The following is a 428,924-nucleotide window of genomic DNA, read 5'->3' as shown; positions in this document are numbered from 1 at the left end:
CGCGGATGTGGTCGGCGGTGATGTCCGCGCCGTCCTCGGTGCGCAGCAGGTTCTCCAGGAGGACCTTCAGGCTGAAGGGCAGCTTGTCGGAGCCCTCCACCGCGTCGAGTCGGTAGATGTCGTAGTCGGTGCCCTCGACGCTGAGCGTCGACCGTGCTCCGAAGCTGTCCTTGCTGGCTGCCACTGCTCTCGCCACCTCTCGCTCGACCGCTGTGTGCTCATCAAACTTGGGCATGCCCGGCCTCACCGGTGGTTGTTGGCACGAACTCGGAATGGCAACCCTCGGCAATCGTTACCTGTTCTGACACTGCCGTCGGCCGGGTCGCGCGAGTACTTTCGAGGCGGTTCATCAGGCTGGCACGGAGCCCGGCGGGGGCGAGCCTTTCATGCGCTGCGCTGAAGGTGTTGCGTGGATTGTCCTCCCGGCGAGCTAGCGCGACGTCGAGATCACACCTGCCGCACGTGTAGTGCGGAGGTGCGACAGGGACATCTGCGAGTGCCGCACGGACCGCGTAAGCCGCTAGCGCAGGGGGTCAAACGGCATGAGCTCCGGCGGCACTTCACCCTTGAGTACCGTCTGAGCAAGCAACTGGCCGGTAATCGGGCCGAGCGCGATGCCCCACATGCCGTGCCCGCCGCCGATGAAGACGCGCGGTGAGGCGGTAGCACCGATCAAGGGCAGCCCGTCGGCGGTGCACGGCCGGGAGCCGACCCACTCGTTGCGCCGGTCCTCCAGGTCCACGCCGTTGAGGAACGGGCGGACGGCGTCGACGATCGCCGTGATGCGGCGGGGGTCCAGCGGGTCGCCGTGGCGACGGAACTCCATCATTCCGGCGACCCGCAGCCGCCCGCCCAGCGGCGTGCACGCCACCCGCTGTTGCGGGAAGTACAGCGGTCCGCCGGGGAGCTGCTCGGCCGGCACGCTGAAGGAGTAGCCACGGCCGGCCTGCACCGGCTGTCGCACACCGTAGCGACCGGCCAGCTGGGGCAGCTCCGCTCCGTTGGCGAGGACGACGGCGTCGTGCCGCCGGCGTTCGCCGGTCGTGCACACCACGGTCACCCCGCCGGACTGGTGCTGCAGGTCGGTTACGCCTGCGCCTTCGACGATCTGGCCTCCGCGGGCGCGCACCGCCTGGGCCAGCGACCGCACGTACTCCGGTGGATGCAGGTAGCGCTGCCCGTAGATGGCGACCGCAGCCCCCACCTGGTCGGTCAGCGCCGGCTCCATCGCGCGGGCCTTCCAGCCGGTCATCGGGGCGAAGGTGGCGTTCTGCCCGGCGTCGCGGATGGCTTCCAGTTCGGCGAGCAGGCCCTCGGCGTCCCGCTCGCGGCGAAAGCAGGCCAGGAAGGTGCCCGCCGAGTGCGTCTGGCCGCCTACCCCACCGGCGGCGAGGACGTCGAAGGCCTCTAGGGCGCGGTCGTTGAGTGGCACGTAGGCGGCCATGCCGCGCCGCCAGCGCCGCGGGGTGCTGTGCGCGACGAAGCCGGTGAGGAATCGGAGCAGCTGTCGGTCGGCGCGCAGCGGCAGGTACACCGGGGAGCGGGGACTGAGCACGGCGCGCAAGCCATACCGCAGCACCGCCGGTTCGGGCAGCGGGGCGGTCAGGTCCGGCGTCAGCCAGCCCGCGTTCCCCCAGGACGCGCCCGCGGCGACCTGGTCCCGCTCGTACACGGTGACCTGCACGCCGGCCTCCTGCAGGAACCAGGCGGTGGACAGGCCGACCATGCCGGCGCCGACGACGGCCACGCTGCGGGGCGACCCGGCGCCGAGCGCCGGAAGGGGCTTCGAGACAGACATGGTTGCTCCTTGTCGCGGACGGTGCCGCGAGGTCAGTAGGGCTGCGGCACCCACCCGTGGTGGCGTGCCGATAGCCGGTCAGGGCGCACACCCGTGCGGGGCAGCCGGCCCCGGCGGCGGGAACTGGGCCGGGCGGGGGTGGCCCGCCGTGGCGGGGTCAGCGGACCGGTTGGGGGCAGGCGACGCAGTTGCCCGCGTACGGGCGCAGCTGCAGCCGTTCGATCGGGATGGCCCGCCCGCACTGCCCGCAGCTGCCGTAGGTGCCCTCGGCGATGCGGTCCAGCGCCGCGTCGATCTCCTCGAGGCGGCTCAGCAGAACGCCGGCGCGGGTGACCGCCACCAGGTCGGGCTGAGAGCTGACGGTTTCGGCCAGAGCCACCTCGCGCTGGTGGAGGCACTCGTCACGCTGGGTCTGAAGCAGCACGCGGAACGGCTCCCACGTCACCGGTGCGGCCGTGGGTGCGGTGGTCGTGGGCGTGGGGGTCGAGGGGATGGTGGTCGTAGGGGTGGACATGGTGGAACTCCTCGGAATGCGACGAGAACGCGTCCCGCAGCGGTGGGACGCGTGATGACGTGGCGCTGGACCGACCTAGGTCAGAGCGGCGCCGGCGCCGCCCGGCCCCGGTCGCGCCGCAGCAGGTGCAGCCCGTGGACGGCGCGCGCCCGCAAGCTCAGTGCTAGGACTGGCGGCACTGCGCTGCCCAGGGGAGACGCGGTGCGGCCAGCGCTCGTTGGCGTCGGCGGCAGGAGGCGCGCGGCGGTGTCAGCTGAGGTCACCGGGTCACCTCCTGTTCGCGGAGCGCAGTGGTCGCGTCCGGCAGTGTGCGGGCCTGAAGCCAGCATGCCCGCGGGACGGGGACTGGGTAAGGTTCGTCGTCGGCCAGCTGCAGGGCCGTATTCTTGCCGGTCGCCGGAAGTTCCGGGCTAGGGGCCCTCGGGGTGACCCGGCTGTGCGGCGCCAGCCGCCGCTGGACTTCTCACGGCTGGGCTTCGGGGCAGGCGCGGTCAGCGCGTCATGTACGTGATGAAGTCGCCGTAGGAGGAAATGACGTTCTTGAGCTCGCCGATGTCCGGGAAGTCCGCCACGCTCTGACGCGCCACGAGGTACCTGGTCCAGGACGGAGGGAGTGAGGTGGAACCAGCTCTTGCAGCTCTCCTCACCATCTCGCAGACGGACCACGAACTGATGTTCCCCTGCGTCTCGATGTCGATGGTGGTGCTCATGGCGCCGTTCCTGTCCGAGAGGGCGTGCGGGCTGCCGGAGTGCGTGTCACCGGTGCCTGCCGCCCCAGACGTGGTGTGGCCTACGCCGGTGACGCCAGCCGTCAGGAAGGCCGAGATGGCACCGGCGCAGCGGATGACGGCACCACCGTGCGGCGCGGTCGGGTGCGGCCACCGTGCACGCCGGCGGACCACTGGATGAGCAGCTGACCATCGAGGCCGGTGAGCCACTCGGCGACCTCGATGAGGACCTCGTTGGCGAAGGCGTCGATGGTGTCGGGGTGCTCGAAGGTCACCGTGACGTTCTGGTGACCGCGCCAGGTCATGCTCGGCGCCGGTGCCGACGCGGTGCTCGTCGTCGACCGGCAGGGCCGGTTGTTCGGGCTCGTGACCCTGTGGCACTACGCCCAGCTCGTTGCCGATCCGAACGCACCTACCGTAGAGACCTGACCGTGTCGCGCCAGAACGCTTCCTGCGGCTGCCGGTCTCGTCGGCCGCCGCACTCGGCGAAACCATGGCGTCAGAGCCGGCATGGCGTCACTCCGTCGGTCGTCCCCCAGACCGGTGCGCCGGCAGATGAACCAGGTCCTCACGGCGTGTCAGGTGTCGTTCGGCAGGGGATCGGCCGGCCAGCCGAACAGCCGCGCACCGAGCACGGCGGTGTGTAGCGTGAACCGCTGCTCAGGCTGCGACACGCTGTACCCGGTCAGCTCCGCCACTCTGCTCAGCCGGTAGGTGACGGTGCGGACCGACACGTGCAACCGTCGAGCTGCCTCGGTGGCGATGTCGCCGGCGGTGAAGTACCCGTGCAACGTGTCGAGCAGGACCGCCGGCCCACCGCGCACCTGCTCCAGGGGGCCGAGAACGTCCCGGATGAGGTCCACGATCGCCGCCTGGTCCCGGCCCAGGACGCGGTAAAGCAAGAGGTCGCTGGCCTGCACCACGTCAGCATCGAGGCCGAGCCGGTCGGCGAAGACGAACGCTTCACGGGCCTCCTCATACGACCGCGCCACCCCGTACGCGCCGGGGAACGCGCGGCCGGCGGTGACGCGCCAGCGCCTGCTGCCGGGAAGCTGCCGGAGTGCGCGCTCGATGACCGCGCCGATGTCTGCCGCGCCACCGGACCCCGAGGACGGACCCGGCTGGGCGGGGACGACGGCGACCAGCCGACCGTCCTTGAGGGCCACCAGCACCTCACGGTCGCCGAAGTGGGCGACCACGGCCCGCTCCAGGTCGGTGGCCGCCCGGTCCATGCCGTGGGTGCCCTTGCGGAGCGCGGCCAGAGCGACATGGTGTGACTTCCCCAGGTCGATGCCGAATGGCTCGGCGCGCTCCACCAGCTGCGCGACGTCGGCGTCACCGCGCAGCAGGTCGTCGACGAACTCCGCCCGCAGGGCCTCTTCGTGCCGGATCATGTCGCGCCGCTCAGAGGTGTGGCCGTCGACGAGCGCCCCGACCGCGTCGTCCAGGACCCGCAGCACCGCCTCCGCCGCCGACCGGACCGCCTCCGGGTCCTGGGAGCGGGCGATGAGGGGAAGTTGCCGCCACATCCGCCAGGCCGCTGACAGGTACAGGTCCACCGCGGCTGAGGCGCCGACGCCGCCTCGGGCCGCCTGACGCCCGGACTCCTGCACGGCCTCCAGCTCCCAGGGCTGCGGACGTCGCCCGTTCCGGGCGGCGCGGGCCAGCATCGGCAGGTATCCCCCAAGCAGCTCCGCGGGAGCCCCCGACGCCGACGCCGCAGACGCCGCGACGGTGTCCAGCCATGCGTCGCTGTCTGGCGAGAGCTGCCCTCCGCCGCCAGATCCGCCTACCGCTGCCACCGTGACCTCCTCGTCCCTGAGCCGGTCGGGTCGCGAGGCAGCACCGACCAGCAAACTTACCGGGACCGTACGAGCAACCCAGGACAGCCATGCTCATACCGCCCGCGGCGGGCCCGTGACCACTGCATGTCGATGATCTCTACGGCAGCGGCGGAGGCAGTCACCGGAAGGTTCCACGCCTTTCCAAGGGGTACACCACCGGAACTGACGTTGCGGCCGCGTCAGCCTTGAGGGCCTCGGTGGGGGAACGGCCGGCGGGCGGGCAGGAGCGGTCATGGCATGCGGCACCAGGCAGCTGACACTTATCGCGCTGTGGTGCCTCATGGCTCTGGGCTCGACGAGTCTGGCCGCCTGCAGCGAGGAAGAACAGACCCAAGGGGCGGACATTCAGGCGTCCATCGGAGACATCGAGATGCGTGGCATCAAGCTCGACACCCCGGTCGGCGGGTTCTACGAGGCCGGGAGCGCAGCGCGGCTGGAGTTCGCAGCGGTCAACACCGGCCGGGAGCAAGAAGAGCTGATCGGTGTGTCCGGGCCGCATTTCACCGGCGTGGTAGTCGACGGAGCGCCCAGCAGCCCACCTCTGGCGGTTCCTATCCCGCCCGGGGAGACTGTGTTCTCCGGCGGCGACGGGCCGGTGCTCATTCTGACTGGCATCAACCAGACTTTGAGCACCGCCAAGCGCACCCCGGTCACCTTCTCCTTCAGGAACGCCGGCGACGTCACCGTCGACGTGGTGGTGAGCTCTCCACTTCGAACGACGATCGACCGTGCTGAGCGAGCAAGAGGGCCCCTCGCCGACTGAGTTCCGGGTTGCCCCCAGGCCCAGGCCAGCAGGCGACGGGCACGGCGTGCTGTGCGGGAGCGCGTGAGCTACTTCCCATGGGTCTGCCCAGACACCACCACAGCCAGCAGAGGCCGGTCGCGGCGCCCAGCATGGCGGCGACGACCAGGTGGCCGGCCATCGCGCTAGCAAGGCCGACCCACGCCGCGCAGATCAGTGCGGCCGAGGCTCGCCGATGCCGTGCTCGCCGCTGCGCGGAGCGACCATGCCCACGGCGACCATGCCTACGTCGGTGCGGTCCGGCTCCCGCCTGCGCCGCTGGTCGTACTGTCCGCGTCGAAGGCTCGGGCGCCGGGGCGTGTGGCAGTCGTAAGGCCGGCTCAGGCGGCCGCGACGGGCGTCGGCGGGTGGGGCGCGTCGCGGTTCGTGCCCGCCACGCGCGTGGTGGTGAGGCGGTCGAGTGCTGCGTCGAGACTTCGGCGCAGCGCCTGCGCGTCGCTGCCCAGGGCAGAGACCAGTGCGGCGGGCCCCTGCAAGGGGAGAACAGCCGTGTCGTCGCCGAGCAGCGCGGCCGTCGGCGCGTCCGCCCACGCCGGGTCCACGACGACCAAGGAGCCGATGGCCCGCCGTCCGCCGGTCACCGCCGGGCCGTCCCAGCCGACCGCGCGCGGTCCGACCGCCAGCTGCTGGTCCAGCAGCGGCCAGCCCGCCCGTCGGATCCGCAGCCGCTGCACCACGTCGCCGGGCTGTTCACGGTGCCGGCCCAACAGCAGCTCCTCGCGGACGACCAGACGGGCATCGGCGTCGAGTTCCAGGTGGACGTCAGTGCGGTGGTGGCAGTCGTGGGCGGCGATGACCGGCTCGGGCAGCCACACGAGGGTCGCGCCGGCACCCACCCGCACGGTGGTCCGCAGACGCGACTGCGCGCCGTGTGGTCCCGGCAGTAGCAGGGTCGCGGAGACGTCTCGCAGAACCAGGGTGCTTCCGGCGCCGACGTCGACGGTCAGTTCGTACTCGTCCCCGCCGATCGGGCCCGCCGCACCCGCGGCGAGGCAGACGCGCGCCAGCCTGGTGTCCCCGGTGGTCCATGGTTCGGGGCCTTTCGCATGTGTCGGCCGAAGCATCAACGGGGCCTGCGAGCGCAGTGTCCTGACTCGGATGCGGCCGTCGGCGCCCAGGTCGGTGGAGAGAGCCGCAGTCGCCTGCATCAGTCCGTGGCCAGACTGGGGTGCGCCCAGGGTGGCCGGGCCGCGTTCATTTCGCGCACGAGGTGCCGGCGGCGCCACCGGGCCCCGAGCGCGGCGGTGCTGCGGGCGGTCATCAGAACAGGAAGTAGCGCTGGGTCATCGGCAGCGTGGTTGGTGGTTCGTGTTCGACGGTCTGCCCGTCGATGCGCACCTCGAAGGTGTCGGGGTTGACTTCGATGTGGGGGAGGGCGGTGTTGAGTGGCAGGTCAGCCTTTGTGCGGCCGCGGACGTTCTCGATCGGGAGGAGTTGGCGGTGCACCGCGAGCCGGTCGGCCAGGCCGTCTTCGAGTGCGGCCGGCGCGACGAAGGCCAGGCTGGTGGCCTGCGCGGCGCGGGTGTGCACGTTGTACCCACGCCGGGGCAGCACAGGCTGAGGGGTTGGCACGGACGCGTTGGGATCTCCGAGCATCGCGACGGCGGACATGCCGCCTTTGAACACGTTGGTCGGCTTGACCCCGAACAGGGGTGGCTCCCATAGGACGAAGTCGGCGAGCTTGCCGACCTCGATGGAGCCGATTTCCCGGTCCAGGCCGTGTATGACGGCGGGGACAATGGTGTACTTGGCGACGTAGCGGCGGATGCGGTTGTTGTCGTTGCGTCCGTCGCCGGGCAGGGCGCCACGTAGCTCCTTCATGACGTGCGCGGTTTGCCAGGTGCGTTGAATGGTCTCGCCGAGCCGCCCCATGGCTTGAGCGTCGGACTGCATGCCGGAGATGGCGCCGATGTCTTGCAGGATGTCCTCGGCCGCGATCGTGCTGGCCCGGACCCGGCTCTCGGCGAACATGAGCTCGGCCGGGACTTTCGGGTTGAGATGGTGGGCGACGAGGATCATGTCCAGCTGCTCGTCGGCGGTGTTCACCGTGAACGGCCGGGTCGGCGTGGTGGATGACGGCAGGACGTTGGCCTCGGCGGCGATGCGGATGATGTCGGGGGCGTGCCCGCCGCCGGCGCCCTCGGTGTGGTAGCTGTGGAATGTCCGGCCGGCCACGGTGCGCATCAGGTCCTCGGTGAACCCGCCCTCGTTGAGGGTGTCGGAGTGGATGGCCACCTGGACGCCGGTGGCGTCGGCCACGGTGAGCGCGGCGTCGATGACCGCCGGGGTGGCGCCCCAGTCCTCGTGGCACTTGAATCCGGCGGCGCCGGCGCGCAGCTGCTCGTGCAGCGCTTCCTCCGAGACGGTGGTGCCGCGGCCGAGGAAAGCGACGTTGACCGGCCAAGGGTCGAACGCCTCGAACATGCGCTCCAGCCACCACGCGCCGGGGGTGGCCAGAGTGGCTTGGGAGCCGCTGGTCGGGCCGGTGCCGCCGCCCACCAGCGTCGTCGTGCCGGCCTCCAGAGCCACGGTGCACATGTCGGGGGACACCATGTGCACGTGGGTGTCGATGGCACCGGCGGTCATGATCAGCCCGGTGCCATTCATGATCTCCGTCGACGGTCCAACCACGAGGGCGGAGTCGATGCCGTCCATGATGTCGGGGTTGCCGGACTTGCCGATCCCGACGAAGCGGCCGTCGCGGATGCCGACGTCGGCTTTCACGATGCCCCAGTAGTCCACGACGATCACGTTGGTGACCACCAGATCCGGGGTGCCCTGGGTGCGCGGCGTGTGCGACTGGCCCTGAGACTCTCGGCCGGACTTTCCGCCGCCGAACATGGTCTCGTCGCCGCCGACGCAGCGGTCCTCGGTGATCTCCAGCAGCAGGTTGGTGTCGGCGAGCCGTAGCCGGTCACCGGTCGTCGGCCCGAGCATCGACACGTACAGTTGGCGCTCGATTTCAGCCATCGGAGCGGCCTCGGGACTCGCCGCGGAAGCCGGGCATCACCTGGCGCCCGGCGTATGGGACGAGTTCGACGTCTTGGGCGGCCCCGGGGTCGAAGCGGGTCATGCCCCCGGCGACGATGTTTTGCCGGTGACCCCATGCGACCTCGCGGTCGAACTGCAGCGCCGGATTCGCCTCGGCGAAGTGGTAGTGCGAGCCCACGGTGATAGCCCGGTCGGCGGTGTTGAGCACCCGCACGGTGCGCGTCGGGCGGCCCACGTTGATGTGCACCGGTCCCTCCCCGTAGAGCACCTCGCCGGGCGTGCCCGGAATGGCGGAGGAGTCCGCCCCGGGGTGGGTGATGCCGATCGCCCCGCCCCGGCCCGCGCCCATGACGACGTGCTGTGCACTGCCGGGTCGCTTTCGGGTCATCGGCGGTGGGGTGAGGGCCTCGGCGACCTTGCCCAAGCCGGGCGTCCGCTGTGCCAGCCGCTGCATCCGCGAGACCGCGTTGCTGACCGCCCCGAACGGTCCCGGCTTCGCCGCCTGATTGGCGAGCGTGTCTTTGATCGTCCGCCCGATGCCGGTCATTGGATGGGCTCGGGAACGGTGATGAGCTTCGTGCCGTCGGGGAACGTGGCCTCCACGTGCACCTGGGCCAGCATCTCCGGCACGCCGTCCATTACATCGTCTCGGCTGAGCACGTTGCGGCCGTCGTTTTGCAGGTCGGCCTTGGACCGGCCATCGCGAGCGCCTTCGAGGAGGTATGCGGTGATGATGGCGGTGGCCTCGGGCAGGTTCAGCTTCAGGCCCCGGTCCTTGCGTCGCTGTGCCACTTCGGCGGCGGTGAAGATCATGAGCCGCTCACGCTCCCGGAAGGTCAGCAACATGGCGGTCTCCTGGTCAGCCGATGCGCAGGGCGCAGAGTCGCTCAACGGCGGGCTGCCGGCTGCTCCGGTCGTCGCCGAGAGGTGGATGTGTGCCAGGTCACTGTCCCTCTCCATGATGGCGACTGCCACCTGAGCTGCAGGTCGGCGCCGCGTCCGGCTGCGCGCCGGGGGGGGGCGGAGAGGAGGCGTCGCATCGGCTCACGGCCGGGTCTGGAGCTGCGCCGGTCGGGCTAGGCTCCGGCCGATCCGACACTTGCTGCCGTCCGCGACCGAGGAGTGAACGATGCCTTCGACGGACAACGCCCCCGACGCCGATGTGCGCGCGAACGAAGAGATGGTGCAGGACGCCATCCGGGTCATCTGGAACGACGGTGACCTCGACCGCATCCCCGAGTCCTACACCGAGGATTTCGTGAGCCACCAGCCCAAGGAGGGGTTCCGGTGGGAGCCTGGCCGTGACGGGTTGCGCCAGCTCCTCACCGGCACCAGGAAGCTGTTCCCCGACTATCACGAGCACATCGAGGACTGCGTCGCCTCAGGCGACCGGGTCGTCCTGCGCCTGCGGAACACCGGCACGCTGAGCGAGGCGATGGCCGGCGGCCCCGGGAAGAGCTTCGAGGTCGCCGACTTCATGCTGGCCCGGGTCGACGGCGGCAAGATCGCCGAGCAGTGGGGCCGGTTCGATCTGTTCGGCATGTACGCGTAGTTGGGCGTCCTCGAGCCGCCGCGCCTCGGTCCGGCCCGACCGGCGCCGGCCCAGGAGTCGCCGGCCCGCGACGACCAGGACACCGGCGAGGTGCCCGACAAGCACTTCTACCGGTGAAAGGACGACGGCGGCGCCATCCATCCCGACGCGTAGCCGGCGCTCACGCGTTGGGGGAGCTATCCGGAGGTTGCGAGCGCGGCCACTCGTGCTGGCAAGTTCATCCCGTCCCCGTCCGGCGCGCCCGCCGGCTCCAGCGGCGGGGGACCGAGGGCGCATAGGCCGAGGTCGAGCCGCCGCCGGAGGGCCAGCGCGTCGACGGCCAGCGCAGTGACTAGCCGACCGGAGTGCCCGACGGGGAGCGTGGCGGAATCCGCGTCGACGTCCACGAGGTGTGCGGCGGCGGGAACGTCCAGGGTCGGGTCGACGAAGAGCAGTGAGCCCACGGCGGCGCAGCCGGCGGTGACGGCCGGGCCGGTCCAGCCCGGCGCCCCGGCGCCCAGATGCAGTTCCTGATCGTGCAGCGGCACGCCCGCGACGGTCACCCGCAACCGCTGCCGGACGGTGCCCGGCTGCTCGCCGGTCCGCCCCAGTACGAGCTCTTCCCGGACGAGGAGGCGCGCGTCGGGAGCCAGGTCGATCCGCGTGGTTCCGTGGTGGTCACAGCCGCGGGCGGCGATCGTCGGCCCCGGCAGCCACACCAGCGTGCCGCCGGCAGCCACCCGGGCGGTGACGTGCGCGTAAGAGCGCTGACCGTGCGGGCCGGGGAGCACCAGCGTTGCGGCGACGGCGCGAAGCACCAGCACTGCGCCCGGCCCGACGTCAATGTCCAGGCTCAGCCGGTCCCCACCCAACGGGCCGCCCGCCCCGGCGACCAACGCCACCCGCGCCGGCGCCTGGCCCACCAGACGCCAGCACGGCACGGGTTCGGCAGCGACGGGATGAGTGGGCCGCAGCAGGTAGGGGGCCTCGGAGTGCAGCCGGCTGATCCGGGTGCGCCCCGCGGGACCGGGAGCTCGTTCGACGCCCAGTTCGGCGGCGGCTTCCATCAACCCACCGGAACGGCTAGCCGGGCACGCACCCAGTCGGCGACGTCGGCGGCGGACGGGTCCTGGGTCAGCGAGGTGAACAGCACCGGCAGGTCACCTCGCTTGGCCGCGGCGTCGCGCCGCATCACCTCCAGATCCGCACCGACCAGGGGCGCGAGGTCGGTCTTGTTGATGACCAGCAGATCCGCCCGCGTGACGCCCGGCCCGCCCTTGCGCGGCACCTTGTCCCCACCGGCGACGTCAATGACGAAGATCTGGTGGTGCACCAGTCCCTGGCTGAACGTGGCCGTCAAGTTGTCCCCGCCGCTCTCGACGAGGATCAGGTCGAGCGGCGGCAGGCTTTCTTCGAGCTCGTCGACCGCTTCAAGGTTGGCCGAGATGTCGTCACGGATGGCGGTGTGCGGGCAGGCGCCGGTCTCCACCGCCCGGACGCGTTCGGCGGGCAGCACCCCGTTGCGCAGCAGGAAGTCGGCGTCCTCGGTGGTGTAGATGTCGTTGGTCACCACCGCCAGCGCCAGCTGGGTGCTCAGTGTGCGACACAGCGCGGCGACCAGTGCGGTCTTGCCAGATCCGACTGGCCCGCCGATGCCGATCCGCAGGGCGCGGTCGGTGGTGCGGGGGAGTGCCCCGGACCGATCGGCGTGAACATGCGGGCGGTCGTGCGTGTGGGGCTCGTCGGCGTGGTCGTGCGTGTGGGACTCGTTGGCGTGGTCATGAGGCAAAGAGACGCACCTCCCAGGTGGCGTGGTGTTCGGCAAGGACATCGAGCAGTGGAGCGGTAGTTGCCGGCAGGTCGGCGGGATCACTCGTGGCGTAGTCGGCGCCGTCGCCGGCGATGCGGGTGACCTCCGGCCCGAACCGGGCGAGGGCCGCGTGGACGGACACGGGGTCCAACCCGAGCAGTCGCACCGCCGCCGTCGCGGGTCCGGCGATGGACTCCTGCGCGGCGAGCAGCGCCGCATCGGCCGGGGCAAGCCCGGCGGCCGCGGCGACGACGCCCAGTGCGACCGGCTGATGCGGTCCGCGGCCGACCGCGCCGGACAGCTCGTCCAGCAGCGGGTGCGGCCAGATCGTCCGCCCGGCCCGCACGAGCTGCCGGCCCAGCCGCCGCGAGGCAACGCGCAGGGCGGGGGAGGCGGTGCGAGCCTCGAGTTCCTGGTCCAGCACCGCAATGGCCGGCCCCGCCACTTCGGGATCCTTCGCCACCTGACAGGTGGCCGCGGCGAAGGCGGCGGCGACCAAGCCGACGGTGGTGAGCCGCCCGGCGAGGAACTGCACGAGGCCCGGAACGTCGTGCACGCCCTTCAGCTCGACGGCCGGCTCGAGTCCCCCTGAGTGTGCGTGGCCGCCGGCGGGCAGCCGACCGTCGGCCAGCAGGAGCAGCGCCGGCATCGCACCTGGGCCGGAAACGAGGGGGGCAATCATTCAGAACAGGAAATAGCGCTGGGCCATGGGCAGTTCCCTGGCGGGTTCGTGTTCGATCAGTTCTCCATCGACACGGACGGCATAGGTGTCGGGATCGACTTCGATGCGGGGGAGCGTGGTGTTCTCCGGCAGGTCTTCTTTGCCGCGGCCGCGGACGCTTTGGATGGCGACCAGCGGACGGCGGGTGGCCAGCCGGTCGGGCAGGCCGTCATCGAGTGCGGCCTGCGCGACGAACGCGACGCTGGTGTCCGCGGTCGCCGGCGTCTTGGCGTTGAACCCGAGGCGGGGTAGTACCGGTTGCGGCGTCGGGATCGAGGCGTTCGGATCGCCGAGCTGAGCCACGGCCACCATCCCGCCCTTGATGACCATGGTCGGCCGGATGCCGAACAGCGCGGGCTGCCACAGCACCAGGTCGGCCATCTTGCCCGGCTCCACCGAACCAACCTCGTGCTCGAGCCCGTGAGCGACGGCCGGACAGATCGTGTACTTCGCGACGTAGCGCCGCGCCCGATGGTTGTCCGCGCGGCCGTCACCGGGCAGGGACCCGCGCAGCAGCTTCATCTGGTGGGCGGTCTGCCAGGTGCGGATGATGACCTCGCCGATACGCCCCATCGCCTGGGCGTCGGAGGACATGATCGACAGCGCGCCAAGGTCTTGCAGTACGTCCTCGGCCGCGATGGTCCCGGCCCGGACCCGGCTTTCGGCGAACGCGAGGTCGTTGGGCACCTGCGGGTTGAGGTGGTGGGCGACCATGACCATGTCGAGGTGTTCGGCGATGGTGTTGTGCGTGAACGGCCGGGTCGGGTTGGTGGAAGCCGGGAGCACGTACCGCTCGCCGGCAATCCGGATGATGTCGGGTGCGTGGCCTCCGCCGGCGCCTTCGGTGTGGTAGGCGTGGAATGTCCGGCCTTTGACCGCGGCGAGCAGGTCTTCGACGAACCCGGCCTCGTTGAGGGTGTCGCTGTGGATGGCTACCTGAACGCCTGACTCCTCGGCGACGGTGAGAGCGGCGTCGACAGCGGCGGGGGTTGCGCCCCAGTCCTCATGCACCTTGAATTCGCCGGCGCCGCCGCGCAGCTGCTCCCACAGCGCCTCGGGGGACACGGTGTTGCCCCGGGCCAGGAAGAGCACGTTGACCGGCCACGGGTCGAAGGCGTCGAGCATGCGTTGCAACCACCAGGCACCGGGGGTGGCCAGAGTCGCCTTGGAGCCCTCGGTGGGGCCCGTTCCGCCGCCGACGACGGTGGTGGTGCCGGCACCGAGCGCCACCTCCATGGAGGCGGGGTCGACGAAGTGCACGTGGGTGTCGATGGCGCCGGCGGTCAGGATGAGGCCGTTGCCCGAGGTGACCTCGGTGGATGGGCCGATGACCAGGTCGGGGTGGATGCCGTCCATCGTCTCGGGGTTGCCGGCCTTGCCGAGGGCGGTGATCCGCCCGTCACGGATGCCGACGTCGGCCTTGATGACGCCCCAGTGGTCCAGGACCACCGCGCCGGTGATGACGAGGTCAGGGGTGCCCTCAGCTCGGGTGGCGCGGGACTGCCCCATCGACTCTCGGATGGACTTGCCTCCACCGAACACGGCTTCATCGCCGCCGACGCAGCGGTCTTCCTCGACCTCGATGAACAGGCACGTGTCGGCCAGCCGGATGCGGTCACCGGTCGTAGGGCCGAAGGAGGCGTCGTACTCCTGGCGACTGATCTCAGCCATCGAGCTTTCCTCCGCATTCTCCGCGGAGTCCCGCGACGATTCGTTGACCAGCGATCGGGATGAGTTCGACCTGCTCGGCCGCTCCCGGCTCGAAGCGCATGGACCCCCCGGAGACGACGTTTAGCCGCCGGCCCCAGGCGGCCTTCCGGTCGAACTCCAGAGCAGGGTTGACCTCGGCGAAGTGGTAGTGCGAGCCGACCTGGACGGGCCGGTCGGCGGTGTTCTCCACGCGCAGGGTGACCACGTCCTTGCCGACGTTGATGACGACCGGGTCGTCGCCGTAGAGCACCTCGCCGGGGATGAGCGGCTCATCCGCGTGGGGCTGGTCGCCGGTGTAGTGCCGGCGCTCGGCCTGCCGTTCCCCGGTTCCCGGCCGTCGGGGCATGCTCGGAGAGTTCGACCCGCTCGACTGGTGCCGGTCGGCGCCGCCGCGGGCGGCCCGACCGGGGTGGTCGCTGGGGTGCTCGCCGCGGCTCATGAGATCGGCGCCGTAACGGTGACGAGCTTCGTGCCGTCGGGGAAGGTCGCTTCGACCTGCACCTGTGCCAGCATTTCCGGCACGCCCTCCATGACGTCGTCCCGGGTGAGCACGTCACGGCCGGCGCTCATCAGGTCGGTGACCGTCCTGCCGTCGCGGGCGCCCTCCAGCAGGAAGGAGGTGAGCAGCGCGGTGGCCTCGGGCAGGTTGAGCTTCAGGCCCCGCTCCCGGCGCTCGGCGGCGAGCTTGGCAGCGGTGTAAATCATCAACCGCTCGCGCTCGTGCAGGCTCAGCAGCATGGACTACTCCCTGATCAGTGCGGTGGTTCAGTCACACTGTCAGTGTTTCTGGGCGTCCGCCAGGCGATCCGTTCTCGGGCCGCCGGTCTTCCTCGGCTGAGCGAAGGCGTTGCGCGACCAGTCCCGGAGGCGACGCCCGAGGCTCCACTCGCCGGTCCGCACTTGGGAGCCACCGCCGGACCGGGTCTCACAGCATGAGCCGAGCGATCCCGAAGTAGATGAGAAGGCCGGTGCCGTCCACGAGGGTTGTGATGAACGGAGCGGACACGACCGCTGGGTCGATGCGCAGCCGGCGAAGGACCGGCGGGAGGATTGCGCCAACCAGGGACGCCCACAGGACGATGGCCACGATGGTCAACGTGACGACGATTGCAAGGTCGTAGCCGACGTCGAGAAGGAGGGCCCGGACGAACGCGACGGCGGCGAGGACTACGCCCAGCATCGCTCCGGTCGCGGTCTCCTTGCGGATGACGCGCCCGACGTCGGACAGGCGGACGTCGTCCACCGCCATCGCGCGGACGAGTGTGGTGACGATCTGGGAGCCGACGTTACCTCCGGTGCCGATCAGCAGCGGGATGAAGAATGCCAGCGCGACCACGGCCTCTAGATCGGCTTCGAAGTGGCGCAGCACGGTGCCGGTGTAGGCCTCGGCGACGAACAGCGCCAGCAGCCACAGCACGCGCTTGCGCCAGAGCTGGATGGGTGACGCCTGTAGGTAGGGCACTTCAAGGGGCTGGGAGCCGCCGAGGCGGGAGAAGTCCTTGGTGGTCTCTTCCTCGATGATGTCGGCAACGTCATCGGCCGTGATGATGCCGACGAGACGACCGGTGTCCACAACGGGAAGGGCGATGAGGTCGTGTTCGGTGAGCAGCCGCGCCGCCTCTTCCTGGTCGGTCAGCGGGGCCACGGTGATGACGTCGGCGTCCATCAGCTTGGCGACCGGCGTGTGCGAGTCGCTGAGCACTAGGTTGCGCAGCGAGAGCACACCGCGGAGCTGTGAGTCCTCGTTGATGACGTAGACGTAGGAGATGGTTTCGGCCTCGGCGGCGACGCGCCGCAGGCCAGCGATGGCGTCGTCGGCCTTCACGTCGGCAGTGACCGCGACGAACGCTGGGGTCATCCGTCCGCCGGCGGAGTTCGGCGGCCAACGGGTGAGGCCTTCCAGCTCGGCGGCCCGCGCCGGCGGCATCGCGACGAGCACGCCTGGGAGCTTTTCGGTGCCGACGGCCTGGAGAAGATCTGTCGCCCGGTCCGGAGGAAGTGCGGCGAGTACCCGGCCTGCCTTGGTCGGGTTCAGGTGCACCAGGAGGTGGGCGGCGTCCCGGGCGCGCAGCGATCGGATCAAGGCGGCGAGTGTCCCGTCATCGACCGTGTCGGTCAGCGCCGCCGTTTCGGTCGGGGACAGGGAGTGGAGCTGTTCTGCTCGGTCCCGGGGGCCGATGCGCGCCCGAACCCACCGGCCGGCCGCCTCCTGGTCTCTCTCGAGCACAGCGCTGCGCAGCGTCGTCGACGTCCCGTTCACATCAGCACCTCGAGTTGGTTGTCGCGTCCCACCCGGGAAACCTGCGCCTTGACCTTGGCAGCCCGCGGCCGACGGAGCGAACCAGGCTGGTGTCCGTAGAGGGACGCAGGTCAGCGGAGGACGGCGACGGGGCAGTGGGCAGCACGGACCACGCTGTGGCTGACCGAACCCATGACGAGCCCACCGAGAGCTCCCCGTCCGCGGGAGCCCACCACCAGCAGCTGGGCGTCTTGGGACGCATCAACTAGTCCCTGTACGGGCTGGTCGGCGAGGGTCTGCCCGGTGAACTGCACGTGAGGGAACTCGGTACGCACGCGGGTCAGCTCGTCATCCAGCAGGTCGGTCGCGTGTTGGGCGAGGGAGGACCAGTCCAGGCCGCTGGCGGCACGGAGGGCGTCGAGCCCGGGGTGAGGTGCGGGTTCCCAGGCGTATACGGCGGTGACCGTGGTGCCGCGCAGCGTGGCTTCGTTGGCGGCGAACCGAAGCGCTCGTTGGGAGCCCGCTGAGCCGTCCACACCGACGACGACGGGACCGGACTCGGCGGTTTCGTCGCGCGCGGCCATCGGCCCGACGACGACCACCGGTGCGGCGAGGGTCTCCAGCACCTGGACGGCGGTGGAGCCCAGCAACAGCGTCGCGAAGCCGCCGCGGCCGCGGGAGCCGATGACGAGCAGCTCGGCGAACTCCGCTTCGCTGTTCAGCGCTGCGGCGGTGGGCCGACCGACCAGGACCCCGCTGCGTACCTCCAGTGCGGGATGCAGCTGGTGGAGGAAGTCGGTGGTCGCGTCCAGGAGTGGCTGGGAGCGGGCCTGCCAGTCGATCGCGGCCCACGCCAGGTCGGTGGGAAATGCGCCCGGGGGTGGCGGTACGACGTGGATGACGTGCAGCGGTACGTGCCGTCGGGTGGCCTCGGCCGCGGCCCAGCGGGCGGCGGCGCTGCTGCTGTCGGACCCGTCGATGCCTACGACGACGGGTCCAGTTCCGCGTGGCACTGGTCCCAGCCGCTCGGGTGACTCGTCGGCGTCACGATCGGTCATGGCGGCCGCCTCCCGTGCTCCGGTGGAGTTCGCCCACCCTGGCACAGAACTGCCACCGGGGCGGTCGTTCCCGAGTGGTCAGGCGTCGCCGCTGCGGTCGGCCGGATCCTGGCCGAAGGCGACCGCCCGGATCCGCTCCAGCTCCTCGGGTTCCAGCCCCGGCTGCTTGTCCATGGCGCTCATCAGCAGCTGCATCTGCTGTTCCAGGGCCGGTACGTGCTGAGGGCGGTCGGCTTCCCGGACCAGGGTGATCAGCATCCGCAGCACCCGCAGAAGTGCGGTGACGACGTGCGGCTGGGTCACCGATGTTTGGCGCAGCTGATCGAAGCTGTGCGCGATGTAGTCGTCGTGGGACAGATCCCACGGGCGCAGGAGAACACGCCCGGCGGGCCCGGCGGTGGCGACAGGCGGAAGGTCGGACAGCAGGAGGCGGCGCAGCAGGCCACCGATCCGCAGGGTGACCTCCACGGCCGTGGTGGGGTCGTTGATCGCTGAGCTCAGCGCCCGCAAGCCGATGTCGACCAGCTGCCGGATGGCGAAGTCGACGTCGTACTGCATGGTGCGGTTGTCGGCGACGGTGACGGTGGACGCCAGCCGGCGCGTGGTGGCGCCGGCGTCGGCCGGAGCGGGCCACACGGTCACCAGCGGCTCACCTTCGTGGATGTAGGCACCGATCCGGGTCTCCAGCCGCGCGGTCGTGTGCGGTGGGAGGGCGGCGAGCATCCGGTCACCCGGAGCCTGGGTGACCCAGCCGTCACGGGGAGCGTGCACAGTGAGAGTGGCCCCCGCCTCGGCCGCCGACCCCTCGGGCGCCTTCTCGGCGCTCAGGCCGACACGCTGCTTCTCGGCGATCACCGCCTGGCCTTCGGTGGCGATGGAGTGCACCACGTGACCGACCTGGAGGCCGCGGGCCAGATGGTCCAGGTGGGCGACGATGAGCAACACCGTGGCGACGGTCAGCGCGACCGCGACCGTGAGCGTCACGCGCGGTGCCGGCGCGTCCGGGTCGGCGCTGATAGACCGCAGCGTCAGCACGCAGTAAACGAAGGTGGCGATGAGCAGCCCGATCACGACCTGGCTGAGCCGGTCGCGGACGAAGGACCGCATGACGCGAGGCGAGAACTGGCTGCTGGCCAGCTGCAGGCTCACCACCGTCAGCGAGAAGACCACGCCGGCGGTAGTGATCATCGCGCCGGCGACCGTGCTCAGCAGCCAGGTTGCGGTGTTGCTGCTCATCGCCAACGTGCCCGGAACGGTTCCGTCGTGGCCGAGAACGTGATCGATGGCTCTACTGAGCTCGGCCATGACCACGCCTCCCCGACGACGATCAGCGCCGGCAGCAGGAACAGGCTCTCCCGGGACCGGTAGATGGCTGCCGCGACCCGCAGTCGCAGCAAAGGTTCAGGCTGGGAGCTCATCCCCACATCCCACCAGGCAGGGCCGGCGTCGCGCTCCGGCAGCTACCCACCTGACGCCCTGCCGCCGGGAGTGGTTGGCCCTGGTACTCCGTTTGCAAGGCGTCGGGCATCGTCAACGACCCCAACAACTGGTCCCGCGAGGTAGGCGATCCGCGCTACATCGTCGACCTGCTGGCACGCATCGTCCCAGTCTCCTTGGAGACGATCAAGGTGGTGGACTTTCTGCCCCCGCTTGATGTCCGCCGCGACGGGTGTACGACACGGCACGGCCAGGCCGCAATCACGGTGCGCCGGTCGCCCCCGCGAGACGACACCTGGCCGTCCGTACCTGGCGTCGCTCGTGGGCCGGCGGCCCGTGCCCGCAGCTTCACGACGTCGGGGTCATTTAAGGCCCGGGCGTGCCCTATCCGTGTCTTAAGCACCGGCCAAAGGCGGTGGTCATCGGTCAGCAGGGGTCAGTCCCGGATGCTCGTTTATGCAGCTCAGCGTGGCCTTGACGCTGGTGAGTGCGTGGAGCGGCTAACCGGGATCGAACCGGCATGGCCAGCTTGGCCGGCTAGGGATCGTCGCCGCTGCCTGCTTCGCTCTTAGACAATCGGTCGTCAAGGGAAAGGTCGACCGTGCCCGCATCCACGAGGTCATGCTGCGCCGCGGGATGCGCGACGGCGGGAGACGGTGCGCTTCGTGGTGCCGAGCTGGGCAGCAATGTCTCGGATAGAGCTGCCGCGGGTCGTGAGACGGCGGATGACCTCCTGTTGTTCGACCGTGGTGAGGTCCTCGTAGGTGATGTGATCGCCGGCAAGCGCACGTTCCACGGCGATCTCGTCCATGTCGTTTCCAGGGGAGGTGCCGACGATCGCCGGCGGCGGTACGGAATCGGTGTCGATGTCGTCCCAGGCCAGCGGCGGCAGCCACCTTCGTGCCGCAGCGTGGGCTCTGGCGGCGTCGGCGGCCGCACGCTGCTCGCTGGTCGTCCGTGGTGGTCGGTCGTTCCACAGCCGCTCGTAGAGCGTTGCGATGTCTTGGGCGGTGCGGGCGGTGACGAAGTCGCCGGTCATGCTGCGGCGCAAGCTGCTCGGGCGACGGTCGAGCTGGGCGGCCAATAGCTCGGCCGGCCAGCCGATCGCGATGAGCGCTTGCAGGCGACGGCGGGTGCCGGTGGCGTCGACACGGCTGTTCGGCGCACGGTTGGCGTCGTCGATACGGATGCCCAGCACGCGCGTGGCCGTGCTCGGGCGGACCCTCTGTGTCCTTGGGGTGTCGCCGCGGCCATGCTGTGCGAGCTCGCGGATGTGGCTGACGGAGAAGCCGGCGAGCTGCGCGATGCGCTCGACGCCGATCCCGGCTGCGCGCAGAGCAGCGATGTGCTCGCGGACGGGGCCGGCGTCGACGTAGGGGTGCCAGCGGCCGTAGATCCGCTCTCGGGTGACGCAGCGGCTGGCGGCGGTGTTGGCGGCGGTGCATTCGGTGCAGCGGCAACGGTCCTTGACGTAGGCAGCACGGGTTCCGTGCCGATGGCGGGCCTGCGGATGGGTGCAGTCGCGTGGCACTCGCCCCTGGAGTCGCGCGGCTCGGCGAGCGGCTTGCTCGAGGCCGCGCCGATGCTTGGCGCAGGAGTGCTGCCGATGACGAGCGTCGGCGAGTGCGGCGCTGGCGTAGTCGGCGGTGTAGCCGCAGGACGGGCAGGTGCGGCTGACCCTCATAGCCGCCTCGGCTGCCGGGAGGGCTCCGACCTCCCGGTGGCGCGGAGGTGGCGGCCGAGGACGCCGGCTCGGTGAAGTCTGTCCTCGATCCAGTCGGTGCGGACGGTGCCGGCGTCACCGACGTGCTCGTCGAAGGCCATCGCGGTGAACTGGGCGGCGACCGACGACCATTCGTCGTCGGAGAGCGACCGCTCCAGATGGGCCTCGACGGTGGGCCGGTCGACGTAGGCGACGCTCGCTTCGAGGAGATCGCCCAGATCGGTCAGCAGCCGGTAGGCGTCGCCGCCGTAGGCGGTGACGGCGGCCTCCAGAGCCCAGGGGCGAACGGACTCCCGAATCAGCGCAATGCCGTCGTCGCCGCCGGTGACCTGGGGGCCAGAGGCGCCCACAACGGGACGGGGGCCCGTGTCGACCCCGCGCGCTTTCCGGGCTTGCTCCTCCATCGGCGCTCCACTCCTGCGGCCGTTGCTCTCAGCCGGAGAAGGCGCCATTTCGGCCCGTTTGGTGACATGGTCAGCGAAAGTCTTCGCGACTGCGCCGAGGACGTGGTGCGCGCTGGACCTGGTACTGGAGGCCGTGGGCAGACGTGACGGCGACCGCGCATGTCAGCACTGGTCGGCAGGCTGACCGGCACCTGCTGCATGGGGGAGGTCCGAAGATGACGATGAGCGAGCGTCGACCGCGCGATGATGCGCGTCGCCACGCCGTCGGGGATGGCCTCTGGCGGATAGTCGCCGCAGCCCCCGCCGTGCTCGGCAGCTCGCTGCTGATGCTGGCGTCCGTCCCGCTGGGCCCGTGGGCGGCGCTGTTCCCGTTGCTCTGGGTAGCAAGTGCGGCGGTGCTGATGACGCGGATCGGCGAACGGATAGCCGTCCGCTGCGCCTACAGGTTCCGTCGGCCCAGCCCGGCGCAGGCTGTAGCGCTGCAGCCCGCATGGGCGACTGCCCTACGAGTGACCGCCGCCGGTGACGTCGAGCTGTACGTCCAGGCCGCTCGGGCGCCCAACGCGTACGCCGCCGGTGGACGCAGCGTCGCGGTCACCAGCTGGGCCGTGGAGGACTACAAGTCCGGACGACTGTCGGAGAACCAGCTGGTGGCTGTGCTGGTTCACGAGCTCGGCCATCACGCCTCCGGAGGGACTCGTCCGATGCTGCTGGTGTCGTGGCTGGCCGCGCCCTGGCGCGTGGCGAGGAACCTGCTGATCGCTCTGACGAGCGTTCTGTCCGGGCGTCAGAGCCAGCGAGGAGTCATGGTCGCCGTGGTCGTCGGACTGGCCGTCGCCGTGACCCGGACACTGCACCAGGGGCAGTGGATGGTCGGGGGAGTGCTGGTCTTCCTCGGGCTGGCGGTGGTTCTCTGTCCCCTTGCTGACGCCGCGATCAGCCGGCGGGTCGAGTTCGCCGCCGACAGCTTCGCTGCCGACCACGGCCTCGCGCTGGAGCTTGCCGCCGCCCTTCGCGCGCTGGATGACGGACCGGCGGCCCGCGGATGGTGGCAGCGGTGTCTGGCATCCCATCCGATTTCCGACCAGCGCATCCGCGCGCTCCTCGCGGCGACTGCCGCTTCGCCGAGCGACGGAGACAGCGGGACGTCAGGGGTGCCTGACCGCGCCGACGAGGGAGTGGGGGAGCGGTCGACCGCCCGCTGCGGCGAGACCAGGCACTCTTTAAGCACCCAATACTCCCGCACCCAGTCGTCCCCAACCGCCGTAACCAACGCTCCGCACCTGCTCTGACCAGCATGGTCAGCGTCAGTCTGCACTTACCAACGGTCCAAGATCAAATCGCAGGGTTACTGGTTCAAGTCCAGTCGGGGGAGCTCTCGCAAGGCCTCGACCGCTGGTCGGGGCCTTCGTCGGTTCCGGGGAGCGACGATCTGCGCGGAGGCCGCGACCCCGTCGATGACGCTCTGGTCTCGATTGATGGTGCGGTTCGCTCGTCGCAGGATTCGCGACCCCGGCGGGCGCTAGTTTCCGGTGATGCCGACCGTCGACGCCGCTTCGTGCCCGGTGTGCGGCCGACCGTGGTCGGACGTCGATGGCGGTAGGAACTGGCTGCACCTGGAAGTGACGCGGCACGACGAACTCGACCGCCTGGACTTCCTGGACGTCGACTTCTGCTCCCAGGAACACGCCGCCGAGTGGTTGCGCCGGCCGCTGCCTGCCCTGTCCTCGGAGCCGGTGTACACGGTGAGCGCGCGTGACCGGCTCGTCGACGCGGGGCTGGCCCTGTTCTTCGGGTTGCTGATCGCCCTCGCTGTCCTAGGGGTCTGGACGGCGGGGCGGTTCGTCGTCGGTCTGTTCTGAGGCGCCCGGTCTGCGCGAACGTGCAGCTCGGAGCCCGAAAACTGTCGTACCCCCGGCCTAGCGTGATCGCATGGCAGTCGGAGGCGGGTACGCGGTCGGTGTGACCGTCGTGCCGCTCGATGCCGCGCCGTCGCGGTGGCCGCAGGCCGATCCTGAGCCGCCGTCGCTGGAGCAGCGGTTGAGCGCGTGGCTGCCGCGGCGGCGGTCGTCGGCTGAGTCCGCGGCGCTGATGCAGCAGACCCAGGCCGCCGAGGCGAAGCTGATGGCGCTCAAGCTCGAACTGGCTCTCGACATCGCCGCCCAGCGCCCCGCGGGTGGCGATCTTCGTCCTGGACGGGGGCGAGCGCTCGACGACGGGCCGCTCGACACCAGCGAGTTCGTGCTCGACGAGCTGGCGCTGATCCTGAACACGAGCCGGACGGCGGCCGTGATCCTGCTCGACCAGGCCCACATCTTCGCGACCCGGTTGCCCGCGACCTGGGCGGCGCTGGCCGCCGGCCGGCTCGACTGGTCGCGCGCTCGAGCGATCGCCGCGGAGCTCGGACGGCCGGCGGACGACAGGGATCCTGCCGTCGTCGCCGCTGTGGAACGGGCCGTCCTGCCCATCGCGACCGAGCTGTCGGTGCGGCGGCTGCGGGAGCGCATCCAGCGCGAACTGGTCGCCCTCGACGAGACGGCCGAGGACCGGCGCCGCGAGGAGGCCCGGAAGGCTGCGGACGTGACGGTCCGGCGGGTCGGGAACGGGATGAGCGAACTCGTCCTGCGCATGCCGCACCAGGACGCCGTGGCCTGTCGGAGCACGCTCGACACCCACGCCCACAGTGCCCGGGACGCCGGCGACCGTCGGCCCATCGGAATGCTGCGCGTCGGGGCCGGCATCGACCTGATGCTCCGGCCCTGGCAGGAGCGGCCGCCGGTCACGGCGCACGTCACGGTCGTCGCGCCGCTCGGTGCGCTCACCGTCGGCGCCTTCCTCGACTCCGGCGCGCCGGTGCCGCCCGCCTTCGTCCGTGGTGGCGCCGCGGCGCCGGTGGGCGAGGTCGAAGGAGAAGCGGTCACCGCCGCGCACCTGCGTGAGCTGCTCGTGCAGGTGGATGCCCTGTGCCCGGGCGGGCTGCAGGCGCCGACCGGTGGCACGCTCGACTTCGCGGTCACCGACGCCTGCGGGCGGCTCCTGGCCGTCACCGACCGCCGGGAGCTGGAGCGCCTCGCCCGACGCGGCTGCCCGGCCCACCCGGACGGGACGTGCGGGTGCCCAGTGCTCTCCGCGCCTCCGTGGACCGGTACACGCCGTCGGGAGGGCAGCGTCGCTTCCTGACGACACGCGACCGCACCTGCCGCCACCCCGGGTGCCATGTCAGCGCCGGCTGGGCCGACCTCGATCACGTCATCCCGCACGGAGCCGGCGGCGCCACCGACTGCGCGAACCTGTGCTGCCTGTGCCGCCGGCACCACCGGCTGAAGACCCACGCGGACGGCTGGACCCACACCCTGAGCGACGACGGCGTGCTGACGGTGATCACGCCGTCCGGGGTCACCCGGGTCACCCGACCGCCGGGCTGGCGGGTGCTCACCGAATCACCCGACCCGCCGGTGGAATCGGCACCGGTGATCGAGGACCCACCACCCTTCTAGTTCCGCGGGCTTGCCTCCCCATCAGACGGTCCAGCCCGGCTGCGCTCCCAGTTCGCCGACGGGGACCGACAGCTCCGGCGCGTCCGGGCACGTCCACGCCGGACGACCGTCGTCGGTGTCACCGAGGGAGAGCGGGTGCGCGTGGCGTGGGCACGGCGGCCACGCTCCGTGGACCTCCTCGATGATGTCGTCCTGCACCTCCTCGGCGAGGTGGACGATGGCTTCGTCCTCGTCGGTCAGGTTCGGTAACTCCCGATGGGAGTGCGGGGTCTCGAGCCACATCTGCGGGAACGCGAGCATGCACCACCACCGTCCAGCTCGGAAGCAGGTCGGTGGTCGCCTCCACGTCCCGGAACACCCGACGGGCGACGTCCTCCCAGAACCGGCGGAGCGCCGGCAGGCGGTCGCGCCACTCGGCCATGGCCCGCCGGTCCCGGTCCAGCACCCGACCCGGGCCGGCGCGCCGGTCCCAGGCGACCCACCTGTCGATCTCGTCGAACAGCTCGTTGGTGCCGGTCAGGTCCGCGTCCTCGCCGGCGACCCGCAGGCTCAGCTCGCCGTATTCGACCCACAGCACGTCCCATCCGACGGAGAGCCGCCACGGGTCGTCCACGTCCCGCTCGGCCCGGATGCGCGCAGCCACCTCGCTCAGGGCCTGCTGCACCGGTCCCACTCCTCCTGGTCGGGCCAGCTCGTCGGGAAGCCGTCGTCGTCCGAGCTCATGCCGGCAGGCGCGAGGCAGCGGTGACCATGCCGAAGAGATCCTTGGGGTCGTCGGGCTCGGGGACCAGGTCGATCTCCTTCACCCACGGGGTTCCCCGCACGGCGTCGCGCAGGTAGCGCAGTGCCGAGAAGTCCTCGACGGCGCAGCCGACCGAGTCGAAGACGGTGACCTGCTCCGCCGTCGTGCGGCCGGGGCGCCGCCCGGTGAGCATCTCCCAGAGCTCCGTCACGGGGAAGTCAGGACCGAGCGCCTGGATCTCGCCCTCGATCCGGGTCTGCGGGGCGAACTCGACGAACACCGCCGCGTCGCGCAGCACCGCCGGGTCCAGCTCCGTCTTGCCCGGGCAGTCGCCGCCGATGGCGTTGACGTGCATGCCGGGCTCGACCCAGCCGGCCGGCAGCACGGTGGCCACCGCTTTGTCGGCCGTGCAGGTGGTCACGACGTCCGCCCCTCGGACCGCTGCCCGCGCAGAGGTCGAGACGGTCACGGTGAACCCGAGCGGCTCGAGGTTGCGCTGCACCTTGGCAGCGGCGGCCGGGTCGGTGTCCCACACCACGACGTCCCCGATGCCCAGGGCGGCGCTGCGCAACGCCAGAGCCTGGAACTCGGCCTGGCTACCGGCGCCGATCAGGGCCAGTCGGCGGCAGTCCGGGCGGGCGAGAGCCGCCGCTGCGACGGCCGAGGTCGCGGCCGTCCTCAGGGCGGTCAGGAGGGTCATCTCCGCGAGGAGGACCGGGTAGCCGGTCGACACGTCGGCCAGCACGCCGAAGGCCGTGACCGTCAGCAGGCCGCGGGCCGGGTTGGCCGGGTGCCCGTTGACGTACTTGACGGCGTACGTCTCGGAGTCGCTGACGGGCATGAGCTCGATGACGCCGAGCGGCGAGTAGTCGGCGACCCGAGGGGCCAGATCGAGAGTCGGCCAGCGCCGCAGGTCTGCTTCCAGAAAGCCGGCGATGCCGGCGATCGCCTGCTCCACCCCCGTCGCGGCCAGCCACCCGACCATGTCGCTGACGCCGACGAACTCCATCTCCCGGCCCTCGTCTCCGCGCGGAGCGCTCCTGCCCGGGCCGGCACCGGTCCGGTGCCTGCCCTGGCAGGAGCATGCCCCGCAGCGTCGCCCAGGAGTAGCGACAGCGACGTCAGCTCACCGTGGCCGCGTACTCGTCGCGGAGCTTGCCCTTCACCATCTTGCCGGTGGGCGTGCGCGGCAGGCTGTCCCGGAAGTGAAACTCGCGCGGGACCTTGTAGCCGGCCAGCTGCTCCCGGGCGAAGGCCGCCAGCTCCGCGGCCAGGTCGTCGGCGACCTCCACGCCCGGCGCGGGCTCGACGAAGGCGACCACGCGCTCGCCCATCTCCGCGTCGGGGACGCCGATGACGCCGATGTCGCCCACCTTCGGGTGCAGCGTGAAGGCGTTCTCGATCTCCTGCGGGTAGATGTTGACCCCACCCGAGATGATCATGAACGACGAGCGGTCGGTCAGGTACAGGAACCCGTCCTCGTCCAGGTAGCCGAGGTCGCCCACGGTGGTCCAGCCGGGGTTCTCCGGATGCTCCGCACCCCGGGACTTCTGCTCGTCCCCGTGGTAGCTGAACGGCCGCGTGCCCGTCGCCGAGGCGAAGTAGATGGTCCCGACCTCGCCCGGCCCCAGCTCTCGGCCCTCGGCGTCGCAGACGTGCAGGCTGCCCGGCGTGGTGGGCCGGCCGACCGACCCCGGGTGCTCCAGCCAGGTCGCCGAGTCGATGAACGTGGATCCGGCGGCCTCGGTGGAGGCGTAGTACTCCATGATGATCGGCCCCAGCCAGTCGATCATCGCCCGCTTGACGTCCGGCGGGCACGGTGCGGCCGCGTGGATCACCATCCGCAACGAGGACAGGTCGTAGCCGCTGCGCACGCTCTCCGGCAGCTTGAGCAGCCGCACGAAGTGGGTCGGCACCATCTGCATCTCGGTCACGCGGAACCGCTGGATCGCCTCGAGCACGCCCTCGGGGTCGAACTTCTCCATCATCACCACGGTGCCGCCCAGCGACTGCACCGCGGTCATGAACGCCATCGGTGCCGCGTGGTACGCGGGAGCCGGCGACAGGTAGATCGACTCGGCCGACATCCCGTAGAGCAGCTGCAGGGTCGCCGACATCGCGCTCTGCTCGTCCACCTGCGCCCCGGTGAGCGGGCGCTTGATGCCCTTCGGCCGGCCGGTGGTGCCGGACGAGTAGAGCATCGTGTCGCCGCGCGGCTGGTCCCCGAGCGGCTCGTCCGAGGCCGCGTCCCGCACCGCCTCGTAGCTCTCGTAGCCCGGCACCGGGCCGCCGAAGGCGAGGCGGTGCGTCACCGACGGCGCCTGCAGCTTGGTGGCGAGCTCGGCCAGGTTCGCCGAGACGAGCAGCACCCGCGCGCCGGAGTTCTCGATGATGTAGTCGGCCTCCGGCGCGGCCAGGTGGCTGTTCGCGAAGGTCACGTACAGCCCGATGCGCACGCCGGCCCAGTACAGCTCCAGCGTCTCGGGCACGTTGTCGCTCAACACCACGACGGAGTCACCCGGCACGAGCCCCACGGTGTCGCGCAGGAAGTGCGCGGTCCGGCGGCTGTTGTCGTCGAGCTCCCGGTAGGTCAGCGACCGGCCCGAGCCGGCCATCACCAGGGCGAGCTTGTCCGGCGTCGTCTCCGCCCACGTCCCCGGGTACACGCCTCAGATCCCCAGCTTCTCGGCGATGCGGTCCTGCTGGAACGCCGGACCGCCGAGCAGCACGTTGCCGGTGATCGCGTTGCGGTAGTACAGGTGCGCGTCGTGCTCCCAGGTGAAGCCGATACCGCCGTGCAGCAGCATCGTCTGCTTGGCCGCCTCGACGTACCCGCTGGAGGCGAGGTGCCGGGCCGCGGCCGCGTCGAGCGAGGCCGTCGCGGCGCCCTCGGCCAGTGACTCCGACGCCCTGCGGACGGCGGCGTCGGTCAGGGCCCAGTCGGTGTAGATGTTCGCGAGCGGGTGCTTGACGCCCTGGTAGATGCCGATCGGCTGGCCGAAGCTGTAGCGGATCTTCGCGTACTCGGTCGTCATGTCCAGGCACGCCTTGGTGGCGGCGGCCTGCTCGGCGGCCAGCACCAGGTTGGCCACGTCGAGCACCGTGTCCAGGGCCGCCGCGGCGTCCCCGGCGAGCAGGCGGCCGGGCGTGTTCTCCAGGGCGACGGTCGCGACGCCCTGGGTCAGGTCCAGGCCCTCGACCGGCGTCACGGTGAGGCCCGGGGCGTCCTTCTCCACCAGGAAGATCCCGTCGGCGGTGCTGACGAGCAGGACGTCGGCCTCGGCGGCGTTCAGCACGCCGGTCTTCGTGCCGGTGAGCGCCCCGTCGGCGACGGAGACCGACGAGCCGCCGGACGCCCAGCCCCGGCTGCCCTCGCTGACCGCGAGCGTGCCGATGGCCGTGCCCTCGGCGAAGCGGGGCAGCCACTCGCGCCGCGCGTCCTTGTCGTCCAGCGCCAGCAGCGTGCCGGCGGCCAGGACGCTGGTCGCCAGCAGCGGCGTCGGCACCAGTCCCGCGCCGAGCGCGCGCACGGCCACCACGAGGTCGGACCACGACGCGCCGGCGCCGCCGTACTCCTCGGGGATGGCCAGCCCGGCGACGCCGATCTCCTGGCTCAGCCGCCGCCAGACGGCCGGGTCGAAGGAGGCCTCCGACCTGATCGTCTCGCGGACGGCGGACATCGGCGCCTGGCCGGCCACGAAGCGCGCCACGCTGCTCGCCAGGTCGCGCTGGTCGTCGGTGTCGATGAGGGTCACGTCGCTTGCTCCTCGGGCGGGCGCGGCGGTCACTTGGACAGCTTCAGCTGGTTGAAGGGGATGTTCTTGTCCACGCCGGCGTCCTTGGGTAGACCCAGGACGCGCTCGGCGATGATGTTGCGCTGGATCTCGTTGGAGCCACCGGCCGTCGCGTAGCCCGGAGCGGCCAGGATCGCCCGGGTGAGGGGGAGGGTGTCCGGGGTCTGCAGCGCCAGCTCCTCGGCGAAGACCTCCTGGACGAGGTCGGAGACCCACAGCGGGAAGACCGCGCCGGCGAGCTTGGCGGCCGAGCCGCGGGCACCGATGGGCAGGCCGGCCTTGGCCTCCTGGTGCAGCACCGCGCTGTAGGAGCGCATGGCGCTCTCCTTGGCGTAGACCCGGGCGAGCGTCCGGCGCGCCGAGGGGTCGGAGTCCAGGCCCCGTGCGCGGACCAGCTCGACCAGCGCGTCGTAGCCCAGCGGGTTGGCCCGCGCGCGGACGCCGGTGCCGATCGTGACCCGCTCGTAGCGCAGCATCGCCACGGCGACGGCCCAGCCGTTGTTGACCTCGCCGATCACCGCGTCGTCGGGCACGTGGACGTCGTCGAAGAACACCTCGTTGAACGGGGCGTCGCCGGTGGCCACGACCAGCGGGCGCACCGTGACGCCGGGGTGGTGCAGGTCGACGATGAACATCGTGATGCCCTGGTGCTTGGGTCGCGTCGGGTCGGTGCGGACCAGCACGGCGCCGAAGTTGCTGAACTGCGCGCCCGACGTCCACACCTTCTGGCCGTTGATCAGCCAGCCGTCCTCGACCTTCACCGCGGAGGTCTGCAGGCTCGCCACGTCCGACCCGCCGCTGGGCTCGGAGAACAGCTGGCTCCAGATCTCGTCGCCGCGCAGCATCGGCGGGATGTAGCGCTTCTTCTGCTCCTCGGTGCCGAACTCGAGCAGCGTCGGCGCGGGCATGCCCAGCCCGATGACGAACGGGCCGACCGGCATCCGGAAGTCGGCGGCCACCTCGTTGAACGCGAGCTGCTCGGCGGTGCCCAGGCCCTGGCCGCCGTACTCCGTCGGCCAGGTGATGCCGGCGAGGCCCGCCTCCCACAGCCCCTTCTGGAACGCCTTGGACTCCTCGAGCGTCGCGGAGCTGCCCTGCGAGTTCTCGTCGAACGGCTTGGCGTTCTGCTGGAGCCAGGCCAGCGCCTTGGCCCGGAACTCTTCGGTCGACATGCGGTGGGGCCTTCCTGCCGGAACGGGAGCACTGATAGAACGCGTTCTACCTGCGAGTGTGGCCATCGTCATACCGGGCTCCGAGGACTGTCAAGGAGTCCGCGGCGGCGGTCAGGTGAGCAGCTTCTCGGCGGCCAGCCGGATGCGCTGGACGGCGGCGTCGGCGGTCAGCCGGCCGTTGAGCCAGTCGATCGTGCCGCCGATCCAGAGCGACTCGACCATCTGCAGCGCGAGCCGCTGAGCCTCCGTCGGCTCGTGGTCCCGGCCCCACGCGGCGCGGGCGGCGATGTCGACGAGCGTGTAGTCGGTGCCGATGGGGGCCTGCGCCGACTCGTGCGCGCCGAACGGGGCGGGGGACTGGCGGACCGACAGGGCGGCGTGCGCGAACCCGGGGTCGTTGCGCATCGCCTGCAGCGCGCGGGCGAACACCTCGCCGGCACGCCGTTCCGGCGTCGTCGCCCGGGGCGGCCGGGTGCGGACGTCGTCGTCGAGCTTGCCCATCTCGGACCGGACGGCCGCGAGGAGGAGCTCGTTCTTCGAGGGGTAGTAGCGGTACAGCGTCGCGAGGGCGACCCCGGCGATCCGGGCCACCTCGCGCATCTGGACCGCCTCGTACCCGCCCTGGCCGGCCAGCTCGATCGCCGCCCGGACGATCCGGTCCGTGCGCGCGGCCTGGGCCTCCGAGGTGCGCCCCGCGAGGCGGTCCTCGACCAGCTCGGCGTCCGGGGCCGTCATGGCCTGCGGTTGGACAGCACGAGGCTCCCCGCGGCGGCGAAGAACATGCCGACGCCCTGCACGAAGCTGATCCCGACGTCGGGCACCTGCGCGAACGCCTCGCCGCGCAGCTGGCGCACCGCCTCCTGGATGGCGAACATGCCGTACATCCCGGTGTGCGTGTACGACAGCCCGCCGCCGTTGGTGTTCATGGGCAGCCGGCCGCCCTTCCCGGTGTGGCCCTCGGCGACGAAGTCGCGCGACTCGCCCCGCCCGACGAACCCGATGTCCTCGAGCATGTACAGCGGCAGGTGGGCGAACGCGTCGTAGGCCATGAGGTGGTCGACGTCGGCGTGCCCGATGCCGGCGGTGGCCAGGGCCTCGGCACTGGCCAGCTGGAAGGCCCGGAACGACCCGGGGTCGGCCATCTGCGACACCATCGGCGCCCCGGCGGACTCGCCCGAGCCCAGCAGGTAGACGGCGCGGTCGCCCGCGGGGAGGTCGGCGGCCCGCTCGGCGCTGGTGAGCACCAGTGCCCCGCCGCCGTCGGTGACGACGCAGCACATGTCCTTGGAGAACGGCCAGGCCACGGGGGGCTGCTCCAGCACCGCCTCGACCGTGGTCGGGGTGCGCCGGGACGCCCGCGGGTTGCCGACCGCCCACTCGCGCTGGGCGACGACGACCTGCGCCAGCGCCTCGCGCTCGAAGCCGCGCTCCTGCAGGAAGTGCAGGGCCGGGACGGTGAACGTCGAGTACGGGGCCTGCGCGCCGTAGACGGCCTCGAACTGGCCCTGCGGCGACGAGGGGTTCGGCCCGCGGCCGGCCATGCCCACCCGCGACCGTCCCGACTCGCCGTGCGTCACCAGCACGACGTCGGCGGCTCCCGCGGCGATGGCGGCCGCGGCGTGGCGGACGTGCAGCAGGAAGCTGCAGCCGCCGACCATCGTGCCGTCGAGCCAGCGGGGCGTGATGCCGAGGTGGTGGGACACCTCCATCGCGAGCGGCCCGGCGGTGGCGATGCCGTCGACGTCCTTGACGGTCAGGCCGGCGTCGGCGAGCGCGTTGCGCGCGGCGTCGGCGTGCAGGTTGAGCATGGAGACGCCGGGCAGGCTGCCGATCTCCGTGGTCTCGGCGGCGCCGACGACGGCGATGTCGCCACCGTGCATGGAGGTCATCGCGGCGCCTCCGCCGGGGTGAAGACCGGGATCGCGAACTCGCCGCGCTGCTCGAAGGTCACCTGCAGCTGCAGGCCGAGGGGCAGGTTATCGGGCAGCGGCTCGACCCCGACGACGTTGGTCATCATCCGCGGGCCCTCCTCGAGCTGGACGAGGGCGACCACCTGCGGCTCCTCGACCGGCGGGAACGGCCGGTGGTTGATCACGTAGGAGACGAGCGTCGCCCGGCCGCCGGCCACCCTCCACTCCACCGCGTCCGAGCCGCACCGGGGGCAGAAGGGGCGCGGGTAGAAGTAGTGCTCGCCGCAGCTGGTGCACTGCTGGACGCGCAGCTCGCCGGCCGCCGCACCCTCCCAGTACGGGGCGGTATCCGGCGTGGGGACGGGTGTTGGCCCGGGCATCGGCCGTCCTTTCGGCGAGCGCAACGAGAACAGGTTCTCGCGAAGCATCCGGGCTGCCGTCGGCGCCTGTCAATCGCCCTTGTAGTCGTCGTCACCACGCCGTAGAACCTGTTCTCATGCGCATCGGTTACGGGCTGCGCGGCGCGGCCGGGGAGATCGCGGCCGAGGCGGCGCGGGCCAGGGAGCTGGGCTTCGACGCGCTCTCCACCTCGGAGGTCGCGAACGATCCGTTCCTGCCGCTGGCCGTCGCCGCCGGGTCGGCGGGGGAGATGCGGCTGGAGACCCACATCGCCGTGGCGTTCGCCCGCAGCCCCATGGTCACCGCGAACGCCGCGCACTACCTGCACCTGCTCTCCGGCGGGCGGGCGGTGCTCGGGCTGGGGACGCAGATCAAGCCGCACATCACGCGGCGGTTCGACATGCCGTGGAGCAGCCGGCCGGCGGCGCAGATGCGCGACTACCTGGGCGCCCTGCACGCCATCTGGGCGGACTGGAACGACGGTGTGCAGCTCGCCTTCCGCAGCGAGCACTACACCCACGCCCTGATGGCCGACATGTTCCGGCCGGAGCCGTCGCCGAGCGCACCGGAGGTGCACCTGGCCGCCGTCGGTCCGGTCATGACGCGGCTGGCCGGTGAGCTCGCCGACGGGTTGATCCCGCACGCGTTCAGCACGCCGGAGTGGTTCTCCGAGGTCACCCTCCCGGCGCTGCACGAGGGCCTGGAGAGGTCGGGCAGGGAGCGCGCCGACGTCGTCGTGCACTGCCCGGGCTTCGTCGTCGTCACCGGGGAGGAGGGGGCCGGCGAGCAGGAGACGCTGGCCGTGCGGAGGCAGATCGCGTTCTACGGGTCCACGCCCGCGTACGCCGACGTGCTGCGCCGGGCCGGGCGGGGCGAGCTGCACGACCGGCTGCACGCGCTGTCCATCGGCAGCGACCCCGACCGCTGGGCGCGGATGGGCGACCTCGTCGACGACGAGCTGCTGGGTGCCTTCGCCGTCATCGGGCCCCTCGGGCAGGTCGCCGAGGAGCTCGGCCGGCGCTACGGCGACACGATCGACCAGGTGCACGTCGTCCCACCCGAGGGCACCACGCGCGAGGCGCTCGCCGGGTTCCGCGACCGGCTCAGCCCCAGGCGCTCGGGTCCTGAGACGCCGGGGGCGCCATCCGGGGCTTGAGCCGGGCGGTGGGCAGCGGAGGCGCGGGCAGCCGCTGCACCTGCCCGCCGTACCCCTCGACCTGCCCGAAGCGGGACGAGCCGGACTCCCAGTCCGCGCGGTAGCCGGCGATCTCGTCGTGGGTGCGCCCGATGAAGTTCCACCACATCACCACCGGCTCGCGGAACGGCTCCCCGCCCAGCAGCACGACCCGTGCGGCCTGCTCCCCGGGGTTGGTGAGCGCCAGCTGCCGGCGCCCGGGCGCGGTGTAGCCGAGCTCCGCACGGCCCAGCTCCACGCCGTCGAGCACGACCGGCCCCAGGTCCACCAGCACCCCGTGCTCGAACCCGGGCGAGACGTCGAGCACCAGCTCGGCCCCGGGGTCGAGCACCACCTCGGCCCCCAGCAGGGGAGTGTGGGTGGGCACGGGGGACGTCGATCCGGCCAGCGTGCCCAGCAGCACGCGGACGGTCGCGCCGTCGAGCGCCACCACCTCGGGCACGTGGTGCACGAAGGACCGCGGCAGGTGGCGGGCGGCGTCGGGCAGCGCCGTCCACAGCTGGACGCCGTGCAGCGTGCCGGTGTCCGGCGTGGACACCTCCGAGTGCGCGACGCCCGAGCCCCCGGTCATGAGGTTCAGCTCGCCCGGCCGGACGATCGCGTGCGCGCCGGTGGTGTCGCGGTGCTCGATCTCGCCGCTGAACAGCCAGCTGACCGTCTGCAGGCCGGTGTGCGGGTGCGGCGGGACGTCCATGCCGCCGGTGGTGGCGACGTCGTCGGGGCCGTAGTGGTCGGCGAAGCACCAGGCCCCGACCAGGGACCGGGTCCGCTGCGGCAGCGTGCGGCGCACCGTCATCGCCCGCGGCCCGCCCAGGGGGACCTCCCGGCTGGTGACCACCTGGACGTCGCTCACGCGGACCAGCCTGGCACAACCCGGCGACGGATCAGCCCGCGAACTCCCGCACCGGCCGGCCGCGCACGCCGACGTCGGCCCGGAACAGCGAGCCGGCCAGCGGGTCCTCGCCCGGCGGCGCCTTCTCCCGCGACGTGGTGATGAACAGCTGGTCGAGGTCCGGGCCGCCGAACGTGCAGGCGGTGACCATGCCGACGGGCACCTCCACCACCTCGTCGTGCACGCCGTCGGGCGTCAGGTGCCACACCTCGCCCCGGTCGGCCAGGGCCACCCACAGCCCGCCGTCGGCGTCGACGGTGAGCCCGTCGGGCAGGCCGCCGTCCGGGATGGTGGCGAACGGGCGCCGCCCGTGCAGCCCGCGGTCCGGGTCCCAGTCGAAGACGTCGACGCGGTGCGTGGCGGTGTCGTCGTAGTAGGCGCGGGAGCCGTCGGGACTCCACTCCAGGCCGTTGGAGACGGTCACTCCCTCGAGCACCGTGGTGGTGCTGCCGTCGGGGGTCAGGCGGTACAGGGCCGCGGCGCCGGGGCGCTGGTCGTAGGCCATCGAGCCGCAGAGGAAGTTCCCGTCAGGGTCGCAGCCGCCCTCGTTCATCCGCACGCCCTCGTCGTCCCACAGCGGGGGCAGGCGGGTGAGCCTGCCGTCGGGGTCCTCCAGCGCGAAGCCGCGCTCGATCCCGAGGACGGCGCCACCGCCCCGCCGGGGCCGCACCGCCGCGACGACCGCGCTGACCGACCGACGCCGCACCGAGCCGTCCGGGGCGAGCGAGAGGACGTCGCCGGCGAGCATGTCCACCCAGCGCAGCCCGCCCCACGACGGCGACCAGACCGGCCCCTCGCCGTGGTACGCCACCGGGTCGGTCACCTGCTGCGCACGCATCCGCCGTCCATGCCCCCGGCGGAAACCCGGCGAACCCGCGCGGCACACTCGGCGCGTGCTGCTCCGCCGTCCCCGCCGCGTCCTGGTCCTCGGGGGAGCGCGCTCGGGCAAGTCCTCCTACGCCGAGCGCCTGCTGGCCCGCGAGCGGGTCGTCGAGTACCTGGCCTGCGGTCGTCCGCCCACCGCGGACGACCCCGAGTGGGCCGACCGGGTCGCGCTGCACCGCGCCCGCCGGCCTGCGTCCTGGCGAACCGTGGAGACCCTCGACCTGGCCGGTGTGCTGGGCCGCCCGGGCCCGCCGGTGCTCGTCGACTGCCTGACCACGTGGCTCGCCGGCACGATGGACGCCTACGGGGTGTGGGAGGACCGTCCCGGCGCCGACGACCGGCTGGCCGCCGCCGTCGACGACCTGCTGGCGGCCTGGTCGTCCACCCGGCGGCGGGTGGTCGCGGTCAGCAACGAGGTGGGCGGCGGCATCGTGCCGGCCACCGCGTCGGGACGGCGGTTCCGCGACGAGATGGGGATGCTCAACACCCGCGTGGCGGCCGCCGCGCAGCGGGTGGAGCTGGTGACGGCGGGACTGCCCCAGCGGCTGCGCTGAGGCCGGCCCGCTCAGTCCTCCGTCGGGAACAGGGCGCCGAGGCCGAAGCGCGTGGGCCGCTGGAAGGGCTGCCAGTCGTGCCGCGGCTGGGCGAGCCGGTCGGCGATCACCCAGAGGACGGCCGGGTCGTGGCCCATGCCCAGGTGGCTGGCGTGCACGGCGACGTTCTCGCTGTGCGGACCCGGCTGCTGGCGGCAGGCGCGCCAGTCGACGACGCCGTCCCACCGCGAGTAGACGGCGGTGCTCGGTACCGGCAGAGGAGCGGCCGGCGAGCGGGTCGCGGAGAGCCGCCGGGTGCTGTGCGAGGCGGAGTAGCGGCGGTAGACCCGTCCGGCGGGGGAGTCGTCGGGACCGCCCGCGGCGAACGGGGATCCGAGCGAGATGACCTGCCGCACCTGGCGGGGTGCCTTCCGCGCGAGGCTCCGGGCGAAGATCCCGCCGAGGCTCTGGCCGACGATGCTCACCGCCGTCCCGTGCTCCGCGGCCAGGCGGTCGAGCGACCGGGGCAGCGCGTCGAGGACCTCCGCCGTCGGCCCGCGGTTGCGGCCCAGCTCCCACCCGACGACCGGGTAGCCCAGCCGCCGGAGCCATCCGCGCAGCACCCGGGTGGAGACGTCGGAGGCCATCAGGCCGGGCAGCACCAGCACCGGGTGCCCGTCGCCGCGCGGAGCCAGCTGCAGCAGCGGCAGGCCGGCGGCGAAGGCCCCGGCGCTGGCCAGGGCGCGGACCGGTTCGGTGACCCCCAGCAGGCCGGTGCGCCGGAGCCGGGGTGGCCGGGCGGGGAGATCGGCCATCGCGTCAGTCGGCCGTCGGGGGCAGGAGACGCGGGGCGAAGACCTCGTCGATCGGGCGGGGCCCGATGTACTGCCGGCAGGTGCAGGGCACCCAGCTGTGGCCCGACCACCGGCCGCGCTTGTCGTAGGTGTCGCGCCTGAGCTCGGCGTAGCAGGTGGCCGTGTCCCGGTCGTGCTGGCTGAGCGCGTGACCGCACCCGCACACCGGGGTGACCGGCGGGGGCGCGACGGACCGCCGGCGGCCGAGGCAGCCGGCGAGGAACCCGGACGCGAGGAGGGCGCCGCCCACCAGCAGGCTCACCGGATCCATGCGGCCACCCCCTCGTCTCGGCCCTCTCGACGGTAACGCGGCCCCGCCCCACCTCGCCTCCGGCAACACCCCGAGGACCACCCGGAGAACGATGCGGAACGGGTCTGTCGCACAACCCCGGCCGGTCGGGGTTGACCGGCTGTGGAACCGGGCACACCCGAACCCGTGGACACGTACGCCGTAGGGTTCGCCCGCCCGGATCGATGGTCCAGCGGTGCACCCACCGAACAAGCACATCCCTGGCACGCAGTCGAGGCGCACCGCGTACCCGCCGAGCTCGACGGGGAGATCGAGCTGGCCGTCTGCGGCGCGATCGTCCAGATCTGGGGCTCGCAGAGGTGGTCGCGGGTCGGTGCCGGGCGTACCGCCTGCCCCGAGTGCGCCCGGGTGACCGCGAAGGCGCTCGCCTCCGCACGCTGAGCGCCCCCGCCGCGGTCAGCGCTGCGGCTTGCGCCCGCTGATCGCCGACAGGCCGGTGATCTCCCGACCCACGATGAGGGCCTGCACCGAGTCGGTGCCCTCGAAGGTGAAGATCGCCTCCATGTCGGCGTGGTGCCGCGCGACGTGGTGGTCGAGCAGGATGCCGTCGCCGCCGAGGATGTCGCGGGCGTCGGCCACGATTGCGCGAGCCTTGGCCGCGCAGTTCATCTTGGCCAGCGAGGCCATCGCCGCCGTCATCCGGCCGGTGTCGGCGAGCGTCGACAGCCGCCAGCACATCAGCTGCATCGTGGTGATCTCGGCCAGCATCCGGGCCAGCTTGTCCTGCACGAGCTGGAACCCGGCGATCGGCTGGCCGAACTGCTCCCGCTGCAGGGCGTGGGCCAGCGCCAGCTCGTAGGAGGCCATCGCCACCCCGAGCGCCCGCCACGCGACGGTGTACCGGGTGCGGTCCAGCATCCGGGAGACGTCCTTGAACGAGTGGCACTCGGCGAGCTTGTTCTCCGCCGGCACCCGGACGTCGGTCAGCGTGATCTCGGCCTGCCAGACCGCTCGCAGCGCCGTCTTCCCGGTCATGACGGTCGCGTCGTAGCCGGCCAGCTCGCCGTCGCGGCCGCCGGTCTCGACGACGTAGCCGCCGACGGCGCCGTCCTCACCGCGCGCCCAGATGATCACGTAGTCGGCGATCGAGCCGTTGCCGATCCACTTCTTCCGGCCGTTCAGCACGAAGGAGTCACCGTCCCGCCGGGCGGAGGTCTCCAGGCCGACGGCGTCGGACCCGTGCTCGGGCTCGGTGAGGCCGAAGGCGCCGATCTTCTCCAGCCGGGCCATCTCCGGCAGCCAGCGCTCCCGCTGCTCCTCCGAGCCGAGGACGGCGATCGACTGCATGGCGAGGTAGCTGTGCACGCCGTTGAAGGTCCCGACGCTGCCGTCGGCGCGGGCGAACTCGGCGGCGACGAGGCCGGCGGCGACGTTGCTCATGCCCGGGCAGCCGTAGCCCTCGATCGTGCCGCCGACGACGCCGAGTCCGGCCAGCTTGGGCACGAGGTCGAACGGGAACTCCGCGCGGTCCCAGAACTCGTTGATGGTGGGGGTGACCTCCTCGGCGCAGAAGGCGCGGACCCGGTCGCGGATCGCGATGTCCTCCGGGTCCAGGAACTCGTCGACAAGGTAGAAGTCCGGGCTGGGAGCAGTCACCCGCGGGACGCTACGACGAGTGGGGGCATGCTGCTCGTCGTGCGCATGGTCGTGGCCCCCGACTCCTTCAAGGGCACCCTGCCCGCCGACGCCGCGGCCCAGGCGATCGCGGACGGCCTGGCCCGGGCGCTCCCGGACGCCGAGGCGGTGCTGCGCCCGCTCGCCGACGGGGGAGAGGGCACCGTCGCCGCCGCGCTCCGCGCCGGCTACCGGCGGCGGACGGCGCGGGTGACGGGGCCGGACGGTCGGCCCGTCGAGGCCGTGCGGGCGGTCCTCGGGACGACGACGGTGGTGGAGCTGGCCACCGCCGCGGGCCTGGGGCTGCTCGACCGGCCCGCGCCGCTGACCGCGACCACCCGGGGCGTCGGCGAGCTGGTGCGGCACGCCCTGGACGACGGCGCCCGGCGCGTGGTGCTGGGCATCGGCGGCAGCGCGACCACCGACGGCGGAGCCGGGATGCTGCAGGCACTGGGGCTGCGCCTGCTGGACGCGGACGGGCGTCACATCTCGCCCGGAGGAGGAGGGCTGCAGCAGCTCGACCGGGTCGACGCGACCGGCCTGGACCCGCGGCTGGCGCAGGTGGAGTTCGTCGTGGCCTCCGACGTCGACAACCCGCTGACCGGCCCGGCGGGGGCGGCGCACGTCTTCGCTCCGCAGAAAGGCGCCTCGGCCGACGACGTGGCGCTGCTCGACGCGGCACTCGCCCGCTGGGCCGCCGTCCTCACCCGGGACCTGGCCGTCGACGTGGCGACGACGCCCGGCGCCGGAGGAGCGGGCGGGACGGCGGCTGGCGCCCTCGCCGTGGGCGCGCGGATCGTCTCCGGTGCGGGGCTGGTGTGCGACCTGATCGGGCTCGACGACGCGCTGGCCGGGGCGGCGCTGGTGATCACCGGTGAGGGCTCGATGGACGAGCAGACGCTGCGGGGCAAGGCGCCGGTCGAGGTCGCGCGGCGGGCCGCCCGGGCGGGTGTGCCGTGCCTGGGCGTCGCGGGACGGGTGGCCCTCGGGCCGGACGCCCTGGCAGCGGCGGGCTTCGTCACCGCGCACGCGCTCACCGAGGTGGAGCCCGACGTCGGCCGCTGCCTCGCCGAGCCGGCGACGGTGCTGACGCGGCTGACCGAGCTCGTGCTGCGGAACGGCGGCTACCGTGCGCTGACCGTCCAGACCTAGCGGGGCCACCGGTGTACTTCCTGATCCAGCGCCTGTCGCGCTTCGCGCGGCTGCGGCTGCACGGGTGGCGGCTGCCGCTGAGCGTCGCCGCGCTGGTCTTCGTCACCAGCTGGCTGGCCATGGCGCTGGTCGAGCCTCCCGGCAGCGAGATCGTCCGGCCGGACACCTACTGGTGGTACTTCGTCATCACGTCGGCGACGGTCGGCTACGGCGACGTCTTCCCCGTCTCGACCGGCGGACGGATCGTCGGCTCGCTGGTCGTCGTCGGCGGGATCGTCACCCTCACGCTGCTGTTCACCCAGTTGGCCGACGCCCTGCAGTCAGTCCGCGGGCGTCGCACGAGAGGAGTGGTCGCGCTGGACCTGTCCGAGCACGTGGTGCTGATTGGCTACTGGCCCGGCCGCACCCAGCGGATCATCGCGGAGCTGACCGCCGAGGGCCGCAACCAGGTGGTCCTCTGCGCCTGGGACGACGTCGCCGAGAACCCGGTGCCCGACGAGCCGGCCGTGCACTACGTCCGCGGTGACCTGACCCGGGAGGACGTGATGGTCCGCGCCTGCGTCGACCGCGCGCGGACGGTCGTGATCGACGGCCGGGACGACAACGAGACCCTGGCGATCGCGGTGGCCGTCGACCACGCCCATCCCGCCGTCCACCTGGTCGCCGCCGTCCGGGACCTCGGCCGCCAGGAGAGCCTGCGCTACGTCAACCCCGGCGTGCAGGTGGTGCAGTGGCACATGCCCTTCCTGCTCACCGAGGAGGCGACCGACCCGGGGATCACCCAGGTCTACAACGACCTGATGAGCAGCAGCGGGCACGGCAACACCTACTCGGTGCGGGTGCCGGCGGGGTTCGGCCACGCCACCTTCGGCGAGTGCCAGACGTTCTTCGGCCGCACGTTCGGGGCGACCGTGCTGGCGTTGCGCGGCGAGGCGGGCCTGCGGGTCAGCCCGCCGTGGGACGAGCCGGTGCCGGCCGGCAGCACGCTGTACTACGTGGCTGCCGGCCGGATCGACGGGGCGCGGCTGGGCGCCTGACCTCAGGAGGGGTGGGCGCCGCCGACGGCCTCGTCCGTGGTGCCCTCCGGCTCGCTCTGCGCCTCGAGGTCGGCGGCCTGCTCCGGGGTCTCCTGCTCGAGGGCGATGTCGCGGGGCTGGGGCTCGGGAGTCGTCATGACCTCACCTTGACCCAGGACAGCGTCGTCAGCACGGCGAACGCCGGCCGGTCAGCTGCGCCGGGCGACCACCGCGAAGGCTGCGGCACCGACCCCGAGCTCGGCGAACAGCAGCAGGGCCAGGCTCATCTCGACGGAGGCGCCGAAGGCCACCGCGATCGCCGCGGCGGCGGTGAGCGGGAACGAGGCCAGGCCGAGCACGGCCAGCGCCCGGGTGAGGACGGCGTCGTCGCGCTCGTCGCCGGTCTGGCTCCACGCCCGCTCGAACGTCGTGACCCGGTCGGGCCGCCGGACCAGGCGCCAGCCCATGACCGCGGCGAGCACCAGGCCGACGGCGGCGCCCTGGAGGAGCCCGTTGCCCATGTTGCCCGGTCCGTGCTCACGCAGCAGCAGCCCGAGGGTGAGCACGACCGCGAGGGTGCCGCCGAGGACCAGCAGGGAGGTGGCGACCTGCGTGGCGGAGGGTCGGTCAGTCGACATGGAAGATCTCCTCGACGGGGCGGGCGAAGTGCCGGGCGATGGCGATGGCCAGGGGCAGCGAGGGGTCGTAGCGGCCGGTCTCGATGGAGTTCACCGTCTGCCGGGAGACCGCGAGCGTCTCGGCGAGCTCGCGCTGCGAGAGGCCGGCGGCGGTGCGCAGCGCCCTGACGTCGTTGTCCATCGTGTCAAGCGTGCTTAACTGCTGACCCCCGTGTCAAGCGTGCTTGTCATCCTCTTCCATAGCGCCGGTAGTCGTGGCTATCATCGCCGCATGACGATGAATGGTCTGAGCGCGCCCGAGGTGCGGGTGGACGAGCCGGCGGCGATGTCCGCGGCCGCGTGCATGTTCCGCAGCCTCGGTGATCCGACCCGGCTGGCGATCCTGCGGCACCTGGCGGCGGGTGAGCACAAGGTCGTCGACCTCACCGCGCACCTGGGGCTGGCGCAGTCCACGGTGTCCGCCCACCTCGCCTGCCTGCGCGACTGCGGCCTGGTCTCCTCGCGGCCGCAGGGCCGGGCCTCGATGTGGTCGCTGGCGCACTCCGCGGAGCTCATGGAGCTCCTGGCGTCCGCGGAGCGGCTGCTGGCCGCCACCGGCGACGCGGTGGCGCTGTGCCCGACCTACGGCGAGGCGGCGGCCCGATGACCGTCGCCGCCCTGGTCCTGTACGTCGGCGCGCTGGTCGTCCTGTTCGGCGTCCGCTCGTGGCTGCAGCTGCGCCGCACCGGCTCGGCGGGCTTCCGCGGCATCTCCGGGACGCCGGCCGACGCGGGGTGGTGGGGTGGCGTGCTGTTCGTCGTCGCGATCGTCCTGGGCCTCGCCGGGCCGCTGCTCGCGGTGGCCGACGTCGTGCCGGCGGACCCGCCCCTCGGGGTCCAGGTAGCCGGCCTCGTGCTGGCGCTGGTCGGGTTCGCCGCGACGCTCGCGGCCCAGACCGGGATGGGCGAGTCCTGGCGGATCGGCGTCGACACCGGCGAGCGCACCGACCTGGTGACCTCCGGGGTGTTCGCCCACGTCCGCAACCCGATCTTCACCACGATGGTGGTCGCCCAGCTCGGGATCGTGCTGATGGTCCCGACCTGGGTGAGCGCGGTCGCCCTGGTGGCGCTCGTCGTCGCGGTGCAGCTCCAGGTGCGCGCCGTGGAGGAGCCGTACCTGCGCGCTGTCCACGGGGACGCCTACCGCGACTACTCCGCCTCGACGGGCCGGTTCGTGCCGGGGATCGGCTGACTTAGGCGAGCAGGGCGCCGAGGGCGAGCACCACGCCGATGACCAGGAGCAGCAGCACCAGCACGGTGGTCACGACCGGGACGACGACCCAGCGGCGCTTGAACCGGAACCGGGGCTTCCTGCGGGTCGGGGGAGCGGGCGGGGCTTTCTGCACCGCGGGACGGGGCTCCCTGCGCTCGCGCCGGCTGCCGCGGAGGTGCCGGGCGTGGTCGCGGGCGTCGCGGGCCACCGAGCCCAGGAGCGCGCGGGACGCCGACGCCAGGGCCAGCAGGTCGGCCGCGTCGATCCGCTCCACCCGGTCGCCGGCGATGGGACCGGGTGCCGACGGCGGGGGAGGAGCGGCCGGCGCGTTCCCGGCCGCCACCGTGGCGAGCTGGGACCGGGCGACGGCCGCGGTGCTGCGCTGGCCGGGATCCTTCGTCAGCAGGCCGCGCAGCACCGGCTCGAGCGGTCCGGCGCGCAGCATCGGCGCCGGTGGCTCGGAGACGACACTCATCAACGTGGCCATCGAGTCGCCGCCGTCGAAGGGTGGGCGGCCCTCCACCGCCGCGTAGAGGGTGGCGCCCAGCGACCACAGGTCGGCCGCCGGGTGCGGCTCGTCACCGTGCGCCCGCTCGGGGGCCATGTAGGACGGCGAGCCGATCAGGGCGCCGCCGGACGTCAGACCGCGATCGCCGGTGGTGGTGGCGATCCCGAAGTCGGTGAGGCAGCCGGATCCGTCCGGTCCGACCAGGACGTTGGCCGGCTTCACGTCCCGGTGCACGATCCCGAGCGCGTGCGCGGCGACGAGCGCCTCGAGCACGTGCAGCCCGATGCGGGCCACCTCGGCCGGCGGCAGCGGTCCCTCCGCCTCGATGACCTGCTGGAGGCTGCGGGCGGCGACGTGCTTCATCACCAGCCAGGGCATGCCGCCTTCCTCGACGACGTCGTAGACGGTCGTGACGTGCGGGTGCTCGAGCCGTCCGGCCGCGCGCGCCTCGCGCATCGTGCGCTCGCGCAGGACGGCGCGCTCCTCCTCGGTGACGTGCAGCGGGAAGGTGACCTCCTTGACCGCCACCTGGCGTTCGAGGACGCGGTCGGTCGCCAGCCACACGGTGCCCATGCCGCCCCGGCCGAGCACCTCCCCGAGCGCGTACCGGCCGGCGACGACCCGTGTCTGGGGTCCTGTGTCAGCGCTCATGGGCGCGTCCGTACCCGGTGACGTCGGTCAGGATTCGCCGCTCTCAGGTTCGCGCTGCGCCTTCAGATATGTCTTCACCTCGCGGCGGTCTCCTGCTCCACGGCGATGTCGCCGGGCAGCAAGTGCTCCGGTGCGGCGGCGGTCATGGCGGGGAGCCTGTCGTGCATCTCGCCGACGAGGTGCGTTGTGACGCATGGGGGGCATCGGAGGGCTACTTCCAATCCGGATGGCGGACCCACTCCTCGCTGGAGAGCTCGTGGAACACGTCGACAGCGGCCTGCGCGTCTCCGACGGGTGTGCGATGCAGAAGGGCGAGGCCTGGCCCGTCAGGCCTGCGGGCAAAGCCTCGGGCGGCGAGTACCAGGCCCCAGACGCCGAGGTTCATCGGCAGGTACCACTCGCCGAAGCCGGGCGGCCCTGCGCCAGGGCGAAAGGGATCCAGCTCCGTGGCGCCCATGGTCGTTCCGTGCACCCATTGGGAGGAGACCATGTAACCCCAGTACAGCCGTTCCAGGTCGAGGTCTCGGAGCACGGAGACGACGCTGGGCGGACGAGGCAACCGCTCGTCCTGGTCTCCCCGGCCATAGGCCTTCCGGACGCGGGTGAGCCGGTCCCACCGTTCCTGCGCGAGGGAGCTCCACCGCCCAGCGCGTAGCTCCCACGTCCGTAGCCGGTCGGTGAGGCCGTCAGCCCAGCGCGCGTCGGACTCGAGCAGTTGCAGGTGCCGGATTTCTGTTTCTCCCCGTACGGCCAGGTGGCCCGGGGCGGCCTGGCCGACCAGCAGCCAATGGGTCATGAGCCCCGTCTCGAAGGCGCTGCGGCCCGCCGCGAATGCGGGCGGCAGGACATGTGGGTTCGCGCGGGCCATGGTCACGAGTCCATCCACGTGATCGGCGAGCACCCACATCCGCCGCAGTGCATCCGCCTCGTACTGCGTCACCACCTGCTGGCGCCACTCGTCGAGAGAACTGCGGAGCCAGAGGAGGCCGTGGGCGACGTCCTGGACCGCGGCCGTGAACCGGGTGAACTCGTCGGGTGCTTCCCTGGTCACCCCCTGAGCTCGCGGCGGAGGATCTTGCCGGTGACCGTCTTCGGCAGCTCCTCGAGCAGGACGACCGAGCGCGGGTACTTGTAGGCGGCCATCCGCTCCTTGCAGTGCGCGATGAGCTCCTCCTCGGTGGCCGAGGCGCCGGGCCTCAGGCTGACGAAGGCCTTGACCGTCTCACCGCGCTTCTCGTCAGGGACGCCGACCACCGCGGACTCCCGGACGGCGGGGTGCTCGGCGAGGACGTCCTCCACCTCGCGCGGCCAGACCTTGTAGCCCGACGCGTTGATCATGTCCTTCTTGCGGTCGACGATGAACACCCAGCCGTCGGGGTTCATGAAGCCCACGTCGCCGCTCTTGAGCGCCCCGCCGGGCAGGTTGGCCGCGGTCTCCTCGGGCTTGCCCCAGTAGCCGGCGACCACCTGCGGTCCGTCGGCGACGATCTCGCCGATCTCGCCCTGCGGCAGGTCCGTCCCGTCGTCGTCCTGGATCCGGACGATCGTGTTCGGCGCCGGCACCCCAACCGACAGCGCCCCGGACGTCGGGTCGACGGGGGAGGGCGAGCCGAACGGCGTGACGGTCATGGGCGACGTCGTCTCGGTCAGGCCGTAGGCGTTGTGCACCTGCTTGCCGGTGGCCTGCAGGAACCCCTTCTCGGCCGTCGGCGAGATCGCCGCCCCGCCGGAGTAGACCGACGTGAACGAGGCGAAGTGGTCCTTGGTGAAGCCCGGCGCGTTGAGCAGCGCGCTGAACGCGGTGATCGCGCCGATGGTGAACGCGGGCCGGTGCTCGAGGAAGGCGTCGAGCACCACCTGCGGCTCGAACCGGTAGGCGAGCACCAGCGGCGCCGGCACGAGCATGCTGACCGCGATGTGCCCGATCAGCCCGGTGATGTGGAACAGCGGCGCGATCCCGAAGATCGCGCCGTCCCGCCCGGCGTGCGTCCAGTCCCGGTAGACCTGTGCGGTGAAGACGACGTTCCGGTGGGTGTTCATTGCGCCCTTGGGCACCCCCGTCGTCCCCGACGTGTAGGTCAGGAAGGCGACGTCGTCCGGGCCCAGGTCGACCGGGGGCGGCGTCTGGCCGCGGTGCTCGGCGACGAACTCGGTGAAGTCCGTCGTCCCCTCGTGGCGCCGTCGCTCCATGCCGGCGAAGAGCCGCTCGTCGTTCCGCGTCTGGAACTCCAGCTCGCTGGTGGTGAGCACCAGCTTCACGTCGGTGTCGGGGACGACGTCCCTCGCGATCTCCTCGTAGAGCGTCTCCAGCGACACCAGCACCGTCGCCCCGGAGTCCTTGAGGAGGTAGGACAGCTCGCGCACCCGGCTCATCGGGTTGATCGACACCATGACGCCGCCGGCCTTCCAGGCGGCCACCATGGAGATGACGAACTGCGGCACGTTCTGCAGGTAGACCGCCAGCCGGTCGCCCGGGGAGAACCCGTTGGCGAGCAGCCCGGCGGCCAGCCCGTCGCTGAGCTCGTCCAGCTCCTGCCGGGTGATCACGCCGTCGAAGTAGCGCAGGGCGACCGCGGACGGGTCCTTCGCCACCCCGGCCCGGAACATGTCCAGGGCGTCGTCGAACTCGATGTCGTAGTCGGACGGCTGGTCCCCGTAGCGCGCCAGCCAGGGACGCTGGTCGTAGTCGCTCACCGGGCGCCTACTTGATGACGACGGGGTTGACCGGGGTGCCAGCGGCCTTGGCCACGTTGAGCGGGGCGGCGACGTAGAGGAACTCGTACTTCCCGTCCTCCGCGCAGTCGGCGGCCAGCCGCTCGAGGTCGGCGATCTCGGTCAGCGTGACGCCGAGGTTGCGCATCAGGGCGCAGTGCAGCACCAGCGCGACGCCGTTGTTGGGGTCGTAGGTGACCTCGTTGGCGATGGTGTCGGTGACCAGGTTGGGGACCTCCATGTCCTGGAACCACTGCACGAGCTCGGGGCTGTACACCAGGCCCGGCTCGTTGAAGCCCTCGTAGAACGCCTCGCCCTGCTCGTGGAACAGCTGCAGGAAGTTGGTGCGGATGATCAGGATGTCCCGCGCCTGGATCTCGACGCCCTGGGCCCGCGCGCACTCCTGCAGGTCCTCGTGGGTGAACGTCTCGCCCTTGTCGAGGGTCTCCTGGCCGCGGAAGCGTGCCATGTCCAGGAGCACCCCGCGGCCGACGATGCCGCGCTCGGCGATCGGCTGGACGCTCGCCTTCTCCAGGCCGCCGACGGTGGTGCGCGCGTCGTACCCGTTCCAGATCTTGCCGTCGTACCAGAGGTGGCCCAGGGCGTCGTACTGCGTGGAGCCCTGGAGATAGGCATCGATCTTGTCGTCGGCGTAGTGCAGCCCGCCCGGGAACGCCGCGCCCTTGCCGCCCTCGTCCCAGTCGCTCTCGTCGAGGACCTGGGTGCGGACGGCGGGTGTGCGCCCGGGCCACACCGGGTCGCCCTTCGGGTCGCCGATGAGCCGCTGCAGGGTGAAGACCTTGCCCGCGCTGACCAGCCGGACCGCCGCGAGGACCTGTTCGGGGCCCAGGTAGTTGAGCGAGCCGACCTCGTCGTCGGCACCCCACTTGCCCCAGTTCGTGGGGGCGTCCTTCAGCAGCTCGCCGAGGGCGGGGGCGGTGGTGGTCGAGTCGGTCACAGGGGGCCTCCGGAGGTCTGAGAGGGGACCCCCGAACTATGACGCCGGTGTGGTGCCGATCACAACCATCTGCGAGATTCGGTGCAGCGCTCCGCACCCCGCCGACCGCCGAGAGGTTCCCCATGACCACGCTCCAGCCCGCCGATCCCGAGTCCGTCTTCACCTACGGCGCTCCCCAGCTGAAGTTCGGGAAGGGAGCCTCCGACGAGATCGGCTTCGACCTCAGCCGCTACGGGGTGCACCGCGTGCTGGTGGTCACCGACCCGGGCCTGTCCGCGACCGGGATCCCGCAGCGGGTCGCCGAGCAGATGGCGCAGTTCGACATCGAGGCGCAGGTCTACGACGGCGTCCACGTCGAGCCGACCGACCAGAGCCTGATCGCCGCCATCGAGGAGGCCCGGTCGACCGGGCCGTGGGACGCGTTCGTCGCGGTCGGCGGTGGCTCGAGCATCGACACCGCCAAGGCGATCAACCTGCTCACCACCAACCCCGGCGAGCTCATGGACTACGTCAACGTCCCGGTCGGGAAGGGGCAGGCGCCGCCGAACCAGCTCAAGCCGCTGGTCGCCGTCCCGACCACCACGGGCACCGGCGCGGAGAGCACGACGATCTGCGTGATGGACGTGATCTCGGCGCGGGTGAAGACCGGGATCAGCCACGCGCGGCTGCGGCCGACGCTGGCGGTGATCGACCCGGCCCTCACGCTCACCCAGCCGCCGGGGGTGACGGCCGCCTCGGGCATGGACATCCTCTGCCACGCGCTGGAGAGCTACACCGCCCGCTGGTACACGACCTACGAGCACAAGACACCCGACCAGCGGGTGCCGTACTGCGGCTCCAACCCCATCTCGGACATGTGGTCGGAGAAGGCGCTGTCGCTGCTCGCCGGCTCGTTCCGCCGGGCGGTCCGGCACGGGGACGACGAGAAAGCGCGGGCGGACATGGCCATGGCCGCGACGTTCGCCGGCATGGGCTTCGGCAACGCGGGGGTGCACATCCCGCACGCCAACGCCTACCCGATCGCCGGGCAGGTGAAGGACTTCCACCCGAAGGACTACCCGGCCGACGAGGCGATGGTGCCGCACGGGATGTCGGTCGCCCTGACCGCGCCGGAGGCCTTCCGGTTCACGTTCGACGCGTCGCCGGAGCGGCACGTACGGGTGGCCCAGCTGCTCGCACCGAACGCCGGCCAGCCGACGGACGCCGCGGAGTTCCTGCCCACCGTGCTGGCCGACCTGATGCGCGACATCGACATCCCGAACGGGGTCGGCGCGGTCGGATTCGGCGAGGCGGACATCCCCGACCTGGTCGAGGGCACGATGAAGCAGCAGCGGCTGCTCGCCACGTGCCCGAAGGAGGTCACCGAGGACGACATCGCCGGCATCTTCCGCCGGTCCCTGTCGCTGTGGTGACCAGATGACGCGACCGTGGGGCGGGTGGGGCTCGAACCCACGACCCAGGGATTATGAGTCCCATGCTCTGACCGGCTGAGCTACCGCCCCGGTGCGGACAGCCTGCCAGAGCGACACGGATCACAGGCGGGCGACGCGGGCGCGAGAGCGCTGGTCGCATCGGTGAGTCCAGTCGGCGGCCATCGAAAGGCCGTTATCACCCTGTGACATTCCAAGGTTCCACTTGTACCGTCTCCTCCGGTCCAACGAGCTCCGCCTTCGAACCCGAGGGCCTCGGCGGACCCCGCCGAACCCGCCGGCCTGATGGTCGGGGGGACCGGGGACCCACCGCAGTCCTGGGGTGAGTCCTGCCCGCGTACGGGGACGCCGGGCAGGTAAAGCACTCATGAGCCCGAACCCGTCAGCTAACTCGGTAGGCGGACGTGAGGAACGGAGAACCGTCGCCTTGGCGACCTCGCACCACCTGCGCAGCATGATGTCCCGCCGCGGCCGACGGCTCCGGACGCCCCTGATCGCCGCCACGCTGATGGCCGCTGCGCTGGTCGGCGCGCCCGCCGCCGTCGCGGCGCCCGCCGACGACGCCCGCGTCGAGGAGGCCCGCTCCCAGCACGACGCCGTCGCCGCGGAGATCGCCGCGCTCAGCGGACGGGTGACCGAAGCCGAGCAGAAGCTGCAGCGGATGACGCACGAGGCCGAGGTGGCCAGCGGTGAGGCGCTCGCCGCGCAGGCGGCACTCGACGCCGCCACCCGGGAGGCCGAGGCCGCCGAGCTCGCCCTCTTCGCAGCGAAGCAGGCCGTCGCGGAGGCCCAGGACGAGGTCTCCGAGGTCGGGCGTCAGGCGTACATGGGCGGTGGCCAGGAGACCTTCGGCGACCTGCACCTGCTCCTGAACGCCGACGGCCCCGCCGAGCTCCTGGAGCAGGCCGCCACGCTCGACACCCTCGGCGAGCAGCGGGCCGAGACGCTGGACGCGATGGAGATCGTCGAGGTGGCGCAGGCGCGCGCCGAGGAGGCCGCGCAGGCGACCGTCGCCGAGCGGGACCGCGCCGCCGGCGCCGCCGCGGAGGCGCACGCCGCCGCAGCGCGGCAGCTGTCCGGTGCGCAGGCCGAGTTCGACGCCCTGTCGCTGCAGAAGCTGGACCTGGCCCAGCAGCTGCGGGACGCCGAGATCCGGCTGCTGCAGATGGAGGGCGCCCGCGACGCCGCCCGGGCGTGGGAGGCCCAGCAGGCCGCCCGCGAGGCGGCCGCCGCGGCCGCCAGCGCCGTCACCACGACCGCGCCGACCGCGACCCGGGCCCTGGCCGCGGGCGGCAGCACCGCCGCGCTGACGACCGGCCGGGTCACCTCCTGCTACGGCCAGCGCTGGGGGACGCTGCACGCCGGCGTCGACATCGCCGCCCCGATCGGCACGCCGATCTTCGTGCCGGAGGGCGGTGTCGTGCTCCAGGCCGGCCCGGCCAGCGGCTTCGGGCTCGCGGTCGCGATCCAGCACGGCGACGGCACCATCACCCTCTACGGCCACGTGAACCAGTTCTTCGTGAGCGCCGGTCAGGCCGTGACTGCGGGGCAGCAGATCGCCGAGGTGGGCAACCGCGGCCAGTCCACCGGCCCGCACCTGCACTTCGAGGTGCACGAGGGCGGCCTGTACGCCAACCGCGTCAACCCGGTGCCGTGGCTGACGGGGCACGGCATCTCCCTCGGCGGCTGCTGACCGGGGACCGCCCGTCCGTGCCGGATCATGGTCCGGTGCGGATGGGCAGCAGTGACACCACCTGGCTGCGGGCGGCGCTGCTGGTGCTCCTGCTCGTGGCGGGGCTCGTCGTCGCACTGACCGTCGAGCTGCCCGACGTCGACGTCGTCCGGCGGTGGCTGGACGACGCCGGGGCCGCCGGCTGGGCGGGGCTGGTGGCCGGCGTGGGTCTGCTGCTGATGGCGCCCGTGCCCCGCACCGCCGTCTCCGTGCTGCTCGGGCTGGTCGCGGGGTTCGTCCCCGGTCTGCTCGTCGCCCTGACCGGCGCGATGCTCGCCGCGCTCGGCAGCTTCGTGCTGGCCCGCCGGCTGGGCCGGGCCGCGGTCGCCCGGTTGGCAGGGCCGCGGCTGGACCGGCTCGACCGGCTGCTGGTCGACCGCGGCTTCGTCCCGCTCCTGGTCGGCCGGCTGCTCCCCGTCGTCCCCTTCGTGGTGCTCAGCTACGGGAGCGGGCTGACCGCCATGCGGCTGCTGCCCTACCTGGCCGCCACCGGGCTGGGCATCCTGCCGAGCACCGTGGTCCAGGTGGGTGTCGGCGCCTCGGCGCCCGCGCTGGCCTCGGGCGTCACGGCGGCGGTCGCGCTGCCGCTGGCCGCCCTCGTCGTCGCCGTCCTCGTCTGGTTCCGACGTCGCCGCGCGCGGGTCAGCCCTTCCTGAACAGCCGGCCGAGCACGCCGCCGGCCCCACCCATCGTGCGCGCGGCGAGCTGCAGGATCGGGCCGCCCGGGATGCCCGGAACCTTCTGCACGATCGGCGCCAGCGCGAGCAGGCCCGTGACCTCGTGCACCTTGAGCTGGCGCTTGGCGACGGCCGGCACCGGGTTGATCCGCCCCGACGCCGCCTCGAGCAGCAGCTGCGCGGACGCCTCGACCGCGGGCCCCTCGTGGGCGCCGCCGGGCACCGCGTGCACCCGCCAGCCCTCGGGATCGGCGTCGAAGGACCAGCCGCCGTCCGGCGTGGCCAGCGTGACCCCGCCGGTGATGCCGCAGGAGGTGGCCAGCGCGCCGGTCACGTCGGTGAGCGCGGCCAGGCCCGACTGCAGCACCTCCGCCGGAGGCGGCTCCGCGCCGCAGGAGACCAGGTCCAGGCCGTGCACGGCCAGCTCGTACGCCTGCCCCAGCACGACGCTGAGCAGCGGCACGCGGCCGACCACGGAGACCGTCGGCGCGGTGTCGAGCTCGACGGGCTCCTCGGCGAGGTACCGCGCGGTGGCCTCGCGGTTGCGGCGGAGCGCATCGAGCACCTCGGCGCGGGAGGCCCCGGCGTGCGCGGCGGTGACGCGGGCGTTCACTGCGTCGGGGTCGGGCGGGGAGCCGGTGGCCCCCGTGCGCGCGGACGCGATCAGGTCAGCCATCGCGGTGTGGTCGTCCCAGCAGCCCAGGTGCACGCAGATCTCGTGCGCCCGCCACCCCGGCAGGCGCGAGGGGCGATCGAGGTCGACGCGCTCGGCCTGGGCGAGGAAGGCGTCCCATGCCCCCAGCACGCGTGTGCGCACCTCGTCGCGTCCGGCGTCGGCCATGCCCTGGTGTCGTCCCATGCCCGCCGCGTACCCGGACGGGCGCCGGGCAGGCATGAGGTGCGGCTCAAGCTGTTCCGCAACCCTGCCTCACCCTCCGGGGTGAGTGCGGATCAAGCGGCACCGGCGTGGCGACGATCACACCGCCGTGACCAGCGCATTCCCGGGCGACCGCCGCGAGGGCGGCGCACCGGCGGGCGCCCGCGACGCGGGCATGCTCCGCCGGCGGCTCGGGATGCTCCGGGACGGGCTGTTCCGGACGCTGGCGGAGGACGACGACCGCGCCGCCTACTGGATCCGGCACGTGCGCTACGGCGTGCTGCTCAGCCAGCTCAGCGCCGCGGCCGTCCTGGTCTACGCGCTGTTCACCGAGACCCCGGGGCGGCACCACCCGGGGCTGCTGCTCATGGCCGTGGCGGTCATCCTCGGCTGCCCGGCGCTCCTGCTGCTGCCGCTGAGAGCGATCCTGCGCGACCGCCGCGGGCCCGCGATGTTCTACCTCTGGACCATCGCGACGACGGCGCTGATCCTGCTCGCCACCTGGCTGGACGGCGGGGCCTCGAGCCCGGTGGACGCGCTGCTCTTCCTGACCCTGACCTACATGGCCGTGGCCTATCCGCCGCACGGGGTGGTGGCCATGGGCGTCCTCATGATGAGCGGCTACGTCCTGGTCTTCGGGACGTCGGGCATGACCACCTCGGCGGCCTTCTTCGTCGCCGTCCTGGGCGCCTTCACCCTCATCTGCACGATGTCCTCGGCCAACGCATGGGCGGCCCACGACCGCCAGGTCCAGCTCATCGCCACCCAGCGCACGCTGGCCGCCACCGACCCGCTCACCGGCATCCCCAACCGGCGGACCCTGATCGAGCGGTTGCCGCTGGCCGTGGCCGCCGCTGCGAGCGGGCGCCGGACGGTGGTCTGCGCCGTCGACCTGGACGGGTTCAAGGGGGTCAACGACCGGGACGGGCACGCCGCCGGCGACGCGCTGCTCAAGGCCGTCGCCTCGGTCCTGGGCGCCGCCGTCCGCGAGACCGACACGGTGGCCCGGCTGGGGGGCGACGAGTTCGCCGTCCTGGCCGACATCTCGGACACGTTCTCCGGGGAGATGCTGGCCCAGCGCCTGTGCCAGGCGATCGCCGTGGTGGGCGCCCGCGGAGGGGTCACCGCCAGCATCGGTGTCGCCGAGGTGGTGCCGGGGGAGGACGTCGCCGACCTGCTGCACCGGGCCGACGCCGCCATGTACCGGGCGAAGGCCGCCGGCGGCGACCGCTTCGCCGTACCGTCCGCGTGAGGGCCCGGCCGGCACGGGCGACACGCCGCTCTGGACGGGGCTTACCACTGTCCGTGGCGAACGCCCGTTACGGTGCGTCACCAGGCGGCACCGCCCTACGCAATCGGCGCGCCGGTCGCACGGAGGGCTCGCGCTGGATCCCGGCGAAAGAGCCACAAAGCGTCGCCGGTCCGGTGGACGGGGACCTAGGACCCGTGGTAGGGGCTTGACCAGCGGTAAAGCGGCCGATCCGGTCTCTTCCGTCACAACGGGCACAACCGCACCACCCGGGCTGGCGCGATCGGGTCACCATCATGCAGACTGTTCCCGGGAGCCCTGCTCCGCCACTGCCGAACACAGCCAGTCACCGAATCGATGGGTCCGTAGGGGAAGACGAGACCGATCGAGTCGATGGAGGTGCCCCGTGCAGCGACGGTCAACCCAGGGTGTCGTTTTCGTGCACGCGTGCCCGAAAGCGCTCTGCCAGCATGTCGAGTGGGCGCTCGAGCGCGTCGTCGGCACGCCGGTCTCCCTGTCGTGGGACGGCCAGCCCGCGGCGCACGGTTCCTACCGTGCCGAGGTGGCCTGGACCGGTTCGCCGGGGACGGGTGCCCGGCTGGTGGCTGCCCTGCGCCAGTGGCCGATGCTGCGCTTCGAGGTCACCGAGGAAGCCAGCCACGGCAACGACGGCGAGCGGATGTCCTACGTGCCCGGCCACGGTGTCTTCCGTGCGCCGACCAGCGCCAACGGCGACATCATGATCAGCGAGCAGCAGCTGCGGCACCTTGCGGCGACGACGTCGTCCATCGAGGCGTTCCGGCACGGTGTCGACGAGCTGCTGGGGGCGGCCTGGGACGCCGACCTCGAGGTGTACCGGCATGCCGGCGACGGCAGCCCGGTCACCTGGCTCCACCAGGTCGTCTAGCCACCGACCAGCTGGTCCACCAGGCCGTCCGGTCGTAGCCTGGTCCCGGTCGTTCGGGCGCCGTCGGGGAAGCGGCGCCCGAACTGACCGTCGACCGCCTACAGCGGGATGTTGCCGTGCGCGCCGCGGCCGTGCGGGGCGGCCGTCAGCGCCGTCACCAGCCGCCGCTTGGTCTGCGCCGGGTCGACCACCTCGTCGACGACGCCGATCTGCACGGCCCGGTTCACCCCGCCGGCGATGCGCTCGTGCTCCTCGGCCAGCTGCGCGTGCAGCGCCTCGCGCTCGCCGGGCTGGGCGGCGGCCAGCTTCTTGCGGTGCAGGATGCCGACGGCAGCCTTGGCGCCCATGACGGCGACCTCGGCCCCGGGCCAGGCGAAGACCGCGGTTGCGCCCAGCGAGCGGGAGTTCATCGCGATGTAGGCGCCGCCGTAGGACTTGCGGGTCACCAGCGTCACCCGCGGGACCACGGCCTCGGCGAAGGCGTGCAGCAGCTTCGCGCCGCGCCGTACGACGCCGTCCCACTCCTGGCCGACGCCGGGCAGGTACCCGGGCACGTCCACGAGCACCACCAGCGGCACCCCGAAGGCGTCGCACATGCGCACGAAGCGGGCCGCCTTCTCCGCCGACGCGGAGTCCAGGCAGCCGCCCAGGCGGATCGGGTTGTTGGCGATGACCCCGACGGTGCGCCCGGCCAGCCGGCCCAGCGTGGTGACGACGTTCGGCGCGAACCGGGGGTGCAGCTCCAGCCCCGGCTCGTCGAGCAGGGCGGTGACCAGCGGCTTGACGTCGTACGCGCGCTGGGGCTGCTCGGGCAGCAGGGCCTTGAGGTCGACCTCGGGCTCGTCCGCGGCCGGCGCGAGAGCGCCCTGGGCGGCGAGCAGGTCGACGGCCTGGCGTGCGGTCTGGAGCGCGGCCGGCTCGGAGTCGGTGACCACGTGCACCACGCCGGAGCGCCGGCCGTGGGTGTCCGGGCCGCCGAGCGTCTCCTGGTCGACGTTCTCGCCGGTGACCGACCGGACGACGTCGGGACCGGTGACGAAGACCCGACCGGCCGGGCCCATGATCACGATGTCGGTGAGGGCCGGACCGTAGGCGGCGCCGCCGGCCGCTGCGCCGAGGACGACCGAGATCTGCGGGATGCGGCCGGAGGCCCGGACCATCGCCGCGAACACCTCGCCCACGGCGTGCAGAGCGGTCACGCCCTCGGCCAGCCGGGCGCCGCCGGAGTGCCAGATGCCGATGACCGGCACCCGCTCGCGCAGCGCGGTGTCGATCGCGTCCACGATGTGCCGGCACCCGTCGACGCCCATGGCGCCGCCCATGACGGTCGCGTCGGTGCAGAAGGCGACGGCGGGGCTGCCCTCCACGGTGCCGCGGGCGGCGAGGACGCCCGACGTGTCGCGGGAGGCCAGCAGCTCCAGCGAGCCGGGGTCGAAGAAGCGCGCGAGGCGGTCCTCGGGATCACGCGGGTCCGGAGTGGACACGAGCGGAGCAGCGGGCGCAGTCGTCACAGGACCTCCACGGAGAGGGACGGGCTGGATGGCGCGGCCGTCAGGCGGTCGCGAAGACCAGCGCCATGTTGTGGCCGCCGAAGCCGAACGAGTCGTTGACCGCGGCGGTGAGGGTGGCGCGGCGGGGTTCGCCGCGGACGATGTCGAGGGCCTGGACGTTGGCGTCGTCGTCGGGGTCGTCGAGGTTGGCCGTCGCCGGGACCACCTGCTCGCGCAGGGCGAGGACGGTGAACACGGCTTCCAGCGCCCCGGCGGCGCCGAGCAGGTGACCGGTCTGGCTCTTGGTGGCGCTCACCAGCACGTGGTCGCCGATCGAGGACCGGATGGCGGCGGCCTCGGCGGTGTCACCGACGGGCGTCGAGGTGGCGTGGGCGTTGACGTGGCCGACGTCGGCCGGCGTGAGGTCGGCGTCGCGCAGCGCGGCGGTGATCGCGCGGGCCGCCCCCTCGCCCTCGGGGTGCGGGGCGACCAGGTCGTAGCCGTCGGCGGTCCCGGCGGCGCCGGCGAGGCGGGCGTGGATCCGGGCGCCGCGTGCCCGGGCCGAGTCGCCGCGCTCGAGCACCAGGGCGGCGGCCCCCTCGCCGAGGACGAAGCCGTCGCGGCCCTTGTCGAACGGCCGCGAGGCGCGCTCGGGCTCGTCGTTGCGGGTGGACATGGCCCGCATCGCGGCGAAGCCGGCCATGGGCAGGGGGTGCACGCACGCCTCGGTGCCGCCGACGAGGACGACGTCGGCTCGGTCGAAGCGGAGCAGGTCCAGGCCCCAGCGGATGGCCTCGGCGCCCGAGGCGCAGGCGCTGACCGGCGCGTGCACGCCGCCCTTCGCGCCGATGGCCAGTCCGACGGCGGCGGCCGGGCCGTTGGGCATCAGCATCGGGATGGTGAAGGGGGAGACCCGCTTCGGGCCCTTCTCCTCCAGGACGTCGTCCTGACCCAGGAGGGTCAGCGCCCCGCCGATGCCGGTGCCGAAGACGACCGCGACGCGCTCGGGGGCGACCCCGGAGTCGGCGGCGCCGGACTCGGCCCACGCCTGCTCGGCGGCGACGACGGCGACCTGCTGGCTGCGGTCGAGGCGCCGCGCCCGCACCCGGTCGAGCTGCTCGGCCGGGTCGGTGGCGAGGCGGGCGACGAGCTGGGCGGGGTACTCCTTGATCCAGTCGTCGGTGATGCGGCTGACCCCCGACCGCCCGGCGAGCAGCGCCTCCCAGGTGGTGGGCACGTCGCCGCCCAGGGGCGTGGTGGCCCCGAGGCCGGTGACGACGACGTCGGACGTGCTCATGACTGTTCCTCCTGGGACTGCGACCGGGCGGTCGGGGGTCGGCTGCGTCAGGCCTGGTTCTTCTCGATGTAGCTGATCGCGTCGCCGACGGTCTTGATGCTGCCGAGCTCGTCGTCGGGGATGGCGACGCCGAACTTGTCCTCGACGGCGGTGGCGATCTCGACCATCGACAGCGAGTCGACGTCGAGGTCCTCGGTGAACGACTTCTCGGGAGTGGCGTCGGCGGGGGTGACCCCGGCGACCTCCTCCAGGATCTCGGCCAGACCGGACTGGATCTCCTGGGTGCTGCTCACGCGGGGTCCTCTCTCTCGGATGGGACGGCGCCCCGGTGCGGGGCGGACGTCGTCGTCCGGGACGCGGTGTCCCGGGGCTCTGGGGTGGGCGGCGTCATGGCGCCGGCCTCGGTGCGGCCGTCATGGCAGCCGCAGGACCTGACCGGCGTAGGTGAGGCCCGCGCCGTAGCCGAGGACCAGGGCGAGGTCGCCGGACTTCGCCTCGCCGGACTCGAGCAGGGCGCCCAGGGCCAGCGGGATGGAGGCGGCCGAGGTGTTGCCCGACCGCACGATGTCGCGGGCGATCACGGTCTTCTCGCCGAAGCCCAGCCGCTTGGTCATCGACTCGATAATCCGGAGGTTGGCCTGGTGCGGCGCGAAGACGTCGATATCGGCGGCGGTGACCCCGGCCCGGTCCATCGCCTGGGTCAGCGCCTCGGTGAGCCGGGTGGTGGCCCAGCGGTAGACCGCCTGCCCGGCCATGGCCATGTAGCCGCTGTCGACGATCTCGATCGCGGTGTGCTGGTCGCCGTCGCTGCCCCAGGCGACCGGGCCGATGCCGGGCTCGTCGGTGGGCCCGACCACGGCCGCACCCGCGCCGTCGGCGAAGATCACCGCCGTCGAGCGGTCGGTCCTGTCCGTGACGTCGGTGAGCCGCTCGACGCCGATGACGATGGCGTTGCGCGCGGAGCCGGCGCGGATGGCGTCGGACACCAGGCCGAGCGCGTAGCAGAAGCCCGCGCAGCCGGCGTTGAGGTCCAGCGCGCCCGGGCGGGGGATGCCCAGGCGGTGGGCGACCTGCGGCCCGATGCCCGGGATGGGCCGGCGGAGGCTGGCGCTGGCGAGGACGACGAGGTCGATCTCGTCGGGCGCCAGGCCGCTGGCCGCGATGGCCTTGCCCCCGGCGGCGACGGCCATCTCCACGAGCGTCTCGTCGTCGTCGGCCCAGCGGCGTTCGGCGATGCCCACCCGGCTCTGGATCCACTCGTCGCTGGTCTCCATGACCTGGGCCAGCTCGTCGTTGGTCACCCGGCGCCTCGGGCGGTAGTCGCCGAGCCCGAGGATGCGGGTGCCGGGCGCGCCGGTCGCCAGCTGGATGGAGCTCATGCGGAGACCTCCGGGTAGAGACGGGCGATCGGGTCGCCGGCGTCGACGAGGTCGCCCTCGTGCACCAGCCACTCGGCCAGCACGCCGTCGTAGCTGGCGGAGACGTTGACCTCCTCCCGCCGGCCGCGGATGCAGCCCAGCGGGGTCCCGGCCGGCAGCCGCGTGCCCTCGGCGACCTCGGCCGGGCTCACCGTGCCGCGGGCGGGGGCCACGACCATCCGCCAGTCGGGGAAGTGCTCGGCCTCGGCGCGACCACGCTCGGCGGCGATCAGCTCGCGGGCCCGGTCGAGGTCGGCGGGGCTGCTCACCGCGAGCAGCTCGATGCCGGCGCCCTTCCACTCGCGCTTGGCCAGCCCGGTGAGCGCGCCGGCCGGGGGCAGCTCGAGGACGGCGGTGACGCCGAGGTCGCGCAGAGTGGCGAGGCACGCGTCGAACCGGACCGGGCTGGTCACCTGGCTGACCAGCCGGCGCAGCGCCTCGGCGCCGGAGTCGACCGCGGCGCCGTCGGCGTTGGAGAGCAGCAGCCGGCTCGGGTTCTCGGGACGGAGCCCGCCGACCAGCCCCTCCAGCTCCTCACGGGCCGGGGCCATGTACGGGGTGTGGAAGGCGCCGGCCACCGGCAACGGCATGACCCGCGCCTTCGCCGGCGGCTCGGCCTTGAGCGCGGCCAGCCCCTCGAGGGGGCCGGCGGCGACGATCTGGCCGGCGCCGTTGAGGTTCGCCGGCGCCAGGCCGTGCCGCTCGATGGCGGCCAGCACCTCCTCGGGGTCACCCCCGAGGACGGCGGACATGCCGGTGGGGGTCTGCGCGCACGCGGCGGCCATGGCCCGGCCGCGAACGGCGGTCAGCGCGATCGCCGCCTCGACGGAGAGGACTCCGGCCAGCGCGGCGGCGGTCAGCTCGCCGACGCTGTGCCCGGCGATGACGACGTCCCGGCCGGCCGAGGGGCTGTGCGCGACCGGTCCCGGCATGCCGCCCAGCTCGCGGGCGACGAACAGGCTCATCGCCACCACGAGGGGCTGGGTGACGGCGGTGTCGGCGATCGCCTCGGCGTCGCCCTCGGTGCCGAGCGTCAGCAGGTCGGCGTCGGCGATGGCGCCCGCCCAGCGGAAGAACGACTCGGCCCCGGGGAGCCCGAGCCAGTCGGTGAGCATTCCGGGCTTCTGAGCACCCTGACCGGGGGCGAGGACGGCGAGCACCTCCTCACCGTGCCAAAGAAACGGCGTCCTCCGCGGTGCGGAGCGGCACGAAAGGATACCGGTGATCTTTGGAGGATTCCTCCAACTCCAGCGTGGTTCCGCGGCCGTATCGCGGGTTCCAGTGGTGGGGACCACTGCACACCTAGCTCCAGAGGGAGCGCTCCCGGTCGAGGTGGGCCAGGGCCAGGGCCACCTGCAGGGTCCAGCTGCCCCGGGGATCGGTGGCCGACAGGCCGGTGAGCTCCGCGGCGCGCTTGAGCCGGTACCGCACGGTGTTGGGGTGCACGAAGATCGCCCGTGCGCTGGCCTCCAGGTTGCCGCCGCTGGCCAGCACGGCGCGCACCGTCTCGAGGACCCCGCCCCCGGCGGCGGCCAGCGGACCGGCGACCTCGTCGCGCAGGGCGGCCCGCGCCAGCGGGTCCCCGTCGAGCGCCCGCTCGGGGAGCAGGGCGTCGGCGGTCACCGGGCGGGGCGCCCCCGGCCACGCCCGGGCCGCCCGCCGGCCCGCGAGTGCCGCGGCCGCCGAGTCGCCCGCCCGGCCCAGGCCGTCGACGACGGGGCCGGACACGACCGGGCCGGGGCCGAACTCCTCGGCCACCCGCGCCACGACCGCGGTCAGGTCCTCGTGCCCGCCGAGGACGACGACCAGCTCGTCGGCGTGCACGCCGACCAGCACCTCGCTGTGCAGCCCGCGCGCGGCCCGGCGGACGGCGGAGTGCGGGTCCTCGACCCGATCCGGCGTGGGGCCCACCACCACGGTCACCGGGCTCATCGCCGACCAGCCCAGAGCCGCCGCCCGGCCGGCCAGCTCCTCGGACCGCTCACCGCGGACCAGCGCGTCGACCAGGAGCGCCTCGAGCCGGGCGTCCCACGCTCCGCGGCTCTCCGCGAAGCTCGCGTACACGTGCGCGGTGGCGAAGGCGACCTCGCGGCTGAACTGGAGGACCGCCAGTCGCAGCATCTCCTCGTCCCCGGGCTCGGCCACGGTGGCGACGTGGTCCTCCAGCGTCTCCACGGTGATCTTGATGAGGTCGACGGTCTGCTTGAGGGCGACCACCCGGACCAGCTCGCGCGGCGCGGCACCGAAGACCTCGCCGGTCAGCCGCGGCGGCCGGCCGGGGTTGCGGCACCACTCGACGAGCGAGGCCAGCCCCGCCTGCGCGACGAGCGTGACCCACGAGCGCTGGTCGGCCGGCATGGTGCGGAACCAGGGCAGTTCCTCGTCCATGCGGGCCACCGCCTGGGTGGCCAGCGCCCCCGACGAGCGCTCGAGCCGCCGGAGCGTGGTCAGGCTGGGGCGGTCTCCGGCCCGGCTCCTCACGCCGTCAGCGTGTCACGTGCGACCGCGATCGGGGAGAGTGGAGCGGTGAGCGCACCCCCGGACGTCGACCGCGGCGCGCCTCCGACCGGCCGCTACGGCCCCCCGCTGGCGGTGGTCGCCCTCTGCGCGGCGGTGTTCGCGCTGCTGGCCCTCGGGCTGCGGACGGGCGCCGACGTGCTGCTCGACGTCGACACCCGGGTGAGCGAGGCGCTCTACGCCGGGGACGACCGGCCCGCCGCCCTGACCGCGCTGCTGGAGGTCCTCACCGCCCCCGGGCTCTCCGCTGTCCGGTACCTGCTGGCCGTGCCCGTCCTGGTCTGGCTGGCGCGCCGCCGGGCCTGGCGGACCGCGCTCTGGGTAGTCGTCGCCGCGATCTCCGTGCGGCACCTGACGTCGGCGCTCAAGGAGTTCTTCGGCCGCGTCCGGCCGGCGTTCGAGGACGGCGGGGCGGACTACGGCTCGCTGAGCTTCCCGAGCGGTCACTCCTCGGGCATCGCCACCCTCGTCACCATCGGCCTGGTGCTGGCCTGGCCGCTGCTCGCCCCGCGGGCCCGCCGGATCTGGGCGACGGCGGGGGTGCTGCTCGTGCTCGTGGTCGGGCTGACCCGCATGTGGCTCGGGGTGCACTACCTCTCCGACGTCCTCGCCGGCTGGGCGCTCGGGGTGGGGTGGACCGTGCTCACCGCCCTCCTGCTCGGCGTGCTGCCCTTCCGCGGCAGGGAGCTGCGGTGACCGGCGCACCCCGCCAGCGGACCGTGCTGGCCCCGGACGACGGCTCCCTGGGCCCGCTGCTGCGGGTCTCCGACGACCGGCTGGCGCCCGGGCAGGGCTACGGCGCGCACGAGCACGCGGCGGTCGACGTCGTCGCCGTGGTGCTCGACGGCTCGCTGCGACACGCCTGGGGCGACGGCGCGTCGATGGCGGCCGGGGACGTCGGCGTGCTGAGGGCCGGCACCGGCCTGGTGCACGACGAGTCCGCTGGGGATAGGGGCGCGCGGGTGCTGCAGTGCTACCTCCGGCCCGCCGACCCCTCCGCGTCGCCGTCCCACGAGGTGCTCCGGGAGGTCGCCGGCGAGGTGGACCTCCGCCGTCCGGACGCCGGGTTGTGGATGGCCAGGGGAACCGCCGGCGAGCCGGTCGCCGTCCCCGCCGGGCTGCTGCTCCGGGCCGGGACCGAGACCTCCGCCGCCCGGCACGACGGAGGCGACGTCGTGCCGGAGGAGGACGGTGTTCTGCTGCTCTGGCGGCTGGAGACGGGCCGGCCGGCCTGGGCCGAGGCCTGGTGAGGGGCGCCCTGCGGGCTGCCGGGCCCGTGTGACAGTGAGCCCATGGCGACCATGCCCTCCGAGCTGCTCTCCGCCGCCTACGACGACGCCGACCGCACCATCGACCTGAGGCGTCGGCTGCACCGGCACCCGGAGATCGGCCTCCACCTCCCGCGCACCCAGGCGACGGTCGTCGAGGCGCTGGCGGAGCTGCCGCTGGCGATCACCACGGGGAAGCGCACCAGCTCGGTGGTCGCCGTCCTGCGCGGCGCCCGGCCCGGCCCCACCTACCTGCTCCGCGGCGACATGGACGCCCTGCCCGTGCAGGAGGACACCGGGCTGCCCTTCGCCTCCGAGGTGCCCGGTGTCATGCACGCCTGCGGGCACGACACCCACGTCGCGATGCTGGTCGGGGCGGCGCGGCTGCTGGCGGAGCGCCGCGACGAGCTGGCCGGGCAGGTCGTGTTCATGGTGCAGCCGGGGGAGGAGGGCTTCCACGGCGCGCGGTACATGCTCGAGGAGGGGCTGCTCGACGTCGTCCCCGAGGCCCCGGTGACCGGCGCGTTCGCGCTGCACATCTCCTCGACCATGGCCAGCGGCAGCGTCAACGTGCGGCCGGGCCCGGTCATGGCCGCGGCGGACCAGTGGGCGATCACGCTGCGCGGCCGGGGTGGGCACGCCTCCGAGCCCGCCGCCGCGGCCGACCCCATCCCGGCGGCGGCGGAGATCGTGCTGGCCCTCCAGTCGATGGTCACCCGGCGGGTGGACGTGTTCGATCCCGCCGTCGTCACCGTCGCGCACCTGCAGGCCGGGTCCACGAACAACGTGATCCCGGAGTCGGCGTTCCTCGAGGGCACGATCCGCACGCTGTCGGCGGAGCGGCGGGCCGACGTCGTCGCCGCGGTCCGGCGGGTGGCCACCCACGTCGCCGCCGCCCACGAGCTCGGCGTCGAGTTCGACCACCAGCAGGGCTACCCGGTGACCGTCAACGACGCCGACGCCGCGGCACGCGTGCTGGCGACCACGCGGGAACTGCTCGGCGAGCAGGCCGCCGTCCTGCTCGCGGCACCCCTCATGGGCGCGGAGGACTTCTCCTACGTGCTGCAGGAGGTGCCCGGGGCGCTGGCGTGGCTGGGTGCGCGCCCGCCGGGTGTGGACCCGGCGGACGCGCCGCCCAACCACTCCAACCTGGTCGTCTTCGACGAGGAGCCGCTGCCCGCCGGCGCCGCCCTCTACGCCCGGATGGCCCTGGACGCGCTCAGGTAGCCGGCGACGGGTCGCTCCGCTCCTCCGCCGGGGCGGCCTGCACGTCGCGGACCCGGTACTTCTCCACGGCCTCCCGCACCGTCGAACGCTCGACCTGCCCCTCGTCGGCCAGCGACGCCAGCGTGCGGACGACGATCGACTCGGCGTCCACGTGGAAGTGCCGGCGCAGCGCGGGCCGGGTGTCGGAGAGCCCGAACCCGTCGGTGCCCAGCGAGGTCAGCCCGCCGGGGACGTAGGGCGCGATGAGGTCGGGGACGGCGCGCATCCAGTCCGACACCGCGACCACCGGCCCGAAGGTCTCCTGCAGCCGCTGGGTGACGTAGGGGGTCTGCGGCTCCTCCTCGGGGTGCAGCAGGTTGTGCTCGGTCACCGCGTCGGCCTGGCGCCGCAGCTCACCCCACGAGGTCACCGACCACACGTCGGCCGAGACGCCCCAGTCCTGGGCCAGCAGCTCCTGCGCCCGCAGCGCCCACGGCACCGCGACGCCGGACGCCAGCACCTGCGCCTTGGGGCCCTCGGTCAGGGGCCCCTCCGCGTACCGGTACATGCCGGCCAGCACCCCCTGGACGTCGAGCCCCTCGGGCTCGGCCGGCTGGCTGAACGGCTCGTTGTAGACCGTCAGGTAGTACATGACGTCGGGGGAGCGGTGCCCGCCCAGCGGGCCACCCGGGTCGTCGGCGTACATGCGGACGAGCGCGTCGCGGGTGATGTGGGCGAGCTCGAAGGAGAACGCCGGGTCGTAGGACACCACCGCGGGGTTGGTGTGCGCGAGCAGCAGCGAGTGGCCGTCCTCGTGCTGCAGGCCCTCGCCGTTGAGCGTCGTCCGGCCGGCGGTGGCGCCGAGGACGAAGCCGCGCGTGAGCTGGTCGGCCGCCGCCCAGAAGCCGTCGCCGGTCCGCTGGAACCCGAACATCGAGTAGAAGATGTAGATCGGGATCATCGGCTCGCCGTGCGTCGAGTACGACGTCCCGACGGCGGTGAACGAGGCGGTCGAGCCGGCCTCGTTGATCCCCTCGTGCAGGATCACCCCGGACTCGGACTCCTTGTACGCCAGCATCAGCTCGCGGTCGACCGAGGTGTACCGCTGGCCGCCCGGGTTGTAGATCTTGTGCGAGGAGAACAACGAGTCCAGGCCGAAGGTGCGCGCCTCGTCCGGGATGATCGGCACCAGGCGGGGCCCGATCTCGTCGTCCTTGAGTAGCTCCTTGAGCAGGCGGACGAAGGCCATCGTCGTCGCCACCTCCTGCTTGCCCGACCCGCGGCGCAGCACGTCGAGGGCCTTGTCCTCGGGCGCCTTGAGCGTCTTGAACTCCGCGCGCCGGCGCGGCACCGCGCCCCCCAGGGCCCGCCGCCGCTCGAGCATGTACTGCATCTCGTCGGAGCCCGGGGCGGGGCGGTAGTAGGGCGGCAGGGTCTTGTCCAGCGCCGAGTCGGGGATGTCCAGGTAGAGCCGGTCGCGGAAGGCGGCGAGGTCCTCGGCGGTCAGCTTCTTCATCTGGTGGGTGGAGTTGCGGCCCTCGAAGTGGCTGCCCAGCGTCCAGCCCTTGATGGTCTTGGCGAGGATGACCGTTGGCTGGCCCTTGTGCTCCACGGCCGCCTTGAACGCCGCGTACACCTTGCGGTAGTCGTGCCCGCCGCGGGAGAGGTTCCAGATCTCCTTGTCGCTCATGCCCTCGACGAGCTTGCGGGTGCGGGGGTCGCGGCCGAAGAAGTGCTCGCGGACGAAGGCGCCGTCCTCGGCCTTGTAGGTCTGGTAGTCGCCGTCGGGCGTGGAGTTCATCAGGTTGACCAGGGCGCCGTCGCGGTCGCCGGCCAGCAGCGGGTCCCACTCCCGGCCCCAGATCACCTTGATGACGTTCCAGCCGGCGCCGCGGAAGAAGGACTCCAGCTCCTGGATGACCTTGCCGTTGCCGCGCACCGGGCCGTCGAGGCGCTGCAGGTTGCAGTTGACGACGAAGGTGAGGTTGTCCAGCTCCTCGCGGGCGGCCAGACCGATGACGCCGAGCGACTCGGGCTCGTCCATCTCGCCGTCGCCGAGGAACGCCCACACGTGCTGGTCGGAGGTGTCCTTGATGCCGCGGGCGTGCAGGTAGCGGTTGAACCGCGCCTGGTAGATCGCGTTCATCGGGCCCAGGCCCATGGAGACGCTGGGGAACTCCCAGAAGTCGGGCATCAGCCGCGGGTGCGGGTAGGAGGACAGCCCGCCGCCGGGGTGGCTGACCTCCTGCCGGAAGCCGTCGAGCTGGTCCTCCGACAGGCGGCCCTCCAGGAAGGCGCGGGCGTAGATGCCGGGGGAGGCGTGCCCCTGGAACCAGATCTGGTCGCCGCCGCCGGGGTGGTCCTTGCCGCGGAAGAAGTGGTTGAAGCCGACCTCGTACAGCGACGCGGACGACGCGTAGGAGGAGATGTGCCCGCCGACGCCGATCCCGGGCCGCTGGGCGCGGTGCACCATGATCGCGGCGTTCCATCGGATGTAGGCGCGGATGCGGCGCTCGGCGTGCTCGTCGCCGGGGAACCACGGCTCGCGCTCGGGCGGGATCGTGTTGATGTAGTCGGTGCTGCGCAGCGCGGGGACGCCCACCTGCTGCTCCCGGCTGCGCTGCAGCAGCCGGAGCATGAGGTACCGGGCGCGCTCGCGGCCGGCATGGCCGACGACGGCGTCGAGGGAGTCGATCCACTCCTGCGTCTCGTCCGGATCGATGTCCGGCAGCTGGCTGGGCAGCCCGTCGGTGATGACCGCGCGGGGTGCGCCTGGGTCGCGGGCGGGGTCTCCGTCCGACTGCTGTGCGCTCATGCCTCCATGGTCTCCCCTCGGCAAGCCGCGCGTCACGTTCCGGGCGCTCCTCCGCGCGCCAGTCGCGCCGGACCGGGGGTCCCTCCGGCCGCGCAGGCTTGCGTCGTGGCGGTCATGCCCTACGCTTCCGCCCACGTGGCCCGGAACGACGGGCCCGCACGGGGAGCCCGGAACAGCGGGGGCGAGGGGGGTGACATGACCAGGCAGCGGGGAGTTCTCCCGCCGGTCGTGTCCGTGCTCGTCCGCAGTTCCCCGGCGCTCGCCGACGGTCCGCGCCCGCAGCGGAGCGCACGCCCGTGACGCGCCCGCGCGCGGTCGGCCCGCAGACAGGGCACCATCACGATCGATCACCAGCAGGTCCACCCATGGAGGAGCAGTACGGATGAGCGTCGACAGCGCCGGCATGGCGGCCCGGCTGGGCATCAAGCCGGGCATGGTCGTGCAGGAGCTCGGCTGGGACGAGGACGCCGACGAGGACCTGCGCGACGCGATCATCGAGCTCTCGGGCGGTGAGATGGTCGACGAGGACACCGACGAGGTGGCCGACGTCGTCCTCCTGTGGTGGCGCGAGGACGACGGCGACCTGTTCGACGCCCTGACCGACGCGATCACCTCGCTCGGCGAGGACGGCGTCGTCTGGCTGCTCGTGCCCAAGTCGGGCCGGCCCGGCCACGTGGAGCCCGGTGACGTCACCGAGGTCGCCCCCACGGCGGGTCTGCAGCAGACCAGCAGCGTGTCCGCGGCCAAGGACTGGTCGGGCATCCGCCTGGTCAGCCCGAAGACCGCGCGCAGCCGCCGCTGATCCAGCACGGCACTATGGGGGGCATGAGCCTCTCCGTCGGCGACGCCGCTCCCGAGTTCAGCCTTCCCGACCAGGACAGGCAGGTCGTCAGCCTCGCCGAGCTGCGGGGCACCCCTGTGCTGCTGGTCTTCTACCCCTTCGCCTTCTCCGGCATCTGCACCGGTGAGCTGTGCCAGCTCCGCGACGAGCTGGCGGAGTACACCGACGCCGGTGTGCGCGTGTTGGCCGTGAGCACCGACCCGGTGTTCAGCCTCAAGGCGTTCAAGGCGCAGGAGGGCCTGGAGTTCCCGCTGCTGTCGGACTTCTGGCCGCACGGCGCCACCGCTCAGGCCTACGGCGTGTTCAACGACACGGTCGGCATGGCCCTGCGCGGCACCTTCCTCATCGACGCCGAGGGCACGATTGCCTTCGCCGAGGTCAACCAGCCCGGCGACGCCCGCGAGCAGTCCGGCTGGAAGGACGCGGTCGGCAGGCTCGCCGCCTGATCCGTCCCGGGGTCCGGGGTCCCTAAGCTGGGCGGGCGGGGCGTGTAGCTCAGCGGTAGAGCTCTCGGCTTACAACCGAGCGGTCGCAGGTTCGAACCCTGTCGCGCCCACTCCGACACGCGAGAGGCCCGGGACCACACGGTCCCGGGCCTCTCCCGTCACGGTCAGGCGGCGGAGCCGGCCACCGCGCCCACGGGCGCGCAGGGGGTGGACCGGGCCGGCTTCGGGAAGGCCGGGCGGAGGAAGCGGGGTGCCCGGAACGGCTCCCAGGTGCCTTCCGGCTGGGCCAGCCGGTCGGCCACGGCCCAGATCGCCGCCGGGTGGTGCCCCAGGCCCAGGTGGCTGGCGGTCACGGCGATGTTCTCGCAGCGCTCGCCCGGGGCGTTCAGGCAGGCCTGCCAGTGCACGATGCCGTCGTAGTGCGAGTAGATCGAGGTGGCCGGCACCGGCAGCGGGACGCCCTCGGGCTCCAGCGGGAGGGTGCGCTGCTCCACGTGCAGGTGCGCGTAGCGGTCGAACACCTTCGCCGCTCGCGTCTGGTCGTAGCTGGTGAGCCCGAACGGGCTGCCCAGCGTGATGACCTGACGGACGCGGTCGGGCGAGGTGCGGGCGAGGTCCCGGGCGAAGATGCCGCCCAGGCTCCAGCCGATGAGCGTGACGGGCCGGCGGTAGCGGCCGTGCAGGTAGTCCAGCTTGTCGCGCAGGCCGTTCACGCACAGGGCGGTCGGGCCGATGTTGCGCCCCAGGCCCCAGCCGTGGACGCGGTAGTCCAGCCGGCGCAGGGTCCGCCGCAGGGCGTTGGTCGACACGTCGTCGGCCAGCAGGCCCGGGAGGACGAGGACGGGGTGCCCGTCCCCCTTGGGCAGGCGCTGGGCGAGCGGCCTCGTCGCCAGGTACAGCCCGTAGTCGGCCACGGCGCGGCCGGGCTCGCTCAGGTACAGCGGCAGCGCCGGTCCCGAGCTGGTCTGTCCTGCCACGTCGACCTCCCGTTGATTTGCTGTGAACGGCCAGTACCAATCTGGGGTCTAGCTCACACCCAGCTCAGCTGCCTCGCGGGCGAATGTTGCCGAAATGTGTCCCGCGTCACTGTTGTTCCCTCGGAGGGCCGGGAGGGGGCGCCTGCTCGCGCCGGTCGACGGCGTGCCACGGTGTACGCCGATCACGGGGGCGACGAGGGGACGGACGGCATGGCAGCGGAGCAGCAGACGCCGGGGGAGAGCCGCACGGTCGACCTCGGGGGCCCCGTGCACTACGTCGACTTCGGCGGGCCGTCGGACGCGCCGCGGGTGGTCCTGGTGCACGGCCTGGGCGGTTCGCACCTCAACTGGGACACCTTCGCGCCGCTGCTCAGCCCGCACGCCCGGGTGCTGGCGATCGACCTGCCGGGCTTCGGCCGCAGCGAGCCGGGCACCCGCCGGGCGACTGTGCACGCCAACGTCGAGGTGCTGCACCGCTTCCTGGTCGAGGTGGCCGGGGAGCCGGCGGTGCTGGTGGGCAACTCGATGGGCGGGATGATCTCGATCCTGGAGAAGGCCCAGCACCCCGAGGCGGTGCGCGGCCTCGTGCTGCTCGACCCGGCCGTCCCGGGCCCCCGCCGCTCGCTCGACCCGCTGGTCGCCGCGATGTTCGCGCTCTACGCCATGCCGGTGCTGGGCGAGCGCTTCCTGTGGTTGCGCCGCGCCCGGCAGACGCCGTTGCAGCGGGTCCGCGAGGTGCTGCGGCTGGTGGGCGTCGACCCCGACACGCTCCCGTCGTCGGTCATCGACCGGTCCGTGACGCTGCTCGAGGAGCGCGAGGACCACGCCGGCATGGACAAGGCCTACCTCGCCGCCGCCCGCTCGCTGCTGCGCCAGCTGGCCGACCCGCGCCGCTACCGCGCCGCGATGGAGCGGGTGTCCGGGCCGGTGCTGCTGGTCCACGGGGACGTCGACCGGCTCATCCCCGTGCAGGCCGCCCGGGACGTCGCCCGCCGTCACCCGTCCTGGCGGTACGTCGAGCTCGAGGGCATCGGGCACGTGCCGCAGCTGCAGTGCCCCGAGCGGCTGGCCGAGGAGGTCCTGCCCTGGCTGGCCGAGATCGGCGCCGTCCCCACCGCGCCGTGACCTGCGCGACCGGTCAGGACCGGTCGCGCAGCGTGTCCTGCAACGCCTCGAGAGCGGTGTAGCGCGGGCGCCAGCCCAGCTGCTCGCGGGCGCGGGTGGTGTCCATGATGGCCGGCCGGCTCGCGGCCTCGATCCACTCGGCCACCGGCGGCAGGAAGGGCAACCGCGACATCGCGCGGGCCGCGGCCTGGCCCGGGCCGGCGGGCACCCGGATGGGCAGGAAACCGAACTCGCGGGCGACGTCGGCGGCGGTCACGACGCCGTCGCCGGCGATGTTGTAGGCCCCCGGCGGACCGGCGCCGTCGACGCAGAGCTGCAGGGCCCGGCCGACGTCCGCCTCGTGGATCAGCTGGAGCGGGTGCTCCGGCACGACCAGCGGCAGCGGCACGGGCAGCCGACGGGGCCGGCCGAACAGCCGTCTCCCCAGCGGCGCCAGCGGGCCGGGCAGCACCTCCTTGGCGCCGACCGCGTTCGGGCCCAGCACCACCGGCGGGCGCAGCAGGTACAGCGCCAGGTCCGGTGCGCGCCGTGCCTCGCGGTGGAGGAGGTCCTCCAGTTCGGCCTTCTCCTGCGCGTAGAACAGCCGCGAGGCCGGGCGCACCGGCCAGTCCTCGCCGATCAGCTCGGGGTTGTCGGCGTGGAAGCCGTAGGCGGCCACCGACGAGGCGTAGACGAACCGGCGGGCACCGGCGGCCGCCGCGGCGCGGAACACGTTGAGCGTCCCGTCGACGTTGATCGCCCGGATCGTCTCCCGCGAGGCGTTGCCCGAGATGAGGAAGGCCAGGTGGACGACGACGTCGGCCCCGGCGAACGCCTCGCGCAGCGCGTCGGGGTCGCGCACGTCGCCCTGCCGGTACTCCATCTTGGTCCAGCCGCGCTCGGCCGGGTCGAAGGGCCGGCGGGCGATGCCGATCACCCGGGAGACGCGCTCGTCCTCCTGCAGCAGCGGCATCAGGCCGGCGCCGAAGGTGCCGGTGGGGCCGGTGACCGCGACGGTCAGGTCGCGGTCACCCGCCCGGCGGCGTCCTCCGGAACGCGTCGTGCCAGGGCTCACCGGGCGGCCGCCGCCGGACGCTTCCGCGGCTTCCCACCGGTCGCGGGCGGCGCCGGCTTCTCCGCCTGCGGCGTGGCCTGCCGCGAGCGGGCGTGCTCGAGCAGCTCCTCGATGCCGCGCCGGATGCCCGCCGAGAGGACGTCGACGTCGGCGAAGGCGTCGAAGTCGGCGTTGATCCCGAAGGTCATCGTCTTCTGGTAGCTGAAGATCCCGATGGAGCACCGGGTGCCACCGGCGATGGGCACGTAGGCGTAGGCCGAGCACATCTTCCGGCCCAGCACGTACAGCGGGATCGGCGGGCCGGGGACGTTGGTCGTGACGGCCTGGCACCAGACCTGCCCGGCGGACAGCGCGGCGCGCACGCCCAGGGAGAGCAGCGTCGGCGCCACGTAGTCGCCCATGCCGATGATCGAGGGCACGTCGACGGCCTGCATCGCCTTCTTGTACTCGTCCATCTGGCCGCGGATGGCCTCCAGCCGGGCGAGGGGATCCGGCTCGCCGACGGGCAGGTCGACGAACACGCAGGACACCGCGTTGTTCAGCGTGCCGCGCTGGCTGTCCGACCGCACCGACACCGGGACCATCGTCCGCACGACCAGCTTGTCGGAGGAGAGCTCGCCCCGGCCCTGCAGCAGGTCGCGGAAGCCGGTGGAGATGGCGGCCAGGACGACGTCGTTGACGGTGCCGCCCAGGGCGGTGCGGACCTCCTTGAGCTCAGCGAAGTCACCCGAGGTCCACGCCCAGCGGCGGTGCGGCCCGATCGGCCCGTTGAGCGAGCGCGCGGTGGGCGTCAGGGCCTGCTTGGCCAGCGACGGGAGGGTGGAGGCCACGGTCTTGCCGGAGTCGACGAGCTGCTTGACCACGCGCGCCGCGCCGCCGCCGGACGGCAACGACGAGATCTGCCGCAGCGGGTGCGCGACGGCCTCGGCCAGGGCGCCGGCGACCATCCCGGCGCTCGTCGGGCCCCGCTGCGGCGACCAGTCGCGCGGAGCCTCGTGGGTGGCGTCGGGGGAGAGGTCGAACATCAGCTGCATGAGGTCGGTGCCGGCGACGCCGTCGACCATGCAGTGGTGGACCTTGGAGATAATCGCCCAGCGGTCGTCCTGCAGGCCCTCGACGAGGTAGAGCTCCCACAGCGGCTTGGACATGTCCAGGCGCTGGCCGAGCACGCGGCCGGCCAGGTTGCGGAGCTGCTCGTCGCTGCCCGGCCGCGGGACCGCGGTGTGCCGCACGTGGTACAGGATCTGGAAGTGCGGGTCGTCGACCCACATCGGCCGGCCGACCTGCATCGGCACCTCGCGCACCCGCTGGCGGTAGCGCGGGACGAGCGGCAGCTTGCTGAGCAGCAAGCGCACCACGTCGCCGTACGTGGGGGCCGGGCCGTCGAAGACGGCCACCGACCCGACGTGCATGGGTGTGTTCTCGCTCTCGGCAAAGTAGAAGCTGCTGTCGAGTGCACTCATCCGGTCCACGTTCTGCTCCTCGCCGCCCCTCGGTACCGCTGCTCGGGCGAGGGGTCGTTCCACGTCGTCGGGTGGCCGCTGAAACTAGGGGTGTCGCCCAGGTCCTGCAAGGTGAACTTGGTGACGGCCGCCACACTCGCATGCCCCACCTCGTCGTGGTTCAACCGGCCCTCTCCGCGGCCCCCTCCACCCGGTCGAGCAGGTCCAGGAAGGCGCGGTCGACGACCGGGGTGCGGGTGAGGTTCACGCTGTGCCCGGCCCCTGGCACGACCACCAGCTCGGCGCCCACCGCCTCGGCGATGCGCCGCCCGTGGGCGGCGGGGGTGAGGCGGTCGTGCGTGGCGGCGACGACGGTCACCGGCACCCGGGCCAGCACCTCCAGCGCCGCGGTCTCGTCGTGGTCGAGGAAGGTCGCGTAGAACGCCGCGACCACCGGGTAGGGCGTCTCCTCCAGCAGCCGCTGGACCAGGCGCACGCGGGCGGGATCGGCGTCGTCCCGGCCGAAGAGCAGCCGGCGGGTGAACCAGCGGCCGAACGGGCTGCCGCGCCACCGCAGGCGCTCGAGCGCCGGTGCGGCCAGCTGCACCCCGCGCAGGTACAGCGGCAGGAGCCCCGCCCGCCGGACCAGCTTCACCAGCCGCCCCAGGACGCCGGTCTCGACCAGACCACCGGCCGAGGTGGCCAGCAGGAACACCCCGACGACGCGGCTGCCGAAGAGCTCGGGCCGCTGCCGCGCCAGCGCCAGCACGCTCATGCCGCCCATGGAGTGGCCGGCGAGCACCACCGGGCCGGTCGGGACGACGGCGTCGAGCACCTGGCCCAGGTCGCGGCCGGTGCGGTCGATCGTCGCCCTCGTCAGCGGTGTCCAGCCCGAGCGGCCGTGCCCCCGCTGGTCCCAGAGCACCAGCCGGGCGCGGTCCCGCAGCGCCGTGCGCTGCAGCTCCCACTCCGCGAGGCGGGCGGTGAAGCCGTGCGACAGGATGACGGTGAGGGGCGCGTCCTCGGCGCCGTCCACCTCGACGTGCAGGTCGACGCCGTCGTCGGTGCGCACGGTTCGTGAGCCCGGCGGGGGAGGACCGGTCAGCGGCGGCAGGACGGGAACGCGATCACTCGGCACCCGGACATCCCAGGGCCTCCCGGCGACGGCGCGCAACCGGAGCGGTCAGCGGCGGCCCCGCCGGCCCGGGGCGGTGGCGCGGAGCAGGCGGCGGGCGGTGTCCACCTCGCGGGCCACGGGCGCCAGCACGCCGTCGGCCAGGAGCTCGGCGTCGTCGTCGGTGCCGGTGGTCCGGGCGTCGTCCTCGAGGTGCCGGATCGCGCGGCGCAGCACCGCGACCTGGGCCGGGTCGGGGGCCGGTTCACCCGCGCGGGTGGCGATGACCGCCTCGGTGACCGCGTCCGCGGTCCGCTCCAGCGCCACGATGACCGGCCACCAGGCCGCGGCCCGGGTGCTGATGGGCGGCGGCTCGGCCAGCCGCCGCTGCAGCTGGGCCTGCAGCTCGGTGAGCGCCCGGTAGGTGCGCCGCCGGGCCCGGCGCCGGTCGGCGGCCTCGCCGGTGAAGGCGGCGTCCACGAAGCCGTCCAGCGCGACCGCGGTCTCGTGCAAGGCCCGGTCCAGCTGCGCCCGCCAGGTCTGGGGCCAGAGCAGGTAGCCGAAGACGAGGACGATGCCGCAGCCCACGAGGGTGTCGACCAACCGCTCGCCGACCAGCCCGGCGTCGTGGGGCAGCGTCAGGTCGAGCATCAGCAGGATGACCGGCGTCTGGAACACCGAGAACAGGCCGAAGTTGGCCGCCCGTGCCCACGGCAGCACCGCGGCCGACGCCGCCATCGCCAGCAGCAGCCACGGGCTGCCGCTGAGCACCGCCAGCACCGCCGAGCCGATCAGCACGCCCAGGAGCGTTCCGGCGCCCCGCTGCACCGCCCGGCCGAACACCGACCCGAAGTCCGGCTTGAGCACGATCGCCACGGTGAGCAGCACCCAGTAGGGCCGCTCGGCGGGCAGCAGCTGCCGGGCCACCTCCGCGATCGACATGCACAGCGCCAGGCGGACGGCGAAGGCCCGGCTGTCGGGGCTGACCAGGGTGCGGTCGGCGAGGTCCCGCAGCCGGGTGCGCAGATCGGTGCCCGTGGGGCGGGCGGCCGCCCCGGCGCGCTCCTCGGGGTCGCCGACGACGTCCCACACCAAGCGGACGCCGTGCCGCACCGCCCGGCGGACGTGGTGGCCCTCCTCCAGCGGGGGCGGGCGCTCGCCGGGCAGTTCCTGGCCGCCGCCGAGGGCCGCGGCGAGGGCGCGCACCGCGGCGACGTCGTCGTCGTCGACGGGCACGCGGGCTCGGGCGGCCGCCACGGACGCCTCGACCAGCGGCGCGGCGGAGTTGAGCACCCCGGCCAGCTCGGAGAGCTCGCGCACCCGGCCGGCGTGGTGGCTGCGGCTGCGGATCACCCGGTCGTAGGCGGCGTTGAGCGCGGTGGTGAGCTCCCGGCGCGCCGCCTCCGCCTGCTCGGGGTCCGCGGCCTCGAGGAGGTCGGCGATGCGGGTGAACACCGCGGCCACGGCGGCGCGGTCGGGGTCGCCCGCCTCGGTGCCGGCCTGCACGAGGGTGACCAGGGTGGCCCAGCCGGCCCCGAGCAGGAAGCAGGCGATCTCGGCCTGCCACGGCAGCGAGGTGGCGAAGCCGGACGCGAGCGCGGTGTAGACCAGCAGCTGCAGGGAGCCCAGGGACATCGTGGCGTTGATGGCGCTGATCCCGGCGGCGACCACGGAGATGAGCGCGATCACCACGACCGGCGCCCAGCCCCCGCCCGTGGCGAAGCCGCCGGCCAGCAGCCCGACGGCTCCGAACGCCGTGGCGGTGGCGGTCCGGCGCAGCTTCTCGCGCAGAGGTCCCGCCTGGGGGGCGAGCGTGGCCACCAGGGCGCCCATCGTGCCGAAGGTGCCGGCGCTCAGCGTCGTCCCCGGTTCGATGCCGCCCTCGACGGCGACGGCCAGGGCCAGCGGGGCGGGGATGGCCACGGCGAAGCGGACGACGTCCCGCCACGGCACCGCGGGACGCCCGGTGCGGACCAGCTCCTCCAGCCACGCGGGTGCGTGCAGGCCCCGGTTCCTGACCGCCTCGGCACCCACCTCGACAGCTTGGCACCGACGGTCCGGGCGTCCCCGTCGGGCCGGGGGGATCCGGCCGCCCGCCTACAGTCCCCGGCGTGACGGTGCTGCTGGGGAACGTGATCGAGGCCCTCGAGGCGCGCTACGACCCCGCCCTGGCCGAGGGCTGGGACGCCGTCGGGCTGGTCTGCGGGGACCGCGACGAGCCGGTGCGCCGGGTGCTGTTCGCCGTCGACCCGACCGCCGCGGTGGTCGACGAGGTGGTCGAGGGCGGTGCGGACCTGCTCGTCACCCACCACCCGCTGTTCCTGTCGCCCGTGCACGGGGTGCCCGCCGGCGACCCCAAGGGCCGGCTGGTGCACCGGCTCGTCCGCGCCGGCGCCGGGCTGTTCGTCGCGCACACCAACGCCGACCGCGCACCGGGCACCGGCGTCAACGCCGCGCTCGCCGACGTCCTGGGGCTCTCCGGCGCCGTGCCGCTGGAGCCGGTGCCCGGCCGGCCGGATGCGGGCCTGGGCCGGGTGGGGGAGCTGCCCGGGCCGCTCACCCTGCGCGAGTTCGCCGCGCGGGCGGCCGAGGTGCTGCCGGCCACCGCCGGGGGCGTGCGGGTGGCCGGGGACCTCGACCGCACGGTGCGCCGGGTGGCGGTGTGCGGGGGGAGCGGCGGCTCGCTGCTGCCGGCCGCGGCCGCCGCCGGGGCCGACGTGCTGCTGACGAGTGACCTCAAGCACCACCCGGCCTCCGACGCGCTGGAGGTCGCCGGGCCCGCGCTCTGCGACGTCGCCCACTTCGCCAGCGAGTGGCCCTGGCTGCCGGTGGCCGCGGCAGCGCTGCGCGACGACCTCGCCGGGGCGGTGGAGGTGGCCGTGTCCCGGCGGCGCACCGATCCGTGGAGCCTCTCGGTAGGTTCCTCGTCGTGAAGGTCGACCATTTCGAGCAGCAGAAGCTCCTGGATCTCGCGGCCGAGGACGTCGCGCTGACCCAGCTGGCGCACCGCAGGCGGACGCTGCCGGAGGTCGCCGCGGTGGAGGCCGCCGAGGAGTCCGAGCGGGAGCGCTCCGCCGACGTCGTCCGCGCCGAGACCGAGGCGAAGGACCTGACCCGCGAGGTCCGCCGGCTGGAGTCCGACGTCGACACCGTGCGGCAGCGCGCCGCCCGCGACCAGCAGCGGCTGGACTCCGGCAGCGCGACGCCCAAGGAGATGACCGGCCTCCAGCACGAGATGGAGTCCCTCGCCCGCCGCCAGGCCGACCTGGAGGACCAGGAGCTCGAGCTCATGGAGCGGCTGGAGACGGCGGAGTCCGCGCTCGCCTCGGCCCAGCAGGCGGTGCAGGAGGCGCGGGAGGCGCGGGAGCGGGCCGAGCAGCGGCGCGACGACGCGCTGGCCGACATCGCCGACGGGACCGCCCGGCACGAGACCGCCCGGGCCGCGATCGCCGAGGGCATCTCCGCGCCGTTGCTGTCGCTGTACGACCGGATCCGGGCGCAGACCGGGAGCACCGGCGCGGCGATGCTGCAGGCCCGCGCCTGCCAGGGGTGCCGCATCGAGCTCAACGGGCGCGAGCTTGCCGCCGTCCGCAACGCCGACCCCCACGAGGTCGTGCGGTGCGAGAACTGCGGCCGGATCCTGGTGCGGACCGCCGAGTCCGGGCTGTGACCCGCCGGTTCATCGTCGAGGCAGACGGGGGCTCGCGGGGCAACCCGGGTCCGGCCGGTTACGGCGCGCTGGTGCGGGACGCCGAAACCGGCACGGTGCTGGCCGAGCGGGCCGCGTCCGTGGGCCGGGCCACCAACAACGTCGCGGAGTACGGCGGGCTGGTCGCCGGGCTGCAGGCAGCGCTCGACCTCGACGCCTCGGCCGAGGTCGAGGTCCGGATGGACTCCAAGCTCGTCGTCGAGCAGATGTCGGGCCGGTGGCAGATCAAGCACCCGGACATGCGGCAGCTCGCGCTGCAGGCCCGCGCCATCGCGGGCCGGCTGGGCGGGGTCCGCTACACCTGGGTGCCCCGGGCGCAGAACGGTGCGGCCGACGCCCTGGCCAACAGCGCGATGGACGGCAAGCCGGTCCACCGGGACGCCGCCGCCGAGCCCTCGGTCACCGAGTCCGACGTGCAGCCGGAGGAGCCGGCGCCCGTCGTCACCACCGTGACCCACCTGCTCCGGCACGGGCAGACCGAGCACACCCCCGAGCGTCGTTACAGCGGCCGTAACGACCTGCCGTTGTCGCTGACCGGCCGGGCCGAGGCCGAGGCCGCCGCCTCCCGCGTCGCGGAGCTGGGCATCGAGGTGATCGTGGCCTCGCCGCTGCGGCGCACCCGTGAGACCGCGGAGATCGTCGGCGGCGTGCTGGGGCTGCCCGTCGAGCTGGACGACGACCTGGTCGAGCTGGACTTCGGCGACCTGGAGGGGCTGACCGGCGCGGAGGCGCTCGAGCGGTATCCGCTCGCCGTCCGCCGGTTCATGACCGACCCGACGGTGGCGGCCCCCGGTGGCGAGTCGATCGCGGACGTCAGCGCCCGGGTCGCCCGCGCGCGCCGGCGCATCCTCGACCGCTGCGCCGGGCGGTCGGTGCTGCTGGTGAGCCACGTGACGCCGATCAAGCTGATGCTCGCCGCCGGCCTGGGCGCGGGCGACGACGTCGTCCACCGCGTGTACCTGCAGGCGGCCTCGCTGTGCACCGTCGCGTGGTCCTCCGACGGCCGGACGTCGGTGCGGCTGGTCAACGACACCGCACACCTGCGTTAGCTCACCCGGCCGCGGGCGCTGCCTCCCGCTCGAGGAGCCAGCGCTCGAGGACCGGTGCGGGCAGGGCGGGGGAGTGCAGGAACCCCTGGCTGGTGTCGCAGCCGAGCGTGCGGAGGTGGGCGAGGGTCTCGTCGTCCTCCACCCCCTCGGCGACGACGCCGAGGCCCAGTCGGTGTGCCAGGTCGATGGTGCTGGCGATGATCGCCTCGGTGCGCCGGTCGGTGCACAGGTCGGTGGTGAACGACCGGTCGAGCTTCAGCTCGGTGACCGGCAGGTCGCGCAGGTACGCCAGCGACGAGTAGCCGGTGCCAAAGTCGTCGATGCTCACCGAGACGCCGAGCGCGGCGAGGTCGGCGACGACGGCGAGGCTGCGCTCGGGGTCGGTCAGCAGCACGGTCTCGGTCACTTCGAGGACGACCGAGCGCGGCGGCACCTCGTGCCGGGTCAGCAGCTCGGCCAGCCGCGCGGGCAGGCCGGTGTCCAGCAGATTGCTGGCCGAGAGGTTGACCGAGACGCGAAGGTCCAACCCGCGTCCGCGCCAGTCGGCCGCCTGGGCTATCGCCGACTCCAGCACGCGTTCGGTGAGCGGCCCCATCAGCCCGTGCACCTCGGCCAGGGGCAGGAACTGGGCCGGCGGGATCAGCCCGCGCTCCGGGTGCGTCCACCGGACGAGGCACTCCACGCCGACGACCCGACCGTCGGTGATGTCGAGCTGCGGCTGGTGGTGCAGCACGAGCTGATCGGTGGTCAGCGCGGTACGCAGCTGCTCGACCAGGGCCAGGTGCCCGCTGCTGTCGGAGTGGACGGCGGGGTCGTAGAGGGCGACGCCCGAGCCGGAGCGCTTGGCGTCGTACATCGTGACGTCGGCGCGGCGCAGCAGCACGCTGGGGCGCCGGCCGTCCTCGGTGCTGGTGGTCACGCCGATGCTCGCGGAGCAGTGCACGGACATGCCGTCGAGCGGGAACGGCTGCGCGAGCCGGTCGTGCAGGCGCCGGCCCAGGGCGAGACCGGCCTCGTCCGCGGGGACGTCGCCATCGAGCACGGCGACGACGGCGAACTCGTCCCCACCGAGGCGGCCCAGCAGGTCACCGGCCCGCAGCGCCGTCTCCAGGCGCTGGGCCACCAGGCGCAGCAGGTGGTCTCCTGAGCTGTGGCCCAAGGCGTCGTTGACCTCCTTGAACTTGTCGAGGTCGAGCAACGCCAGGGCCACCGGCGCACCCTCGGCCGAGAGCGCCTCGATGCGGCGCAGCACGGCGCGGCGGTTGGGCAGCCCGGTCAGCTCGTCGGTGAGCGCCTCGCGCCTGCTGACCGCCAGTTGCGACAGCTCGCGGACGTTGGCCAGCATCCGGACGCTGGCACCCAGCGCCGCCAGCGCGGCGCACGCGGTCGCGGCACCTGCCCCGTCCACCAGCATGGCGAGCAGGAGGATGGACGTGGAGGCGGCGACCACGGTGAACGAGCCGATGGTCGAGGCCTTCGCATCGGCCGGCTGCGGCACGGTGCGGGCCGGCTGCAGCACAGCGGCGACGGCCAGGCACATCGGCCCGGCCGGACCGATGAGTGCGGTCCAGCCGGTGGGTGGCTCGTCGCTGAACAGGGCCAGGGCACTCGCTGCCAGCCCGGTGCCGAGCGCGACGACGACCAACCAGGTGCGCGGGTCGCGGCCCATCGCCCCGATGAACGGCAGGGTCAGGGCTGTTCCGACGAGGACGAAGCCGGCCGCGACCTGGGCGACCAGCGGCTGGATCTGCCACCACGGGCTCGAGTCGAGGACATCGCCATGGGCCAGCACCAGGTTGAGGGCCGCGACGACCGCGAGGACGCCGGACATGCCGTTCATCAGGTCGTTGGGGTCGCCGAGGCTGGTGCTGTACCGGTTCCAGCGCACCAGCCCGCCGTACATGATCGGGAAGGCGAGCACCGGGGCCCACATCGCCGTCGCGAAGGCGAAGGTCCGGGTTGCCGGGATCAGGGAGAGCACGATGGCGACGACGATCCCGGATGCGGACACAATCGTGCCCAGGGCGATGCGACTCCACACGGTGCGCTCGTGGTGCACCTGGCGCGCCCGCCAGACCAGAACGGTGGCGAGGGCTGCGCACAGCAGGACGCCGAACAGCCCGGCGAGCGGACGGGGGCCGCTGCCCGCGCCGGGCGGTGCGATGCCGACCGCGACGGAGCCGGCCGCGGCCAGGCCGACGCACGCCAGCGCGGTCCGCGGCGATCCGGGCAGGAGGCGGGCTCGCGCGTCGGGCATGGACCGTTCATCGACCGTTCGGTGCCGCCCATGGATCCCGCCACGCGACCCCACCCCCATCGGGGTAGGTCTCACGCGCGGGCGAAGAGGTAGACCGAGACGGCCACGCCGAAGGCGACGATGAGGATGCGCAGCGCCGTCGCCGGGATGCGGGTGGCGATGCGCGCGCCGAGGAAGCCCCCCAGCAGGCTGGCCGGCGCCGCGACCGTGACCACGCCCCAGTGGACGTCGCCGAAGAGCCCGAAGATGACGACGGTGACCGTTGCGGTGACCGCCGAGATCGCGGACTTGAGCGCGTTGGCCAGCGGCAGCCGGTTCAGCGCCAGGCCCAGCACGCCGACGAGGATGACGCCGAGCGCGCCCCCGAAGTAGCCGCCGTAGACGGTGGCCAGGAACAGCGCCACGTACAGCCAGCGGGGATCGCGGACGTCGGCGTCGTCCCGCTGGGTGCGCCGGAGCCGGCGGTTGAGCAGCGGCTGGACCGCCAGCAGGGAGCTGGCCAGCAGCACCAGCACCGGGACGACGACGTCGAAGGCCTCGGACGGCGTGGTCAGCAGGAGGACGCTGCCCGTCGTCCCGCCGAGGACGGCGACGGCGCCCAGACGCAGCAGCCGGCGGCGCTGGCCGGCGTACTCGGCGCGGAAGCCGGCCACCCCGCCCAGGTAGCCCGGCCACTGCGCGACGGAGTTGGTGACGTTGGCCGCGACGGTGCCCAGGCCGAGCGCCACCAGGGTCGGGAAGAGGATCAGCGAGCCGCCGCCGGCGATGGAGTTGACCCCGCCGGCGAGCAGCGCCACCGCCGCGGCGATGACCAGGTCGAGGGCGGACACGGCGGTCAACCTACGGTGGGCCGATGAGGCTCCCGAGCACCCACACCTGGCTGGCCGCGATGCTCGGCGGTGCCGGGGCGCTGCACCTGGTCCGGCCGCGCATCTACGAGTGGCTGGTGCCCCCGGAGCTGGGGGACGCCCGGACCTGGGTGCTGGCCAGCGGCGCGGCCGAGCTGGGCGCCGCGGCGCTGCTCGCCGCCCCGGCCACCCGGCGGGCCGGCGGATGGGCCGCCGCCGGGCTGTTCGCCGCGTTCGTGCCGGCCCACCTGCACACCTTCCGCGCCGTGCCGAACGAGCCGGTGCCCCTGGCCGTCGCGACCGTGCGCCTGCCGTTGCAGCTGCCGCTCATCGGTGCCGCGCTCCGGGTGGCCCGCGGGCGCTGAGGGGTCGTCTGGCAGCGCCGGCCGGGCGAGACTCGCGCCATGGCTTCTGCACCCATGCCCGACGACTGGCAGCGCGCCCTCGTCGTGGCCGCGCACCCCGACGACATCGAGTACGGCCTCGCCGCCGCCGTCGCGGTGTGGACCGCGGCCGGCAAGGAGGTGCACTACCTGCTGGCGACCCGCGGTGAGGCCGGCATGGAGGGCGTGCCCCCGGCCGAGGCGGGCTCGGTGCGCGAGGAGGAGGAGCGGCGCTCGGCCGCCGTCGTCGGGGTGACCGAGGTGGAGTTCCTCGACCACCGGGACGGCACGCTGGTGGCCGGACCGGAGCTGCGGCGCGACCTGGCCGCGGCGATCCGCCGGCACCGCCCGGAGCTCGTCGTCACCGGCTACTTCGGCGCGACGTGGACCCCGCCGGGCGTCTCGCCGGCGTACGTGAACTCCGCCGACCACCGGGCGCTGGGCCAGTCGGTGATCGACGCGGTGGCCGACGCCGCCAACGAGTGGATCTTCCCGGACCTCGCCGAGGAGCGCTGGACCGGCGTGCAGTACATCGCGGTGGGGGAGATGACCGACCCGCCGCACGAGGTCGACGTCAGCGCCACGGTGGAGCTGGCGGTCGCGTCGCTGTCGGAGCACGGGCGCTACCTGGAGCTGCTGTCCGACGAGCCGGTCGCGGAGCAGGCGCGCCAGGTCGTGGACATGTCCACCCTCGAGGAGGACGGCGGCCGCCGGGTCGGGTTTCGCCTCTTCTGGGGCTGAGCAAAGCATGAACGCACTCGGAAGTCACACGATGGATGATTTACAAACCGATTCACACATGATGTGATTTACCTCGTGAATCAGACGATGGCTGATCATCAGGGCGTCGTCCTCATTGGTGACGTCGTCGCCTCCCGCTCACATCCCGACCGGCGAGCACTGCAGGAACGAGTGTTCCGGGTCCTGGAGGACACCGCTGCCGACGTGCCGGGGCTGCAGCGTCTCGCCGTCACAGTGGGCGACGAATTCCAAGGCGTCTTCGCCGAACTCGCGACCGCCGTGCGTGCCGCCTTGCTGGTACGGCTGAGCCTGCTGCCGGAGGTCGACACTCGTTACGGCCTCGGCTCCGGTCCGTTCATGGTCTTCGACGACAGCCGCCAGCCAATCTCACAGGATGGCCCCGCATGGTGGGCTGCGCGCGAAGCGATCACGACGGCGAAGCAGCGGTCGGACCGACCGCGCTCCCGCAGCACCCGCCTCTGGTATGTCGCAGCGACGCCCAACGGGGCGCCCGCCGACCTGGGTGCCGGTCCGGTCAATGCCTACCTGTCGTGCTGCGACGAGCTGCTCGGTCGGATGAGTCCGCGAGAACTCCGACTTACCCGCGGGGTGGTGCAGGGAGTAGAGCAAGCGGAGCTCGCAGAGCGGGAGGGGGTTGTTCCGTCGGCCGTATCGCAGGCCCTTAGCCGTAGCGGCGCGCACACGGTCGCCGCCTCTCTTCACCTTCTGGCAACGGGCGGGCGACCGTGAGCCTCGTCGTGACCCTGTTGGCGACGCTCGCCCTCGTCGACCTCGTTCGGTGGTCGGTCGACGAGGCGTCCTCGTCTCGAACGGTCGCCGCAGTGCTGGCCGGTGCGCTGAGCAGCCTGGGCCTGGCCTGGTGCTGCGGTCCGGACGCCTGGCCGACGGTCGTCGTCGTCGGTGTGGTGGCAGCTGCCGTATGGGGTGTGACCGGCAGCCAGCGCTTGTACCGGGACGGGCGGACCGGGCTCGTCGCGGCGGTCGTGATGGCCGGCTCCACGCTGGTCCTGCTGCCGTTGGCCCCGGCCATCGACGGACCTGTGGCGAGCTGGTACGACGCCCTGGACTTCTCCGGCCTGACTTCGGTGTCAGTCGAGCGCGGCGCCGTCGTGCTGGTCGGCGCGCTCTTCCTGCTCACAACGGGCAATCGTCTCGTGCGGGGCGTACTCGCCGCGGCGGGTACGTCACCGACCGCCGGCGAAGCGAGTCTCAAGGGTGGCAGATGGCTCGGTCCGCTCGAACGAACTTTCATCCTCGCCTTGGCGATGGCCGGGGACCTGACGGCAGCAGCCGTGGTCATCGCCGCCAAGGGGATCCTCCGGCTCCCAGAGATCCGCGCACCCCGGCCGCCGGGATCCCCCGGCATGCCCGACGGGGAGGCGACGGGTGCTCCAGAAGGCCGTGCACGGGTAGCTGCCGACGACCCGCAGGCAGTGGGCGCTCCCGACACGGTTGCCGAGTACTTCCTCGTCGGCACGTTCACGAGCTGGATCCTGGCCCTATTGGTGGCGGGGCTCGCCCAGCTGGGGGCCTAGACTGCCGACCACGACGGACGAGTCGGCTGGGCGGTCGCGTCGGCGGGGGAGACCCCGCCGCCGAGGAACGTCCGGGCTCCACAGGGCAGGGTGGTCGTTAACAGCGACCCGGGGCGACCCGCGGGACAGTGCCACAGAGAACAGACCGCCAGTGCTCGCACTGGTAAGGGTGAAACGGCGGTGTAAGAGACCACCGCACACCGGGTGACCGGTGTGGCTCGGTAAACCCCACCCGGAGCAAGGTCAAGAAGGGACGACGGTTCGCCGCCGTCCTGCGCAGGCGTTCGAGGGCGGCCCGCCCGAGCCTGCGGGTAGACCGCTCGAGCCTGCCGGCAACGACAGGCCTAGATGGATGACCGCCCATCGGGAGGCCGTGAGGCACCCGGGGACAGAACCCGGCGTACAGGCTGACTCGTCCGTCGCCCGACCTCGGGCTGCGCCTCCGTGTCCCGTTGGGATGATCCGGGGGAGCTCCGCTTCAGTGGCCCGATTCGGTGGCCGACAACATGGTCGTGGCCGATCTGAAGCCGAAGGTTGCTGTCCAGGCCCGCTGGCGCGCGCTGGTGGACCTGGCGGCCAGTGCGGGCTGGGCGCTGGCGTACGCGGTCACGGTGTTCCTCGGGCGGATGACCCGGGTGGACGGTTCGGCGCTGGCGCTGGTGTGGCCGGCGGCCGCGGTGGGTGTGCTGTGGCTGGCCTGTCGGTGGCAGCGGCGGCGCTGGCTGGTCACCGACGCGGTGCTGCTGGCGGTGGTGGCCGGCGCGGTCAACGTGGTCACCGGCACGTCGGCGCTCATGGGTGCGTTCTTCGGTCTGGCCAACGTCGTGCAGTCGTTGATCGCGTGCGTGCTGCTGCGGGGCCTGCAGCAGCGCTGGGGCTCGGTGCCGTGGCGGCTGCGCCGGTCGGCCGACCTGGGGGCGCTGGTGATCGCGTCGTCGGGAGCCTCGCTGGCGGCCGCGGGCATCGGGCCCGTGGCGCTGTGGTGGCTGCAGGACGTCCCGCTGATGCCCACGATGGGCGCGTGGACGCTGCGCAACGCCGCCGGCACGTTCGTGTTCGTGGCGCTGGCGCTGCGGGTGGCCGACCGGCAGCTGGGTCGGGTGGTGCGCGACCGTCGCCAGGCAGCCGAGCTGGGGTTCGCCGCCGCGGTGGTGGTGGCCGGCTACACCGCCGTGTTCGGGATGACCGCTCACCTGCCGGTCGGCTTCCTGCTGGTTCCGCTGTCGATGTGGCTCGCGCTGCGCTTCCACACCACCGTCGCCGCCGCGCACGTGATGCTGACCGGCTTCCTGGTGGTGACCCTCACGCTGGCCGACCGCGGCCCGTTCGCCATCGGCGATCCGCTGGTGCAGGTGCTGCTGGCGCAGGCGTTCGTGACGGTCACCGGGCTCGTCGCTCTGGTGCTCGCGTTGCACCGCGACGAGCGGGCGCAACTGATCGGCGGGCTGGAGGAGGCGCGCCGGCGGGCCGATGAGCAGGCGGCGCTGGTCGAACGGGCCGGCGCGGCGAGGACCGCGTTCCTCGCGACGATGAGCCACGAGATCCGCACCCCGCTCAACGCCGTCCTCGGGCTCACCGACGTGCTGCTCACCACCGACCTGGGTGCCGAGCAGCGCGATCACCTCGAGACGATCGCCGGCAGCGGGGACGCCCTGCTCTCGCTGATCAACGACATCTTGGACTTCTCCAAGATCGAGGCCGGTGAGCTCGCCCTCGAGCGGGCGCCGTTCGAGCTCGACGACGTGGTCTACGACGTCGCCCAGCTGATGTCGCCGCAGGCTGCGGCGAAGGGCCTGAACCTGATCGTCGACGTGCCGCCGGACGGCGGCTGGCACGTGCTCGGCGACGCCCCTCGGCTGCGCCAGGTGCTGCTCAACCTGGTCGGCAACGCGATCAAGTTCACCGCGCACGGCGTGGTCCTGGTCAAGGTGACCGCCACGGTCGAGGGCTGCCGGATGGTGTGCCGGCTCGCGGTCTCCGACACCGGCATCGGCATCCCCGCCGACCAGCACGACCGGCTGTTCCGCTCCTTCAGCCAGGTCGATGCCTCCACCACCCGCTCCTACGGTGGCACCGGCCTGGGCCTGGCCATCAGCCAGCGCATCGCCGAGGCCATGGGCGGCGGCATCACCGTCGACAGCGAACCCGACGTCGGCTCGACGTTCACCGTCTCCGTGCGTCTGCAGGTGCCGGCGACCGCCCCGGTGCGCACCGACGGCGACGCGCTCGCCGGGTGCCGCGTCCTGGTGGTCGACGACAACCCGGACTACGTGACCCTGCTGGGGCGCAAGCTGGCGCGTTTCGGCGCGACGTGTGTGCCGGCAACCAGCGGGGCGGAGGCGCTGGCGGTGGCCGAGCGGGAGGGCGCCTCCCTCGACGCCGCGTTGCTCGGCACGGACATGCCCGGTATGCCCGCCGACGAGCTGGCCGAGCGGCTGCGCGCGCAGCCCACCACCGCGGAGCTGCCCCTCGTGCTCCTCAGCACCTCCTCGCTGCTGCCACCGGAGCGCGCGCACCTGTTCGTGGCCCGCCTGACCAAGCCGGTGCGCCCGGAACGCCTGCTGCACGCGTTGCAGGCGGCTCTGCGGCGCGAGCCCACCGCTGCCCCTCCGGCACCCCGCGCGCGCCCGGGCACCCCGGCCGACCGCCGACGGCTGCGCGTCCTCGTCGCCGAGGACAACCCGGTCAACGCCCGCCTCATGGCCATGTACCTGCGCCAGCTCGGGCACGACGGCGACCACGTGCCCAACGGCGAGGAGGCAGTCCGCGCCGTCCTGTCCGGCGCCTACGACGTCGTGCTCATGGACGCCCAGATGCCGGTGCTCGGCGGCGTGGACGCGACCGCGGCGATCCGGGCGATGCCCGGACCGCAGCCGCGGATCGTCGCGGTGACCGCGAGCGCGCTCGCCACCGACCGCACGGCCTTCCTCGAGGCCGGCGCCGATGACTTCGTCACCAAGCCGGTCCGGATGGCCACCCTGGCCGCAGCGCTGGAGGCACCGTGGGACGGCACCGAGCGGCGCGCCCTCAGCGGCGGCTCAGCCACAGCCACGGTCCCGACGCCCCGGGCAGAGGACGACGCCCCGACCCTCCACGCGGTGCTGGACGCCGCGACCGTGGCGGAGCTGCGCGACCTCGGGGACGAGGGCTTCGCGCACCTCTACCGCGAGTACCTGACCGGCATGGACGCGATGGTGGCGGCGATCCTCGCGGCGCCCGTGCCGCCGGTCGACGAGGACGCCTCGATGGCCCGGCTCGCGCACAAGCTCAAGGGCAGCAGCGCCGCCATGGGCGCCACCGGCCTGGCCGAGATCTGCGGCCGGCTGGAGGACGTCGGCGTCCCCGACACCGCCCTGGCCGCTGTGCTGCAGGCGCAGAGCGACCGCGTTCGCGCCGCCGTCGGCGCCCTGCTCGCCGACATCGAGACGTAACAGCGTCGAGCAGGAAATGCTGCCTAGGACCAGTGCGTGGTGAGTCGGACGCTGTTGCCGCGCTCCCCGGCCCGCAGAGCCACGTGGTCGCAGAGCTGACGGGCCAGCCACAGCCCCATGCCGCCCGCCGACAGGTCCTCGCCGTGCGCCGGTCCGTATCCGGCGAACGGGTCGCTCGGTCCGGCTCCGGCGTCGCGAATGGTGCACACGACCGTCCCCGGGGCGGTCCACAGTCGCAGGCTGACCGGTCGACGACCGTGCCGGATGCCGTTGGAGGTCATCTCGTCCACGGCCAGCTGGAAGTCCTCGAGAAGGTCGGGAGGGCCGTCGACGGCGGCCAGGTGGGCGCGGACGGCCCGGCGGAGCGCGATGAAGTCGGTGACGTCGTCGGCGGCCAGCGCCGGCGGGGTGCGTTCCAGCGGCTCGTCGGGTACCGGAAGGCCGGCCAGATAGGTCACCGGATCGACGTAGTCGGCGTTGGTGGCGCGCCCGTCGTCGTCGACCAGGTGTGGGTGGGTGTGCCGGGCGGTGGCCAGCAGCGGTTCGGGCAGGTCGGTGCTGAACGCGCACAGGCCCCACAGCGGCGACGACGCGAACGCGGCGTTGATGACCGCCTCGTACCGCTGCCACTCGACCCGGTCGGCGGTGGTGGTGCCGAAGTCGACCTCGCCCACGACGCGGACCCGTCGCCCGGGGCTGGCCTGCTCACCCAGCCCGCGGAACGCCTTGATCGCCGTCGGGGTCCGCGCCCGGTACAGCGCCTGCCTCTCGAGTGACAGCACCAGCGGGTGGTCGCCGACGGCTGCCCGGATCGCGGCGGTGGTGGCCGGACCAGCGGCGATCACCGCACCGTCCCCGGCGGCCAACCCCTCGAGGAGGAACGGGGCGGCGATGGCGGCCAGCTCGTCGAGAGAGTCGTAGAGCACCGCGTCGTGCCGGAATCCCGGCCCCGCACAGCCGTCCGGCTCCGTGCCGGGCGGTCGGCCGCGGTCGTCAGTGGTCCGAGTGGTCTCGAGGCCCAACGGTCCAACCCCCATCATCGCCGCGCGTGTCCGGGTGAGGCGGCCCCGTCCACGGTAGGCGCCGTCGCACAATCGGCCACCCGAGCGGCGCCCGGCCGGTCGGGTGCCCACGCCTGCGATCTGCGCGGGGACACCGGTCGGGCACAATGCAACGGGGCCGCCTGGCCCCGACGGCGATGGACGAGGCGGGTGCAGGTGGCCGGGGGACGGGCGGACGCCGACGAGGGCGCTGCGGTGGCTGGGGCCGCCGACGTCCGTGATGTCGAGGTCTCCCCGGAGTCGGTGGAGCTGCTGGACCTGGCCCGCGCCGCAGCCGGGATCGGCACCTTCGACTGGGATCTGAGCACCGGCCGGCTGGCGTGGGACGACCGGCTGCTGGAGCTGTTCGACCTGACACCGGCGACCTTCGACCAGACGATCGAGGGATTCAACGCACGCATCCATCCCGACGACGTGGGCCAGGTCGGAGAACTGCTCCACTCCGCGATCGCCGAGTGCGGCGACTACCAGGCCGAGTACCGGGTGGTGCGCGCCGACGGGTCGCTGCGGTGGATCGCCGCGCGGGGTCGGGCTCTGTGCGACGAGGCCGGGGTCGCCGTCCGGCTGCTGGGCGCCGCCTGGGACGTCACCGACCGCCGGCTGTCCCAGGACCGCGTTGCCGGCGCCCTGGAGGGCATGGCCGTCGGCTATCTGGCCATGGACGCGGACTGGCGGATCACCTACGTGAACGCGCAGGCCGAGAAGGCGCTGGGGCGACCGCGCGCCGAGCTGATCGGGGGGATCATCTGGGAGCTGTTCCCCTCGACCGTCGGCACCGACTTCGAAGCCGGCTACCGCCGGGCCAAGGACACCGGTCAGCCGGCCACCTTCGACGCCTACTACCCCGAACCGCTCAACGCCTGGTACGAGGTGCGAGCAACGCCCGAGGGCGGCGGAGTGGCGCTCTACTTCCTGGACATCACCGAGCGGTACCGGGTCCAGCAACGCAACGAACTGCTCGCCCAGGTCACCCGCCAGCTCACCGACACCCTGGACGCCGAGGAGGCTGTCGCCCGTCTCGCTCAGCTGGTGGTCCCGATGCTGGCCGACTGGTGCCTGGTCAGCCTGGTCAGCGACGAGCAGCACACCAACGTCCGACGTGCGCTGCGCGACGTCGGGCACTGGCATGCCGATCCGGACCAACGGCCACTGGTCGAGGCCTACGCCCGTGTCCGGGTGACCGCGGCGACCGACAAGTCGTTGCTGGCCCGCGCCCTGACGACAGGGAAGCCCGTGATCGTCGAGCGGGACGCGACCGAGCAGATCCGCGCGGTGCTGACCGCCGGCGAGGCCACCGAGCTGATCGAGCAACTGGCCCCGGAGAGCGTGGCCGTGCTGCCGCTGAGGGGCCGCGGCCGGACCGGCGGCCTGCTGACGCTGTTCAACGGCCCCGCTCGCGGCGCGGTGTCCGCCGAGGACCTCGACACGGCCGCGGACATCGCCGGGCGCGCGGGCCTGGCCCTCGACAACGCCCGGCTCTACCGCGAGCAGCGCAGCCTGGCCGAGGGTCTGCAGCGGTCGCTGCTCACCGCACCACCGCAACCCGACCACGGGCAGATCGTCGTCCGCTACGTACCCGCAGCCCAGGCAGCGCAGGTCGGCGGCGACTGGTACGACGCGTTCCTGCAGCCCGGGGGCGCCACCGTGCTGGCCATCGGCGACGTCATCGGCCACGACACCCAGGCCGCCGCCGCGATGGGTCAGATCCGCACCATCGTCCGGTCGATCGGCGCCTTGGACGACCAGCACCCCGCAGCGATCCTCCGCCAGGCCGACGAGGTGATGGAGCGGCTGATGGTCGGCACCGCGGCCACCGTCGCACTCGCCCGGCTGGAGCAGACCCCCGACGAGCTGGCGCGGGGGATCACCCGCCTGCGCTATTCGAACGCCGGCCATCCGCCGCCGTTCGTGATCAACCCCGACGGCACCGTGCACCCGCTGATCGGCGCCAGGGCGGATCTGCTGCTCGGAGTGCGACCCGACAGTGCACGGCACGAGTCCGAGGTCGTGCTGGATCGGGACGCGGTGGTGCTCCTCTACACCGACGGGCTCGTCGAGCGCCGCGACCAGGACCTCGACCAGGGCACTCAGCGCCTGCAGGACACCTTGGAGGACCTCGCCGGCCGGGACCTCGACGAGCTGTGCGACGAGCTGCTGGCCCGGATGCTGCCGGCCGAGCCGGACGACGACGTCGCCCTCATCGCCATCCGGCTGTTCCGGCAGGACCGACCACGGCCAGCCCAGGCCGGCCCCAACGTCGTCCCACCGAACGTGCCACCTCCCCGGGACGTCGAGGGTCAGCCGGGGTAGCACCTCGGCGGCGCCCGGCCGGCACACGGTCTCCCCGCCCGTCGGTGCGGTGGACGACCCGAAAGGAGTGACCGGCCGGCCGGCCGGTTCAGCGCGCTCGCAGTCCTGTCGATGCCTCCCGCGTGACGAACGAGACGACGGTGGCCCGGACTCGGTGGCTCCGCCGGATGTCGCTGACGACCCGCTTCCGGCTGGGCGTCGCCATCATGCTGCTGCCGCTGCTGAATCTCGCCGCCTTGGCGTACTTCTCCCTCAGTCAGATCAACGAGTCGGCGCACCGGCTGGTCACCGGGCCCCGCAGCGAGTGGGATGCGCACCTGGCGGCGATCACCGCGGCTCGCGAGGAGGCGCTGATGGCCTTCGCCGGCGTCTGCGTCGGCGGGCTCCTGGTGGCCACCGTCGTCGGATCACGGCTGGCCCGCTCGGTGCTGCGTCCGCTGATGGCCCTCCGGGCGGCGGCGGAGAAGCTGGGGCGCGGAGAGCTCTCCTCCCGCGTGGGTGCGGTCCGGCCCGACGAGCTCGGACAGGTGGCCGTGGCGTTCGACGCGATGGCGGATCGGCTCGAGCGCACCCAGTCGCAGTTGGCCCACAGCGCGGACCACGATCCGCTGACCGGGTTGCCGAACCGCCGGCTGCTGCTGCGGCGGATCGGGCAGCTCGGCGCCGACAGCGGCCACTGGGCGCTGCTCCTGGTCGATCTCGACGACTTCAAGTCCGTCAACGACTCCTTCGGCCACCTCGTCGGCGACGAGGTGCTGATCGAGATGGCCGGCCGGCTCCGGCAGGTGGTCCGGGACACCGACATGTGCGCCCGGCTCGGTGGGGACGAGTTCGCCGTGCTCGTCGCCGACCCGGCCGGGTCCTCGGGTGCGCTGGATGCCGCTCACCGGCTCCGGGAGGCCATCCGCCGTCCGGTGCAGGTCTCCGGCCGGAGCCTCGTGCTGGACGCCAGCATCGGCGTGGTCGGCGTGGGTGACCGGGACGCCGGCACGCTGCTGCGCGACGCCGACCTGGCGATGTACGCGGGCAAGCGGGCCGGCGGCGGCCGGGCCGAGGTTTTCGAGCCCGCCATGCACCAGCAGGCGCTGGAGCGGTTGGAGCTCGAGGCGGAGCTGCGGCTGGCAGTGGACCGCGGGGAGATCCGGCCGTGGTACCAGCCGGTGGTGGAACTCGGTACCGGCCGGCTCACCGGACTCGAGGCGCTCGCCCGCTGGCAGCACCCGACGCGCGGGCTCGTCCCGCCCGACGTCTTCATCCCTCTGGCCGAGTCGACCGATCTGATCCTGCCCATCGGTCGACAGATCCTGGAGCGCGCCTGCACCGAGGTCGCTGCCTGGCGGCGCGCCCACCCCACCGTGGACCCGCTGACGCTGAGCGTGAACCTCTCCGCCCGGCAGCTGGGTCACCCCGACCTCGCCGAGGATCTGCGTGCGGCGCTGGCCGGCAGTGGGTTGTCGCCGGCTCAGCTGACCCTGGAGATCACCGAGACGGTCGTGATGAGCGACCCGGGAACCGCCGCGCACCGCATGCAGGCACTGGCCGCGCAGGGCGTCCACCTGGCCATCGACGACTTCGGCACCGGCTACTCGTCGTTGGCCTACCTGCAGCGCTTCCCGCTGCGCACCCTCAAGATCGACCGGAGCTTCGTCGACCCGCTCGACACCGACGCCGACGCGGTCGTGCTCGCCGGCGCCATCCTGCAGCTCGCCGAGACCCTCGGCCTGCGAGTGATCGCCGAGGGCGTCGAGCGGCCGGCGCACGTGCAGATCCTGGAGCGCCTCGGCTGCCGCCTCGCCCAGGGGTATCTCTTCGGCCGGCCTGCCCCGCTCCCGGACCTGGAGGACCTCATCGCCGACGTGTCCATGGCCGGGGTCGCCGGCTCTCCCTGATCACCGAGCCGCCACCCGGCTGCACACCGGACGGCTCGCCGCGGGATCCCGAGGATCAGGGCAGCTGATCCCTGGGGGGCTCGGCGGGTTCCAGGTCGAGCACTCGTGGTCCTGGTCCGTTCGCGCCGAGCTGGTCGTCGGGGTTGACCAGGAGGCAGCGGTCGATGGACAGGCAGCCGCAGCCGATGCAGTCGGTGAACTCGTTGCGGAGTTGCTGGAGACGACGGATGCGCTGGTCGAGGCGCGCCTGCCAGCTCTGGGACAGCTGCGCCCAGTCCTCGCGGGTCGGGGTCCGTTGCTGCGGCAGCACAGCCAGGACCTCGGCGACCTCCTTCAGCGGGATGCCGGTCCGCTGGGCGACGCGGATGAGCGCGATCCGGCGCAGTGTGTCCCGGCGGTAGCGGCGCTGGTTGCCGGCCGTGCGTGTGCTGGTGAGCAGGCCGACCCGTTCGAAGAAGTGCAGTGCCGAGACCGTCACGCCGCCGCGGGCGGCGAGCTGCCCGACGGTCAGCTCGCGCGCGATCGGCCGCCGATCGCGCCCCCCGGGCGGTGAGCCGTCGGCTTCCTGCGTCGGGTCCACGAGTTGACCTTAACAATTGTTGAGGTCCTAGCGTGCGGCGCGCCGGGTCGGACCCCCTCCCGGCACGTACACGCCGTTGAGGAGATCTCCCGCATGGACCACGCCCCCCTCCGACTCGCCGTCCTGGTGGCCAGCACACGACCCGGACGCTTCGGGCCCACCGTGGCCTCCTGGTTCACCGGCGAGGCCGCATGCCGGGCGGACCTGGCGGTGGACGTGGTCGACCTGGCGGCGCTCGACGTGCCCGGTGAGGACTTCGCCACCGCGATCGCCGGAGCGGACGCCGTCGTGGTGGTAACGCCGGAGTACAACCACTCCTTCCCGGGACCGCTGAAGGCGGCGGTCGACAGCCTGCGGGCCGAGTGGTTCGCCAAGCCCATCGGCTTCGTCTCCTACGGCGGCATCTCCGGTGGGTTGCGGGCGGTCGAGGCCCTGCGGTTGGTGTTCGCCGAGCTCCACGCCGTCACGGTCCGCGAGACGGTGAGCTTTCCGCTGGCCTGGGAGTGCTTCGACGGCGACGGGGCGGTGAAGGACCCGGACGCGGTCACGGTCGCCGCGGCCCGGCTGCTGGACCAGCTCACCTGGTGGGCCGTCGCACTGCGCGCCGGGCGGGCGAACCGTGCCTACCCGGCCTGAGCCCCGGCACGTGGACGCGCCCTCGACCGCACCGCTCGCGGGTGCCGAGGAGCCGGAGGGGCGGGGCGGCTCCGGCGCACTGGTGGTGCTGCTGCTCGGCTCGACGCTGACGGTGATGGCCGGCGCGGTGCTGTCCCCGGTGCTGCTCTTGATCCGTGCAGAGCTCTCGCTGAGCAGCACCGCGGCCGGCCTGGTGCTGACCAGCCACGCCCTGAGCCTGGCGCTGGCCAGTCCGCTCGTGGGCTGGGCTATCGACCGGTACGGGTCGCGCGCCCCGCTGGCGGCCGGACTGCTGGTGTACGGAGGCGCCGGTGGCGCCGGGCTGGTGGTCGACTCCTACGCCGCGCTGATCGCCACCCGGATCGTCTTCGGCATCGGCGCCGCCGCCGTCTTCACCGGCACCACCGTGGTCCTCCTGGAGCTGCACCGGGGCGCGCGCCGGGACCAGGTCATGGGGTGGCGCACGACGGCGACCAGTCTGGGCGGGGTCGCCTGGCCGCTGCTCGGCGGCGCCCTCGGCGGTCTCTCGTGGCAGGCCCCGTTCGCGCTGTACCTGGTGGGCATCCCCCTGGGCGTGGCGACGTGGCTGGCTCTGCCGCCGCGGACCGATGAGACGGCGCAGAGCGGAGGCGCCGGGGCCGCGGCGGACGACGGACACGACGCTGAGCGCGTCGGGCAACTGCTGCGCCGCCGTCCGCGGATCGTGGGCCTCTGCGGTCTGCTCGCGACCGGGACCGTCCTGCTGTACGGGCTGCTCGTCCTGGTCCCGCTGCGGCAGGCCGAGCTCGGTGTCCGCGCGCCGTTCGCCGTCGCCGCGCTGAGCACGTCCATGTCCGTCGCGATGAGCGTGGCCGGGCTCGGCTACGCCGCCGCCGTCGCCCGCGTCGGGCACGCCGGCCTGCTGCGCGGCACCTACCTGACCTGGACGGCCGCCTTCGTCGCCCTCGCCACCACCGACGTCCTCGGCATCGTCGTGCTCGCGCAGGCCGCCTTCGGCGTCGGGATGGCCCTGGCCCTCCCGTCGCTGACGATCGTGCTCGAGGATGCCTCGCCGCAGCGGCTGCGCGGCCGCGTCATGGCGCTGTCCGGGACGGCGATCTTCCTGGGGCAGTTCCTGTCCCCGCTGCTGCTCGGCCCGGTGGCGGACGCCGTCGCCGTCACCACCGGGTTCCTCGCCGCAGCTGTCCTGGCAGGCGCGGTCCTGGTCGTGCTGCTCGCCACCGACCTGACCGGAGGCCGCGATGTTGCGAGCCCTAGCGGGACGAGCCGTCCTGAGCGGGTGGGGCAGGGGCGAGCACGCGGCGGACCACGTCGCGCAGGGTGGCGCGCTGGTGCTCGGCCGTGAACTCCGGATCGGCGGCGAGCCGGGAGAGGGAGCCGTCGAGCACGACGAGCAGCCACGAGGTCAGGTCCCGTGAGGACAGCCGTCAGTGGTCTCGGGCGCTACCGGCTCGCTCCGTCCAGCGGTGCGGGACATCGCCGCCGCCGTACGACACGCAGCGTCGAGGGGTCCGGACACCGCCACCGGCCTGGACCGAGCAAACCCGATTACGCCCTGAGAGCCGGGGAACAACAGCCGTGTCCGCCCAGCCCCGGCGGTCCGCCCGGCTGCCGCATCATCGCGCGGCCCATCGTCAGGAGAACCGTCGAGGGGCCGGTGAGACCCTCGTGCGTTCCACGACCCGCACCCCGAGGACCTCCGCCATGACCGCACCCACGATCCGCACCGTGTCCCTCCCCGGCGGGGCCACCGTCCCGGCACTGGGCCTGGGCACCTGGTACCTGGGTGAGCAGCCCGCCCGGCGCGCCACCGAGCTGGCCGCCCTGCGCACGGGCATCGACAGCGGCCTGACGCTGATCGACACCGCCGAGATGTACGGCAACGGCGCCGCCGAGGAGCTCGTCGGCGAGGCCATTGCCGGTCGGCGGGACGGGGTCTACCTCGTCAGCAAGGTGCTGCCCAGCCACGCCACCCGCCGCGGGACGGTGGAGGCCTGCCGGGCCAGCCTCCAGCGGCTGGGCACCGACCACCTCGACCTGTACCTGCTGCACTGGCGCGGACGCGTGCCGCTGGCCGAGACGGTGGCGGGGTTCGAGGAGCTGGTGCAGGCGGGCCTGATCGGCGGCTGGGGGGTGAGCAACCTCGACGCCCCGGACGTCGACGAGCTGGCCTCGGTGCCCGCCGGAACGCGCGTGCAGACCGACCAGGTGCTCTACAACCTCGCCCGCCGCGGACCCGAGTTCGACCTCCTCCCGCGGTGCCGCGAGGCCGGCATGCCGCTCATGGCGTACTCGCCGGTCGACCACGGCCGGTTGCTCAGGCACCCCGCGGTCCGCGACATGGCCGGCGCGAAGGGGGTGACGCCGGCCCAGCTGGCCCTCGCCTGGGTGCTGCGGGTCCCCGAGATCTTCGCCGTCGTGAAGGCCCCCACCCCGGAGCGGGTGGCGGAGAACCGCGCCGCGATGGAGATCGCCTTCAGCCCGGAGGAGCTCGACGAGCTCGACCGGACGTTCCCACCGCCGTCCCGCAAGGTGCCGCTCGAGATGCTCTGATCCCCGCCGACATCGGCAGTTCTCCGGATGGACACCGTGGCGATCAGCGCGGCAGTGTCGTCGGGACCGGCCCACCCGATGAGAGGGAGCTCCGATGGCAACGCAGGTGAGCAAAGCCCTTCTGGTACGCCTCGAGGCACTGCCCGGCAAGGAGGACGACGTCCGCGCCTTCCTGGACCAGGGCCTGTCGATCGTCGAAGGGGAGCCCAAGACCGTCCGGTGGTTCGGCGTCCAGTTCGGACCCTCGTCCTTCGGGATCTTCGACGCCTTCCCCGACGACGACGGGCGCCAGGCGCACCTCTCGGGTGAGGTCGCCAAGGCGCTCGGGGAGAACACGGGGGTGCTGTTCTCGGAGCCCACGATCGAGCAGCTCGACGTCGTCGCGGAGAAGCAGCCCGCGTAGCGCAGGTCGTCGGCACGTGCGCCGCGCAGCCCCGGACCAGCGTGTCCTAGCGTTCCCTGCCATGGCGACGGACACGGCGATCGCACGGCTGCTGCTCGAGCGGGGAGCCGGAGACATCCAGCATCCCGGCGGCACGCTGTCCGACCACCTGTCCCGGGTGCAGCAGCGTCTCGCGCAGCTGGGGGCGCCTGAGGCCGTCCAGCTCGCCGCCCGTGCGCACGCCGTCTACGGCACCGACGGCTTCGACGTCACCTTGCTGGGTCTCGAGGAACGGCCGCTGCTCGCCGGGATCATCGGCGACGACGCCGAGCAGCTCGTCTACCGCTACGGCGCCTGCGACCGGGACCGTACCTGGGACGCCCTCGCCGACACCGGGCGGGTCTGGAACCGGTTCACCAGCGACAGCGAGGTCCTCGACCAGGACCAGCTCCGGGCCTTCACCGACCTGAGCATCGTCAACGAGCTCGACATCGCCGAGCAGTCCGCCGAGTTCCTCGACCGGCACGGCGACTACTTCCGACGGCTGACCAGCAGCTGGGCCCCCGTGCTCAGCGAGGCGGTGCTCGCCGACGCACGGCGCGTCCTCGATCGACCGTGACCCGGGCCGTCGTCACTGCTCCCGCGGGCGGGCGCTCTGGGGCTGTCGTCACTGGTTGGCACGCCGGCCCGCGGCGGCCTCGGAGGCCGTCGTCGCTGTCCGGGTGGCGCGGGTGTCCGGCCTCCTGACGCCGCACAGCCAGATCCCTCGGCTGGTCGCTCCGTGCGCCGCCAGCCAGGTCCGCCAGGCCGCGCGGTCCGCCAGGTGGACGCGCGGTGCCTCACTGCCAGGCCTGCCCGGGGGCATAGCTGCCGAAGCTCCACTCGTGCCCCTCGGGGTCGAGGACCCGCGCCCGGCGGGTGCCCCACTCCGTCGACTCGGGGTCGATGACCACCTGCGCGCCGGCGGAGACCGCCCGGTCGAACATGTCGTCGACGTCGTCCACGCGCAGGTACAGACCGTTGCCGGTGGACCGACCGTGCAGGCCCGGGACGTCGTAGTCGGCGTCCGCGCTGGCCACCATGAGCACGACATCGCCCAGCCGGACCTCGCTGTGGACCACCGATCCGTCCGGCCCGTCCTGGCGGGCGGACACGGTGAACCCGAGGGCGCCGAGCCAGTCCAGCGCGGCCGGGGCGTCCTGGTAGCTGAGGTAGGCGTGCAGGCGCGGCTCGCTCACCTCGTCAGCCTGCACGCCGTCCCGCGGGTGGACCAGACCTTCCCGCCCGCCGAGCGGCCTCAGCCGAGGACGGCGCGGACCAGGTCGCGCAGGTGCTCGTCGGGGATCCGCGCGGCGTCGGCGTGCGGGATCTTCAGCGTTCCCCTGGCCCCGCACAGCTGCGGGTAGCGGTCGCAGAACCCGCCGCTGCGTTCCGCACTCCAGCCGTACAGCGAGAGCCCGTGCTTCCACACCCCGACGTGCAGGCTCCGTCCGCCGACGTCGTAGGTGGGCATCTTGTACGCGGAGCGGACCGTCGCCCCGGGGTGCTCGGCCAGGATCACGGCGTGCAGCCGGTCGAACAGCGCCCGGCCGTCGGGGTCGAGGGCGTCGACGTAGGCGCGCGCGGCGTCGTCCACGGTCGCCAGGGGGCAGGTCAGCAGGGCTAGCGCGGCTGGGACGGGTTGGTCGGGTCGCCCTGCGACGGCGGGTTCACCGGGGGACCGGAGGTCGCCTCGGACGCCTTGGAACCGCCCGCGGGAGCCGGTGGAGCGTCCGCGCCCGTGGCCGCCGGGTCCCCGCCCGACGGCTGGGCCCCGCTCCGGAGGCCGGCCAGCCGGCTCTCCATCACGGTGACGACCTGGAAGCGGTTGCCGTGCGCCCGCTCGTAGTCCAGGAGCGTCGTCAGGTCCTCGGCGTCCAGCGTGCGGATGCGGGAGGTCAACGAGCCCACGGGCAGGTGGTCGTAGTCCTTCAGCGGCAGATCGCGCTCGGGCACGTCACGTCCTCTCGGCGGGTGGTCGTTTCTGCCCGGCGCCTACCCCCGCCCGGCGGATCCGACACCGGGTGTGAGGCAGCGGCCGGTGGGTAGGCGGCGACCACGACGTCGTCGCTGCTCAGACCCGGCCGCCGCGTCCTCCGCCGATCGAGGAGTTGTCGCCCCGCCATGAACGTGTCCTTCCTGGAGCCGGTGTTCGCGGCCGCCGGCCCCCTCGCCACGGTCTGCGCCGATGTCACCCACACCACCGAGAACGCCGACACCGAGCTGGACCTCCGGGTCCGCGCGATCGCCGAGGAGCTGAGCGGGAAAGGCGCCCCGGAGCCGGTCGTCGACGCCGTGCGCGGCCGGCTGCTCGAGGGCAACGAGGGCGGCGAGGTCGGCACCCTGCGTGGCCGGGCGCTGATCGTCGACTCCACGGGCTCGGTGGTGCTCGACCAGCCGCTGGTGGACGCACCCGCCCGCGAGATCGCCGACTGGGCGCCGCAGCCCGACGTGCTGCCCGTGCTGCGCCAGCTGGCCGGCCGCGTGCCGCACGTCGTGGTGCTCATCGACCGCGTCGGCGCCGACATCACCTTCGCCAACCTGCCCGAGCGGGACGACGAGCAGGCCTCGGTCGAGGGGGACACCCTGCACATCCGCAAGTTCCAGGGCGGCGGCTGGGCCCACCACCGCTACCAGCACAACACCGAGAACCTCTGGATCCACAACGTCGACGGCGTCGCGAAGCAGATCGACGCGATGGTCCGCCGCCACTCGGTGCGGTTCGTCCTCGTCGCCGGTGACGTGCGCGCCCGGCAGATCCTCACCGACCGCGCCGGGTCGTGGTCGCACCTGATCGTCTCGATGGACGAGGGCGGGCGGGCGGCGGGGGCCAGTCGTGAGCCCGTCGACACCCGCGAGGCCGAGCTCGTCGCCGAGCACGAGGCGCGCGAGATCGCCGAGACCGTGGAGAAGGTGCAGGCCGCGGCCGCACACGGCCTGTCGGTGACCGGCCGCGACCGCGTCGTCGAGGCCCTGCGCAAGGGGCAGGTCGAGACGCTGGTGCTCGCCGACGACCCCGACGACGAGACGCTCCTGGTCGGCGGCTCGCCGCTCGAGCTGGGCGTGAAGCAGCAGGACATGGAGGCCCTCGGCACCGACGGCACCGCGGTACCCGCGGACCGGGCGTTCGTCCAGGCGGCCGTCGCCGGCTCCTCGGGGGTCGTCGTCGTCCCGCAGGCGGCGATGCCCGACCAGGTGCCCGTGGCCGCCGTCCTCAGGTACACCGACGACTCGACGTCGTCGGGTCAGTGACCCCGCACCACCCCCAGGAGGAGAACCCGTGACCGACCCGCACCAGCCCGCCACCCCGCCCGGCACCGACGAGGGCGACATCGAGCGCCGCGCGGCGCTCGCCGAGGCCCTGGGCAAGGAGGTGTGGCCGGCCGATCGCGACCAGCTCGTCGCGAAGGCGCAGGAGGGCACCGCGCCCGACCGGGTGCTCGCCGACCTGCGGCGGCTCCCTGCCGGGCAGCAGTTCGAGAACGTCCAGGACGTGGCCCGCGCCCTGGGCATCGGCACCGAGCAGGAGAGGTTCTGACATGACCACGCACAAGGAGCCGAGCCGCGAGGCCCTGGAGAACGTCACCGAGCGCAACGTCGCGAGCCGGGCCGAGCTCCTGCCCGAGGAGAAGGGCATGAAGGGCAGCGGCATGGAGGAGGTCGCCGCCGAGGTCATCCTCGCCGAGTCGGAGGAGCGGACCATCCACCCCGACCCCGACGACGCCCAGGGCGGGCACCGGCAGTCCTCGGACACCGCCGACCTGCCCTGAGCCGGTTCTTCGAGGGGTTCCAGGAGTCGCGGGTCGACGTCGGCCACGGCGTCGTCCTGCGGGTCCGGACCGGTGGCGCGGGGCCGCCGGTCGTGCTGCTGCACGGGCACCCGCGCACGCACACGACCTGGCACCGCGTCGCCCCGCTGCTCGTCGCGGCCGGGCACACCGTCGTCTGCCCCGACCTGCGGGGTTACGGAGGCTCGTCGAAGCCCGCGACCACGCCGGACCACGCGCCGTACTCCAAGCGGGCCATGGCCGGGGACGTCGTCGCGCTGATGCGCTCGCTGGGGCACGACCGGTTCGCCGTCGTCGGGCACGACCGTGGCAGCTACGTGGCGCTGCGGACGGCGCTGGACCACCCGGACGCCGTCACCCACCTGGCCGTGTTCGACTGCATCCCGATCGTGGAGCACCTCGAGCGCGCCGACGCGCGGTTCGCCACCGCCTGGTGGCACTGGTTCTTCTTCGCCCAGCCGGAGAAGCCCGAGCGCGCCATCTCCGCCGACCCCGAGGGCTGGTACGGCTCGCTGGCGCCGGGGAAGGCGGAGGCGATGGGGGAGGAGAACCACGCCGACCACCTCGCCGCGATCCGGGACCCGGCGACCGTGCACGCCATGATCGAGGACTACCGGGCCGGCCTCGGCGTCGACCGGACCGCCGAGGAGGCCGACCGGGCGGCCGGGCGGCGCGTCGGCTGCCCCACCCTGGTGCTCTGGTCGGCGCGGGACGACCTCGAGCAGCTGCACGGTGACCCGCGCCGGATCTGGGCGGACTGGACGACCGACTTGCGTGGCGGCGGGCCCGTGGACAGCCGCCACCACATGGCCGAGGAGGCCCCGCAGGAGCTCGTCGACGCGCTGGCCCCGTTCCTCTCCGCCTGATCGGGGGACGCCGAGGTGATCACGCGGTGCGCCGCGGGTAGGGCGCTGACCAGCACACCGACAAGGAGAGGTCATGCCGAAGACCACCACGAAGGGCGACGCCAAGCAGTCGGAGCTGCCCAGCACGCTGCAGCGGTCGCCGAAGAAGGCCCAGCGCACGTTCGCCAAGGCGTACGACTCGGCCGCCGGCGAGTACGGCGACGAGCGGCGCGCCCACCAGGTGGCCTGGGCGGCGGTGAAGCACTCCTTCGAGAAGGTCGGCGACCACTGGGAGCGCAAGGAGGGCGGCCGCAAGGGCCCGTCCGACGAGCAGGCGAAGGGTGGACGCGGCACGAACCGGGAGACCAAGGGCGGGGTGGACGCCAACGCCACCAAGGACCACCTGCTGTCGCTGGCGAAGAAGCTAGGTGTCTCGGGTCGCTCGAAGATGAAGAAGAAGGAACTGGTCGACGCGATCCAGAAGGCCAGCAACAGGAAGACCGCCGAGGCCCGCGAGAAGAAGAAGCAGAAGAAGAAGTAGCGGCCCGGCCGGCCGACGCTCAGCCGGCCGGTACCAGCACCAGGCCGGCCCGGCGGACGTCGAGGTACTCGACCCCCGCAGCGGTCAGCGCGATGCCCTGCTCGAGGCCCAGCCGCACGCACTGCCCGCCCCACTCCGGCACCGCCCGGCGGACGGCGAGCTCGAGGGCGAAGACGGTGTCCACGTGCACGCGGTGGTCACCCGCGCCCGGCACGCCGTCCTGCTCGTCCCACCGCCCGATGGCCGGGCCGGCGCCGTGCCCGTGGACGCCGACGGGGTGCGAGTAGACGTCGGCGTCGATACCCGCCCGGGCGGCGGCCGCCCGCGCCGCCGCCAGCACCTCGTTCCCCGTCCGGCCGGGGATCAGCTCCGCCGTGGTGAGGTCCTGCATGTGCCGGCCCTCGGCCACCAGCAGGTCGAGTCCCTCGGGGGCCGCCGTCTCCCCGGGACGCAGGACGTAGGCGTTGCCCTGGCTGTCCGTGCGCAGGCCGAGGCTGGTCAGCCCGACGTCGCAGTGCACCAGGTCGCCGGACTCGATCACCGCGTCGTAGGGGACCGCGGGCAGCAGCGCGCCGTTCTGCTCCACCAGCGGGACGCCGGCCCGCTGCAGCGCCACCGACGGCTGGAACCACGGTTCGACCCCCAGGTCGTGCAGCCGCTGGCGCAGCCACCAGGCGAGGTCGATCGCCGTCGTGCTGCCCGGGACGACCGCGGTGGTGAAGGCCTCCGCCATCACCTCGTGGGTCAGCCGGTTGAGCGCGTGCAGCGCCGCGATCTCCTCGGGCAGGCGGGTCTCCAGCCAGCCGACCGCCAGCTGCTCGGCCGGCACCAGGCGGTCGGCGTAGGGGCCCAGCGCCACGACGAGTGCGCAGTGCTCGGTGTGCGAGAGCCCGTCGGCGAGGGCGACGTCGGTCGAGACGTCGATGCCGATGCGCGCCGGCTGGGCCTGCTCGACGAAGCGGCGCACGACCTCCCAGTCGCCGGCCGGGCCCGCGCCGTCCTCCGCCGTCGCCGGCAGGAACTGGCCCACCGGGTAGCGGGAGACGGCCACCGGCGTGACGCCGTCGTCGCTGCGGTGCAGCAGCAGGACGGTGCGCCGCCGCGCGGACAGCCAGGCACCCGGCAGCAGCGTGCCCAGCACCGGGTCCTCGTTGCCCTCGCGGCCGGCGACGATCCACAGGTCGATGCCGGTCCGGTCCATGAGCACCGGCAGCAGGTCCAGCAGCCGCTGGCTCAGCCACCGGTCGCGGACCGCGGCCTGCTCGCGCAGCGGCAGGGGCACCGTGCGCGTCGCGTCCGGCTCGGCGGGGGGCACGCCCCCAGAGAATCAGAGTTCGGCCGAACCCACCGCTCGGGGCGAGGGCGCCGATGCGGGTGCGTGCCCGCGCTGCCAGGTCGAGGACTCGGCGTGCCCGGTGCGCGACCGCGGCCGGTCGGCCAGGGCCACCCGGTCCCGGCCGCCGCGCTTGGCCACGTACATCGCCGCATCGGCCCGGTCGATCAGCCGCCACAGTGCCGCGACCGGGTCCTCGCCCTCGACCGGCCGGGCCACGGCGAGGCCGACGGAGGCGGTCACGGCGTGGCCGTCGTCGCTGCGGGCCTGGGCGACCGCGACGCGGAGCCGCTCGGCCAGCCGGCGCCCCTCGGCGACGACGCCCACCGAGCCGAGCACGACGAGCTCCTCGCCCCCGGTGCGGGCCAGCAGGTCCGCGGGGCGGACCGCCCCGGTCAGCGACGTGGCGACGGCGCGCAGCACGGAGTCGCCGACGGCGTGCCCGAACTCGTCGTTGAGCCGCTTGAAGTGGTCCAGGTCCAGCACCATGGCGCTGAGCTGGACGCCGTCGCGCCGGGCCTGGCGCCACATCCGGGGCGCCTGCTCGACGAGGTACCGGCGGTTGTACAGCCCGGTCAGCGAGTCCTGGTGGCTGAGCGTCTCGGTCGCCTCCAGCAGGCGCTGCACCCGCTGCCGCAGCAGGTAGACGCCCATCGCCGCGGCATTCAGCGTCCCGGCGCTGACCCCGGCCTGCACGACCAGCCCGACGGCGTTGTCGTAGCTGGGCCACAGGGCCGCCAGGCAGATCCCGGTCGTGGCGAGCATGTGCACGCACAGCGGCCGCAGGGGCAGGAACCAGGCGCCGGCGAGCGCGGGGAACAGCAGCATGAGCGGCGTGGCGTAGCGCAGCGGGTCCTCGATGCAGAGGACGACGACGAGGTAGATCACGTCGCCCAGGAGCACCAGGACGAAGGTGTGCGCCTGCCCGACCCGCCCCCGGATGGCCAGGTGCGCCGCGAGCGCGAACAGCAGCACCATGGTGACGGCGTAGGCCCACCGGGGGGCGCCCTCCCGCAGCACGCCGTCCACCAGCAGGTTCAGCGATCCCATCAGCGCGCCGATGAGCAGCAGCGCCGCGAGGGAGTGCGCCGCGACGCGGGAGTCCAGCCCCGTGGGCAGACGTCGCTCCTCGGCTCGATCGCCGCGGGCGACGTCGGGTGCGTGCGAGCGCCGGCCGATCACGCGTGCAGGATGCCGTACCGCTCCGCGTTTCGGGGCTTTCGCTGCGTCACTGTCCCCCACCCGTGACCGGCGCTCCGGTGGCACAGTGGGGCTCCGCCCGCACCGAGGAGGCACACATGGCCACCGGACCCTGGTTCTACTGCCTGAAGCACCACACCGTCGAGGGGCGGGACGGCTGCGCCGAACGGCACCGCCTCGGCCCGTACGAGACCCCGCAGGACGCCGAGCGGGCCCTCAGCTCGGTGGCCGAGCGGGAGAAGCAGATCACCGCGGAGGACCGCGCCTGGGAGGGCGACTGACAGCCGCCGGGCCGCCCCCTGGATGATCGGTCCAGGCGCCGGGCCGTCCGGTGCCGGAGAAGGGGCTGACGTGACCGAGGGTCGTGCGGTGGAGGAACTGGTCGTCGGGATCCTCGGGGGGACCGGGCCACAGGGCCGCGGGCTCGCCGTGCGCCTGGCCGCAGCCGGTCAGCGGATCCTGCTCGGTTCCCGGGACGCCGACCGCGCCGCGGAGGTGGCCGCCGAGGTCGCCACCCGCGCGGCGACGGCGTCGGCCGGCACGGAGGTCTCCGTGCAGGGCGGCTCCAACGCCGACGTCGCGGGCGCCGCCGACCTGGTCATCATCGCCGTCCCGTTCGCCGGGCACGCCGCGACCGTCGCCGAGCTGGCGGCCCCGCTGGCCGGCAAGATCGTCGTCGACTGCGTCGTCCCCATGGGGTTCGACGAGCTCGGCGCCTACGTGCTCGACGTCGAGGAGGGCAGCGTGGCGCAGCAGGCCGCCGCCCTGCTCCCGGACTCGCACGTGGTGGGCGCCTTCCACCACCTCTCGGCCCGGCTGCTCGAGGACCTCTCCCAGCCCACCATCGACGGCGACGTCATGGTCGTGGGCGACGACCGCGCCTCGATGGACACCGTGCAGGCGCTGGCCGGCCGGCTGCCCGGGATGCGCGGCATCTACGCCGGGCGGCTCCGCAACGCCCGCCAGGTCGAGGCGCTGACGATCAACCTGGTGTCGGTCAACCGCCGCTACAAGGTGCACGCCGGCATCCGCGTCACCGACGTCTGAGTTCCGGGCCGGGCCGCCTCCCCGCGGGCGAGTTGCCGACTCTGCGGGCGTGATCCCGCCCGCAGCGTGCGGAAGTCGCCCGGAATGTGCGCGCCGTCCACACCTCCGCTCGTCGTCCACCGGTCGCCGGACGGGGTCCCGCCAGAGCCAGTGGGTGGGCCACCGTCGACGGATGCACCCCTGGGAACCGCCTGACCTGGTCCTCCGCCGCACCGCCCTGCAGGAGGGGTGGTCCGACGAAGAGCTCACCCGCCGGCAGCGGCGCGGAGAGCTGACGAGGGTCCGCCCGGGGGCCTACGCTCCGGCGGACGCGCTCCGTGATCCTGCCCGGCGGCACCGCCGGATGGTCACCGCCACCCTCGCAGCGCTGCGCCGGCCGGGGGTGGTGAGCCACGCGTCGGCGGCGGTCCTCCACGGTCTGCCGCTGTGGGGCATCCCGCTCGGCCGCGTCCACATCACCCGGACCCCTCCTGCCTACGGCGAGGTGGGTCGGCATCTCCACGTGCACGTCGCGCGGCTCGGGGCGGACGACGTCGTCACCGTGGAGGGCGTGGCCGTCACCAGCCTGCTCCGCACCACGCTCGACCTGGCGCGGACACTGCCGTTCGAGCCCGCGGTCGTCGCCCTCGACTCCGTGCTGCACCGCCGTCGGCTCGCCCCGGATCACCTCGCCGAGGGCGTGATGGCACTGGGTCGGATGCCGGGAGCGCGTGCGGCCGCCCGTGCCGTGCACTTCGCGGACGGCAGGAGCGTGAGCGTCGGTGAGAGTCGCAGCCGGGTGCTGCTCCACCACGTCGGCCTCGCCCCGTCGACGCTCCAACTCGACCTGCGGACGTCGGGCGGGACGTTCGTCGGCAGGACGGACTTCGCCTGGGAGGCGGAGCAGGTGGTCGGCGAGTTCGACGGGCGGATCAAGTACGGCCGGTTGCTCCTGCCGGGCCAGGACCCGGGTGACGTGGTGTGGGAGGAGAAGCGCCGCGAGGACGTCATCAGGGACGAGGACTGGGGCGTGGTCCGGTGGATCTGGTCCGATCTGACCCCAGGGGTCCTGGGGCCGCGGGTGCACCGGGCCCTGGAGAGGGGACGCCGCCGATGGGCCTGACCCACGCTGCTGGCGGTTTCCGGACGGCGCGGGCGGGATCGAACCCGCAACGTTCGCGAAGAACCCGCAACTCGAGCGGATGCACCGGCGGCGCTGGTGCAGCACGGCGCCGCCGGGGCACACTCGGGCGGTGGTGCTCGCCTCCGGGGTGGCCGTGGTGCACGGGCTCGCCGTGCTGTTCATGCTCACCGGTGCGCTGCTCGCCGTCCGGTGGCCCCGGCTGGTCCTCCTGCACGCCCCGGTGGCCCTCGCGATCCTCGCGGTGAACCTGGCCGGCGCGGACTGCCCGCTGACCGACCTGGAGCTGGCACTGCGCGGGGACGCCGGATACGACGGCGGCTTCCTCGGGCACTACCTGTTCGGGCCGCTCGGCCTGGACGAGCACGCTCCCGACACGCAGTTGGGTGTCTACGCGACCGCGTTCGGGCTCAACGCGCTGGGCTACGGGCTGCTGCTCAGCCGGCGTCGAGGACGGCCTCGTCCAGCCGGCGCAACGACTCCGGCATCGTGAGCGCCATGCGCGCCGGATACCCGGGCAACCGGATCGTCAGCACGGGGAACCGGGCGCGGCCCCATTCGTAGGAGTGGCGCACGAGCGTTCCCCCGTCGCGCGGGACGAGCTCGTAGCGCCACCACTGACCACCGACGACGGTGTGCCCGCGCCATTCCCCGGTGGTCCGCCACGCGATCTCCCGATCGGGATGGAAGACCGTGACCTCGTTGACGCTCCGGTAGCGGAACGGACCCTGCCGCATCGCCATGGTGAAACGGGCGCCGAGATGAAGGGGGTCCGGGCCGGAGGGCGCACCGTCCACCGTCCCACCGCCGTCGAGGGCGCTGTGTCGAGCGGGGGAGGCCAGCACGGCGAAGACGTCCCCGGCCGGCGCCCGGATCAACCGCTCCACGGTAACGGTGCGGTCCTGTGTGCTGCTCACCGGTTTACTCGAAGGAGTGCTCGGGGCCGGGGAAGACGCCGCCACGGACCTCGTCGGCGAACTCCTGGGCCGCCCGCAGCAGCTCGCCCCGCAGGTCGGCGTACTTCTTCACGAACTTCGGAACCCGGCCGGAGTTGAGCCCGGCCATGTCCGGCCACACGAGCACCTGGGCGTCGCAGTCGACTCCGGCGCCGATGCCGATCGTCGGGATGGCCAGCTCCTTGGTCACCTCGCCGGCGATCGCCGCCGGCACCATCTCCAGGACGACGGCGAAGGCGCCGGCCTCCTGCACCGCGCGGGCGTCGGCGAGCAGCTGCTCGGCACCGGCGCCGCGGCCCTGCACGCGGAACCCACCGAGGGCGTGCTCGCTCTGCGGCGTGAAGCCGATGTGCGCCATCACCGGGATGCCGGCGTCGTGCAGCAGCCGGATCTGCGGGGCCACGCGGACGCCGCCCTCGAGCTTGACCGCCTGCGCGCCGCCCTCCTTCATCATGCGGACGGCGGTCTCGAAGGCCTGCTGGGGGCCTGACTCGTAGGAGCCGAAGGGCAGGTCGGCCACGATCAGCGCCCGCTTGGTCGAGCGGGTGACGGCCTTGGTCATGAGCAGCAGGTCCTCGACGGTCACCGGCACGGTGCTGCTGTGCCCCAGGACGACGTTGCCCGAGGAGTCGCCGACCAGCATCACCGGGATGCCGGCCTCCTCGAAGATGGCCGCGCTGTAGGTGTCGTAGGCGGTGAGCATCGCCCACTTCTCGCCGCGCTCCTTGGCCTGCTGCAGGTGGTGGATGCGCACCCGCGCGCTCGATGTCCCGCCGTACAGGACCGACTCGCTCATTCCGAAGCTCCTTCGCGCACGGTGGGCAGGGTCTCCCGCCACCGGTTGGTCACGGGCAGCCGGCGGTCGCGGCCGAATGCCTTGAGGCTGATCTTGGTGCCGGGTGCGGACTGCCGGCGCTTGAACTCCGCGGTGTCGACCAGGCGCAGCACCCGGGCGACGATCTCCGGGTCGTGGCCGCGCTCGAGCAGCTCGGCCATGCCGAGGTCGCGGTCGACGTAGTCGGCGATGACCGCGTCCAGGACCTCGTAGGAGGGCAGCGAGTCGCTGTCCTGCTGGCCGGGTGCGAGCTCGGCCGACGGCGGCTTGTCGATCGAGTTCTGCGGGATCGGCTCGGTCTCGCCGCGGTCGCGGGCATGGGCGTTGCGCCAGCGCGCGAGGTCCCACACCAGCGTCTTGGGCACGTCCTTGATCGGGGCGAACCCGCCGGCGGCGTCGCCGTAGAGGGTCGAGTAGCCGACGGCCACCTCGCTCTTGTTCGACGTCGCCAGCAGCAGGTGCCCGTGCTGGTTGGACAGGGCCATGAGCAGCGTGCCGCGGACCCGGGCCTGCAGGTTCTCCGCCGCCACCCCGGAGAGCTCCACCGCGGCCTCGAACGCGTCGACCATCGGTGCGATGGGGACGACGGAGTAGTGCAGGCCCAGCCGGCGGGCGGAGTCCTCGGCGTCGGCCAGGGAGTGCTCGCTGGACCACTTCGACGGCAGGCCCACCCCGTGCACCCGGTCGGCACCCAGCGCGTCGACCGCGAGGGCCGCCACCAGCGCGGAGTCGATGCCCCCCGACATGCCGAGGACGACCGAGGGCATGCCGTTCTTGTCGATGAAGTCCCGGAGGCCCAGGACGAGTGCCCGCCAGACCTCCTCGCAGTCGCTCAGCGGCTCGGCGACGGTCGAGGGACGGCGGTCGAACGCCGGCACCGGCTCCTCGGACACGACGTGCCGGGTGACCGTCATCGGCCCGATCCGGCCCTCGCGCCGCTCGGGCACCGAGGAGGGGTCGAGGTCCAGATCCACGGTGGCCAGGTGCTCGACGAACTGGGGGGAGCGGGCCAGCAGCGTCCCGTCGGCGGCGACGGCCATCGAGTCGCCGTCGAAGACCAGCTCGTCCTGCCCGCCCACTTGGTTGCAGTACAGGATCGTCGCGCCCGCCTCGGCCGCCCGGCGGCGGACCAGCGGCAGCCGCAGGTCGTCCTTGGCCCGCTCGTAGGGGGAGGCGTTGGGGGAGACGACGAGGTCGACCCCGGCCTGCCCGGCGACCCCGCACGGGCCGCCCTCCACCCACAGGTCCTCGCAGATCGTCAGCGCGACGTCGACGCCGTGCAGCCGCACCACGGGCAGCTCGGTGCCGGGCACGAAGTAGCGGGCCTCGTCGAAGACGCCGTAGTTGGGCAGGTGCCGCTTGTAGTAGCGGACGACGACCTCGCCGCCGAACAGCAGCGCCGCGGCGTTGCGGGGTGCGCCCCGGCGGGGGTTGGCGTCGCCCGGGCGGTCGTCGTCGGTGGGCGTCGAGTCCACCGGCGCGGGACCGGCGCCCTCGGTGTGCGCCAGGTACCCGACGACGACGGCGGTGCCGCCCAGCCCCTGGTCGGCGAGGGTGGCCGCGAGCTCGACCAGCGAGCGCTCGCTGGCGCGGGCGAAGGACTCCCGCAGCACGAGGTCCTCGGGCGGGTAGCCGGTCAGGGTCATCTCGGGGAAGACGACGAGGTGCGCGTCCTCCTGCGCCGCCCGCGCGGTCCACTGCACGACGAGCCCGCTGTTGCCCTCGAGGTCACCGACCCGGGTGTCCACCTGGGCCATCGCCACCCGCAGCTGCACAGGTCCTTGATCGCTCACGCCGCACAGTCTGGTCTCGGGCCGGCGGCTGCGGCCAGGCGGGCACCCGGGGCGGTGTCCCGAGCGTGACGGCGGCGCTACGGTCCGGTCATGAGCGACCTCAGCGGACCGGAACTGCTGCTCGCGGGTGCGTACGCCGCCATCGGCGTCGGGGCGGCGGTGCGTCCGAGCATCGTCCCGGCCCTGTTCGGGGGTTCCGCAGGGACCCCGGAGGCGCGAACCGAGGTCCGGGCCGTCTACGCGGGGATCCCGCTGGCGCTGTCCGCCGCGGTGGTGCGCGCCTCGACCGCGGCGCCGCCCCGCCGCGAGGGCGTCCTGTCCGTGGTCCGGGACGCGAGCGCCGGCATGGCGCTCGCCCGGCTCGGCGGCGCGGTGCTCGAGCGGCGGCTGCGGCCGTGGCCGACCGGTGCGTTCCTGGTGCTCGAGGCGGCCCTCGCGGTCGCCGCCTCCCGGGCGCGGGGCAGCTGATCGCCGACCGGCAGGGAGAGAAGCTGCCCGGTTCCGTGACGAGCCCACCCGGACGGGGCAGGGTAAGGACCGAACAGCAGGGCTGTCACCTCACGGAAACGAGCGGACGCGATCATGGCCAGCATGGACCGACAGCAGGAGTTCGTCCTGCGCACCCTGGAAGAGCGCGACATCCGGTTCGTCCGGCTGTGGTTCACCGACGTCTCGGGCTACCTCAAGGCCGTGGCGGTCGCACCGGCCGAAATCGAGGCCGCCTTCGCCGAGGGCATCGGCTTCGACGGCTCGGCCATCGAGGGGTTCGCCCGCGTCTACGAGTCCGACATGCTCGCCAAGCCCGACCCCGGCACCTTCCAGGTGATGCCCGGCCGGGACGGGCGCGCCAGCGACACCGCGCGGATGTTCTGCGACATCACGCTGCCCGACGGGTCGCCGTCGTGGGCCGACCCCCGGCACGTGCTGCGGCGCACCCTGGCCAAGGCCGCCGACATGGGGTTCACCTTCTACACCCACCCCGAGATCGAGTTCTTCCTGCTCGAGGACCTGCCGACCGACGGCAGCGCGCCGCAGCCCGCCGACACCGGCGGCTACTTCGACCTGTCCACGCACAACGTGGCGCACGACTTCCGCCGGGAGGCGGTCTTCGCGCTCGAGGCGATGGGCATCTCGGTGGAGTTCAGCCACCACGAGGTCGCGCCCGGCCAGCAGGAGATCGACCTGCGCTACGCCGACGCCCTGTCGATGGCCGACAACATCATGACGCTGCGGCACGTCGTCCGGGAGGTGGCGCTGGCCCAGGGCGTGCACGCCACGTTCATGCCCAAGCCCTTCACCGAGCTGGCCGGCTCCGCGATGCACACGCACCTGTCGCTGTTCGAGGGCGACCGCAACGCCTTCCACGACGGCGCGGACCCGATGCGGCTGTCCACCACCGGCAAGCAGTTCATCGCCGGGCTGCTCACCCACGCCCGCGAGTACACGGCGGTCACCAACCAGACGGTGAACTCCTACCGCCGGCTGCTGGCCGGCACCGAGGCGCCGACGGCGGCCACCTGGGGCCGGGCCAACCGGTCGGCCCTGGTGCGGCTGCCCTCCTACAAGCCCAGCAAGGCGCAGTCGGCCCGCGTCGAGGTGCGCTCGCCGGACTCCGCCTGCAACCCCTACCTCACTTACGCGGTGCTGCTGGCCGCCGGCCTGCGGGGGATCGAGAAGGGCTACGAGCTGCCGCCGGAGGCCGAGGACGACGTCTGGTCGCTCACCGACACCGAGCGCCGCGCGGCCGGCTACGAGGACCTGCCGGTCTCCCTCGGCGAGGCGCTGACGGCGATGCAAGGCAGCGAGCTGGTGGCCGAGACGCTCGGCGAGCACGTCTTCGAGTTCTTCCTCCGCAACAAGTGGGAGGAGTTCAACTCCTACCGCCGCAACGTGACGCCCTTCGAGCTGCAGCGTTACCTGCCGGGCCTGTGAGGGGGCCTCAGCGCGGACCGGGGATCCCCACGACGCCGTCGCCGACGCAGAGGCCGGGTGCGCTCACGCTGAGCGCGGACCCCCCACCGGTCACGCGGAGGTAGAGCGTGTGCGCGCCCGCGACCACCGGGGCGCGCACGGCGGCACCGTCGTCGAGAGCCACCTCGACGACGCCGTCGCCGTCGGCGACGTAGTCCAGCCGCACGGTCCACTCCCGCGAGGACAGCGGGGCGGCCAGCTCCACGGCCGTCCGATCGCCGATCGACCAGCCGCAGCCCGGGAGCGGACCGGGCGCCAGCGGCGTCGGGAAGTCGAGCTGGGCCGGCCGGAGGTTCCCGGCGTCGTCGAGCATCCGCAGGTCGGTGGTCCACGCCTCGATCGGCGGCCGGTCGGGCAGCGACGCGAACACCCGCGAGATCAGGTTAGCCGGGTAGGCCATCGGCCAGAAGACGTCCGACGGCACCGCCTGGTCCAGCAGCGGTACCGCACCCGCGGCAGCGAGCGAGGCCGGGGCGTTGTCGAAGTACTCGGCGGCCGGATCGCTCTCCCACGCGTGCCGGTGGCTGATCGTGGACAGCACCGAGCTGATGACGAAGCCGACGCTCAGCACTGCCACGACCGGGACGAGCCACCGCCGGCGGCGGGCTGCCGGTGCAGCGGCGTCGCCACGGGTGCCGCGCCGCGCGGGCAGGGAGAGGAGCAGTGCGCCGGCCAGGGGCAGGACGACCGACTCGACGGCGTAGTACCGGTAGGCCAGCGGGATGGTGTCCCCCCATCCGGCGCCGGACCGGCCGAGCGCGGCCACGAGCAGCCCCAGACCGGCGGTCGTGACCACCAGTGCCCAGACCGCCGCCGCCCCCCGCAGCCGGACGGACGTCCACAGGCAGGCGAGGAGCAGGAGGAGCCCACCGCCGATCACCGCTTGCTGCGGCAGGGCCGCCAGGGGAGCGCCTCCGTCGGGCAGCGCCCACCGGAAGGGTCCGCCGAGCACCGACGGCGCGATCGCCTTGAACCCCGTGGTGATGGTGAGCAGCACGTCGCCCACGTCGCCGTCGTCCACCGGGTCGGACCGGCGGGTGGAGAAGTAGGTGACCGCCCAGATGCCGAGGACGACGACCGTGCCGATCCACAGGGTCCGGTTGCGCCGCAGCGCTGCGACGACGGGGGAGGGGACGCCGTCCCGGAGCAGGACGACGGCCACCGCGACGACGGCGATCGGCGGCAGCAGCACGGCCTTGAGGTAGAAGGCGAGCCCGAACGCGAGGGCCGCCGTCCCGCTGATCGCGTAGCGCCGGTGGCCGGTCTGCGCGAGCCGCACGGCCGCGGCCACGTACCAGGCCAGGCCGATCTGCAGCGGGATCGAGTTCAGCGCCGCGGCCCACCAGGTGGTCGACCCGAGCGTCAGCGGGGTGAACAGCCCGAAGACGAGGGGCAGGAGGACGGCGGGGCGGTCGCCGAGCACCACGCGCAGCATCCACACCAGCGCCAGGGACGCCAGCGCCTGCAGGAGGAGCACCGACATCGCGGCCGGCCACCACTCCAGCGGCGCTGCCCGCTGGACGAGCCCGGCCACGACGAGGCTCCCGGGCATGAGGTGACCGTCGAAGTCGTACAGGAGGTAGGACGGCGAGAGCAGCGGGAACCGGTCGGCCAGCTGCAGCAGGCGTAGGTCGTCGGCGTAGAACTGCCGTCCCCAGACCAGCCAGCCGCGCACGCCCAGCTGGGCGACGACCAGCAGTGCCGCGAGGGGCAGCACCCACCGCGCGCCCTCCCGGGAGGTGTCGCGCGGCGAGGGCTCGGGGTCGGCCACCGGGGGATGCCCGGTCCGCAGCGAGGTGGTCGAGGCGCCGGTCACCTCGGCACCGCCTCACCCAGCACGCCGGACCGGACGCACAGGGCGGCCCCGGCCGTCTCCGAGGTCAGCTGCAGCACCGCACCCTCGCCCGACAGCCGCAGGAAGACGGTGTCCTGACCCGGCGCGACCTCGGCACGGACGGCGTTCCCCGAGCCGAGGGCGGCCGTGACGGTGCCGGCGCGGTCGGTGGCGTAGTCCAGGGCGAGCGTCCACTCGCCCGGGGGCATCGGCGCGGTCAGGGTCACGGCGGTTTTCGCACCGATCGACCACCCGCACCCGGGCGCCGGGCCTCCGGCGAGCGACACCCCGGGGACCACCTGAGCCGGCTGCAGCTCGCCGTCCTCGTCCAGCATGCGCAGGTCCGGCGTCCACGACGAGAAGGCCGGCCGGTCGGTCACGGTCCCGAACAGCTGCGACACCCGGTGCGCCCCGGTGTCGGAGGGCCACAGCACGTACGGCGGCACCGACTGGTCCAGCAGCGGGGTCGTGCCGGCCTCGGCCAGGGAGTCCTGCACGTTCTCCAGGTATCCCGCGGTGGGATCGGCCTCCCACGCCCGGCGGTGGTCGACGGTCGACGACACCCCGCTCAGCACGTAGCCCACGGTCAGGACGGCGACCGGGACGAGCCACCAGCGGCTCGGCCGCCCGGGCGAGCGGCGGGAGCGGGAGGTCCACCAGGACCGGACGGGGAGCGAGATCAGGAGTGCGCCGGCGGTGGGCAGCAGCACGGACTCGGCCGGGAAGTACCGGTAGGCCAGGGGCAGGATGCTGCCCCACCCGGCCCCCGAGCGCCCGAGCGCGGCCAGGAGCAGGCCGGCTGCGGTGGCCACGACGACCAGCAGCCAGACGGTGGGCGCACCGCGCAGCCGCAGCGAGGTCCACGCGCACGCCACAGCCAGCAGCACCGCGCCGGCGGCGATGAGCCAGGTCGGGAGGTCCGCCAGCGGCGCACCGCCGCCGAGGATCGCCCATCGGTACGGCGCTCCGAGGACAGCGGGCGCCAGCGCCTTGAAGCCGGTGGTAACGGTGACGAGCACGTCGCTCGTGCTGCCGTCGTCCACCGGGGCCTCCTCCCGGGTGGAGAAGTAGGTGAGGGCCCAGACCGCGAGCAAGACGACCGTGCCGAGCCACAGCGTCCATGCCCGGCGCACTGCCGCGACCAGCGGCCAGCGCGTGCCCTCCCGGATGAGGACGACGGTCACCACGACGAACGCGATCGGCGGCAGCAGCACCGCCTTGATGTAGAACGCGAGCCCGAAGGCCAGCGCCGCCGTGCCGCTGACCGCATGGCGGAGGCGGCCGGTCTCCGCCAGCCGCACGGCGTCGGCCAGGAACCACGCCAGCGCGATCTGCAGCGGGATCGAGTTCAGCGCGGCGGCCCACCAGGTGAGGGACCCCATGATCACCGGGGTGAACAGGCCGAAGGCGAGCGGCACGAGCATCACGGGCCGGTCGCCGAGGAGCACGCGCATCAACCGCCACAGGGCCAGCGCCGCCAGCGCCTGCAGCACCATCAGCGAGACGGCGGCGGCCTGCCAGTCCAGCGGCCCGGCCCGCTCGACCAGGTCGGCCACGAGGAACGCGCCGGGCATGAGGTGCCCGTCGAAGTCGTACAGCAGGTACGACGACGAGAACAGCGGGAGCTGCTCCGCGAGCTGCAGCAGGCGGAAGTCGTCGGCGTAGAAGTCGCGGCCCGCCACCAGCCACGCGCGCAGCCCTAGGTGCACGGCGACGAGCAGGGCCGCGGCTCCCAGGACCCAGCGACGGCGCGCGGGGCGGTCGGCACGGGTCTCGGACGGCTGAGGTGGATCCATCACCGGTAGCTCCCGGACCGGGGTCGTGTCCACGTGCACCTCTCCGCCGACGGCGGGGCGAGTGTAGACGCACGTGGTCGCCCCCACGGCGCGAAACGGCCGAGCGACCGTCCGGGTCGTCGGGTGCGCGCGGCTAACCTCGACGGCGTGCCCGACCGCCCCGCACGTCTGCTCGTCGTCGTCCCGAGCGAGACCGACCCGCCCGCCCGGCTGGGTGCGTGGCTGGCCGATGCGGGGCTGACCCTCGACGAGCGGCACCTGCGCCGCGGTGACCGCCTGCCGGACTCGCTGGTCGAGCACGACGGGCTGCTCGTCCTGGGCGGACCGCAGTCGGCCACGGACGACGACGCCACCAGCCCCGAGCTGGTCGGCGTCCGGGCGCTGTTGCGGGAGGCCGTCGCAGCCGACCTGCCCACGCTGGCGGTGTGCCTGGGCGCCCAGCTGCTCGCCGCGGCCGGGGGAGGAGCGGTCCGGGTCGGCGCCGAGGGCCCGGAGGTCGGCGCCACGCTCGTGGCCAAGCGGGACGCCGCGTACGCCGACCCGGTCTTCGGCCCGCTGCCGCTGGCGCCCGACGTGATCCAGTGGCACCACGACGAGATCGCCGCGCTGCCGCCCGGTGCGACGCTGCTGGCCAGCAACCCGCACTACGCCCACCAGGCCTTCCGCGTGGGCGAGGCGGTCTACGGCATCCAGTTCCACATCGAGACGACGCCGGAGCTGGTGCGCTCCTGGGCCGCCGGCGACCCGGTCGGGGTGGCGGCCGCGCCGGTCGACGTCGAAACGCTGTGCGCCCGGTCCGACGCCGTGCACGACGACCTCGCCGAGACGTGGGCCCCGTTCGCGGCCCGCTTCGCCGAGCTGGTGCGGGCGCGCGCCGCCGCCGGAGCGGCCCGATGACCTCCGAGGTGGAGATCCCGCGCCGCGCCGTCGTCCGGCTGGTCCGGTTCGGCTTCGAGGACGGCGAGCGCGCGGCCCGGCTGCTGTCCGACCCGGACCTCGGGCTGTGGGACCTCGAGCGGAACGAGCCGGCCGATCCCGAGGCCGGGCCGGTGGTCGCGGCGCTGGCCCGGGCGGGGGACCCCGACCTCGCCGTCCGCTCGCTGCACCGCCTGGTCGAGGCGCTGGACGCGGCCGACGACAGCGGTGGGTCGGCGGCCTCGCTGCTGGCCCGGCTGCGCGGGTCGGCGCCGCTGCGCAGCCGGCTGCTCGCGGTGCTGGGCGCGAGCTCCGGCCTGGCCGACCACCTCGCCGTCCACCCCGACGACTGGACCGTCCTGGACGACGGCGACGACGGCACGGTTCGGCCGACGTCCCAGGCGCTAGAGCGGATGATGCTCACCGCCGTGGGCGCCGATCCGGACGACCCGCCCTGGGGCGTCCGCCTGGGCAAGGGCGCGCCCGACGCGTCTCCCGCCCGCGTCTCGGCGCTCCGGCTGGCCTACCGCCGCGCGATCCTCTCCCTGGCCGGGCGCGACCTCGGGGACTCGCTGCCCGCGGAGGACGTCGCGGCCGAGCTCGCCGACATCGCCGCCGCCGTCCTCACCGCCGGGCTCGCGCTGGCCGTGGCGGAGCAGCCGGCCGACGCCGCCGCCTGCCGGCTGGCGGTCATCGCGCTCGGCAAGACCGGCGGGCGGGAGCTCAACTACGTCAGCGACGTCGACGTCGTCTTCGTCGGCGAGCCGGTGGACCCCTCGGACTCCGACAGCGCCGCCCTGGGCAGCGCCACCCGGGTGGCCGCCGCGCTCATGCGGATCTGCCGCGAGGCGGCGTGGGAGGTCGACGCGGCGCTGCGGCCCGAGGGCAAGGCCGGCGTCCTGGTGCGCACCCTCGCCGGCCACACCGCCTACTACGAGCAGTGGGCCAGCACCTGGGAGTTCCAGGCGCTGCTCAAGATGCGCCCGGTCGCCGGCGACCCCGACCTGGGCCGGGAGTACGTCGAGGCCCTGTGGCCGATGGTGTGGCGCGCCGGCGACCGGCCCGGCTTCGTCGGCGAGGTGCAGGCGATGCGCCGCCGGGTCGAGGACAACATCCCGCCCGCGCAGGCCGAGCGGGAGCTCAAGCTGGGCCGCGGCGGCCTCCGCGACGTCGAGTTCGCCGTCCAGCTGCTGCAGCTCGTGCACGGCCGCGTCGACCCCGCGCTCCGCGTGGGCGGCACCCTGCCGGCCCTGATGGCGCTGTCGTCCGGCGGCTACATCGGCCGGGACGACGCCGCGACGCTCATCGCCTCCTACCGGTTCCTGCGCACCGTCGAGCACCGGCTCCAGCTGCTGCGGCTACGGCGCACCCACCTGCTGCCCACGGACGAGCAGCAGCTGCGCTGGCTGGCCCGGTCGATGGGCTACAAGCCCGACGCCCGGGGCGGCGCGACCGAGGTGCTGAAGGCCGAGCTGGCCCTGCACACCCGCGAGGTGCGCCGGCTGCACGAGAAGCTCTTCTACCGGCCGCTGCTGTCGGCGGTCGCCCGGGTGCCCGGCGAGCACCTGCACCTGGGCTCGAAGGCGGCCGGCGACTGGCTCCGAGCGCTGGGCTTCGGCGACCCGGACGCCGCGCTGCGGCACCTCGCGGCCCTGACCGGTGGCGTCTCGCGGTCGGCGTCGATGCAGAAGTACCTGCTCCCGGTGCTGCTGCAGACCTTCGCGTCCTGCCCGAACCCCGACGCGGGGCTGCTGGCCTACCGGCAGGTCAGCGAGGCGCTCGGCGGCAACCAGTGGTACCTGCGGCTGCTGCGCGACGAGGGGCAGGTGGCCGAGCGGCTCGCCCAGCTGCTGGGGTCCAGCCAGTACGTCGCCGGGCTGCTGACCCGCACGCCCGAGGCGCTGCGGCTGCTCGCCGACGACGACGAGCTGGAGCCGCGCGGGGTGGCGGCGCTGACCAAGGCGTGGCGGCAGGCCGCCGGCCGGGCCGGTGACCCGCAGGCGAGCATGCGGGTGCTGCGCGGGCTGCGCCGCCAGGAGCTGCTGCGGATCGCCTGCGCCGACCTGCTCGGGCGCCTGGACGTGCTGCGGGTCGGCGAGGCGCTGACCGACGTCGCCGTCGCCACGCTGCAGGCCGGCCTGGACGTCGCCCTGCGCGCGCAGGCGCTGGACACCGGCACCGACGTCGCGGACCTGCCGATGGACATGGCGGTCATCGGCATGGGCCGGCTCGGGGGCGGGGAGATGGGCTACGGCTCCGACGCCGACGTCCTCTTCGTGCACCGCCCGCGGGCCGGGGCCGACGACGCCGCGGCGACGGCGGCGGCCAACGCCGTGGCCCACACGCTGCGGCGGCTGCTCGCCGAGCCCGCGCCCGACCCGGCGTTCGAGATCGACGCCGACCTGCGGCCGGAGGGCCGCCAGGGGGCGATGGTCCGCAGCCTGTCGGCGTACCGGGAGTACTACGACCGCTGGATGTCGGTGTGGGAGGTGCAGGCGCTGCTCCGGGCGACACCGGTGGCCGGCGACGAGCAGCTCGGCGCCGACTTCGTCGCGCTGATCGATCCCATCCGCTATCCCGAGGGCGGCCTTGGTGCCGAGCAGGTCGCCGAGATCCGGCGGATCAAGGCCCGGGTGGAGCGGGAGCGGCTGCCGCGCGGGGCCGACCCCGCTACCCACACCAAGCTCGGCCGCGGCGGGCTGGCCGACGTCGAGTGGACCGTCCAGCTGCTGCAGCTGCAGCACGGCGCCGAGGTCGAGGGGCTCCGGGTGCGCTCGACCGTCCAGGCGCTCGCCGCAGCCGGCGACGCCGAGCTGATCACCGCCGAGGACGCCGCCGCCCTGCGCGCGGCGTGGGAGCTGGCCACCCGGGCGCGCAACGCGATCTTCCTGGTGCGCGGGCGACCGAGCGACCAGCTGCCCCGGCCGGGGCTGGAGCTGGAAGGGGTGGCGCGGGCCTGCGGCTACGGCCCCGACGCGGAGCCGGGCCAGTTCCTGGACGACTACCACCGGACCACGCGGCACGCACGCAGGGTCGTCGAGCGCGTCTTCTACGGGCGACCCGCGGAGGGCTGAGCCGCCCGTTCACCCGGCGGGGTCGCACCGGGTGTGCGCTCCGGGACGGCGGGGCAGTGTGTGCCCGTGCAGCCATCGCCGTCCGCAGAGCCCGAGCAGCCCGACGACGCCGTCCCCGGTGCCGCCGAGGAGGGCGCGACCATCACGCCCTACCGCGACGGCCCGCTGATCGTCCGCGGGGACTTCCGGCTGGTGGACCAGGACGGCGCCGAGATCGACCCCGGCCGCCGGACCGTCGCGCTGTGCCGCTGCGGGAAGTCGGGCATCAAGCCCTTCTGCGACGGGACGCACAAGCGCGCCGGGTTCTCCGCGCCCAGCGCACCGAGCCGTCCCCGGCCCGCCGCCCAGCTGCGGGACGTCGCCGGGGACTGACCCGCGTCAGGCGGCCAGCGAGGGCTGGGCGCGCAGCGCGCTGCGGCCGGCCTCCCAGGCGCCGAGCAGGTGCCGTGCGGCCAGGCCGTCCATCGCCAGGGAGCTCCGCGCACCGAACAGGACGTCGGCGGCCAGCTCGGGGTTCTCGGCGACGAACGCCCCGCACATGTCCACCGAGGCGATCTGCTCGTGCACGGCGTCGGCCTCCACGTGCTCGTCGTAGAACACCGTGGTGGACTCGGTGAACCCCAGCCGGCGCAGCCCCGAGGAGTACCGCCGGCTCGGCTCGGACGAGGTCATCTCCACCGTGGCCAGGTGGCCGAGGGCCGCGCCCCGCCACCGCCGGTGCAGGCCGAACAGCGACATGGTGTTGACGTTGGCGAAGGCGACCGCCGGGGCGTCGTCCCACAGCGCGCCGTAGCCGGAGTCCAGCCCGAGGTCGCGCATCAGGCCGCCGAACAGCTCGCTGTGCATGCGCGCCGCCGACCCGCCGCCGTACTCGTCGGCCTGGATCTCCACCATGGCCGCCTTGGTCCGGCCGCTCAGGCGGGGGATCGCGAAGGTGTGCGGGTCGGCCTCCTTGAGGTGGTAGACCGACCGCACGGTCAGGTACTCCCGCCACTGCTCGAGGTCGCCGTGCCGGGCCAGGAACCTCGACAGCGAGGGGCCGTCGTCGGCCGCGATGGCGGCGGTGAGCTGCACGTCGATCGGCTCGTCGGTGGCGGCGACGGGTCCCACGAGCTCCAGCAGCGCGGCCAGGTGCCGCTGCTCGAGGGTGCCACGCACCCGCAGGAGCTCCGGGTCCCACTCCCAGGCGTCGTCGACGTCGTCGAACCCGCGGTAGTGCAGCTCGTAGCAGATCGCCAGCGACAGCTGCAGGTCCTCATCGGTCAGGGCGTCGGTCGTGTCCTCGGCCAGGCGGGCGGCGCTGTCCAGCGTGGACGTCGAGAGCGGCGGCGGGGAGGCCAGGTCACGGACGAGGGACTCGCTGAGCTGACCACGGGGAGCAGGCAGGTGCATGACGGTCCGCATGCCCAGGACCACCCGGTTCGATACCTGGCCGCCTGTGATGTCCCCCGTGCGGGCCGGGGCCGGCGGCCTAGGCTCCGCACCGTGCGGCCCTTCCTCCTGCTCTCCACCCGCGCCGAGGACGTCGCCGCCGACGACGAGTACGCCGGGTTCCTGCGGGCCACGGGGCTCGCGGAGCGGGAGCTGCGTCGCATCCGGGTGGAGGCCGGGCCGCTGCCGGACGTCGACCTGGACGCCTACGCGGGCATCCTGCTGGGCGGCAGCCCCTTCACCACCAGCGACCCGGTCGAGGCGAAGTCCGCCGTGCAGCGACGGGTCGAGCGCGAGCTGGGACTGCTGCTGGATCGCGTCGTCGCCCGCGACTTCCCCTTCCTCGGCGCCTGCTACGGCATCGGGACGCTGGGCACCCACCAGGGCGGGGTGGTCGACCGGACGTACGGGGAGCCGATCTCGGCGGTGCGGGTGGAGCTCACGCCGGATGGCCGGGACGACCCGCTGCTCGCGGGGATGCCGCCGGCGTTCGACGCCTTCGTCGGGCACAAGGAGGCGTGCCGGGTGCTGCCGCCGTCCGCGGTGCTGCTGGCCGGGTCGGCGGGGTGCCCGGTTCAGATGTTCCGCGTCGGCAGCAACGTCTACGCCACCCAGTTCCACCCGGAGCTCGACGTCGCCGGCCTGGTCACCCGCATCCACGTCTACCGCGACGCCGGCTACTTCCCCCCGTCCGAGCTCGAGGCGCTCGTCGCGCGGGTCACGCCGTCCGTGGTGACCGAGCCGGCCAGGCTGCTGGCCTCCTTCGTCGCCCGCTTCGGGTGACCCGCCGGTCCGTCTTGCCTACGGCGACGGGCTTGTCCGGCGGCGCGCCGCGAAAACCGGCGGACCGGGGGCCGGGGCCCCGTTACAGTCTCGCCTGCCCGTGATCAGCAGCCGGGCGGCATCGCCGCCGCAGGTCCTGCGTGTCGATCACGGGCTGCCATGTAGGGCAAGCGTCTCAGGAACGCGCGGGTTCGACTCCCGATGCCGTTCGGCGGGCGGTCATCCCGGCTCCGGCGGTCTGCAGCGCTGCGCGCGCTCCCCGTCGGCGCCCGACCGCCCGCCGTCCGGTCCGTGCTCCGGAGGACAGGAGAGGAGGGCAGGAGACGTGAAGATCGTGGTCCAGGAGTGGGAGCGGGTCCTGCTCTACCGGGACGGTCACTTCGAGGAGGCGCTCGGGGCCGGCCGTCACCGCCGGTCACGGCGCAGGCGTTCGTGGATCCGGGTGGTGGTCCGGCCGCGGCCGCTGGTCGTGTCGAGCCAGGAGGTGCTCACCGCCGATGGGCTGTCGGTGAAGGTGAGCCTCACGGCTGTGGTGCGGACGTCGGATCCCCGGCGCTGGCACGAGACCGTCGAGGACGCCGATTCCTTCGTCTACGGGGCCCTGCAGATCGCGCTCCGCGAGGCGGTCGCCGCCCGGACGCTGGACGAGCTGCTCGCCGCCCGCGGGTCGCTTCCCGACGACGTGCTCGCCGGGGCGGGGCAGCGGCGGACGACGTCGGCGTGGTCCTCGAGCGCCTTTCGCTCCGCGACGTGATGGTGCCGGCCGAGCTGCGGCGGGCCGCAGCGGACGTCGCCGTGGCGCGCGCGCAGGGTCAGGCGGTGCTCGAACGCGCTCGGTCGGAGGTGGCCGCGACGAGGGCGCTGGCGAACGCGGCCCGCATGGTCGCCGAGCAGCCGGCACTCCTCCAGCTGCGCACGCTGCAGGCGGTGGAGGCCGGGGGAGCGACGGTCGTCCTCACGACGGGCGCAGCCACGGTGGACCCGGCCAGCGTGGTCGGCCGAGACGGCTGACCACGTCCGGACGCACCGCGGCCCCCGTCCTGACGGGCAGGACGGGGGCCGCGGCGGCGGTACGACTCAGATGTCGTAGTACATCGCGAACTCGTGCGGGTGCGGGCGCAGGCGGATCGGGTCGATCTCGTTGGCCCGCTTGTAGTCGATCCACGTCTCGATCAGGTCGGGGGTGAACACCCCGCCGTCGATCAGGTACTCGTGGTCGGCCTCGAGGTTGTCCAGCGCGGCGTCCAGCGACGCGGGGACCTTCTCGATGCCCAGGGCCTCCTCGGGCGGCAGCTCGTAGAGGTCCTTGTCCACCGGCGCCGGCGGCTCGATCTTGTTCTTCACGCCGTCCAGGCCGGCCATGAGCATCGCCGAGAAGGCGAGGTAGGGGTTGGCCGACGGGTCGGGCACGCGGAACTCGATGCGCTTGGCCTTCGGGCTGTCACCGGAGATCGGGATGCGGAGGCAGGCCGAGCGGTTGCGGGCCGAGTAGACCAGGTTGATCGGGGCCTCGTAGCCGGGCACCAGGCGGTGGTAGCTGTTCACCGTCGGGTTGGTGAAGGCCAGCAGCGACGGGGCGTGGGCTAGCAGGCCGCCGATGTAGTGGCGGGCCGTGTCGGACAGGCCCGCGTAGCCGGTCTCGGCGTGGAAGAGCGGCTGACCGTCCTTCCAGAGGCTCTGGTGGCAGTGCATGCCGGAGCCGTTGTCCCCGAACAGCGGCTTGGGCATGAAGGTGGCGGTCTTGCCGGCGGCCCAGGCGGTGTTCTTGATGACGTACTTGAACAGCATCAGGCTGTCGGCCGAGCGCAGCAGGGTGTCGAACTTGTAGTTGATCTCCGCCTGCCCGCCGGTGCCCACCTCGTGGTGCCCGCGCTCGAGCTCCAGCCCCGCGCTGATGAGGTTCTTCATCATGTCGGCGCGCAGGTCGCTCTGCTGGTCGTAGGGCTCGACGGGGAAGTAGCCACCCTTGGGGCGGGCCTTGTACCCACGGTTGGGGCTGCCGTCGAACTCGGTGGCAGCGCCGCTGCGCCAGGAGCCCTCGCCGGAGTCGACGTGGTAGTAGCCCTCGTTGATCGTGGTGTCGTAGCGCACCGAGTCGAAGACGTAGAACTCCGCCTCGGGACCGAAGTAGGCGGTGTCGGCGATGCCGGACGACGCCAGGTACGCCTCGGCCTTCTTCGCCACGTTGCGCGGGTCGCGGCTGTAGGCCTCGCGCGTGATCGGGTCGTGGATGAAGAAGTTGACGTTCAGCGTCTTGTGCTTGCGGAACGGGTCCACGAAGGCGCTGTTGGCGTCGGGGAGCAGGAGCATGTCCGACTCGTTGATCGCCTGGAAGCCGCGGATCGACGAACCGTCGAAGCCCAGGCCCTCGGAGAACGTGTCCTCGCCGAACGTCGACGCCGGGATGGTGAAGTGCTGCATGACGCCGGGCAGGTCGCAGAAGCGCACGTCGACGAACTCGACGTCGTTGTCGCGGATGTAGCTGGCGACCTCGTCGGGACTGGTGAACATCGATCCTCCGGGATTCGTGGGCGGCCGAACGGAAAGCTACGAGGCCGGAGTTGCCCCCGGGTGTCCCGAGTGTTTCGGCGGCGTAACAACGGTTGTCGGCGTGTCGGGTGTCGGTCGGCCCCCTGCGCGGTCCCGCCCCGCACGGACGCGGGGTGGGAGGCAGGGGGCCTTCTCACTACCCTGGCGGTCATGATCAGGGACGGGTCCTCACCCTCTCAGCAGCGCCCGCGGGGCGCCTCCCTGGGGTTGCCGGCCGAGGGGCCCGGGTCGTTGGCGGCCTTCACCACGCGCGTCGGGGCCTTCCTGGTCGACTCGCTCGCCGCCGCCCTGGTCGCCGGCCTGTTCACCGCGCCGGAGCTGCCCGGCAACTGGAGCCTGGTCTCCTTCGCCGTCCTCACCGTCGTCTCGCTGGTGGCGGCCGGCCAGACCCCGGGCATGCGGCTGCTCGGCCTCCGGCTGGCCCATCCGCAGCCCGGCGCGCGGCTGGCGCTCTGGCGGGCCGTCGTGCGCACCGGACTGCTGGTGCTGCTCGTGCCGGCGCTGCTGGTCGACGCCGACGGCCGCGGTCTGCACGACCGGCTCACCGGCACCGCCGTCGTCCGTGACCGCTGATGATCGTCCGTCGTGAGCGCCCCGGCGACCACGACGCCGTGCACGCCCTGCACCGGGCGGCGTTCGCCCGCGATCCGGCGACGGGGCGGGAACGGCCCCCGGAGGACGTCGTCGAGGAGCGGCTGGTCGACGCGCTGCGCGAGGACCCCGGCTTCCTGCCGCACCTCTCGCTGGTCGCCGAGCGGGACGACGTCGTCACCGGGCACGTGCTCGTCACGCGCGGGTGGCTCGAGCCGGCCGGCACCCCGGTGCTGGGCCTGGGGCCGCTCGGTGTGCTGCCGGAGGCACAGGGCCGCGGCGTCGGGACGGCGCTGGTCCACTCCGTGCTCGCGGTGGCCGAGGCGGCCGGCGAGACGCTCGTGGCGCTGCTCGGGGACCCGGCCTACTACGGCCGCTTCGGCTTCCGGGCCGCCGAGGACCTCGGCATCAGCGCTCCCGAGCCGCGGTGGGGCCGGCACTTCCAGGCGCGGTGGCTGGCCGGGCCGCGGACCGGTGGCACCTTCCGGTACGCCGACCCCTTCCAGCGGCTCTAGCGGCGGCGCACCTGGCGCTGGCTGATCGACATCTGCCGGCCGCCGGGCAGCGGGCCGCCCGGGACCGGCATCCGCGGGCCGCCCAGGGCGCTCATCCGGCGGCCGAGGCTGTTGAGCTCGGCGGCGCTGAGGTTGCGGGGGAGCTTCATGATGTGGGCGCTGAGCCTGGGCAGCGGTACCTGGCCCTCGCCGTCGCCGACCAGGATGTCGTAGATCGGGGTGTCGCCGACGACCCGCGCGACCTTCTTCTTCTCCTGAGCCAGCAGGCTGCGCACCCGGGAGGGCGCGCCCTCGGCGACCAGGATGACGCCGGGGCGGCCCAGCACGCGGTGGACGGCGTCGAGCTGCGTGGTGCCGGCGACACCGGAGGTCACCCGCCAGTCGCCCCGCATGCCCTCGAGCACCCAGGCGGCCGCACCGGGCTGCCCCTCCACCTGCCGGTAGGCCGAGCCCTGCGCGCGCCGCCCGAAGACGATCAGCGTGGCCAGCACGGCGAACACCAGCGCGATGGGGAGGAAGACCAGCGGCAGGCTGAGCAGGATGCCGATCAGCTCGACGACGGTGAAGACGGCCACGAAGGTGATCAGCAGCAGCCAGGGGAGCTTCGGGTCGTTCTTGGCCGTCAGCGTGTACGCCTGCTTGATCATGCGCACGTTGGCGCCGAGCTTCTTGAGCCGCCCGACCTTGGGGTTGCCCTTCTTGTCCAGCTTCACCGCGGGCGCGGAGGCGGCGGTGGAGCCGGACGAGGGCTTGCTGCGTGCCATGCCTGCAGGATACGGCCGGACCGGGTCACACCTGCGGGGCGAGTCCCCGGGCGCTGACGGCCTGCTGGTAGAGCCGGCCGGCGCGGTAGGAGCTGCGCACCAGCGGCCCGGCGAGGACACCGGGGAACCCGATCGCCTCGGCGTCGGCCTGGAACTCGACGAACTCCTCGGGCTTGACCCACCGCACGACGGGGTGGTGCCGCGGCGAGGGGCGCAGGTACTGGGTGATGGTGAGCAGGTCGCAGCCGGCGTCGTGCAGCGCCTGCATGGTCTCCCGGACCTCCTCGGGCTCCTCGCCCATGCCGAGGATGAGGTTGGACTTGGTCACCAGGCCGGCCTCGCGGGCGGCGGTGATGACGGCGAGAGAGCGGTCGAACCGGAACCCGGGGCGGATGCGCTTGAAGATCCGCGGCACGGTCTCGACGTTGTGCGCGAGCACCTCGGGGCGGGAGGAGAAGACCTCCGCCAGCTGCGCGGGGTCGGCGTTGAAGTCCGGGATGAGCAGCTCGACCCCGCAGCCGGGGAGCTGGGCGTGGATCTGCCGGACGGTCTCGGCGTAGAGCCACGCGCCGCCGTCGGGCAGGTCGTCACGGGCGACGCCGGTGACGGTCGCGTACTTCAGGCCCATGGTCGCGACGCTCTCGGCGACCCGGCGCGGCTCGTCGGCGTCGAAGTCGGCGGGCTTGCCGGTGTCGATCTGGCAGAAGTCGCAGCGCCGGGTGCACTGGTCGCCGCCGATGAGGAAGGTGGCCTCGCGGTCCTCCCAGCACTCGTAGATGTTGGGGCAGCCGGCCTCCTCGCAGACCGTGTGCAGCCCCTCGCGGCGGACCAGCGACTTCAGCTCGGTGTACTCCGGCCCGGTCTTCAGCCGGGTCTTGATCCACTCCGGCTTGCGCTCGATCGGGACCTGGCTGTTGCGCACCTCGAGGCGGAGCAGTTTGCGGCCGGCCGGCTCCAGCGGGGAGTCCTGGGCAGGGACCGGGGACACCGACGAGCTCATGATCCTCACGGTACCCGCGCCGGACGCCGCAGCCCCCGTCGCGCGGGCAACGGGGGCTGCGGCGTGGAGCACAGGGAGACGGATCAGACCTCGCGGTCCGTCGGCCCGGCGGTGGGGCCCGCCTCCTCGGCGCCGCCCGAGGTGAAGGGCCGCGGGGTGTTCTTGATGTCCTCGTCGGCGGACGTCGGACCGTCGCCCTCGACGAACTGGGCGTCGCGGACGCCCATGTCCGACTCGTCGGGCGCGGAGTCACCGGTCGTGTCGGCGGTGGAGACGGTCTTGCCGCCGAAGTCGTTCGAACTGGGCACGGGGTCCTCTCGGTAGCTCGGGACCGGGCCGTCGCTCGCGGGCGCGGGGGTCCAGTCGTCTTGCGGCCTGCGCCGCAGGAACACGAAGGCGGCCGTACCCAGCGCGAGGGCGGCGAACACCCACGGCCACCGACGGCGCGGCTCGGGCTCGGCGCCGATCGTCCGCTTGACCGTCGCGGCGGTGGCCAGCGCGGCCTTCTCGAAGTCGCGGTGCTTCTTGCCCGCCTTCTTGCGCGCCTTCTTGGCCGCCTTGCGGGCCTTGCGGCCGGACTCGGCGGCAGCCGCGGCGAACTCGGCGCGGCGGGCGTCGATCTCGCTGCGGGCGCTGTCCACGCCGGCGAGCAGCGTGTCACGCGCGCTGTCCAGGGCCGGGGTGACCGCGTCGCGGGCGGCGGTCACCTTGGGGGCGGCGTAAGCCAGGGCGGCGACCTGGGCGGCCTCGAGCCGCGGCGCGACGTCGTCCTTCAGCGTCTTCTGGGCGGCCTTCTGCGCCGCCTCGACGCGGGGCGCGAGGTCCGCGGCGGCCTTCGCCGCTGCGGCCCGGGAGGCGGCCACCGCGGCCGCGGCCCGGGGGCCGGCGGCGTCCAGGTGCGGAGCCAGCGCGTCGCGGGCCGCCTCCACCCGGGGCGCGACGGCGTCACGCGCCGCCTCCACCCGGGGGGCGACGGCGTCACGGGCGCCGGCGACGGCCGGAGCCGCGGCGGCGACCGCGGCCGCGACCTTGGGGACGACGGCGACCTTGGCCGCCTCGTATGCGGGTGCGGCTGCCTCGCGGGCGGCCGCCACGCGGGGGCCCACCTGCTCTGCTGCGAGACGGCCGGCCTGGGTGGCTGCCACCCCGAGGTGGGTGAGACCCTCCTGCAGTTCGGCGCCGATGACCTGACCGCGCGTCTTCTTGCGGAACACGAGCTGCACCTCCGAGTTGATCGCTTGGCGATCATCCTGCCCGGTCCGGACGGTGAGCACACCCCCGGACCCCAGGTCGGTGCGCGCAGGGGCAGTTGTGTGGCTAGCGTCTCACCGTGCTGCTCCGCATCTTCACCGAACCGCAGATGGGCGCCACCTACGACGACCTGCTCGCCGTGGCACGTCGCACCGAGGAGACCGGCTTCGACGCCTTCTTCCGGTCCGACCACTACCTGACCATGGGCGGCGACGGCCTGCCGGGGCCGACCGACGCCTGGGTGACCCTCGCCGGGCTGGCGCGCGAGACCAGCCGCATCCGGCTGGGCACGCTCATGACGGCGGGTACCTTCCGGCTGCCCGGGCCCCTGGCCATCTCTGTCGCCCAGGTGGACCAGATGAGCGGTGGCCGGGTGGAGCTGGGCATCGGCTCGGGCTGGTTCGAGAAGGAGCACGCCGCCTACGGCATCCCCTTCCCCTCGCTGGGGGAGCGGTTCGACCGGTACGAGGAGCAGCTGGCGATCATCAGCGGGCTGTGGAGCACGCCGCCGGGCGCGACCTTCGACTTCACCGGGCAGCACTACCGGCTCACGGACTCGCCGGCGCTGCCCAAGCCGGTGCAGGCCGGGGGCATCCCGATCCTCGTCGGGGGTGGCGGCAGGAAGCGCACCCCGCGGCTGGCCGCCCGGTACGCCGCCGAGTTCAACGTCCCGTTCATGTCGGCCGAGGACAACGGGCGGCTGTTCGCCGGCGTGCGGGAGGCCTGCGACGAGGCGGGGCGCGATCCGTCGTCCCTGGTGTACAGCTCCGCGCTGGTGCTGTGCGTGGGCAAGGACGAGGCCGAGCTCGCCCGCCGCGCCGCCGCGATCGGCCGTGACGTGGACGACCTGCGTGCCCACGGCGTCGCCGGGACGCCGGCCGAGGCCGTCGACGTCCTCGGCCGGTACGCCGAGGCGGGCGCCGAGCGGGTGTACCTGCAAGTGCTCGACCTGTCCAACCTCGACCACCTGGACCTGGTGGCCTCGGAGGTCGCGCCGCAGCTCTGAGACCACCGGGTCCCGGGATCACCGACGGCGGCCCCAGGTCAGCGCGTGCATGGGGGTGAGCGACGCCGTCCCCAGGTCGGTGAAGCCGTGCCGGGAGAGCAGCTCGTCGTAGGCCGCGCGGGGGAGCAGCTGGTCGTCGATCTGCGCCTCGAAGAACTGGATGCCGCTCATGATCCGCCCGGGCGTGCTGCGCAGCCCCTCGTCGGTGTCCGGGAACGGGAAGTCCGAGATCACGAACCAGCCACCGGGCTCGAGTGCGTCCCGCACGTTCCCCGTCACCCGGTCGATGTCGCGGCACTCGTGCATCGAGATGTTGTTGACGACGAGCGTGGCCGGCTCCTCCAGCGCCATGTCCTCGAGCGCGCTGTGCACCAGCGTGACGCGGTCGGCGACACCGGCGGCGGCGACGCGCTCGCGCGCCAGCTCGATCGAGTGGGCGTCGCCGTCGACACCGGTCACCTGGCACCGCGGGTAGGTGGTCGCCAGCCGGACCGCGCCCACCCCGGAGCCGCACGCGGTGTCGACGACGGTGCAGCCCGTGGTGAGCCGCTCGGCCAGGCCGGGCACCTGCTCGAGGCCCGCGGGCACCAGCCGGGTGTAGAACGGCGTGCCGGTTCCGGTGACGGCGGCGATCCACTCCGGGCTGGTGTCCTCCCACCACATGCGCTCTCCGGAGGTCAGCGACGCCTCGAAGCGACCGAACATCTCCGGCGCCTCCGCCACGGTGAAGACCCCGCCGACGTAGGCGGGGGACGAGGTGTCCAGCAGCAGCGTGGCCATGTGGTCGCCCAGCCGGAAGCCGGCGCCCTGACGCTCCAGCACCCCGGCGCCGAGCGCTGCCCGGCACCAGACGGCGACGTAGAAGGGGTCCATGCCCAGGGCGTCGGCGAGGTCGTCGGCGGTCGCGGGGGAGTCGGCCAGCTGCCGGAGCAGGCCGCTGCGCAACCCCATGGAGACGGTGCGCGCACCCATGTAGCCGGCGATCAGCGACAGCACCTTCGGGGCGGTGTCGGCGAGCGTCGCCGGGCCCTCGGTGGTGGTCGCCGGTGCGGGGATGGACGACGGGGTGCTGGTGCGGCTGGTGGTCATCGCGGGACTCCGGGAGGAGGGGGAGGGACGTCCCGACCGTCCCGCCGCGCACCGGCACCGCTCCAGTGCTGGATCTGTACCGCCGGGACGCGGGCCCCTTCCCGCCCGGGAGGCGCGGTCCTACGGTCGGACGACCGGTGGACGGAGGCGCCATGCCCTCGCAGTACGGCCAGTTCTGCCCGGTCGCCAAGGCGATGGAGCTGCTCGACGAGCGGTGGACGATGCTCGTGGTCCGGGAGCTGATGCTGGGCAGCCGGCACTTCAACGCGCTGCGTCGGGGCGTGCCGCGGATGTCCCCGGCGCTGCTGTCCAAGCGGCTGCAGACCCTGACCCGGGCCGGCGTCGTGGAGCGGCGGCTGGAGGGCAACCGGGTCACCTACCGGCTCACCGAGGCCGGCCGGGAGCTCGAGCCGATCGTCGAGGCCGTCGGCCGGTGGGGCGTGCGGTGGGTGCCGCAGCTCGGCGACGAGGACCTGGACCCGCACCTGCTGCTGTGGGACATGCACCGCAATGTCGACACCGAGGCGGTTCCCGACGGGCGCACGGTCATCGCCTTCGTGCTGACCGACGTGGAGCCTGCGGCCCGGCGGTGGTGGATCGTCGTCACCGGCGAGGGGGTGGACGTCTGCGACGTCGACCCGGGGGATCCGCCACGGGTCACCGTCGAGGCCGGTCTGCGCACCCTCACCCGCGTGTGGCGCGGCGACGTCGACTGGGCCACCGTGCTGCGCTCGGGGGAGCTGGTGCTGCGCGGCGAGCGCCCGGCCTGCCGGGCGCTGCCCCGCTGGCTGGCGCTGACCGACCTCGCCCGCACGCCGCGGCCGGCCCGTCGGGACCTCGACCGGGTCTGAGCGCCGCGGTCAGCCGACGCGGGAGCCGCGGGCCTCGGCCAGCCAGGAGCGGAAGTCCGCCACCGGCATGGGATGGGCGATCCCGAAGCCCTGCGCGACGTCGCAGCCCAGGTCCGCCAGCACCGCCGCGGTCTGGTCGTCCTCGACGCCCTCCGCGACCAGGGAGAGGCCGAGCTCGTGGGCGAGCGCGACCGTGTGGCGCACGATCGCGGCGGCCCGGGGCTCGGCGGCGACGTCGTGGGTGAGGCTGCGGTCCAGCTTCAGCTCGTCGGCCGGCAGGTGCCGGAGGTAGGTCAGGCTGCTGTAGCCGGTGCCGTAGTCGTCGATGGACGTGCGCACGCCGAGGCGCCGCAGCTCGCCGAGCACCTGCTGCCCCCGCTCGGGGTCGGTCATCAGGGTGTCCTCGACCAGCTCGAGGGTGAGCGCGCGAGCTGGCAGCCCGTGGCGGACCAGCGCCTGGGCCACCTTGCCGGGCAGGTCCAGGTCGGTGACGTTGGCCGCCGAGAGGTTGACCGACACCGGCACCTCCTGCGACGGCCACCAGCTGGCGGCGGCGGACAGGGACAGCGCCAGCACGGTGTCGGCCAGCGGGCGCAGCAGCCCGGCCTGCTCGGCGGCGGGCAGCAGGTCGGCGGGGGAGAGGAGGCCGCGGACCGGGTGTCGCCAGCGCACCAGGGCCTCGGCGCCCACCACGCCGCCGTTCCGCAGGTCGACCTGCGGCTGCAGGTGGACCTCGATCTGGTCGTCGCGCCCGAGGGCCGTGCGCAGCTGCTCCATGGTGCGGAGCCGGTCGCCGGTGCCGCCGCGGGGATCGGGCACGTAGACGTGCACGCCCGCGCGGCTGGTCTTGGCGGAGTACATGGCGACGTCGGCGCAGCGCAGCAGTTCCTCGACGGTGGCGGCCGGCACGGGGGTGCTGGCCACGCCGATGCTCACGCCGACGTGCAGTCGGATGCCCTCGACGGTGACCGGCTGGAGCACCAGGTCGCGGAGCCGGTGGGCCAGGCCCTCGGCGGCGTCCAGGGTCGCATCCGGCATCACGACGGCGAACTCGTCGCCGCCCAGCCGGGCGAGCAGGTCACCGCCGCGCAGGGCGGGCACCAGCCGCGGCCCGATCTGGCGCAGCAGGGAGTCGCCGGCGTGGTGGCCGAGGCTGTCGTTGACCTCCTTGAAACCGTCCAGGTCCAGCAGCAGGAGGGCGGCGGGCCGGTCGGGCGAGGCCTCGGCGACGACCGACGTCGCCCGCTCGAGCAGGGCCCGGCGGTTGGGTAGGCCGGTGAGCTCGTCGGTGCGGGCCTCCGCCTTGACCGCGTTGTAGGCCCGGACCTCCCGGAAGGTGATCGCCACCCGCGCCAGGGCGGCGAGCGCACACCCGACGGCCAGCCAGGCTGCCGCGGAGTTGAACCGGTTGCCCCCGTCCAGCGCCAGGACGACCAGGCTGGCGACGTTGCAGGCGAGCGGTACGGCGACCACCCGCCAGCCGACCCGGCTGGTGGCCGAGCCGCCGGCCGGGGCCGCGGTCCGGTCGGCGCTCGCGGCCGTCGCCATCAGCGTGACCGCGATCAGCCAGGTGAGGTCGAGGGGCCCGCCCTCCACGTAGATGCCCTGGGTGGCCAGGTCGAGGAAGACGATGTCGCCGCCCAGGTTGGCGATGATGGCCGCGGCGAGCAGCAGGAGGGTGCGGTCGCCCCGCAGACCCAGGATGGCGCCCGCCGCGACGAGCAGGCCCAGCAGGACGACGTCGGCCACCGGGTAGGCCAGGCTGGTGAGCACCGCGGCGGTGTGGCCGTCGGTGAGCTCCAGGGCCGGGCCGAGCATGACGGCCACGGCCACGGCACCCGCGCCGAGCGCCCCGACGACGCCGTCCAGCCACATGCTCGTGTGGAAGCGGGTCACCCGGGCTCGGATGAGGGCGACCAGCGCGACGTACAGGGGCAGGTAGTAGCCGAGGTAGAACAGGTCCGCGACCGACGGGTAGGGCTCCACGTCCATCCGCGTGATCACCAGCGTGTACACCAGGTTGCCGACGAGGCCGAGGGTGATGGCGGTGGCCAGCGCGGCCCAGGCACGCCGGTCGCGGCCGGCCCGGCGGGCGGCCAGGACGCAGACGCAGGCCGCGCCGACGTACACGGCGTTGTAGAGGACCAGGTCGTAGGCGGTGGTCCAGAACGCGCCGTCCGGGCGCGGGCCGACGCCGGTGGCGAACAGCGCGAGCGCCGTCACGGTGACGGCGAGGGCAGCCCGCGAACCCCGGGTCGACGGATTCTGTTGCACACGACCATGTCGGCTCCCGTCCGCCCTGACTGGACGACATCCGGGGTCCCCCACCCGTCGGGGTGAGGGCTCGTCCCGACGTCACCGGGACCGCCCCGACGAGCAGTCCTCGGGTCGCCGTGCAGCGCGGTAGCATCGGAGGCGTGACCGGCGGGTTCCTGCTTCCCCTGCCGTGCTGATCTGACTCCAGCAGACAGCACGGCGGCCCCTCCTGCGTGAGGGGTTTTTTCATGCCCGCCGTCGGACGAGACCAGGAGCACGACGATGAGCCAGACCGCCGACCAGACCGGCGTCGAGCAGCCGACGGCGAACGGATCGGGTGGGGACGTCCCGCGCCACCGCTACACGCCCGCGCTCGCCCAGCAGATCGAGCTGTTCTGGCAGGACCGCTGGGAGGCCGAGGGGACGTTCCACACGCCAAACCCGACCGGGCGGCTGAGCGAGGGCTTCGAGCGGGTCGCCGACCGGCCGAAGTTCTTCGCGATGGACATGTTCCCGTACCCCTCCGGCGCGGGGCTGCACGTCGGCCACCCCCTGGGCTACCTGGGCACCGACGTCACCAGCCGCTTCCGCCGGATGGACGGCGACAACGTGCTGCACCCGATGGGCTTCGACGCCTTCGGCCTGCCCGCGGAGCAGTTCGCCGTGCAGACCGGGCAGCACCCGCGCATCACCACCGAGGCCAACATCGCCGCCATCAGCGCCCAGCTGCGGCGGCTGGGCGTCGACCACGACCAGCGGCGGACCTTCGCCACGATCGACCCGGGCTACTACAAGTGGACCCAGTGGATCTTCCTGCAGATCTTCGGGTCCTGGTTCGACGAGGACGCGAACCGGGCGCGCCCGATCGAGGAGCTGGTCGCCGAGCTGGACGCCGGCACCCGCGAGCCGGCCCCCGGCACCAACCCGTCGGGCCGCCCGTGGTCCGAGCTGGACGAGCGGGAGAAGAAGGCCGTCGTCGACGCCCACCGGCTGGCCTACCTGAACGAGGCGCCGGTGAACTGGTGCCCGGGTCTGGGCACTGTGCTGTCCAACGAGGAGGTGACCGCCGACGGCCGCTCCGAGCGGGGCAACTTCCCGGTGTTCCGGCGCCCGCTCAAGCAGTGGATGATGCGGATCACCGCCTACGCCGACCGGCTGCTGGCCGACCTGGACCGGCTGGACTGGCCCGAGTCGCTGAAGCTGATGCAGCGCAACTGGATCGGCCGCTCGACGGGCGCCCGGATCCGTTTCGCCGCCGCCGGGGAGACGATCGAGGTCTTCACCACCCGCCCGGACACCCTGTTCGGCGCGACCTACGTGGTGCTGGCGCCCGAGCACCCGCTGGTCGGCGCGCTGACCGCCGACGCGTGGCCCGACGGCACCGACCCCCGCTGGACCGGCGGCGCGGCGACCCCGGCCGAGGCGGTGCGGGAGTACCAGCGCCAGGCGTCCCGGCGCTCGGAGCTGGACCGCCAGGACGCCGGCCGCGAGAAGACCGGCGTCTGGCTGGGCGTCACCGCCGTCAACCCCGTGAACGGCCGCGAGCTGCCGGTGTTCATCGCCGACTACGTGCTCACCGGTTACGGCACCGGCGCGATCATGGCGGTGCCGGGCGAGGACACCCGCGACTTCGAGTTCGCCGAGGCGTTCGGGCTGCCCGTCGTCCGCACCGTGCAGCCGCCGGCGGACTTCGCGGGCGGGGCCTTCACCGGTGTCGGCCCGATGATCAACTCGTCGAACGACGAGGTCTCGCTGGACGGCCTGGAGAAGTCCGAGGCGATCGAGCGGATCACCGCGTGGCTGGTCGCGCACGGCGCCGGCGAGGCGACCACCACCTACAAGCTGCGCGACTGGCTGTTCAGCCGGCAGCGCTACTGGGGCGAGCCGTTCCCGATCGTGTACGACGAGGACGACCGCCCCGTCGCCGTCCCCACCTCGATGCTGCCGGTGCTGCTGCCCGAGGTCGACGACTACTCGCCGCGGACGTTCGACGACGACGACGCCGACTCCGCGCCCGAGCCGCCGCTGTCGCGGGCCACCGACTGGACGACGGTGGAGCTGGACCTGGGCGACGGGCCGAAGCGGTACCGCCGCGAGACCAACACGATGCCCAACTGGGCCGGGTCGTGCTGGTACTACCTGCGCTACCTGGACCCCGGCGACGACGACCAGATGGTCGACCCGGAGCTGGAGCGGTACTGGATGGGGCCGCGGGAGCCGGGTGACACCGGTGGCGTGGACCTGTACGTGGGCGGGGTCGAGCACGCGGTGCTGCACCTGCTGTACGCCCGGTTCTGGCACAAGGTCCTGCACGACCTGGGCCACGTCTCCAGCGAGGAGCCGTTCCGCCGGCTGGTCAACCAGGGCTACATCTCCGCCTACGCCTACACCGACGAGCGCGGCTTCTACGTGCCCGCCGCCGACGTGGTCGAGAGGGACGGGCAGTTCTTCTACGAGGGCAAGCCGGTCAACCGCGAGTACGGGAAGATCGGCAAGAGCCTCAAGAACATGGTCACGCCGGACGAGATGATCGGCGCGTACGGGGCCGACACGTTCCGCGTGTACGAGATGTCCACCGGCCCGCTGGAGCAGTCGCGGCCGTGGGAGACCAAGGCCGTCGTCGGTTCGCAGCGGCTGCTGCAGCGGATCTGGCGCGTGGTGGTCGACGAGGTCTCCGGCGACGTGCGCGCCGCCGACGACGTCGAGCCCGCCGAGGCGACGCTGCGTGCCCTGCACCAGGCCATCGACGGCGTCCGCGACGGCTACAGCACGCTCCGGTTCAACATCGCGATCGCCCGCATCACCGAGCTGACCAACCACCTGACCCAGGCCTACGGGGCGACGTCCCCGGTGCCGCGGTCGGTGGTGGAGCCGCTGGTGCTGCTGGTCGCCCCGCTGGCCCCGCACCTGGCCGAGGAGCTGTGGTCGCGGCTGGGCGGCGAGGGATCGGTGGCATGGGCGCCGTTCCCGGTCGCCGAGCAGCGCTGGCTGGTCGAGGACACGGTGCAGGTCGCGGTGCAGGTCAACGGCAAGGTGCGCGCGCAGGTGAGCGTGCCGGCCGACGCCGACGCCGCGGCGCTCGAGGCCGCGGCGCGTGCCGACGACAAGATCGCCGCCCACCTCGACGGCGCGACCGTCCGCCGCGTCGTCGCCGTCCCCGGCCGGCTGGTCAACTTCGTCCTCGGCTGAAAAGCGGTTGCCGCCGGGCGTAGAACCGACGGGTGAGCACTCCCACCCTCCGCCTGGTCGAGCTCGGTCCGGACGACGACGCGTTCGCCGCCTGGTGCGCCGTCTGGGCGGCCACCGAGCAGGCCGACCGGCCGGGCGACGCCCCCCGCACCGTCGACGACCACGCCGCCCTCGGCCGGCAGCTGGTCGCGTCCGGCGGCTCCCGGGACGGCACGCACCGGGCGGCGCTGCTCGGCGACGACGTCGTCGGTGCGCTGCGGCTGCTCTACCCGCTGCGGGACAACACGTCGGTCGCCTTCGTCGACGTCGCGGTGTACCCGGCGCACCGGCGGCGGGGGATCGGCGGGGCCCTGGTGGCCGAGGCGCTGCGCCTGGCCGCGGCGGCGGGGCGCACCGAGCTGATCGCGGAGATCGACGAGCCGGGACCGGACACCCCGGGCCGGTTGTTCGCCCTGCGGCACGGCTGGTCGTGCGACCTGCTGGAGACCCGCCGCGACCTCGCCCTCCCGGTCGACGAGGCGCGGCTCGCGGCTGTCGAGGCGGACGCGCGGCGGGCGTCGGGCGGCTACGAGGTGGTGACCTGGCGGGACCACGTCCCGGACGAGCTGCTCGACGACCGGGCGGTGCTGGAGGAGCGGATGAGCACCGACGCGCCGCACGGCGACATGCCCGTGGAGGCGGAGCGGTGGGACGGCGAGCGGATCCGCGAGATCGAGGACCTCAACGTCGCCCGCGGCCGGACCGTGCTCTCCGCGGGTGCGCTGCACGACGGCCGGCTGGTGGCCTTCACCGATCTGCACGTCCCGCTGGCCACCAGCGAGCACGCCCGCCAGGGCGCCACGCTGGTGCTCCGCGAGCACCGGGGCCACCGGCTGGGAGCGCTGGTCAAAGCGGCGGTGCTGCGCGACCTGGCGACGGCCTTCCCGCGGACGCGGCTCATCACGACCTACAACCTGGAGGGCAACGCCCCGATGGTGGCGGTCAACGCCGCGCTCGGGTTCGAGCCGGCCGGGCAGACCTCCATGTGGTCGCTGCGGCCGGGCTCCGCTCCGGGATGACCCCGCCGGTCAGCCGGCGGACGCGGGCACGCCGGCCAGCACGGCCCGCATCGCCTGCTCGACCGGGCCGATCGCCTCGGCCACCGGGACGTCGCGGCCGAGCTCGGCCGCGAGCGACGTGACGTCCGCGTCCGGGATGCCGCACGGCACGATCGCCCCGAAGGCGCCGAGGTCGGGGTCGCAGTTCAGGGCGAAGCCGTGCATGGTCACCCCGCGCGCGACGCGGATGCCGATGGCGGCGATCTTGCGCTCGGCACGGGTGCCCCGCCCGGGCTCGTCGGCGGGCAGCCAGACGCCGCTGCGGCCCTCGACGCGGCCCGCGGCCACCCCGAGCCGGGCGCAGACGTCGATGAGCGCGCCCTCGAGCCGGCGCACGTAGGCGACGACGTCGACGGGGTCCGGCAGAGCGACGATCGGGTAGCCGACCAGCTGCCCGGGGCCGTGCCAGGTGATCTTCCCGCCGCGGTCGACGTCGACCACGGGGGTGCCGTCGGCCGGCCGCTCGTGGGCCTCGGTGCGCTTGCCCGCGGTGTAGACCGACGGGTGCTCCAGCAGCAGCAGCGTGTCCGGCCCCTCGCCGGCCACCCGGCGGGCGTGCACCTCGCGCTGCAGCTCCCAGGCCTGCTCGTACGGGACGACGCCTGCCCGGATCACCTGCAGCTCGCTCACGGACCCAGCCTAGGCCCGCCGGGGCGCGGGTGGGCGGTGCGTCAGGCGCTGGCCGCGGAGCCCGGCCGCAGGTGGCGCAGCACCGCCCGGGCGGTGCGAGCGCCGCTGGCCAGGGCACCCTGGATGGAGGGGGTGTCGCGGTGGTCGCCGCAGACGAACACCCCGTCGCCGAGGTCCACCGGTCGGCGCAGCTCCAGCGGCGGGAGGGCGGCGGGCTGGGCGGCCGGGACGGTGACGCTGGTCAGGTGCGCCAGGTCCCCGGTGGCGACACCGTGGGCGCGGGCGACCTCCTCGCGGACGTCGGCCTCCCGGCTGGGCGCCAGCGTGGAGCTCGCGACCAGCGCCCGTCCGTCCGGGCTGTAGCGGGGCTGGGCGTCGGTGAGCACCACGCTGTTGACCAGCTGCCCGCCCGGCCGGCCCAGCACCAGCAATGCGTCGTCCCAGGGCGAGGCCGGCAGCACGTGCAAGTGCGTGGTGACCTGCCGCGGGGCCGACGCGGTCACCGACGGCAGCAGGCCGGCAGCGGTGTCCGGGTCGGTAGCGACGACGACGGCGTCGGCCGCGATGGAACCGTCGGTCGTGCGGACCAACCCGCTCGCCACGCCGGTGACCCGGCAGCCCAGGTGCAGGGCGCCCTCGGGCAGCCGGTCGGCGAGCTGCTGGCCGATCGACTGCATGCCGCGGGCGGGCAGGCCGATGCGGCCGCGCACGAAGCTGCGCCACAGGAGGTCGAGGTAGTGGCCGGAGGTCTCGAGCCGGTCCTCGAGCAGCACCCCGGCGAGGAACGGGCGCAGGAAGCGCTCCTGCACGAGGCCGCCGAGGCCCGCCTGCTGCAGCGCCTCCGCCGCGGTGCGGTCCGGCGCCTGCCGGAGCCGCTCGACGGGGAGGAAGCCGGCGCGCACCGAGAAGGCCGCGAGCGCCGCCTTCTCGGGGAGGGTGCCGATCGGTGCGGTCGCGGTGGCGGCGATCGACGTGGGCCGGCTCCGCGGGTCCAGCACGCGGTGCGCCCGGCCGTCGACCCACACGCGGGCGCCGGTGAGGAACCAGCCCAGCTCGAGGGCGTCCAGGTCCAGGTCGGCCGCCCGCGGGTAGCCGGTGTTGAGCACCTGGAAGCCGCGGTCGACGAGAAAGCCGTCGACCCGGTCGGTCGTCAGCCGCCCCCCGGCGTGCCCGGCGGCCTCCAGCACGAGGACGTCGCGGCCCGCCGCGGCGAGCCGGGTCGCCACCGACAGCCCGGCCAGGCCGGCACCGATCACCACGACCTCTGCGCGCGCGGGCATCGTCACCACCCCAACGTAGCCAGCGGGGCGGCCGGCTACCTGTGGACAACCGGAACGGGCGCTGCACGTTCTGCCTAGGGTCCCCGCATGCCTGCAGCCGAGCCGGTCGCCGCGCCTCCCGTCGTCCCCGGGTACACCGTGCAGGAGCTGCTCGGCCGCGGCGGCTCGGGCGAGGTGTGGCGCGCGGTGCCCCGCCGCAGCGGTCCGCCGGTGGCCGTCAAGGTCCTGGTCGAGGGCGAGCCGCAGCGGCAGGCCCGGGAGGCCGCGCTGCTGGGCGAGCTCGACCACCCGCACCTGGTCCGGCTCGTCGAGGTCGTGCACCAGCCGCGCCGCGGTGGGGTGCCCCGCGTGGCCCTGGTGCTGGACCTGCTGGAGGGCGGGAGCCTCGGCGCGCTGCTGGCGGTCCGCGGGCGGTTGAGCCCCGGCGAGGTGGTCACGGTGTGCGCCCCGGTCGCCGCGGCGCTGGCCCACGTGCACGCGCACGGCGTCGTCCACGGCGACCTCTCACCGGGCAACATCGTCTTCACCGCCGAGGGCCGCCCGGTGCTCACCGACCTCGGCGTCGGGCGCATCATCGGCGAGACGGCGGCCGCCGAGGTCACCCCCGCCTACGTCGACCCGGCGGTGGCCCGGGGGAGCGCGCCGGGGCCGGCCTCCGACGTCTTCGGGGTCGCGGCCGCGGCTTTCCACGCGCTCACCGGCATCGCGCCCTGGAACGCGGCCACCCCCGCGGACACGCTGGTCGTGGCGGCGCACGGGCACCTGCCCGATCTCGCCGAGCTCGCTCCCGACGCCCCGCCCGCACTGCTCGAGGTCATCGGCCGGGGGCTGTCGGCCGATCCGCACGACCGCGGGTCCGCCGCCGCCTTCGCCCTCGACCTGCGGCACGCCTGCCGCCCGGAGCCGGTGGCCCTGACACCGGGGGCGGTGCCGGGTCGCGGCGCCGATCCGCGCACCGAGCTCACCCACGTCGTGCCGGGACGACGCCCGCGCCCCGCTCCGGTCGTGGTGGAGCCGCCCGGCCGGCTGGACCGCTGGCGCGCCGTCCTGGCCGACCACCGGCCGGCGGTGCCGTTGCGCGTCCTTGTCGGCACCGCGACGGCGCTCGTGGTCGTGGCGCTCACCGCGTGGCTCGCCGTCTCCTGGGGGAGCGGGGACGAGCCGGGCACCGCCGTCGCGGCGGTCACCGCGCCCGCTCCGACCGCACCGGGCACGGCCACGGCCCCGGCCGATGCCGCACCGACGCCGGCGGAGCCGGGCTCCGCGGAGGAGTGGGCGGCCGTCGTCACCGGGTTGTACGGCACCCGGGCGCAGGCGTTCGCCACCGCCTCGGCGGAGCTGCTCGACGCCGTGTGGGCCGACGGCAGCCCGCAGCGGGCCGCCGACGAGGCACACGCCCGCAGCCTGGCCGCGGCGGGGGAGCGGCTGCGCGGGTTCGCGCCCACGGTGGCCGACGTCGTCGTGGTGTCCCGGTCGGCCGACCGCGTGGAGCTCCGGCTCTCCGATGGCTGGGCCGCCTACGAGGTGGTGGCCGCCGACCGGCCCGACGGACCGGCCGTGCGGACGGAGCCCGCGCGTCCGGTCACCCCGGTGCAGGTGGTGCTGGTGCGGGACCCGGCCGGCTGGCGGCTGGAGAGCGCGCAGCGGCTGGGCTGAGGCGGCCCGCTCAGCCGCGGTCCAGCGCCTTCCGCAGGGTGGCCTCGAGGTCGGTGTCGGTGAAGACGTAGCCCGACTCGAGCAGCTTCGCCGGGAGCGCCCGCTGCCCACCGATGACGCTGGACCGGCCGAACTCGCCCAGCCCCACGGAGACCGCGACGGCGGGCACCGGCAGCGGGGTGGGCCGGTGCAGCACCCGGCCGAGGACGCGGGTGAACTCGGCGTTGGTCACCGGGTCGGGGGCGGTCAGGTTCACCGGGCCGGAGACGTCGGCGGTGAGCAGGTGCCGCATGGCCCCGATCTCGTCGTCCAGACCGATCCAGGGCCAGTACTGGCGGCCCGAGCCGAGCCGGCCACCCAGCCCGAGCCGGAAGACCAGCCCGAGCACCTTCACCAGCATCGCGCCGGGGCCCAGCACCAGGCCGGTGCGCAGCAGGACCACGCGGACGCCGGCGTCGGCGGCCGCGGCGGTGGCCTCCTCCCACCGGACGCACAGCCGGGCGAGGAAGTCATCGCCGGGAGGGGCGCCCTCGCGGATCTCCGCCGGGCCGGTGTCGCCGTAGTAGCCGATGCCCGAGGCGTTGAGCAGCACCCGCGGCCGCGAGGGGTCCGCCGTCGCCGCGGCGGCGAGCGCCTGGCTGATCGTCGCCGTCGCATCCAGCCGGCTGGTGACCAGCTCGTGCCGGTAGCCGCGGGTCCAGGGGCGCGGCCGGATCGGGGCGCCGGCGAGGTTGATCACCGCGTCGACGTCGCCCAGCACGGCGGGGTCGATCCTGCGGTGCTGGGGGTCCCAGCGGTGCTCCTCCGCGGTCCGCGGGGTGCGGCGCACGAGCTGGAGCACCTCGTGCCCGTCAGCGCGCAGGGCGGGTACCAGCGCGCCCCCGATGAGGCCGGAGGCTCCGGCCACGGCGATCTTCACGAACTACCTCCTTCGGTCCCCCCGGACGCGGTCAGGGCCCCGGCGTGGCAGCCGGGGCCCTGATCGAGGTGTTCCCTCAGGCGAGGCCGAGCTCGCCGTGGAACTGGCCGGCCTCCAGCCGCTCCTTCACCGTGGTGAGGAACCGGGCGGCGTCGGCGCCGTCGACGATGCGGTGGTCGTAGGTCAGCGCCAGGTAGGCCATCGAGCGGACGGCGATGACCTCGCCGAGCTCGTCGTCCTCCATGACCACCGGACGCTTGACGACCGAGCCCACGCCGAGGATCGCCACCTGCGGCTGGTTGATGATCGGCGTGTCGAACAGCGCGCCCCGGCTGCCGGTGTTGGTCAGCGTGAAGGTGCCGCCACCGAGCTCGTCCGGCGTGATCTTGTTCGACCGCGTGCGCTGCGCGAGATCCGCGATCTTGCGCGCGAACCCGCCGAGGCTCAGGTCGCCGGCGTCGTGGATGACCGGCACCAGCAGACCGCGCTCGGTGTCCACCGCCACCCCGAGGTTCTCGGTGTCGTGGTAGGTGACGGTGCCCGCCTCCTGGTCGACCGAGGAGTTCACCGAGGGGTGCGCCTTGAGCGCCTCGACGGCGGCCTTGGCGAAGAACGGCAGGAAGGACAGCTTGACGCCCTCGCGGGCCTCGAAGTCGCCCTTGGCCTGCTGCCGCAGGTGTGCGATGCGGGTGACGTCCACCTCGACGACGGTCGTCAGCTGGGCGCTGACCTGCAGCGACTCGACCATCCGCTTCGCGATGACCGTCCGCAGCCGCGACATCTTCTCCGTGCGGCCCCGCAGCGTGGTGTCCGGCGTGGCGGCCGGCGACGGGGTCGTGGCGCCACCGGCGGCGGGCGCCGCAGCAGCCGGGGCCGGGGCGGAGGCCTTCTCCGCGGCGGCGAGGACGTCCTGCTTGCGGATCCGGCCACCGACACCGCTGCCGGTGACCGAGGAGAGGTCCACGCCGCGCTCGGCCGCGAGCCGGCGCACCAGCGGGGTGACGTAGGTGCCGCCGTCGCCACCGGAAGCCTGCTGGCCGCCCGAGGACTGACTGGCCGGGGCCTGCGGCGCCACCTGCGGTGCGGGCGCGGAGGTCGGGGAGGCGGCGGGCTGGGCACCGCTGGCGCCGTAGTCGCCGCCGGGCTGGGCGGTCGCCGTCGTGGCCGGCTTCGCCGCGGGTGCGGCCTGCGGCTTCTCCTCGGCGGGTGCCTGCTGCGGTGCCTCCTGGGCCGGCGCCTCCTGAGCAGGGGCCGCCGGCGCGGAGGCGGCCGGTGCGGGGGCGGAACCGCCGCCGGAGCCCGAGCCGATGACGGCCAGCTGCGCGCCGACGTCGACGGTCTCGTCCTCGTTCACGGTGATCTCGAGCAGCGTGCCGCTGACCGGTGCGGGGATCTCGGTGTCGACCTTGTCGGTCGAGACCTCCAGCAGCGGCTCGTCGGCGGTGACCTCGTCGCCCACGGCCTTGAGCCAGCGGGTGACGGTGCCCTCGGTGACGCTCTCGCCGAGCGCCGGCATGGTCACCGGGGTGCCCTCGCCGCCGCCCCCACCGGAACCGCCGTCCGCCGGTGCGGCCGGGGGCTCCTGCTGCTGCGGTGCGGACGGCTCGGGTGCGGCGTCCTCGACCTGCTGGTCGGGGGTCTGCGGCGTGCTGTCGGCGTCCTCGGCGGAGGCCGGGGGAGCGGCCTGGCCGCCGCCGTCCCCGGTCCCGTCGCCGTCCCCACCGATGACGGCGAGCTCGGCGCCGACGTCGACGGTCTCGTCCTCGGCGACCAGTATCTTGGTCAGCACGCCGGCGGCGGGCGACGGGATCTCGGTGTCGACCTTGTCGGTCGACACCTCCAGGAGGGGCTCGTCGACCTCGACCTGCTCACCCTCCTGCTTGAGCCAGCGGGTGACCGTGCCCTCGGTGACGCTCTCGCCCAGGGCGGGCATGGTGACGGACGTCGGCATCGGGGCAGTGCTCCTTCTGGCGCTGTGCGGGATGGGGTGGTGGTCGATCAGCCGTGCACGTGCAGCGGCTTGCCGGCGAGGGCCAGGTGGGCCTCGCCGAGCGCCTCGCTCTGGGTCGGGTGCGGGTGGATGAGGCTGGCGACGTCGTCGGCCTCGGCCTCCCAGTTGTAGATGAGCTGCGCCTCGGCGATGAGCTCGCCGACCCGGCTGCCGACCATGTGGATGCCCACGACGGGACCGTCGGGTGCCTGGATCAGCTTCACCGCGCCGGTGGTCTTGAGGATCTGGCTGCGGCCGTTGCCGGCGAGGTCGTAGGTGAGGGTCGTGACGTCGCCGTAGCGCTCCTTGGCCTGCGCCTCGGTGAGGCCGACCGAGGCGACCTCGGGGTCGGAGTAGGTGATGCGGGGGACGCCGGCGTAGTCGATCGGGGCGGGCTCCAGCCCGGCGACCCGCTCGGCCACGAGGATGCCCTCGCCGAAGCCGACGTGCGCCAGCTGCAGGGTGGGGATGAGGTCGCCGACCGCGGAGATCGTCGGGACGTTGGTGCGGCAGTACTCGTCGACGAGGACGTAGCCGCGGTCCATGGCGACCCCGGCCTCCTCGTAGCCCAGGCCCGAGCTGACCGGCCCGCGACCGACGGCCACGAGCAGCAGCTCGGCCTCGATCTCCTTGCCGTTCTCCAGGGAGACCTTGACGCCGTTCTCGGTGTGCTGGACGCCGGAGAAACGGCTGCCCAGCTCGAAGGCGATCTTGCGACGGCGGAACGCCCGCTCCAGCAGCTTGGACGCCGACTCGTCCTCGAGCGGCACCAGGTGCGGCAGCGCCTCGACGATGGTGACGTCGACGCCGAAGGACTTCCACGCGCTGGCGAACTCGCACCCGATGACGCCGCCGCCCAGGATGATCGCCGAGCTCGGCACCCGGTCGAGGTTCAGGGCGTGGTCGCTGGTGATGACCTTGGTGCCGTCGATGTCCAGGCCGGGCAGGCTGCGGGCGTAGGAGCCGGTGGCCAGCAGGATGTGCTTGCCCTCGTAGGTCTGGCCGTTCACCTCGACGGTGGTGGGGGAGGTGAGCCGGCCCTCGCCCTCGACGTAGGTGATCTTGCGGGCCTTCACCAGACCCTGCAGGCCCTTGTAGAGCTTGGCGATGACGCCGTTCTTGTAGTTGTTGACGCCGTCCATGTCGATGCCGGCCAGCGAGGTCTTCACGCCGAACTGCTCGCCCTCGCGGGCGAGGTCGGCCACCTCGCCGGCGTGCAGCAGGGCCTTGGTCGGGATGCAGCCTCGGTGCAGGCAGGTGCCGCCGACCTTGTCCTTCTCGATGAGGACGACGTTCAGGCCGAGCTCCGAGGCGCGGAACGCTGCGGCGTAGCCACCCGAGCCACCGCCGAGGATGACCAGGTCGGCGGGGGAGGTGGGTGCGCTCACGTGGACTGCTCCTCAGGTGCGATGGCTGGCCTCGCTCGAGCGGGCGGGGCCTCGGGTCCATCCTGCCACTCCGGGAACGACGCGGCCGGGAGCGCCGTTGCCTTCCCGAGCGTGCCGATGATCACGGGACCGACGACGGGAGATGCGCCATGGGGCTGTTCGACCGGCTGCGCGGCCGGGGGCGCCCACGCCCGGGCCGCTCCAGGGGCGCCGGACGCGGCGGAACCTTGGACCGCGGCTCGCAGCGCAACGACCTCGCACACCTGGAGCAGTTCGTCGCGTCGCGCCGCGGCGTCGAGGGCTACGTCGAGCCCCGCACCGCGGTCACCGAGACAACGATCGTGCTGGTGGCGGCCGACGGCGAGTGGACCCGACGGCGCATCGCCGGCCCCGACGTCGCCCGCAAGCTCTCCCGCGACCTGTCGATCCCGGTCTACGACGCCCAGGTCACCGGCTACCCCCAACGCATGCGCGACTGGTCGTCGCGCAACAAGGGGTCGTAGGCCGGCGCCGTCCTCCCTCACCGCGCGGCGTCCTCCCTCACCGTGTGCCGTGAGGGAGGACGCGCTGGGATCAGGTCACCTGATCCCAGCGGGGGTCACTCCGCGATGAGGGCCTCGATGGTGGCGAGCAGGGTGCGCACGGGGACGCCGGTGCCGCCCTTGAGCGTGTAGCCCCACGGCCCGCCGGTGTTGTAGCTCGGGCCCGCGATGTCGATGTGCGCCCACGGCAGGTCCGCCGGCACGAACTCCTTGAGGAAGTGCCCACCGACCAGCATGCCGCCCATCCGGTCGGCGTTGGCGTTGACGAAGTCGGCCACGGGGCTGTCCAGCCCGCGACGGAGCTCCGGCGGGAGCGGCATCGGCCACATCGACTCACCCGCCCGCTGCGACGCGGCGATGACGGCGTCGCGTAGGTCGTCCGAGCCCATGACGCCGGCGGTGCGGGCGCCCAGCGCGACCATCTGGGCGCCGGTGAGCGTCGAGGTCTCCAGCAGGGCGTCCGGACGGTCCTCGGCGGCCCGCGCGATGGCGTCGGCCAGCACGACGCGGCCCTCGGCGTCGGTGTTGGTGATCTCGGCCTTCTTGCCGTTGCGGAAGGTGATGACATCGGCCGGCCGGTAGGCGCTCCCGCTGGGCAGGTTCTCGGCCATGGGCACGGTGGCGGTGACCTCGACGGGCAGCCCGAGCTGGGCGACCAGGCAGACGGTGGCGATCACGGCCGCGGCTCCGGCCATGTCGCTCTTCATGTCCTCCATCTTCGCGGCGGGCTTGATCGAGATGCCGCCGCTGTCGAAGGTGATGCCCTTGCCGACCAGCGCGACCTTCTTGCGGGCGCCGGTGCCGGTGTAGGTCAGGCGCAGCAGCCGGGGCTTGCGGGTGGAGCCCGAGCCGACGGCGAGGATGCCGCCGTAGCCGCCGGTGGCCAGCGCCTCCTCGTCGAGGATCTCCGCGGTCAGCCCGAGCTTCTCGCCGGCGGCCGCGCCGCGGGCGGCCATCTCCGCCGGGTAGAGGTCGTTGGGCGGGGTGTTCACCAGGTCGCGCACGAGGGCGACGGCGTCGGCGACGGCGCGGGCCCGGCGCAGCGCCGTCTCGGCCTCGCTGGTGCCGGGGACGACGACGGTGATCTGCTGCGGCGGCAGCGGCCGGTTCGCAGGCAGGTCGGACTTGTAGGCGGTGAACTCGTAGGCGCCCAGCAGCGAGCCCTCGCCGACGGCGTGCAGCCGCTCGGCGTCGGGCGCGCCACCGACGGCGGCCAGCAGGGTCACCAGCGAACCCCGTCCCTTGAGCGCGCGGCTGGCCGCACCGGCCGCCCGGCGGACCGCCTCGGGGGTGTAGCCGCCGTCGGCACCGGGTGCGCCGAGGCCGGTCACGGCGACGACCGGGAAAGGGCCCTGGCCGAAGGACGCCAGCCGGGTGACCTCGTCCTCGCCCCCGCGGGCGCCGAGGTCGGCCAGCGCGGCGAACAGCCGGCCACCGAGCAGCCGGTCGACGGCCTCGGCCCCGGGAGTCGGCAGCGGACCGTCGGGGCCCTTGCCCACCGCGACGACGACGGCGTCGGCGCTGAGCTTCTCGAGGGGCTGGTCGGTGGCGGTGATCGTCGGCGGCACGGCCCCAGCCTAGGGCTCCCGATAGCGTGCCTCTCGTGAGCCCGCTGACCTCGCCCCTCCACGACCGGCACGTCGCCGCCGGTGCCAAGCTCGCCGACTTCGGGGGCTGGTCCATGCCGATCGAGTACGCCGGCGGAGGAGTGCTCGCCGAGCACGCCGCCGTCCGGGAGGGCGTCGGGCTCTTCGACGTCTCGCACCTCGGTACCGGCACCGTGCGCGGCCCGGGTGCGGCCGCGTTCGTCGACTCCTGCCTGACCAACGACCTCGGCCGCATCGGCCCCGGCCAGGCGCAGTACACGCTGTGCTGCCTGCCCGACGGCGACCCGAAGGCAGGGGGAGTGGTCGACGACCTGATCGTCTACCTGCACGGGCCCGACGACGTCCTGCTGGTGCCCAACGCCGCCAACGCCGCCGACGTCCTGGGCCGGCTGGCCGACGAGGCGCCCGCGGGCGTCGTGGTGGAGGACCGGCACACCCAGGTCGCCGTCCTCGCCGTCCAGGGGCCCCGCGCCCTGCAGGTGCTCGAGCTGCTCGGCCTGCCGGGCGAGCTGTCCTACATGTCCTTCGTGACCGGGTCCGGGGCCGGCGGCGCGGAGGTCACCGTCTGCCGCACCGGCTACACCGGGGAGCACGGCTACGAGCTGCTGGTCGGCGCCGACCGGGCCGGCGAGCTCTGGGACGCCCTGCTGGAGGCGGGCCAGGACCTGGGCATCCGGCCCTGCGGGCTAGGGGCGCGGGACACGTTGCGCACCGAGATGGGCTACCCGTTGCACGGCCACGAGCTGTCGCACGACATCACGCCGGTGCAGGCGCGCGCCGGCTGGGCGGTCGGCTGGAAGAAACCGGCGTTCTGGGGCCGCGAGGCCCTGCTGGCCGAGCGCGAGGCCGGTCCGCGGCGGCTGCTGTGGGGCCTGCGGGCCACCGGGCGCGGCATCCCGCGTACGGGCATGGCGGTGCTGGACGCCGCCGGCGAGCGGGTGGGCGAGACCACCAGCGGCACCTTCTCGCCCACCCTGAAGACCGGCATCGGCCTGGCGCTGATCGACTCCTCCGCCGGAGTGGCCGAGGGCACCGAGCTCGCCGTCGACGTCCGCGGCCGCCCGCAGGCCGTCGTGGTGGTCAAGCCGCCGTTCGTGCCCTCGCACGTCCGCTGACGACCTCCTGGCTCAGGACGCGTTCCTGGCGGTGGGGTTGCCGTCGCCCTTCTCCGGCTCGGGCTTGACGGGCAGGGTGTCCGCGACCAGGGCGCCGCGGCTCCCCATCGGTGCCGGGTCGCCCTCGGTGGTGTCGACGGCGGTCTGGTGCTCGGTCTCGGCGTTGATCTCCGCACCCAGCAGCACCAGGTAGCAGGTCAGGTACAGCCACAGCATCAGCACGATCACACCGGCGATGGCGCCGTAGGTCTTGTCGTAGGACCCGAAGTTGTTGACGTAGAGGCTGAAGCCGACACTGACCGCGGCCCACACCAGGGTGACCACCAGCGAGCCGAGGCTGACCCAGCGCATCTTGGGCGCGTCGCGGTCGGGGGCCACCCGGTAGAGAACCGCCAGCGAGCCGGCGAACACCACCAGCAGCAGGCCCCAGCGGGCGATCTGCGCGAGCACCGTGCCGACCACGCCGAGCGGCAGCGCCTCGATCACCGAGGGGACCACCGCGACCAGGCCGAACGTGATCATGACGAAGGCGATCGCGCCCAGCGTCAGGCCGAGCGAGAGCAGCCTGAGCTTGACGAAGCCGCGCGCCTCGACCTCGTCGTAGGCGATGTTCACCGCGGTCACCACGTTGCCCACGCCGCCGGAGGCGCTCCACAGCGCGGCGAGGATCGACACCACCAGGCTGATGCTCAGCGCGCTGCTGCTGTTCCGGACGATCTCGGTCAGCTGCTCGCCGATCAGGCTGGCGGCGTCGTCGGGCAGCTGGGCGGAGAGCTCCTCGACCTGCCGGGCGACCGTCTCCGGGGACGCGACCAGGCCGTAGATCGAGATGAGCGCGATCAGCGCCGGGAAGATCGACAGGAACCCGAAGAACGCCACGCCGCCGGCGATGATCGGCATGTTGTCGGCCTTGTTCTCGGCCCACGCGCGCTTGAGGATCTGCTTCCACCCCGCCCACGGGATCTGGGTGGGGCTGTGCGCCGTGACGCCGGGCAGCTGCTCGAGCGCGGGTGCACCGGCGGGCCGGCGGTCGGCGTCGCCCGAGGGCGGGCGGGTCGCCGCTTCCCGGGCCGCCGCCCGCCGCGCCGCCTTCTCCTCGACCCGCTCGCGGATGCGGTCGACGGCGCTCTCGCGCGATCGCGTGCCGGTCATGAGGGCTCCTTCTCTGCTCTCCGGGATGGACGACGGCCTTGTTCAGTCGCCGGGCCAGGCGCCGGTGACCTGCTTGAACCCGCGGGCCCCGGCGCGGTCCACCGCTGCCTTGGTCGCGGCGAAGATGGCGCCCTGGATGGCGGCGGCCAGGACGACCTCCCGCATTCGGTACTCGCTCTGCAGGGCGGAGGGGGCCTCCTCCTCCTTGGCGACGAGCTTCCAGACCTGCTTGAACACAATGCCGCTCAGCGAACCGGCCACCAGTCCGCTGACGAGGCCGATGGGCCGGTAGGCGAGCTTGGCGCCGGTGTTCTTCTTGGCCTCGCCCTTGTTCCGCTTGCTCAACGCTTCCTCCTCGCGGTGGCGCGCCGACGGCGCAGCACGATCAGTCCGACGACCAGCCCGGCGAGGGCCAGCCCTGCGCCGATGACCGCCGGGGGGCTCTCCCGGTAGGTCTCGACGGCCGTGTCCTTGGTCCGGGCCGCGCGCTCCCGGGCGCGGGCCGGCACATCCAGCCGGTTGCTCAGCTCGTCCACCGTCCGCCCCAGCTGCGCCCGGGTGGCCTCGATGTCGGCCTTGATCGCGTCGGGGTCGGTGGGGTCGGGGGTGCCGGCGGCCGCTGCCGTCGTCTCCCCGGGGCCGCTGTGGCTCGGGGTGCTCATCGGCGCGCACTCTCCTTCACGGTCGCGATGTCGGCCTTGACGCTGGAGATGGTGTCGGTGGGCACCGGCGGGGAGCCCTGGGAGACGTCCTTCTTGCCGATCAGGGCCAGCACGCCCGCGATCACGAAGAGGACCACGGCGACGATCAGCGCCGCCAGCCACGCCGGCAGCACGAGGTCCAGCGCCAGGACCGCGGTGGCGACCAGGACGGCCAGCCCGAGGAAGGCGAACAGGCCGGCGCCGCCGAACAACCCGGCACCGACGCCGAGCCGCTTGGCCTTCTGCGTCACCTCGGCCTGCGCCAGGCGGGCCTCGTCGCGGACCAGCCGGCTGATCTGCTCGGTGAGCTGCCCGATCAGCTGCCCGGTCGAGGCGTTCTCGGGCTCCGGCGGCTGGTCGGCGCGGCTCGCGCCGACGGCGTTCGGGGTGTGCGGTGCGGTCATCGGTCCTCCGGGTGCGACGTGTCGGTGCAGTGCCATGCCCGGCCGACGACGGAGGTAACCCGGATGATGATCACGTTCCGGCACCGGGCATTAACCTGCGTACATGAGCTGGCACTGGCGCCTGGCCGACGCCTCCGGGGCGACCGTCGAACCGTCGTCCGTCGGGGTGGAGATCCCGCCCTCGGACAACCAGGGAGATGCCGAGTCCTGGCTGGGGGAGAACTGGCGGGAGCTGCTCACCCGCGGCGTCGCCACCGTCACCCTGCTCGAGGACGACCGCACGGTCTACGGCCCGATGGGCCTGGCGGCCCCGTAGGCCGCCAGGCCCGCCCGTTCAGGCGCCGCGCTGGACCTTGGACGGGTCGCGCTCGACGACGTCGCCGAGGACCTCGTCGATGCGGGCCAGGACGTCGGCGTCCAGCGTCACGCCGGCGGCCTTGACGTTGTCCTGCACCTGCTCGGGCCGGCTGGCGCCGATGATCGCGGCGGCGACGTTCGGGTTCTGCAGCACCCACGCGACGGCCAGCTGCGCCATCGACAGGCCGAGGTCGGCGGCGATCGGCTGCAGGCCCTGGACGCGGGTGAGCAGCTGCTCGTTCCGGAGGAACCGCTGCATCGACCCGCCGGCCTCGGCGTGGCCGCCCCGGGAGTCCGCCGGCGGCTGTTGGCCCGGCAGGTACTTGCCGGTGAGGATGCCCTGCGCCAGCGGCGACCAGACGATCTGCGACAGGCCGTGCTTCTCGGACGTGGGCACGACCTCGTCCTCGATCACCCGCCAGAGCATCGAGTACTGCGGCTGGTTGCTGATCAGCTGGATGCCCAGCTCGCGGGCGAGCTCGGCGCCCGCGGCGATCTCCTGGGCGTTCCACTCCGAGACGCCGATGTAGAGCACCTTGCCCTGCCGGACGAGGTCGGCGAAGGCGGTCATCGTCTCCTCCAGCGGCACCGTGGAGTCGTACCGGTGCGCCTGGTAGAGGTCGACGTAGTCGGTCTGCAGCCGTTCCAGCGAGGCGGTGCAGCTCTCCATGATGTGCTTGCGGGACAGGCCGCGGTCGTTGCGGCCGGGGCCGGTGGGCCAGTAGACCTTCGTGAAGATCTCCAGGCCCTCCCGCCGCTGGCCGGCCAGGGCCCGGCCGAGCACGGCCTCGGCCTTGGTGCCGGCGTAGACGTCGGCGGTGTCGAAGGTCGTGATGCCCTCGTCGAGAGCGGCGCGCACGCAGGCGTGCGCGGCGTCCTCCTCGACCTGGCTGCCGTGTGTCAGCCAGTTGCCGTAGGCGATCTCGGAGATGGTCAGGCCGGAGCGGCCGAGGCGTCGGAATTCCACGGACGCCGACGGTAGGCCCCTGTCCGCAGTTCCGCGCCGTCGGGCAGCAGGCGGGCGCCGGCGGCGGCCAGCCGGGCGGTGAGCACCGCTTCCGGCGGGTTGTGGTGCCCCAGGTGCACGGCGACGACGTCGGTGCCGGCGGTGACCGCGCCCACCGCCCGCAGCCGCTCGAGCTGGGCGGGGAAGGTGGCCAGGTCGAGGTGGCCGGTGCCGTGGTCGAGCCGGTCGCCGAAGGTCTCCTCGAGCAGGACGACGTCGAACTCGGCCCCGGCGACCGCTGCGACGGCGGGCGCGGGCAGCGGTCCGGTGTCGGTGGCGTACAGCAGCCGTCCGCCGTCGGGACCGGTGAGGTCGTAGAGGACGGTCGGGACCTCGTGGTCGGCCGGCAGGACGCGCACCTCGTACCCGGAGCAGCGCAGGGTCGCGCCCGGTACCGCCTCGACCAGGTCGACCGGGGACCCCGGTGCCAGCCAGGGCCGGCACTCCTCGAGGACGGCGGCGGGGCCCGCGATCGTCAGCCGCTCGTGGGGCAGCGCCCAGTGCCGCCACAGCAGCGCGGCCGGCGCGCAGTGGTCGGGGTGCGCGTGGGTGACCAGCACCGTGCGGACGCCGGCGAGCGAGACGCCGTCGGGCGGCAGGGCGGGGGAGAGCTCGAGCAGGACGGCGCTGTCGACCAGCACCGACGTCTGCCGGCGCGACGAACCCCGGGCACGGGCGTCCGCGCACGACGCGCACGCGCACCAGGGGTTGGGCCAGCCGTCGGCCGCGCCGGTGCCCAGGAGGCGGACGTGCACGGCGGCGGCGTCAGCCGCGGGTGCTGAGCGGGACCTCGGGCTTGGGGAAGCGCCAACGCCGGATCATCGTCGCCCGGCTGATGCCGTACCAGGCGGAGCCGCGCACCTTCTCGGTGCCGGCGGGGAATCGCTGGGCCAGCATCCGCTTGATCTTCCGGTTCAGGATGACGGAGTCGACGATGAGCAGGAGGAAGAAGCCGAACAGCAGGAAGCTCGCGTAGCCCCGCAGCGTGGCGCTCGGGACGAAGGTGCCGATCAGCGCGATGCCGGCGACGGCCAGGAACCAGCTGCCCACGTTGCGCCGGCTGTCGACGAGGTCGCGCACGGCCCGGCGGACCGGCCCCCGGTCGCGGGCGGGGAGGAAGGCGTCGTCACCGCGGGCGGCCGCCTGCCGGGCGTCCCCCCGGCGGGCGGCCTGCTGCTCGCGCACACGGCGGTAGGCCTCGCGGCGGGTGGTGGGCGGTGGCGGGGGCGGCCCCGGCCGGCGGCCCTGCGCCTCGCTGCGCCGGGGGGTGGGCCGGCCCTTGCCCCCGGACCGCGCGACGTGACCGGTCAGCTCGCCCTGGTCGTCCGGGGCGGCGGGCGCGGTCGTGTCGGCGGGGTTCCGGCGGCCGGGCAGGCGGAGCTTCACGGGTCAGGAGTCTACGTGGACCCCCTGCACGGGTCCGGAATCGCGGATCGGCGCCGTACAGTGGAAGAAGCTCCGCCACGGCGGCGTTGGTCCGCCGCAGATGGTGCGCAGCGGACACCTCGGATGCAGGAGGACTCAGACATGTCGGTGCAGGACACCACGACTCTCGACGGTGGCACGACCGGATCCACGGGCGTGCTGCTCAGCGACCCCGCGGCCGCCAAGGTCAAGGCGCTGCTGGACCAGGAGGGCCGCGACGACCTGCGTCTGCGCATCGCCGTCCAGCCCGGCGGCTGCTCGGGCCTCCGGTACCAGCTGTTCTTCGACGAGCGGTTCCTCGACGGCGACCAGACCTACGAGTTCGGTGGCGTCGAGGTCATCGTCGACCGGATGAGTGGCCCCTACCTGGGCGGCGCGACGATCGACTTCGTCGACTCGATCGAGAAGCAGGGCTTCACGATCGACAACCCCAACGCCGGCAGCTCCTGCGCCTGCGGGGACTCGTTCAGCTGACAAAGGACCCCGTTCTCCTCACCGCTGGCACGCTCGTGGTGAGCCTCTGAACGGGGCCGAACACGACGAAGGCCCGGTCTCCGCGAGGGGACCGGGCCTTCGTCGTCACAGCCGGACGGGGTAGACCGTCTGCGGGATCTCCGGGCGGATCCGTCCCTCGACGAAGATGCCGTGCCAGATCATGAAGACCAGCAGCGTCCAGAGCTTGCGCGAGTAGTCGACCGCGGAGCCGTTGCGCTGGTTCTGCCGGTGGGCCGCCAGCATCGCGAGCACCTGGGACCTGTCCAGCCACTCGTCGGTGCCGCTGGCCTCGATGATCGACCGGGCCCAGTCGTGCAGGTCCTCGGCCAGCCAGTGCCGGGTGGGCACGGGGAACCCGAGCTTGCGCCGGTTGAGCACGTGGGCGGGCACGATCTGCTCCAGCGCCCGCCGCAGGGCGTACTTCGTCGTCTCCTTGGTCACCCGCTGGTCCACCGGCAGCGTGGAGGCGACCCTGAACACCTCGGGGTCGAGGAACGGCACTCGCAGCTCGAGCGAGTTGGCCATCGTCATCTTGTCGGCCTTGACCAGGATGTCGCCGCGCAGCCAGGTGAACAGGTCGACGTACTGCATCGCGGTGACGTCGTCGTAGCCGGCCGCGCGGGTGCGCTCGTACAGCTCGGCGGTGACCGCGACGTGCGACAGGTCGGGGTCCCGGCGCTCGAGGAAGCCCAGCTCGTCGTCCCGGAAGATGCGGGCGTTGCCGTAGTAGCGCTGCTCGAGCGGGATGGAGCCGCGGCGCAGCAAATCCTTGCCCCGCATCCCGTCAGGGAGCCGGGTGGACAGCGCGCCGAGGGCCCGGCGGATGCCGGTGGGCAGCTTGTCGAACGCGGCCAGCGACAGCGGCTCGCGGTAGATGTTGTAGCCGCCGAAGAGCTCGTCGGCGCCCTCGCCGGAGAGCACGACCTTCACGTGCTTGCGGGCCTCGCGAGCGATGAAGTACAGCGGCACGAGCGCCGGGTCGGCGACCGGGTCGTCCAGGTACCAGACGACCAGCGGGATCGCGTCCGCGAACTCCTGCGGCGTCACCACCTTGGTGATGTGCTCCACGCCGATCGCGGCCGCCGACTCCGCCGCGACGTCGATCTCGGAGAAGCCCTGGCGCTCGAACCCGGTGGTGAAGGTGAGCAGCTTCGGGTTGTACCGCTTGGCCAGCGCGGCGATCGCGGTGGAGTCGATGCCCCCAGAGAGGAACGAGCCCACCGTCACGTCGGCACGCATGTGCACCCGGACGGAGTCGTCGAGCACGTCGGCGATCCGGTCGTACAGCGCCTGCTGCTCGTCCTTGGCCACGGGCCGGACCGGGAAGGTGGGGTGGAAGTAGCGCGTCGTCGTCAGCTCGCCGCCGGCGACGGTGAAGGAGGTGCCGCTCTCGATGCGCCGGATGCCGCGGTGCAGGGTCGCGGGCTCCGGCACGTACTGCAGCGTCAGGTAGTGCTGGAGCGAGGCGCCGTCCACCCCGCCGGCTGCGTCGCTGCCGCCGAGCAGCTCGAGCAGCGCTTTCTTCTCCGAGGAGAAGGCGATGGCGCCGTCGGCCAGGCGGGTGACGAACAGCGGCTTGATGCCGAAGGGGTCCCGCGCGCCGAAGACTGTCTTCTCCTGGGTGTCCCAGATGAGGAAGGCGAACATGCCGCGCAGCCGGTGGACGACGTCCTCGCCCCACAGGTGGTAGCCCGCGACGATCGTCTCGGTGTCGCCCTCGGTCGCGAAGGTGGCCCCGGCGGCCGTCAGCTCCGCGCGGAGCTCCACGTAGTTGTAGATCTCACCGTTGAAGACGATCCGGTAGCGGCCGTCGGCGTAGGGCATCGGCTGGTGGCTGTGCTCGATGTCGATGAACGACAGCCGGTTGAACCCGAAGACGGCGCGGTCGTCGGACCACTGCTCGGTCTCGTCGGGACCGCGGTGGCGCAGGCAGTGCTGGGCCGACCGCACCGCGGACACGGTGCCGTCGTCGACGCGGTCGGCGTCGGTGGAGAAGTAGGCGAGCAGGCCACACATCAGGCGCAGGTCTCCCGGGGATCGCAGGGGTGGGCGGAGCCTGAGGAGGTCAGACCCGCTGGCCGGCGCGCGTCTTCGCCGTGGCGCGGCGCTCGGCGAAGAAGGAGAGCACCGGCACCGTGCCGGCGATCACCGTGAGCAGGAAGCCCTTGGGGGTCCACCGGGCGCGCAGGGCGAGGTCGACCGCGGACAGGAAGAACAAGCCGTACAGCCAGCCGTGCGCGGTGCCCAGGACGGTGGAGGGCTCGGGGATGTCCGCCAGGTGGTTCAGCGGCACCGCCACGAAGATCAGCGCGATGAGCAGGACGCCGACGACGGTCGCCATCACCCGGTAGCGCAGCAGGGCCTGGCCGATGGCCTCGTCGGTGTTCCGCGACGAGGCGGTGCGCTCACTGGCCATGACCGGCTCTCTGGCCCAGGGCCCGTTCGTTCAGCTCCGCCAGGTAGGCGTTGTAGGCGGCGAGCTCGGGGTCGCCGGTCGTGTCGATCCTCGGCCGCTGGTACAGGACGACGGCGTTGCCCGGCTGGTCGGCGTCCGGGGCCCGGCGCAGCTCGTCACGCACCATGCGGAGGTAGAACCACAGGCCCATCCCGCCGTAGAGCGGCCACTGCAGCGCGTAGCTCCAGTTGACCGCCCCGCCGCCGGCCTCGGCCTTGGACAGCTGCCAGTAACCGAGGAAGAACGTGGCGACGAAGAGGGCGGCCACCACGAGGTGCAGGAGCACCCACTTCGGGGTCAGCAGCCGGTACCACACACCACGACTCTAACCGCCCGGCCGACAGCTCCCCGCCGTCGCGCGGGCGTCGTCGGCCACAGTCGGCGCGACCCGCCGCGCCAGGGATCTCCGGTGATCGGCCGCCGAGCGGGGTCGGCTAGTCTCGGCCCACACTGGGAACGGCGTGGACGCCGCCTGCCGATACCGGCCTGCGGACCCGCTGGAAGGACCGTCCGGGTGCACCGGACGGAGGACGAGGAGGCAACGAGCAGTGGCTCGAGGCAGCAGGCTCGCGCGGCTGGCCGCGCTCGGTCTCCTGGGGGTGACCACCCTCACCGGGTGCGACATCCCCAACAACGAGTTCTGGCGGTTCGGCTGGCCCGAGGGCGTCACCGACCAGGCCGAATCGATGCGCGAGCTGTGGACCGGCTCGGTCATCGCGGCGCTCATCGTCGGCATCCTGGTGTGGGCGCTGATCCTCTACTCGGTGGTCGCCCACCGGAAGCGCAGCGACGAGCTGCCGCGGCAGACGGCCTACAACCTGCCGCTGGAGATCGCCTACACGATCGCGCCCTTCCTGATCATCGCGGCGCTGTTCTTCTTCACCGTGGTGACGCAAAACGAGGTGCAGGAGCGCAGCGACAACCCCGACGAGACGATCGCGGTCAACGCCTTCAAGTGGAACTGGCAGTTCGTCTACCCGGAGACCACCGGTACCGACGGCGAGCCGGTGAACACGATCGGGAGCAGCACCGAGATCCCGGTCCTGGTCCTCCCGACCGACCGGACGATCCGCTTCGAGGTGGCCTCCGCCGACGTCATCCACTCCTTCTGGGTGCCGGAGTTCCTCTTCAAGCTCGACGTCATCCCCGGTAACGAGAACGGCCGCGACAACGTCTTCGAGGTGACCGTCCGCGAGGAGGGTGCCTACGTGGGCCGCTGCGCCGAGCTGTGCGGGACCTACCACGCGTACATGAACTTCGAGGTCCGTGCGGTCTCCGGCGACGACTACGACGCCTACCTGGCTGCTCGCGAGGAGGGCCTGGACACCTTCGAGGCCCTCGAGGAGATCGGGCAGCCCGGTGCGGCGACGTCCACCACGCCGCTGGAGCTCTTCCAGGCCAAGCAGGACAACCAGCAGCAGTCGAGCGATGGCTGAGCAGCGGATGCTCTCGTTCGGCATCGACACGACGCCTGAGGAGGAACGGCCGTGAAGGTCGAGTCGATCATCTTCAACATCATCGCGATCTTCTGCGTCGCGGCGGCCGTGGTGTACGGCGTGTGGGCGAAGGAGCCGGTCGGCGCCACGGCGCTGGTCCTCTCCGCCGGCCTGACCGGCATGATCGGGGCCTTCTTCTGGTTCGTCTCCCGGCGCATCGACGCCCGTCCGGAGGACCGCAAGGACGCCGAGATGGCCGACGGCGCCGGTGAGCTGGGCTTCTTCAGCCCGGCGAGCTACTGGCCCTTCGCGCTCGCGCTGTCGGTCGGCATCACGGGCCTGGGCCTGGCCTACTGGTACTTCTGGCTCATCGCGATCGGTGCGGTCGCGGTGCTGTGCACCGTGGGCGGGCTGCTGTTCGAGTACTACGTGGGGCAGAACGCCACCCAGAGCTGAGCTCCCCGGCAGAAGTGACGCAGCGTGGCCCCGGTCCGATCGGACCGGGGCCACGCTCGTCTCCACGGTGGTGGCCCGCCGGCGCGCAGGGGCGGCCGCGTGCGCAGCGGGGCCGGAGTGCGCGCGCTGCCTGCCCGACCGTACGGGCTAGGCGTCTTCCTCGTGCTTGTCGGCCGACTCTTCCTCGCTGTCGGCGAATTCCCGGGCCTCGTGCGCCTGGCGACGGAGCCTGGCCTCCGATTCCGGACGCGTGTCGGCGAGCTTGTCCAGCGTGTCGGCGACCCGTCGCTCCGTGGCGACGAGATGGCTGCTGGTCTCGGCGAGGGAGGCGCTCACGTCCTTCTGGCGCTCCCGCAGGTCCTCGGCCTGCCGCGTCAGCTCACTGCTGTGCCGCGCCAGCTCCTCGCCGCGGTCGTCGCGGTCCGAGCCGGCCTGCTGATCCGGTGAACGGCTCATGCGAGAAAGCATGGCCTGCTGCACCGGCCGCGGCCAGCCGATCCGGGCCGCCCGTCCCGCGGCGCGCCGCACCCGCCCAGTGCCAGAGACCCGTCCTCAGCGTCGGTGCAGGAGCTGCAGGACCCCGCGTCGGTACGTCCGAGAGGCGGAAAGACCCGCGTGCGTCACCGGGCAGCGTGGGGGAGGGGCAGGGCGTCCCTACAGGCAGCCCGACGGCGCGGCATGCGGCCCCCCCCGACATGCAGCAGGGCCCCGGTGGACGGATCCACCGGGGCCCTGCTGTCGGACGGGGTCCTCGCTCAGTCGCGGGGCTCCTGGGGACGACCACCCTCGGACGGGCGGCCACCCTCGGAGGGCCGGCCGGAGGAGGTGAGCTCCCGGCTCTCCTCGGCTGCGAGCCCACGCCCTTCGGCGCGCTGCTCGAGCTCCACCTGCGCCGGCTCCTCGATCGGCTTGAAGAAGCCGCGGATCGCGCGACGGGCGCCGCCGATCTGGTTCATCTTCTTCGGCACCGGAGCGCCGCCGTAGGCGAGGATGCCGTGGCCGTGCTCGTCCACCGGGCCGAGGGGCTGGTGGACCTCGATGAACTCACCGTGCGGCAGGCGCCGGATGACGCCGGTCTCGATGCCGTGCTCGAGCACCTCGCGGTCGTGCTTCTGCAGACCCAGGCAGATGCGGTACGTCAGCACGTACGCGATGGGCGGCAGCACGATGACGCCGAGACGACCGAACCAGATCATCGCGTTCAGGCTGACGTCGAACTTGTCCGCGAAGACGTCGTTGCCACCGGAGAGCATGAGCACGCCGTAGAAGGTCAGGCCCATCATGCCGAGCGAGGTGCGCACGGGGACGTCGCGCGGACGCTGCAGCAGGTGGTGCGACGCGGTGTCGCCGGTGAGCTTGCGCTCGATCATCGGGTACAGCGCGAGCACGGTGAACATCGCGCCGGCGACCACGACCGTCGGCCAGAACAGCGCCGGGATCGTGTAGTCGCCCGGCAGGTTGATGTCCCAGGCCGGGAAGATTCGCGTCGAGCCGTCCAGGAAGAGGATGTACCAGTCCGGCTGCGACGCGGCCGAGACCTGCGCCGGGTTGTACGGGCCCCACAGCCACACCGGGTTGATCTGGACCAGACCACCCAGGGCGGCGATGACGCCGAACACGATGAACAGCAGGCCGGTCGCCTTCGCCGCGAAGGTGGGGAAGAGCCGGTTGCCGACCACGTTGTGCTCGGTGCGGCCCGGGCCGGGGAACTGCGTGTGCTTCTGCTTGACCAGGATCAGCAGGTGCACGGCGATGAGGGCCAGCAGGATCGCCGGGATGATCAGCACATGCGCGATGTAGAAGCGCCCGATGATCAGCTCGCCGACGAACTCCCCGCCGAAGACCGCCCAGTGCGCCCACGTCCCGATGACTGGGACCGACAGGATGATCGCGCTGATGATGCGGAGGCCGGTGCCCGAGAGCAGGTCGTCGGGGAGGGTGTAGCCGGTGACGCCCATGAGCAGGGCGAGGACCAGCATGACCACACCGATGAGCCAGTTGGTCTCGCGCGGCCGGCGGAAGGCGCCGGTGAAGAAGATGCGGAGCAGGTGCACCACGATCGAGGCGACGAACATCAGCGCCGCCCAGTGGTGGACCTGACGCATGAACAGGCCGCCGCGGACGTCGAACGAGAGGTTCAGCGCGGAGTCGTAGGCCGCGGACATCTCGACGCCGCGCAGGGGCGCGTAGCTGCCCTCGTAGACGACCTCGCGCAGCGAGGGGTCGAAGAAGAAGGTCAGGTACGTGCCCGAGAGCAGCGCGATGATGAACGAGTAGAGCGCGATCTCCCCGAGCAGGAACGACCAGTGGTCGGGGAAGACCTTGTTCAGGGTCCGACGCAGCGGGCCGGCGACGATCAGGCGGTCGTCGATCTCGACGGCCTGCTTGCCCAGCCGGGTGGTCGGAGCCCCTGGGGCCGTGGCCGTTGCTGCCATCAGATGCGCTCCCGGTTCCAGTACGTGGGGCCGACGGCCTCAGGGTAGTCCCCGCGTGCGACGAAGAAGCCCTCGTCGTCGACCGTGATCGGCAGCTGCGGCAGGGAACGCGTGGCCGGACCGAAGACCGGCTTGGCGCCCTGGGTCACGTCGAACTGCGACTGGTGGCACGGGCAGAGGATCCGGCTGGTCTCCTGCTCGTACAGCGACACCGGGCAGCCGGCGTGCGTGCAGATCTTCGAGTAGGCGACGTAGTCGCCGTAGCCGAAGTCGTCCTGACCCTCGCGGGGCCGCGCCTCGGCGAGCTGCGAGGGGCGCAGGCGGATGAGCATGGTCGCCGCGTCGGACTGGCGGTTGCCGCCGGGGACGGCCGGGAAGACCGTCTCCAGGGAGCCGGGCTCCTGGTCGCCGGGGCGAATCGGGCTGCCGTCGTTGCGGACCAGCCGCACGCCCTCGGCCCACGACGTGCGGCCGAGCGGGTTGCCGGTGTTCGGGTTGTTGATCAGGCCGCCCAGCGGCATGAGCAGCATGAGCCCGAGGCCACCGCCCATGAAGCCCAGCGAGCGGGTGATCAGCTTGCGCCGGGCCAGGCCGCTGTTGTGCAGGCCGCCGACCAGCGTCGCCCCGGTGGTCACCCGGTCGAAGTGCGAGCCGTCGTGCTTGTCCTGCACCGCGGTCTCGTGCGGCAGGAGCTTCTTCGTGTAGAGGACCAGGCCGACACCGACCAGGGCCAGGGCCAGGCCCATGGTGAGGCCGAGGAGCGGCGTGAAGAACGCGCTCCAGCCGGTCTCGGTGACGTCCCACTGCCAGTCGGGGAAGAACCAGCCGGAGCCGACGTACACGACGACGAACGCGAAGGCCGAGAGGCCGGCGAGGGTGAAGACGAGGCCGACCTGGCGGACGGCCCGCTTCTCCAGCCGCGAGCCCGGCTCCGGGCCGGGGTCGACGTGCAGGACCTCGACGCCGTCGTACCGCGCACCGAGGCGGTCGAGGTCCTCCCGCGGCATCGCCGCGAGCTGCTCCGGCGTGTAGTCGTCGTCCGGGCCGCCGTGCAGCGGGCCGGGGGTGTCCGCGCCGCCGGACGAACCGGGGCGGGTGTCGTGCGTGCTCACGCCTTGCTCCCCATCCAGAAGATCCCGAACATCAGCACGCCGATGCCGACCACCCAGATGACCAGGCCCTCGGCGACCGGACCCATGCGGCCCACCCCGGCACCGCCCGGGTCGGCCTGCGAGTTCATCGTCTGGACGTAGGCGATGATCGAGCGCTTCTCCTCGGGGGTGAGCTGGTTGTCACCGAAGACCGGCATGTTCTCCGGGCCGCTCAGCATCGCGGTGTAGATCTCGAGGTCGTTGGAGTCGTTGAGGCTCGGCGCGGCCTTGCCCCCGGACAGCGCCCCGCCCTCGCCGACGAAGTTGTGGCACGAGGCGCAGTTGAGCCGGAAGAGCTCGCCGCCCTCGGCGACGTCGCCGTCGCGCAGGTCACCCGACGGGAGGCGCGGGCCGCCGCCGTTGGCCTGGATGTAGGCCATCAGCTGGTCGATCTCCTCGTCGGAGAAGACCGCGGGCTTGTCGACGGCGTCGGCCTCCTGGCGGGCGAGCGGCATGCGCCCGGTGTGCACCTGGAAGTAGACGGCCGCCTCGCCGACGCCGATGAGCGACGGGCCGCGGTTGGGGACGCCCTCGAGGTTCTCGCCGTGGCAGGAGATGCAGCTGCGCTCGTAGAGCTCACGGCCGGCCGCCTCGGCGGCGGACTCGTTCCCGCTCTCGGCCGGTGCGGCCTGCGCGGGGCTGAAGACCGAGTACAGCGCGCCGGTGAGCACGAGGCCCAGCATCAGCGCGGCGACGTTGGTGACCCGGCGGCGGTGCTTGCTGCGCCGCCGGGCGCGGGCCCGGGCGGCCGGGCCGGTGGTCGCGGTGTCGACGTCGGGCGAGACGGCGTCGGACTGCGGGTGCGTGGTGGACACCGTTCCCCTAGCGGATCAGGTAGATCGTGGCGAAGAGCCCGACCCACACGACGTCGACGAAGTGCCAGTAGTAGGAGACCACGATCGCCGCGGTCGCCTGGGCAGGCGTGAAACGGCCCATGGTGGACCGGATGAGGACGTAGACGAAGGCGACGAGGCCTCCGATGACGTGCAGCGCGTGGAACCCGGTGGTCAGGTAGAAGACCGAGCCGTAGGTGGACGACGAGATCGACGTCCCGTGCTCGGTCACCAGCACGTGGTACTCGTTCATCTGGGCCACGACGAAGATGAAGCCCATCACGAACGTGATGGTGAACCAGCGCCGGAGTCCGTAGACGTTGCCGCTCTCCGCCGCGAACACCCCGAACTGGCAGGTGAACGACGAGGCCACCAGGATCAGCGTGAAGACGGTGGCGTACGGGAGATTCAGCTCCGTCGGCTCCGGGGGCCAGCCATCGACTGCCCGGGCTCGCGCGGTGAAGTACATGGCGAACAGGCCGGCGAAGAACATCAGCTCGCTGGAGAGCCAGATGATCGTGCCGACGCTGACCATGTTCGGTCGGGTCAGGGAGTGCACCCGCGAGGTGTCGAAGGTGCTGCTCGCCACGGGGGCCGTTGTCACCCGGCCATCATGGCATCGGCCCCCCGCCGCCACGACCTCGGGTCGGCCCGGCGTGGCGAGCCGTGGAACAGCCCCTCGTCCAGCGGGCGCCGCCCTCCCCGGGCAGCGGCTCGGCAACCACTAGGCTCGCCCGCGTGAGCCCAGCCGGAACCCCCGACGCACCGGCCACCGTGCTGGTCTACAGCTCCCGCGCCGCGACCCGTGAGGCCGTGCGCACCGCCGTCGGCCGCCGTCCCGCGCCGGACGTCGGCCCGCTCACCTGGGTGGAGTGCGCCACCGGTGACGAGGTCGTCGCGGCCGTCGACGGCGGCGGCATCGCGCTGTGCATCCTCGACGGCGAGGCGCAGCCGACCGGCGGTCTGGCGCTGGCCCGCCAGCTCGAGCAGGAGGTGCCGGACCGTCCCGCGGTGTGCGTGCTCATCGCGCGGCAGCCCGATCGCTGGCTGGCCCACTGGTCTCGGGCCGAGGGCACGCTGCCGCTGCCCGTCGACCCGCTGACCACTCCCGGGCTGGTCGCGGACCTGCTGCGCAGCTCGGCCCGGCGCCCCGTGGTCCGGTGACCGCCGCGTTACCGTCCCGCCCGTCCTGGTCGGGGCTGCTCAACCGGCTGCTCGCCGGCCAGGACCTCGCCGCCGCCGACACCTCCTGGGCGATGCGCGAGGTGATGACCGGCGAGGCCACACCCGCCCAGATCGCCGGGTTCGCGGTCGCGCTGCGCGCCAAGGGCGCCTCGGCGCAGGAGGTGTCCGGCCTGGCCGCCGAGATGCTGGACCAGGCGACGCCGGTCAGCCTTCCGCTCGCGTGCGTCGACATCGTGGGCACCGGGGGCGACGGAGCGCACACCGTCAACATCTCGACGATGGCCGCGGTCGTCACCGCGGCGGCGGGCGTGCCGGTCGCCAAGCACGGCGGCCGGGCGGCGTCGTCGTCCTCCGGGGCCGCCGACGTGCTGGAGGAGCTGGGCGTGGTCATCGACCTGCCGGCCGCCGGTGTCGCGCGCTGCGTGCAGGAGGCGGGCATCGGCTTCTTCTTCGCGCCGGTCTTCCACCCGGGCATGCGGTACGCCGGTGCCCCGCGGCGGGAGCTAGGCATCGCCACCGTCTTCAACTTCCTCGGTCCGCTGACGAACCCGGCCCGGCCGGTCGCCGCGGCCATCGGCTGCGCCGACCGCGACATGGCGCCGGTCCTCGCGGAGGTGCTGGCGGCTCGCGGTGGCCGGGCGGTGGTGTTCCGCGGCGACGACGGCCTCGACGAGCTGACGACGGCGACGACGTCGTCGGCCTGGGTGGTCCGCGACGGCCAGGTCGTCCCCGACCGCGTGGACCCGGCCGAGCTCGGCATCCCGGCATCGGGGCCCGATGCGCTGCGCGGCGGCCCACCCGCCCACAACGCCGACGTCTTCCGGCGGGTCCTGGCGGGGGAGCGGGGGCCGGTGCGTGACGCCGTCCTGCTCAACGCCGCCGCCGCCCTCGCCGCCTTCGACGAGCACTCCACCGGCCTGCACGAGGGGCTCGCGGCGGGGCTGGAGCGAGCGGCCGCGGCGGTGGACGACGGCCGGGCCGACGCCCTGCTCGCGCGCTGGGTGACGGTCAGCCGCGCGGTGAAGGACAGCGTCGCCCGCTAGGCCCCCCCGGCCGGGGGTCCTCTTTCAGTCGGCGGTCTCAAATCCGATCGAGAAGGCCGCGTCGAGGTCGTGGCGGGAGTAGGCGCGGAAGGCGATGTGCGTCTCGGTCTCCAGCACCCCCGGCACCTTGTTGATGCGGCCGGCGATGACCTCGGCGATCTGCTCGAACTCGCGCACGCGGACGACGGCGATCAGGTCGACCTCGCCCGCGGTGGAGTAGACCTCGCTGACCCCGTCGAGGTCGGCGATCGCGGCGGCCACCTCGGGGATGGAGTCGGTGGCGGCGTCGATCATCACGATGGCGGTGATCACGCCGGCGATGCTATCGGGGACCGGGTCCCGCCGCCCACGCCCACGGTGATCCGGTCCGGGCGCGCCCGGGTGCCCAGCGACCGCCCGTCGGCGAAGGGGTCGCGCCGGGCGCCGGTGCCGTCGGCCAGCGCGAGGAACCGGCTGAACGGTCCGGTGCCGGGCGCCGGGCTGGCGAGGGTGCCGTCCAGCTCGACCAGCCGACTGCCCGGCTTCTCCATCCAGCGGAGCACGAGCTCGGTCTCATCGACCGACGCGGCGATCTCGCCGTCGGGACCCAGCAGCGTCTCCGCGGTGCTGAGCAGGCCCGCCAGCGTCGCGCGGACCGAGGCGCCACGGACGGCCACCCCGGCGGACACCAGCCGCCCCCGCCGGACGACGGACAGCTCCCAGCCGCCCGCGCCGTCGGGCCGGGCCAGGACGAGCTCGGGGACGGCGGCCAGCGACTCCAGCCGTTGCCGCCGGCGAACGGCCCGCAGCAGCACGGCGACGCGGTCGCGCAGGACCGCGGCGTCCTCGTACCGCTCCTCGGCGGACAGCCGCTCGACGCGGCGCAGCAGCGGGGCGACCAGATCGGTGGGATCGCAGGCCACCGCAGCGCGCAGCACCGCGGCGACGTCGGCGTACTCGGTCACCGACTGGGCGCCCGTGCACGGCGCACCGCACCGGCCCATGTCGGCCAGGGCGCAGGCCGACCCGGAGGGGGCGCGCGCCGGGATGCGCGCGGTGCACTGCCGCAGGGGCAGTGACTCGTGCACGGCCGCGACGGCGGCATCGGCGGCCCGCCGGTCGGGGAAGGGACCGAGGAAGACCCCGGCGCCGGGCCCCACGCGGCGCACCACGGACAGCCGGGGGAACGGTTCGTCGGTGAGCCGGACCCACAGGGCGCGCTCGGGGAAGCGGGACCGCCGGTTGTACCGCGGCTTGTGCTCGGCGATCAGCCGCAGCTCGCGCACCGCCGCCTCCAGGGCGTGGGCGCACGGGATCGCGTCGACCCGCTGGGACAGCGCGACCATCTCGGTGATCCGGCTGCGCTGCTCACCCGAGGTGAAGTAGCTGCGCACCCGCGTCCGGAGGTCGGTCGACGTCCCCACGTACAGCGGCTCGTCGCGGGGGCCGCGGAACAGGTAGACGCCGGGGCCGTGCGGGACGGAGTCGGCCAGGTGGCGCTTGCGGCGGCGCTCGGGGTCGACCTGCCGGGTGAGCCCGGTCAGCTCCTCCAGCGAGGAGACGCCGAGGGGGCCGAGCCGCTCGAACAGGCCGTGCAGCACGTCGACGGTGGCGCGGGCGTCGTCCAGGGCGCGGTGCGTGGGGGAGGTGGTGGCCCGGAAGAACGGCGCGAGGGTGCCGAGCTTGCAGTTGGGCACCTCGTCGCGGGTGAGCAGGCGCCGGGCCAGCACCGCGGTGTCGACCGAGGCGGCGGCCGGCCAGAGGATGCCGTTCTGGGCGCACGCCGCCTTGAGGAAGCCGAGGTCGAAGGGTGCGTTGTGGGCGACGAGCACCGCGCCGCGGGCGAACTCCAGGAACGACGGCAGCACCGTGCCGATCCGGGGCGCCGCGGCGACCATCGACGTCGTGATGCCGGTGAGCACGCTGATGTAGGGCGGGATCTCCTGTCCCGGGTCGACCAGGGTCTGGAACTCGCCCAGCACCACGCCGCCACGCACCTTGACCGCGCCGATCTCGGTGATCGCGCAGTCCTTCGGCGACCCACCGGTCGTCTCGAGGTCGACGACCACGAACGTGACCTCGGCCAGCGGCGTGCCGAGATCCTCGATCGTTCCCTGCACGTACCGGGGAAGGGGTGGAGAGGAGCTCACGGGCCGGACGGTAGGTCGGGGTGCCGACAGTCCCGGGGACGCCGCGCCGGGACCGATCGGCCGCCGGGCGCCGACGGGAGTAGCCCGGCCGGGCGGAAACGCGCCCCTCACCTGGCGCTTTCCCCGTGATGCGGACAACATTCCAGCGGTGGGCGACGCCGCCCAGATCCGTGAAGGTGGTCCGATGTCCCCGCGCTCCCCACGGTGCTCCCCACGGCCGGGGGCGACCCGCCGCTCGGCGTCGCTGCTCGTCGTGCCGCTGGCGCTGCTGGCCCTGACGGCTGCTCCCGCGGCCGCGGCGCCTAGCGACCAGCCCGGGGGCACCTCCGGCGTCCTGGACAGCCGCGCCCTCGACGAGCTGCAGCAGCGCGCGGCGGAGGTGCAGCGGGGCCTGCAGTCGCAGCAGGGCGAGGTCGAGGAGGCCCGCGCGGCGCTCGGCGAGGCCGAACGCGCCGTGGCCGAGGCCGAGGCGGTGCTGGGCGAGGCCGAGGGCGAGCTGGCCGGCCACCGGGCGCTCGTCGCCCGGTACGCCGCGGCGGTCTACCGGGACGGCGGGGCCGTCACCCCGCTGTCGGTGCTGCTCAGCGGCGGCGACCCCGGGGACGTGGTCTCCGCCCTGGGCTTCCTCGAGGTCGTCGACGGGCACGCCGCCGCGGTGATCGGGGCGGCGGAGGCGCAGCGGCAGGCCGCTCTGGAGGAGCAGCAGCGCGCGACGGCGGCGCTGGACCAGGCACGGGCCCGCGCCGACGAGGTGGGTGCCCGCGCGGCCGAGCTCGAGGCCGCGGCCGCGGCGGTGACCGACGAGCTGGATGCCGCGCTCGGAGCCGTGGACCGCCAGCTGGCCCAGCTCCAGCGCGAGCAGGTCGAGGTCAACCAGCAGACGGCGGCCAGCTGGCGGGCCTACCTGGACCAGCTGACCGCGGCGGGGGTGACCCCGCCGCCGGCGGCGGCGCTGCGGGACCCGGCCGCGGGCCTCCCCGAGCGGCTGGTGCCGGTCGGCGCCGCCGGTGGGGACGCCCAGCGCGGTGCCGCGCAGCTGCCGGCCCAGCCGGCGTCGCTGCTCGTGCTCCCCGCTGAGACGCTCGCCGCGGTGACCGCGGCGATGGACGCCCTGGGGTCGCCCTACGCGCCGGGCACGGCGGGGCCGGAGTCGTGGGACTGCGGCTCGCTGGTGCAGTCGGTCTACGGCCGGGCCGGCATCCCGCTGCCCGGGGAGCAGGCCGAGCTCTTCGCCGTCTCCGAGCCGGTCGCCCCCGCCGACGTGCTGCCGGGTGACCTGGTGTTCCTAGGGACCTAGGAGTCCGGGCTCGGCCACGTCGGCATCGCCCTGGACCCGCAGACCATGCTCGCGGCCGACGCCCGGGCCGGCGCCGTCGTCGTGCGCTCCCTCCCGACCGACCAGGTGCTCGGCGTCGGTCGGCCCAGCCTGGGCGGGCGGGCACCCGTGGCCGCCCCCGGTCCGGCCGCCGGGGCGCTGCGCACCGAGTGCGGGAACACCGTCTACCCGCCGAGCTACGACGGCGCCCGGCAGTGGGGCGGGTACCCGAACGGCCTCATCCCGCCGAGCGCGATGTGCCCGCTCGGCGCGGCGGGCCACTCCCTGCGCTGCGACGCCGCCGCGGCCTACCGGGCCATGTCCGCCGCGTACGCGGGCGCGTTCGGCGGACCGCTGTGCCTCACCGACTCCTACCGCACCTACGCCGGGCAGGTGCGGCTCTACGGGGAGAAGCCCGCGCTCGCCGCCGTCCCGGGTACGAGCAACCACGGCTGGGGGCTGGCCGTGGACCTCTGCGGGGGAGTCGAGACCTTCGGGACGCCGCAGTACGCCTGGATGGTCGCCAACGCCGGCCGCTTCGGGTTCCTGCACCCCTCGTGGGCCGACCCGGGCAACGGCCGCGAGGAGCCGTGGCACTGGGAGTACGCCGGGAGCTGACGTCCGCCGCCCCGGATTGTCGGTGGCCGCTCCTACCGTGCGGACGACTCACGGAGGAGAGACATGCTCATCGACTGCGACACCTGCACCGTCCGCGGCACCGGCTGCACCGACTGCGTCGTCACCGTCCTGCTGGGGGCTCCGCCGGGCTGGGAGGGCGTCGACCCGGTCGTGGTGCCGATGACCGGCCGCGCCCGCGCCGCCGCCCCCGGGCCCGCCGCGGAGGACGTCGTCGTGCCACCGCCCGGCGTGGTCGTGGAGTTCGACGACGTCGAGCGGCGTGCCGTGCGCGCGCTCGCCGAGTTCGGGCTGGTCCCACCCCTGCGGCACCGCGGCGGGTCCGCTGCGGGCGACGGCGGCGTCCCGCACGACCAGCAGACCGGCTGACGTACGGTCGATGCGACGGCTTGTCCGGATGCGGACTGTGCGTGTACCCCTACGCAGCGCTGATCTGGGGGAGGCGCGCGGCGCCGGTCGAGATTCTCGTCACAGGGGTATCTCCTGTGCCGGTTTGTCACGGCCACATCACGAACGTAGGGTCGCTGCGTCCGACCGGGTGGTCGTCACCCGCAGACGGGTGGCCTCGGCCGGACACCGCCGAATCACCGCACGACGTCCGTCAGGTCGTCCGAGGTGAACCGGGGACCCACCGCATGTTCTGGGGTGAGTTCCCCTGTAGAGCCGGTCCGCCGGTCCAGCAGGGGATAGGGCCGATCTTCCCCGCCCGAACCCGTCAGCTAACTCGGTAGGCGGATCGAGGAAGAAACGGAGAGCCGCCGCTCGTGGCGACCCCTCACGCCCTGCCCCCGCACGTCCTCGCACCCTTCCGCCCCGATCCGGCCGGCCCTGCCCGCCGCCTGGGCCGCCTCCGCGCCGGCCTGCTGATCGGCGCCACGACCGCCCTGACCTTCACGGTCCTCCCGGGCACCGCCTCCGCCGTCCCCGGGGACCCCACCACCACCGCCGAGGCCGCGCAGCTGGTCGCCGACGCCAGCCGCGAGCTCGAGATCGTCAGCGAGAAGCTGAACGAGGCGAAGGTGGACCTGGAGCGCCAGCAGTCCGCCGTGGACAGCGCGGAGAAGGCCGCCTTCGAGGCGCAGCAGCAGCGCGCCGCACTCGACGGGCGCATCCGCGAGCTGGCCCGCACGGCCTACACCGGCGGCAACAGCACGATGAACCAGCTCGACGTGCTGCTCTCCAGCACGTCGGCCGACGAGCTCGTCTCCCAGATGGGCACGCTCGAGGCCATCGCCGGGCACACGACCGCGGCCGTCAGCGAGGTCGCCGAGGCCTCCGACCGGGCCGAGGACTCCCACGACGAGGCCCGCGCGGCCCGGGAGAAGGCCGAGCGCAGCGTTGCGGACATCGAGGCGCAGCAGCAGGGCCTCGAGGCCAAGATCGCCGACTACCAGCGGCAGTACGCGGCCCTCGATGCCGCGCAGCGGGCCGTGGTCGAGCGCGCCCAGGGCGACTCCCAGCCGGTGCGTGCCTCGCGCAGCGCAGAGCGCACCGCCCCCGCCTCCGCTCCCGCTCCGGTCGCCGCGGCCAGCGGCGCGGCGGCGGTCGCCGTCCAGACCGCGCTGGCCCAGGTGGGCGACCGCTACGTGTGGGGTGCCAGCGGCCCGGACGCCTTCGACTGCTCGGGTCTGACGTCCTACGCCTACGCCGCCGCCGGCATCTCCCTGCCGCACTCCAGCAGCAGCCAGTCGCGGATGGGCCGGGCGGTCTCCCGCAGCGAGCTGCAGCCGGGCGACCTGCTGTTCTTCTACAGCCCGGTCAGCCACGTCGGCATGTACATCGGCAACGGCCAGATGGTGCACGCCTCGACGTCCAGCCAGCCGGTGAAGGTGGCCAGCGTCGACTCGATGCCCAACTACAACAGCGCCCGCCGCATCGCCTGAGACGGGACCGACGAGGGCCGGTGATCTCCCGAGGGAGGTCGCCGGCCCTCGTCGTCGGTGCACCACGCGCCGCTGCGGGAGCCGGGCACGCCCCGCTCAGTAGCATCGTCGGCGTGCGTGCCGGTGCCCCTTGCCCGTGACGGTGCCGGGCCGGGCGACCCCCGTGGCGGGCCGTCGATGACCGCCCGCCGTGCGGCGCTGTTGACCGCCGCCGTCCTGCTCGCTGCCTTCGCCGTCGTCGTCGCCGTCGCCACTCCCTGGGACGTGCTGCCGGAGCCGCCCGGCGGCGCCACGCCCCTCGACCCGACGGCGGGGCTGCCGGCGGAGCAGGTCGACCGCGCGGAGGTCTTCGCCGCCGCGCTCCGGCCGGCGTCGCTGGCCTCCCTCCTGCTCGGGCTCGCCGTCGCCGCCCTCCTCGGGCTGACCGGGCTCGGCGCCCGGCTGGTCCGTGGGCTGCCCGCCCCCCGCCGCGGGCGCTGGGCCTGGCAGACGCTGCTCGGTGTCCTCGCCCTGGCGGTGATCGGCCGGCTGGTCACGCTCCCGCTGTCGGCCTACGGCGAGGTGGTGCGGCACCGCTACGGCCTGTCCACGCGGAGCTGGGGGCTGTGGGTGCGGGACGTGGCGGTGTCGACGGCGATCGACGCCGCCCTCACCGCCCTCGGGGTGGTCGCCCTCGTCTGGCTGGCCCGGCGGGCCTCGCGCGCCTGGTGGGCGCTCGCGAGCGCCGGTGCGGCCGTGCTGGTGGTCATCGGCTCCTTCCTCTGGCCGGTGCTCGTCGAGCCGGCCTTCAACAGCTTCGAGTCGATGCCGGCCGGGGAGCTGCGCAGCGACCTGCTCGCCCTGGCCGACGAGAACGGCACCCCCGTCCAGGACGTGCTGCTCTCCGACGCCTCCCGCCGCACCACGGCGCTCAACGCCTACGTGTCGGGCTTCGGCTCCACCCGCCGCATCGTCGTGTACGACACGGTGCTCGACCGGCTGCCCGACGACCAGATCGAGTCGATCGCCGCCCACGAGCTCGGGCACGTGGCCGCCGACGACGTCCTCACCGGCACCCTGCTCGGGGCGTTCGGGGCGGCCGGCGGGGTGGCGCTCCTCGGCTGGGTGCTGACCTCGCCGCGACTGCTGCGCCGGGCCGGCGCCGACGGACCGGGCGACCCGGCGGTGGTGCCGATGCTCCTGCTGCTGGTCGCGGTGGGCACGCTGGTGGCGACGCCGGTGCAGAACCTGGTCTCCCGGCACATCGAGGCGCGGGCCGACGTCGCGGCGCTGGACCTCACCCGCGATCCGGAGGCCTTCGTCGCCATGCAGCGCGGCTTGGCCGCGACCAACCTGTCCGACCCCGAGCCCCCGGCCGCCTGGCGCTGGTTCTTCGGTTCGCACCCGACCACGGCCGAGCGAATCGCGATGGCGGAGGACTGGGCCCGGCTGGAGGGCCGGCCATGACCCGGACGCTGGTCGTCACCAACGACTTCCCGCCGCGCCAGGGCGGCATCCAGACCTTCGTCGCCGCCCTGCTCGAGCGGCGTCCACCGGACTCGCTGGTCGTGCTCGCCTCGGACCACCTCGGCTCGGCCGAGCACGACGCCGCGCTGCCCTACCCGGTGGTGCGCCGGCCCACCGGCATGCTGCTGCCGACGCGGGGCACCGCCCGGGCGGCGGTCGAGCTGGTCGACCGCTACGGGTGCGACAGCGCGTTCTTCGGTGCCGCCGCGCCCCTGGGCCTGCTGGCGCCCACGCTGCGCGCGGCCGGTGTGCGGCACGTCGTGGGCGCCACCCACGGGCACGAGACCGGCTGGGTGACGCTGCCGGGGAGCCGCCAGGTCATGCAGCGCATCGCCGGCGGGCTCGACGTCCTCACCTACATCACGGAGTACACCCGCGCGCGGCTGGCGCCGGCGCTGGGGGAGCGCACCCGGCTGGCGCAGCTGTCCCCGGGCGTGGACGTCGACCGGTTCACCCCGGACGCCGACGGCGCGGAGGTCCGGCGCCGGCACGGCCTGGGGGATGCGCCGGTGGTGGTCTGCGTGTCCCGGCTGGTGGCCCGCAAGGGGCAGGACGTGCTGGTCCGGGGATGGCCGCAGGTGCTGGCCCGGCACCCCGCGGCCCGCCTGCTCCTGGTCGGCGGCGGACCCGACGAGGCGGCGCTGCGCCGGGCCGTCGCCGCGCGGGGTCTGGAGAGCTCCGTCGTCCTCACCGGCGGGGTGCCCTCCGAGGAGCTCCCGGCCCACTACGCGGCCGGTGACGTGTTCGCCATGCCGTGCCGCACCCGCCGCGCCGGGCTCGACGTCGAGGGCCTGGGCATGGTGTTCCTCGAAGCCGCCGCCTGTGGCCTGCCGGTCGTCGCGGGCACGTCCGGGGGCGCGCCGGAGGCCGTCCAGGAGGGCGTCACCGGGCACGTCGTCGACCCGCGGTCACCGGAGGCCGTGGCGGGCACGCTGGCCGACCTGCTGGACGACCCCGCCCGGGCCCGGGCTATGGGCAAGGCCGGGCGGGCGTGGGTGGAGCAGAGCTGGTCGTGGACGACGATCGCGCGGACCTTCGCCGACCTGCTGGAGAAGCACTGAGCCCCCACCCCGCTGTGCGGGGTGGGGGCTCAGCGCCGGCGAGGCCGGCTCAGCGCGTGTAGAGCGCCTCGACCTCGTCGCCGAACTCCTTCATGACCACCGAGCGCTTCAGCTTCAGGCTCGGGGTCAGCATCCCGTTGTCCTCGGTGAAGTCGGTGCCCAGGATGGAGAACTTCTTGATCGCCTCGGCCTGCGACACGGCCTTGTTGGCGTCCTTCACCGCGGCGTCGATCTCCGCCTTCAGGTCGGGGTCCTCACGAATCTGCTCGACGGTCGTGCCGGCGGGCTTGCCCTTGGACTCCAGCCACTGGGGCAGCGCCTCCTCGTCGAGGGTGACGAGCGCGGCGATGAAGGGCCGCTGGTCGCCGACGACGATGCACTGGCTGACCAGCCGGTGCGAGCGCAGCCGGTCCTCGAGGACGGCGGGGGCGACGTTCTTGCCGCCCGCGGTCACCAGGATCTCCTTCTTGCGGCCGGTGATCTTGAGGAAGCCGTCCGCGTCGAGCTCGCCGAGGTCGCCGGTGTGGAAGAAGCCCTCGCCGTCGATGGCCTCCTTCGTCGCGTCCTCGTTGTTCCAGTAGCCGCGCATGACGATGCCGCCCTTGATGAGCACCTCGCCGTCGTCACCGATCCGGAACGTGACGCCGGGCAGCGGCTGGCCCACGGTGCCGATCCGCAGGGCCTTGTCGTGGTTGACCGACGCGGCGGCAGTCGTCTCGGTGAGGCCGTAGCCCTCGAAGACGGTGACGCCGATGCCGCGGAAGAAGTGGCCGAGCCGCTCGCCCAGGGGCGCACCGCCGGAGATGGCGCCCAGGCAGTTGCCACCGAGGGCCGCGCGCAGCTTGCCGTAGACCAGCTTGTCGAACAGCGCGTGCTGGGCGCGCAGGCCGAGGCCGGGGCCGCCGGTGTCCTGGGCTCGCGACCAGTCGATGGCGACCTGGGCGGCGCGGTCGAAGATCTTGCCCTTGCCGTCGCCCTCGGCCTTCGCCTTGGCCGAGTTGAAGACCTTCTCGAACACGCGGGGCACGGCCAGCACGAAGGAGGGCTTGAACTCGCCGAGGTCCTCGAGCAGGTTCTTCACGTCCGGGGTGTGCCCGATGACCGTGCGGTTCTTGATGGCGCCGACCTGCAGCACGCGGGCCAGCACGTGCGCCAGCGGGATGAACAGCAGCAGCGAGCCCTGCACGCTCATGAAGCGGTCGAGCAGCGTGATGCCGTTGTCGATCTCGAACAGGAAGTTGCCGTGGGTGAGCTCGCAGCCCTTCGGCCGGCCCGTGGTGCCGCTGGTGTAGATCAGCGTCGCCAGGCTGTCGGCGGAGAGGGTCGCCCGGCGCGCGTCCAGCTCGGAGTCGGGGACGTCCTTGCCGGCGGCGATCAGGGTGCCGACGGCGTCGTCGTCGATGACGTGGACGGACCCGAGGCTCGGCGCCTGGTCCCGCACGGACTCGACGGCAGCGGCGTGCTCGGTGCTCTCCACCACGATCGCGGTGGCGCCGGAGTCCGAGAGGATCCAGGCGACCTGGTCGGCGCTGCTGGTCTCGTAGACCGGCACCACGACCCCGCCGGCGGTCCAGATGGCGAAGTCGAAGACGGTCCACTCGTACCGGGTCTTGGCCTGCAGGGCGACGCGGTCGCCGGCGGCGACGCCGGAGGCGATGAGCCCCTTGGCGACCCCGCGCACCTCCTCGCCGAACTGCTGCCAGGTGACGTCCCGCCACTGGCCGTCACGGCGCCGCCGCAGGCCGACCTCCGAACCGTGCTCGGCCATGTTGCTGGCGAGCATGTCGGTCAGGGCCGCGTCGGGCTGCACCTCGGTGGTCACAGGAACGCTGAACTCGCGCACGCCTGGTCCTCTCCTCCCTGGCCGCCGGCCGGGCACCGTCGCCCGCCGGTCCTGACCAGGATCGTTCCGGACAATCTAGCGGTCGAGTCCTACCCGTGAGTAGCGGAACGGGTGACTGAACGGTTCCTGCCCCTCGACGAACCGTTAGCCTGCTCCCATGGCCGACCAGTCCACCCAGTCCATCGTCGTCGACGCACCCGCAGCCGACGTGATGGCGGTCATCGCCGACTTCCCCGCGTACCCCCAGTGGGTGGCCGCGGCCAAGCAGGTCGAGGTGCTGGAGGCCGGGCCCGACGGACGCGCCCGCCGGGTCCACTTCGTGCTCGACGCCGGTGCGGTGAAGGACGACTACGTCCTCGACTACACCTGGGACGGCGACCGCGCGGTCACCTGGACGCTGGTCAAGGGCCAGATGCAGAAGCGCCAGGACGGCTCCTACACGCTGGTGGAGAAGGACGGCCGCACCGAGGTCACCTACTCGATCACCATCGACCTGTCGATCCCGATGCTCGGGATGATCAAGCGCAAGGCCGAGAAGGTCATCCTCGACACGGCTCTCAAGGAGCTCAAGAAGCGCGTCGAGGGCTGAGCCGCGTGCGCACCCTCGTCCTCACCGGCCCCGGCGGGGGCGGCTCCAGCACGCTGGCCGCGGCCGTCGCGACGCGCGCGGCCGGCGCGGGGCGCTCGACGGTCCTGCTGACCCGGCGGGCACCCGCGGTCGCGGGGCTCGCCGACGTGCCCGGCCTCGAGGTGCGTGTCGTGGACACCGGCGCGGCGGTGGAGCGCTTCTGGAGCGCGACGGTGGTCCCTGCGGCCGCGTCGGTGCCGCAGGTCGCGCTGCCGCCGGCGTCCTCGGTGACGCCGCTGCCCGGTGCGGCCGACCTCGCGCTCCTCGCCGAGCTGGCCGGCGCCCGGGCAGACCTGGTGGTGGTGGACGCCGGGACGCCCGAGCAGACCGTCGCCCTGCTCTCCCTCCCCGCGACCCTGCGCTGGTGGCTGGACCGGCTGATGCCGCCGGGTGCGCGCGCGCTCGGGGCGCTCCGGTCGGCCGCGGTCAGCACCGGTGCCGCCCGGCGCGGGCCGGTCGACGCGGCGCTGGCGCTCGTGCCGCAGCTGGAGGCCCTGCTGGCCGCCGACCGGCTGGCCGACCCGGCCGCCACCACGGTGTACCTGGCCGCCGTGCCCCGCGCGGGGACGGCGGCGTCGCTCCGCTCCCTGACGACGGCGCTGGGCCTGCACGGCGTGCGCCCGGCCGCCGTCCTGGCGCGGGTGCTGCCGGAGGACGGCGTCGGGGAGTGGTGGCGGGCGCGCCTCGCCGAGCAGGCCGCCGAGTTGGCCGCGCTGGCCGAGCTGGCCCCGGTGCACCGCGTCCCGGAGGCGGCCACCGGACCCTCGGACGCCGCGGCGGCCGGCGCGCTGCTGGCCGGCCTGGAGCTGCCCGAGGGTGGCGGGCTGCCCGGACCGGTGACCGAGCGCGGGGAGGGCACCTGGGAGCTGGCGGTGCCGCTGCCCTTCGCCGAGCGCGGCGCCGTCGGCGTGACCCGCTGGGAGGACGACCTGGTGGTCACCGTCGCCGGGGGCCGCCGGTCGCTGCGGCTGGACCCGCTGCTGCGCCGCTGCGAGGTCACCGGTGGCCGGATGGTGGACCCGGGCAGCGCGGACGCCCGCCTCGTGGTCTCCTTCCGACCCGACGAACAGCTCTGGCCGGCCGACCTGCTGGCCGCGGTGAGGAGAACGCCATGACCACCCCCGCCGACTGGGCCGAGTCCGCCCGCAGGCTGTTCGACGTGCTCCGGCCTCCCTCCGGGGGTGCGGCCGCTCCCGGGGCCGGCGGCGAGGACCGGACGGCGCACGGTGCCGACTGCCGCTGGTGCCCCGTGTGCCAGACCGCAGCGGTCGTGCGCGGGGAGCGCCCCGAGGTCACCGCCGCGCTGGCCGACGTCCTCACCACCACCGCGTCGGTGCTGCGCGATCTGGCGGGGGAGCCGGCCCGGCCGGGCACCCCCGACGCCGGCACGCAGCGGGACGCCCCGATGAGCGACGGCGGTCCCGCGCCGGTGCAGCAGATCGACATCGCGTGAGCGCGGCACCGTCCTCCCTCGCCGCCCTGGGCATCGACATCGGCGGCACCAAGGTCGCCGGTGGCGTCGTGGCGCCCGACGGCACGATCCTGGCCACCGCCCGGCGGGCCACCCCCGGCGCCTCGGTGTCCGACACCGAGGACGCGATCGCGGCGGTCGTCGAGGAGCTGGCCGCCGGCCACGACGGCGAGCTGGTGGGCGCCGGCATCGGCGCGGCCGGCTGGTTCGACCGCACCGGGGACACCGTGCTGTTCAGCCCCCACCTGGCCTGGCGGCACACCTCGCTGCGCAAGGACCTCGCCGCCCGGCTGCAGCGCCCGCTGTGGGTGGGCAACGACGCCGACGCCGCCGCCTGGGCCGAGTACCGCTACGGCGCCGCCCGCGGTGCGGACCTCGCGCTGATGATCACGCTGGGCACCGGCATCGGCGGCGGGATCGTCATGGACGGCCGGCTGCGGCGCGGCGCGCACGGCGTCGCGGGGGAGTGGGGCCACATGCGCGTCGTCCCCGACGGTCGGCTGTGCGCATGCGGCAACCGCGGCTGCTGGGAGCAGTACGCCAGCGGCTCGGCGCTGGGGCAGACCGCCCGCGAGGTCGCGAGCACTTCACCGGCCGCCGCCGCGCTGCTGCTGGAGCGGGTGGAGGGCCAGGCGTCCCGGCTGACCGGCGAGGACGTCGCCCGCGCCGCCCACGACGGGGACCCGCTGGCCCTCGAGCTGGTCACCGAGGTCGGGGTGTGGCTCGGTCAGGGGATCGCCGACCTCGCCGCCGTCCTGGACCCCGAGGTCGTCGTCATCGGCGGGGGCGTGAGCGTGCTCGGCGAGATGGTCCTCGGGCCGGCGCGGTCCCGGCTCGAGCGGGCGCTGCCCGGGCGCGGGTTCCGCCCCGGCCCCCGGATCGTGGCCGCCGAGCTCGGGGCGCAGGCGGGCATGGTCGGCGCCGCCGACCTCGTCCGGCGGGCGGTCAGCGAGGGCGAGGCCTGAGTCAGACGACGGCGCCGTCGTCCCCGTCGTGGTCGGAGCGGTCGCGCATCCGGGACACCAGCATCGCCGCGCCGCCGGCGATCGCGGCGACCCCGAGCACCAGGCCCAGGTCCGCCGACAGGCGCAGCGCCCCGGGGACGGCGATGAGCACCAGGCCCAGCACGACGAGCAGCCCCGCGTACAGGGCGTGCGGGGCCGGGACCGGCACCGGCGGGGGCGCCGGCGGCTCGTAGTGCTCCTCGGGGAGGTCGAGCACCGAGACCTCGTGCGGCGGGGGCGGCGGTGCGTCGGACGGCTGCTCGTCGACCGCCGTCCTGCCGTGCTCGGCCTCGTAGGCGGCGACGATGCGCGACCACTCGGCGTCCTCGTCCAGGTCGGCGCGCACGGGAGCGGGCTCCGCGGCCCGGCGCGGGTGCTCGTCGGCGTGCTCGTCGACGAGCACGCGCGCCTCGGACCGCCGGGCGCGGTCGACGAAGAGCCGGTCCGACGGCGGGCTCGGCAGCGAGACCTCGCGGGTGTAGGGGCCGACGTCGGCCGACGGGTCCAGGTAGGCGGCGATGCCCGCCGCCTCGAGGACGTCCAGCAGGTGCTCGCCGACCCGCGGGTCGACGTCGCGCAGCGGGCTCCACGAGGTGGCCGGCAGCCCGTTGTCCCGCCGCCCCCGGCGACCGGTCACGGCGTGGTCCTCTCGCGCTCGGGGGCCGGGGTGCGCTCGCGGATCCAGGCCGCGGACCGCTCGAAGATCTCCGGGGCGTCGTTGTCCAGGGTGGCCACGTGGTAGCTGTCGCGGAGGACGACCTCGGTGGTGTCGCTGCTGCTCACCGACGCCAGCAGCACCTCGCTGTTGGCCGGCTCGACCACGTGGTCCTCGACGCTGCGGAAGACGATCACCGGGACGGTGATGCGCTGCAGGTCGGCGCGGGTGAGCGCCCAGAGCGCGCGCAGCTGGAGCATCGCCCGGGTGGGCAGCTTCGGATAGGCCAGCTCGGCGACGCCGGTCTTCTTGATGTCGCTGGCGATCGGGGCCCAGCTGCCGGTCAGCCGGGCGATCAACGGCAGCAGCTTCGCGTCCAGGCGCCGGGTGAACAGCGCCGGGTTGACCAGCAGCAGCCCGGCGACGTCGCCGGAGCGCACCTCGGCCAGCCGGGTGGCGAGCGTGCCGCCCATCGACAGCCCCGCGACGAAGACCCGGTCGCACGTGGCGGCCAGCTCGTCGAAGGCGCGCTCCACCGCGGTCGTCCACTGCTCGTGGGTGCTGGTGTTGCAGTCCTGCCAGCTGGTGCCGTGCCCCGGCAGCAGCAGACCGCGCACGGTGAAGCCCTCGGCGGCCAGGTGCTCACCCCACGGACGCATGCTCATCGGGGTGCCCGTGAAGCCGTGCACCAGCAGCACGCCGGTGCGCCCGTGCTCGCCGCTGCCCGGGAAGTCGAAGGGCTCGGCCCCCGGGAGCACCGTGGGTGTCGGCTCGGACGTTGCGGGCACGGGCTGCTCCTGGGAGTGCGGCGGCGGGGCCGAGGTCGGGCGAGTGATCCCTCGCACTGGACGGCCGATTGTCCTCCGGCCCCCCGGCTCCCTAGTCTGGCAGTCCACGAGGGAGGCGTGTTGTTCTACTGGTTCCTCAAGTTCGTCGCGATCGGCCCCGCGGTGCGGGTGCTCTTCCGTCCCCGTGCCGAGGGCGTCGAGCACGTTCCCGCCAGCGGTGCGGCCATCCTGTCGAGCAACCACCTGTCGGCGGCCGACTGGATCTTCATGCCGTTGTCGATCCGGCGGCGGGTCACCTTCCTCGCCAAGGCCGAGTACTTCACCGGCACCGGCGTGAAGGGGTTCTTCCAGCGGGCCTTCTTCGCCGGCGCCGGGCAGGTGCCCATCGACCGCACCAGCGCCTCCGCGGCCGAGGACGCCATCCAGACCGGTCTGGGCATCCTGCGGGACGGCAAGCTCCTGGGCATCTACCCGGAGGGCACGCGCTCGCCCGACGGCCGACTCTTTCGCGGGAAGATCGGCGTCGCGCGCATGGCGCTGCAGACCGGTGTGCCGGTCGTCCCGGTGGCCATGTGCTACTCGCACCGGAGGCTGCCGTTCGGCAGGAAGATCATGCGGGTGACGGTCCGCTTCGGGGAGCCGCTGGACTTCTCCCGCTATGAGGGGCTCGCCGGTGACCGGTTCGTCGAGCGCTCGATCACCGACGAGATCATGTACGAGATCATGACCTTGTCGGGCCAGGAGTACGTCGACGTCTACGGGGCGACGGTCAAGAAGTCGATGACCGCCGGTGCCAGCGCCGCGGACGCCGTCGCCACCCTGCAGCCCCCGGTGACCGAGGCGGCCGACCGGGCACCCACGACGCTCGCCGGGTAGCGGTCCGCCTAGGTGCGGACGTCGAGGCGGTCCAGCACGTCGCGCAGCAGGGCGAGCAGCTCGGGCCGGCCCATGGTCGGCTGGTCGGCCCAGGAGCCCACGAGGTCCTCGGTGAAGGCGAACCAGGCGAGCACGAGCTGACGGCGGCGGGCGTCGTCCGGCAGCTCGAGGGCGGTCAGCGCCACCTGCACCAGCCGCTCCCGGGTCTCCTCGTAGACCTCCGCCACCCAGGGGTCGCCGCCGCCCGCGCCGCGGACGAACGCCAGGTGGCTCTCCCGGAAGGTCTCCACCCAGCCCACGTAGCGGTCCAGCATCCCGGCGACCTGCTCCTCCCGGGACGTGCCGGGAGGCGGCAGCAGGTGCTCGAGCATGAGGTCCGCCGCCGCCCGGGTGACCGCGGTGTAGTACTCGCGCTTGGTGGCGAAGTAGTGGAACAGCAGGCTGCGGCTGATGCCGGCCCGGCGCGCCACCTCGTCGATGGTGAGCTCCTGCACCGGGGTGGTCGGCAGCAGCTCGAGGCCGATCCGCACCAGCTGCGCCCGGCGGTCGCCCGCGGTGCGGCGCAGCCGGGGTGGGTCGGGCGGGGAGGACGCCGCCATCAGCGGGGTCAGGCGGCGTGCCGGCCGGCGGTCGCGGCGGCGAGCAGCCGCTCGATCGCGTCGGCCACCAGCCGCGGCCGCTCCTGGACGAGCATGTGCCCGGTGCGGTCGGCCACGTGGAGGGCGGCGTCCGGCAGCGCCTCGGCCAGATGGCGGCTGTGCCGCTGCGGGGTGAGCTTGTCGCTGTCGCCGACGAGGATCTCCACCGGCACCCCGGTCAGCGCCTCGAGCTGGGTTCGCTTGTCGTGCTCGCCGAGCGCGGGGTAGAAGGCGGCGAAGGCGCGCACGGTCGAGGCGTGCATGATCTCGGCCCCGGCGATCACCATCTCGTCGGTGGCGTCGGCGCCGTAGAGCAGCTCGCGGACCATCGTGCGGTGGCGGGGGTGCGCCGGCGGCATCAGCTGGCGCACCCGTTCGAGGAAGCGCGCCCCGCCGATGGCGGCGGTGACCATGCCCGGGGCCAGCTTCAGCTGCAGCCGCTCGGAGAGCTTCTCGCCCGAGGGCGCGAGGTCGCCGGCCGACGTCGACACCAGGGCGACGCCGCGGACGCGGTCGCCGAACAGCTCGGGTCGGGCCGCCGCCAGGCACATGATCGTCATGCCGCCCATGGAGTGGCCGCCCAGCACCACCGGGCCGGTCGGTACTAGCTGGTCGAGCAGGTCACCGAGGTCGGCGCCGAGCTGGTCGATGGAGAGCCCGGCGACGTCGTCGGCGTAGCGGCCCCAGGTGGAGCGGCCGTGCCCGCGCTGGTCGTAGCGGATCAGCCGCAGCTCGCCCGCGGCCACCCGCGGGGTGAGCAGCTCGGCGACGTCGTCCCACGAGGCCTGGGCCAGCGTCCAGCCGTGGGCCAGGACGAGGGTGACCGGGGCGTCGTCGGACCCGTCGACGACGGCGTGGATCAGGGCGCCGTCGTCGGTGCGGACGGCGGCGACGCGGCGGAGGACGGTGCCCGCGCTCATGCCGCCACCTCCGGGGTGCTCACCGGCGCGGAGGCCGGGACGCCGACGTAGTTCTCGCGGTCGAGCTTCTTCGTGAGCTTGCGGAACCGGAAGGTGAAGTCCGGCCACAGCGTGGTGTTGTGCCCGTGCTCGTCCAGATACCAGCTGGCGCAGCCGCCGCCGAGCCACACGGTGCCCTTCGACTTCTCCGCGATCAGCGCGCGGTAGGCCTCCTGTGCCTCGCGGGTGGTCTCCAGGACCTCCAGCGCCTCGGCGTCCATGGTGCGCAGGGCGTCGTCGACGTAGTTCACCTGCGACTCGATCATGTAGACCATCGACGTGTGGCCGACGCCCACGTTTGGTCCCACCAGCAGGAACAGGTTCGGGAAACCGGCGACGGTGGCGCTGCGGTTGCTCACCATGCCGTCGGCCCACACCTCGGCCAGGCTGCGGCCGTCGCGGCCACGGATCCTCTCCGCGATCGGCAGGTCGGTCACGTGGAAGCCGGTGGCCAGCACGATCGTGTCGGTGGGCCGCTCGACGCCGTCCCGGCTGACGACGGAGTGCGGCCGGACCTCGGCGATGCCGGCGGTGACCAGCTCGGCGTTGGGGGCGGACACGGCCGGGAAGTAGTCGTTGCTGATCAGGATCCGCTTGCAGCCGATGGTGTAGTCCGGCGTCAGCGCTGCGCGGAGCTTCGGGTCGCGCACCTGGCGCTCGAGGTGGGCCTTGGCGAGCTTGCCCACCGGCTTGAGGAAGCGGCGGCGCTTGGCCAGGCCGATGACCAGGAACTCGCGGAAGAGGTAGAGACCGCCGCGCACGGCCTTCTGGAAGCCGGGCACCCGCCGGTAGAGCCGGCGCATCAGCGGCTTGACCGGGTGGTCGGTGCGCGGGACCACCCAGGCGGGCGTGCGCTGGTAGACGGTGATGCTGTCGACGACCGGCTGGATCGCGGGCACCACCTGGATGGCCGACGCCCCGGTGCCGATGACGGCGACCTTCTCGCCCGCGAGGTCGTGCGAGGCGTCCCAGCGCGCGGAGTGCATGACGGTGCCGGCAAAGGTGTCCAGGCCGGGGATGTCGGGATAGGTGGGGTCGGCCAGCGCGCCGGCGGCCGAGACGAGGACGCGGGCCCGGAAGTCGCCGGCCGCCGTCGAGACCAGCCAGCGCCGCGCCACGTCGTCCCACCGCGCGCCGGTCACCTCGGCGCCGAAGACGCAGTGCCGGCGGACGTCGAAGTCCGTCGCGACCCGCTGCAGGTAGGCCTGGATCTCCGGCTGCTCGGAGTAGGAGCGGCCCCAGTCGGGGTTCGGCGCGAAGGAGAACGAGTAGAGGTTGGACTGCACGTCGCAGGCCGCGCCGGGATAGGTGTTGTCCCGCCAGGTGCCGCCGACGTCCTGCGCCCGCTCCAGGAGGACGAAGTCGGTCTCGCCCCGCCGCTTCAGGGCGATCGCCATGCAGAGGCCGGCGAAGCCGGATCCGATGATCGCCACGCCCACCTCGCGGACGGCCCCCTCCCGGGGGGAGATGGTCGGGCTCTCGAGCGTGCTGGTCACCGATGGGCTCCTCGTCGTCTGCTGTCCGACTCCCGGCTTGCTGAGCAACGCTCAACAAGCTACAACGGCTGCTCAGCAGGCGCTCGATGCGAGTGCCCGGAGCCCGAGGAGCCGACGATGGCCTTCCGCACGACGCGCACCCGCACGCCGCTCGCCGGGAAGTCGGTGCTGATCACCGGCGCGGCACGGGGCATCGGCGCCGCGCTCGCCCGCAAGGCCGCCGCCCGGGGCGCCCGGGTGGCCCTGGTCGGGCTGGAGCCCGAGGAGCTGGCCCGGGTGGCCGACGAGCTGGGCCCCGAGCACCTGTGGGTGGAGGCCGACGTCACCGACCCCGAGGCGCTGGAGGCCGCCGTCTCGCGGACCGTGGACACCTTCGGCGGGCTGGACGTCGTCGTCGCCAACGCCGGCATCGCGCCGCTGACCACGGTGATGACGTCGTCGGCGCACGCGCTGGCCCGCACCATCGAGGTCAACCTGATCGGCGCGATGCTCACCGTGCACGCCGCCCTGCCCTTCGTCGCGAAGCGGCGCGGGCACGTGCAGATCGTCGCCTCGGCCGCGTCGTTCACCGTGCTGCCGGGCATGAGCGCCTACTGCGCCTCCAAGGCCGGCGTCGAGCGGTTCGGCGACGCGCTGCGGCTGGAGGTGGCGCACCGCGGGGTGACCGTGGCGAGCGCCCACCCGACGTGGATCGACACCGACCTGGTGCGCGACACCGAGGCGGCGCTGCCGACGTTCGCCGAGACCCGCAAGGACCTCCCGGGCCCGCTGGGCAGGTACACGTCGGCGGAGGAGTGCGCGGAGGCGCTCGTGGAGAACCTGGAGACCCGCGGCCGCCGGGTGTACGTGCCGCGGAGCCTCGGCGCGGTGTCCGCACTCCGCCAGCTGGTCACCGGGGTGCTCGCCGAGCGGGCGGTGCTCAAGGTGTCCCGCGAGCGGGTGCCCCAGCTCGAGCGGGACATCGCCGCGCTGGACGGCCGCGAGTTCGGCACCCACTCCGTCGGCGGCCGCCGCCGGGGCGCCTAGCGGGTCCAGGAGCCGGCGCGGGTCACGGCGTCCTTCCAGCGGTCGTGCCGGCCGTCGTCGCGGAGGCCGTGGGTCGGCTCGAACCGGCGGTCCAGCGCCCAGGTCTGCGCCAGCTCGTCGGTCGAGCCCCAGACGCCGGTGCCCAGCCCGGCCAGGAACGCCGCGCCCAGCGCCGTCGTCTCGGTGACCACCGGCCGGCGCACCGGGACGCCGAGCTGGTCGGCCTGCAGCTGGAGCAGCAGGTCGTTCGCGCTGGCCCCGCCGTCGGCGGAGAGCTCCGGCACCGACAGCCCGGCCTCGTCGACCATCACGTCGACGACGTCGCGCACCTCGAAGGCCAGCGCCTCCAGGGTGGCCCGGGCGATGTGCGCCCGGGTGGTCCCGCGGGTGATGCCGAGGATGGCGCCGCGGGCGTGCGGGTCCCAGTGCGGGGCGCCCATGCCGGTGAGCGCGGGCACGAAGACGACGTCGCCGGAGTCGGCCACGGTGCGCGCCAGCCCCTCGATCTCGGCGGCGGAGTCGATGAGGCCCAGCCCGTCGCGCAGCCACTGCACGGCGGCGCCGGTGACGAAGATGGCCCCCTCGAGCGCGTAGACCAGCCCGTCGCCGAGGTCCCACGCGACCGTGGTCAGCAGGCCGGCGTCCGAGCGCACCGGGCTCGACCCGGTGTTGGTGAGCACGAACGAGCCGGTGCCGTAGGTGCACTTGCTCATGCCGGGGGAGAAGCACGCCTGGCCGAAGAGCGCGGCCTGCTGGTCGCCGGCCATGCCCGCGATCGGCAGCGAGAGCCCCAGGAAGGAGTCGGGGTCGGTGGTGCCGACGACGCCGGAGTTCGGGACCAGCTCGGGCAGCGCGGACCGCGGCACGTCGAACAGGTCGCACAGCTCGTCCGACCACGCACCCTTCTCCAGGTCGAACAGCAGGGTGCGGCTGGCGTTGCTGGGATCGGTGACGTGCACGGCGCCGCCGGTGAGCCGGGCGATCAGGTAGGAGTCGACGGTGCCCAGGGCCAGGGAGCCGTCGCGCACCCCGGCCCACGTCCGGGGCTCGTGCTCGGCGAGCCAGGCGAACTTGGTGCCGGTGAAGTACGGGTCCAGCCGCAGGCCGGTGAGCCCCGCGAGGCGGTCCTCGACACCGTCGGCGCGCAGCCGGTCGCAGATGCCCGTGGTGCGCCGGTCCTGCCAGACGATCGCCGGGCGGGGGGAGTGCAGGGTGCGGCGCTCCCAGACGACCGCGGTCTCCCGCTGGTCGGTGATCCCGATGCACGTCGGCTGGTCCTCGGTGCCGGCCAGGGCCTCGCGGCAGGCGGCGACCGTCGCCGTCCAGATGTCGTCGGGCTCGTGCTCCACCCACCCGGGGCGCGGGAAGAGCTGGGCGAACTCGCGGTAGCCGCGGGACAGCACGTCGCCCTGCTCGCCGACGACCAGCGCCGTCACCCCGGTGGTACCTGCATCGATGGCCAGGACAGGCATGACCGCGAACCTATCGCCCGACGCCGTCGGTGCACCTCAGCAGCGCGCGCTCCGGGCGACACCGGCGCCCGGGTGCCCGATGATCGCGGGGTGACCTCAGGCATCGAGCTCGTGCGCCCGTCGGCGTTGTGCCCCACCGTCCCGTACGCCTACGCCGCCGTCACCGATCCCGGCCGGATGGTGTTCACGGCGGGTGCCTGCCCGCTGGACGCCGACGGCGCGACGGTCGCCGTGGGGGACGTGGCCGGGCAGGCCCGGCAGGTGATGGAGAACCTGGCGACGGCGCTGGAAGCGGCCGGCGCCGGGCTCGAGCACGTCCTCAAGACGACGGTGTACGTCGCGACGAGCGAACGCGCGGACCTGCTCGCCGCCTGGCAGGTCGTGCGGGACGCCTTCGGTCGGCACGACGCCCCGAGCACGCTCGTCGGCGTGACCGTGCTCGGCCACGCCGACCAGCTCGTCGAGGTGGAGGCCGTCGCCGTGCGGGACAGCTGGCAGGAGCCGGGCCCGCCGCGCGACGGGGACACGGTGGCCGAGTGACCGTGCGGCGCTTCTTCTACGACACCGAGTTCATCGAGGACGGCACCACGATCGACCTGGTCTCCATCGGCGTGGTGGACGAGACCGGCCGGGAGTTCTACGCGGTCAGCACCCAGTTCGACGAGCGGAAGGCCATCCCATGGGTGCGCCGCAACGTCCTGGACCAGCTGCCCCCGCCGGCGGACAAGGCGTGGCGCCCCCGCGAGCGGATCCGCGACGACCTGCTCGCCTTCCTCACCGGCCCGGGGGAGGAGATCGAGCTGTGGGCCTGGTTCGCCGCCTACGACCACGTCGCGCTGGCGCAGCTGTGGGGCCCGATGACCGCGCTGCCGCGGCCCATCCCGCGCTTCACCCGCGAGCTGCGCCAGCGCTGGGACGACCGCGGGCAGCCGCCGCTGCCGCCCAAGCCGCAGGGCACCCACGACGCACTCGTCGACGCCCGCTACAACCTGGCGCGCTGGCGGGTGTTGGAGGAGCACGGCTGAGCTGGCGCCTCTCCGGCGTCTCCGGGACGCTGCACGGCGTGGCAGAGATCAGCGTCGCCCGGGCGCGCACCGTGCTGGCCCGCGCCTTCTTCGGGGACCCGCTGATGGTCTGGTTCTTCCCCGACCCCGCCGTGCGGCCGCACGCCTGCGCGGCCATGTTCGGGCTGTTCGCCGAGCGCTACCTGGCCGACGGGCGGGTCGACGTCGCCGCGCGGTCGGAGCCGGTGGGGGTGGCGATGTGGCGGTGGCCGTCCCCGCAGGCCGCCGCGCCGGACGGGCCGGAGGAGCTGCCCTCGATCGGTGGTCTGCTGACCGGGTTCCTCGGCGCTGCCCGGGCCCGCGAGATCGGCGACGCGATGTCCGTGCTCGACGCGCTGCGGCCGCCGGCGCCGCACGCCTACCTGCACCTGCTCGGCGTCGATCCGGACGCCGGCCGCCAGGGCGTGGGCGGCGAGCTGCTCGAGCGCGGGCTCGCCGCGGCGCGGGACGCCGGGCTGGTCGCGTGCCTGGACACGATGAACCCGGCGAACGTGCCGTTCTACGAGGCGCACGGGATGTCGGTCCGGCACGAGGTGCGGCTCGGCCAGGACGGCCCGACGAGCTGGGCGATGGCTACCGGCTGACGCTCAGCCCCGCAGGCGCGCCCAGTCCTCGGGGTGGGCCCGCAGGTGGTCGGCCACGCTGCGCGCGGGGTGCCCGGTGAGCCGGGGGACTGTGTCGGTGACTGCGGCCAGCTCGCCGGCGGCGATGGCCAGGTAGCTGCTCACCCAGCCCTCGATCTCCCAGTCCGGGTGCCCGGATGGCCGGCGGGTCTCCCACGCCTGCTCGACGGTCTGCTCCCGGTACTCCGCGGGCCGGCCGGTGAGCTCGGCCAGCACGGCGGCGGCCTCGGTCATGGGAAGCGCCTCCGGCCCGGTGACGTCGAGGGTGCGCCCGGCGAGCTCGTCGTCGTCGCGGAGGAGGACGGCGGCCCCGACGTCGGCCAGGTCGTCCCGGGAGACGAAGCCGGTCCGGCCCTCCCCGGCGGGCGCGGCGATGACCGCGACGCCGTCCTCGAGCGTGGCGAAGAACGGCACGAAGTCGGCGTACATGCTGTGCCGCAGGACGGTGGCGCGCAGGCCGGTCGCGGCGATGGCCTGTGACTCGGGTGGCCGCCCTTCAGGGGCCCGCGCCGAGCTGGCGAGGCGTGGGGGGAAGGGGGGTCCTTCAGGAGACGATCCGCCGCACACCTGCGGCCGCCGCGGCCGCGACCGCGGTCCGGTGCTGCTCGAGGCGGTCGGGCGCCTCGGCGGCGGACACGAGGTAGACGGTGTCGACGCCGGTGAGCGCCGCCCGCAGCCCGGCGCCGTCGGCGTACCCGCCGGGCGCCGCGACCACCTCCGCGCCGGGCAGCGACGGTGCGCGCGCGGGGTCGCGGACCACCAGACGCAGCGGGGCACCGGCTGCGGACAGCCGGTCGGCCACCCGCCCGCCGAGGGTGCCGGACGCGCCGGTCACCGCGATGGTGCGGAAAGGGTCCGGTGCGGGTCCGACCTGCGGCATCATGACCCGGGACAACTCCTCGGCCAGCCCGCTCCTTCCCCGGAGGAACGCATGCGCATCGGCATCCTGACCGGCGGCGGTGACTGCCCCGGACTCAACGCGGTGATCCGCGCGATCGTCCGCAAGGGCATCGGCGAGCACGGTGACGAGCTGGTGGGCTTCCGGGACGGGTGGCGCGGGGTGCTCGAGGGCGACACCGTGCGGCTGGACCTGGCCGCCGTGCGCGGGCTGCTGCCCCGCGGGGGCACGGTGCTCGGCACGTCCCGCACGAACCCCTACGCCCTGGACGGCGGCCCCGAGCGGGTGCTCGCGACGCTCGAGAGGCTCGGCATCGACGCGCTGATCCCCATCGGCGGCGAGGACACCCTCGGCGTCGCCACCCGGCTGGCCGAGGCGGGGGTGCGCGTCGTCGGGGTGCCGAAGACGATCGACAACGACCTGGACGCGACCGACTACACCTTCGGCTTCGACACCGCCGTCGGGGTCGCCACCGAGGCCATCGACCGGCTGCACACCACCGGCGACAGCCACCACCGCACGCTGGTGGTCGAGGTGATGGGGCGGCACGCGGGCTGGATCGCGCTGCACGCGGGCATGGCCGGCGGCGCCAACGTGGTGCTCATCCCGGAGAAGCCGTTCGACATGGACGCCGTGGTCGCCCACTGCCTGCACCGGTTCGAGTCGGGGTTCTCGCCCATCGTCGTCGTCTCCGAGGGCGCGACGCCCACGGACGGCGGCATGGTGCTCAGCGACGGGGAGAAGGACGCGTTCGGGCACGTGCGGCTCGGCGGCATCGGGGCGGCGCTGGCCGCGGTCCTCGAGGAGCGCACCAACCGGGAGGCGCGGGCGGTCGTGCTGGGGCACATCCAGCGCGGCGGGACGCCGTCGCCGTTCGACCGGGTGCTGGCCACCCGGTTCGGGCTCGGTGCGATCGACGCCGTCCACGACGGGGAGTCGGGGATCATGGTGGCCCTGCGCGGCACCGACATCGTGCGGGTGCGGCTGAGCGAGGCGACCGCTCAGCTCAAGCTGGTGCCCCCGGAGCGCTACGCCGAGGCGGAGGTCTTCTTCGGCTGAGCCGCGCGCGCCGTACCCTCGGGGGGTGAGTTCCCCCGTCTCTGCCGAGCACGTCCCCGGTCTCGACCGGTGGCGGGAGCTGCCCGCCGCCCAGCAGCCGACGTGGCCCGACCGCGCCGCGCTCGACGCCGTCCTCGGCACGCTCTCGACCGTGCCGCCGATCGTCGCGCCCAGCGAGGTGGACGCCCTGCGCGCCCAGCTCGCCGACGTGGCCCGCGGCAAGGCGTTCCTGCTCCAGGGCGGCGACTGCGCGGAGACCTTCGACCTCAACACCGAGCCGCACCTGCAGGCCACCACGCGCACGCTGCTGCAGATGGCCGTCGTCCTCACCTACGGGGCCAGCGTGCCGGTGGTGAAGGTGGGCCGGGTCGCCGGCCAGTACGCCAAGCCGCGCTCGTCGGACACCGACGCGCTCGGGCTGCCCTCCTACCGCGGCGACATGGTCAACAGCCTCGAGCCGGTGCTGGAGAAGCGGATCCCCGACCCGTACCGGCTGGTGCGGGCCTACGCGAACTCCGCCGCGGCGATGAACATGATCCGCGCCTACGCGCGCGGTGGCCTCGCCGACCTGCACGCGGTGCACAACTGGAACCAGGACTTCGTCGCCAACTCCCCGGCCGGGGTGCGCTACGAGGTCATCGCCCGCGAGATCGACCGGGCGCTGGCGTTCATGCGCGCCTGCGGCATCGACTCCGAGGCGATGCGCGGGGTGAAGCTCTACAACTCGCACGAGGCGCTGATCCTCGACTACGAGCGCGCCCTGCTGCGGATGCACGAGGGCCGCCCGTACGCGCTCTCCGCTCACTTCGTGTGGGTGGGGGAACGCACCCGGCAGATGGACGGCGCGCACATCGAGTTCGCTTCGAAGCTGGCCAACCCGGTCGGCGTCAAGATCGGCCCGACGACGACGCCGGAGCAGGCCACCGAGCTCGTCGAGCGCCTGGACCCTGACGGCGTCCCCGGAAAGCTGACGCTGATCAGCCGGATGGGCAACGGGAAGATCCGCGACGTGCTGCCGGCGATCGTCGAGAAGGTCACCGCCAGCGGCCACGAGGTCGTCTGGCAGTGCGACCCCATGCACGGCAACACCCACGAGTCGCCCAGCGGCTACAAGACCCGCCACTTCGACCGCGTCGTCGACGAGGTGCTCGGCTTCTTCGACGTGCACCGCGGGCTGGGCACCTGGCCCGGCGGCATCCACGTCGAGCTCACCGGCGAGGACGTCACCGAGTGCCTCGGCGGCGCCATGGAGATCAGCGACGAGGACCTCAACAGCCGGTACGAGACGGCCTGCGACCCGCGGCTGAACACCGGGCAGTCGCTCGAGCTGGCCTTCCTCGTCGCCGAGATGCTCCGGGGATGACGTTCGTCGACCTCCGTTCGGACACCGTCACCCGCCCGACCGAGGGCATGCGTCGCGCCATGGCCGATGCCGAGACCGGCGACGACGTCTACGCCGAGGACCCGACCGTCCGCGCGCTCGAGGAGCGGGTGGCGGCGCTGTTCGGTCACGAGGCGGCGCTGTTCGTGCCCAGCGGGACCATGGGCAACCAGATCGGGATGAGGCTGGTCGCCGAGCCCGGGCAGGAGGTGCTCTGCGACGCCGACGCGCACGTGGTCACCTACGAGATGGGTGCCGCCGCGGCGATCTTCGGCCTGTCCACGCGCACCGTCGTCTCCGACCGGGGGCTGCTGGACGCCGACGCGCTGATCGCCCAGGTGCGGCCGACGACCGACTGGCACCTGACCGGCACCGCCGCCATCGCCGTGGAGAACACGCACAACCGGGGCTTCGGGCGGGTGCAGCCGCTGAACGAGCTGCAGAAGCTGTGGAACTGGTCGCGCGGTGCCGGCGTCGCCGTCCACCTCGACGGGGCGCGCATCTGGAACGCGCACGTCGCCTCCGGGGTGCCGTTGGAGACCTACGGGAGGCTCGCCGACACCGCGTCGGTCTGCTTCTCCAAGGGCCTGGGGACGCCGGTCGGCTCGGTGCTGGTGGGCTCGGCGCAGCGGATGGCGACCGCCCGGCTGTGGCGCAAGCGGCTCGGCGGCGGCATGCGCCAGGTCGGCGTGCTGGCCGCGGCGTGCCTGTACGCGCTGGACCACCACCTGCCGCGGATGCACGAGGACCACGAGAACGCCCGGCTGCTGGCGAAGCGGCTCGGCGTCGACTCGGCGTCGGTGGAGACCAACATGGTCGTGCTGGACGACGTCGACGCACCGGTGCTGGCCGAGGCGGCCAAGGCGCAGGGCGTGCTGGTGTCGCAGGTGAGCCCCACTCGCGTCCGGCTGGTCACCCACCTCGACGTCGACCGCGCCGCCATCGACCGCGCCGCCGACGTCCTCACCGCCCTCCTCGCCCGCTAGGGGCGCCCGGCCGCGTTGTCCCTGGAGCGGCCATTCCTGCCGTCGGAATGGCCGCCTCAGGGACATCGTCGTGCGGTTAGAAGCCGTGGGTGACGACGGGCTGCAGCGTTCCGGCCCGCAGCCCCTCGATGACCTGCAGCTCGTGCGGCACAACCGGGTCGGGCAGGTCAGCGAGGTCGAACCACCGGAGGTCGGCGGACTTGTCCACCTCCTGCGTCGCCGGGACACCGGTCCACCGGCGGCACTCGAAGAAGAAGTCGACCCGCTCGTCGATCGGGGTGTGCGGGGCGACGGTCCGGTGCATCGCGCAGAGAGGGACGAGGTCGGCCGGATGGAGGGCCACGCCCAGCTCCTCGGCCACCTCTCGCGCCGCGGCCTCGAGCACTGACTCACCCGCCTCCACGTGCCCGGCAGCAGCGGCAGTCCAGTGGCCGTCCATGTAGCCGGTGCCCCGGCGCAGCTGGAGGAGGAGCTGCTCGACGCCACTCTGCCGACGCCGGAACAGGACGTAGGCGGCGGGCACCACCTGGAACCGCATCTGGGCCTCCTCGTGGCGCGAACCATGCGAAGTCGTGGTGATCAGCGCCCGATGGCCACGAGTTCGCATGGTTCGCGCGGCGCGGGCGGGGTCAGGCGCCGTCGGGGATCAGCGAGTTGAGCAGCTTGATGTCGGCGGCGTGGCCACCGCAGGGGTCGCCGTCCTTGAGGCTGGGCGTCTCCACCACCACGGGGACGCCGGCCATCGAGGGGTGAGCCAGCAGCTCGGCGAACGGCGCGACGCCGATCGAGCCCTCGCCGATCGTCGTGTGCCGGTCGCGCTTGGAGCCGCGCGCGTCCAGGGAGTCGTTGGCGTGCACCAGCCCGAGCCGGCCCGGCCCGAGCGTCGCCTCGACCAGGTCCAGCGTCGCCGTCATCCCGCCCGGCGTCACCAGGTCGTGCCCGGCCGCCCAGATGTGGCAGGTGTCGAAGCAGACGCCCAGCAGCGGGTGGTCCTCCAGCGCGGCGAAGTAGGGGCCGAGGTCCTCGACGGTGGCCGCCAGCGCCTTGCCCCCGCCCGCGGTGGGCTCGATCAGCAGCCGCGGCCCGGACGGGTCGGCCGCCTCGAGCACCGGCAGCAGCCGCTCGTGCAGCTGCCGCAGCGCGTCGGCGTAGCGGTCCTCGCCGACGGCCGAGCCCGCGTGGACGACGACGCCGTCGCAGCCGAGCTGGGCGCCGCGGGCGAGGTTGTGCGCGATCGAGGCGACCGACTGCTCGACGGTGGCCTCGGTCGGGGAGCCGACGTTGACCAGGAACGGCGTGTGGATGAACGAGGGGACGCCGCGCTCGGTGCACCCCGCCGTGAACAGCGCATCCTGGGCCGGGTCGCCCGGGGTGAGCTTCCAGCCCCGCGGGTTGCCGACGAACACCTGCACGGCAGCGGCGCCGACGGCGTCGGTGTAGGGGAGGCCGCCCTTGGCCAGGCCGCCCTTGATCTGGATGTGCGCGCCGATCGGCGGCACGCGACGGGGAGAGCTCACGGCGGGCGCGCGCCTATCCGAACGTCAGGAGGATCGTGACCTTGGTGCCCTGCTCGACGGTCTCGCCGGGGCTCACGCTCTGCCGGAAGACGCGGTCGCCGAAGAAGCGGGTCGACTCGACCTCCAGGCCCACCGACCGCAGCTTGGCGATCGCGTCGGCCTCGTTCAGGCCGACCACGTCGGGCACCTCCACCAGCGGGACGCCGACCGAGACCCGGATCGTCACCGTGCTGCGGTAGGGCGCCTTCTCGCCGGGAGCGGGGGCGACGGCCATGACCTCGCCCTTGTCGACGTCGGCGCTGCGGCCGTCCTCGCCGCGGACCACCTCGAAGCCGAGCTCCTCGAGGTTCGCGGTCGCCTGCTCGGGCGTCTGGCCGGTCACGTCGGGCACGGCCACCGGCGCGTGCCCCTTGCTGACCAGCATCGTGACGACCTGCTCGCGGGTCAGCTTCGTGCCGGCGGGCGGGTCGAAGGCGGTCACCATCCCGACCGGGACGGTGTTGTCGAAGACCTCGGTGCGGGTGATCTGCACCGGGGTGCTCTCCTGCAGCGTCGCCTCGACCTCGTCGGCCGGGCGGCCGACCAGCTCGGGTGCGATGACGTAGCGCTCGGGGCCCTTGGACACCACGACCTCGACGTCGGTGCCGCGGATGGCCTCGCCACCGGCCGCGGGGTCGATGGAGATCACGGTGCCGGCGGGGACGTCCTCGCTCCACTGCTCGGTGACCGGCTCCGGGTCCAGGCCGGCCTCCTGCAGCAGGTCCACGGCCGCCTCGCGCGACTTGCCGACCAGGTTCGGGACGTCGGTCCACCGGCCGCTGCCCAGCCACCAGCCGACGGCGCCGATGGTGATCGCCAGCAGCAGCACGAGGGCGACGGCGAAGCGAGCGCGGCGGCGGCGGATGTGCTCCGGCACGCCGGGGCGCGCGCGGTCGACCCCGGGCCGCCGGCCGCCGACGTCGGTGGTCGGGCCGGCGCCCATGCCCGGCATCGTGCTGGTGCGGCCGTTGCGCTGGGCGCCCAGGACGGCGGTGCCCGGGTTGCTGGGGTGCCGCGGCCGGGTCGGGCGGTTGGTGGGGCGCAGCGTCGCGGGGCCGGCCGTGCTGCGCCCGGTGGGCACCGGCACGGGCTCGATGCCGAGGTCCTTGCGCACGTCGTTCATCTCGGCGAGGAAGGCGCCGGCGTCGATCGGCCGGCCGGCGGGGTCCCGGCGGGTGCCGCGGGCGACCAGCTCGTCGACCTGCCACGGCAGCCCGGGCACCTCGCTCGACGGGGCGGGGACGTCGTTGTGCACGTGCTGGTAGGCGACCGCCAGCGGGGTGTCGCCGCCGTAGGGCGGGTGCCCGGTGAGCATCTCGTACAGCACGATGCCGGCGGCGTAGATGTCGCTGCGGGCGTCGGCGCGGCCGCGCTCGAGCTGCTCGGGGGAGAGGTAGGCGACGGTGCCGATGAGGACGCCGCCGGTCTGGCTGGTCTGCCCGGTGCCGACGACGGCGCGCGCCAGCCCGAAGTCGGCGACCTTCACCACGCCGTCGATGCCGATGAGGACGTTCTCCGGCTTGATGTCGCGGTGCACGATGCCGGCCCGGTGGGCAGCGGTCAGCCCGGAGAGGACGGGCTCCAGCACGGCGAACGCCTCGGCCACGGTCAGCCGGCCGCGGGCGGTGAGCAGGTCGCGCAGCGTGCGGCCGCGCACCAGCTCCATGACCAGGAACACCAGCCCCTGGTCGCTCCCCTGGTCGCTGACGCCGACGACGTTCGGGTGGCTGAGCATCGCCGCCGCCCGGGCCTCGCGGGTGAAGCGGTCGACGAAGGTGGGGTCGTGGGCCAGGTGCTCGGCCATGACCTTCACCGCGACCGTCTTGTGCAGCCGCAGGTCGGTGGCCGAGTAGACGGTGGACATGCCGCCGCGCGCCACCCGTTCCTCGAGGCGGTAGCGGCCCTCGAGAACGAGCCCGACCACGGGGTCGCTCACGACGGTGTCCACCCGGACGAGTGTAGGAGCGCTCCCCGGCGACGGGTGCCCACACGCGGGCGCGGGGCCGGTGGGATGGGTTCTCCTGTCACACCGGCCCCACGGGCAGTCGCCGCGGGATCAGGCGAGGTCCAGGCCCGGGTAGAGCGGGTGGGCGGCGAGCAGCTCGGCGGTGGCGGCACGGGTCCGGTCGGCGAGGCCGTCGGTGAGCACGTACTTGGCCTTGGAGACGCCGCCGTCCCGCGTCGCGGTCGGGGTGGCGCCGGTCAGGACGTCGACGATCAGCTCCGCCGTCCGGTCGAACTCGGCCGCGCCGAACCCGCGGGTGGTGAGCGCCGGGGTGCCCAGCCGGACGCCGGAGGTGTACCAGGCGCCGTTCGGGTCGGCCGGGATGGCGTTGCGGTTGGTGACGATGCCGGCGTCCAGCAGCGCGGACTCCGCCTGCCGCCCGGTGAGGCCGAAGGCGGTGACGTCGAGCAGCACCAGGTGGTTGTCGGTGCCGCCGGTGACCAGCCGGGCGCCGCGGCTGGTCAGGCCCTCGGCCAGGCTCTGCGCGTTGTCGGCGACGGCCTGCGCGTAGCCGGCGAAGGCGGGCTGGCGGGCCTCGGCGAAGGCGACGGCCTTGGAAGCCATGACGTGCGGCAGCGGCCCGCCGAGCACCATGGGGCAGCCGCGGTCGACGGCGTCGGCGAACTCGGGCTGGGCCAGCACGAACCCGCCCCGCGGGCCGCGCAGCGACTTGTGGCTGGTGCTGGTGACGACGTGGGCGTGCGGCACCGGGTCGAAGTCGCCGGTGAGCACCTTGCCCGCCACGAGGCCGGCGAAGTGCGCCATGTCGACCACGAGGGTGGCGCCGACCTCGTCGGCGATCTCGCGCATCGTCGCGAAGTTCACCCGGCGCGGGTAGGCGGAGTAGCCGGCCATCATGATCAGCGGCTTGAACTCGCGGGCGCGGGCGCGGACGGCGTCGTAGTCCAGCAGCTCGGTGGAGGGGTCGGTCCCGTAGGAGGACTGCTCGAACATCTTGCCGCTGATGTTGGGCCGGAAGCCGTGGGTGAGGTGCCCGCCGGCGTCCAGGGACATGCCGAGCATCCGCTGGTCGCCCAGGGCGCGGCGCAGCGTGGCCCAGTCGGCGTCGGTGAGGTCGTTGACGTGCTTCGCGCCGGCCTTCTCCAGCGCCGGCAGCTCCACCCGCTGGGCGAGGACGGCCCAGAAGGCGACCAGGTTGGCGTCGATGCCCGAGTGCGGCTGGACGTAGGCGTAGGGGGCGCCGAACAGCTCGCGGGCGTGCTCGGCGGCGACCGACTCGACGGTGTCCACGTTCTGGCAGCCCGCGTAGAAGCGGTGGCCCACGGTGCCCTCGGCGTACTTGTCGCTGAACCAGTTGCCCATGGTGAGCAGCACCGCCGGGCTGGCGTAGTTCTCGCTCGCGATCAGCTTGAGCGACTCGCGCTGGTCGGTCAGCTCCTGGCCGATCGCGGCGGCGACCCGCGGCTCGACGGCGCCGATCACCGCCAGGGCGCTGCGGTAGGCGTCCGAGGCCGTCGCGGCGTCGAAGGGCGTGGTGGAGGTGGAGGGCGCAGTGGTCATGGGGGTCTCCTGGCCGGCGTCGTCAACAGGGTCGCCCAGGCGCGCGGCAGGGAAGTCGCGGACCGCTCCCCGGTGGTTGCCCACCTCTTCGCGCCAGTCACGGCCCGGCACGAGGTTATCGCGCGCGGACCACGGTGTCGCGGGGCACCGACCGGACGTCGTCCACGCCACACAGCGCCATGGTGTGCGCCAGCTCCTCGCCGAGCGCGGTGAGGACGCCGGCCACGCCGTCGGCACCGCCGGTGGCCAGCCCCCAGATCGTGGGCCGGCCGACGAACACCGCCCGGGCGCCCAGGGCGAGGGCGGTGAGGACGTCGGAGCCGGTGCGGACCCCGCCGTCGGCGTAGACCTCCACCTCCTCGCCCACGGCCTCGACCACCTCCGGCAGGGCGTGCGCGCTGGCCACCGCCGGGTCGACCTGCCGGCCGCCGTGCGTGGACACCCAGACGGCCGAGGCGCCGGCCTGCACGCAGCGGACGGCGTCGTCGCCCCGGAGCACGCCCTTGACCACGACCGGCAGGCCGGAGAGGTCGCCGAAGCGGGCGATGTCGTCGAAGGTCCAGGTCGCGGTCGCCAGGTCCTGCAGCGAGGGCCGGTCGCCGTCGTCCGGATGGTTGGCCATCCGGAGGCCGGCCGGCAGGGCGAACCGGTGCACCAGGTCGCGCCGCCGGCGGCCCAGCAGCGGCAGGTCGACGGTCAGGACCAGCGCGGTGTAGCCGGCCGCACCCGCCCGGCGGGCGAGGTCGTCGGTGTGCGCGGAGGAGTGCAGGCGGTAGAGCTGGAACCACTTCGGCGCGCCGGGGGCTCGGCCGCCACCTCCTCGAGCGCGTGCGTGGCGCTGGTCGAGACGGTCATGAGCGACCCGGCCGCAGCGGCGCCGCGTGCGGTGGCGAGCTCGCCGTCGGGGTGTGCCATGCCCTGGTAGGCCCAGGGGGCGACGCCGATGGGGGAGCCGACCGGGGTGCCCAGCAGGTCGGTGGCGAGCGGAACGGCGGTGATGCCGGTCAGCACGCGGGGGCGCAGCCGCCAGGCCTGCCAGGAGCCGGGGGCCTCGCGCAGCGTCGTCTCGGTCTCCGCGCCCCCGGCGTAGTAGTCGTAGACGTCGGCGGGGAGCAACTCGCGGGCCCGCTCCTCGAGCGCGGGCAGGTCGAGGAACGGGGGCTCGTGCCCGGCGTCCTCGGGGGTCGGCTCGCCGACGGCGCGGCGTCGCTGGCCCGGCACCGGGCTGTCCGCGGGGAGTGGGGGCGCCATAGGGTCGCACCCTATGGACACGTTGACGCTCACGGAGGTCGCCCAGCTCCTCGGCACCTCCCCGAACCGCGTCCGGCAGCTGCTGCGCGACGGGAAGCTGATGGCCGTCCCGGGCAGCGGCAACGGCAAGATCCCAGCCGCGTTCGTGCAGGACGGCGTGATCCTCAAGCACCTGCCCGGGCTGCTCACCGTGCTCAGGGACGGCGGCTACTCCGACGAGGACGCCTTCGCCTGGCTGTTCCGGGAGGACGAGACGCTGCCCGGCACGCCGGTGCAGGCGCTGCGCGACGACCGGCACACCGAGGTCACCCGCCGGGCGCAGGCCCTGGCGTTCTGACGTCGCCGGCCGGGGAGGAACCGCCGTGGAGCAGCTGACCTACCTCGGGCTGCTCGCCGGGTGCCTGGTCGTGACCGCGCCCCTGGAGCTGGTGCTCCGCGTGCGGGTCTACGCGCGGTGGCGGCGCTTCCTGCTCGCGATCGTGCCGGAGCTCGCGGTCTTCATCGGCTGGGTGCTCTACGCGATCAGCCAGGGCCACTGGGACTACTCCCCGGTGCGCACCCTCGACGTCCGGCTGCCCGGCGGCATCCCGGTGGAGGAGGTGCTGTTCTTCCTCGTCGTCCCGCTGTGCTCGGTGCTGGCGCTGGAGGCGGTGCGCCGCGTCACCGGCTGGGACCCCGGCTATCCGCGCGAGGAGGCCGACGCGTGAGCTACAGCGCCCTGGCGGTGGTCTCGGTGGTCGCCGTCCTGGTGGTGGACCTGGCCGTCTACCGGACCCGCATGGTCACCCGGAAGGTCTTCTGGACCGCCTACGCGATCATCGTGACCTTCCAGCTGCTGATGAACGGCGTGCTCACCGGCCTGGACGTCGTGGTCTACGACGAGCAGGCGATCTGGGGGCCGCGGATCGCCTACGCCCCCGTCGAGGACCTGCTCTTCGGCTTCGCCATGGTCACCCTCACCCTGGCCAGCTGGGCGGCGGTCAACCGGCGGGCGAACACCGCCAGGCGCCGGGGCCGGGAGACCGACACCCGCCCGTCGAGCACCCGGTAGTCCGCCCGCTCGATCTCGCGGAGGATGCCGCCGTACAGGTCGGTCGCGGCCCGCACGCAGTCGCGGGACTCCGCCGCGAGCATCGGCGTGCCGGGCGCGGCGTCGTCGTACCGGCGGCGGGTGATCGCCACCATCTCCCGCATCAGCGCCGCGAAGCCGGGGGAGTGCCGCTTCTCGGCGAGCTGCTCCCGGGTGACGCCGTGCGCGGCCATGAGGTCGGCGGGGAGGTACACCCGCCCGCGGTCGACGTCCTCGGCGACGTCGCGCAGGAAGTTGGTGAGCTGGAAGGCCTCGCCCAGGGCGATGGCGTGCGGCGCGGCCTCCTCGCGGGTCACGCCGGGCGCGGTGCCGAGGACGGGCAGCACCTGCAGCCCGATCACCGACGCCGAGCCCCACATGTATCGGTCGAGCGCGGCCAGGTCGGCGTAGGAGTCGACGTCGAGGTCGCTGGTCATCGCGGCGAGGAAGTCGACGAGGTGGTCGACGCCGATGCCGTAGCGGCGGTAGGTGTGCACCAGGGCCAGCCGGACCGGGTCCTCCGACCAGCCGGTGGCCAGCTCCGCGAGCACCGCGCGCGACCACTCGGTGAGGTCGCCCACCGGATCGGCGCCGGGCAGGTCGACGAGGTCGTCGGCGGTGCGGGCGGCCGCGTACAGCGCGTGCACCGCTGGACGCCGGTCCGGGGTGAGCAGCCGGGTGGCCAGGAAGTAGCTCTTGCCGTGCTCGGCCGCGATCGCCGCGCAGTGCGCGTAGGCCGCGGCGAGCTGCTGCTGCCGGGCCGCCTGCGTGCCCGGGGGGTGCACCAGCGTCATCGCGCCACCGGTCCGGTGATGCGCTCGGCGGCCAGCCGGCCGCTGATCAGCACCATCGGCACGCCGACCCCGGGCTGCACGGAGGACCCGGCGAGCACCACGTTCTCCGGCCCGCGCCGCGGCAGGGTCGAGGGCCGGAAGGGGCCGGTCTGGCCGAAGGTGTGCGCCAGGGCGAACGGCGTGCCCGCGGCCATGCCCTGCTCGGCCCAGGTCAGCGGGGTGTCCATGTGCTCGACCTCGATCGCGTCGGCGATCCCGGTCCAGCCGCGCGCGTCCAGCGTGGCCAGCAGCTCCTCGCGGTAGCGCGGGCCGAGGGTCGCCCAGTCCAGGGTGGGATTGCCGCCGCTGCGCGGGTCGAGGTTCGGGGTGGGGGCCACGACGCTGACCACCTGGCCGCCCTCGGGTGCCAGCGTGCGGTCGGTGACCGACGGCATGCTGATCAGCAGGCTGGGGTCGCTCATCGGGCGGCCGTCGCGGGTGAGCTCGTCGAACACCTGCTGCCACGACGCACCGAAGCTGATGGTGTGGTGCGCCTGGCCGGGCAGCTCGTCGCGCACCCCGACGTGCAGCGCCACGCACGACGGTGACCACACCGGCCGGCGGGGAGCGGGCACGCCGGGCACCAGCCGCCAGGGCGCGTCGCTGGTGACGACGACGGCGTCGGCGGGCAGCACCTCGCCGTCGGCCAGCTGCACCCCGCTCACCCGCCGTCCCGAGGTGGGCAGCGCGGTCACGCTCGCCCCGTAGCGGAACTCGACGCCGGCGTCGGCGGCCGCGGCGGCCAGCGCCCGGGGCACCGCCCCGATCCCGCCCTCGGGGTGCCAGACGCCGGCGCCGATGTCGAGCTGGGCGATGACGGCGTAGGCCGCGATGGCCCGGAACGGGGAGACCCCGGCGTAGAGCGCCTGGAAGCTGAACAGCCGGCGCAGCCGGTCGTCGGCGAAGTACTTCCCGACGTGGGTGGACAGCCGGCCGAATCCGCCGCGGCGGGCCAGCTGCACCAGCTCCGGTCCGAGCAGGTCGAGCGGGGAGTCCAGGTTGCGGTCGATGAAGGTGGCCAGCTGCAGCCGGTAGAGCTCGGCGAGGTCGGCGAGGTAGCGGCGCAGCGCCTCGGCCTCGGCGGGACCGCACAGCCGCGCGACCTCCGCGGCGAAGGCGTCCGGCGCGGCGTGCACGTCGAGCGAGCTGCCGTCGGCGAACTGCGCCCGGTAGCTGGTCTCCAGCGGGGTGAGGATCAGCCGGTCGGCGGTCTTCGCGCCGACCGCGGCGAAGGTGTCGTCGAGCACCTCGGGCGCGGTGAACACCGACGGCCCGGTGTCCAGGGCGTAGCCGTGCGACTCGATCCGCCCGGCGCGGCCGCCGGGGTGCATGCCCCGCTCGACGACGGTGACCTCGCGGCCGGCGCCGCGCAGCCGCAGCGCCGTCGCGAGCCCTGCCAGGCCGGCGCCGACGACGACGACGCGGTCGGTGGGTCCGGGAACGGTCCGCACGTCAGGCGGTGCGGCTGGTCGCGGCGACGGCGAGCGCGTCGAGGGCGGCCTTGGCGTCGTCGGCCAGCGGGGCGTCGGCGATGGCGGCGCGTGCCCGGGCGGTGCTCTGGGCGATGCGCTCCTCGACCCGGTCGCGGGCGCCGGTGTCCTCGATCAGCCCGCGGAGGGCGTCGAAGTCCTCCTCGCGCGCTGCGGCGTTGCCGAGCAGCTCGTCGAGCAGCCGGCGGCCGGCGGCGTCCGCTTCCTCCTCGGCCAGGGCGATGAGCAGGGTCTGCTTGCCCTCGCGCAGGTCGTCGTCGGCGGACTTGCCGGTGACGGCGGGGTCGCCGAAGACCCCGAGGACGTCGTCGCGCAGCTGGAACGCCTCGCCCAGCGGCAAGCCGATGGCGGTAGTGGCCTCGACGACGCGGGGGCCCGCGCCGGCGATGGCGACGCCGAGCTGCAGGGGCCGCTGGACGGTGTAGCCGGCGCTCTTGTAGCGGGCGACGGTGAGCGCCCCCTCGGGGCCGGGCAGGCCGCCGGCCGCCCGGAGCAGGTCGAGGTACTGGCCGGCGGTGACCTCGGTGCGCATGGTGTCCCAGACCGCCCGCGCCCGGCTCAGCGCGCCCTCGGAGATGCCGGAGCAGCGGAGCAACTCGTCGGACCAGACCAGGGCCAGGTCGCCGACCAGGATCGCCGCGCCCGTGCCGAACAGGTCGCCGTCGCCGCTGAGGGCGTCGGCGGCGTGCCGGGCGGCGAAGCCGATGTGGGTGGCCGGGCGGCCGCGGCGGGTCGCGGCGCCGTCCATGACGTCGTCGTGCACGAGCGCGCTGGCGTGCACGAACTCCAGGGCGGAGACCGCGCGCAGCACCGCGGCGTCGTCCTCGCCGGTCCCCGGGCCGGTGTCGCGGGCACCCCGCCAGCCCCAGTAGGCGAAGGAGGGGCGCAGCCGCTTGCCGCCGGCGGCCAGCGCGGCGACCTCGTCGACGACCGGGGCCAGGCCCGCGGCCATCCCCGCCAGCGTGGTGCGCTGCCGCTCGAGGAACTCGGTCAACGACGCCGACACCGCGGCGCGCAGGCGGTCGAGATCGGCCGCGGCGAGCGCGGGGGCCGGGAGGGCGGTCGTCCCCTGCGGCGTCATCGGACCAGTATCGCCCCATCCAGCAGTGCGCGGCCGACCGGCCAGGGGAGAGCGGGTGCTGCCGTTCACGAAGGCTCCTTCCGGGTGCTCGGCTCCTCCTCTTCGCCGCCACGCCCCCGCGTGGATGCGGTCGGCCGGGACGTGGTGGCCGGCCGTCCGTACTCTCGATGACCGTGACCCAGACCGTGCGTGAGCTGCTGGCCTCGGAGCGGCCGACCTGGTCCTTCGAGTTCTTTCCGCCGAAGACCCCGGAGGGCGAGCAGCAGCTGTGGAGCGCCCTGCGCGAGCTCGAGCGGCTGCAGCCCTCGTTCGTGTCGGTGACCTACGGTGCCGGCGGCAGCACCCGCGAGGGCACGGTCTCGGTGACCGAGCGGATCGCGACCGAGACGACGATGACGCCCCTGGCGCACCTGACCGCCGTCGACCACAGCATCGCCGAGCTGCGGCACGTGGTCAGCCGGCTGGCCGCGGCCGGGGTGCGCAACATCATCGCCCTGCGCGGGGACCCGCCGGGTGCGGACCCGCAGGCCGAGTGGGTCGCCCACCCGGAGGGGCTGTCCTACGCCGCCGAGCTCGTCGCGCTGATCAAGTCCATGGGCGACTTCTCCGTGGGCGTTGCGGCCTTTCCGGAGCGGCACCCGCGGTCACCGGACTTCGACAGCGACGCCGACATGTTCGTGGCCAAGTGCCGGGCGGGCGCGGACTTCGCGATCACCCAGATGTTCTTCCGGGCCGACGACTACCTGCGCATGCGCGACCGGGTGACCGAGCGGGGCTGCGACGTCCCGATCATCGCCGGGGTCATGCCGGTGACCAACGCGCGGCAGATCAAGCGCATCGTGCAGCTGTCGGGTCAGGCGTTCCCCGCCGAGCTGGCCGAACGGTTCGAGGCCCTCGACGGCGATCGGCCCGAGGACAAGGCGGCCGTGCGCGCCTACGGGGTGGAGGTGGCCACCGAGCTGTGCCGCACCCTGCTGGACGAGGGCGTGCCCGGCATCCACTTCATCACCATGAACCGGTCGACGGCGACGCGCGAGGTGCACGCCAACCTGGTCGGCACCCCGTCGGTCACGACCGCGGGCTGACCCGGCCGGTCGGTCACGACCGCGGGGTGACCCGGCCGGCGAGGACCGCCGCGGCCTCCGCGGCTGCCTTCCGCAGACCTTCGCGCTCGGCCGCGTAGCCGCCGGCCACACCGACCACCGGGATGTTCGACAGCGCCCGGTGGCGCAGCTTGCCCTTGGGCCGGGAGTCGAGGACGTCGTCGATCCGGGCCAGCAGCCGGGCGACCCGCCACACGGTCCGCACCGGGCCGAGCACGCCCCGGCGCTCCCCGGGGGCGCCGAACGCCTCGCCGCGGTAGGTGCCGCGGGTCCGGGTGAGCAGGGGGCCAACCGTCGCGGGTGACAGGTCGCGGTCGAGCAGGACGCGGGCGAGCAGGGACACCCGCTCGGCGGGGTCGGTGACGTCGTGCTCACCGGCAACGCCGAGGACGACGATCGACTGCACCGCGGTGCCCACCGTGTTCTGCAGGGGGAGCAGGTCGGCGACCTTGCCGGCGAAGCGGGGCGCGGCGGACACGACCGCGGCGACGCGGGTCACCCGGTCGGCCCACCACCGGTCCCGCTCGGCCTGCGGTAGCTCCGGCGGGCGGCCGAGCCGCTCGGCCAGCGGGGTGGCGAGCCGGTCGACCCGGCGGAGGACGTCCACGACGACGGCGTCACTGATCGGGGCAGCCATGGGCCGGGGATAGCCAGCAGCGCCCCGGTGCACGCGTGAGCTGCGTCCCGAGCCGGGCACCCGACGCCGTCCCCGGGTCAGTACGGCCGGGCGGGGGTGAGTCCGGTGTCTCGGGGGTCAGTAGGGCGGGGGAGTGGTGACGGCGACCAACCCGGTCGGGGTGGTGACGGTCAACGTGCCGTCCGCATCGAGCCGGTGCACCCACCCCGGCGCCTGATGCTTGCCGCGGTGGTGGGTGGTGCAGTAGCCGACGAGGTTGGCGGCGCCGGTCGCGCCCATCGGGTGGGCGACGCTGTGGTCGAGCTCTCCGCCCCGGGGCACGCGTCGACCGCAGCCCGGGAACCTGCAGCGCCTGTCGCGGGCGCGTACGAAGCGGTCGAGTTCTGCCGCGGGCCGGTAGCCATTCGTGGGGCCGGGCGGGCCGAGCCCCGGGCGGTCGCCGAGATCGTGGCTGCAGCCCGCTCCGGGCCGACGGCACGCTGCCCGGCCGCAGCTGCCCGCCCGTCGCAGGCCCGGGAGGTCGCTGAGCGCGACCAGTGCCCCGGAGAGCGCATCGACGAGGGCGATGCGCGGACGGTCGGCCAGTCCGCCTCCGCCGGCCGTCGCCAGCAGGTCGGCAAGCAGCCCCCGTTGTGCGTCGGTGGCCGCCTCGAGTGCCGCGACGGCGTCCTCGGCCCGCGTCACGCGTCCTGCCGGGCCGGCCGTCCAGGCGTCCTCGTCCGCCGCGTCGGCTGCGGCTGCGGCGTGGACGGCGCGTTCGGCGCGGGCCACGGTGCGGCGAGCGTCCTCCACGGCGTGCCCGGCGTCGTCCAGCGCTCGGTCCGCCGTCGCCCACGACCGGGCATCGGCGGATGGTGCGGGCTCCGGGGCCTGCGCTCGCCTTCCCGGTGGCCCGGGCGGGTCCGCGTCGTCCCATCCGCCCACGTCCGGCATCTCGGAGCTGAGGTGGTCCGGGGAGGGCGGGCCGGCGTCGGGGTCCGGATCGCCCAGTTCGCCAGAGAGGACCCGCCGCTCCATCTCGGCCCACCAGCTCGCCAGTTCCTGCTGCTCGCGCTCTTCCCAGCTCGGACCGGCCGCTGGGCACGCCTCCGGCGCAGCACCGGGGCCGTTCGCATCGGGGCCGTCCGGGTGCGTGCCGTCAGGATCGGTGCCGTCCGGGTAGAGGCCGTCCGCGTCGGTGCCGTCCAGGCGAGCGCCGGCCGGATCGGTGCCGTCATCGGTGGTGCCTGCCGCACCGGTGTCGAGAGAGTCGGTGCCGTCCGGGTGGGTGCCGTCGGGGTCGGCGCCGTCCGCATCGGTCGTGGTTCCGGCGGGGCGGCCCAGGCCCATGCCCGTCAGGGCGGCGAGCAGCTGGCGCACCATCTCGGCGGGAACCACCTGGCCGTCGACCTCGCCGGGCTCGTCACCACCGGTCAGCGTGGCGATCGAGGCCACCACGGTCAGCAGCACCTGCACCGGAGGCAGATCGGTCTCGCCGGGACGCAGCACCAGCTCGAGGAGGCAGTCGAGCATCTTCTGCCCACGCGTCCGGGGATCGTCGTCCTGGGTGAGCGCCTCGGCGCAGGCGACCAGCGCCCGGTGCAGCGCCTGCGCCTCGGGCATCGTCGCGACGACCGTCAGCGTGGCCATGCCGTCGGTTCCGTCGGCCCGGAGGTAGATGCCGCGCTGCAGCAGTGCCTTCTCCAGTCGCCGGGCGGCCGCACGGACATCGCGGCGGGTCACCTCGCGCAGCGCCTTGCGGTTCAGCTGCGGCGGGGCCACGACCCGGCCTGCGGACCACCGCAGCAGCGTGGCCTCGACCTCCGCACGGATGACGGCGTCCTCGATCGGGGCGACCTTGTCCAGCATCGTCCAGAGGTGTCCGGGGTGGAGCGCTCCGGCCTCGAGCGCGGCCAGCGTCCCGGGCAGCCGGTGCACGAGGTCGAGCGACCGGCTCAGCAGCGTCTCGGCGGCCGGTGAGCTCAGCGAGAGCGCTACCACGAGTTCCTGCGCCGCCCACTCGCTGACCTGGCGCAGCGCCTCCGGCCGGGCGGCCCAGCGCTCGGCGCTCATGGCGCCCGGCTCGCCCTGTGCCCGGTCAACCGTGGCCGGACGGGCGGCGGCGAACCGGGACACCGCCCGTGCCCGCACCGCCGTCAGCCGGGCGATCTCGCGGTCCGCCGCCTGGATCTCGCCGAGCGGCCCGTCGGAGAGAGGGACCGGTGGTGCGAGCTCCGGCCATGCGTCGGAGTCCGTGTGCGCGCGGCGTCGCCGGTCCGCCGCACGGGCGCGGCGGCAGGCCTCCGTGTACCAGGCCGTCGGCGGGTTCCCCGTGCGCATGTGTTCGATCATATGTTCGAATGCATGCGTTGGCAAGAGGACAGCGGACCCGTGCGCAGGCTCGGGACGGCGGGGGAGGCGCTGGTGAGGAGTTCCGGAAGCCGCCGCGGTGGACCGCGGCGGACGTACCGTGGCGCCCATGTCGGACCGGGGGCGCGCCGCCGCGCCGCGATGGGCCGCGGTCGGGGCCCTCGTCGCGCTCCTGGTGTCCCTCCCGGCGGTCGTCGGCGCGCTGCCCGCCTCGGACACCGACATCTCCGCGCCCGACCTGCGCGCCGCCGTCCTGACCAGTGGGTCGGTCGGGTACTCCGGGTACGCGGAGTCCGCGGGCGGGCTGTCCCTGCCCGTGACCGACCAGCTGACCTCGGTGGCCGACCTGTTCAGCGATCGGACGACGATGCGCGTCTGGTGGCGCGGCCCCACCGACCACCGGGTGGACGTCGTCACCACCGCCGGCGAGACGGGCGTGCACCGCGACCGGCGGGGCACCTGGACCTGGGAGTACGAACGGGCGACGGCGACCCGCACGGCGGCCTCACCCCTGGAGCTGCCCGCAGCGCCGGACCTGCTGCCCCCTGCACTGGGCCGGCGGCTGCTCTCCGAGGCGGCCGACGCCGAGCTGTCCCGGATCGGCGCGCGGCGGGTGGCCGGCCGCGACGCGCTCGGGCTCCGGCTCACCCCCGCCGAGCCCGCCGCCTCCGTCCGCCGGGTCGACGTGTGGGTCGACGGCGACAGCGGGCTCCCGCTGCAGGTCGAGGTGGTGGCGAAGGGCGCGGACCGGCCGACGCTGGACACCCGGTTCCTGGACCTCGAGCTCGCCGTCCCACCCGCGGAGGTGACCGCGTTCCGGCCGCCGCCGGGTGCGACGGTGCGGGAGGGGCGGCAGGCGGAGGTGCTGCGCGAGGCCGGCGACCGCGTGCGCCTCGTGTCGCTGCCGGCCGAGCTCGCCGGCCTGCCGCGGCGGGTGATCGAGGGAGCACCGGCCGGGATCGGGCTCTACGGGTCCGGTGTCACGCTGCTCGCCGTCGCGCCGGTCCCGAGGGAGCTGGCGAACGCCCTGGACGACACGTTGGCGCAGAGCCCGGACGTCGTCGTCGACGAGGCGGGCGCACGGATCGCCGCCGGTCCGGTCGGCCTGATGCTGGTGGATCCGCCCGGCCGCGGCCGCTACGTGCTCACCGGCACGGTGACCCTCGACGCGCTGGTCACCGCCGCCGGCCAGCTGCCCGTGGCGGCCGATCGGTGAGCGTCGTCATCAGCACCCGCGGTCTGGTCAAGCGGTACGGGCGGGTGCGGGCCGTGGACGGCATCGACCTCGACGTGCAGCAGGGGGACGTCTACGGCTTCCTCGGCGCCAACGGGTCGGGCAAGACCACCACCGTGCGCATGCTGCTCGGCCTGGTGCTGCCCACGAGCGGGGAGATCGAGCTGCTGGGCGGCCGGATGCCGCGCGCCGGGCGCCGGGTGCTGCCGCGGGTGGGTGCGCTGATCGAGGGGCCGGCCGCCTACGGGCACCTGTCCGGGCGGGAGAACCTGCGGCTGCTCGACGCCTCGGGCCGCGGCGGGCCGTGGCGCACCCGCAGCGCCCGGGTCGACGCCGCGCTGGACCAGGTGGGGCTGGGCGGTGCCGGGCGCAAGCCGGTGAAGGCCTACTCGCTCGGCATGCGGCAGCGGCTCGGGCTGGCCGGTGCGCTGCTCCGCCGTCCCGAGCTGCTCGTGCTCGACGAGCCGACCAACGGCCTGGACCCGCAGGGCATCTCCGAGATCCGCGAGCTGCTGCTGGACCTGCACCGCGGCGGGACGACGATCTTCCTGTCCAGCCACCTGCTCGCCGAGGTGGAGCAGCTGTGCTCGCGGGTCGGCGTGCTGGACCGCGGCCGGCTGGTGCTGCAGGACCGGATCGCCACCTTGGTCGCCCCCACCGGCTCGACCGTCGTGCACAGCCCCGCCCCCGAGCGGGTGCGCGCCCTGCTGGACGGTCGGGTCACAGCCATGGAGGGGGACCGGCTCGTCGTGCGGGGCGCCGACCCCGCCGAGGTCAACGCCCTGCTCGTGGGCGCCGGCATCCCGGTGACCGGGCTGGCCCTCGACCGCCCGACGCTCGAGCAGGTGGTGCTGGCCGCTGCGGGCACGAGCTCCGACCGGCTGGAGGCGCGGCGGTGATCACCGTGGAGCTGCGCAAGATGTTCCGGCGCCCGCGGACGTGGGGCACCATCGCCGTCCTCAACGCCCTGCCGGTGCTGGTGGCGGTGCTGCTGGTCGTCACCGACCTGGCGCCGCGCCCCGGCGAGGGGCCGCCATTCCTGTCCGCCGTCCTGCGCAACGGGTCGCTCTACCCGCTGGCCGCCCTGGCGATCGTGCTGCCGCTGTTCCTGCCGATCGCGGTGGCGGTCATCGCCGGGGACGCGGTCGCCGGGGAGGCGCAGGCCGGGACGTTGCGCTACCTGCTCGCCCGGCCGGTCGGGCGCACCCGGCTGCTGGTGGCCAAGCTGGTCGCCGTCCTGGCGTTCGTCGCGGTCACGGTGGTCGTCGTCGCCGCCGTCGGCTACCTCGTGGGGACGACGCTGTTCGAGGCCCAGCCCACCGGGGGGACGTCGGTGTCCGGCACCTCGCTGACGTCGGAGCAGATCGCCGGGCGCACGGTCCTCGCCATCGGGTACGTCGCGGTGTCGATGCTGGGGGTCGCGGCGTTCGGCCTGTTCTTCTCCACGCTCACCGACTCGCCGCTGACGGCCACCATGGGCGCGCTCGCGGTCCTGGTCACGTCATCGCTGCTGTTCACCCTGGACGCCGCCTCGCCGATCGCGCCCTACCTGCCCACCCGGTTACTGGCTGGCCTTCGTCGACCTCTTCCGCGACCCGATCCAGTGGCGGGACCTCACCCGCGGCCTGGCGCTGCAGGGTGTCTACGTCGGGGTGCTGCTGGCCGCGGCGTGGGCGAACTTCACCACCAAGGACGTCACCAGCTAGCTCAAGCGGGCGCAGTCGGCCGGGCCGAGCTCCACGGGTGCACCGGCCGCGAGCTCGGCGAGCACCATCTGCTGCACCAGCCGGTCGCGCGGGAGCTCGCCGTGCCCCACCCTCGAATCGGCGCAGACGGACTGGACCGGCAGCTCGAGCGCGCCGTCGAGCCGGGCGCTGTCCGGCGGGGTCACCGTCCGGTCGAGGGTCGTCCAGATGGACACCCAGCTGGGCCCCGCCGGCGTCTCGTCACCGTCGTTCAGCGCCGCGAGCAGCTCGCTGCCCGGAGCCAGCTGGCGGCAGGCGACCGGGCACTGGGAGGGCGCCAGGGACGCGGCCAGCCCGGCGAGTTCGGTCCCGTGGTGCGGGGAGCCCAGCGTGACGACTCGGCGGACCACGTCGGCGCCGCCGTCGGCGATCCAGAGCCGGGCCACGACCCCGCCGGCCGAGTAGCCGACGACGTCCACGGCGGGGTCCCCGGTGCGCGCCAGCACCGCGGTCGCCGCGGCGTCCAGGACGTCGGCCGCCGCGGCGAGGTCGACGGTGCCGTCGCCGGGGAGGTCGACCACGGTGGCGTCGCGCCCGGACGCCGCGAGCCGGTCGGCGAGGGTCTGCAGCGCCCCGGTGGCGCCGCCGTAGCCGGGCACGAGCAGCACCGGGCCGAGCCGGTCCTGCGCGGCCGGCTCCGCCTCGCCGGCCGACGTCCGCTGCACCAGCACGACGCCCAGGACCACCGCGCCGGCGAGCACCAGGGCAATCACGACGAGAACGACGCGTCGGCGCGCAGGGGAGAGGCCGGCCAGCATCCCCCTACTGTCCCTCCTCGGGAGCCCGGCGCCAGTGCCCGGATCCACGGCGCGGGGGAGGGGACGCGGTGCTGAACCGGGACGAGTACCTGGCGGCGTGGTCGCGCTGGCACGGCGACGCCGACACGTCGTCGCCCCTCGTGCGGGGGTGGCTGACCCTCGCGCACACCCTCGCCCGGCCGCTGGCGGGGCTGCCGCCCATCGTCGCGACCGCGGGTGGCCTCGTCGTCGCCGGGGCTGCCGTCGCCCCGGCCGCCGCCGGGGGCGCCTGGCTGATCGCCGCCGCGCTCCTGGTGGGCCTGTCGGGACTGTTCGACAGCCTCGACGGTGCCCTGGCCATCGGCGCCGGGCGGGCCTCGCAGCGCGGGTTCGTGCTCGACTCGGTGGTCGACCGGCTCACCGAGGTCGCCTACGCCGGTGCGCTGTGGGCCGCCGGCGCTCCCGGCTGGCTGGTGGTCGTGTTCGGTGCGCTGTGCTGGCTGCCGGACTACGTGCGGGCCCGGGCCGGGCAGGCCGGCGTGGACCGCACCGGCCCCATCTCGCTGTGGGAGCGCCCCACCCGCGTGGTCATGACCGCCCTCACGCTCGGCGGCGCCGCCGTGGTCTCCGGTCTGGAGGTGCGCGGGGTCGACGGCGACGTGCTGACGGTGACCAGCGGGTCCGCGGTCGGTGCGCTCCTCGGCGCCGCGGCAACGGTGCAGCTGGGGTGGTGGCTGCGCTCGGAGCTGGCCGGGCCGGAGGCACCCGGAACGCGCTGACCGGGCACCGTGCGGGTGCAGCGGGGCACCTCGGGGCCTCCTGCGGTCGGGGCGGCGCCTACTCTGTCCGGTGCTCGACCCCCTCCGTTCACCCCTCCGTCACCCAGGCCCGCCCGCGAGCCGGGGGCCCGTGCCCCTCCGGAGCCATCCCCCCAGGAGCAGCCCGTGCCCGTCGTCGTCACCGGGTCCATCGCCACCGACCACCTCATGACCTTCCCCGGGAAGTTCACCGAGCAGTTCGTCGAGGGGCAGATGGAGAACGTCTCGCTCTCCTTCCTGGTCGACGACCTGGTCCAGCACCGGGGCGGGGCCGGCGCCAACATGGCCTACGGCCTGGGCCTGCTGGGCCTGGGGCCGGTGCTCGTCGGCGCCGTCGGCAACGACTTCGCTGACTACGAGGCATGGCTCAGCCGGCACGGCGTGGACACCGCGAGCGTGCACTGGTCGGAGCTCAAGCACACGGCCCGCTTCGTCTGCACGACCGACATGGCCAACAACCAGATCGCGTCGTTCTACTCGGGCGCCATGAGCGAGGCCTCGCAGATCGAGCTGGCGCCGGTCGCCGCCCGCATCGGGGACCTCGACCTCGTCGTCATCGGCCCCAATGACCCGACTGCGATGGTGCGGCACACCCACGAGTGCCGGGAGCGCGGCTACCCCTTCGCCGCCGACCCGAGCCAGCAGCTGGCCTGGGCCGACGGCGAGATGATCCGCGACCTCGTCGACGGCGCCGAGCTCCTGTTCACCAACGAGTACGAGGCCGCGCTGCTGCTGCAGAAGACCGGCTGGACCGACGCCGAGGTGCTGGCCCGGGTGGGCACCTGGGTGACCACGCGTGCCGCCGACGGCATTCTGGTGCGCCGCGCGGGCGAGGAGCCCATCTCGGTCATCGCCGTCCCGGAGACCAAGCCGGTCGAGCCCACCGGCGGCGGCGACGCGCTGCGGGCCGGGTTCATCGCCGGCCGCACGTGGGGCCTGAGCCTGGAGCGCGCCACCCAGCTGGGCTCCGCCGTCGCCACCGCCGCCGTGGAGGTCATCGGCACGCAGGAGTACGACCTGCCGCGGGAGAGCTTCCTGAGCCGGTTCGCCGAGGCCTTCGGGGACGAGGCCGCCGCCGAGGTGGCCGCGCACCTGCCCGCCTAGCAGGCCGGCGCCCAGGCGGCGTACGTGACGCCGTTGCCGAAGGCCTTCGCGTCCAGCCGGCGCAGCCGCGGCACCTCGACGCCGTCGGGGAACAGCCGACGGCCGCGCCCCTGCACGACGGGATGGGTGAACAGGCGGTACTCGTCGACCAGGCCGGCCGCGATCAGCGCGTGGGTGAGCGTGATGCTGCCGGTGACGACGACGTCCTGACCCGGCTGCTCCGTGAGCTCGCGCACCGCCGCGACGACGTCCCCGCCCAGCACCGTCGTCGGCTCCCAGCCCGGATCGGGCAGGGTCGAGGACACGACGTACTTCTGCACCTGGTCCAGGTAGGCCGAGATGCCGGTCGGGTCGTCGGTCTGCAGCGGCCAGTAGCCGCGGAAGTCCTCGAAGGTCTGCCGGCCCAGCAGCAGCGCGTCGGCGGTCTCGTCCTGGCGGCGCACCTCCGCGAGCTGGTCGGAGGCGTCGGCCTGCGGGTCGAACCAGTCGCCGATCATCTCGATCGAGCCGTCGAGCGTGATGTTCTGCGTGACGACCAACCTGCGCATGGTGGGCTTCCCTCCGTCGAACGGTGACGGAGGTAGGACACCTGCCCGCTGGGGAACTGAGCGGGTCACCGACCGCGGAGGCGCTCGCCGATGCCGGGGTCGTCGGTCCAGGTGCGGTACGGGATGCGGCGGATCTCGCGGACCTCGCCGATGGTCGACCACTCGTTCCCGCCCAGCCGGGCCAGCGGCCGCAGGTGCTCGATGCGCGGCCGGCCGTCCTGCACCGCCTCGGCCCACACGCTGATGTGCCGGACCCGGCCGAAGACGACCGTGCTGTCGCCGAAGCTGACCGTGCCGTGCAGGACGCACTCGATGGACACCGGCGACTCCGCCACGCGCATCGCGTCCACGGTCTCGGCCGGCTCCAGCCGCACCCCGGTGTGCTCGGCCTCGCTGTGGTCGGGCGGGAAGTCGGTGGCCGTGGCGTTGACCTGCTCGAACAGGGCCTCGGGGGTGAGGTTGACGGTGAACTGGCCGGTCGCCTCGGCGTTGCGCAGCGAGTCCTTGCGGCCCACGGAGGTGAACTGCACGACCGGCGGGGTCACGCACGCCACCGTGTAGAAGGAGTGCGGCGCGAGGTTGTGCACGCCCTCGGCGGAGCGGGTGCAGACCCAGGCGATCGGCCGGGGGACGACGACGGAGTTCAGCACCCGGTAGAAGGCGCCGGAGTCCATCGCGTCGGGGTCGAAGGAGACGCGGTCGCGGGCTGCCGGGGAGGTCACCGGCCCATCCTCGCCGCAGCGGCACCGGGCTGCGCGGTCACCCCTCGGCCGCGCCAGCGCAGCGTTCCGCGCCGGTGCCCGGCGACCGAGCGGACCATCAGGAGGTCCAGGGCCAGCACGGACAGCGGATGGGCCAGCGCGTCCGGCCACACCCGGCCGCCGGTGGCCGCGGCGGTGACTGCCCGGCCGGCCACCCCGCCCGCGTACCCGACCAGCCCGGCCCGCGAGCCCCGCAGCGCCGCGGCCGCGGGCAGCACCCACACCGCGGTGAGCGCGCCGGCGGTGAGCAGCCCCGCGGCCGGTGAGCCGCCGACGGCGGACCAGAGCGACTTCGCGTAGCCGTCCCGGACGCCGGGCCAGCCCTCGTACATGCGGCACACGGCCAGCCGCGACCCGTCGATCACGACCCCGCGCCCACCGGCCGCCTTCACCGCGCGCAGCAGGGCGACGTCCTCGATGACCTCGCCGCGGACGGCGGCGTGCCCGCCGGCCCGCTCGTAGGCCTCCCGGCGCACGACCAGGAACTGGCCGTTCGCCGCGGCCAGCGCCGGCCGGGGCGAGCGCTCCGCCGCCCGGAGCGGCAGGAAGGTCGCCCACAGCCAATGCTGCAGCGGCTGGACCAGCCGCTCGGCGGCGCTGCCGGCGAGCTGCCGCGGCCAGGGCGAGACCAGGTCCAGCCCGGCCTCGTCCAGGACCGACACGGCCGCGGCGACGGCGTCGGGCATCAGCCGCACGTCCGCGTCCAGGAACACCAGGACGTCGGCGTCGCCCGCCACCTCCGCGCCGCGCGCGCACGCGTGGGGCTTGCCCAGCCAGCCCGGCCCCGGCGGCGGCGCCGTCACCAGCTGCACCCGCGGGTCGGGGTGGGCGGCCACGAGCGCCGCGGTGCCGTCGGTCGAGCCGTCGTCCACGACGACGACGCGCAGCCCGGGAACCCCCCGCTGGTCGAGGGCCGCGGCCAGGCAGTCCAGGACGTGCGCCGCCTCGTCGCGCACCGGGACGACGACGGTGACCGACCTCTGGACCGGCGCCGGCGCGGCGGGTGGGCGGCGCAGCAGCGCGGCGTTGAGGGCCGCGTGCGCCGCGCCCGCGACCGAGATCCCGGCCAGCGTGCGCAGGAACCGGCCGCTCACGGCTGACGGGCGTGCTGGACGGCGAGCACGGTGAGGACGGCGGCGCCCAGGCCGGCGCCCCACGCGGCGGAGCCGGGCAGCCCCAGCCAGCCGGCGTGGGCGAGGGCGCCGCCGAGGGTCATCCAGGCCAGCGCCAGCAGCGGCGCGGCGTCGCCGACGGCGGGGGGAGTGGCGGTGCGCTCGACGAGGAGGTCGAGCAGCGTCATGAGGACCGCGCCGGCCACCAGCCAGCCGGCCAGGTTGGTCAGGGGGACGGTGTCGATGCCCGGGAGCCCGGGCGACGGGTGCGCCCACGTCCAATAGCCGGCGTCGACCATCTGCGGATCCAGGACGACGTCCCAGCCGGCGAAGACGGCCGCCGACCACGCGATGCGCGCCGCCCGCCGTCGCCCGGGGCGCACCGGGCGGGCCAGCCGGCCGCCCAGCAGCCAGCTCGGCCAGGCCATCATCAGCCAGGCCAGGGGCACGAGGAACGGGACGCCGAGCAGCGTCGGGCCCAGGACGTCGCTGTAGGTGTAGCTGCCGTAGGGGAAGCCCGTGGCCAGCCCGACGCTCTCGAACCCCACGGCGACCGCGCCGACGAGCACCAGGACCCCGACGCCGGTGCGCGCTCCTCGGCTGAGCCAGGCGTGCACCACCGACAGCGCCGCGCCGAGCAGGACGATGGCCCAGCTGACCGCGTTCCGGTTGGTGTCGGCGAGGGGGTAGGCGATCGCGGTCAGCACCAGGGCGCTGGCCAGCGCCCACGGCAGCGCCCGTCGGAGGACCGGCGCCGGCGGGGCGGCCGTCGTCGTCACCGGCCGGTCCGGACCCGGCGCAGGGACCGGGCCGCGGCCGCGCGGGCGCGCGCGGGGCGCGACCGGTCGCCGAGCACCACGCGGGCGGCGCTGCGGCCGGAGTTGCCCGAGACCCCGCCGCCGGGGTGGGTGGAGGCGCCGGCGAGGTACAGGCCGGCCAGGCCGGGGACGCGGTAGCCGGACAGCGCGGGTGTGGGCCGGAAGCCGAACATGCTGGCCAGGCCCATCTCCACGTGCATGACGTTGCCGCGAGGCAGGGCCAGCTCGCGCTCCAGGGCCACCGGGGTCTGGACGTACAGCCGCTGTACCGAGTCGGCGAACCCGGGGGCGAACCGGTCGACGGCGTCGACGAGCCGCCGCGCCTCGGTGTCGGCGAGGGCGTCCCAGTCGGCGCCGTCGGCGAGCGCGTAGGGGTACCACTGGCCCCAGATCGTGACGACGTGCGACCCGTCCGGAGCGAGGGTGTCGTCGCTCGCGGAGAAGGACATCGCCAGGGGCACCGGCTCGCGCGGCACCCGGCCAGCGCCCCAGTCGCCGTGGGCGGCGGCGAGCTGAGCGCGGTCGGTGCACAGCAGCTGGAGTCCCTGGAGCGACTCCTCCGGGGTAGCGCCGGGATAGGCCGGCAGGGCGTCGGTGAGCGCGCGCACGACCAGCCCGAAGCCGTTGCCGACCGGGGGGTCCGTCTCGGCCAGGGCGGGCGGGGCGTCCGCGCCGGCCAGGCGCCGAGTCACCCCGATGTGGCACGCGGCGACGACGGCTCCGGTGCCCAGACGCCGTCCCGACGCGGTCTCGACGCCGGTGACCCGGCCCTCCTCCACCAGCAGCCGCGCGGCGCCGTCGCCGAGGGTCACCCGCCCGCCGTCGGCCTCCAGCCGACGGCGCAGCGCGGCGGTCAGTTCGCCCGAGCCGCCGACGGGGTGGCCGGGCGGCACGTCGTGCAGCAGCGCCACCCAGCCGACCATGGCGGCGGTGCCGGGCTCGGACATGGGCGGGCCGGACTGCGCACCGAACCAGGCCAGCGCCGCCTTGAGCCGCTCGCTGCCGAACCAGCGGTCCAGCAGCGCGTCGCCCGAGCCGAGGAAGTCGATGGCCAGCTCGGCGCCGGGGGTGCGGGCGCGGTCCTCGCCGGGAGCGCCCAGCGGCCAGAAGGAGCGGACCAGCCCGCCGGCGCTGGGCCGGCGGCCGAAGGAGGCGACGACGGCGCGGCTGCGCGGACCCCACACCGCCACGAACCGGCGGTAGGCCTCGGCGTCCTCCGGCCCGCAGGCCGCGGCGATGGACGCGCAGGTGGCGTCGAGGTCGACGGAGAAGACCAGCGGCCGGCCGTCGGGACCGGGGTCGCCGGGGGACGGCGCGGGCGCGAACCCCCACGGGTCGCAGTCCAGGTAGCGCAGGCCGTGGGCGGCGAGGTCCAGCTCCTCGACGATGCCGCTGTGCCGGATGATCACGTGTGCGCTCGAGCCGCGGTCGACCCGCACCCCGGGCCACCGCTCGACGGTGGAGACCGCGCCGCCGAGGACCGTGTCGGACTCCAGGACCTCGACCGACAGGCCGGCGCGCGCCAGGTAGCAGGCCGCGACCAGCCCGTTGTGGCCGGAACCGATCACGACGACGTCGACGGGTGGCGGCACGCTCAGGTGTTCGCCGGCCGCGGCTCGCGCGGATGCATCGGGAGCTCGACCCCGAGGATGGCGAACGGCCGCGGATCGCCCGGGAAGTGGTAGCCGCGGGCCAGGTCGACGAAGCCGTCGGCGTGGTAGAGCCGGAACGCCTTCGTGTCGGCGTCGGGGGTGGAGAGCAGGGCCACCGGGGCGGTGGTGCCGGCCACCAGGGCGTGCAGCAGCCGGCGGCCCAGCCCCTGGCTCTGGTGGTCGGGGTGCACGTGCAGCTCGCAGACCTCGAAGGCGCCGGGCAGCCACTTCTTCGCCGTCCGCCGGTCCAGGGCCGCGCGCACCTGGTCGTGCCACCACTGGCCGGGCGCGATCAGGTAGCCGTAGCCGAAGCCGACGAGGCGCTCGCCGTCCTCGGTGGCGGCGAAGGCCCCGACCGCCCGGAAGCCGGGACGGTCGGTGTGCTGGATGGCGTAGCCGTAGCGGCCGGCCACCACCCCGGGGTCGTAGCCCATGGCCAGGCCGTAGATGGCCAGCGCCTCGTGCATGTGGTCGCGCAGCCAGGCGACCGGGAGGTCGACGATCCTGGTGCCGGGGCGGGTGTCGGTCACGAGCCGACCGCCTCGGCGCCGTCGAGCACGTCCTCGCCCACCTCGGCGGCGGTTCCGTCGGTGAGCCGGAGCAGCTCGTCGTAGGTGGTCGGGAAGACCGTCGCGGGGTGCCCGGCCGCCGCCCAGACCTGCGGGTGGCGGGCGAGCTCGACGTCGACGAGGGTGCCGATCGGCTCGGGGTGGCCGACGGGGGCGACGCCGCCGATCGGCTGGCCGGTGACCGCGCGGACCAGCTCGGCCGGTGCGCGGGAGACGGAGTCCACGCCCAGCAGGGCGGCGACCTTCGACTCGTCCACCCGGTGCGCGCCGCTGGTCATGACCAGCAGCGGCTGGCCGGCGGCGACGAAGACGAGGCTGTTGGCGATGGCGCCCACCGGCACGCCGAGCTCGGCGGCGGCCGCGGCGGCGGTGCGGACCTCGGCGGGGAGCACGCGTACCTGACCGGCCGCGCCGGCCTCCTGCAGCAGGCGGCTGACCGCGGCGACCCGGGGGTGCGCGGGCGAGGACATGGGTCGATCCTGCCACCGCCCCGGCGACCTCGGCCGGTCGGGCGGCGCCACCGTCAGCCGCCGGCCCTCCCGCCCGTGTCTCGCACGTCGTCGAGCTGTTGTGCGAGGGCTTGCATCGTGTCGGCGAAGGCGGTCTCCAGGTCGACGCCGTAGGTGTCGGCGAGGGTGAGGACGGCCCAAAGGCAGTCCGCCAGTTCATGGGCCAACGCGTCATCGAGGTCGTCGCGTGGCCGCACGCCGGCTTTGCCCTGCACGAGCTTCGCGAGGTCGCCGACGTCCCCGAGGAATCCCAGCATGATCTCTTCGGCCGTCCAAGAGCGTCCGTACTGCTCGCTCTCCACCTGCGCGTACTTCGCTCGCACTGCGCGTGCCGTGGCCTGCATCTCGCTGAAGTGCATGCCTCATCGTGAGCCACGCGGACGGTGGTGGTCGGGTTCGCCTTGCTCGTTCAGCCGGGTGCGAACCCAGGTGAGGACGGCACCGCGGTGATGGACCCCCGGCGCGAGGGAATCCAGTGGGATCACTCCGGCCGTCGTCCCGCTGACCAGCGGAAACTGTCGTACCCGGGGCCTAGCGTGCAGGCATGGAGGAAGGAGGAACGGTCGGACCGCCGGTCGACGGCGAGCCGATGCCGTTCGTTCCCTCGGAGCTCGGGTCGGCGTACGACACCGACCTCGAGCTCGTCGCCGACATCTGGTCCTCCGACGCGCACATGGCCCGTGAGTACGCGCGGCAGGCCGCCGCGGTCGCCGAGCTCGCCCGGCGTAGGACCGTCGAGTGGGACGCGGACTTCGGTTCGCGCGGGGCTCCGGGCGTCGACTCGCGGGCGATGCGTCCGCCCGCACTCGCCGACGTCTCCGACGACTTCGTCTCCGAGCTGGCCGTCATCCGACACTGCTCCGAAGACGAGGCGTCCCGGCTGGCGGCCGAGTCGGTGCTGCTCACCACCACGCTGGCGCCGACCTGGTCGGAGCTGTTCGCGGGGCGGCTGACGATCCGCAAGGCGCGCATCCTGCTCGACCTCCTCGGCGATGCCTCCGACGCCGTGGCCGCCGCGGTGCAGGCCCGGGTGCTCCCCGGCGCCGAGGACTGCCCGCCGTCGCGGTTGGGCGACCGGGTCCGCTACCACCTCTACCGGGTCGATGCCGCAGCCAAGGAGCGCCGGCGCCGGGAGGCGGAGCGGAGGGCCGACGTGCACGTCGAGCGCACCGCCGACGGTCTCGGCCGCCTGGTGATCGAGGGACCGCTGCCCGTCGTGCACGCAGCTCGCGACGCGGTCGCTCAGTACGCGCGCTGGCTGCGGGCCGAGGGGGACGACCGGCCGATGGGGGTGCTGCGCTCGACCACCGCGCTCGATCTGCTCCTCCGGCCGTGGGACACCAGCCGCCCGGCCGTCACCGCCCACCTGACCATCCACGCGGCGCTGCCGGCACTGCGAGCCGACGCGCCGTCCGGTGCGGCTCCGGCGGAGGTGGACGGGCAACTGGTCTCCGCCATGCAGTGCCGGGAGCTGCTCGCCTCCCTCGATCTGCTCGGCCTAGGCACTCCGCCGGCCGGCGGCTCGGTGTCGATCGCGATCGACGACCCGGCGAGCGGTGAGACCGTCGCCGTCGCGACCCGCACGGAGCTCCGCCGGGCCGCCGGTCCCGGCGGATCGGGGCTCGGGCGCCCGCCGCCCACCGGGAGCTACGAGCCCTCCGCTGCGCAGCGGCGCCTGGTGACGGTCCGCGATCGGCGCTGCCGGATGCCGGGGTGCGGCCGGCGCGCCGGCACCTGCGACATCGACCACGGGCACCCGTACGCCGACGGCGGTCCGACGGCGTGCGAGAACCTCTGCTGCCTGTGCCGGCGGCACCACCGGATCAAGACCTTCGCCCGGGGATGGTCGTTCGCCCTGGGCGTCGATGGCCGGCTCACGGTCCACACTCCGTCGGGCGTCTCGCGGACGACGAGGCCGCCGGGTTGGTACCACGACCCCGAGCCGGATCCTCCCGAGCTCGAGGAGCTCGCCCCGCCCGATCCACTGCGCCCGTGACGACCCGCCGCGTCGTCTTGACGACGCATCCGCGCTCCGGTCTACTGGACATCGCTCGAACAAGCGTTCGAACACAGATCAGCCGCCATCCGCACCCGTCCCCGACCTTCCCCACGGGGTGGTGCGGACGGCGGAGTGCTGCAGACGTTGGGGAGGTCCGTCATGAGCCGGGTGCTCGGTGAGGCCGTCGACCGGATCGGCGAAGAGGTGCAGGTGGAGCGGGGTGCGCTCGGTCCGCTGCAGTTCTGGCGCGGGCAGTCCCGCTACCTCGTGGGGGAGCTGCTCGACTCGTGGATGGAGACCTCGCCCTGGTGGCAGCGCGACGCCGGGAGCGGAGGAGCGTCGGCCGACCTGGTCGCCCCGCGCGAGGTGTGGCGGGTGGAGGCGGTGCGCGCGGGGCGCTCGCGCACCGACTTCGCCGGTGTCTTCGACCTGTCCTGGGACGCCGCGGCGAACCGCTGGTGGCTCGTCCGGGTGCACGACTGATGGGCGCCCGACCCCTCATGGCCGATCAGCTGCCCCTGCCCCCGGCGCTGCCCGCCGCCGCGGTGACCCTGCTGGAGCAGGCCCACCGCGGGCTGTCCGAAGCCACCGGCTGCACCGACGCCCGCCAGCGCTACGCCACCGCGCACCTCGGTGCGCTGCGGGCCGCGGCCGCCGTGCTGGCCGCCCGCACCCGGCCCGAGGGCGGCCGCCGCCGGCCGCGCAGCGCCTGGGTGCTGCTCGGCCAGATCGCGCCCGAGCTGGGGGAGTGGGCCACCTTCTTCGCTGCCGGTGCCGCCAAGCGGGCCGCCGCCGAGGCGGGCCTGTCCTCCGCCGTCACCGACCGCGAGGCCGACGACCTCGTCCGCGACGTCGGCGCCTTCCTGATCGTGGTGGAGAACTACCTCGGCGCTGTTCCCACCTACCCGCGGCCGCGGGTCGTCGGCGGCACCTCGTCCGAGCCGCGGCGGTGAACGACCCTTTCGTCCACCTGCACGTCGCGTCGGGCTACTCCATGCGGTTCGGGGCCAACCACCCCGCCGACCTCGTGGCGCGCGCCGCCGAGCACGGGATGAGGGCGCTGGCCCTCACCGACCGCGACGGGTTGTACGGGGCGGTCAAGTTCGCCCTGGCCTGCCGGTCGGCGGGGATCCGCCCGATCTTCGGGGTCGACCTCGCCGTCGCCCCCGCGCCGGACACCACCGTGCCCCCGGCGCTCGCGCACGCCCTCGGCGGCGCGGCGTCCGGCGCCCGGGCGCCACGCCGGCACCCGTCCTCCCCGCCGGGCACCCGCCGGGCGCCGGCCCGGGGCGGGGCGGCGGTCGACCTCCGGCTGCCGCGCACCACCTTCCTGGCCCGCGACGGCGCCGGCTGGGCGTCGCTGTGCCGGCTCACCAGCAGCACCCACCTGCGCGGCACCCGCGGCGAACCGGTCAGCTCGCTGGCCATGGCCGCCGAGCACGCCACCGGCCTGACCGCGCTGCTGGGGCCCGACTCCCCGGTGGGCCGGGCGCTGGCCACCGGCCGCACCGAGCTCGCCGCGGCGCAGCTCGACACCTGGCGGGCGGTCTTCGGGCCGCACGTGGTCCTCGAGGTGGTGCACCACCGGGGCCGGGGTGACCGGCAGCGGGCGCAGGCCATGCTCCGGTTCGCCGCCGAGCAGGGTGTGCCGGCGGTGCTCAGCAACGCGGTCCGCTACGTCGACGCCCTCGACGCGCCGACCGCCGACGTCCTCGACGCCGCCCGCCGGCTCGTCCCGCTGGACCTGCGGCACGTCGACCGGCGCACCGCCGAGGGCTACCTGAAGTCGGGCAAGGAGATGGCGCAGGTCGCCGAGGACCTCGTCGGCCCCGATCGGGACGCAGCAACGAGGCTGCTCGAGCGCACCGCCCGGCTGGCCGAGCAGTGCGCCGTCGACATCCGGGACGACCTCGGTGTCGGCAGCGTCCGCTACCCGGAGCTCGACGTCGTCACCACGGCCGCCGAGCGGGGGATGACCTCGTCGGAGGTGCTGCGGGCCCGCTGCGAGGCGGGGCTCGGCCGGCGCGGGATGCCGCTGTCGGAGCGGGTGCGCGTCCGGCTCGATCAGGAGCTGGCGGTGATCGACCAGCTCGGCTACCCCTCCTACTTCCTCACCGTCGCCGACGTGGTCGACCTCATCAAGAGCTTGAGGGTTCGGGCGGCGGCGCGTGGCTCCGGTGCCGGCAGCCTCGTCACCTACCTGCTCGGCATCTCCGACGTCGACCCGATCCGCTACGGCCTGCTGATGGAGCGGTTCCTCTCGCCGCTGCGCCACCAGCTGCCCGACATCGACATCGACGTGGAGTCCGCCCGGCGGATGGAGGTCTACGACGCCGTCCTCGACCGGTTCGGCGCCGACCGGGTCAGCTGCATCTCGATGATGGACACCTACCGGGTGCGGCACGCCATCCGCGACGTCGGCGCCGCGCTGAGCCTGCCGCAGGCCGAGATCGACGCCGTCGCCAAGGCGTTCCCGCACATCCGGGCCAACCAGGTGCACGCCGCGCTGCGCGATCTGCCCGAGCTGCGCGCCAGCCGGTACGGGTCGCGACGATCCGGTGGCAGCGGTGACCTGGACCTGCTGTTCGACCTGGTCGCCCGGCTCGACGGGCTGCCGCGGCACATCGCGCTGCACCCGTGCGGAGTGCTGCTCTCCGACACCACCCTGCTCGACCGCACCCCCGTCGAGAACAGCTACCTGGGCTACCCGATGAGCCAGTTCGACAAGGACGACGTCGAGGAGCTCGGGCTGCTCAAGCTCGACCTGCTCGGCATCCGGATGCAGTCGGCGATCGCGCACGCCATGGACGAGGTGGCGCGGGTCGACGGCGAGACCCTCGACATCGACGCCGTCCCGCGGGACGACCCGACGACCTTCGAGCTGATCCGCAGCACCCGCACGCTGGGCATGTTCCAGATCGAGTCGCCCGGCCAGCGCGAGCTGGTGGGCAAGTTCGGCCCGCAGACGTTCGAGGACCTCATCATCGACATCTCGCTGTTCCGGCCCGGGCCGGTGAAGAGCGACATGGTCACCCCGTTCCTCCTGGCCCGGAACGGCTGGCGGGACGCCGAGTACCCGCACCCCGACCTGGAGTTCGCGCTGGCGGAGACCGCGGGGGTCGTGGTCTTCCACGAGCAGGTGCTGCACGTCGTCTCCCGGATGACCGGCTGCACGCTGGCCGAGGCCGACGAGGTGCGCCGGGCGCTGGGGGAGAAGGACGCCCATCCCGAGGTGCGCGCGTGGTTCATGCCCCGCGTGCTGGACGCCGGGTACCCGGAGGAGGTCGCCGAGCAGGTCTGGCAGGTGCTGGTGGCCTTCGGGTCGTTCGGCTTCTGCAAGGCGCACGCGGCGGCGTTCGCGCTGCCCACCTACCAGTCGGCCTGGCTCAAGACCCACCACACGGCGGCGTTCCTCGCCGGGGTGCTCACCCACGATCCCGGCATGTACCCGAAGCGGCTGATCCTCGACGACGCCCGCAACTTCGGCATCGCGGTGCTCGGGCTCGACGTGAACGCCTCGGGGGAGACCTACCGGGTCGAGCGGTGTGACGAAACCTCGGCGGAGAGTCAGGAGGGCCGGCGGCTGCCGGAGTGGATGCCGGCGGCGATGCCCGACCCCTCCCGCTACGGCGTCCGGCTGTCGCTGGCCGACGTGAAGGGCATCTCCGACGACGAGGTCGCCCGCATCGTCGCCGGGCAGCCCTACCGGTCGCTGAGCGACTTCTGGTCCCGGGCGTCGGTGTCCCGCCCGGTGGTCGAGCGGCTGGTGCTCGCCGGCGGCTTCGACTCCCTCTACGGGTTCGGCATGCGCGACCGCGAGTCGCGGCGACCCGCGCACCGCCGCCGGCAGCTCACCCGCCGCGACCTCCTGCTGCAGATCGGCGAGCTGGACCGGTGGAGTCGCAGCGGCGCCCGGGCGAGCTCGGCCGGGCAGCTGAGCCTCGATCTGCTCGGGATCGAGCAGGACGGCGCCGGCCAGGAGGCGCTGTTCCCGCTCGACGACGTCGCCGGACCGGAGGAGCGCGCCGACGGGCCGGGGGTGGGCCCCGGCTGGGCGGAGGGCAGCGGGCTGCCGGAGTTCACCGACGCCGAGCTGGTGCGCGCCGAGCTGGAGGTCCTCGGTCTGGACGCCAGCCGGCACGTCGTCGACTTCTACAAGCCGTTCCTGGCGGCACTGGGGGCGGTGCCGGCCGCCGACCTGCTCGGCTGCCGGAGCGGCTCGGAGCTGCTGGTCGCCGGGGTGAAGGTGGCGACGCAGACCCCGCCGATCCGGTCGGGACGGCGGGTGGTGTTCGTGACCCTGGATGACGGGACCGGCTGTACCGACTCGACCTTCTTCGAGGACGCCCAGGGGCCCTACGCCGCCACCGTCTTCCACTCGTGGCTGCTGGTGGTCCGCGGGGTGCTGCGCCGCACCGGCGCGCGCGGGGTCTCGCTGCGGGCGACGGGGGCGTGGGAGCTACCGGCGCTGCACGAGGCATGGGAGACCGGCGGCCTGGACGCGGTCCGCGAGCTGATGGCCGCACCGGGGGAGTACACCGAGCAGGCGATCGCCGGGGCGGCGGCCTCGCACGGGCCGCGGCCGGTGATCGTCAAGCCGGTGCTGGTGCACCCCACCGGCTTCCGGATGTCGCCCTACGCGGACATCAAGCCGGCCGGCGACGACGCCGGGACCGCAGCCCGGCGCGCCGCTGCCGGCCCGCCGCGCAAGCTCTGGCACTCCAGCCCGGGCAGCTCCGGTCACTAGCAGGATGGGGAGGTGACCCGGGACCTGCGCGTCTGCTTCGTCGGCGACTCCTTCGTGGCCGGCGTCGGCGACCCCGAGCACCTCGGCTGGGCGGGCCGGCTCTGCGTCGCCAGCGCGCGAGCCGGCCTGCCGGTCACCCGTTACGTCCTCGGCGTGCGCCGGCAGACCACCGCCGAGGTCGCCGAGCGGTGGGCCGCCGAGTGCCGGGTCCGCCTGGCGGGTGGCGAGTGGGAGCCGCGGGTGGTCCTCTCCACCGGCGTCAACGACACCACGGAGGAGGACGGCGCCTCGCGGCTCGAGCCGGAGCAGTCGGTTGCGGCCCTCGCCGGGATGCTGGCCGGCGCGGCGGACGCGGGGTGGCCGGTGCTCGTCGTCGGCCCGCCCGCCGTCGCCGACGACCGCCAGAACCAGCGGATCGCGCACCTCGACGACCGCTTCGCCCGCGCCTGCGCCGACCACGGCGTGCCCTACGTCCCGGTCGCCGCCGCGCTGGCCGCCGACCCGGTCTGGCGCTCCGAGGTGGCCGCCGGCGACGGTGCGCACCCCGGAGCCGCCGGCTACGCACGCCTCGCCGACCTCGTCCGCCCCGCCTGGGAGCGCTGGCTCGGCGGCTGATCACCTCGGGCACCCTCGATGAGTTCCAGGGGGCACCCGGGTCCTCACTCCCGACAGCCGACAGCGCGTCGAGGAGGGACCCACCATGCCGAAGCAGATCCCGTGCCTGTGGTTCGACGGCCAGGCGGAGGAGGCCGCGAGGCTCTACACCTCGGTCTTCCCGAACTCGAGCATCGACGAGGTCACCCGCTACGGCCCCGACATGCCCCCGCCGATGAAGGAGGGCGACGTCCTCACGGTCGACTTCACCCTCGACGGCACCCGGTACACCGGCCTCAACGGCGGCCCGCAGTTCCCCTTCACCGAGGCGATCTCCTTCCAGATCGTCTGCGCCGACCAGGAGGAGGCCGACCACTACTGGTTCGGGCTCATGGCCGACGGCGGCGAGGAGAGCCAGTGCGGCTGGCTCAAGGATCGCTTCGGCGTCTCGTGGCAGGTCTACCCGGCCGAGCTGCTCGCGCTGACCAACGACCCCGATCCGGACCGGGCCCGGCGCGCCACGCAGTCGATGCTGCAGATGCGCCGCATCGACATCGCCGAGGTCCGTCGGGCGGCGGACGACGCCGAGGGCTGACGCGGGCGCTGCGCCACCCGGCGCGGACACCGTGCGGCCGGAGAGCCGCCACTAGGCTCCGACAGGTGCCGACACCGCCCGCGCCGTCCTCCGCCGAGCAGCTCCCCCCGCGCAGCGCGGCCGTCTGGGCGGCGCTGGACCCGGTCATCGGCGACGGCACCCCGCTGCGCGTGCTGGACGTCGGCGGCGGCAGCGGCATGTTCGCCGTCCCGCTCGCCCGGCTCGGGCACGCGGTCACGGTCGTCGACCCCAGCGCCGACGCCCTGGCCACCCTCGCCCGGCGCGCCGCCACGGCCGGCGTGGGGGACCGGGTGGAGGGCGTGCAGGGCGACGGCGACCTGCTCGGCGAGGTCTTCTCCGCGCCCACGTACGACCTGGTCCTCTGCCACTACGTGCTGGAGGTGGTCGACGACCCCGCGGTCACGCTGCGGGAGATCGCCGGCGCGCTCCGCCCCGGCGGGCAGGTGAGCGTGGCCGCGGCCAACCGCGCCGGTGCCGTCCTGGCCCGCGCCGTCGCCGGCCACCCGGTCGAGGCCCTGGCCCTGGCCGAGGACCGCGACCCGGCGACGGCCCGCACCCGGCCGACGGCGCGGCGCCGGTTCACGCCCGACGCGCTGCTCGCCCTCGTCGAGGGCGCCGGGCTGCGGCCCGGTCCGTGGCGGGGCGTCTCGGTCGTCGCCGACCTGCTCGACGCCGCCTCGGGTGCCGATCCCGACGCCGTCCGTGCCCTCGAGCTGGCGCTGGCCGGGTCCTCGCCGTACCGCGACGTCGCCACCGGCCTGCACCTCCTCGCCGCGCGCCCCTGATGCACCCGCTGCCCGGAGACCTGCACCGCCCGGCCTACGGCACCGGCACCCTCGCCGACGTGCTGCCCGGAGCGGCCGCGGCGCTCGGCGTGCCCCTGGACCGCGGCGACGTGCCGGCCGACCCGCTGGGGCTGACCGCCTTGGTCGCCGGTGCCCGGCGGGTGGCCGTGCTGCTCGTCGACGGCCTGGGCGCCGACCTCGTCCGGCAGCACGTCGACCTCGCGCCCACCCTCGCCGCGCTCGCCTCCCCGGCCGGGGATCTCTCCGCGCCGTGCCCGAGCACCACACCGGTCAGCCTCACCACCTTCGGCACCGGCCTGCCGCCGGGGAGCCACGGCGTCCTCGGCTTCGTCACCGACGTCCCGGGGGAGGACCGCGCCCTCAACCACACGCAGTGGCGGGACGACCCCGACCCCGACACCTGGGCGCCGCAGCCCACGGTCTTCGCGCGGGCCGCGGCGGCCGGGGTGCCGGCCACGGTGGTCGCGCCGTACCCCTACCAGGCCAGCGGCCTGAGCCTGGCGGCCTACCGCGGTGCCGCGTACGCCGGCTCCGTCGGCGCCGGCGACCTGGCCGCCCTGGTGCTGCAGGCGCTACACGCCACGCCGCGGGCCCTGGTCTACGGCTACTTCCCCGACCTCGACCTCACCGGTCACGTGCGCGGCGTCGACTCCGCCAGCTGGCGGGCGCAGCTCCAGCTGGTCGACCGCATGGTCGAGCAGGTCGTCGACGGGTTGCCCGACGACGCCGCGCTGCTGGTCACCGCCGACCACGGGATGCTCGACGTGCCGGCCGGCACCCGGCTGGACCTGGACGCGGTGCCCGAGCTCGGCGACGGCGTCCGGCTGCTCGCCGGGGAGCCGCGGGCGCGGTACGTGCACGCCGTGCCGGGTGCGGCCGACGACGTGCTGGACCGCTGGCGGGGCGTGCTGGGCGAGCGCGCCTGGGTCGTGTCCCGCGACGAGGCGGTGGCCAGCGGCGTCTTCGGTGCCGTCGACCCGGGGATGGCCGCCCGCATCGGCGACGTCGTCGCGCTCGCCCGCGGCACCTGGGCGCTGACCGCCCCCGCCCAGGAACCCGGACCCAGCCGGCTGGCGGCCTACCACGGCTCGCTCACCGCCACCGAGCTGGCGATCCCGCTGCTCGTGGCCCACGGCTCGTCACTGACCTGACCGCGGCTCCTGCGCCCGGCGGGCCGACTCCTGCTGCCACTCCCGGGGCGAGAGGCCGAAGGCCTGCCGGAACCTGCGGGCGAAGTGGCTGGGGTCGGCGAACCCGCAGCTGCGCGCCACCGCCGCCACCGAGCGGTGCTGCCCGGTCCGCGAGACCAGCTGGGCGCGGGCGAGCTCGAGCCGCTCGGTGATGAGCCACTGCTCCAGGTGCAGCCCGGCCGCCGCGAACTCCTGGTAGAGCCGTCGCAGCGAGACGTTGTGCGCGGCCGCCAGCCGACGCGGGCCGAGGTCGGCCTCGGTGAGGTGGGCGCGGGCGTAGGCCAGCAGCCGGGTCAGCAGCGTCTCCTCGCGGACGGCTCCGGCGTAGCGGTCGTCCGCGGCGGCCGACACCACCAGCGCCCGGACCAGCTCGACCGTGGCCGTGCCCAGGGAGGTGGCTGCCGGGTCCGCTGCCAGCTGCCCGGCGTCCGCGGACAGCCGCACGAGGTGGTCGCGGACGAGGTCGTGCAGCGGGCTGCCGCCCAGTCGGGGCGCGGCCCGGCGGACCACGTCCGGCGGCAGGCCCAGCGCGCCGTAGGGCACCTGGAAGGCCCGCGATCCGCCGGTGTCCTCCCAGGCGAACTCGTAGGGCCCGGTCAGGTCGCTGAGCATCAGGGACCGGGCCGGCACGAGCGACTGCTCCCCGAACTGGCCGAAGCGGCCCACGCCCGCAGCCTGCACGGCCAGGGCGACCACCGGCGGGCTCTCCGTGCGCAGGTGCCGTGGTGTGCGCACGAGCCGGAAGCCGGACGCGTCGGTGGTGAAGAGGTTCGCGGCGCCGAAGTGCCACAGGTGCATGCGCGCGTGCACGCGGTCGTCGGGCCCGAGGTGCTCGATGGAGCAGGGCACCGACGCCTGGTCGAAGGCGGCCCGGAAGGCGTCCACGCGGTGCTCGGCCGGGAGCGTGGCGGTGTCCAGCAGCTGCATGCGGCGTTCCCGTCCGTGGGTGGGCGACCCGGCCCCGTCACGGTCCCGCCCTCGATGTGCCCCGCGCCGCCGAGTCTGGCAGCGCCCGGCGCCGCGGGCCAGGGCCTGCGCGCTGGGGGAGCCGTGCGGCCACAGCACAGAGGTGTGCACGCACAGCCGATCGGGGCGGTCGCCGCGCTGCCAGGGTCGGACCCGGACGGCCCACCCACCGACTTCCCGAGGAGCGAGCATGGGCGACGTCACGACCACCGACGGCACGAGGATCTTCTACAAGGACTGGGGCGCCGGTCAGCCGGTCGTGTTCAGCCACGGCTGGCCGCTGAACTCCGACGCCTGGGACGCCCAGCTGCTCGCGATGGCGGCCAACGGGTTCCGGGCGATCGCGCACGACCGGCGCGGGCACGGCCGGTCCGACCAGCCGTCGGACGGCAACGACATGGACACCTACGCCGACGACCTGGCGAGCGTCATCGAGCAGCTCGACCTGCGCGACGTGATCCTCGTCGGCCACTCCACCGGGGGCGGCGAGGTCACCCGGTACATGGGGCGGCACGGCACCGAGCGGGTCGCGCGGGCGGTGCTCCTGGGCGCCATCCCACCGATCATGCTGCGCACGGAGGCCAATCCGGAGGGGCTGCCGATCGAGGCCTTCGACCAGATCCGGGCCGGCGTGCTCGGCGGCGCCTCGGAGTTCTACCGGCAGCTCGCCGAGACCTTCTACGGCGCCAACCGTGCGGGCAGCGAGGTGACGCAGGGCCAGAAGGACGACTTCTGGCGGATGGGCATGATGGCCGGCCTCAAGGGTGCCTACGAGTGCATCGCGCAGTTCAGCGAGACCGACTTCACCGCGGACCTGGAGCGGATCGACGTGCCGGTCCTGGTCGCGCACGGCGACGACGACCAGATCGTCCCGTTCCACGACTCGGCGCCGAAGTCGGTGGCGCTGCTGAAGCACGGAGAACTCAAGGTCTACCCCGGTGCGCCCCACGGCCTCACCGGGGCGCACTCCGCGGAGTTCACCGCCGACCTGCTCGCGTTCGCGCGCGGCTGACCCAGGGCGAGAGGAGCCCGTCATGTCCGAGATCCCCGCCCCCCGACCGGCCGCGCCCAGCGGTCCGGACACCGTCGTCCTCGTGCACGGCTTCTGGGTGACCCCCCGCAGCTGGGAGCACTGGAAGACCCGCTACGAGGCCCAGGGGTACCGCGTCCTCACACCGGCCTACCCGGGCTTCGAGGTGGAGGTCGAGGCGCTCATCGCCGATCCGACGGTGATCGCCGAGGCGACCCTGCCCGGCATCATGGCTCACCTCGAGGCGGTGGTGGGCGGGCTGGAGAAACCGCCGATCCTCATCGGCCACTCCGCGGGCGGCACGCTGGTGCAGCTGCTCCTCGACCGCGGCTACGGCGCGGTCGGGGTGGTGCTGAACTCGGCGCCGACGGAGGGCGTCCGGGTGCTGCCGCTCTCGCAGCTCCGGTCCACTTTCGCCGCCTTCCGGAACCCGGCCAACCGCCACCGCGCCGTCCCGCTCACCGAGAAGCAGTGGCACTACGCGTTCACGAACACGTTCGGCGAGGAGGAGTCGCGGGCCCTCTACGAGCGGTACGCGATCCCGGCGTCCGGCCGGATCCTCTGGAACTCGGTGCTGGCGAACGTCATGCCCGGACCCCAGGACGCCGCCGTCGACTACCGGAACGAGGCGCGGCCGCCGTTGCTGTTCATCTCCGGCAGCGAGGACCACATCATGCCGCCCAGCGTGCAGCGGTCCAACGTGAAGCACTACACCGCCGCTACTCCTCACCGAGCACGAGGAGTACCCCGGCTACGCCCACCTGCTGCCCGCGCAGGAGGGCTGGGAGGCGATCGCGGACCACGTGCTGCAGTGGGCGGTGGACCACGCGGTCATGTCACGGCAGGTGAGCACGCCGCGGTGAAGGGGGTCCGGCTCACCCACATCGGCGGCCCGACCGTGCTCGTCGAGGTGCTGGGCCGGCGGCTGCTCGTGGACCCGACCTTCGATCCCCCCGGCCGGACGTACGACTTCGGCTGGGGGACGTCGTCGCGCAAGCTCGCGGGGCCGGCGCTGCCGGCCGACGACGTCCTGCCGGTCGACGCGGTGCTGCTCAGCCACGACCACCACGCCGACAACCTGGACGACGCCGGCCGCGGGCTGCTGCCCTCGGCCGGCGCCGTGCTCACCACCCGCGCGGCGGCACGCCGGCTCGGCGGGAACGCGCGCGGCCTCCGGGCCTGGGAGGCCACCGAGCTCACCGCACCCGGGCTGCCCACCCTCACCGTGACCGCCACGCCCGCCCGGCACGGCCCGCCGCTCAGCCGCCCGTTCGCCGGCCCGGTCGTCGGCTTCGCGCTGCAGTGGGCCGGCCAGGACGACGGCGTGCTCTGGATCTCCGGGGACACCCTGCTGTTCAGCGGGGTGCGGGCGGTGGCCGCCCGGCTGCGGATCGACACCGCGCTGCTGCACATGGGCGGCGTCCGCTTCCCGGTCACCGGCCCGCTGCGCTACTCCATGACCGCCCGGGAGGCGATCCGGCTGTGCCGCCTGAGCGACGTGCGGACGGTGGTCCCGGTGCACTACGAGGGCTGGTCGCACTTCCGCCAGGGCCGGGCAGCCGTGGAGGCGGAGCTCGACGGCGCCCCGGCCGACGTGCGGGCCCGGTTCCGCTGGCTGCCGCTCGGGCAGCCCGTCGAGCTCGCTACCGGCTGACCGACAGCCGGTGCCAGGTGCGCACCCGGCCGGGGCGCACCGCGGAGCAGGTCAGCTGCGCGGCCTCGGGGGAGGGCCGGCTCTCGACGACGACGGTGACCGTGCCCGCGGGGCCGGCCAGCGCCACCTCCCACCGCTCCACGTCCGGCTCCGGATCCGGCAGCTGGGTCGCGCCCAGGGGAGCGAGGTCGTCGACGCCGAGCAGGCCGAGCTCCTCGCGGGCGCCGTGCTGCGCGGCCTGCACGTGCGCCGGCAGCCCGGCACGGCCGCGCAGCCACGCCAGCGCCACCTGCCCCTGCTCGTGGGCGGCCACCAGCAGCCCGCCGTCGCCGGGCACCTGCCCGTAGTAGAAGCCGTGGGGGAGGACGACGACGTTGGCCGCGAACCGGTCACCGCCGAGGTGGCTGCACTCCCACACGTCGGCCGGTCCGGGTGCGGGCATGGCGCGGGCCAGGGGCCGGCCGCGCAGCGCGCAGCAGGCGTCGTGCCCGCCGTGCGTGCACACCAGGTAGGTCGGGCGCTGCGACCGCTCGCCGACCGACCCGTCCCAGGGCGCGGTGAGCAGCTCCTCGTCCGAGGCCCGCACCGACCACCACAGGCCCTCGCGGCCCCGGCGGCTGTCGGCGTAGGCCCAGCGCCCGCCCGCGTCGGCGAGCCGGTCGCCGGGACGGCGGACGAGCAGCACCCGCACGTCCTCGCGGCGGGCCCGCTCGGCCAGCAGCGGCGCCACCCGCGCGTCGAACCGCGACTGGAGCAGCGCGTCGCGCCCCCACGGGCCGGGCTGCTCCACCAGCAGCCAGCGCTGCACGGGGGACGCGGTGGCGATGCCGGAGTCGCCGCGGGCCAGCGCCTGCACCGAGCAGCGCGCCGTGTCCAGCCGGCCGGTGGGGCGGGCCGGGAGGTCGGTCCGGCAGAAGTCGTCCGCGGGTGGGAGGTCCGCGGTGGTCACGGCCCGGGGGGTGCGGCGTCGGGGACGAGCGCGACGGACTCGGTGACCAGCCGCCGGGCGAGGGTCAGCCGGTCGCCGGGCTCCAGGCCGGGCAGGTCGCCCACCTTGAGCTCGCCGACGGCCAGGAGCTCGGCCAGCGCCGGGCGGGCCGACCCTGGGAACGAGTGCGTCCGGCGGCCACCGATGAGGGTCACCCGCCCATCGTCCTCGTCGCGGAGCACGCACCGCAGCCGCGGTCGCAGGCGGAGCACGGTCTCGGGGGAGAGGGTCGCGGCCGCGGTCGCCTGGGCCAGCGGTGCGACGGGCTCGGGGCGCACCTGGGCCCAGGTGCGGGCGCGCAGCCGCTCGGCCACCTCGGCGGGGTCGACCCGCGCCAGCCACTCCCGCAGGCCCTCGACGACGGCGGTGACGTCGTCGCGCAGGCCGTCGGGGTCGGCGAGGTCGACACCCAGGGGGAGCGAGCCGCGCAGCGCGGGGTCCTCGGCGGCCAGGGTGCGCACCAGGTCCAGGGCAGCCTCGGCCGCGCCCCAGCGGGTGACGGAGTGGATGCCGATGGTCAGGTGGGCGCTGATCTCGCCGAGCGCGGTGGCCGAGTGCAGGAACCCGCGGGGGAGGTACAGGACGTCGCCGGGCTCGAGGACGGCGTCGATCACCGGCTCGCGGGTCGCGGCGGCGGCGACCTCCTCGCGGCGGTCGGTCCACACCTGGGTGCGCAGCGGATCGCGCAGCACCGGCTCGTGGATGGTCCAGTGCTTCTGGCCGGCGACCTGCAGCACGAAGACGTCGTGCACGTCGTAGTGGGCGTCGAACCCGCGCGAGGACGGCGGGGTGACGTAGGCGTTGACCTGGGTCGGGTGGCCGAGGTCGGCGGCCAGCTGGTCGGCGAACTCGATCAGCGGCGGCCACAGCCGGTGCAGGCCCTGCAGCACCACGGTGCTGCCGTCGGCGAACAGCCGCAGCACCGCGTCCGAGCTGACCTGGTCGGCGATCTCGGCCCCGGCGCCACCGGAGGAGGTGAACCGCGAGGCGTCGACGACCTGGCCGTCCTTGGCGATGCGCAGGAACGGGGTGCGCAGCCCCCGGCGGGAGAGCAGCTCGTCGATCGCGGCGAGGTCGAGCAGGTCGGTGAAGGAGTTGCCGGTGTCAGCGGCGCGGGTCAGCAGCGGGCGCCGGCCCCAGTGGTCCCGTGCGAAGACCTCGGGGTCGGTGTTCGTGCACCGCCGCAGGGCCGGGCGGAGCAGCTGCTCCGCCCGGCCCAGGGGTGCGGGGTTCTCGGTCAGGCCGAACCGTCCGCGCCGCCGTCGGCACCACCGTCGGCGCTACCGTCGGCACCGCCGTCCGCGCCGCCATCGGCGCCACCGTCCGCGCCGCCATCGGCACCGCCGTCCGCGCCGCCATCGGCACCACCGTCAGCGCCACCGTCCGCGCCGCCGTCGTGGCCGCCGGGCGTACCCGCGGCGCCGTGGTCGGCTGCGCCGGCGCTGCTGTCGGCCGGGCCGTGAGCGCCGCTGTCCGCGCCGCCGTCGGCACCGCCGTCGCCGCTGGTCATCTCGTCGTCCAGAGCCATGGGCTCCTCCGCTCGGTCTCGATTCCGGCCGCCGGTCGGCGGCTGCCGACGCCTGCTTACCGCACTCCGGAGGGTCCGACACATGCGGGTCGCGCGCCGGTTGCCGGCAGGGCCGGTCACGACTGCGTCACGGCGGCCGGGGCAGCGGACCGCCCGGCTCGGCGGCGGCTAGTGTCGGGTCCGGATGCGAACACGTGTTCGAACGGAGGTGGGCGAGTGGGCGGGCGGGCGCAGGGCTGCACCGTACTGCACGTCGACATGGACGCGTTCTTCGCCAGCGTCGAGGTGCGCCGCCGCCCCGAGCTGGCCGGCACCCCGGTGATCGTGGGCGGGGCGGGCAACCGGGGGGTGGTCACCTCGGCCACCTACGAGGCGCGGCGCTACGGCGTGCACGCGGCCATGCCCACCGCCCGGGCGCTGCGGCTGTGCCCGACGGCGACGGTGCTCCCCGGTGACCTGTCGCTCTACGCCGAGGTCTCCCGCTCGGTGATGGCCCTGTTCCGCTCGATCACCCCGCTGGTGGAGCCGCTGAGCCTGGACGAGGCGTTCCTCGACGTCTCCGGCGCCGGCCGGCGGCTGGGGGATCCCGCCGAGATCGGCGAGTACCTCCGCGCCCGCGTCTTCGACGAGCAGGGGATCACCTGCTCGGTCGGCGTGGCGGGCAGCAAGTTCGTCGCCAAGCTGGCCTCCACCTCCGCCAAGCCCGACGGGATGCGGATCGTCCGGCCGGCCGAGGTCATGGACTTCCTGCACCCCCTGCCGGTCGGCGCGCTGTGGGGCGTGGGGCCCAAGACCGAGGAGCAGCTGCTGCGGCTCGGGATGCGGACCGTGGGCGACCTCGCGCACGTGCCGGCCCGGACGCTGCAGCGGGCCCTCGGCCCCGCCGCCGGCGCACACCTGCACGAGCTGGCCTGGGGCCGCGACCCGCGCCGGGTGGTGCCCGACGAGCCGGAGAAGTCGACCGGCCACGAGGAGACCTTCGGCACCGACGTCGACGACCCGGCGGTCATCCACCGCGAGCTCCTGCTGCTCGCCGAGCGGACGGCGGGCCGGCTGCGCTCGGGCGGGTGGCTGGCCCGCACGGTGAGCATCAAGGTGCGGTTCGCCGACTTCGCCACGATCACCCGCAGCCGCACCCTCGACGTCCCCACCGACGTCGGGCAGGAGCTCTACGACACCGCCCGGGCCCTGTTCGACGCGCTCGGGCTCGACCGGGCCCGCATCCGGCTGGTCGGCGTCCGCGCGGAACGGCTGGTGGAGGCCGGGTCGGCGCCCCAGCAGCTGGAGCTCGGCGCCCGCGAGCACGGCCGTCGCGACGCCGAGCTGGCGGCCGACCGCGCCGCCCGCCGGTTCGGCGCCGGCGCGGTGCGCCCGGCCACCCTGCTGCACCGCGACGGCCGGCCGGGGCGCTCCGGGAGGGCCCGCGGCACCACCGGTCGGCCGGCTGCCGGAAACCCGGAGGGGTGATCAGCGGCGGTTCGCCCACGGCTCGCCGTATCGTCACCTTTCGCGCCCCGCAAAGGGCTCGTATCCTCGAAGTCACCGTCGGCGGGAGCCTCCGACGGCCCTGGCTCCGCCCACCTGGAGGTCGACGTGCCGCTCTCCGAGCACGAACAACGGCTGCTGGAGCAGATCGAGCGCGCCCTCGTCGATGACGATCCCAAGTTCGCGTCCTCCGTCCGCACCGGTGACCGCCGGCTGCGGTCGCGTCGGCGCCTGCAGCTCGGCGCCGTGCTCGTCGTCGTCGGGTTCGCGATCCTCGTCGGCGGCGCTGTCGCGCAGGAGTGGCTCATCGGGGCCCTCGGGTCCCTCGTCGCCTTCGGCGGGCTCGCCCTCGCCGTCCTGAACTACAAGGTCGCCACCGGCGCCGTCGAGCCCGGCCCCGCGCCGGCGAACGGGCGGGGACCGTCCGGCCCCGCCCGTGGGAGCCGCGGCAGCCGCGGAGGACGCCAGCCGCTGAAGACCCGGCTCGAGGAGCGGTTCCGCCGCCGCTACGACCAGTAGCCGACGACTCGTACCCCACGGCCGTGGCGCACCCGCTCAAGTACGCCGTGGTGGAGCGGGAGCGCCGGTACCTGCTCGCGAGCCTGCCGGAGAGCGTCACCGCCACCCGGGAGATCGTCGACCGGTACCTGATCGGCACCCGGTTGCGGCTGCGCGAGGTGCACGGGCCCGACGGCACAGTGGTCCGCAAGCTCGGCCACAAGGTCCGGCTCTCCGACGGGCCCGGCGAGATCGCCTGCACCTCGCTCTACCTGGACGACGCGGAGTGGGAGGTCCTGGCCGCGCTGCCCGCCCGCACGCTCCGCAAGAAGCGGCACACGGTCGCGCGGGACGGGTGGCTGGTCGCCGTCGACGAGCACGAGGACGGCGCGCTCGTCGCGGAGATCGACGACGGCGGCGAGCCCTCCGACCGCGTCCCCGGCTGGCTCGACGTCGTGCGCGAGGTGACCTCCGACGAGGCGTGGACCGGTGGAGGGCTGGCGCGCTAGCCCGCGCGGCGGCGGCCCGTCACACCCGCCGCCAGGCGCGGGGGAGCTCGGGCAGCCGGCGCGCCCACGCCGGCAGCCCGGCCCGCACCGCCGCGGGCAGGGACGCCGGCCAGCACGCCGCCCGCACCCTGGCCCGCCGGCCCGCGGCCCGGACCAGCTCCCGCCGGGCGGTGCGCAGCGTCGCGGGCAGGTCGTCGTCCCGGGCCCCGGCGCCCGGCCCGTAGCTGGCCAGCTCCTCGGCCTGCGCCAGCCGGGTGATCGCCTCGGCCCCGGTGGTGCCGGCCGTCCGCCCGGCGAGGGCGCGGCCGGCCTCGCGCGGCGTCCAGGCCGGGTCCCGGTCGATGCCGAGGTCGTCGGCGGTGGCGGTGAGCTCGTCCCACAGCGTGCGCGGCGTCCCCGCGGCCAGCCGCCGGCGCCGCTGCAGCAACCGCACCCCGGCCGGCAGCGCGAGCACGGCCGCGGCCAGGGCCCCCAGCCCCGCACGGGCCGGCCAGGTCCGGTCCCCGGCGTCCGCGGAGACTTCACCGACCGCGTCCGAGGGGTCCAGCTCGGAGCCCAGCGGCACCACCGGGTCGGCCAGCGACAGCTGCTCCGGCGGGATCTCCGGCAGCACCGGTTCCTGCTCCGGGAAGTCCTCGACCGCCACCCGGGGAGCCCACGGCAGGTCGGCCCGCCGGTCGACGTCGATCGGCGTGGGGTCGAAGGGCACCCAGCCCAGGTCGTAGAAGTACACCTCGACCCAGGCGTGCGCGTCGTCGCTGGTGATCACCCGGGTGCCGTTCTCCTGCACCGTCCCGGGGGTGTAGCCGAGCGCGACCCGGGCCGGCATCCCGGCGGCCCGCACCATGACCGCCATCGCCCCCGCGTACTGCTCGCAGTACCCCCGCCGCTCGGTCAGGAAGTCCAGGAGGTCGTTCCCGCTCGTGCCCGGATCGGTGGAGAGGGCGTAGTCGAAGCCGTTGGCGGGGTCGGTGAAGAAGTCCATGATCCGCCGGACGCGGTCGTAGCCGCCCTCCACGCCGTCCACCAGGGCGTCCACCTGCTCCTGCACCCGCGGGTCGAGCGGGGGCAGGGCGGTGAAGCGGTCACGGACGGGGTGCCCCGGGCGCAGCGCCGGGGCGGCCTGCAGCTGCTCCGCCGTCGGGCGCACCTCGGAGGCGGCCACCTCGTAGCTCCGGTCGGCGCTGCTCTCGTCCTCGCCCACGACGCTGCCCAGGGTCGGGTCCAGCCGCCAGCCCTCCTGGTCCCCCTCCAGCCGCACCGACAGCGGTGCGACGGGCACCGGCAGGTACCGGTCGTCGTGCCAGATCACGTCGATGGTGGCGTTCACCGGCCGCCCGGCGGCCCGCGGGTGCGGCCTCGGCAGCTGGGCGTCCAAGGGCAGCAGCGCGCCGGGGTCGCCCTCGATCCAGCCCGCCTCCTCGTCGTACCGGTCCACCGTCACCGAGCGCAGGTAGCCGGGGTCGGGCACGTCGGTCCGCAGCCGCAGGAGGTCGACGGGCTCGTTGCGCGTCAGCTGCCCGCGCATGGCCGCGACCGGGTCCAGCGACGTCCCGGTGCCGCCCGAGCCTCCCGTGCCGCCGCCCAGCGACCCCTCGGCCAGGGTGGGCAGCATGCCGCCGCCGAGCACCCCCACGAGCACCGCCACGACGCCGATGCGGACGGCGGTGGCGCCGCCCGCGCCGCGGGTGCCGCTGCTGCGAGCGCCGGGGTCCAGCTGCCGGGACTGATCGGCCCACAGCAGCAGGGCCAGCCCGGCGGCGGGCGCCACGACCGGCACCAGGCCGATGTCGCCGCCGAGGGTGAACACCGGCACGCCGACGAGGACCAGCAGGGCCAGCCCGGCGACGGCGGCCTGCCGCCCCGCCACGGCCAGCAGGTCGACGAAGACCGCCACCAGGCCCACGAACACCGCGACCAGGGCGGCGAGCGCGGCCACGGGGGTGGCGGGTGCCACCTGCTCCCGGATCTCGTCGGCCCCGTCGCGCAGCACCGCCAGCAGCGCGCCGACGCCGTCCGGCGTCGGGAGGACACCCCACGCCGCGTCGGCGGAGGTGAAGCGGGCGGTCAGGTACGCGGTCAGGGCGGTCAGCTGACCCACCGGCACCAGCACCGTGCCGAGCGCGGCCCATAGCGGCGGGACCGCGCGCCCGGCGAAGGCCCGGGCGGCGATCGCCTCGCCGGCGTAGCGCAGCGCCAGCCCGGAGAAGAGGACCACGAGCACGGCGCTGAGGACCGGGCGCACCCAGTCGCCGGCCGAGAAGACGGGGGAGAGCGCCAGCGCGCCCAGCGCCGTCGCGGCGGCGGCGGCCACGGAGGTGCGGACGTCGGGATGCCTCACCGGAGCGCCTCCGCGGCCGGCCGGCCGGCGAGCGCGGCCCACACCGCGGCGACGGGCTCCCCGGCGCGGGCGACGGCCACCCGCCAGCCGGCCGCCCGCAGCACGCCGGCGACCTCCTCGCGCTGGTCGGCAAGCGTCGTGCCGGCTGCCGACGTCCCGGGGCGGGAGCCGCGGACCCCCGGCAGGAAGCTCCCGAGGTCGAGCAGCACCGCGAGCCCCGCCGAGGGGCCGGACCGGACGCGGACGAGGTCGGCGACGTCCTCGGGCCCCAGGGCGCCCAGCACGCAGACGACCTGCCCGTCACCGGCGATGCGGCGCACCACCTCGATGCCGGGGGCGAGGTCCGTGCGGGACGACGGCACGAGCGTGGCCAGCCGGTCCAGCAGCTCCTCCGGTGCGCCGCCCAGGGGGCCGGCCGGCACCCGGCCGGAGCCGGCGAGCTCGCCGGCCTCGGTGACGAGCCGGACCTCGTGGCCGCGCCCGCCGAGCGCGACCGCGATGCTGGCGGCGGCCTCCACCGCCCACTCCAGGCTGTCGGCCGGGTCGGGGTCGTGCTGGGGGGCGACCAGGTGCGCGGGACGGCGGGCGTCGAGCAGCACGGTCGTCCGCGCCCGCCACGGGCGCTCCTCGAGGCGGACCTTGAGCTCGCCGGTGCGCGCGGTCGCCCGCCAGTGCACCTTGCGCAGGTCGTCCCCCCGGCGGTACTCGCGGATGCTCACGTCGTCCTCGCCGTGCACGGCGATCGACCGCCGCGACCCCTCGCCGCCGTGCCCGTCCAGCGGGCCCGCGGCGCCCAGCGGCTGCACCCGGGGGACGACGAGCAGCGGGGTGGTGCCCGCCCCCGGGTTGCTGCGCTCCACCAGCCCGAAGGGGTCCACCACCCGCGACCGCAGCGGGCCCAGGGCGTACCGGCCGCGGCGGCAGGGCTGCAGCCGGTAGCGCAGGACGGTGCGCCGGCCCACGGGCAACCGGGCCAGGGTGAACCGCCGGTCCGTGCCGAGCGCGGGGGGCAGCTGCTCGGCGAGCAGCCAGGTCGCGCCGGGGCCGCGGCCGGCGCTGGCGATCTCGAGCGACACCTCGGCGTCCTCACCCCGCCGGGCCCGCGCCGGGTCCACGCTGCGCGCCACCACCGGGCGGAACCGCTCGCGGGTCACCACCAGCGCGGAGACCAGCGGGAGGGCGAGCACGAAGACGGCCAGCTGGACCACCGACCGCTCGCCCAGCAGCGCGCCGGCCCCCAGCAGCGCCGCACCACCGGCCAGCAGCCACCGGCCACGGCGGGTCAGCGCGGTCCGCGTCGCTCCCGGTCCCGGCACCGGCGTCAGCGCCCGCGGGGTACCGGCAGCGTCGCCACCAGCTCGGCGACCACGTGCTCGGCGGTGCGACCGCCGCCGGCCGCCGCCGGGGCCATCAGCAGCCGGTGGGCCAGCACCGGACCGGCCAGCTCCTTGACGTCGTCGGGCAGCACCATGTCCCGGCCGGCCAGCGCCGCGGACGCACGGGCGGCGCGCAGCAGCTGGAGACCGGCGCGCGGGGAGGCGCCCAGGCGCAGGTGGGGGGAGCGGCGGGTGCTGCCGACCAGGTCGACGACGTAGCGGCGCACGGCCTCGGAGACGTGCAGCCGGCCGATGGCGGCGATCAGCTCGCTCACGGAGGCCGCGTCGGCGACCGGGAGCAGCCCGGCCAGCGGATCGGTGGTGGACCGGTCGTCGAGCATCGCCAGCTCGGCGTCCTGGTCGGGGTAGCCCATCGACACCCGGGTGGTGAAGCGGTCCCGCTGCGCCTCGGGCAGGGGATAGGTCCCCTCCATCTCCAGCGGGTTCTGCGTCGCCATCACGAGGAACGGGCGGGCCAGCTCGTAGCTGACGCCGTCGACGGTGACCTGGCGCTCCTCCATGCACTCCAGCAGGGCCGACTGCGTCTTGGGCGAGGCGCGGTTGATCTCGTCGGCCACCACCACGTTGGCGAAGATCGCGCCGGGCTTGAACTCGAACTCCCGCGACTCCTGGTCGTACACCGCGACGCCGGTGACGTCGCTGGGGAGCAGGTCGGGGGTGAACTGGATGCGGCGGACCGTCGCATCGATCGAGGCGGCCAGCGCCTTGGCCAGCGTGGTCTTGCCGACCCCGGGCACGTCCTCGACGAGCAGGTGACCCTCGGCCAGCAGCGTCACCAGGGCCAGCCGGACGACGCGGTCCTTGCCCTGCACCACGCGGCCGACGTTCTCCGCGATCCGGCCGGCGGTGGCCGCCACGTCGACGCCCTCGCCGGTGGCTCCGCCGGTCGTCCGCGTGGCCTCGGTCACCTCTCCCACGGTACGTGGCGTCGGCGGTCGCGCGGGGGCGATCGGCCCCGCTCCGTGCCCGGGTGCGACCCGGTGCGGGGCCCGGGTGGGGCGCCTAGCCACGACACGGTGCGAAGTGGTGTCCAGTGGGGGCCAGTGGGTTACTGTGTCGCTCGGTGGGGAGGCAGGGACCGCTCAGGGGTCGCTGCGGAGCCGATGGAGGACAGATGCGGGGGGTGATCCGGTGTTCGTCGGCAGCTACCCCCTGCGGCTCGACGAGAAGGGCCGGCTCGCCCTCCCGGTCCGCTTCCGCGACCAGGTGGCCGACGGCATGGTGATCAAGAAGGGCCAGGAGCGCTGCGTCTACGGCCTGACCATGGCCCGGGTCGCCGAGCAGAGCGCCGCGATGGCCGCCATGGCCCCCTCCGACACCGCCCGCGCCCGCATGGCCGCCCGCATGAGCTTCGGGTCGATGGTCGAGATCGAGCCGGACAAGACCGGCCGCATCACGATCCCCGCGAGCCTGCGCGACTACGCGGGCCTGGACCGCGACGTCGTCGTCGTCGGTGTGGACACCCGCTTCGAGATCTGGGACGCCACCAACTGGGAGGCCTACGTGGCCGAGCTGGAGGCGGCGTACGCCGACCTGGAGAGCGAGGGGATGCCGACGTTGTCGTGATCCCGGTCGCCTCCACCGGCCCCCACCCGGGTCCCCGAGAGCCCCGAACGAGCCGCCTTCCCCGCGGCTCGACCGGGTCGGAGCCCCAGCCGCCTTCCCCGCTGCTGGGTCCCCGCTCCTCGTCGATCCGCACCGGACCGCGTGCGACACCGGACCGCCCTCCCCGGCGAGCCGGTCCCGGCGACCTCCCGGCCCCGCGGGGCACCACCTGACGCTCTTCCCCGACGCCAGGCGGGCGCCCCGCGGGCCGGCTCCCCACTCCGCTCCACGGTCCCCACCGCGCCCCACCCCGCCCGCTCCCGCCCCATCCACCCGACGCGTCCCATCCGTCCGGCCCCCCTCAGCAGCGGCGGCACCTCCTGCCGCCGCGCCCCGGGGCGCGGCACCATCGCAGGCGCTCCACCGGAACCCGAGAGGCAGTCGACGATGAGCAGCACCGGACCGACCGAGGCGCCCGGCGCGCCCGGGGCCCCGGTGCACGTGCCCGTCCTGCTGGAGCGGGTGACCGAGCTCCTCGGCCCCGCCTGCGCCGCGCCCGGCGCCGTCCTCGTCGACGCCACCCTCGGCCTGGCCGGCCACTCGCTGGCGCTGCTCGACGCCCACCCCGGCCTCCGCCTCGTCGGCCTGGACCGCGATCCCGACGCCCGCGCCGAGGCCGCCCGCCGCATCGAGGCCGCCGGCCACACCGACCGCGTCACCCTGGTCCCCGCCGTCTTCGACGAGCTGCCCGACGTCCTCGACCGCCTCGGCATCGCCGAGGTGCAGGCGGTGCTGTTCGACCTGGGCGTCTCCTCGCTGCAGCTGGACCGGCCCGACCGCGGCTTCAGCTACTCCGCCGACGCCCCGCTGGACATGCGGATGGACCCGCACACCGGGCGCACCGCCGCGGAGATCGTGAACACCTACCCGGCCAAGGAGCTGGCGCGGGTGCTCCGGGTCTACGGCGAGGAGCGCTTCGCCTCCCGCATCGCCGCGGCCATCGACCGCGAGCGCGCCCGCGAGCCCTTCACCTCCACCGGGCGGCTCGCGGACCTGGTGCGCGAGTCCATCCCGGCCGCCACCCGCCGCACCGGCGGCCACCCGGCCAAGCGGACCTTCCAGGCGCTGCGCATCGAGGTCAACGACGAGCTGGGTGTGCTGGAGCGCGCGCTGCCCGCGGCGATCGAGGCGCTCGCGGTCGGCGGGCGCATCGCCGTCATCACCTTCCACTCCCTCGAGGACCGCATCGTCAAGCAGACGCTGGCCGAGGGCGCGACCGACTCCACGCCCCAGGGCATGCCCGTGCCCCTGCCGGAGCACGGCCCCGTGCTCCGGCTCCTCACCCGGGGCGGCGAGGCCGCGTCCGACGCCGAGCTGACCGTCAACCCCCGCGCGGCCTCGGCCCGCGTCCGCGCGGCCGAGCGCATCCGGAGGGCCGCATGAGCAGCCGTGCCACCGCCCGCGTCCCCCTCGGCCAGCGGACGTCGTCCGCCCGGGCCGTCCCCACGCGGACGGCCCCGCGGTCCCCGCGGCCGCAGCTGAGCGTGGTCGCCGCCCCCGCGCCCCGTCCCCGCCGCAGCGCCCGTACCGCCCTGCGCTCCCGCCGGGCGCCGTTCGTGCTGCTCGTCGTCGCACTGCTGGCCGGCACCACCCTCGGCCTGCTCGTGCTCAACACCGCGATCGCGGTCGACTCGCTGGAGGCCACGCGGCTGCGCGCGGAGAACGCCCAGCGGGCGCAGGACGTGCAGCGCCTCGAGCGCCAGGTGGTCGACGGCAACACCCCCGCCGCGATCGCGCAGGCCGCCGTCGCCGCCGGGCTGGTGCCCTCGGGCGCGGCCGCCTACCTGGTCCTCGACCCCGAGGGCGCCCCCGTGCTCCGCGGCGAGCCGGCGCCCGCCGAGGCGCCTCCGGCACCGGCGGAGCATCCCGCGGGAGGCAACTGACCGTGGCGGGAACCGTCCGCGGCCCCGGCGGGAGTTCCCGCAGCGGAGGCCGGCCGCTGCCGCGCTCCGGTCCGGGTCCCTTCACCTCGCGCCGGCCCCCGGGCGGCCGGCGCAGCGGGGGAGCGGGGCTGACCCTGGCCCAGCGGACCCGGCGCAACCGGGTCGGCCTGATCCTGCTGATCACCCTGCTCGTGGTCGTCATCGGCCGGCTGGCCGTGGTGCAGGGCGTGGACGGCGCGGCGTACGCCAACGCAGCCTCGCAGGACCGGCTGCGCACCTTCCCGATCGAGGCGATCCGCGGCGAGGTGCAGGACCGGGAGGGCCGGCCGTTCGCCTACACCGTGGACGCCTCCCGCGTCACCGCGGACCCGACCGTGGTCGGCGACCCGGCGCGGACCGCCCTGGCGCTGACCACGGTGCTGGACGTGCCGGTCCGCGAGCTCACCGAGAAGCTGTCGGCCGACGGCCGCTACGTCGTGCTGGCGAGCCAGGTGCCGCCGGAGACCGCCGACGCCGTCGAGGAGCTCGAGCTGCCGGGCATCGTCCTCGTCGACGACCCCGTGCGGCTCTACCCGACCGGAGCGGTCGGCGGCCAGGTCGTCGGCTTCGTGGGCCGCGAGGGGGAGGGGCTGGCCGGGATCGAGCAGACCTTCGAGGACGTGCTCGCCGGCACGCCCGGCACCCGCCGGGTCGAGGTGGGCAGCGGGGGCAACCCGATCCCCTCCCGCGGCATCGACGAGGCCGTGCCGGCCACCGACGGCAGCGACGTCACCCTCACCGTCGACCAGGACCTGCAGTACGTGACCGAGCAGCGCCTCGGCCAGGCGTGCACCGACGGGGCGACGACGCGGGCGTCGGCCGTCGTGCTGGACGTGAAGACCAGCGAGGTCGTGGCCATGGGCTCCTGCCCGGGGTACGACCCCGGCCGGTACTCCGAGACCGACCCGGACCTCCTCGGCAACCCCATCGTCTCCAGCGTCTTCGAGCCCGGCTCGGTGATGAAGGCGATCACCCTGGCCGCCGCCGTCGAGGAGGGCAAGGCGACGCCGGACCGCGTGCTGGAGGTCAACGGGCACATCCAGGCCGGCGACCGGGTCGTCACCGACGCCCACGACCACGCGCCGATCGACTGGACGGTCACCGGCATCCTCGCCAAGTCCAGCAACGTCGGCACGATCATGCTGGCCCGCGAGGTCGGTGACGAGAAGCTCGAGGAGTACCTGCGCGCCTTCGGCATCGGCAGCGAGACCGGCATCGAGCTGCCCGGCGAGAGCGCCGGCATCCTCCAGGACTCGGCGGACTGGAGCCGCATCCGGGCCGCGAACATCGCCATCGGCCAGGGCGTCTCGGTGACGACCCTCCAGATGGCCTCGGTCTTCCAGACCATCGCCAACGGCGGGGTGCGCGTCGAGCCCCGCATCGTCCGCTCGGTCACCTCCCCGGACGGGACGGTGCGCCCGACGGACGAGCCGGCGTCCACGCGGGTGATCAGCGAGGACACCGCCGACTCGCTGGCCTACATGCTCGAGGCCGTCGTCGGCCCCGGCGGCACCGCGCCGCTGGGGGAGATCGACGGGTTCCGCGTCGCGGGCAAGACCGGGACCGCCCAGCGCGCCAACCCCGAGACCGGCCGTTACGACGGCGGGGGCTACGTGACCACCTTCGTGGGCTTCGCGCCCGCCGACGACCCGCAGTACGTCGTCGCCGTCGACCTGGAGCGCCCCACCAGCTCCGCCGAGGGCGGCCAGGTGGCCGCACCGGTGTTCGCCGACATCCTCCGGTACGCGCTCACCGCCGACGGCATCGTCCCCTCGGGCACCCCCCGACCCGACTTCCGCCTCGGCGGATAAGGACCCTCCCGCCCGCGAGCCCGTGGCCGGACCCTGCCACGGGCCGGTACCGGCCGCGCCCATGATCGTGGCGTCCCGCGGGCCGGGGGGGTGCCGCCGGTAGATTGGAGCCCCGTGACCCCGACCGACGCCGGGTCCGCCCCCCGGCCCTCGGGGAGCCGGCCACGCGACCCGCGCCCCGTGCCGCTGTCCGCGCTCGCCGATCTCGTCGGCCGGCCGGCCGAGGGCACCCCCGAGGTCCTCGTCACCGGGCTCACCCTGGCCTCGGGCGAGGTCCGCCCGGGTGACCTCTACGCCGCGCTGCCCGGCGCCCGCACCCACGGTGTCCGGTACGTCGGCGAGGCGGTCGAGCGCGGCGCCGTCGCCGTCCTCACCGATCCCACCGGGGCCGCGGACGCCGCCGCGACCGGGCTGTCGGTCTGCGTGGTGGACGACCCCCGCGCGGTGCTGGGCGAGGTCGCCGACCGCGTGTACGGCCGGCCCAGCGAGCGGCTCCGGGTCATCGGGATCACCGGCACCAACGGCAAGACCACGACCAGCTACCTCGTCGAGGCGGGCCTCGCCGCCGCCGGGCAGGCCTCCGGCCTCATCGGCACCGTGCAGACGCGGACCCGGGCCACCGACGGCACGGTGACCGCCATCCCCAGCGAGCGGACCACGCCCGAGGCGCCCGCGGTGCACGCCCTCCTCGCCGCCATGGCCGAGACCGGCGTGACCACCGTGGTCATGGAGGTCTCCAGCCACGCGCTGGTGCTGGGCCGGGTGGGCGCCGTCCGCTTCGCCGCCGCCGGCTTCACCAACCTGGGCCGGGACCACCTGGACTTCCACGGTGACCTGGAGGAGTACTTCCAGGCCAAGGCGCTGCTGTTCGACGGGCGCGCGGCCGCCGAGGTCGTCGTCGCCGACGACGAGCACGGCCGGCGACTGGTCGACCGGCCCGGGCGGCCGCGGCCGGCCACGGTGTCCATCGACGGGGCCGAGGCGGACTGGTGGGCGACCGACATCGCCGCGGGCCCCGACGGCGGCTCCACCTTCGTGCTGCACGGCCCGGGGGGGCTGCGCCGGCAGGGGAGCGTGCGGCTGCCGGGCCGGTTCAACGTGGCCAACGCGGTGCTCGCCGTCGCCCTGCTCGACGCCGTCGGCGTACCGGTGGACGCCGCGCTCGAGGGCGTGGCCACGACGGTGGTCCCCGGGCGGATGGAGCCGGTCGAGGTCGGCCAGCCGTTCGTCGCCGCGGTCGACTACGCGCACACGCCCGACGCGGTCGCCACCGCGCTCGGCGCGCTGCGGACGACGTCGTCCGGGCGGCTGATCACGGTGCTGGGCTGCGGAGGCGACCGCGACCCCGGCAAGCGGGCCGCCATGGGCGCGGCGGCGGCCGCGGGCAGCGACGTGCTCGTGGTCACCGACGACAACCCGCGGTCGGAGGACCCGGCCACGATCCGCGCGGCCATGCTCGCCGGCGTGCTCGACGTGCCCGAGGGCCGGCGGGCCGAGGTGCTGGAGATCGGCGACCGGCGCGCGGCGATCGAGGCGGCCGTGCGGCTGGCCCGGCCCGGCGACACCGTCCTGGTCGCCGGCAAGGGGCACGAGACCGGCCAGGACGTCGCCGGCACGGTGCACCCCTTCGACGACCGCGCGGTCCTCCGCGAGGTCCTGAGCTCGACGGAGCGGCCCGCATGATCGGTCTGACGCTGGCCGAGGTGGCCGAGCTGACCGGGGGGACGCTCACCGGCGGCAACCCCGGCACCACCGTCTCCGGCGCGGTCACCCTCGACTCGCGCGCCGTCGGCCCCGGCGACCTGTTCGTCGCCGTCGCGGGGGAGCGGGTGGACGGGCACGACTTCCTCGCCGCCGCGGCCGCCGCCGGCGCGGTCGGCGCGCTCTGCGCGCGCCCCGACGCCGCGCTGCCCTGCGTGGTCGTAGACGACCCCGTGACGGCCCTGGGCCGGCTCGCCGCCGGCGTGCACGCCCGGCTCACCGCCGGCGGCCTGCGCACCCTGGCCCTCACCGGCTCGTCGGGCAAGACCTCCACCAAGGACCTCCTCGGTCAGGTGCTCGCCGCCGCCGGGCCCACGGTGAGCCCGCCCGGGTCCCACAACAACGACATCGGCCTCCCGCTGACCGTGCTCTCCGCCGACGAGGACACCGAGCACCTGGTGCTGGAGATGGGCGCCCGGGGCATCGGCCACATCGCCCGGCTCTGCGCCGTCGCCCGCCCGCAGATCGGCATCGTGCTCAACGTCGGCTCCGCGCACCTGGGCGAATTCGGCAGCGCCGAGGTCATCGCGCAGGCCAAGGGCGAGCTCGTCGAGGCCCTCCCGGAGGACGGCACCGCCGTGCTCAACGCCGACGACCCGCGCGTGCTGGGCATGGCCCCGCGCACCCGGGCCCGCGTCGTGACCACCGGCCGGGGTGCGGACGCCGACGTGCGGGCCACCGACGTCGTGCTCGACGAGTCCGCCCGCGCCCGGTTCACCCTGGTCGCCGCCGGCGAGGAGCACCCCGTCGCGCTGCGCGTGGTCGGCGAGCACCAGGTGGCCAACGCGCTGTCGGCCGCCGCGGCCGCGATCGCCGCAGGCATGGCGCCGGCCGACGTCGCCGCCGCCCTGTCGGAGGCCGGCGCGCTCAGCCGCTGGCGCATGGAGGTCACCCGGCGCGCCGACGGCGTCACCGTGGTCAACGACGCCTACAACGCCAACCCGGAGTCCATGCGCGCCGCCCTGGCCGCGCTCGCCGGCATGCCCGCCGAGCGCCGGATCGCGGTGCTCGGCGCCATGGCCGAGCTGGGGCCCGACGCGGACGCCGAGCACGAACGGCTGGGCCGCGACGCGGCGGCGGCCGGGATCGACCTCGTCGTGGCCGTGGGGTCCGATGCGGTAGGCATAGCCGACGGAGCGGCCGCAGCCGGGCGTCGTCGAGGAGAGGAGTCGGTGCTCGTGCCGGACCGGGCCGCTGCCCGCCAGCTGATGTCGGAGGTGCTGCGCCCCGGGGACGTCGTCCTCGTGAAGGCCAGCCGGGCCTACGCCCTGGAGCTGCTCGCCGCCGACCTGCTCGACGAGGGGACCCAGCGGTGAGGAGCGTCCTCATCGCGGTGGCCGTCGGCCTGATCGTGTCGATCCTGCTCACCCCGCTGGCCATCCGCCTGTTCCGGCGGCAGGGCATGGGCCAGGAGATCCGGGACGACGGACCCGAGAGCCACCTGTCCAAGAAGGGCACGCCCACGATGGGCGGCACGGTGATCGTCGGCGCCACCGTCGTCGGGTACCTCGTGGCCCACCTGGCGTTCATCGGCAACGAGGGCTGGGGCTTCAGCGCCACCGGCCTGCTGCTGCTGTTCCTCATGGTCGGCATGGGCACCGTCGGCTTCCTGGACGACTACCTCAAGATCCGCCACCGCCGCAGCCTGGGCCTGAACAAGACGGCCAAGCTCGTCGGCCAGCTGCTCGTGGGCGTCACCTTCGCCGTCCTGGCCGTCAACTTCCCGAGCAACGGGCTCACCCCGGCGTCCACGGTCGTCTCCTACGTGCGCGACATCGAACCGCTGACGCTCGGCTCGATCGGCTTCGTGATCCTGGCCTACCTGTTCATCGCCGGGTTCTCCAACGCCGTGAACCTCACCGACGGGCTCGACGGGCTGGCGGCCGGCAGCTCGGCCATGGTGCTGGCGTCCTACATCGTCATCTCGTTCTGGCAGTTCACCCACGACTGCGCGACCGAGCTGATCGACGGCTGCTACCAGGTGCGCGACCCGCTGGACATCACGCTGGTCGCCGCGGCGGGCATGGGTGCCTGCCTGGGCTTCCTGTGGTGGAACACCAGCCCGGCGCGGATCTTCATGGGCGACACCGGCTCGCTGGCCCTCGGCGGCCTCATCTCCGGGCTGGCCATCGTGACCCGCACCGAGCTGCTGCTCATCGTGCTCGGGGGGTTGTTCGTCGCCGTCACGCTCTCGGTGGTCATCCAGGTGGCGTTCTTCCGCGCCACCCGCCGCCGGGTGTTCCGGATGGCCCCGCTGCACCACCACTTCGAGCTGGCCGGCTGGACCGAGAACACCGTGATCGTCCGTTTCTGGCTGGTCACCGGCATGGCCGTGGCCTTCGGGCTGGGGCTGTTCTACGCCGACTGGCTCTCCTTCGCGGGGCTCTGACGATGGCCGACCTGCGCGACGCGACCGTCCTGGTCGCCGGGCTGGGCGTGTCCGGCGTCGCCGCGGCCCGGGTGCTGCTCGACCACGGCAGTTCCGTGCTGCTCACCGACGCGGCCGAGCGCCCCGCGGTCGCCGAGCTGACCGCCGCGGGGGCGACGTGGCTGGGCGAGCTGTCGGCGGTGCCCGAGGGCACCGGCCTGGTGGTCACCTCGCCGGGCTGGCGCCCGGACTCCCCGCTGCTGGCCGACGCCGCGCGCCGCGGCATCGAGGTGGTGGGGGAGCCGGAGCTGGCCTGGCGGCTGCGCATCGCCGGGCCCGACGGCGTCCCGGCGCCCTGGCTCGCGGTCACCGGCACCAACGGCAAGACGACGACGGTGACGATGCTGGAGGCCATCCTGCAGGCCGACGGCCGGCGCGCGGTGGCCGCGGGCAACGTCGGCCGGCCGCTGGTCGAGGTCGTCACCGCCCGCGACCCCGACGGCACGCCCACCTTCGACACGGTCGCCGTCGAGCTCTCGAGCTTCCAGCTGCACTGGTCCTCGACGCTGGCGCCGGCCGCCGCGGCGGTGCTCAACGTCGCCGACGACCACACCGACTGGCACGGCTCCTTCGCCGCCTACCGCGACGCCAAGGCGCGGATCCTCGAGCGCGCCCCGGTCGCCGTCGCCGACGCAGGTGACCCGGTGGCCTCCGCGCTGGTCGCCGCGCACGCCCGCCCGGTCACGGTCACGCTCGGCGAGCCCGGGCCCGGCCAGCTGGGGGTGCGGTCCGGCGCCCTGGTGGACCGGGCGTTCGCCGCGGCCCCCGCCGGGGAGGTGCTGCTCGAGGCCGGGCTGCTGCAGGTGCCCGGCCCGCACAACACCGTCAACGCGCTGGCCGCCGCCGCCCTGGCGCGGGCGGCCGGCGTGCCCGCCGCGTCGGTGGCCCGCGGGCTGGCCGGCTTCCGCGGGGGCGCCCACCGCAACGTGCTGGTGGCCACCGTCGACGGCGTGGACTGGGTCGACGACAGCAAGGCCACCAACCCGCACGCCGCCGGGGCGTCGCTGGCGTCCTACCCGCGCGTGGTGTGGATCGCCGGCGGCCTGCTCAAGGGCGCCGACGTCGACCCGCTGGTCGCGGCCGTGGCGCCGCGGCTGGCCGGAGTGGTGCTGCTCGGGCGGGACCGGGAGCAGATCGCCGCGGCTGTGGCGCGACACGCCCCGACGGTCCCCGTCGTGACGGTGCCCAGCGGCGACGATGAGGGGATGGATGGGACGGGTGTGACGGCCGAGGCGACGACGGCGCGCGTGGTGGCCGCCGCGCGCGAGCTCGCGCGCCCGGGCGACACGGTCCTGCTGGCGCCCGCCGCGGCGTCCATGGACGTGTACCGCGACTACGGCCACCGCGGCACCGCCTTCGCCGCCGCGGTGCGGGCGCTGGGCTGAGGCGGCCATGACGACGACGCAGACGCGCCCTCGTCCGGTCCGGGGCCCGCGGGAGGAGCGGGAACCCGCTCCGCCGGTGCGCTGGTCGGGCCCGGCCTGGCTCGACGGCCCGATGACCAGCTGCCACCTGGTGCTCGGCGCGGCCGGCCTGCTCCTGCTCATCGGCCTGGTGATGGTCTTCTCGGCCTCCTCGATCGAGGCCGCGCTCGCCGACCAGCCCGCCTGGGCCCCCGGCGTGCAGCAGCTGGTCTGGGCCGCCCTGGGGCTGAGCGCGATGCTGGTGACGATGCGGCTGCCGATCGGGCTGATCCGGCGGTGGGCCCCGATCGGGCTGGTGGTCGTCGCCGCCCTGCTGCTGCTGGTGCTGGTGCCCGGCATCGGCGTGCGGCTCAACGGCGCGCGGCAGTGGATCGACCTGGGCGTCACGCTGTTCCAGCCCTCGGAGCTGGCGAAGATCGTGTTCGCGCTCTGGGGCGCCCACGTCCTCGCCCTGCGCGAGCGCTACCTCACGACGTCGTCGCTGCTGGTCCCGGTGCTGCCGGTGTTCGGCATCCTCTCGCTGCTGATCATCGCCGAGCCCGACTTCGGCGGGGTCGTGAGCCTCGGGCTGGTGCTGGCCGGGCTGCTCTGGGCCGGCGGGATGCCGCTGCGCTGGTTCGGCGCGGCGATCGGCGGCGGTGCCGGGCTGCTGGCGATCGTGGTGACCTTCTCCGCCGAGCGGCGCGACCGGCTCACCTCGTTCATGGACCCGTTCGCCGACCCCACCGACAGCGGGTTCCAGGCCATCCGCGGCATGTACGCCCTGGCCAGCGGCGGGCTGTGGGGCGTCGGTCTGGGCAACAGCGCGATGAAGTGGAACATCCTCCCGGAGGCGGAGTCGGACTACATCTTCGCGATCATCGGCGAGGAGCTGGGCTTCCTGGGCTGCCTGGTCGTGGTGACGCTCTACGGCGTGCTGGCCTACGCCGGCTTCCGGATCGCCCGCCGGGCCGCCGACCGGTTCGTGCAGCTGGCCTGCGTGGCCATCACCGTGTGGCTGGTCGGGCAGGCCACCATGAACATGGGCTACGTGGTGGGGCTGCTCCCGGTGACCGGTGTGACGCTGCCGCTCATCTCCGCGGGCGGTACCTCGCTCATCCTCACCCTGGCCGTCGTCGGCCTGCTCGCCCGCTTTGCGTGCACCGAGCCCGCCGCGGTGGAGGCGCTGCGCTCGCGGGACCGCGGGCGCATCGCCCGGTTGCTGCTGCCGGCCCCCTCGTCGGCGGTCGAGCAGGTCCGCCCGCGGCGCCGTCCCGAGGACCGGGAGGTCGGGCGGCCCGCGCTCACCGGGGGGCGCACTGTCGTCTCCGCCCGGGGCGGAGCGCCCCGCCGGGCGGAGCGCCAGGTCGAGCGACCGGCCCGTCCGCAGCGGCCGGCACGGGCCGAGCGGCCCGCGGAGCGCGCTCCCCGCGTCGCACCCGCCGAGCGCCCGGGGCCGCGGCAGGGCCGGCGGCCCGGGGGACCGCGATGAGCGCCGCGAGCCCCCGGCCGCTGTCGATCGTCCTGGCCGGTGGGGGCACCGGCGGCCACATCGAGCCGATGCTGGCCCTCGCCGACGCCCTGCGCCGCCGTCCCGGCGTCGACCTCCGGATCACCTGCCTCGGGACCGAGCGCGGCATGGAGACCCGGCTGGTGCCGGCCCGCGGGTACGACCTGCGGCTGATCCCGCCGGTGCCGCTGCCGCGGAAGCCCACCGTCGACCTGCTCCGCGTGCCCGGCCGGGTCCGGCGGGCGGTCGCGCAGACGCGGGCCCTGCTCGACGAGCTCTCCGCCGACGTCGTCGTCGGGTTCGGCGGGTACGTCGCGCTGCCGGCCTACCTGGCCGCGCGGCGCGCCGGCGTCCCGATCGTGGTGCACGAGCAGAACGCCCTGCCGGGGCTGGCCAACCGCATCGGCGCCCGGCTGGCCGCGCGGGTCGCGGTGACGACGCCGGGGACGCCGCTGCACGGGGGCGTCCACGTCGGGATGCCGCTGCGCACCGCGATCGGCTCGCTGGACCGGCCGGCGATGCGGGCCGAGGCGCGCGCCGCCTTCGGCCTCCAGCCCGACCGCCCCACGCTGCTGGTGTTCGGCGGCTCGCAGGGTGCCGCGACCCTCAACCGGGCCGCGGTGGGTGCCGCCGGGGCGCTGGCGTCCGCCGGCATCCAGGTGCTGCACGCGCGCGGCCCGAAGAACACCGACGTCCAGGTGCCCGCTGCCGCGACCGCCGGGGTGCCCTACGTGGTCGTCGACTACCTCGAGCGCATGGACCTCGCCTACGCCGCCGCCGACCTGGCGCTGTGCCGCTCCGGAGCGGTGACCGTGGCGGAGCTGTCCGCCGTGGGCCTGCCGGGCGTCTTCGTGCCGCTGCCCATCGGCAACGGCGAGCAGCGGCGCAACGCCCTGCCGGTCGTCGAGGCCGGGGGAGGGCTGCTGGTCGAGGACGCCGACCTCACGCCGGAATGGATCGCCGAGCACGTCGTGCCGCTGCTGACCGACCCCGAGGCGCTGGCCGGCTACGCCCGGCACGCCGCCGCGGCGGGGGCGCCCGACGCCGACGAACGCCTGGCTGACATGGTCCTCGACGTGGCCACGGGGACCGGAGTCGAACGATGAGCGCAGCAGACGTCGCCGCCTGGAGGGGGCCGGTGCCCTCGCCCGCGGAGCTGGGCGCGGTGCACTTCGTCGGCATCGGCGGCGCCGGGATGAGCGGCATCGCCCGCATCCTGCTGGCGCGCGGGGTGCCGGTCTCGGGCAGCGACCGGCGGGACACCCCGACGCTGCTGGCGCTGCGCGCGCTGGGGGCGCGGGTCGAGGTCGGCCACGCCGAGGAGCACCTCGGCAGCGCCGACACCGTCGTCGTCTCCACCGCGATCCGGGACGACAACCCCGAGCTCAGGGCGGCGCGGGCGCGCGGCCTGCGGGTGCTGCCGCGGGCGGTCGCGCTCGCGTCGGTGATGGCCGGACGGCGCAGCATCGCGGTGGCCGGGACGCACGGCAAGACCTCGACGACCTCGATGCTCACCGTCGCCGTCCAGGCCTGCGGGGTCGACCCATCCTTCGCCATCGGCGGCGACCTCAACGAGTCGGGCAGCAACGCGCATTCGGGCGAGGGCGACGTCTTCGTCGCCGAGGCCGACGAGAGCGACCGCTCCTTCCTGCTGCTGGCCCCGTTCGGCGCGATCGTCACCAACGTCGAGGCCGACCACCTGGACAACTACGGCGACCTGGCCGCGGTCGAGGCGGCCTTCGACCGGTTCCTGCAGACGGTCTCCCCGGACGGCTTCGTGGTGGTGTGCGCCGACGACCCCGGCTCCGCCCGGCTGCGCGGCGTGCCGACCCCGGCCCGGCTGCGCACCTACGGGCGGGCCGCCGACGCCGACCTGCGCCTGGAGGACCTGCGCGTCGAGGGCGACGCCACCAGCTACACCGCCGTCCTCGACGGTGCGGAGCTGGGCCGGGTGCGCATCCTGGTGCCCGGTGAGCACATGGCCCTCAACAGCGCCGCGGCGCTGCTCACCGGCCTGGAGCTGGGCCTGCCGGCCGACTGCCTGATCGAGGGCCTGGGCCGCTTCGGCGGGGTGCACCGCCGGTTCGAGCTCAAGGGCGTCGTCGACGGCGTCCGCGTCTACGACGACTACGCCCACCACCCGACCGAGGTGCGCGCCCAGCTGCGCGCGGCCCGCGCGGTGGTGGGGGACGGGCGCCTGGTCGTGGCCTTCCAGCCGCACCTCTACAGCCGGACGCGGGAGTTCGCCGCCGGCTTCGGGGAGGCCCTGGGCCTGGCCGACGACGTCGTGGTGATGGACATCTACGGCGCCCGCGAGGACCCCGTCCCCGGCGTGACCGGCGCGCTGGTGGCCGACGCGGTCCCGCTGCCGGCCGACCGGGTGCTGTTCGAGCCGTCGTGGTCGGCCGCCGCCCCGGCGCTGGCCGGCCGGGCGCGCGCCGGTGACCTGGTGATGACGATGGGGGCCGGCGACGTCTCGATGGTCGGCCCCGAGGTGCTCGAGGCGCTGACGGCCCGCGCGGCCGGACGCGACGAGCGGGACGGGGAGCGGAAGACGGGCGCGGGCGCGTGAGCCGGACGGGGACGACGACGCGTGACCGCGGGTCGTCCCGGCGGCCGGTACCCCGGCACCCCGGCAGCCGGGTCACTCCGCTGCCCAACCGCCGGCACCACGCGCGCCGCCGTCGCGCGGTGCTGCTGGCCGCCGGCGTCGTCGTGGTCGCGCTGCTCGGCTGGGCGCTGTGGTCCGGGCCGCTGCTCGCCGTCCGCACGGTCCAGGTCGACGGCGCCACGACGCTGCCCGCCGAGCTGGTGCGCGAGGCGGCCGGCATCCCGGACGGCCGCTCGCTGCTGCGGGTGGACGTCGACGCGGCCCGCGAGGCGGTGGCCGTGCTGCCGCAGGTGGAGTCGGTGACCGTCACCCGCGGCTGGCCCAGCCGGGTGGTCATCACGCTCGTCGAGCGCACGCCGCTGGCGGTCGTCGGCGAGTCCGGGCGGCGCTCGCTCGTCGACGAGCGGGGCGTGCTCTTCGACACCGTGACCGGCGAGGCGCCGGCCGGGGTCGTCCCGCTCGCGGTGCGCGACCCCGGTCCCGACGACGCGGCCACCCGCGCCGCGCTCACCGCCATCGCCGCGCTGCCCGGTGCCGTCCGCGAGCAGGTGGCGCAGGTGAGCGCGGAGGACGCCGACGCGATCGTGCTCACCCTGGGCGACGGGACCGTGGTGCGCTGGGGCGGCGCGGACGAATCGGCGACGAAGGCGGAGATCCTCGCGGCGCTGCTCGACCAGCTGGACGCCGAGACCCTCGACCCGGCCGACGAGCTCGACCTCACCGTCCCGTCGGCCGTCGTCCTCCGTTAACGGAGGCTCTCGACAGGAACCCCGTTGCGCTGCGTCGCGGGGTGCCTCCGCACGGCGCGGACCGGCCCGGAGGGGCGACACGCCGGGAGTCGCGACACGCCCGGAGGCAGAAACAAATGTCGCGCGTGTGATTCCTGGGGAGGTCGGGAGTCTGCACCCCGACCTGAGACGAATCCAGCGCGGGTCGTCACGATCAGTGGTGCAGTTGTGATCGATGCGTCGCGAGTGATCGGTCGGATTCCGCCCTACCGACACGCCGAGCCCGACGGGGTGCTTGTAGCGCCTCTCGGGCCGCACCTAACTTCATCCACGTCGAGCAAGTTGACATAACTGTAAGGCTGAACTTGAGGATGAGGGTCCAGTTGGGGAGCGCCGCATGACACCTCCGCACAACTATCTAGCGGTCATCAAGGTCGTCGGCATCGGCGGCGGCGGGGTGAACGCGGTCAATCGGATGATCGAGGTCGGCCTCAAGGGGGTCGAGTTCATCGCGATCAACACCGACGCCCAGGCCCTCCTGATGAGCGACGCCGACGTCAAGCTCGACGTCGGCCGCGAGCTCACCCGGGGGCTGGGCGCCGGCGCCCAGCCCGACGTGGGCCGCCAGGCCGCCGAGGACCACCGCGAGGAGATCGAGGAGGTCCTCAAGGGGGCCGACATGGTCTTCGTGACGGCGGGCGAGGGCGGTGGCACCGGCACCGGTGGCGCGCCCGTGGTCGCCTCCATCGCGCGCAAGCTCGGTGCGCTGACCATCGGCGTGGTCACCCGCCCGTTCGCCTTCGAGGGCAAGCGGCGCGCGGTGCAGGCCGAGTCGGGCATCGAGGAGCTGCGCAACGAGTGCGACACGCTCATCGTCATCCCGAACGACCGGCTGCTGCAGCTGGGCGACCGGAACGTCAGCGTCATGGACGCCTTCCGCACCGCCGACCAGGTGCTGCTCTCCGGTGTCCAGGGCATCACGGACCTGATCACCACGCCCGGCCTGATCAACCTGGACTTCGCCGACGTCAAGTCGGTCATGTCCGGGGCCGGGTCGGCGCTCATGGGCATCGGCAGCGCGCGCGGCGACAACCGCGCACTGCTGGCCGCCGAGCAGGCGATCGCCAGCCCGCTGCTGGAGGCCTCGATGGAGGGCGCCCACGGTGTCCTGCTGTCGATCTCCGGCGGGTCGGACCTGGGACTGTTCGAGATCAACGAGGCCGCCTCGCTGGTCTCCGACGCCGCGCACCCGGACGCCAACATCATCTTCGGCGCCGTCATCGACGACGCCCTGGGTGACGAGGTGCGGGTGACCGTCATCGCCGCCGGCTTCGACAGCGGCAAGCCCAACGTGCGCAAGGACGGCGCGGCCGCGGCGGTACCCGGGAGCCCGTCGGCCGGCGCGGTGCCCAGCGGCCTCTCGCCGCACCGTCGTCCCGCGGTGGCGCCGATGAACCCCGTGGCCGCTCCGGCGCCGCAGGGCACCGGTGAGCGCCTCGCGCCGGCGCCGCAGGGGCAGGCGACCCCCGCGGCTCGCCCGGCACCGGCGCCCGCACCGGCACCGGCACCCGCACCGGCGTCCCAGGGCGGTGGCATCACGGTTCCGCCGCTGCCGCCGATCCCGAGCGCCATCAACGGCCGTCGGCCGCTGTCCAACGAGGACTTCGAGGAAGAGCTCGACATCCCGGAGTTCCTCAAGCAGTAAGAGGACCCCCTCGCCCCCCGGCCCTCGCAGGCTCGGGCCGGGACCCTGCGAGGGGGCCGACCTGACGTCCCACGCATCCGAGGCCGGGTGCGGTCCGGCATAGGGTCGGGACATGACTCACCCACCGGCCGCCCCGTCGTCGGTACGACCTCGAAGGGTCGTGACCGATCGGCGGGGCGGCCGGTCTCGTGCGCCGTACGACTCCTTCAACCTCGGCGACCACGTGGGCGACGACCCGGGGGACGTCGCCGCCAACCGGGCGCGGGTGGCCCGCGAGCTCGGGGTGGGGGAGGACCGGCTCGTCTGGATGAACCAGGTGCACGGGTCCACGGTCGCCGTGGTCGACGGTCCGCAGGACGGGCCGGTGGCCGGGACCGACGCCCTCGTCACCGCCACCCCCGGGCTGGTCCTCGCCGTCCTGGCCGCCGACTGCGTGCCCGTGCTGCTCACCGATCCGGTCGCCGGGGTGGTCGCCGCCGTCCACGCGGGGCGGGAGGGGGTGCGCCGCGGCGTGCTGCCCGCGACGCTGTCGGCCATGGCGAGCCTCGGCGCCCGGGCCCGGCACGTCACCGCGCTGCTCGGGCCGGCCGTGTGCGGCGCCTGCTACGAGGTGCCGCAGGCGATGCAGGCCGAGGTGGCCGCCGTCGCCCCGGCCGCCGCCGTCCGCATCCGCCGCGGCACCCCCGGTCTGGACCTGCGCGCCGGGCTGGCCGAGATCCTCGGGCGCGCCGGGGTGACCGAGGTGGTCCACGACCCGCGCTGCACCGTCGAGGACCCGCAGCTGTTCTCCCACCGCCGCGACGGCGTCACCGGGCGCCAGGCCGGCCTGGTCTGGCTCGGCTGACCGTGCCCGCGCTCGAGGAGAGCCTGCACGCGGTGCGGGCGCGCATCGACGCCGCCGCCCGGGCCGCCGGACGGGACCCGGCGACGGTCGCGCTGCTCGCGGTCAGCAAGACCTGGCCGGCCGACGACGTCCGCGCGCTGACCGGGCTGGGCCAGGTCGACTTCGGCGAGAACCGTGCGCAGGAGCTGATCGGCAAGGCCGCCGAGCTCGCCGACCTGCCCGTCCGGTGGCACTTCATCGGCCAGCTCCAGCGCAACAAGGCCGCCGCGGTCGCCCGGCTCGGCGCGGTCGTGCACTCGGTCGACCGGACGTCGCTCGCCCAGGCCCTCGGTCGCGCCGGGGAGGCCGCGGAGCGCCCGGTCGACGTCCTGCTCCAGGTGGACCTCGGCGGCCTCGAGGGCGAGCTGGGCGCGCGCGGGGGAGCGGACCCCGCCGAGGTGCCGGCGCTGGCCGACGCGGTCGCCGAGCTCCCCGGTCTGCGGCTACGCGGACTCATGGCGGTCGCCCCTCGCGGGGAGGAGCCCGGCCCGGCCTTCGCCCGGCTCGCCGCGCTCGCCGAACGGGTCCGTGCCGACCACCCGAAGGCCGGAGAGCTCTCCGCCGGCATGAGCGGGGACCTGGAGGAGGCCGTCGCGGCCGGCGCGACGATCGTGCGTGTCGGAACCGCGTTGTTCGGCCGGCGGCCCCTAACCTCGCCTCCAGACACACGGGTCACACCAGTCACACGGGCCTCCGGAGCCCCGGGGTGACCCGGTCGACGCTCGTCGAACGTGGACGCTGAGCACGCCAGCAGAGGGGGAGGTCCGATGGCAGGAGCCATGCGGAGGATGGGGATCTACCTGGGGCTCGTCGAGGACGACGACGCCCGCGGGTACGGCCGGTACGACGCCCGGCAGTCCGACCATCCCGATGCCGACCGCCGGTACGGGCGGTACGACGAGGACCGCTACGACGACTACGCCGAGGCCGACTACCCGGCCGGCTACGCCGACGAGGAGGTTCCCGAGCCCGCGCCGGTGCGTGCTCCCGAGCCGCTGAGCGTGCGCCGCGTCGCGCCGGCGCGGCCGCTGGGCCTGGCGCCGTCGGGCGGGACCGGTGGCGGTGCCTCCCGCGTGAGCGCCATGAGCAGCGGCCCGGTCGGAGCCGCCGGCCTGGCGGTCCGCGAGCCGGTCGCCGCCGTCGTGCCCGACCCGGCCCCGGCTCCCGCGCCGGCGCCGCAGCCCTACCGGATCACCACGCTGCACCCGCGCACGTACAACGAGGCGCGCGTGATCGGCGAGCGGTTCCGCGACGGGATGCCCGTCATCATGAACCTGACGGAGATGGACGACGCGGACGCCAAGCGGCTCGTCGACTTCGCCGCGGGACTGTCATTCGGGCTGCGCGGTAGCATCGAGCGCGTCACGGCGAAGGTGTTCCTGCTCAGTCCGCAGAACGTCGACGTGACGGCTGAGGACAAGGCGCGGATCCGCGAAGGCGGGTTCTTCAACCAGTCCTGAGCCCGGCGTGAGCGCCCGCCCGCGCCCGATGACGGCGGCACGGCAGGTGCCCTGGACGAACGAGGACCGTGGAACTCTTCTGGGCGATCATCTCGGCGGTGCTGCTCGTCTTCTTGATCCTGCTCTTCGCGCGGTTCGTCGTCGACTGGGTGATGGTGCTCGCGCGCAGCTGGCGCCCCACCGGGCTCGTGGCGGCCGGGCTCGAGGTCGTCTACAGCACCACCGACCCGCCGCTCAAGGCCGTCCGCCGGGTCATCCCGCCGCTGAACCTCGGCGCCATCCGGCTGGACCTGGGCTTCATGGTGCTGCTGATCGCCGTGGTCATCCTCCGTGGCATCACCACGTCGCTCGCGCGCTAACGTGACCAGTGATGCCGCAGTGCCGGAACGCGACAGGGACCTCGTCCCGCGCCCCGCGCTGCATCCCCAGTCCCGCCGTAACACTAAGGTGACCTGATGCCACTGACGCCTGCCGACGTGCACAACGTCGTCTTCAAGAAGCCGCCCATCGGCAAGCGGGGCTACGACGAGGACGAGGTCGACGCCTTCCTCGACGTGGTGGAGGCCGAGCTGGCCCGCCTGATCGAGGAGAACAACGAGCTGCGCTCGGGCGCCGGCAACCGGGTCCAGGCCCGCGCCGAGGAGCGTCCCGAGCCGGCTCCCGCGCCCGCCCCGGTCGCGGCCGCGCCGCCGGTCCAGCAGCCGCGCGAGGACGACAGCGCGCGCGCCTCGCGGATGCTGGCGCTGGCCACCGAGACGGCCGACCGCTACGTCAACGAGGCCAAGACGCAGGCCGAGCAGATGCTCAGCGGCGCCAAGACCAACAGCGAGCGGCTGATGACCGACGCGCGGACCAAGAGCGAGCAGATGGTCGCCGAGGCCAAGCACCGCGCCGACGCGATGATCGGCGACGCGCGCACCCGCGCCGAGACCGTCGAGCGCGACGCCCGCGCGAAGGCCGCGGCCCTCCAGCAGGACGCCGAGCGCCGGCAGGTCGAGATCATGGGTCCCCTCGAGGAGAAGCGGGCCGGCCTCGAGCGGAAGATCGACGAGCTGCGCACCTTCGAGCGCGAGTACCGCACCCGCCTGCGGTCCTACCTCGAGTCCCACCTGCGCGACCTCGACGCCCGCGGCTCGGCCGAGCCCGCCTCCAACGCGCGCCAGAACCAGCACGCCCCCGCCTGATCACGGGGCACGGAGGGGCTCCCGGACCACGGTCTGGGAGCCCCTCTGGCGTTCCCGGGCGCGCCGTCCGGCGCTGACGGCGGCGGCGCGGGGGTGCTGGCCCTAAGGTCCTGACCGTGATCGTTGCGGCCGGGCTTCTGGTACTGGTGGGTCTGGGACTGTTCGTGGCCGGTCTGCTGACCGAGGTCACGGCGTTCTACTGGGCGTGCGTCGCCGTCTGCGTGGTCGCGGCCGTGCTGCTGTACCTGGTCCGGCGCCGGATGACGAGCCCGCCGGCCGCAGCCGCGCCCACGGGTGCCGGCGGCGGAGCGACCGCCGCATCGGCGACGACGGCGACCCCGGCGCCCGCGGAGCAGGTGGCCCCCGTCGCCGCGGCGGCCGCCGAGTCCTCCGCAACGGTGAGCGGCCCACCCGCAGCGGTTCCCGAGCCCGCGCCGGCCGCCGCCGCACCCACCGTCGCCACGCCGGCCGCGGCCGACCAGGCCGACGGGGGCGAGCCGCCCGTCGAGGAGGTCGAGGTCACCGACCTGCTGCTGGTGGTCGACCTCAAGGACGAGGTGCTCGTCGTCGACGAGCACCCCCGCTACCACGTCGAGGGCTGCCGCCACCTGACCGGCCGGGACACCATCCCGATCCCGTTGGACGAGGCGCGGACCGACGGCTTCACGCCGTGTGGCACGTGCCGCCCGGACGCCATGCTCGCCGCGCGGGTCCGGTCCCGCCGGTAGCTCCCGCTAGGCGCGGACCACCCAGAACCGGGAGCCGTCCGGGCCCTCGACGCCTGCTCCCTCACCGGTACCGGGCTGCACCCGCACGGCGAGGACCTCGGCGGCCAGCGCCTCGGCGTGCTCCTCGAGGGCCTGCGCCACCGTGCCCTCGGCCGACCAGGTCAGCTCGATCCGGTCGCTGACCTCCAGGCCGGCGTTCTTCCGGGCCTCCTGCACCAGCCGGACGACCTCGCGGAACACCCCGGCCCGCTCCAGCTCCGGGGTGAGCGTCAGGTCCAGCGCCACGGTCAGCCCGCCGCCGCTGGCCACCGTCCAGCCCTCGCGCGGGGTCTCGGTGACGATCAGGTCGCCGTCGGCCAGCGGCACGGGGGCGCCGTCGACCTCGACGGTCGCCGTCCCGCCGCGGTAGGCGGCCACCAGCGCCGCCGCGTCCGTGGCGGCCACCGCCTGTGCCACCGCCTGCACCTGCTTGCCCAGGCGACGGCCGACGGCGCGGAAGTCGATCTTCACGCTGACGTCGACCAGGTCGCCGCCGGTCGCCGAGATGTCAGCGAGCTCCACGACGTTGAGCTCGTCGGCCACCTCGGCGATCAGGTCGCGCGGGAAGGTCGCCCAGGACGGGGCGGCGACCAGGGCGCGGGCCAGCGGCTGGCGGGTGCGCACCTTGGCCGAGGTGCGCGCCGAGCGGCCGAGCTCGACCAGCCGGCGGACCAGGTCGACCTGGGCGACCAGCGCGTCGTCGCGGGCCTCCTCGTCGACCAGCGGCCAGCTGGAGAGGTGCACCGAGTCGACGGCGCGGTCGGCCGCCGGGCCGACCAGACCCGGGACGACGGCGCGGCTCCACACCTCGTCGGTGACGAACGGCGTGAACGGCGCCATCAGGCGGGTCAGCCCGTCGAGCACCTCGTGCAGCGTGGCCAGGGCGGCCGGGTCGCCGTCCCAGAACCGCCGCCGCGAGCGCCGCACGTACCAGTTGCTCAGGTCGTCGACGAACTCGGCGAGCAGCCGGCCGGCGCCCTGGGTGTCGAAGTCCTCGAGCGCCTCGGTGACCTCGCCGGTGACCGACGCCAGCCGGGCCAGCGCCCAGCGGTCCAGCAGCGGACGGTCGGTGCGCGGGGGAGCGGGGGTGGTCGCCGGGTCCCACCCGTTGGCCTCGGCGTAGAGGGTGAAGAAGCTGGCGGTGTTCCAGTAGGTGAGCAGGACCTTCCGCACCACCTCGGACAGCGTCTCGTGACCCACGCGCCGGGCCGACCACGGCGAGCCGCCGGCCAGCATGAACCAGCGGACGGCGTCGGCGCCGTGCCGGTCCATCAGCGGGATCGGCTCGAGGATGTTGCCGAGGTGCTTGCTCATCTTGCGGCCGTCCTCGGCGAGGATGTGGCCCAGGACCAGCACGTTCTCGTAGGAGTTCTGCTCGAAGACCAGGGTGCCGACAGCCATCAGCGAGTAGAACCAGCCGCGCGTCTGGTCGATCGCCTCGCAGATGAACTGCGCGGGGTAGGCCGCCTCGAACTCCTCCTGGTTGCGGTACGGCGCGCCCCACTGGGCGAACGGCATCGACCCGGAGTCGTACCAGGCGTCGATCACCTGGGGCACCCGGCGGTAGGTGCCCTCCTCGCCGGGGAGGGTGAAGGTGACGTCGTCGATGAAGGGCCGGTGCGGGTCGAGGTCGGACAGGTCGCGGCCGGTCAGCTCAGAGAGCTCGGCCAGCGAGCCGACGGCGACCATCCGCGACGGGTCGGCGTCGTTGCGCCAGATGGGCAGCGGCGTGCCCCAGTACCGGTCGCGGGACAGCGCCCAGTCGACGTTGTTGTTCAGCCAGTCGCCGTAGCGCCCGGTCTTGATGTTCTCGGGGTACCAGTTGGTCTTCTCGTTCTCGGCGAGCAGCTGGTCCTTGATCTGGCTGGTCCGGATGTACCAGGACGGCTGCGCGTAGTACATCAGCGGCGTGTGGCAGCGCCAGCAGTGCGGATAGCTGTGCTCGTACCGCTGCTCGCGCCAGAGGACCCCGCGGGACTGCAGGTCCTCCACCAGGGCGGCGTCGGCGGCCTTGAAGAAGTGCCCGCCCACCAGCGGGACGTCGGGCAGGAAGTGGCCGGTGGCGTCGATGGGGACCACCACGGGCAGGCCGTAGCGGCGGCACACCGCGAGGTCGTCGGCGCCGAACGCGGGGGACTGGTGCACCAGGCCGGTGCCGTCCTCGGTCGTCACGTAGTCGGCCAGGACGACGAAGTTGACGCCCTGCTCGGGGAGTTCCGCCTCCGGGAACCCGACCAGCTCGAAGGGCCGCTGGTAGTGCACGTACTCCCAGTCGCGGCCGGTGGTGCGGGCGAGGACCTCGACGTCGTCGGTGTCGCCGAAGACGGCGGCCAGCAGCGGCTCGGCGACGACCAGCGTGGCCGGGTGGGCCGGGTCCTTGGTCGATCGCGCCACCACGTAGGTCACGTCGGGGTGCACGGCGATTGCGGTGTTGGACGGCAGCGTCCACGGCGTCGTCGTCCAGATCAGCAGGTCGGCCTTGCCGGCCCACTCGCCGCTGGTCACCGGCATGCGCACGTAGACCGACGGGTCGGTCAGCGTCTCGTAGCCCTGGGCGACCTCGTGGTCGGACAGACCCGTGCCGCAGCGCGGGCAGTACGGGGCGACGCGGTGGTCCTCGACCAGGAGTCCCTTGTCGAAGATCTGCTTGAGCGACCACCAGACGCTCTGGATGTAGCCGGGGTCCATCGTCCAGTAGGCCGTGGACATGTCGACCCAGTAGCCCATGCGGCGGGTGAGCTCGGAGAACGAGTCGACGTGCCGCTCGACGGACTCGCGGCACTTGGCGTTGAACTCGGCGATGCCGTAGCGCTCGATGTCGGGCTTGCCCGCGAAGCCGAGCTCCTGCTCGACGGCGATCTCGACCGGGAGGCCGTGGCAGTCCCAGCCGGCGCGGCGGGGGACGTGCCACCCCTGCATGGTCTTGAAGCGGGGGAAGACGTCCTTGAACGCGCGGGCCTCGATGTGGTGGGTGCCCGGGCGGCCGTTCGCGGTGGGCGGCCCCTCGTAGACGTTCCACTGCGGCCGGCCGGCGCTGCCCTCGAGGGTCCGGGCGAAGACCTTGTCGGCCTCCCACCGCTGGAGGATCTGCTGCTCGAGGGCGGGCAGGTCGACCTGTGGGGGGAGTGCGGCGAACGGGCCGGTGGCCGAGGGGGAACTCACGCCTCCCATTCTCCCCGAACCGGCAAACGGGTTCCGCGCGGCGTCCACCGCGGCAGGCGAACCGCCGTCGCGGCGCGACACGGTGCCGACACGCCGATGCGGAAGACTGCCCGCATGGGGGTGGGCGGCCGGTGAGCACGACCGTGACGCTCGCGCTCGGCATCGGTGCCGTCGTCGTGCTCGTGGCCGCCGTCGCGCTGCGGCTGGCCGACCGCCTGGGGCTGCCCAGCCTGCTCCTCTACCTGGCCCTGGGCGTGGCCCTCGGGGAGAACGGGCTCGGCGTCCAGTTCGAGGACTACGAGCTCACCCACACCCTGGGCTACGCCGCCCTGGTCGTGATCCTGGCCGAGGGCGGACTGACGACGAGGTGGTCCGACGTCCGGCGGGCGATCGGGCCGGGGATCGCGCTGTCCACCGTCGGTGTCGCGGTGAGCGTGCTCGTCACCGGGGCGGTCGCCGCGGTCGTGCTCGGCTACAGCTGGGGCTTCGCGTTCCTGCTGGCCGCGGTGATCAGCTCCACCGACGCCGCGGCCGTCTTCGCCACGCTGCGCCGGCTGCCCCTCCCGCGCCGGCTCGCCGCCTCGCTGGAGGCCGAGAGCGGCCTCAACGACGCCCCGGTCATCCTGCTGGTGATCGCGCTGGCCGAGTTCCTCACGGGGGAGTCGGCCGGCCCGTGGTGGCTGGTCGGCGTCGTCGTGGTCGCCGAGCTGATCGGCGGGGCGGTGATCGGGGTGGGCATCGGCTTCGCGGGGGCCGCCCTGCTGCGCCGGGTCGCCCTGCCCGTCGCCGGCTTCTACCCCCTGGCCACCCTCGCCCTCTGCGTGCTGGCGTACTCGGCGGCCACGCTGGCGCACACCTCCGGGTTCGTCGCGGTCTACCTGGCCGGGGTGGTGCTCGGCAACGTGACGCTGCCGCACCGCTCGGCCAGCATCGGCTTCGCCGAGGGCATGGCCTCGCTGGCGCAGATCGGTCTGTTCGTCATGCTGGGGCTGCTCGTCTCGCCGGGCCGGCTGCCGGAGGCGGTGTGGCCGGCGCTGCTGGTGGGCGGCGCGCTCCTCCTGCTCGCCCGGCCGCTGTCGGTGGTCGCCAGCCTGGTCTGGTTCCGCTTCCCCTGGCCGCAGCAGGCGTTCATCTCGTGGGCGGGGCTGCGCGGGGCCGTGCCGATCGTCGCGGCCACCATCCCGCTGACCGAGGACGTGCCCGGGGCGACGACGATCTTCGACACCGTCTTCGTGCTGGTCGTCGTCTTCACCGTCGTCCAGGGCGGATCGCTGCCCTGGGTGGCCCGCCGGCTGCGCATCGCCACCCCCGTGGCGCCCCGCGACGTGCAGGTGGAGGCCGCCCCGCTCGGCGAGCTGGACGCCGACCTCATGCAGGTGACGGTGCCCCCGGGGTCGCGGCTGCACGGCGTCTACCTGCCCGAGCTGCGGCTGCCCGAGGACGCCGCCGTCGTGCTCCTCGTCCGCGACGGCCGGTCGTTCGTCCCCGACGACCAGACCCGCCTGATGCGCGGCGACCAGGCGCTCATCGTCACCGCGCGGCGCTCCCGGGACGAGGCCGAGCGCCGGCTCCGCGCGGTGAGCCGGGCGGGCCGCCTGGCGTCCTGGCGCGGGGAGACCGGCGCGGCGACCGACGCCGACTGAAGAAGGACCTCGGTGCCCCCCTCGACTCGCTCCGCTCGCCGCGGGACCCTGCACCGAGGCCGTTCCGCCCCCTCATCCAGGAGTTCGCATGCGGTTCCTGTTCCGACCTCCCGCCGCCGAGGCGACGGGGCTGCTCAGCCTGCCCTGGAGCGAGCCGCTGGCCCAGTGGGACCCGGCGCTCCTGCTGGAGGTGCCCCAGCGCGGCATCTCCCGGCACGTCGTCCGGTTCGTCGCCTCCGGGGGACAGGTGTTCGCGCTCAAGGAGATCAACGAGCGTCTCGCGCGGCACGAGTACCGGCTCCTCGCCGAGTTCGAGGAGGAGGGGCTGCCCACGGTCTCCGTGCTCGGCATCTGCGTGGACCGGCCCCGGGACCAGGAGGCCATCCTGGTCACCCGGTACCTCGAGTACTCGATGTCCTACCGGTGGCTGTTCTCGCGGCCGCGGGGCGCGCACTCGGCCGACCAGCTGCTCGACACGATGGTGGAGCTGCTGGTCCGGCTGCACCTGGCCGGCGTCTTCTGGGGGGACTGCTCCCTGTCCAACACGCTCTTCCGGCTCGACGCCGGCGCGCTGACCGCCTACCTGGTCGACGCCGAGACCGTGGACCGCCACGCGACGCTGTCACCCGGGCGGCGGGCCTACGACGTCGACCTCGCCCGCGAGCGGGTGGGCGCCGAGCTGCTGGACCTCCAGTTCGGCGAGCTCCTGCCCGACAGCATCGACCCGATCGAGCTGGCCGAGAGCCTGGCGCCGCGGTACGAGGCGCTGTGGAACGAGGTGACCCACGAGGAGGTCTTCAGCAGCGACGAGCAGCACTGGCGCGTCGCCGAACGGCTCCAGCGGCTCAACGACCTCGGGTTCGACGTGGGCGAGGTCGAGCTGGTCACCGACGGGGACGGCGTGAAGCTCCGGGTGGAGACGCGTGTCTCCGAGCCGGGGCAGCACCGCCGGGAGCTGTTCCGGCTCACCGGCCTGGAGGTGCAGGAGCGGCAGGCCCGCCGGCTGCTCAACGACATCCGGGCCTTCCGCGCCCACCTGGAGCAGAAGAGCGGCGGGCAGGTGCCGGAGACGTTCGCGGCGCACCGCTGGCTGGCCGAGGTCTACCAGCTCGTCGTGGACGCCATCCCCGCGGACCTGGCGGGCCGGCTCGCCCCGGCCGAGGTGTTCCACGAGGTGCTCGAGCACCGCTGGTTCCTCTCCGAGAAGGCCAAGCGCGACGTCGGGACCGCCGAGGCGGCGCAGTCCTACTTCCGGAACGTGCTGCCCCGGACGCCGGAGGAGGTCACCACCCCGTCGGTGATCGCCGTCCGCTCCCGGGCCCGCTGACCTCCCAGGTCTCGCCGAGGTCACGGCCGCACGAACCGTTCCGGTTCGAATTGACACCGCGTGTGACCTGCACCACGCTCCGAGCAGCGCTCGTCGATCACTTCGTAACGCGCTCATGGAGGCGATGCCCGATGCCCGAGGCCCCTGGACTTCCACGAGCCGGCGCGAGCCGGGCCGCCCGGCCACGCCCCGGTCGGCCGCGCCGCCGGGGAGTCGCCGGAGCAGCCGCCGCGCTGGTCGCCGCGGGGACGCTGGCCGCCTGCGGGAGCGACGGCGGGACCCAGACGCTCACCTGGTACATCAACCCCGACTCCGGGGGCCAGGCCGAGATCGCCTCCCGGTGCACCGACGCGGCCGACGGCAGGTACCGCATCACGGTGTCCCAGCTGCCGCGCGACTCGCCCTCCCAGCGCGAGCAGCTGGTCCGGCGCCTCGCGGCCGAGGACGACTCGATCGACATCATGAGCCTCGACCCGCCCTACATCCCCGAGTTCGCCCAGGCCGGATTCCTGGCCCCCGTCCCGGACGACGTCGCCGACCGGGTGACCGAGGACGTGGTGCAGAGCGCGATCGAGGGGTCGACCTGGGACGACCAGCTCGTCGCCGTCCCCTTCTGGGCCAACACCCAGCTGCTCTGGTACCGCAAGTCGGTGGTGGAGGAGGCCGGGCTGGACATGTCGCAGCCGGTCACCTGGGAGCAGGTCGTGGAGGCCGCGCGCTCGACCGGCACGACCGTGAGCGTCCAGGGCATCCGGTCGGAGTCGCTGACGGTGTGGGTCAACGCCCTGATCGAGTCCGCCGGGGGATCGGTCATCGAGGAGGAGGCCGAGGCGCCGGAGGACTACCAGTTCGGGCTCACCTCGGAGGCCGGCGTGCGGGCGGCCGAGGTGCTCCAGATGATCTCCGACTCGGGCACCGTGGGCCCGGCGTTCACCACGGCGAACGAGGACTCCAACGCCACCCAGTTCGAGGGTGAGACCGGCGGGTTCATGGTCAACTGGCCCTTCGTCTGGCCCCGCGCCCAGAGCGGGGTGGAGGCGGGCACGCTCGACCAGTCGGTGCCCGACGACTACGGCTGGGCCCTCTACCCGCGGGTCGACGCCGACCAGGAGAGCGCACCGCCCTACGGCGGCATCAACCTCGGCATCGGCGCCTTCAGCAGGAACGTCGACTTCGCCTTCGAGGCCGCCGAGTGCATCGTCTCCGAGGAGAACCAGGCCTACTACTTCACGACCAACGGCAACCCGGCGGCCAAGTCGACGGTCTTCGACGATCCCGACGTGGTCGACGTGTTCCCGCAGGCCCCGGTGATCCGGCAGTCGCTGGAGCAGGCGGCGCCGCGGCCCCTGACGCCGTACTACAGCGAGGTCTCCGGCTCGATCCAGCGGGACTACCACCCGACGACGGCGGTCGACCCGGAGGCGACACCCGAGCGGGCCACCGACCTGATCACGGCCGTACTGTCAGGGGAGGAACTGCTGTGAGCCAGACGACGCTCCCACCGGTCGAGAAGACCCGGCCGGTCTCGGCCCCGCCCTCGGGGCTGTCCGACAAGTCGAAGGCCGAGCGGAAGCTGGGCTGGATGCTCGCCGGCCCGGCGTTCGCCGTGATGCTGCTCGTCACGGCCTACCCGATCGCGCAGGCGATCTACGACTCGCTGTTCTCCTACCGGCTCACCGACCCGGAGAACAAGTCGTTCAACGGCCTGGAGAACTACTGGGTCGTCCTGTCCGACGGCCTGTGGTGGCAGGCCATCCTGGTGACGGTCTTCATCACCGTGGTGACCGTCGCGGTGGAGCTCGTCCTGGGCTTCGCGCTGGCGTACGTCATGGCCAAGGCGCTCCGGACGCTGCGGCCGGTGCTGCGTGCGGCGATCCTCATCCCGTACGCGGTCATCACCGTCGTGTCGGCGTACGCCTGGCAGTTCGCCTTCGACGTCAACACCGGGTTCGTCAACAGCTGGTTCGCCTGGTTGCCGGGCGTCGGCACCGACACCGACTGGTTCGGCGACCGGTGGACCTCGCTGCTGGTGATCTGCCTGGCCGAGATCTGGAAGACCACGCCGTTCATCTCGCTGCTGCTCCTGGCCGGCCTCGCCCAGGTGCCGGAGGTGCTGCAGGAGGCGGCCAAGGTCGACGGGGCGACCGCGTGGCAGCGGTTGTGGCGGGTGACCATCCCGAACATGAAGGCCGCCATCATGGTGGCGCTGCTGTTCCGCACCCTCGACGCGTTCCGGATCTTCGACAGCATCTTCATCATGACCGCGGGGGCGAACCAGACGGAGTCCGTCTCGTTCCTCGCCTATCGCCAGACGATCACACGGGTCGAGATCGGTCTCGGCTCGGCGGTCTCGGTGCTGCTGTTCCTCTCCGTGGTGCTCATAGCGTTCGGCTTCATTAAGGCGTTCCGGGTTGATCTCGCCCAGACGAGGGGAGAGGGCTGATGTCCACGAGGTCGAAGGTCTGGTGGTGGATCGGCGGGGTGCTGATCGTCATCTACTGCCTGTTCCCGATCGCCTGGATCGTCTCGCTGTCGCTCAAGGCGCCGGCCGACGTCTCCAACTCCTCCTTCCTGCCCACGAGCGCGACGTGGAGCAACTACGAGGAGATCTTCACCGGCACGGCGAGCGACCTGTTCCTGCCGGCGCTGCGCAACTCGTTCGGCATCTGCCTCATCGCGACGTTCATCTCGTGCCTGCTGTCGATGTTCGCCGCCTACGCGATCGCGCGGCTGGACTTCCCCGGGAAGCGGCTGATCCTCAGCACGGCGCTCGCGGTCGCGATCTTCCCGGTCATCTCGATCGTGACGCCGCTGTTCAATGTCTGGCGGCAGATCGGCCTGTACGACACCTGGCTCGGGCTGATCATCCCGTACCTGTCGCTCACCCTGCCGATCTCGATCTGGACGATGTCGGCGTTCTTCCGCGAGATCCCGTGGGAGATGGAGCAGGCGGCCCAGGTCGACGGCGCCACCACCTGGCAGGCCTTCCGCAAGGTGATCGTGCCGCTGGCCGCGCCCGGCGTCTTCACCACGGCGATCATCGCGTTCTTCATCGCGTGGAACGACTTCGCCTACGGCATCTCGCTGACCTCCACCGATGCCTCACGGCCGGTCCCCGCCGCGCTCGGTCTGTTCTCCGGCGCCTCGCAGTTCGAGGACCCCACCACGGTGATCGCCGCGGCCGCGGTGATCGTCACCATCCCCGTCGTCGTCCTGGTCCTGCTCTTCCAGCGGCGCATCGTCGCCGGCCTCACCAACGGCGCGGTCAAGGGCTGACCGCCGTGACGCGACTCCCGATCCCGACCTCACGACCCACGACCCACCGAGGGGACGAGCACTGATGGCCTCCATCGAGATGAAGAACATCGTCAAGAAGTACGGCGACGGGTTCCCCGCGGTCAACGACGTCAGCCTGGACATCGCCGACGGCGAGTTCATGATCCTGGTCGGCCCGTCCGGCTGCGGGAAGTCGACGCTGCTGCGGATGATCGTCGGCCTGGAGGACATCACCAACGGCGACATGGTCATCGGCGGGACCCGGGTGAACGAGAAGGCGCCGCGCGACCGCAACCTGTCCATGGTGTTCCAGAACTACGCGCTCTACCCGCACATGACGGTGTTCGAGAACATCGCCTTCCCGCTGCGGCTGTCGAAGACCCCCGACGACGAGGTCCGCCGCCGGGTCACCGAGGCGGCCGACGTCCTGGAGCTGCGCGAGCACCTCGAGCGCAAGCCGGCGAACCTCTCCGGTGGCCAGCGGCAGCGCGTGGCCATGGGGCGGGCCATCGTCCGCCAGGCCGAGGCGTTCCTCTTCGACGAGCCGCTGTCCAACCTCGACGCCAAGCTCCGCGGCCAGATGCGCACCGAGATCTCCCGGCTGCAGCGCCGGCTCGGCATCACCACCGTCTACGTCACCCACGACCAGACCGAGGCCATGACGCTCGGGGACCGGGTCTGCGTGCTGCGCAAGGGCGTCATCCAGCAGGTGGCCTCGCCGCGCGAGCTCTACGAGCAGCCGGTGAACCTGTTCGTGGCCGGGTTCATCGGCTCGCCGCCGATGAACTTCCTGCCGGCGACGCTCGAGGGCGACGCGCTGAGCACGCCCTTCGGGTCGATCCGGCTCGACGAGGCGCGGGCGGCGAAGGTGCGCGGGCGCGACCTGCTGCTCGTGGGCATCCGGCCGGAGTACTTCGAGGACGCCTCGCTCGTCGACGAGGCCAAGCGGCACGTGGGCTCCACGTTCCGGGCGCGGGTCGACGTCACCGAGTGGCTCGGCGACTCGCAGTACGCCTACATCCCCTACGAGGCGCCGGAGGCGATCCGGGAGAAGCTGCGGGAGCTGTCGCGGGAACTGGACTCCGAGGAGCTGCGCACCCAGGCGGTCGTGTCGATCGACTCGACCAGTCGCATCCGCGAGGGCCAGGAGGCGGAGATCTGGCTGGACGCCCGCAAGATCCACGTCTTCGACCCGCAGACCGGCGAGAACCTCACCCGCGACGCCGACGCGGGCGCGGAGCTGACCCGGCTGGCGACCCAGGACCGCGAGGCCGCCCAGGAGGCCGCACGCGGGGCCACCGCCGTCGGCGCTGCCTAGCGGGGGACGGGACGCCGTCGTCTCCGGCGTCCCGTGGTGGCGGGACGCCGTCGTCTACGAGGTGTACCTGCGCAGCTTCGCCGACGGTGACGGCGACGGCGTGGGGGACCTCGTGGGGCTCCGGCGCCGCCTCCCGTACCTGGCCGACCTGGGGGTCGACGCGGTCTGGGTGACGCCCTGGAACCCGTCGCCCATGGCCGACGGCGGCTACGACGTCGCCGACTACCGCGACATCGACCCGCTCTTCGGCACCCTCGCCGACGCCGACGCGCTGCTGGCCGAGGCGCACGCCGCCGGCATCCGGGTGATCACCGATCTGGTCGCCAACCACACCTCGGACCGGCACCCGTGGTTCGTCGCGGGGCTGGCGGCCGGGCCGGGGGGGTCGCCCGAGCGGGAGCGCTACTTCTTCCGCGACGGCCGGGCCGGGGGAGCCGAGCCACCCAACGACTGGATCAGCGCCTTCGGCGGGCGCGCCTGGACCCGCGTGGTCGAGCCGGACGGTCGCCCGGGGCAGTGGTACCTGCACCTGTTCGCCCCCGAGCAGCCCGATCTCGACTGGGCGCACCCGGGGGTCCGCGAGGAGTTCGACGAGATCCTGCGGTTCTGGTTCGACCGCGGGGTCGACGGCTTCCGGGTGGACGCCGCGCCGGCGATGGCAAAGGCCGCCGAGCTGCCCGACGCCGGGCACGCGCCGGGCGCCGCCTTCGAGTCGCGCCGCTGGGTGGGCAACCCGCACTGGGACGTCGACGGGGTGCACGACATCCTCCGGCGCTGGCGGCGGATCGGGGACTCCTACGACGGCGACCGGCTCTTCGTCACCGAGGCGGTGGTGAACGGCCCGGAGCGGCTGAGCCGGTACGTGCGCGCGGACGAGATGCACACCACCTTCAACTTCGACTACCTCACCGCGCCGTGGGACGCGGCGGCGCTGCGGCAGGTGGTCGACAGCACCCTCGCCGCGCTGGCGCCCACCGGTGCGCCGGCCACCTGGGTGCTGTCCAGCCACGACGAGACCCGGCACGTGACCCGGTTCGGCCGGGCGTGCACCGGGGCGGGGTTCGGCGGCGCTGCGCTCGCGCCGTCGCCCAGCGACCTCGGCCTGGGGCTGCGCCGCGCCCGCGCCGCCGCCCTGCTCACCCTCGCCCTGCCGGGCTCGGCGTACCTCTACCAGGGCGAGGAGCTCGGGCTGCCGGAGGTGGAGGACCTGCCGGAGGAGGTGCTGCAGGACCCGACCTGGATCCGCTCCGGGCACACCGTCCGGGGCCGGGACGGCTGCCGGGTGCCGATCCCGTGGGGCGGGCAGGTCCCGCCGTTCGACTTCTCCGCACCCGGCGTGCAGCCCTGGCTGCCGCAGCCCGCGGGGTGGGCGGGCTCGACGGTGGCCGCGCAGCAGGCCGATCCCGGGTCGGTGCTCGCCCTGTACCGCTCGGCGATCCGGCTGCGACGGTCCCTGCGCGGCACCGGCATGGCCTGGCGGGACGTCGGCGACGACGTGCTGGCGTTCGACCGCGGTGACGTCCTGCGCTGCCTGGTCAACCTCGGGACCGGCCCGGTGGACCTCGCCGGGCACGGTCGCGTCGCCCTCGCCAGCGGGCCCGTCGACGGGTGGCTGCCGCCGGACACGGCCGTGTGGCTGCGGCCCATCGACCCCGGGCTCGCGTGACCTGACCGATCCCGCCCGCACCGCGGCTATCGTCGTCGTCGTGACCGAACAGCCCGTCCCGGCGGACGTCCAGCGACCCGCGCGCCGGCCGAGGACGGGTCTGCTGCTCGCGCTCGCCGCCGGCGTGCTGCTCGTCGACCTGGTCACCAAGCTCGTCGTGGTCGCCCGCATCGAGCCGGGCGAGGACATCCGGGTGCTCGGTGGCGCGCTCTACCTGACGCACCTGCGCAACACCGGCGCCGCTTTCTCCTTCGCCGAGGGCTTCACCGTCGTCTTCACGCTCGTGGCCCTCGCCGTCGTCCTGGTCATCGTGCGCACCGCCCGGCGGCTGTTCTCCACCGGCTGGGCGATCACGCTGGGCCTGGTCCTCGGGGGCGCCGTCGGCAACCTGGTCGACCGGGTGTTCCGCGACCCGGGCTTCCTGCGCGGCGGCGTCGTCGACTTCCTGTCGGTGTTCGGCCCCGACGGCGAGGTGTGGCCGGTGTTCAACGTGGCCGACTCGGCGATCGTCTGCGGCGGCATCCTCGGGGCGCTCCTGGCGCTGCGCGGCATCGACTTCGACGGCACCCGCTCCGGCGACGACTCGGCGGGCTCCACCGGTCGGCCGAGCCCGACCGTCACAATGGGGGAGTGACCAGCACTCCCGGCCTGCCCGCGTCCGGGACCAGCCGCGCCCTGCCGGTGCCCGACGGCCTGGAGGGCCAGCGGGTCGACCAGGCGCTGTCCCGGCTCTTCGGGCTCTCGCGCTCCGTGGCGGCCGAGGTCGCCGACGCCGGCAACGTGCTGGTCGACGGCCGGGTGCGCGGCAAGGGCGACCGGCTCAGCGGGGGGAGCTGGCTCGAGGTCGAGCTGCCGCCGCCTCCGGGTGAACCGGCGGCACCGCGGCCGGTCGAGGGCCTGACGGTTCTCTACGACGACGACGACCTGGTCGTCGTGGACAAGCCCGTTGGGGTGGCGGCCCACCCGAGCCCCGGCTGGGACGGCCCGACCGTCATCGGTGGGCTCGCCGCCGCCGGCTACCGGATCTCCACCTCCGGCGCCGCCGAGCGCCAGGGCGTGGTGCACCGCCTCGACGCCGCGACGACCGGCGTGATGGTGGTCGCCAAGAGCGAGCGCGCCTACACCGCGCTCAAGGCGGCGTTCAAGGAGCGCACCGTCGAGAAGGGCTACCACGCCCTCGTCCAGGGCCACCCCGATCCCTCGCGCGGCACCATCGACGCCCCGATCGACCGGCACCCCCGGCACGACTGGCGCTTCGCCGTGGTGCAGGGCGGGCGCCCCTCGGTGACGCACTACGAGGTGATGGAGGCGTTCCCCGCCGCCAGCCTCGTGGACATCCGGCTGGAGACCGGGCGGACCCACCAGATCCGGGTGCACTTCTCCGCGCTGCGCCACCCCTGCGTCGGCGACATGACCTACGGCGCCGACCCCACGCTGGCCGCCCGCCTGGGCGTGAGCCGCCAGTGGCTGCACGCGGTGCGGCTGGGCTTCCCGCACCCGGCCGACGGGCGGTGGGTGGAGTTCACCAGCGAGTACCCGTCCGACCTCGCCGGCGCGCTGGCCGTCCTGCGCGCCGAGGCCTGACCCGGCCCGGGCGTCGGCCGTGAGCGGGCTCCCGGACGCGTTGACCGACTTCGGCCCGGCGGCCTTCGCCGCCGTCGTCGTCGCCGTGTACCTGGTCGCCGGCGAGCCCGTCGCCGGGCACGTGCTGCACCGCCGCTTCGAGGGTCGGCTGCGCACCGACCCCGACGCGCGCCGGTCCTTCTACGGCCGGCTGCTGGTCCTGGAGTGGGGCCTGGCCCTGCTGGCGCTCGCCGTGTGGCTGGCCGCGCCCGGGGTCGACGCCGCCGCGGTGGGGCTCGCTTGGCCGCAGTCGTGGCCCGGTCCCCTGACCTCGCTGCTGGTCGTGCTGGTGCTGGTCTTCGTCGTCGCCTCGACCCGCGCGCTGCGCGGTGGCGCGCTGATGGAGGCGACGGCGCCGCCGCCCCGCCGGCCGCCCGGGCAGGGCCGGCACGCCGAGCCGCCGGGGCACGCCACGCTGGCGCTGCTGCCGCGGACGGCGGGGGAGCGGCGGCTGTTCACCGTGGTCGGCGTGACCGCCGGCATCTGCGAGGAGTGGCTCTACCGCGGGTTCTTCCTCGCCGTGGTCGCCGCCGTCGCCGGGGACCTGCCCGGCTGGGTGCTGGTGGCCATCGCCGCGGTGGCGTTCGGACTGGCCCACGCCTACCAGGGCCGGGCGGGGATCCTGCTCACCGGCGTGCTCGGCGGCGTGATGGCCGCCCTCTACCTGAGCACGGAGTCGCTCCTCCTCCCGGTGCTGCTGCACGCCGCCATCGACCTACGCTTCCTCCTCGTGCCCACCCGCGTGCTGCCGACCACCCGGCCCGCCTGGTGACCGCGCCGACTGCCTCGGTGGCCACCCCGGACGACTGGCCGGAGGTGGTGGCCCTCCGCACCCGCGTCTTCGTCGAGGAGCAGGGCGTGCCGCCGGAGATCGAGCAGGACGACCGCGACGCCGGCGCGGTGCACGTGCGGGCCCGGGACGACGCCGGCCGGGTCGTGGCCACCGGGCGGCTGCTGCTGCCGCCGGAGGGCTCGACGACGGCGTCCCTGGGGCGGATGGCCGCCGACGCCTCGGTGCGGGGCCGCGGGTTCGGGGCGGCGGTTCTGGCCGAGCTGCACCGGCAGGCCGTGCTGCGCGGTGCCACTGCGGTGGAGCTGCACGCGCAGGTGACGGCCCGGCGGTTCTACGAGCGGGCGGGCTACACCGCGGTCGGCGAGGAGTACGTGGAGGCCGGCATCCGGCACGTCACGATGCGGCGCGCGCTGCCGTGACCGATCGGGTCCGGGCGTGACCGACACGTCCTGTCAGACCCTCGGCGTAGACAGGTTCCAGTGCGAGGATCGGGGTCGAACCCGAGACGCCTCTCCCGGGCGCTCGCACGCCGGTCTTCCCCGCCGGTCGCCCGCCGGAGACCGTGCCGGCCGGGCACGCACGACCACTGAGGAGCACGACCGCCCGTGACCAGCGATTCCTTCGCCCACCTGCACGTCCACACCGAGTACTCGATGCTGGACGGCGCGGCCAAGCTGCCCGAGGTGACGAAGGCGGCTGCCGAGCAGGGCATGCCGGCGCTGGCCATGACCGACCACGGCAACGTCTTCGGCGCCTACGACTTCTACAAGCAGGCCACGGCCGCGGGCGTCAAGCCGATCATCGGCATGGAGGGCTACTACACCCCGGGCTCGCGGTTCGACCGCGCACCGTTCGACTTCGGCGACAAGCTCCTCGACGAGGAGGGCGACGGCGGCAACAACCGGGGCAAGGCGGCGTACACGCACATGACGCTGCTGGCGCGGACGACGGAGGGGATGCACAACCTCTTCCGCATCTCCTCGCTGGCCAGCCTCGAGGGCCAGTACCGCAAGCCCCGCTTCGACCGCGACCTGCTCGAGCGGTACGGGAAGGGCCTCATCGCCACGACCGGCTGCCCCTCGGGCGAGGTCAACATGTGGCTGCGCGCGGGCAAGGAGGACCGGGCACGGCAGGCAGCGGCGGACTTCCAGGACATCTTCGGCAAGGAGAACTTCTACGCCGAGCTGATGGACCACGGCCTGGCGATCGAGCAGAAGACCCGCCCGGCGCTGATGGCGATCGCTGCGGACCTCGGCATCCCCCTGCTGGCCACCAACGACCTGCACTACACGCACAAGGAGGACGCCGCCGCCCACGACGCCCTGCTGTGCATCCAGACCGGGTCGCGGCTCAACGAGCCCAACCGCTTCAAGTTCAACGGTGACGGCTACTACCTGAAGAGCGCCGCGGAGATGCGGGCGCTGTTCCCGGGCGAGCTGTCGGTCGCCTGCGACAACACGCTGCTGGTCGCCGAGCAGTGCGAGGTCACCTTCACCGAGGGTGCGGACCTGATGCCGCGCTTCCCCCTGCCCGAGGGGGAGGACGAGACCTCGTGGTTCATCAAGGAGGTCGAGCGCGGCCTGCACAAGCGCTGGCCGGGCGGCATCCCCGACCACGTGCGCAAGCAGGCGGACTACGAGACCGGGATCATCTGCCAGATGGGGTTCCCGGGGTACTTCCTCGTGGTCGCCGACTTCATCAACTGGGCCAAGGACAACGGCATCCGCGTCGGCCCGGGCCGCGGCTCGGCCGCCGGCTCCCTGGCCGCCTACGCGATGGGCATCACCGACCTCGACCCGCTGGCCCACGGCCTGATCTTCGAGCGCTTCCTCAACCCCGAGCGCGTCTCGATGCCCGACGTCGACATCGACTTCGACGACCGCCGCCGCGGCGAGGTCATCCGCTACGTGTCGGAGAAGTACGGCGAGGAGCGGGTCAGCCAGATCGTCACCTACGGCACGATCAAGGCCAAGGCCGCGATCAAGGACGCCGCACGGGTGCTCGACCGGCCGTACTCGGTCGGCGACGAGCTGACCAAGCTCATGCCGCCGGACGTGATGGGCAAGGGCATCCCGCTGACCGGCGTCTTCGACCCGGCGCACCCCCGCTACAAGGAGGCCGCGGAGTTCCGCGCGCGCTACGAGTCCGACCCGGGTGCGGCGGAGGTCGTCGACCAGGCGAAGAAGCTCGAGGGCCTGAAGCGCCAGTGGGGCGTGCACGCCGCCGGCGTCATCATCGGCCGGTACCCGCTGATCGACAGCATCCCGATCATGCGGCGCGAGGCCGACGGCGCCGTCATCACGCAGTTCGACTACCCGACCTGCGAGACGCTCGGCCTGCTCAAGATGGACTTCCTGGGCCTGCGCAACCTCACCGTGATCGACGACGCGCTGCGCAACATCGTCATCAACGGCAAGGAGCCCGTCGACCTCGACGAGATCAGCAAGGACCTCACCGACCCGGCGACCTACGCGCTGCTGTCCCGCGGCGACACGCTCGGGGTCTTCCAGTTCGACGGCGGGCCGATGCGGTCGCTGCTGCGGCTCATGCGGCCGGACAACTTCGAGGACATCTCCGCCGTCGGCGCCCTGTACCGGCCGGGCCCCATGGGTGCGAACTCGCACACCAACTACGCGCTGCGCAAGAACGGCCAGCAGGAGATCACCCCGATCCACCCCGAGCTGGCCGAACCGCTCGAGGAGATCCTCGGCCAGACCTACGGCCTGATCGTGTACCAGGAGCAGGTCATGGCCATCGCGCAGAAGGTCGCCGGGTACACGCTCGGCAAGGCCGACCTGCTGCGCCGGGCGATGGGCAAGAAGAAGAAGTCCGTCCTGGACGCGGAGTTCGTCGGCTTCGAGGCCGGGATGAAGGCCAACGGCTTCTCCGACGCGGCGATCAAGACGCTGTGGGACATCCTGGTCCCGTTCGCCGACTACGCGTTCAACAAGGCGCACTCGGCGGCCTACGGGCTGATCTCGTACTGGACGGCCTACCTCAAGGCCAACTACCCGGCCGAGTACATGGCCGGGCTGCTCACCAGCGTCCAGGACGACAAGGACCGCCGCCCCGTCTACCTGGCCGAGTGCCGCCGGATGGGCATCAAGGTGCTGCCGCCGGACGTCAACGAGTCGTCCTGGGACTTCACCGCCGTCGGCAACGACATCCGCTTCGGGCTGGCCTCGGTGCGCAACGTCGGGCACAACGTCGTCGACTCGATCGTCAAGGCGCGCGAGGAGAAGGGGGCGTTCAAGGACTTCCCCGACTTCATGAAGAAGATCGACACGGTGGCCTGCAACAAGAAGGTCATCGAGTCCCTCGCCAAGGCCGGCGGCTTCGACTCCCTCAACCACTCCCGCCAGGGCATCGTCGCCATCCACGCGCAGGCGGTGGACTCCGCGATGGGCCTCAAGCGCAAGGAGGCCGAGGGGCAGTTCGACCTGTTCGGCAGCTTCGGTGGGGACGACGCCGCCGAGGACCCGTTCGGCAGCGCGCTGGACATCGTCATCCCGACGGCGGACTGGTCCAAGAGCGAGCGGCTGGTCTTCGAGCGCGACATGCTCGGCCTCTACGTCTCCGACCACCCGCTGCACGGCGTCGAGCACGTGCTGGCGCAGAACGCCGACACCCCGATCGCCGAGATCAACGCCGGCGGGGTGGAGGACGGCGCGAACGTCACGATCGCCGGCATCCTCACCTCGGTCTCGCCGCGCACCAACAAGCAGGGCGCGCCCTGGGCGATCGCCACGCTGGAGGACCTCGAGTCCGGCATCGAGGTGCTGTTCTTCCCCAAGACGTGGGCGGAGGTCTCGGAGAAGGTCGTCCGGGACCAGATCGTCGTGGTCAAGGGCCGGATCAGCCGCCGCGACGACCAGCCCTCGCTGTTCGGTTCCGAGGTCACGCTGCCCGAGCTCACCGAAGGCGCGCGCGGCCCGGTGCTGGTGTCGATGGCCGCGGCCCGCTGCACCCCGCCGGTCGTCGAGCGGCTCCGGGAGGTGCTGGGCAGCCACCCCGGCACGACCGAGGTGCAGCTCAAGCTGGTCAACGGCAGCCGGGAGACGGTGCTGCGGCTCGATCAGGGGCTCCGGGTGCGGCCCAGCACCGCGTTGATGGGCGACATCAAGGCGCTGCTCGGGCCCACCAGCGTCGCCCTCCTGTGACCCGGGGTTCACTGGGCCGGTGAGCACCCCGCCCGAGGCCGACGCCCGCGTCGCCGGCACCGATCACCTGCCCCTGCCCGCCGACCGCTGGGACGGCCGGCAGGAGCTGCGGGCCGACCTGCGCCCGGCGGCGCTGCTGGCCCTCGGGCTCGCCGTGGCGGGCCTGCCGGCCGGGCTGGTCTGGTGGGCGCTGGCGCCGCGTGCGGACTTCCGCATCACCGAGGAGGGGCCCCAGGTCATCGGGGCGCCGTCGGGTGAGCTGCTCGTGGCCGACGACGCCGTCTTCGTGCTGGTGCTCGCCGCCGTCGGGCTGCTCGGGGGCCTGGCCGCCTGGCTGCTCCGCCGCCACCGCGGGGTGGTGCTCGTCGCCGCGACGGCGGTCGGGGCGACGGCAGCGGGGGTGGTCGCCTGGCTGCTCGGTGAGCTGCTCGGTGGCGGGCCGTCGGACGCCGAGCTCGCCGACGTCGGGGGGACGGTCACCACCGGCCTGGAGCTCGGCGCCACCGCGGCGCTCGCGGTCGCCCCGTTCGTGGCGGTGCTGGTCTACCTGCTGGGCGTGATCATCAACGCCGACGACGGCCTCGGCCGCACGGAGGCTCCGCCGGAGGGCTCGGCCTGACCGAGGTCGTCCCTAGTTGACCGTCATGGGGGTGGCGAAGCGCTGCAGCGGAGCCGGTACCGCGCCCAGTTCGCGGAGCAGGGTGAGCTCGCGCCGCAGCAGCCGGGTCTCCAGGGCCAGCCGCCGCCGGGTGGTGGACTCCGCGAGCAGCGCCTGGCGGTCCTCCGTGGTGAGCAGCGCCGACGACGCCACCAGCCAGGACAGCGCCGCCGGGTCGTCGGCCACCGCGGCGAGCAGGGCCGCCCGTTCGGCGTCCTCCCCGTCGCTGCCGGCGCCGAGATCGGCCACCTCGTCGACGTAGTCGGTGAACAGCTCCTGCACCCCCGCGGCCAGGAGCCCGAGCGAGTCCCGGGCGACCGCGGCGACCACCTCGTCGAGGTTCTCGTCGCACGGCGGGGAACCGTCGGGTGCGGCGGCGGCAGCGGCTGACGACCGGCTGCCCGGGACGACCAGCCCGTCGGCGTCGCCGGCAGCCTCCTCGGCGGCCTCCTCGTCGGCGAGCCACTCCACCTCGCCCTGCAGGTAGGGCGGGTCCTCGCCGACGACGACGTCGCGCAGCCGGAAGCGCTCGCCGCCCACGGTGACGACCCGGAAACCCCCGTCGGGCTGGGGCCGCACCATCTGCAGGCGGGCGACGCACCCGATGTCGTACAGCGCCTCGGCGGGCGCGATCCGCTCCACCTCCCAGCCCTGCCGGATGGCGACGACGCCGAAGAAGCGGCGCTCGCTCTCCTCCGGCACCGCCAGCAGGTCGAGGACCAGCCGCCGGTACCGGGGCTCGAAGACGTGCAGCGGGAGCACCATGCCGGGGAACAGGGGAGTCCCGAGCGGGAACAGCGGGATCAGCTCGCCCATCCCAGCAGCCTACGGCCCGCTGGCTAGGCTGGGACTCCGTCCCACCCCACCCCTCCCGGAGGCAACCCCGTGCTCGCCCGCATCGACCTGCGCGGATCCGCGCTGCCGGGAACCCGGGAGCTCTCCGGCCTGCTGCCGCGCGCCGCCACCGACATCGACTCCGTGCTGGCGACCGTCCGCCCGCTGTGCGAGGACGTGCGCATCCGGGGTGCCCAGGCCGTTCGCGAGATCACCGCGCGCCTGGACGGCGTGGACAACGAGGACTTCGCCGTCCCGCAGGAGGCGCTGGACCGCGCGCTCGCCGAGTGCGACCCGACCCTGCGGGCGGCCCTCGAGGAGGCCATCGCCCGCGTGCAGAAGGTGCACGCCGACCAGCGCCGCAGCGACGTCACCACCGAGGTCGTGCCCGGCGGCACGGTGACCGAGCGCTGGGTGCCGGTGCGCCGGGTCGGCCTGTACGTCCCCGGCGGGCTGGCGCCGCTGCTCTCCAGCGTGGTGATGAACGTCGTCCCCGCGCAGATCGCCGGCGTCGAGTCGATCGCGGTGGCCTCACCGCCGCAGCGCGACCACGGCGGGCTGCCCGACCCGGGCGTGCTGGCCGCCTGCGCGCTGCTGGGCATCACCGAGGTCTACGCCGTGGGTGGGGCGCAGGCCGTCGCCGTGTTCGGCTACGGCGCGGGGTCCTGCGAGCCGGTCGACATGGTCACCGGCCCCGGCAACGTCTACGTCACCGCGGCCAAGCGGCTGCTGCGCGGGCTCATCGGCATCGACTCCGAGGCCGGCCCCACCGAGGTCGCGATCCTGGCCGACGACACCGCCGACCCGGCGCACGTGGCGGCCGACCTGATCAGCCAGGCCGAGCACGACCCGCTGGCCGGAGCCGTGCTGGTCACCGACAGCGAGGCGCTCGCCGACGCCGTCCTCGACCTGGTGCCGGGACAGGTCACCGCCACCAAGCACTCCGACCGGATCACCACCGCCCTCGACGGCAGCCAGTCCGGCGTCGTCCTGGTCGACGACATCGACGCCGGGCTGCGGGTCGTGGACGCCTACGCCGCGGAGCACCTGGAGATCCAGACCCGCGACGCCCGGGCCGTGGCCGAGCGGGTGCGCAACGCCGGCGCGATCTTCGTCGGGGCGTGGTCGCCGGTCTCGCTGGGCGACTACATCGCCGGCTCCAACCACGTGCTCCCCACCGGCGGGTGCGCCCGGTTCTCCAGCGGGTTGAGCGTGCAGTCCTTCCTGCGCGGCATTCACGTCATCGAGTACGACGAGCAGGCGCTGGCCGACGTCGCGGGGCACATCGACGTCCTCGCCGGAGCCGAGGACCTGCCCGGGCACGCCGCCGCCGTCCGGATCCGGCAGCGTTCGTGACCTCGCTGGACGAGCTCCCGCTGCGGCCGGAGCTGCGCGGCCGCACGCCCTACGGCGCTCCGCAGGTGCCGGCCACGCACCGGCTCAACACCAACGAGAACCCGCACCCGCTGCCCGACGAGCTGCTCGCCGACCTCGGGACGGCGCTCGGGCACGCGGCCCTGGAGCTCAACCGCTACCCCGACCGGGACGCGGTGGCGCTGCGCGCCGACCTGGCGGCCTACCTGTCGCGGTCCGCGGGGACGTCGCTCGAACCCGCCCAGGTGTGGGCCGCCAACGGCTCGAACGAGGTGCTGCAGCAGATCCTGCAGGCCTTCGGCGGGGCCGGGCGGACGGCGCTGGGCTTCACGCCGTCCTACTCGATGCACCCGATCATCAGTGCCGGCACGGGCACCGGGTGGGTCGACGGGCACCGGCGGGCGGACTTCACGATCGACCCCGCCGCCGCGGTGGCGCAGGTGCGCGAGACGGCGCCCGACGTCGTCTTCGTCACCAGCCCGAACAACCCGACGGGCACCGCGGTGCCGCTGGCGACGATCGAGGAGCTGTACGCGACCACCGACGGTGTGCTCGTCGTCGACGAGGCGTACGCGGAGTTCGCGCGGACCGGCACTCCCTCGGCGCTGACCCTGCTGCCCGGGCGCCCGCGGCTGACCGTCAGCCGGACCATGAGCAAGGCGTTCGGGATGGCCGGGCTCCGGCTGGGCTACCTGGCCGCGGACGCCGCCGTCGTCGATGCGCTGCAGCTGGTGCGGCTGCCCTACCACCTCAGCTCGCTCACCCAGGCCGCCGCGCGGGCCGCGCTCGCGCACACCGACGCGCTGCTCGCGACCGTCGACGCGGTGCGGGAGCAGCGCGACCGGATCGTGGCGGAGCTGCCCGCCCTGGGCCTGACCAGCGTGCCCAGCGACGCCAACTTCGTGCTGTTCGGCCGGTTCGCCGACGCGCCGGCCGCCTGGCAGGCGCTGCTGGACCGGGGGGTCCTGGTGCGCGACGTCGGGCTGCCCGGGTGGCTGCGGGTCACGGCCGGCACCACCGCGGAGACCGACGCGTTCCTCACCGCGCTGGGTGAGGTCGTCCGGGATCAGCGCACCGTTCTGGGAGACTGACGCCATGACCGCACCTGCACGCCGCACCGCCCGGGTGGAGCGCGCGACCAGCGAGACCAAGCTGGTCCTGGAACTCGACCTCGACGGCACCGGCACCAGCTCGATCAGCACCGGCGTGGGCTTCTACGACCACATGCTCACGGCGCTGTCGAAGCACAGCGGGATCGACCTCACCGTGCAGGCCGACGGCGACCTGCACATCGACGCGCACCACACCGTCGAGGACGTCGCCATCGCGCTGGGTCAGGCCTTCGCCGAGGCGCTGGGCGACAAGCGGGGCATCACGCGCTACGGCGACGCGACGATCCCGATGGACGAGGTGCTCGCGCAGGCCGCCGTCGACCTCTCCGGCCGGCCGTACTTCGTGCACGCCGAGCCCGAGAACATGACGCCGATGATCGGCCCGGACTACCCGACGTCGCTCACCAAGCACGTGCTGGAGTCCTTCGCCTTCAACGCGCGGATCAGCCTGCACGTGCGGGTGCTGTACGCCGGCCGCGACGCCCACCACATCGTCGAGGGCCAGTTCAAGGCGCTGGCCCGGGCGCTGCGCCAGGCCGTCGCGCTGGACCCCCGCGTCACCGACGTGCCCTCGACCAAGGGCGCCCTGTAGCCGGTGGACTCGGGTCTGGTCCTGCTGGTGCTCGGGGGCTTCCTGCTCGGCGGCGCGTGGAGCGTGTGGAGCGTCGACGAGGACACCCCGGTCCGGAGCACCCCGCAGATCGTCCTGGCGGCGGTCCTGCTGCTGGCGGCGCTGCTGGCGACCGCCTCCGGCATCCTCCGCTTCGTCTGAGCCGGGCGTGAGCTCGTCAGGCGAGGAGCGTTTTCTGCGCACCGTGCTGGGCGACCCGACGGTGGCGGCGGTGCTCGACCGCGCGCCTGCGCTCGGCGTGGGGGACTGGTGGCTCACCGCCGGCGTGCTGTTCCAGACGGTGTGGAACGACCTGACCGGGCGGCCGGCCGGCACCGGGATCCGCGACGCCGACTTCTTCTACTTCGACGAGGACACCTCGTGGGAGGCGGAGGACGCGGTCATCCGGGCCGGCGCGGAGCTGTTCGCCGACCTGCCGGTGCCGGTCGAGATCCGCAACGAGGCGCGGGTGCACCTCTGGTACGCCGACCACTTCGGGGTGCCGGCGCCGGCGTTCCGCGACTGCGCCGACGCCATCGACCACTTCGCTGCGGTGTGCTGCTGCGTCGGGGTCACCGTCGACGCCGACGGCTCACCGCGGGTGTACGCACCGCACGGCTACGACGACCTGTTCGCCCTGGTGGTGCGGCCCAACCGCCGGCTGGCGCCGCGGGACGTCTACGAGTCCAAGGCGGCGCGCTGGCTCGCCGAGTGGCCGGAACTCACCGTCCTGTCCTGGGACGACGCCGGTATCCCAGCACCGCGTGGCACGTGAGGCAGCGAGGGCCACTGTGTCGCCTGTGACCGGTGAGTCGAACATCATGTAACAGCCTGGCTACGTTGTGCATCAGGTCACCTTTAGCGGCTGCTAGCTCCCCATACTTCGACGGCTCTCCTCGGGCCCTTGCCTCCGAACGACGGGAAGCCAGTCATGCGTCGCGCTCGCTTGCTCTTCGCCGCCTTCGTCAGCGTCAGCGTCCTCGTGGGCGGAGTGGACGTCGCGATCGCTCCGCCGGCGGCAGCCGCGCCAAAGCCGATCGACGAGCGCCCGGAGGCGGTGCGGGCGCAGGAGAAGGCCAAGGCCGGCGGCAAGCCGGTCGAGATTCTCGAACGGCGCACCGATCGGTCCACCACCTTCGCAAACCCGGACGGCACAACGACGGACGAGATATCGAGCAGTCCCGTCCGGGTGCATAGGGGAGGGGTCTGGCAGGACATCGACCTCACGCTCGGCCGTCAAGGGAACCGGCTGGCGCCGGCGGTCAGCCCCGCAGATGTCTCTTTCAGCAGCGGCGGCCGTGACCGCGACCTCGTGCAGCTGCGCATCGGCCAGCGACGTGTCACGGTTGCCTGGCCAAGCAAACTGCCTGCTGCGACAGTCTCGGGCGGTGTTGCCACCTATCGCGGCGTGGCCCCCGGCACCGACCTCGAGCTCGCCGCAACCGCGAGTGGCTACGAGAAGTACCTACGGCTCCGTGAGATCCCAGCTGACCCCGAGTACCGCTTCACCTACCGCCTCAGTGGCGTCGAGTTGCGGAAGGACGAGGCAGGGATGCTCGTCCTCGTCGACCGCCGCGACCGGGTGGTCGCCCGCGTGCCGGCTCCCCGCATGTGGGACGCTTCGGTCGACCCCGCGTCGGGCGAGCCTCGCCGCAGCGCCGACGTGGCTACAGAGGTGCGGCAGGTGCCCGGCGGCGCGGAGCTTGTTCTCAAGCCGGACACCGGATGGCTCCGCGACAGCTCTACGAAATACCCGGTCACGGTCGATCCCGGCGTCACTCTAGGCGGCACCGCGGACACCTGGGTGCAGGAGGGCTTCTCGAGCTCGCAGTACTCGAACGCCCAGCTCCGCGTCGGCACGTACGACGGTGCGACAGTGGCGCGCTCGATGCTGCGCTTCGACGTCGCCGCCTATTCCGGCCGGCACATCACGGCGGCGACGTTGCGCCTGTACAACGTCTGGTCGTACTCCTGCAACGCCGCTGGGGTCAACGCTCACCCGCTCACCGCAGGCTTCGGAACCACGACCAACTGGGCCACCCAACCTGCGCACACGACGTCGGGGACCTGGGCGGGCAGCGGCAGCTTCTCCTTTGGTCACAGCAACTGCGCCGACGGCTGGGGAACCGTCAATGTCCAAAAGATGGTGGACGGCTGGACCCGTGGCGGGCTGGCCAATCACGGGATGATCATCCGAGCCAGCGAGACCAGTGCTTCGGGCTGGAAGAAGTTCTGTTCCGGCAACCCGAGCGCCGCCGCAGATATGGCACCATGCAGCTCGGCCGCGCTGACCCCCAAGCTTGCGATCACCTACAACACCATCGCCACGGCTCCGGGCGCCCTCTCGGCCACACCCTGCAGGTACATCTGCGGCACCCCCGCGGCGGTCAACCCCACCAACCTGATCCCAACCCTGACCGCGCAGTCGTCCGACCGGGATGGCAACGGCCTGCGCTACGACTTCGAGATCTGGTCGGGCCGGACGACTCGCGTGGCGTACGGCTCCCCGGCCACGGCCACCCAGAACACGAAGGTGGCGTGGAGGCCGTCGGTGGCCGTCGCGGAGAACGCGGCTTACGAGTACCGCGTGCGCGCCTGGGACGGGACGGATTTCTCGCCGTGGTCGTCGTGGTTCGGCTTCAAACAGGACCGCAGCGCACCTGCCGCACCCACTGTCACGTCGACGTCACATCCCAACCAGAGCGCCTGGTCGAGGAGTACCGGGCTAGCTGCGGCGTGGGCTGCACCAGGCGACGCCAGCGGCATCCAGGGCTACGCCGTGGTGCGCGATCGCAGCTCCACGACGGTCCCCGCCACGACGACACCTCTGCAAACGACGGCATCCTGGAACGGCACGGCCGCGGACGGCGTCACCTTCTTGCATGTGCGAGCTGTCGACAAGGCCGGCAACTGGGGGGCGACCGCGCACTACCGCTTCCAGGTCGACACCGCACCGCCGACCCTGACTGTCGCCTCCAGCAGCCACCCCGACCCGGCGCAGTGGTACGGGGCCGACCTCAACGCCACCCTGACCCCAAACGCCGACACCAGCGGGGTCGCGCGCTACGTCGTGGTCGTCGACGACAAGCCGACCACCGCGCCCACGGGTGACGGTCAGACATCGAGCACGGTCCGGGCCACGAAGGGCAACGGCGCCTGGTTCCTGCACGTCAAGGCGGTCGACCGGGCGGGCAACGTCGGTCCGACCGTCCACCGCGCATTCAACGTCGACGGCCAGGCACCGGCCGCGCCGGTCATGTCCAGCAGTACTCACCCGGACCCCGCCAGCGCCTACCCCGGAACCGAGGTGCGGGCCTCTTGGACCGCACCGTCCTCTACCAGCCCCGTGGTCGGCTACGCCGTGCTCCTCAACGAAACGGCTGACAGCGTTCCGGGCCCGACGGTCACCCAGACGGCGACGACGTTCACGGGCACGACGGTCGACGGCGTCCACTGGCTGCATGTCCGTGCGCTCGACCGGGCCGGCAACTGGGGCCCGGCGACGCACCGCAAGATTCACGTCGACACGAGCCTTCGGGCTGGGCCCGCGATCACCTCGACCAGCCACCCGGACCAGGCCGTCTGGACGGAGATCAACCAGGCCACGGCGACCTGGGCGCCGGCGCAGGGCAAGGACGTCGTTGGCTATGCGGTCTCGTTGGACGGCATGGCTGAAGGTGCGCCGGCGGAGGAGCCGACACAAACCGAGGCGGCATGGAGCGGCAGCCTGCCCGGCGACGGCGCGCACTATCTGCACGTCCGCACCTGCTTCACCGACGGTGGCTGCAGCGTCACCAGCACGTACGGCCTTCGCGTGGATCGGGATGCGCCGACCGGCGCCATCTCCGCTCCGGTCGAGTGGGCCGAGACCTCCGGTGTCGTGAGAGTCAGCGCCGAGCCGGAGGACGCCGGCAGCGGCGTGGCCCGTGTGGATGTCTCCACCTTGCGGCAGGGGGTGCGGACGCCGGTCGCGGCCGACACGCTCGGCGCCGATGGCTGGTCGGTCAACCTCGACACGCGCAACGCCGAGGACGGGCCCCTCACCGTGCTCGTCACCTACACCGACGCAGTCGGACATGTCCGCACGGACGCAGCGGAGCTCGGCATCGTCGTCGACAACGCCGAGGCCTCGCCCGAGGACTGGGAGGAGACCGTCGGCATCGACGGCTTGGCCGTGGACGGAGCGACCGACGCGCAGGTCGCGCTCGGCACCGGCACCCTCGTCGTCGCCGCCCGTGACGCCGAACAGCCGGGCACCGGCTTTGACGCCGTCTTCGAACGGGTCTACAGCAGCTCTTCCACCACGCGCTCGTCGCTGGGCCTTGGCTGGCGCGGTACGTACGACGACACGCTGATCGAGGACCGCAACGGTGACGTCACACACCTCGACGCCGCAGGCCGAGAGCACGTGTTCGTGCGCGCCGCGGACGGCGGCTATGTGTCGCCGGACGGCGTCACGGACACCCTCGAGGCCGTCGATGGCGGGGGTTGGCTCGTCCACGACGAAGCGGACAATGTGAGCCGCTACGACGCTGCGGGCCGCCGGTTGTCCGTGACGGACGAGGCTGGCAATGTCCTCACCGTCGCCCGGAACGAGCAGAGCCAGGTGACCGCGGTCTGCGTCGGCGCCGAGACGTGCACCGCCGCGGAGGCCAAGCTTTCCCTGGCCTACTCCGGCGGCAAGCTGACGGCCGTCACGGCACCCGGTGACCGGACCTGGACCTACGCCTACGACCTGAGCGGCCGCTTGGCCACGGTGGCCGGCCCCCGCCCCGGCGTCGCGCGCCAGTACGTCTACGACGACGACACCGACCGGCTGATCGGCGTCACTGATGCGGCCAACGGCGTCTCGCGCATCGTCTACGACCGGGCCGGTCGGGTGGAGAAGGTGTACGACGCCAAGGCCATCGCGGCGCAGAAAGACGCCCCCACGTCCTTCGGTTACACAGGGGACCCAGCCACGACGGTGGTCGTGCGCACCCCGCAGGATCATGCAGTCAGCCCCGTTGGGCCCGGTGAGACGTTCGTCCTTGACCCCGCTGGCGCTATGACGGAGTACCGAGACGACACCGGCGACGTCACGACCTACTCCTACGACGAGGACCACAACGTCACGCGGGAGGACGGTCCCGCGACGGCGCCCACCACGGCCACCTACAACGCTGACGGCAACATCATCCGAGACGTCGACGAAGCCGGGCAGGTTACTACCTACGAGTACGACGCGGACGGCAACGTCTCGCGCTTGTGCGAGCAGGGGACGCCGTGCCTCACCTACACATTCGACGCCGAAGGCAATGTCGTGAAGACGGTCGACGATCTCGGCCACACCGAGACGGCGACCTACGATGCCGCCGGGCAGGTCACCTCGGAGACCGACGAACTGGGGCAGACGGTCCACTACACCTACGACGCTGACGGCAACCTGGTGTCCGAGGAAGACCCGTTCGGCGCCACGACGACCTTCGCGTACGACGAGGCAGGCAACCTCGTGCAGGAGACCGACCCGATGGGCCGGTCGACCGACTACGACCACGACGCCGAAGGCAATGTCGTCACCGTCCAGGCCCCGCCGGAGACACCCGGAGGGGCGCGGCCCACGACCACGTACGCCTATGACGGCGCAGGCAATGTGATCGCCGAGACCAGCCCGCAGGGGAACGTCGACGGAGTCACCGCGGCGGCGCACACGACCACGTACGAGTACGACGAGCTGGGCAACCTGGAGTCTGTCGGCGAGCCGCTTGGCGGCGTCGAGCAGACCCGGTACGACCTCGACGGCAACGCAGTCGCGGTGGTCGACGAGCTCGGCAAGACCACGACCTTCGAGTACGACGCCGACGGTCAGCTCCGCTCAGAGACCAGTCCTGATGGCTCGACGCTGACCGCCGCGTACGACTCGGAGGGTCAGGTGACCGTGCTCGAGGACGCGGCGGGTAAAGAATCCTTCGACTACGACGCGGCCGGACAGTTGATCGGCCAGACCGATGCCAACGGCGGCACCACCGAGGTTTCCTACAACCTCGACGGGTCGGTCGCCGCGGTGACCAGCGCGTCCAGCAACGAGGCCGATGCCGCAGGGGACAGCTTCACGACCAGCTACACCTACGACGACGCCGGTCAGCTGGTGGCAGAGACGACACCCGAAGGCCGGACTGTCGAGCACGTGTACGACGCGGCGGGCAACGAGATAGCAACCACCGACCCGAGCGGGAACACGACCCGCATCGATTACGACGCGCTGGGCAGGCCCGTGCGTCGGACGCTGCCAGGAACCGAGCCGGGCAGCGTCAGCGGTGTCGTGACGGGCACGGGCAAGTCGGTGGTGCATCAGCTGCCGATCACCGTGGGCGGAGTGGTGAGCGCGGTGGTCGACTGGGAGGACAGCTCGGCCGACCTCGACCTGGTCCTCAAAGACCCCTCGGGTGCTGTGGTCTCCGAGGCGACGGGCCCGGCACGCCCGGCGGTTCTGGTCCACGATGTGCCGTCTGCAGGTACGTGGACCCTCGAGGTGCGCTCGGTGACTGGTGCGTCCGCCTACCAGCTGGACCACAGTGTGCCCGTGCTGCGCACAGAGACCGTGCAGTACGACGCGTCGGGCGCCATCAGCGCGTTCACCGACGTCGACGGCACGCTCACCATGCAGTACGAGGGCGACGGTGACACGGCTGGCTATACGCTGCCGGACGGCAGCCAGAGCCTCCTCGCCGACGACGTCGGGGGTCAGGTCACCGCCGTCCAGGACCCGACGGGCACGCAGACCTTCGGCTACGACGCCGAGGGGCAAGTTGTCACTGCGGTCGACCAAGCGAACGTCGTGAGCTCCTTCACCTACGACGCAGCCGGCAACGAGGTCGCCGTCGACCGGGACGGTGACACGACCACCTTCACCTACGACGAGGCCGGGGACCTGGCGTCCCAGATGGTGAGCGGCGCCAGCAAGCCGACCACCATCGCCTCCTCCGACAAGCTCAACCCGACCGACTTGTACCACGCGACGGGTGAGCACGACCAACGCAGGTTCGACGCCGAAGGGCAGGTCACCGCGGTCCGGCTGCGGCCGCAAATCGACGCCGCGCCGTCGCTGGACTGGGAACTGGGCTACGACGCCGACGGCAACCTCACCTCCGTCAGCGACGCCTTGGCCGGTCACACTCTGGCGGGCTACCGGTACGACGAGGACCTGCGGCTGGTCGAAGAAGTCCGCCGGGGCGCCGACGGCGACGACCGAATGCGCACCTTCACCTACGATCCGCAGGGCAACATGCTCGCGATCGACGGGTCGGGGCGGCCGGTGCGCCAGTCGTTCAACCAGGCCGGTCAGCTGGTGCGGCGGACGGTCGGCTCGGGCGCGGAGGTCGAGCACACCGCCTTCGTGTACGACAAGGCGGGCAACTTGATCCGCTTGATCAGCCCGGACGGTCTCACGACGTACTCCTGGACGGCCGACGGCCGTCTGGCAGCGATGTCTCGGCCGGACGGCGTCCGGGTGGAGTTCGTCTACGACGGCACCGGCAAACGGCAGACCAAGACGGTGCACAGCCCCGACGGCTCGGTATCGACGACCAGGTACTCGTGGGACGCCGGGCGGCTGGCGACGGTCGACCGCGACGGGATGGTGGCGAAGTTCGGCTACGACCCCGCCGGTGCGCCGCTGAGCTTGCAGATGGCGGAGGCCGTCTATGCCTTCCGTACAGACGTGCGCGGGTCGACGCTCGAGCTCACCGACACCGCCACCCACGAGCCGGCCCGTGTCCTACCGGTATGACGCATGGGGCAACCTGGTCGACCAGGGCGAGGACTCGCCCCTGCAGGCCGGTCTGCGGGCGATGAACCCCTTCACATTCGTCGGTTCCTACGGGGTTCTCACCGACACCGAGACCGGGCTCGCCCAGATGGGGGTGCGTTCGTACGACCCGCGGCTGAGCCGGTTCATCTCTCGTGACCCTGCGGAGTTCGAGCCCGACGCGTCGAGCTACGTCTACGCCGGCGACAACCCGCTGGTGCTGGCGGACCCGACAGGCTTGTGGCCGAGCTTCATTAAGAAGGCGGGGCGCAAGTTCAAGAAAGCCGTCACGAAGGTCACCAAGGTTGCTCGCAGCGTCGGGCGCACCGCATATAGCGCCGCGAAGAAGGTCGGGCACTACGCCTGGAAGTACAAGTACGACATCGCCACGACAGCGGCGATGTTCGTCCCAGGTGTCAACGTCGTCGCCGGCGCGGCCAAGGTCGTTCGGGTCGCGCAGCTGGCGAAGAAAGCCTACAGCGCGTCGAAGGTCGTACGCAGCTCCAAGAAAGCCTACCGAGCCGTGAAGGTGTCCCGGGCAGCGAAAAAGTACCGAAGCGCGTCCAACCGGGTGAAGAAGGCTGTCCACAAGGTCAAGAAGAAGGCCAGCTCGTCGGTCAAGCGGTCTTACGGCCGGGTGCGGAGCACTCTGTCGAAGTCGAGGGCGTGTTCATTCACTGGCGATACCACGGTGTTGATGGAGGACGGCAGCCGCAAGCCTATCGAGGACGTGCGAGTCGGTGACCGGGTCATCGCGTCTGATCCCGAGACCGGAGAGCAGGCGGCCAAGGAGGTCGACCATGTCTGGGTCCACGAGGACACAGTCATCGACCTGGTTGTCGATGGCGAGACCATCACAACAACGGAGGATCACCCCTTCTGGAATGCATCCGACGGGCAGTACCAGCGGGCCGACCAGCTCGACGAGGGCGAGCACGTTCTAGGAGCGGACGGTGGGCTGCTAACCGTCAGCGGGCTGAAGATGGACACGGCTCGGAGTGCTCGCGCTTACAATCTCTCCGTCGAGGGACTCCACACCTACCACGTGGGTGACCGGAGAATCCTCGTGCACAACAAGTGCTGGATAAATGGGGGGAGTCGCAAGGCAGACACTCACGTATACCAGGGATTCCGTAACGGCAAGGATGTATATGCAGGAATCACCAGGAACCTTGAGAGGCGACAGGCGCAGCACGGGGACCGGTTCGATATCGCGGCAGTCACCACAGAGCCGGTCACTCGTCGCCAAGCACGGGCAATCGAGCAAGCCTTGATTAGATCGAACCCACAGTACTTGAACAAAATTAATAGCATCTCCTCTAGGCGTCGCCACTACACCGAGGCACTGGCGTGGGGAATGTCATGGCTCAGGAGGAATGGGCGTTGAGTGTTAACCTAAGGACACTTAGGGCGTCACGCAAAAAGCCTCAGGTAGGCGACGTGTTCGCAATGCAGCCGCCCGACGGCCTGTACCTCTTTGGTCGTGTGGTTGAGATCAATTTGGATCTTTCCCGGGCCCCCATGCCTGGAGCCAATCTTATTTACGTTTACCGGGCGCGCTCAGAGGCGAAGCAGCCGGACATGCGAACGTTAAAGCCGGATCGACTTTTGATTCCTCCTGTGTTCACTAATCAACTGGCTTGGAAAAAGGGCTATTTCGAGACGGTGAATAGCCGGCCTCTGGAGCCAGAAGATTTGCTCCCGAGCCCCTGCTTCCGTCTGGCCAACGGGGAGTACCGCGACGTCTCCGGGAACTTGCTGCCCGCGCCCATCGAACCGTGCGGCGAGTGGGTCCTGGCGAGCTATCGCGGCATTGATGATCGGGTCAGCGAAGCGTTGGGCATCCCGCTTGTCCCTGAGGATTGAGGCTCTCGCGACAGTGCAAGCTTGGAAGACCACTGATGCTTAATCCGCCGGCGCGGTAGGGGTTACCGGTAGGTCGTTACATCGGATGGCTCCCTCAAACCAGGGCTCAAGGGACGTGCGGATCCGTCAGGCTCGACATCAGGGCGTGCGGTTTAGCACTTCGAAGGTTGTGTGCAGTTCCAGGCAGACCTACCGGGCACACGTGGGCGCGGGAATTACGAGGAGGGTCGCTGCGCTGGTCGGTAGCGTGGCAGGGGTGAAGAAGGTGGCGGTCCTCGACTACGGGTCGGGCAATCTGCGCTCGGCCGAGCGCGCGCTGGCCCGCGTGGGCGCCGATGTCACGGTGACCTCCGATGCGCAGACCGCTCTGGACGCCGACGGTCTCGTCGTCCCCGGGGTTGGCGCCTTCGCCGCGTGCATGGAGGGCCTCAAGGCGGTCGACGGCCCGCGCATCATCGGCCGTCGCCTCGCGGGTGGCCGCCCCGTGCTCGGCATCTGCGTCGGCATGCAGATCCTGTTCGACCGCGGCGTCGAGCACGGCCACGACGCGGAGGGCTGCGGCGAGTGGCCCGGAGTCGTCGAGCAGCTACAGGCCCCCGTTCTGCCGCACATGGGCTGGAACCAGGTCGACGTCGCCCCCGGCAGCGTGCTCTTCGACGGCCTCGAGAACGAGCGCTTCTACTTCGTGCACTCCTACGGCGTCCGCGACTTCGCGCTCGGTCAGGACACCGGTCCGTCCCCGCTGCCCAAGCCCAAGGTCACCTGGGCCGAGCACGGCGACCGCTTCGTGGCCGGGGTGGAGAACACGGCGCTGTCCGCGACGCAGTTCCACCCCGAGAAGAGCGGCGACGCCGGCGCCCAACTGCTTACCAACTGGCTGAACACGCTGGACTGATCAAGCCAGTCGAGGAGCTGCAGAGCCAGCAAGGCGGGTCCAGACCAGTTCCACCATTCCGGGCCGGTCGTGAGGGGTGTAGTCGGCGCCGTCTTCGCGTGCCCCAGAGCTGCGCGGCCATCCGGTCATGCCGGCGTCAGGGCCCGTCGGTGACCCCGCGACCTTAGTCGCCAGTCCTCACGGGTCAGCACACCGAGCGGACGAGCGAACCGATCACTCCGGCGAGAGCCCGCCGCGTCGTCAGCCAGCCTGCTGCATCCGGCCGCGGGTTCGGGCGGGCGGCCTCGACGTCCGAGCTGTTCAGGTGGAGCCGCTGATTCACTTCCACCTGGAGCGCGTCGACCCGATGGTCGTTCGCCCATCGCCGGACGATGTGGCCCCCGGTGAAGCGAAGGTTCCAGGCAACCGTGAACCCTTGCTGGCGGAACGCCCGCTCGACCTGTTCGCTTGCCCCTCGGCCGGCCGTCGAGCCTCCGCCGTCGCCGAGGACGACATCCACGCCCAGCGGCAGGCCGAAGCTGTGCATATCCAGCAGCAGCACCCGCGGGTGCCGGTGCAATGCTGCGGCCAGCGCACGGTCGAGCGCCCGGTGGAAAGGAACGTGTGCCAGCTCGAGGCGGTACTGCAGCTCCTCGGCGGTGAGCGGTCGGTCGTACAGCGGCGCCCCGACGGGGTCGCGCGCCGGAACCGCTGTGGACCAGAAGTCACCGTGGAGGGGCTCGACCGGCGCTCGGTTCGGATCAGCGACGAAGCGGCTCAGCCTGGCCACGACCGCGGGGACGACGAGATCGGCGCTCAGGTCGAGCAGCTCGGCGGTCCGCCAGTCCGACCACAGCTGCTCCGGGGGGACGCGCAGACCCTCCGCGCACCGGGTTGGCACGAGTGTTCCGCCGTGCGGCACGGACAGCACCAGGGCCGGAGGCGCGTCGAGGTGGACGGTCGCGACCGCGCCGCAGCCCGGGTCTCCGCTCACCAGCACCCGCGGTGCACGACCTCGTCGACGCCCCGCCGGCCCCGGCTCAGCGAGGGGGAGCGGCGGTCGCCGTCCCCGGCGTAGCCGAACGCCAGGCAGCCCACCGGCCGGTACTCCGGCGGCACGCCGAACGCGGCCCGCAGCGCATCCACCTTGTCGCCCGGCACGCCGAAGAAGCAGGCGCCCAGGCCCTCGTCGACGGCGGTCAGCAGCATCAGCAGCGACGCCATCCCCGCGTCGACGTCCCAGTACGGCACCGGCCACCGCGCCTCGTCGCGGTCGGCCCACCCCTTGTCCGGCTCGGCGTAGCGGTCCAGATAGGCCTGCTTGTTGGAGAACAGCACGACCAGCAGCGGCGCCCGGCGCATCCGCGTCAGCCAGCCGTCGGGCGCACCGGCGTCGGTGGTCGCCGTCCAGAAGCGGTCCCGCTCCTCCTGGGTCTCCAGCACCAGGAACGCCCAGCCCTGGCTGAACCCGGCCGACGGCGCCCGGATGGCGTGCGCCAGCAGCCGTTCCCGCACCTCGGCGGGCACCGGGCGGTCGGGGTCGTAGTTGCGCACCATGCGACGGCGCCGGACCACCTCTGCGAACTCCACGGCGACAGCCTGCCGCAGTGCACCGGCGCCGCCGCTCCTAGGCTGGTCACCGTGCCGAAGCTGCAGCTCCTCCCCGCCGTCGACGTCGCCGACGGACAGGCCGTCCGCCTCGTGCAGGGGGAGGCCGGCAGCGAGACCTCCTACGGCGACCCCCTCGACGCCGCCCTCCAGTGGCAGACCGACGGCGCCGAGTGGGTGCACCTGGTCGACCTCGACGCCGCCTTCGGCCGTGGCTCCAACCGCGAGCTGCTGGCCCGCGTCGTCGGCGAGCTGGACGTCGACGTCGAGCTCTCCGGCGGCATCCGGGACGACGAGTCGCTGGCCGCCGCGCTGGCCACCGGCTGCCGGCGGGTCAACCTGGGCACCGCGGCGCTGGAGTCGCCCGAGTGGTGCGCCCGCGCCATCGCCGAGCACGGTGACCGCATCGCCGTCGGCCTGGACGTGCGCGGCACCCGGCTGGCCGCCCGCGGCTGGACGCAGGAGGGCGGCGAGCTCTACGAGACCCTCGCCCGCCTGGACGCCGAGGGGTGCGCCCGCTACGTCGTCACCGACATCACCAAGGACGGCACGCTGAAGGGCCCGAACCTGGAGCTGCTACGCGAGGTGTGTGCCGCCACGCCGCGGCCGGTCATCGCCTCCGGCGGCGTCAGCTCGCTCGACGACATCCGCGCGCTCGCCGGCCTGACCGCCGTCGGCGTCGAGGGCGCGATCGTCGGCAAGGCCCTCTACGCCGGCGCCTTCACGCTGCCGGAGGCGTTGAGGATCACCGAGGAGCTCGCATGAGCGTCATCCGGCTGGGCTCCGGAGCGCCCTGGGAGGCGGTCGTCGGCTACAGCCGGGTCGTCGTCCGCGGGGAGGCCGCCTGGGTGAGCGGCACGACGGCCGTCGTCGACGGGGTCGTCGTGCACCCCGGGGACGCCGCCGCGCAGACCCGCCAGTGCCTCGCGACCATCGCGGAATCCCTCGAGCGCGCCGGGTTCACGCTGGGCGACGTCGTCCGCACCCGGATGTTCGTCACCGACATCGCGCGCTGGGAGGAGATCGGCCGGGCGCACGGCGAGGTCTTCGGCGACATCCGGCCGGCGACGACGATGGTGCAGGTGGCCGCGCTCATCGATCCGGTGATGCTGGTGGAGATCGAGGCCGACGCCGTCCGGGGGGTGCCGGCATGAGCTTGTCCGTACGCGTCATCCCGTGCCTGGACGTCGACCAGGGGCGGGTGGTGAAGGGCGTCAACTTCGTCGACCTGCGCGACGCCGGCGACCCGGTGGAGATGGCCCGGGTCTACGACGCCGAGGGCGCCGACGAGCTGACCTTCCTCGACATCAGCGCGAGCTCCGGCAAGCGGGAGACCACCTACGACGTCGTCCGGCGGACGGCGGAGAGCGTGTTCATCCCCCTGACCGTCGGCGGCGGCGTGCGCACCGTCGAGGACGTCGACAAGCTGCTGCGGGCCGGTGCGGACAAGGTCGGCGTGAACACCGCCGCCGTCGCCCGCCCCGAGCTGATCGCCGAGATCGCCCAGCGGTTCGGCAGCCAGGTACTGGTGCTCTCGGTCGACGCCCGCCGGGTGCGCGACGGTGCGGCCACCGACTCGGGCTTCGAGATCACCACCCACGGCGGTCGCCGCGGCACCGGCCGGGACGCCGTCGGGTGGGTCGTGCAGGCGGCAGCGCTGGGCGTCGGCGAGGTGCTGCTGAACTCCATGGACGCCGACGGCACCCAGGCCGGGTTCGACACCGAGCTGATCCGCGCCGTGCGCCGCGAGGTGACCGTCCCGGTGATCGCCAGCGGGGGAGCGGGCCGGGTGGAGGACTTCCCGCCCGCGGTCGAGGCCGGTGCCGACGCCGTGCTCGCTGCCAGCGTCTTCCACTTCGGCAAGCTGCGGGTCGGCGACGTCAAGGCCGAGCTGGCCCGCGCCGGCGTCCCGGTCCGCTAGGCCTGGACGTGCGCCGGACCGGCGAGCAGGGTGGGCGGCCCGACGTCGGAGCGCCCGCCATGCACCTGCACCGGATCAGCACCAACCTGACCGTCGACGACCCGGCCGGCGGCCACGACTTCTACGAGGACTTCCTCGGGCTGGAGAAGCAGTTCGACCTGGGCTGGGTGACCAGCTTCCGGTCGCCGTCGAACCCGAGCATCCAGGTGACCCTGATCGCCCACGACCCGACCGCTCCCGAGCAGTCGGCGATGAGCGTGGCGGTGCTGGACGTCGATGCCGCGTACGCCGAGGCGCAGCGCCGCGGCTACGAGATCGTGCACCCGCTCACCCACGAGCCGTGGGGCGTGCGCCGCTTCTTCGTGCGCGATCCGCACGGCGTCGTGGTCAACGTCGTCGGGCACGCGGACTGACGGAGCCGGCGGTGCGGTTCCGCTTCGACTTCACGACGAGAGCCACACCCGAGCAGGTCTTCGCCGCCTTCACCGACGTCGGGAAGCGCCGCCTCGAGGTATGGCGGAGGAGCCTGGACCCCGCGAAGTACGAGGTGCGGGAGAGGGGCGAGAACTGGGCGGTCGTCCGCGAGGGCAGCCCGGGCACCCGCATCTGGGTGCTGCTGCGCTACGAGTGGCAGCCGCCCGGAACGGTCCGGTGGACGCTGCTGGACAGCGATCACTGCGACGCCGGCCGCGGCGAGATCCGGATCGCCCCGGGCCCGGACGGCGGGAGCGCGGTCGACGTCGAGATCGATCACGGGCGCCCCCGCGGGTTCCGGGGCCGGGCGATCCTGGGTGTGCAGCGGCTCGTCGGTCCCGTCGCCTTCCGGCGGCTGTGGCGCTCCACCCTCGACGCGCTGGCGGCCCCCGCGCCCTGACCCGCGCGGGGGGCGGGAACCCGGCGACGTCAGCGGCGCGGCTGCACGGTGTACGTGTGCTGGCCGGCCGCGACCGGGAGCACCAGCCCGGCGCGGTCCACGGTGGCGTTCACCGGGCGGCCGTCCATCAGCACCCGGGTACCGCCGGCGAAGTGCCCGGCCAGCCGCACCGCGCCGTCCCGGTCGGCGGTCGTGGTGACGGTCAGCTGCCGCGCCGGGTCGAGCCGGGCGCGCGCGAGGTCGACCGTCGTGCTCCCGACGTTGGTCAGCCGCAGGTCCAGCCGGTTGGCCACGGGGATCCGCGGCTCGGCACCCCACGTCCGGTTCACCTCGGCATAGGGCAGGTTGCCGCCGACGAACCCGTTGCCGACCCCGGAAGAGCTCGCCGCGTCCCCGCGTCCGAAGCCGTGGCTGAACGCGTCGACCAGCGCCTTGGCCGGTGCCGTGCCTCCGGAGCCGGCGCCCGGCGCTGAGGACGCGGGCCGCACGCCGGACACCCAGTAGGCGTGGTCGTGCACCAGGCCCAGGGCGGCGTCGTCCGCGGCCGGTACGTAGCCGAAGGAGACATGGTGCGGGTTCCGGTCCACCCGGGACTTGCCGAGGAACTGCGTCGCCATCGGGATGTCGTAGCCGCGCAGGGCGAGGGTGAAGTGCTCGGCCCCCGGGACGACGACGAAGCGGAAGCGGTACCCCAGCTGCTCGAAGCCGCGGACCCCGACCTCCGGGGCGCCGAGGTTCTGCGCACGGGGGCCGACGATCGGCACGAGCTCGTCCGCGCCGGCGGCCACGTTCAGGTAGGGCAGGTTGCGGGCGTTCTCCAGCCACAGGTTGGACAGCGTCTCGATGCCCCCGGTCGGCGGCGCCGGCGGCAGCCAGATGCCGTCCCCGGGCGGGCCGACGGTGGAGAAGGCGCGCCCGAAGAGGTCGGGGTAGAGCGTGCCGAGCCGGTAGGTGGCGTACCCGCCCATGGAGTAGCCGCTGATCGCCGTCCGGTCCGGATCGAGCGTGACGTGCCGCGCGACGTCGTTCCACATCTCGAAGACGTCGTACTCGGCCTCGTGCTGGTACCAGCCGTCCGGTCCGCGGGACAGCGAGGTGGCGACGACGTTCCCGCGGGCCTCGCCGATCTGCTGGATGCCGGTCGACCCGTTGTACTGCCAGTGCTGCTGGCCGAGCGAGTGCAGGGCGAGGGTGAAGCCGGCCGGCTTCCCGGGCCGGTAGCCCGACGGCACGTAGAGGCTGTACGGCTGCAGCTGGCCGCGGTACTGCGGGAAGCCGCCGTCGAGGTCCCGGCCCTCGCCCAGCTGCAGCCGGCTGGGGAAGATCCGGATCGTCGTGCCGGTGGCCGGCACGGTCGTGCGGTCGCGCTTCGCGGTGAGCGCGGCGAAGTCGATGTCCCGGGCGTACCGGGTCGGCTGGTCACCGGTGAGCACCGGGGCCTGCGCCGTGTCCGGCGGGGTGTTCTCCCCGGTGACCGGCTCGTCGAGCCGGAACCCGAGGTTGAGGATGCCGTTCGGGGCGAGGTCGGCTGGTCCGGCCCCGCCTGGGGTGTCGGCGTCGGCCACCGGCTGCGGGCGCAGCCAGCCGCCGGTCGCCCGGTCGTAGAGGCCGGTGGCCAGGGTGGCGCGCCAGGTCCCTCTGGGGTTGCTGACGCCGCGCGGCACGGTGACGGTCAGCTGGTTGGCCCCCAGGTCGGTGCGGACGTCGACCGCGGTGGTCCGCCGCACCGCGCCGCCGGGGGCGATCGACGCGTGCTCGGCGCCGGTGCCCCAGACCGTCAGGACCTCGTCGGTGCCGGGGAAGGGTGCCCCGGGGTCGCGGGGGAGGGTGGCCGTGCCGGTCGCGGCGTTCCGGTCGGTGTCGAAGGCGACGGTGAGGATCGTCGAGTCCGACTGCTGCAGGGTGTTCAGCGTGAACCGGTAGGACACCCGGTCGCGCTCGGGAGCGATCCGGAACTCCACGAGGTCGGCCGCGTTGCCGCCGTACCGGCCCGCGTCGGTGGGATAGGTGATGTCCCCGGCCCGCTCGGACAGCGAGGAGCCCGCCTGGCCGTTTGTGTCAGCGCCGTAGTCGTCGAACAGGTGGTCCTGGTAGAGGTACTCGCCCCCGACGTAGGCCTCCTGACCGCTCACCAGCAGCGGCCGGGCGCGGAACCGCGGGTCCCGGTTCTCCAGCTGCGGCGCCGTCGGGGCCGCCGCGTACAGCACGTCCGGGCCCGGGCGCGCGCCGCTGGGGACGGAGGGCAGCGACGCCGCCGTCCGTGCCGCGGCCTGCCGTGCGGAGTCGCCGCCGGTGGCGGCCGCGACCCCGCCACCGGAGGCCGTCACGGCCAGCGCGAGGACGACGGACGCCGTGAGGGCCAGGGGCGCTCTGCTCATGCAGGCTGCAACGACCGCGGCCCCCGGGGGTGACGCTCCTCACTCATGTGGCGGGTCGGCCCGCCCGGTCTACCCGACCGAGACCCGGGCGACGTCGCGTCGGCCCGACGCCCACAGCAGCAGCTCCAGCGGCTCGCCCTCGACCGTGCGACCCCCCGCGCCGATGCGGGTCTCCACGCCGGGCCGGTCGGTGCGGCGCAGCACCACGCCCCGCCGTCCGGCACCGCGCCGGGCGTACAGGGTGGCCGGCGTCCACAGCTCGTCCTGCGCGGCAGCCGGCAGCTCGCGCGGCGACCAGCTCGCCTGCGCCCGGCGGACGTCCTCGTGGTGGATGGCGAACTCGGGCACGTTGAACCGGTCGAGCCCGGGCCAGGTCAGCGGTGACCACCGCGGCGCGCCCGAGCGGACCAGGTCCACGAGGTCCCGGTAGGAGGACCGGCTGCGGGTGGCGTCCTCCACGCGGTGCGCCCAGCCGCCCAGGCGGGCGAGACCGGGGAGCATCTCCAGCACGTACCCCGGCATGGCGTCGGGCCGCCGGTCGCGGACGACGAGGTGGGCCGCCAGGTGCGCGGTGGTCCACCCCGCGCAGCAGGTGGGGGCGTCCGGCCCGAGCTCGTCGAGCAGGTCGGCCAGCGCGCGGCGTTCGGAGACGGCGAGCGAGTCCGCGGCGGCGGAGGATGAGGTCACCGCCCGACGCTACCCATCCCGGCCCCGCGGAATAATCCGAATACCGTTCGGTTGCCTCGTGAGACCCACGTAACATCGCAGAGCCCCACCTGTTCGACCCCGAGGAGACCTGTGCCGCGCCGCCGTCGAGATGCCGTCGTGCGGCGAGGACTCCGGCACGTCGGCCGGGCGATCGCGCTCCAGCCGAAGATCTTCGCGGCCGCCCTCCTGGGCAGCACGCTGTTCGCCGTCATGACGGTGGTCAGCGCCTACGTGATCGGCGAGGTCACCGACCGCGTCGTGCTGCCGTCCTTCGAGGAGGGCAGCACCTCGGCCGGCGCGCTGACCCTGGCCGTCGTCGCCATCGTCGGCGTCGCCCTGCTGCGGATCGTCGGCATCGTCGGGCGCCGGCTGCTCTCCGGCGTCATGCAGTACCGCCTGCAGGCGCAGATGCGCCGCGAGGTCACCGGCCAGTACCTCCGGCTCCCGCTGTCCTGGCACCAGCAGCACCCCACCGGCCAGCTGCTCTCCAACGCCAACTCCGACGTCGAGGCGACCTGGTTCTTCGTCGCGCCGCTGGCGTTCGGGCTCGGCGCCGTCGTCATCATCCTCGTCACCGGCGGCGCGATGGTCGCGACCGACCCGGTGCTGGCCCTCATCGGCCTGGTGGTCTTCCCGCTGGTGTTCGTCGTGAACGCGCTGTACTCGCAGGTGATGAGCCCGCGCCAGCAGCGGGCGCAGCAGCTGCGCGCCGAGGTCAGCGAGATCGCGCACGAAAGCTTCGACGCGGCGCTGGTGGTGAAGACCCTGGGCCGCGAGGAGTCGGAGACCGAGCGCTTCACCGCCCGCGCCGGCGAGCTGCGCGACGGGCTGATCGCGGTCGGCCGGGTCCGCGGGCTGTTCGACCCGCTGATCGAGTCGCTGCCGAACGTCGGCACGCTCGCGGTGCTGCTGGTCGGGGCGCACCGGGTCGCCGACGGCGCGCTCGACGTCGGCGACCTGGTCTCCATCGCCTACCTGTTCACCCTGCTGGCCCTGCCCATCCGGGCCATCGGCTGGGTGCTCGGCGAACTGCCGCGCGCCCTGGCCGGCTACGACCGGATCACGCCGGTCCTCCAGGCCACCGGCGAGACGCCGTACGGGCCCGAGGACGTCGTCGCGGGGAGCGGGGGAGCGTCGCTGGGGGTGCAGGGGATCGGCTACACGTTCGCCGGGGTCGAGCGCCCGGCGGTCCGCGACGTCACCTTCGACGTGCCCGCCGGCCGGACGGTCGCGGTGGTCGGGCCGACCGGGTCGGGGAAGTCCACCCTGGCGGGCCTGCTGGTCCGGCTGGTCGACCCGGCCGACGGGACGGTGCTGCTCGACGGGCTGGACCTGCGCCGGCTGCGCGAGGGGCAGGTGAGCGACCACGCCGCGTTCGTCGCCCAGCAGGCGTTCCTCTTCGACGACACGGTGCGCGGCAACATCACCCTCGGCGCGCCGTACACCGACGAGGACGTGTGGGGCGCGTTGCGGGTGGCCGCCGCCGACGACTTCGTGAACGCGCTGCCCGACGGGCTCGACACCCACGTCGGCGAGCGCGGCGCCTCGCTGTCGGGAGGCCAGCGGCAGCGGCTGGCCCTGGCCCGCGCCGTCGTCCGCCGGCCCCGGCTGCTCGTCCTCGACGACGCCACCAGCGCGGTGGACCCCGCCGTCGAGGCCCGGATCCTCGACGCGCTGCGGGCCAGCGACGCCCCGGCCACCGTGGTCGTGGTGGCCTACCGGCAGGCCACCATCGCCCTGGCCGACGAGGTGGTGTGGTTCGAGCACGGGCGCGCGGTCGCCCGCGGCAGCCACGAGCACCTGCTCGCCGAGGTGCCCGGGTACGCCGCCCTCGTGCGGGCCTACTCCCAGGCCGAGGGGGTGGCGGCATGACCGTGACGCTGCCCGACGAGGACCGGCAGGAGGGGGCGATCCGCACGCTGCGCCGCGGGCTGCGGATGATGCCCGAGTTCCGGCGCGGGCTGCCCCTGACCGTCCTGCTCGCCGTGCTCGCGACCGCCGGACGGGTCGTCGTCCCGATCGCCGTCCAGCAGGTGCTCGACCGCGGGATCGGCGCCGAGGGCGGCCCCGACCTCGACTTCGTCACCTGGGTGGTGGTCGGCTGCGCGGTGGTCGTCGCGCTGACGGCCGTCGCGGTCTACCTCATGAACGTGCGGCTGTTCCGCACCAGCGAGACCGCGCTGGCCGGCCTGCGGGTGCGCGCCTTTCGCCACGTGCACGACCTCTCCGTGCTGCACCAGCAGGGCGAGCGGCGCGGCTCGCTCGTCTCGCGCGTGACCAGCGACGTCGACCAGCTGTCGCAGTTCATGCAGTGGGGCGGCGTCCTCGGCCTGATCAGCTTCGGGCAGCTGCTCGTGGCCACCGTGGTGATGTTCTTCTACTCGTGGCAGCTGACGCTGGTCGTCCTGGTCTGCTTCGTGCCGCTGGGCATCGCGGTCCGCTGGTTCGCCCGCAAGCTGGCGGTCGTCTACGGCGTCGTCCGCGAGCGGATCGGCGACCTGCTCGCGGCCGTCTCCGAGTCCGTCGTGGGGGCGTCGACCGTGCGCGCCTACGGCGTGCGGGAGCGCACCGCGGAGCGGATCGACGCCGCGATCGACCGGCACTACCGGTCGGCCGTCGACGCGCAGCGGGTGGCCGTGGGCGTCTTCGTCAGCGGTGAGGCCGCCGCCGCCCTCGCCAACGCCGCGCTGGTGGTGGCCGGGGTCTACCTGGGCCTCGCCGGCGACATCACCGCCGGCACCCTCGTCGCCTTCCTGTTCCTGGTCACCCTCTTCGTGGCGCCCGTCCAGACCGCCAGCGAGGTCATCAACGAGGCGCAGAACGCGCTGGCCGGGTTCCGGCGGGTGCTGGACATCCTCGACACCGAGCCCGACGTGCGGGACCCCGCGGCGGCCGCGCCGGACAGCACCGTGCACCTGCCCGAGGGCGTGCTGGGGGTCCGGTTCGACCACGTCACCTTCCGCTACGCGCCGGGCGCCCGGAAGGCCCTCGACGACGTCGACCTCACCATCGAGCCCCGCCGCCGCGTGGCGATCGTGGGCGAGACCGGCTCGGGCAAGACCACCTTCGCCAAGCTGGTCACCCGGCTCATGGACCCGGTCGAGGGGCGGGTGCTGCTCGGGTCCGACGACGCCGGGTGGGTGGCGCTGCCCGACGTCGCCTTCGAGTCGCTGCGCGCGCGGGTCGTGATGGTGCCGCAGGACGGGTTCCTCTTCGACGCCACGGTCGCGGACAACGTGCGCTACGGGCGGCCGGGCATCTCGGACGCCGACGTCGCCGCCGCCTTCGACGACCTCGGGCTCACCGACTGGGTCACCGGCCTGCCCGACGGCGTCGCCAGCCCGGTGGGGCAGCGTGGCGAGTCGCTGTCGGCGGGGGAGCGGCAGCTGGTCGCCGTGGCCCGGGCGTACGTGGCCGACCCGGACCTGCTCGTGCTCGACGAGGCGACCAGCGCGGTCGACCCGGCCACCGAGCAGCGCCTGACGCGGGCCCTGGACACCCTCACGGCCGGGCGGACGACGCTGACCATCGCGCACCGGCTGTCCACCGCGGAGCGGGCCGACGAGGTCCTCGTGGTCGACGCCGGGCACGTCGTCCAGCGCGGCACCCACGCACAGCTGGTCGGCGTCGAGGGCACGTACGCGCGCCTGCACGCGTCGTGGCACCGGTCCTCGGCCGGCGAGCCGGAACCGGTCGCCTGACCGGGGCGGGCCCTACGCTGCCCCGCGTGTCCCTCCCTCCCTCGGAGGTCGCGGTCCCGCGGGTGCCACCCGTGACGGCGATCGCCGCCGCCTCGATGGCCGTGGTCAGCGCGTGCGCGCCGGGCTTCTTCGTCCTGGTCGCCCTCGGCTTCTCCGGCGGCAACCTGTCCGGGCCGGACTGGCTGCTGCTGTTCGTGCCCCTTGCCCTCTCCCTCGGCCTGCTCGTCGGCGCGGGTCTGCTGGTCCGCGGCCGCTCGTGGCAGGTGCTGGCCCTGGCCGGCGGGGTGCTGGGGCTGCTCGTCATCGGCGGCACCCTGGTCGGGAGCTGGGCCGACGACGCGTTGGGGCTGGGCCTGTCCGTCGGGCTGCTCCCGGCGGCGGCCGCGCTGCTGGCCTCCACGTCGACCGTCCGCCGCTGGGTCGCCGCCCGACGCCGCACCGCGTAACGGTCACCGGTCAGGGGTCCGGGCGCCTGTACGCCGGCGGTCAGCTCAGCCGACGTGCCAGTATCGGCGGACGAGCTCCGCGCGGGCCTCGCCGTCCTCCGCGAGGGCCTCGGACGGCGTGGTCTCGTCCGCGTGCCGCAGGTCCGCGATCACGGCGTCGAGGAGCTCGGGCGGGAAGACGCCGTCGGCCTCGAACAGTGCCCGTTCGGCCTCCAGCGCGTCGGCGGACTCGGCGCACGACGTCGGCAGCTGCTCGACGTCGTCCTCGCGGGAGGTGCGCAGCTTCTCCGCCAGCTCAAGGCTGCCGTCGTCGGTCAGGCCGCGCCGTGCCGCCACGGCCATGCCGGCCAGGAGCAGGTGGACGTCGGCCGAGCCGTCGCCGAGGCGGAACTCGACGGTCTGGGGGTGCGGCGACGGCTCCGGGACCGGCTCGGTGCTGCCGGGGTTGGCGTGGGCCACCATGCCGGGCAGCACGTCCCCGCCCCACGCGAGCGGTACGCGGACCAGCCCGGTGCGGTCCTTCTCGCCCCACGTGATGCCCTCGGGGGACTCGTCGCCGTCGGTGAAGCGCAGGTAGGACGTGGGCACCCGGTTGCCGAACGCGGAGAGGGCGCGGGCCGCGGAGAGGTAGCCGGCGACCAGGCTGCGGCCGGTGTCGTTGATCCCGCCCTCGTCCACGATGGCGTTGGCGCCGTCGCGCACCAGCCGGCTGTGCATGTGCAGGCCGGTCCCGGCGCCCCCGCTGCTCACCGACGGAGCGAAGGTGGCCTCCAGGCCGTGCGCTGCGGCCACCTCGCGCACCACCCACTTCGCCAGGACGAGGTGGTCCGCAGCCTGCTCCACGGGCGCCGGCTGGAGCTCGATCTCGTGCTGGACCAGCTGCCGGTCGCCCTCGAGGATGTTGCCGACCTCGCCGTGGGCGTACTTGAGCGGCACCCCCATGGCGGCGAGGTGGCCCAGCACCTGCTCGCGGATCCGCTCACCCTTAGAGAACGGCCCCGACTCCTGGTAGCCGCGCTCCTCCTCGACCGGGAAGATCGGGTCGGCGGCGCCGACGAGGTAGTACTCCAGCTCGCCGAAGGCCTCCAGCGTCATGCCGGTCTCGGCCCGCAGCGCCTCGGCGGCGCGGCGGACGACCTGCTCCCGGGCATAGGACAGGGGCGAGCCGTCCTCGTCGTAGAAGGAGCAGAGGACGTCGAGGGAGCGCCGCTCGCCGAACGGGTTCAGGAACGCCGTGCGGTGCCGCGGGACCACGTAAACGTCGCTCGCGTCCGCGTCGGTGCCGGCGAAGACGCTCGAACCGTCCACGCGCTCGCCGCGGACCAGCACCTCCCGGAGGTGGTCGCGCGACCGGACGACGAAGGCCAGGGTCTTCAGGCGCCCGTCGCCGCCGACGTAGCGCAGGTTCACCTGCCGCAGCTCCAGCTGCTCGGCCGCGAGCACGAGGTCGCTCGCAGTGAACTCGGCGGCGGGCTTGCCGAGGAGCCGGACGATCGGGTGGGGCTCGAACGCGTCGGTCGCCATACGGGTTCCACGAGCGCCGGGCCGCATCGGTTCCGCGGAGCGCGGCCCGCGCCCGGTCTAGCGGGACGCCGCAGCGGCCGCCTGGACGGCGTTGCGGAAGAGCATCGCCACGGTCGTAGGCCCCACGCCTCCCACGCGCGGGGTGATGGCCGAGGCGACCAGGGCGCACCGCTCGTCGACGTCGGGGAGCAGCCGCCGGCCGGAGTAGCGAACGCCCCCGCCGATGACGACGGCGCCCGGCTTGACGTGCTCGGGCCGGACGATGCCCGGGACCCCGGCGGCCGCGATGAGCACGTCGGCCCGCCGGGCGTAGCGAGGCCAGTCCGGGACGCCGGTGTGGACGACGGTGACCGCGGCGTCGGCCGTGGCGCGCTTCTGGGCCAGCAGCATGGCCAGCGGGCGTCCGAGGGTGGCACCCCGGCCGAGGACGACGACCTCCCGTCCCGCGACCGTGATGCCGTGGTGGGCCAGCAGCGCCTCGATCCCGGCGGGAGTGCACGGCCGGGGGCCGGGCCGGTCGAGGGCCAGCCGGCCGAGGTTGAGCGGGTGCATGCCGTCGACGTCCTTGTCGGGGTCCACCTCGGCGAGGGCGGCGTCGTAGTCCAGGTGGGGCGGGACCGGGTGCTGGATGAGCAGCGCGTGCACCGCGGGGTCGGCGTTGAGGCGGTCGATGGTGCGGTGCAGGTCGTCCTGGGTGGCGTCCGCGGGGAGGTGGACGTGCGGGGAGTCGAAGCCGAGCGCCGCGGCGGTGCGCTGCTTGATGCGGATGTACCCGGCGCTCGCGTCGTCGTCGCCGACGAGGACGGTCGCGAGGCTCGGCGTCGTCCCGCCGGCCCGCAGCCGGGCCACTTCGGCGGTGATCTGGTCGAAGACGGCGTCGGCGACGGGCGTGCCCGGCAGCATGCGCGCGGTCGTGGTCGACGTGGGGTCCATGGGCTCTCCTCGCTCGGATGGAGCCCAGGCGCGCGGCGGACGTCGGGTCGACGAGGCCGCTCCCCGGTGGTCGTCCCACCTCCAGCGCCAGTCACGGCCTGCTTCGATCGTACTGCCGGGCGGTGGGTCGCGCCCGGTCCGTCCGCAGAAGAGCGCCGCGGGCGGCTAGCGTCGCGCCGTGCAGAACATCACCGAGGCAGACGTCGTCGTCGTGGGCGCGGGGCTCGCCGGGCTGGTCGCCACCGCCGAGCTCGCCGACGCCGGCAAGCGGGTCGTCCTGGTCGACCAGGAGCCCGAGGCGTCGCTGGGCGGGCAGGCGTGGTGGTCCTTCGGCGGGCTGTTCCTCGTCGACTCGCCCGAGCAGCGGCGGCTGCGGGTGCACGACTCCCTCGAGCTGGCCCGCCAGGACTGGTTCGGCACCGCCGCGTTCGACCGCACCGAGGACCACTGGCCGCGGCGGTGGGCCGAGGCCTACCTCCAGTTCGCCGCCGGTGAGAAGCGCTCCTGGCTCAAGGAGCAGGGCATCGGCCTGTTCCCGGTCGTCGGCTGGGCCGAGCGGGGCGGCTACACCGCCACCGGCCACGGCAACTCGGTGCCGCGCTTCCACATCGTCTGGGGCACCGGCCCCGGCATCGTCGCGCCGTTCGCCCGCCGGGTGCGTGCCGGCGTCGAGGCGGGCACCGTCGACCTGCGCTTCCGCCACCGCGTCGCCGAGCTGGCCGTGACCGACGGCGCGGTGACCGGCGTCCGCGGTGCGGTGCTCGAGCCCAGCGATGTCGCCCGCGGTGAGGCCAGCTCGCGCACGGAGGTCGGGGACTTCGAGATCCGCGCGCAGGCCGTCGTCGTCACCTCCGGCGGCATCGGCGGCAACCACGAGCTGGTGCGCCGCAACTGGCCGGCCCGGCTGGGGCCGGCGCCGCAGCGGCTGCTCTCCGGCGTCCCGGCGCACGTGGACGGGCGCATGCTCGAGGCCACTGCCGGCGCCGGCGCGAGCGTGGTCAACAACGACCGGATGTGGCACTACACCGAGGGCATCGCCAACCACTCGCCGGTGTGGCACGAGCACGGCATCCGGATCCTGCCCGGGCCCTCGTCGATGTGGTTCGACGCGCTCGGCCGCCGGCTGCCGGTGCCGCTGTTCCCCGGCTTCGACACCCTGGGCACGCTGGCGCACATCGGCACCACCAGCTACGAGCACACCTGGTTCGTGACCACGAAGAAGATCGTGGAGAAGGAGTTCGCGCTGTCGGGCTCCGAGCAGAACCCCGACCTCACCGGCAAGGACGTGCGGCTGCTGGTCAACCGGGCGCGGGCGGGCATCGCGGCCCCGGTGCAGAAGTTCCTGGACGAGGGCGAGGACTTCGTCGTCGCCGCGACCCTGCCCGAGCTCGTCGCCGGCATGAACCGCCTCACCGGCGGAACCCCCGAGCTGGATTTGGCGGACCTCGAGCGCGAGATCGTCGCCCGCGACCGGGAGATCGCCCACCCGTTCACCAAGGACCTGCAGATCACCGCCATCCGGGGCGCCCGCAGCTACCTCGGCGACAAGCTCATCCGGGTGGCGCAGCCGCACCGCATCCTCGACCCGGAGGCCGGCCCGCTGATCGCCGTCCGGCTGAACATCATCACGCGCAAGACCCTCGGTGGACTGGAGACCGACCTCTCCGGGCGGGTGCTGCGTCCCGGCGGCGCGGTCTTCCCCGGCCTGTACGCCGCGGGCGAGGTCGCCGGGTTCGGGGGCGGCGGCATGCACGGCTACCGGTCGCTGGAGGGCACCTTCCTCGGCGGCTGCCTGTTCTCCGGGCGCACGGCGGGCCGCGCCGTGGCGGCGGCGCTGTGAGCTCGCCGGAGCGCGACCCCTGGTCCGACCCCACCACGCCCGCGGAGCCCTACGCGGGTCCGCCACCGACGCTGCCCCAGCCGCCGTACGGCCAGCCCCCGTACGGCCAGCCGCCGTACGGCGCACCGCAGCCCTGGGGCCCGCCGCCGTGGGGGCAGCAGCCCCAGTGGGGGCCGCCGCCGTGGGGGCCGGGACCCTCCGGCCAGGCGTGGGGCCGCCCGCCGGTCCCGCGCCCACCCGCCCAGGTGGTCTCCGCGGCGGTCCTGGCGTTCGTGCAGGCCGTCGTCGTGTTCATCGCCTCGCTCTACGTCTGGTTCTTCGCCTCGATCGCCGACCTCGCCTCCAGCGGCCGGCCCGACGTCTACACCTCCGCGACGGCCCGCCAGCTCGCCCAGGAGGGCACGGTGCTCGCCGTCGTCCAGCTCTTCTCGGTGGCGCTGCTGGTCGTCGGCGGGATCGTCGCCCTCAACCGCCGCACGCCCACCGCCTACCGGCTGCTCGCCGGCGCCCACGTCGTCCAGGTGGTGATCGGGCTGTACTGGGCCGGTCGGCTCCTCGACGTCCTCGGGAACCTGCCCGGTGCCGAGGGCGAGGGCTCCCTCGCGGCGTTCTCGCTGTTCTTCCTGGTGGGCCCCGCGGTCTCCCTCGGCCTGCTGCTCCGCAAGCCGGCGCGGCGCTGGTTCACCGCCACCCCGCCGGCCTGACCCCGGGGCACGGCAGACTGGCGGCATGCCCGCCGCTCCCTCCGAGCCCACCCTCGACCCCGAGGTCGCCGCGCTGCTGCGCCGCGACCCGCTCGGCCTGGTGACCGCCGTCGTCCAGCAGCACGACACCCGCGAGGTGCTCATGGTGGCGTGGATGGACGACGAGGCGCTGCGCCGCACGCTGACCACCGGCCGGGCCACCTACTGGTCGCGCAGCCGCCGGGAGTACTGGGTCAAGGGCGAGACCTCCGGGAACCGGCAGTGGGTGCAGGAGGTGCGCGTGGACTGCGACGGCGACACGCTGCTCGTGCTCGTCGACCAGGAGGGCGCCGCCTGCCACACCGGCGAGCGCAGCTGCTTCTACCGGGTGCTGCCGTCGGTGACCGCGGACCGGGCGGCGAGCGCATGAGGTTCGGCGTCGACACCCCGTCCCGGGAGGAGTTCACCCTCGACCGGCCGATGGTCCCCGTGGTGCGCCGGCTGCTCGCCGACAGCGAGACCGCCGTCGGCGTCTACCGCAAGCTCGCGGGCAACCGCCCGGGCACGGTGCTGCTCGAGTCCGCCGAGCAGGGCCGCCGCTGGGCCCGCTACAGCTTCGTCGGCGCCCGCAGCGCGGGTGTGCTCACCGAGCGCGGCGGTGCCACGCAGTGGCTGGGGGAGGAGATCCCCGGGCTCACCGACGACCTGCCGTCCGACCCGCTCGCCGCCGTCCGCACCCTGGCCCGCCGGTTGCGCTCGCCGCGCACGCCGGGGCTGCCGCCGCTGACCGGCGGCCTGGTCGGGTACCTGGGGTACGACGTCGTGCGCCGGCTGGAGCGGCTGCCCGAGACCAGCACCGACGACCTCGGCATGCCGGAGCTGGCCATGATGCTGGTGACCGACCTCGCAGTGCTGGACCACGCCGACGGCACGGTGCTGCTCATCGCCAACGCGCTGCGGGGCGGCCCCGTCGGTTACGACGACGCCGTCGCGCGCCTCGACGCGATGGAGGCCGACCTCGTCCGCGCCGTCCCGCCGGCGGTCGCCGTGCTGGGGGAGCCCCGGGTGCCCGAGGTGACCAGCAACATGGCGCCCGGCGTGTACGAGGCCGGCGTGGAGCGGGTGCGGGAGCACATCCGGGCGGGGGACGCCTTCCAGGTGGTCCTAGCCCAGCGCTTCGAGACCGCGACGACGGCCGACGCGCTGGACCTCTACCGGGTGCTGCGGGCCACCAATCCCTCGCCGTACATGTACCTGCTGCGCTTCGAGGGCCGGGAGACGCCCTTCGACGTCGTCGGCTCCTCGCCGGAGGCGCTGGTCACCGTCACCGGGACCTCGGCCGTCGTCCACCCGCCGGCCGGCACCCGCCCGCGCGGGGCGACCCCCGAGGAGGACGTCCGGCTGGCCGAGGGGCTGCTCGCGGACCCCAAGGAGCGTGCCGAGCACGTCATGCTCGTCGACCTGGCCCGCAACGACCTGGGCCGTGTCTGCCTCCCGGGCTCGGTCGAGGTACCCGACTTCATGCGCGTCGAGCACTACAGCCACGTGATGCACCTGGTGTCGACGGTCGCCGGGGAGGTGGCTCCCGAGCACGACGCGCTCGACGTCTTCGACGCGACGTTCCCCGCCGGCACCGTCTCCGGCGCCCCCAAGCCCCGGGCGATGGAGATCATCGAGTCGCTGGAACCCACCCGGCGGGCGCTGTACGCCGGCACGGTCGGGTACGTGGACGCCAGCGGCGACATGGACATGGCCATCGCGATCCGCACGGCGGTGCTGCACGACGGCCGCGCGTACGTGCAGGCCGGCGCCGGTGTGGTCGCCGACAGCGACGCCGCCAGCGAGGAGGCCGAGACCCGGCACAAGGCGCGGGCGGTGCTCTCCGCGATCGCCGCCGCGGAGGGCCTGCGGGAGGTGCGGTGACCGGGAACGGCCGCAGGGAGCTCACCACCGCCGTCCTCGGCGCGGTGCTCGCCGGTGCGCTGGCGCTGATCGCGGGCGGGCAGGCCTGGGCGACGGTGACCGCGCAGCGGAGCGCGCCGCTGCCGCCGGTGTCGGCACAGCTGTCCGGTGCCGACGCCGCCCCGCTCGTCCCGGCCGCCGGTCTGGTGCTGCTCGCCGCCGCCGTCGCCCTGCTGGCGGTACGCGGGGCCGGCCGTGCGGTGGTGGGGCTGCTCGCGGTCGTCGCCGGCGGAGCGCTCGCCTGGTCCGGGCTGCGGGCCCTGGCCGGTGGGCTGGACGACGCGGGCGGCGACCTCCCCGGCCTCGCCGGCGGGACGGTCAGCGGCACCTCGGCCGACGTGTCCGCGACGTGGCCGGTGCTCGCGCTGCTGGCCGGGCTGGTCGCCGTGGTCACCGGTGCGCTGGCCGTGCTCCGGGGGCGCACCTGGCCGGCGATGGGACGCCGCTACGAGCGCACGGACGCGGCGGCGCCCGCGCCCGCCCGCCCGCGGACCGACGAGGACCGCGCCGTCGACGCGTGGAAGGCGCTGGACCGGGGCGAGGACCCGACCGACGCCCCGGGCCGCGACGTATAGCCGAACCGGCGCGGGGGGACCGCACCGCCCCCTCGCCCGGCCCGGATCGGCACCGGCCCTAGAGTGAGGCCACCGATCCGGCTGGTGAGGGGACGACGTGCGACAGGCAGTGGAGACGAGCGCTCGCGAGGAGAGCCCGTGAGCGTTCTCGACCAGATCGTCGCCGGGGTGCGCGAGGACCTGGCCGCCCGCGAGGCGCTCGTCCCGCTGGCCGAGGTCAAGGCGGCCGCGCGCGACGCCCGCCCGGCGCTGGACGCGCTCGCCACCCTCCGGGCCCCCGGCGTCGGGGTCATCGCCGAGGTCAAGCGCCGCAGCCCGTCCAAGGGCGAGCTGGCCGACATCCCCGACCCCGCGGAGCTCGCCCGCCAGTACGCGGCCGGCGGGGCCCGCGTCATCTCCGTCCTCACCGAGCGGCGCCGCTTCGGGGGGTCCCAGGCCGACCTGGACGCCGTGCGCGCCGTCGTCGACGTGCCGATCCTGTGCAAGGACTTCGTGGTCAGCAGCTACCAGGTCCACGAGGCCCGGGCGCACGGTGCCGACGTCGTCCTGCTCATCGTCGCCGCCCTGGAGCAGAACGTGCTCACCGGCCTGCTCGAGCGGGTCGAGTCCCTCGGGATGACGGCCCTGGTCGAGGTGCACACCGAGGCCGAGGCCGACCGCGCGCTGTCCGCCGGGGCCGCGGTCATCGGCGTCAACGCCCGCGACCTCACCACGCTGGATGTCGACCGCTCCACCTTCGAGCGGATCGCCCCGGGGCTGCCCTCGGAGGTGGTCAAGGTGGCCGAGTCCGGTGTCCGCGGGCCGCACGACCTGATCGGCTACGCGGCCGCGGGGGCCGATGCCGTGCTCGTCGGGGAGGGGCTGGTCACCGCCGGTGACGCCCGCCAGGCCGTGGCCGACCTGGTCACGGCGGGGGCGCACCCCGCCACGCCGCGAACCAGCCGCTGATCTTTACGCTGGTCGCATGACGACGACCAGCCCGCCGCAGCCCGGAGAACTCTCCCTCCCGGCGCGCCCGGGTTGGCCGGACGAGACCGGGCACTTCGGCATCTTCGGAGGCCGGTTCGTGCCCGAGGCGCTCATCGCCGCGCTGGACGAGCTGACCGAGGCCTACGAGGCCATGCGCGTCGACCCGGCGTTCCTCGAGGAGTTCGCCCGGCTGCAGCGCGACTACACCGGCCGGCCCAGCCCGGTCACCGAGGTCCCGAAGTTCGCCGAGCACTGCGGCGGCGCCCGGGTGCTGCTCAAGCGCGAGGACCTCAACCACACCGGCTCGCACAAGATCAACAACGTGTTGGGCCAGGCGCTCCTCACCAAGCGGATCGGCAAGACCCGGGTCATCGCCGAGACCGGGGCCGGCCAGCACGGCGTCGCGACGGCGACGGCCGCCGCCCTCATGGGCCTGTCCTGCACCGTCTACATGGGCGAGGAGGACACCCGCCGGCAGGCGCTCAACGTCGCCCGCATGCGGCTGCTCGGCGCCGAGGTCGTCCCGGTGAGCACCGGCTCGCGCACGCTCAAGGACGCCATCAACGAGGCGTTCCGCGACTGGGTCACCAACGTGGAGACGACGAACTACGTGTTCGGCACCGTCGCCGGCCCGCACCCCTTCCCGGCGATGGTCCGGGACTTCCAGCGGGTGATCGGTGACGAGGCGCGCGCGCAGGTCCTCGAGCGCGAGGGCCGGCTGCCCGACGCCGTCCTCGCCTGCGTGGGTGGCGGATCCAACGCGATCGGCATCTTCACCGCGTTCGTGCCCGACGACGGCGTCCGGCTGGTCGGGCTGGAGGCGGCCGGGGACGGCGTGGAGACCGGCCGGCACGCCGCGACGATCACCGGGGGGACGCCGGGCGTGCTGCACGGCGCCCGCTCGTACCTGCTGCAGGACGAGAACGGGCAGACCGTCGAGTCGCACTCGATCAGCGCCGGCCTGGACTACCCGGGGGTCGGGCCCGAGCACAGCTACCTGAACGACATCGGCCGCGCCGAGTACCGCCCGGTCACCGACGCCGAGGCGATGGAGGCGTTCGCGCTGCTCTGCCGGACCGAGGGCATCATCCCGGCGATCGAGTCGGCGCACGCGCTGGCCGGCGCGATGCGGCTCGGCCGGGAGGTGGGGCCGGACGCGCTGCTGCTGGTCAACCTGTCCGGCCGCGGCGACAAGGACGTCGAGACGGCGTCGCGCTGGTTCGGCCTGGGCGACCGGGACCACGCCGAGCCGGGTGCCGGGCTGGACGAGGACCAGCAGCCCACCGAGGGCGCGGTCAGCAACGACGAGGCGGTCGCCGGACAGGACGCGGGGGAGTCGGCATGAGCCTCCTGGCGAAGCGGATCGCCGCGGCACGGGCCGAGGGGCGGGCAGCGCTCATCGGCTACCTGCCGGTCGGCTACCCCGACGTGGACGCCTCGATCGAGGCCATGGTCGCCATGGTCGAGGCCGGCTGCGACGCGATCGAGATCGGCGTGCCCTACAGCGACCCGGGCATCGACGGGCCGGTCATCCAGGAGGCGGTGGACGTCGCCGTCCGCGCCGGGGTGGGGATCCGTGACGTGCTCCGTGCCGTGGCGGCGGTCGCCGACGCCGGCGCCGCCCCCGTGGTCATGAGCTACTGGAACCCGATCGAGCGCTACGGCGTCGCGCGCTTCGCCGCCGACCTGGCCGTGGCCGGGGGAGCGGGCGCCATCACCCCGGACCTCATCCCCGACGAGGCGGCCGAGTGGCTGGCCGCCTCCGAGGAGCACGGCCTGGACCGGGTCTTCCTCGTGGCGCCGTCGTCGACCGACGCGCGGCTGCGCTCGACCACGGCGGCCAGCCGTGGCTTCGTGTACGTCGCCTCGACCATGGGCGTGACCGGCGCCCGCGCCACCGTGAGCGACGCGGCCAGGACCCTCGTGGCCCGCACCCGCGAGGCGCGGCCGGACATCGCGCTCTGCGTGGGGCTCGGCGTCTCGAACGGCGCCCAGGCCGCGGAGATCGCTGCCTTCGCCGACGGCGTCATCGTCGGCTCGGCCTACGTGCGGGAGATGCTCGAGGGGCGGGGTGCCGACGGCGTCCGCGCCCTCACCGCGGACCTCGCGGCCGGCGTCCGCCGCGCAGGGGTGCCGGCATGACGGTCCTCGCCGCCATCCCGAGCCCCTCGCAGGGCGTGTGGGAGCTGGGCCCCTTCCCGCTGCGCGCCTACGCCCTGGCCATCATCGCGGGCATCGTCGCCGCCGTCTGGCTGACCGACCGGCGCTGGATCGCCCGCGGCGGGGCGCCCGGCGACGTGCTGGACATCGCCACGTGGGCGGTGCCGTTCGGCATCGTCGGCGGCCGCATCTACCACGTCGTCACCAGCCCGCAGGCCTACTTCGGCGAGGGCGGCGAACCGCTGCGCGCCTTCGCGATCTGGCAGGGCGGCCTGGGCATCTGGGGGGCCATCTTCTTCGGCGGGGTGGGGGCCTGGATCGCCTGCCGGCGCAGGGGCATCCCGCTGCCCGCCTTCGGCGACGCCGTCGCCCCCGGCCTGCTGGTCGCCCAGGCCATCGGCCGCCTCGGCAACTGGTTCAACCAGGAGCTCTTCGGCCGGCCGACCGACCTGCCGTGGGGCCTGGAGATCGACCCGGTGCACCGGCCCGCGGAGTACCTCGACGTCGCCACCTTCCACCCGACGTTCCTCTACGAGCTGCTCTGGAACCTGGCGGCCGCCGCGGTGGTCATCTGGGCCGACCGGCGCTTCCGGCTCTCGCACGGCCGGGCGTTCGCGCTGTACGTGGCGCTCTACTGCGCCGGCCGGCTGTGGATCGAGCTGCTGCGCGTCGACGAGGCCAACCGGTTCCTCGGCGTCCGCATCAACGTGTTCACCGCCGTCGTCGTGGGCCTGCTCGCCGTCGCCTACCTCGTCTGGCAGCGCGGCCGGCCCCGCGAGGTCATCACCCGCGGCGCGGAGTTCGCCGCCCGGGAGGGCGCCCCGGCCGACGGGCCGGAGGCGGGTTCCGGGACGCCGGACGCGGACGGCGACCGGCCCGCCCGGCCCACCCGGCCGGCCCCCGAGTAGCCCGTCCGGCGCACCGCGGGGATGCGCCGGAGCCCGGGGTGGGTGAGGATGATCACCGGCTCTCGGGGCTCCACCCCGGCGGATACCCGCCATCGACCGCCGTGTTGCTGCCGACGCGCCGCCGGCTGTCGATTTCGCGTATGAGGCCGGTGTTACGGCTGTGTACGCTTCGCTCCGGGCCCGTCGGCGATCCCGGCCGGACCCGACCGTCGGACCGGGCCAGCGTCGCCCCGCGGACGACAGCCCGTCGGACCACCGGTGGGCTCGAGCCTGTCGCACCGGGGCCGACGTCCCTCCCGGGCTGCCGGCTCTCCGCAGTGCCGTCCGCCGAACCCCTTGACCCACCGGCCCGGGCCCTCAGCCCCGCCTGCCTCCTCCGGAGGCCCAGGCGCCGCCGACGACGGGAGTGACATGTCCGACCCCACCGCCCCCGCCGCCCGCAAGTCAGCCGTGCCGTTCTCCGCGGTGCCCGCTGCTTCCGGCCTGTACGACCCGGCGAACGACAAGGACGCCTGTGGCGTGGCCTTCGTGGCCGACGCGCGCGGCCGCCGGTCGCGCGACATCGTCGCCAAGGGCCTCACCGCCCTGCACAACCTCGACCACCGCGGTGCCGCCGGCGCCGAGCCCAACTCGGGCGACGGCGCCGGGATCCTGACCCAGGTGCCCGACGCGCTGCTGCGCGCCAGCGTCGACTTCGACCTGCCGCCGGCCGGCGAGTACGCCGTCGGCATCGCCTTCATGCCCGCCGACGACGCCGAGCGCGCCGCCCGCGTCGAGGACGTCGCCCGCCTCGCCGACGAGGAGGGCCTGACCGTCCTCGGCTGGCGGGACGTGCCCATCGACCCCGAGGGCGCCGACCTCGGCCCCACGGCCCGCGCCGTCATGCCGCACTTCGCGCAGCTGTTCGTCGCCGAGACGATGGGCGCCCGCGCCGACGAGAAGGCCTTCGGCGGCAACGTCGAGTGCCACGGCGTCACCCGGCTCGAGCGGCGCTCGTTCGTGCTGCGCAAGCGGGCCGAGCGTGCCGCGGTCGACGCGGGCAGCTCGCTGTACATCGCCTCGCTGTCGTCGCGGACGATCACCTACAAGGGCATGCTGACCACCGACCAGCTGCCGCTGTTCTTCCCCGACCTGCGCGACGAGCGCTACGAGTCGGCGATCGCGCTGGTGCACAGCCGGTTCTCGACCAACACCTTCCCGAGCTGGCCGCTGGCCCACCCGTTCCGCTTCATCGCGCACAACGGCGAGATCAACACGATCAAGGGCAACCGCAACCGCATGCGGGCCCGCGAGGCGAAGCTCGCCACCGAGCTGTTCGACGGCCCGGCGGGCCCGGCCTCCGAGCTCGGCCTGGAGCGGATCTTCCCCGTCACGGCCGGCGACTTCAGCGACTCGGCGACCTTCGACGAGGTGCTCGAGCTGCTGCACCTGTCGGGCCGCTCGCTGCCGCACGCCGTCCTCATGATGATCCCGGAGGCGTGGGAGAACCACGACGAGATGGACCCGGCCCGCCGGGCCTTCTACCGGTTCCACTCCTCGATCATGGAGCCCTGGGACGGGCCGGCCGCGGTCTGCTTCACCGACGGCACGCTCATCGGCGCCGTCCTCGACCGCAACGGGCTGCGTCCCGGGCGCTGGTGGCACACCAAGGACGACCTCGTCGTCCTGGCCAGCGAGGTCGGCGTGCTCGACATCCCGGCCGCCGACGTCGTGGCCAAGGGCCGGCTGCAGCCGGGCCGCATGTTCCTCGTCGACACCGCCGCGGGGCGGATCATTTCCGACGAGGAGGTCAAGGGCGCCCTGGCCGCCGAGCACCCCTACGACGACTGGCTGCACGCCGGCCTCGTGCACTTGCCCACGCTGCCCGAGCGGCGCCGGTCGCGGCCCAGCCACGAGTCCGTCGTCCGGCGGCAGGCGCTGTTCGGCTACACGGAGGAGGAGCTGCGCGTCCTCATCCAGCCGATGGCGTCCTCGGGTGCGGAGCCGATCGGCTCCATGGGCACCGACACCCCCATCGCGGCGCTGTCGGACCGGTCGCGGCTGCTCTACGACTACTTCGGGCAGCTGTTCGCCCAGGTGACCAACCCGCCGCTGGACGCCATCCGCGAGGAGCTGGTGACCAGCCTCGGGCGCACCTTCGGGCCCGAGCAGAACCTGCTGCAGGCCACCCCCGCGTCCTGCCGCCAGGTCTTCCTGCCGTTCCCGGTCATCGACAACGACGAGCTGGCCAAGATCCTGCACATCGACGACGACGGCGACCTGCCCGGGTACGCCGCCGTCCGGATCACCGGCCACTTCGACGTCAAGGGCGGCGGCCCCGCCCTCGCCCAGGCCGTCGAGGACCTGCGGACCAAGGTCTCCAAGGCGATCGCGGCCGGCGCGCGCACGATCGTGCTATCCGACCGCGACTGCGACGAGCAGCGCGCGCCGATCCCGTCGCTGCTGATGACCGCCGCCGTGCACCACCACCTGGTGCGCGAGAAGACCCGCATGGAGATCGGGCTGGTCGTCGAGTCCGGCGACGCCCGCGAGGTCCACCACATCGCGCTGCTGCTCGGCTACGGCGCGGCCGCGGTCAACCCCTACCTGGCCTTCGAGTCGATCGAGGACCTCATCCGCGACGGTGCGCTCACCGGCGTGGAGCCCGCCCAGGCCGTGCGCAACATGGTCAAGGCGCTGGGCAAGGGCGTCCTCAAGGTCATGAGCAAGATGGGCATCAGCACCGTCGGCTCGTACACGATGGCGCAGATCTTCGAGGCCGTGGGCCTGTCCCAGGAGCTGGTCGACGAGTACTTCACCGGCACCTCCGCGCCCCTGGGCGGCGTCGGCATCGACGTCCTCGCCGAGGAGGTGGCCATGCGCCACCGCCGGGCGTACCCGGAGAACCCCACCGAGCGGGCGCACCGCCGTCTCGAGGTGGGCGGGGAGTACCAGTGGCGCCGCGAGGGGGAGATCCACCTCTTCAACCCCGAGACGGTGTTCCTGCTCCAGCACGCCACCCGGTCGCGGCAGTACGACGTCTTCCGGAAGTACACCGAGACCGTCGACGAGCTGTCGGAGAACGCCGGCACGCTGCGCGGGCTGTTCACGCTGCGCAACGGCGTCCGCCCGCCCGTGCCGATCGACGAGGTCGAGCCGGTCAGCGAGATCGTCAAGCGCTTCCAGACCGGCGCGATGAGCTACGGCTCCATCTCGCAGGAGTCGCACGAGACCCTCGCGATCGCCATGAACCGGCTGGGCGGCAAGTCCAACACCGGTGAGGGGGGCGAGGACCCCGACCGGTTCACCCCCGACCCGAACGGCGACCTGCGCCGCTCGGCGATCAAGCAGGTGGCCAGCGGCCGGTTCGGCGTCACCAGCGAGTACCTGGTCAACGCCGACGACATCCAGATCAAGATGGCGCAGGGGGCCAAGCCCGGCGAGGGCGGCCAGCTGCCCGGCGGCAAGGTGTACCCGTGGGTGGCGCGCACCCGGCACTCGACGCCGGGCGTCGGCCTGATCAGCCCGCCGCCGCACCACGACATCTACTCGATCGAGGACCTCAAGCAGCTCATCCACGACCTGAAGAACGCGAACGACCAGGCGCGGATCAACGTCAAGCTGGTCGCCGAGGTCGGTGTCGGCACCGTGGCCGCGGGCGTCAGCAAGGCGCACGCGGACCTCGTGCTGATCTCCGGTCACGACGGCGGGACCGGTGCGGCTCCGCTGACCTCGCTCAAGCACGCCGGCTCCCCGTGGGAGCTGGGCCTGGCCGAGACGCAGCAGACGCTGCTGGCCAACGGGCTGCGCGACCGGATCACCGTCCAGGCCGACGGCCAGATGAAGACCGGCCGCGACGTGATCATCGCCGCGCTGCTGGGCGCCGAGGAGTACGGCTTCGCCACCGCTCCGCTGGTCGTCGCCGGCTGCGTGATGATGCGGGTCTGCCACCTTGACACCTGCCCGGTGGGCGTGGCCACGCAGAACCCGGAGCTGCGCAAGCGGTTCACCGGCCGGCCGGAGTTCGTCGTCACCTTCTTCGAGTTCCTGGCCGAGCAGGTGCGCGAGTACCTCGCCGAGCTGGGCTTCCGCTCGCTGGACGAGGCGATCGGGCGCGCCGAGCTGCTGGACACCCGCCAGGCGGTGGACCACTGGAAGGCCGCGGGCCTAGACCTCAGCCCGCTGCTGGTCGTGCCGGAGCTCCCCGAGGGGACGCCGTTGCGCAAGGTCCGCGACCAGGACCACGGCCTCGACGTCGCCCTGGACCAGACCCTGATCCAGCTGTGCGAGGGGGCGCTGCTCGACGCGCGGCCGGTGAGCCTCGAGCTGCCGGTGCGCAACGTCAACCGCACGGTCGGCACCATGCTGGGCTCGATGGTGACCCGCCGCTTCGGTGGCGAGGGCCTGCCCGACGGCACCATCGACCTCACCTTCGGCGGGTCGGCCGGGCAGTCGTTCGGCGCCTTCGTGCCGCGCGGCATCACCATGCGGCTGTACGGCGACGCGAACGACTACGTCGGCAAGGGCCTGTCCGGCGGGCGGATCGTGGTGCGGCCCTCGCGCGAGGCGCCGTTCGCCGCCGAGGACAACGTCATCGCCGGCAACGTCATCGGCTACGGGGCCACGGGCGGGGAGATCTTCCTGCGCGGCCGTGTCGGCGAGCGCTTCTGCGTCCGCAACTCCGGTGCGCTCGCCGTCGTCGAGGGCGTGGGCGACCACGCGCTCGAGTACATGACCGGCGGCCGCGCGGTGATCCTGGGCGCCACCGGCCGCAACATCGCGGCCGGCATGTCCGGGGGCATCGGCTACGTGCTCGACCTGGCCCGCCACCGGGTGAACGGCGAGATGGTCGACATCGAGCCGCTGGACGGCGAGGACGCGCAGTGGCTGCGCGACGTGCTGGTGCGCTACGCCGCGGAGACCGAGTCGCCGGTGGCCACCGCGCTGCTGGCCGACTGGGGCCGCTGGTCGGCGCAGTTCAGCGTGATCATGCCGCGGGACTACAAGCGGGCGCTGGACGCGCAGCGCATGGCCGAGGCCAACGGAACGGATGTCGACGTGGCGGTTATGGAGGCGGCTCGTGGCTGACACCACCGGATTCCTGAAGTTCGACCGGGCGATGCCTCCGCGGCGCCCCGTCGAGGTCCGCATCCGGGACTGGAAGGACGTCTACGTCGCCCGGCAGAACGGCGAGGACCCGCTCTTCCCGACGGCCGAGGTGCGCAAGCAGGCGGCCCGCTGCATGGACTGCGGCATCCCGTTCTGCCACCACGCGTGCCCGGTGGCCAACCTGATCCCCGAGTGGAACGACCTGGCCCGCCGCGACGACTGGCACGACGCCATCGAGCGGCTGCACGCGACGAACAACTTCCCGGAGTTCACCGGGAAGCTCTGCCCGGCGCCGTGCGAGGGCTCCTGCGTGCTGAACCTGCAGGAGTCGCCGGTCACCATCAAGCAGATCGAGTGGGAGATCATCGACCGCGCCTGGGACGAGGGCTGGGTCGAGCCGCAGGCACCCACCGAGCGGACCGGCAAGAAGGTCGCCGTCGTCGGCTCGGGCCCCGCGGGCCTGGCCGCCGCCCAGCAGCTCACCCGGGCCGGGCACGACGTCACCGTCTTCGAGCGCGCCGACCGCGTCGGCGGGCTGCTCCGGTACGGCATCCCGGAGTTCAAGATGGAGAAGTCCGTCCTGGACCGGCGGCTGGACCAGATGCGCGCCGAGGGCACCCGCTTCGTCACCGGCGTCGAGGTCGGCGGTTCGGGCGAGGACGACCTGTCCACCGAGCAGCTGCGCAGCGAGTACGACGCCGTCGTGCTGGCCGGCGGCGCGACCGTCGGGCGCGACCTGCCCGCCCCGGGCCGGGAGCTCGCCGGCATCCACCTCGCGATGGAGTACCTGCCCTACGGCAACCGGCAGGCGCTCGGCGAGCTGAACGACCCGCCGATCAACGCGGCCGGCAAGCGCGTGGTGATCATCGGTGGCGGTGACACCGGCGCCGACTGCCTGGGCACCGCGCACCGCCAGGGCGCCGCCTCGGTCACCCAGCTGGAGATCATGCCGGCGCCGCCGGACCGCCGGGAGCAGGCCAGCAACCCGTGGCCGACCTACCCGATGATCATGCGTGTCTCCAGTGCGCACGAGGAGGGCGGCGAGCGGCTCTACTCGGTCAACACCGAGCGGTTCGTGGGCGACGACTCGGGCCACGTGCGGGCGTTGCTGCTGCACGAGGTCGAGCGGGTCGACGGCCGGTTCCAGAAGGTCGAGGGCACCGAGCGCGAGCTCCCCGCCGACCTGGTCTTCCTGGCCATGGGCTTCACCGGTGCCCAGCGCGAGGGGCTGCTCGAGGACCTCGGCGTGGAGATGGACCAGCGCGACAACGTCGTCCGCGACAGCGAGTTCATGTCCACGGTCCCCGGGGTGTTCGTGGCCGGCGACATGGGCCGCGGGCAGTCGCTCATCGTGTGGGCGATCGCCGAGGGCCGCGCCGCGGCGGGTGCCGCCGACGCCTGGCTCACCGGCGCGTCGGCGCTGCCCCGGCCGGTCGAGCCCACCGCCGTCGCACTGCGCTAGAAGTCACGGGGCGGCCCGGGGCCCGGTACCTGCGGGTACCGGGCCGCCCCACTAGCGTTCTGACCATGTCCCGCCGCGCCAAGATCGTCTGCACATTGGGTCCGGCCACCAGCTCCCTGGAGCAGGTGACGGCACTCGTCGAGTCCGGCATGGACGTCGCCCGGCTCAACTTCAGCCACGGCGAGCACGCCCACCACGCCACCGCCTACGAGCGGGTGCGGGAGGCCTCCGACCGCACCGGGCACGCCGTCGCCGTGCTGGCCGACCTCCAGGGCCCCAAGATCCGACTCGGCACGTTCGCCGACGGCCCGGTCGAGTGGCCCACCGGCAGCCAGGTCGTCATCACCGTGGACGACGTCGAGGGCACCGCCGCCCGCGTCTCCACCACCTACAAGGACCTCGCCAACGACGTCCAGGTCGGCGACCGCCTGCTGGTCGACGACGGCAAGCTCGCCCTGACCGTGCTGTCGGTCCAGGGCCCCGACGTGGTCTGCCTGGTCATCGAGGGCGGGCCGGTGTCGAACAACAAGGGCCTGTCGCTGCCCGGCGTCGCGGTCAGCGTGCCCGCGCTGTCGGACAAGGACGAGCTCGACCTGCGCTTCGCGCTGCGGCTGGGCGTGGACTTCATCGCGCTGTCCTTCGTCCGCTCGGCCTCCGACGCCGAGCTGGTGCGCGAGATCATGCGGCAGGAGGACATCGAGGTCCCGATCATCGCCAAGCTGGAGAAGCCCGAGGCGGTCGAGCGGCTCGACGAGATCGTGGAGGCCTTCGACGGCATCATGGTGGCCCGCGGCGACCTCGGCGTGGAGCTGCCGCTGGAGCGGGTGCCGGTGGTGCAGAAGCGGGCGATCCAGGCGGCGCGCGAGCGCAACAAGCCGGTCATCGTGGCCACCCAGATGCTCGAGTCCATGATCCAGAACTCCCGGCCGACGCGTGCCGAGGCCTCCGACGTCGCCAACGCGGTGCTCGACGGCGCGGACGCGGTGATGCTCTCCGGCGAGACCTCGGTGGGTGCGCACCCGATCGCCGCGGTGCGCACCATGGAACGGATCATCGACGCGGTCGAGAGCGACCACATGCCCGTCCCCGAGATCGAGCGTCGCTCGCGGTCCCGCTCGGGCGCGATCGTGCGCGCGGCCAAGGACGTCGGCGAGGCGCTCGACGTCAAGGCGCTGGCCACCTTCACCCAGACCGGCGAGACGGCGCGCCGGTTGTCGGCCCTGCACCCGCACCAGCCGCTGCTGGCCTTCACCGTCGACGCCCGGGTGCGCAGCCAGCTGGCGCTGTCGTGGGGCGTGGAGACGTTCCTGGTCCCCGAGGTCTCCCACACCGACGACATGGTCGCCCAGGTGGACTTCTCGCTGCTGTCCATCGGCCGGCTCAAGGTGGGGGACCGGGTCGTGGTCGTGGCCGGCAGCCCGCCGAACACCGTCGGCTCCACGAACCTGATGCGCGTGCACGAGGTCGGGACCGACTCGTGACCGGGGGGAGCACGCAGGCCGCGGAGCTGCTGTCGGTGCTCGCGCTCGAGGAGCGCGAGCCGGACCTCTTCGTCGGCAAGACGCCGGAGACGACGATGCAGCGCATCTTCGGCGGGCAGGTGGCCGGCCAGGCGCTGATGGCCGCCGCCTCGACGCTGCCGGAGGGGCGCGACGTGCACTCGCTGCACTCCTACTTCCTGCGGCCCGGCGACCCGAACGAGGAGATCCGCTACGCCGTCGAGCGGATGCGCGACGGCCGGACCTTCAGCACCCGGCGGGTGGTGGCCTGGCAGCGCCGCGGCGAGAAGGACGTCGCGATCTTCGCGCTGACGGCCGACGCCTCGACGGGGGAGGAGCCGTACGCCGAGCACGCGCTGCCCATGCCCGACGTGCCGGCGCCGGAGACCCTGCCCACGTTTCTCGAGCTGCTGGCGAACCGGGCCGACGGGGGGCGGGTGGCCAGGAGCATCGGCATGGCGGTGGAGCAGCGGATGCTCGAGCACCCCTTCGACCGCCCGCCGAAGACCTACCCGGACACGAAGTCCTGGACCTGGATGAAGGTCGCCGGCGAGCTGCCCGGGGACCAGGCGGTGCACGCAGCCGCGCTCACCTTCGCCAGCGACCTGAGCCTGCTGGGTGCGGGGACCGCGCGCATGGGCGGCGGCTGGGGACGCACGGCGGGCTCGAGCCTGGACCACGCGGTGTGGTTCCACCAGCCGGTGCGGGCCGACGAGTGGTTCCTCTACGAGACCGACAGCCCGGCGGCGTCCCACGGGCGGGCGCTGTGCTTCGGCCAGATCTGGGCCGCCGACGGCACCCACGTGGCCACCGTGACGCAGCAGGGCCTCATCCGGCCGCTGCCGAGGTGAGCGCGCGGGGGCCGGTCCGGCCCCCGCCCGCCCCTCACGCCGACGGGAGGTCCTCCTGGGCGGCGGCCTGCGCGGCGGTCTCGTCCTGCGCGGCCGGTCGCTCGACGTCGGCCGTCGCCTCGGCGGCCTCGCGCTCGGCGGCGATGCGCGACTGTTCCTCGGCGCGCGCGGCGGCCTCGCGGGCCTGCTCCGCGGCCTGCTCGGCGAAATCGGCGGCGAGCCAGTCGTGGTTCTCGCACAGCAGCGCCCACGCCCGCTCCACGTGCTCGCGGGTGGTGGTGGGCGCGCCGACGGCCACCCGCAGCACCACCGCGCCGCGCACCGTGGTGTGGGTCAGGAACACCTCGCCGCCGTCGTTGAGCCGCTCGAGCAGCGTCATGCTGGCGACGTCGGCGTCCACACCTGCCGGCCAGCGCGGGGTGAGGCACACCAGCGACAGCGGGTGGGGGGTGAGGACGTCGAAGCGCTCGTCGGCCTCGGCCCAGCCGGCGAGCTCCTGCGCGAGCGCGACCGAGCTGCGGATGTGCGCGCGCAGCCCCTCGGCGCCGTACCAGCGCAGCACGAACCACAGCTTGAGCGCCCGGAAGCGGCGGCCCAGCGAGATCTGCCAGTCGCGGTAGTCGACGACGGCACCGGCGTCGGTGGCGGCGTTGCGCAGGTACTCGGGGAGGATCGCCAGCGCCCCGGTCAGGGCGGCGCGGTCGGCGACCCAGAACAGGGTGGCGTCGAAGCCGGTGAGCAGCCACTTGTGCGCGTCGGTTGTGTAGCTGTCGGCCCACTCCACGCCGTGCTGCAGGCCGCGCAGCTCGGGGGCGACGGCGCTGACGCCGGCGTAGGCGGCGTCGACGTGCAGCCAGGCGCCGTGCTTCTGGCAGATCGGGCCGATCACCGCCAGCGGGTCGACGGCGGTGGTCGAGGTGGTGCCCACCGTGGCGCAGACCAGCACCGGCGTGTAGCCGCGGGCCACGTCGCGTTCCATGCGGGAGGCGAGCGCGCCGGGGTTCATGGCCAGGTCGCCGTCGACCTCCACGATGCGGACGGCGTCGCTGCCCAGGCCGGCGATGCGCACGGCCTTCTCCATCGAGGAGTGGGTCTCGGCCGAGACGTAGACGGTGGCCCGCTCGGGCTCCACGCCTCGGCGCACCGTGCCGCCGCCGCTGGCGCGGTGGAGGGCGGCGAGCAGCGCGACCAGGTTGGCTCCCGAGCTGGAGTCCTGGACGACGCCGCCGCCGGTGGAGGAGGAGCGGAAGGACTCCGGCAGCCCGAGCAGCTCGGCGAACCAGTCCATGACGTGCTGCTCGAGCTCGGTGGCGGCGGGGCTGGTCACCCAGGACATGCCCTGGACGCCGAGCCCGGCCGAGACGAGGTCGCCGAGCACCGAGGGCCCGGAGGTGTTGGCGGGGAAGTACCCGAAGAAGCCGGGGTGCTGCCAGTGCGTGAGGCCGGGGACGACCACGCGGTCGAGGTCGGCGAGGACGTCGGCGAAGGGCTCGCCCTGCTCCGGGGGAGCGGTGGGCAGCGCCGCCCGCACGTCACCCGGCGCGACGGTCGACCGCACGGGGAAGGACCCGATGCGCGTCCAGTAGTCAGCGATCCAGTCGACGACCTCGTGGCCGTGCTGCCGGAACTGCTCGGGGGTCATGTGCGGCGCGGGCTCGGTCACCAGCCCACCCTAGGGAGTGGCCGCACCCCCACCGGCACACCCCGAGTACCGCGGTACGGCAGCGAGTACCGCCATCCAGCGCGGTTGCGAGCACTCCACCGCGGTAGCGGCGCGGCCACGGGCATCAGCCCAGGTCCCTCTCGTGCAGCAGCGCCCGGACGCCCAGGGTTCGTCGCGTGCGGTGCTCGACCAGCGCGTCGACGATGACGGCCGCGCCCAGCCACGTCGCGCCCGCCTCGTCGACCAGCCTCTTCGCGCCGAGTGCCTGCCCACCCGTGGCGACCCAGTCGTCGACCAGGAGAACTCGATCGGTCGTCCGGACGAGCGCCCGCCGGAAGCCGAGCTCCAGGTGGCGATCGCGGTAATCCGGCGGGGTCGTCACCGTCAACCACTGGTCGCTGTCCGCCGCCGGGCCGGGGTCCTTGCGCACCTCGACCAGTCCGACCCGGAGTTCGCGGGCCACCAGCGCGCCCAGCAGGACGCCGCGGGACGGCAGTCCGAGCACGACCGTCGGCGCCTCGTCGGCGAACAGCCCGGCCAGCGCGGCGCCCAGGTCCTGCAGCATCGCGGGATCCCGCCACCACCCGGTGACGTCGGCTCGAACACCGTCGTCGAGCCGATCGCCGCGCCAGGCGAACGCGGCGCACAGGCGCTCGCGCAGATCAGGCGCAGACATGGGGGCCATGATGACGAACGCCGACGGAGACGACGCGATCGCGCCGGACCGAGCCTCGCCGCGAACCCTCGACCGCGCGGTGTGGTCGTCATCCGCGCCGTGGACGGCGCGTCCCGCTGCGACACCGCGAGGGCGATCTCGCGGCTCGGCCAGTGCCCCCGGTGCGACTCGAACGCACACTGCGCGGGTTTTGAATCCGCTCCCTCTGCCGATTGGGGTACGGGGGCGTGCCGGTGGACCGGCGGCCGGATCAGCCTAGCGGGGGCCCAGGAGGCTCCGACGTCGCTAGGCTCGGCCCGTGAGCAGCGCGCCGGCCAGAGTTGTCATCGCCGAGGACGAAGCACTCATCCGTCTCGATCTCAAGGAGATGCTCGAGGAGGAGGGGTACGAGGTCGTCGCCGAGGTGGGCGACGGGCAGCAGGCGGTCGACCGCGCCGCGGAGCTGGCGCCGGACCTGGTGATCCTCGACATCCAGATGCCGGTGCTGGACGGGCTGTCCGCGGCCGAGCAGATCGCCTCGGCCCGCATCGCCCCGGTGATCGTGCTGACGGCGTTCAGCCAGCGCGAGCTGGTCGAGCGAGCCCGGGACGCCGGCGCCATGGCGTACCTGGTCAAGCCGTTCTCGAAGAATGACCTCGTGCCCGCCATCGAGGTGGCACGCGCCCGGTTCGCGGAGATGTCCGCGCTGGACGGCGAGGTCCGGACGCTGCAGGAGCGGCTGGCGGCCCGGCAGGTGGTCGAGAAGGCCAAGGGCCGGTTGATGGCCGAGCGCGGCATGACCGAGCCGGAGGCCTTCCGCTGGCTGCAGCGCACCGCGATGGACGAGCGGACGTCGATGAAGGCGCTCGCGGAGCGGATCCTCGCCGCCGACGCCCCGCCGGTGCCGGGCAACGCCTGAGCGCCGTTCCGCCCCATCGGTCCAACCGCTCCGATTCGCGTCTTTCCTGCCGATCTTCGGCCAGGGAGCGCCTTCGCCTGCGAAGCGACGGTCGCCATTCGTGCAGCTGTGACGCACGGCGATAGCACCCCGTCCACCGGCGCCGCACCGGGCGATCACGAGACGGTCACGAAACGACCCCGGCCGATCGAACTGGTGCCGGTAGCGCCCTAGTGTTTGCCAGCCGCTCCCACCGGGACGGCAGAACGACCACCGGCGAGGCCGATGCGCGGCCCGCCGATCTGGCTCTGGAGGACATGTGCGTTTCTCGGTCAAGACGGGCGCGCCCCTGCTCGCCATGGCGCTGGCGCTCACCGCCTGCGGCACCTCGGGCGGCGACGACGAGGAGGCCTCGGGCAGCGGTGGCGGCGAGGCCGGCACCTGCGAGGACGTCGCGATCGGCTACTTCGGTGCCCTGACCGGCGCCGCGGCGAATCTCGGCATCAACATCCGCAACGGCGTCGAGCTGGCGGTCAACCAGTTCAACGACGAGAACGCCGACTGCCAGGTGGGCCTGGAGGAGTACGACTCCGCCGGCGACCCCAACCAGGCGACCGGTCTGGCGACCCAGGCGATCGGCGACGAGACCGTCATCGGCATCGTCGGCCCCGCCTTCTCGGGTGAGTCCGACACCGCCGGCCCGATCTTCGCCGAGGGTGGCCTGCCCACCATCACCGCGTCGGCCACGAACCCCGACCTGGCCTCCAACGGCTGGGACACCTTCCACCGCATCCTCGGCAACGACGACAGCCAGGGCCCGGCGGCGGCGTCCTACATCCAGGACGTGCTGCAGAGCCAAAGCGTCTTCGTCGTCGACGACGCCTCGGCCTACGGTGCCGGCCTGGCCACGATCGTCGAGGAGGACCTCGGCGACGCCGTCGTGGGCACCGACACGATCCAGACCGGTCAGACGGACTTCTCCGCGACCGTCACCGCGATCCGCGACTCCGGCGCCGAGGCGGTCTTCTTCGGCGGGTACTACGCCGAGGCCGGCCTGCTGGTCCAGCAGATGCGAGGCGGCGGTGTCGACGCGACGTTCGTCGTCGCCGACGGCGTGAAGGACCCCGGCTTCATCGAGGCCGCCGGTGACGCGGCCGAGGGCACGATCATCACCTGCCCCTGCCTCCCCCCGGAGGAGAGCCAGGAGTTCTTCGACGCCTACCAGGCGGCCTACGACACCGCTCCGGCCACGTACTCGGCCGAGGCCTACGACGCGGCCAACGTGTTCCTCGAGGGCATCCTCGACGGCAACACCGACCGCGAGTCCCTGCTCGAGTGGGTCAACGACTACGACGGTGAGCAGACCACCAAGACCGTGAAGTTCGACGAGGACGGCGAGGTCGAGAACATCACCGTGTGGGCCTACAAGGTGGAGAACGGCGAGATCGTCGCCGACCAGGAGATCGAGACCAACTGATCTACTGCTGACACACCAGGACGCGGCCGGGCCCCCTTGCTGAGGGGACCCGGCCGCGTCGCCACCTGCAACCCGGAGACCCCGTGTCCTTCCTGATCGACAACTTCGTCGAGCTGACCGTCACAGGTCTCGTGCTCGGCGCCGTCTACGGCCTCGTCGCCCTCGGCTACACGCTGGTCTACGGCGTGCTCCAGCTGATCAACTTCGCCCACTCCGAAGTCTGGATGTTCGGCAGCTTCGCGGCGGTCTGGGTGACCGTCGCCCTGGGCGTCGCCCCCGGCAGCGCCCTGCCGATCGTCATCGGTGTCCTGCTGCTGGCCCTGCTCGCGGCGATGGCCGTGAGCGGCGGCGTCGCCCTGCTCCTCGAGCGCGTGGCCTACCGCCGGCTGATCCGGCTGGACGCCCCCAAGCTCGTCGCGCTCATCAGCGCCATCGGCGCCAGCTTCGCGCTGGCGGAGTTCATGGGCCTGCGCGACCGCATCGCCGACTTCTTCGGGCTGCGGGACACGCTGGACCCCTACGTCCGCTCGGCGCGTGACAACACCCGCTTCCAGAACCCCCTCCAGACCGAGGGCGTGTTCACCGTGGGCGGCTACACGGTCAGCAACGTCGACATCATCATCATCGTCAGCGCCATCCTGATGATGGTGGCGCTCGACCAGTTCATCCGTCGCACGCGCACCGGTCGCGGCATCCGCGCGGTCGCGCAGGACTCCGAGGCGGCGGCGCTCATGGGCGTCAACCGCAACCGGATCATCCGCGCGACGTTCCTCGTCGGCGGGATCATGGCCGGTGCGGCCGCGCTGCTTTACCTGATGCGGTTCGGCGTCACCCGCTGGAACGCGGGCTTCCTGCTGGGCGTGAAGGCGTTCACCGCCGCCGTCCTCGGGGGCATCGGCAACATCCGCGGTGCGCTGCTGGGCGGGTTCGTGCTCGGCCTCGCGGAGAACTACGGTTCTGCCCTGATCGGTTCCGAGTGGCGCGACGTCGTCGCGTTCCTCCTGCTGGTCGTCATCCTGCTGTTCCGGCCCACCGGACTGCTCGGCGAGAGCCTGGGGAGGGCCCGCGCATGACCCAGGGAAAGGCATCCCCCGACACCGAGTCGGCGGTCGCACGCTCCGGAGGCCGGGGCCCGCGCCTGGGCTGGGACCGCGGTGCGCTCGCGCAGCGCGTCGCCGGGCTGCCCAGGCCGGTGAAGCTGGCCCTGACCGGCCTGTTCGTGCTGTTCCTCTACGCCCTGCCGCTGCTCGAGATCCCGCTGATCAGCACGCCGGACACCGACTTCGGCGCGGTGCTGTTCACCGTGGCGAGCTACGTGCTCGTCGCGCTGGGGCTGAACATCGTCCTGGGCTACGCCGGCCTGCTCGACCTGGGCTACGTCGGCTTCTACGCGATCGGCGCGTACACGGTGGCGGTCTTCGGCTCCCTCCAGGCGCAGCTGTCCTGGTGGGTGCTCATCCCGCTGGCCGTGTTCCTCACGACGATCTCCGGCGTCCTGCTGGGTGCGCCGACCCTGCGCGTGCGCGGTGACTACCTCGCGATCGTGACGCTCGGGTTCGGCGAGATCATCCGGCTGACCGCCCTGAACACCGAGTGGCTCGGCGCGGCCCGGGGCATCACCGGGGTGCCGCGGCCCCCCAGCGTGGAACTGTTCGACATCCCGCACCTCCAGTGGTCGGGTGCGACGGCGGTCGTCGACCTCGACGACACGACGACGTTCCTCGTCTTCGGCGTGGCCGACCAGGCGCCCTACTACTGGTTGATGCTCACGGTCATCTTCCTCGTGCTGGGTGCCGACCGGATGCTGCGGCTCTCGCGCATCGGCCGGGCGTGGGAGGCCACCCGCGAGGACGAGGACGCCGCCGAGCTCATGGGCGTGCCGACGTTCAAGTTCAAGCTGCTCGCGTTCGCCTGCGGAGCGTTCATCGGTGGGCTCTCCGGCGCGCTGTTCGCCTCGCGCCAGGGGTTCATCAACCCCGAGTCGTTCCTGCTGCTGCTGAGCATCCTGTTCGTCGCCGCCGTCGTCGTCGGTGGTGCCGGCAACCGGTACGGCGTCATCCTGGGCGCCATCGTGGTGGCCTACCTGCCGGAGCGCTTCCGCGGTTTCGAGGAGTGGCGCCTGCTGGTCTTCGGGCTGGCCCTGCTGATCCTGGCGAACTACCGGCCGCAGGGACTCATCCCGCCGCGGCGCGCCCGGCGCGCGCAGGCCGTCGACGAGCAACTAGACGCCCTCGAGGAGGGAACCGCCCGTGCCTAGCACCGCCCTGGAGGCGCAGCCCACCGCCCGCAACGGAGCGGCGCTGCTGTCCCTGGACGACGTCAGCATCCAGTTCGGAGGCCTCAAGGCGCTGGACGGCGTCAGCTTCGATGTCCGCGAGGGCGAGATCCTCGGGCTCATCGGGCCGAACGGCGCCGGCAAGACGACGTGCTTCAACGTGATGACCGGCGTCTACCAGCCCACCTCCGGCGAGGTCCGCTTCGCCGGGGAGCCGCTGGGCCGCCGCAAGCGCTTCGCGATCACCCGGCTCGGCATCGCGCGCACGTTCCAGAACATCCGGCTGTTCGGCAACATGACGGCGCTGGAGAACGTCCTGGTCGGTGCCGACGCCCACCACCGCACCAACGTCATCGACGCGCTCGTGCGGTCGCCGCGGCACCGCCGCGAGGAGCGCGAGGGCGAGCAGACCGCTCGCGAGGTCATGCGGTTCCTCGGGCTGGAGCGGCGGGCCGACGAGCTGGCGCGCAACCTCTCCTACGGCGAGCAGCGCCGCCTGGAGATCGCCCGCGCCATGGCGACCAAGCCGCGGCTGCTCTGCTTGGACGAGCCGGCCGCGGGCTTCAACCCCGCCGAGAAGGCCCAGCTGATGGACCTGATCCGGCGGATTCGCGACCGCGGCCTCACCGTGCTGCTGATCGAGCACGACATGGGCCTGGTCATGGGGGTCAGCGACCGCGTCGCCGTCCTCGAGTTCGGCCGCAAGATCGCCGAGGGGTCGCCCGCCGAGGTCCGCAGCGACCCGGCGGTCATCGCCGCCTACCTCGGCACCGAGGCCGACGACGTCGAGGATTTCCACCAGGAGGGGACGCTCTGATGCTGCTCGAGGTCGACGGGCTGTGCGTCAACTACGGGCGCATCGAGGCCATCCGCGACATCACCTTCAGCGTCGAGCAGGGGTCGATGGTCACCCTCATCGGCGCGAACGGCGCGGGCAAGACGACGACGCTGAAGACCCTGTCGGGGCTGCGCAAGGTGCGGGCCGGCTCGGTCCGGTTCCAGGGCAAGGACATCACCCACATGGCCTCGCACGAGCGGGTGCCGCTGGGGATCAGCCAGTCGCCCGAGGGCCGGCGCATCTTCCCGGGCATGAGCGTCGTCGAGAACCTGGACATGGGCGCCTACTCGCGGGCCGACCGGGCGAAGACGCGCTCGGGGGACCTCGAGCGGGTCTTCGGGCTGTTCCCGCGGCTCCACGAGCGGCGGGACCAGCTGGCCGGGACGATGTCCGGCGGTGAGCAGCAGATGCTGGCCATCGGCCGGGCGCTCATGTCCCGCCCCACGCTGCTGCTGCTCGACGAGCCGTCGATGGGGCTCGCGCCGAAGCTGATCCAGCAGATCTTCTCGATCATCATCGACATCCGCGAGCAGGGCACCACGGTCCTGCTGGTGGAGCAGAACGCCGCGCAGGCGTTGAAGATCGCCGACAAGGCCTACATCCTGGAGACCGGCGAGGTGGTCCGCACCGGCACCGGTCAGGAGCTGGCGGCCGACGACAGCGTCCGGGCTGCCTACCTCGGTGGGGACGTCTGACCCGCTGACGCAGCAGCTCCGCCGGGGCCCGGGTGTCGAGCGGACACCCGGGCCCCGTCGCGTCCGGCCCGACCCGGTTGCTCACCGTGCGGTCGCGACTCGCACCGCGCGTCCCGTCCGTCACACCGGGCGGCGCGTCGTCGCTTCCGGTCGTGCACGCCGGTGCACGCTGCGCTCAACTCGTCAGGGGAGGCAGCTGTGCCCGGGTTCGCATCGCGTTCCAAGGTCGTCACGCGGGTCGCGCGACCCGTGGACCTGCCGGTCGTCCTCGAGCTGGTCCGACAGCACCGGGCCGAGTCCCACACCGAGGAGGTGCTGACCGGGCACCCGCCGGTGCACGCGGCAGGCGCCGGCTTCCGCCGGCTCCTCGACGACACCGGCCACCGGGTCGTGCTCGCCGTCCTCCCCACCGACGACGGCGAGATCGCGGTGGGCCTCGCGGTGCTGGGCCTGGACCCGTTGTCCCTCGTGCTCGGGACGCCGCAGGTCACGGTGGACACCTTCGTGGTGCACCGCGAGCACCGGAGGGCCGGCGTCGGCGCCGCCCTGCTGGCCGCGTCGGCGGCCTACGCGGCGGAGAACGGCGCATCCCACGTCGTCGCCGCAGTGACCCAGGAGGCCGACCGCCAGCGCTTCTTCGCCCGCATGGGGTTCGCGCCGCTGACCACCCGGCGCATCGCCTCCGTGCACACGCTGGGCCGGTCGCTCGCGGCCTGGCAGCGCCGCCGCCTGGGCATCGTCCCGCTGCCGCGGCGGGTCGCCGCCGTCGGCCGGCGACGCGTCGCCCCGCTGCCCTCGGCTACTGCCGGTCGGTGAGGGTCATGCACGTCAGCCGGGCGGTCGCGGTCGTCCGGCCGGCGTCGTCGGTCACCTCGATGAGGAACGTCGACAGCGTGCGGCCGCGGCGCACCGGCGTGCAGACGGCGGTCACCGTGCCCGAGGTCGCGGCCCGCAGGTAGCTGGCGTTGAGCTCGATGCCGACGACCTGCTTACCGGGTCCGGCACCCACGGCCGCGGCCACCGACCCGATGGTCTCCACCAGGGCGCAGGTCGCCCCGCCGTGCAGCAGGCCGAAGGGCTGCTCGTTGCCGGCGACCGGCATGGTCGCGACCAGCCGGTCGGGGTCGAAGTCGACGACCTCGATGCCGAGCTTGTCGTCCAGCGGGCTCCGCATGCTGCCCGGCAGCCATTCGGGGGGTGCAGTGGTCACCCCGGCACCGTAGCCAGCGGGCAGGGCGCCCCGGGTGTCGGTGCCCGCAACTAGAGTTGCCGTCGATGTCCGCTCCGGTCTCCACCTCCGCGCCCGCCGCCCCCTCGAGCACCGGGACGCGGCCGCGGCTGCTGCTGCTCGACGGCCACTCCCTGGCCTACCGCGCCTTCTTCGCGCTGCCGGTGGAGAACTTCTCCACGACGACCGGCCAGCCCACGAACGCGGTCTACGGCTTCACGTCGATGCTGATCAACATCCTGCGCGACGAGCAGCCCACCCACCTCGCCGTGGCCTTCGACGTCGGCCGCACGACCTTCCGCAGCGAGATCTTCGCCGACTACAAGGCCAACCGGGCCGAGAGCCCGACGGACTTCCGCGGGCAGGTCAGCCTCGTGCAGGAGGTGCTGGGCGCCCTGCGCGTCCCGGTGATCACCGCCGAGGGCTACGAGGCGGACGACGTCATCGCCACGCTGACGGTGCAGGCGGTGGAGCAGGGCATGGACGTGCTCATCGCCACCGGCGACCGGGACGCCCTCCAGCTGGTCAACGAGCACGTCACGGTGCTCTACCCCCGCAAGGGCGTCTCCGACATGGTCCGGTTCACGCCGGAGGCGGTCGAGGAGAAGTACGGCCTCACGCCGACGCAGTACCCCGACTTCGCCGCCCTGCGAGGGGACCCGAGCGACAACCTGCCGAGCATCCCGAGCGTGGGCGAGAAGACCGCCGCCAAGTGGGTCCGCGAGTACGGCTCGCTGGACGCGCTGGTCGACCAGGTCGACACCGTGAAGGGCAAGGTCGGCGAGAAGCTGCGCGAGCACCTGTCGTCGGTGCTGCAGAACCGGCGGCTCACCGAACTGGACCGCAACGTCCCGCTCGAGGTCGGCCCCGAGGACCTCGCGGTGCAGCCGTGGGACCGCAACGAGGTGCACACCCTCTTCGACAACCTGCAGTTCCGCGTCCTGCGGGACCGGCTCTTCGCCACCCTCACCAGCGCCGAGCCGGAGGTCGAGGGCGGCTTCGAGGTGGATCTCGACGAGCTGGCCCGCGGGGAGCTGGGGGAGTGGCTGGACACCCACGCCCGCGGGCGCACCGGCGTCATCTTCCGCGGCACCTGGGGGCGGGGCACCGGCGAGCTGACCGGCATCGCGCTGGCCGGTGGCCAGGACCACGCCACCTTCGTCGACCTGGGGCCCGGCCTCGACGTCGCCGACGAGCAGGCGCTGGCCGCCTGGCTCGCCGACGCCGACCGGCCCAAGGTCGTGCACGAGGTGAAGGGGCCGCTGCTGGCGATCTGGGCCCGCGGCTGGGAGCTGGCCGGGGTGGTCAGCGACACCGCGCTGGCCGCCTACCTGGCGCTGCCGGGGCAGCGGTCGTTCGACCTGGGCGACCTCGCCGTCCGGTACCTGCGGCGCGAGCTCAAGGACACCGCCGAGCCCGAGAGCCAGCTCACCCTGGACGGGCTGGGCCCGACCGACGACGACGTCGCCCGCGAGGCCGCGCACGCCGACGTCCTCAAGGCCGTGGCCGTCAACGACCTCTCCGACGCCCTGGAGCAGGTGCTGGCCTCCAAGGGCGGCGACGCGCTGCTCGGCCAGATCGAGCTGCCGCTGACCCGGGTGCTCGCGGCCATGGAGTACCGCGGCATCGCCGTGGACCTGGACTTCCTGCACGAGCTGCAGAAGGAGTTCGCCGACGGCGTCGCCGCCGCGGCCGCCGAGGCGTACGCGGTCATCGGCCGCGAGGTGAACCTCGGCTCGCCCAAGCAGCTGCAGGCGGTGCTCTTCGACGAACTCGGGCTGCCGAAGACGAAGAAGAACAAGACCGGCTACACCACCGACGCCGATGCGCTCACCTCGCTGCTGGCCTCGACGGGGCACCCCTTCCTCGAGCACCTGCTGCGCCACCGCGACGTCACCCGGCTGCGGACGGTCATCGACGGCCTCATCCCGATGGTCGACGACGCCTCGCGGATCCACACGACGTTCCAGCAGACGATCGCCGCGACCGGCCGGCTCTCCTCGACCGACCCGAACCTGCAGAACATCCCGATCCGCACCGCGGAGGGCCGGCGCATCCGCCAGGCGTTCGTCGTCGGCCAGGGCTACGAGTCGCTGATGACGGCCGACTACAGCCAGATCGAGATGCGGATCATGGCGCACCTCTCCGGCGACGAGGGCCTGATCGAGGCGTTCACGTCGGGGGAGGACCTGCACTCCTTCGTCGCCTCCCGGGCCTTCGACATCCCGATCTCCGAGGTCGACCCGGAGATGCGCCGCCGGATCAAGGCGATGAGCTACGGCCTGGCCTACGGGCTGAGCGCCTACGGGCTCTCCGGGCAGCTGCGCATCTCGGTCGAGGAGGCGCGCGAGCAGATGCACGCCTACTTCGAGCGCTTCGGCGGCATCCGCGACTACCTGGACGGTGTCGTGGACGAGGCTCGGCGGACCGGCTACACCGAGACGACGCTGAGCCGGCGGCGCTACCTGCCCGACCTGACCAGCGACAACGGTCAGCGCCGGCAGATGGCCGAGCGCATGGCGCTCAACGCGCCCATCCAGGGCTCGGCGGCCGACGTCATCAAGGTGGCGATGCTCAACGTGGAGAAGGCGATCGCCGCCGAGGGACTGGAGTCCCGGATGCTGCTGCAGGTGCACGACGAGCTCGTGCTCGAGGTGGCACCGGGGGAGAAGGACGCCCTGGAGACCCTGGTGCGGCGCGAGATGTCCGGCGCCGCCGAGCTGTCGGTACCGCTGGAGGTGTCGGTCGGCTTCGGTCGCACCTGGGACGACGCGGCGCACTGACAAAGGACCCCGATGCCCCCCGCACCTCGTAGGCTCGGCGCGGGTCCCTGCATCGGGGCCGTGCCGCTGGCGGCGCGCGCGTTGACCTACGGCCCCGCCGGGATCACGCAGCCCGGCAACGGGGCCTGGTCCCCGCCGGGCGGCCGCCGCGGGTACGAGCGGACCGTGCGCGTGGGCCGCGGTGACCCGTGCTGGGCGCAGGCGCGGGCAGCGCTGCTCGGCTGGGGGGTGAAGACCCGCAGCGGCTTCGCGGTCGAGCCCGTCCCCGGGTCCGACCCCGGCGTGCGGGACGGCGCCGACTACTGGCTCGTGGCCCGTGTCGGACCGCTCCGGATCCGGGAGCCGGCCCGCGTGGTCGCAGTCGTCGACCGGCCCGACCGCTGTGGGTTCGCCTACGGCACGCTGGAGGGACACCCCGTCTCGGGCGAGGAGGCCTTCGTGTTGCACCGCGACGCCGACGGTGGCGTGTGGCTGACCCTGCGCTCGGTCACCGCCCCGGGACAGGGGCCGTGGCGCCTGGCCTTCCCGGTCGTGCTGGTCGCTCAGCGCTGGTACCGCCGCCGGTACGCGCGCGCCCTGGCCGCGGGCTGAGCCCGTGCCGACGACCGCGGTCCGGCGCACCCCGGACCTCGACGACGCCGCGCTCGCGGCCGTTCGCGCGCTGCTGGACGCGGCCTTCGGCGGGGCCTTCGCCGACGAGGACTTCGCGCACGCCCTGGGCGGGGTGCACGCCCTGGTCCACCACGAGGAGCGGCTGGTCGGCCACGGCTCGGTGGTCCCACGGCAGCTGCTGCACGGCGGCAGGTCGCTGCGGACCGGTTACGTGGAGGCGGTCGCGGTCGCGCCGGACGCCCGCCGGCAGGGGATCGCGACGGCGGTGATGGACGCCCTGGAGGCGGTCATCCGCGCGGACCACGAGCTCGGCGCCCTGAGCGCCTCGGAGGACGGTGCCGGCCTGTACGCCGCGCGGGGGTGGCTGCTGTGGGAGGGACCGACGTCAGTGCTGACGACCGAGGGCAGGCGGCGGACCCCGGAGGACGACGGATCGGTGTTCGTGCTGCCCGGTCCGGTGCCGCTGGACCCGCGCGGTGAGCTGACCTGCGACTGGCGGGACGGCGACGTCTGGTGAGCGTTTCCCCGGGGCGCGGGCCGAGGTGTGGCTGGACCACCCCGGACTACGACGACGCCACGTGCCGCCGCGCCCGCCAGCTCCGCCTCGGTGCGCCGGCGCTTGGCCCAGAACTCCCGGTTGAGCACGATGCGCAGCGGATGGGAGGCACGCAGCCACATGGCGACGCTCTCCCGGTTCTCGTTCCAGTAGGCGCGACGGGTGACGGCCCGCACCACCGACCGGCTGAGCAGCCGGGCGGCGACCCTGGCCGCGCAACCGCCGCGAGTCTGACCCTTTACCAGAGGTCGAGGTCCGGTCCCTTGAGGTCCGTCCGGCACCACGCTCCTGTCACCGGACCCACCGTTTACGGCGTCGGGCCGGCCTACGGGTGCCCGGGCCGGTCGGGCCGGTCGTCGTAGGGCAGGTCCTCGGGGCGGCAGTTCCGGACATCCGGCTCGGGGTCCACGGGGAAGCGGACGGCGCGGATCGTCTCCCGCTCCTCGAGCACGGCGCGCGCGATGCGGTGCATCCCGTCCATGACGCGGCCGTCGCTGCCGAGGATCACCGGGTACGCGGGGTCGACGTCGCGGACCAGGCGCATGTGGGTGATGACGTCGTTCACCGTCAGCGGAGCGTCCCCGGGCATCCACCAGTGCGGGGTGTCCAGCTCGCGGAAGGAGCTGACCGGGACCTCCACCACCGGGAGGTCCGCGGACAGCCGGATGAGCCGGTCGACGTCCCAGGCGTCGAACGCTCGCCCGCCCGGACTTAGGTGGTACTGCTTGCGCATCAGGCTTTCCGCGTCACGAGGATCAGCGTGCCGGGGACGAGCGCGCCGCGCTCCGGGGACCACTGACCCCAGGTCTGCGTCCGGCCCGGCGTCCACTCCGGCTCGACCAGGTCCTCCAGGACCAGCCCCGCGCCGACGACGGCGCGCACCCAGTCACCGACCGTCCGGTGGTGCTCGACGTAGACGGTCCGGCCCGAGCCGTCGGTCTCCACGTAGGGCCGCCGGTCGAAGTAGGACGAGGTGACGTGCAGGTCGTCCGGCTCGGGGGAGTCGGGTAACGGCCAGCGCAGAGGGTGGTTCACCGACGCCACGAACCGCCCGCCGGGCCGCAGCACCCGGGTCACCTCGGCCAGCACCGCGCCGGCGTCGGCGACGAACGGCAGTCCGCCGTAGGCAGAGCAGACGACGTCGGCCGAGGCGTCGGCCAGGGGGAGGGCGCCCGCGTCGGCCTGCAGCAGGGGGACGGCGATGCCCGTGGCGCGGTTCAGGTCGGCGGCGCGGGCCAGCATGCCGCCGGAGATGTCCAGCGCGACGACGTCGGCCCCCCGGCGAGCGAGCCAGCGCGCACAGGGGGCCGAGCCGCACCCGATCTCCACCACGCGTCGGCCCGCGACGTCGCCCAGCAGACCCGCCTCGGCCTCGCGCAGGCCTTCCGGGCACCAGAGGAAGTCGGCGTCGCCGAGGTCGGTGCCGTGCTCGGCCAGGTAGGCCGGCGCGGCGGCGTCCCACCAGCGGCGGTTGGCGCGGGCGGACTCGTCCTGGCCGGCCGGACGGCGCTCGACGCCACCGGCGGCGGGATAGCCGTCACCGCCCAGCGGCAGCCCGGTGCCGGTCGGAGGGGAGTGGGTCATGACACGCCGATCGTGACACGCCGGAACGGCCGGCAGGGGTGGTGGACCCAGGTGGACCGAGGGGTCCCGACGTCCGTACGATGAGGAATGCGCCAGAGGTCTGTCGTGGTTTTCCCCACAGGGAACGCCAGAGCCGGCTTCCCCCGCTGATCATCCCCCGTGGCCTCCCGGCCGCGGGTCCCTGTCCCTACGCATAAACCGTCCGGAGCAACCAACCACATGACCTCCACTCAGGTCCGTCCTTCCAGCACCCCCCAGGTCGCCATCAACGACATCGGTAGCGCCGAGGACTTCCTCGCCGCCATCGACCAGACGATCAAGTACTTCAACGATGGCGACATCGTCGAGGGCGTCATCGTCAAGGTGGACCGGGACGAGGTGCTGCTGGACATCGGCTACAAGACCGAGGGCGTCATCCCCTCGCGCGAGCTGTCCATCAAGCACGACGTCGACCCCAACGAGGTCGTCAGCGTCGGCGACGAGGTGGAAGCCCTCGTCCTCCAGAAGGAGGACAAGGAAGGCCGGCTGATCCTCTCCAAGAAGCGCGCCCAGTACGAGCGCGCCTGGGGCACGATCGAGGCCAAGAAGGAAGCCGACGAGGTCGTCACCGGCACCGTCATCGAGGTCGTCAAGGGTGGCCTCATCCTCGACATCGGCCTGCGCGGGTTCCTCCCCGCCTCGCTGGTCGAGATGCGCCGCGTCCGCGACCTGCAGCCCTACGTGGGCCGCGAGCTCGAGGCCAAGATCATCGAGCTCGACAAGAACCGCAACAACGTCGTGCTGTCCCGTCGCCAGTGGCTGGAGCAGACCCAGTCCGAGGTGCGCAGCGAGTTCCTCAACAAGCTCGCCAAGGGTCAGGTCCGCACGGGCGTCGTCTCCTCGATCGTCAACTTCGGTGCGTTCGTGGACCTCGGCGGCGTCGACGGTCTGGTGCACGTCTCCGAGCTGTCCTGGAAGCACATCGACCACCCGTCCGAGGTCGTCGAGGTGGGCCAGGAGGTCACCGTCGAGGTCCTCGACGTCGACCTGGACCGCGAGCGGGTCTCCCTGTCGCTGAAGGCGACGCAGGAGGACCCGTGGCGTCAGTTCGCCCGCACGCACCAGATCGGTCAGGTCGTCCCGGGCAAGGTCACCAAGCTCGTCCCGTTCGGTGCGTTCGTGCGCGTCGACGAGGGCATCGAGGGCCTGGTGCACATCTCCGAGCTGGCCGAGCGCCACGTGGAGATCCCGGAGCAGGTCGTGCAGGTCGGCGACGAGCTGCTGGTCAAGGTCATCGACATCGACCTGGACCGCCGTCGCATCTCGCTGTCGCTCAAGCAGGCCAACGAGGGCGTCGTCGGCGACGAGGAGCAGTTCGACCCGGCCGCCTACGGCATGTCGGCGTCCTACGACGAGCAGGGCAACTACATCTACCCCGAGGGCTTCGACCCGGAGACGGGTGAGTGGCTCGAGGGCTTCGACGCTGCCCGCGAGGCGTGGGAGAAGCAGTACGCCGAGGCCCAGGCCCGCTTCGAGGCGCACCGCAAGCAGATCGCGGCGGCCAAGGAGGCCGACGCCGAGGCTGCGGCCGGTGGCAGCTACTCCAGCGACGACGCCGCTGGTGCCGACGCCACCGCCAGCACCGGTGGCACCCTGGCCAGCGACGAGGCCCTGGCCGCGCTGCGGGCCAAGCTCGCCGGCGGCGAGTGATCCGCTAGTGCGGCGCTGATCGCCCAGCGCTGACCCGGAGGCCCAGGACCCACGTGGTCCTGGGCCTCCGGCATGTTCGGGGTGCGATGTCCGGGGCGCGCTCGGGGACGACGTGGCAGGGCAGACGACGAAGCCCCCGTGGACCACCGGTCCACGGGGGCTTCGTCGCGTGCGTTGGAAGGCGACGGCCCAGATCCCCCCTGGGCGCTGCCGCCGCTCCGTGCGGTCGAGGGCTAGAGGCTCAGGATGATGGCGAAGGCCGTGCGGGGGCGGCCGCCGTTGCCGGCGAGGAAGGCCCAGGTGTGCCGGCCGACCGGAGGCGTCTGCACCAGCCAGCGCAGGAAGGCGTTGCGCGGTCCGGGAACGGCGCGCTGAAGGGCCATGCGCTCGCGGACGGCGGGGATGTCGGCGCAGCGGATGCCGGTGGCCGCACCCAGGCGGTGGCGTCCGGTGCCGCTGGAGACGGCGCGACGGGACGCGGAGCCGGTGGTCTGGTGACGGGACATGGTGGTTCTGCCTCTCTCGGCGGGGAAGATCGCCGGGACCGAAGTTAAGTCCTGTGACAGGTGTGACTGATGCGACGCGCCGGTCGCCACGCGCCGGTGTTACCTCTCCGTGATGTCGGAACGCCCGTCTCGCTACTCTGCGCACATGCTTCGGATCGGATTGACCGGCGGGATCGGCTCGGGGAAGAGCACCGTGGCGGGGTTGCTCGCTGCCCGCGGCGCGGTCGTCGTCGACGCCGATCGCATCGCCCGCGAGGTCGTCGAGCCCGGGACGCCCGGGCTGGCCGCCGTGGTCGACGCCTTCGGCGAGGGCGTGCTGGCCGCGGACGGATCGCTGGACCGGCCGGCGTTGGCGGCCGTCGTGTTCACCGACCCCGAGGCCCGCGCGCGCCTGGACGCCATCGTCCACCCGCTGGTGCGCGAGCGGTCCGTGGAGCTGATGGCCGGGGCACCGTCGGACGCCGTCCTGATCAACGACGTCCCCCTGCTGGTGGAGACCGGTCAGGCGGGCACCTACGACCTGGTCCTCGTCGTGGAGGCCGACCTCGCCACCCGGCTGACCCGCCTGCAGGGGCGCGGGCTGGCCGAGGAGGACGCGCGCGCTCGGATCGCGTCGCAGGCCACCGACGAGCAGCGCCGTGCCGTCGCCGACGTCGTGCTGGACAACAGCGGCACCCGCGAGCAGCTGGCCGAGCAGGTGGACCGCTTCTGGGAGGAACGCGTCGTCCCCGCCCGTGGCTGACGCCGGGTCGCTGCTCCGACGCCGCCGCAAGGCGCGGGACGAGGTCGCGGCTCTCCGCCTCGCTGCGACGGTGCAGCTGTTCGCAGCTGCAGCCCTGGGGTTCCAGGCGTCGCTCAGGTGGAAGGCCAGCAGCAGCTCGGGTTGGGTGTCGTGGTTGCTCAGCGCCGGGGCGCTGGTAACCCTGGCGCTCGGCATCCGCGCGTGGCGCCGGTGGTGGCGCGAGCGCAGCCGGTTGGGGGAGCTCGTGGGCGTCGACCTCGCACCGGTCACCGAGACGCGGCTCGCCCTCCTGGTCGCAGCCGCCCTGGACGGCGCGACGCCGGACGAGGTGACGCCGCCGGTGACGCCGGGGGAGCGGTGGACCCCGGAGCGGATCGAGTGGCTGCACGCCTTCCACCGCGACCGGCGAGCCGGCCTCGACGGACCTGCGCGCGAGGCGACCTGGGCGGTCGTCGAGGTCACCGGTGACGGCCCGCAGGGCTCTCGCGTCGTCGGCGGGGTCCGGCTACGGCGGACGGGTGAGCCCGGCGAGCTGGAGACCGGCATCTGGCTGGTGCGCGGCGCCCGCGGGCGAGGGGTCGGCCGGCGGGCACTCGAGCAGGTGCTGGCGCGGTCGCGCGAGGCCGGCGCCGTCTCGGTGGTCGCCGAGACGACGAGCAGCAACGGCGGCGCCGTGGCGCTGCTCCGGTCGCTGGGCTTCGTCACCGCGACGGAAGGCGACCGCGTCCGCGGGGAGCTGGCGCTGGACGGCTAGCTCGGCCCCTGGAACGGCAGAACCCCAGGCGCCGATCGGCGTCCTGGGGTTCTGTGCGTTGTGGGCGATACTGGGATCGAACCAGTGACCTCTTCCGTGTCAGGGAAGCGCGCTACCGCTGCGCCAATCGCCCGGCCCGGCCTCGCGACCGGTCCCTCCTCCGCGCTCGTGCTCCGCGAGGAGAACGAGGTGGAGACGGGATTTGAACCCGTGTAGACGGCTTTGCAGGCCGTTGCCTCGCCTCTCGGCCACTCCACCGCACGCGGGCGCCGATCTCTCGATCAGCGCCCGAGGTTCCGAGCGGATGACGGGATTCGAACCCGCGACCCTCACCTTGGCAAGGTGATGCTCTACCACTGAGCCACATCCGCGTTGCAGGGAGAACGTTACCTGACGGCTTTCCGGCATCCAACGAGGGGGTCCCCCGCGTGGTCCGGCCTGGTGCGCCCCGGCAGCGTTCCTGCAGGTCAGCGGCCCGAGGGGTCCGCTCCGCCGTTGGAGAGCAGGACGTGCAGCTCGTCGTCCAGGTGCAGCTGCTCGCTCTCCGTGCCCGACGGGACCATGGCCTCCGTCTGGCGGAGGAAGCCGGCGACGACGGCCCGCGACAGCTCGAACAGCGCCTCACCCGACGGCGCACGCAGGTGGAGGAACAGCACGTCGGTGGCGGAGGCGCTGGGCCACACGCGCACATCGCCCTCGCCCGAGGGGCGGTCGAGCCCGGCCTGCAGCAGCTCCCGGCTCACCAGCCAGGCGATGCCGTCGTCGGTGTCCACGACGCCGTTGTCGTCGCCGATGTCACCGAAGGCGATCCGGACCGCGAAGGGGTCCGACGCGTCGTAGCAGAGCAGTGCCGGCACCTCGGTCCACGACTGCGGGCCGATGAGCTGCAGCGTGACGGGTGCGGTGTGACCGGGGTTCCAGCGGTTGGTCATGTCAGGTCAACGACGTTCCGCTGGGGGAGTGACGCAGCTGGTCACTCCAGTCACATCCGTCCCGCGGGCCTCGCATGTCGGTCATGACTGCATGTGTGTCCGCCGAGAAGGCTTCGGAAACGGGATTGGGGCAGCCGTGACCGATGAGGTCACCGAGGTCCGTCGATGCGGTCGTGCGGACGTAGGCTTCGGGCGTCGTTCCGCGGGCGGAGCGCCCACGGAGGGAGAGGGTGGCGAGTTGAGCGGACAGGAGACCGTCGCCCCGCAGGACCGGCGCCCCGGACGCGAGTCGCGCGAGGACCGCCGCGCCCGCTACGACAGCGACGACGTGACCAGCCTGCGCGAGCGGGTCGCCGACACGAAGTGGCGCCGCCGGCTCGCGGCCCGGCGCAGCACCAACCACGCCTACCGGGTGGGGGTCGGGATCGTCGGCGGTGTGATCGTCGCCTTCGGCTTGGCGACCATCCCGCTGCCCGGGCCGGGCTGGCTCACCGTGATCGCCGGACTGTTCGTGCTGGCCAGCGAGTTCACCTGGGCCGAGCGGCTGCTCGAGTGCACCCGCCGGCAGGTCAGCCGCTGGAGCGACTGGGTGGGCACCCAGCCGGTGTGGGTGCGGGTGGTCCTCGGGCTGGCCACCGCCGCCTTCGTCTACGGCATCCTGGTGATCACGCTGCACGTCGTCGGCGTCCCCGACTGGGTGCCGGGGTGGGTACCGCTCTGGCGGTGAGCGTCTGGCAGAATGGCAGCGCGGTCGCGAGCGACCGTGCCGGGCGATTGGCTCAGTGGTAGAGCGCTTCGTTCACACCGAAGAGGTCACTGGTTCGAACCCAGTATCGCCCACCGGCACGCAGGGCCGGGTCCACCCGAGAGGGCGGACCCGGCCCTGCGTCGTTCCCGGGCACGGGCGCGGGAGCCGATCGCGGCGCACCATGGAGTCGATGTCCCGCAGCCCCGCGCCGTCCGCGCGCGCCCAGCGGCTGGTCACGGTGCTCGAGCGGGACGGCGCGACCTGCATCTGGTGCGGGCGTGCCTTCGCGGGCCTGGTCGCGCCCACCACCGAACACGTGGTGCCCCGCGTGAAGGGTGGCCCCTCGCGCCTGGAGAACGAGGTGGCGGCCTGCCGTCGCTGCAACGCCGAGCGCGGCCACCGCGGGCCGGTCGAGTGGCTGGAGGAGTGCCTCCGCCGGAACTGGCGCCCGGACGAGGCGCGGCTGGGCCGGTCGCTGGCCGCGCTGGCCGAGGTCATCGCCCGGGAGGGCGGTCAGCGCCGCGCCCGGCCCTACCTGGACGCCCAGCTGCGCCGGCTGCGCCGCCGCGTGAGGGGCGGGCGCTCCCGGCCTAGGGTCGGGTCGTGACGACGACTGCGGGACGGGTGGCGCGGATCTGGGTCTACCCGGTGAAGTCGCTGGGCGGGACCGCGCGCGACCGGGTGCTGCTGCAGGCGACGGGACCGGAGGGCGACCGGGCGTGGACGGTGGTCGACGCGGCCACCGGTGAGGTCGTGCGCGCCCGGACCGCGCCGGTGATGGCCGGGGTGCAGCCGACAGGAAACCCGGACGCCGACGCGCGAGCGGTCTCTGCGGCGACCGGCCGGGAGGTGCGGTTGCGCGCGAACCCCGACGGGTCGGGTGCCGACGTGGCGGCGGTGCACCTGGTCTCCCGGCAGGCGATCGACCGCGCGGCCGCCGGGGACGTGCCGGAGGGATGCTCCGCGGACGACCCCCGCGCCAACGTGCTGCTGGACCTCGCCGACGGCGAGGACGAGCGCACCTGGGTCGGGCGGAGCCTGCGCATCGGCGCCGCCGAGCTCGTCGTCACCCGCACGCCGAAGCACTGCCTGGGCGTCTACGCCGAGGTGCGACAGCCCGGCGAGATCGGCGTCGGCGACCCCGTCCTGCTCTAGCCTCCGGGCGTGCCAGCCACCCGGTCCGCAGCGGTCGTCGTCCTGGCCGCGCTGCTGGCCGGCTGCTCCGGCGGCCCGGAGCAGCCCACCTCGGCGCAGGCCCCGGCGGAGAGCCCGGCGCCACCGCCGCCGGACAGCGTCACCCTCGTGGCCACCGGCGACGTGCTCGTGCACCAGGGACGAGCGCTCACCACGGGGGCCCGCACCCCGGACGGCTCCTACGACTTCGCCGGCGTGTTCGCGCCGGTCGCCGGGCTGATCGGCGCCGCCGACCTGGCGGTCTGCCACCTGGAGACGCCGGTCGCCGCGGACGGCGGTCCCTATCGCGGGTACCCGAGCTTCGCCGTCCAGCCCGAGATCGTCGACGCCCTCGCCGGCGCCGGCTACGACCTCTGCTCCACCGCCTCGAACCACTCCCTCGACGACGGCTTCGACGGTCTCACCCGCACGCTCGACGCACTGGAGGCGGCCGGGATCCGCTCCACCGGGACCTACCGCACCGAAGAGGCGAGCGCGGAGCCGACGATCGTCGACCTCGACGGCGTGCGGGTGGGGCACGTCGCCGCCACCTTCGGCCTCAACGGGGTGCCCCTGCCCGCGGGCCGGGAGTGGTCGGTGGACGTCGCGGACCTGCCGGACGTCGAGGGGGTGCTGGCCGCGGCCGCCCGGGCGCGTGCCGCCGGCGCCGACGTCGTCGTGGCGAGCCTGCACTGCTGCGTCGAGTACGACAACGACCCGACGCCGGCCCAGGTGGCGGCCGTCCGGACGCTGCTGGCCTCGCCGGACGTCGACCTCGTCCTGGGCCACCACGCGCACGTGGTGCAGCCCTTCGAGCGGATCGGCGACGAGTGGGTGGCCTACGGGCTCGGCAACCACCTCGCCGAGCACGCGACGCGGGGCTACCCGACCGAGGACTCCGTGGCGGCCCGGTTCACCTTCACCCGCGGCGCGGACGGGCGGTTCACGGTGTCGAAGGCCGAGGCGGTGCCGCTGCGGATCGAGATCGGGGCGGACGCCGTCCGCGTCGTGCCGGCCGACCCGGAGAGCTCCGCGCGCATCGCCGCCGTCCTCGACCGGCGCGGCGCGGTAGCCGCAGGACTGGAAGTCGTGCCGGGCTGAGCCGCGACGCGCACTAGGCTCGGAGGGCCCCGCTCGTCACCCCACCACCCCTGGAGCGCTTCCGTGTCCACCCCGCCCTCGCCCACCGCCGTCGCGACCGTGCTGGTCCCGGCCGGGACGACGGCGCTGCAGGCGCTCAGGGAGGCCGGCGTCCCGCTCAAGGGCCCCGACGGCGCCGTCGTCGTCCGCGACGCGGCCGGCGAGCTCAAGGACCTGAACTGGACCCCGGACGCCGACGCGGAGGTCGAGCCGGTCGCGGCCGCGAGCGCCGACGGGCGCTCGGTCATCCGCCACTCGGCCGCGCACGTGCTGGCGCAGGCCGTGCAGGAGCTGTTCCCGGGCACCCGCCTGGGCATCGGCCCGCCGGTGGCGAACGGCTTCTACTACGACTTCGACCCGGAGCGGCCCTTCACCCCCGAGGACCTGCAGGCCCTCGAGAAGAAGATGACCGAGATCGTCCGCGCCGGGCAGCACTTCTCCCGGCGGGAGATCAGCGACGCCGACGCCGAGGCCGAGCTCGCGCACGAGCCGTACAAGCTCGAGCTGATCGGCCTCAAGGGCGGTGCCGGCGAGGCTGCCGAGGGTGCCGACGTGGAGGTCGGTGGCGCGCAGCTGACGATGTACGACAACCTGGACGCGCGCAGCGGCGACCGGGTCTGGACCGACCTGTGCCGCGGCCCGCACCTGCCGCGCACCTCGAACATCCCGGCGTTCAGCCTGACCCGGAGCGCGGCCGCCTACTGGCGCGGCAGCGAGAAGAACCCCCAGCTGCAGCGCATCTACGGCACCGCCTGGGAGAGCAAGGACGCGCACAAGGCCTACCTGGAGCAGCTCGCCGAGGCCGAGCGACGCGACCACCGGCGCCTGGGCGTCGAGCTGGACCTGTTCAGCTTCCCCGACGAGATCGGCTCCGGCCTCCCCGTGTTCCACCCCAAGGGCGGGGTGGTCAAGCGGGAGATGGAGGACTACGTCCGCCGCCGGCACATCGAGGAGGGGTTCCAGTACGTCGGCACCCCGCACATCAGCAAGGCGCACCTGTTCGAGACCTCGGGGCACCTGCCGTACTACGCCGACACCATGTTCCCGCCGATGGAACTGGAGAACGCCGAGTACTACCTCAAGGCCATGAACTGCCCGATGCACAACCTGATCTTCCGGTCGCGCGGGCGGTCCTACCGCGAGCTGCCGCTGCGCCTCTTCGAGTTCGGGTCGGTCTACCGGTACGAGAAGTCGGGGGTCATCCACGGCCTGACCCGGGTGCGCGGGTTCGCCCAGGACGACTCGCACAGCTACGTCACCCCGGAGCAGGCGCCGGCGGAGATCCGGCACCTGCTGTCGTTCGTGCTGGGCCTGCTGCGCGACTTCGGGATGGACGACTACTACCTGGAGATCTCCGACCGGGGCGACGACGCGGACAAGCAGTCGAAGTTCATCGGCTCCGACGAGGAGTGGGCGATCGCGACCGCGGTGCTCGAGGACGCCGCGAAGGAGACCGGGCTGGAGCTCGTGCCCGACCCGGGCGGCGCGGCCTTCTACGGCCCGAAGATCTCCGTGCAGGCCCGGGACGCGATCGGCCGCACCTGGCAGATGTCGACCATCCAGTACGACTTCAACCAGCCGGCCCGCTTCGGCCTGGAGTTCAGCGCGGCCGACGGGACCCGCCAGCAGCCGGTGATGATCCACTCGGCGAAGTTCGGCTCGATCGAGCGCTTCTTCGGCGTCCTCACCGAGCACTACGCCGGCGCGTTCCCGGCCTGGCTGGCGCCGGTGCAGGTCGTGGGCATCCCGATCACCGACGAGCAGGTGCCCTACCTCCGGGACGTCGCCGCGAAGCTCGGGCAGCACGGCGTGCGGGTGGAGATCGACGACTCCGACGACCGGATGCAGAAGAAGATCCGCACCGCGAGCAAGCAGAAGATCCCGTTCGTCCTCCTCGCCGGCGCCACCGACGCCGAGGCGGGCGCGGTCTCCTTCCGCTACCGCGACGGCTCGCAGCGCAACGGGGTGCCGGTCGACGAGGCGGTGCAGCAGGTCGTCGACTGGATCGCCTCGCGCTCCAACGCCGACCCCTCGGCCGCCGACGAGCAGGCCGCCACCGTGGTGGCCGGATGAGCGAGGCGGGTGCGGGGGAGGAGACCTCCTACCGGGTGGCCGTCTCCGCGGACGAGGACGGGCCGAGCGCGGTGTTCGAGCACCTGTGGACGCCCTACCGGATGGCCTACATCCGCGGCGAGGGCAAGCCCACCGGCGCGCACGACTGCCCGTTCTGCGTCATCCCCACGCTGAGCGACGAGGACGGGCTGATCGTGGCCCGCGGGACGACGGTCTACGCCGTCCTCAACCTGTACCCGTACAACGCCGGGCACCTCATGGTCGTGCCGTACCGGCACGTGCCCGACTACACCGACCTCACCGCCGAGGAGGTCACCGAGCTCGGTGCGCTCACCCAGACGGCGATGCGCGTGGTGCGCGAGGTCTCCGGGGCGCACGGCTTCAACATCGGCATGAACCAGGGCGCGGTGGCCGGTGCCGGCATCGCCGACCACCTCCACCAGCACGCCGTCCCCCGGTGGGGCGGGGACACCAACTTCATGCCGGTCGTCGGGCTGACCCGCGTGCTGCCCCAGGTCCTGCGCGAGACGCGCGACCTGCTGGCGCGGGCGTGGCAGCAGCAGGTCCCGGCCGGGTCGGGCGGGGAGGGCTGATGCTCGGCGTCAACGCGCGCCCCGCCGTCGCCAAGGTGGTCGCCCCGATCGTCCCGGGGCTGGTCCGGGCCGGGGTCACGCCCGACATGATCACGATCACCGGCACCCTGGGAGCCGTCGCCTCGGCGGTGTTCCTCATCGGCTCGGGTCACCTGTTCTGGGGCGCCTTCGCCGTGTGGATGTTCGTGATGCTCGACATGCTCGACGGTGCGCTCGCCCGCGCCCGCGGTGGCGGCTCGGTGTTCGGCGCGGTCCTCGACTCCGTCGGTGACCGGGCCGCGGACGCCGCCATCTTCGGAGCGCTGGCCTGGTGGTTCTCCGGCGGCGGCGACAACCGGCTGTTCGTGCTGCTGTCCCTGATCTGCCTCGTACTCGGCGTCCTGACCAGCTACATCAAGGCGCGGGCCGAGGGTGTCGGGCTGTCCTGCGACGTCGGCATCGTCGAGCGCACCGAGCGGCTGATCATCGTCCTCGTGGGCACCGGCTTCACCGGCCTCGGCATCCCGTACTCGCTGCACGTCGCCCTCGTGGTCCTCGTCATCGGCAGCGCGATCACGGTCGTCCAGCGGATGGTCGCCGTCCACACCGCGGCGGCCGGGGCGCCCCTCCCGCAGTCCCCGCCGGCGCCGTGACGGGGGCCGCGGACCTGCGGGACCGGGTCACCGGCCGGCTGACCGACGCGGGGTACGCGGCCGGCTGGCGGGCGGTGCGGATGCTGCCCGAGCCGGTCGCCCGGGCCGGGTTCGAGCGGGCCGGCCGGATGGCCGCCGGCCGGGACGGCTCCGGCGTACGCCAGCTGCGCGCCAACCTGCGGGTCGCCACCGGGGGGACGTTGTCCGAGCCGGAGCTCGACGAGCTGACCGCGCGGGCGATGGCCTCCTACGCGCGCTACTGGCAGGAGGCCTTCCGGCTCCCGACGCTCGGGGTCGACCGGATCCGGCGCGACACCGAGGTCATCGGCTTCGAGGGGATCGAGCGGGCCCGCAGCGAGGGCAGGGGGGTGGTCCTGGCGCTGCCGCACAGCGGCAACTGGGACGCCGCCGGGGTCTGGCTCGCCGACCGGCTCGGCGAACCGTTCCTCACCATCGCCGAACGGCTCAAGCCCGAGTCGCTCTACCGCCGGTTCCTCGAGTACCGGGAGTCCCTGGGCATGCGGGTCACCCCGCTGACCGGTGGCCCGAAGTCGGGCTCGGAGGTGCTCCGGGAGTGGCTGGACGACGGCGGGGTGAGCTGCCTGCTCGTCGACCGGAACCTGGGCACCGGCGGCGTGCCGGTGACCTTCTTCGGCCGGCAGGCGCTGATGCCCGGCGGGGCCGCCCTGCTGGCCGCGCGCACCGGGGCGGCGCTGCTGCCGGTGGTGGGCCGCTTCGACGGCGCCGGCTGGCTGCTGCACGTGCATCCCGAGGTGCCGGTCACCGGCGAGGGGCGGCTGGCGACGCGGGTGGCCACCGCCATGCAGGCGGTCGCGGACGCCTTCACCGAGGGCATCGGTGAGCGGCCCGAGGACTGGCACATGCTCAACCGCATCTGGGCCGACGTGCCGCCCGACGCACCCCGGGGGGCGGCTCCCAGGGAGGGGGCGCGCTGATGCGCATCGGCCTCGTGTGCCCGTACCGGTGGGACGTCCCCGGCGGCGTCCAGTACCACGTGCGCGACCTGGCCGAGACGTTGCGCGGGCTGGGCCACCACGTGGAGGTGCTCACCCCGGCCGAGCGCGAGGAGTCGCTCACCGATCCCTGGACCACCTTCGCCGGCCGGACCGTGCCGGTGCCGTACAACGGCTCGATGGCCGGCGTGCAGTTCGGCCCGGTGGTGGCGGCGCGGGTGCGCCGGTGGCTGCGCGACGGGCGGTTCGACGTCGTCCACGTGCACGAGCCGGCCACCCTGTCGCTGTCCCTGCTGGTGTGCATGCTCGCCGGCGGGCCGATCGTGGCGACCTTCCACGCCGCCACCACCCGGTCGAAGGTGCTGGCCGCGCTGGGGCCGGTCGCCCGCCCCTGGCTGGAGAAGATCAGCGGCCGCATCGCCGTCTCCGACTTCTCCCGCCGGGTGCAGGTCGAGCACCTCGGCGGCGATGCCGTGATCATCCCGAACGGGGTGCACGTCGACGCCTTCGCCGAGGGTCCCCGGCTGCCCGCCGTGCCGCACGACGCACCCACCATCGGCTTCCTCGGCCGCTACGACGAGCCGCGCAAGGGCCTGCCGACGCTGCTGGAGGCCATGCGCACCGTCGTCGCCCGGCACCCCGGTGCCCGGCTGTTCGTGGCCGGCCGGGGTGACGCCGAGCAGCTGGACCGCCTGGTGGGGGAGGAGCTGCGCCCGCACGTGGTCCTCCTCGGCGAGATCTCCGAGGCGGACAAGGCGGCCTTCCTCCGCTCGGTCGACATCTACTGCGCGCCCAACCTGCTGGGGGAGTCCTTCGGCGTGGTGCTCATCGAGGCGATGTCCGCCGGTGCGCCCACCGTGGCCAGCGACCTGGACGCCTTCGCCCGGGTGCTCGACGGCGGAGCAGCGGGCGTGCTGGTGCCCCGCGGCGACTCCGCGGCGCTCGGCACCGCGCTGAGCGACCTGCTGGCCGACCCCGACCGGCGGCGCGAGCTCCGGGCCCGGGGTGCCGAGGTGGCGCGCAGCTACGACTGGCCGGTCCTCGCCCAGCGCATCCTCGCCGTCTACGAGACCGTCGCGACACCCGGCGGCGGCGTCACCGCCCTGGCGGACGACGACGTGCCGGGCGTGCCGCCCACGGGCGCCGCGCCGCGGAGGTCCCGCTGGCGGGGGAGCGCCCGCTAGCCTTCCGCTCCGTGGGTGCCCAGGCGTGGACGTGGACCGTCGTCGCGGTCGTCGTCCTCCTGCTGCTGGCCTGGACCGCGTGGACGCTCGTGCGCCTGCGGCGCCTGGAGACCCGGGTGGCCCGCGCCCGGGAGACGCTGGAGTCGCAGCTGCGCCGCCGTGCCGGGCTGGCCGAGGAGCTGGCCCGCGAGCACCCGGCCGCACTGGGTCCGCTGCGTGCCCGCGCCCTCGCCGAGGCGGCGGCCCAGGCGCGGTCGACCCCCCGCGGCGACCGCGAGGCGGCCGAGAACGGCCTGGGGCGCGAGCTGCGCGACCTGCCGGCCGACCTCCCGGGTGTGCCGGCCTCGCTGCAGGCCGACCTGACCGGCACCAGCACGCGGGTGGCCCTGGCCCGGCGCTTCTACAACGACGCCGTCCGCGACACCCAGGCGCTGCGCGGTCGGCGGCTGCCCCGGGTCCTCCGGCTGCACGCCGGCCGCCCGGTGCCGCGGTTCTTCGACATCGACGACCGGTTGGAGGCGCTCACCGCGAGCAGCGTCGGCGAGGGAGCCGAGGGACGGCCGTAGGCTGGAGGTCCCCGTCCCGCCGACCCCCGAGGCCGCCTCCGTGTCTGCACCGACCCCCTCCACCGGAACCGACCGCGTCAAGCGCGGCATGGCCGAGCAGCTCAAGGGCGGCGTCATCATGGACGTCGTCACGCCCGAGCAGGCGAAGATCGCCGAGGACGCCGGTGCCGTCGCGGTCATGGCCCTCGAGCGGGTGCCCGCCGACATCCGCGCCGAGGGCGGCATCTCGCGGATGAGCGATCCGGACATGATCGACGGCATCATCTCCGCGGTCTCCATCCCGGTGATGGCCAAGGCGCGCATCGGCCACTTCGTCGAGGCGCAGGTCCTGCAGTCCCTGGGCGTGGACTACATCGACGAGTCCGAGGTGCTGACCCCGGCCGACGAGGCCCACCACATCGCCAAGTCGCAGTTCACCGTGCCGTTCGTCTGCGGCGCCACGGACCTGGGCGAGGCGCTGCGGCGCATCTCCGAGGGCGCGGCGATGATCCGCTCCAAGGGTGAGGCCGGCACCGGCAACGTCGTCGAGGCCACCCGGCACATGCGCGCGATCCGCGCCGGCATCAAGGCGCTGGGCACGCTCGACGACACCGAGCTGTTCGTGGCGGCCAAGGAGCTGCGCGCGCCCTACGACCTGGTGGCCGAGGTGGCGCGCCTGGGCAAGCTGCCGGTGGTGCTCTTCACCGCGGGCGGCATCGCGACCCCCGCCGACGCGGCGATGATGATGCAGCTGGGTGCCGAGGGCGTCTTCGTCGGCTCGGGCATCTTCAAGTCCGGCGACCCGGCGCAGCGAGCCTCCGCGATCGTCCAGGCCACGACGTTCCACGACGACCCCGACGTGATCGCCAAGGTGTCCCGCGGGCTGGGCGAGGCCATGGTGGGGCTCAACGTCTCGACGCTGCCGGCCGACCAGCGCTTCGCCACCCGCGGCTGGTGACCCGCCCCGTCATCGGTGTCCCCGTCATCGGTGTCCTGGCCCTGCAGGGCGACGTCCGCGAGCACCTCGCCGCGGTGCGGGACCAGGGCGCCGAGGCGCTGACCGTGCGCCGGCAGGAGGAGCTGGCCGGCGTGGACGGGCTCGTGCTGCCCGGGGGCGAGTCGACGACCATCGCCCTGCTCGCCGAGCGGTTCGGGCTGATGGACCCGCTGCGCGCCGCCGTCCGCGGGGGGCTGCCGGTCTACGGCTCGTGCGCGGGGATGATCCTGCTCGCCGACCGCCTGCTGGACGCACCGCCGGGGCAGGAGACGATCGGCGGGCTGGACGTCACGGTGCGGCGCAACGCCTTCGGCCGGCAGGCCGACAGCTTCGAGTCCCAGATGTCCTTCGACGACGGCGTGGGCGGCGGGCCGCTGCACGCGGTCTTCATCCGCGCTCCCTGGGTGGAGGAGGCCGGCGAGGGGGTGACCGTCCTCGGCCGCATCGTGGGGGGAGCGGCCGACGGTAGGATCGTCGCCGTCCGCCAGGGGAATCTGGTGGCCACCAGCTTCCACCCGGAACTGACCGGGGACCGCCGGGTGCATGCGCTGTTCGTCGACATCGTGCGCCGATCCCTGGCGGAGAAGGCCGGCACAGCTGCCGGGAACGAGAGGGGTTTGTCGTGAGCGGCCATTCCAAGTGGGCGACGACCAAGCACAAGAAGGCCGGGATCGACGCCAAGCGCGGCAAGCTCTTCGCCAAGCTGATCAAGAACATCGAGGTCGCCGCCCGCACCGGCGGCGGTGACCCGGCGGGCAACCCGACGCTCTACGACGCCATCCAGAAGGCCAAGAAGAGCTCGGTGCCCAACGACAACATCGACCGCGCCGTCAAGCGCGGCTCCGGCGCCGAGGCCGGTGGCGTCGACTACCAGGGCATCACCTACGAGGGCTACGCCGCCGGTGGCGTCGCCGTGCTCATCGAGTGCCTGACCGACAACAAGAACCGCTCGGCCATGGAGGTCCGCACCGCCATGACCCGCAACGGCGGGACCATGGCCGACCCCGGCTCGGTGTCCTACCTGTTCTCCCGCAAGGGCGTGGTGGTGGTGCCGAAGGCCGACGGAGTCGACGAGGACTCCGTGCTCATGGCCGTGCTCGACGCCGGCGCGGAGGAGGTGCGCGACCTCGGCGACACCCTCGAGGTGGTCAGCGAGCCCGGCGACATGATCGCCGTGCGCACCGCCCTGCAGGACGCCGGCATCGACTACGACTCCGCCGACATGGGCTTCGTGCCCAGCGTCCAGGTGGAGCTCGACGCGGACGGCGCCGGCAAGGTGTTCCGCCTCATCGACGCCCTCGAGGACCTCGACGACGTGCAGAACGTCTACGCGAACTACGACGTGCCCGACGAGGTGCTCGAGACCATCGACGCCTGAACGAGCCCGGTGGCGTGTCGAGCGCCCGTTCCGGCTGCGCGGGACTAGCGTTCCGATCGAACAGGTGTTCGTGGAAAGCTAGGAGCGTGGCCATGCGGGTGCTCGGCATCGACCCGGGGCTCACCCGGTGCGGGTGGGGGGTCGTCGACGGCCGCCCCGGCGCGCGCCCCGCGGCGGTCGGCGTCGGCGTCATCCGCACGTTGCCCGAGCTGGACCTGGAGCTGCGGCTGCTCGAGCTGCACACCGCGGTGACGGCCCTGCTCCGCGAGCACCGGCCCGACGTCGTCGCCGTCGAGCGGGTCTTCACGCAGAACAACAAGGGCACCGGCCACGCCACCGCGCAGGCCGCCGGCGTGGCCGCGCTCGCCGCCGCCCAGGCCGACCGTCCGGTCGCCTGGCACACGCCCAGCGAGGTCAAGGCCGCGATCTCCGGCAGCGGCCGGGCGGACAAGGAGCAGGTCACCCTGATGGTCACCCGGGTGCTGGGCCTCACCGAGGCGCCGAAGCCGGCCGACGCCGCCGACGCCCTGGCCCTGGCGGTCTGCCACGTGTGGCGCGGGCCCGCCCAGCAGCGGCTGCGCTCGGCCGCGCTCGCCGGCGGCATCGGCGCGCCCGTCGTCCAGCGCACCCTGCCGCGGTGGCAGGGGGTGGCGGCCCGATGATCGCCAGCCTGAGCGGGCGGGTGGCCGCGGTGTCGCCGGACGGCGCGGTCGTGGAGGTCGGCGGGATCGGTCTCGCGGTGCAGTGCACGCCGGGCACGATCGCCCGGCTGCAGGTGGGGGAGAGCGCCCGCCTGTCCACCAGCCTGGTCGTGCGCGAGGACTCGCTGACCCTCTACGGGTTCGCCGACGACGACGAGCGCCAGCTGTTCGAGCTGCTCCAGACGGCCAACGGGGTCGGTCCCCGGCTGGCCCAGGCGGTGCTGGCGATCCACCCGCCGCGGGAGGTGCGCCGGGCGGTGTCGATGGCCGACGTCAAGGCGCTCATGCAGGTGCCCGGCATCGGCAAGAAGGGCGCCGAGCGGCTGATCCTCGAGCTGCGCGACCGGCTCGGCTCGGTCACCACCGACACCTCGCTCGACGGCCCGGCGCCCGCCGGCCTCCCGGCGGTGACCCCCGTGGCGCCGTGGCGTGACCAGCTGACCTCGGCGCTGGTCGGGCTGGGCTGGTCGGCCAAGGAGGCCGAGACCGCGCTGACCCAGCTCGCGCCCGTCGCCGACGCGCAGATCGTCGAGACCGGCTTGGTCGAGGTCGCCGTCCTGCTGCGGCAGGCCCTCCAGCTGCTGGGTAGGGCATGAGCACCCCGTTCGACCGGTCCCTGACCGGTGAGGTGAGCGGCGATCTCGGCCAGGAGTGGGGCGTCTCCCCGCAGGCCGGGGACGAGGAGCGGGTCGTCGAGTCCGCGCTGCGGCCGCACTCGCTGCACGACTTCATCGGCCAGCCCAAGGTGGCCCGCCAGCTCGCGCTGGTGCTCGAGGGGGCCAAGCGCCGGGGCCGTCCGCCGGACCACGTGCTGCTGTCCGGCCCGCCCGGGCTGGGCAAGACCAGCCTCGCGCTGATCATCGGCTCCGAGCTGGGCACCGCGGTCAAGATCACCAGCGGCCCGGCCATCGAGCGCTCCGGCGACCTGGCCGCGATGCTGTCCAACCTCGCGCCCGGCGACGTGCTGTTCATCGACGAGATCCACCGCATCGCCCGGCCGGCCGAAGAGCTGCTCTACATGGCCATGGAGGACTTCCGGGTCGACGTCGTCGTCGGCAAGGGGCCAGGGGCCACCGCCATCCCGCTGGAGATCAACCCGTTCACCCTCGTCGGCGCCACCACCCGCGCGGGGCTGCTGACCGGCCCGTTGCGGGACCGCTTCGGCTTCGTCGGCCAGATGGAGTTCTACGAGCCGGCCGAGCTGCAGCAGGTGCTGGCCCGCAGCGCCGAGCTGCTCGGTGTGGAGCTGACCGACGAGGGGTCGGCGGAGATCGCCGGCCGTTCCCGGGGCACCCCGCGGATCGCCAACCGGCTGCTGCGCCGGGTCCGCGACTACGCCGAGGTGGAGGCCGACGGCCGGGTCACCCGTGCCGTCGCCGAGGCCGCGCTGGCCCTCTACGACGTCGACCACCTCGGGCTGGACCGGCTCGACCGCGCCGTCCTGGAGGCGCTGGTGACGAAGTTCGGCGGCGGCCCGGTGGGCGTGGCCACCCTCGCCGTCGCCGTGGGGGAGGAGCCGCACACCGTCGAGGAGGTCTGCGAACCCTTCCTCGTCCGTGCGGGGCTGCTCGCCCGCACCTCCCGCGGGCGGGTCGCGACCGAGGCCGCCTGGCGGCACCTCGGGCTCGAGGTGCCCCGCGGCGGGATCCCGCTCGGGCGGGTCACAGCAGACCCACAGGGCGCAGGCTCGTCGTCAGAGCCGCTCTTCGACGCCTAGACTCCGGGACGCTGGCGCGCAAACTGAGAGGCCGCGGCCGTGCGCGCCCCACCGGGTCGCCGCGCGCCGTCCTCACAGCACCGCCCCGGCGACCGACGTACCCGAGCGGCCTCCGGGCCGTACCGACCGCGGAGCACCACCGCGCGGTAGAGAGGCACACCTGTCGTGGAGCTATTCCCCCTGATCATGCTGGCTCTGCTGGCGGTGCTGCTGTTCGTGCTCCCCGCGCGCCAGCGCCGGACCATGCAGGCCCGCGCGCAGGCACTCCAGGAGTCCCTGACCGTCGGGACGCCGGTGATGACCACCAGCGGCATCCACGGCACCGTGGCCCGGCTGGACGAGACCACCGCCGACCTGGAGCTCGCGCCCGGTGTCGTCGTGACCTTCGTCCGCCCGGCGATCCTGGAGATCCGCCAGCCGGCTCCCGAGCTCCCGGGTGACGACGCGCCCGGCGCGGCCGGCGGGCGCCCGGCCGGCGACGACCGCTGAGCGGGGGAGGATCCGTGGCCAAGCGCTCCCTCTCGGCGCGCCGGAACTTCGGTGCGTTCGTCCTCATCGTGGCCGCCCTCTACGGGCTGGTCTTCGCCGGCTCCGACCGGACGCCGCAGCTCGGGCTCGACCTGCGCGGCGGCACGACCGTCACGCTGACGGCGCGCACGCCCGACGGTGCGGCCCCCGACCGCGAGGACCTGGAACTCGCCCGCCGGATCATCGAGCAGCGGGTCAACGGTCTGGGCGTCGCGGAGGCCGAGGTCGTCACCGAGGGCGACTCGAACATCGTCATCTCCGTCCCCGGGGACGACGGCGACCAGGCGCGCCAGCTGGGTCAAACCGCCCAGCTGCGGTTCCGTCCCGTGCTGGCCGGGCCCGCGCCGGCCGAGGCCACGCCCGCGGAGGACGCCGAGCCGACCGACGGCGCGGAGCCCACCGAGGGAGCAGAGCCGACCGACCCGGCCGCGCCGACCGAGTCCGCCGCGCCGACCGAGTCCGCCGCGCCGACCGAGGCGCCGGCCGAGGAGACGCCCGACGGCGAGGCCGACCAGGCCCCCGCCCGCGACCCCGACGCCCCGCCGGTCACCCGCGAGGAGGCGCAGGTCGCCTTCGACGCCCTCACCTGCGACGACACCACCACCGGCGACATCGCCCTGCCCGAGGACCACGTCGCGGCCTGCAGCGAGGACGGCACGCTCAAGTACCTCCTCGGCCCCGCCGTCGTCGAGGGCACGTCGGTCTCCGACGCCGCCGCCGGCACCCGCACCGGGACCGGCGAGTGGGTCGTCAACCTGGACTTCGACAACGAGGGCGGCCGCGCCTGGGGTGACTTCACCGCGGCCAACGTCGGCAACGCGGTCGCGATCACCCTGGACGGCCGGGTCATCTCCGCGCCGACGGTGCAGGGCGCGATCGTCGGCGGCACCACCGAGATCACCGGCAACTTCGACCAGGAGTCGGCCACCGAGCTCGCCAACCAGCTCAAGTACGGCGCGCTGCCGCTCAGCTTCACGCAGGCCACCGCCCAGTCGATCTCCACCGAGCTCGGCGAGGAGCAGCTGCAGGCCGGCCTGCTCGCCGGGGCCATCGGCATCGCCCTGGTCTTCCTGTACTCGCTGCTCTACTACCGGGCGCTCGGGCTGGTGATGATCGCCAGCCTGGTGCTCTCCGGTGTCGTCGTCTACGGCGTCCTGGTGGTGCTGGGCCGCGAGATCGGCTTCACGCTGAGCCTCGCCGGCATCGCCGGGTTCATCGTCTCGCTGGGCATCACCGCGGACTCGTTCGTCGTCTACTTCGAACGGCTCAAGGACGAGATCCGCGAGGGCCGCAGCCTGCGCTCGGCCGTGCCGCGGGCCTGGGTCCGCGCCCGGCGGACGATCCTCTCCGCCGACGCGGTCAGCTTCCTCGCCGCGGCGATCCTCTACGTGCTCGCCATCGGTGACGTGAAGGGCTTCGCGTTCACCCTCGGCATGTCCACGGTCCTCGACCTGGTGGTCGTCTTCCTCTTCACCCACCCGCTGATGGCGGTGCTGTCCCGCTACAAGTGGTTCGGCAGTAGCCGGATCTCGGGGCTCGGCCAGGTCGACAAGTCCGGTTGGACGTCGTCGTCACGCACGGACCGGGACCTCGTCGGCGCCGCAGCCGGCGCCCCGGCGCAGAACAGGAGCAGTTCATGACCCGCGACGACGGCCGGCGGCCGGAGGACGAGCCAGTCCCCGTCGGCACCGAGGCCGACGAGGCACGCGACGCCGCGGACGCCGGCAGCGAGGCCGCCGCGGCGATGGGGGACGACGACCTCGCCGAGGCCGGCCTGCCCCGCGAAGGCGGTGGCGACCTCACGCGCACGCCGCGGGCCTCGCTGGCGCACCGGCTGTACAACGGCGAGGCGGGCCTGGACGTCGTCGGCCGGAGCCGGCTGATCTACAAGATCACCGCCGTGGTGCTGCTGCTGAGCTTGCTCGCCATCGTGTTCCGCGGCTTCAACTTCGGGATCGACTTCGAGGGCGGGAACAGCTTCCGGCTCCCGGGTTCCGAGCAGCAGCTCGAGCAGGTGCGCACCGCCGCCGAGGACGCCGGCGCGGAGGTCGCCTCGGCGCAGATCGTCGGCGGGGACACCGTCCTGCTGCGCACCGAGGCGCTCGACGGCGACGCCGAACGGGACGTCGTCACCGCGATCGCCGACGCCGCCGGGGTGGACGCCGACCAGGTCAGCCCTGAGTCGGTCAGCGCGGACTGGGGCCGGGACATCACCGACCAGGCCCTCGTCGCGCTCGTCGTCTTCCTGGTCGCCGTGGTGCTCTTCCTGGCCGTGCGCTTCCAGCTCAAGATGGCGATCGGTGCGATGGCCGCCCTGGTGCACGACATCGTGGTCACCGCGGGCATCTACGCCCTGGTCGGCTTCGAGGTGACGCCGTCCACCGTGATCGGCTTCCTCACCATCCTGGGCTTCTCGCTCTACGACACCGTCGTCGTCTTCGACAAGGTGGACGAGAACGTCAAGGACCTGGACAAGTCGGCGCGCATGACCTGGAGCGAGGCGGCGAACCTGGCCGTCAACCAGACCCTGATGCGCTCGATCAACACGTCGGTGATCGCGCTGCTGCCGGTCGCCGGGCTGCTCTTCGTCGGCGCCGGTCTGCTGGGCGTGGGCACGCTCAAGGACCTCGCCCTGGTGCTGTTCGTCGGCCTCGCCGCGGGCACGTACTCCTCGATCATCCTGGCGACGCCGATCGTGGCCGACCTCAAGGAGCGCGAGCCCGAGGTGCAGGCCCTGCGCCGGCGCGTGCTCGCCCGTCGCTCGTCGGCCGCCCGCCAGACCGGTGCGGCTCCGGCTGCCGGTCCGGTGGCCAGTGCCCGCCGTGGCCGACGCCCGGTCGGGGGAGCGACCGCGGTCGCGGCGCTGCCCGACGCCGTCGCCGCCGACGTCGTGGTCGAGTCGCCGTCCTCGGTGCGGCCGGAGACGTCCGGCGCCACCGCGGCCCCGCGTCCCGGAGCCCGGCCGCAGCGGCCCGGTGGCCGCCGTCCGGCGAAGAAGCGCCGATGAGCGCGGTGGCCGACGGTGCGGTGCAGCAGCCGCTGGACGAGCTGATCGCCTCGCTCACCGTCGACATCCCCGACCACCCCGAGCCCGGCGTGCTCTTCCGCGACCTGACGCCGGTGTTCGCCGACGGCCCGGCGTTCGCGCGGGTGGTCGAGGGACTGGCGGCTGCGGGGGAGTCCGACTCGCGCGCGGCCGCGCTGGCGGGCACGGACCGGGCCGCTCCCGCGTTCGACGTCGTCGTCGGCGTGGAGGCGCGGGGCTTCCTGCTGGCCGCCGCGGTCGCGCTGTCCGCGGGGGTGGGCGTCGTCCTGGTGCGCAAGGCCGGCAAGCTGCCGCGGGAGCGGATCGCGGCCGACTACTCGCTCGAGTACGGCACCGCGACCCTCGAGCTGCACGCGGATTCCATCCGCCCGGGCCAGCGGGTGCTGGTGGTCGACGACGTGCTCGCCACCGGCGGCACGCTCACCGCCGCCGTCGCCCTGGTCGAGCAGCTGGGCGGGGTGGTCACGGCGGTGTCGGTCGTCGTCGAGCTCGCCGCCCTCGGCGGCCGGGAGCGGATGGCGCCGCACACGGTGCACGCGCTCTGGACCACCTGACCGAGGGAGGGGCCCGGCCGCGTCCGGCGGCGCGGCGCCCGGCCCGGCTAGCATGGTGAGGGTCCCCCCTCCTCGGATCCGCGGGAGTCGCAGTGGCCTCAGACGTAGCCGCCGACGCCGCCCCCGCGCGCCCCGGGACCCCACCGGCCGCCGGCACCGCGACCGACCCGTCGCCCCCGGGCACGCAGACCGCCGGCACCGAGCCGGCCCACCGTCCGCCGCTGCCCGAGCGCCCGACGGTCCGTCGGCCCGACGACGTCGGCGCCGAGCCCGGCGACGGCGATGCGGCCACCCCGCGGCGCCGGGTCCGCGACCGCCTCGCCCGTCGCATCGTCGCCGGCCAGCGCAGCCCCGTCGTCCGCCCCGTGCTCGAGCCGCTGGCCGCCCTGCACCGCCAGAGCCACCCCAAGGCCGACCTCACGCTGCTGCAGCGCGCGTACGACGTCGCCGAGGGCGCGCACGCCGCGCAGCGGCGCAAGAGCGGCGACCCCTACATCACCCATCCGCTGGCCGTGGCCACCATCCTCGCCGGCCTGGGCATGGACACCACCACGCTCGTGGCGGCCCTGCTGCACGACACGGTCGAGGACACCGGCATCACGCTGGACTCGATCACCACCGACTTCGGTCCCGAGGTCGCCCACCTCGTCGACGGCGTCACGAAGATCGACCGGGTCAAGCTGGGGGACGCCGCCCAGGCCGAGACGATCCGCAAGATGATCGTCGCCATGGCCCGCGACCCGCGGGTGCTGGTCATCAAGCTCGCCGACCGGCTGCACAACATGCGCACGCTGCGCTTCCTCCCGCCCGAGAAGCAGGAGAAGAAGGCGCGCGAGACGCTGGAGATCCTCGCTCCGCTGGCCCACCGGCTGGGCATGAACACCATCAAGTGGGAGCTCGAGGACCTCGCGTTCGCGACGCTGTATCCCAAGCGCTACGACGAGATCGTGCGGCTGGTGGCCGAGCGGGCGCCCTCGCGCGACACCTACCTCGCCGAGGTGACCTCGCAGGTCCAGGAGCAGCTCAAGGCCGCCAAGATCGAGGCGGTCGTCACCGGCCGGCCCAAGCACTACTACTCGATCTACCAGAAGATGATCGTCCGTGGCCGCGACTTCGCCGACATCTGGGACCTCGTGGGCATCCGGATCCTGGTCGACTCGGTCCGCGACTGCTACGCGGCGCTCGGCATCATGCACGCCCACTGGCAGCCGCTGCCGGGGCGCTTCAAGGACTTCATCGCGATGCCGAAGTTCAACATGTACCAGTCGCTGCACACGACGGTGATCGGCCCGCACGGCAAGCCCGTGGAGCTCCAGATCCGCACGCACGACATGCACCGCACCGCCGACTACGGCATCGCCGCGCACTGGAAGTACAAGGAGAACGCGCGGGCCGGCGGCAGGCCCAGCGCCGGTGAGTTCGGCGCCCCGGCCAAGGCCGGCTCACCCGACGACATGCTGTGGCTGCGCCAGCTGCTGGACTGGCAGCGCGAGGCGCAGGAGCCCGGCGAGTTCCTGGAGACCTTGCGCTACGACCTCGGTCCGCAGGAGGTCTTCGTCTTCACGCCCAAGGGCGACGTGATCAGCGTCCCCGGTGACTCCACGCCGGTCGACTTCGCGTTCGCGGTGCACACCGAGGTCGGCTACCGGACCATCGGCGCGCGGGTGAACGGCGCGCTGGTGTCGTTGGACAGCAAGCTCTCCAACGGCGACGTCGTCGAGATCTTCACCTCGAAGTCGCCCACCGCCGGCCCCTCCCAGGACTGGCTGAGCTTCGTCGGCTCCTCCCGGGCGCGCACCAAGATCCGGCAGTGGTTCACCAAGGAGCGCCGCGAGGACGCCGTCGAGGCCGGCAAGGAGGCGCTGACCCGGGCCATGCGCAAGGCCGGGCTCCCGCTGCAGCGGCTGCTCGGCGGCGAGGCGCTGAGCACGCTGGCCAAGGACCTGCGCTACGCCGACGTCACCGCGCTGTACGCGGCCGTGGGGGAGAACAACATCTCCGCCGCCTCGGTGGTCGAGAAGCTGATGACGGCGCTCGGAGGCACCGAGGGCGCCGTCGAGGACATCGCCGAGACCGCGATCCCGACCCGCCGGCCCACGCCGCGCCGTTCGGCCACCGGTGACCCGGGCGTCATCGTCCACGGCATGACCGACGTGTGGGCCAAGCTCGCGAAGTGCTGCACGCCGGTGCCGGGCGACGAGATCCTCGGCTTCGTCACCCGCGGCGGCGGGGTGAGCGTGCACCGCACCGACTGCACCAACGCCGGTGACCTCCAGCGCAAGCCCGAGCGGCTGGTCGAGGTCGAGTGGGCCAGCGCGCCCGGTTCGGTCTTCCTCGTCGCGATCCAGGTCGAGGCGCTGGACCGGCACCGGCTGCTCTCCGACGTCACCAAGGCGCTGGCCGACGAGCGGGTGAACATCCTGTCCGCGTCGGTGCAGACCAGCCGGGACCGGGTGGCCATCAGCCGGTTCACTTTCGAGCTGGCCGACCCCGCGCACCTGGGCGCGGTGCTGCAGACCGTGCGCAACGTGGACGGCGTCTTCGACGTGGAGCGCGTGACCGCCTGAAGAAGGACCCCGCTGCCCCGCGCTGGGATCAGGTGACCTGATCCCAGCGCGTCCTCCCTCGTGGTGCACGGTGAGGGAGGACGCGCGGAGGTGAGGGAGGACGCCCTCGGAGCGTCAGCCGGCGAGGGCCATCGACTCGATGGTGACCGGCTCGACCGGGGCGCCGTCCTGGCCGCCGTCGGCGATGCCCCTCGCCGCGATGGCGTCCAGCACGGCCAGGCCGGCCTCGTCGATCGTGCCGACGACGGTGTAGTTCGGGTTGCCCTCGAGGCTGTCGCCGTAGACGAGGAAGAACTGGCTGCCGTCGTCGCCCTGACCGGAGTTGGCCATGGCGATCGTCCCGCGCGGGTAGGTCTCCGAGACGCCGGTCGCCGCGGTCAGGTAGTCGAACGCCGCGCCGCCGCGACCGGTGCCGCTCGGGTCGCCGCACTGGAGGACCTGCAGGCCCGGGCTGTTGGTCAGCCGGTGGCAGTTCGTGCCGTCGAAGAAGCCCTCACCGGCGAGGTAGGTGAGCGCACCGGCGGCGCAGGGCGCGGCGGCCTGGTCGAGGGTGAGCCCGATCTCCCCGTAGTTCGTGGTCATCGTGAGCGCCTGCGTGCCCTCGGTGGGCACGTCGCCGTCCGGCACGCCGACGTCGGTGAGGTCCGGGTTGGCCGAGGTGTCGGCGGGGACGTAGGTGCAGGTGCTCGCGTCGTCCGGTGCGGAGGCCTGGGTGTCGTCGTCGCCGCCGAGGACGCCGCTGATCAGCAGCGCCGCGCCGACCACCACCACGAGGGCCAGCGCGGCCAGGCCGATGCCCAGGTTGCGGCGGCGCTTCTGCGCCTGCGCGGCACGGCGCTCCAGCTGGCGCTGGAGGTGGCGCTGGGCGGCCTCGCGGCGCTGCTTGCTCGTGGGCACGGTCGGACTCCTCGGACGGGCGGCGGCTCGGCGGGGCGGCGGCCGGTCACGGGCGCCGCTCGACGCGGTCGACGACGGAGTGTAGGTGCCCGAGCTGGCCGTTCACTGGCACGCCCGCTCCTCGATCGGCGCCCGCGTAACCTGCACGGGTGCTCATCCGCTCCTTCCCCGCCGGCGCCTTCGGGACCAACTGCTACGCCGTGGCGTCCGGCCCCGGGCAGGAGTGCGTCGTGGTCGATCCCGGCATGGACGCGGTCGAGCCGCTGGGCCGGATGCTGGCCGACGACGGCCTCAAGCCGGTCGCCGTCGTGCTCACCCACGGCCACCTCGACCACACGTTCTCCGTGCTCCCGGTGTGCAAGGGCTACGACATCCCCGCCTACCTGCACCCCGACGACCTCGGCATGCTTTCGGACCCGATGCGCTGGCACGGCCCGCAGCTGGCGCCCCTGCTCGGCGGTGTCCGGCTACCCGACCCGGGCGAGGTGAAGCGCCTGGACGACGGCGCGGTGCTGTCGCTGGCCGGGGTCGACCTCACCGTCCGGCACGCGCCCGGGCACACGCAGGGCTCGGTCATGTTCTCCCTCGACCTGGGCGAGACGCCCGGACTGCTCGCCGGCGACGTGCTCTTCGCCGGTTCGGTGGGCCGCGTGGACCTCCCCGGCGGTTCGTGGGACGCGATGCTGACCTCGCTGCGCGACGTCGTCCTGCCGCTGGACGACGAGACGATCGTGCTGCCCGGCCACGGCCCGGCGACGACGATCGGCCGCGAGCGCGCGACGAACCCCTACCTGGCCGAGGCCGCCGCCGCACCGAAGGGCCGTGGGCTGTGAGCGGCATGACCGCCCCCAAGGGCACGTTCGACACGCTGCCGCCGGAGTCGGCGCGGTTCCTCGCCGTCCGCGACGCGCTCACCGCGCCGCTGCGCCGGGCCGGTTACGGCTACGTCGAGACGCCGGTGTTCGAGGACACCGCGGTCTTCTCCCGGGGGGTCGGTGAGTCCACCGACGTCGTGACCAAGGAGATGTACACCTTCGAGGACCGGGGCGGCCGCTCGCTGACGCTGCGACCCGAGCTGACCGCCGGGCTGATGCGCGCGTTCATCGAGCACCGGCTGCACGACGGCGCCCTGCCGGTGAAGCTCTGGTCGGTCGGCTCGGCCTTCCGCTACGAGCGCCCGCAGGCCGGCCGGTACCGGCACTTCACCCAGGTCGACATGGAGGCGCTCGGCGTCGACGACCCGGCGCTGGACGCCGAGGTGGTGGCGCTGGGCGTGCAGGGCTTCCGGGACCTGGGGCTCACCGACTTCGAGCTGCTGCTCACCTCGCTGGGCGACGCCACGTGCCGGCCGCAGTACCGCGAGCTGCTCGTGGCCTACCTGGAGAAGCTCGACCTCGACGAGGAGACCCGGCGGCGCGCGGAGATCAACCCGCTGCGGGTCCTCGACGACAAGCGCCCCGAGGTGCAGGCCCAGCTCGACGACGCACCGCTGATGGTCGACCACCTGTCGGACTCCACGAAGGCGCACTACGACGCCGTCCGCCAGCACCTCACCGACCTCGGGGTGACCTGGACCGAGGCGCCGCGGCTGGTGCGCGGGCTGGACTACTACACGAAGACGACGTTCGAGTTCGTGCACAACGGGCTGGGTGCGCAGTCGGCGATCGGGGGCGGCGGCGGGTACGCCGGGCTCTCCGCGGCGCTGGGCGGGCCGGACCTGCCGGGCATCGGCTACGCCGTCGGGGTGGACCGGACGCTGCTCGCGGTGCAGGCCGAGGGGCTCGACGTCGGAGCCGCTCCCGGTGTGCAGGCGTTCGTGGTGCCGCTGGGCGCCGAGGCGAAGCGGCTGGCCGTCCGGCTGGTCGGGCAGCTGCGCCAGGCCGGGGTGGCGGCCGACACCGTCTACGGCGACCGCGGGCTCAAGGGCGCCATGAAGGCCGCCGACCGCTCGGGTGCCTCGCACGTCGTGGTCATCGGCGAGCGGGACCTGGCCGCGGGCGTCGGGCAGCTCAAGGACATGGCCACGGGGGAGCAGACCGCCGTCCCGGTGTCCGAGCTGTTCGACGCGTTGAAGCGTGCGACGGTGGGGGAGTGACTTCCATGGAGCGGCGACCGCTGGGGCGGACCGGTGCCGAGGTTGGCGTCGTCGGCCTGGGCACCTGGCAGCTGGGCGGCGACTGGGGCGACGTGTCCGAGGACGACGCGGCCGCCGTGCTGGACGCGGCGCTCGATGAGGGCGTCGACCTGCTCGACACCGCCGACGTGTACGGCGACGGGCGGTCGGAGGAGCGCATCCGCAAGGCGCTGGCGGCCCGGTCGGAGCGGCCGTTCGTCGCGACCAAGGTCGGCCGGCGCGCCGACCCGTTCGAGGCGGCGCAGTACACGCCGGAGAACCTGCGGGCGTGGATCGACCGGTCCCGGCGCAACCTGGGCGTGGACACCCTCGACCTCGTCCAGTTGCACTGCCCGCCGACGGCCGTCTACTCCGACCAGCGGGTGTACGACGCACTCGACTCGTTCGTCGAGGACGGCGCCATCGCGGCCTACGGGGTGAGCGTCGAGACCGTCGCCGAGGGGCTGACGGCGCTGCAGCACCCGGGCGTGGCCACTCTCCAGGTCATCCTCAACGTCTTCCGGCGCAAGCCGCTGGAGGAGCTGCTGCCCGCGGCGGCCGCTGCCGGCGTCGGCGTGCTCGCGCGGGTGCCGTTGGCCAGCGGCCTGCTCACCGGCAAGTACGACGAGTCGACGGAGTTCCCGGCCGACGACCACCGGAACTTCAACCGCGGCGGCGAGGCGTTCGACGTGGGCGAGACCTTCGCCGGCGTGCCGTTCGACGTCGGTGTCGCCGCCGCCCGCGAGGTCGCCGCCATCGCCGGCGACACCCCGACCGGCGCCTTCGCGCTGCGCTGGGTGATCGACCAGCCCGGCGTCACCGCGGTCATCCCCGGGGCCCGCAACGTCGAGCAGGTGCGCGGCAACGTCGCCGCCGCCGAGCTGCCGCCGCTGACGCCCGCCCAGCTCACCGATCTCGAGCGGCTGTACGACGAGCGCATCCGCGCGCACGTGCACGACCGCTGGTAGTTCTCCACCCACCTCTGAAAGGCACCTCCTTGTTGCGCACCCACGACGCCGGCACGCTGCGCGCGTCCGACGCGGGCTCCACCGTCACCCTCGCCGGCTGGGTGGCCCGCCGCCGCGACCACGGTGGCGTGGTCTTCCTCGACCTGCGCGACGCGTCGGGGTACGTGCAGGTCGTCGTCCGCGAGGAGGAGGCGCACCACCTGCGCAACGAGTACTGCGTGCGCGTGACCGGCGAGGTGCGCCGGCGCCCCGAGGGCAACGAGAACCCGGAGCTGCCGACGGGTGAGATCGAGGTGGCGACGTCGTCGCTCGAGGTGCTCTCCGCCGCCGCGCCGCTGCCGTTCCCGATCGAGACCGACCAGGCCGCGTCCGACGACGTCCGCTACAAGTACCGCTACCTCGACCTGCGGCGGCAGGGCCCCGCGCGGGCGATGCGTCTGCGGTCGGAGGTCAGCCGGGTCGCCCGCGCCGTCATGCACGAACACGGCTTCGCCGAGGTGGAGACCCCGTCGCTGACCCGCTCGACGCCGGAGGGCGCGCGCGACTTCGTCGTCCCGGTCCGGCTGCAGCCGGGCAAGTGGTACGCCATGCCCCAGTCGCCGCAGCTGTTCAAGCAGCTGCTGATGATCGGTGGCCTGGAGCGCTACTACCAGATCGCGCGCTGCTTCCGGGACGAGGACTTCCGCGCCGACCGGCAGCCGGAGTTCACCCAGCTGGACTTCGAGATGAGCTTCGTCGAGCGCGACGACGTGCTCGCCGTCGCCGAGGACGTCGTCCGGGCGCTGTGGCGGGAACTCGCGTCCTACGACGTGCCGGAGATCCCGCGGATGACCTACCGAGAGGCGATGGACCGCTTCGGGTCGGACAAGCCCGACCTGCGCTTCGGCGTCGAGCTGACCGAGCTCACCGACTACTTCACGGACACCCCGTTCCGCGTGTTTCAGGCGCCCTACGTGGGTGCGGTGGTCATGCCCGGCGGCGGATCGCAGCCGCGGCGGGCGTTCGACGCGTGGCAGGACTGGGCGAAGTCCCGCGGCTACCGGGGCCTCGCGTACGTGACCGTCGGCGAGGACGGCACCCTGGGCGGCCCGGTGGCCAAAAACATCTCCGACGCCGAGCGCGAGGGCCTGGTCGCCGCCGTCAGCGCCAAGCCCGGCGACTGCGTGTTCTTCGCCGCTGGCGCCCGCCGCTCGGCCCAGGAGCTGCTCGGCGCGGCGCGCAACGAGATCGCCCGTCGGCTGGAGCTGATCGAGCCGGGATCGTGGTCGTTCCTGTTCGTCGTCGACTTCCCGATGTTCGAGGAGACCGAGGACGGCGACTGGACCTTCATGCACCACCCCTTCACCTCGCCGACGCCCGAGTGGCGGGACCGGTTCGCCGAGGACAAGGGCGCGGCGCTGTCCGACGCCTACGACATGGTGATCAACGGCAACGAGGTCATGAGCGGGTCGGTGCGTATCCACGACGCCGCGCTGCAGGAGCGGGTGTTCGAGACCCTGGGCATGTCCCGCGAGGAGGCCCGCGAGCGGTTCGGGTTCTTCCTGGAGGCCTTCGCCTACGGGCCGCCGCCGCACGCCGGCGCCGCGTTGGGCTGGGACCGGCTGACCGCGCTGCTCACCGGCGTCGACTCGATCCGCGAGGTCATCGCGTTCCCCAAGACCGGCGCCGGGTTCGACCCGCTGACCGGTGCGCCGACGCCGATCAGCGAGGCCCAGCGCAAGGAAGCGGGCATCGACGCGAAGCCCGAGGAGCCGGCGCTGCCCGGCGAACCCGGTGCCCCCGGCCCGACCGACCCGAGCAAGCAGTAGGAGCGGCTCCCCATGACCCTGCGCGCCCGCACCCTCCTCGGACCCGGCCCGTCCAATCCGTACCCAGAGGCGCAGGCCGCGCTCGGGTTCCCGCTGCTCGGGCACCTCGACCCGCTGTTCCTCCAGGTGCTGGACGAGACGTCCGAGCGGCTGCGGCAGGTCTTCGGGACGGCGAACCGGCGCACGCTGCCGCTCTCGGCGACCGGCTCGGCGGGCATGGAGGCGGCCTTCGTCAACACCGTCGGCCCGGGGGACGTCGTCGTCGTGGCCGTGAACGGGCTGTTCGGTCAGCGCATGGTCGAGGTCGCCTCGCGGTGCGGCGCCGAGGTGGTCGCGGTCGAGCACGAGTGGGGCAGGCCGGTCGACGCCGCCCGCGTGCTCGAGGCGCACCCCTCCCCGAAGCTCATCGCCGCGGTGCACGCCGAGACCTCGACCGGCGTGCTGTCCGACCTCGAGCCGCTGGCCGCGGGCAAGGGCGACGCGCTGCTGCTGGCCGACTGCGTGACCTCGCTGGGCGGCGTCCCGGTGCGGCTGGACGAGTGGGGCGTGGACCTCGCCTACGCCGGGTCGCAGAAGTGCCTGGGCGTCCCGCCGGGGCTGGCACCGTTCACGATCTCCGACCGCGCGTGGGAGCGGCGGATCGAGAAGCCGCAGAGCTGGTACCTCGACCTCGGGCTGCTCGGCGGCTACGCGGGGGAGGCCGCGGGGTCGGGGCGGACCTACCACCACACCGCGCCCACCGGCATGGTCGTGGCACTGCACGCGGGGCTCGGCCGGATCCTCGAGGAGGGGCTGGACGCCGTCCACGCCCGGCACGCGGAGGCCGGTCGGCTGCTGCACGAGGGGCTGGCCGAGCTGGGGCTGGAGCTGTTCGCGGCCGAGGGGCACCGCCTGCCGGAGCTCACGACGGTGAAGGTGCCCGACAAGGTGGACTCGGCGGCCGTGCGCAAGGAACTGCTCGTGCGCTACGACCTGGAGATCGGGGCGGGCGCGGGTGCCTTTGCGTCGACGGTCTGGCGGATCGGCCTGATGGGCCCCAACGCCGCACCCGACAAGGTGGCCCTCGTCCTGGCCGCGCTGAAGGACGTCCTCGCCCGCTGACCGCCCTTCCCGGCGGCCCCGTGCCGAGTGCGGGGTTGTCGTCGTCCACCTCGGCGTGCCGGCGCGTGTCGGCGACACCAACCCCGCACTCGGCCCGCTCACCACCGGGCTCCCCGGCTCTGCAATGCCGCGCCGGCCCGATGCACGACGGTGTCGAGGCGGGTGAGGTGGCGAGCGGCGAAGCGGAGCACGAGCCAACCGTCGGCAGCCATCAGCGAGTAGCGGTCGATGTCGCGTCCGAACTGGTCCCGCTCGGCGTGCTGGCGCCCCTCGTACTCCAGCGCCACCTTCCAGCGGGCCCACCCCAGGTCGGCGTGCACCACCTCGTGCCCCCACCGGTCCGTCACGGGAACCTGCACCGTCGGCGCCGGCAGGCCGCTGCTGATCAGGGCGTACCGCACGAGGCTCTCCGGGCGGGAAGCCGCGAGCGGGGTGAGAAGCGGAGCCAGGGATCGCGCGAGGACGACGCCACGGATACCGGCGGCACGGTGGAGTCGCGCGTCCAGCCGAGCGGCGTCGAGATGCCCGGCCCGGTGCAGCGCATCTCCCACGGCCACGAGCTCACCCGCGGGGAGCACGGCGGCCAGGTCCAGCCAGGTCTGCGCGCCACTGGTCAGCAGCAGCTCGCGATGGGAGACCACGTCGTCCCCGTCGAGGCGCCGGACGTGCGTGCGGATCCGCGCGCGCTCGGGCCGTGGTGCGCCGGGAGGAACGCTCACGGCCAGCGGCCAGTCCGGCCGCACCGGTGCGCCGAGCAGCGCCGCGGCGGTGCGGTGCGAGAACGCGGCTCCGGGTGGGAGCACCGCGCTCGCGGCCGCGCAGGCGTTCTCCAGAGCGAGGGGAACGGCTCGGGAGACGTAGGCGCCGCGGGTGACCCGTACGCCGTCGTCCCGGAGCTGGGCGCGGGTCAGGCCGGCGGCGTGCGCCTGGACGTGGGTGTAGACGGGTGGCAGCTCGAGGGGCGTCATCGGCGAAGCGTCGTCAGCGCGCGGCGGCGCCGGGCCTCGCGCCGGGTATCCGTGGACGCTCTGGCTCCCTGTGGACGGGCCGAGTGCGGGGTTGCGGTCGCTCCCTACGGCGTGTCGGCGCGTGTCGGCGACATCAACTCCGCACTCGGCGGAGGGGGATCACCGCAGAGGGGCGGCAGAGCGGGGATGGCGGGCGGGGGAGGGTCGGAGGCGGTGGTCAGGGGTGGCCTCCGGGCGTAGCGTCCGGTTCGCCGCGCGCGGCTCCGGTGCTCCGCGGTCACGAGGCGCCCCCGCGCGGAGGAGTCGTCCATGGGCCTACCGGTGCTCCTGGCGGTGGACGACGACGCGCCCGTGCTGGCGGCGGTCGAGCGGGACCTGCGCGACCGGTACGGCGAGCGCTACCAGGTGCTCGCCGCCGGATCGGGGGAGCAAGCGCTGGACCTGCTGCGGCGGCTGCGCCTGCGGGAGGACGCGGTCGCGCTGCTGCTGGTCGACCAGCGCATGCCCGGGATGACCGGCACGGAGCTGCTCACCGCGTCGCGCCGCGTGTACCCGGACGCGCGCCGCGTGCTGCTCACCGCCTACGCCGACACCGACGCCGCCATCCGGGCCATCAACGACGCCGGGGTCGAGCACTACCTGCTCAAGCCCTGGGACCCGCCCGAGGACCGGCTCTACCCGGTGCTCGACGACCTGCTCGAGACCTGGCGCCGGCCGGCGCCGACGACGAACCTGCGGCTGATCGGCGACCGGTGGTCCGGGGCGACGCACGAGCTGCGCCAGTTCCTCGCCCGCAACCTCGTGCCCTACCGGTGGCTGGACGTCGGGTCGGATCGGCAGGCGCGCGAGCTGCTGGACCTGGCCGGCACCGACGCCGGCGAGCTGCCCGTGCTGGTCATGGACGACGGCGAGGTGATCGTGCGGCCCGACCTGCACGAGGTCGCCGCGCGCATCGGCCTGCACGTCCGCGCCGAGCGGGACGCCTACGACCTGGTCATCGCCGGGGCCGGCCCGGCGGGGCTGGCCGCCGCGGTCTACGGGGCGTCCGAGGGCCTCGCCACCCTGCTGCTGGAGTGCAGCGCGCCGGGCGGGCAGGCCGGCACGACCAGCCGGATCGAGAACTACCTCGGCTTCCCGGTGGGCCTGTCCGGCGCCGATCTCACGCTGCGCGCCCGGGAGCAGGCGACGCGGTTCGGGGCCGAGATGCTCGTGCCCTCGGAGGCGGTCGGGCTGGCGCGGGCCGACCCGTACGCCGTGGTCACCCTCGGCGACGGCGGGGAGGTCAGCGCCTCGGCCCTGGTCATCGCGTCCGGCGTCACCTATCGCACGCTGTCGGTGCCGGGTGCCGCGGAGCTGACCGGCCGCGGGGTGTACTACGGCGCCGGCCGCGCCGAGGCCGCCGACCACGCGGGCGGGCGGGTCTTCGTGGTGGGCGGCGGCAACTCCGCGGGGCAGGCGGCGGTGTTCCTCTCCGCGTTCGCCGCGGAGGTCACGCTGCTGGTGCGCGGCGCGGATCTGACCGCCACCATGTCGCGCTACCTGACCGACCGCATCGAGGCCTCCGACCGGATCGCCGTCGAGCCCGGGACGGAGGTGGCCGGCGCCGTCGGGGAGCACCGGCTGGAGGCGCTGCGGCTGCGGAGCGGGACGGCGGAGCGCGAGGTGCCCGCCGACGCCGTCTTCGTCTTCGTCGGGCAGGCGCCGCGGACGGGCTGGCTGGACGGCGCGGTGCGGCGGGACTCCCGCGGTTTCGTGCTCACCGGCGCCGACCTCGGGTCCCCGCCGCCGGAGTGGCCGCTCGCCGTGCCCCCGCTGCCGCTGGAGACGTCGGTGCCGCGGGTGTTCGCCGCCGGCGACGTGCGCGCCGGCTCGGTGAAGCGGATCGCCTCCGCCGTGGGGGAGGGCGCGATGGCGGTGAGCTTCGCCCACGAGCGGCTGGCCGGACGGTGACCGGGCCGGCCGGCGACGTCGCGGCCGCGCTGCGCACCTCGCCGCTGTTCGCCGCGCTGCCCGACGCCGACCTCGCCGAGCTGGCCGCCGGCGGGCAGCCGCTCCGGCTCGCGGCGGGCCAGGTGCTCATGGCCGAGGGCGAGCCGTCCGACGCCGTGATCGTCGTCCTGGAGGGCCAGCTCGAGATCACGCGCGACGGCGGGGGCGGCCCCCCGGTGCTGCTCAACGTGTGCTCCCGCGGCGACCTGCTCGGGGAGCTGGGCGTGCTGCAGGGGGTGCCGCGGTCGGCCACGGTGCGAGCCCGCACACCGGCCCTCGTGCAGCGGATCGGCGCCGACGTCCTCGACCGGCTGCTGGCCCACCCGCGCTCGGCGCGGGCCCTGCTGCAGGTCACCGCACGCCGGCTGGCCCGGGAGGAGGCCCTGCTGCGGCAGCGGGAGCGGATGGCCGCGCTCGGCGCGCTCACCGCGGGTCTGCTGCACGAGGTGAACAACCCGGCCGCGGCGGTCTCCCGCAGCGCCGTCCGGCTGCGGCGGCTGCTGGCCGAGGAGGACCGGAGCAGCCCGCTGCACGCGCTGGCCGGCCCGCCGCCGGTCGACGCCCTGGTCCGTGCCGACGCCGCCACCGCGCTGGCCCGGGTGCTCGCGCGCGCGGTGCCCGGCCTCGGTGGGGCCGCCGCGCAGCAGCTGGCCGCCGCGGGGATCGGCGCGGCGGCGCTCGAGGAGACGCTCACCGCGCTGCCGGCCGGCCGCCGGGCGGACGAGGTGCAGCGGTTCCTGCACGAGCGCGAGGTGGGCGACCTGCTGGAGGAGCTGGCCGCCGGTGCCGAGCACCTCTCCCGGATCGTCACCGGCGTCCGCCCGCTGGCCTACGCCGCCGACCAGGGGCTCGGCGAGGTCGACCTGCACGCCGGGCTGGAGCAGGCGCTCGTGCTGCTGCGGCACAAGATCCCACCCGGCGTCTCCGTGGTGCGCGAGCTGTCGCCGGACGCCCGCACCGTCTCCGGCCGGCCGGCGGACCTGGCGCTGGTCTGGATCAACCTGCTCGACAACGCGGTCGCCGCAGTGGGGGAGGAGGGCACGATCACCGTCCGCACGTCGGCCGACGGGGACCGGGTCGTCGTCGACGTCGAGAATTCCGGCCCGCCGGTGCCGCCGGAGGTGGCCGAGCGCGCCTTCGACCCGTTCTTCACCACCAAGCCCGTGGGCGTCGGGACCGGCCTGGGCCTGACGACCTCGCTGGCCGTGGTCGCCCAGCAGCACCGCGGCGAGCTCACCCTCGGTCCGGCCGACGGCGGCACCAGGGCCCGGGTCGTGCTGCCGCGCTAGGCCGGGGCGTCCGCCATCCGCTTCTGGGGACGACCGCTGAGCAGCCCGCGGCACAGCGCCGGCAGGTCGACGAGCCCCACGAGCCGGCCGTCCTCCACGACGGGCGCGTAGGAGGCCGCGGCCTCCAGCATGCGCTGGGCCGCCTCCGCCACCGGGGTTCCGGGTGAGAGGACGACCACCTCCGGCAGGTCGAGGTCGGCCAGGCGGGTCCGTTCGGGGTCGCGCCCGTCGGCCACGGCGCGGGTGACGTCGAAGTCGCAGACCAGCGTGGCCGGCACCCGCGAGGTGCCGTCGGTGAGGACGACGAGCGCGGAGCCGCGCCACCGCTTCATCAGGTAGGCGGCCGCGGCCACGTGCGCGGTGCGCTCCACGGTGGGGACGGCGGTCTTCATCACGTCGCGCACCACGAGCTCCGGGCCGTGGGGGTGGTCGGGCATGTCGAGCTCCTCGTCGTCGTCGGGTCGGTGTGGCTAGCGCGGCTTCCGGTGGGCCCCGGCGTGGGACCGGGGAGCGGGGCGGGGTGCGGGCGGGGCGAGCAGGTGGGCCGGAACCGGCTCGGCCTTGCCCTTGACGCGCAGCTCCGGCACCGCGGCGAGGGCGGCGTCGTCCCCCAGCAGCTCGGCGGTGCGCTCGCCGACCAGCACGCCGCCCACGGGTGCGGCCGCCTGCAGCCGGGCGGCGACGTTCACCGTGTCGCCAACGGCGGCGTAGACGACGTAGCCCCGGCCGCCCATCTCCGAGACGACGACCGGACCGCTGTTGACGCCGACGCGCAGACCCGGCCAGTCCGGGTGCCCCTGCCGGACGTGCGACACCTCCGCCTGCAGCGCGGTCGCGGCCTCCGCTGCCCTGCGGGCGTGGTCGGGCTGGTCGCCGCGCCGGTTGAAGGTGGCGAAGATGCCGTCGCCGGCGAACTTCTCCACCTCGCCCCGGAAGCGGCGCGAGATGAGCGGGGTGGCCACCTCGTAGTAGGCGCGGAGCATCGCGGCGACCTCGGCCGGGTCGCGGGACTCGCTGAACCCGGTGAACCCGGCGAGGTCGCCGACGAGCACCGACACCTCCTGGCGCTGCTCCCGTGTCTCCGGCAGGTACAGCGTGCGGAACCGCTCGTCGCGCCATTCCCGCCGGGCGGCGACGAAGACGACGACGAAGGCGCCCACGATCAGGCCGTGCCAGACCCACCACGAGGGGTGGAAGCTGCGCTCGCCCGCGACGGCCACGCCGAGCAGCGCCTCGGCGAGCAGGCCGAAGCAGGCCACCAGGCTGAGCACGAGGAACCCGGGGTGCTCGCGGTGCACCCACCACAGGCGCACGGCCGCGGCGACGTAGGCCAGGGCGGCACCCGCGGCGGCGATCTCGAGCGCGTCCCCGCTGGGGCCCTCGCCGGTGATGACGTCCATCGGCGGCCAGTTGCCCAGCGACCACGCCCCCCACAGCAGCAGGGCGGTGACGACGGCGGCGTGCAGCCAGGCCCGGCTGCGCATGACAGCCGGCCCGACCCAGGGCCGGAGGTCGACGTACGCCGTGGCGAGCGCGAACGGTGCGGCGACCAGCAGGCCCACCGAGATCGCCACCGTGAAGGCGGGGAGCAGCCGGTCGGTGAGGACACCCCGGGTGCCGGCCGCGTGCAGGGCCATGAAGCCGCTGACGGAGAGGAAGGCCAGCGAGAGGAGGAACACCCGGGCGTCGCCGCGCAGGCGGGCCGCCTCGCCGGCGACCACGGACAGGCTGGCCGCGAGGCCGCCGACCAGCAGGAAGACGACGAAGTGCAGGGCGGGTTCGCGCCAGTGCACGGCGGTCAGCTGCGGCTGCAGCAGCAGCACCAGGCCGATCAGCGGCAGGCACAGCCCCAGGACCACCAGCCCGCCACCCAGGCCGAGCGACATCGCGGCGCCCCGGACGCCCTCGAGGCGGCCGGGGCGCGGGTGGTGCCGGTGACGGGGGAGCCCGGCCGGGTCCACCGGCGCAGTCTGGTCCGACGCCCGCGGCGGGACCAGGGACTTTCGGCGGGGGACCGGTGCCGGCTCAGCCGCCGAGCCGGGCCAGCTGCTCCGGGCTCAGCCGCAGCTCGGCCGCGGCGGCCGAGTCCTCGATGGAGGCCGGCCGGGAGGCGCCCGGGATGGGCACCACGACGTCGGCCTGCGCCAGGTGCCACGCGAGCGTCACCCGGTACACGGAGACGTCGAGCTCGGCGGCCACCTCGGCGAACGCCGGCGCATCGGCGTCCAGCGAGCCGGCCGCGTCCACCCCGCCGAACGGGCTCCACGGGAGGAACGCCAGCCCGTGCGCCGCGCAGTGCGCCAGCTCGCCGGCCGAGTGCCGCCAGCCGGGGGAGAACTGGTTCTGCACGCTGACGAACGCGTCGCCGATGATCGCCCGCGCGGCGTCGATCTGCGCGACGTCGGCGTTGGAGACCCCGAACATCTGCACCAGCCCGTCGTCGGCGAGCGCCCGCAGCGCCCCCATCGACTCCTCCCACGGCGTGGCCGGGTCGGGGCGGTGGTACTGGTACAGCCCGATCGCCTCGACCCCGAGCCGCCGCAGCGAGCCCTCGCACGCCCGGCGCAGGTAGTCCGGCGAGCCGTCCAGCCCCCAGTCGGTGCCCGAGCGCGTGTGCCCGCCCTTGGTCGCCACCAGCACGTCGTCCGCGCCCGGCCCGTAGGAGGCCAGCGCCTCGGCCACCAGCTCCTCGTTGTGCCCGAACTCCGCCTCGTCGCGCGCGTAGGCGTCGGCAATGTCGATCAGCGTCACCCCGGCGTCCAGGGCGGCGTGCACGACGGCGACCGCCTCCTCGCGGGAGGGGCGCGGGTCCTTGGTGGACAGGGGCATCGCCCCCAGCCCGATCGCGCTGACGGTCCGGTCGCCGATGCGTCGCTGCTGCATCAGCGCGTCGTATCCCGCGGGTAGCGTCGTAATCGTGACATCGCTGTTCGACCCCGCTCCGGACGACGACGGCTCGCCGATCGTCGACCCGGGCGCCCCCCTCGCGGTCCGCATGCGCCCGCGGTCGCTGGACGAGGTGGTCGGCCAGCAGCACCTGCTCGCCCCCCGCGCTCCGCTCCGCCGGCTGGTCGAGTCCGACGAGCCGATGTCGCTGGTGCTCTACGGGCCGCCCGGCACCGGCAAGACCACGCTGGCCCACGTCATCTCCCTGGCCACCAAGCGCCAGTTCGTGCAGCTCTCCGCGCTGGACTCCGGGGTGAAGGAGGTACGGGCGGTCATCCAGAGCGCCAAGCGCGAGCTGACCTTCTCCGGCCGCCGCACGGTGCTGTTCATCGACGAGGTGCACCGCTTCTCCAAGACCCAGCAGGACAGCCTGCTGTCCGCGGTGGAGGACCGGATCGTCAGCCTCATCGCCGCGACGACCGAGAACCCGTTCTTCTCCGTGGTCAGCCCGCTGCTCTCCCGCAGCCTGGTGCTGGCCCTGCAGCCGCTGGACGACGACGACGTCCGCACGCTGCTGCACCGCGCGCTCACCAGCGACCGCGGGCTCGACGGCGCGGTCACCCTGAGCGCCGAGGCCGAGGAGCACCTGATCCGCGTCGCGGGCGGGGACGGCCGCAAGGCGCTCACCGCGCTGGAGTCCGGCGCCGGCGCCGCGCAGGCCGTCGGGGCCACCGAGATCGACCTCGCCACGCTCGAGACCGCCGTCGCCCAGGCCGCGGTGCGCTACGACCGGCAGGGCGATCAGCACTACGACGTCGCCAGTGCGCTGATCAAGAGCATCCGGGGCAGCGACGTGGACGCCGCGATGCACTACCTGGCCCGCATGGTCGAGGCGGGGGAGGACCCGCGCTTCATCGCCCGGCGGCTGGTCATCTCCGCCAGCGAGGACATCGGCATGGCCGACCCGACCGCGCTGCCGCTGGCCGTGGCGGCGATGCAGGCGGTGCAGTTCATCGGCATGCCGGAGGGCCACTTTCCGCTCGCCCAGGCGGTCGTCCACCTGGCCACGGCCCCCAAGTCCGACGCGGTGACCAAGGCGATCGGGGAGTCGGTCGGCGACGTCCGCAAGGGGCTGGCCGGGCCGGTGCCCCCGGGCCTGCGCGACGGGCACTACGCGGGTGCGAAGAAGCTCGGGCACGCGCAGACCTACGTCTACCCGCACGCCCATCCCGACGGCGTCGTCCCCCAGCAGTACCCGCCGGACGCCCTGGTCGGGAAGGACTACTACCGGCCCACCGGCCGGGGTGCCGAGGCGCGGCTGGGCGAGCGGCTGGCCAAGCTCCGGGCGATCGTCCGGCGCGGCCGCTGACCGGAACGGGGACACGGGACGGACCGGGTGGCCCCGCGGCTAGTGTGAAGCTCTCCGCCTCCCGGTCCGCCCGGCCGGCGGCCGGGGCGGCCTGCCGGTCGCCCGGACCCCCAGATGAGGAGCACGTGTGTCCGCAGGAGAGATCGCCGGGCTGATCGCCGCCGGTGCGTTGGTGCTGCTGGTGGTGCTGGTCGCCGTCCCGCTGCTCAAGCTCGGCCGCACGCTCGACGAGACGACGCTGACGATCCGGCAGGTCCGCGAGCAGAGCGCGCCGATCCTCACCCAGGCCAGCACCACCGTGACCCACGTGAACAGCAACCTCGAGCGGGTCGACGACATCACCGGCAACGCCGCGAACGTGTCCAGCAACGTCGCCGCGCTCACCAGCGTCGTCGCCGCCACGCTCGGCAGCCCGCTGATCAAGGTCGCCGCGTTCTCCTACGGGGTGCGCAGCGCGGCGCGGAAGAAGCGCGAGGGCGAGGCGCTGGCCGAGGTGGCGCGCCGCGACAAGGAGGCACGCCGCGCGCGTCGTGCCGCCCGGCGGGCCGCCTGATGCGCCGGCTGTTCTGGCTCGCCATGGGCATCACCATCGGCGCCCTCGTCGTCCGCAAGCTGTCCTCCGCGGCCGAGAAGCTGACCCCCGCCGGCATCGGCGCGAGCATCGCCGAGGGCCTGCGCGACCTGGCCGAGGCGATCGGCGACTTCGGTGCCGACGTCCGCGACGCGATGGCCGAGCGCGAGCAGGAGCTGCGCGCGGGCACGGGCCTCGACGCGCCGCTGCCCGCGGGCGAGCAGGTGCAGCTGCCCGGTCGCCGCGGGGCGCACGCCTCCGATTCCTGACCCCCGGGGAGCCGCGGATTCCCGCCCGGCCCCGCCCGCCGACACCGAGAAGACCTGATGCAGACCGCCGAGATCCGCCGCCGCTTCCTCGAGCACTTCGCCTCGCGCGGCCACACCGTCGTCCCCAGTGCGTCGCTGGTGTCGCCGGACCCCTCGCTGCTGTTCACCGTGGCCGGCATGGTGCCGTTCATCCCGTACCTGACCGGCCGCGAGCCGGCGCCGTTCCCGCGGGCCACCAGCGTGCAGAAGTGCGTGCGCACCCTCGACATCGAGGAGGTGGGCAAGACCACCCGCCACGGCACGTTCTTCCAGATGAACGGCAACTTCTCCTTCGGCGACTACTTCAAGGACGGCGCGATCGAACTCGCCTGGGAGCTGCTCACCGGCTCGGTCGACGACGGCGGCCTGGGCTTCGACCCCGACCGGCTCTGGGTCACCGTCTACCTCGACGACGACGAGGCCGCCGAGGCCTGGCACCGCATCGCGGGGCTGCCGGTCGAGCGGATCCAGCGGCTGGGCAAGAAGGACAACTACTGGCACACCGGGGCGGCCGGCCCCGGCGGCCCGTGCTCGGAGATCTACTACGACCGCGGCCCCGAGTTCGGGCCCGACGGCGGCCCGCTGGTGGACACCGCCGGCGACCGGTTCCTGGAGATCTGGAACCTCGTCTTCATGCAGTACGAGCTCACCGACGTGCGCAGCAAGGAGGAGTTCACCGTCGTCGGGGAGCTCCCCCACAAGAACATCGACACCGGCATGGGCCTGGAGCGGGTGGCCTTCCTGCTGCAGGGCGTCGACAACATGTACGAGATCGACGAGGTCGCCCCGGTGCTGCGCCGGGCCGCCGAGCTCGCCGGCGTCACGTACGGCAAGGACCACGAGACCGACGTCCGGCTGCGCGTGGTCGCCGACCACGTGCGCAGCGGGCTGATGCTCATCGGCGACGGCGTCACGCCGGGCAACGAGGGCCGCGGCTACATCCTGCGCCGGCTGCTCCGCCGCGCCGTCCGCTCGATGGTGCTGCTCGGGGTCGAGGGCGCCTCCCTGCCGGAGCTGCTGCCGGTCTCCCGCGACGCGATGAGCGCCAGCTACCCGGAGCTCGCCACCGACTTCGACCGCATCGCCGGGGTCGCCTACGCCGAGGAGGAGGCGTTCCGGCGCACCCTCACCTCCGGCACGGCGCTGTTCGACACCGCGGTCGCCCAGGCGAAGCATGCGGGCACCCCGTCGCTCTCGGGGGAGCAGGCGTTCTCGCTGCACGACACCTACGGCTTCCCGATCGACGTCACCCTCGAGATGGCCGCCGAGCAGGGCGTGACCGTCGACGAGGCGGGCTTCCGCGCGCTCATGGCCGAGCAGCGCGACCGCGCCCGCGCCGACGCCCGCGCCAAGCGCACCGGCTCGGTCGACGTGCTGGCCTACCGGCGGCTGCTGGCCGAGCACGGCCCGACCGACTGGCAGGCCTACGAGACCCTGCGCACCGACTCCCGGGTGCTCGGCGTGGTCACCGAGGGCGACGACGACGCCGCGCCCCGGCCGGTCGGTCCCGGGGAGATCACCCGCGTGGTGCTCGACCGCACGCCGTTCTACGCCGAGTCCGGTGGCCAGGTGGCCGACGCCGGCCTGCTCACCTGGGACGGCGGCCGCGCGGAGGTCATCGACGTCCAGCGCCCGGTCAAGGGGCTGGTGGCCCACCAGGTCCGGGTGCTCGAGGGGGAGCTCCGCGCCGGCGCCGAGCTGACCGCCGAGGTGGACCGCGAGTGGCGGCTGGACGCCTGCCAGGCGCACTCGGGCACCCACGTGGTCCATGCCGCCCTGCGCCAGGTGCTCGGCCCGCAGGCGCTGCAGTCGGGCTCGTACAACCGCCCGGGCTACCTGCGGCTGGACTTCGCCTGGCAGGGCGCGCTCACCGCCCAGCAGCGCACCGACATCGAGGACGTCGCCAACGCCGCCGTCCGGGCCGACCACGCCGTCTCCGCCTCGTGGATGACGCTGCCCGAGGCACGGGCGTTCGGCGCCCTGGCGCTGTTCGGCGAGACCTACGGCGAGCAGGTCCGCGTCGTCGAGATCGGTGGCCCGTGGTCGCGCGAGCTCTGCGGTGGCACGCACGTCCGCGGCAGCGCCCAGATCGGCACGCTGGCCCTGACCGGCGAGTCGTCGGTCGGGTCCGGCTCGCGCCGCGTCGAGGCGGTCGTGGGCCTGGAGGGCTTCCGCTACCTGGCCCGCGAGCGCGACCTGGTCCGCCAGCTGGCCGAGCTGCTCAAGTCCCCGCAGGACGGGCTGGTCGAGCGGGTCGGGGGCATGGTCGCCCGGCTGCGCGAGCTGGACCGCGAGCTGGCCGAGCTGCGCGCCCGGCAGAACCTGGCCGCGGCCGGTGAGCTCGCCGGCGCCGCGCAGGACGTCGGCGGTGTCGCGGTGGCCACCGGCGCGCCTGCCGGGCTCGGCGGGGGTGACCTGCGCACCCTGGCCCTGGACGTCCGGGGCAGGCTGGGCGACCGGCCGGCGGTCGTGCTGCTGGCCTCGGAGTCCGGTGGCAAGGTGGCTCTCGTGGCCGCGCTCAACCCGGCCGCCCTCGAGCAGGGGCTGTCGGCCAACGACGTGTTGAAGGCCGCGGCGGTCCCCGTCGCCGGTCGAGGTGGCGGCAAGGCCGACGTCGCCCAAGGGGGCGGCACCGACGCGGCGGGGATCCCCGCCGCGCTCCAGGCAGGCGTTCAGGCGGTTGCGGCCGCCACTGGGAGGTGAGCACCGTGCCCACGACCGAGGACAACGGTTCCGACTACAACCCCGACGACACCGGTCCGGTCGGCAGCCGGCGGCGCGAGCTGCCGGCCGTCCCGCCGGCCCGTCCGCGGCAGGCCCCCGGGGCCCCCGTCCACCACCCGACGACCGAGCTCGACCTGAGCCAGGGGTTCCCCCCGGTGTCGAACGAGACGGCCGAGATCGACCTGTCGGGTGGCTGGCCCGCGCACCTCAAGGTGCCGCCGAAGCCGTCGGCCCGGCCCACCGGCCGGGTGCTGGGCGTGGACGTCGGCACGGTCCGGGTCGGGCTGGCGCTGTCGGACCCCACCGGCACGCTCGCCAGCCCGCTCGAGACGCTGAAGCGGGCCAAGGACGGCGCCGATCTGGACCGCCTCGCGGCGCTCGTGGTGGAACACGAGGTGACCGAGGTGGTGGTGGGAGAGCCGAGGCACCTGTCAGGTGCGTCGGGCGCGTCGGCCGACGACGCCGCCGCCTACTCTCAGGCACTGGCCGACCGCATAGCGGATGTGCCGGTGTTCCTGATCGACGAAAGGCTCTCGACCGTGACCGCAGCAAGTCACCTGCGTCAGGGCGGCATCGACAGCCGCAATCAGCGCTCCGTGATCGACCAGGCCGCGGCCGTGGTGATCCTGCAGCAGTATCTGGACAGCCGGCGGGGCCGGTCGTGACCGTGCCCGGTGGTCCGGGCCGGCGGGGTCGACACTCCGCCGGTGACGGCACCGGCGCGATCCCGTCCTCCCCGTCCTTCCCGTCCTCCCCGTGGACCGCGGGCGGCAGCGGGCCCGGACCCCGGCAGGGGAGCGACCTCCCCGTGGGGCCGCGGTTCGAGCCGCGGACCGACTCCGGCGTCCCCGGCCCCCGGTACGTGTCGGGCCTGCTCGACCGGCGCGACGACGCGACCGGGCCGCTGCCCGAGCCCGCGTGGTGGTTCGACGGCTCCGCTCACCCGAGCGCCCGGCACTCCGCCGGCGACGACGACCCCGGCCGGCCGGGTGACGCACCGCGCCCGGACACCCAGCACCCCTCCGCGCCCCTGCCCCCGATGCCGTCGGGCGTCTGGGACCGGTTGCAGCCCCGCACCGACGGCCCGGTCGACGACGACGCCACGGTCGCGCAGCCGGTCGGCTCCGGCCCGGACGTCTTCGGCGACCACGACGGCGCGTACGGCCCCGACGACCACCCGGCCGACGACCACGACCTCGCCGACGGCCGGACCGACTCCTGGGAGCAGACCGGCGGCCTCGACGTCATCGGCAGCCACGTCGACGACGAGGCGCCCCGCGGGCGCCGGGGGCGCCGCCGCCGGGACCGCACCGGTGACGGCCTCGTGCCCGGTGCCCACGACGAAGCACCCCACGACGACCGCGGCGGCCGACGGCGCCGCCGGCCGTGGGCGGTGCTGCTCAGCGTGCTGGTGCTCGGCGGGCTCGTGGCCGGCATCGTGCTGGGCGGCCAGGCGCTGATGGGCCTGTTCACGGCCGAGGACTACACCGGTCAGGGCACCGGCGACGTCCAGGTGCGCGTCCAGGAGGGCGACACGCTCAGCGACATCGCCCGGACGCTGGTCGACGAGGACGTGATCGCCTCGACCGGCCCGTTCGTGGACGCCGCCGACGGGCGCCCCGAGGCGACCGGCATCCAGCCCGGTGTCTACGGCCTGCGCTCGCAGATGAGCGGGGCGGCGGCGCTGGACATGCTGCTCGGCGAGGGCTCGCGGGTGCTGTCCAAGGTCACCATCCCGGAGGGCCTGACCGTCGCGCAGATCCTGGAGCGGATCGCCACGGAGACGGGCACCCCGATCGAGGAGCTGCAGGCGGCCGCGGCCGACCTCCCGGCGCTCGGCCTGCCGGCCTACGCCAACGGCCAGCTCGAGGGCTACCTCTACCCGGCCACCTACGACGTCGAGCCCGACCAGACGGCGGCGCAGATCCTGGCGATGATGGTCGACCAGTTCACCAGCGTCGCCGCGGGTCTGGACCTCGAGGGGCGGGCGGCGGCCGCCGGCCGCACGCCGGCCGACGTCGTCACCGTCGCCTCGATGATCCAGTCGGAGACCCGGCTGGACGAGGAGCGGCCCGACGTCGCGCAGGTGATCTACAACCGGCTCGCGCAGAACATCCCGCTGGGCATCGACGCCACGCTCGCGTACGGCCTGGACAAGAGCGGCAACGACCTCACGGTCACCGACCTGCGGACCGACAGCCCCTACAACACCCGCACCCGCACGGGGCTGACGCCGACGCCGATCAGCTCGCCCGGTGAGGCGAGCCTCGAGGCGGCGCTGACGCCCACCTCCGGCGACCTCCTGTACTACGTGCTGGAGAACGCCGACGGGACGCACTTCTTCACCGCCGACTACGCGGAGTTCCAGGCCGCCCGGCAGCGGTGCGCCCAGGCCGGCCTCGGCTGCGGTGGCTGACGGGGCGGGAGCGCCCGGGCTCCGGCGGGCCGCGGTCCTCGGCCGGCCGGTCTCGCACTCGCTCTCCCCGCTGCTGCACCGGGCGGCCTACGCCGCGCTCGGCCTCGACGACTGGCGCTACGACGCGCTGGACGTCGGGGCCGAGGACCTGCCCGACCTGCTGGCTGGGCTGGGCGAGGAGTGGCGCGGCTTCTCGGTGACCATGCCGTGCAAGCAGGCGGCGGTCGACGTCGCCGACCGGGTGGAGCCGCTCCCACGGCTGCTGCACGCCGCCAACACCCTCGTCCGCGAGGACGGCGGATGGCGGGCGGAGAACACCGATGTCGCCGGCATCGGCACCGCGCTGCAGGTGGCCGGGGTCGAGCAGGTGGACCGGGCCGCCGTCCTGGGCGCCGGGGGCACCGCCGCGGCCGCCGCGGTGGCGCTGGCCTCCCTGGGCGCCCGGCACGTGGACGTGGTGGTCCGCGATCCCGCGCGCGCCGCGGACCTGGTCCGCGTGCTCGACGTCCTCCAGGTGCCGGTGACGGTCTCCGCGCTGGACGGCGCCGAGGTCGACGCGCCGGTGGTGGTCAGCACCGTGCCGGTGGCCGGGCAGCCCGCGGTCAGCGCCCTGCCCTGGCAGGCCGGCCAGACGGTGCTCGACGTGCTGTACGCGCCGTGGCCGACGGCGCTCGCCGAGGCGGTCACCGCCGCCGGCGGCACGGTCGTCGGCGGTGCCGAGGTGTTGTTCTGGCAGGCGACCGTCCAGGTGGAGCTGATGACCGGCCGGCCGGCGCCGATCGCGGAGATGCGGAGCGCCCTGGACGCCGCGCTCTCCGTGCGCTGAGCCGCTCCCGTGGAGCTGTCCCGGCCGGCGCTCGCCGTCGCCGTGCTGGTGACCGCCGTGGTGGTGGGGCCGTGGCTCGCGCGGGTCGCCGTCCGGCTGGCCGCGCGTGACGACGCCGCGCTGCCCACCCCGCGGCGCACCGCGGTCATGACGGCGGGCTTCGCCGCGCTGCTCGCCGGGGCGGCTGAGCTCACCGGGCTGCGGCCGGCCACCGCGGCCCTGGCCTGGGCCGCCGGGGCGGCCGTGGTCCTGGCGGCCACGGACCTGGCCAGCCACCGTCTGCCCGACCGGGTCACCTACCCGGCCTACGCCGTCTGCGGGACCGCCCTGCTGGTGGACGCCGCCGTGGAGGGCACGTGGGGCGCGCTGCTCACCGCCGTCGTCGCGGGGGCAACGGCGCTCCTCGTCGGCGGGCTCGGGTGGTTCGTCTCGCCGCAGGGCCTCGGCTTGGGCGACGTGAAGCTGCTCGGGCTCCTGGGGCTGCTACTGGGCTGGTTCGGCTGGGGCGTGCTCCTGGCCGGGGTCTTCCTCGGCCTGCTCACCGGAGCCGTCGTCTCGATCGTCCTGCTGGCCACCCGCCGTGCCGGCTGGCGCACCGCGATCCCCTTCGGCCCGCCGCTGCTCGCCGGCGCCGTGCTGGCGCTCGCGCTGGGCGGGGGCGCGCTCCCCTGAGCCGCCTCGCTCCGAGCCTGCGGGGCAGCAGGGGGACGCGGTCCTCTTAGACTCGGCGGCATGTTGCGCTGGTTGACCGCAGGGGAATCGCACGGTCAGCAGCTCACCGCCATCCTGGAGGGCCTGCCCGCCGGCGTGGAGGTGCAGACCGCCGATCTGGCCCGCGAGCTGGCCCGCCGCCGGCTGGGTCACGGCCGGGGCGCCCGCATGTCCTTCGAGCAGGACGAGGTGACGCTCACCGGCGGCGTGCGGCACGGGCGGACGCAGGGCGGCCCCATCGCCGTCCAGGTGGGCAACACCGAGTGGCCGAAGTGGTCGACGGTCATGTCCGCCGACCCGGTCTCCGCCGACGTGCTGGAGGGCCAGGCGCGCAACGCCCCGCTCACCCGGCCGCGGCCCGGGCACGCCGACCTGGCCGGCATGCAGAAGTACGGCTTCGACGACGCCCGCCCGGTGCTGGAGCGGGCCAGCGCCCGCGAGACGGCGGCGCGCGTGGCCCTCGGCGCGATCGCGCAGGCGTTCCTGCGCCAGGCGCTGGGCGTCTCGGTGGTCAGCCACGTGGTCGCCATCGGCCCGGTCGTCGCGCCCGAGGGCATCGTCCCCGGCCCGGACGACAACCCGGTTCTCGACGAGGACCCGGTGCGGTGCGCGGATCCGGCGACCAGCGCCGCGATGGTGGCCGAGATCGACGACGTGCGGAAGAACGGTGACACGCTCGGCGGCGTCATCGAGGTGGTCGTCCACGGCCTGCCGCCGGGCCTGGGCAGCCACGTGCACTGGGACCGGCGGCTGGACTCCCGCCTGGCCGGGGCCCTCATGGGCGTCCAGTCGGTCAAGGCCGTCGAGGTCGGGGACGGCCTGGAGACCGCGCGCCGCCGCGGCTCGGTCGCCCACGACGAGATTGTGCTCGCCGACGGGCCGGACGGCGCCCCGCGGGTGCAGCGGCTCACCGACCGCGCCGGGGGCATCGAGGGCGGGATGACCAACGGCGAGGTGCTGCGGGTCCGCGCCGCCATGAAGCCGATCAGCACCGTGCCGCGCGCGCTGCAGACCGTCGATGTCGCCACGCACGAGCCCGCCGTGGCGATCAACCAGCGCAGCGACGCCTGCGCCGTGCCCCGCGGCTCCGTGGTGATGGAGGCGATGGTCGCCCTCGTCCTCGCCGACGCCGTCCTGGAGAAGTTCGGCGGCGACTCGGTCGCCGAGACCCGCCGCAACGCCCGCGCCTACCTCGACTCGCTTCCGCTGCGGTGACCGGCCCGCTGCTGGTGCTGGTCGGGCCGCCGGCGTCGGGCAAGACGACGGTGGGTACCGCGGTCGCCGCTGCGCTCGGGGTGGTCTTCCGCGACACCGACCGGGACGTCGAGGACGCCACGGGCAGCAGCATCGCCGACCTGTTCGTCGAGCACGGCGAGCCGCACTTCCGCGACCTGGAGCGGGCCGCGGTCGCGCGCGCGCTCATCGAGCACGACGGCGTCCTGGCGCTGGGCGGCGGTGCGGTCATGGACGCCGGGACCCGGCAGCTGCTCGTCGCCCACGGGGACGGCGGCGGGGTGGTCGTGTGGCTCGACGTCGACCTGCCCTCGGCAGCGAAGCGGGTGGGCCTGTCGCGGGACCGGCCGCTGCTGGCGGTGAACCCGCGCGCGATGCTCCGCACCATGCTCGAGGACCGCGCCCCCCTGTACCGCGAGGTGGCCACCGCGACGGTGTCCACCAGCAACCGCACGACCGACGACGTGGTCGCCGACGTCCTGGCGCTGATCCCGGGAAGGGAGCCCCGATGAGGCAGGTGCAGGTCGCCGGCGAGCGGCCCTACGAGGTGCTCATCGGGTCGGGGGCGCAGGCCCGGCTCGGGCTGGTGCTCGACGGCACCGCGCGCGCCGTCGTCGTCCACTCGCCGCCGCTCAGGGCCGCTGCCGGCGCCGCCGTCGAGACGCTGCAGACCTCCGGCATCGCCGCCGAGGCCGTGGTCGTCCCCGACGGCGAGGCGGCCAAGACCGCGGAGGTCGCGGCCGGCGCGTGGGAGGAGTTCGGCCGGCTCGGGCTGACCCGCACCGACGCGGTCGTGGGCCTGGGCGGGGGAGCGGTGACCGACCTCGCCGGCTTCCTCGCCGCCACCTGGGCCCGCGGCGTGCGCGTGGTGCAGGTGCCCACCAGCCTGCTCGGCATGGTGGACGCCGCGGTCGGCGGGAAGACCGGCATCAACACCTCCGCCGGCAAGAACCTCGTCGGCGCCTTCCACCCGCCCGCCGCCGTGCTCGCCGACACCGACGCCCTGGCCGGGCTGCCCGACGCGGAGTTCCGCTCGGGCCTGGCCGAGGTGGTCAAGTGCGGCTTCATAGCCGACGGCGAGATCCTGCGGCTGCTGGGCGAGGACCCCACCGGCCGTCGCGACACCGAGGAGCTCATCGCCCGCGCCGTCCAGGTGAAGGCCGACGCCGTCGGGCAGGACCTGCGCGACACCGGCGTCCGGGAGTTCCTCAACTACGGGCACACGCTGGGCCACGCCATCGAGCGGCTCGAAGACTTCGGCTGGCGGCACGGCGAGGCGGTCGCCGTCGGCATGGTCTTCGCCGCCGAGCTGGCCGGCCAGGCGGGGCTGCTCGCGCGCCCGCAGGTCGAGCAGCACCGCGAGCTGATCGGCGCCATGGGCCTGCCGACGAGCTACCGAGGCGACTGGGCGCAGCTCCAGCAGGTCATGCGCGTGGACAAGAAGGCTCGCGGTGCGACGCTGCGCTTCGTCGTCCTCGACGGCATCGGCAACCCGACGATCCTGACCGATCCGGAGCAGTCCTGGCTCGACGCCGCGTGGGCGGCCGTGAACGAGGAGAACGCATGACGATCCAGGTCCTCAACGGCGCCAACCTCGGCCGGCTGGGCACGCGGGAGCCGGAGATCTACGGCTCCACCACCTACGCCCAGCTCGTCGACGTCATCGAGACGACGGCCCGCGAGCTGGAGCTGGACGTCGTGGTCCGCCAGACCGACGACGAGGCCGAGCTGCTGCACTGGATCCACGAGGCCACCGACGCCGGTCACCCCGTCGTGCTCAACCCGGCGTCGTGGTCGCACACCTCGATCGCACTGCACGACGCCCTCGCGGCGCTGAACACCCCGCTGGTCGAGGTGCACATCAGCAACGTCCACAAGCGCGAGGAGTTCCGGCACCACTCCTACGTCTCCCGCGTGGCCGACGGCGTGATCGCGGGGCTCGGGATCGAGGGCTACGTGCTCGCGCTGCAGTGGATGTCGCTGCGGGGGCACCGGTGACCAGCACGGCCCAGCGGCGCGACGCGCTGCGGGCGACGGCCGCCGAGCGCGGTCTGGACGCCGTGCTGGTGACCAACCTGCTCAACGTCCGCTACCTCACCGGGTTCACCGGCTCCAACGGCGCGCTGCTCCTGCGCACCGACGGCCCTGACCTGTTCGGCACCGACGGCCGCTACACCACCCAGGCCGCCGCCCAGGTCCCCGACGTCGAGGTGCTCGTCGACCGCGGCACCGTGTCCGCGCTGGCCCGGGCGGCCGTGCGCAGCGGCGCCGGCCGGCTGGGCTTCGAGTCCCACGACCTGACCGTCGACGGGCTGGAGCAGCTGCGCTCGGTGCTCGCCGACGCCGCCGCCGGCGGCACCGTGCCGGAGCTGGAGTCGATCCGCCGCGCGGTCGAGGCGCAGCGCGCGATCAAGGACGACGGCGAGATCGCGGCGCTGCGGCGCGCCTGCGCGGTCGCCGACCAGGCGCTGGCCGAGCTCGCGGCCGAGGGGGCGCTGCGGCCGGGCCGCACCGAGCTGGAGGTCGGCCGGGAGCTGGACGCCCGGATGCTCGCGCTCGGTGCCGAGGCGCCGTCGTTCGAGACGATCGTCGCCACCGGCGCCAACTCCGCCATCCCGCACCACCGGCCCGACGCGACCGTGCTGCGCGACGGCGACTTCCTCAAGCTCGACTTCGGCGCCACGGTCGAGGGCTACCACTCCGACATGACCCGCACCCTGGTGCTGTCGCACGCGGCGGACTGGCAGCGCGAGATCTACGCGCTGGTCGCCGAGTCGCAGGCGGCCGGGCGGGCGGCGCTCGCGGTCGGTGCCGACGTCGTCGCGGTGGACGCCGCCTCCCGCGAGGTCATCGCCGCGGCCGGCCACGGCGAGCACTTCACGCACGGCCTGGGGCACGGCGTCGGGCTGGAGATCCACGAGGCGCCGGGCATCGGCCCGCTCGGCGCGGGTAGTCTGGCCGCCGGTATGGCCGTCACCGTGGAGCCGGGCGTGTACCTGCCCGGCCACGGAGGTGTCCGGATCGAGGACACCCTGGTCGTCACGGACGACGCGCCCGAGTTGTTGACCCTCACGAGCAAGGAACTGCTGGTTCTCTAGATGGCTACCACCAACGACCTGAAGAACGGCATCGTCCTCAAGCTGGACGGCCAGCTCTGGACCGTCACCGACTTCCAGCACGTGAAGCCGGGCAAGGGCGGTGCGTTCGTGCGCACCACGCTGAAGAACGTCCTCTCGGGCAAGGTCGTCGACAAGACGTTCAACGCCGGCCTGAAGGTCGAGACGGCCACCGTCGACAAGCGGAACATGACCTTCCTGTACAAGGACGGCGACGACTTCGTCTTCATGGATGGCGACACCTTCGACCAGATCCACGTGCCGGCGGCGACCGTCGGCGGCGCGGCGGACTACATGCTGGAGAACACCGAGGCGATGGTCGCGGTGAACGAGGGCGTCCCGCTCTACGTCGAGCTGCCGGTGACCCTGGAGCTCGTGGTCGCGCACACCGACCCGGGTCTGCAGGGCGACCGCTCCACCGGCGGTACGAAGCCCGCGACGCTGGAGACCGGCGCGGAGATCCAGGTCCCGCTGTTCATCACCACCGGCGAGAAGCTCAAGGTCGACACCCGCGACGGCCGGTACCTCGGCCGCGCCAACTGAGCCTGCTCGTGGCTGCGAGGTCGAAGGCGCGCAAGCGCGCCGTCGACGTCCTCTACGAGGCCGACGTCCGGGGCCGGAACCGTCGGGAGCTGCTCGGTGAACGGGTGGCCGACGGCAACCCGCCGGTGCCCGAGCACACCATCCGCCTGGTGGAGGGCTTCGACGAGAACGCCCGGCGCATCGACGAGCTGATCGACACCCACGCGTCGGGCTGGTCGATCGACCGGCTGCCCGACGTCGACCGCGCGATCCTGCGCATGGCGGTCTACGAGCTGCTGTGGGCCGACGACGTCCCCGACGCCGTGGTGATCGACGAGGCGGTGGAGCTGGCCAAGACGCTGTCCACCGACGACTCGCCGGCCTACGTCAACGGCGTCCTGGGCGCGATCCTGGCCGCCGAGGTCCCCACCGCCTGAGCCCGTCCGACATGGTGCGCCGATGCGTCATCCCGACGATCGGAATGACGCATCAGCGCACCTGGTCGGCGCCCGTCTAGTGCAAGTCGCGCTTGGCGAACAGCACCGCGCCGACCGCGGCGAGCACCACGGCGACGAGGCCCAGGTAGACGCCGGCCTGCAGCGGCCCCAGGTAGTACTCCGGAGGGTTGCCGTCGGGCCCGATCGGCCCGTCGTTCCAGTAGGTGATCGTGTAGCCGCCCTGCTGGACCAGGCCCAGTGCGTTCGACGTGAGCAGCCACGGCTCCCAGTGCGGACGCAGCGCCCGGAGGATGTTCTCCACGATCGCGGTGTAGACGAACGCGATGCCCAGCGCCGCCCCGGTGTTGCGCACCACGTTGGTCAGGCCGAACGCGAGCACGGCGGCCAGGACGACGAGGAGCACGCCCCGGCCCTGGGTCTGCAGCAGCGCGCTCCAGAAGTTCTCCGGCAGGGCGTCCGGGCCGCCCACCAGCGCCTCCCAGATGCCGGCCGTCGCCAGCCAGGCGGCCTGCGTCAGCACCCCGAACAGGGCGGCGGCGGCGACGAGCACGGTCAGCTTGGCCGCCATGACCTGCAGCCGCCGCGGCACCCAGAAGAGCAGGGCGACGATCGTCCGGGACGACCACTCCGCGCCGATCCAGGTGGCGCCGATGGCCACGGCCAGCGCGGCGGCGAGCGCGGCGACGCCCAGCGCGCCGCTGGTGCCGGCCTCGCCGAAGTCGAACGGGGCCTTGTCGAGGAACGCCTCGGGCCCGCCGAAGTTGTCGGCGGTGGGCGCGGGCCCGCACCACTCCTCGGGAGTGGTGTCGTCGGGGACGTTCGCGTCCTCGAGGCACTCCTCGTAGAAAACCTGCTGCTCGGCGACGATCTCGTCGAGCCGGGCCTGCGCGTCGGCCAGGTCGCCGTCGTCGGGCGTGCCGTAGTTCAGCAGCCCGATGACCGTGGACACCACCCAGCCGACCACGGCGAGGACCAGCAGGAGCTGGATGAAGCGCCGCGAGCGGAAGCGGTGCGCCTCCGACCGGAGCAGGCTGCCGAAGCTGGCCCGGTGGACGGTGGGCTGGGCCACCGGCGCGCCGGGCTGCTCCACGACGGCGCTCACGCCGGGATCCCGGGGGCGGCCGGGCCGTCGTGCGGCTGGTCGCCGGTGATGGCGAGGAAGGCGCTCTCCAGGTCGGGGGTCACCCGTCTCAGCTCCTCGAGGTAGAGGCCGGACCCGGCCAGGACGCGGGTGATGTCGCTGGGCGCGGCGACGGAGTGGACCATCAGGGCGCCGTCGGCGGGGGAGACGGAGAAGCCGGCGCCCTGCAGCACGGCGGCGGCCGCGGCGGGGTCGGCGATCTGCACGAGGACGTCGCCGCTCCCGCGGCTGGCGAGGACCTCGCCGACCGGGCCGGAGGCCACGCAGCGACCGCGGGCGAGGATCGAGACCGAGTCGCAGACCTGCTGGATCTCGGCGAGCAGGTGCGAGGAGAGCAGCACGGTGGTGTGCCCGTCGCGGCCGAGGCGGCGGATGAGCTCGCGGACGTCGCGGATGCCGGCGGGGTCCAGGCCGTTGCTGGGCTCGTCGAGGATGAGCAGGCGCGGGGCCTTGAGCAGGGCCGCGGCGATGCCGAGGCGCTGCTTCATGCCGAGGGAGTAGCCCTTGAAGCGGTCGTCGGCGCGGCCGGAGAGGTCGACCAGCTCCAGGCACTCCTCGACGCGGGCCTTCGAGACCCCGGCGGCCTCGGCCAGCAGCTGGAGGTTGAGCCGGCCGGAGAGGCCGGGGAAGAACAGCGGCGTCTCGACCAGAGCGCCGACCGAGCCGATCACGTCGGGGAGACCGTCGGGCACCGGCTGGTCGAGCAGCCGGATCTCACCGCCGCCGGGGTCGGCCGACACCAGGCCGAGCAGCACCCGGATGGTGGTGGTCTTGCCCGAGCCGTTCGGGCCGAGGAAGCCATGCACGCCACCGGACTCGACGAGCAGGTCCAGGTTGTCCAGCGCCTTCTGCGGAGGGCGCCCACGGCGTCGATAGCTCTTGGACACCGCGGTCAGCTGCACGGCCGGCATGGGTGACCTCCCTGCTCCGAGGCCCAGCGCCGCGGGTGGCAGCAGACTGGCACAACGGAGCGCGCGCGAGCGCCGTCCGGGGCGCGTGTCGGATCGGTCACGGAGCGCAACGACGACGGGGTCGCCGGACTGGAGACCGTGAAAGGGTCGCGGTCATGGCCGGTGACGTGACCCCGGGTGGCCAGGTCGTGCTCGAGACCGACCGCCTGGTGCTCCGACCGTGGCGGGTGGCGGAGGCCGTCGTCCAGCGCGAGCTGTGGACCGAACGCGATCCACGGGTGCCGCCGCACCGCCGGATCGACGCCGAGGGACGCCCCACGCTGGCGGACCTCGAGGAGTGAATTTGCGCCGCCCGGCCGTCGTCGACCGGGTTGCTGGCGGTGGAGCGGAGGTCCACTCGGGACGTCGTCGGCTACTGCGGGCTGATCGACAGCGGACGCGGGGCGGACGGCCAACTGGAACTGGCGTTCGAGCTGCTCCGCCGGGTCTGGGGTCAGGGATATGCGACCGAGGCCTCGTGGGCGGTCGTGGACCGGGCGAGATCGTCCGGGTACGGGCGCCTGTGGGCCACGGTCTGGGACTGGAACACCGCGTCTCGCCGGGTGCTGGCGAAGCTCGGGTTCACCGAGACCGGGCGGAGGGACGTGGACCCGGTCCACGGCACCACCCTGTTCGCCACGAGACGGCTCTGAGGACGGGGAGCTCCGGGTCAGCGCGGGGAGCGGCGGCGCTCCCAGTTCGGGTCGAGCTCCTCGTCGTCCTCGTCGTCGGGCCCGCCGAAGCCCACGACGCTGTCCATGCCGGAGGAGATGACACCCCACTCGATCAGCCGCGACGTGAGCTCGTCCGGGCTCATGTCGTAGATGATCGCCAGTGACTTCAGGTCCTCGGCGCGGATGGAGAGGACCTTGCCGTTGTAGTCGTGGCGCTGCGCCTGGATGGTCGAGGCGTAGCGGGCCAGCGGGCCGGCCTCGTCGGCCGGGAGCGAGCCCAGCGACTCCAGGTTCAGCACGATCTTGCTGCTGGAGGTGACGGCGGAGCTGGGCCGCGGGTCGGGCAGCAGCTCGGAGACCGGCACGCCGTAGAAGACGGCCAGCTCGGACAGGCGCTGGACGGTGACGGCGCGGTCGCCGCGCTCGTAGGAGCCGACGACGACTGCCTTCCAGCGGCCGTGGGACTTGTCCTCCACGCCCTGCAGGGACAGGCCCTGCTGGTTGCGGATGGCGCGGAGCCGGGCGCCCAGGGCCCGTGAGTAGTCGGTGCTCATCGCGTTCCTGCTCACTGTGCGTCGTCTGGGATAGGTCGTGATCGTCACTGAGCGTACTGGTCGATGCCCGCCCGCAACACCCGGTCGGGCGTGCTGCCCCACGATCGTGCGGATGCGCCGGCCCACCCACCTGGGGTTCCGCACCGGGACCGGACCGCTCCGGGCCGTGCAGTACCGTCGGGACAGGTCCACCCACTCCTTTAACGACCCGTCCCGTGAGGCGGGGAAGGAGGCCTGATGGCCAGCTCTGCCCAGCCTGTCCGGAACGCGGCGCCCTCGGTCGGCGACCCCACCCCGGGTCCGGTGCTCTCCGCCGCCGACGTCGCCCGCATGGTCGACCGGATGGCCCACCAGCTCATCGAGCGGTGCGCGACCGATGCTCCCGCCGACGACGCCACCGCCGGCCTCGCCGGACTGGTCCTGGTCGGCATCCCGACCCGCGGCGCCCCGCTGGCGCGCCGCCTGGCCGCCCGCATCGAGGCGTTCTCCGGGGTGCGCGTGGACGTCGGCGCCGTCGACATCACGCTCTACCGCGACGACCTGCGGCGCCGCGGCGTGCGTGCGCTGGAGCCCACCGAGCTGCCCGCCGGCGGCATCGACGACCGGCTCGTCGTCCTCGTCGACGACGTCCTGTACTCCGGCCGCTCCGTCCGGGCCGCGCTGGACGCGCTGCGCGACGTGGGCCGGCCCCGGGCCGTGCAGCTGGCGGTCCTCGTCGACCGGGGACACCGCGAGCTGCCGATCCGGGCCGACCTCGTGGGCAAGAACCTGCCCACCTCGCGCACCCAGAAGGTGTCGGTCCGGCTGGCCGAGATCGACGGCGTCGACGAGGTGCTGGTGAGCGACGAGGTAGCGCGATGAAGCGGCACCTGCTGGAGGCGGCCGACCTCGACCGGGACGACGCGACGCTGGTGCTGGACACCGCGGCGCAGATCGACCAGGCGCTCAGCGGCCGCGAGGTCAAGAAGCTGCCCACCCTGCGCGGGCGCACCGTGGTGAACCTCTTCTACGAGGACTCCACCCGCACCCGGATCTCCTTCGAGCTGGCGGCCAAGCGGCTGTCGGCCGACGTCATCAACTTCTCCGCCAAGGGCAGCAGCGTGTCCAAGGGCGAGAGCCTTAAGGACACCGCGCTCACCCTGGAGGCGATGGGCGCCGACGCCGTCGTCGTCCGGCACTCCTCGTCGGGGGCGCCGCACCGGCTGGCCGGCTGGGTGCGCGGCAGCGTGGTGAACGCCGGCGACGGCACCCACGAGCACCCGACGCAGGCGCTGCTGGACGCGTACACCATCCGGCGGCGGCTGGGCCGGCTCGAGGGCGTGCGGGTGGCGATCGTCGGCGACGTGCTGCACAGCCGGGTGGCCCGCTCCAACGTCGGCCTGCTGCACACCCTGGGCGCCGAGGTCACGCTGGTCGCCCCGCCCACGCTGCTGCCCGTCGGCGTCGGCAGCTGGCCGGCGGAGGTCTCCTACGACCTGGACGCCGTCCTGCCCAAGGTCGACGTGGTGATGATGCTGCGGGTGCAGGCCGAGCGGATGAACGCCTCGTTCTTCCCCAGCGCCCGCGAGTACAGCCGCCGCTACGGCCTGGACGCCCGGCGGATGGGCGCGCTGCCCGACGACGCGATCGTCATGCACCCCGGCCCCATGAACCGCGGGATGGAGATCGCCGCCGACGTCGCCGACTCCGCCCGCTCCACGATCGTCGAGCAGGTCGCCAACGGGGTCTCCACCCGCATGGCCGTGCTCTACCTGCTGCTCGGAGGCTCTCCCCAGTGACGCACTACCTGATCAAGGGCGCCCGGCCCCTGGGCGGCGACGCCGTCGACGTGCTGGTCGCCGACGGCCGCATCGCCGCGATCGGCGACCAGCTTTCGGCGACCGGCGCCGAGGTGGTCGACGCCGCCGGCCTGATCGCGCTGCCCGGCCTGGTCGACCTGCACACCCACCTGCGCGAGCCCGGCCGCGAGGACGCCGAGACCGTGGAGACCGGCAGCCGCGCCGCCGCGCTGGGCGGGTTCACCGCGGTGCACGCGATGGCCAACACCGACCCGGTGGCCGACACCGCCGGCGTCGTCGAGCAGGTCTGGCGGCTCGGGCAGGAGGCCGGGCTGGTCGACGTCGTCCCCGTCGGTGCGGTGACCATCGGGCTCAAGGGGGAGCGGCTGGCCGAGCTCGGCGCGATGGCCGACTCCGCCGCCCGCGTGCGGGTCTTCTCCGACGACGGGCACTGCGTGGCCGACCCCGCGCTCATGCGGCGCGCACTGGAGTACGTGAAGGCCTTCGACGGCGTCGTCGCCCAGCACGCCGAGGAGCCGCGGCTCACGGTCGGCGCGCAGATGCACGAGGGCGAGCGCTCCGCGCGGCTCGGGCTCACCGGCTGGCCGGCGGCCGCCGAGGAGGCGATCATCGCCCGCGACGTGCTGCTCGCCGAGCACGTCGGCGCGCGGCTGCACGTGTGCCACGTGTCGACGGCGGGGTCGGTGGAGATCCTGCGCTGGGCGAAGTCCCGAGGCGTGCAGGTGACCGCGGAGGTCACCCCGCACCACCTGCTGCTCACCGACGCCTGCGCCGAGAGCTACGACCCGGTGTTCAAGGTCAACCCGCCGCTGCGCACGGACGCCGACGTGGAGGCGCTCCGGGCGGGGCTGGCCGACGGCACGATCGACGCCGTCGGCACCGACCACGCCCCGCACGCGGTGGAGGACAAGGAGAGCGAGTGGGCGCAGGCCCGGCCCGGCATGCTGGGGCTGGAGCAGGCGCTCGCGGTCGTGATCGAGACGATGGTCGAGCCCGGCCGGCTCGACTGGGCCGGTGTCGCCGACCGCATGTCGGTGCGCCCCGCCGCGATCGGCCGCCTCGACGGCCACGGCCGGCCCCTCGCTCCCGGCGAGCCCGCGAACCTGGTGCTCGTCGACCCGGCCGCGCGCGCGGCGGTCGACCCCGCGGCCCTGGCCAGTCGCAGCCGCAACAGCCCCTATGCCGGCCGGGAGGTCCCCGGCCGGATCGTCGCGACGTTCCTGCGGGGGACGGCGACCGTTCTGGACGGAAAGGCGACACGGTGAGTCAGGCAATCCTCGTGCTGGAGGACGGACGGACGTTCCGCGGCGAGGCGTACGGCGCGGTCGGGACGACGGTGGGCGAGGCGGTGTTCGCCACCGGCATGACCGGCTACCAGGAGACGCTGACCGACCCCAGCTACGCCGGTCAGATCGTCACCATGACGGCCCCCCACATCGGCAACACCGGGGTCAACGGCGAGGACGACGAGAGCCGCCGCATGTGGCCGGCCGGCTTCGTGGTGCGCGACCCCGCCCGCCGCACGTCGAACTGGCGCGCCACCGGCACCCTCGACGACGAGCTGGTCGCCCAGGGGATCGTCGGCATCAGTGGCATCGACACCCGCGCGCTCACCCGGCACCTGCGCGACCGTGGGGCGATGCGGGCGGGCATCAGCACCGAGCTGGGTGCCGACGAGCTGCTGGCGCGGGTCACCGCGTCGCCGAGCATGCAGGGCGCCGACCTCGCGCCCACGGTGAGCACCGGCGAGGCCTACGTCGTCCCGGCGGTGGGGGAGAAGCGGTTCACCATCGCCGCCCTCGACCTGGGCATCAAGACGGCCACGCCCCGGCACCTGGCCGCGCTCGGCGTCGAGACCCACGTGCTGCCCTCGACGGCCACGGCCGAGGAGCTGCTGGCCGCGGGCCCGGACGGGGTGTTCCTCTCCAACGGCCCGGGCGACCCGGCGGCCGCCGACTACGCGGTGGAGGCGGTCAAGGGTGTGCTCGACGCCCGCCGTCCGCTGTTCGGCATCTGCTTCGGCAACCAGATCCTCGGCCGGGCCCTGGGCCTGGGCACCTACAAGCTGCAGTTCGGCCACCGCGGCCTGAACCAGCCGGTGCTCGACCGGGTCAGCGGCACGGTGCGGGTGACCAGCCACAACCACGGGTTCGCCGTCGACGCCCCGCTCGACCGGCCCACCGACACCCCGTACGGGCCGGTGGAGGTCAGCCACGTCGGCCTGAACGACGACGTCGTCGAGGGGCTGCGGCTGCTGGAGACGCCGGCGTTCAGCGTGCAGTTCCACCCCGAGTCGGCCGCCGGGCCGCACGACGCGGCGCCCCTGTTCCAGCGCTTCGTCGACCTCATGGAGGAGAACCGCAGTGCCTAAGCGCACCGACCTGAAGCACGTCCTGGTCATCGGCTCCGGGCCGATCCTCATCGGCCAGGCCGCCGAGTTCGACTACTCCGGCACGCAGGCCTGCCGGGTGCTGCGCGCCGAGGGGCTGCGGGTCAGCCTGGTCAACAGCAACCCCGCGACGATCATGACCGACCCCGAGGTCGCCGACGCCACCTACGTCGAGCCGCTGACCCCGGAGTTCGTCGAGAAGGTGATCGCCAAGGAGCGCCCCGACGCACTGCTGGCCACCCTCGGCGGGCAGACCGCGCTCAACATCGCCATCGGCCTCTACGAGAACGGCGTGCTGGAGAAGTACGGCGTCCAGCTCATCGGCGCCGACGTCGACGCGATCAACCGCGGCGAGGACCGGCAGCTGTTCAAGGACATCGTCCGCTCCGTCGGCGCCGACGCCCCCCGCTCGCGGGTCTGCGCCACCGTCGAGGAGGCGATCGCCACCGCCGAGGAGGTCGGCTACCCGGTTGTCATCCGGCCGAGCTTCACCATGGGCGGGCTGGGGTCGGGCTTCGCCACCGACGAGGCGATGCTCCGGCGGATGGCGACCCACGGGCTCGCCGACTCCCCGGTGCACACCGTCCTCATCGAGGAGTCGGTGCTGGGCTGGAAGGAGTACGAGCTCGAGCTCATGCGCGACCGCAGCGACAACGTGGTCGTCATCTGCTCGATCGAGAACATCGACGCGATGGGCGTGCACACCGGCGACTCGGTGACCGTCGCCCCGGCGATGACCCTCACCGACGTCGAGTACCAGAAGATGCGCGACGTCGGCATCGCCGTGCTGCGCGAGGTCGGCGTGGACACCGGCGGCTGCAACATCCAGTTCGCCGTCAACCCCGCCGACGGCCGGCTGGTCGTCATCGAGATGAACCCGCGCGTCTCCCGCTCCAGCGCGCTGGCGTCGAAGGCCACCGGCTTCCCGATCGCGAAGATCGCGGCGAAGCTGGCCATCGGCTACACGCTCGACGAGATCACCAACGACATCACCGGCGTCACCCCGGCCGCGTTCGAGCCGACGCTGGACTACGTCGTGGTGAAGATCCCGCGGTTCGCCTTCGAGAAGTTCCCCGGCGCCGACCCGCGGCTGACCACGACGATGAAGAGCGTCGGCGAGGTCATGTCGATGGGCCGCAGCTTCCCCGAGGCCCTCGGCAAGGCGATGCGCTCGACCGAGACGAAGGTCGCCGGGTTCTGGACCGGGGCTCCGGACGACCGGTCCGCCGACGAACTGCTCGACGCGCTGCGGACGCCGGTCGACGGCCGGCTGTACACCGCCGAGCAGGCCCTGGCCGCCGGCGCGACGGTCGAGCAGGTCGCGGAGGCCAGCGGCTTCGACCCGTGGTTCGTCGACCAGATCGCGCTGGTCCGTGAGGTCGGCGAGGAGGTCCGCGACGCGCCGTCCCTCACGCCGGAGGTGCTGCGCCGGGCCAAGCGGCACGGGCTGTCCGACCGGCAGATCGCCGCGCTGCGCCCGGAGCTCGCCGGTGAGGACGGCGTCCGGTCGCTGCGCTGGCGGCAGGGCATCCGGCCGGTCTACAAGACCGTCGACACCTGCGCCGGCGAGTTCGCCGCCCGCACGCCGTACCACTACTCCTCCTACGACGAGGAGACCGAGGTCGAGCCGCGCGAGAAGCCCGCGGTGCTCATCCTGGGCTCCGGGCCCAACCGGATCGGGCAGGGCATCGAGTTCGACTACTCCTGCGTGCACGCCGTGATGGCCCTGCAGGACGCCGGCTACGAGGCGGTGATGGTCAACTGCAACCCGGAGACCGTCTCCACCGACTACGACACCGCCGACCGCCTCTACTTCGAACCGCTGACCTTCGAGGACGTGCTCGAGGTGGTCGAGGCCGAGCGCGCCGCCGGCCCGGTCGCGGGGGTCATCTGCACCCTCGGCGGGCAGACGCCGCTGGGCCTGGCGCAGCGGCTCAAGGACGCCGGGGTGCCGGTGCTGGGCACCTCGCCCGAGGCGATCGACGACGCCGAGGACCGCGGGGCGTTCAGCCGGGTGCTCTCCGACACCGGCCTGCTCGCCCCCAAGCACGGGATGGCGACGACCTTCGCCGAGGCGCGGGCCATCGCCTCCGAGATCGGCTACCCGGTGCTGGTCCGGCCCTCCTACGTGCTCGGCGGCCGGGGCATGGAGATCGTCTACGACGACGCCACCCTCGAGGCCTACATCGCCAAGGCCACCGACGTCAGCGTCGACCACCCGGTGCTGGTGGACCGGTTCCTGGAGGACGCCGTCGAGATCGACGTGGACGCCCTCTACGACGGCACCGACCTCTACCTGGGCGGGGTCATGGAGCACATCGAGGAGGCCGGCATCCACTCCGGCGACTCGGCGTGCGCGCTGCCGCCGATCACGCTGGGCTCCGCGGACCTGCTCAAGATCCGGGCGGCGACCGAGAAGCTGGCCGAGCGGATCGGCGTCCGCGGGCTGATGAACGTCCAGTACGCGATCAAGGACGACATCCTCTACGTCATCGAGGCCAACCCCCGGGCCAGCCGCACGGTGCCGTTCGTCTCCAAGGCGACGGCGGTGCAGCTGGCCAAGGCCGCGGCCCGCATCGCGGTGGGGGAGACCATCGCCCAGCTGCGGGCCTCGGGCGTCCTGCCGGCGACCGGCGACGGCACCGACCTCCCCGAGGGCGTGCCGATCTCGGTCAAGGAGGCGGTCCTGCCGTTCCACCGCTTCCGCACCGTCGAGGGCTACGGCGTCGACACCGTGCTCTCCCCGGAGATGAAGTCCACCGGCGAGGTCATGGGCCTGGACACCGAGTTCGGCACCGCCTTCGCCAAGTCGCAGGCGGCCGCCTACGGGTCGCTGCCCACGGCCGGCACGGTCTTCGTCTCGCTGGCCAACCGCGACAAGCGGGGCGCGATCTTCCCGGTCAAGCGGCTGGCCGACCTCGGCTTCCGCATCCTGGCCACCACCGGCACCGCGCAGGTGCTGCGCCGCAACGGCGTGGCCGCGGAGGTGGTCGGCAAGTTCAGCGAGGGCCCGGGCAACGTCGTCGAGGCGATCCTGGCCGGCGACGTCGACATGGTCGTGAACACGCCGTTCGGGTCGCCGGGCAACAGCGGCCCGCGGCTGGACGGCTACGAGATCCGCACGGCCGCGGTGTCGGCCGGCATCCCGTGCATCACGACCGTGCAGGGCATGGCCGCCGCGGTGCAGGGCATCGAGGCGCTCCGGCTGGGCGGGATCGGCGTGCGCAGCCTCCAGGAGGTGCACGCGGCCCTGGCGGCCGGGTCGCAGGCGTGAGCTCCCCGGTCCGGCGGCTGCGCGAGGACCTGGTGGCCCGTGGCCTGGTAGAGGAGTTGCCCGCGGCGTTCCTCGCCGGGGTCACCCGCTTCGGGCAGCCGCCGCGGCCGGAGCTCGACGCCCTGACCGCCGACGTCGCCGACCTCGCCGGGCGTCTGGCGTCCGGGGACGTCGGGGATGCCGACCTGCCGCTGCTGGGCCGGGTGCTGTTCTTCGCCCGCCGGTCCGACCTGCTCGCCGACCACGGGCTGCCCACGCCGGCCTACGACGTCCTGGGCGGGTTCCGGGAGAACCTGGCGCGGCCGCTCGGCCCGGTGCTGCCTGGTCGGCCGACCGCGGGGAGCCGGCGCTGGCCGCTGCTCGGGCGCACGGTCGGCTTCCCGATCGGCGTCCCGGCGTGCGTGCTCAACGGCAGCGAGGCGTGGGTGCGGCACAACGTGGCCAACGGCTGGAACGTGCTCACCTACAAGACGGTGCGCAGCCGGGCGCACCCGCCCAACGAGCAGCCGAACTGGGTCTTCGCCGCCCGGGAGACGGCGAGCCTGGCCCCGGGGGCCGACGCCGACGTCGTCGCCGATCCGTGGGACTGGGTCGAGCCCGGCTCGCCGGCGGTGAGCAGCGTCAACTCCTTCGGCGTCCCCTCGCCGGAGCCGGAGGAGTGGATGGCCGACCTGGCGCGTGCCGTGGCCGCCGTCGGGGACGAGCAGCTGCTGCTGGTGAGCGTCATGGGGGAGGGGGACGACCTCGCGGAGGACTTCGCCCGCACCGCGCTCCTGGCCGAGGAGGCCGGGGCCTCCGTGGTCGAGCTGAACCTCTCCTGCCCGAACACCCTCGACCGCTCGGCGACGGGGGTGAAGCCGCCGCTGTGCCTGGACGCCGACGCCACCGTCGCGGTGGTCGAGCACGTCCGCCGCGCCCTGGACGACCGCACCGGCCTGGTCGCCAAGCTCTCCTGGCTGGACGAGCAGCGGCTCGCCGCCCTCGTGCCGCGGCTGGCCCCGCTGGTCGACGGGATCGCCGGGATCAACACGGTGCAGAGCCGGGTGCGGCGCACCGACGGCACCCCCACGTTCCCCGGCCGCGAGCTCGCGGGGCTCTCCGGCATCGCCGTGCGGGAGCCGGCGCTGGACTTCACCCGGCGGCTGGTGGCGCTGCGCGCGGCCGGCGGGGTGCCCTTCGACGTCCTGGCCATGGGCGGGGTCACCGACCCGGAGTCGTTCGCGGCGCTGTTCGCCGCCGGCGCCGACGCGGTCCAGTCCGCGGCGGGCGCGTTCGCCGACCCCTTCCTGGCGGCCGCGTGCGTCGCCCGGCTGGGGACCACCCTGCCCCGATCCGTGGAGGACCCGTGACCGCACCCTTCGGAGAGCGGCTCGCCGCCGCCGTCGCCGCCCGCGGGCCGCTGTGCGTGGGCATCGACCCGCACCCGCCGCTGCTGGCGAAGTGGGGGCTGCCGGACTCGCCCGAGGGGCTGGCGCGGTTCACCGACGCCGTCGTCGACGCGCTGGCCGGCACGGTCGCCGTCCTCAAGCCGCAGGCGGCGTTCTACGAGCGGCACGGCTCCCGGGGGCTGGCGGTCCTGGAGGACGGCGTCGCGCGGGCCCGGGCCGCCGGTGCCCTCGTGCTGCTGGACGCCAAGCGCGGCGACATCGGCTCCACGATGGAGGCCTACGCCGACTACCTGCGCCCGGAGCACCCGCTGGCCGTGGACGCCATGACGGTGAGCCCCTACCTCGGCCCCGGCTCGCTGCAGCCGGCCGTGGGCATCGCGCGCGCGCACGGCGGCGGGCTGTTCGTGCTGGCGCGGACGAGCAATCCCGACGCGGGCACGCTGCAGCTCGTCGGGGAGCCGTCGGTGGCCCAGCAGGTCGTGGACACCGTGCGCGGGTGGAACGCCGGGACGCCGGCCGGCTCCTTCGGCGTCGTCGTCGGCGCCACCCTGGGCGAGCTGGACGTCGACCTCACCGGGCTGGACGGGCCGGTCCTCGCGCCGGGCCTCGGTGCCCAGGGCGGAACGCCTGCGGACCTGCGACGGCTGTTCGGCGCCGGCACCGTGGTCGTGCCGACCGTTTCGCGGGACGTCCTCGCGGCCGGTCCGGACACCGCCGCGCTGCGGGGGGCCGCGCAGCGGTGGGCCGCCGAACTGGCCGGTTAGGAACCGTCCCCGGCGTGTCGCCCGCTGGGCGTGTCGCGTCAGGCCCGCTGGATCGCCGGCTCGGGCCCCCTTCAGAAACGACACCGTCCGCATCCGGTGTGACCTGCGCCGATCACGGTGGGTGAGCGCGGTGGTCAACTGCGGGTGAACGCGCCGGGAGGCGGCCCGGCGCCGCGCCCGACCCGGTGTCGTGACCTGCGGATTTGCTCGACACTGGGCAGGTCGCGAGGCTTCTCCCGCACGCCGTACGTCCCCCTCGAATCGCGAACAGCACCGCCGAGCATCACCGCCGGCGACGACACGATTGGGTTGCACCATGCCCCTTCCCGACCTGTCCCCGGAACAGCGCGCAGCCGCCCTCGAGAAGGCCGCCGCGGCCCGCAAGGCCCGCGCCGAGCTGCGCGAGCGCCTCAAGAGCAAGGGTGCGACCGTCGGCGACGTCCTCAAGCAGGGCGAGACCGACGAGGTGATCGGCAAGATGCGCGTCTCTGCCGTCCTGGAGTCCCTCCCCGGAGTCGGCAAAGCGCGGGCTGCGAAGATCATGGAACGCCTGGAGATCTCCCCGACGCGCCGCGTGCGGGGGCTGGGTGCCAACCAGCGTCGTGCGCTGGAGACGGAGTTCGGCGGCGACCAGGTCGTCTGAGTCCCCGTCCCGGCACACGCACGGACGCACGACCCGGACGAGGACGACGAGTGGGACCGAACGCACCGGCACGACTCACCGTGCTCTCCGGACCCTCCGGGGTCGGCAAGGGGACCGTGGTCGCCGAGGTCCGGCGCAGGCACCCCGACGTGTGGGTGTCCGTGTCCGCGACCACCCGGCGCCCGCGCCCCGGTGAGGTCCACGGCGTCCACTACCACTTCGTCTCCGACGCCGAGTTCGACCGGCTGATCGAGACCGACGGGCTGCTGGAGTGGGCCGAGTACGCCGGCAACCGCTACGGCACGCCGGCGGGCCCGGTCCACGAGCGGCTGGCCACCGGCGCGCCGGCCCTGCTGGAGATCGAGCTGCAGGGGGCTCGCCAGGTGCGGGCGCGGGCCCCGGAGGCGCAGCTGGTCTTCCTGGCCCCGCCGTCCTGGGCGGAGCTGCAGAGCCGGCTGGCCGGCCGGGGCTCGGAACCGGTGGCGGTCCAGGAGGCCCGGCTGCGCATCGCGCAGGCCGAACTGGACGCCGCCGGGGAGTTCGACCGGGTGGTCGTCAACGACGACGTGGCCCGGGCGGCGGACGAGTTGGTAGGCTTGCTGACTGCGCCCGCACCCGGCCTCTGCTGAGCAGCCGACTCAGGTGCAGCGCTTTTTCCCGATCTACTGAGGAGCACGCCCGCGTGTCCGGAGTCGCACCTGCCCCCGAGGGCATCACCAACCCGCCGATCGACGAGCTGCTCGAGCGCACCAGCAGCAAGTACGGCCTGGTCATCTTCGCCGCCAAGCGCGCCCGCCAGATCAACGCCTACTACAGCCAGCTCTCCGAGGGCCTGCTGGAGTACGTCGGCCCCCTGGTGGACACCGCTCCCCAGGAGAAGCCCCTCTCGATCGCGCTCCGCGAGATCAACGAGGGCCTGCTGACCCACACCGCCGGCGAGAACTGAAAGAGGACCCCGGTCCCCCTCACCCCTTCGCAAGCTCAGGGGCGAGCCTCTGGACCGGGGCCTACGGCTGATGACGTCACGTCGTTACCGCCACTTTGTAGTGATGACGCCCCCGGCTCTCGCCGGGGGCGTCGTCGTGTCTGCGGCAGGATGAGCGCATGAGTCGGATCGTGCTGGGCGTCAGCGGTGGCGTGGCCGCGTACAAGGCCGCCCTCCTGCTGCGCGCGCTCACCGAGGCCGGGCACGACGTCCGCGTCGTCCCCACGCCGTCGGCCCTGCACTTCGTCGGCGCCGCGACCTTCGAGGCGCTGTCGGGCAACCCGGTCACCACCGACGTCTGGTCCGACGTGGACGAGGTGGCCCACGTGCGCATCGGCCAGGAGGCCGACCTCGTGGTCATCGCGCCGGCCACCGCCGACCTGCTGGCCCGGGCCGCGGCCGGGCGGGCCGACGACCTGCTCACCGCGACCCTGCTCACGGCGCACTGCCCGGTGGTCTTCGTCCCGGCCATGCACACCGAGATGTGGCTGCACCCGGCCACGCAGGACAACGTGGCCACCCTGCGCCGCCGCGGGTCGGTCGTGCTGCCGCCCGCAGTCGGCCGGCTCACCGGGCCGGACTCCGGGCCGGGCCGGTTGCCCGAGCCCGCCGACATCGCCGCCCTGGCGGCCGTGGTGCTGGGGTCGGGGGCCGCGGCGCTGGCGCACGACCTGACCGGCCGGCGCGTGGTCATCAGCGCCGGGGGCACCCGGGAGCCGCTGGACCCGGTGCGCTACCTGGGCAACCGCTCCTCGGGCAAGCAGGGCTGGGCGCTGGCCCGGGTCGCCGCGGCCCGCGGCGCCGAGGTGGTGCTGGTCGCGGCCAACGTCGAGCTGCCCGCCCCGTTCGGCGTGCGCGTCGTGCCCGTCGGCACCGCCGAGGAGCTGCGGACGGCGATGCACGCGGAGGCGTCGGACGCCGACGTCGTCGTGATGAGCGCCGCGGTCGCCGACTTCCGTCCGGCCAGGGTGGCCGACGCCAAGATGAAGAAGGACTCGGCGGGGGAGCCGGACTCGGTGCCGCTGGTCCGCAACGCCGACGTCCTCGCCGAGCTGGTCGCCGAGCGGACGCCGGGGCAGCTCGTCGTCGGCTTCGCGGCCGAGACCGGGGACGCCGACGGCGACGTGCTCACCCACGCCCGCGCGAAGCTGGCTCGCAAGGGCTGCGACCTGCTCGTGGTCAACGACGTCTCCGGCGACCTGGTCTTCGGGCAGGCGGACAACGCGGTCGTGGTGCTGGCGGCCGACGGGGAGAGCACCGAGATCGCCCGCGGGCCCAAGGACGCCGTCGCCGCCGGGATCTGGTCCGTGGTGGCGCCGCGGTCGGCGTCCGCGCGGGGGTAGTCCTCCCCAGGCCCACCTGCCCTGGCCGCGTGCGCGTCTCGGCCGGGTAACGTGCCCCCACGAGTCGGTGTACCGAACGGCTCGACGTTCCGCGCCAGCGACCGGCCTCGTGCCCAGCGACCCAGGAGTACCGACATGCCACGCCGCCTCTTCACGTCCGAGTCGGTCACCGAGGGGCACCCGGACAAGATCGCCGACCAGATCAGCGACTCGATCCTGGACGCCATGCTCGCCCAGGACCCCAAGAGCCGCGTCGCCGTCGAGACGATGATCACCACCGGCCAGGTGCACATCGCCGGTGAGGTCACCACCGCCGGCTACGTCGACATCGCTTCGATCGTCCGCGAGACGGTGCTGCGCATCGGCTACGACTCCTCCCGCAAGGGGTTCGACGGCGCGTCCTGCGGTGTCAGCGTCTCCATCGGCGCGCAGTCGCCGGACATCGCGCAGGGCGTCGACACCGCCTACGAGGCGCGCACCGGCTCAACCGAGGACGAGCTCGAGCGCCAGGGCGCCGGTGACCAGGGGCTGATGTTCGGCTACGCCACCGACGAGACCCCCGAGCTCATGCCGCTGCCGATCGCGCTGGCCCACCGCCTGGCGCGCCGCCTGTCGGCCGTGCGCAAGGACGGCTCGGTGCCCTACCTGCGGCCCGACGGCAAGACCCAGGTCACCGTCGTCTACGAGGACGACAAGCCGGTCGCCGTCGACACCGTGGTGGTGTCCTCGCAGCACGCCGAGGACATCTCGATCGACCAGCTGCTCGCGCCGGACATCAAGGAGCTCGTCGTCGAGCCGGAGTTGGCCGCCCTCGGCCTGCCCACCGACGGCTACCGCCTCCTGGTCAACCCGACCGGCAAGTTCGTGATCGGTGGCCCCATGGGCGACGCCGGGCTGACCGGCCGCAAGATCATCGTCGACACCTACGGCGGCATGGCCCGTCACGGCGGCGGCGCCTTCTCGGGCAAGGACCCGTCGAAGGTGGACCGCTCCGCGGCCTACGCGATGCGCTGGGTGGCCAAGAACGTCGTCGCCGCGGGCCTGGCCAAGCGCTGCGAGGTGCAGGTGGCCTACGCCATCGGCGCCGCGCACCCGGTGGGGCTGTTCGTCGAGACCTTCGGCACCGGCACCGTCGCCGACGACGTGCTGGAGAAGGCGATCACCTCGGTGTTCGACCTGCGCCCGGGCGCGATCGTGCGCGACCTCGACCTGCTGCGCCCGATCTACGCCCAGACGGCGGCCTACGGCCACTTCGGCCGCACCGACGCCGACCTGCCGTGGGAGCGCCTCGACCGCGTCGACGCCCTCCGCTCGGCCGCGGGCGCCTAACCACGCTGCCGAACGACCCCGCCGACGACCCGGGCCACCCGCTGGTGGCCCGGGTCGTCGTCGACGTGCCCCTGGCACACCTGGACCGGCCCTTCGACTACGCCGTCCCCGAGAAGCTCGCGGACACGGTGCGGGCCGGCTGCCGGGTGCGGGTGCGCTTCCACGGCCGGCTGGTCGACGGCGTGGTGTGGGAGCTCACCGACTCCACCGAGTTCGCCGGCTCGCTGCAGCCGCTGTCCCACATCCCCTCCGGCGAGCCGGTGCTCACGCCGCAGGTCGCCCGGCTGGTGCGCACGGTGGCCGACCGGTACGCCGGGACCGTGAGCGACGTGCTCCGGCTGGCCCTCCCGCCCCGGCGGGGCGCGGCGGAGAAGCGGGAGAGCCCGACCCCGGAGGCGCTGCCCGAGCCGCCGGACCCGGCGGGGTTCGCCCGCTACCAGGCCGGACCGGCGCTGCTCGACGCGCTGGCCGACGGGCGCCCCGCCCGCGCGGTCTGGACCGCACTGCCCGGGGAGGACTGGCCGACGCGGCTGGTCGAGCTCTGCCGCGCCGCGCTGTCGGGCCGGCGCGGGTCGCTGGTCGTCGTCCCCGACGGCCGGGACCTGGACCGGCTGGCGGCCGCGGCGAAGGAGCTGCTGCCCGCGCACTCGTACACGGTGCTGCGCGCCGACGACTCCCCGGAGAAGCGCTACCGCTCCTTCCTGGCGGCGTCGCGGGGCGCGGCGCAGGTGGTGCTCGGCACGCGGGCAGCGATGTTCGCGCCGGTCCGCGACCTGGGGCTGGTGGTGGTCTGGGACGACGGCGACGACCTGCACGCCGAGGAGCGGGCGCCCTATCCGCACGCGCGCGACGTGCTGGTGCAGCGCGCGTGGCTGGACGACTGCGCCGCCGTCGTCGCCGGGACGACGCGGACCGCCGAGGGTGCGCTGCTGGTGGAGTCCGGCTGGGCGCGCGAGCTGGTCGCCGACCGGGCGGTGCTCCGAGCCGCCGTGCCCCGGGTGCAGGCGCTCGGCGAGGACTTCGAGCTGGCCCGGGACGCCGCGGCGCGGTCGGCCCGGCTGCCGTCGCTGGCCCACGAGGCGGCGCGGAAGGCGCTGGCCGCAGGCACCCCGGTGCTGGTGCAGGTGCCCCGCCGCGGCTACGTGCCCTCGCTGGCGTGCGCACGATGCCGTGCGCCGGCGCGCTGCGCCCACTGCGCCGGGCCGCTGGGCATCTCGCCGCGGCCGGGCCCGGGCGGTCAGCGGATCCCGGCCTGCCGCTGGTGCGCCCGCCCGGCGGCGACCTTCGACTGCCCGCACTGCCACGGCACCAAGCTGCGCGCCTCGGTCATCGGGGAGTCCCGGACCGCCGAGGAGCTGGCGCGGGCCTTCCCCGGCGCGGCGGTGCGCACCTCGGGCAGCACGTCGGGGGTGCTGGCGTCCGTGCCGGGCGGGGCGGCGCTGGTCGTGGCGACGCCCGGGGCCGAGCCGGTGGCCGACGGCGGGTACGGCGCCGCGCTGCTGCTCGACTCGTGGGCGCTGCTGGGCCGGGCCGACCTGCGCGCGGGGGAGGAGACGCTGCGCCGGTGGATGAACGCCGCGGCGCTGGTCCGCCCGGCGTCGGCCGGTGGGCACGTGGTCGTGGCCGCGGACGCCGGGCACCCGGTGGTCCAGGCGCTGGTGCGCTGGGACCCGGCCTGGCTCGCGGCGCGGGAGCTGGCCGACCGCCGGGAGCTGGGCTTCCCGCCCGCCACCCGCATGGCATCGGTGTCCGGTTCGCCGGCGGCGCTGGCCGAGTTCCTCGAGGCGCTGCGGCTGCCCGACGGTGCCGACCTGCTGGGGCCGGTGCCCGAGCGGCCGCGCCCCGGCCAGGAAGGCGAGCGGGAGCGCTATCTCGTGCGGGTGCCGCGGGCCGCGGGTGGAGCGCTCGCCTCCGCTCTGGCCGAGGTGCAGGGCGTGCGCAGCGCCAAGAAGGTGCCCGAGCACGTCCGCGTGCAGCTGGACCCGCTCGACCTGGTGTGACCAGCGTCGGTTTACGACGTAAGTGTGCCGGGGCCCGGCACGGGTAGAGGGCGGGCTGCCTTTCCACCCCCTTCCGAGGAGCACCACAGTGACTGCCGCACGCCCGTCGTCCGACCCGAACAACCCGCCCGGCGCCACCCCTGTCGGCGGAGGAGACCGCGGAGCCGGCCGCAGGCGGGGCCTGCTGCTCGGCGCGCTCCTGGTCGGCATCCTGATCATCGCGGCGCTGCTGCTCAGCCAGTGCGGGAACGACGACGACCCGGCCGGCGGGAGCGACGACGCCGGCAGCACCAGCTCGAACGAGTCGTCCCGCTCGTCGTCGTCCTCCTCCTCGTCGTCCTCCTCGTCGTCCTCGGGTTCCGCCGCCCCCTCCAGCCCCGCCGGCTCGGGTGAGGGCCAGATCGTGACGGCGAACGGCGACTCCGTCGTCGAGCTGGCCGCGCGGCCGGACGCGGCGGCCGCGCTCGCCGCCCTGTCGGGCCAGCCGGTCACCGGCACGGCGGTGCGGGTGCTGTCCGTGCCGGCCGACGAGGGCTTCTGGGTCGGATCCTCCGACCAGGACCGCGTCTGGGTGCAGCTGATCGGCGACGCCGGTGAGTCGCCCTACCAGGTGGCCGAGGGCGACGTCGTCGACTTCGAAGGCACCGTCGTGACCCACGACGCGTCGTTCGCCGCGTCCGTGGGCGTCGACGAGGCGTCCGGAGCCGCCCAGCTGACCGAGCAGGGCGCCCACCTCGAGGCGGCCAAGTCCACGGTGACGCTGTCCCGCTGAGCCCGGACGGGGGTCACGCCTACGATCGACCGGTGAGCGTGACCCCCATCCGGCTGTACGGCGACCCCGTGCTGCGCACCCCGGCGGCACCGGTCGCCGACTTCGACGCCGAACTCCGGCAGCTGGTCGCCGACCTCACCGAGACCATGCACGCCGCGGGCGGAGCCGGGCTGGCCGCCACGCAGATCGGCGTCGAGCTGCGGGTGTTCACGTGGTTCGTCGACGGCGAGGTGGGCCACCTGGTCAACCCCGACGTCGCCGCGGTGGGCGAGGAGCTGCAGGACGGCCCCGAGGGCTGCCTGTCGCTCCCGGGGCTGCGCTACGACTGCCGGCGTCACCTGCACGTGGTGGCCTCCGGCTGGAACATGCACGGCGACCCGGTGCGCGTCGAGGGCTCCGAGCTGCTGGCCCGGGCCATCCAGCACGAGACCGACCACCTCGACGGCGTGCTGTTCGTCGACCGGCTCGACGACGTGGCCCGCACCGAGGCGCTCGCCGAGCTGCAGGCCGCCGAGTGGGCCGACCTGGGCGCGTACCTGCCGACGCCCGCCCCCGTCGTGAAAGTGAGCCCGCACTGAAGGTCCTGTTCGCCGGCACCCCGGCCCCCGCGGTCCCGTCCCTGGAGGCGTTGCTGGCCTCGGAGCACGAGGTGGTCGCGGTCCTCACCCGGCCCGACGCGCGGTCCGGGCGCGGGCGGAAGTCCAGCCGTTCGCCGGTCGCCGAGCGCGCCGACGCCGCGGGGGTGCCGGTGCTGCAGCCCCGGTCGCCGCGCGAGCCGGAGTTCCTGGCGCAGCTGGCCGACCTCGCCGTCGACTGCGCGCCGGTCGTCGCCTACGGGGCGCTCATCCCGCAGGCGGCGCTCGACCTGCCCGCGCATGGGTGGGTCAACCTGCACTTCTCGCTGCTGCCCGCGTGGCGGGGCGCCGCGCCGGTGCAGCACGCGATCATGGCCGGCGACGAGATCACCGGTGCCGCCACCTTCCGGCTGGAGGCCGGCCTCGACACCGGCCCGGTCTACGGCACCGTCACCGAGGCGATCGGGCCCCGGGACACGGCGGGCGACCTCCTCGGGCGGCTGGCCGTCAGCGGCGCCCAGCTGCTGGTGGCCACGCTGGATGGCATCGCCGCCGGTGCGCTGGAGCCCCGGCCCCAGCCGGCCGACGGCGTCAGCCTCGCGCCGAAGGTGGAGCCGGCCGACGCCCGCGTGGACTGGGCGCTGCCCGCCCACGTGGTCGACCGGCGGATCCGCGGGGTCACGCCGGCCCCCGGCGCCTGGACGACGTGGCGCGGGGACCGGCTGCGGCTCGGCCCGGTGACGCCCTCGTCCGACGGGCCCGGGCTCGCGGCCGGTGAGCTCCGCGCCGAGGGTCGGGAGGTACTCGTCGGCACCGGCAACGGCACCGTCCGGCTGGGCGAGGTGCAGCCGGCCGGCAAGCGCATGATCCCGGCGTCGGACTGGGCGCGCGGCGCCCGCCTCGCGGCCGGTGACCGGCTGGGAGAGGCGTGACCCGCCCGCCGAGGCGCCCGGCCGGCGGCCCGCGGCGCGGGAAGCGGCCGCAGCCCGCCCCGCGTCGGCGTCCGCTCGACGGCGCCCGCCTGACCGCCTACGACGTGCTCGACGGGGTCACGTCGCGGGACGCCTACGCCAACCTGCTGCTGCCGCAGCTGCTGCGCGAGCGCGAGCTCGACACCCGTGACGCCGCCTTCGCGACCCAGCTGGCCTACGGCACCCTGCGCGCCACCGGCACCCTCGACGCGGTGCTGGCCGGGCTGGTCGACCGGCCGCTGGGCGAGCTGGACCCGCGGGTGCTGGACCTGCTCCGGCTGGGCGCCTACCAGCTCCTGGACCTGCGGGTGCCGTCGCACGCCGCCGTCGACACCACCGTCGACCTCACCCGGGCGATCGTGGGCACCGGCGCCTCCGGGCTGGTCAACGCGGTGCTGCGGAAGGTCGCCGCGGGTGGCGACCGGGCGCAGTGGCTGGACGCGCTGGACGGGAACGACGAGCAGCGGCTCGCCCTGGCCACCGACCACCCGCGGTGGATCGTCGACGCGTGGCGGACCGCGCTGGGCGGGAACGAGGAGCTGGAACCGGCGCTCCTCGCCGACGACGCCGCACCGGAGGTGCACCTCGTGGCCCGCCGGGTGGCCCGCGACGAGCTGGTCCAGGAGTCCGGGGGAGCCCCGGGCCCGTACTCGCCGTTTGCCGTCCGGCTGCCCGGTGGCGATCCGGGGCGGCTGGCCTCGGTGCGTTCCGGGCGGGCCGCAGTGCAGGACGAGGGGAGCCAGCTCGCGGGGCTGCTGCTGACTCGCGCACCGCTCGAGGGGCGCGACGAGGCGTGGCTCGACATGTGCGCCGGGCCCGGGGGCAAGGCCGGGCTGCTGGCGGCCGTCCGGCCCGAGGGCGTGCGGCTCACCGCTGTCGACCGTGCTCCGCACCGCGCCGACCTGGTCCGCCAGGCGCTGCGGGACGAGGCCGACGTCGAGGTGCTGGCCGCCGACGGGCGCGAGGGGCCGTGGCAGGCCGGGTCCTTCGACCGGGTGCTGCTCGACGCGCCGTGCACGGGGCTCGGTGCGCTGCGCCGCCGTCCCGAGGTGCGCTGGCGTCGCATGCCGGAGGACGTCGCCCCACTGGTGGAGCTGCAGGTGGAGCTGCTCGCCAGCGCGCTGGCGTCGGTGCGGGTCGGGGGAGTGGTCGCCTACGTGACCTGCTCACCGCACGCCGAGGAGACCGTGGGCGTCGTCGAGGTCGCCGCAGGCCGCGACGACGTCGAGGTGCTGCCGGTCGCGCCGCTGTTCCCGGAGGTCCCCGGGATCGCCCGGGGCGACTACGGGCAGCTGTGGCCGCACCGCCACGGCACCGACGCCATGTTCATGGCACTGCTCCGCCGCACTCGCTGATCGTCGTCCGCCTCAGAAAGGAGGCGGGTCGTCCGGTTCCGGGATGCGGAGACCCGGTGGCCGGGTGGTGCGGGTGACCCCGCTCGGAGTGACGACCGTGAGCACGCCGTCGTCGTCGAGAGTGTGGGTCCAGCCGTCGGCGTGGGTCCTGAGTCGGTGGTGGCGGCGGCAGAGGCAGCAGAGGTTGACGCAGTCGGTGGCGCCGCCGTCGGCGTGCGCGACGACGTGGTCGAGATCGGCCCACCCGGCTCGCACGTGACAGCCGGGATGGCGACAGGTGCGGTCGCGCGCGCTGACGAAGCGGCGCTGCCCGGCGGAAGGGCTGTAGCGGCTCACCGCCGGTGGCGCGGTGAGCGCCGGGCAGCCGCATCGCTCGTCCGGGTGCGCCGGGCAACCCTGGTGCGCCCGGCGCTCCAGCTCGCGCCGCCCGATGACTGCGAGCAGTCGCCCGCCCGCGCCGGTGAGCGCGATGTCCAGGGTGCCGCCGGTGGGTGCCTGCAGGCCGCCCGGGCAGAGGGCGTCGAGCTGCTCGAGGAGCTCGCGCAGGTGGGTGGCGGTGATCGCCTCCCCGTCCACGTCACCGATCGGTGCTCGCTCGGTGGGTCGGGCGGGGCGGAACGCGGCCGGGAGCGGAGCGCCGGAGTCGAGGAAGGCCCCGACGGTGAGCGCGCCCAGTGGGGCGACCACGGTCAGGTGCGCGGTCACCCGCGGCTGCTCCTGCCAGGGCCGCAGCATGCGGTCGAGGCCGGCGCCGACCCGGAGCACCCCGATCGGCCGCCGGTCGCCGGCGTCTTTGACAGTTCGGGCGTGCGCGTCGAGGGTCCGCCGGCAGGCGACCGCCTCCTGGTGCTGCATCCGCAGCCTGAGCTCGCTCATGCCGATACCGATCCGCCGGACCGTCACGTCCGCGGCATCCCGCGCTTGCTTCCGGCGGCGGTCATTGGCCTCCGTGTCACGGGCGACGAGTTCGCGGTGCACCAGCTCGCGCAGCCGCCGGATCGACAGGTCGGCCGCGACGGGCAGCACCGCCGCCTCCACAGCCTCGACGACGGCCGGGTCGCTGCCGTCCGCCGGGCGGCCCAGCTCCGCTGCGATCGCCCTGGCCCGGGGCCAGTCCAGCCGGCCGGCGGCCAGCTCGCGGCAGGTGAGGGGCAGGCGGCTGGTCAGCGTGTGCGCCTGGTCCAGCAGCAGCACCGCCGCGTCCCGGCTCGATCCCATGATGAGCGCCAGCTCGTCGAGCACGAACTCGCTCGTCCCCGCCGGCCCGTGCTCCACCTCGGCGGCACGCCCAGGACGAGGATCACTCGGAGCCGGGCGGGCCGCCGCGATGTCGAGGACCAGCTCGAGCCTCAGCGCCGCCAGCTTGGCCTCGGCGGCCGTGATCTGCTGCAGGAACGCCGCAGCCTGCGCCGACGACCGTCGGCGGGGCAGCCACTGACCCAGCGGTTCGGACTGCGGCGCCGGATCCGGATCGGCCGGCTCCCACGACGACGGCCCGGCATCGATGGGCACGACTGTCACGCCGACCGCGACCCCGCTCCTCGATGCCATGACCCGACGCTAGACCGGGGGTACGACAGTTTCCCCAGGTCAACAGCCTGGCCAGGAGAGATCAGAACGCGAACTTCCGCTTGGTGTGCTGGACGCTGACCCAGTGGTCGGTGGTGAACTCGTCGATCGCCCGCTCGCTCGGTAGCCGCGCCGCCCAGTCCCGCTGGGCCTCCCGTGCGGTGCCGTAGGCCTCGTCGAGGTCCTCGGCGTTCGCCAGCGGGATCTCCGTCAGCGTCTCGCCGGTGTAGGGATCGGTGTCGGTCGCGGTCTTCCCCGCGCGTCCGGCTCGCCAGCTGCCGGCGATGGGCATCCGGTCGAAGCCGTCGTAGCGGGCGGGTGCGGAGGTCCCAGGAGCCATGGGCCGGGCCCTACCCGGTCGCCCGTCACGGGCACGGGGTCAGCGGCGCGCGTCGACCTCGGCGTACGGCGGATCGTCGATCCAGCGGCGGGCGCGTCGGCGGGCGGCCCGGTCCACGACGAGCACCCCGACCGCCACGATCAGTAGGACGGCTGCCGGGGCGGCGTCCCAGCCATCCCCGCGCTGCCGGCCGACCACTGCGCAGGCGACGCCGAGGACGACCGACAGCACCGCGAGACCCCACGCCGGCCACCGCGGGCGGGCCAGGGACTCACGCGCATGGGCCTCGGTCGCGTCCCGCAGCTCGGCGCCCGGATCCGCGTGCCGGCGCAGCGCCATACCGGTCGCCTCCCGCGTCCACCGCGTGCCGGAGGGGGACCAGAGCCGGCGCCAGGTCAGGACGGCGGGCACGAGTAGCGGCCATGCGTTGTCCCAGCCCATCAGCGCGTCGACCGCCCAGGCGACGGCCCACAACACCGTCCAGGCGCCGGCGAGCCAGCGGACGTGCGCGCTCTTCCACATGACTGCGTCCTCTCGTCAGTCGCGCGGCGGACCGGGCGGGTCGGCCCGCCAGCGGCGACCCGCGCGGGCCTCGCGCTCGCGGGCGGTCAGGTGGACTGCCGCCGCGACGACGACCAGGACCGCTCCGGGGAGCGCCCATGCCGGCCGGCCCCACTGGCCGAAGACCAGCAGGAGCCCGACGGCGCCGAGCCACAGCGGCCAGGCGATGAACCGGGTCCACGCGAAGCGCTTCGCGGTCTCGTCGGCCACGTGCCGGCGGCCGACCCCGGGGTCGACGGAGCGGAGGACCGCGTACTCGGCGACCAGGACCTCGGCCTGACCCTCCTGGCCGTGCCGAGTGCCGTACTGCCACACCGCTGTCCCGGCGACCAGCAGCAGCGCCGCAGCCCCGTACCAGGCGTCCGACGACCACCGCTGCGGCTCGACGAGCAGCAGCGCGATGCCGGCCAGGAGCGGCAGCTGCGTCCCGCATTGGGTGAGCAGTTCCTCCCGGGCGCGCTCGGCGGCTTCCGCGGTGGCGTCGTCGCCGAGCTCCCGGGTGGGGGCGCGTGTGCCGTCGGTCACGGGGCGGAGGCTAGGGCACCAGAGGCGGCAAAACCGCTGATCGACCCCACCTAGACTCCGTCCGTGTCCCGGCAGCCCAAGATCGCGCCCAGCCTCCTCTCCGCCGACTTCGCGCACCTGGCCGACGAGGTCGCCCGGGTCGCCGACGCCGACTGGCTGCACGTCGACGTCATGGACGCCCACTTCGTGCCCAACCTGACGCTCGGCCTCCCGGTCGCCCAGGCGATCCAGGCGGTCAGCCCGGTGCCGCTGGACTGCCATCTCATGATCGAGAACCCGGAGCGCTGGGCGCCCGGCTACGCCGAGATGGGCGCGCGCAACGTCACCGTGCACGCCGAGGCCTGCACCGACCCGCGCGCCGTCGCCCGTGACCTGCGCGCCGCCGGAGCGCTCGCCGGCCTGGCCATCAAGCCGGGCACGCCGCTCGAGGACTACCTCGACGTCCTCCCGGACTTCGACACCCTCCTGGTCATGAGCGTCGAGCCGGGTTTCGGCGGGCAGTCGTTCATCGCCGACGTCCTGCCCAAGGCGCGCAAGGCCCGCGAGCTGGTGGACGCCGGCCACCTGACCCTGCTGGTGGAGATCGACGGCGGCATCAACGCCGACACCATCGAGCAGGCCGCGGAGGCCGGCGTCGACATGTTCGTCGCAGGCTCGGCCGTCTACGGGGCCGACGACCCCGCCCAGGCGATCGCCGCACTGCGCGCGCAGGCCGCCTCGGCGATGTCGGGATGACGGTCCTCGACCGCGAGCGGGCGGCGATGGCGCGCGCCCGCGAGCTGGGCGCCTCCGTCCTCGGCACCACCAGCCCGAACCCCGCGGTGGGCGCCGTCGTCCTCGCGGCCGACGGCACGGTCGCCGGCGAGGGCGCGACCCAGCCGGCCGGCGGCGCGCACGCCGAGGTGCGGGCGCTGGCGGCAGCGGGGGAGCGGGCCCGCGGCGGCACGGCCGTGGTCACCCTCGAGCCGTGCGCGCACACCGGCCGCACCGGCCCCTGCGCCGACGCGCTGATCGCCGCCGGGGTCGCCCGCGTCGTGGTCGCCGTTCCCGAGCCGACCGAGCTCGCCGGCGGCGGGGTCGACCGGCTCCGGGCGGCGGGGATCGCCGTGGAGCTCGGCGTCGAGCAGGCCGAGGCCGAGCTCGGCGCCCTCGGCCCGTGGCTGACCGGGGTGCGCGAGCACCGCCCGCAGGTGATCTGGAAGGTCGCGGCCACCCTCGACGGCCGGGTCGCCGCCGCCGACGGCAGCAGCCGCTGGATCACCGGCGAGGAGGCGCGCGCCGCCGTCCACCGGTTGCGCGCCACCTGCGACGCCGTCGTCGTCGGCTCCGGGACGGCGGTGACCGACGACCCGCAGCTGACCGTGCGCGACGCCGACGGCCGCGACGCCGACCGGCAGCCGCTCCGCGTGGTCGTGGATCGCCGCGGCCGGCTCCCGGAGCACGCCCGCGTCCTGGACGACGCCGCGCCCACGGTGGTCAGCCGCGCGGCCGACCCGGCGGCCCTGCTCGCCGAGCTCTTCGACCGCGACGTCCGCCGGGTGCTGCTCGAAGGCGGGCCGACCCTGGCCGCGGCGTTCCTCCGTGCGGGCCTGGTCGACGAGGCCGTGGTGCACCTCGCGCCGAAGCTGCTGGGCGCCGGCCCCTCGCTGGTCGGCGACCTGGGAATCACTTCGATCGCCGGTGCGCTCTCCTTCGAGACCGTCGAGATCCTCCCTCTGGGTGGGGACGTGCAGCTCCGGCTGCGGCCCACCCGGCACACTGGAGGCCGACAGCCCGACCGGGAAGGGAGCTGAGGTGTTCACCGGCATCGTCGAAGAGGTGGGCACGCTCGTCGTCCGCGAGGAGCAGACCGACGCCGCGCGGATGGAGATCCGGGCGCGCACGGTGCTCCAGGACGTCGCCCTCGGCGACTCCATCTCGGTCAACGGCGTCTGCCTGACCGTCACCTCCGTGCAGGACGGCGTCTGGAGCACCGACGTCATGGCCGAGACCCTGCGGCGCAGCAGCCTGGGCAAGGCCGAGGAAGGCAGCCGGGTCAACCTGGAGCGTGCCGTCACCGCCCACACCCGGCTCGGCGGGCACATGGTCCAGGGCCACGTCGACGGCGTCGGGACCGTGCTCACCCGCGAGCCCAGCACGCACTGGGAGGTCTTCCGCATCGCGCTGCCCACGGGGCTGGCCCGGTACGTCGTCGAGAAGGGCTCCATCGCCGTCGACGGCGTCTCGCTGACCGTCAGCGCCGTGAGCGCCGCGACCGACCCCGAGCCCTGGTTCGAGGTCAGCCTCATCCCCACCACCCTCCGCGAGACCACGCTCGGCACGCGCGCCCCGGGGGACCCCGTCAACCTGGAGGTCGACGTGATCGCCAAGTACGTCGAGCGACTGCTGGAGGCACGTCGGTGACCACACCACGGATCCGTCTGGACAGCATCGAGACGGCGATCGCCGCGATCAAGGACGGTCGCCCGGTCGTCGTGATCGACGACGAGGACCGCGAGAACGAGGGCGACCTCATCTTCGCCTCCGAGCTGGCCACCCCCGAGCTCGTGGCCTTCATGGTCCGGTACACCTCGGGCTACATCTGCGTCGCGGTCACCGAGGCCGACGCCGACCGGCTGGACCTGCCGCCCATGCACCGGGTGAACCAGGACCGGCTCGGCACCGCCTACACGGTCACCGTCGACGCCCGCGAGGGCGTCACCACCGGCATCTCCGCCTCCGACCGGGCGACGACGATCCGGTTGCTGGCCGACGCCGAGGCGACCTCCCGTGACCTCTCCCGCCCCGGCCACATCGTGCCGCTGCGGGCCAAGGACGGCGGCGTGCTGCGCCGTCCCGGGCACACCGAGGCCGCCGTCGACCTCGCCGTGCTCGCGGGCCTGCGGCCGTCCGGGACGCTGTGCGAGATCGTCAGCGAGAAGGACCCGACCGGCATGGCGCGCGGCGAGGAGCTGCGGGTCTTCGCCGACGAGCACGACCTCGTGATGGTCTCCATCGCCGACCTGATCGCCTACCGCAAGCGCTTCGACAAGCTGGTCGAGCGGGTGGCCGAGGCGATCGTCCCGCTGACCCCGGGCACCTTCACCGCCGTCGGCTACCGCAGCTCCTACGACGAGCGCGAGCACGTCGCCTTCGTCTACGGCGACATCGGCGACGGCGAGGACGTGCTGGTCCGCGTGCACTCCGAGTGCCTCACCGGCGACGTCTTCGGCTCGCTGCGCTGCGACTGCGGCCCCCAGCTGCAGGCCGCGCTCCAGGCCGTCGCCGACGAGGGGCGCGGCATCGTGCTCTACATCCGCGGGCACGAGGGCCGGGGCATCGGCCTGCTTCACAAGCTGCAGGCCTACCAGCTGCAGGACCTCGGCGCGGACACCGTCGACGCCAACCTCGACCTGGGCCTGCCGGCCGACGCCCGCGACTACGGCACCGGCGCGCAGATCCTGGTCGACCTCGGCGTGCACACGATGCGGCTGCTCACCAACAACCCGGCCAAGCGCGCCGGGCTGGAGGGCTACGGCCTCAAGGTGCTCGGCCGGGTGGGCCTGCCCAGCCACGTCACCACGCAGAACCTGGGCTACCTGCGGACCAAGCGCGACCGGATGGGCCACCTGCTCGACATCATCGAGCCGGACCCCGAGGCCGCCGGCGAGCCCCCGCACGCCGACCCGATCCCGGAGAACGTCCCCCTGCGCCTCGACGAGCAGCCGTCATGAGCGGGTCGGGAGCACCCGTCGT

At 73.9% G+C, this 428,924-nt stretch carries 410 protein-coding genes, 7 tRNA genes, 1 other RNA gene, 2 pseudogenes and 4 riboswitches (1 of these 424 only partly in view); of the genes and pseudogenes, 255 read left to right on the top strand and 165 right to left on the bottom strand.

Going from position 1 to position 428,924, the window contains the following annotated elements:
* From DQ239_RS07365 to DQ239_RS07340, 5 genes are all read right to left on the bottom strand, one after another.
* On the bottom strand, positions 1-184 hold a 184-nt coding region (locus DQ239_RS07365; RefSeq protein ID WP_147251923.1), incomplete at its 3' end, for a hypothetical protein.
* A 336-nt stretch (positions 185-520) separates the two neighbouring features.
* Positions 521-1,798, bottom strand: coding sequence for an FAD-dependent oxidoreductase (locus DQ239_RS07360; protein WP_113833722.1), 1,278 nt, complete (start codon positions 1,796-1,798; stop codon positions 521-523).
* A gap of 157 nt (positions 1,799-1,955) precedes the next feature.
* Entirely contained in the window at positions 1,956-2,312 is a 357-nt protein-coding gene (locus DQ239_RS07355) for a TraR/DksA C4-type zinc finger protein (protein ID WP_113833721.1), read from the bottom strand.
* A gap of 811 nt (positions 2,313-3,123) precedes the next feature.
* Positions 3,124-3,345, bottom strand: a complete 222-nt coding sequence (locus tag DQ239_RS07345; protein WP_113833719.1) for a hypothetical protein — start codon at positions 3,343-3,345, stop codon at positions 3,124-3,126.
* A 273-nt stretch (positions 3,346-3,618) separates the two neighbouring features.
* A complete protein-coding gene (locus DQ239_RS07340) occupies positions 3,619-4,710 on the bottom strand; it encodes a helix-turn-helix domain-containing protein (RefSeq protein ID WP_113833718.1) in 1,092 nt (363 codons plus the stop codon).
* Positions 4,711-5,116: 406 nt separating this feature from the next.
* Here DQ239_RS07340 and DQ239_RS07335 point away from each other — a divergent pair, with 406 nt between their 5' ends.
* Entirely contained in the window at positions 5,117-5,647 is a 531-nt protein-coding gene (locus DQ239_RS07335) for a hypothetical protein (RefSeq protein ID WP_113833717.1), read from the top strand.
* A 359-nt stretch (positions 5,648-6,006) separates the two neighbouring features.
* Here the strand turns inward: DQ239_RS07335 and DQ239_RS07330 are convergent, their stop codons facing one another.
* The 4 genes from DQ239_RS07330 to DQ239_RS07315 all read right to left on the bottom strand — a co-directional run bounded on the left by DQ239_RS07330 (position 6,007) and on the right by DQ239_RS07315 (position 9,523).
* Positions 6,007-6,750, bottom strand: coding sequence for an urease accessory protein UreD (locus tag DQ239_RS07330; protein WP_233488878.1), 744 nt, complete (start codon positions 6,748-6,750; stop codon positions 6,007-6,009).
* A 196-nt stretch (positions 6,751-6,946) separates the two neighbouring features.
* On the bottom strand, positions 6,947-8,656 hold the full coding sequence (locus tag DQ239_RS07325) for an urease subunit alpha (protein WP_113833716.1): 1,710 nt from the start codon (positions 8,654-8,656) through the stop codon (positions 6,947-6,949).
* Complete coding sequence (gene ureB, locus DQ239_RS07320) at positions 8,649-9,224, bottom strand: urease subunit beta (RefSeq protein WP_233488865.1); 576 nt, start codon at positions 9,222-9,224, stop codon at positions 8,649-8,651. Before ureB ends, DQ239_RS07325 begins: the two co-directional genes overlap by 8 nt.
* Entirely contained in the window at positions 9,221-9,523 is a 303-nt protein-coding gene (locus tag DQ239_RS07315; protein WP_113833782.1) for an urease subunit gamma, read from the bottom strand. Before DQ239_RS07315 ends, ureB begins: the two co-directional genes overlap by 4 nt.
* Before the next feature lie 283 nt (positions 9,524-9,806).
* Between DQ239_RS07315 and DQ239_RS07310 the strand changes: the two genes are divergently transcribed.
* Positions 9,807-10,229: an ester cyclase gene (locus DQ239_RS07310; RefSeq protein ID WP_113833715.1), complete on the top strand. Its 423-nt coding sequence runs from the start codon at positions 9,807-9,809 to the stop codon at positions 10,227-10,229.
* A 176-nt stretch (positions 10,230-10,405) separates the two neighbouring features.
* Here DQ239_RS07310 and DQ239_RS07305 read toward each other — a convergent pair whose 3' ends face one another.
* From DQ239_RS07305 to DQ239_RS07255, 11 genes are all read right to left on the bottom strand, one after another.
* A complete protein-coding gene (locus DQ239_RS07305) occupies positions 10,406-11,275 on the bottom strand; it encodes an urease accessory protein UreD (RefSeq protein ID WP_113833714.1) in 870 nt (289 codons plus the stop codon).
* Positions 11,275-11,997, bottom strand: a complete 723-nt coding sequence (gene ureG, locus DQ239_RS07300) for an urease accessory protein UreG (RefSeq protein WP_304542268.1) — start codon at positions 11,995-11,997, stop codon at positions 11,275-11,277. Before ureG ends, DQ239_RS07305 begins: the two co-directional genes overlap by 1 nt.
* Entirely contained in the window at positions 11,987-12,667 is a 681-nt protein-coding gene (locus tag DQ239_RS07295) for an urease accessory UreF family protein (protein WP_113833712.1), read from the bottom strand. Before DQ239_RS07295 ends, ureG begins: the two co-directional genes overlap by 11 nt.
* Positions 12,668-12,700: 33 nt before the next feature.
* Positions 12,701-14,410, bottom strand: a complete 1,710-nt coding sequence (locus DQ239_RS07290) for an urease subunit alpha (protein WP_113833711.1) — start codon at positions 14,408-14,410, stop codon at positions 12,701-12,703.
* Positions 14,403-14,795, bottom strand: coding sequence for an urease subunit beta (locus DQ239_RS07285; protein WP_113833781.1), 393 nt, complete (start codon positions 14,793-14,795; stop codon positions 14,403-14,405). The genes DQ239_RS07290 and DQ239_RS07285 overlap by 8 nt, the downstream gene beginning before the upstream one ends.
* Positions 14,796-14,884: 89 nt before the next feature.
* Positions 14,885-15,187 carry an urease subunit gamma gene (locus DQ239_RS07280; RefSeq protein ID WP_113833710.1) on the bottom strand — a complete coding sequence of 101 codons (303 nt, stop codon included), beginning with the start codon at positions 15,185-15,187 and terminating at the stop codon, positions 14,885-14,887.
* Positions 15,188-15,374: 187 nt separating this feature from the next.
* Positions 15,375-16,709 carry a magnesium transporter gene (gene mgtE / locus DQ239_RS07275; RefSeq protein ID WP_113833709.1) on the bottom strand — a complete coding sequence of 445 codons (1,335 nt, stop codon included), beginning with the start codon at positions 16,707-16,709 and terminating at the stop codon, positions 15,375-15,377.
* 110 nt (positions 16,710-16,819) lie between these two features.
* Positions 16,820-17,746 (bottom strand): universal stress protein, encoded by a 927-nt coding sequence (locus DQ239_RS07270; protein WP_113833708.1) that lies wholly within the window; start codon positions 17,744-17,746, stop codon positions 16,820-16,822.
* A gap of 78 nt (positions 17,747-17,824) precedes the next feature.
* Complete coding sequence (locus DQ239_RS07265) at positions 17,825-19,051, bottom strand: DUF2254 domain-containing protein (RefSeq protein WP_199582731.1); 1,227 nt, start codon at positions 19,049-19,051, stop codon at positions 17,825-17,827.
* A gap of 751 nt (positions 19,052-19,802) precedes the next feature.
* Entirely contained in the window at positions 19,803-20,867 is a 1,065-nt protein-coding gene (locus tag DQ239_RS07260; protein WP_113833707.1) for a helix-turn-helix domain containing protein, read from the bottom strand.
* The gene (locus DQ239_RS07255; protein WP_147252026.1) at positions 20,864-21,256 is read right to left on the bottom strand and encodes a hypothetical protein; all 393 of its coding nucleotides are present in this window, start codon (positions 21,254-21,256) and stop codon (positions 20,864-20,866) included. The genes DQ239_RS07260 and DQ239_RS07255 overlap by 4 nt, the downstream gene beginning before the upstream one ends.
* Positions 21,257-21,525: 269 nt before the next feature.
* On the opposite strand from DQ239_RS07255, the gene DQ239_RS07250 reads away from it, so the two are divergent.
* The 4 genes from DQ239_RS07250 to DQ239_RS20590 all read left to right on the top strand — a co-directional run bounded on the left by DQ239_RS07250 (position 21,526) and on the right by DQ239_RS20590 (position 24,807).
* Complete coding sequence (locus DQ239_RS07250) at positions 21,526-22,602, top strand: M48 family metalloprotease (protein WP_113833705.1); 1,077 nt, start codon at positions 21,526-21,528, stop codon at positions 22,600-22,602.
* Positions 22,603-22,845: 243 nt separating this feature from the next.
* Entirely contained in the window at positions 22,846-23,172 is a 327-nt protein-coding gene (locus DQ239_RS07245) for a hypothetical protein (protein WP_147252024.1), read from the top strand.
* 70 nt (positions 23,173-23,242) lie between these two features.
* Complete coding sequence (locus DQ239_RS07240; RefSeq protein ID WP_113833703.1) at positions 23,243-24,490, top strand: DUF222 domain-containing protein; 1,248 nt, start codon at positions 23,243-23,245, stop codon at positions 24,488-24,490.
* A complete protein-coding gene (locus DQ239_RS20590; protein WP_147252022.1) occupies positions 24,424-24,807 on the top strand; it encodes an HNH endonuclease signature motif containing protein in 384 nt (127 codons plus the stop codon). Before DQ239_RS07240 ends, DQ239_RS20590 begins: the two co-directional genes overlap by 67 nt.
* Before the next feature lie 21 nt (positions 24,808-24,828).
* Here DQ239_RS20590 and DQ239_RS07230 read toward each other — a convergent pair whose 3' ends face one another.
* The 8 genes from DQ239_RS07230 to DQ239_RS07190 all read right to left on the bottom strand — a co-directional run bounded on the left by DQ239_RS07230 (position 24,829) and on the right by DQ239_RS07190 (position 32,805).
* On the bottom strand, positions 24,829-25,107 hold the full coding sequence (locus tag DQ239_RS07230) for a hypothetical protein (protein ID WP_113833701.1): 279 nt from the start codon (positions 25,105-25,107) through the stop codon (positions 24,829-24,831).
* A gap of 419 nt (positions 25,108-25,526) precedes the next feature.
* Complete coding sequence (locus tag DQ239_RS07220; protein ID WP_113833699.1) at positions 25,527-26,558, bottom strand: ornithine cyclodeaminase; 1,032 nt, start codon at positions 26,556-26,558, stop codon at positions 25,527-25,529.
* Between the two features lie 112 nt (positions 26,559-26,670).
* Complete coding sequence (locus tag DQ239_RS07215; protein WP_113833698.1) at positions 26,671-28,215, bottom strand: acyl-CoA synthetase; 1,545 nt, start codon at positions 28,213-28,215, stop codon at positions 26,671-26,673.
* Between the two features lie 3 nt (positions 28,216-28,218).
* Positions 28,219-29,304 carry an acyl-CoA dehydrogenase family protein gene (locus tag DQ239_RS07210; protein WP_158544796.1) on the bottom strand — a complete coding sequence of 362 codons (1,086 nt, stop codon included), beginning with the start codon at positions 29,302-29,304 and terminating at the stop codon, positions 28,219-28,221.
* A 29-nt stretch (positions 29,305-29,333) separates the two neighbouring features.
* Positions 29,334-30,515, bottom strand: coding sequence for an acyl-CoA dehydrogenase family protein (locus DQ239_RS07205; RefSeq protein ID WP_113833696.1), 1,182 nt, complete (start codon positions 30,513-30,515; stop codon positions 29,334-29,336).
* Positions 30,516-30,626: 111 nt separating this feature from the next.
* The gene (locus DQ239_RS07200) at positions 30,627-31,250 is read right to left on the bottom strand and encodes a TetR family transcriptional regulator (protein ID WP_113833695.1); all 624 of its coding nucleotides are present in this window, start codon (positions 31,248-31,250) and stop codon (positions 30,627-30,629) included.
* Positions 31,247-32,404 (bottom strand): thiolase, encoded by a 1,158-nt coding sequence (locus DQ239_RS07195; RefSeq protein ID WP_113833694.1) that lies wholly within the window; start codon positions 32,402-32,404, stop codon positions 31,247-31,249. The genes DQ239_RS07200 and DQ239_RS07195 overlap by 4 nt, the downstream gene beginning before the upstream one ends.
* Positions 32,401-32,805, bottom strand: a complete 405-nt coding sequence (locus tag DQ239_RS07190; protein WP_113833693.1) for an OB-fold domain-containing protein — start codon at positions 32,803-32,805, stop codon at positions 32,401-32,403. The genes DQ239_RS07195 and DQ239_RS07190 overlap by 4 nt, the downstream gene beginning before the upstream one ends.
* Positions 32,806-32,921: 116 nt before the next feature.
* Between DQ239_RS07190 and DQ239_RS07185 the strand changes: the two genes are divergently transcribed.
* Positions 32,922-33,980, top strand: a complete 1,059-nt coding sequence (locus DQ239_RS07185; protein WP_113833692.1) for a TIGR03617 family F420-dependent LLM class oxidoreductase — start codon at positions 32,922-32,924, stop codon at positions 33,978-33,980.
* Here DQ239_RS07185 and DQ239_RS07180 read toward each other — a convergent pair.
* Positions 33,928-34,872 (bottom strand): pirin family protein, encoded by a 945-nt coding sequence (locus tag DQ239_RS07180; RefSeq protein WP_199582730.1) that lies wholly within the window; start codon positions 34,870-34,872, stop codon positions 33,928-33,930. The genes DQ239_RS07185 and DQ239_RS07180 overlap by 53 nt on opposite strands.
* A gap of 31 nt (positions 34,873-34,903) precedes the next feature.
* A complete protein-coding gene (locus tag DQ239_RS07175) occupies positions 34,904-35,749 on the bottom strand; it encodes an SMP-30/gluconolactonase/LRE family protein (RefSeq protein ID WP_113833690.1) in 846 nt (281 codons plus the stop codon).
* Positions 35,750-35,804: 55 nt separating this feature from the next.
* Between DQ239_RS07175 and cobU the strand changes: the two genes are divergently transcribed.
* Positions 35,805-36,350 (top strand): bifunctional adenosylcobinamide kinase/adenosylcobinamide-phosphate guanylyltransferase, encoded by a 546-nt coding sequence (gene cobU / locus DQ239_RS07170; RefSeq protein WP_233488863.1) that lies wholly within the window; start codon positions 35,805-35,807, stop codon positions 36,348-36,350.
* 11 nt (positions 36,351-36,361) lie between these two features.
* Here the strand turns inward: cobU and DQ239_RS07165 are convergent, their stop codons facing one another.
* From DQ239_RS07165 to DQ239_RS07150, 3 genes are all read right to left on the bottom strand, one after another.
* Positions 36,362-37,144 carry an alpha/beta hydrolase gene (locus tag DQ239_RS07165; protein WP_113833689.1) on the bottom strand — a complete coding sequence of 261 codons (783 nt, stop codon included), beginning with the start codon at positions 37,142-37,144 and terminating at the stop codon, positions 36,362-36,364.
* A gap of 4 nt (positions 37,145-37,148) precedes the next feature.
* Positions 37,149-37,454 (bottom strand): hypothetical protein, encoded by a 306-nt coding sequence (locus tag DQ239_RS07160; RefSeq protein WP_113833688.1) that lies wholly within the window; start codon positions 37,452-37,454, stop codon positions 37,149-37,151.
* 435 nt (positions 37,455-37,889) lie between these two features.
* The gene (locus DQ239_RS07150) at positions 37,890-39,089 is read right to left on the bottom strand and encodes an acyl-CoA dehydrogenase family protein (RefSeq protein ID WP_113833686.1); all 1,200 of its coding nucleotides are present in this window, start codon (positions 39,087-39,089) and stop codon (positions 37,890-37,892) included.
* 27 nt (positions 39,090-39,116) lie between these two features.
* Here DQ239_RS07150 and DQ239_RS07145 point away from each other — a divergent pair, with 27 nt between their 5' ends.
* Complete coding sequence (locus DQ239_RS07145; protein WP_199582729.1) at positions 39,117-40,259, top strand: glycerate kinase; 1,143 nt, start codon at positions 39,117-39,119, stop codon at positions 40,257-40,259.
* Positions 40,260-40,270: 11 nt separating this feature from the next.
* On the top strand, positions 40,271-41,296 hold the full coding sequence (locus DQ239_RS07140; protein WP_113833685.1) for a potassium channel family protein: 1,026 nt from the start codon (positions 40,271-40,273) through the stop codon (positions 41,294-41,296).
* Positions 41,297-41,298: 2 nt separating this feature from the next.
* Here the strand turns inward: DQ239_RS07140 and DQ239_RS21170 are convergent, their stop codons facing one another.
* From DQ239_RS21170 to DQ239_RS07130, 3 genes are read right to left on the bottom strand one after another with little or no spacing between them, the layout of a single operon-like run.
* Positions 41,299-41,433 carry a hypothetical protein gene (locus DQ239_RS21170; protein ID WP_255411201.1) on the bottom strand — a complete coding sequence of 45 codons (135 nt, stop codon included), beginning with the start codon at positions 41,431-41,433 and terminating at the stop codon, positions 41,299-41,301.
* Positions 41,434-41,484: 51 nt separating this feature from the next.
* Positions 41,485-41,913, bottom strand: a complete 429-nt coding sequence (locus DQ239_RS07135) for a hypothetical protein (protein ID WP_113833684.1) — start codon at positions 41,911-41,913, stop codon at positions 41,485-41,487.
* The gene (locus tag DQ239_RS07130) at positions 41,903-42,094 is read right to left on the bottom strand and encodes a helix-turn-helix transcriptional regulator (RefSeq protein WP_113833683.1); all 192 of its coding nucleotides are present in this window, start codon (positions 42,092-42,094) and stop codon (positions 41,903-41,905) included. The genes DQ239_RS07135 and DQ239_RS07130 overlap by 11 nt, the downstream gene beginning before the upstream one ends.
* A gap of 90 nt (positions 42,095-42,184) precedes the next feature.
* Here DQ239_RS07130 and DQ239_RS07125 point away from each other — a divergent pair, with 90 nt between their 5' ends.
* Both DQ239_RS07125 and DQ239_RS07120 read left to right on the top strand, forming a co-directional pair.
* On the top strand, positions 42,185-42,559 hold the full coding sequence (locus DQ239_RS07125) for a metalloregulator ArsR/SmtB family transcription factor (protein WP_233488861.1): 375 nt from the start codon (positions 42,185-42,187) through the stop codon (positions 42,557-42,559).
* Entirely contained in the window at positions 42,556-43,143 is a 588-nt protein-coding gene (locus DQ239_RS07120; protein ID WP_113833681.1) for an isoprenylcysteine carboxylmethyltransferase family protein, read from the top strand. Before DQ239_RS07125 ends, DQ239_RS07120 begins: the two co-directional genes overlap by 4 nt.
* Before the next feature lies 1 nt (position 43,144).
* On the opposite strand, the gene DQ239_RS07115 is transcribed toward DQ239_RS07120, so the two are convergent.
* From DQ239_RS07115 to DQ239_RS07100, 4 genes are all read right to left on the bottom strand, one after another.
* Positions 43,145-44,323 (bottom strand): serine/threonine-protein kinase, encoded by a 1,179-nt coding sequence (locus DQ239_RS07115; RefSeq protein ID WP_113833680.1) that lies wholly within the window; start codon positions 44,321-44,323, stop codon positions 43,145-43,147.
* Positions 44,324-44,534: 211 nt separating this feature from the next.
* Positions 44,535-45,374, bottom strand: coding sequence for a hypothetical protein (locus tag DQ239_RS07110; RefSeq protein ID WP_113833679.1), 840 nt, complete (start codon positions 45,372-45,374; stop codon positions 44,535-44,537).
* The gene (locus DQ239_RS07105) at positions 45,371-47,017 is read right to left on the bottom strand and encodes an AMP-binding protein (RefSeq protein ID WP_113833678.1); all 1,647 of its coding nucleotides are present in this window, start codon (positions 47,015-47,017) and stop codon (positions 45,371-45,373) included. The genes DQ239_RS07110 and DQ239_RS07105 overlap by 4 nt, the downstream gene beginning before the upstream one ends.
* A gap of 7 nt (positions 47,018-47,024) precedes the next feature.
* Positions 47,025-47,993, bottom strand: a complete 969-nt coding sequence (locus DQ239_RS07100) for a cyclase family protein (RefSeq protein ID WP_113833677.1) — start codon at positions 47,991-47,993, stop codon at positions 47,025-47,027.
* Between the two features lie 122 nt (positions 47,994-48,115).
* Here DQ239_RS07100 and DQ239_RS07095 point away from each other — a divergent pair, with 122 nt between their 5' ends.
* A complete protein-coding gene (locus tag DQ239_RS07095) occupies positions 48,116-49,405 on the top strand; it encodes a hydroxyacid-oxoacid transhydrogenase (RefSeq protein ID WP_113833676.1) in 1,290 nt (429 codons plus the stop codon).
* A gap of 16 nt (positions 49,406-49,421) precedes the next feature.
* On the opposite strand, the gene DQ239_RS07090 is transcribed toward DQ239_RS07095, so the two are convergent.
* Positions 49,422-49,495 (bottom strand) — tRNA-Ile (locus tag DQ239_RS07090).
* 184 nt (positions 49,496-49,679) lie between these two features.
* A riboswitch (cyclic di-AMP (ydaO/yuaA leader) is annotated at positions 49,680-49,839 on the top strand.
* An 11-nt stretch (positions 49,840-49,850) separates the two neighbouring features.
* On the opposite strand from DQ239_RS07090, the gene DQ239_RS07085 reads away from it, so the two are divergent.
* Both DQ239_RS07085 and DQ239_RS07080 read left to right on the top strand, forming a co-directional pair.
* Entirely contained in the window at positions 49,851-51,116 is a 1,266-nt protein-coding gene (locus tag DQ239_RS07085) for a M23 family metallopeptidase (RefSeq protein ID WP_233488859.1), read from the top strand.
* A 41-nt stretch (positions 51,117-51,157) separates the two neighbouring features.
* The gene (locus DQ239_RS07080) at positions 51,158-51,811 is read left to right on the top strand and encodes a VTT domain-containing protein (protein ID WP_113833675.1); all 654 of its coding nucleotides are present in this window, start codon (positions 51,158-51,160) and stop codon (positions 51,809-51,811) included.
* On the opposite strand, the gene DQ239_RS07075 is transcribed toward DQ239_RS07080, so the two are convergent.
* Positions 51,798-52,691: a maleylpyruvate isomerase N-terminal domain-containing protein gene (locus tag DQ239_RS07075; RefSeq protein WP_113833674.1), complete on the bottom strand. Its 894-nt coding sequence runs from the start codon at positions 52,689-52,691 to the stop codon at positions 51,798-51,800. The two genes, DQ239_RS07080 and DQ239_RS07075, sit on opposite strands and share 14 nt — an antisense overlap.
* 127 nt (positions 52,692-52,818) lie before the next feature.
* Here DQ239_RS07075 and DQ239_RS07070 point away from each other — a divergent pair, with 127 nt between their 5' ends.
* Both DQ239_RS07070 and DQ239_RS07065 read left to right on the top strand, forming a co-directional pair.
* Positions 52,819-53,961: a GGDEF domain-containing protein gene (locus DQ239_RS07070; protein WP_147252021.1), complete on the top strand. Its 1,143-nt coding sequence runs from the start codon at positions 52,819-52,821 to the stop codon at positions 53,959-53,961.
* A 436-nt stretch (positions 53,962-54,397) separates the two neighbouring features.
* Entirely contained in the window at positions 54,398-54,865 is a 468-nt protein-coding gene (locus DQ239_RS07065) for a DUF3145 domain-containing protein (RefSeq protein WP_233488857.1), read from the top strand.
* A gap of 98 nt (positions 54,866-54,963) precedes the next feature.
* Here the strand turns inward: DQ239_RS07065 and DQ239_RS07060 are convergent, their stop codons facing one another.
* The 6 genes from DQ239_RS07060 to DQ239_RS07035 all read right to left on the bottom strand — a co-directional run bounded on the left by DQ239_RS07060 (position 54,964) and on the right by DQ239_RS07035 (position 61,551).
* Complete coding sequence (locus DQ239_RS07060) at positions 54,964-56,376, bottom strand: carboxyl transferase domain-containing protein (RefSeq protein WP_113833671.1); 1,413 nt, start codon at positions 56,374-56,376, stop codon at positions 54,964-54,966.
* A 40-nt stretch (positions 56,377-56,416) separates the two neighbouring features.
* Positions 56,417-57,652: a beta-ketoacyl-[acyl-carrier-protein] synthase family protein gene (locus tag DQ239_RS07055; RefSeq protein WP_113833670.1), complete on the bottom strand. Its 1,236-nt coding sequence runs from the start codon at positions 57,650-57,652 to the stop codon at positions 56,417-56,419.
* A gap of 47 nt (positions 57,653-57,699) precedes the next feature.
* Entirely contained in the window at positions 57,700-57,945 is a 246-nt protein-coding gene (locus DQ239_RS07050; RefSeq protein WP_113833669.1) for an acyl carrier protein, read from the bottom strand.
* Between the two features lie 120 nt (positions 57,946-58,065).
* Positions 58,066-59,031 carry a beta-ketoacyl-ACP synthase III gene (locus DQ239_RS07045; RefSeq protein WP_113833668.1) on the bottom strand — a complete coding sequence of 322 codons (966 nt, stop codon included), beginning with the start codon at positions 59,029-59,031 and terminating at the stop codon, positions 58,066-58,068.
* Positions 59,028-60,230: an ACP S-malonyltransferase gene (locus tag DQ239_RS07040; RefSeq protein WP_113833667.1), complete on the bottom strand. Its 1,203-nt coding sequence runs from the start codon at positions 60,228-60,230 to the stop codon at positions 59,028-59,030. Before DQ239_RS07040 ends, DQ239_RS07045 begins: the two co-directional genes overlap by 4 nt.
* Before the next feature lie 142 nt (positions 60,231-60,372).
* Positions 60,373-61,551, bottom strand: coding sequence for a helix-turn-helix domain-containing protein (locus DQ239_RS07035; RefSeq protein ID WP_233488855.1), 1,179 nt, complete (start codon positions 61,549-61,551; stop codon positions 60,373-60,375).
* A 45-nt stretch (positions 61,552-61,596) separates the two neighbouring features.
* Between DQ239_RS07035 and DQ239_RS07030 the strand changes: the two genes are divergently transcribed.
* From DQ239_RS07030 to DQ239_RS07020, 3 genes are read left to right on the top strand one after another with little or no spacing between them, the layout of a single operon-like run.
* A complete protein-coding gene (locus tag DQ239_RS07030) occupies positions 61,597-62,283 on the top strand; it encodes a phosphatase PAP2 family protein (RefSeq protein ID WP_233488854.1) in 687 nt (228 codons plus the stop codon).
* Positions 62,280-62,837, top strand: a complete 558-nt coding sequence (locus DQ239_RS07025) for a pirin family protein (RefSeq protein ID WP_113833666.1) — start codon at positions 62,280-62,282, stop codon at positions 62,835-62,837. Before DQ239_RS07030 ends, DQ239_RS07025 begins: the two co-directional genes overlap by 4 nt.
* A 42-nt stretch (positions 62,838-62,879) precedes the next feature.
* Positions 62,880-64,082 carry a M20 family metallopeptidase gene (locus DQ239_RS07020; RefSeq protein ID WP_113833665.1) on the top strand — a complete coding sequence of 401 codons (1,203 nt, stop codon included), beginning with the start codon at positions 62,880-62,882 and terminating at the stop codon, positions 64,080-64,082.
* Here the strand turns inward: DQ239_RS07020 and aceE are convergent.
* The gene (gene aceE / locus DQ239_RS07015; protein ID WP_113833664.1) at positions 64,075-66,876 is read right to left on the bottom strand and encodes a pyruvate dehydrogenase (acetyl-transferring), homodimeric type; all 2,802 of its coding nucleotides are present in this window, start codon (positions 66,874-66,876) and stop codon (positions 64,075-64,077) included. The two genes, DQ239_RS07020 and aceE, sit on opposite strands and share 8 nt — an antisense overlap.
* Before the next feature lie 382 nt (positions 66,877-67,258).
* Here aceE and DQ239_RS07010 point away from each other — a divergent pair, with 382 nt between their 5' ends.
* From DQ239_RS07010 to DQ239_RS07000, 3 genes are all read left to right on the top strand, one after another.
* Positions 67,259-67,678 (top strand): DUF3052 domain-containing protein, encoded by a 420-nt coding sequence (locus tag DQ239_RS07010; RefSeq protein WP_091766684.1) that lies wholly within the window; start codon positions 67,259-67,261, stop codon positions 67,676-67,678.
* A gap of 23 nt (positions 67,679-67,701) precedes the next feature.
* Complete coding sequence (locus DQ239_RS07005) at positions 67,702-68,163, top strand: peroxiredoxin (protein WP_113833775.1); 462 nt, start codon at positions 67,702-67,704, stop codon at positions 68,161-68,163.
* 38 nt (positions 68,164-68,201) lie between these two features.
* Positions 68,202-68,273: transfer RNA gene (locus tag DQ239_RS07000), tRNA-Val, on the top strand.
* 54 nt (positions 68,274-68,327) lie between these two features.
* Here DQ239_RS07000 and DQ239_RS06995 read toward each other — a convergent pair.
* Entirely contained in the window at positions 68,328-69,140 is an 813-nt protein-coding gene (locus DQ239_RS06995) for an alpha/beta hydrolase (RefSeq protein WP_113833663.1), read from the bottom strand.
* Positions 69,141-69,350: 210 nt separating this feature from the next.
* Here DQ239_RS06995 and DQ239_RS06990 point away from each other — a divergent pair, with 210 nt between their 5' ends.
* Positions 69,351-70,265: an alpha/beta hydrolase gene (locus tag DQ239_RS06990; protein WP_113833774.1), complete on the top strand. Its 915-nt coding sequence runs from the start codon at positions 69,351-69,353 to the stop codon at positions 70,263-70,265.
* A 13-nt stretch (positions 70,266-70,278) separates the two neighbouring features.
* Here the strand turns inward: DQ239_RS06990 and DQ239_RS06985 are convergent, their stop codons facing one another.
* The 4 genes from DQ239_RS06985 to DQ239_RS06970 form a co-directional block, all read right to left on the bottom strand.
* A complete protein-coding gene (locus DQ239_RS06985) occupies positions 70,279-71,319 on the bottom strand; it encodes an NAD-dependent epimerase/dehydratase family protein (protein WP_233488851.1) in 1,041 nt (346 codons plus the stop codon).
* On the bottom strand, positions 71,316-72,782 hold the full coding sequence (locus DQ239_RS06980) for a wax ester/triacylglycerol synthase family O-acyltransferase (RefSeq protein ID WP_233488850.1): 1,467 nt from the start codon (positions 72,780-72,782) through the stop codon (positions 71,316-71,318). The genes DQ239_RS06985 and DQ239_RS06980 overlap by 4 nt, the downstream gene beginning before the upstream one ends.
* 160 nt (positions 72,783-72,942) lie before the next feature.
* Positions 72,943-73,833 (bottom strand): alpha/beta hydrolase, encoded by an 891-nt coding sequence (locus DQ239_RS06975; RefSeq protein ID WP_233488849.1) that lies wholly within the window; start codon positions 73,831-73,833, stop codon positions 72,943-72,945.
* A gap of 111 nt (positions 73,834-73,944) precedes the next feature.
* Complete coding sequence (locus tag DQ239_RS06970; protein WP_113833661.1) at positions 73,945-75,909, bottom strand: FUSC family protein; 1,965 nt, start codon at positions 75,907-75,909, stop codon at positions 73,945-73,947.
* A gap of 77 nt (positions 75,910-75,986) precedes the next feature.
* On the opposite strand from DQ239_RS06970, the gene DQ239_RS06965 reads away from it, so the two are divergent.
* The 3 genes from DQ239_RS06965 to DQ239_RS06955 are packed head-to-tail and all read left to right on the top strand — an operon-like array spanning position 75,987 to position 78,633.
* Positions 75,987-76,808, top strand: a complete 822-nt coding sequence (locus DQ239_RS06965; protein ID WP_113833660.1) for a Nif3-like dinuclear metal center hexameric protein — start codon at positions 75,987-75,989, stop codon at positions 76,806-76,808.
* On the top strand, positions 76,805-77,545 hold the full coding sequence (locus tag DQ239_RS06960; RefSeq protein ID WP_113833659.1) for a C4-type zinc ribbon domain-containing protein: 741 nt from the start codon (positions 76,805-76,807) through the stop codon (positions 77,543-77,545). The genes DQ239_RS06965 and DQ239_RS06960 overlap by 4 nt, the downstream gene beginning before the upstream one ends.
* Positions 77,542-78,633 carry a bifunctional RNase H/acid phosphatase gene (locus DQ239_RS06955; protein ID WP_113833658.1) on the top strand — a complete coding sequence of 364 codons (1,092 nt, stop codon included), beginning with the start codon at positions 77,542-77,544 and terminating at the stop codon, positions 78,631-78,633. The genes DQ239_RS06960 and DQ239_RS06955 overlap by 4 nt, the downstream gene beginning before the upstream one ends.
* Before the next feature lies 1 nt (position 78,634).
* On the opposite strand, the gene DQ239_RS06950 is transcribed toward DQ239_RS06955, so the two are convergent.
* Entirely contained in the window at positions 78,635-80,890 is a 2,256-nt protein-coding gene (locus DQ239_RS06950) for an EAL domain-containing protein (RefSeq protein ID WP_113833657.1), read from the bottom strand.
* Between the two features lie 71 nt (positions 80,891-80,961).
* On the bottom strand, positions 80,962-81,720 hold the full coding sequence (locus DQ239_RS06945) for a sulfite exporter TauE/SafE family protein (RefSeq protein ID WP_113833656.1): 759 nt from the start codon (positions 81,718-81,720) through the stop codon (positions 80,962-80,964).
* Positions 81,721-81,743: 23 nt separating this feature from the next.
* Here DQ239_RS06945 and DQ239_RS06940 point away from each other — a divergent pair, with 23 nt between their 5' ends.
* From DQ239_RS06940 to DQ239_RS06915, 6 genes are all read left to right on the top strand, one after another.
* The gene (locus DQ239_RS06940) at positions 81,744-82,103 is read left to right on the top strand and encodes a hypothetical protein (RefSeq protein ID WP_113833655.1); all 360 of its coding nucleotides are present in this window, start codon (positions 81,744-81,746) and stop codon (positions 82,101-82,103) included.
* A 39-nt stretch (positions 82,104-82,142) separates the two neighbouring features.
* Positions 82,143-82,862 (top strand): PIG-L deacetylase family protein, encoded by a 720-nt coding sequence (locus tag DQ239_RS06935; RefSeq protein ID WP_113833654.1) that lies wholly within the window; start codon positions 82,143-82,145, stop codon positions 82,860-82,862.
* A 75-nt stretch (positions 82,863-82,937) separates the two neighbouring features.
* Entirely contained in the window at positions 82,938-83,612 is a 675-nt protein-coding gene (locus DQ239_RS06930) for a SatD family protein (RefSeq protein WP_233488848.1), read from the top strand.
* Complete coding sequence (locus DQ239_RS06925; RefSeq protein WP_113833653.1) at positions 83,609-84,418, top strand: hypothetical protein; 810 nt, start codon at positions 83,609-83,611, stop codon at positions 84,416-84,418. Before DQ239_RS06930 ends, DQ239_RS06925 begins: the two co-directional genes overlap by 4 nt.
* An 18-nt stretch (positions 84,419-84,436) precedes the next feature.
* Positions 84,437-84,837, top strand: an RNA gene (gene rnpB, locus DQ239_RS06920) — RNase P RNA component class A.
* Between the two features lie 93 nt (positions 84,838-84,930).
* The gene (locus DQ239_RS06915; RefSeq protein ID WP_158544795.1) at positions 84,931-87,849 is read left to right on the top strand and encodes a response regulator; all 2,919 of its coding nucleotides are present in this window, start codon (positions 84,931-84,933) and stop codon (positions 87,847-87,849) included.
* 23 nt (positions 87,850-87,872) lie between these two features.
* On the opposite strand, the gene DQ239_RS06910 is transcribed toward DQ239_RS06915, so the two are convergent.
* The gene (locus tag DQ239_RS06910; RefSeq protein ID WP_113833770.1) at positions 87,873-88,886 is read right to left on the bottom strand and encodes a sensor histidine kinase; all 1,014 of its coding nucleotides are present in this window, start codon (positions 88,884-88,886) and stop codon (positions 87,873-87,875) included.
* A 180-nt stretch (positions 88,887-89,066) separates the two neighbouring features.
* Here DQ239_RS06910 and DQ239_RS06905 point away from each other — a divergent pair, with 180 nt between their 5' ends.
* The gene (locus DQ239_RS06905) at positions 89,067-91,220 is read left to right on the top strand and encodes a SpoIIE family protein phosphatase (protein WP_233488846.1); all 2,154 of its coding nucleotides are present in this window, start codon (positions 89,067-89,069) and stop codon (positions 91,218-91,220) included.
* Between the two features lie 140 nt (positions 91,221-91,360).
* Positions 91,361-93,109: a bifunctional diguanylate cyclase/phosphodiesterase gene (locus DQ239_RS06900; protein WP_147252019.1), complete on the top strand. Its 1,749-nt coding sequence runs from the start codon at positions 91,361-91,363 to the stop codon at positions 93,107-93,109.
* A 55-nt stretch (positions 93,110-93,164) separates the two neighbouring features.
* On the opposite strand, the gene soxR is transcribed toward DQ239_RS06900, so the two are convergent.
* Entirely contained in the window at positions 93,165-93,689 is a 525-nt protein-coding gene (soxR, locus tag DQ239_RS06895) for a redox-sensitive transcriptional activator SoxR (RefSeq protein WP_113833650.1), read from the bottom strand.
* Between the two features lie 93 nt (positions 93,690-93,782).
* On the opposite strand from soxR, the gene DQ239_RS06890 reads away from it, so the two are divergent.
* The 5 genes from DQ239_RS06890 (at position 93,783) to DQ239_RS06870 (ending at position 97,879) form a co-directional block, all read left to right on the top strand.
* Positions 93,783-94,325: an NAD(P)H-dependent oxidoreductase gene (locus DQ239_RS06890; RefSeq protein WP_113833649.1), complete on the top strand. Its 543-nt coding sequence runs from the start codon at positions 93,783-93,785 to the stop codon at positions 94,323-94,325.
* Between the two features lie 10 nt (positions 94,326-94,335).
* Positions 94,336-95,670 (top strand): MFS transporter, encoded by a 1,335-nt coding sequence (locus DQ239_RS06885; RefSeq protein WP_199582727.1) that lies wholly within the window; start codon positions 94,336-94,338, stop codon positions 95,668-95,670.
* A gap of 359 nt (positions 95,671-96,029) precedes the next feature.
* Positions 96,030-96,878, top strand: a complete 849-nt coding sequence (locus tag DQ239_RS06880; protein ID WP_199582725.1) for an aldo/keto reductase — start codon at positions 96,030-96,032, stop codon at positions 96,876-96,878.
* 94 nt (positions 96,879-96,972) lie between these two features.
* The gene (locus tag DQ239_RS06875; protein ID WP_113833648.1) at positions 96,973-97,281 is read left to right on the top strand and encodes an antibiotic biosynthesis monooxygenase; all 309 of its coding nucleotides are present in this window, start codon (positions 96,973-96,975) and stop codon (positions 97,279-97,281) included.
* Positions 97,282-97,342: 61 nt separating this feature from the next.
* Positions 97,343-97,879, top strand: coding sequence for a DUF6817 domain-containing protein (locus DQ239_RS06870; protein ID WP_113833647.1), 537 nt, complete (start codon positions 97,343-97,345; stop codon positions 97,877-97,879).
* A gap of 220 nt (positions 97,880-98,099) precedes the next feature.
* On the opposite strand, the gene DQ239_RS06865 is transcribed toward DQ239_RS06870, so the two are convergent.
* From DQ239_RS06865 to DQ239_RS06855, 3 genes are read right to left on the bottom strand one after another with little or no spacing between them, the layout of a single operon-like run.
* Positions 98,100-98,498 (bottom strand): VOC family protein, encoded by a 399-nt coding sequence (locus DQ239_RS06865; RefSeq protein WP_199582724.1) that lies wholly within the window; start codon positions 98,496-98,498, stop codon positions 98,100-98,102.
* Between the two features lie 59 nt (positions 98,499-98,557).
* Positions 98,558-98,896 (bottom strand): DUF1801 domain-containing protein, encoded by a 339-nt coding sequence (locus tag DQ239_RS06860; protein WP_158544794.1) that lies wholly within the window; start codon positions 98,894-98,896, stop codon positions 98,558-98,560.
* 26 nt (positions 98,897-98,922) lie between these two features.
* Entirely contained in the window at positions 98,923-99,255 is a 333-nt protein-coding gene (locus DQ239_RS06855; protein WP_113833645.1) for a hypothetical protein, read from the bottom strand.
* Between the two features lie 168 nt (positions 99,256-99,423).
* Between DQ239_RS06855 and DQ239_RS06850 the strand changes: the two genes are divergently transcribed.
* The 5 genes from DQ239_RS06850 to DQ239_RS06830 all read left to right on the top strand — a co-directional run bounded on the left by DQ239_RS06850 (position 99,424) and on the right by DQ239_RS06830 (position 102,473).
* Entirely contained in the window at positions 99,424-100,551 is a 1,128-nt protein-coding gene (locus tag DQ239_RS06850) for a Vms1/Ankzf1 family peptidyl-tRNA hydrolase (protein ID WP_113833644.1), read from the top strand.
* A gap of 28 nt (positions 100,552-100,579) precedes the next feature.
* Positions 100,580-100,837: a DUF2795 domain-containing protein gene (locus DQ239_RS06845; RefSeq protein ID WP_113833643.1), complete on the top strand. Its 258-nt coding sequence runs from the start codon at positions 100,580-100,582 to the stop codon at positions 100,835-100,837.
* Position 100,838: 1 nt separating this feature from the next.
* Positions 100,839-101,069, top strand: a complete 231-nt coding sequence (locus tag DQ239_RS06840) for a hypothetical protein (RefSeq protein WP_113833642.1) — start codon at positions 100,839-100,841, stop codon at positions 101,067-101,069.
* A 92-nt stretch (positions 101,070-101,161) separates the two neighbouring features.
* Positions 101,162-101,953, top strand: coding sequence for an alpha/beta hydrolase (locus tag DQ239_RS06835; RefSeq protein WP_233488844.1), 792 nt, complete (start codon positions 101,162-101,164; stop codon positions 101,951-101,953).
* A 73-nt stretch (positions 101,954-102,026) separates the two neighbouring features.
* A complete protein-coding gene (locus DQ239_RS06830) occupies positions 102,027-102,473 on the top strand; it encodes a ChaB family protein (protein ID WP_113833640.1) in 447 nt (148 codons plus the stop codon).
* 19 nt (positions 102,474-102,492) lie between these two features.
* Here DQ239_RS06830 and DQ239_RS06825 read toward each other — a convergent pair whose 3' ends face one another.
* Positions 102,493-103,788, bottom strand: coding sequence for a M24 family metallopeptidase (locus DQ239_RS06825; RefSeq protein WP_113833639.1), 1,296 nt, complete (start codon positions 103,786-103,788; stop codon positions 102,493-102,495).
* A gap of 12 nt (positions 103,789-103,800) precedes the next feature.
* Entirely contained in the window at positions 103,801-104,988 is a 1,188-nt protein-coding gene (locus DQ239_RS06820) for a GGDEF domain-containing protein (protein WP_233488842.1), read from the bottom strand.
* 116 nt (positions 104,989-105,104) lie between these two features.
* Between DQ239_RS06820 and DQ239_RS06815 the strand changes: the two genes are divergently transcribed.
* From DQ239_RS06815 to DQ239_RS06800, 4 genes are all read left to right on the top strand, one after another.
* Positions 105,105-105,287 (top strand): hypothetical protein, encoded by a 183-nt coding sequence (locus DQ239_RS06815; RefSeq protein WP_113833638.1) that lies wholly within the window; start codon positions 105,105-105,107, stop codon positions 105,285-105,287.
* A gap of 70 nt (positions 105,288-105,357) precedes the next feature.
* Positions 105,358-106,053, top strand: coding sequence for an NADPH-dependent F420 reductase (npdG, locus tag DQ239_RS06810; RefSeq protein ID WP_113833637.1), 696 nt, complete (start codon positions 105,358-105,360; stop codon positions 106,051-106,053).
* Between the two features lie 172 nt (positions 106,054-106,225).
* Positions 106,226-107,155 (top strand): type IV toxin-antitoxin system AbiEi family antitoxin domain-containing protein, encoded by a 930-nt coding sequence (locus tag DQ239_RS06805; protein WP_113833636.1) that lies wholly within the window; start codon positions 106,226-106,228, stop codon positions 107,153-107,155.
* A 130-nt stretch (positions 107,156-107,285) separates the two neighbouring features.
* On the top strand, positions 107,286-107,666 hold the full coding sequence (locus DQ239_RS06800; protein ID WP_113833635.1) for a DUF2784 domain-containing protein: 381 nt from the start codon (positions 107,286-107,288) through the stop codon (positions 107,664-107,666).
* Here DQ239_RS06800 and DQ239_RS06795 read toward each other — a convergent pair.
* The 3 genes from DQ239_RS06795 to DQ239_RS06785 are packed head-to-tail and all read right to left on the bottom strand — an operon-like array spanning position 107,611 to position 110,757.
* On the bottom strand, positions 107,611-108,090 hold the full coding sequence (locus tag DQ239_RS06795) for an SRPBCC family protein (protein WP_113833634.1): 480 nt from the start codon (positions 108,088-108,090) through the stop codon (positions 107,611-107,613). The two genes, DQ239_RS06800 and DQ239_RS06795, sit on opposite strands and share 56 nt — an antisense overlap.
* A 4-nt stretch (positions 108,091-108,094) precedes the next feature.
* Positions 108,095-108,925 (bottom strand): 3-methyl-2-oxobutanoate hydroxymethyltransferase, encoded by an 831-nt coding sequence (gene panB / locus DQ239_RS06790; RefSeq protein WP_113833633.1) that lies wholly within the window; start codon positions 108,923-108,925, stop codon positions 108,095-108,097.
* Positions 108,922-110,757: an NAD+ synthase gene (locus DQ239_RS06785; protein ID WP_233488840.1), complete on the bottom strand. Its 1,836-nt coding sequence runs from the start codon at positions 110,755-110,757 to the stop codon at positions 108,922-108,924. Before DQ239_RS06785 ends, panB begins: the two co-directional genes overlap by 4 nt.
* A gap of 90 nt (positions 110,758-110,847) precedes the next feature.
* Here DQ239_RS06785 and DQ239_RS06780 point away from each other — a divergent pair, with 90 nt between their 5' ends.
* Both DQ239_RS06780 and DQ239_RS06775 read left to right on the top strand, forming a co-directional pair.
* Positions 110,848-111,225, top strand: a complete 378-nt coding sequence (locus DQ239_RS06780; RefSeq protein WP_113833632.1) for a DUF4345 family protein — start codon at positions 110,848-110,850, stop codon at positions 111,223-111,225.
* A 123-nt stretch (positions 111,226-111,348) separates the two neighbouring features.
* Positions 111,349-112,689, top strand: coding sequence for a glutamine synthetase family protein (locus DQ239_RS06775; RefSeq protein ID WP_113833763.1), 1,341 nt, complete (start codon positions 111,349-111,351; stop codon positions 112,687-112,689).
* A 7-nt stretch (positions 112,690-112,696) separates the two neighbouring features.
* On the opposite strand, the gene DQ239_RS06770 is transcribed toward DQ239_RS06775, so the two are convergent.
* Positions 112,697-114,544 carry a hypothetical protein gene (locus tag DQ239_RS06770; RefSeq protein ID WP_113833631.1) on the bottom strand — a complete coding sequence of 616 codons (1,848 nt, stop codon included), beginning with the start codon at positions 114,542-114,544 and terminating at the stop codon, positions 112,697-112,699.
* The gene (locus tag DQ239_RS20290; protein ID WP_158544793.1) at positions 114,541-116,358 is read right to left on the bottom strand and encodes a hypothetical protein; all 1,818 of its coding nucleotides are present in this window, start codon (positions 116,356-116,358) and stop codon (positions 114,541-114,543) included. The genes DQ239_RS06770 and DQ239_RS20290 overlap by 4 nt, the downstream gene beginning before the upstream one ends.
* Before the next feature lie 147 nt (positions 116,359-116,505).
* Between DQ239_RS20290 and DQ239_RS06760 the strand changes: the two genes are divergently transcribed.
* The 3 genes from DQ239_RS06760 to DQ239_RS06750 all read left to right on the top strand — a co-directional run bounded on the left by DQ239_RS06760 (position 116,506) and on the right by DQ239_RS06750 (position 120,719).
* Complete coding sequence (locus DQ239_RS06760) at positions 116,506-117,255, top strand: type 1 glutamine amidotransferase (protein WP_113833762.1); 750 nt, start codon at positions 116,506-116,508, stop codon at positions 117,253-117,255.
* Positions 117,252-120,347, top strand: coding sequence for a bifunctional [glutamine synthetase] adenylyltransferase/[glutamine synthetase]-adenylyl-L-tyrosine phosphorylase (locus tag DQ239_RS06755; RefSeq protein WP_199582723.1), 3,096 nt, complete (start codon positions 117,252-117,254; stop codon positions 120,345-120,347). The genes DQ239_RS06760 and DQ239_RS06755 overlap by 4 nt, the downstream gene beginning before the upstream one ends.
* 66 nt (positions 120,348-120,413) lie before the next feature.
* Entirely contained in the window at positions 120,414-120,719 is a 306-nt protein-coding gene (locus tag DQ239_RS06750; protein WP_199582722.1) for a CDGSH iron-sulfur domain-containing protein, read from the top strand.
* A 6-nt stretch (positions 120,720-120,725) separates the two neighbouring features.
* Here DQ239_RS06750 and DQ239_RS06745 read toward each other — a convergent pair whose 3' ends face one another.
* Positions 120,726-121,751, bottom strand: coding sequence for an iron-containing redox enzyme family protein (locus DQ239_RS06745; protein ID WP_233488837.1), 1,026 nt, complete (start codon positions 121,749-121,751; stop codon positions 120,726-120,728).
* 81 nt (positions 121,752-121,832) lie between these two features.
* On the opposite strand from DQ239_RS06745, the gene DQ239_RS06740 reads away from it, so the two are divergent.
* From DQ239_RS06740 to DQ239_RS06730, 3 genes are all read left to right on the top strand, one after another.
* Positions 121,833-122,561: a glutamine amidotransferase gene (locus DQ239_RS06740; RefSeq protein WP_113833630.1), complete on the top strand. Its 729-nt coding sequence runs from the start codon at positions 121,833-121,835 to the stop codon at positions 122,559-122,561.
* A 325-nt stretch (positions 122,562-122,886) separates the two neighbouring features.
* Positions 122,887-123,315, top strand: coding sequence for an SPFH domain-containing protein (locus DQ239_RS06735; RefSeq protein WP_158544792.1), 429 nt, complete (start codon positions 122,887-122,889; stop codon positions 123,313-123,315).
* Complete coding sequence (locus DQ239_RS06730) at positions 123,312-123,572, top strand: hypothetical protein (RefSeq protein WP_147252017.1); 261 nt, start codon at positions 123,312-123,314, stop codon at positions 123,570-123,572. The genes DQ239_RS06735 and DQ239_RS06730 overlap by 4 nt, the downstream gene beginning before the upstream one ends.
* A gap of 66 nt (positions 123,573-123,638) precedes the next feature.
* Here the strand turns inward: DQ239_RS06730 and glnA are convergent, their stop codons facing one another.
* Complete coding sequence (glnA, locus tag DQ239_RS06725) at positions 123,639-125,072, bottom strand: type I glutamate--ammonia ligase (protein ID WP_113833627.1); 1,434 nt, start codon at positions 125,070-125,072, stop codon at positions 123,639-123,641.
* 189 nt (positions 125,073-125,261) lie between these two features.
* Here glnA and DQ239_RS06720 point away from each other — a divergent pair, with 189 nt between their 5' ends.
* Complete coding sequence (locus DQ239_RS06720) at positions 125,262-125,684, top strand: RDD family protein (RefSeq protein ID WP_113833626.1); 423 nt, start codon at positions 125,262-125,264, stop codon at positions 125,682-125,684.
* On the top strand, positions 125,684-126,217 hold the full coding sequence (locus tag DQ239_RS06715; RefSeq protein WP_113833625.1) for an N-acetyltransferase: 534 nt from the start codon (positions 125,684-125,686) through the stop codon (positions 126,215-126,217). Before DQ239_RS06720 ends, DQ239_RS06715 begins: the two co-directional genes overlap by 1 nt.
* Here DQ239_RS06715 and DQ239_RS06710 read toward each other — a convergent pair.
* From DQ239_RS06710 to DQ239_RS06700, 3 genes are all read right to left on the bottom strand, one after another.
* Positions 126,214-126,981 (bottom strand): DUF4191 domain-containing protein, encoded by a 768-nt coding sequence (locus DQ239_RS06710; RefSeq protein WP_113833624.1) that lies wholly within the window; start codon positions 126,979-126,981, stop codon positions 126,214-126,216. The genes DQ239_RS06715 and DQ239_RS06710 overlap by 4 nt on opposite strands.
* Positions 126,982-127,006: 25 nt before the next feature.
* On the bottom strand, positions 127,007-127,981 hold the full coding sequence (gene lipA, locus DQ239_RS06705; RefSeq protein WP_113833623.1) for a lipoyl synthase: 975 nt from the start codon (positions 127,979-127,981) through the stop codon (positions 127,007-127,009).
* Between the two features lie 83 nt (positions 127,982-128,064).
* Positions 128,065-129,195, bottom strand: a complete 1,131-nt coding sequence (locus DQ239_RS06700; protein WP_147252015.1) for a hypothetical protein — start codon at positions 129,193-129,195, stop codon at positions 128,065-128,067.
* Between the two features lie 116 nt (positions 129,196-129,311).
* On the opposite strand from DQ239_RS06700, the gene DQ239_RS06695 reads away from it, so the two are divergent.
* Positions 129,312-130,238, top strand: coding sequence for an LLM class F420-dependent oxidoreductase (locus tag DQ239_RS06695; RefSeq protein ID WP_113833621.1), 927 nt, complete (start codon positions 129,312-129,314; stop codon positions 130,236-130,238).
* An 18-nt stretch (positions 130,239-130,256) separates the two neighbouring features.
* Here the strand turns inward: DQ239_RS06695 and DQ239_RS06690 are convergent, their stop codons facing one another.
* Positions 130,257-131,327 (bottom strand): class I SAM-dependent methyltransferase, encoded by a 1,071-nt coding sequence (locus tag DQ239_RS06690; protein ID WP_113833620.1) that lies wholly within the window; start codon positions 131,325-131,327, stop codon positions 130,257-130,259.
* Positions 131,328-131,479: 152 nt separating this feature from the next.
* Here DQ239_RS06690 and DQ239_RS06685 point away from each other — a divergent pair, with 152 nt between their 5' ends.
* Positions 131,480-132,178, top strand: a complete 699-nt coding sequence (locus DQ239_RS06685) for a helix-turn-helix domain-containing protein (protein WP_113833758.1) — start codon at positions 131,480-131,482, stop codon at positions 132,176-132,178.
* Positions 132,179-132,187: 9 nt separating this feature from the next.
* Here DQ239_RS06685 and DQ239_RS06680 read toward each other — a convergent pair whose 3' ends face one another.
* Positions 132,188-134,401, bottom strand: coding sequence for an EAL domain-containing protein (locus DQ239_RS06680; RefSeq protein ID WP_233488835.1), 2,214 nt, complete (start codon positions 134,399-134,401; stop codon positions 132,188-132,190).
* Positions 134,402-134,716: 315 nt separating this feature from the next.
* Between DQ239_RS06680 and leuS the strand changes: the two genes are divergently transcribed.
* Positions 134,717-137,623, top strand: coding sequence for a leucine--tRNA ligase (gene leuS / locus DQ239_RS06675; protein WP_113833618.1), 2,907 nt, complete (start codon positions 134,717-134,719; stop codon positions 137,621-137,623).
* A 32-nt stretch (positions 137,624-137,655) separates the two neighbouring features.
* Entirely contained in the window at positions 137,656-138,681 is a 1,026-nt protein-coding gene (locus DQ239_RS06670) for a GNAT family N-acetyltransferase (protein WP_113833617.1), read from the top strand.
* 9 nt (positions 138,682-138,690) lie between these two features.
* On the opposite strand, the gene lipB is transcribed toward DQ239_RS06670, so the two are convergent.
* Both lipB and DQ239_RS06660 read right to left on the bottom strand, forming a co-directional pair.
* Entirely contained in the window at positions 138,691-139,350 is a 660-nt protein-coding gene (gene lipB / locus DQ239_RS06665; RefSeq protein WP_113833616.1) for a lipoyl(octanoyl) transferase LipB, read from the bottom strand.
* A gap of 41 nt (positions 139,351-139,391) precedes the next feature.
* Complete coding sequence (locus tag DQ239_RS06660) at positions 139,392-140,630, bottom strand: NAD(P)/FAD-dependent oxidoreductase (protein WP_233488833.1); 1,239 nt, start codon at positions 140,628-140,630, stop codon at positions 139,392-139,394.
* A gap of 87 nt (positions 140,631-140,717) precedes the next feature.
* Here DQ239_RS06660 and DQ239_RS06655 point away from each other — a divergent pair, with 87 nt between their 5' ends.
* A complete protein-coding gene (locus DQ239_RS06655; RefSeq protein WP_113833615.1) occupies positions 140,718-142,286 on the top strand; it encodes a serine/threonine-protein kinase in 1,569 nt (522 codons plus the stop codon).
* A 10-nt stretch (positions 142,287-142,296) separates the two neighbouring features.
* Here DQ239_RS06655 and DQ239_RS06650 read toward each other — a convergent pair whose 3' ends face one another.
* The 3 genes from DQ239_RS06650 to lpdA form a co-directional block, all read right to left on the bottom strand.
* Entirely contained in the window at positions 142,297-143,205 is a 909-nt protein-coding gene (locus DQ239_RS06650) for a TIGR01777 family oxidoreductase (RefSeq protein WP_113833614.1), read from the bottom strand.
* 76 nt (positions 143,206-143,281) lie between these two features.
* Positions 143,282-145,156 (bottom strand): 2-oxoglutarate dehydrogenase, E2 component, dihydrolipoamide succinyltransferase, encoded by a 1,875-nt coding sequence (gene sucB, locus DQ239_RS06645; protein ID WP_113833613.1) that lies wholly within the window; start codon positions 145,154-145,156, stop codon positions 143,282-143,284.
* 47 nt (positions 145,157-145,203) lie between these two features.
* On the bottom strand, positions 145,204-146,583 hold the full coding sequence (gene lpdA / locus DQ239_RS06640) for a dihydrolipoyl dehydrogenase (protein WP_113833612.1): 1,380 nt from the start codon (positions 146,581-146,583) through the stop codon (positions 145,204-145,206).
* Between the two features lie 227 nt (positions 146,584-146,810).
* Here lpdA and DQ239_RS06635 point away from each other — a divergent pair, with 227 nt between their 5' ends.
* Positions 146,811-147,086 carry an oxidoreductase gene (locus DQ239_RS06635; RefSeq protein ID WP_233488832.1) on the top strand — a complete coding sequence of 92 codons (276 nt, stop codon included), beginning with the start codon at positions 146,811-146,813 and terminating at the stop codon, positions 147,084-147,086.
* A 95-nt stretch (positions 147,087-147,181) separates the two neighbouring features.
* Here the strand turns inward: DQ239_RS06635 and DQ239_RS06630 are convergent, their stop codons facing one another.
* Positions 147,182-148,693 carry a leucyl aminopeptidase gene (locus tag DQ239_RS06630; protein ID WP_113833610.1) on the bottom strand — a complete coding sequence of 504 codons (1,512 nt, stop codon included), beginning with the start codon at positions 148,691-148,693 and terminating at the stop codon, positions 147,182-147,184.
* Positions 148,694-148,728: 35 nt separating this feature from the next.
* On the opposite strand from DQ239_RS06630, the gene gcvT reads away from it, so the two are divergent.
* Complete coding sequence (gene gcvT, locus DQ239_RS06625; RefSeq protein ID WP_113833609.1) at positions 148,729-149,847, top strand: glycine cleavage system aminomethyltransferase GcvT; 1,119 nt, start codon at positions 148,729-148,731, stop codon at positions 149,845-149,847.
* A 12-nt stretch (positions 149,848-149,859) separates the two neighbouring features.
* Here the strand turns inward: gcvT and DQ239_RS06620 are convergent, their stop codons facing one another.
* Genes DQ239_RS06620 through DQ239_RS06605 form a run of 4 tightly spaced genes read right to left on the bottom strand, consistent with a single transcriptional unit; the run spans position 149,860 to position 152,104 of the window.
* Entirely contained in the window at positions 149,860-150,999 is a 1,140-nt protein-coding gene (locus DQ239_RS06620; protein WP_113833608.1) for a YihY/virulence factor BrkB family protein, read from the bottom strand.
* A 42-nt stretch (positions 151,000-151,041) separates the two neighbouring features.
* A complete protein-coding gene (locus tag DQ239_RS06615; protein WP_113833607.1) occupies positions 151,042-151,344 on the bottom strand; it encodes a DUF4235 domain-containing protein in 303 nt (100 codons plus the stop codon).
* Positions 151,341-151,661: a DUF3618 domain-containing protein gene (locus DQ239_RS06610; protein WP_113833606.1), complete on the bottom strand. Its 321-nt coding sequence runs from the start codon at positions 151,659-151,661 to the stop codon at positions 151,341-151,343. Before DQ239_RS06610 ends, DQ239_RS06615 begins: the two co-directional genes overlap by 4 nt.
* On the bottom strand, positions 151,658-152,104 hold the full coding sequence (locus DQ239_RS06605; protein ID WP_113833605.1) for a phage holin family protein: 447 nt from the start codon (positions 152,102-152,104) through the stop codon (positions 151,658-151,660). Before DQ239_RS06605 ends, DQ239_RS06610 begins: the two co-directional genes overlap by 4 nt.
* Positions 152,105-152,207: 103 nt before the next feature.
* Between DQ239_RS06605 and DQ239_RS06600 the strand changes: the two genes are divergently transcribed.
* Positions 152,208-152,420 (top strand): hypothetical protein, encoded by a 213-nt coding sequence (locus DQ239_RS06600; protein WP_113833604.1) that lies wholly within the window; start codon positions 152,208-152,210, stop codon positions 152,418-152,420.
* Between the two features lie 18 nt (positions 152,421-152,438).
* On the opposite strand, the gene DQ239_RS06595 is transcribed toward DQ239_RS06600, so the two are convergent.
* From DQ239_RS06595 to DQ239_RS06585, 3 genes are read right to left on the bottom strand one after another with little or no spacing between them, the layout of a single operon-like run.
* Complete coding sequence (locus DQ239_RS06595; RefSeq protein ID WP_113833603.1) at positions 152,439-153,428, bottom strand: aldo/keto reductase family protein; 990 nt, start codon at positions 153,426-153,428, stop codon at positions 152,439-152,441.
* The gene (locus DQ239_RS06590) at positions 153,395-154,222 is read right to left on the bottom strand and encodes an MBL fold metallo-hydrolase (protein WP_113833602.1); all 828 of its coding nucleotides are present in this window, start codon (positions 154,220-154,222) and stop codon (positions 153,395-153,397) included. The genes DQ239_RS06595 and DQ239_RS06590 overlap by 34 nt, the downstream gene beginning before the upstream one ends.
* A 10-nt stretch (positions 154,223-154,232) precedes the next feature.
* A complete protein-coding gene (locus DQ239_RS06585) occupies positions 154,233-154,853 on the bottom strand; it encodes a DUF3043 domain-containing protein (RefSeq protein ID WP_113833601.1) in 621 nt (206 codons plus the stop codon).
* Positions 154,854-154,994: 141 nt separating this feature from the next.
* On the opposite strand from DQ239_RS06585, the gene DQ239_RS06580 reads away from it, so the two are divergent.
* Positions 154,995-155,366 (top strand): iron-sulfur cluster assembly accessory protein, encoded by a 372-nt coding sequence (locus tag DQ239_RS06580; protein WP_113833600.1) that lies wholly within the window; start codon positions 154,995-154,997, stop codon positions 155,364-155,366.
* A 105-nt stretch (positions 155,367-155,471) separates the two neighbouring features.
* Here the strand turns inward: DQ239_RS06580 and asnB are convergent, their stop codons facing one another.
* The 3 genes from asnB to DQ239_RS06565 are packed head-to-tail and all read right to left on the bottom strand — an operon-like array spanning position 155,472 to position 158,158.
* Positions 155,472-157,403 carry an asparagine synthase (glutamine-hydrolyzing) gene (gene asnB / locus DQ239_RS06575; protein WP_113833599.1) on the bottom strand — a complete coding sequence of 644 codons (1,932 nt, stop codon included), beginning with the start codon at positions 157,401-157,403 and terminating at the stop codon, positions 155,472-155,474.
* 49 nt (positions 157,404-157,452) lie between these two features.
* A complete protein-coding gene (locus DQ239_RS06570; protein WP_113833598.1) occupies positions 157,453-157,803 on the bottom strand; it encodes a DUF3817 domain-containing protein in 351 nt (116 codons plus the stop codon).
* Positions 157,793-158,158: a metalloprotease gene (locus DQ239_RS06565; RefSeq protein ID WP_113833597.1), complete on the bottom strand. Its 366-nt coding sequence runs from the start codon at positions 158,156-158,158 to the stop codon at positions 157,793-157,795. The genes DQ239_RS06570 and DQ239_RS06565 overlap by 11 nt, the downstream gene beginning before the upstream one ends.
* A 232-nt stretch (positions 158,159-158,390) precedes the next feature.
* Between DQ239_RS06565 and coxB the strand changes: the two genes are divergently transcribed.
* Both coxB and DQ239_RS06555 read left to right on the top strand, forming a co-directional pair.
* Positions 158,391-159,278 (top strand): cytochrome c oxidase subunit II, encoded by an 888-nt coding sequence (gene coxB, locus DQ239_RS06560; RefSeq protein WP_113833596.1) that lies wholly within the window; start codon positions 158,391-158,393, stop codon positions 159,276-159,278.
* Positions 159,279-159,329: 51 nt separating this feature from the next.
* Positions 159,330-159,734: a cytochrome c oxidase subunit 4 gene (locus DQ239_RS06555; protein ID WP_113833595.1), complete on the top strand. Its 405-nt coding sequence runs from the start codon at positions 159,330-159,332 to the stop codon at positions 159,732-159,734.
* A 147-nt stretch (positions 159,735-159,881) separates the two neighbouring features.
* On the opposite strand, the gene DQ239_RS06550 is transcribed toward DQ239_RS06555, so the two are convergent.
* From DQ239_RS06550 to DQ239_RS06530, 5 genes are all read right to left on the bottom strand, one after another.
* Positions 159,882-160,190: a hypothetical protein gene (locus DQ239_RS06550; RefSeq protein ID WP_147252014.1), complete on the bottom strand. Its 309-nt coding sequence runs from the start codon at positions 160,188-160,190 to the stop codon at positions 159,882-159,884.
* A gap of 299 nt (positions 160,191-160,489) precedes the next feature.
* Positions 160,490-162,169, bottom strand: coding sequence for a cytochrome bc complex cytochrome b subunit (locus DQ239_RS06545; RefSeq protein WP_113833593.1), 1,680 nt, complete (start codon positions 162,167-162,169; stop codon positions 160,490-160,492).
* Positions 162,169-163,281 carry a Rieske 2Fe-2S domain-containing protein gene (locus DQ239_RS06540; protein ID WP_113833592.1) on the bottom strand — a complete coding sequence of 371 codons (1,113 nt, stop codon included), beginning with the start codon at positions 163,279-163,281 and terminating at the stop codon, positions 162,169-162,171. Before DQ239_RS06540 ends, DQ239_RS06545 begins: the two co-directional genes overlap by 1 nt.
* Positions 163,278-164,135, bottom strand: coding sequence for a cytochrome c (locus DQ239_RS21265; protein WP_113833591.1), 858 nt, complete (start codon positions 164,133-164,135; stop codon positions 163,278-163,280). The genes DQ239_RS06540 and DQ239_RS21265 overlap by 4 nt, the downstream gene beginning before the upstream one ends.
* Positions 164,136-164,142: 7 nt before the next feature.
* A complete protein-coding gene (locus tag DQ239_RS06530) occupies positions 164,143-164,757 on the bottom strand; it encodes a heme-copper oxidase subunit III (RefSeq protein ID WP_113833590.1) in 615 nt (204 codons plus the stop codon).
* Positions 164,758-164,891: 134 nt separating this feature from the next.
* Here DQ239_RS06530 and DQ239_RS06525 point away from each other — a divergent pair, with 134 nt between their 5' ends.
* A complete protein-coding gene (locus DQ239_RS06525; protein WP_113833589.1) occupies positions 164,892-165,317 on the top strand; it encodes a hypothetical protein in 426 nt (141 codons plus the stop codon).
* The gene (trpD, locus tag DQ239_RS06520; RefSeq protein ID WP_113833588.1) at positions 165,314-166,381 is read left to right on the top strand and encodes an anthranilate phosphoribosyltransferase; all 1,068 of its coding nucleotides are present in this window, start codon (positions 165,314-165,316) and stop codon (positions 166,379-166,381) included. The genes DQ239_RS06525 and trpD overlap by 4 nt, the downstream gene beginning before the upstream one ends.
* Before the next feature lie 24 nt (positions 166,382-166,405).
* On the opposite strand, the gene DQ239_RS06515 is transcribed toward trpD, so the two are convergent.
* Positions 166,406-166,693: an Lrp/AsnC ligand binding domain-containing protein gene (locus DQ239_RS06515; RefSeq protein ID WP_113833587.1), complete on the bottom strand. Its 288-nt coding sequence runs from the start codon at positions 166,691-166,693 to the stop codon at positions 166,406-166,408.
* On the bottom strand, positions 166,690-168,510 hold the full coding sequence (locus tag DQ239_RS06510) for a DEDD exonuclease domain-containing protein (protein ID WP_233488831.1): 1,821 nt from the start codon (positions 168,508-168,510) through the stop codon (positions 166,690-166,692). Before DQ239_RS06510 ends, DQ239_RS06515 begins: the two co-directional genes overlap by 4 nt.
* A gap of 184 nt (positions 168,511-168,694) precedes the next feature.
* Between DQ239_RS06510 and DQ239_RS06505 the strand changes: the two genes are divergently transcribed.
* The 6 genes from DQ239_RS06505 (at position 168,695) to DQ239_RS06480 (ending at position 174,911) form a co-directional block, all read left to right on the top strand.
* Positions 168,695-169,807: an NlpC/P60 family protein gene (locus tag DQ239_RS06505; RefSeq protein WP_113833585.1), complete on the top strand. Its 1,113-nt coding sequence runs from the start codon at positions 168,695-168,697 to the stop codon at positions 169,805-169,807.
* A 45-nt stretch (positions 169,808-169,852) separates the two neighbouring features.
* On the top strand, positions 169,853-170,443 hold the full coding sequence (locus DQ239_RS06500; protein ID WP_113833584.1) for a M15 family metallopeptidase: 591 nt from the start codon (positions 169,853-169,855) through the stop codon (positions 170,441-170,443).
* A 63-nt stretch (positions 170,444-170,506) separates the two neighbouring features.
* Complete coding sequence (locus DQ239_RS06495; RefSeq protein ID WP_113833583.1) at positions 170,507-170,830, top strand: hypothetical protein; 324 nt, start codon at positions 170,507-170,509, stop codon at positions 170,828-170,830.
* A 198-nt stretch (positions 170,831-171,028) separates the two neighbouring features.
* Positions 171,029-171,210: riboswitch (cyclic di-AMP (ydaO/yuaA leader) on the top strand.
* A gap of 15 nt (positions 171,211-171,225) precedes the next feature.
* Complete coding sequence (locus DQ239_RS21165) at positions 171,226-172,344, top strand: C40 family peptidase (RefSeq protein ID WP_113833582.1); 1,119 nt, start codon at positions 171,226-171,228, stop codon at positions 172,342-172,344.
* Positions 172,345-172,521: 177 nt separating this feature from the next.
* Complete coding sequence (locus DQ239_RS06485) at positions 172,522-173,790, top strand: M48 family metallopeptidase (protein ID WP_113833581.1); 1,269 nt, start codon at positions 172,522-172,524, stop codon at positions 173,788-173,790.
* Entirely contained in the window at positions 173,787-174,911 is a 1,125-nt protein-coding gene (locus tag DQ239_RS06480) for a glycosyltransferase family 4 protein (RefSeq protein ID WP_113833580.1), read from the top strand. Before DQ239_RS06485 ends, DQ239_RS06480 begins: the two co-directional genes overlap by 4 nt.
* Positions 174,912-174,960: 49 nt before the next feature.
* On the opposite strand, the gene DQ239_RS06475 is transcribed toward DQ239_RS06480, so the two are convergent.
* Positions 174,961-176,754: a long-chain fatty acid--CoA ligase gene (locus DQ239_RS06475; RefSeq protein ID WP_113833579.1), complete on the bottom strand. Its 1,794-nt coding sequence runs from the start codon at positions 176,752-176,754 to the stop codon at positions 174,961-174,963.
* Positions 176,755-176,911: 157 nt separating this feature from the next.
* Here DQ239_RS06475 and DQ239_RS06470 point away from each other — a divergent pair, with 157 nt between their 5' ends.
* Genes DQ239_RS06470 through DQ239_RS06455 form a run of 4 tightly spaced genes read left to right on the top strand, consistent with a single transcriptional unit; the run spans position 176,912 to position 179,818 of the window.
* Positions 176,912-177,343: an SRPBCC family protein gene (locus DQ239_RS06470; RefSeq protein WP_113833578.1), complete on the top strand. Its 432-nt coding sequence runs from the start codon at positions 176,912-176,914 to the stop codon at positions 177,341-177,343.
* A gap of 5 nt (positions 177,344-177,348) precedes the next feature.
* On the top strand, positions 177,349-178,497 hold the full coding sequence (locus DQ239_RS06465) for an ArsA-related P-loop ATPase (RefSeq protein ID WP_113833577.1): 1,149 nt from the start codon (positions 177,349-177,351) through the stop codon (positions 178,495-178,497).
* Positions 178,494-178,835 (top strand): hypothetical protein, encoded by a 342-nt coding sequence (locus DQ239_RS06460; RefSeq protein WP_113833576.1) that lies wholly within the window; start codon positions 178,494-178,496, stop codon positions 178,833-178,835. Before DQ239_RS06465 ends, DQ239_RS06460 begins: the two co-directional genes overlap by 4 nt.
* The gene (locus tag DQ239_RS06455) at positions 178,832-179,818 is read left to right on the top strand and encodes an ROK family glucokinase (RefSeq protein WP_113833575.1); all 987 of its coding nucleotides are present in this window, start codon (positions 178,832-178,834) and stop codon (positions 179,816-179,818) included. The genes DQ239_RS06460 and DQ239_RS06455 overlap by 4 nt, the downstream gene beginning before the upstream one ends.
* 1 nt (position 179,819) lies before the next feature.
* Here DQ239_RS06455 and DQ239_RS06450 read toward each other — a convergent pair whose 3' ends face one another.
* Both DQ239_RS06450 and DQ239_RS06445 read right to left on the bottom strand, forming a co-directional pair.
* Positions 179,820-180,494, bottom strand: coding sequence for a hypothetical protein (locus DQ239_RS06450; protein WP_113833574.1), 675 nt, complete (start codon positions 180,492-180,494; stop codon positions 179,820-179,822).
* On the bottom strand, positions 180,491-181,300 hold the full coding sequence (locus DQ239_RS06445) for an alpha/beta fold hydrolase (protein WP_233488830.1): 810 nt from the start codon (positions 181,298-181,300) through the stop codon (positions 180,491-180,493). The genes DQ239_RS06450 and DQ239_RS06445 overlap by 4 nt, the downstream gene beginning before the upstream one ends.
* Positions 181,301-181,417: 117 nt before the next feature.
* Here DQ239_RS06445 and DQ239_RS06440 point away from each other — a divergent pair, with 117 nt between their 5' ends.
* Positions 181,418-182,176, top strand: a complete 759-nt coding sequence (locus tag DQ239_RS06440; RefSeq protein ID WP_233488829.1) for a lysophospholipid acyltransferase family protein — start codon at positions 181,418-181,420, stop codon at positions 182,174-182,176.
* Positions 182,177-182,184: 8 nt separating this feature from the next.
* On the opposite strand, the gene DQ239_RS06435 is transcribed toward DQ239_RS06440, so the two are convergent.
* From DQ239_RS06435 to DQ239_RS06425, 3 genes are read right to left on the bottom strand one after another with little or no spacing between them, the layout of a single operon-like run.
* Positions 182,185-182,775: a TetR/AcrR family transcriptional regulator gene (locus DQ239_RS06435; RefSeq protein ID WP_113833573.1), complete on the bottom strand. Its 591-nt coding sequence runs from the start codon at positions 182,773-182,775 to the stop codon at positions 182,185-182,187.
* A gap of 8 nt (positions 182,776-182,783) precedes the next feature.
* Complete coding sequence (locus DQ239_RS06430) at positions 182,784-183,734, bottom strand: alpha/beta hydrolase (RefSeq protein WP_113833572.1); 951 nt, start codon at positions 183,732-183,734, stop codon at positions 182,784-182,786.
* Complete coding sequence (locus tag DQ239_RS06425) at positions 183,731-185,269, bottom strand: NAD(P)/FAD-dependent oxidoreductase (RefSeq protein WP_233488828.1); 1,539 nt, start codon at positions 185,267-185,269, stop codon at positions 183,731-183,733. Before DQ239_RS06425 ends, DQ239_RS06430 begins: the two co-directional genes overlap by 4 nt.
* A 117-nt stretch (positions 185,270-185,386) precedes the next feature.
* Between DQ239_RS06425 and DQ239_RS06420 the strand changes: the two genes are divergently transcribed.
* Entirely contained in the window at positions 185,387-186,295 is a 909-nt protein-coding gene (locus tag DQ239_RS06420) for an SDR family oxidoreductase (protein ID WP_113833571.1), read from the top strand.
* On the opposite strand, the gene glpK is transcribed toward DQ239_RS06420, so the two are convergent.
* Positions 186,292-187,767 carry a glycerol kinase GlpK gene (gene glpK, locus DQ239_RS06415; protein WP_113833570.1) on the bottom strand — a complete coding sequence of 492 codons (1,476 nt, stop codon included), beginning with the start codon at positions 187,765-187,767 and terminating at the stop codon, positions 186,292-186,294. The two genes, DQ239_RS06420 and glpK, sit on opposite strands and share 4 nt — an antisense overlap.
* A gap of 90 nt (positions 187,768-187,857) precedes the next feature.
* Here glpK and DQ239_RS06410 point away from each other — a divergent pair, with 90 nt between their 5' ends.
* From DQ239_RS06410 to DQ239_RS06400, 3 genes are read left to right on the top strand one after another with little or no spacing between them, the layout of a single operon-like run.
* Positions 187,858-188,307 (top strand): RidA family protein, encoded by a 450-nt coding sequence (locus DQ239_RS06410; RefSeq protein ID WP_113833569.1) that lies wholly within the window; start codon positions 187,858-187,860, stop codon positions 188,305-188,307.
* The gene (locus DQ239_RS06405) at positions 188,304-188,792 is read left to right on the top strand and encodes a polyadenylate-specific 3'-exoribonuclease AS (protein ID WP_233488826.1); all 489 of its coding nucleotides are present in this window, start codon (positions 188,304-188,306) and stop codon (positions 188,790-188,792) included. Before DQ239_RS06410 ends, DQ239_RS06405 begins: the two co-directional genes overlap by 4 nt.
* Positions 188,793-188,830: 38 nt before the next feature.
* Positions 188,831-189,415 carry a GNAT family N-acetyltransferase gene (locus DQ239_RS06400; protein WP_113833568.1) on the top strand — a complete coding sequence of 195 codons (585 nt, stop codon included), beginning with the start codon at positions 188,831-188,833 and terminating at the stop codon, positions 189,413-189,415.
* 3 nt (positions 189,416-189,418) lie between these two features.
* On the opposite strand, the gene DQ239_RS20585 is transcribed toward DQ239_RS06400, so the two are convergent.
* Together DQ239_RS20585 and DQ239_RS20580 are read right to left on the bottom strand one after the other, a co-directional pair.
* Complete coding sequence (locus DQ239_RS20585) at positions 189,419-189,883, bottom strand: hypothetical protein (RefSeq protein ID WP_199582721.1); 465 nt, start codon at positions 189,881-189,883, stop codon at positions 189,419-189,421.
* A gap of 115 nt (positions 189,884-189,998) precedes the next feature.
* Complete coding sequence (locus DQ239_RS20580; RefSeq protein WP_233488824.1) at positions 189,999-190,289, bottom strand: NAD(P)H-binding protein; 291 nt, start codon at positions 190,287-190,289, stop codon at positions 189,999-190,001.
* A 96-nt stretch (positions 190,290-190,385) separates the two neighbouring features.
* On the opposite strand from DQ239_RS20580, the gene DQ239_RS06390 reads away from it, so the two are divergent.
* The 3 genes from DQ239_RS06390 to DQ239_RS06380 are packed head-to-tail and all read left to right on the top strand — an operon-like array spanning position 190,386 to position 193,778.
* Positions 190,386-191,411: a 6-phosphofructokinase gene (locus DQ239_RS06390; RefSeq protein WP_113833567.1), complete on the top strand. Its 1,026-nt coding sequence runs from the start codon at positions 190,386-190,388 to the stop codon at positions 191,409-191,411.
* Between the two features lie 25 nt (positions 191,412-191,436).
* Positions 191,437-192,774: a 3-deoxy-7-phosphoheptulonate synthase class II gene (locus tag DQ239_RS06385; RefSeq protein ID WP_113833566.1), complete on the top strand. Its 1,338-nt coding sequence runs from the start codon at positions 191,437-191,439 to the stop codon at positions 192,772-192,774.
* Positions 192,771-193,778 carry a GntG family PLP-dependent aldolase gene (locus DQ239_RS06380; RefSeq protein WP_113833565.1) on the top strand — a complete coding sequence of 336 codons (1,008 nt, stop codon included), beginning with the start codon at positions 192,771-192,773 and terminating at the stop codon, positions 193,776-193,778. Before DQ239_RS06385 ends, DQ239_RS06380 begins: the two co-directional genes overlap by 4 nt.
* Before the next feature lie 76 nt (positions 193,779-193,854).
* Here the strand turns inward: DQ239_RS06380 and DQ239_RS06375 are convergent, their stop codons facing one another.
* The 6 genes from DQ239_RS06375 to DQ239_RS21155 all read right to left on the bottom strand — a co-directional run bounded on the left by DQ239_RS06375 (position 193,855) and on the right by DQ239_RS21155 (position 200,111).
* Entirely contained in the window at positions 193,855-194,316 is a 462-nt protein-coding gene (locus tag DQ239_RS06375) for an NUDIX domain-containing protein (RefSeq protein ID WP_113833564.1), read from the bottom strand.
* A 91-nt stretch (positions 194,317-194,407) separates the two neighbouring features.
* Positions 194,408-195,295 carry a deoxyribonuclease IV gene (locus DQ239_RS06370; protein ID WP_233488822.1) on the bottom strand — a complete coding sequence of 296 codons (888 nt, stop codon included), beginning with the start codon at positions 195,293-195,295 and terminating at the stop codon, positions 194,408-194,410.
* 13 nt (positions 195,296-195,308) lie between these two features.
* The gene (gene pknB, locus DQ239_RS06365) at positions 195,309-197,282 is read right to left on the bottom strand and encodes a Stk1 family PASTA domain-containing Ser/Thr kinase (protein ID WP_113833562.1); all 1,974 of its coding nucleotides are present in this window, start codon (positions 197,280-197,282) and stop codon (positions 195,309-195,311) included.
* Positions 197,283-197,390: 108 nt separating this feature from the next.
* Complete coding sequence (locus DQ239_RS06360; RefSeq protein WP_113833561.1) at positions 197,391-198,860, bottom strand: glycine hydroxymethyltransferase; 1,470 nt, start codon at positions 198,858-198,860, stop codon at positions 197,391-197,393.
* A 26-nt stretch (positions 198,861-198,886) separates the two neighbouring features.
* Positions 198,887-198,971, bottom strand: a riboswitch (ZMP/ZTP riboswitch).
* A gap of 4 nt (positions 198,972-198,975) precedes the next feature.
* Positions 198,976-199,629, bottom strand: a complete 654-nt coding sequence (locus DQ239_RS21160; RefSeq protein WP_255411204.1) for an alpha-hydroxy acid oxidase — start codon at positions 199,627-199,629, stop codon at positions 198,976-198,978.
* Positions 199,557-200,111, bottom strand: a complete 555-nt coding sequence (locus DQ239_RS21155) for an alpha-hydroxy-acid oxidizing protein (protein WP_255411200.1) — start codon at positions 200,109-200,111, stop codon at positions 199,557-199,559. The genes DQ239_RS21160 and DQ239_RS21155 overlap by 73 nt, the downstream gene beginning before the upstream one ends.
* 13 nt (positions 200,112-200,124) lie before the next feature.
* Here DQ239_RS21155 and DQ239_RS06350 point away from each other — a divergent pair, with 13 nt between their 5' ends.
* The 3 genes and pseudogenes from DQ239_RS06350 to DQ239_RS21345 form a co-directional block, all read left to right on the top strand.
* Positions 200,125-200,448, top strand: coding sequence for an Rv2175c family DNA-binding protein (locus DQ239_RS06350; protein WP_113833560.1), 324 nt, complete (start codon positions 200,125-200,127; stop codon positions 200,446-200,448).
* Positions 200,449-200,473: 25 nt separating this feature from the next.
* The gene (locus tag DQ239_RS06345) at positions 200,474-200,818 is read left to right on the top strand and encodes a lycopene cyclase domain-containing protein (protein WP_113833559.1); all 345 of its coding nucleotides are present in this window, start codon (positions 200,474-200,476) and stop codon (positions 200,816-200,818) included.
* Positions 200,737-201,024: pseudogene (locus tag DQ239_RS21345) on the top strand (hypothetical protein); the annotation flags it as partial. The gene DQ239_RS06345 and the pseudogene DQ239_RS21345, both read left to right, overlap by 82 nt.
* On the opposite strand, the gene DQ239_RS06335 reads toward DQ239_RS21345, so the two are convergent.
* The 3 genes from DQ239_RS06335 to DQ239_RS06325 are packed head-to-tail and all read right to left on the bottom strand — an operon-like array spanning position 201,021 to position 204,584.
* The gene (locus DQ239_RS06335; RefSeq protein WP_113833557.1) at positions 201,021-201,974 is read right to left on the bottom strand and encodes a phytoene/squalene synthase family protein; all 954 of its coding nucleotides are present in this window, start codon (positions 201,972-201,974) and stop codon (positions 201,021-201,023) included. The pseudogene DQ239_RS21345 and the gene DQ239_RS06335 sit on opposite strands and share 4 nt — an antisense overlap.
* Positions 201,971-203,464, bottom strand: coding sequence for a phytoene desaturase family protein (gene crtI / locus DQ239_RS06330; RefSeq protein WP_113833556.1), 1,494 nt, complete (start codon positions 203,462-203,464; stop codon positions 201,971-201,973). Before crtI ends, DQ239_RS06335 begins: the two co-directional genes overlap by 4 nt.
* Position 203,465: 1 nt before the next feature.
* Positions 203,466-204,584, bottom strand: a complete 1,119-nt coding sequence (locus DQ239_RS06325; protein ID WP_113833555.1) for a polyprenyl synthetase family protein — start codon at positions 204,582-204,584, stop codon at positions 203,466-203,468.
* Between the two features lie 173 nt (positions 204,585-204,757).
* Here DQ239_RS06325 and metF point away from each other — a divergent pair, with 173 nt between their 5' ends.
* On the top strand, positions 204,758-205,669 hold the full coding sequence (gene metF, locus DQ239_RS06320) for a methylenetetrahydrofolate reductase [NAD(P)H] (protein ID WP_233488821.1): 912 nt from the start codon (positions 204,758-204,760) through the stop codon (positions 205,667-205,669).
* 13 nt (positions 205,670-205,682) lie between these two features.
* Here metF and DQ239_RS06315 read toward each other — a convergent pair whose 3' ends face one another.
* Together DQ239_RS06315 and DQ239_RS06310 are read right to left on the bottom strand one after the other, a co-directional pair.
* Positions 205,683-206,324, bottom strand: a complete 642-nt coding sequence (locus DQ239_RS06315; protein ID WP_113833553.1) for a hypothetical protein — start codon at positions 206,322-206,324, stop codon at positions 205,683-205,685.
* Positions 206,325-206,441: 117 nt separating this feature from the next.
* Complete coding sequence (locus tag DQ239_RS06310; protein WP_199582719.1) at positions 206,442-208,643, bottom strand: HNH endonuclease signature motif containing protein; 2,202 nt, start codon at positions 208,641-208,643, stop codon at positions 206,442-206,444.
* Between the two features lie 139 nt (positions 208,644-208,782).
* Between DQ239_RS06310 and DQ239_RS06305 the strand changes: the two genes are divergently transcribed.
* From DQ239_RS06305 to DQ239_RS06295, 3 genes and pseudogenes are all read left to right on the top strand, one after another.
* Positions 208,783-209,889, top strand: coding sequence for a transcriptional regulator (locus DQ239_RS06305; RefSeq protein ID WP_113833752.1), 1,107 nt, complete (start codon positions 208,783-208,785; stop codon positions 209,887-209,889).
* The gene (locus DQ239_RS06300; protein ID WP_113833551.1) at positions 209,886-210,806 is read left to right on the top strand and encodes an ABC transporter ATP-binding protein; all 921 of its coding nucleotides are present in this window, start codon (positions 209,886-209,888) and stop codon (positions 210,804-210,806) included. The genes DQ239_RS06305 and DQ239_RS06300 overlap by 4 nt, the downstream gene beginning before the upstream one ends.
* 20 nt (positions 210,807-210,826) lie before the next feature.
* Positions 210,827-211,366 (top strand): annotated as a pseudogene (locus tag DQ239_RS06295) (ABC transporter permease); the annotation flags it as partial.
* Between the two features lie 243 nt (positions 211,367-211,609).
* On the opposite strand, the gene DQ239_RS06290 reads toward DQ239_RS06295, so the two are convergent.
* A complete protein-coding gene (locus DQ239_RS06290; RefSeq protein ID WP_233488819.1) occupies positions 211,610-212,365 on the bottom strand; it encodes an alpha/beta fold hydrolase in 756 nt (251 codons plus the stop codon).
* A gap of 113 nt (positions 212,366-212,478) precedes the next feature.
* Here DQ239_RS06290 and DQ239_RS06285 point away from each other — a divergent pair, with 113 nt between their 5' ends.
* Positions 212,479-213,168, top strand: a complete 690-nt coding sequence (locus DQ239_RS06285) for a CDP-alcohol phosphatidyltransferase family protein (protein WP_113833549.1) — start codon at positions 212,479-212,481, stop codon at positions 213,166-213,168.
* Positions 213,169-213,333: 165 nt separating this feature from the next.
* Positions 213,334-214,311, top strand: coding sequence for a carbohydrate kinase family protein (locus DQ239_RS06280; RefSeq protein WP_113833548.1), 978 nt, complete (start codon positions 213,334-213,336; stop codon positions 214,309-214,311).
* On the opposite strand, the gene DQ239_RS06275 is transcribed toward DQ239_RS06280, so the two are convergent.
* The 8 genes from DQ239_RS06275 to DQ239_RS06240 all read right to left on the bottom strand — a co-directional run bounded on the left by DQ239_RS06275 (position 214,308) and on the right by DQ239_RS06240 (position 220,639).
* On the bottom strand, positions 214,308-214,859 hold the full coding sequence (locus DQ239_RS06275; RefSeq protein ID WP_113833547.1) for a dihydrofolate reductase family protein: 552 nt from the start codon (positions 214,857-214,859) through the stop codon (positions 214,308-214,310). The genes DQ239_RS06280 and DQ239_RS06275 overlap by 4 nt on opposite strands.
* 65 nt (positions 214,860-214,924) lie before the next feature.
* A complete protein-coding gene (locus DQ239_RS06270) occupies positions 214,925-215,581 on the bottom strand; it encodes a flavin reductase family protein (RefSeq protein WP_199582718.1) in 657 nt (218 codons plus the stop codon).
* Entirely contained in the window at positions 215,578-216,714 is a 1,137-nt protein-coding gene (locus DQ239_RS06265) for a glycosyltransferase (protein WP_113833546.1), read from the bottom strand. Before DQ239_RS06265 ends, DQ239_RS06270 begins: the two co-directional genes overlap by 4 nt.
* Positions 216,711-217,511 carry a carotenoid biosynthesis protein gene (locus DQ239_RS06260; RefSeq protein ID WP_113833545.1) on the bottom strand — a complete coding sequence of 267 codons (801 nt, stop codon included), beginning with the start codon at positions 217,509-217,511 and terminating at the stop codon, positions 216,711-216,713. The genes DQ239_RS06265 and DQ239_RS06260 overlap by 4 nt, the downstream gene beginning before the upstream one ends.
* Positions 217,508-219,142, bottom strand: a complete 1,635-nt coding sequence (locus DQ239_RS06255; RefSeq protein ID WP_233488817.1) for an NAD(P)/FAD-dependent oxidoreductase — start codon at positions 219,140-219,142, stop codon at positions 217,508-217,510. Before DQ239_RS06255 ends, DQ239_RS06260 begins: the two co-directional genes overlap by 4 nt.
* A 2-nt stretch (positions 219,143-219,144) precedes the next feature.
* Positions 219,145-219,732 (bottom strand): GNAT family N-acetyltransferase, encoded by a 588-nt coding sequence (locus DQ239_RS06250; RefSeq protein ID WP_113833544.1) that lies wholly within the window; start codon positions 219,730-219,732, stop codon positions 219,145-219,147.
* On the bottom strand, positions 219,729-220,241 hold the full coding sequence (locus tag DQ239_RS06245) for a YbaK/EbsC family protein (protein WP_113833543.1): 513 nt from the start codon (positions 220,239-220,241) through the stop codon (positions 219,729-219,731). Before DQ239_RS06245 ends, DQ239_RS06250 begins: the two co-directional genes overlap by 4 nt.
* A 53-nt stretch (positions 220,242-220,294) precedes the next feature.
* Positions 220,295-220,639 (bottom strand): MazG nucleotide pyrophosphohydrolase domain-containing protein, encoded by a 345-nt coding sequence (locus DQ239_RS06240; protein WP_199582716.1) that lies wholly within the window; start codon positions 220,637-220,639, stop codon positions 220,295-220,297.
* Positions 220,640-220,824: 185 nt separating this feature from the next.
* On the opposite strand from DQ239_RS06240, the gene DQ239_RS06235 reads away from it, so the two are divergent.
* From DQ239_RS06235 to DQ239_RS06200, 8 genes are all read left to right on the top strand, one after another.
* Positions 220,825-222,276 (top strand): HNH endonuclease signature motif containing protein, encoded by a 1,452-nt coding sequence (locus tag DQ239_RS06235; protein ID WP_147252013.1) that lies wholly within the window; start codon positions 220,825-220,827, stop codon positions 222,274-222,276.
* Between the two features lie 162 nt (positions 222,277-222,438).
* On the top strand, positions 222,439-222,762 hold the full coding sequence (locus tag DQ239_RS06230) for a DUF6504 family protein (protein ID WP_113833541.1): 324 nt from the start codon (positions 222,439-222,441) through the stop codon (positions 222,760-222,762).
* Positions 222,762-223,232: an SAV_6107 family HEPN domain-containing protein gene (locus DQ239_RS06225; RefSeq protein ID WP_113833540.1), complete on the top strand. Its 471-nt coding sequence runs from the start codon at positions 222,762-222,764 to the stop codon at positions 223,230-223,232. The genes DQ239_RS06230 and DQ239_RS06225 overlap by 1 nt, the downstream gene beginning before the upstream one ends.
* Positions 223,229-227,026 (top strand): DNA polymerase III subunit alpha, encoded by a 3,798-nt coding sequence (locus DQ239_RS06220; RefSeq protein ID WP_113833539.1) that lies wholly within the window; start codon positions 223,229-223,231, stop codon positions 227,024-227,026. The genes DQ239_RS06225 and DQ239_RS06220 overlap by 4 nt, the downstream gene beginning before the upstream one ends.
* Before the next feature lie 12 nt (positions 227,027-227,038).
* On the top strand, positions 227,039-227,641 hold the full coding sequence (locus tag DQ239_RS06215; protein ID WP_113833538.1) for a GDSL-type esterase/lipase family protein: 603 nt from the start codon (positions 227,039-227,041) through the stop codon (positions 227,639-227,641).
* 85 nt (positions 227,642-227,726) lie between these two features.
* A complete protein-coding gene (locus DQ239_RS06210; RefSeq protein ID WP_113833537.1) occupies positions 227,727-228,215 on the top strand; it encodes a VOC family protein in 489 nt (162 codons plus the stop codon).
* A 65-nt stretch (positions 228,216-228,280) separates the two neighbouring features.
* Complete coding sequence (locus tag DQ239_RS06205; protein WP_113833536.1) at positions 228,281-229,021, top strand: methyltransferase domain-containing protein; 741 nt, start codon at positions 228,281-228,283, stop codon at positions 229,019-229,021.
* Positions 229,021-230,193, top strand: coding sequence for a nucleotide pyrophosphatase/phosphodiesterase family protein (locus tag DQ239_RS06200; protein WP_113833535.1), 1,173 nt, complete (start codon positions 229,021-229,023; stop codon positions 230,191-230,193). The genes DQ239_RS06205 and DQ239_RS06200 overlap by 1 nt, the downstream gene beginning before the upstream one ends.
* On the opposite strand, the gene DQ239_RS06195 is transcribed toward DQ239_RS06200, so the two are convergent.
* Positions 230,182-231,159 carry a helix-turn-helix domain-containing protein gene (locus DQ239_RS06195; RefSeq protein WP_113833534.1) on the bottom strand — a complete coding sequence of 326 codons (978 nt, stop codon included), beginning with the start codon at positions 231,157-231,159 and terminating at the stop codon, positions 230,182-230,184. The two genes, DQ239_RS06200 and DQ239_RS06195, sit on opposite strands and share 12 nt — an antisense overlap.
* 229 nt (positions 231,160-231,388) lie before the next feature.
* Here DQ239_RS06195 and DQ239_RS06190 point away from each other — a divergent pair, with 229 nt between their 5' ends.
* Both DQ239_RS06190 and DQ239_RS20575 read left to right on the top strand, forming a co-directional pair.
* A complete protein-coding gene (locus DQ239_RS06190) occupies positions 231,389-232,210 on the top strand; it encodes an alpha/beta hydrolase (RefSeq protein ID WP_113833533.1) in 822 nt (273 codons plus the stop codon).
* Positions 232,211-232,232: 22 nt separating this feature from the next.
* Positions 232,233-233,882 (top strand): alpha/beta fold hydrolase, encoded by a 1,650-nt coding sequence (locus DQ239_RS20575; protein ID WP_199582714.1) that lies wholly within the window; start codon positions 232,233-232,235, stop codon positions 233,880-233,882.
* Here DQ239_RS20575 and DQ239_RS06175 read toward each other — a convergent pair.
* From DQ239_RS06175 to DQ239_RS06165, 3 genes are all read right to left on the bottom strand, one after another.
* A complete protein-coding gene (locus DQ239_RS06175) occupies positions 233,872-234,831 on the bottom strand; it encodes a sucrase ferredoxin (RefSeq protein WP_113833531.1) in 960 nt (319 codons plus the stop codon). The genes DQ239_RS20575 and DQ239_RS06175 overlap by 11 nt on opposite strands.
* Complete coding sequence (locus DQ239_RS06170; protein ID WP_348519324.1) at positions 234,828-235,793, bottom strand: cupin domain-containing protein; 966 nt, start codon at positions 235,791-235,793, stop codon at positions 234,828-234,830. Before DQ239_RS06170 ends, DQ239_RS06175 begins: the two co-directional genes overlap by 4 nt.
* Before the next feature lie 314 nt (positions 235,794-236,107).
* Positions 236,108-236,398, bottom strand: coding sequence for a BatC protein (locus DQ239_RS06165; RefSeq protein ID WP_113833529.1), 291 nt, complete (start codon positions 236,396-236,398; stop codon positions 236,108-236,110).
* A gap of 216 nt (positions 236,399-236,614) precedes the next feature.
* Here DQ239_RS06165 and dinB point away from each other — a divergent pair, with 216 nt between their 5' ends.
* From dinB to DQ239_RS06150, 3 genes are all read left to right on the top strand, one after another.
* The gene (dinB, locus tag DQ239_RS06160; RefSeq protein WP_113833528.1) at positions 236,615-237,865 is read left to right on the top strand and encodes a DNA polymerase IV; all 1,251 of its coding nucleotides are present in this window, start codon (positions 236,615-236,617) and stop codon (positions 237,863-237,865) included.
* Positions 237,866-237,991: 126 nt separating this feature from the next.
* On the top strand, positions 237,992-238,402 hold the full coding sequence (locus DQ239_RS06155; protein ID WP_113833527.1) for a DUF3040 domain-containing protein: 411 nt from the start codon (positions 237,992-237,994) through the stop codon (positions 238,400-238,402).
* 23 nt (positions 238,403-238,425) lie between these two features.
* Complete coding sequence (locus DQ239_RS06150) at positions 238,426-238,890, top strand: hypothetical protein (protein WP_113833526.1); 465 nt, start codon at positions 238,426-238,428, stop codon at positions 238,888-238,890.
* Between the two features lie 19 nt (positions 238,891-238,909).
* On the opposite strand, the gene DQ239_RS06145 is transcribed toward DQ239_RS06150, so the two are convergent.
* From DQ239_RS06145 to DQ239_RS06135, 3 genes are read right to left on the bottom strand one after another with little or no spacing between them, the layout of a single operon-like run.
* Positions 238,910-241,231 (bottom strand): DUF3488 and transglutaminase-like domain-containing protein, encoded by a 2,322-nt coding sequence (locus DQ239_RS06145; protein ID WP_147252011.1) that lies wholly within the window; start codon positions 241,229-241,231, stop codon positions 238,910-238,912.
* Complete coding sequence (locus tag DQ239_RS06140) at positions 241,228-242,547, bottom strand: DUF58 domain-containing protein (protein ID WP_113833524.1); 1,320 nt, start codon at positions 242,545-242,547, stop codon at positions 241,228-241,230. The genes DQ239_RS06145 and DQ239_RS06140 overlap by 4 nt, the downstream gene beginning before the upstream one ends.
* Before the next feature lie 5 nt (positions 242,548-242,552).
* On the bottom strand, positions 242,553-243,536 hold the full coding sequence (locus DQ239_RS06135; RefSeq protein WP_113833523.1) for an AAA family ATPase: 984 nt from the start codon (positions 243,534-243,536) through the stop codon (positions 242,553-242,555).
* 223 nt (positions 243,537-243,759) lie between these two features.
* Between DQ239_RS06135 and mraZ the strand changes: the two genes are divergently transcribed.
* The 19 genes from mraZ to DQ239_RS06040 all read left to right on the top strand — a co-directional run bounded on the left by mraZ (position 243,760) and on the right by DQ239_RS06040 (position 264,367).
* Positions 243,760-244,194 carry a division/cell wall cluster transcriptional repressor MraZ gene (mraZ, locus tag DQ239_RS06130; protein ID WP_113833522.1) on the top strand — a complete coding sequence of 145 codons (435 nt, stop codon included), beginning with the start codon at positions 243,760-243,762 and terminating at the stop codon, positions 244,192-244,194.
* 426 nt (positions 244,195-244,620) lie between these two features.
* A complete protein-coding gene (gene rsmH / locus DQ239_RS06125; protein ID WP_113833521.1) occupies positions 244,621-245,616 on the top strand; it encodes a 16S rRNA (cytosine(1402)-N(4))-methyltransferase RsmH in 996 nt (331 codons plus the stop codon).
* Positions 245,613-246,116 carry a hypothetical protein gene (locus DQ239_RS06120; RefSeq protein WP_113833520.1) on the top strand — a complete coding sequence of 168 codons (504 nt, stop codon included), beginning with the start codon at positions 245,613-245,615 and terminating at the stop codon, positions 246,114-246,116. Before rsmH ends, DQ239_RS06120 begins: the two co-directional genes overlap by 4 nt.
* Positions 246,117-246,118: 2 nt before the next feature.
* Complete coding sequence (locus DQ239_RS06115) at positions 246,119-247,966, top strand: penicillin-binding protein 2 (protein WP_233488816.1); 1,848 nt, start codon at positions 246,119-246,121, stop codon at positions 247,964-247,966.
* A 114-nt stretch (positions 247,967-248,080) separates the two neighbouring features.
* Positions 248,081-249,649: a UDP-N-acetylmuramoyl-L-alanyl-D-glutamate--2,6-diaminopimelate ligase gene (locus tag DQ239_RS06110; RefSeq protein ID WP_113833519.1), complete on the top strand. Its 1,569-nt coding sequence runs from the start codon at positions 248,081-248,083 to the stop codon at positions 249,647-249,649.
* Positions 249,646-251,043, top strand: a complete 1,398-nt coding sequence (gene murF, locus DQ239_RS06105; RefSeq protein ID WP_113833518.1) for a UDP-N-acetylmuramoyl-tripeptide--D-alanyl-D-alanine ligase — start codon at positions 249,646-249,648, stop codon at positions 251,041-251,043. Before DQ239_RS06110 ends, murF begins: the two co-directional genes overlap by 4 nt.
* On the top strand, positions 251,040-252,116 hold the full coding sequence (mraY, locus tag DQ239_RS06100; RefSeq protein ID WP_113833517.1) for a phospho-N-acetylmuramoyl-pentapeptide-transferase: 1,077 nt from the start codon (positions 251,040-251,042) through the stop codon (positions 252,114-252,116). Before murF ends, mraY begins: the two co-directional genes overlap by 4 nt.
* A 2-nt stretch (positions 252,117-252,118) precedes the next feature.
* Positions 252,119-253,540: a UDP-N-acetylmuramoyl-L-alanine--D-glutamate ligase gene (murD, locus tag DQ239_RS06095; RefSeq protein WP_113833516.1), complete on the top strand. Its 1,422-nt coding sequence runs from the start codon at positions 252,119-252,121 to the stop codon at positions 253,538-253,540.
* Positions 253,541-253,547: 7 nt separating this feature from the next.
* A complete protein-coding gene (ftsW, locus tag DQ239_RS06090) occupies positions 253,548-255,050 on the top strand; it encodes a putative lipid II flippase FtsW (protein WP_233488815.1) in 1,503 nt (500 codons plus the stop codon).
* Positions 255,047-256,174 carry an undecaprenyldiphospho-muramoylpentapeptide beta-N-acetylglucosaminyltransferase gene (gene murG, locus DQ239_RS06085; protein WP_113833515.1) on the top strand — a complete coding sequence of 376 codons (1,128 nt, stop codon included), beginning with the start codon at positions 255,047-255,049 and terminating at the stop codon, positions 256,172-256,174. The genes ftsW and murG overlap by 4 nt, the downstream gene beginning before the upstream one ends.
* A complete protein-coding gene (gene murC / locus DQ239_RS06080; protein ID WP_113833514.1) occupies positions 256,171-257,640 on the top strand; it encodes a UDP-N-acetylmuramate--L-alanine ligase in 1,470 nt (489 codons plus the stop codon). The genes murG and murC overlap by 4 nt, the downstream gene beginning before the upstream one ends.
* Positions 257,637-258,428: an FtsQ-type POTRA domain-containing protein gene (locus DQ239_RS06075; protein WP_113833513.1), complete on the top strand. Its 792-nt coding sequence runs from the start codon at positions 257,637-257,639 to the stop codon at positions 258,426-258,428. Before murC ends, DQ239_RS06075 begins: the two co-directional genes overlap by 4 nt.
* A 376-nt stretch (positions 258,429-258,804) precedes the next feature.
* Positions 258,805-260,112: a cell division protein FtsZ gene (gene ftsZ / locus DQ239_RS06070; RefSeq protein ID WP_113833512.1), complete on the top strand. Its 1,308-nt coding sequence runs from the start codon at positions 258,805-258,807 to the stop codon at positions 260,110-260,112.
* A 160-nt stretch (positions 260,113-260,272) separates the two neighbouring features.
* Complete coding sequence (gene pgeF / locus DQ239_RS06065) at positions 260,273-260,956, top strand: peptidoglycan editing factor PgeF (protein WP_233488813.1); 684 nt, start codon at positions 260,273-260,275, stop codon at positions 260,954-260,956.
* 2 nt (positions 260,957-260,958) lie between these two features.
* Positions 260,959-261,705, top strand: coding sequence for a YggS family pyridoxal phosphate-dependent enzyme (locus DQ239_RS06060; protein ID WP_113833510.1), 747 nt, complete (start codon positions 260,959-260,961; stop codon positions 261,703-261,705).
* A gap of 78 nt (positions 261,706-261,783) precedes the next feature.
* Positions 261,784-262,455, top strand: a complete 672-nt coding sequence (gene sepF, locus DQ239_RS21260) for a cell division protein SepF (RefSeq protein WP_304542101.1) — start codon at positions 261,784-261,786, stop codon at positions 262,453-262,455.
* A 68-nt stretch (positions 262,456-262,523) separates the two neighbouring features.
* Entirely contained in the window at positions 262,524-262,814 is a 291-nt protein-coding gene (locus DQ239_RS06050) for a YggT family protein (RefSeq protein WP_113833508.1), read from the top strand.
* A gap of 96 nt (positions 262,815-262,910) precedes the next feature.
* Complete coding sequence (locus tag DQ239_RS06045; protein WP_113833507.1) at positions 262,911-263,639, top strand: DivIVA domain-containing protein; 729 nt, start codon at positions 262,911-262,913, stop codon at positions 263,637-263,639.
* Between the two features lie 116 nt (positions 263,640-263,755).
* Positions 263,756-264,367 carry a hypothetical protein gene (locus DQ239_RS06040; RefSeq protein ID WP_113833506.1) on the top strand — a complete coding sequence of 204 codons (612 nt, stop codon included), beginning with the start codon at positions 263,756-263,758 and terminating at the stop codon, positions 264,365-264,367.
* Between the two features lie 6 nt (positions 264,368-264,373).
* Here DQ239_RS06040 and ileS read toward each other — a convergent pair whose 3' ends face one another.
* A complete protein-coding gene (gene ileS / locus DQ239_RS06035) occupies positions 264,374-267,577 on the bottom strand; it encodes an isoleucine--tRNA ligase (RefSeq protein ID WP_113833505.1) in 3,204 nt (1,067 codons plus the stop codon).
* 122 nt (positions 267,578-267,699) lie between these two features.
* Between ileS and DQ239_RS06030 the strand changes: the two genes are divergently transcribed.
* The 13 genes from DQ239_RS06030 to DQ239_RS05970 all read left to right on the top strand — a co-directional run bounded on the left by DQ239_RS06030 (position 267,700) and on the right by DQ239_RS05970 (position 283,993).
* Complete coding sequence (locus DQ239_RS06030) at positions 267,700-269,211, top strand: potassium/proton antiporter (RefSeq protein ID WP_113833504.1); 1,512 nt, start codon at positions 267,700-267,702, stop codon at positions 269,209-269,211.
* A gap of 88 nt (positions 269,212-269,299) precedes the next feature.
* Positions 269,300-270,538, top strand: coding sequence for a DUF4032 domain-containing protein (locus tag DQ239_RS06025; RefSeq protein ID WP_113833503.1), 1,239 nt, complete (start codon positions 269,300-269,302; stop codon positions 270,536-270,538).
* Positions 270,539-270,669: 131 nt separating this feature from the next.
* Entirely contained in the window at positions 270,670-272,022 is a 1,353-nt protein-coding gene (locus DQ239_RS06020; RefSeq protein ID WP_113833502.1) for an extracellular solute-binding protein, read from the top strand.
* A complete protein-coding gene (locus tag DQ239_RS06015) occupies positions 272,019-272,981 on the top strand; it encodes a sugar ABC transporter permease (protein WP_113833501.1) in 963 nt (320 codons plus the stop codon). The genes DQ239_RS06020 and DQ239_RS06015 overlap by 4 nt, the downstream gene beginning before the upstream one ends.
* On the top strand, positions 272,981-273,814 hold the full coding sequence (locus DQ239_RS06010) for a carbohydrate ABC transporter permease (RefSeq protein WP_113833500.1): 834 nt from the start codon (positions 272,981-272,983) through the stop codon (positions 273,812-273,814). The genes DQ239_RS06015 and DQ239_RS06010 overlap by 1 nt, the downstream gene beginning before the upstream one ends.
* Positions 273,815-273,878: 64 nt before the next feature.
* Positions 273,879-275,132: a sn-glycerol-3-phosphate ABC transporter ATP-binding protein UgpC gene (gene ugpC, locus DQ239_RS06005; RefSeq protein ID WP_113833499.1), complete on the top strand. Its 1,254-nt coding sequence runs from the start codon at positions 273,879-273,881 to the stop codon at positions 275,130-275,132.
* A gap of 61 nt (positions 275,133-275,193) precedes the next feature.
* Complete coding sequence (locus DQ239_RS06000) at positions 275,194-276,798, top strand: alpha-amylase family glycosyl hydrolase (protein WP_233488811.1); 1,605 nt, start codon at positions 275,194-275,196, stop codon at positions 276,796-276,798.
* Between the two features lie 40 nt (positions 276,799-276,838).
* Entirely contained in the window at positions 276,839-277,432 is a 594-nt protein-coding gene (gene lspA / locus DQ239_RS05995) for a signal peptidase II (RefSeq protein ID WP_233488809.1), read from the top strand.
* Positions 277,429-278,382, top strand: coding sequence for an RluA family pseudouridine synthase (locus DQ239_RS05990; protein ID WP_233488807.1), 954 nt, complete (start codon positions 277,429-277,431; stop codon positions 278,380-278,382). The genes lspA and DQ239_RS05990 overlap by 4 nt, the downstream gene beginning before the upstream one ends.
* Before the next feature lie 19 nt (positions 278,383-278,401).
* Positions 278,402-279,193: a CPBP family intramembrane glutamic endopeptidase gene (locus tag DQ239_RS05985; RefSeq protein WP_113833497.1), complete on the top strand. Its 792-nt coding sequence runs from the start codon at positions 278,402-278,404 to the stop codon at positions 279,191-279,193.
* Positions 279,190-279,633 carry a GNAT family N-acetyltransferase gene (locus DQ239_RS05980; RefSeq protein ID WP_113833496.1) on the top strand — a complete coding sequence of 148 codons (444 nt, stop codon included), beginning with the start codon at positions 279,190-279,192 and terminating at the stop codon, positions 279,631-279,633. Before DQ239_RS05985 ends, DQ239_RS05980 begins: the two co-directional genes overlap by 4 nt.
* A 186-nt stretch (positions 279,634-279,819) precedes the next feature.
* Positions 279,820-283,374 (top strand): DNA polymerase III subunit alpha, encoded by a 3,555-nt coding sequence (gene dnaE, locus DQ239_RS05975; RefSeq protein ID WP_113833495.1) that lies wholly within the window; start codon positions 279,820-279,822, stop codon positions 283,372-283,374.
* A gap of 19 nt (positions 283,375-283,393) precedes the next feature.
* A complete protein-coding gene (locus tag DQ239_RS05970; RefSeq protein ID WP_113833494.1) occupies positions 283,394-283,993 on the top strand; it encodes a DUF2567 domain-containing protein in 600 nt (199 codons plus the stop codon).
* A 12-nt stretch (positions 283,994-284,005) separates the two neighbouring features.
* Here DQ239_RS05970 and DQ239_RS05965 read toward each other — a convergent pair whose 3' ends face one another.
* Positions 284,006-284,848 carry an LON peptidase substrate-binding domain-containing protein gene (locus DQ239_RS05965; RefSeq protein WP_113833493.1) on the bottom strand — a complete coding sequence of 281 codons (843 nt, stop codon included), beginning with the start codon at positions 284,846-284,848 and terminating at the stop codon, positions 284,006-284,008.
* Between the two features lie 69 nt (positions 284,849-284,917).
* Between DQ239_RS05965 and hisD the strand changes: the two genes are divergently transcribed.
* The 9 genes from hisD (at position 284,918) to hisH (ending at position 298,509) form a co-directional block, all read left to right on the top strand.
* The gene (gene hisD, locus DQ239_RS05960) at positions 284,918-286,222 is read left to right on the top strand and encodes a histidinol dehydrogenase (protein WP_113833492.1); all 1,305 of its coding nucleotides are present in this window, start codon (positions 284,918-284,920) and stop codon (positions 286,220-286,222) included.
* A complete protein-coding gene (locus tag DQ239_RS05955) occupies positions 286,219-287,331 on the top strand; it encodes a histidinol-phosphate transaminase (protein ID WP_113833491.1) in 1,113 nt (370 codons plus the stop codon). Before hisD ends, DQ239_RS05955 begins: the two co-directional genes overlap by 4 nt.
* Before the next feature lie 4 nt (positions 287,332-287,335).
* Complete coding sequence (gene hisB / locus DQ239_RS05950) at positions 287,336-287,944, top strand: imidazoleglycerol-phosphate dehydratase HisB (protein WP_113833490.1); 609 nt, start codon at positions 287,336-287,338, stop codon at positions 287,942-287,944.
* A 3-nt stretch (positions 287,945-287,947) separates the two neighbouring features.
* Positions 287,948-288,124, top strand: a complete 177-nt coding sequence (locus tag DQ239_RS20570) for a hypothetical protein (RefSeq protein WP_199582712.1) — start codon at positions 287,948-287,950, stop codon at positions 288,122-288,124.
* Between the two features lie 7 nt (positions 288,125-288,131).
* Positions 288,132-288,737 carry a nucleotidyltransferase family protein gene (locus tag DQ239_RS05945; RefSeq protein ID WP_113833489.1) on the top strand — a complete coding sequence of 202 codons (606 nt, stop codon included), beginning with the start codon at positions 288,132-288,134 and terminating at the stop codon, positions 288,735-288,737.
* Positions 288,738-288,953: 216 nt separating this feature from the next.
* Positions 288,954-295,730: a DNRLRE domain-containing protein gene (locus DQ239_RS05940; RefSeq protein ID WP_158544791.1), complete on the top strand. Its 6,777-nt coding sequence runs from the start codon at positions 288,954-288,956 to the stop codon at positions 295,728-295,730.
* A complete protein-coding gene (locus tag DQ239_RS05935; protein WP_158544790.1) occupies positions 295,714-297,135 on the top strand; it encodes a polymorphic toxin-type HINT domain-containing protein in 1,422 nt (473 codons plus the stop codon). Before DQ239_RS05940 ends, DQ239_RS05935 begins: the two co-directional genes overlap by 17 nt.
* 53 nt (positions 297,136-297,188) lie before the next feature.
* Entirely contained in the window at positions 297,189-297,614 is a 426-nt protein-coding gene (locus tag DQ239_RS05930) for an immunity 26/phosphotriesterase HocA family protein (RefSeq protein ID WP_199582710.1), read from the top strand.
* Between the two features lie 256 nt (positions 297,615-297,870).
* The gene (hisH, locus tag DQ239_RS05925) at positions 297,871-298,509 is read left to right on the top strand and encodes an imidazole glycerol phosphate synthase subunit HisH (protein WP_233488806.1); all 639 of its coding nucleotides are present in this window, start codon (positions 297,871-297,873) and stop codon (positions 298,507-298,509) included.
* 184 nt (positions 298,510-298,693) lie between these two features.
* Here hisH and DQ239_RS05920 read toward each other — a convergent pair whose 3' ends face one another.
* Together DQ239_RS05920 and DQ239_RS05915 are read right to left on the bottom strand one after the other, a co-directional pair.
* Entirely contained in the window at positions 298,694-299,488 is a 795-nt protein-coding gene (locus tag DQ239_RS05920) for an N-formylglutamate amidohydrolase (protein WP_158544789.1), read from the bottom strand.
* A complete protein-coding gene (locus DQ239_RS05915) occupies positions 299,479-300,078 on the bottom strand; it encodes a nitroreductase family protein (protein ID WP_113833483.1) in 600 nt (199 codons plus the stop codon). Before DQ239_RS05915 ends, DQ239_RS05920 begins: the two co-directional genes overlap by 10 nt.
* A gap of 51 nt (positions 300,079-300,129) precedes the next feature.
* Between DQ239_RS05915 and priA the strand changes: the two genes are divergently transcribed.
* From priA to DQ239_RS05890, 5 genes are read left to right on the top strand one after another with little or no spacing between them, the layout of a single operon-like run.
* On the top strand, positions 300,130-300,861 hold the full coding sequence (priA, locus tag DQ239_RS05910) for a bifunctional 1-(5-phosphoribosyl)-5-((5-phosphoribosylamino)methylideneamino)imidazole-4-carboxamide isomerase/phosphoribosylanthranilate isomerase PriA (RefSeq protein WP_113833482.1): 732 nt from the start codon (positions 300,130-300,132) through the stop codon (positions 300,859-300,861).
* Positions 300,858-301,250, top strand: a complete 393-nt coding sequence (locus DQ239_RS05905) for a RidA family protein (RefSeq protein WP_113833481.1) — start codon at positions 300,858-300,860, stop codon at positions 301,248-301,250. The genes priA and DQ239_RS05905 overlap by 4 nt, the downstream gene beginning before the upstream one ends.
* Positions 301,247-302,017, top strand: a complete 771-nt coding sequence (hisF, locus tag DQ239_RS05900) for an imidazole glycerol phosphate synthase subunit HisF (protein WP_113833480.1) — start codon at positions 301,247-301,249, stop codon at positions 302,015-302,017. The genes DQ239_RS05905 and hisF overlap by 4 nt, the downstream gene beginning before the upstream one ends.
* An 8-nt stretch (positions 302,018-302,025) precedes the next feature.
* Positions 302,026-302,430 carry a VOC family protein gene (locus DQ239_RS05895; protein WP_233488805.1) on the top strand — a complete coding sequence of 135 codons (405 nt, stop codon included), beginning with the start codon at positions 302,026-302,028 and terminating at the stop codon, positions 302,428-302,430.
* An 11-nt stretch (positions 302,431-302,441) separates the two neighbouring features.
* Positions 302,442-302,891: an SRPBCC family protein gene (locus tag DQ239_RS05890; protein ID WP_113833479.1), complete on the top strand. Its 450-nt coding sequence runs from the start codon at positions 302,442-302,444 to the stop codon at positions 302,889-302,891.
* Between the two features lie 29 nt (positions 302,892-302,920).
* On the opposite strand, the gene DQ239_RS05885 is transcribed toward DQ239_RS05890, so the two are convergent.
* Both DQ239_RS05885 and DQ239_RS05880 read right to left on the bottom strand, forming a co-directional pair.
* Positions 302,921-305,269, bottom strand: coding sequence for a hypothetical protein (locus DQ239_RS05885; protein ID WP_113833478.1), 2,349 nt, complete (start codon positions 305,267-305,269; stop codon positions 302,921-302,923).
* A 69-nt stretch (positions 305,270-305,338) separates the two neighbouring features.
* Positions 305,339-305,956 (bottom strand): TIGR03085 family metal-binding protein, encoded by a 618-nt coding sequence (locus DQ239_RS05880; protein WP_113833477.1) that lies wholly within the window; start codon positions 305,954-305,956, stop codon positions 305,339-305,341.
* A gap of 138 nt (positions 305,957-306,094) precedes the next feature.
* Here DQ239_RS05880 and DQ239_RS05875 point away from each other — a divergent pair, with 138 nt between their 5' ends.
* From DQ239_RS05875 to DQ239_RS05865, 3 genes are read left to right on the top strand one after another with little or no spacing between them, the layout of a single operon-like run.
* Positions 306,095-307,849, top strand: coding sequence for an ABC transporter ATP-binding protein (locus DQ239_RS05875; RefSeq protein WP_233488804.1), 1,755 nt, complete (start codon positions 306,095-306,097; stop codon positions 307,847-307,849).
* Positions 307,846-309,678 carry an ABC transporter ATP-binding protein gene (locus DQ239_RS05870; protein WP_113833475.1) on the top strand — a complete coding sequence of 611 codons (1,833 nt, stop codon included), beginning with the start codon at positions 307,846-307,848 and terminating at the stop codon, positions 309,676-309,678. Before DQ239_RS05875 ends, DQ239_RS05870 begins: the two co-directional genes overlap by 4 nt.
* A gap of 26 nt (positions 309,679-309,704) precedes the next feature.
* Entirely contained in the window at positions 309,705-310,124 is a 420-nt protein-coding gene (locus DQ239_RS05865) for a hypothetical protein (protein WP_147252009.1), read from the top strand.
* A gap of 45 nt (positions 310,125-310,169) precedes the next feature.
* On the opposite strand, the gene DQ239_RS05860 is transcribed toward DQ239_RS05865, so the two are convergent.
* Positions 310,170-311,648, bottom strand: a complete 1,479-nt coding sequence (locus DQ239_RS05860) for a glutamine synthetase family protein (RefSeq protein WP_113833473.1) — start codon at positions 311,646-311,648, stop codon at positions 310,170-310,172.
* 57 nt (positions 311,649-311,705) lie between these two features.
* The gene (locus DQ239_RS05855) at positions 311,706-312,581 is read right to left on the bottom strand and encodes a bifunctional 5,10-methylenetetrahydrofolate dehydrogenase/5,10-methenyltetrahydrofolate cyclohydrolase (RefSeq protein WP_113833472.1); all 876 of its coding nucleotides are present in this window, start codon (positions 312,579-312,581) and stop codon (positions 311,706-311,708) included.
* Positions 312,582-312,596: 15 nt separating this feature from the next.
* Positions 312,597-312,686, bottom strand: a riboswitch (ZMP/ZTP riboswitch).
* A 73-nt stretch (positions 312,687-312,759) separates the two neighbouring features.
* Between DQ239_RS05855 and DQ239_RS05850 the strand changes: the two genes are divergently transcribed.
* The 13 genes from DQ239_RS05850 to DQ239_RS05790 all read left to right on the top strand — a co-directional run bounded on the left by DQ239_RS05850 (position 312,760) and on the right by DQ239_RS05790 (position 330,578).
* Positions 312,760-314,421, top strand: coding sequence for an FAD-binding dehydrogenase (locus DQ239_RS05850; protein WP_233488803.1), 1,662 nt, complete (start codon positions 312,760-312,762; stop codon positions 314,419-314,421).
* Complete coding sequence (locus DQ239_RS20100; protein WP_147252007.1) at positions 314,418-315,125, top strand: hypothetical protein; 708 nt, start codon at positions 314,418-314,420, stop codon at positions 315,123-315,125. Before DQ239_RS05850 ends, DQ239_RS20100 begins: the two co-directional genes overlap by 4 nt.
* Positions 315,126-315,150: 25 nt before the next feature.
* The gene (gene hisI / locus DQ239_RS05840; RefSeq protein WP_113833470.1) at positions 315,151-315,534 is read left to right on the top strand and encodes a phosphoribosyl-AMP cyclohydrolase; all 384 of its coding nucleotides are present in this window, start codon (positions 315,151-315,153) and stop codon (positions 315,532-315,534) included.
* Positions 315,531-317,027, top strand: a complete 1,497-nt coding sequence (locus DQ239_RS05835) for an anthranilate synthase component I (RefSeq protein WP_113833469.1) — start codon at positions 315,531-315,533, stop codon at positions 317,025-317,027. Before hisI ends, DQ239_RS05835 begins: the two co-directional genes overlap by 4 nt.
* Complete coding sequence (locus DQ239_RS05830; protein WP_113833468.1) at positions 317,024-317,641, top strand: Trp biosynthesis-associated membrane protein; 618 nt, start codon at positions 317,024-317,026, stop codon at positions 317,639-317,641. Before DQ239_RS05835 ends, DQ239_RS05830 begins: the two co-directional genes overlap by 4 nt.
* Before the next feature lie 138 nt (positions 317,642-317,779).
* A complete protein-coding gene (gene trpC, locus DQ239_RS05825) occupies positions 317,780-318,589 on the top strand; it encodes an indole-3-glycerol phosphate synthase TrpC (protein ID WP_113833467.1) in 810 nt (269 codons plus the stop codon).
* A 16-nt stretch (positions 318,590-318,605) separates the two neighbouring features.
* Positions 318,606-319,955, top strand: coding sequence for a tryptophan synthase subunit beta (trpB, locus tag DQ239_RS05820; protein ID WP_113833466.1), 1,350 nt, complete (start codon positions 318,606-318,608; stop codon positions 319,953-319,955).
* Complete coding sequence (trpA, locus tag DQ239_RS05815; RefSeq protein WP_113833465.1) at positions 319,952-320,752, top strand: tryptophan synthase subunit alpha; 801 nt, start codon at positions 319,952-319,954, stop codon at positions 320,750-320,752. Before trpB ends, trpA begins: the two co-directional genes overlap by 4 nt.
* The gene (gene lgt, locus DQ239_RS05810; protein WP_113833464.1) at positions 320,749-321,678 is read left to right on the top strand and encodes a prolipoprotein diacylglyceryl transferase; all 930 of its coding nucleotides are present in this window, start codon (positions 320,749-320,751) and stop codon (positions 321,676-321,678) included. The genes trpA and lgt overlap by 4 nt, the downstream gene beginning before the upstream one ends.
* A 411-nt stretch (positions 321,679-322,089) precedes the next feature.
* Positions 322,090-326,745 carry a glutamate synthase large subunit gene (gene gltB / locus DQ239_RS05805; protein ID WP_233488802.1) on the top strand — a complete coding sequence of 1,552 codons (4,656 nt, stop codon included), beginning with the start codon at positions 322,090-322,092 and terminating at the stop codon, positions 326,743-326,745.
* Complete coding sequence (locus DQ239_RS05800; RefSeq protein WP_113833463.1) at positions 326,738-328,228, top strand: glutamate synthase subunit beta; 1,491 nt, start codon at positions 326,738-326,740, stop codon at positions 328,226-328,228. The genes gltB and DQ239_RS05800 overlap by 8 nt, the downstream gene beginning before the upstream one ends.
* A 65-nt stretch (positions 328,229-328,293) precedes the next feature.
* On the top strand, positions 328,294-329,709 hold the full coding sequence (pyk, locus tag DQ239_RS05795) for a pyruvate kinase (RefSeq protein ID WP_113833462.1): 1,416 nt from the start codon (positions 328,294-328,296) through the stop codon (positions 329,707-329,709).
* Entirely contained in the window at positions 329,706-330,578 is an 873-nt protein-coding gene (locus DQ239_RS05790; protein WP_233488800.1) for an acyl-CoA thioesterase II, read from the top strand. The genes pyk and DQ239_RS05790 overlap by 4 nt, the downstream gene beginning before the upstream one ends.
* 34 nt (positions 330,579-330,612) lie before the next feature.
* Here DQ239_RS05790 and DQ239_RS05785 read toward each other — a convergent pair whose 3' ends face one another.
* The 3 genes from DQ239_RS05785 to DQ239_RS05775 all read right to left on the bottom strand — a co-directional run bounded on the left by DQ239_RS05785 (position 330,613) and on the right by DQ239_RS05775 (position 333,144).
* On the bottom strand, positions 330,613-332,241 hold the full coding sequence (locus tag DQ239_RS05785; protein ID WP_233488798.1) for a pyridoxal-dependent decarboxylase: 1,629 nt from the start codon (positions 332,239-332,241) through the stop codon (positions 330,613-330,615).
* A gap of 124 nt (positions 332,242-332,365) precedes the next feature.
* Positions 332,366-332,917, bottom strand: coding sequence for a phosphoribosyltransferase family protein (locus DQ239_RS05780; RefSeq protein WP_113833461.1), 552 nt, complete (start codon positions 332,915-332,917; stop codon positions 332,366-332,368).
* A 153-nt stretch (positions 332,918-333,070) separates the two neighbouring features.
* A tRNA-Leu gene (locus DQ239_RS05775) sits at positions 333,071-333,144 on the bottom strand.
* A gap of 71 nt (positions 333,145-333,215) precedes the next feature.
* Here DQ239_RS05775 and DQ239_RS05770 point away from each other — a divergent pair.
* The 7 genes from DQ239_RS05770 to DQ239_RS05740 all read left to right on the top strand — a co-directional run bounded on the left by DQ239_RS05770 (position 333,216) and on the right by DQ239_RS05740 (position 339,895).
* Positions 333,216-333,815, top strand: a complete 600-nt coding sequence (locus DQ239_RS05770) for a response regulator (RefSeq protein WP_113833460.1) — start codon at positions 333,216-333,218, stop codon at positions 333,813-333,815.
* Positions 333,816-334,113: 298 nt separating this feature from the next.
* Complete coding sequence (locus DQ239_RS05765; protein WP_199582708.1) at positions 334,114-335,271, top strand: branched-chain amino acid ABC transporter substrate-binding protein; 1,158 nt, start codon at positions 334,114-334,116, stop codon at positions 335,269-335,271.
* Between the two features lie 83 nt (positions 335,272-335,354).
* The gene (locus DQ239_RS05760; RefSeq protein WP_113833459.1) at positions 335,355-336,344 is read left to right on the top strand and encodes a branched-chain amino acid ABC transporter permease; all 990 of its coding nucleotides are present in this window, start codon (positions 335,355-335,357) and stop codon (positions 336,342-336,344) included.
* Positions 336,341-337,528 (top strand): branched-chain amino acid ABC transporter permease, encoded by a 1,188-nt coding sequence (locus DQ239_RS05755; protein WP_113833458.1) that lies wholly within the window; start codon positions 336,341-336,343, stop codon positions 337,526-337,528. The genes DQ239_RS05760 and DQ239_RS05755 overlap by 4 nt, the downstream gene beginning before the upstream one ends.
* A complete protein-coding gene (locus DQ239_RS05750) occupies positions 337,521-338,363 on the top strand; it encodes an ABC transporter ATP-binding protein (RefSeq protein ID WP_113833457.1) in 843 nt (280 codons plus the stop codon). The genes DQ239_RS05755 and DQ239_RS05750 overlap by 8 nt, the downstream gene beginning before the upstream one ends.
* A complete protein-coding gene (locus DQ239_RS05745) occupies positions 338,363-339,079 on the top strand; it encodes an ABC transporter ATP-binding protein (RefSeq protein WP_199582706.1) in 717 nt (238 codons plus the stop codon). Before DQ239_RS05750 ends, DQ239_RS05745 begins: the two co-directional genes overlap by 1 nt.
* A gap of 198 nt (positions 339,080-339,277) precedes the next feature.
* Positions 339,278-339,895 carry a GNAT family N-acetyltransferase gene (locus DQ239_RS05740; RefSeq protein ID WP_158544788.1) on the top strand — a complete coding sequence of 206 codons (618 nt, stop codon included), beginning with the start codon at positions 339,278-339,280 and terminating at the stop codon, positions 339,893-339,895.
* Here DQ239_RS05740 and DQ239_RS05735 read toward each other — a convergent pair.
* Positions 339,879-340,289, bottom strand: coding sequence for a hotdog fold thioesterase (locus DQ239_RS05735; protein ID WP_113833455.1), 411 nt, complete (start codon positions 340,287-340,289; stop codon positions 339,879-339,881). The genes DQ239_RS05740 and DQ239_RS05735 overlap by 17 nt on opposite strands.
* Positions 340,290-340,354: 65 nt before the next feature.
* On the opposite strand from DQ239_RS05735, the gene polA reads away from it, so the two are divergent.
* From polA to DQ239_RS05720, 3 genes are read left to right on the top strand one after another with little or no spacing between them, the layout of a single operon-like run.
* Complete coding sequence (gene polA, locus DQ239_RS05730) at positions 340,355-343,090, top strand: DNA polymerase I (protein ID WP_113833454.1); 2,736 nt, start codon at positions 340,355-340,357, stop codon at positions 343,088-343,090.
* Positions 343,091-343,150: 60 nt separating this feature from the next.
* Complete coding sequence (locus DQ239_RS05725) at positions 343,151-343,681, top strand: DUF1990 domain-containing protein (RefSeq protein ID WP_233488796.1); 531 nt, start codon at positions 343,151-343,153, stop codon at positions 343,679-343,681.
* A gap of 4 nt (positions 343,682-343,685) precedes the next feature.
* Positions 343,686-344,219, top strand: coding sequence for a GNAT family N-acetyltransferase (locus DQ239_RS05720; protein WP_113833453.1), 534 nt, complete (start codon positions 343,686-343,688; stop codon positions 344,217-344,219).
* A 364-nt stretch (positions 344,220-344,583) separates the two neighbouring features.
* Here the strand turns inward: DQ239_RS05720 and DQ239_RS05715 are convergent, their stop codons facing one another.
* Together DQ239_RS05715 and DQ239_RS05710 are read right to left on the bottom strand one after the other, a co-directional pair.
* Positions 344,584-344,991 (bottom strand): hypothetical protein, encoded by a 408-nt coding sequence (locus DQ239_RS05715; protein ID WP_113833452.1) that lies wholly within the window; start codon positions 344,989-344,991, stop codon positions 344,584-344,586.
* Positions 344,991-345,842, bottom strand: coding sequence for a class I SAM-dependent methyltransferase (locus DQ239_RS05710; RefSeq protein WP_113833451.1), 852 nt, complete (start codon positions 345,840-345,842; stop codon positions 344,991-344,993). The genes DQ239_RS05715 and DQ239_RS05710 overlap by 1 nt, the downstream gene beginning before the upstream one ends.
* Positions 345,843-346,061: 219 nt before the next feature.
* Here DQ239_RS05710 and rpsA point away from each other — a divergent pair, with 219 nt between their 5' ends.
* On the top strand, positions 346,062-347,531 hold the full coding sequence (rpsA, locus tag DQ239_RS05705; RefSeq protein ID WP_113833450.1) for a 30S ribosomal protein S1: 1,470 nt from the start codon (positions 346,062-346,064) through the stop codon (positions 347,529-347,531).
* A gap of 233 nt (positions 347,532-347,764) precedes the next feature.
* Here the strand turns inward: rpsA and DQ239_RS05700 are convergent, their stop codons facing one another.
* On the bottom strand, positions 347,765-348,037 hold the full coding sequence (locus tag DQ239_RS05700; RefSeq protein WP_113833449.1) for a hypothetical protein: 273 nt from the start codon (positions 348,035-348,037) through the stop codon (positions 347,765-347,767).
* Between the two features lie 145 nt (positions 348,038-348,182).
* Between DQ239_RS05700 and coaE the strand changes: the two genes are divergently transcribed.
* Positions 348,183-348,779 carry a dephospho-CoA kinase gene (gene coaE, locus DQ239_RS05695; protein WP_113833448.1) on the top strand — a complete coding sequence of 199 codons (597 nt, stop codon included), beginning with the start codon at positions 348,183-348,185 and terminating at the stop codon, positions 348,777-348,779.
* Positions 348,772-349,533, top strand: coding sequence for a GNAT family N-acetyltransferase (locus DQ239_RS20830; protein ID WP_233488794.1), 762 nt, complete (start codon positions 348,772-348,774; stop codon positions 349,531-349,533). Before coaE ends, DQ239_RS20830 begins: the two co-directional genes overlap by 8 nt.
* A gap of 61 nt (positions 349,534-349,594) precedes the next feature.
* On the opposite strand, the gene DQ239_RS05685 is transcribed toward DQ239_RS20830, so the two are convergent.
* From DQ239_RS05685 to DQ239_RS05670, 4 genes are all read right to left on the bottom strand, one after another.
* Positions 349,595-349,666 (bottom strand) — tRNA-Val (locus DQ239_RS05685).
* 54 nt (positions 349,667-349,720) lie between these two features.
* Positions 349,721-349,791 (bottom strand) — tRNA-Cys (locus DQ239_RS05680).
* Between the two features lie 41 nt (positions 349,792-349,832).
* A tRNA-Gly gene (locus DQ239_RS05675) sits at positions 349,833-349,904 on the bottom strand.
* A gap of 96 nt (positions 349,905-350,000) precedes the next feature.
* A complete protein-coding gene (locus DQ239_RS05670; protein WP_113833447.1) occupies positions 350,001-350,465 on the bottom strand; it encodes an SsgA family sporulation/cell division regulator in 465 nt (154 codons plus the stop codon).
* Between the two features lie 238 nt (positions 350,466-350,703).
* On the opposite strand from DQ239_RS05670, the gene DQ239_RS05665 reads away from it, so the two are divergent.
* The 22 genes from DQ239_RS05665 (at position 350,704) to DQ239_RS05560 (ending at position 371,015) form a co-directional block, all read left to right on the top strand.
* A complete protein-coding gene (locus DQ239_RS05665; protein ID WP_233488792.1) occupies positions 350,704-351,192 on the top strand; it encodes a PGPGW domain-containing protein in 489 nt (162 codons plus the stop codon).
* Between the two features lie 41 nt (positions 351,193-351,233).
* Positions 351,234-351,305: transfer RNA gene (locus tag DQ239_RS05660), tRNA-Val, on the top strand.
* Positions 351,306-351,403: 98 nt separating this feature from the next.
* The gene (locus tag DQ239_RS05655; RefSeq protein ID WP_158544787.1) at positions 351,404-351,820 is read left to right on the top strand and encodes an HNH endonuclease; all 417 of its coding nucleotides are present in this window, start codon (positions 351,404-351,406) and stop codon (positions 351,818-351,820) included.
* The gene (locus DQ239_RS05650; protein WP_113833444.1) at positions 351,817-352,368 is read left to right on the top strand and encodes an MOSC N-terminal beta barrel domain-containing protein; all 552 of its coding nucleotides are present in this window, start codon (positions 351,817-351,819) and stop codon (positions 352,366-352,368) included. Before DQ239_RS05655 ends, DQ239_RS05650 begins: the two co-directional genes overlap by 4 nt.
* A gap of 9 nt (positions 352,369-352,377) precedes the next feature.
* Positions 352,378-353,487: a CapA family protein gene (locus DQ239_RS05645; RefSeq protein WP_113833443.1), complete on the top strand. Its 1,110-nt coding sequence runs from the start codon at positions 352,378-352,380 to the stop codon at positions 353,485-353,487.
* A 63-nt stretch (positions 353,488-353,550) separates the two neighbouring features.
* Positions 353,551-355,599, top strand: coding sequence for a threonine--tRNA ligase (gene thrS, locus DQ239_RS05640; protein ID WP_113833442.1), 2,049 nt, complete (start codon positions 353,551-353,553; stop codon positions 355,597-355,599).
* Positions 355,596-356,192: an HIT domain-containing protein gene (locus DQ239_RS05635; protein WP_199582702.1), complete on the top strand. Its 597-nt coding sequence runs from the start codon at positions 355,596-355,598 to the stop codon at positions 356,190-356,192. Before thrS ends, DQ239_RS05635 begins: the two co-directional genes overlap by 4 nt.
* Positions 356,192-356,824, top strand: coding sequence for a phosphatidylinositol phosphate synthase (pgsA, locus tag DQ239_RS05630; RefSeq protein WP_113833441.1), 633 nt, complete (start codon positions 356,192-356,194; stop codon positions 356,822-356,824). Before DQ239_RS05635 ends, pgsA begins: the two co-directional genes overlap by 1 nt.
* Positions 356,821-357,780, top strand: coding sequence for a phosphatidylinositol mannoside acyltransferase (locus DQ239_RS05625; RefSeq protein WP_113833440.1), 960 nt, complete (start codon positions 356,821-356,823; stop codon positions 357,778-357,780). Before pgsA ends, DQ239_RS05625 begins: the two co-directional genes overlap by 4 nt.
* Entirely contained in the window at positions 357,780-358,982 is a 1,203-nt protein-coding gene (locus DQ239_RS05620; protein ID WP_113833439.1) for a glycosyltransferase family 4 protein, read from the top strand. Before DQ239_RS05625 ends, DQ239_RS05620 begins: the two co-directional genes overlap by 1 nt.
* Before the next feature lie 11 nt (positions 358,983-358,993).
* Positions 358,994-359,548: a hypothetical protein gene (locus DQ239_RS05615; protein ID WP_113833438.1), complete on the top strand. Its 555-nt coding sequence runs from the start codon at positions 358,994-358,996 to the stop codon at positions 359,546-359,548.
* A gap of 40 nt (positions 359,549-359,588) precedes the next feature.
* A complete protein-coding gene (gene pdxS, locus DQ239_RS05610; RefSeq protein WP_113833437.1) occupies positions 359,589-360,485 on the top strand; it encodes a pyridoxal 5'-phosphate synthase lyase subunit PdxS in 897 nt (298 codons plus the stop codon).
* Positions 360,482-361,150 (top strand): pyridoxal 5'-phosphate synthase glutaminase subunit PdxT, encoded by a 669-nt coding sequence (gene pdxT / locus DQ239_RS05605; protein ID WP_233488790.1) that lies wholly within the window; start codon positions 360,482-360,484, stop codon positions 361,148-361,150. The genes pdxS and pdxT overlap by 4 nt, the downstream gene beginning before the upstream one ends.
* Positions 361,147-361,902, top strand: coding sequence for a YebC/PmpR family DNA-binding transcriptional regulator (locus DQ239_RS05600; protein WP_113833436.1), 756 nt, complete (start codon positions 361,147-361,149; stop codon positions 361,900-361,902). The genes pdxT and DQ239_RS05600 overlap by 4 nt, the downstream gene beginning before the upstream one ends.
* Positions 361,903-361,994: 92 nt before the next feature.
* Entirely contained in the window at positions 361,995-362,564 is a 570-nt protein-coding gene (ruvC, locus tag DQ239_RS05595; RefSeq protein ID WP_113833733.1) for a crossover junction endodeoxyribonuclease RuvC, read from the top strand.
* Entirely contained in the window at positions 362,561-363,199 is a 639-nt protein-coding gene (gene ruvA, locus DQ239_RS05590; protein WP_113833435.1) for a Holliday junction branch migration protein RuvA, read from the top strand. The genes ruvC and ruvA overlap by 4 nt, the downstream gene beginning before the upstream one ends.
* The gene (ruvB, locus tag DQ239_RS05585) at positions 363,196-364,320 is read left to right on the top strand and encodes a Holliday junction branch migration DNA helicase RuvB (RefSeq protein ID WP_199582699.1); all 1,125 of its coding nucleotides are present in this window, start codon (positions 363,196-363,198) and stop codon (positions 364,318-364,320) included. Before ruvA ends, ruvB begins: the two co-directional genes overlap by 4 nt.
* A 165-nt stretch (positions 364,321-364,485) precedes the next feature.
* The gene (gene yajC / locus DQ239_RS05580; RefSeq protein WP_113833434.1) at positions 364,486-364,809 is read left to right on the top strand and encodes a preprotein translocase subunit YajC; all 324 of its coding nucleotides are present in this window, start codon (positions 364,486-364,488) and stop codon (positions 364,807-364,809) included.
* 14 nt (positions 364,810-364,823) lie between these two features.
* Positions 364,824-366,488, top strand: coding sequence for a protein translocase subunit SecD (gene secD / locus DQ239_RS05575; protein ID WP_113833433.1), 1,665 nt, complete (start codon positions 364,824-364,826; stop codon positions 366,486-366,488).
* Positions 366,485-367,855, top strand: a complete 1,371-nt coding sequence (gene secF / locus DQ239_RS05570) for a protein translocase subunit SecF (protein ID WP_113833432.1) — start codon at positions 366,485-366,487, stop codon at positions 367,853-367,855. Before secD ends, secF begins: the two co-directional genes overlap by 4 nt.
* Positions 367,852-368,448: an adenine phosphoribosyltransferase gene (locus DQ239_RS05565; protein ID WP_113833431.1), complete on the top strand. Its 597-nt coding sequence runs from the start codon at positions 367,852-367,854 to the stop codon at positions 368,446-368,448. The genes secF and DQ239_RS05565 overlap by 4 nt, the downstream gene beginning before the upstream one ends.
* A 92-nt stretch (positions 368,449-368,540) precedes the next feature.
* Positions 368,541-371,015, top strand: a complete 2,475-nt coding sequence (locus tag DQ239_RS05560; RefSeq protein WP_113833430.1) for a bifunctional (p)ppGpp synthetase/guanosine-3',5'-bis(diphosphate) 3'-pyrophosphohydrolase — start codon at positions 368,541-368,543, stop codon at positions 371,013-371,015.
* Positions 371,016-371,129: 114 nt separating this feature from the next.
* On the opposite strand, the gene DQ239_RS05555 is transcribed toward DQ239_RS05560, so the two are convergent.
* Positions 371,130-371,912, bottom strand: a complete 783-nt coding sequence (locus tag DQ239_RS05555) for a peptidylprolyl isomerase (RefSeq protein ID WP_113833429.1) — start codon at positions 371,910-371,912, stop codon at positions 371,130-371,132.
* 149 nt (positions 371,913-372,061) lie between these two features.
* Between DQ239_RS05555 and DQ239_RS05550 the strand changes: the two genes are divergently transcribed.
* Genes DQ239_RS05550 through DQ239_RS05530 form a run of 5 tightly spaced genes read left to right on the top strand, consistent with a single transcriptional unit; the run spans position 372,062 to position 377,902 of the window.
* Positions 372,062-372,745, top strand: a complete 684-nt coding sequence (locus tag DQ239_RS05550) for an MBL fold metallo-hydrolase (RefSeq protein ID WP_113833428.1) — start codon at positions 372,062-372,064, stop codon at positions 372,743-372,745.
* 5 nt (positions 372,746-372,750) lie between these two features.
* Positions 372,751-374,007 carry a histidine--tRNA ligase gene (gene hisS / locus DQ239_RS05545; RefSeq protein WP_113833731.1) on the top strand — a complete coding sequence of 419 codons (1,257 nt, stop codon included), beginning with the start codon at positions 372,751-372,753 and terminating at the stop codon, positions 374,005-374,007.
* 5 nt (positions 374,008-374,012) lie between these two features.
* Entirely contained in the window at positions 374,013-374,993 is a 981-nt protein-coding gene (locus DQ239_RS05540; protein WP_113833427.1) for an aldo/keto reductase, read from the top strand.
* A gap of 32 nt (positions 374,994-375,025) precedes the next feature.
* Positions 375,026-376,801 (top strand): aspartate--tRNA ligase, encoded by a 1,776-nt coding sequence (gene aspS, locus DQ239_RS05535; protein ID WP_233488788.1) that lies wholly within the window; start codon positions 375,026-375,028, stop codon positions 376,799-376,801.
* A 12-nt stretch (positions 376,802-376,813) separates the two neighbouring features.
* The gene (locus DQ239_RS05530) at positions 376,814-377,902 is read left to right on the top strand and encodes an alanine--glyoxylate aminotransferase family protein (protein ID WP_113833425.1); all 1,089 of its coding nucleotides are present in this window, start codon (positions 376,814-376,816) and stop codon (positions 377,900-377,902) included.
* 98 nt (positions 377,903-378,000) lie between these two features.
* Here the strand turns inward: DQ239_RS05530 and DQ239_RS05525 are convergent, their stop codons facing one another.
* A complete protein-coding gene (locus DQ239_RS05525) occupies positions 378,001-378,870 on the bottom strand; it encodes a DUF559 domain-containing protein (protein WP_233488786.1) in 870 nt (289 codons plus the stop codon).
* A 309-nt stretch (positions 378,871-379,179) separates the two neighbouring features.
* Between DQ239_RS05525 and DQ239_RS05520 the strand changes: the two genes are divergently transcribed.
* Entirely contained in the window at positions 379,180-380,820 is a 1,641-nt protein-coding gene (locus DQ239_RS05520; protein ID WP_113833424.1) for an FAD-dependent oxidoreductase, read from the top strand.
* Positions 380,817-382,148 (top strand): ATP-binding protein, encoded by a 1,332-nt coding sequence (locus tag DQ239_RS05515; RefSeq protein WP_113833423.1) that lies wholly within the window; start codon positions 380,817-380,819, stop codon positions 382,146-382,148. The genes DQ239_RS05520 and DQ239_RS05515 overlap by 4 nt, the downstream gene beginning before the upstream one ends.
* Here DQ239_RS05515 and DQ239_RS05510 read toward each other — a convergent pair.
* From DQ239_RS05510 to DQ239_RS05500, 3 genes are all read right to left on the bottom strand, one after another.
* Entirely contained in the window at positions 382,145-382,585 is a 441-nt protein-coding gene (locus tag DQ239_RS05510) for a CBS domain-containing protein (protein WP_113833422.1), read from the bottom strand. The two genes, DQ239_RS05515 and DQ239_RS05510, sit on opposite strands and share 4 nt — an antisense overlap.
* A gap of 33 nt (positions 382,586-382,618) precedes the next feature.
* On the bottom strand, positions 382,619-384,109 hold the full coding sequence (locus DQ239_RS05505; RefSeq protein WP_113833421.1) for an adenylate/guanylate cyclase domain-containing protein: 1,491 nt from the start codon (positions 384,107-384,109) through the stop codon (positions 382,619-382,621).
* A 64-nt stretch (positions 384,110-384,173) separates the two neighbouring features.
* Positions 384,174-385,031 carry an aldo/keto reductase gene (locus DQ239_RS05500; RefSeq protein ID WP_113833420.1) on the bottom strand — a complete coding sequence of 286 codons (858 nt, stop codon included), beginning with the start codon at positions 385,029-385,031 and terminating at the stop codon, positions 384,174-384,176.
* A 34-nt stretch (positions 385,032-385,065) separates the two neighbouring features.
* Here DQ239_RS05500 and DQ239_RS05495 point away from each other — a divergent pair, with 34 nt between their 5' ends.
* The 15 genes from DQ239_RS05495 to nusB all read left to right on the top strand — a co-directional run bounded on the left by DQ239_RS05495 (position 385,066) and on the right by nusB (position 399,267).
* Positions 385,066-386,403 carry a replication-associated recombination protein A gene (locus tag DQ239_RS05495; RefSeq protein ID WP_113833419.1) on the top strand — a complete coding sequence of 446 codons (1,338 nt, stop codon included), beginning with the start codon at positions 385,066-385,068 and terminating at the stop codon, positions 386,401-386,403.
* 127 nt (positions 386,404-386,530) lie between these two features.
* Positions 386,531-386,956, top strand: a complete 426-nt coding sequence (locus DQ239_RS05490) for a DUF948 domain-containing protein (RefSeq protein WP_113833418.1) — start codon at positions 386,531-386,533, stop codon at positions 386,954-386,956.
* Positions 386,956-387,243: a hypothetical protein gene (locus tag DQ239_RS05485; RefSeq protein WP_113833417.1), complete on the top strand. Its 288-nt coding sequence runs from the start codon at positions 386,956-386,958 to the stop codon at positions 387,241-387,243. The genes DQ239_RS05490 and DQ239_RS05485 overlap by 1 nt, the downstream gene beginning before the upstream one ends.
* A gap of 57 nt (positions 387,244-387,300) precedes the next feature.
* Positions 387,301-389,985, top strand: coding sequence for an alanine--tRNA ligase (alaS, locus tag DQ239_RS05480; RefSeq protein ID WP_113833416.1), 2,685 nt, complete (start codon positions 387,301-387,303; stop codon positions 389,983-389,985).
* 176 nt (positions 389,986-390,161) lie between these two features.
* Complete coding sequence (gene ruvX, locus DQ239_RS05475) at positions 390,162-390,671, top strand: Holliday junction resolvase RuvX (RefSeq protein WP_233488784.1); 510 nt, start codon at positions 390,162-390,164, stop codon at positions 390,669-390,671.
* 143 nt (positions 390,672-390,814) lie between these two features.
* A complete protein-coding gene (gene mltG / locus DQ239_RS05470; RefSeq protein ID WP_113833415.1) occupies positions 390,815-392,422 on the top strand; it encodes an endolytic transglycosylase MltG in 1,608 nt (535 codons plus the stop codon).
* Entirely contained in the window at positions 392,415-393,248 is an 834-nt protein-coding gene (locus DQ239_RS05465) for a shikimate dehydrogenase (RefSeq protein WP_113833414.1), read from the top strand. Before mltG ends, DQ239_RS05465 begins: the two co-directional genes overlap by 8 nt.
* Before the next feature lie 9 nt (positions 393,249-393,257).
* The gene (locus DQ239_RS05460; RefSeq protein WP_113833413.1) at positions 393,258-393,920 is read left to right on the top strand and encodes a prepilin peptidase; all 663 of its coding nucleotides are present in this window, start codon (positions 393,258-393,260) and stop codon (positions 393,918-393,920) included.
* Positions 393,921-393,980: 60 nt separating this feature from the next.
* On the top strand, positions 393,981-395,174 hold the full coding sequence (aroC, locus tag DQ239_RS05455) for a chorismate synthase (RefSeq protein WP_113833412.1): 1,194 nt from the start codon (positions 393,981-393,983) through the stop codon (positions 395,172-395,174).
* Complete coding sequence (locus DQ239_RS05450) at positions 395,171-395,704, top strand: shikimate kinase (RefSeq protein WP_113833411.1); 534 nt, start codon at positions 395,171-395,173, stop codon at positions 395,702-395,704. The genes aroC and DQ239_RS05450 overlap by 4 nt, the downstream gene beginning before the upstream one ends.
* A complete protein-coding gene (gene aroB, locus DQ239_RS05445; protein ID WP_113833410.1) occupies positions 395,701-396,759 on the top strand; it encodes a 3-dehydroquinate synthase in 1,059 nt (352 codons plus the stop codon). The genes DQ239_RS05450 and aroB overlap by 4 nt, the downstream gene beginning before the upstream one ends.
* Positions 396,756-397,190 carry a type II 3-dehydroquinate dehydratase gene (aroQ, locus tag DQ239_RS05440; protein ID WP_113833409.1) on the top strand — a complete coding sequence of 145 codons (435 nt, stop codon included), beginning with the start codon at positions 396,756-396,758 and terminating at the stop codon, positions 397,188-397,190. The genes aroB and aroQ overlap by 4 nt, the downstream gene beginning before the upstream one ends.
* The gene (locus DQ239_RS05435; protein WP_113833408.1) at positions 397,187-398,290 is read left to right on the top strand and encodes a Xaa-Pro peptidase family protein; all 1,104 of its coding nucleotides are present in this window, start codon (positions 397,187-397,189) and stop codon (positions 398,288-398,290) included. Before aroQ ends, DQ239_RS05435 begins: the two co-directional genes overlap by 4 nt.
* Positions 398,291-398,851, top strand: a complete 561-nt coding sequence (gene efp, locus DQ239_RS05430) for an elongation factor P (RefSeq protein WP_113833407.1) — start codon at positions 398,291-398,293, stop codon at positions 398,849-398,851. It begins immediately after the preceding gene.
* Positions 398,852-398,859: 8 nt separating this feature from the next.
* Complete coding sequence (nusB, locus tag DQ239_RS05425; protein WP_091769638.1) at positions 398,860-399,267, top strand: transcription antitermination factor NusB; 408 nt, start codon at positions 398,860-398,862, stop codon at positions 399,265-399,267.
* A 76-nt stretch (positions 399,268-399,343) separates the two neighbouring features.
* Here the strand turns inward: nusB and DQ239_RS05420 are convergent, their stop codons facing one another.
* Both DQ239_RS05420 and DQ239_RS05415 read right to left on the bottom strand, forming a co-directional pair.
* On the bottom strand, positions 399,344-400,390 hold the full coding sequence (locus DQ239_RS05420) for an ABC transporter permease subunit (RefSeq protein ID WP_113833406.1): 1,047 nt from the start codon (positions 400,388-400,390) through the stop codon (positions 399,344-399,346).
* Positions 400,387-401,340, bottom strand: coding sequence for an ABC transporter ATP-binding protein (locus DQ239_RS05415; RefSeq protein WP_113833405.1), 954 nt, complete (start codon positions 401,338-401,340; stop codon positions 400,387-400,389). The genes DQ239_RS05420 and DQ239_RS05415 overlap by 4 nt, the downstream gene beginning before the upstream one ends.
* A gap of 155 nt (positions 401,341-401,495) precedes the next feature.
* Here DQ239_RS05415 and DQ239_RS20565 point away from each other — a divergent pair, with 155 nt between their 5' ends.
* Positions 401,496-401,681, top strand: a complete 186-nt coding sequence (locus DQ239_RS20565) for a hypothetical protein (protein ID WP_199582693.1) — start codon at positions 401,496-401,498, stop codon at positions 401,679-401,681.
* Positions 401,682-401,711: 30 nt separating this feature from the next.
* Positions 401,712-402,032 (top strand): GNAT family N-acetyltransferase, encoded by a 321-nt coding sequence (locus tag DQ239_RS20560; protein ID WP_348519323.1) that lies wholly within the window; start codon positions 401,712-401,714, stop codon positions 402,030-402,032.
* Positions 402,033-402,049: 17 nt separating this feature from the next.
* On the opposite strand, the gene DQ239_RS05405 is transcribed toward DQ239_RS20560, so the two are convergent.
* Positions 402,050-402,607, bottom strand: coding sequence for a transcriptional regulator (locus tag DQ239_RS05405; protein WP_113833404.1), 558 nt, complete (start codon positions 402,605-402,607; stop codon positions 402,050-402,052).
* Between the two features lie 237 nt (positions 402,608-402,844).
* On the opposite strand from DQ239_RS05405, the gene pyrR reads away from it, so the two are divergent.
* The 17 genes from pyrR (at position 402,845) to DQ239_RS05320 (ending at position 422,194) form a co-directional block, all read left to right on the top strand.
* Complete coding sequence (gene pyrR / locus DQ239_RS05400) at positions 402,845-403,468, top strand: bifunctional pyr operon transcriptional regulator/uracil phosphoribosyltransferase PyrR (RefSeq protein ID WP_113833403.1); 624 nt, start codon at positions 402,845-402,847, stop codon at positions 403,466-403,468.
* The gene (locus DQ239_RS05395) at positions 403,465-404,385 is read left to right on the top strand and encodes an aspartate carbamoyltransferase catalytic subunit (RefSeq protein ID WP_113833402.1); all 921 of its coding nucleotides are present in this window, start codon (positions 403,465-403,467) and stop codon (positions 404,383-404,385) included. The genes pyrR and DQ239_RS05395 overlap by 4 nt, the downstream gene beginning before the upstream one ends.
* Positions 404,382-405,671 (top strand): dihydroorotase, encoded by a 1,290-nt coding sequence (locus DQ239_RS05390; protein ID WP_113833401.1) that lies wholly within the window; start codon positions 404,382-404,384, stop codon positions 405,669-405,671. The genes DQ239_RS05395 and DQ239_RS05390 overlap by 4 nt, the downstream gene beginning before the upstream one ends.
* Complete coding sequence (gene carA / locus DQ239_RS05385; RefSeq protein ID WP_113833400.1) at positions 405,668-406,777, top strand: glutamine-hydrolyzing carbamoyl-phosphate synthase small subunit; 1,110 nt, start codon at positions 405,668-405,670, stop codon at positions 406,775-406,777. Before DQ239_RS05390 ends, carA begins: the two co-directional genes overlap by 4 nt.
* A complete protein-coding gene (gene carB, locus DQ239_RS05380) occupies positions 406,770-410,069 on the top strand; it encodes a carbamoyl-phosphate synthase large subunit (RefSeq protein WP_113833399.1) in 3,300 nt (1,099 codons plus the stop codon). Before carA ends, carB begins: the two co-directional genes overlap by 8 nt.
* Entirely contained in the window at positions 410,066-411,418 is a 1,353-nt protein-coding gene (locus tag DQ239_RS05375) for a dihydroorotate oxidase (RefSeq protein WP_113833398.1), read from the top strand. Before carB ends, DQ239_RS05375 begins: the two co-directional genes overlap by 4 nt.
* Positions 411,415-412,221 carry an orotidine-5'-phosphate decarboxylase gene (gene pyrF, locus DQ239_RS05370; RefSeq protein ID WP_113833397.1) on the top strand — a complete coding sequence of 269 codons (807 nt, stop codon included), beginning with the start codon at positions 411,415-411,417 and terminating at the stop codon, positions 412,219-412,221. The genes DQ239_RS05375 and pyrF overlap by 4 nt, the downstream gene beginning before the upstream one ends.
* Before the next feature lie 316 nt (positions 412,222-412,537).
* Positions 412,538-412,864: an integration host factor, actinobacterial type gene (mihF, locus tag DQ239_RS05365; protein ID WP_091769659.1), complete on the top strand. Its 327-nt coding sequence runs from the start codon at positions 412,538-412,540 to the stop codon at positions 412,862-412,864.
* Positions 412,865-412,944: 80 nt separating this feature from the next.
* Positions 412,945-413,493: a guanylate kinase gene (gene gmk, locus DQ239_RS05360; RefSeq protein WP_233488782.1), complete on the top strand. Its 549-nt coding sequence runs from the start codon at positions 412,945-412,947 to the stop codon at positions 413,491-413,493.
* A gap of 53 nt (positions 413,494-413,546) precedes the next feature.
* Complete coding sequence (rpoZ, locus tag DQ239_RS05355; protein WP_012949163.1) at positions 413,547-413,810, top strand: DNA-directed RNA polymerase subunit omega; 264 nt, start codon at positions 413,547-413,549, stop codon at positions 413,808-413,810.
* 158 nt (positions 413,811-413,968) lie between these two features.
* Entirely contained in the window at positions 413,969-415,192 is a 1,224-nt protein-coding gene (gene coaBC / locus DQ239_RS05350; protein ID WP_113833395.1) for a bifunctional phosphopantothenoylcysteine decarboxylase/phosphopantothenate--cysteine ligase CoaBC, read from the top strand.
* Positions 415,193-415,327: 135 nt separating this feature from the next.
* On the top strand, positions 415,328-416,521 hold the full coding sequence (gene metK / locus DQ239_RS05345; RefSeq protein WP_113833394.1) for a methionine adenosyltransferase: 1,194 nt from the start codon (positions 415,328-415,330) through the stop codon (positions 416,519-416,521).
* Positions 416,522-416,565: 44 nt separating this feature from the next.
* Positions 416,566-418,521, top strand: coding sequence for a primosomal protein N' (locus DQ239_RS05340; RefSeq protein WP_113833393.1), 1,956 nt, complete (start codon positions 416,566-416,568; stop codon positions 418,519-418,521).
* Positions 418,522-418,609: 88 nt separating this feature from the next.
* Positions 418,610-419,293: a hypothetical protein gene (locus DQ239_RS05335; protein ID WP_113833392.1), complete on the top strand. Its 684-nt coding sequence runs from the start codon at positions 418,610-418,612 to the stop codon at positions 419,291-419,293.
* 32 nt (positions 419,294-419,325) lie between these two features.
* On the top strand, positions 419,326-419,871 hold the full coding sequence (gene def, locus DQ239_RS05330; RefSeq protein WP_113833391.1) for a peptide deformylase: 546 nt from the start codon (positions 419,326-419,328) through the stop codon (positions 419,869-419,871).
* Positions 419,808-420,800, top strand: a complete 993-nt coding sequence (gene fmt, locus DQ239_RS05325) for a methionyl-tRNA formyltransferase (protein WP_255411195.1) — start codon at positions 419,808-419,810, stop codon at positions 420,798-420,800. The genes def and fmt overlap by 64 nt, the downstream gene beginning before the upstream one ends.
* The gene (locus DQ239_RS05320; RefSeq protein WP_113833390.1) at positions 420,797-422,194 is read left to right on the top strand and encodes a transcription antitermination factor NusB; all 1,398 of its coding nucleotides are present in this window, start codon (positions 420,797-420,799) and stop codon (positions 422,192-422,194) included. Before fmt ends, DQ239_RS05320 begins: the two co-directional genes overlap by 4 nt.
* Before the next feature lie 12 nt (positions 422,195-422,206).
* Here the strand turns inward: DQ239_RS05320 and DQ239_RS05315 are convergent, their stop codons facing one another.
* The 4 genes from DQ239_RS05315 to DQ239_RS05300 all read right to left on the bottom strand — a co-directional run bounded on the left by DQ239_RS05315 (position 422,207) and on the right by DQ239_RS05300 (position 425,189).
* Positions 422,207-423,745: an HNH endonuclease signature motif containing protein gene (locus DQ239_RS05315; RefSeq protein ID WP_113833389.1), complete on the bottom strand. Its 1,539-nt coding sequence runs from the start codon at positions 423,743-423,745 to the stop codon at positions 422,207-422,209.
* 61 nt (positions 423,746-423,806) lie between these two features.
* Complete coding sequence (locus tag DQ239_RS05310) at positions 423,807-424,103, bottom strand: aldehyde dehydrogenase family protein (protein ID WP_113833388.1); 297 nt, start codon at positions 424,101-424,103, stop codon at positions 423,807-423,809.
* Between the two features lie 39 nt (positions 424,104-424,142).
* Positions 424,143-424,625, bottom strand: coding sequence for a hypothetical protein (locus tag DQ239_RS05305; RefSeq protein WP_113833387.1), 483 nt, complete (start codon positions 424,623-424,625; stop codon positions 424,143-424,145).
* 15 nt (positions 424,626-424,640) lie between these two features.
* Positions 424,641-425,189, bottom strand: coding sequence for a hypothetical protein (locus tag DQ239_RS05300; protein WP_113833386.1), 549 nt, complete (start codon positions 425,187-425,189; stop codon positions 424,641-424,643).
* A gap of 63 nt (positions 425,190-425,252) precedes the next feature.
* Between DQ239_RS05300 and rpe the strand changes: the two genes are divergently transcribed.
* The 5 genes in view from rpe to ribH are tightly spaced (at most 1 nt apart) and all read left to right on the top strand, a layout consistent with a single transcriptional unit that may run on beyond the window.
* Positions 425,253-425,924 carry a ribulose-phosphate 3-epimerase gene (gene rpe, locus DQ239_RS05295; protein WP_113833385.1) on the top strand — a complete coding sequence of 224 codons (672 nt, stop codon included), beginning with the start codon at positions 425,253-425,255 and terminating at the stop codon, positions 425,922-425,924.
* Positions 425,921-426,982 carry a bifunctional diaminohydroxyphosphoribosylaminopyrimidine deaminase/5-amino-6-(5-phosphoribosylamino)uracil reductase RibD gene (gene ribD, locus DQ239_RS05290; protein ID WP_113833384.1) on the top strand — a complete coding sequence of 354 codons (1,062 nt, stop codon included), beginning with the start codon at positions 425,921-425,923 and terminating at the stop codon, positions 426,980-426,982. The genes rpe and ribD overlap by 4 nt, the downstream gene beginning before the upstream one ends.
* A 1-nt stretch (position 426,983) precedes the next feature.
* On the top strand, positions 426,984-427,592 hold the full coding sequence (locus DQ239_RS05285; RefSeq protein WP_113833383.1) for a riboflavin synthase: 609 nt from the start codon (positions 426,984-426,986) through the stop codon (positions 427,590-427,592).
* Positions 427,589-428,902, top strand: a complete 1,314-nt coding sequence (locus DQ239_RS05280; RefSeq protein WP_113833382.1) for a bifunctional 3,4-dihydroxy-2-butanone-4-phosphate synthase/GTP cyclohydrolase II — start codon at positions 427,589-427,591, stop codon at positions 428,900-428,902. Before DQ239_RS05285 ends, DQ239_RS05280 begins: the two co-directional genes overlap by 4 nt.
* Positions 428,899-428,924 carry the 5' portion of a 6,7-dimethyl-8-ribityllumazine synthase gene (gene ribH, locus DQ239_RS05275; protein WP_113833381.1) on the top strand. 496 nt of this gene lie beyond the right edge of the window, so the window shows 26 of its 522 coding nt (coding positions 1-26); the start codon lies at positions 428,899-428,901; the stop codon falls past the right edge of the window. Before DQ239_RS05280 ends, ribH begins: the two co-directional genes overlap by 4 nt.

Origin of the sequence: Blastococcus sp. TF02-09 (genome assembly GCF_003319105.1) — a bacterium.
Classification (GTDB): domain Bacteria; phylum Actinomycetota; class Actinomycetes; order Mycobacteriales; family Geodermatophilaceae; genus Blastococcus.
Note: the sequence above shows the minus strand (reverse complement) of the source record. Positions and strands in the feature narration are given on the sequence as shown.

Coding starts and splice junctions, on each gene's coding strand:
- DQ239_RS07360 (WP_113833722.1), bottom strand. CDS start 1,798: ATGTCTGTCTCGAAGCCCCTTCCGGCGCTCGGCGCCGGGTCGCCCCGC.
- DQ239_RS07355 (WP_113833721.1), bottom strand. CDS start 2,312: ATGTCCACCCCTACGACCACCATCCCCTCGACCCCCACGCCCACGACC.
- DQ239_RS07345 (WP_113833719.1), bottom strand. CDS start 3,345: ATGACCTGGCGCGGTCACCAGAACGTCACGGTGACCTTCGAGCACCCC.
- DQ239_RS07340 (WP_113833718.1), bottom strand. CDS start 4,710: ATGCTGGCCCGCGCCGCCCGGAACGGGCGACGTCCGCAGCCCTGGGAG.
- DQ239_RS07335 (WP_113833717.1), top strand. CDS start 5,117: ATGGCATGCGGCACCAGGCAGCTGACACTTATCGCGCTGTGGTGCCTC.
- DQ239_RS07330 (WP_233488878.1), bottom strand. CDS start 6,750: ATGCTTCGGCCGACACATGCGAAAGGCCCCGAACCATGGACCACCGGG.
- DQ239_RS07325 (WP_113833716.1), bottom strand. CDS start 8,656: ATGGCTGAAATCGAGCGCCAACTGTACGTGTCGATGCTCGGGCCGACG.
- ureB (WP_233488865.1), bottom strand. CDS start 9,224: ATGACCGGCATCGGGCGGACGATCAAAGACACGCTCGCCAATCAGGCG.
- DQ239_RS07315 (WP_113833782.1), bottom strand. CDS start 9,523: ATGTTGCTGACCTTCCGGGAGCGTGAGCGGCTCATGATCTTCACCGCC.
- DQ239_RS07310 (WP_113833715.1), top strand. CDS start 9,807: ATGCCTTCGACGGACAACGCCCCCGACGCCGATGTGCGCGCGAACGAA.
- DQ239_RS07305 (WP_113833714.1), bottom strand. CDS start 11,275: ATGGAAGCCGCCGCCGAACTGGGCGTCGAACGAGCTCCCGGTCCCGCG.
- DQ239_RS07295 (WP_113833712.1), bottom strand. CDS start 12,667: ATGCCGGCGCTGCTCCTGCTGGCCGACGGTCGGCTGCCCGCCGGCGGC.
- DQ239_RS07290 (WP_113833711.1), bottom strand. CDS start 14,410: ATGGCTGAGATCAGTCGCCAGGAGTACGACGCCTCCTTCGGCCCTACG.
- DQ239_RS07285 (WP_113833781.1), bottom strand. CDS start 14,795: ATGCCCCGACGGCCGGGAACCGGGGAACGGCAGGCCGAGCGCCGGCAC.
- DQ239_RS07280 (WP_113833710.1), bottom strand. CDS start 15,187: ATGCTGCTGAGCCTGCACGAGCGCGAGCGGTTGATGATTTACACCGCT.
- DQ239_RS07270 (WP_113833708.1), bottom strand. CDS start 17,746: ATGACCGATCGTGACGCCGACGAGTCACCCGAGCGGCTGGGACCAGTG.
- DQ239_RS07265 (WP_199582731.1), bottom strand. CDS start 19,051: ATGGCCGAGCTCAGTAGAGCCATCGATCACGTTCTCGGCCACGACGGA.
- DQ239_RS07260 (WP_113833707.1), bottom strand. CDS start 20,867: ATGAGGGTCAGCCGCACCTGCCCGTCCTGCGGCTACACCGCCGACTAC.
- DQ239_RS07250 (WP_113833705.1), top strand. CDS start 21,526: ATGACGATGAGCGAGCGTCGACCGCGCGATGATGCGCGTCGCCACGCC.
- DQ239_RS07245 (WP_147252024.1), top strand. CDS start 22,846: ATGCCGACCGTCGACGCCGCTTCGTGCCCGGTGTGCGGCCGACCGTGG.
- DQ239_RS07240 (WP_113833703.1), top strand. CDS start 23,243: ATGGCAGTCGGAGGCGGGTACGCGGTCGGTGTGACCGTCGTGCCGCTC.
- DQ239_RS07230 (WP_113833701.1), bottom strand. CDS start 25,107: ATGCTCGCGTTCCCGCAGATGTGGCTCGAGACCCCGCACTCCCATCGG.
- DQ239_RS07220 (WP_113833699.1), bottom strand. CDS start 26,558: ATGGAGTTCGTCGGCGTCAGCGACATGGTCGGGTGGCTGGCCGCGACG.
- DQ239_RS07205 (WP_113833696.1), bottom strand. CDS start 30,515: ATGTCGACCGAAGAGTTCCGGGCCAAGGCGCTGGCCTGGCTCCAGCAG.
- DQ239_RS07200 (WP_113833695.1), bottom strand. CDS start 31,250: ATGACGGCCCCGGACGCCGAGCTGGTCGAGGACCGCCTCGCGGGGCGC.
- DQ239_RS07195 (WP_113833694.1), bottom strand. CDS start 32,404: ATGACCTCCATGCACGGTGGCGACATCGCCGTCGTCGGCGCCGCCGAG.
- DQ239_RS07190 (WP_113833693.1), bottom strand. CDS start 32,805: ATGCCCGGGCCAACACCCGTCCCCACGCCGGATACCGCCCCGTACTGG.
- DQ239_RS07185 (WP_113833692.1), top strand. CDS start 32,922: ATGCGCATCGGTTACGGGCTGCGCGGCGCGGCCGGGGAGATCGCGGCC.
- DQ239_RS07175 (WP_113833690.1), bottom strand. CDS start 35,749: ATGCGTGCGCAGCAGGTGACCGACCCGGTGGCGTACCACGGCGAGGGG.
- DQ239_RS07165 (WP_113833689.1), bottom strand. CDS start 37,144: ATGGCCGATCTCCCCGCCCGGCCACCCCGGCTCCGGCGCACCGGCCTG.
- DQ239_RS07160 (WP_113833688.1), bottom strand. CDS start 37,454: ATGGATCCGGTGAGCCTGCTGGTGGGCGGCGCCCTCCTCGCGTCCGGG.
- DQ239_RS07145 (WP_199582729.1), top strand. CDS start 39,117: ATGCTGCTCGTCGTGCGCATGGTCGTGGCCCCCGACTCCTTCAAGGGC.
- DQ239_RS21170 (WP_255411201.1), bottom strand. CDS start 41,433: ATGACGACTCCCGAGCCCCAGCCCCGCGACATCGCCCTCGAGCAGGAG.
- DQ239_RS07135 (WP_113833684.1), bottom strand. CDS start 41,913: ATGTCGACTGACCGACCCTCCGCCACGCAGGTCGCCACCTCCCTGCTG.
- DQ239_RS07130 (WP_113833683.1), bottom strand. CDS start 42,094: ATGGACAACGACGTCAGGGCGCTGCGCACCGCCGCCGGCCTCTCGCAG.
- DQ239_RS07125 (WP_233488861.1), top strand. CDS start 42,185: ATGACGATGAATGGTCTGAGCGCGCCCGAGGTGCGGGTGGACGAGCCG.
- DQ239_RS07120 (WP_113833681.1), top strand. CDS start 42,556: ATGACCGTCGCCGCCCTGGTCCTGTACGTCGGCGCGCTGGTCGTCCTG.
- DQ239_RS07115 (WP_113833680.1), bottom strand. CDS start 44,323: ATGAGCGCTGACACAGGACCCCAGACACGGGTCGTCGCCGGCCGGTAC.
- DQ239_RS07095 (WP_113833676.1), top strand. CDS start 48,116: ATGACCACGCTCCAGCCCGCCGATCCCGAGTCCGTCTTCACCTACGGC.
- DQ239_RS07080 (WP_113833675.1), top strand. CDS start 51,158: ATGGGCAGCAGTGACACCACCTGGCTGCGGGCGGCGCTGCTGGTGCTC.
- DQ239_RS07075 (WP_113833674.1), bottom strand. CDS start 52,691: ATGGGACGACACCAGGGCATGGCCGACGCCGGACGCGACGAGGTGCGC.
- DQ239_RS07055 (WP_113833670.1), bottom strand. CDS start 57,652: ATGAGCACGTCCGACGTCGTCGTCACCGGCCTCGGGGCCACCACGCCC.
- DQ239_RS07045 (WP_113833668.1), bottom strand. CDS start 59,031: ATGAGCTCCATCCAGCTGGCGACCGGCGCGCCCGGCACCCGCATCCTC.
- DQ239_RS07020 (WP_113833665.1), top strand. CDS start 62,880: ATGGCGACCATGCCCTCCGAGCTGCTCTCCGCCGCCTACGACGACGCC.
- aceE (WP_113833664.1), bottom strand. CDS start 66,876: ATGAGCGCACAGCAGTCGGACGGAGACCCCGCCCGCGACCCAGGCGCA.
- DQ239_RS07010 (WP_091766684.1), top strand. CDS start 67,259: ATGAGCGTCGACAGCGCCGGCATGGCGGCCCGGCTGGGCATCAAGCCG.
- DQ239_RS07005 (WP_113833775.1), top strand. CDS start 67,702: ATGAGCCTCTCCGTCGGCGACGCCGCTCCCGAGTTCAGCCTTCCCGAC.
- DQ239_RS06990 (WP_113833774.1), top strand. CDS start 69,351: ATGGCAGCGGAGCAGCAGACGCCGGGGGAGAGCCGCACGGTCGACCTC.
- DQ239_RS06980 (WP_233488850.1), bottom strand. CDS start 72,782: ATGAGTGCACTCGACAGCAGCTTCTACTTTGCCGAGAGCGAGAACACA.
- DQ239_RS06950 (WP_113833657.1), bottom strand. CDS start 80,890: ATGCCCGACGCGCGAGCCCGCCTCCTGCCCGGATCGCCGCGGACCGCG.
- DQ239_RS06940 (WP_113833655.1), top strand. CDS start 81,744: ATGAGGCTCCCGAGCACCCACACCTGGCTGGCCGCGATGCTCGGCGGT.
- DQ239_RS06935 (WP_113833654.1), top strand. CDS start 82,143: ATGGCTTCTGCACCCATGCCCGACGACTGGCAGCGCGCCCTCGTCGTG.
- DQ239_RS06910 (WP_113833770.1), bottom strand. CDS start 88,886: ATGGGGGTTGGACCGTTGGGCCTCGAGACCACTCGGACCACTGACGAC.
- DQ239_RS06890 (WP_113833649.1), top strand. CDS start 93,783: ATGGACCACGCCCCCCTCCGACTCGCCGTCCTGGTGGCCAGCACACGA.
- DQ239_RS06880 (WP_199582725.1), top strand. CDS start 96,030: ATGACCGCACCCACGATCCGCACCGTGTCCCTCCCCGGCGGGGCCACC.
- DQ239_RS06875 (WP_113833648.1), top strand. CDS start 96,973: ATGGCAACGCAGGTGAGCAAAGCCCTTCTGGTACGCCTCGAGGCACTG.
- DQ239_RS06870 (WP_113833647.1), top strand. CDS start 97,343: ATGGCGACGGACACGGCGATCGCACGGCTGCTGCTCGAGCGGGGAGCC.
- DQ239_RS06850 (WP_113833644.1), top strand. CDS start 99,424: ATGAACGTGTCCTTCCTGGAGCCGGTGTTCGCGGCCGCCGGCCCCCTC.
- DQ239_RS06840 (WP_113833642.1), top strand. CDS start 100,839: ATGACCACGCACAAGGAGCCGAGCCGCGAGGCCCTGGAGAACGTCACC.
- DQ239_RS06830 (WP_113833640.1), top strand. CDS start 102,027: ATGCCGAAGACCACCACGAAGGGCGACGCCAAGCAGTCGGAGCTGCCC.
- DQ239_RS06815 (WP_113833638.1), top strand. CDS start 105,105: ATGGCCACCGGACCCTGGTTCTACTGCCTGAAGCACCACACCGTCGAG.
- DQ239_RS06805 (WP_113833636.1), top strand. CDS start 106,226: ATGCACCCCTGGGAACCGCCTGACCTGGTCCTCCGCCGCACCGCCCTG.
- panB (WP_113833633.1), bottom strand. CDS start 108,925: ATGAGCGAGTCGGTCCTGTACGGCGGGACATCGAGCGCGCGGGTGCGC.
- DQ239_RS06780 (WP_113833632.1), top strand. CDS start 110,848: ATGAGCGACCTCAGCGGACCGGAACTGCTGCTCGCGGGTGCGTACGCC.
- DQ239_RS06775 (WP_113833763.1), top strand. CDS start 111,349: ATGGACCGACAGCAGGAGTTCGTCCTGCGCACCCTGGAAGAGCGCGAC.
- DQ239_RS20290 (WP_158544793.1), bottom strand. CDS start 116,358: ATGGATCCACCTCAGCCGTCCGAGACCCGTGCCGACCGCCCCGCGCGC.
- DQ239_RS06755 (WP_199582723.1), top strand. CDS start 117,252: ATGACCTCCGAGGTGGAGATCCCGCGCCGCGCCGTCGTCCGGCTGGTC.
- DQ239_RS06745 (WP_233488837.1), bottom strand. CDS start 121,751: ATGCGGACCGTCATGCACCTGCCTGCTCCCCGTGGTCAGCTCAGCGAG.
- glnA (WP_113833627.1), bottom strand. CDS start 125,072: ATGTTCACCAGTCCCGACGAGGTCGCCAGCTACATCCGCGACAACGAC.
- DQ239_RS06720 (WP_113833626.1), top strand. CDS start 125,262: ATGATCAGGGACGGGTCCTCACCCTCTCAGCAGCGCCCGCGGGGCGCC.
- DQ239_RS06715 (WP_113833625.1), top strand. CDS start 125,684: ATGATCGTCCGTCGTGAGCGCCCCGGCGACCACGACGCCGTGCACGCC.
- DQ239_RS06710 (WP_113833624.1), bottom strand. CDS start 126,981: ATGGCACGCAGCAAGCCCTCGTCCGGCTCCACCGCCGCCTCCGCGCCC.
- lipA (WP_113833623.1), bottom strand. CDS start 127,981: ATGAGCTCGTCGGTGTCCCCGGTCCCTGCCCAGGACTCCCCGCTGGAG.
- DQ239_RS06690 (WP_113833620.1), bottom strand. CDS start 131,327: ATGACCACCAGCCGCACCAGCACCCCGTCGTCCATCCCCGCACCGGCG.
- DQ239_RS06685 (WP_113833758.1), top strand. CDS start 131,480: ATGCCCTCGCAGTACGGCCAGTTCTGCCCGGTCGCCAAGGCGATGGAG.
- leuS (WP_113833618.1), top strand. CDS start 134,717: ATGAGCCAGACCGCCGACCAGACCGGCGTCGAGCAGCCGACGGCGAAC.
- DQ239_RS06660 (WP_233488833.1), bottom strand. CDS start 140,630: ATGCCCGCGCGCGCAGAGGTCGTGGTGATCGGTGCCGGCCTGGCCGGG.
- DQ239_RS06655 (WP_113833615.1), top strand. CDS start 140,718: ATGCCTGCAGCCGAGCCGGTCGCCGCGCCTCCCGTCGTCCCCGGGTAC.
- sucB (WP_113833613.1), bottom strand. CDS start 145,156: ATGCCGACGTCCGTCACCATGCCCGCCCTGGGCGAGAGCGTCACCGAG.
- DQ239_RS06620 (WP_113833608.1), bottom strand. CDS start 150,999: ATGACCGGCACGCGATCGCGCGAGAGCGCCGTCGACCGCATCCGCGAG.
- DQ239_RS06610 (WP_113833606.1), bottom strand. CDS start 151,661: ATGAGCACCCCGAGCCACAGCGGCCCCGGGGAGACGACGGCAGCGGCC.
- DQ239_RS06605 (WP_113833605.1), bottom strand. CDS start 152,104: ATGACCGCACCGCACACCCCGAACGCCGTCGGCGCGAGCCGCGCCGAC.
- DQ239_RS06600 (WP_113833604.1), top strand. CDS start 152,208: ATGAGCTGGCACTGGCGCCTGGCCGACGCCTCCGGGGCGACCGTCGAA.
- DQ239_RS06580 (WP_113833600.1), top strand. CDS start 154,995: ATGTCGGTGCAGGACACCACGACTCTCGACGGTGGCACGACCGGATCC.
- asnB (WP_113833599.1), bottom strand. CDS start 157,403: ATGTGTGGCCTGCTCGCCTACTTCTCCACCGACGCCGACCGCGTCGAC.
- DQ239_RS06570 (WP_113833598.1), bottom strand. CDS start 157,803: ATGGCCAGTGAGCGCACCGCCTCGTCGCGGAACACCGACGAGGCCATC.
- DQ239_RS06550 (WP_147252014.1), bottom strand. CDS start 160,190: ATGAGCCGTTCACCGGATCAGCAGGCCGGCTCGGACCGCGACGACCGC.
- DQ239_RS06545 (WP_113833593.1), bottom strand. CDS start 162,169: ATGGCAGCAACGGCCACGGCCCCAGGGGCTCCGACCACCCGGCTGGGC.
- DQ239_RS06505 (WP_113833585.1), top strand. CDS start 168,695: ATGTCCCCGCGCTCCCCACGGTGCTCCCCACGGCCGGGGGCGACCCGC.
- DQ239_RS06500 (WP_113833584.1), top strand. CDS start 169,853: ATGCTCGCGGCCGACGCCCGGGCCGGCGCCGTCGTCGTGCGCTCCCTC.
- DQ239_RS06495 (WP_113833583.1), top strand. CDS start 170,507: ATGCTCATCGACTGCGACACCTGCACCGTCCGCGGCACCGGCTGCACC.
- DQ239_RS06485 (WP_113833581.1), top strand. CDS start 172,522: ATGACCGCCCGCCGTGCGGCGCTGTTGACCGCCGCCGTCCTGCTCGCT.
- DQ239_RS06480 (WP_113833580.1), top strand. CDS start 173,787: ATGACCCGGACGCTGGTCGTCACCAACGACTTCCCGCCGCGCCAGGGC.
- DQ239_RS06470 (WP_113833578.1), top strand. CDS start 176,912: ATGGCCGACCAGTCCACCCAGTCCATCGTCGTCGACGCACCCGCAGCC.
- DQ239_RS06460 (WP_113833576.1), top strand. CDS start 178,494: ATGACCACCCCCGCCGACTGGGCCGAGTCCGCCCGCAGGCTGTTCGAC.
- DQ239_RS06435 (WP_113833573.1), bottom strand. CDS start 182,775: ATGGCGGCGTCCTCCCCGCCCGACCCACCCCGGCTGCGCCGCACCGCG.
- DQ239_RS06430 (WP_113833572.1), bottom strand. CDS start 183,734: ATGAGCGCGGGCACCGTCCTCCGCCGCGTCGCCGCCGTCCGCACCGAC.
- DQ239_RS06420 (WP_113833571.1), top strand. CDS start 185,387: ATGGCCTTCCGCACGACGCGCACCCGCACGCCGCTCGCCGGGAAGTCG.
- glpK (WP_113833570.1), bottom strand. CDS start 187,767: ATGCCTGTCCTGGCCATCGATGCAGGTACCACCGGGGTGACGGCGCTG.
- DQ239_RS20585 (WP_199582721.1), bottom strand. CDS start 189,883: ATGTACGCCGACTTCGTGCCGTTCTTCGCCACGCTCGAGGACGGCGTC.
- DQ239_RS06390 (WP_113833567.1), top strand. CDS start 190,386: ATGCGCATCGGCATCCTGACCGGCGGCGGTGACTGCCCCGGACTCAAC.
- DQ239_RS06380 (WP_113833565.1), top strand. CDS start 192,771: ATGACGTTCGTCGACCTCCGTTCGGACACCGTCACCCGCCCGACCGAG.
- DQ239_RS06375 (WP_113833564.1), bottom strand. CDS start 194,316: ATGCGGTTCCAGGTGGTGCCCGCCGCCTACGTCCTGTTCCGGCGTCGG.
- DQ239_RS06360 (WP_113833561.1), bottom strand. CDS start 198,860: ATGACCACTGCGCCCTCCACCTCCACCACGCCCTTCGACGCCGCGACG.
- DQ239_RS21155 (WP_255411200.1), bottom strand. CDS start 200,111: ATGGCGCCCCCACTCCCCGCGGACAGCCCGGTGCCGGGCCAGCGACGC.
- DQ239_RS06350 (WP_113833560.1), top strand. CDS start 200,125: ATGGACACGTTGACGCTCACGGAGGTCGCCCAGCTCCTCGGCACCTCC.
- DQ239_RS06335 (WP_113833557.1), bottom strand. CDS start 201,974: ATGACGCTGGTGCACCCCCCGGGCACGCAGGCGGCCCGGCAGCAGCAG.
- DQ239_RS06325 (WP_113833555.1), bottom strand. CDS start 204,584: ATGACGCCGCAGGGGACGACCGCCCTCCCGGCCCCCGCGCTCGCCGCG.
- DQ239_RS06315 (WP_113833553.1), bottom strand. CDS start 206,324: ATGGCTGCCCCGATCAGTGACGCCGTCGTCGTGGACGTCCTCCGCCGG.
- DQ239_RS06310 (WP_199582719.1), bottom strand. CDS start 208,643: ATGCGCACGGGGAACCCGCCGACGGCCTGGTACACGGAGGCCTGCCGC.
- DQ239_RS06305 (WP_113833752.1), top strand. CDS start 208,783: ATGTCGGACCGGGGGCGCGCCGCCGCGCCGCGATGGGCCGCGGTCGGG.
- DQ239_RS06275 (WP_113833547.1), bottom strand. CDS start 214,859: ATGCGCAGGTTGGTCGTCACGCAGAACATCACGCTCGACGGCTCGATC.
- DQ239_RS06245 (WP_113833543.1), bottom strand. CDS start 220,241: ATGTCCTCGCCCGCGCACCCCCGGGTCGCCGCGGTCAGCCGCCTGCTG.
- DQ239_RS06240 (WP_199582716.1), bottom strand. CDS start 220,639: ATGCACTTCAGCGAGATGCAGGCCACGGCACGCGCAGTGCGAGCGAAG.
- DQ239_RS06235 (WP_147252013.1), top strand. CDS start 220,825: ATGGAGGAAGGAGGAACGGTCGGACCGCCGGTCGACGGCGAGCCGATG.
- DQ239_RS06230 (WP_113833541.1), top strand. CDS start 222,439: ATGAGCCGGGTGCTCGGTGAGGCCGTCGACCGGATCGGCGAAGAGGTG.
- DQ239_RS06225 (WP_113833540.1), top strand. CDS start 222,762: ATGGGCGCCCGACCCCTCATGGCCGATCAGCTGCCCCTGCCCCCGGCG.
- DQ239_RS06210 (WP_113833537.1), top strand. CDS start 227,727: ATGCCGAAGCAGATCCCGTGCCTGTGGTTCGACGGCCAGGCGGAGGAG.
- DQ239_RS06200 (WP_113833535.1), top strand. CDS start 229,021: ATGCACCCGCTGCCCGGAGACCTGCACCGCCCGGCCTACGGCACCGGC.
- DQ239_RS06195 (WP_113833534.1), bottom strand. CDS start 231,159: ATGCAGCTGCTGGACACCGCCACGCTCCCGGCCGAGCACCGCGTGGAC.
- DQ239_RS06190 (WP_113833533.1), top strand. CDS start 231,389: ATGGGCGACGTCACGACCACCGACGGCACGAGGATCTTCTACAAGGAC.
- DQ239_RS20575 (WP_199582714.1), top strand. CDS start 232,233: ATGTCCGAGATCCCCGCCCCCCGACCGGCCGCGCCCAGCGGTCCGGAC.
- DQ239_RS06165 (WP_113833529.1), bottom strand. CDS start 236,398: ATGGCTCTGGACGACGAGATGACCAGCGGCGACGGCGGTGCCGACGGC.
- rsmH (WP_113833521.1), top strand. CDS start 244,621: ATGAGCAGCACCGGACCGACCGAGGCGCCCGGCGCGCCCGGGGCCCCG.
- DQ239_RS06120 (WP_113833520.1), top strand. CDS start 245,613: ATGAGCAGCCGTGCCACCGCCCGCGTCCCCCTCGGCCAGCGGACGTCG.
- murF (WP_113833518.1), top strand. CDS start 249,646: ATGATCGGTCTGACGCTGGCCGAGGTGGCCGAGCTGACCGGGGGGACG.
- murD (WP_113833516.1), top strand. CDS start 252,119: ATGGCCGACCTGCGCGACGCGACCGTCCTGGTCGCCGGGCTGGGCGTG.
- ftsW (WP_233488815.1), top strand. CDS start 253,548: ATGACGACGACGCAGACGCGCCCTCGTCCGGTCCGGGGCCCGCGGGAG.
- murG (WP_113833515.1), top strand. CDS start 255,047: ATGAGCGCCGCGAGCCCCCGGCCGCTGTCGATCGTCCTGGCCGGTGGG.
- murC (WP_113833514.1), top strand. CDS start 256,171: ATGAGCGCAGCAGACGTCGCCGCCTGGAGGGGGCCGGTGCCCTCGCCC.
- ftsZ (WP_113833512.1), top strand. CDS start 258,805: ATGACACCTCCGCACAACTATCTAGCGGTCATCAAGGTCGTCGGCATC.
- sepF (WP_304542101.1), top strand. CDS start 261,784: ATGGGGATCTACCTGGGGCTCGTCGAGGACGACGACGCCCGCGGGTAC.
- DQ239_RS06045 (WP_113833507.1), top strand. CDS start 262,911: ATGCCACTGACGCCTGCCGACGTGCACAACGTCGTCTTCAAGAAGCCG.
- ileS (WP_113833505.1), bottom strand. CDS start 267,577: ATGGGAGGCGTGAGTTCCCCCTCGGCCACCGGCCCGTTCGCCGCACTC.
- DQ239_RS06025 (WP_113833503.1), top strand. CDS start 269,300: ATGCGGTTCCTGTTCCGACCTCCCGCCGCCGAGGCGACGGGGCTGCTC.
- DQ239_RS06020 (WP_113833502.1), top strand. CDS start 270,670: ATGCCCGAGGCCCCTGGACTTCCACGAGCCGGCGCGAGCCGGGCCGCC.
- DQ239_RS06010 (WP_113833500.1), top strand. CDS start 272,981: ATGTCCACGAGGTCGAAGGTCTGGTGGTGGATCGGCGGGGTGCTGATC.
- ugpC (WP_113833499.1), top strand. CDS start 273,879: ATGGCCTCCATCGAGATGAAGAACATCGTCAAGAAGTACGGCGACGGG.
- DQ239_RS05965 (WP_113833493.1), bottom strand. CDS start 284,848: ATGGGCGAGCTGATCCCGCTGTTCCCGCTCGGGACTCCCCTGTTCCCC.
- hisB (WP_113833490.1), top strand. CDS start 287,336: ATGACCGCACCTGCACGCCGCACCGCCCGGGTGGAGCGCGCGACCAGC.
- DQ239_RS05905 (WP_113833481.1), top strand. CDS start 300,858: ATGAGCGTCATCCGGCTGGGCTCCGGAGCGCCCTGGGAGGCGGTCGTC.
- hisF (WP_113833480.1), top strand. CDS start 301,247: ATGAGCTTGTCCGTACGCGTCATCCCGTGCCTGGACGTCGACCAGGGG.
- DQ239_RS05885 (WP_113833478.1), bottom strand. CDS start 305,269: ATGAGCAGAGCGCCCCTGGCCCTCACGGCGTCCGTCGTCCTCGCGCTG.
- DQ239_RS05870 (WP_113833475.1), top strand. CDS start 307,846: ATGACCGTGACGCTGCCCGACGAGGACCGGCAGGAGGGGGCGATCCGC.
- DQ239_RS05860 (WP_113833473.1), bottom strand. CDS start 311,648: ATGGCGACCGACGCGTTCGAGCCCCACCCGATCGTCCGGCTCCTCGGC.
- DQ239_RS05855 (WP_113833472.1), bottom strand. CDS start 312,581: ATGGACCCCACGTCGACCACGACCGCGCGCATGCTGCCGGGCACGCCC.
- hisI (WP_113833470.1), top strand. CDS start 315,151: ATGCCCGCCGCTCCCTCCGAGCCCACCCTCGACCCCGAGGTCGCCGCG.
- DQ239_RS05835 (WP_113833469.1), top strand. CDS start 315,531: ATGAGGTTCGGCGTCGACACCCCGTCCCGGGAGGAGTTCACCCTCGAC.
- trpB (WP_113833466.1), top strand. CDS start 318,606: ATGACGACGACCAGCCCGCCGCAGCCCGGAGAACTCTCCCTCCCGGCG.
- trpA (WP_113833465.1), top strand. CDS start 319,952: ATGAGCCTCCTGGCGAAGCGGATCGCCGCGGCACGGGCCGAGGGGCGG.
- lgt (WP_113833464.1), top strand. CDS start 320,749: ATGACGGTCCTCGCCGCCATCCCGAGCCCCTCGCAGGGCGTGTGGGAG.
- gltB (WP_233488802.1), top strand. CDS start 322,090: ATGTCCGACCCCACCGCCCCCGCCGCCCGCAAGTCAGCCGTGCCGTTC.
- pyk (WP_113833462.1), top strand. CDS start 328,294: ATGTCCCGCCGCGCCAAGATCGTCTGCACATTGGGTCCGGCCACCAGC.
- DQ239_RS05780 (WP_113833461.1), bottom strand. CDS start 332,917: ATGTCTGCGCCTGATCTGCGCGAGCGCCTGTGCGCCGCGTTCGCCTGG.
- DQ239_RS05755 (WP_113833458.1), top strand. CDS start 336,341: ATGACCCAGGGAAAGGCATCCCCCGACACCGAGTCGGCGGTCGCACGC.
- DQ239_RS05745 (WP_199582706.1), top strand. CDS start 338,363: ATGCTGCTCGAGGTCGACGGGCTGTGCGTCAACTACGGGCGCATCGAG.
- polA (WP_113833454.1), top strand. CDS start 340,355: ATGTCCGCTCCGGTCTCCACCTCCGCGCCCGCCGCCCCCTCGAGCACC.
- DQ239_RS05715 (WP_113833452.1), bottom strand. CDS start 344,991: ATGCGCAAGCAGTACCACCTAAGTCCGGGCGGGCGAGCGTTCGACGCC.
- DQ239_RS05710 (WP_113833451.1), bottom strand. CDS start 345,842: ATGACCCACTCCCCTCCGACCGGCACCGGGCTGCCGCTGGGCGGTGAC.
- rpsA (WP_113833450.1), top strand. CDS start 346,062: ATGACCTCCACTCAGGTCCGTCCTTCCAGCACCCCCCAGGTCGCCATC.
- DQ239_RS05700 (WP_113833449.1), bottom strand. CDS start 348,037: ATGTCCCGTCACCAGACCACCGGCTCCGCGTCCCGTCGCGCCGTCTCC.
- coaE (WP_113833448.1), top strand. CDS start 348,183: ATGCTTCGGATCGGATTGACCGGCGGGATCGGCTCGGGGAAGAGCACC.
- DQ239_RS05670 (WP_113833447.1), bottom strand. CDS start 350,465: ATGACCAACCGCTGGAACCCCGGTCACACCGCACCCGTCACGCTGCAG.
- DQ239_RS05655 (WP_158544787.1), top strand. CDS start 351,404: ATGTCCCGCAGCCCCGCGCCGTCCGCGCGCGCCCAGCGGCTGGTCACG.
- DQ239_RS05635 (WP_199582702.1), top strand. CDS start 355,596: ATGAGCGAGGCGGGTGCGGGGGAGGAGACCTCCTACCGGGTGGCCGTC.
- pgsA (WP_113833441.1), top strand. CDS start 356,192: ATGCTCGGCGTCAACGCGCGCCCCGCCGTCGCCAAGGTGGTCGCCCCG.
- DQ239_RS05620 (WP_113833439.1), top strand. CDS start 357,780: ATGCGCATCGGCCTCGTGTGCCCGTACCGGTGGGACGTCCCCGGCGGC.
- ruvC (WP_113833733.1), top strand. CDS start 361,995: ATGCGGGTGCTCGGCATCGACCCGGGGCTCACCCGGTGCGGGTGGGGG.
- ruvA (WP_113833435.1), top strand. CDS start 362,561: ATGATCGCCAGCCTGAGCGGGCGGGTGGCCGCGGTGTCGCCGGACGGC.
- ruvB (WP_199582699.1), top strand. CDS start 363,196: ATGAGCACCCCGTTCGACCGGTCCCTGACCGGTGAGGTGAGCGGCGAT.
- secF (WP_113833432.1), top strand. CDS start 366,485: ATGACCCGCGACGACGGCCGGCGGCCGGAGGACGAGCCAGTCCCCGTC.
- DQ239_RS05565 (WP_113833431.1), top strand. CDS start 367,852: ATGAGCGCGGTGGCCGACGGTGCGGTGCAGCAGCCGCTGGACGAGCTG.
- hisS (WP_113833731.1), top strand. CDS start 372,751: ATGACCGCCCCCAAGGGCACGTTCGACACGCTGCCGCCGGAGTCGGCG.
- DQ239_RS05540 (WP_113833427.1), top strand. CDS start 374,013: ATGGAGCGGCGACCGCTGGGGCGGACCGGTGCCGAGGTTGGCGTCGTC.
- DQ239_RS05530 (WP_113833425.1), top strand. CDS start 376,814: ATGACCCTGCGCGCCCGCACCCTCCTCGGACCCGGCCCGTCCAATCCG.
- DQ239_RS05525 (WP_233488786.1), bottom strand. CDS start 378,870: ATGACGCCCCTCGAGCTGCCACCCGTCTACACCCACGTCCAGGCGCAC.
- DQ239_RS05520 (WP_113833424.1), top strand. CDS start 379,180: ATGGGCCTACCGGTGCTCCTGGCGGTGGACGACGACGCGCCCGTGCTG.
- DQ239_RS05510 (WP_113833422.1), bottom strand. CDS start 382,585: ATGCCCGACCACCCCCACGGCCCGGAGCTCGTGGTGCGCGACGTGATG.
- DQ239_RS05500 (WP_113833420.1), bottom strand. CDS start 385,031: ATGCAGCAGCGACGCATCGGCGACCGGACCGTCAGCGCGATCGGGCTG.
- DQ239_RS05485 (WP_113833417.1), top strand. CDS start 386,956: ATGCGCCGGCTGTTCTGGCTCGCCATGGGCATCACCATCGGCGCCCTC.
- alaS (WP_113833416.1), top strand. CDS start 387,301: ATGCAGACCGCCGAGATCCGCCGCCGCTTCCTCGAGCACTTCGCCTCG.
- aroC (WP_113833412.1), top strand. CDS start 393,981: ATGTTGCGCTGGTTGACCGCAGGGGAATCGCACGGTCAGCAGCTCACC.
- aroB (WP_113833410.1), top strand. CDS start 395,701: ATGAGGCAGGTGCAGGTCGCCGGCGAGCGGCCCTACGAGGTGCTCATC.
- aroQ (WP_113833409.1), top strand. CDS start 396,756: ATGACGATCCAGGTCCTCAACGGCGCCAACCTCGGCCGGCTGGGCACG.
- efp (WP_113833407.1), top strand. CDS start 398,291: ATGGCTACCACCAACGACCTGAAGAACGGCATCGTCCTCAAGCTGGAC.
- DQ239_RS05415 (WP_113833405.1), bottom strand. CDS start 401,340: ATGCCGGCCGTGCAGCTGACCGCGGTGTCCAAGAGCTATCGACGCCGT.
- DQ239_RS20565 (WP_199582693.1), top strand. CDS start 401,496: ATGGCCGGTGACGTGACCCCGGGTGGCCAGGTCGTGCTCGAGACCGAC.
- DQ239_RS05405 (WP_113833404.1), bottom strand. CDS start 402,607: ATGAGCACCGACTACTCACGGGCCCTGGGCGCCCGGCTCCGCGCCATC.
- pyrR (WP_113833403.1), top strand. CDS start 402,845: ATGGCCAGCTCTGCCCAGCCTGTCCGGAACGCGGCGCCCTCGGTCGGC.
- DQ239_RS05395 (WP_113833402.1), top strand. CDS start 403,465: ATGAAGCGGCACCTGCTGGAGGCGGCCGACCTCGACCGGGACGACGCG.
- mihF (WP_091769659.1), top strand. CDS start 412,538: ATGCCCCTTCCCGACCTGTCCCCGGAACAGCGCGCAGCCGCCCTCGAG.
- coaBC (WP_113833395.1), top strand. CDS start 413,969: ATGAGTCGGATCGTGCTGGGCGTCAGCGGTGGCGTGGCCGCGTACAAG.
- metK (WP_113833394.1), top strand. CDS start 415,328: ATGCCACGCCGCCTCTTCACGTCCGAGTCGGTCACCGAGGGGCACCCG.
- DQ239_RS05315 (WP_113833389.1), bottom strand. CDS start 423,745: ATGGCATCGAGGAGCGGGGTCGCGGTCGGCGTGACAGTCGTGCCCATC.
- DQ239_RS05310 (WP_113833388.1), bottom strand. CDS start 424,103: ATGGCTCCTGGGACCTCCGCACCCGCCCGCTACGACGGCTTCGACCGG.
- DQ239_RS05305 (WP_113833387.1), bottom strand. CDS start 424,625: ATGTGGAAGAGCGCGCACGTCCGCTGGCTCGCCGGCGCCTGGACGGTG.
- ribD (WP_113833384.1), top strand. CDS start 425,921: ATGACGGTCCTCGACCGCGAGCGGGCGGCGATGGCGCGCGCCCGCGAG.